Here is a 461,373-nt window from a genome sequence, read left to right as displayed (position 1 = left end):
GGCGCATGCGTTTTTTGCCCTCTTTCTGCTTTTCCAGCAGCTTCCGCTTGCGGCTGATGTCGCCGCCATAGCATTTAGCGGTCACGTCCTTGCTCAGCGCACCCAGCGTCTCGCGGGCGATGATGCGGCTGCCGATGGCGGCCTGAATGGCGATCTTGAACAACTGACGGGGAATCAACTCCTTCAGCTTGGCGCAGATCTGTCGGCCACGGTTTTCAGCCGCACTCCGATGCGCGATGAAGCTCAGCGCATCCACAGCCTCCGCATTCACCAGAATCGAGATGCGGACCAGATCGCTCTCCTCATATCCATCCATCTGGTAATCGAAGCTGGCATAGCCGCGGCTGACTGATTTCAGGCGGTCGTAGAAATCGAACACCACCTCGTTCAGCGGCAACCGATACACGGCCATCGCCCGGTTGCCGACATAGGTCAGGTCAACCTGCTGGCCACGCCGTTCGCTGCACAGGGTCAGGATCGCGCCCAGATAATCGTCCGGCACCATGATCGTGGCCTTGATCCATGGCTCCTCGATTTTCTCGATCACGCTGCCATCCGGCATGTCGGCCGGGTTGTGCAGCTCCAGATGCTCGCCATTGGTCTTGTGGAGCTTGTACACCACCGATGGCGCGGTCGCGATCAGGTCGAGGTCGAACTCCCGGCTCAGTCTTTCCTGAATGATTTCCAGATGCAGCAGCCCGAGGAAGCCGCAGCGGAACCCGAAACCCAGTGCGGCAGAGGTCTCGGCCTCGAAATGGAAGCTGGCATCGTTCAGACGCAGCTTGCCGAGGCTGTCGCGCAGCTTTTCGAAATCATCGGCGTCGATCGGATACAGGCCGCACCACACCACCGGAATCGAGGGTTTGAAGCCTGCGAGTGGCTCGGCCGCCGGCACGCGGTCATCGGTGATGGTATCACCGACATTGGTATCGGCCACGGTTTTGATGGCGGCGTTGATATAGCCCATCTCTCCCGGATTGAGCGTCTCCACCGGCGTCATACGCGGGCTGAATACGCCCACCTGATCCACGGTGTAGGTCGCGCCGGTAGACATCATGCGGATTTTCTGGCCGCGCCGCAGCACGCCATCCTTCACCCGCACCAGAATGATGACACCCAGATAGGCGTCGTACCAGCTATCGACCAGCAGCGCCTTCAATTCGCCATTGGCATTGCCTTTCGGCGCAGGCAGGCGGGTGACCAGCGCTTCCAGCACCGTATCCACGCCGAGGCCGGTCTTGGCTGAGATCATCAGCGCGTCGGAAGCATCGAGGCCGATCACATCCTCGATCTGTTTTTTCACCCGGTCCGGCTCGGCGGCGGGCAGATCGACCTTGTTCAGCACCGGCACGATTTCGTGATTGGCATCAATCGCCTGATACACATTGGCGAGCGTCTGAGCTTCCACCCCCTGACTGGCATCCACCACCAGCAGAGAGCCTTCACAGGCCGCCAGAGACCGGCTGACTTCATAAGCGAAATCGACATGGCCCGGTGTGTCCATCAGGTTCAGCGCATAGACCAGCCCGTCCTTGGCGCGGTAGGTCAGGCGCACGGTCTGTGCCTTGATGGTGATGCCGCGCTCCCGCTCCAGCTCCATATTATCCAGGACCTGGTTGGTCATTTCGCGGTCCGACAATGCGCCGGTCAACTGGATCAGGCGGTCGGCAAGGGTCGATTTCCCATGGTCGATATGGGCGATGATCGAGAAATTGCGGATACGGTCGATGGGAATGTCGGTCATGGACGCCTGATACGCAAAAAATACCGTCCCGCGAAGCCCTGATATGGCCTTCCCGCCCGGTGATTTTCGAAGGGGAGCATGTGTTGAAAACAAAAAGCCCCGCCGGATCATCCCGGCGAGGCTTTCTGGGGAACAAAGCTTGCGCCACCCATGCGGGCGGCTGGTTTTTTAACGCAGCGTGGCTCCAACTGCTTTTCCGGCGGCTGCGACGATTTTGGCGCTGATCGCCTCGATCTCCGCATCGGTCAGGGAGCGTTCCAGCGGTTGCAGGGTCACTTCCACCCCCAGCGAGATCATCCCCTCCGGCAGTTTGTCGCCATCATAGACATCGAACAGCGATACGCGGGTGATAAGTGTGCGATCCGCCCCCCGAATGGCCCGCAGCAGGGCGTCGGCCGAGGTGCCGCGTTGGGCCAGAAACGCGAAATCGCGCGTCAGAGGCTGGAAAGGCGGCAGGGTCGGTGCGGCGCGGCGGCGGCGTTTCGGTTCAGGCACCGCCTCCAGAAACAGCTCGAAGGCGATGGTGGGAGAGGGCAGATCCATCGCTTCGATCAGCGCCGGATGCAATTCCCCAAACGTGCCGAGCACGGTTTTTGGCCCCTGCCGTACTACACCGGAGCGGCCAGGATGGTACCAGCCAGGTGCGTCGGCGGTGACGGAGAGACTGTCCATCGGCACGCCCAATGCCGAAAGAAGGCTGAACAGATAGCCCTTCGCATCCATCGCATCCAGTGAACGTGCCGGTTCCAGCCAATGCCGAGGCGTCATCCCGCCGAGGATGGCGGCCGCAACCTGACTTTGCCCGTTGGCAGAGAAGGCAGGCCCTACCTCGAACAGCGCCGCTTCCGGCAGACCGCGGGCTGCGTTGCGAGCCAGCGCCAGCGCCAGCGTTGCCACCGGTGTCGGACGCAACTGGTCAAGATCGGAGGCAATGGGATTGAGCAGGCGGAGGCTTTCCTCGGTGCCGCCGAACCGGGCGGCGACCTCATGTGCCACGAAGCTGAACGTGACGCATTCCATCAGGCCGGATGCGGCCAGTTCGCGCCGGGCCAGCGCCGCGCGGGTCTGGCGCGGCGACAATGAGGCCGCCGGTACGGCATGATCCACCGGCAGCGAGCAGGCCGGAATCGCATCCATACCGCGCAGGCGCAGCACTTCCTCGATCAGTTCGGCTTCCGGCTCGGCTTCGGCGGCGGCTTCCGCCAGTGTGGCGGCGCGCGCGGCATCGCATGTCGAGGGTAAGTCGAGCGGTGAGCGGACCGCCATATCATTACGCCAGGACGGGACCGAGACCGTCACATGCTCCGCATTTCGGGACAGGATGCCGAAACCAAGACGTTCCAGAGCCCCGACGGCTTCATCCGGAGGCACCGCCAGGCCGCCGAGTTGCTCCAGCCGGGCAAAACGCAGCGTGGCGTCGCGCTGCCAGGAGGGTTCCACTCCGGCGCTGGTGATGGCGCTGGCCTCACCGCCGCACAGGCTCAGGATCATGGCGGTGGCTGCTTCCAGAGCAGCAGGCAGCAGGGCCTGATCGACACCACGCTCGAAACGCTGCCGCGCATCGGTGCTGATCTGGTGATAACGTCCGCTGCGGGCGATCCGCACCGGATCGAACAGGGCGCACTCGATAAACACATCGGTGGTGGTCTCGGTGCAGCCGGTGCGCTCGCCGCCGGTGATGCCGGCCAGAGACTCTACGCCCGTTGCATCGGCGATCACGCAATCTTCCGCCGTGACGGTGATATCCTTGCCATTCAGGGTTCGGAAACTCTCGCCCGCGCCTCGTCGTACGGTGAGCGTATCCCCCTGCACCCGCGCGACATCGAATACATGCAGTGGGCGACCCAGATCGAAGCAGACGTAATTGGTGATATCGACAAGCGTGTTGATAGGACGCAGCCCGATGGCCTTCAGCCGTGCTGCCAGCCAGTCCGGACTCGGGCCGTTGCGCACGCCGCGTATCGTGCGGCCCAGGATGAACGGGCAGGCTTCACGATCCTCGATCGCCCAGTGAATGGCGGAGGAGGCAGAGGCTGCGACCGGAACCGGCTGGAACGGCTTCAGCCTACCGAGACCGGCGGCGGCCAGATCGCGGGCGATGCCGCGCACGCCCAGCGCATCCCCGCGGTTGGGCGTGACGCTGATCTCGATCACCGGATCATCCAGGCCGGCCAGCGCCGCATAGGGGGTGCCGAGCGGCAGATCGGGCGACAATTCGATGATGCCGTCATGCTCATCGCCGAGGCCAAGCTCCCGCGCCGAGCACATCATGCCCATGCTGGCCACGCTACGGATTTCGCCTTCCTTGATGACCATACCATTGGTGGGGACGACTGCTCCGGGTGTTGCCAGCACCACGCCGATCCCGGCACGGGCATTGGGCGCGCCGCAGACGACCTGAATCGTGCCGCGCTCCGTGCCGGTTTCGACCTGACAGACACGCAGCCGATCAGCATTGGGATGCTGCTCCGCGCTGACGATGCGGGCGATGTTGAATCCGGTCAGTGCGGCGGCACGATCCTCGATGCCTTCAAGTTCCAGTCCGATGACCGTCAGGGTCTCGGCAATACGGGACAGGGAGGCATCGGTATCCAGATGGTCCTTAAGCCAGGACAGGGTGAATTTCATGGCTCACACCCCTTCATGCAGGCTGACGGGGGCCAGCGGATTGAAACCATAATGACGCAGCCAGCGCAGATCGCTGTCATAGAACGGGCGCAGATCGGCGATGCCATGTTTCAGCATCGTCACGCGCTCCACCCCCATGCCGAACGCAAAGCCCTGCCACTCACGCGGGTCGATCCCGCAATTGGCCAGCACTTTCGGCTGTACCATGCCGCTGCCGAGGATTTCCAGCCAGTCGCCGCCACCGCCCAGCTCCCCGGTCTTGCGGTTCCAGCCGATATCCACCTCCATGGAGGGTTCGGTAAAGGGGAAGTAGCTGGCTCGGAACCGCACCGGCAGACCAGGCACGCCAAAGAAAGCGCGCAGAAAGTCGATCAGCGTGCCTTTCAGATGCCCCAGCGTGATGCCACGCCCAATGACCAGCCCCTCGCATTGATGAAACATCGGGCTGTGCGTGGCGTCATGATCAGCGCGATAGGTGCGGCCGGGTGCGATGATGCGGATTGGAGGCTCGGCATTCAGCATGGTGCGGATCTGAACCGGAGAGGTATGAGTGCGCAGCACGCGGGGGGCCGCACCTTCCTGCTCTGACGGCAGATAAAACGTGTCGTGGTCGGCGCGGGCAGGGTGGTGCGCGGGAATGTTCAAGGCGCCGAAATTATGCCAGTCCCCCTCCACATCCGGACCTTCAGCGACGCTGAACCCCATGGCACCGAAAATCGCGGTCATTTCCTCAATGGTGCGGCTGATCGGATGGATTGCGCCGGTCAGGCGTGGGCGCGGCGGGCGGGTGATATCGATGCGCTCCGCGGTCAGCCGGGCTTCCAGAGCGGCGGATTCCAGCTCTACCCGACGGGCTTCGATAGCTTCGCTCAGGGCTTCCTTGAGCCGGTTGAGCGCCGCGCCGCGCTCTTTTCGCTCTTCCGGAGTCGCTTGCCCCAGCGTTTTGAGCAAAGCGGTCAGCTTCCCGCTTTTGCCCAGCACACCGACACGGACAGCATCCCAGGCGCGCAGATCAGCGGCGTCCCGTAAAGCGGCATCGGTTTCTTCTCGCAGGGCGGTCAGATCGTCCGACATGGCAACTCCACATACGAAAAATCCGGAGCCAGGGCCCCGGATTTCAGCGGGGCCGAAACCCCATCGCTTTTTGGTATTCAAGCAGACCGAATGAAGATCATCCAGCCTGTTTCGATCACCCTGTCAGGGCGATCAGGCAGCCAGGGCGCCCTGCACCTTCTTCACGATTTCCGCAAAAGCAGCGGCGTCGTCGAAGGCAATGGCGGCCAGAACCTTGCGGTCCATGTCGATCTCGGCCTTCTTCAGCCCGTTGATGAACACGCTGTAGGTCATGCCATGCTCACGCACGGCGGCATTGATACGCTGGATCCAGAGAGCGCGGAAATCACGCTTTTTCACCCGGCGGTCGCGATACGCATATTGCAGCGACTTTTCCAGACGCTCCAACGCAATGCGGTAGTTGGTGGAGGAACGGCCGAAGAACCCCTTGGAGGCCTTCAGAACCTTCTTGTGACGGGCGTGCGTGGTAACGCCGCGTTTGACACGTGCCATGGATGCGCTCTCCTCAGTTCAGGCCGTAGGGGGCCCACTGCTTGACGGTCAGGCCGTCAGCATGGGTCAGCACCTGGCTGCCACGGTTCTGGCGCTTTGCCTTCTGGGATCGCGCGGAAAGATTGTGACGCTTCTTACCAGGACCAGCCAGCACCTTGCCGGTGGCCGTGATCTTGAAGCGCTTCTTCACAGAAGACTTCGTCTTCAGCTTGGGCATTTGATTCTCCTTCATGTTATCCAGCCCGTCGGCTGACCCTTGGATCAGGAGGAGCCACGGGTTGCTGCGGCCGGGCATGCCCATACAGGCCCAGGCGCGCGAACAGGGCGGGGACTTAGCGTGCCGGAGTGGAGATGGCAAGTGGAAAACGATGTGGCCTCTGCATGGCGATAGAGGCAAACTTAACGTTTGTGAGTGCTAGTAATATGATTCAGGACATTGGCAGATAAAAGTATTTTTTTGGGACCAAATCAGAGTGAGTTCAATTTTGTTTATTGGCAATTTGAAATTTTCACTATACTATTTGTGGAGCAATTACTACTAATTTCGGTAAAAATGAACTTTTTAATTAAAATATGGGCTCAAGGAAATCCTGGTAACATCCTTATGATGTACTTGAGTGCGCTCAAGATCAGGAAACACTTGGGGTATGGCGACATTACTAATGTCAAGATCCCAATATTCGGGATCGATCTGCCAGATATACGACTGGCAGGATGGGGACTGCATAATACAGCCTATGCAAATGGTCGTCAGGCCGGCTATGTGCCGGCTCCCGGTCTGGCGCATGCGGTCCGTCATTCGGATGCCAAATTTATCTCACTGGAGGGATATTGTCAGCATGTAAAAAACTTCCCGACCAGAGAAGAGCTTGATTACGAACAGTTTTTCTCCGCTATTCCTAACGGTGATGGGGGAGGCGATGATGAACTGGTCATCAATATCCGTGGTGGTGAAATTCTCCGCGGTATCCATCAGGATTACACGCTTCTTCCGCCGGAATATTATTATTACTTGGTTGCTAAAACCGGGAAAAAGCCGATTTTCTATGGGCAGCTTGATGAATCCCCCTATATGACCGAATTGCGGTCCTTTTTCCCTCACGCAACATTCATACAGTCTCGCGGAGTAAGAGAGGACTTTGATTTTTTGAGGAAATCAAAACATATCGTCCTTTGTATCAGCACCTTCTCATGGATGGCAGCGTGGATGTCCAATGCCACTACCATTCATTTCCCGATCGCAGGTGTCCTGAACCCGATGCAGCATACGACCAGTATGCTGCTGCCTTTGGATGATCCAAGGTATAAATTCTATATGTTCCCTGTTTATTACGGAACTCATGTCGACCAGTATCGTGACTATCTTGATCCTGTTCGTACAACTTGGCAGCCGATGGAGCCTGATAAGCTGCGGGAAATTGTACCCGACGGAGAGATGTATATCAATGATTATATTAGAAGTCTGAATATTGAGGAATATATTGAATATTATCCTGAAAAATCATCCGTTTTTGATTTGTTTGGGAATATAGGTATTTATAATGACTATATGAACAATGGCTTTTTTGATAACCGGGCGGCCTTTAAACTGGAACGCGGTTTTTACACCAGAACTTACCATCAGGTCGGGCTGGACATGTCATGCGGTCGTATCAAATCAGAGCGCGATCATTATGCAAGAATAGGACAGTATATGGGCCTTAAAAGAATGCCCTAATCATTTCTGATCAGTTTTTAGGCCAATAGTATTGATGATCCGGCAAGGTCATATTTAATTAATGACCTAAAGCGATGCTATAATATCTTACAGCATCGCTTTAAAGAAATATATTTTATTAATAGTATTTCTATCAGTTGTGTTTTTAAAAAATAAAAAATAAGTTATATCATAAATTAATAATGCAAATAATATCTGTAAATTGTTTATGTTGAATAAGGAAGTGAAAAATTCTGCATTTTATCAAGACCATATTTCGTTATTAATAATTGATAGCATATTGAAATTATGTCGCTTTCATTACTGAGGAGATTTGGATTCTGGAGCATTTGAACAAAACTGTGCTCGATATTCCGAGGTGCTTTATGGTCTTCAAGAGGAAGTAAAGAAAATTCTTCCCATGATTTGGGTTCAGTGCGTGAGCACGTCACTTTTCCGCCATGATATGGGGGTTCACAACATATGAAAAACTTGCTGTCTGGATGACGCAAGTAGAAAATACCTTCGTGATCTTTTACATTGACTCTTTCGTAGCGCAGGCATTTGCTCTTTCTGGGATCGCCATTGATCTGAAGAAGCGCTTCTTTAGCCCCTGGTACAATAAGATGGACCATGAAGGGGTGCTCCGCAAAAATTGCACCGATAACAGGAAGAATATTTTCGCCGATAGGGCCATTCCTAAAGCAGCGATTGATTGTATCATAACCTAAATCGTAGCCTTCAAACGTCTTAATTGAAAAAAAATCAATTTTGTTCTCTGCTTTTTTTTGCTGATTAATTGCAAATATGGAGACGGGAGATGATAAATTATACTTGAAAATTGCTTTTTCAAGGGGGCTATGATGTGGAAAGCTGTTGATAATGTCTGCCATCCGGGCTTTTACGACTGCCATCTGGATCTCATAAATGATCCCCTCAATCCGGGATTGGAGTTGCCCGGGATGTGGATCATAAACGGTTGCCATTTCCTGTGCTCCGAGCCAAGGCGTGATTGTCTGCGGAACATCGGGGCGTTTTTTTAACCGGGCAAGGAACTGTTCAAGGCTTCTGCACTGAAAATGCAGAATTTTTGCCCGCGTAAAATCTGCCTCTGTGCTGGTAATTCCGCGAGGATCAGCCCACGAGATTTCCTTGCCGCAGGCATTAACATAACGATATGGAGCAACCTCAAAATAATGAACATTGTCCCATTTCCCAGTCCAGGCTTTGGGTCTCAGAAGTGTTTTGACATGCCTGTTGATAGGCTGGGAGGCGGGAAAATGCTTATCAAAAGCTACAAAAGGATGCGTTTTTGGCTTGAAGAGATAATTGTTGGGTCCATAGCAGCACCAATGAATAGCTAGTGCGCCTACATCCTCTGGTCTGTCAAGAAAATGATGAAGAGTTTCATTTTCATTCAAAAATAAATATTCATCTAAATCAAAAAAACCAATCCAGTCAAATTCATCTTTATAAATATTAAGTGTTTCAATATAGCAGTTTTTTTGCCGATAAATATGATATTCATCGGTTGGAGGGACATCAATAATTCTTATATCATACCGCAGAGCGCACTCGCTCAAGATAGATCTTGATCGATCTGTAGAAGAATCATTGAACAAAATAAGTGTATCAAATCCCACATTAATATACCATGCAATCCATGATAATATATCGTGCTCTTCATTTTTAAAAATAGCAGCGACTGCGGTCTTCATCTGTGGCCTTAATCTAAAAATCTGTTAATATTACCAGTACTGCAAGACTTATTTTACTTCAAAGCATGATCGAAATTTACCACAGAGAACCGACACGATAACGCTCAAAATAATGTTTTTGCGGATAAATGACAATGCTTGATCAGAAGAGTCTGATCAGAGTCGTCTGATGGCAGATCCCATTGCCGCGCTACCCAACCAGAAAACCAGATTTTTTCTGTTATAAAAATCTCTATCCCACCCACAGCATGGCCCATATAAGGACGGCATGTTGATCGATTTCATCAAGATGCACGGGCTTGGGAATGATTTCGTCGTCTTCGATGCACGGAAGGGGCCGAGCCTTGCTCTGTCCGGCTCCCAGGCGGCAGCGATCGCTGATCGCCGTACCGGGGTGGGCTGTGACCAGTTGATCGTGCTGGAGCCATCCACGGTCGCGGATGCCTTTATGCGGATTTATAATCCGGATGGCAGTGAGTCCGGTGCTTGCGGCAACGCCACGCGCTGCGTGGCGGATTTGCTGCATCGGGATGGCATCGCCGCGCCCTGCATGGAAACCGTTGCCGGCCTGCTGCTGGCGGAGATCAATGGCAATGGCATTTGCATCGACATGGGGCAGCCAGGGCTGGGCTGGCGCGATGTGCCATTGGCGCGGGAGATGGATACGCTGTTCCTGCCGCTGGAAGCGCCTGGTTTGAAGATGCCGGCTGCCTGTTCCATGGGGAATCCCCATGCGACCTTCTTTGTAGCCGATCTGGCTGAATTGGATATTCCGGTGACCGGCCCACTGCTGGAACGTCATCCATTGTTTCCGGAGCGGGCGAATATCGGCCATGCGCAAATGCTGTCCCGCTCTCATATCCGGTTGCGGGTATGGGAACGCGGTGCCGGGCTGACTCTGGCATGCGGCACCGGAGCCTGCGCTACGCTGGTGAATGCGGTCCGGCGTGGTCTGGCGGAGCGGGAGGCTGTGGTGGAACTGGATGGCGGTCAATTGCTGATCCACTGGCGGGAACAGGATGGACACGTGCTGATGACTGGGCCGGCCGCGACAGTGTTTCATGGCCGCATTGCGCTGGAAAGCATCACGGGATGAGCCATGATGCTGACGAAGTGATACAGGATATTCCTCCGCCCCCCGTGTCGGCGTCTGAGGCGGCGGGGGTCAATATCCTGACCTTCGGCTGTCGCCTCAACAGCTATGAGAGCGAGGTCATGCGGGGGCATGCGGCGGCTCTCAGCGATACGATCATCGTCAATACCTGTGCCGTAACCGGAGAGGCGGAGCGTCAGGCGAGACAGGCTATCCGCCGGGCGCATCGTGAACGTCCCGAGGCGCAGATTGTGGTCACCGGCTGCGCTGCACAGCTCGATCCGGCACGCTGGGCCGCTCTGCCCGGTGTTACAAGGGTGTTGGGGAATGAGGACAAGCTGAAGCCGGAAAGCTGGGCACCGGATGCGCCTTCTGCCATCTCCGACATCATGCAGGCCAAGGAGACAGCCGCGCATCTGGTGACGGAATTCGCAGGCCGGGCGCGGGCTTTCGTGCAGGTGCAGCAAGGGTGTGACCATCGCTGCACTTTTTGTATTATCCCGTTTGGCCGTGGCCCCAGCCGTTCCGTGCCGATCGGTGCCATTGTCGATCAGGTGCGTCTTTTGGTCCAGCGCGGCTATCAGGAAGTCGTGCTGACCGGCGTGGACATTACCAGTTACGGCCCGGATCTTCCGGGCGCGCCGGGGCTGGGGCAGATGATGCGCCGCCTGCTGGCGCTGGTACCGGAGCTGCCGAGGCTGCGGCTCTCCTCGCTGGACCCGGAGGAGATCGACGAGGATCTGTGGCACTTGATTGCCGAGGAACCACGTCTGATGCCGCATTTGCATCTCAGCCTTCAGGCTGGCTCCGACATGATCCTGAAGCGTATGAAGCGACGTCATTCCCGTGCTGGAGCACTGGAGACCGTGGCGCGGGCGCGCCGTCTCCGGCCCGGCATTGCTATCGGTGCCGATGTCATCGCCGGGTTTCCGACTGAAACAGAGGCATTGTTCGAGGAAACGCTGGCTTTCGTGAGGGAGGCGCAGCTGCCTTTCCTGCATGTTTTTCCCTACAGCGAGCGCCCAGGCACACCTGCGGCCCGCATGCCTGCGATCCGGGTGGCGGAGCGGCGCGCGCGTGCAGCCAGATTGCGGGAGGAAGCAGCCCGGCAGGCAGAGCCGTTTTTCACCGTTCAGCTCGGCCGGACCATCAGCCTGCTGACGGAGACGGAGCAGGCGGGGCATAGCGAGCATTTCATCCCGACCCGCCTGTCCCGCCCGACGGAGCCGGGGCGTCTGATAAAAGCCATGGTGGTTGGGGCCGACCAGCGTGGTCTGGTGGCCGATGAAGTGGAGACAGCCTGAATGGCGCTCGGTTTTTTCAGCAAGCTCAAGGAAGGGCTTGCACGCAGCACGCAGAAGCTGACCACCAATCTGACCTCGGTGATCAGCCACCGCCGGCTGGACGATGCGGCGCTGGAGGAGCTGGAGGAAGCTCTGATTGCTGCCGATCTCGGTACCTCGGTTGCGGCGCGTGTGATCGAGGCTTTCCGCCGTACCCGCTTTGGCCGGGAAGTGACGGAGGAGGAGATCAAGACTGCCCTGGCCGAGGAGATTGCCCGGATCCTGCATCCGGTGGCTATTCCGCTGGAGCCTGATCTGACGCGTAAACCGCATGTTATCCTGATGGTGGGCGTGAACGGCACCGGCAAAACCACGACGATCGGCAAGCTGGCACAGAGCTGGAAAGATCAGGGGCTACGCTCCATTCTGGTGGCGGGTGACACGTTTCGTGCGGCAGCGGTGGAGCAGTTGCAGGTCTGGGGTGAGCGTGTCGGTGCGCCGGTGATCTCCGGCCCCGCCGGTGCGGATGCGGCTGGGCTGGCCTTTGATGCGCTGGCCAAGGCGCAGGCGGAGCAGGCGGATATTCTGCTGATCGACACGGCGGGCCGCCTGCACAACAAAGGCGCGCTGATGGAGGAGCTGAGCAAGATCATCCGCGTCATGCGCAAGCACGATGAAACCGTCCCTCATTCGATCCTGCTGGTGCTGGATGCCACCACTGGCCAGAACGCGGTGGAGCAGGTGCGGGTGTTCAAGGACATGGTGAACATCACCGGCCTGATCGTCACCAAGCTGGATGGCAGCGCGCGTGGCGGCATCGTCGTAGCACTGGCAGAGGATTTCGGTCTGCCGGTGCATGCGGTGGGTGTGGGGGAGAAAGCGGGCGATCTGCGTCCTTTCGACGCGATGGAGTTTGCACGCGGGTTGGTCGGGGCGGTGTAGCCTTCAGGCTGGGCATCACTTCCCTGACGCGATGCAGGGGGAGACGAACAGGGTGCCTTGCCATGCCCCGAGGAGAGTTCGGGCGCTGACCAGCAGCCACATTGCCGTGAGAATGGCGGCCAGGAAGGCGCCGATCAGGCTGAAGAACCCGGCATCAAGCATGACGCCAAGCCGGAATGTCGCCACCGTGTAGACACCGAGCGGGAAAGTATACCCCCACCAGCCGAGATTGAACGGCACCCCGGCGCGCCAGTAACGGATGGTGATCAGGGTCGCCAACATCATCCACCATAGCCCGAACCCCCAGAGCAGCAGGGCCGCCATGATACCCAGCCCCTGCACTGTCACACCGGTGGCGGCCATATGATGCTGTGCCAGAATAGCGGGCGCATCCGCACCGATCAGCAGCATTCCGAGCGCGCCGGTGCCGATTGGCCCCAAAGCCAGCCAGGAGGAGGCCGCCATACTGTCATGCGGCAGTTTGTGCAGCGCCATTCTCAGCACCAGCAGGGTCAGGATGCTGAACGCGACTGGCACCGAACAGGCCCACAGCACGCAGGATGTAACCAGCATGGTGAACTGATTCGCGCTGTCCGCCAGATGGGGGGCAAGTAGACCACCGCTGGCGCCCGCGACTTCCGCGGCCACGACAGGCAGCAGCCAGACCGCCGTCATGCCATCCAGACTGTGCTCATGGCGCGTGAACATCAGATAAGGGATGGCCACACCGCAGGCGAGCGACATGGCAACATCGATCCACCACATCATCTCGGCCACGGCTATGATGCCGGGGCCGAAGCGATCCATACCGAACGCCACACAGCCATTGATGATTGTGGCCAGTCCCATCGGGATGGTGCCGATAAACATCGAGACTGTGTTATGACCGAAAATGCGGCGTGCTTCATGCCCGAACAGTACCCAGCGTGCGGCGTAGAGCAGGGTGAACAGCATGAACAGCGCGATGTTGAGGAACCACAATGCCTCACCAACGGGTTTCAGCGTCGGGCCGATGCCCGGCACCTGCGGCAGGGTGAGCGCCAGAATACCGGTGCCCATGGTCGCGGCAAACCAGTTGGGGGTAAACTGCCTGATGATTTCCCTCGGGTGATCGAGGCGGCTGAAAGGTCTGAGACCTGAAATGACAGCCTGTAAGGTGCTCATGATTTCAGTCCCCTGATCAGATCGGTGAAGGCATCGGCGGCGCGGCTGCGAGAGCGTTCCTTGTGGCGCAGCGCATGAAACGAGCGGTCGGGCAAAACAAGCGGTAGTTCGATGAGATTACCCCCTGTCAGGGCGCGCTCCACCACCAACCTGGACAGCATGGCCACGCCGGCCCCGGCTTCGACCGCACTGCGCACGGCCTCGTTCGATGGGAGTGTCATGGCAATGGTGAGGCTGGCCGGATCAATCCCATGAGCGTTTATGATCCCGTCGCAGGTTGATCGCGTACCAGACCCCTGTTCCCGCATGATCCAGCGCGCGGTGCGCAACCACTGCGTATCGACAGGACCGGCGTTCTCGTGGCTGACCAGCACCATTGGATCGGTCGCCACCACCCATCGGGCCAGTGCAGCTTCGTCGATCATGCCCTCGATAAACCCGAGATCGGCGGAACCGTCGAGAAGCCGGGCGGCAACGCCTTCGGTATTATCAATCCCCAGTTCAAGCTCGATCTGCGGATAAAGCGTGCGGAAAGCGGCAAGGCGGGCTGGCAGCCAGTAACTGGCAATCGTCTGGCTGGCGACGATGCTCAGCGTGCCACGTGCCATGCCGGTGAACTCGGCCAGTATTTTTTCCGCATGAGCCGCCTGCCGCATGACGAGACGGGCTTCGTCCAGAAAGGCGCGACCGGCTTCGGTGAGGGTGATCCCACGTCCGATGCGATGAAACAGTGCGACGCCATAGCGCGCCTCCAGCGCGGCAATGGCGCCGGAGGCTGCGGATTGCGTGACATTCAGGGCCTCGGCTGCCCGTGTGACATGCTCACGTTCGGCAACGCCGATGAAGATACGTAACTGTTCCAGCGTCATGATCCGATCTCCCGCTGAAAAGATACAGAGATCAGATCAATCTGACTAACAGTTTAATGTGTTCATTTTAATCGTAAAATCAGAACGATTAGCGTGTGGATTAAGTGCCGGAGCATGCAGTTTTCTGTTGCTCCGGCGCTTTTCCGGTCAGGCGAGGTCAGAAGTTGAAGGTAATATTGCCGAACACGGTACGTGGAGAGCCGGGCATGATGCGCAAGGCCCCGAGACTATTGGCATAGTAGGTAGCATCCGTCAGATTGGTTGCATTCACTGCCAGCTGCACATGTTGCGTCAGCTTGTAGTAGGCCAGCGCATCCAGCGTGACATAGGAGGGCAGAATGATGCCGCCATCATTGCTGGTGGCAGCCCGGTTGCTGCGATAAATCACCCCGGCCCCGACCCCAAGACCTTTCAGCGGGCCGGTCTGGACTTCATAGACATTCAGCAGGGACAGGGTATGCCGTGGCACATTGATCAGCGGGGTGCCGTAGGCAAGCTGTGCATCCTTGGTCACCATGGCATCGGTGAAGGCATAGCCGCCAATGACCTGCCAGCCGGGGGCGGGCGATCCGGCGATGGCAACGTCGAAGCCCCGGCTGCGTGCCTCGCCGGCAGCGATATTGAAATTGGCGTTGGTGGGATCGACCGTCAGCACATTGCTTTTGTCGATGGTAAACAGGGCCGCCTGAATGCTCAGCCGGTTGTCGATCAGATCGAGCTTGGTGCCAACCTCATAAGCCGTTCCCTGTTCCGGCGCGAAGGCCGTGCCGGAAGCACTGACGCCGCTATTCGGCTTGAAGGATTGAGCAACACTCGCATAGACCGATGCGGCATTGGAAACTTCGTAAACCAGTCCGGCACGCGGTGTCGGCACCAGATCCGACTGGCTGGTGGTGGTGTTCCTGTTCTGCAACACGATCTGCTGATTGAAATAATTCAGCCGCAGCCCGAGCAGGAATTTGAGCCGCCGGGTGAGATCCATCTGATCCTGCGCCACCAGCGCGCCGCTATAACTCAACTCCTGCGTATCGTTCGTGATGCCGAGCGGGGGTGTCAGGCCGGTATAAACCGGATTGAGCACGTTGATGAGATCCGGAAACTGCTTGGCGTTGGAGCTCATGAACAATTCGCGCTCGGTATAGCGTTCGAATTCGGCTCCCAGCAGCAGCGTATGCCGCACTCTTCCGGTGGCGAGATGGCCGGTGGCGTAGGTTTGGGCGATCAGATCGTTCCAATGATAGTCACGATACCGGCGGGAGCGGGACATCAACACGGAGTTGGCGGGCAGGCTTGCCCCCTCGGTCGCAAAACCGGTGAGGGCACCGTCCATGACCTGAACCCCGCCACGCAGGCTCCAGTTCTGATTGAATTGATGATCCACCCTTAACTGGATAACAGCGCTTTTGTTGCGGATCAGCTTGTCATCCGGTTCACCGAGGAAGGTGGAGATGGGTACCGGGCCAAGCTGGTTATTGATGGGCACGACGCCACGATCAAACGTCGCATCTGCCTGCATCAACTGGGTTTCCAGCGTGACGGTGGTGTTGGGGGAAGCACGCCAGCTGAGCACAGGGGAGACAACCTGGCGGTTGCTGTGAACCGTGTTGCGGAAACTGCCGCTGCGTTCGCCGGCAACATTCAGGCGATACAGCAACGTGTGATCGGCGTTCAGCGCTCCGGTCGCATCGACGCTGCCGCGTGCGAGGGCGTAGCCGCCGAATATGCTGTTGACGCTGACGGCGGATTGATCAAGCGGCTGTTTGGTTTCGATATTGAAAGTGCCACCCGGATCGCCACGACCGAACACCAGGGCTGCCGGACCACGCAGCAGATCGACATTCTGGATAGTGGATGCGTCCGGCATCGGCTGATAACCACGCGCCCCGGCAGCAAAGCCGTTGCGGTAATATTCGGAGGTCGCAAAACCGCGCACCACGTAATTATCGAGCGACAATCCACCAAACGTATTGCCGACATCAAAGCCGCCACCATAGCGCAGCGCGGTATCGACGCGGGTTGCGGCAAGGTCTTTCATGACCTGATCTGGCACCACGGTCACGGACTGCGGCACATCGCGGACGGGTGTATCGGTTCTGGTGGCGCTGCGTGTCACCGGGATCAGAAAGTCCTGCGAGGGCGTGGTATGGACCTGTTTTCCCCCTTGGCCGGATACGGACAGGGTCGGAAGTTCAGGACTCTCTGCTTCCAATTGCTGGGCGACGGCCAGGCCGGGCATGGCGGCAATCCAGAGCAAGGACAGGGATGGAAGTCGCATGTGCCATGCAACCGGCTGACGATCGCGAGGAATGGGACGAAAGAGGGATGACATCGTGGTTTTCGCTCAAAAGGCGGCTGCATCAGCATGATGGCGCTCTGGCCAGTCACGCGGTTCATGCCGCAGGAAGCCGTGACAACAAGGCGGATCAGGCGATTGCCTGTATCCGCCGGATGAAAGGAGAATCACGATGCGGAAAAAGGAGGCGCCCGTGCGCGGGCCAGAAGCAGAACATGTGTTGACAGCGTATCATCTGATACAGGCCACACGAGGCGGACAGAGTATGTGTGGCTGAATGCGGCCAGCCTGATTTCCGCTGCAGGAAAAAGGACAGGCATGACGGCAAGGCGGCAGATCGGACAGCCGTCATGGCCGTGGCAATCCCCGGCGGGTATATCGGGGAGGGAATCCGGATCAGCAAGCTTATGGCCGGTAGGGATTTCCCTCGTGTCCGAAGGTATTTTTGAAACACCATGCGTGGTGTCTGCACTTCGATGCGTGCAAAGGGGGCTCTGTGGCGTGAAGGTGTCATGTCTGGCCGCATGGAGTGCCCATGCGTAGGGATGGATGGAAGGCCAGGCTACCCAGACAGGTAAGACAAGCTGAATGAGAATGACCAGGGCAGCAAGACAGGAAAAACGGTTTTCTGCCCGCTTGCCTCTGGCCCTACACAGCATCAATGTCCTCGCTGCCAGAATAAGCACCAGCCTGGCATGGCCTGCCACAGCATCATACTGTGGAAATGCCTGTGGTGCAGGGTAGGAAAGGGCACCTTGTTTTTCATAGGGCCGCTTTAATCATTTTTAATCTTTTCGCCAATGAGAATTATTCGAAGCAAGTCAATTATTTCGGTCTCGTGCTGAACAAAAACACCCTTTATAAAATACGATCATAAATTGTTATTTGTGACTTTATTGCAACTATTTGGATCGTATTTTGATGTGAATATGGAATGAGATTGACATAATTTGAATAAAAAATATGACATCTCGCCGTCAGGTTCAGTTCACTCATATGGTTGAGCAAGCCAGTTGTTGAAATTTTATGTCGCGATAATCTGTTGCGCCATAGAAACAAACTATGCGTGAGACCTGACGGTCTGGATCGGGCTTTATTGAAGTTTCCCTAAGCGGCGGCAGTGACCAATCACGGCCGCCGGGCGGTAAAACAGGAATTACTTTGTCATGTCGAAGGTCTTCAGGACGCGCGGCGTCAGCCGTCTGCCCCGGATGTCTGTGCCTGGATTGTTGTCGGTGGCTGGTCTCAGCGTGGCATCGTCATTGTGCCCTGTGCAAGGATGGGCGGCTGATCAGCAGACAACAGGAAACCGCGTTTCCTCAACCCTCGGCAGTGCGCCGGACATCTCGGCTGATCCTGAACTGGTGAAGCTGCAGAAGAACAAGCCGGGCCAGATCCCCACCGTGCATCAGGGGCCATGGGGCGTATTCAATGCCGAGGCCGGGGTGGCTGCCGGTTTCGGCCCCGTGGCTCGCTATGGTCAGGTTCGCTGGGCGGAGGACTGGAGCTATCTGCGTAATCCGTCCCTGCGCAGGGATTTCTTCGATCCGCTAAAATTCGTCAAACTGAATGATAGCGGCTCCATCTACGTTACGTTCAACGGCAGCGAACGTCTGCGTAATTTCTTCGACCAGGCACCGTTTTTTGGATATCAGTCGAAGAAAAGCTCTGATCGTCTGCTGTTGCGCAGCCAGTATGGTGCCGATGTGCATCTGGGAGATCATTTGCGCATTTATACCGATGTCATCAGTGGCCAGGCATGGGGGCATAATTATTTTGGCTATGGGGGCACCCAGCGCACCAATATGGACTTTCTGAACCTTTTTGCCGAAGTGAAGGGTAAGGTTCTGGGCGGTCAGGGTGGTATCATTGTCGGCCGGCAGCAGTTTCTGGACGTGCCGAACTATATGATTTTCGATCGCGGCAACCCGAATATCCCGCAGAGTTGGGAAGGTGTGCGGGCCTATAATGTGTGGTCACGCTTCCGCGTCGACGTGTTCGACTTCGTCTCCGTTGATGAAAGCCGCTCCGGAGCATTCAAATTCCGTGAATCCTGGGGGAACCGGCTGTGGGGTGCGTATGGCAGCTACGCCCTGCCCAGCTTTAAATTCCTCGGCAAATCCAGTCAGATCTTCGCCGATCTGTACTACATGGGCTATCTGGTGAATGGCTCCAGTGCCTCGATCGCCAATGCCAAGGTGGGCGGCACTGCTGCCGGTACGACCCATCGCGACAATGTCGGCGTGCGGTTCTGGGGTAAGGCTGGTCCGATAGAATTCAGCCTTGGTGGTACCTATCAGGGTGGCGAGTTCCGGCCCAAAGGAAGTGGCACCACCCGTCCCGTTGAGGCTTTTGCCCTGAATAACGTCATCGCATGGCGGTTCAGCAAAGTGTATGGTACGCCTTCCCTCGGGATACAGGCCGACTATTACTCTGGGGGTAATTATAACGATAAAACCGGTAGTATCGGCACGTATATCGCGCCTTTTGGTCCATCGACGAGCTATCTGGACTCATCCACCTATCTGGCGCCGGGTAACCTGATTTCCGTGGGGCCGAACCTGCTTTGGGTGCCGCACAGCGCCGTTGCCATCCGTGCGCGCCTTCCGCTCAACTGGCGCGCCAACACGGATGATACGGTCTATGGCACCAACCGCATCTATCCGCCGCGCGGCAATTTGCAGGGTGGGTTCATCGGTTTCAATCCCCAGCTTTCCGTGGCGCTGCGGATTGACCAGCATCTGACATTCACCAACGATTTCGCCCATATGTTCCTGTCGGACGGCATGCGCAAGGTCGGTGCCAAAGATGGATTTTTCTGGCTGAGTACGCTGGAATACCGTTTCTAATTCCAAGTCAGTCATGACCACCAAGGGTCCGGCATACGTGCCGGAGCCTTTTTTATATTGCGCCTAAAGAAATAAGTTCCCGGCTCACTAACTGTTCATCATGATGCGATAGCCAGAAGCAAGTGAAGCCTGTATACATTAAAAAAATAATACGGCTTGGCGGCTACCTTCAAGAACGGTTATCCCCAGATGCCTCTGCGACAAGAGATGCTTCCCCTGACCGAGTGTGATCGTGAACCGATCCACATGCCCGGTGCCATACAGCCTCATGGTTTTCTGATCGCGGTCTCACGTCTATGGAACGTGACGCATGTGTCCGCGAACATTGCCGACTATGTTCCGGCATCGGCTTCCAAGGTGTTGGGCGCCTCCCTGATCACGTTGTTGCCACCGGAAACGGTTCATGCACTGCGGGGTGCCGTGCAGATGCTGGGCAGTGCCGCAATGACGGAGCGTCTGTTTGGTTTGAAGCTCCACCATGATGCAGAGTCCGCGCTTTATGATTTTTCCATCCATATCATGGCCGATACTTATGTGATCGAGGCCGAGCCATCGGTATGCGGCAAGAGCGGCGGGAGTGATGTTTCCAGCACCGTCAGGATGATGTTCGGACGGTTACAGCAGAGCCGGGGCATAGCCCCCCTTTTTCAGGAAGCCACGCGGCAGATTCGTGCCCTGACCGGTTATGATCGTGTCATGATTTATCGTTTCGCCGAGGATGGATCGGGGGAGGTCGTGGCGGAAAGTCTGCGTTCCGGCACAGAATCCTGTCTCGGTCTGCATTATCCGGCCACCGACATTCCGCATCAGGCGAGGACGCTGTACGAGCGCAGTTGGCTCCGTCTGATTGGTGATACAGAGGACCAAACCTGCCCCCTTCTGTCTCTGCCGGAGCAGACGGAACCGCTGGATATGTCCCTTTCCACTTTGCGGGCCGTGTCGCCGGTGCATGTGCAGTATCTGCGTAATATGGGCGTGGTGGCTTCTGCCTCGATCTCGATCCTGCGCAGCGGGCAGTTATGGGGGCTGATTGCCTGTCATGCCATGCGTCCGCTCTGGCTTGCCGCAGACCGCCGGGCGGTCATGGAGATGTTTGGCCAGATGTTTTCCCTGCTGCTGGACAGCCGGGAGGGGGAAATCCAGCAGGAGCGTGATGAGCGTCTGCGCGACTTGCTGGAAGATTTGTTGCCTGCACTGCGGGAGCAGGGTGGAGGCGGATTGCGGCACCATCTGGCCGCGATAGCCGATATGGTTTCGTGTGACGGTGTGGCAGTCGTGCTGAGCGGCGCTGTATCAGCGTATCAACTGGTTCCTTCAGAGGCTGCGATCATGACGCTGGTCGGTTTGCTGGATCATGCACGGCGTGGCGAGCTTTATGCCTCTGCGCGGATAAGGACAGTGTTTCCCGCGCTTGCGCAATATCCACACTTTCCGCCCGGTGTGCTGGCCGTCCCGCTTTCTCCTGAAGGGTCTGATTATCTGTTGTTTTTCCGGCAGGAAACCATCAGCACGGTTACATGGGCCGGTAATCCACATGGCGGCAAATTACAGGGTGAGGACGGCACCCTGTCTCCGCGCAGCAGCTTTGCCGCATGGACGGAGACGGTTGAAGATCAAAGCCTCGTCTGGACCGCAACGGATGTCAGAATCGCTGCAAATCTCCGTGCCGGATTGATGGATATTCTGTTGCGGCGTCCTGCCAGCGGGCAGCACGGTGGTCAGCAGCGAGGTGGGCAGGGCCTGTAAAAAACTCTTCCTGCCGTACCTGCTTATTGAACAACGATTTTAGGGCCACTCTGCCGTTTCGAAGGGATTTTTGCCCAGATTCTCCGGGCAAGCTCGGAGAAAGCCTGCGCAGCCTGACTGGCCGGTGCTGCGGCAACCACAGGCGTTCCGGAATCCGCCGCTGCACGGATATCGAGCAGCAGGGGAATTTCACCGAGAAAATCGGTCCCCAGCCGTTCTGCTTCTTCCTTCACCCCGCCATGAGAGAAAACTTCGCTGCGATGGCCGCAATTGGGGCAGCAGAAATAGCTCATATTTTCCACGATCCCCAGCACCGGCACATGAGTTTTGCCGAACATGGCAACCCCCCGCCGCGCATCTGCCAGCGCCAGATCCTGCGGTGTGGAGACGATGACCGCCCCCGCCAGCGCTACACGCTGCGCCATGGTGAGCTGCGCATCGCCGGTACCGGGGGGCATATCGACGATCAGCACATCCAGATCACCCCACGCGACCTGTCCCATCATCTGTTCCAATGCGCCCATGACCATCGGGCCACGCCAGATCATTGCCTCGTTCTGATCAACCAGAAAACCGATCGACATGGCCTTCAGGCCCCATGTCTCGATCGGGATCAGCCTGCCATCCCGGGCTTCCGGCTTGCGGGTTTCCCCAAGCAGCAGGGGCAGGCTCGGCCCGTGAATATCGGCATCCAGCAGCCCGGCCTTCAGTCCCATTTGTGCCAGAGCCACGGCGAGATTAACCGCGACAGTGGATTTGCCGACCCCGCCTTTGCCGGACGCTACCGCGATGACGGCTCCAACCTCTGTCAGCAGTCGTGGTCGGGGTTGGGCGCCCTGACCATGGCCGGGACCATGGCCGTGCGCTGCCTGTGCGGTGGTGGGCGGGACGTCGTGATGCGCGGTCAGTACCACGGTGGCATTGCGAATACCGGGCTGGCGTGACAGCACGGTTTCAGCAGCCTTGCGCACGGTTTCCATCTCTGCCGCCCGCTCCCGCGTGGCACGCAGGGCCACCTGTACCAACCCGTCACGGCTTTGGATACTGTCGATCAACCCGGCGCTGACAATATCTTTCCCGGTTGCAGGATCGGTGACTGCACGCAGCACCTCCCTCAATTGCGCGTCCGGCGGCGTTCCGTGGGGGGAGGGGGTATCGTTCATAATTGATGTTCCTTTGCGCTCAGGCCTTTGCGCTCAGGCTGTTTCCGGGGCGTTGCCGCGGGATAGGCGTGGCAGCCGCCCTTCGCAAGAGCAAGATTGCACAAGTAGGGTGGCAAGGGAGGCATAAGCCATTTTTCTGCCTTGCTCCCTTTGTTTCTGGCAAGACCTGTTTTCTGCAACTTGCAGCAGAAGGTACTACTTATGAGTGGGAAGCTCGGAGAACAGTTTCCTGTCTTCGTGACCCTTGCCCGTCTTTGGCGCCACGCGCAGAATTGGCACCAACAGGTCTTTGAATGACGGCGTATCTGGCGCCTGAACAGTCTACCGGAGGATTATCTGGTCCATGACTTATCCTACCCCCCTACAGACCGAATCGCATCCAGCCGACAAGGCATTGCAGCGCCGGAGCCGTTGCCTGCGGGCAGGGCTGGCTCTGGCGGCGATGATCCCGCTGGCAACAGGGCTGGTTCCGGGCGGTTTGCCGCTTTATCCCGCCATGGATGCACAGGCGCGCGAAGCACCCGCCAGCTTTGCCGATCTGGCTGAAAAGCTGCTTCCGGGGGTGGTCAATATTTCCTCCACCACGACCATTGCCCGTGGGCCGGAAGGCCCGGGACCAGATATGCCGCAATTCCCCCCGGGATCCCCGTTCGAGAAATTCTTCCGCGACTTTATGAATCGCCATCCCCTTCCCGGCCAGCCACATGGTGGAGAAGAAGGAGCACCGCGCCGGGCGCAAAGCCTCGGTTCCGGTTTCATCGTCGATGCGAAGGAGGGAATCGTCGTCACGAATAATCATGTGATCGACGGGGCGGACGAAATCACCGTCATCCTTCAGGACAATACCCCGCTCAAAGCGAAAGTGCTGGGCCGGGATGAACGGCTCGACATTGCTGTCTTGCAGGTGACGTCGCCCAAGGACAAGCCGCTGACCGCCGTACAGTTCGGCGATAGCGACAAGGAGCGCGTGGGGGACTGGGTGCTGGCGATCGGTAACCCGTTTGGTCTGGGGGGATCCGTCACCGCTGGTATCGTTTCGGCGCGCGGGCGCGATATCCATCAGGGGCCGTATGATGATTTCATCCAGACGGACGCCGCCATCAATCGCGGCAATTCCGGTGGTCCGCTGTTCAACATGGATGGGCAGGTGATCGGCATTAACACCGCCATTTATTCGCCCTCCGGCGGTTCCATTGGTATCGGCTTTGCTATTCCCTCGAAGCTGGCACAAAACGTGGTGGATCAGATCCGCAAATTCGGTCGTGCCCGGCGTGGGTGGCTGGGGGTGCGGATTCAGCAGGTCACGCCGGAAATTGCTGAAAGTCTCGGGCTGAAGGAAACCAACGGCGCCATGATTGCGGGCGTAAATGAGGGCGGTCCAGCGGACAAGGCCCATCTTCAGAACGGCGACATCATCCTGAAATTCAACAATCAGGATGTAAAGGATATGCATTCCTTGCCACGTATTGTGGCGGAAACCCCGATCGACGAGACCGTGCCGGTGGTGGTATGGCGCGGCGGCAAGCGGGTCACGCTGGATGCCCGCGTCGGTGAAATGCCGGATGATGTCAAACAGGCTGCCGCGGAAAAGGCCAAACCCGGCAGTCATGACAGCGCCCAGCTTGTTATCAGGGAACTCGGCGTGACGGTTGCGGCCCTGTCGCCGGAGGTGCGGGAGCATTTCAATCTGCAGGGTGATCAGAAGGGCGTGGTGATCGCCAACATTGCTTCCGGTTCGGCAGCGGAGCAACGGGGCCTGAAACCGGGCGATATCATTGTCGAGGTGCAGCAGGAACCGGTGGCTGCACCGAAGGATATCACCCAGCGTCTGGAAGCCGTGCGTAAACAGGGCCGTAAATCCGTTCTTCTGTTGATTCAGGGACAGGACGGTCTTCGCTGGGTACCGCTGCCGCTCAGCTGAGCGCGGGATTGCCTGTGCCCTGCGGGGGAGAGGGTACAGGAAGGTTATGGAGCCGGCTGGTTATCGCCAGCCGGTTTTTTTTGCGGATAAAGCACTATTTTTATTCGTTATATAATATTTTTACGAAAATTTTATAAATCAGTATTGACGTAAATTCTTCGTTGATTTAACAAAATAAATATCACAGATATGAATGGTTAATTTTACAATGAACAACCTGTGTAGGATGTAATTTTCACGCTTCGGCGTGTGATCAGCTATCCGATCCTTATCTTTCTGAAAAAGTGTGTATCCCCATGTCATTCCAACGGGTACGTGATCGCGTACGCGCCAGCTCCCGCCTTGCCGTAACGCTGCCACCGGTCGCTCTTGGGTGTGTATTGATGGCCGGACCCGCCATGGCGCAAAGCTCCGGGACCACCAGATTACCCGGTTCCGCCATCTCTGATGCTCCCAACCCACGTGTGGTGCCGGGTCTGATCAAGCCGATCCAGACCAAAGAGATCAGGAATGATGAAGGTCCGCTGGGACCGCTGGCCCGCACTCTGCTGAAGCGTGGTATTTCCTTCCACGTCTCCCTGTTCGATTTCTTCAGCTCCAACCCGAGTGTTGGTCAGGATACCGGCAATACGGTCAATTCTACTTACCTGCTGACAGGTGCGGATTTCGACCTCGACAAAATTCTGGGCATCCACCATGCAAGGCTGCATTTCGAGGAAACATTTTTTGGCCTCCGTGCGAATAATATAGAGGCCACAAAGCAGTTTTCAGATAGTAGCACAGGATATCAGACCACCTATAACCTGCGTTCTGAACAGTTATCGACACTGACTTATGAGCAGACGTTTTTCAATGACCGTCTGAACATCGAGCTGGGGCGTACGCATCCGAACCGCTTCTTTGCCTTGCCGACCTGTCAGACACTGAACAGCTGCTACAACAATATTCTCTATCACAATGCCGGGTATATCTCGCCGCTTTATTCAATGTGGGGTGGTCGCGTCAGTTATGCACTGACACCCACCACTTATATCGAGGCAGGATCATTTGCGGCCCATCCGGATGCCAATGCCCATAGCGGCTGGGATTGGGGGCAGGAGCCTAATCCGGGTGCGCTGACATTGGTCGAGATCGGCCACAAGACCGGATATGAGACGCAATTATATCCCGGTCGATATTCTCTGACCGGTTTTTATAATTCCAGTTCTCATCCGGATAATGACACGACTGCTTATGGACGGTCTCGGGGGCTCAATCCGGGCGATCCGGTGCGTAATCAGCATGGCACGCAGGGAATTGTCATCAACACCGAACAGGTTGTGTGGCGTGCGGATGGTGGACATCCGGATGCTGACAGCCTGCGTCCTTCAAAATCCAATCCTGCAGCGATTTCGCTGTACAGTGGATTGGGATATTCCTTTGATTCAACAGTACCTTTTCAGTCCGATTTGTTTGTGGGTGCCAATCTGCACGCACCTTTCGCATCACGGCCTTATGACCGTTTTGGCGTCAAGTTGCGCTGGGTGCGGATGAACGGCAGCTTTGCCCGCTATCTGGCGGAGGCAAATGCGGAGGCTGGCGGATCAGGAGCCGGTTTTTCTCGTGATAAGGCGATTTTCGAAATCAACGCTCATGTACAAGTGTTTTCGGCCATCGCGCTGGAGCCGGTGGTGCAATATGTGCTCAATCCTGACAGCTATTATAATCCTTATTCGGCCCGACGCCCGCGGGATGGGTGGTATGTCGGTGCTGCCCTGATCGTTCCGGTCGGCGCTATACTGGGGCTGAAGCCGCTATGAGCACGTGCGAACAGAATCATCCCATTCTGTCGCTGGAAGGTATTGGCCTGAGCTTTGGCCGGGCGGTGGTGTTGTCCGATCTGTCCTTCACGGTCGGGCGACAGGAAATCCGGGCCATTATCGGACCAAATGGTGCGGGTAAAAGCTCGCTGATCAACATCATCAGCGGGTTGTATCAGCCTGATCATGGTATGATCCGCTATGATGGCGTGCCATACCGGCGCATGCGGCCGGAGCGTCTGGCAGCGCAGGGCGTGGCGCGCACTTTCCAGAATCTGGCCCTGTTCGGCGCGCTGAGCGTGCGGGAAAACGTGTTGCTCGGTTTGCGTGGAGTGACGCGGCCCGATGTGAAACCGGCCTCTGTTCTGGCGGAGTTTTTCAATCTGCCTCATGCACGGCGTATCCGCGACCGTGGCCGGGAGGAAACCGATATCACCCTGCGCCAGCTTGGCCTGTGGGAGATCGCGGATCGCCCCGCGGCCTCCCTGCCTTATGGGCTGCGTAAGCGGGTAGAACTGGCCCGCGCCCTGGTGGCCCGTCCGCGTCTGCTGCTGCTTGATGAACCGTTTGCGGGGATGGAAGCACAGGACCGGCATGAACTCGCTGCCCTGATCCGTCATGCGCATCAGGAGCGTGGCGGTGCTATTCTGTTGATCGAACATGATATCGGGCTGGTGCTGAGTTTCGCGGATCGGGCTGTGGTCTTGGATTACGGGCGGCTGATCGCGGACGGCACGCCTGCCGAGATCCGTGCCGATCCGGCTGTGCTGGCTGCCTATTTGGGGCAGCGCAGCCATGAGGCAATCCAACAGGAGAGGGCGATATGAGCTTTTTTCTGGCGGTTCTTACGGGCGGTCTGCTTTCCGGCGTGATGTATGCATTGGTCGCGCTGGGGTTTGTGCTGATCTACAAGGCATCGGGCGTGCTGAACTTCGCGCAGGGCAGCATGCTGCTGTTTGCGGCGCTCACCTATGTCAGCCTGGTCGAGCGTGGCCTGCCGGTCTGGCTGGCTGTGCTGGTGACACTGCTGGCCTTGATCCTGTTGGGCAGCGCCATTGAACGCTTCGTGCTGAGGCCGTTGATCGGGCGTCCTTCCATCGTGTTGTTCATGGCGACTCTGGGCGTCAGCTATTTCATCGAAGGTGCTTCCCAGCTTGTCTGGGGTTCTGATGTACACGCGTTATCGCTGGGGATTTCGGATAGCCCGGTTTCCCTTGGAGGGGTGCTGGTCAGCAGGCTCGATCTTGTGGCGGCGGCTGTGGCCGGTGTGCTGGTCACGGTGCTGGCCCTGTTTTTCCAGTACACGCCAGCCGGTCTGGCATTCCGCGCCGTCGCGGATGATCAGCGTGCGGCACTGGCAATCGGCCTGCGCCTGACACGCATCTGGGCGCTGGTCTGGGCGGTGGCCGGTGGTGTCGCACTGGTGGCCGGGTTGCTGTGGGGCGCACGCCTCGGGGTTCAGTTCTCGTTGTCGCTGGTGGTGCTGAGGGCGCTGCCGGTACTGGTGCTGGGCGGGTTCGGCTCCATTCCGGGGGCTATTGCAGGTGGCCTGCTGATCGGTGCCGCGGAGAAGTTGGCGCAGGTCTATCTCGGCGATGTGCTGGGGAACGGTATCGAAAGCTGGTTTGCCTATGTGCTGGCGCTGGTGGTTCTGCTGATCCGTCCGAACGGGCTGTTCGGCGGCGGTGCGACGCAGCGTGTGTAAGACAGGGAAAAGCAGACAATGCTCTCATATATCTGTGATGCGGTGATCCTGCCGTTCCTGTCGCTCTCCATCGCTGCGCTGGGGCTGACAGTGGTGACGGGGCGAGCCGGGCAGTTATCGCTGGGAACCGGGGCATTTATGGCCATCGGCGCCTTCGCGGCCTATGATCTGGATGCCTATGTGCCGGGTACGCCGCAACTGGTCAGTTTGCTGTTCGGTGGTCTGGTGGCGGCGGCTTCTGGTCTGGTCGTGGGACTTCCCAGTCTGCGCCTGCGTGGTTTCTATCTGGCTGTCACCACATTGGCTGCGCAGTTTCTGGTGCCATGGTTGCTGACCAATATCGGCTGGTTTTCGCTGGATGATCCGTCCGGTGTGCTGAGTGCACCGGTGTTGAAGATCGGATCGTTTGTATTCGATACGCCCGTGGCACGGGCTGGTTTTGCTGCTGTAGTAGTCGTGGTGCTGACAGCGGTGCTGCTGCGTCTGTCCCGCACAAAGGCCGGACGTGACTGGATTGCCGTGCGAGATATGGAAACCGCGGCCACTGTAGTGGGTGTTCCCGTTCTTCGTACCAAGCTGACAGCCTTCGCCGTTAGCTCCTTTTTCTGCGGTGTAGCTGGTGTGTTATGGGCTTTTGCTTATCTGCGTACTGTTGAGCCAGCCGGGTTCGACCTCAACCTGTCTTTCCGCATCCTGTTCATCGTCATTATCGGTGGCGCAGGTTCTTTTGTCGGAGCATTTTTCGGCACGGCTTTCATGGTGGCAATGCCGCTGCTGCTCTCACGTCTGGCAGATTATATCGGCGGTGGGGTCATTGATTCCGGTCAACTCGCCAATATCGAAAAAATGCTGATTGGCGGCCTGATCGTTCTGATTCTGATCCGTGAGCCGGACGGCTTGTCCGCCCTGCTGCGCCCACGCCAGGCTACGCGCAAGCTCAGCCTTTCAAAATCTCTCTCTCAGGAAATAGTGTCATGAAGAAAAGTTCTTTTGTACGCTCTGCTGTTGCCATATTGGCGCTGGGGACTGGTTTGGCGTCCTCCTTTCCCGCATGGGCCGATGAGCAGTATTTCCCGCTGCAAACCTATCGCGTCGGGCCTTATGCGGCGGGCGGCACTGGCGGGGCTGGTGGCTATATCGACTATCTGACGCTGATCAATGAGCGTGATGGTGGGGTGAACGGTGTAAAACTGACCTGGAGCGAATGCGAAACCGGATACATCGTGGAAAAAGGCGTTGAGTGCTACGAGCGTTTGAAAAATCATCGACCCCCGCCGACGGTCTGGAATCCGATGAGTGTCGGTATCGCCTATGCGATGCTGGAGCGTGTGGCGAAGGACAAGGTGCCGATGTTGACGCTCAATCATGGTCGTACCGACACGACTGATGGTGCGGTGTTTCCTTATGTCTTTCCGTTGCAGCTGAATCCGTGGAGCGAGACCTCCGCGATCGTCAACTATATCGGTCAGCGTCTGGGTGGGGCCGACAAGTTGAAGGGCGCGAAGATCGCGGTGCTGTATCACGGCTCCCCTTACGGCAAGGAGACGATTCCGATTTTTGCTTTGCTGGCAAAGAAATTCGGATTCAGCGTAACAGAGATCGAGGTTCCTGATCCGGGCAGTGAGCAGCAATCCCAGTGGTTGCAGATTCAGCGGCTGAAGCCTGATTTCGTGGTTCTTCGCGGGTGGGGTGTGATGAATCCGGTGGCCCTGCGTACGGCCGTGCAGACCGGATACCCGGTTGATCACGTCATCGGCAATGTATGGAGCAATTCCGAGGAAGATGTGCGTCCGGCAGGGGATGCAGCAAAAGGCTATGTCGCAGTGACGACACATCCGGCAGGGGATCAGTTCCCTGTTCTGAAAGAAATCAGAGAGATTGTTTACAAAAGCGGAAAGGGTAATCTTCAGGATCAATCCCGTATCGGCAGCGTGTACCACAATCTTGGCATCATCAATGGCATTCTGACGGTTGAAGCCATTCGCACGGGCCAGGCAAAATTCGGCCATCGCACGTTGACGGGAGAGGAAGTGCAATGGGGGCTTGAGCATCTCAAGCTCGACGATGCCCGTATTGCGCAATTGGGTGCAACGGGGCTGATCCAGCCGATCACACTGTCCTGCGCTGATCATGAAGGGGGTGGCGCTGTGCGTTTCCAGCAATGGGACGGCACGAAATGGACGCCGATCACGGACTGGATCCATGCGGATCGCGCCTTGCTGCGGCCTCTGATTGAGAAGTCAGCCAACAATTACGCCCGTACTCACAACATTACACCGCGTGACTGCAAGGCGCTGGACCAGCCTTCCTGAAGGAGGAACGGGGATTATGAGCCGGACACAGTTGTTACAGGCAGAGCATCTGCGTGTCGTCTATAACGATGCGATCCTCGCGCTGAAGGATGTTTCCTTCAGCGTCGAGGCGGGGCATGTCGTGCTGCTGCTGGGTGCCAATGGTGCGGGCAAAAGCACGGCGTTGAAAGCAGCGGGCGGCCTGCTCGCCGCCGAGCGTGGCAAGCTCGAACGGGGGCGTATCCTGCTGGATGGTCTGGACATAGCCGACCGCGCGCCGTTTCAACTGGTGCGCTCCGGCCTGGCCCAGGTGCTGGAGGGGCGGCATTGCTTCCCCTCCCTGACGGTCGAGGAGAATCTGCGCACTGGCGCTCATGCGGTGGGTGCGGGATGGAAAGAATGGAAACGCAGGCTGGAACTGGTCTACACGATCTTCCCTCGCCTGCGGGACAAGCGGCAGGTTGCCGCTGGACTGACATCGGGCGGGGAGCAGCAGATGACTGCGATCGGCCGGGCCCTGATGGCCTCGCCCCGCCTGCTGCTGCTGGATGAGCCATCGATGGGCCTTGCCCCCTCGGTCAGTGATGAGGTGTTCAGCCGTTTGCAGGATTTGAACCGGGAAGGGGTTACCATTCTGCTCGCCGAACAGGGGGCGGAGGCGGCGCTGGAGATCGCCCATGATGTCTATGTGCTGGAACACGGCCTCGTGGCGCTGCATGCCTCGCCGGAGGATGTCCGTCGCAGTGGCGCACTCGCCGCGCTTTATCTGGGGGAAGAACTGGAACAGGCGGCGTAAGTCACAGCACATAGCCCTGCGCGAACAGGGCAGCGCGCAGGCTGCCATGGGTAATGCGGTTCGGGATTGCCTGCGTTACCGCTGGCCGGGCATGAAAGGCGATGCCAAGACCAGCCGCTTGCAGCATCGGCAGATCGTTCGCCCCATCGCCGATTGCAAGGCAATCAGCGGCGGTCAGGCCCAAAGCTGCGGCATGATCCAGCATGATCTGTCTTTTGCGGTCGGGATCGAGCACCGGTTCACGCAGCAGCCCGGTGAGGCGTCCCGTTTCAATCAGCACCTCATTGCCATGATGTGCGTCGAACCCGGCCAGTGAGGCTGCCTGTGATGTGCAAAGCATCAGGCCGCCGGAGATCAAAACCGTATATGCTCCGTGCGCCTGCATGGTGCGGACCAGCAGATCAGCCCCTTCATTCAGCGTGATCGTGCGAATGATGTCGCCGATGGCATCTACCGTCATCCCCTGCAAAAGAAGGATGCGGCGGCGAAGGGATGAGGCGAAATCAATCTGCCCCTCTACACTGGCTTGGCTCAGCGCGGTGACTTCGGCGCCACACCCGTGCAGGGCGGCGATCCGGTCGAGCGTTTCTCCCACCACGATCGTGCTGTCCATATCGGCTGCCAGCAGGCGTTTACGGCGCGGCAGGGCGGCGGATTGCACCAGATGGTCGATCCTTGCCTCATCCAATGTATGGAGCGGCAATAAAGGGCGGAGTGTTTCCGGTGACAGGGGAGAGGACCATTCGACGGCTTCTCCGGCCGCCAGGACACGTAGGGTGCCCCCACCGGTGGCGCGCTGCGTTGATTCCACCAGATCATCCGGCAGACTTCCCGGCTGTGCCGCAATGAGCATCACGATGCTTTCAGAGTTCATCTCAGCTTCACCTTGCATGGCCGGGCAATCATGACAGAAAAGCGGGTATGAAGGAAAAACGTGCTCTGTTTGTGGCCGGTCCGACCTGTAGCGGCAAATCCGCCCTTGCTCTGGCAGTGGCGGAGAGGCTTGGCGGCACGGTCATTAACGCCGATTCCATGCAGATCTACCGCGAATTGCGGATTCTGACCGCTCGTCCGGACCAAGAGGAAGAGGCAAGGGTACCGCATCGTCTGTATGGCGTGCTCCCCGCGTCTCAGCCTGGCAGTGCGGCATGGTGGCGGGATCAGGCCATAACAGCGATGGAGGAAAGCTGGCAGCAGGGCCGGCTGCCGATTCTGTGCGGCGGGACGGGGTTGTATTTTCACGCCCTGATGCATGGTTTCGCCGACATCCCCGATCCGGGAGAAGAGGCAAGGCAGGAGGCGCGCAGCTTGCTGGCGGAGCTTGGGCCGGAATCGCTGCACGCCCGTCTGGCAGAGGCGGATCCAGCCACGGCAGCACGGCTGAAACCGCAGGACAGTCAGCGTATCGCCAGGGCATGGGAGGTCTGGCGTGGCACGGAATCAGGTCTGTCAGCCTGGCAGAATCAACCCCCTCGACCTTTGCCTGGCTGGGACTTCGCCGCCATCCGGATCGACCCGCCGAGAGAGGAATTGCGGCAGGCCATCACGGCACGGTTGCATGGGATGCTGGACAATGGGGCACTGGCCGAGGTAGAGGCCCTCCGCGTTCAGGCACTGGACCCGTCTCTGCCGGCGATGCGGGCGCATGGGGTGCCGGAGTTTCTGGCTTTCCTGCGCGGAGATATCTCCCTGCCTGAGGCCATGCAACGCGCGGCTCAGGCGACGATCCGCTACACGAAGCGGCAGGCGACATGGTTTCGTAACCGTCCGTTCGTGAAACCCCCCTTTCTGTATACGATTGATGCGCGAATTGCGTCATTTCAGCAACTTTCAGAAAGAAGTATGGCTGATATGCTCAATTTTATTCGTGCTTTCCATTGACCCGGACACCCTGAAACGATTACCTCTCAGCCTTCGCGCGATTATACCGGGTATCTGTGCGCCGGTCCGCCGAGGGGTTAGTCGAACATGTCCGAAAGCATACCGGCGGCAACGCCGTCCGATCCTTCCCAGACGGAGGCTCTGCCCGGTGCGGAGCTTCTGCTTCGTGCGCTGAAGGATCAGGGTGTAGAGGTTATTTTCGGCTATCCCGGCGGTGCGGTGCTGCCGATTTATGATGCGCTGTTCAAGCAGAATGACATCCGCCATATCCTCGTGCGTCATGAGCAGGCGGCGGTGCATGCTGCGGAAGGCTATGCCCGCAGTACGGGCAAGGTGGGTGTGGTTCTCGTCACCTCCGGTCCCGGTGCCACCAATGCGGTGACCGGTCTGGTCGATGCGCTGATGGACAGCATTCCTCTGGTGTGCCTGACCGGTCAGGTGCCGACCCATCTGATCGGCAATGATGCGTTTCAGGAGGCCGATACCACCGGTATCACGCGCCCCGCGACGAAGCATAATTATCTGGTGCGCTCCTCTGCCGATCTGCCGCGCATCGTGCATGAAGCCTTCTATGTCGCCCGCTCCGGCCGTCCCGGCCCGGTGGTAATCGACCTGCCTAAAGATATCGTGATCGGCAAGGCGACCTACACCGAGAAATCCGAGAAACCACATCGTTCCTATCGCCCGGTGACGCAGCCTGATCCGGCCCGCATCGCTGAGGCCGTGGCGATGATGAAACGTGCCAGGCGCCCTGTCTTCTATGTCGGGGGGGGCGTGATCAATGCCGGGCCGCAGGCATCGCAGACCCTGGGTGATCTGGTGCGCCGCACCGGCTTCCCCTGCACCACCACGCTGATGGGTCTGGGGGCTTTCCCGGCGAATGATCCGCTCTCGATCGGTATGCTGGGCATGCATGGCGTGTACGAAGCCAATATGGCGGTGCATGGCTGTGACCTGCTGATCAATATCGGTGCGCGTTTCGATGACCGTGTGACCGGGCGGCTTGATGCGTTCAGTCCCTTCGCTCGCAAAATTCACGCCGATATTGATCCGTCGAGCATCAACAAGAATGTGCGGGTGGATCTGCCCATCGTCGGTGACGCAGGCCGCATCATTGAAGCGCTGCTGACGGGCTGGATGGAAGACGGCACCGAGCCTGAAAAGGAGGGTCTGGCGCAGTGGTGGCGGCAGATCGACGAATGGCGGGCGGTGGATAGCCTGAAATACACCCAGTCTGGCACGCGGGGTGCGATCATCAAGCCGCAGCACGCCATCCGCCGTCTGTATGAGATCACCCGTGAAACCGGGCGTGAGACATTCATTTCCACCGAAGTCGGTCAGCATCAGATGTGGGCGGCCCAGCATTTCCGCTTCGATGCGCCGAATCGCTGGCTGACCTCAGGCGGCCTCGGGACCATGGGGTATGGCTTGCCTGCCGCGATGGGTGCCCAGATCGGAAATCCCGATGCGCTGGTAATCGATGTTGCCGGTGAAGCCAGCATCCTGATGAACATTCAGGAAATGGGTACGCTGGCGCAATATCGCTTGCCGGTGAAGATTTTCATCCTCAACAACGAATATATGGGGATGGTGCGCCAGTGGCAGGATCTGCTGCATGGCGGCCGTTATTCCGAAAGCTACAGCGCTGCTCTGCCGGATTTCGTGAAGCTGGCGGAAAGCTTCCATGCTGTCGGGCTGCGCGCCAAGACTATTGACGACCTCGACCGTGTTATTCACGAAATGCTTGCCACGGACAGGCCGGTGATCGCCGATATTCTCGTCGATCAGAAAGAAAACGTATTCCCCATGATTCCCTCCGGCGCAGCACATAACGAAATGCTGTTGGGCCCTGAACATAACGACCGTGCCCGTAATGAACAGAGCGGCGGGATCACCGATGAAGGCATGATGTTGGTCTGATCGAAATGTCCAGGAACATGCCCCTCCTTATGAAGGATCTGCTGCGCAACCAGTCTCAGGAAGGTAGCGCAGCGCAGAAGCAGCACGATGCCGGTGCCTATCGCACCGCACTGATCTCCGTGCTCGTTGACAATGAAAGCGGCGTGCTGGCACGGGTGATCGGCCTGTTCTCCGGCCGTGGTTACAACATTGACAGCCTGACTGTGGCCTCGGTCGAGAGCGATGATGGTGTTTATGCAGGCCGTAGCCGTATTAACATCCTGACCTCCGGCACCGAAATGGTGATTGAGCAGATCAAGGCGCAGCTCGACCGTCTGGTTCCGGTCCATCGTGTGATGGATCTGACCATGCAGGGGCCATATCTGGCCCGCGAACTGGCGCTGATCAAGGTCGTGGCGCATGGGGAAAATCGGGTGGAGGCGCTGCGTCTGGCCGATGCCTTCCGCGCCAAGGTCATCGACGCCACACTGGAAAGCTTTGTGTTCGAGATGACTGGCGATCCGGACAAGCTGGATGCGTTCCTGGAACTGATGCGCCCGCTTGGTCTGGCAGAAGTATCACGTACCGGCGTTGCGGCTATTCTCCGCGGCGCGGGAACGATCTAGAGAACCACCTGCCGTCCCCTGTTGATCGGGAACGGCCTGACTGAATTGCTGGCTGGCTTTCCGGGGGAAAGTCTGGCCCGCCCGCAACACGTGGCCTTTCTGACAACCATGGCCGCCGAGAGAATGGAGTGAACCGATGCGCGTCTATTACGATCGTGACGCCGATCTGAACCTGATCAAGGGCAAGAAGGTTGCGGTCATTGGCTATGGCAGCCAGGGCCATGCCCATGTTCTGAACATGCGCGACAGCGGCGTAAAGGATTTGGTGGTCGGCCTGCGCAAGGGCTCTTCCGCTGTTGCCAAGGCCGAGGGCGAGGGCTTGAAGGTCATGGAACCCGCCGAAGCTGCCGCCTGGGCCGATGTGGTGATGATCCTGACCCCGGATGAGAGCCAGGCCGATCTGTATCGCGAGCATCTGCACGCCAATCTGCGCCCGGGCGCAGCGCTGGCTTTCGCACATGGCCTGAACATCCATTTCAACCTGATCGAGCCGCGCTCCGACATCGACGTGTTCATGATCGCGCCGAAAGGCCCTGGGCATACCGTGCGCGGCGAGTACCAGAAGGGTGGCGGCGTGCCGTGTCTGGTCGCGGTGGCGCAGAATGCATCCGGCAATGCGCTGGAAATCGCGCTGTCCTACGCCTCTGCCGTTGGTGGTGGCCGTGCTGGTATCATCGAGACCACCTTCAAGGAAGAATGCGAAACAGACCTGTTCGGTGAGCAGGCCGTGCTGTGCGGCGGTCTGGTCGAGCTGATCCGCGCCGGCTTCGAAACGCTGGTCGAGGCTGGCTATGCTCCGGAAATGGCTTATTTCGAGTGCTTGCATGAAGTGAAACTGATCGTTGATCTGATCTATGAAGGCGGTATCGCCAACATGAATTACTCGATCAGCAACACGGCGGAATATGGCGAATACGTGACCGGCCCGCGCATCGTGACGCCGGAAACCAAGGCCGAGATGAAGCGCGTGCTGGAAGACATCCAGAGCGGCCGTTTCGTGCGTGACTTCATGCTGGAAATGAAGGTCAACGGCGCCAGCTTCAAATCCATCCGTCGTCGCAATAACGAGCATCAGATTGAGCAGGTCGGTGAGCGTCTGCGCGCCATGATGCCGTGGATTGCAAAGGGCAAGCTGGTCGACAAGGCCCGTAACTGATCTTTTCTTTCTATCTTTTCTATCGGACTAAATGAAAACACCCCCGTCCTGTGACGGGGGTGTTTTTTATTTGACTACCTGAATTGCTACGGAACGAGGGGAAACGAAACAATCAGGCATCAAACGCCTTTTATCAGCCAGGTGAACTCAACGGGCTGGTGTGGCGGGGTAATAGCCCGGCGGCGGTGGCACATAAGGGGTGACTGGCGGTGCATAGTTTGGCGTGCCTGGGGGTGCGTAAGTACCAGTTGTAGCAGGCGGATACGCACCTGTAGGATATGGCATCGCTGGACTACCGACCGGCGCCGTGCCGAGAGCAGGGCCGTTGGTGGCACGAATGCTCTGCAATTGCTGCGCGTTCAGCGCTTCAATTGCTTCATCGCCCGTGTCATTGCCCTGATCGACCTGACGATCGATATTATGGCGCGGATGTCGGGCATTGGCCGCGTCTGCGTGGCCTGCACCCCCAAGCATCATTCCTGCGAGAGCGGCAACACCTAACAGGCTGCGAAGGGAATGAACTGTCTGCATAAATGGCCTCCTTCGTGGCGCATTGTCGTTCGGTCACACCTGCCAGCAAGCCGGCGCAACTGCGATAGCATGTGAACGCACCAACAGGCGCGGGTTTCCATGACGTTTTCGGGGAATGAAGTCTGTCTTACTTTTTGCCTCTCGATGCGTTGCTATTTCCTCTCAGAATAAGACAGTCTGTGACTGCCGAGCAAAAGCAGAGGAAAATCCAGCATGGCCTATGTCGAGACGCGCGATGGAACACGGCTTTTCTATAACGACTGGGGGCAGGGGCGTCCGGTCATCCTGATCCATGGTTGGCCCCTGAATGCCGATATGTGGGAATATCAGCAGGTGTTTCTTGCAGAGCATGGGTTCCGGACCATTGCCTATGACCGGCGTGGCTTTGGACGATCGGATAAACCCTGGACTGGCTATGATTACAACACATTGGCCGATGACCTTGCTGATATGATCAATGCGCTGGATCTGCACGATGCGGCTCTGGTCGGATTTTCAATGGGCGGTGGAGAGGTAGCGCGTTACCTATCAAGGCACGGTGCTGCTCGTATCGGCAAGGCTGCGTTGATTGCTGCAGTAACGCCATTTCTGTTGCGGACGGAGGATCATCCGGAAGGGGTTGATGGGGCGGCCTTCGATCACATGATCAATTCAATTCGATCAGACCGGGCCAGTTTCATGGCTGGCTTCGGGCGGATTTTCTTCGGGGCAGGCTTGCTGAATTTCCAGGTGACATCAGACATACTGCAATGGAGCTGGGGTCTGGCAATGCAGGCCTCTCCCAAAGCAACGCTCGACTGTGTAAGGGCCTTCAGTGCCACCGATTTTCGGGCAGATATGAGCCATTTTACCATGCCGACGCTGATCGTTCACGGTGATGCTGATGCGACAGTTCCCCCCGACATCACGGCCCATGAAGCTGCAAGGCTGATCCCTCATGCCACGTTGAAAGAATATGAAGGGGAGCCTCATGGACTCTATTTTACCGCTAGAGACAGATTAAACCGTGATCTGTTGGCATTTTTATCGGCCTAGGCTGAATTAACATGCAGTATAGCCAGATCATGATGGTCAAGAGATGACTGATCTGACTAAGTACATAACGGCTTGCATGTTAATTGGGGAGAGAGTGACGTCACTCTTGGCATTTGTAGGCTGCAATGGTGCATGTATGTTATAATTCTACTTCGTTGATGAATTTAAGCATATCAAGGAAATAATATAAAGTCTCGATTGGAAATATAGGTCCAGAAATTATAAATATCTATGTCTCATTTAGTAAAATAATTTTTTAACATCCGCATCTATTATAAAAATAATATATTATTTGTACAAAAATATATCATAATTATTTTAAATTGAATGTAAATTACTTTTTTCAAAATGAAATTTATAATTTTTGTTTATTCAAATTGGATGCAATTATAATGATTGATCTTTTTGGTGATTTAAATTTTGCATGAAATTTAATAAAGCAGAATTTCTTGCAATGAAAACTATAAATTTCAATCATCCATCAGTATTAATTATATCAATATTTAATTTATAAAACTTTTTTATTTACTTTAAAAAGATATTTTTGGAAAAATATAATATAAAATAATAAAATATTTTATAATTTAAATAAATTCTATATTTATTTTAAATAAATAAATTATTTTAAAATATATAAACCTTAAATTTTAATTTTCAAAGAATATTTCTTATTTTATGAAATAAAATTCATCATGAATTTATAATGTCTATTTGTTCTAAATTTTTTTTTGTAAACGTATTTAATTTTTATTAATTATAAATTAGTCCAAAAAACTAAAAATGTAAAAAATATGCTTATATTGATATTGAAAGCTTTTATAACTTTTGAAAATGAAGTTTTTTGTAAAAAAATTAATATTTTAATGATTTTAATATAGTAAAAATAAAATACAATATAATGATAATAATATTTTTGATATAAAACAAATAATACAGTAAAAAATTAAAAATTTTACATTTTAACTGTATTTATATTTACAATATCACATGATGTGTCTTATAGACTGTGAGAATATACTTGGTGCCAATCTAACAGAATATTGTTAATTTCTTTAATTTTTTAAGGCGGTTGTGATATGACCACGCTGACGTCCACTACCTCGGGTGTTATTCTTACGACTGCCTCATCAAATCCGATTCTTATTCTGGCGGGGACGACAGTTGCGAATACCGCTGGCATCGGGATACAGAGCAGCCTTAGTACAGCCTGGACGATCAATAATACGGGTGCGGTTACAGGAAGCACTATTGGTATCAGCCTTGCCGCGGCTGGAACGATCAACAACGTTGCTGGCGGCATTATCAGCGGCGGCAGTTATGCTATCACCATTGCTGGAACTGGCGCTGTCATCAGCAATGCCGGGACAATTACTAGCACTTCCTTCCGTGGTATTGATGCAGGCACAAGCGCTGCGATCAATAACTCCGGCCTGATCAGCTCGGTTTCGGATGGCGTCAATGGCACCAGCAGCACGCTAGTTAATTCCGGCACCATCCTGTCCAGCTCTACCAGCCAGAGTGGTGCCTTCCTGTTTGGTACCGGTAACGTCATTACCAACAGTGCTGGCGCGCTGATCCAGGGTGGCTTCTACGGTGCTGGTGTCAATGGTGGTTCCATCAATAACGCAGGGAGCATTATTGCGTTTGGCTCTGGTGGTAGCGGCGTTAGAGGACTTGGTAATGCGGCCACACTTGTCAACAGTGGTGTCGTTAATGCCACTGGAACCTTCGGTCAGGGCGTGTTGTTTAACACGGGTGGCCGGGTCACGAACTCTGCCGGTGGTACAATCTCCGGCAATTTCAATGCCATTAGCCTTTTCAGTACCTCTGCAACTGTTGCCGGCACTGTTATCAATGCCGGACTTATCACCGATAATGGTGGTACTCTTACGGCTGCGCATGGCGTGTTTCTGTCCAATACCTCGGCAGATTATCTGAACAACTCCGGAACGATCCTTGAAACAGGAACTGGTGCAGCCATTGGTGATCTGGCGGCCGTTCGTCTTGCGTCAGGCGGAACGGTTATCAACACTGGCAGCATTGGTGTAACAGGCACCGCCGGTACGGGTATCCGTCTCGATGTAGGTGGCGCGATCACCAACTCCGGCACTATCTCGGCTGCCGGAACCGCCAATGTTACGAACGGTGCTGGTGCTGCAATCTATATGAGTGGCACAGGAGCTAACCTGCTGCAGCTCGGCGTTGCATCCGCTATCATCGGCACCGCTGTTGCTAACTCGGCCGGCACCAATACACTCGAAATGCTCTCCGGCAGTTCGGCGGGCAGTATTAGTGGTTCCAACTTCGTCAATTTCCAGACCGGCACTGTCGATGCCGGCGCCAGCTGGACGCTGGGTGGTAACAGCACCTTTACCAACCTGCGTAACAGCGGATCTTTGACAAACACAGGCACTATCAATGGTGCCAATGTCACACTGATCAATGGTGCCCTGCTGAGCAACGCGGCTGGTGCGACCATCGTCAGCGCGGGCAACGTGGTCATTGCTTCTGATAGCGTTCAAGCAACAGTGATCAATGCGGGTAGTATCCTTGCGACGGGCGCTAATCCGTGGGGTGTCCTGATCACGGGTAATGTGACCAACCAGGCCAGTGGTCTGATCCGTGCCCAGCTGAGCAACGGCTATGGCGTGCAAATCACGAATGGTACCGTTGTCAATGCCGGCACCATCACGGGCGGTGTCGCGACCGGTGGTGCTGGTGTCTATCTTGCTGGCACGTCGGATTTGGTCAGTAATACTGGCACGATCAGCTCCAGTGGTGGTTGGGGTGTCTATGCCTCGGCTACTACAGTTGCGACTATTACCAATAGCGGCCTGATTTCTGGCGCAAGATTTGGCGTTTCCCTGGGTGGGACGGGAACAGTTTCCAACCTTGCTGGCGGCATTATCAGCAGTTCGAGCAGCTTTGCTATCACTATCGACGGAACCGGCAATGTTGTCAGCAATGCCGGCACAATTACCGCCGCGGTAGTGGGTATTGCTGCAGGCACGAGTGGTTCGGTTAACAACTCCGGCCTGATCAGCTCGGTTTTCGATGGTGTCAATGGCACCAGCAGCACGCTAGTTAATTCCGGCACCATTCTGTCCAGCTCTATCAGCCAGAGTGGTGCTTTCCTGTTTGGCACTGGTAACGTCATTACTAACAGTGCTGGCGGACTGATCCAGGGTGGCTTTGCTGGTGCAGGTATTGCAAATGGTACTATCGCCAATGCTGGTACACTGATTGCCAATGGAAATAGTGGTAAGGGCGCCTGGCTTTCAGGTGCGGGTCTGGTAAGCAATACCAACCTCATCAGCGGCTCGACCTATGGTGTGTTTATTGGTTCAGGTACAGTCAGTAACACGGGAACTTCCGCACAGATTATAGGCACAGCATCTGCAGGCATTGTATTTGGCAACACGACCAGCAGCGGCAATGTCATCAATAGTGGTCTTATATCTGGTGCCACATATGGCGTCTCATTTGCTAACACCGGCACAATAACTAACCAAACTAGCGGCATTATCAGCGCTACTGCCACTGGTAGCAGTAGCTATGGCGTATTTGTGTCCGGCACTAGTGCGGTTATTAGCAATGCCGGGACAATCACCAGTACGGCAGTGGGTATTAATGCAGGCACAAACGCTGCAATTAATAACTCCGGCCTGATCAGCTCGGTTTCCGATGGCGTCAATGGAACCAGCAGCACGCTGGTCAATTCTGGAACTATAAAGTCCAGCTCCAGCAGCCTGAGTGGTGCTTTCTTGTTTGGCACTGGCAACGTCATTACCAACAGTGCTGGCGGACTGATCCAGGGTGGCCTCTACGGTGCTGGTGTCAATGGTGGTTCCATCAACAACGCAGGGAGCATTGTTGCGTTTGGCTCCGGCGGTATTGCCGTTAGGGGAAATGGCGGTGCGGCCACGCTTTTTAACAGCGGTGTCGTCAATACCACTGGAAGCGCTAGTCAGGGCGTGCTGTTTAGTTCTGGTGGCCAGGTCACAAACTGGGCCGGTGGCACGATCTCCGGCAATTTCGTTGGCGTCAGCGTTTTTGGTAATACGACTGTCGCAGGCACCGTCATCAATGCCGGGCTTATCACCGATAATGGTGGCACTCTCACAGCTGCCAGCGGTGTCTATCTTTCGAATACCTCGGCAGATTATCTGAACAACTCCGGCACCATCCTTGAAACAGGAACCGGCGCAGGTATCGGCTTTCTGAATGCCGTCCGTCTTGCGTCAGGCGGAACGGTTATCAACACTGGCAGCATCGGTGTAGCAGGCACCGCCGGCACGGGTATCCGTCTCGATGTAGGTGGCACGATCACGAACTCCGGCACTATCTCGGCTGCCGGAACCGCCAATGTTACGAACGGTGCTGGTGCTGCAATCTATATGACCGGTACAGGAAACAACCTGCTGCAGCTCGGTGTTACATCCCGTATTATCGGCACCGCCGTTGCTAACTCGGCCGGCACCAATACACTCGAAATGCTCTCCGGCAGTTCGGCGGGCAGTATTAGTGGTTCCAACTTCGTCAATTTCCAGACCGGCACTGTCGATGCCGGTGCTAGCTGGACGCTGGGTGGTAACAGCACCTTTACCAACCTGCGTAACAGCGGATCTTTGACAAACACAGGCACTATCAATGGTGCCAATGTCACACTGATCAATGGTGCCCTGCTGAGCAACGCGGCTGGTGCGACCATCGTCAGCGCGGGCAATGTGGTCATTGCTTCTGATAGCGTTCAAGCAACAGTGATCAATGCGGGTAGTATCCTTGCGACGGGTGCTAATCCGTGGGGTGTCCTGATCACGGGTAATGTGACCAACCAGGCCAGTGGTCTGATCCGTGCCCAGCTGAGCAACGGCTATGGCGTGCAAATCACGAATGGTACCGTTGTCAATGCCGGCACCATCACGGGCGGTGTCGCGACTGGTGGTGCCGGTGTCGTTCTTTTGGGTACGTCGGGCTTGGTCAGCAATACTGGCACGATCAGTTCCAGTGGTGGTTGGGGTGTCTATGCCTCGGCTACTACAGTTGCGACTATTACCAATAGCGGCCTGATTTCTGGCGCAAGATTTGGCGTTTCCCTGGCTGGGACGGGAACAGTTTCCAACCTTGCTGGCGGCATTATCAGCAGTTCGAGCAGCTTTGCTATCACTATCGACGGAACCGGCAATGTTGTCAGCAATGCCGGCACAATTACCGCCGCGGTAGTGGGTATTGCTGCAGGCACGAGTGGTTCGGTTAACAACTCCGGCCTGATCAGCTCGGTTTCGGATGGCGTCAATGGCACCAGCAGCACGCTGGTCAATTCCGGCACCATCCTGTCCAGCTCTACCAGCCAGAATGGTGCTTTCTTGTTTGGCACCGGCAACATCATTACCAACAGTGCTGGCGGACTGATCCGGGGTGGAAGCTACGGTGCTGGTGTCAATGGTGGTTCCATCAATAACGCAGGGAGCATTATTGCGTTTGGCTCCGGTGGTATTGCCGTTAGAGGACTTGGCGGTGTGGCCACGCTTGTTAATAGCGGTGTCGTCAATGCCACTGGAAGCGCTAGTCAGGGCGTGCTGTTTGACACGGGTGGCCAGGTCACGAACTCTGCGGGTGGCACGATCTCCGGCAATTTCAACGCTGTCGCTATTCTCGGTAACAGCACTGTCGCAGGCACCGTCATCAATGCGGGGCTTATTACTGATAATGCAGGTACTCTTGCAGGTGCCAGCGGGGTCTATCTTTCCAATACCTCGGCAGATTATGTAAATAACTCCGGCACGATCCTTGAAACAGGAACCGCTACAGCGGTCGGCTTTCTGGCAGCCGTTCGGTTGGCGCTCGGCGGAACTGTTATCAACAGCGGTAGTATCGGTGCAACAGGCACCGGCGGCATCGGTATCCGTCTCGATGTAGGTGGCACGATCACGAACTCCGGCACTATCTCGGCTGCCGGAACCGCCAATGTGACGAACGGTGCTGGCGCTGCTATCTATATGAGCGGCACAGGAAACAACCTGCTGCAGCTCGGTGTTGCATCCCGTATCATCGGCACCGCCGTTGCTAACTCGGCCGGTACCAACACACTCGAAATGCTCTCCGGCAGTTCGGCGGGCAGTATTAGTGGTTCCAACTTCGTCAATTTCCAGACCGGCACTGTCGATGCCGGTGCTAGCTGGACGCTGGGTGGTAACAGCACCTTTACCAACCTGCGTAACAGCGGATCTTTGACAAACACAGGCACTATCAATGGTGCCAATGTCACACTGATCAATGGTGCCCTGCTGAGCAACGCGGCTGGTGCGACCATCGTCAGCGCGGGCAACGTGGTCATTGCTTCTGATAGCGTTCAAGCAACAGTGATCAATGCGGGTAGTATCCTTGCGACGGGCGCTAATCCGTGGGGTGTCCTGATCACGGGTAATGTGACCAACCAGGCCAGTGGTCTGATCCGTGCCCAGCTGAGCAACGGCTATGGCGTGCAAATCACGAATGGTACCGTTGTCAATGCCGGCACCATCACGGGCGGTGTCGCGACTGGTGGTGCCGGTGTCGTTCTTTTGGGTACGTCGGGCTTGGTCAGCAATACTGGCACGATCAGTTCCAGTGGTGGTTGGGGTGTCTATGCCTCGGCTACTACAGTTGCGACTATTACCAATAGCGGCCTGATTTCTGGCGCAAACTTTGGCGTTTCTCTGGGTGGGACGGGAACAGTTTCCAACCTTGCTGGCGGGATTATCAGCAGTTCGAGCAGCTATGCTATCGCTATTGCCGGAACCGGCGGTGTTGTCAGCAATGCCGGCACAATCACCAACAGCTCTTTCCGTGGCATTAATGCAGGCACAAGCGCTGCGATCAATAACTCTGGCCTGATCAGCTCGGTTTCGGATGGCGTCAATGGCACCAGCAGCACGCTGGTCAATTCCGGCACCATTCTGTCCAGCTCTACCAGCCAGAGTGGTGCTTTCCTGTTTGGCACCGGTAACGTCATTACCAACAATGCTGGCGGACTGATCCAGGGTGGAAGCTACGGTGCTGGTATCAGTGGTGGTTCCATCAATAACGCAGGGAGCATTATTGCGTTTGGCTCCGGTGGTATTGCCGTTAGAGGACTTGGCGGTGTGGCCACGCTTGTTAATAGCGGTGTCGTCAATGCCACTGGAAGCGCCAGTCAGGGTGTATTGTTTGATACGGGTGGTCGGGTCACGAACTCTGCCGGTGGCACGATCTCCGGCAATTTGGTTGGCGTCAGCGTTTACGGTAATACGACTGTCGCAGGCACCGTCATCAATGCCGGGCTTATCACCGATAATGGTGGCACTCTTACAGCAGTCAGCGGTGTCTATCTTTCGAATACCTCGGCAGATTATCTGAACAACTCCGGCACCATCCTTGAAACAGGAACGGGTGCAGGTTCCGGCCTTCTGGTGGCCGTTCGGTTGGCGCTCGGCGGAACGGTTATCAACACTGGCAGCATTGGCGTAACAGGCACTGCCGGTACGGGTATCCGTCTCGATGTAGGTGGCACGATCACCAACTCCGGCACCATCTCGGCTGCCGGAGCGGCCAATGTTACGAACGGTGCTGGCGCTGCTATCTATATGAGCGGCACAGGAAACAACCTGCTGCAGCTCGGCGTTGCATCCCGTATCATCGGCACCGCTGTTGCTAACTCGGCCGGTACCAACACACTCGAAATGCTGTCTGCTGCCCTTTCCGGAACTATAAGCGGATTAGGTATCAATTATCTTGGCTTCCAGAATGCTGTTGTTGATACCGGTGCAGTATGGAATATGGGCGGAAGCAACACGATTGTTGCTGGTAATACTCTGCTCAACAAAGGCATATTGACGAGCAGCGGTACCCTCGCAGTTGGGGGCATCATGACCAATGCTGCCAGTGCAGCTTTCAATGGAAATGTTGGTTTCTCGGCCGGTGGCACGATCAACAATACCGGTGCAATTTCCGGCATGGTCAATGGCGGTGGCACGAATGCGCTACTGAACAATCTGGGCACTGTCACTGGAACCGGCGCAATTGCAGTCAGCCTAGGTAGTACAGGTACTATCAGCAATTTTGGTACCATCTCCAACGCAGGTAGCACCGCCGTCTATTTGGGTGGTGTCGGGACCAGCGTTCTGAATCTGAATGCCGGACAAGTTATCATTGGTTCCATCATCGGTGCAGGGAGTGTCAATCGTCTGAATCTGATTGGGGGAGGGGCAACCAATACACCCACTCTCTCTGGTCTTGGTTCAACTATTGTCGGTTTCAATCAGATTACGGCTGCCTCCGGCTCTAACTGGCAGCTGACCGGTGGTAACTCGATTTCCACCAGTCAGACTTTCGTTGCGACGGGAGCGAGCCTGACCAACACCGGAACATTTACTGGCAGACTAACCCTGAGCACAGCGAGTACGCTGAGCAACACCGGTAGTTTGATCGCGAATTCTGATGGAACCGCCCTTTCGATGAGTGCGGATGCCAATCGGCTCATCCTGGTACCAACGGCAGTCGTCAATGGAACAGTGGCGGCTGTTGGAGCGGCTAACATACTGGAACTGGCATCTGGAGGAACGCGCGGGACGATCAGTGGAATCGGCACTCAGTATACCGGTCTTAATGTTCAAATTGATCAGAATGCTTATTGGACAGTAATTGGCAGCAATTCTGTTGCAAGCGGCTTGACAATGAGTGTCGCAGGCACGCTTGAGAATCGCGGCATTATAAATAATAGCGGAACAATTCTGGATACAGGCCTGATCGATAACTATGGTACAGTTAACGGTTCAGTCAGTCTGATTGCAGGCGGTCGGTTTACCAATAGTGATGGAGCAGTCTTTAATTCTAGTGGTGCTGCGATTTCTGGGCAGCAAGTGACTATCAGTAATAGCGGCACGCTTTCAGGGAGTGGCACAGCCGGATATGGAGCCTCCGTTGCCAGCAGTGGAACTATTACTAACACTGGTCTTATCCAAGGAAGCTTCCGTGGTATTCAGTTTGGTAGTAACCCTGCTACTGTTTATAATTCCGGTATTGTTACTGGTAGCGTGGCAGATGGTATTCGACTGCTGAGCGGAGGTTTTGTCAGCAACATTGCAGGTGCCATTATCCAAGGTGGTACAGTCGGTATTTACGCCACTGGCACGAATACGGCCATTATCTCTAATGACGCTGGTGGCCTTATTCAGGGGACATCTGCCTCCGGTATCGGCATCAGCCTGGTATCCTCCGGCACAATTACCAACGGTGGTTCAATTGTTGGCCAGAGCGGTACCGCTGTTGTTATGGGCGGAACAGGCCAAAATCTTCTTCAGTTAGCTGCTAGTTCGCAGATTGTTGGTTTGGTAACTGCCAATTCTGCGGGGACAAATACCCTGTCGTTAATGTCCTCTGCAACGACAGGAACTATTAGTGGTCTTGGTGTCAGTTATGTTAATTTCCAGACCGTCAATGTAGCCAGCAATGCAAACTGGGCTATGACGGGTAACAATACTCTGGCGGCTGGCTATGTGCTGACTAACAACGGCACATTAAATAATAATGGCACACTGTCAGTCAGTGGCTTGGTGATAAATTCAACTAATGCAACCCTTACAGGCCCCATAACCCTAACAAATAGTGCCGCTGTTTCTAACAGTGCTCGTGTAAATGGGAGCATTGTTGGTGCAGGTGCTGCAAATACCGTTGTCAACTATGGTACGCTTGTTGGAACGGCTGCAGCCGGAAACAATATTTCTTTTGCTGGCGCCGGCACTGTCACCAATTATGGTTTGATCGGAACCAATGGCGGAACTGCTATTGTCTTTAGTGGTGCAGGCTCTAATTTACTACAAATTGGGGTCAGTTCCCAGATCAGTGGGGCCGTTTCCGCTAACGCATCAGGCACGAACTTGTTGGAAATGCTGTCTGGAGCATCTGCCGGAACAGTCAATGCTTCCAATTTCCTTAATTTTCAGACCGGCACTGTCGATGCAGGTGCAACATGGACTTTGTCCGGAACAGGCAGTTTTAATAATCTGCTCAATAGCGGCACACTGACAAATACAGGAACCCTGAATGGTACGACTGTTACTTTGTCTAATGGGGCTATGCTGACGAATGCGTCTGGTGGAACCATTACAAATTCCGTTGCAAATGGCTATGCTATTGCTGTTAATACTAGTGTAGCTGGTGCTATTATTAATAATGCCGGCACGATTATCAGCAGCAGCTATCGCGGAGTTAATGCAGGCACGGGTGGTTCGGTTAACAACTCCGGCCTGATCAGCTCGGTTTCGGATGGGGTCAATGGCACCAGCAGCACGCTGGTCAATTCCGGCACCATTCTGTCCAGTTCTACCAGCCAAAGTGGTGCTTTCTTGTTTGGCACCGGTAACGTCATTACCAACAATGCTGGCGGACTGATCCGGGGTGGAAGCTACGGTGTTGGTGTCAATGGTGGTTCCATCAATAACGCAGGGAGCATTATTGCGTTTGGCTCCGGTGGTATTGCCGTTAGAGGAATGGGCGGTGCGGCCACGCTTGTTAATAGCGGTGTCGTCAATGCCACTGGAAGCGCTAGTCAGGGCGTGCTGTTTGATACGGGTGGCCGGGTCACGAACTCTGCCGGTGGCACGATCTCCGGCAATTTGGTTGGCGTCAGCGTTTACGGTAATACGACTGTCGCAGGCACCGTCATCAATGCCGGGCTTATCACCGATAATGGTGGCACTCTTACAGCAGCCAGCGGTGTCTATCTTTCGAATACCTCGGCAGATTATCTGAACAACTCCGGCACCATCCTTGAAACAGGAACCGGTGCAGGTATCGGCTTTCTGAATGCCGTCCGTCTTGCATCAGGCGGAACGGTTATCAACACTGGCAGCATCGGTGTAGCAGGCACCGCCGGCACGGGTATCCGTCTCGATGTAGGTGGCACGATCACGAACTCCGGCACTATCTCGGCTGCCGGAACCGCCAATGTTACGAACGGTGCTGGCGCCGCAATCTATATGACCGGCACAGGAACCAACCTGCTGCAGCTCGGCGTTGCATCCCGTATCATCGGCACCGCTGTTGCTAACTCGGCCGGCACCAATACACTCGAAATGCTCTCCGGCAGTTCGGCGGGCAGTATTAGTGGATTGGGCGTCAAATATATTGGCTTCCAGAACCTGGTCGTTGATGCTGGCGCATCTTGGGTTGCGGGAGGATTCAATACGGTTTCCTCCAACTCCACATTGCTCAATAAAGGGACTTTGACAAACACTGGCTCCTTTGCCGGTGCTGTGACGATGGCTGCAAATGCTGCATTGACCAATGCGGCAACAGCTGTTCTCTCGAACGGAAACTTGTCTTCTGCTATCTTTAGTGCAGGAACTGGTGTGGCCATTACTAACATGGGCACCATTCAGGGTGGACAGCCTATAAATGCGTTGATTTCACTGGGTAACGTCGCAACGCTGGTCAATAGTGGACAGATACTGGGATCAGGCTCTGCCTCTACCGGCGTGACAATGGGAGCCGCCGGAACAATCAATAATACCGGAACGATTGCTATTACCGGTGCAACCAATACCGCAGTTGCAATTGTCTCTGGAGTCATCAGCAATACCGGCTTGATCAGTGCTGACATTGGTCAGTCAACTGGTATTAGTGTTAGCGGCGTGGGGAGTATTACCAACTCCGGGACAATCAGTGCAATCGGTGCGCTCAGTCAAGCAATTGTGCTGACTGGCGGAGGAACGGTTGTTAATACTGGAACAATCCAGACCCAAAGCACATTCAGAAGTGCTATCAATTTTGGTGCTGGCAACAGCCGTCTGGCCATCAGCGGCAGCAGCGCCATTATTGGTAAGGTTACGGCTGCCGGCACTGGCAACGTGCTTGAATTGGATGGTGCTGGCACCACTCTGAGCGGGTTTGGGACCCAATATACCGGGTTCCAGACGATCAACGTGAAGGGTGATGGATGGGTGTTGGCGGATACGCTGACCAACACGAATATCCTGATGCAGACGAATGGCACGTTGACGGTCTCGCAAGCGCTGGATTCCTCCAACACGATTACGTTGGGTGGCACGAGTTCTGCGGGTGTCGGGTCTGGTAACATTATCATCAGCACGCCAGGCACAGCATTGGCCGCGACTGTTTCCGATTTTGGTAACGGTGAATCCATTACGCTGATGGGATTGGCTTCTCAGGCTTCCGACGTGGTGGATGTGGTGAGTAATGGGGGAAATGTCTTCCTGATCCTGTCTCATGTGGCCAGTGACGGGACCAAGACCCAGTATTACTCGATCAAGCTTGATCCCAATGCGCATGATCAGAACTACAAGATGCGTCAGGCTCAGGGCGGGAATGGGGTAACGGTCTATGATGACGGCACGCCCTGCTATGTGCATGGCACGCTGATCCTGACGGATCGTGGTGAGGTTCCGGTTGAAGATCTGCAGATCGGGGATCACGTGATCACAGCGGGTGAGGCAGTTCGTCCGATCTGCTGGCTGGGCCGTCGGAGCTATAATGGTCGCTTTATCCAGGGTCGTCGTGATGTGCTGCCGGTTCGTATCCGTCAGGGTGCTCTGGATGGCGTGCTGCCGAAGCGTGACCTGCTGGTCTCCCCGCTACATGCAATGTTTATCAATGGCGTTCTGGTTCCAGCCGGTCGTCTGGTGAACGGTGTCTCCATCGTTCAGGAACAGCATGTGGAGACAGTGAGCTACGTGCATATCGAGCTTGATACGCATGATGTGGTGATTGCCGAGGGTGCTGCCTCCGAAACTTATGTGGAGGACAACAACCGGAACATGTTCCACAATGCACATACCTATACTGGAAAAGGTGCAGCGAAGGTGAAAGCTCGTGGAAGGAAGCGGAACGGTATTCCTGCCGCCCGCTACTGCGCACCGCGTGTAGAGGATGGGAGACAGCTAGAAGCCATTCGTGCAAAAATAGCAAACTTGATTTTAGAAACAGGATCAAAAATATCAAAATTGGGATAATTAAATCAAAATAAATAACAATATTTTGATCTAAAAATAGAAAAATAAAACGAAACTTAATAATAAAAAGAAAATTTTCGTTTTATTTTTCTTTGCCTTGACCGTTATCAACTTTTATGATTTGTTTAATTAACAAATTAAATATTGCTTGGTTTCTAAAGTAATTTTGCTGGTCAAGTCCGACAATATTTGGCCAGCAAAAGTTTAAAATTCATTTGGAGGTTAGATTATATTTAAATAAAAATTTGAAAATCATAGTATAAATTTATAATATAAATGATTATCTGCAGTTAAGCGGATATCTTGGATGGTTTGCCAAAATATGGAAAACATGAACTCTGATATTCATATGAATGATGATATTCTTTATCAGGATAGTGATGTGAATAATCGGAGTGACTTTCTTCAAGTAAAAGAAAGATCGCAGCGACTGCGGCAAATAATGAAAGAATTTGGCGGCAATAATTTGTTGTCAAAAGAATCGGGTATTCCGGTCGGAAATCTCAATCGCTATATCGCTGGGCAAGAGATGAAAGTGAGTGCTCTTGTTGCGCTGGCAGAAACGTGTGGCGTCAGCGTGGAGTGGCTTGCAACAGGTAGAGGTAGAAAAAAGGTTACCCCGGAAGGCAGCATTGCTGCAGATCTTGGTCATAAAGATATTATCAATCTTCCTTATTTTGATAAGGAAGTGGCAAGCAAATATGCATATCTTAATGATCATCAGGAAATTGTTCCCAAAAGTTATCTTTTTGAGCGCCAGTTTGTCGAAAGCTGCTTTAAGGGGGTAAACGGGTTGGTTATATTTAATGTCCTGGCTGATAATATGACCCCTACTATTTATAAAGAAGATAATCTTGTTATTGATACAAATGAATCTGTAGTATATGATGGCGTTTATGCCGTTGTCATGAATGAAATTATAAATGTAAAACGCATTAAATCAAAACAAAATAATAATTTTATACTTAGTAGTGATAATGCTTTATATAGTTCTTCTGATATAGAAATTAAAAATATAGGATATGACAAAAATTCTGAATGTTTTATATTTGGAAGAGTTGTTTCAATTATTAGATCTTTTTGATGGTAAGCTATTTTCTTCATTGTTTGCCGCTGCATATCATATGTAGCGGCTTTATTTTTTATGTGATCATCAAAAAACAGCTTTCAAACCCTGATTTTCGTTATGTGCGATGCCGATGAGAGGATAAAGCTTTCCAGTCATTGTCCCGCAACTTGTACTTGCAAAAAGATACCTGGCCGCTTTATGGATTCAGAATGAATGATGGAGCAGCCATAGTGCCCGGTTTTCAGGGCCTGATTATCAGCAGGGGGGATAACTCATGCTGTGCTGCCGGTATCTCTGCCTTCCGCTTTATCCTTCGACTTACGTACCCCTGAGCATATAGCCGGGTTTACGGTCGGCTGTGCTCAGGGGATAGCTTCTCCCCGCTGCTGTTGCTTTTGTGGTGCATGCGGTAGGAGTGCTCAAGTGCAGATCCGCCATGCGGAAGCTGCCCGGTCCCAGCCTAGCCTGGACCGTCTAAAAGGGAAGCAGCGACGACTGATCGCCAAGGATACAGCGCATCATGACCATCAGCCACCCCAGTTTCGGTGATATTGACGATAGCCGAATCATCATTTTCGACACGACACTCCGCGATGGAGAGCAGTCCCCCGGTTTCTCCATGAATCTGGATGAGAAGCTGCGTATGGCCGACATGCTTGCGGAGCTGGGAGTGGACGTGATCGAAGCCGGTTTCCCGGTTGCTTCTCCTGGTGACTGGGAAAGCGTCAATGCCATTGCGGCAAAATTTGCCAAGGATGGCCCCGTCGTTGCGGGTCTGGCCCGCACAGGCGGTCGCGATGATATCGCAAGGGCGGGAGAGGCGATTCGTCCGGCGGCACGGCGCCGTATCCATAATTTTATCAGTACTTCACCGCTGCATATGAAATACAAGCTGCGGATGGAGCCGGAAACGGTTCTTGAGCTGATCGTTCAGGGCAATGAGCAGGCACGTCGCTTTACAGATGACGTGGAATGGTCCGCCGAAGACGGCAGCCGGACAGAGCCCGAGTTCCTGTGCCGTTGTGTGGAGGCTGCTATCAAGGCTGGTGCCACCACCATCAATATCCCCGATACTGTCGGCTATGCCACGCCGGAGGATATGGAACGCATCTTTCGTATGTTGAAGGAGCGGGTTCCGGGGGCGGAGAAGGTGATTTTTTCGGCTCACAATCATGATGATCTGGGCTTGGCCGTTGCCAACACTATTGCGTCGATCAAGGGTGGGGCGCGTCAGGTGGAGTGCACCATCAACGGCATTGGCGAGCGTGCGGGCAATGCTGCGCTGGAAGAAATCGCCATGGCCCTGCGCACCCGCCACGATGTACTGCCCTATGTCAGCGGCCTGGTGACGGAAAACATTCTGCGTACCTCTAAATTGTTGGCCTCCATTACCGGTTTTGATGTGCAGCCGAACAAGGCGATCGTTGGCCGGAACGCTTTCGCGCATGAAAGTGGTATCCATCAGGACGGTGTGCTCAAGAACGCTGCGACCTATGAGATCATGACACCGGAGAGCGTGGGCTGGACCAAATCCTCGCTGGTCATGGGAAAACATTCCGGCCGTGCGGCATTCCGCGACAAGCTGAAGGCGCTGGGCTATGGCGAGCTGGGTGAAAACGCCCTGAATGACGCTTTCCGTCGCTTCAAGGAAGTCGCGGATCGTAAAAAAGTTATCTATGACGACGACATCGTGGCGCTGGTGGATGATGAGGTGAACCGGAGCCATGAGCGCATTCGTTTTGTCTCTGTCGAGGTGCGGGCCGGCTCACGTGGTCCAGCCACCGCGGCGGTCGAGCTGGAAGTCGATGGTGAATTGAAGCAGGCGGATGCACAGGGGGATGGCCCGGTCGATGCGATTTTCAACGCGATCGGTATAATCTTTACGCATGATGTGGAGCTGAAGCTCTACTCTGTCGGTGCCGTGACCGACGGCGCTGACGCGCAGGCCCGCGTGACTGTGCGTCTGGAAGAAAACGGGAAAATGGTGGACGGGCAGGGGGCAGATACCGATACGATGGTAGCCTCCACCCGTGCGTATGTGCACGCACTCAACAAGCTGCTGGTCAAGCGTGACCGGCGGGAGCCCGAGGCTTTGACGGCATAAACAAAAAAAAGGCGGCAGGCTCCAGAACCTGCCGCCTTTTTGATATAAGAGGCCGGTCTCAGGGCTGGTTTCAGTATCGGCGACCCTGCGGCGTAGTGGCTGCGCCAACAGCAGCACCGCCCACTCCACCGATCAGGGCGCCGACACCGGCATTGCCCCCGGTGGCGGCACCCATCAATGCGCCACCACCAGCGCCGATGGCGCCCCCACTCAACGCGCGGGTACCCATGTCATGGCCGCATGCGGACAGGGCGCTTCCCAGCGCCATGATAAGGGCAACGGTTGCAATCATACGCATCAGCTTATTCCTCTCCCGTGAGATATCGTTCTCCTCTGGCTCCGCACGGGGCATTTCCGACCACTATACTTTGAAGCCTTATAGGTGGCCGAACCTCTTGCGTGCCGATAGCGATGGATGAACGTTTGGGAGAAGGCTGGGATGCGTTTGCAGGAGGCAACGAGCATAATCCCGGGATGATCTGTATTATGAAGCCATTATGCATCCTTGGGATCATATTCCGATAGTGGATCGGTTGTTGCTGCCTCTTGCCCTGTGCGCTCAGCCCCGCTAAGCCCAGCCGGCCCCTTTCCATTCCGTTTCAGAGGCCTCCGCGGATGTTTTCTCGCCTCCTTGGCGTCATGTCGGCAGACATGGCCATTGATCTTGGGACTGCCAACACGCTGGTTTACGTCAAAGGCAGGGGCATTGTACTTGCCGAGCCGAGTGTGGTCGCCATTGCGGATTCACGCGGTCGTAAGCAGGTGCTGGCAGTCGGTGAGGAAGCCAAGAACATGCTGGGCCGCACGCCTGGCAATATTCAGGCCATCCGGCCTCTGCGCGATGGTGTGATCGCTGATTTCGAGGTGGCGGAAGAAATGATCAAGCATTTCATCCGCAAGGTGCACAGCCGCAGCCGCTTTGCCTCTCCCCTGATCATTGTGTGTGTGCCGTCCGGCTCCACCGCGGTGGAGCGCCGGGCTATTCAGGAAAGTGCCGAAAGCGCGGGCGCGCGCCGTGTGCTGCTGATTGAGGAGCCGATGGCCGCGGCCATCGGTGCCGGTCTGCCGGTGACCGAGCCTTCAGGGAGCATGATCGTTGATATCGGTGGCGGCACGACCGAGGTTGCGGTAATCTCGCTGGGCGGGATCGTCTATGCGCGTTCGGTGCGCGTCGGTGGCGACAAGATGGATGAGGCGATCATCAATTACATCCGCCGGAATCATAACCTTTTGATCGGTGAAAGCTCGGCCGAGCGGATCAAGATGGATATCGGTGCAGCCAGCGTGCCATGGGACGATGATGATGGACCGTGGCGGCAGGTAAAGGGCCGCGATCTGATGAACGGTGTGCCGCGTGAAGTGGTGGTCAGCCAGCGCCAGATTGCCGAAAGCCTGATAGAGCCGGTGACGGCGATTGTGGAGGCCGTCAAGGTGGCGCTGGAAAACACGCCGCCGGAACTTGCAGCCGATATTGTCGATAAAGGTATTATGCTGACAGGTGGCGGCGCGCTGCTGAACCGCCTGGATCAGGTATTGAGAGATGCGACCGGCCTGCCAGTGGCGGTTGCTGAGGATCCTCTGCAATGCGTGGCGCTGGGAACAGGCCGGGCGCTGGAGGAGATGAAGCGGCTTCGCAATGTGCTGACAACGATGTATTAGGTTTGGCGAGGGAGCAGAATGATGAGGCTGGTTCCCTTCCTGTATCAGCCGGGGCACGACTTATACCCGCGCGATTTTGAGGAGCGAGCGTAGGCTTGATCCGTTTATCGGTTCCCGTCCGGCAGGCTCTGGCGCGGCTGACTTTGCCGGTCCTGATGGCTGCCGCCTTTGCTTTGATGCTGCTTGGCAAGGTTGATGTCAGGCTGGCAGAGCAGGCCCGTACGACGGCGGCGGACCTTCTGGCTCCGATCTATGCCGCGCTTGATGCGCCGATCAGCGCCATCCGCACGGTTTTTGACAATGTGCGGCATGTGACGACCCTGTCCCATGACAATGCCGTGCTGCGTGAGGAAAATCAGCGCCTGCGCCGGTGGCAGGCTGTGGCGTTGGCGCTGGATGACGAAAATGCCATGCTCAAGGCACAGCTTCACTGGCTGCCCGATCCACCTGCCCCCTATGTCACGGCAAGGGTCGTTGCGGATGCGGGCGGCATTTATGCACGCTCCGTGCTCCTATCGACCGGACCGCATGCTCCAGGTGGCGGAGGCTTTGTGCGTAAGGGTGAAATCGCTCTGGATGATCGCGGGCTTGTCGGGCGGGTGAACGAGGTCGGCAACAGAAGTGCGCGTATTCTGCTGATCACAGATATAAACAGCCGGGTGCCGGTTTCTCTGGGTAAAAGCCAGGCCCGCGCCATTCTGGTCGGTACCAACGGTACGAGGCCTCGTCTGCTCTATTATCCCGACAATGCACAACCGATGGAGGGGGAGCGGGTGGTGACGAGCGCCGAAGCTAATGCTTTTCCTGCCAATCTGCCTGTGGGGATTGTTCACTATAACGCCAATCACGTGCCCGAAGTGCAGCCTTTCGCTGATCTGTCGCGGCTGGAGGCGGTGCGTATTTTCGATTACGGTCTGCATGGTATCCTGCCACCGGATGCGAAGGTGACGCGGGTGGAGCCGCGCCAGAAATCCTCCGCCCGGGTGCATTAATCGGCTTGGGGGCGTCATGCCCGTAGAAAAGCCACTGGATCGTGTGGCCCGGCGGGTCAATCCCATTACGCCGAGACAGACCCTGTTCCGACGTCTGGACCATGCGGCGCGAAGCAGTCTGCCAGTGGTTACAACGATCCTGCTGCTGTTGATGCTCAATGGGCCGCTCGGTCTTCCCGCGCAGGCGGAACTGCCACCGGCTACGATGCTGGCCTGTGTCTTTTTCTGGTCCCTGTTCCGCCCCCGCGCGATGCCGCCCCTGGCCGTGTTTCTGATCGGGGTTCTGGCCGATCTATTGGGGCAGTTTGCGATCGGTGTTTCTGAACTTGCTCTGCTGGCGGCGCAGGCAATGGCCCTGCGTCTGCGACGGGGACTGAGTCAGCAGGGCTTTATGATCGTCTGGCTGGCTTATGCTCTGGTCGCCAGCCTCTGCACTGCGGTAATCTGGTTTATGCAGTCCCTTCTGACCCTCACCATCATGCCGCCCGGACCTGCCCTGTTGCTTGCAACTCTCAGCATCGGGTTTTATCCGGCTCTGGCGGTTTTCTTTACCCGCGCGCATCGCGGTATCACGGATCCGGATCCGGTATGAAGCGGGAAATCAAACGCAGCGGCGTCTTTACGCGACGGGCTTTGGCTCTGGCCGGTTTGCAGGTTGGTGTGATCGGTACGCTGGCGGCCAAACTGTATCAGGTGCAGGTCGTGGAGGGGCAACGCTATGCGCTACTGGCCAAAACCAACCATATCAGCGAGCGCCTGATCGCGCCTCCGCGTGGTCATGTGCTGGATCGTTTCGGCAGGCCTGTTGCTACCAACAGGCTGCATTGGCTGGCAACCCTGATGACGGAGGAAACCGGAGATCCGGATGCCACACTGGATAATTTCCATCGATTGATCCCTCTGGATGATCATGACCGTGCCCGCATAGCCCGCGATATACGTCGTCATCGCCGCTTTATCCCTGTTGTCATCAAGGATTACCTCAGCTGGGAAGAAATGGCGCTGATTGAGGTTAATGCGCCCGATCTGCCCGGGATTGCGATTGATGTCGGCACGACCCGCGTTTACCCCTACGGTGATACGCTGGCGCATGTCGTGGGATATGTTGCCCCACCCAGCGAGCACGATATGGGTGATGATCCGATCCTTGCCTTGCCGGGGGTACGGATTGGCCGGGCGGGGTTGGAAAAGTTTCACGATCAGCCTCTTCGTGGTCGTGCGGGGGCGATGCAGCTGGAAGTCAGTGCTGTCGGACGTGTGATCCGGGAGCTGGACCGGCAGGAAGGCATGCCCGGTAGCGAGGTCGGCCTTACAATTGATGCTGAATTACAGCGCTCCGTCATAGCGCGGCTGGGGGATGAAAGTGCCAGCGCCGTGGTTCTGGATGCGAAAAACGGGGAGGTGCTGGCCATGGCCACCAATCCTTCCTTTGATCCATCCCTTTTCGATCATGGCGTTTCTCAGGACCAGTGGAAAGAATGGACCCGCAACCGCCGTGCGCCGTTGATCAACAAGGCCGTGGCCGGGATCTACTCACCCGGATCGACCTTCAAGATGTGTGTGGCGATCGCCGGTATGGAGTCCCAGCTTATCGGGGCAGGTGACCGGGTATTCTGCCCCGGCTATATCGATGTCGGGACGGCACGCTTCCATTGCTGGTCCAAATACGGCCATGGCTCGGTCGATATGCATCAGGCACTGAAATTTTCGTGTGATGTCTATTTTTATGAGGTCGCACGTCGGGTCGGGATGGACCGTATTGCCAACGTGGCAAATCGGATGGGTTTGGGGGTCGAGCTTGGGATCGAGCTGCCAAATGCCAAGCGAGGATTGATTCCCACCCGTGCATGGCGGGCAGCAAAGGGACATCCATGGAATGTCGGTGATACCATCGTGGCCGGGATCGGGCAGGGCTATATTCAGGTCACGCCTCTGCAACTGGCGACTTATACGGCTCGTCTGGCCACCGGCCGGGCCATACAGCCGCATCTGACCAGAAGCATCGGTGGTATGGTGGGAAGCGGCACAAGACCCGAGGATTGGCCGGCGCTCGATATTCCTCAGGCTGCCCTGAAAGCGGTTCGGGGGGGGATGTTCGCGGTTGTGAATGAGCAGCATGGTACCGCGCCACTGGCAAGACTTCCCCTGCCAGTGCAGATGGCCGGAAAAACTGGCTCTACGCAGGTCCGTCGCGTTTCCCGTGAATTGCGGGAGCGCGGTAATTTTAAATCCGAAAATCTGCCATGGGAATTCAGGCCGCATGCGCTGTTTGTCGCATATGCGCCTTATGATGATCCCCAATATGCACTGGCAGTCGTGGTGGAACATGGGAATGCGGGTGCCCAGGCCGCAGCCCCGGTGGCGAGGGACATCATGATGGATGTGCTCTCACGCGATCCGGCCAATAAAAAACCCGGACAGACAATCGCGGAGAAAGGATAATGGGGGTTTATGAGCGCCGCCTGCTGAATGATCGTTCAGCAGCGTTCGTCAATAAACTCTGGCGGATCAACTGGTTTTTTGTGTTGTTGCTCTGCCTGTTGGCGGGGGCGGGATATATGGCCCTTTATGCCGCAGGGGGTGGATCCGCACCGTATGCCGACAAGCATCTGATCCGTTTTGCCGTCGGCATGGTGATGATGCTGGCCATTGCCATGACGGATATCCGGATTATCTGCCGTTTCGCGTGGCCTGCCTATTTTTTTGCTTTGGGACTGTTGGTCCTGGTGGCCCGTATGGGTCATATCGGCAAGGGTGCCCAAAGATGGATCGAACTGGGGCCTTTGCAGCTTCAGCCCAGCGAGTTGATGAAGCTGTTTCTGGTCCTCGCCCTCGCTGCCTGGTTCCGCAAAGCGTCGTGGGAGCAGGTTGGCAGGCCGTTTTTTCTGATCGTCCCGACCCTTGCAGTGCTGGCTCCCGCAGCGCTGATCCTGAAGGAGCCAAATCTCGGCACCGCTGTGATTACGGCCATCGTGGGTGGCTCCGTCTTTATGACGGCAGGGGTGAGGCTGTGGAAATTTGCCCTGATTCTTGGGGCGGTGGCTGGTATCGCCCCTTTTGCGTATCATCATCTGCATGATTATCAGCGTCAGCGCATCATCACATTCCTGAACCCGGAAAGCGATCCGCTGGGGGCTGGCTATAACATTATCCAGTCAAAAATCGGTCTTGGCTCAGGGGGGATGTGGGGACAAGGCATTCTGGATGGCACTAGGGGTAATCTGGCGCTCCTGCCGGAAAAGCAAACCGACTTCATCTTTACAGTATTTTCGGAACAGTTCGGATTTATTGGGGGTGTTGCTCTGCTCTGTCTGCTCTGTCTGATCGTGTTGAGCGGTATGGCGACCGGTATCCGTTGCCGTCACCAGTTCGGGCGGTTACTGGCTTTGGGATTATCAGTCAATTTCTTCATGTATATTGTGGTGAACGTTGCGATGGTTATGGGCGCTATCCCGGTCGGAGGCGTGCCGTTGCCATTGGTATCGCATGGCGGTTCCGCGATGTTATGCGCGATGCTCGGATTCGGGCTGTTGATGTCGGTTCATGTACATCGTGATGTGGAGTTTGAAGATAACAGAGACGAGTTTTTAACGTCGCCACGTTTTATGTAGTGCATAAAGTAATCAAAAAAATGGCGCTGCTCACATAAAGAGCAGCGCCATTTACATTAGAATAAAATAGAAAATTTAAATCAGGAATTGAAAACCTGACCGGAATTCAGATGGCTTACACCGATCAACGTAATAGTCGTATTGTCATTCAGTGTCAGACGGGTGCCAGCGGCATCATTGACCTGATTGGTGACAGCCGCGTTTTCCGCATCCACACCCCATCCATTCAGTGACAAGGTCGAAGATGTATTGAAGTTAAAGATTGTAGTGGCCTGCATCCCTTTGGAGAGAACGAATATGTCATTTCCGCCACCACCAAACATTGTCGCGGAGCCGGTTCCAGAGAACATGGTATCATTACCATTACCCTGGCTTCCGAACAGCGTATCGCTGCCACTACCGGCCTTCAAGATATTACCGCTGTCGGAGAAGGCAGTAGAGAGAATATTATCTCCCCCGACTGCAACCAGCTGATTACCGCCTGTTGTGTTGCCAACAAGATTTATGGTGGCATTGCTGCTGAAATATCCGTTATTGGCTACATTTGCCCCGTAGACAGTCTGCGAGCCACCGGTCGCCATAAATTTCGTTTGGCCATTGCTTAGTACGAAAAGACTTTGACCCGTTCCGGCAAATAATGTGGATGCACCCGATCCACCAAACATTGTATTGCTGCCGGAACCATTGACAAACGCCATTGATCCGGATTGGTACTGATAGAGGCCATTTACGTTATTTGCATAGACGGTGCTGTCGCCAGAAGCGCCAACATAGGTTGCATTACCGCTGCCTGCGCGTGAGTTGTTCGAGAATACGGTCTGTGTTCCCGCTTTGCCGCCAAAGAAAAGCGAACCGCCTGAAAAGGCAGCCAAGGTTGCACTGCCAGTGCCGCCAATATAAGTATCAGTACCGAGAGCATTCAGAACAATGTTGCTGTTCTGACCTTTGATATAGCTTCCGCCGATGGATGGACTGCTACCGTCTGTCTGAATAGTCCAGTTGCCACCTGTACCCATAATGGTATTGGCACCGAGAGAACCCAGAATAGTACCTTGACCTGCGCCAGTCTCGAGATAGCCGCCCGCAGTACCAAAAATTACTGACTGATTGGAAATCGTATTGGTATTATTAACAACAACATTACTGACAGCGCCCGGCTGCGAGGTCGCGCCGATAATCATACTGGAAAAACCAGTCGGCACAGACGACATGCTGGTGGTAATTAAAGCAATGGCATTGGCTGCTTCAACTGTTGGTGCTGCAGTCGGATTGTCCACCGCTTGAAGGGTATTATTTGCCGCAGCTGCATAGATAGAACTCAACAACTGCGTCGTAATGGGCGCAAGATTGCGGTTGTAATCTAGGCTTACTGTTGACAGAGGGGTATTGCCCCCGGGAACAGTTACATTTGAAGCCATTTCTAAAATTCCTGACTCTCTATAGTGTGCATAACTATCCAAAAAAAAATCAAAAATCTAGCATTATTTGAGATGTTATTTTTAATTTCTTTATAGTTATTAATATAATTAAATTAACAAAATAATTTATATTATTAATTTAATTTTCTACTTTTTAATCTGACTCTCTTCCGACTAACCTTGCCTTGCTGTATGCCCTGCGTATGGTCGAACCTGTTTCCTCACGGACAAATGCCTGTTCCGGTCCAGTCAGACGAGATGGCGTTGAACTGACAGTCGTCGTTCCCTGCTATAACGAGCGGGCGAACGTCGCTCCGATGGTCGCAAAGCTGGATCAGGCCCTGAAGGATTGTCGGTGGGAGGTTCTGTTCGTCGATGATAACAGCCCTGATGGTACGGCAGATGCGGCCCGTGATCTGGCGAGGCATGACTACCGTGTGCGCTGTATCAAGCGGGTCGGTCGCCGGGGGCTGTCCTCAGCGGTGATTGAGGGCGCATTGGCGTGCTCTTCCCCGTTTGTGGCTGTGATAGATGGTGATCTGCAACATGACGAAACGGCCCTTCGTCCGATGCTGGACCTGCTGAGGAGTGGTGCCTGCGATGTAGCGGTCGGTAGCCGCCATGTTGAAGGGGGCGATGCATCCGGCTTGGCAGGAGAATGGCGGCATCGTCTGTCACAGGGGGGGACACGGCTGGCGCAGGCGATGCTGCCGGTTCCGCTCTCTGATCCAATGAGCGGTTTTTTTATGATGCGGCAAGACCGGTTTGAGGCTCTGGCCCCGCGTCTGACCGGGCAGGGTTTCAAAATTCTGCTCGATCTGCTGCTGGCTTCACCAGAGCCTCTGCGCGTAAGGGAGGTGCCGTGCCGTTTCCGGGACCGTGTGGCAGGCGAGAGCAAGTTGAATGCGCTGGTTCTGATCCAGTTCATGGCCTTGCTGGTCGACAAGGCTTTGCACGGGTTGGTTCCGCTGCGTTTTCTTTCCTTTGCGGGGGTGGGAGCCATTGGCCTTGTGGTGCATCTGGCGGTGCTGATAACCGTCAGGCCGTTCATGCATTTTCATCTGGCCCAGCTTCTGGCCACGGTTGTCGCCATGGCAATGAATTTCGAGCTGAATAATCGCATTACTTATGCGGATCAGCGCTTGAGGGGCAGGCGTCTATGGGTTGGCCGCCTTATGTTTTTCCTGGTGTGCGGGTTGGGGGCGGCAGCTAATATCGGCATTGCCCAGATGATCTATGAAATGGATCGCGCCTGGAGCTTCGCCGGTGCGACAGGGGCCATGATCGGGCTGGTGTGGAATTATACCGTCTCCGCCACCCTGATCTGGCGTGCGCGCTGATGGAGAAGGCGAGGCGGCCGGCAGGAGTGCCATGGATCGCCGCTCTGACGGTCCTAACCCTGGTGAGATTGGCGGTAGCGGCATGGATGCCGTTATCGCCGGATGAGGCCTATTACTGGATATGGTCGCGTGCTTTGGATCTGTCCTATCTGGACCATCCACCGATGGTGGCGTGGTGGATAAGGATTGGCACTACTCTGGTGCCTGACGGGGCCGCATGGCTTCCGCTGGGTGTCAGACTACTGGGGCCAGTATCGGCGGCGCTCGGGTCCATATTACTGGTCAAGGCCGGGACAGACCTGTTTGCCTCCCGCACGGCCGGGCTGAAAGCGGCGCTGCTGCTGAATGCCACGCTGTTTCTGGGGGCAGGTTCGGTGATCATGACACCGGATACCCCACTGCTGTTTTTCTGCGTACTGCTGCTGTTTGCTCTCGGACGCATCGTGGCTTCTGCACGAGATGGGGTGGGGCAGGGAGGATGGTGGCTGCTGGCAGGACTGGCTGCCGGGTGCGGATTACTGAGCAAATATACGGCGGCCCTGCCGATCATGGGGATGGGGCTGTGGCTGCTGGATCAGAAAGCGTCGTTCCGTTGGGTCAGACGTTGGCAACCATGGGCCGGCCTGATGGTGGCGGCGGTCTTGTTCTCCCCGGTGATCCTGTGGAATATGCAGCATGGCTGGGCCAGTTTTATCAAGCAGGGTGGCCGTAACGGAGCCTTTCACTGGACTTTCCGCTATCTGGGTGAGTTGCTTGGCGGGCAGGCAGGGCTGGCAACGCCGGGTGTTTTTCTGCTTTGTGCGGCTGGGGCCGGTCAGGCTTTTCGCATCTGGTTGCGGCAGAGGAGGCAGGTTGAGCCTGCTGAACTGGCGACCGCCGCGTTGCTGGCGGCCCTGACTCTGCCGGGAATCATTTTTCTGGAACATGCGCTGGGTGACAGGGTGCAGGCCAACTGGCCCGCCCTGCTTTATCCTGCTGCCTGTCTGGCGGCGGCTGGATTGCTGCCGGGCTGGCGGTGGTTCCGGGTTGCGAGTGTGCTGGGGCTGGGGATCACCGCACTTGTCTATATGCAGGCGACCCTGATGCCTCTGCCCTTGCCGCCGAAACTGGACCCGGCAGCTTCTCGCATGGGGGGATGGCAAGCCATGGCGCAGAAGGCGGCAGAACTCGCCAGGGCAAACGGCATGAAAGCCGTCGTGGCCGATAATTACGATCTTGCCTCTGAATTGGCTGTTTATTTACCGGTTGATGTTCAGGCATGGGGTATGGAACCTCGCTGGCGCCTGTTCCGTCTACCTTGCGTCAAAGCGGATGGCGCATCGGTCCTGCTGATTGAAACAGCAAAGCGGAAGGAACCTCCCGATCCGCTGGATTGGGCTGACCTTCAGAGTCTGGGGGATGTGCTAAGACAGCACGATGGGCGGGTGATCGAGATTTATCATCTCTACCGGGCCCGACCACTGGGGGCAGCCACCCTGTTGCCACGCCAGCCCTGAACATCGCAACAAAAGGGTATGATCCGCATGCTATCAGCATCTTGTCTCAATCACATGCGATGTCGGTTGTTGCAGGGCGCTTTAATGGCTGCGCTCATTCTGATGCCATGCCGGGGATGGAGCGCGGAGCCTGATCCGTTACTGGGTCCATGGCTTACACAGGATCGGGAAGCGGTGATCGAACTGGTGCAGTGCAAGCCCCGCAGCGATAGGTCGGGTCAATTGGGGCTATGTGGTCGTATCAAGGGTATCACCCTTGATCATCCGGATGATCCGATGCCGGTGGATGTCTGGGGGCGCCCACAATGTGGGGAGACCATCATCGAAACTGGTCCCCGCGATGCAGACGGACATTGGCCGGGCAGGATTCTCGATCCCCGCAAGGGCAGCTGGTACAGCGTATCCCTGTGGATCGGGCCGGATGGAAATTTGCGGGTGCGTGGCTATATCGGCATATCGCTGTTCGGAGAGACACAGAGCTGGACCCGCTATCATGGCCGTTTGCGCACGGATTGCCTGATGCAACGCATGGCCAAAGCGGATTAGGTCTGCGAGGACTGGGAGAGGAAACGTATCGTGACCCTCTCGTCAAAACTCATCACGATACCGATATCAGAACCCGGTCAAGGGTTGAGGGAGCAGACTGCGTGGCTGATCCATACGAGACGCTGGGTGTCAGGAAAGACGCATCCGCGAAGGACATTCGGGATGCATATCGTCGGCTTGCCAAGAAATACCATCCGGATGTGAATCCGGGCGATACAGTGGCTGAGACGAAGTTCAAGGATATTTCTGCGGCCCATGCCCTGCTGTCGGATACGGACAAGCGCGCCCGCTATGATCGCGGTGAGATTGATGCCACCGGACAGGAGCGTGGGCCAGCCTATGGATACTCCCGTACTGCTCAGGGCCAGCAGGGCAATCCGTTCGAGGGACAGGATTTTGCCGATCTTTTCGGCGATCTCTTCAATGGTGGCCGTCCGCGTGGCCCGGCAAAAGGCCAATCCACCCGTTACCAGATGACGATCAGCTTTCTGGAGGCGGTCAATGGCGTGCCTAAAAAGCGCATCACGATGCCCGATGGCAAGGCGATTGATCTTCAGATTCCTCCCGGCGCGGAAAGCGGTCAGGTGCTGCGTCTGCGTGGACAGGGGGCGCCAGGCCATGCGGGTGGTCCGGCAGGTGACGTGCTGATCGCGTTATCTGTTGCACCGCATCCCATCTATCGAAGGGAGGAGCAGACCATCCATCTGGATGTGCCGATCACCTACGCAGAAGCCGTACTGGGCGCGAAAATCGAGGTTCCTACACCGCGTGGGGCGGTAACAGTGACGGTTCCGCCACACAGCGATAGCGGAACCAAACTCCGCTTGCGGGGACGCGGCGTTCCGGCCCATGGCGGCAAGGCGGCCGGGGATGCGATCGTCACACTGCGTCTGGTTCTCGGCACGGTCGATCCGGCGCTGGAGGCGTTCCTGCGTGATCATCAGCCGGAACAATCGGAAGCCAATCCGCGGCAGTCCCTGTTGCATGATGCTGCCTGAGGCTTTGTCTGCACCATCAACGAGGCTGCGTTGCATCACTGTCGCGACGAGAAGGCTTTTGTCCCGGCTGTGATGGGCTTAGTTTCATAAGCAAGCTTATGAAAGCGGAGCAGGCAATGACTTCTTCCCGCGTGACCATTGCTGCTGCCCAGGGCAAGGCCATCATGACGGCATTGGCCGGTATGCTGGGTTTTATCCTGATCATGGGGTTCGGTCGGTTCGCGTATACCGCTATCCTGCCCCTGATGATCCGGGAGGGGAGCGTCACGGTCCATGGCGGCTCATTGCTGGCGACGGTTAATCTCGCCGGCTATCTGGTGGGTGCGCTCAGCGGTATGGCAGCGGGGGAACGTAGCCGTCCCATGCTGCTATGGGGGATGGTCCTGACCGCGCTGGGTCTGATCGGTATGGGGATGACCGGATATCATCCGGCGTGGCAGGGGCTGCGTTTCCTGTCCGGTGTCGCCAGCGCATGGGGGCTGGTTGGTATCACGCATTGGAGCATGCGGCGTCTCGTAGCGTCCGGTCATGGCCACTGGCGCGGCATTGTTTTCAGCGGTCCCGGCTTCGGCATCATGATCACGGGCCTTTTGGTGCCCATGATGGCCGGGCATGGAATGAGGGTTGCCGGGATATGGCTCTGGCTGGGAATACTGGCTGCTTTCGGCGGTGCGCTGGTGCTGGCTGCGTCATGGCGGGAGAATATGCCCGTTCATCCCCCCATTGTTATGCCGCTCCATATTTTCACGCCCGCCAGTGGTCCGCAATTCCGGCTTCCGAAGGCGATGCTGGCGGTTGCCTATGGAATTTCAGGGGCCTGTTATATCGTGCCGGCGACCTTTCTGCCGCTGATCGCGCGGGAGGTTCTGCCGGGCGGTGGGCTGGATCAGTTTCTCTGGCCTGTCATGGGGTTGATGGCCGGCTTGTCCACCATCCTGTGCGGATTTGTGCCGCCCCGGCATCATGCGCGTACGCTGGTGTTGGTCTATCTGTGTGAGGCAGTCGGGATCGTGATCCCGGTTTTCCTGCCTTCTCTGGCCGGGCTGGCATTGAGCAGCGTGCTGGTCGGATCAACCATGATGCTGGGCGTGATGCTGAGCATGGATGCAGCCAAAAACCGCTATCATGATCCCTCTCTGGTGGCGATGCTCACGGCTGGATATGCGGCTGGGCAGGTGGTCGGCCCGTATATGGCAGGGACGCTTTATCAGTACACGCATTCGTTTCTGCCCTCTCTGGCTGTGGCGGGGGCATGGCTTGCGCTTTCGGCTCTGCTTTCGGTGCTGGAGCCGATGATCTGGGGAAAACGTCGTCTGGCGATGGATCAGGACAGCAGGGACACTGCACAGAGCAACGCGGCCAGCAAGGAAGCCATACCAGCGGCCTGACGGGTTGCCACGGGACGATAGGCCAAAACCAATGCCAGCGTGATGGCAGCCATTGTCAGCACGCCAAACCATGCGACCGGCCCCGCGGCCCAGCCAAACCCGATGGCGCAGAGTATCAAGGCCACCACCAGCCCGATCCATCCGGCGAGTCTGCCAATCTGGTCATGCCAGTCCGGCTTTTCCTTTTTTTTCAAAGGGATCGAGGGTGCCATTTGCCGCTTATGCCGCTCCATGCTCCATGCGATGGCGGTAAAAGCAGCGAAAGCGATCAGAAAAGCGGCCAGCAGAGCAAGGGGAGGCATCATGGGTTCTTCAGGCTCCTGCCGTGACCGCCGAACGACCGGAACGAGTGGTTTTCGGACGATGCACCGCGATTTTCCAGACGGCCCAGCCCGCGGCCAGCCCGAGCATGAAACCGGTCAGATCAACGCCTGCCCGCGCCCAGTCCCGTTCCGCACCGTGATCGAGCAGTGTGTGTGTCAGGCCGGTTTGTGTCGTGGCCATGTTCAGAAAGGGCAGCAGCAGCAACAGCGCGGCCAGCAGGGAAAGCTGTTCCAGCCAGGCCCGGCGAGGCGAACGGAACAGCGGATGCAACAGCGTCAGCAGCCAACTCCCGAAGAAGATTTTGATTTCCGCCTGATCATGTCCCGGCAGATCGGGTGGCAGCAGCCGGTTGGCCCATAAATAGGCCACGCAGGCGATGCTGATCCCGGCGATGAAGGTGACGTTCAATTTTTCGGCGGCCAGAAAAAGCGCATGGGCCACAGGATCGGTCTCATGCCGCTGCCGCCGCTTGATCGTGAACAGCACCAGCCCGCTGGCGATCATCCCGCAACTGGCCAGCCCGCTGAGAAAATACAGCCAGTGAACCGGCCGGCCTCCGAACTGGGCGTAATGCAACCCCCAGAGAGTATGGGCCGTGGTGGAGACCCCACCTTGCATGATCGCTTCATGCAGCATGTCTCCGGTGGTGCCGTCATAGGCGATGTGATCACGGCTCCATGCGACACGGTCACCGTCATAGCGATAGATTTCAACCGTCTGCGCCCGGTCTCCCGGATTGAGGATTGCGATATAACCGGCGCTGCCCGGCCCCATACGGGCTTCCGCCTTGCGGACAAAAATATCGAGCGGCAGCAATGGAGCGGTCATTCCGGTTTCCGGACGGGCATAGGGGGCAATCCCTGCTTCCTCGGCAAAGCGCGTCATCTGACCGGGATAGCGGGCCATGATCCCGCTGGGCATCAGCTGGGTGAACAGGATGAACAGCCCGGTATAGGCGAACATGGTGTGGAAAGGCAGTGCCAGCACGGCTCCGGCGGCATGGGCATCCAGCCATGAACGCTGCGGGGAGGAAGCGGGGCGGAAGGTGAAAAGATCCTTCAGCAACCGCTTGAAGTGAATGATCACGCCGCTGACAATGGCGGCGAGCATGGCCATCGCGGCGGCCCCCACGAACCATTCTCCGGTCCGGTCGGCAAACAGGGTGAAATGGAAAAGGAAGAAGAATGCTCCCCCCTGACTTTGTCGGATGTGAAGCGGTGCACCCGTGACCTGATCAATCAGCGTGCCCTCGCGACGAGGACCGGATGCTGCCACCCGCAGTTCCGGCACGCGTCTTGTGGGAAGAGTGATCAGCCAGCGGCGGACTCCATGCCGATTGGTCCCGGTGCGTGGCTTTGCTGGATCGGCGGTGGTTGTCGGCGCGTGGCCAGTGACCTCCCGCATGGCCTGATTAAGCAGCCCCTGCGTCTGTAGATAGAGGGAGGCGGCTTTGGCTGCCGTTTCCGTATCCATGGCGATGGGTGGAAGCTCAGGCCGCATCCACTGGCTGATTTCCTTGTCGAAAATCGTCAGCGTGCCGCACAGAAACACCGCGAACAGCAGCCAGCCGAACACCAGCCCGCTCCAGCTATGCAGCCAGGTCATGGACTGCACGAACCCCTTTTTCATCGGTGTTTTCCTTTCGTGCCGCCGTCAGAATGCAGGGTGAGAGGAGTCGCGGGATGTGTTGCGGACCAGTAACCAAGCGCGGCGCAGGGCAGTGTTACCAGCACCAGGCCCGCCCAGGCGCGGCTGGCGCTGCGCGTGGCGAAAACCCAGATGATCACCCCCGCGAAAACCGGAAAAGACAGCATGGCCGCAATAATGACGGCTTCGGCACGAGGCAGGGGCAGCAGCACGGCCAGGGCGGCATTGATGGCGAGGGTCGCACAATATCCGCCGATCATGGCCGCCATGATGCGGGAGAAAACTCCCCATCTGCGTCCCTGCATATTATCAACCTTCCCTGTCTGGCCGTATAATGGCGGCCTGAGGTCAGTCGCTTAGTAAAGTTGCGAATATTTCGCAACATCTAATGACATGAAGGTCTGTCAGGTGTGGGGGGCATAGCGATCAAGGAACATACGCACGGTTTCCCGGACGACATAGTCCCGGAATGCCGGATCAACGTCGTGATCCAGACACAGACGCCGCCGCAGCCCGGTGCGGGTTTGAACAAGGGCCAGGAACTGTTCGGCGGCGAATTGCGGATCTTCCACCGTTAGGCGGCCATCAGCGGCGGCCCCTGTCAACCATAGTGTCAGGCGCCTGATCGCCTCGGCGGGGCCTGCCTGATAGAAGGTCTGCGCGACATGGGGAAATTTCGCCGCCTCGGCCATGACCACCCGGTAAATCACTATGCAGGCCGGGTCTGTCATCATGGTCAGCATGCGATCCGCGACCGAAAGAAGAACCTCCTCCGGTGCGCCATCTTCCTTCACGTTGGAGAAAACATGGCTGAGAGAGGTGGAGCAGGCATCCTGCACATAGACGGAAAAAAGATCCGCCTTGTTCTGGAAATGATTATAGAGCGTGCCCTTGGAGACAGCGGCCTCATGCGCAATGCGCGACATGCTGGCGCCTTCATAGCCTTCTTCTGCAAAGACCTTTGCCGCGCCGGCCAGGATCTGGCTGCGTTTCTCCGTCGACAGACACTCCATAACACTCATGATAGCAAGTCACGCCTCCACACAGGGTCATGATGGGCAGCAGGGACGCTGGCCGTGCAATTGACGATTTGCCCGTCCTGATTAATTTGTCAAAAGAAAATGACCGAACCGGTCGGTCAATCTGGTGGTGTGGTCGCGATCCAGAAAGATGATTCGGCTTCCGGTGGCCTGCCTGATAAGGATTTTTCATGCCGTTTTGGTTGCGGAAGACAGCACGCCGGATCTCGTTCTCCGGTTCCACGCTGATTGTGCTGGCTCTGGCCGGCTGCAAGATAGGCCCGACCTTTGTGCCGCCCCGGCAGGATGAAGCAGCAAAACCATGGGCGCCGCGTGCCGGGCATTTTGAGGCACAGCCCATCGCCAGCCATGTCGTCCCTGAACCGACGGAAGCCAGTTGGTGGAGCAGTTTCACCGATCCCGTGCTGACCTCGCTGGAGCAGCGGGTGGCCGCCAATAATCTGGATGTGCAAACCGCCACTGTGCGTCTGGCTGAAAGCCGGGCGCAGCTGGGTGGTACCCGTGCGGCCCTGTTTCCATCCCTGAACGGGGCCGCGTCCTATCAACGACTCAAGCCTGTCAGTGATCGCTCTTTGCAGGTAGGGCTGGGAAAGGCGGGATTGAACGGGTTGCTGGCGGAATCCGGGCAGAAGATTGAAGTCCCCCCGATCGACTATTTCCGCTATGGTATTGATGCCAGTTGGGAAATTGATCTCTGGGGCCGTGTGCGGCGGCATATCGAGGCCGGGGAAGCGCAGATTCAGCAGAATCAGGAAGCGCGGCGTGCCACTCTGGTCAGCGCCATGGCGGAGGTCGCGCTGGATTACATGCGTTTGCGCAATGTGCAGGCGGATATCGACATCGTGCGCCGCAATGCCGAGGTGGCACGGCAAAACCTGAATCTGGCCCGGCAGCGGCAGACGGGTGGCTTGGGGTCTGATCTGGATGTGCAAAATGCCCGCGCCCAGCTGGCTCTGACGGAATCGGCGTTGCCGGCACTGGAAACACAGCAGACCGCCCTGATCAATGCGTTGAGCCTGCTGCTCGGGCAGGCTCCTCAGGCTTTGTCGGGGGAGCTGATCGTGCCGCGTCCCGTGCCCCCAGTGCCACCGCGCGTCCCGGTCGGGTTACCCTCAGATTTGGTCCGCCGCCGCCCTGATGTTCGGCAGGCCGAGGCGACCCTGCACGAAGCCACCGCCAATATCGGTGTGGCGGAGGCCAGTTTCCTGCCACGTGTGATCATCAATGCCAATCTGATGATGAGCGCGCTGACCTTTGCTGATATGGGCAACTGGGGATCGAACACATATGGGATCGGTCCGATGATCACACTGCCGATTTTTGAGGGTGGGCGTCTCAAGGCCAATCTGGATATGGCGACCCAGCAGCAGAAAGAGGCTGCCATTGCCTATCGCAAGACAGTGTTGCAAGCGTTTCACGATGTCAGCAATGCCATGGCTGCCTATGAAGACGAGCAGCGCCGCAACGAAGCCCTGCGTCAGAGCGTGGATGCTGACCGCCGTGCTGTCGGCTTGGCACAGAATGCGTATCGCAACGGGCTGGTCACGTTTCTGGATGTGCTGAATGCCGAGCGTCAGTTGCTGGCGGCGGAGCGTGATCTGGCCGATAGCGATGCCGCGATTTCCACCAATCTTGTGCAGCTTTACAAGGCGCTTGGCGGTGGATGGGAAAATGATGCACCTGTCTCCCTCCCGATACCGGTTGGCAACGCATCTTCACCCGTAAAGGCGCAATAAACGGGTTTTTGCCTTACTTGGCTGGCCGGACGATCCGGTCAGCCAGTTGCAGCAGCATGCTGCGCATCATGCGGGCAATATCATCATCGGTTTTGACGGGTCCGGAGGCGGTGATCACCGTCCTGTCCCGTTCCGGTGGGTGTTTGCTGCCGATCCGGGTGATGGTCCAGCCGGCTTCCAGCAGGGCCTGACCATCCTCGCCGACATCGAAGCGTGTCACAACGATCTGGATGCGGCTATCCGGTGACTGGCTCTGTGGTCCCTGTACGATCTGGGCATCCGGCCAGCGGGCTGCCAGACAGTCACCGATGGCGGCTGTGATACCCAGCGATAATCTGGTCGCCCAGCGGCCATTGCTGCTGCGATGCAGTTCCTGACCATGGCGCAGGATAATGTCCTGTGTGTCGAGATAATCGGGCACTTGCACCCGTGACAGACCGATGATCTGTCTGGCAGGGATGGATTCAGGCGCCGGAGCGCGGGATTCCTGCGCACTCAGCGTATAGACGCGCAAGGCTGGAGCAGCACAACCCGCGAATAGCAGCAGGGCGGAGAGAGCGAGAGCTGAAGGATGTCTCATTGTTTCCGTCCGGTCAGCAGGAGTTGCGGATTGCGCTCCACATCGCTGGCAAAGCCGCGCAGGGCGGCGGCGGCGGCGGCAATGTCACGGAGTGCATCATCCAGATTGACGCGGCTTTCCGATCCTGTTGCTGTCATGGAGCGCAGATTATCGAGCGTGGAGGTCGCACGCTGGGCAGTGCGGGCAATGTTCAGTAAGGCGACATGCGCATCGGCGCTGCGGGCATCGAGTTGTCTGTTGCCGTTCACCAGCAGCGCGTTCAGATTGGTAATTGTTGTGGACAGGTTTTTCTGAAGATCAACCATCGTCTCTGCAACGACGTCCAATGTCTTTTGGGAGTGCTCGGAGGAAGTGCGAATGCTGGCCAGCAACGGTGGCAGATCATCATCCAGACGTTGCGACAGGATGCGGATATTGTCCATCACAGCGCTGGCACTTCCTGCAAGTTCCTTAAGCGGCAGATCAGCCAGCACATCCTTCATCTTCTGAATAGCCGAGGGTTTGACAGGAATTTCCGTCAGGCTTGTGAGACGCGGATGCAGCGGCGCGGGAGAAGCCGGATCGAAATCCAGGTTGACGTTGGATTGGCCGGTCACAAAACTCTGCATGTTCAACTGCGCGCGCAGACCATGGGCGATCAGTCGTTTCAGATCGAGCGTGCTGTTGTTCTCATGCTGGCTTTCCACCACCGTCACCTGATCGGGATCAAGGTCGATCACCACAGGAATATAGGCGGCCTGATCTTCCTGATCGAAATTGATGGCAATGCTTTCCACGGCGCCGACCCGCACACCGCGAAACGTCACCGGCGCACCGACGGCAAGACCGCTGATTGATCCCTGAAACACTACGGCGGCGCGGATACTCTGTGAGAAGAAACGGAAATGTCCGAATGTCATCAGCGCGGCGGCACCGAGGATAAATCCGCCTATGACGAAAGCACCAACGGCGGTTTGACGATTGACCATGCGGTCAGTTCTCCGTGTTCAGGGCATCGCGGTTCATGAAGGCACGCACTTGTGGATCGTCGCAATGATCCCGCAGGTCGCGTGGCGCACCATGGGCGATCGTGGTCCTGGTATGCGCATCCAGAAACACACCGTCATCGGCGATGGCGAAAAGGCTCGGCAGTTCATGGCTGACGATGACGATGGTGGCCCCCAGACCATCCCGCAGCGTCATGATCAGATCATCCAGCCTGGCGGACGTGATCGGATCCAGCCCGGCGGATGGCTCATCGAAGAACAGGATGTCGGGATCAAGCGCCAGAGCACGCGCCAGCCCTGCACGCTTGCGCATCCCGCCGCTCAGTTCAGACGGCATCAGATCGATCGCGTGGGACATTCCGACCAGACCAAGCTTCAATTCCACCAGCGAACGGATTTGGCGGGGCGCCAGTTTCGTAAACATCTCCAGCGGCAAGGCGATATTTTCGCCGACGGTCATGGAACTCCATAGCGCCGCGCTCTGGAACAGCACACCGAAACGGCGGCCGGTCGCGGTGCGGTCGGCATCGCTGCCGCCCCAGTAATCATTCCCTTCCACATAGACCCGGCCCGCTTTGGGGCGCAGCAAGCCGACCATGCTTTTCAGCACGGTGCTCTTGCCGCAACCGGAGCCACCCATTACGGCGAAGATCGACCCTTTGCGCACATCGAAAGACAAATTGCGCTGAATGATCTTCGGGCCGAATCCCAGCGTGACGTCTCGCATGCCGAGCAGCGCGTTGTCGGGATGATCGCCTGGTTGCAAAAGCTTAAATCCCGATGATGGTGGCAAGGACAGCGAACATGGAATCCAGCGCGATGACGCCGACGATTCCGCTGACCACGGCGCGGGTTGCGGCCACACCGACATCGGCGGCGCTGCGTCCGGCCTTGAGACCGATCCGGCAGCTGACCAGCCCGATCAGCATGGCAAAGGTGATGGTTTTGACAAAGCCGAATACGAACTGGTCGATATGGACTGAGCCGAACAAATGATTCCAGAAACCGGCCATGGTCACATCCAGCATCCCCTGTGAGACGATATAGCCTCCGACAAGGCTGATCAGGCAGGCATACAGATAGAGAATGGGCATGGTCAGTACCAGCGCCGCGATGGAGGGCAGTAGCAAATAGCGTGAGACCGGAATCCCGAACACGCGCAGCGCGTCGATTTCCTCATTTCCGGTCATGGTGGCAATGCGCGCAGCATAGGCTCCGCCGGTACGTCCCGCCATGATGATGGCTGTCATCACCGCCGACATTTCGCGGACCGAGGCCAGCCCTACCAGATTGGCGACGTAAATATCTGCGGCGAATTTGCGCAATTGCACCGCGCCGACAAAAGCGAGGATGGACCCCATCAGAAAATTCACGATGCCCACGATCAGCAAAGCGGAAGGCCCGGCATCGCTGATATCACGCAGCAGATCGCGCCAGCGCATGCCATGTCCGCCAAACAGGGTGGCCCCTGCACCGCGCAGGGTTTCCACGCCCAGCTCCGTCACGGTGCCGCATTCCGTGAGCATGGACAGGGTCGAGGCACCGATGGCCTGAACCGGCGCAAAATGCTTTGCCGGAGCGGGGGCAGATGGGTGTGGATGCTCCGGCAGCAAGGCGAGCAGACCTCTGGCAGAGTGCGGCAATGTGCTGTTATCCAGCGTGATTCCGCTGGTGTTGCATCGCTGCTCCAGCGACCAAAGAAAGGAGATCAGCGCGGAATCCCAGCGCTGCAATGCGGAAACGTCGATCAGCAATCGTTCCGTGCCAACTGGAAAGGCATTGATCGGTCGGGTGTTCAGCCCACCCGATGCGACAGTCCATTCACCCGACAGGCTGAGTGTTGCCACCATGCCCTCACTGGCCATGGTCCATGCAGGCGACAGGATGGAGGCACTGGTCTGGTCGATTCCCATAATGGTTAGGGGAGATGATCCGCAGCCATGATGCAAGAGCGCCGTCAGTGAGACGGCTCACTAACGGCGCTACAAAAACGGCTTCGTGATCAGAACGGGCGCTTTATTCCTGGAGCATCCAGCCGCTGCGCATCATGCAAGCCCGGATGACCGCGTTGCGCCCGTCTTCATTCGCATCACGGGTACCCCAGATCGGCGGCTCATAAACCTGCTTCTGCTTGCAGTCATTGCCCCCGCTGCTGGTTTTTTTGCACTCGATTCCAGCACTGGTATAAGATCCATTGGTCAGCTGGTAAGGCACCGCATTGGCGGGCATATGCGTATAGCCCTCGGCTTTACACTGGGCCATGGTGTACTGGTATTCCTGCTGGCTTGCACCGGGCTTGATCCAGTGATCGGCGCAGCCAGCCAGCGCACCGCCCATCAAAAGGCTTCCAGCGATAAGACGGAGGCAGCCAGAAGAATGGCTCATGATGATCAGATCCATCGTTGAAAATGCAACGGACTGCTCATCGCATGAAATAGTAAGCAAACGAAATGAATTAGCAGCAACACCTGTGTTATCTGACCGTATGACATGCGGGTGGCGTGCTGTCGGATTCTCAGACTTCCCGACTGTCCTGCGGCAATCTTATCCGGTTGCGCAGCCACATCACACCCAGCGTATCCCTGATCCCGACCATCAGGCGGCCGAAATTGGTGTATTTTGACTGTCCGGCCAATCTCGCCCGATCATGGATGGTTTGCAGCACGATGGTATGGCCATAGCTGCGGAACAGGGCGGGCATGAAGCGGTGCATGCCCTCGAAAGCGGGCATGCGGAGGAAGTCCTCCCGGCTGAACGCTTTCACGCCGCACCCTGTGTCGGGGCAGTCATCCCGCAGCAGTCGGGCGCGGATGCCGTTGGCAAGCCGGGAGGCATGACGGCGGGATTGCGTATCGATGCGGTTCCGGCGAATTCCCGCCACCAGAGGCGCTTTTCCTGTCGGGGAGCGATTGCCCTCACTCCGCAGGGCGGCGACCATGGCGGGTACGTCGCGCGGGTCGTTCTGCCCGTCCGCATCCATGGTGACGATCCATGTTCCCCGGGCTGCTTCCACACCGGTGAACAGGGCGGCGGTTTTGCCGCAACGCTTCGGATGACGGATCACGCGCAGGGCCGGATGTCTTGTACGCAGCATGGACAGGCGTATCGGCGTCTGATCGGTGCTGCCATCATCCACCACCACGACCTCGAAGGGGATGAACCCGTCCAGCGTGTCGATCAACTCGTCACAGACCCGGTCGATGGTGGCTTCCTCGTTCAGCGCGGCAATGACGATCGAGACCAGCGGCGGCGACAAACTCATGGCCTGGTCTCCGGAGCAGACAGGGTATCTCCAGCCAGAATGGGCCGGCAGGCGGCAGGGGGAGCCTCTGGAGGCCGGGGAGGTGCTGCCGGTGGAGCAGGGTGGGGCTGGAACCACCATGCCAGCGTGGTATCGCATCCATCCCCCGTGGGCGGCGGTGGAGCCTGCACACAGAGCGTCTGACCAGCCGGGCATCTGAAGCGTACATGCATATGGGCTTTGTGACCCCACCACGGACGGATCAGATGCAGCCAACTCCGGTCTCCACTGACCTGTTCGCATAAAGCGCGCTTGATCACCGGATTGACCAGCACCCGATCCACATTCGGGAGAGTTGCAGCCATATGCAGCAGCGTCACTGTATCCTGCGTCCAGGCCGGGCTGAGGCTGTTGCCATCGGCTGAGACCATGGAGGGCGGTTCCAGAACGTTACGTTCATCCGGCGTCAATGCCGGGCGCGGGGTGAGGTCGAGGTACAGATCGACATCCAGCCCGTTCTGGTGGCTGCCATGGCCGCCGGGCAGCCTGCCGCCATGTGGCGCGGACATATCGCCGACATACAAATCCGGCAGCCCTTGTGCATGCAGGCGCGTGGCCAGTGTTTTAACCCCGTTGATCGTTACCGGGGCAGACCAGAAGGAACTGCGGTCCCGGCGGATGGTCTGCCAGCCCGGTCCTTCATCGGGCAGACGTTGTGCCCCGGCGATGCAACCATTGCCGGCAGGGCCGATAATCTGCACCGGCTGAGCCAGAACGGGCGCGGACAGGACCATGCCGGAGCATGACAGCAGCATCACGATGCCCACCAGCAGCTTGCTTTCCTGCATCAGCGGAACACCACGCGACGGGAGAGTTCATAATTCACACCCAGCCCCATGATCGCACCGGCAGCCAGCGGAACCACCGGATGGGCGGCACAAAACGGCACAATGGTGATCAGCAGCATATAGGTACCGCGATTAAGCACCGCCCCTACCAGATTAGCGGCCAGAAATTTGGCCCATTGTTTTCCGGCATGGGCATGCTTGCCATCCGTCGCGGCATGGTTGCGGAAGGTCCATATCCGGTTGACCAGCCAGTTGGCGCTGGCCGCCACGCAATAAGCGAGGATTCCGGCCCAATATAGCCCAAGCCAGTAACGGGAGGCATAGACGGTCGCGGTATCGACCATAAACCCCATCACGCCCACCATGCCGAAACGCAGGAACTGCATTCTGGCCGGGGTCAGCAATGCGGCAATCGGGCCGGGCAGGGGGAGCCTCATGGAACCGGACAAAGCCCGTCAGCCTTTGGCTGTTTTTTGAGCGCCCGAGGGAGCGCCCGAGGGAGCACCCGGGGGAGCAACGGTATCACGCCGCAGGCGGTGCTCACCCAGCAGTAACAGGATCGGTGCCGCGATGAAGATCGAGGAAGAGGTGCCAACCACGATCCCGAACAGCATCGTCCACGCAAAGCCGGAAAGGGATTCTCCGCCAAACAGCGCCAGCGGCAAGCTGGCCAGAAACACCGTCATGGAGGTGCCGAGGGTGCGGTTAAGCGTCTCGTTGATCGAGAGGTCGATCAGTTCCCGCAAGGGCATGGTGCGATATTTGCGGAGGTTTTCACGCACGCGGTCATACACCACCACCTTGTCATTGGTGGAGTAGCCGATGATGGTCAGGATTGCGGCGATGATGACGAAGTTGAACTCGATCCGGGTCAGCGCCAGAAACCCGACCGCCTTGGTTACATCCAGCACCAGCGTGACCACTGCGCCGACCGCGAATTCCCATTCGAAACGGACCCAGATATAGCCGAGGATCATCAGCAGGCTGACGCCCAGCGCCAGCATACCATCACGGAACAGCTCCCGCGAGACACTGGCCCCCACGACATCCACCCGCATCACCTTGGTGCCGGGCAGCGCCTTGGCGAGGCTTTCGCGCACCGTGTTGGCAGCCTGCTGGGTGGCGGCTTCGTTCGGCTGGGAGTCGAGGCGGATCAGCACATCATCCTCGGCGCCGAAACGCTGCACCCCGGCGGCTTCCAGATGGGCGGCGCTGAGGGTAGCGCGGATTTTGTCGAAATCGGCTGGTCCCTGGGTGCGGGCCTCGATCACGATGCCGCCGCGGAAGTCGATGCCCTCGTTCAGCCCGGGATGAAAGAACAGAACAATGGAGATCAGGGACAGCACGGCAGAGGTCGCCAGACCGGCAAAGCGGCCCTTCATGAAGCGGATGCGGGTGCCATCCGGCACCATGCGCAGCATCGGACGTATGAACATCTCTCTGTTTCCTTTCCGATTCAGCGCGTCAGACGGGCAATTCAGCGGGACGGTTGCGGGCGAACCACTTCACCATCAACAGCCGTGCCAACATGAAATTGGTGAACAGCGTGGTGGCGATACCCACGGTGATCGTCACCGCGAAGCCGCGCACCGGGCCGGTGCCGAACACAAACAGCATGACATGGGCCAGCAGTGCGGTCATGTTGCTGTCCAGCACAGTGGCCCAGGCCCGCTTGAACCCGGCCTCCATCGCTGCAACGGGTGGACGGCCTGCTTTGGTTTCCTCACGGATGCGCTCATTGATCAGGATATTGGCATCCACCGCCATACCCAGCGTCAGCAGGATACCCGCCATGCCGGGCAGCGTCAGCGTCGCTTCCAGCAGGGACAGCGCGCCGAGCAGCATGAACAGGTTCATGAGCAGCGCGAGGTTGGCCATCCAGCCGAACAGGCCATAGAACAGGCCCATGAACAGGATCACCAGTACGAAGCCAGCCGCCAGAGAATAGGCTCCGGCGCGGATACTGTCGGCCCCCAACTCCGGCCCCACACTCCGTTCCTCAACCACGGAAAGCGGGGCGGGCAGCGCACCGGCGCGTAGCAGCACCGCCAGATCCTGCGCGGTTTTGGCCGTGAAATTGCCGGTGATCTCGCCGCGTCCATCCGGAATCACGGATTGAATGACCGGCGCGCTGATGATGCGGTTATCCAGCACGATGGCGAAACGCTCACCCTGATGGGCTGCGGTGATGTCTGCTACCTTCCGCGCGCCTACGCCATTGAATGTGAAGCTGACCGACCATGCACCGGCACGCTGCTGGTTCGGCACAGGCCGGGCATCGGTCAGATCGGCGCCATCCACATCCGCCCGCCGTTTGACGACCAGCTTCTGCCCGGTTCCCTCCTCCGGCAGCGCAATATCATCCGGCGGCACGGCGGCAGGGGTGGCCGACGCATCGACCATATGGAAAGTCATTTTCGCGGTGGTGCCCAGCAAGTCCTTGATCCGCTGCGGATCGTCCACACCGGGAAGCTGTACGACGATCCGGTCCTCACCCTGGCGGGCAATGTTCGGATCGACGACACCGGTCTGGTCGATACGGCGGCGGACGATTTCAATCGACTGCTGCACCGCAGCCGTTGCCCGGTCATGCAAAGCGGCTTCGGGCAGGATCAAGGCGATCTGGCCGGCTTGCGCGCCCTCCAGAGCCTTGACCTCAACCTCTCTGACCCCATTGGCGGAGACCTCATTCTCGACCGCCTTGCCGAGCGCCGCGACGGCGGCATTCAGCTGGGCGGGATCGCGGGGACTCAGCACGATGCGGTTGGCATCCGGTTCCGCCTTCAGACCGGTATAGAAAATATGGGCATTGCGCATCGCCTGCCGCGCCGTGTCTGACAGCGACTCCAGCCGTTCCCTGACCACGGCTTTCATGTCGATCTGCATCAGCAGATAGCTGCCTCCGCGCAGATCAAGGCCGAGATGGACCGTGCGCCAGGGCAGCCATGCCGCCGGGCGTGCCATCAGATTCGGCAGGCAAAGCAACATGCCAAGCAGGCAGACAAGATAGATCGTCGTGGTTTTCAGACGGCTGAAATACAGCACGGCAGAACGTTCCTCCGGCGGTGGGGCCGCGATTTTATGCGGTTAGGAAACCATTTGGGGCGGCAGATGACACGGGCGAGCCTCCCATGGCAAGGCGGCATCTCTTCGCAATAAATAAAAGGCCGGGCCGGCAGGAGGCTGGCAAACGCCGCAACCCCTGCTAAACCGGCAGGCCATGAGCCAGACACATGATACGCTGCCTTCAGGATCGACCCTTCGCATCGGGCTTGCCGGTGCCGGTCATTTCGGGCGGTTTCACGCCCTGAAAATCGCCTCAAGCCGCCGGGCGGTGCTGGCAGGCATCTTCGATCCCGATGAGACGCGGGCGCTGGTGCTGGCGAAAGAAACGAAAACTGTGGCGTTGGGCTTTGATGCCTTACTGGCGCAGTGCGATGCAATTGTCATTGCCGCCCCAGCCGAGGCGCATTTCGCACTGGCCGAGCGTGCTCTGGCAGCCGGGCTGCATGTGCTGATCGAAAAGCCTATTGCTGCCACTCTGGAGCAGGCAGACCGGCTGGCGGCGCTGGCCGAGGAAAAAAGGCGCGTGCTGCAAGTAGGGCATCTGGTGCGCTACTCCGCCGAATACGCGGCGGTTGCGAACCGTATGGAGCGGCCACTTTATATCGAGGCTACGCGCATTGCGCCGTTCAAGCCACGGGGCACCGATGTCTCGGTGATTCTGGATCTGATGATCCATGATCTCGATCTGGTGCTGGCGCTGGTCGATAGCCCGATCCTGTCGGTGGATGCGGTGGGTGCCCCCGTTGCCGGGCCGCATGAGGATATCGCCAATGCCAGGCTGCGTTTCGAAAACGGAGCGGTGGCGACCATCACAGCAAGCCGGATTTCGCTCAAGACCGAGCGAAAAATGCGCCTTTTTGCGCAGAATGGCTACATGTCCGTGAATTTTATGGATCGCAAACTGATGATGATCGGACGGGATCGCGGCCTGCCCATTCCCGGCGGACAGGGTGCCCGAATCGAGGAAACCGGTTGGAAGGATCATGACGCTCTGGCGGCGGAGCATGAGGCTTTTGCCGCTTCGATCCTCGATGGTGCTCCGGTTCTGGTGAACGCCTATGCTGGCAGGCGCGCCCTGGCTGCGGCTCTGGCCGTAGCAGAGAGTATGAATGATACTCGTGCCCGTCTGGAGGCCTCCGGCCTCATACGTCACGAGGGATAACGGCAGGTCAGGAAGAGGGAACTACCTTCTGTCCCCTCTTCTTTCTTGCCTGCTTTTAGACCATGAAGCTGTTACTGTTCAGGGAGGAGATCCCTGTCAGAGTAATGTGCGTATTGTCACTCAGCGTCATCGACAGGCCGGCTGCACTTTGTGTTGCGTTGGCGAGAACAGTCTGCACCACGTTGTCGCCATATCCCTGTAACTGGATGAAATCTTTTCCGACCTGGAAATTGCTGATTGTGACGTTTCCTCCGGCCTGTCCGTTGGCGAACAGGAACAGATCGGTGGAGGCACTGGCCCATGCGTTGCTGGTGCCACTGCCGAAGCCGACGGCGTAGGAACCTGTCTCTCCGACGATAGTGGCATTGGCGCTGTTGGTGAAGATGGCGGCATTCTGACCACCGAACAGGGTGGTGGCGCCCTGATCCATCACCACCAGATCGTGAGAGCCATTGCTGAGGATAGTGCTGCTACCTGTGCCGCCAAAGACGGTGTTGTTTGCTCCGGCTGTCACCAGGGTCGATGCACCTGTATTGCTGCCATAAAGAACGCTGGAGCCGCTTTCACCAAACAGTATTGATCCGGAACCATTGGCAGCCAGTTGGTTGTTCCCGCTGTTGCCACCAAGAATGGTATCATTGCCGCCACTGCTGCCGAAGACGGTGACGTGTGCGCTGCCGCCGTTGACCGATAATGTGCCCGTTCCACCAACGATGGTGCTGGCCCCTCCCGTACCCACGAAATTCAGCTGGGCTGCATTGGAGAAGATTGCGGCATGACCGGAGGCATTAACCGTAGCAGCCCCCTGAAGCGCAGTGATGGTATCATTACCGATAGACTGAGCGATTCCCGTGCTGCCTCCCAGCAGAACACTGTTATTCCCACGACCGGGAGCCAGAAGCTGTCCGGTGCCTCCGACCAGCGTATCGTTTCCATCACCGCTGAAAAATGCGTCAATTGATGGCGTGAACCCAGAAGAAGGAATCGCATGGGTGGTTGAGACATATGTCTTAACCCCGTTGATGCTGATTGTGTTGTTTGGCAGATCGGCTGAAACGGAGCCTGTCACGGCCGAGGCATTCATGATGACGTCTGTATTGGCGCTGGGCACGATTGCATAGGCCCGACCAGGATCATGAGTCACCTGATCTGCGTAGCTGTCAGTGTAGAGAAAGGATTTATAGCTGTACTGGCTGCCGCTGAGTCCAAGATTGGCGGAGTTGAGTGAAATTGGTGTGCTGCCCTGATTGGTAATCGTGACATGCCAGCGGCCTGTAATCTGGCCGGAACTGGACAGAACGGTCGAATCTTCACCCATGAAAGCAAAACTGCCAAGGCTGAAAGATCCCGGCCATGCAACGTTGGCTGATTCTTTAGAGACATTCGGCGTTTGGTCAACAAGGTTGACAGATGTTCCGGCAGGCGATTCGAGGGTAACTGTCAGCGCACTCGTATCCGGCGCATTGAGAGATAACAGAAGATCGATATGCTCCACACTCATCAGATTCTGATAGCCGGGATTGAATGTATAGCTTTGTCCGGCTGCGATGGTGATCGGGCTGGAGGGAGTAAAATTGACATTTTGCTGTGTAACGTTCAGTTCGGATTTGCTGAAGCCTTTCATGCCATATTCGGTTAGCACGCCATAACTTTCTGCGACCCGCACAGCGGCATGTGCATCAACCAGTCCAAATCCATAATCGCGACTGAAATGGAGACCTCCGCCATTGCCGGTTTGGGCTCCATTGTCCAACCATGATGTGTCGGAGGCATCATTCTGCCGTGCCGTATAGGCCATGATCTGCTGAACATCACGATAGCCGAGGGAGGGGTTGGCCTGCAGCATGAGGGCAGCTACGCCACTAATAAAAGGCGCGGCTGCTGACGTGCCGTTAAATCCATATGTATTATTACCCGCATTACCCGGCGTTTTGTTGTAACCGTCTGAACCTGTCCGGTCAGAAGTCACGATCCCGCCTGTGGGCGTGGTTGTGCTTCCTCCCTCACTTCCTGGTGCAGAAATCAGCAGATTTGCGCCTGCAGAACTGTATGACGAATAGTGTCCATTTCCATCAATGGCAGCGACAGCAATGGTAAATCTTGAATTGGTATTATTATTCAGATTGGCATCGTCATCATATTTGCGGGCATTTCCGTTTGAAAAAACGATGACAGTGCCTTTCCCCTGTCGGCCATAAGTCGCGAGTGCGGAGATGGCGATGCCTTCCTGATTCTGGCCGCCTGACCAGTTATCACTGAAAACAGTTTTGGCATTTGGGCCTACGCCGGGATTGGTCGGTCCCCAGCTGTTATTGATGACATCGACATTTGCCAGAAGTGCTTTGGAAAAGCCGATGGTTGTTGCCTTTTCCGTTGCGTCACTATCCCGGCTGTCATCCGTCTGATTGCCCAAAACTCGCAATGATAACAGTGTTACGCCTGGGGCGACACCCGTCCCGCCAATAGCGTCGTTGATACCGGCGCCGATAATGCCGGCGACTGCTGTACCATGATTGTCATTGCCAGTAACAGGGCCTCCCCCTGGTGTATCGCTGACGGCATCCCAGCTTTCTGTTGTATCGACGCGCCCGGCAAAGTCGGGGTGATCAAGCTGAAATCCGGTATCCGCGACGGCTACTTTCACTCCAGCGCCGGTATATTCTGACCATAACGGGAGAACATTGATATCAATTCCAGCAATATAACCGTTAAACTGACCTGTGTTCAGCAAACCCCACTGATATTTGAAAAGAGGATCGTTTGGGAGAGTGGCCATAATGGGTGCTTTCCATAATCAAGATTACCCTTATTTACATTCAAAAATCCTGACAAGGAAATAATTGTTTGATTATGGAATATTTATTATTTTTCATGTGATATATTTAAGATATCTGATTTGTCCCGGCAGGATATCGGCGCAAAATGTGCTGCCTGTCATCGCTGCGCCAACTAGCTTATTGTCGATCAGGATCTCTGGCTGGATGGCCATCGCGATGGAACCCGTACTTCCGTAAACCCAGATAGGGCTCTGCCCGGATGGTAGTTCCGGCATTCTTGACGCAACATCAGAATAATGCAGGCCGGAGAGAATCGAACACGCGATCATCAGACCGTGTCAGTCCTACGCCAGATATCATGAAAAGGCTGTTGAGGAGGTACTTTGTCATGGCATGCATGACGTGCACCCTTTGGTCAGGCTGGCTGAAATGCCTTGATAAAGCCCTTGATCAACTGTTATGCGACTTCATAACGATATTCTTCCAACAGACGTCTGACAGTGACTGGACGTGTATCGGAACGACGTACGAAAATGGATAAATCACGCTCGCGGGCGATGGGGCGCGCAACAGTCTCAACAATGTGGTAATGTTGACGCGTCGTGTAATCGTGCAGGGCGATGCATGCATCCGTTGGAGCATGCAGTAAAATCTGCATGAAACATGCAACACGGAACCGTCCATCCACCAGGTAGAAGTCGCCTTCCGACCAGGCGGGATCACCCCAGCATTCCTCATGATAGTTGGGCCAGAGAGGACGCTTGCTTAAATCGGTTGGTCCACCCAATGCAGTAATCGGGCCTATATCAACAAACCGCGTGACAGGAAAAACGGGTGTGTTGGCAGAACGGCAGGTGTTTTCAACATGCTGTAGCCAGTCGATGGAGGAATCAGTTGTATGAATGCTTTTGCCGACATGTTGGGCGGCAAGGCAGGTGCTGCCTCCTGCTCCGAATTCGACATAATTTTGGGTCGACCCTAGAAAGGTGGTCAATAACTCGATTTCTTTTTCATGCATGGCGAGCGGCATTAGCAGGGTCACAATCACTCAACCTTATGCAATCAGGAATAAACAATACGTGTATCGATAACATCCCTGATGGTTGTTGTCGATTTACCAACCGCAATCAGCTGGATGATTATTGGCCCAGCACCTCCATGATGGAGGCCGCAGCGGCAGAGGAGGGCAGTCCATCTGACGCATGCCGATTGGGCGCATGCAGGGAAGCAACCACTGCCTTCAAGGCCTGTTTCTGGCTGTCGGCGGCACCCATGCCATTTGTATCAGGGGCATTGTTCATCAGGCTGGTTAAAACCGCAGCTATTTTTGTGGGCGTGCAGTTTTCCTGAAGAAGTTCCGGAACGATTTCACGGCCTGCCAGCAGGTTGACCATGGCGACATACGGTACACGGATCAATCTGCGTGCCATCATGGCGGTGATGCGGTTGACGCGGTAAGTCACGGCCATCGGAACGCCGCCCATGGCCAATTCCAGCGTTGATGTGCCGGATTTAGTCAATGCGGCCTCGGCGGCGGCAAACGCATCGTGTTTGTCGGCAATGTCGGTGATGAAAATCGGTTGCACCGGCCAGGATGAGACAGCCCCCCGCACCGTATGCGCCGTGCTGGAGGCGAGTGGAATAACAGGCGTGATGGTGGGGATATTCTGCATCAGCAGACGCAGGGTCTCGCCATAGACGGGTAGCAGCCTGCCTGCCTCATTGGCCCGGCTGCCGGGCATCAGCACGATAACGCGGGCATTATCGGCCAGACTATGCCGCGCGCGGAATCGGGCGGCATCCCCCTGATCAGCCCCGGATTCCAGCACCGGATGACCAACGAATTGCCCCGGCACATTGCGCTCGGCAAACCATTTTTCCTCGAAAGGCAGCAGACAGAGCATCCGCTCCCACAGACCGGGAAACCGTTTGACGCGATGTTCCCGCCACGCCCAGACCTGTGGTGCGACGTAATGCACCCTTTTGATGCCGAAAGGCTGTATGGCGCGTAACAGACGCAGACAGAAGCCGGGACTGTCGATGGTCAGCACCAGATCGGGGCGGCGGGTTTCAATATCCTGAACCGTCTGTTGCAACCGTCGTCGCAGTTTCAGCACCCGTGGCAGGATTTCAATCAGCCCCATGACGGCCAGCTCATGCATGGGAAACAGGCTCTGGAAGCCGCATTCTTCCATGCGAGGCCCGCCAATCCCCGCAAAGCGGATCGACGGGTTGATGGCTCGCAATGCATGGATCAGCCTGGCGCCGAGTACATCACCGCTATGCTCGCCGGCGACGATATAGATCAGCGGAGCTGTCACGCGTTGTCTCCGCTCACGCTATTTCCAGTGGTCCGCGTGGCAGGATGGCGCATTGGCCGACCGATGCCGGCCAGTCACGATGATTCAAAACGCCGCCATTGACTCGCACGTCCTGAATTTTCGCCGGATCAAGCGCGGCATAAATCCAGCCCGGCTCATCCAGTGCACCGCGGGCCAGCATGCCATCTTCGGGAAAGCCGCGATCCACCGGGCCATACACGGCTGCATAGCCGCGATTGGTGTCCAGTGCACCTGACCATGCAGCATCGCCCACCGTGGGAGCCACGGCGACATAGCACTGGTTTTCCAGAGCCCGTGCCCGGGCGGAAAAGCCGACGCGGTTATAGCCACGCAGCGTATCGGTGCAGCAGGGCGCCAGAATCAGCCAGGCGCCGGCTTCTACCTGCGCACGGGCCAGGGCGGGGAATTCGGTATCATAACAAATAGTCAGTCCTATTTTGCCCCACGGGGTTTCAAAAATCCCCGGTGGCGCGCCGGGCGAGACGAACCAGTGTTCGTTTTCGAACCGTGTCATCACCCGCTTGTCCTGAAAGGCGACGCTACCGTCAGGGGCAAAGAGCGGGGCGCGGTTGATCGTGATGCCATTCGGCCCGCGCACCGGCACGGAGCCGGGGGCCAGCCAGACGCCATATTTCACGGCGGTATCCCGCTGGGCCGCCAGAATTCCGGCCGCGCGGGCACAGACCGCGTTCAGCTCCGCATCGACATCGGGGCTGGAAACATAGCCGCCGGCAACCTCGACACAGGCATATTCAGGCATCAGCAGCAATTCGGCTCCAGCGGCGGCAGCTTCGGCCACCAGGCGGTCGAGCTTGGCGGCGTAGCCTTCCAGCGTGACCCCTTCGATCGGATAGGCCAGCACACCGATCTTCAGGGTTTTTGCGATGCTGCTCATCCCTTGCTCTCTTCCGGCAGAGGGGCACCGGACAGGGATTTGATCCAGAATGTCAGTTCCTTTTCGGTCTCCTCGGCTTCTCCGACATCTTTCCATGACATGCGGCAGGTCAGGGAGGGGAAGGGCGTGAAGCCGCGACGGGTCCAGAATTCATGCAGCGGTACCCAGTCTGCCGGCCGGGACGGATGATTCTCAGGCCGCTTCACCGAGCAGAACGTGGCGTAGTCGCAGTTGGAGACGCGTTTCGCATGGGCTTCCCGTTCCCGGAAGAAGGCAACACCAACACCGCAGCCGCGATATTCGGGCAGCAGAACGCTTTCACCGAAATAGAAAAACCGCGCCGGATCCCATCCACGCTTCCTGAACGGCTCGGAGACATTTTCTTCCTCCTCAACCATGGGCAGACAGGTAGAGGCTCCGACAGCGCGCGCTCCGTCCCATGCCAGCACCACCCCTGCACCGGGACTGCGCACATAGGTCTGAAGGTAGCGCTGTTCATAGGCCTGATCACCATCGTACAGATAGGGCCATGTGCGGAAGACGCTCAGCCGCAGGCGGGCAAGCGCGGGAAGCACTGGAACAAGCGCCTCTCCGGACAGGGTCTCAATGCGCAAAGAAGGGGAGGAGGAAGATGTCTGGCTCATGATGCGTGCATATTGGGGTGATCTGCTGAAGGCAAGATGCCGTCCCTGTTCCAAACTGCAGCAGGAATATCACGGAAAGGCAGAAGTAAGAACGCAAATGCCAAGTCGCATCAGATGCTTGTAGCATTTTCATGATGTCATCTCTAGGATGCTGCAGCATCTTTCGGAAACCCGTGAAGGCGGATATGCAGGGTTTGGGGAACGAAATGCCCGAAAACGGGTCGCTCGGCCTTTTTGCGAGGCGCCTTGGCACTGTGGCGAGTCTCGGTGCCCTGTGCGCTTTGGCGGCCTGTGGGGGGCATTCCGGGCGGTCTGCCTCTTCCTATGGTGGCGTTCCCTATGACGGCAGTGGCGGAGAGGAATACGGATCAAGCGGTGAATATACACCCCCTGGTCCGCCCTCCGATCCATGGGGGCCATACATCAAGGAAGCATCACAACGCTTTTCTGTACCCGAAAGCTGGATTCGTGCCGTGATGCGGCAGGAAAGTGCCGGACGCTCCACCGCCGTTTCTTCAGCCGGAGCTATGGGATTGTTGCAGCTGATGCCCGGTACATATTCCCTGATGCGGGATCGTTATCACCTCGGGGATGATCCGTACGACCCGCATAACAATGTGCTGGCGGGAACGGCCTATATCCGGGAAATGTATGACCAGTACGGTTCTCCCGGCTTTCTGGCGGCCTATAATGCAGGGCCGGGGCGGTTGGCTTCCTATCTGAACGGAACTGGCGGCCTGCCGGGTGAGACTGTCAATTATGTCTCGATCATTGCACCTCGTCTGGGGGGCGGTTCCTCTCCCGCAACATCTGCGCCCGTGATGGTAGCACAGGCTGCCCCTCAGCGACGTTTTGCCACAACGGCCAGCAGTTCCGCCTGTGATTCTGATGCGGCCTATGATCCGTCGCGCCCCTGCCAGCCTGGTGCAGCCAGTGGCATGACAGGAGGCGTTACACTGGCTTCTTACGGAGGGGCCGCACAACCGTTCGTGTCGCACGGGCCGACCGCGGAAAACTGTGACAAGGATTCGGCCTTCGATCCCTCCCGACCATGCCGGGATATGGGGGCGCAGGTTGCAACAGGACAGGGGAGCGTGTCTGCATCAGCCTTGCCTCCACCTGTTCCACCCTATGGCGGCAGTCTCTATCCTTCCGGGCAGACGAACAGCTATGGGGCGGCTTCATCTTATCCGACTGCAAGGGTCATGACGCCGCCAACGGTTGCGTCACGTTATCAGCCGACAGCTCCGGTGGTGATCCCGGCTACCTCCGCAGCCGGAGGTGGTTGGTCCGTTCAGGTCGGTGCTTTCGCCAGCCGTTCTCTGGCACAGACCGTGGCCAGCGGAGCCCGGAATGCGGCCCCGGCATTGTTGCACAATGCACAGGTGACGATACCGACAACAGCACCTTTTGGCGGAAATGTGCTCTATCGTGCCCGGTTGACCCAGCTGACTGCTGCACAGGCCAGTCAGGCCTGTAATGAACTCAGTCGCAGGCAGCTTTCCTGCATGGTGGTTCCACCCGGCTCCTGAGTGGGAAAGGCGCTTTAATTTTTGGCTGCTGCGGCCAGGATGTTGAGAACGTCGAGGGTCTCGGCCTCATCCTGTTCGGCGCCGTAATCACTCAGTTTGACGACGACGCTGCGTGAGACAGGATCGACATAGATATACTGGCCATACACCCCGATGGCGGAGATATCGTTGATATCCGATTCCGTGTGCCACCATTGGGCGGAATATTCCAGCCCGTCGACCCGGGCAGGCGCGGGCTTGTAAAGGCGCTCGATCCAGAATTCAGGAACGATCTGTCTGTTCCCGACACGGCCGCGATCCAGTACGAGCTGTCCGATTTTGGCAAAATCCCGTGCAGCCGCATTGATGCAGCAGAATGCTTTTTCGCGCCCCCCCGGATGATCCAGATTCCAGTATGCGGCACGCTTGGCTCCGATCGGATCCCAGATGCCTTTCGACAGGATTTCGGATAGTGTCAGATGCTCTACCCGCGACAGGATCAGGCCGAGGATCTCGGTATCCACACTGCGGTAGACGCCCTTGCTGCCCGGCGTAAAGGCCAGAGAGTGATGGGCACGGATATAGGCCCCCAGATCATGCGTCAGGTACATCCCGGCAGTGCCCCGGAAAGGACGCCAGGGATTGTAGTTCTCGGGGATTGCCAGACCGCTGGTCATATCCAGCAGATTGCGCACAGTAATGCGGGGATCAATGCCTGCTTTCTGAAGGTTGGGCAGCAGAGCCTCCGGCCTGTCATCCTCATGCAGCAATCCCCGCCCGATAGCCTGGCCGACCATGAGTGAAACGATCGATTTGGCCAGAGACCACGACGGAAACAGTGTATTCGGCCCCATGCCATCGCGGTACCATTCCTGTGTGATGACTCCTTCATTGACCACGACAATCGCATTGGTCCTGGTTGTATCAAGGAATTGTTGAACGGAGACCTGCTGACCTTTCCATGGCACGGTTTTGATCCAGGGACGAAAATTCTCCTGGAACGGACGCGGATAGGAGGAAGGCGGAATTTCCCGGCTTGCAAAAAGTGTTCCCCGTTGGGATGGCTCGACAAAAGCCAGCCGTGCCAGTGTCACCGGATCGGGCATGTTTTTGTAAGCGGTAAATCCCCATGCGAATCCCCCAATAGCAATGGTACCGCCCGTTGCGCCGAGAAACGCCCAACGCCATAGCCGGCGTAGCGCATTTTGTTGGGAGGGTGCTTGATCTGGGGTCATGGAAAATAAAATCTGCATTCTCAAATAATGTCTTCGGCTTTTACCATCGCTGAAATCCAGGCGGTGTGTAAGGGATGGAAAATGAAAATTCATTGATCATGCCGTCACCGACATCGGGGGCGGGCAGAGCATCGGCCTTCCTGCATCACATGACTGGATGTGAATGTCGTATGGCCCAGCTTGTTGATATTTCGATAAGAAAACAAAATATCCCGGCATCGTTAATCTTGTTTCTGTGATTCTCAATGGAAGTCTCAACGTGGCCGGTCATTATCCAACGGCTGATCTAGCAGGCTTCTTGCCATCAAATGTTCGTTGTATGTTCACAATGTCTTGGAAGCTTCATTTTTATCGAACTGTGTCTGGCCGTAATGAGCCGCTCACCGAAACGATTTATAGCGGGGAGCTCATGCGCAAGGCGCATTCAGCATTCAAGTGCAGCTTACTGGCAGCGACGGCAGTTGCCGCGGCCAGTTTTCAAACCGCCCATGCGGACAGCATGGACGACAAGGTTGTGGCCATCGAGAAACAGATCCAGGCTTTGAAGGGCGAGCTGCACCATGTGCGTTCCGAGCTTGCTCGTCGTGACAAGGATATTGTCGCGGCTCATCAGGAGGCAAAGCAGGCTCAGGAAACGGCTATTCGCAGTGAAGCCGCCGCACGTCAGGCGACGCATGCGCTGGATATGCAGCCTGCCGGTAACCTTGGCAGTATCGTCGGCATCACGCGCAGCAGCCCGGCCTATGACAGCGCAACTTCTGCGCAGCTGGCGGATGGCGGCAAGACCCAGGGTGCTCTGCGCCTGGGCCCGGTGACGATCACAGTCGGTGGCTTTATCGAAGCGGCCAGTGTGTTCCGTACAACCAGTGAAGGGGCTGATATCGCCTCCAGCTGGAACGGCATCCCGTTCCGCAATAACGTGGCTGGCAATCTTTCGGAATTCCGCGAGACAGCGCGTCAGAGCCGTGTGTCGCTGCTGGCACAGTCTGATGTGGGCAAATACACCCATCTTGCCGCCTATCTGGAATCCGACTTCCTCGGCGCTGCACCGACTGCAAACTCTACGGAGAGCAACAGTTATAACCCGCGTCTTCGTCATGGTTACCTGACGATCGACCGCAGCGATATGGGCCTCCATCTGCTGGCTGGTCAGACCTGGTCGCTGTTGACGCAGTCTACTTCCGAGATCACGCCGCGTAAGGAACTGACACCGTTCACTATCGATGCCCAGTACGTGCCGGGCTTCGTCTGGACCCGTCAGCCGCAGATCCGTCTGTGGAAGACGCTGGATAACCACCGCGTCAACATTGCTATGGGCCTCGAAAATCCGCAGACCAGCATGTATGTCGGTCCTAATCAGGTGACGACGGCTGGTCAGTCGGCGACCGATACGGCTCTGGGTGGTGCGACCGTCACCTATGCTCAGGCTGGTGGCTCCGGTTATGCCGGCACCAATAACTATTCTCTTGATCCGGCACCCGATATCACCGCGAAGGTTGCTTTCGATCCGGGCTATGGCCACTACGAACTGTTCGGTGTGGCGCGCTTCCTGCGCACGCATGTGACGTATAACGGCAGCGGCACCAGCCAGGTCGTTCCGGCAGGTGGTGGTGGCGCATCCTTCGTCATCCCCATGTTCAACAAGAAGGTTACCCTCCAGGGTAACTTCCTTGCCGGTGTTGGTATCGGCCGCTACGGCAGCTCCCAGCTGCCGGATGCGACATTGGGCCGCAATGGCGATCCGGTTCCGTTGCCGGAAGTCATGGCCATGGTGGGCGTGGTCGGCCATCCCCGTCCTTCGCTCGACCTCTATGCCTATGTGGGCACGGAGCAGGAAGGCTCCCGTTCCTACAGCGCGAATGGTAAAGGTTACGGCTACGGCAGCCCGCTTTACAGCAATGTCGGATGCTCGATCGAAGGTGCTGCCGCTGGCACCTGTGTCGGTAATACGTCTGGTATCGTGCAGGGAACCACCGGGTTCTGGTGGAGAGCCCTGAAGGGGCCGTACGGCACCGTTCAAACCGGCCTGCAGTATTCCTATACCGAGCGGACTGCGTTCAAAGGACTGGGCGGCTCACCGGTTGCCCATGCGCATATCGCGATGTTCAGCATCCGTTACTATCCGTTCCAGTAATAATGAAACAGGCCGGGGAGGAGACCCCGGCCTGCGCTTATTCTGAACCCGGATATAATAGACCGCGCCTCATGGAGATGAGACGCGGTCTATTCGTTTCAGGCTGTTGTCTTGCGACGTCGACGAGGCGCCGCAGGGGCTTCAATCTCATCGAACTCCTCGCGCGTTTTGCGGCCCAGACCATTCTGTTTCGCAAGGCTGGAGCGTCGCTCTGCATAGTTGGGGGCAACCATGGGATAATCAGGTGGGAGGCTCCAGCGCTGACGATACTGCTCGGGAGTCATGGAATAGGCGGATTGAAGATGCCGCTTCAGCATTTTCAGTTTTTTGCCGTCTTCAAGGCACACAATGTAATCCGGAAAAACTGAACGCTTGACGGGAACAGCCGGGGTCAAACGTTCCGGCTCAACAACAGGTGTCCCGATCGTGCTGAGTGTATGATGTATCTGCTGAATAAATGAAGGGATTGCTTCAGCTTGCACAGAATTATGGCTGATATGGGCGGCAACTATCTGGGCCGTTAATTCAAGCAGACGGGATGGGGGGGTATCGTCCGACAAATTGCCTCTCCTGCTAAAAAATAGGCTGACTATTATTAGGCAAATAAAGTCTTCATGGCAATTTTTTAGTAAAAAATTATTTGCCTTCCATATTCCGGACTGAACATAATGAGATTTGAAAAAATAACAATGATTTTTCAATCTCTTATAGGATATTATATTATAAAATACAATTTAATCATACCTATCAGAAATATGGCTAAATAATTTTGATTCTGTAAGGAACAGAAGAATTCATTTCGGAGGAAAAATTCCCATGCAAAAATAAGCACATAAAAGGCATTTATTATTCAAATTCACTTTATCATCAAATATTCCGTAAGCCTGTCACGGTCAAACGGGTCTATAATTAAAAAAACTGCCTGACAGAGGATTTTCCTTCATCAGGCAGTTTCCATCAGATCATAGAGTAGAAAAATGATCCCTAAGATCAGTTCTTTTCGATACGGATCAGGGCCGGACGTTCCTGCACTGCATTGAGTTCCGAGATCATGATGAGCGCATCCTGCATGGATGCTTCGGTTGTTTCATGTGTGACCAGAACGATCGGTACGGTCTCACCTGGATTGCGCCCGTTCTGCAGCATGCTTTCGAGAGAAATACCGTGATCGCGTAAAATGGCGGTTACATCGGCCAGCACGCCGGGACGATCGACCACCATGAGACGCAGATAATAGGCTCCGTGATGTGCGTTGATCGGCACGGCCTGCGCCTGAGTCAGTGCGGAGGACTCAACCCCCCAGGCCGGTCCGGCGCGTCCGCGGGCGATGTCCAGCAGATCGGCCACGACGGCGCTGGCGGTTGGTCCGCTGCCGGCTCCGGGGCCTTCCATCTGGATTCTGCCTACGAAGTCACCCTCTGCCAGCACGGCATTGAATACGCCGTCTACATGCGCAATGGAGGTGCCTTCCGGAACCATGCAGGGATGGACGCGCGCGGATACGCCCTCCACATCGTGCTGGGCGATGCCCAGCAGCTTGATGCGGTAGCCGAGCGTCTGTGCAAATCCGATATCAAGGGCCGTGATGCCGCGAATACCTTCGATATGGACATCCTGGAACGAGACCGGGCGGCGGAAAGAGAGAGCAGCCAGAATGGCCAGCTTATGGGCTGCATCCACCCCATCAATGTCGAAGCTGGGATCGGCTTCGGCATAGCCGAGTGCCTGTGCTTCAGCGAGAACATCACCGAAGTCCCGGCCCTGTTCCCGCATCACGGTCAGGATGTAGTTGCAGGTGCCGTTCAGGATACCGGCCACACGGCGGATGCGATTGGCACTCAGGCCTTCGCGGATGGTTTTCAGGATCGGAATGCCGCCGGCCACCGCGGCTTCGAAGGTAAGCGGCACGCCATGCTTTTCAGCCAGTGCGGCAAGTCGTGCGCCATGCACGGCGATCAGCGCCTTATTGGCGGTAACGACCGGCTTGCCAGCCTCAAGCGCCGCCTCGACCAGAGTGGCGGCCGGCCCGGAGGAGCCGCCAATGACCTCCACCACGACATCGACATTCGGATCGGAGGCCAGAGCAGCCGGATCTTCATACCAGCGCACGCCACCCAGATCGACCCCGCGATTGCGGGAGCGATCACGCGCAGAAACCGCAACCAGATCCAGCCGCCGACCGGCCTGCGCCGCGAGCAGAGGCGCATTTTCCGTCAGGATGCGTACCACGCCCGCACCCACAGTGCCCAGTCCGGCAATACCGATACGTAGCGGAGAAGCAGAGGAAGAGAGGCATGTATCAGGCATGTTCGGAAGCTTTCTCGTTGGTATCGGCACCGGGATCGCTATCCGGCTCGGCAACATTGGAATGGCCTTGCAGGAAGGCGCGGATATTGCGGGTGGCCTGACGCAGGCGCTGGGTATTTTCGACCAGCGCGATGCGGACATGGGAGTCGCCATACTCGCCGAAGCCAATGCCGGGGGCCACGGCGACCTTGGCGCGGGAGAGGAGCAGTTTGGAGAACTCCACACTCCCCAGATGCGCGTATTGCTCCGGAATGGGTGCCCAGGCAAACATGCTGGCTTCCGGGGACGGCACATTCCACCCTGCGGCATGCAGGCCGCGGATCAGCACGTCACGGCGTTCCTTGTAGAGCTTGCGCATATCGGCGACGCAATCCTGCGGGCCGTTCAGGGCGGCGACGGCGGCAATCTGGATCGGGGTGAAGGCACCATAATCCAGATAGGATTTGATGCGGGTCAGCGCATTGATCAATCGCGGATTGCCTGCCGCAAAGCCCATGCGCCAGCCTGGCATGGAATAGGTCTTGGAGAGCGAGGTAAATTCCACCGCAATATCCTTGGCCCCCTCGATCTGAAGGATGGAGGGCGGGACGCGATCTCCGAAGTAAATCTCGGCATAGGCGAGGTCGGAGAGGATGTAGATCTCGTGCTTGCGCGCAAATGCCACCAGCTCGCGGTAGAAATCGAGATCGGCCACCCAGGCGGTGGGATTGGAGGGAAAGTTGACGATCAGCGCGGTCGGCTTCGGTACGGAGTGCCTGACGGCGACATCCAGCGCCCGCAGCATGGTCTCATCCGGTGTGGCCGGAATGCTGCGCACGGCGGCTCCGGCGATGATGAAGCCGAACTGATGGATTGGATAGGACGGGTTCGGAACCAGAATCGTATCACCCGGGCTGGTGATGGCGGCCGCCAGATTGGCCAGCCCTTCCTTGGAGCCGAGCGTGGCGATGACTTCGTTTTCCGGGTTCAGGGTGATGCCGAAGCGGCGCTCGTAATAATTCGCCAGCGCCTTGCGCAGCCCGGTAATACCCTTGCTGACGGAATAGCGATGGGTGCGGGGATCCTGCACAGCCTCGATCAGCTTGGCGACGATATGCGGTGGCGTAGGGCCGTCGGGATTACCCATGCCGAGGTCGATAATATCCTCTCCCGCCGCACGGGCACGGGCCTTGGCACCATTCACCTCCGCGAAAACATAGGGCGGCAGGCGGCGGATACGGTGAAACTCTTCGGGCATGGATGCAATCCGGTCAGAGACGCTGAAAGGTGAAGGGAAACTTCTATACAGAACTCCCTGCAGAGAGGGAATTCACGCCTGATTCGCCTCAGGCGTGCATGGAAGGAGGATCAGTTGGTCAGGCGTATGGCCCCGCCTGTACCCAAAGGTTCGGCTTCCATCCGCACATGGCTGGCAGGGATACCGGCGCGCTCCAGTGCCAGGGTGACGGAACGGGCGCGTTCAAGCGCCAGTTTCATGGCATCACTCTGGGCGGTCAGGCTGGTATTGACGGCTTCCCCGAAGCCGATTGCCACGATGTTCTGGCCCGCATGTTTCAGTGCATATGCATTGATCACAAGGGTTGCATCCTTGTTGATGACTGCGGATCCGGCAGAAAAAGCAACGGGCGTGAGTTGCAGGGCAGCCCCTTTCAGCAACACGGGCGGCCCGGGAGGAGCAACCGGAGGCGTGGGATGGGGCGTCGGACCACGCAGCGGAACGCTGACGCCGGACAGATTCGGGGGAGGTGGAGGCGCGTTTGGAATGGAAGGCGCAGGCCCGGTGTTGGCCAGTTTCGATTGATAAGGCTGGGCGGGCAGGCGCGTGATACCTGCATCAGCGGTAACAGGCTTGTCCGCGTCTTTAACGGCCTGTGCCAGCGAAACATTAGCCGGAGGGGGGGCTGCCGGCGTTGCGGGTGGCTTGGCCGTTGCCCCTTCCATATTGGCGGAAATACCACTGTCTTCTGCGGCGGGATCGGTCGCAGATGGGGCCGCAGCAGAAGAAGGCGCAGAATTGGCCGGAGCCGTATCCTGATCCGGTTTCCGGGTCGAAGCAGCCGCTGAGGCCGGAGCATTCGGCGACGACCCTGAAGATGGTTGTTTGCCCTGATCGGAAGGCGCAGCACTGTCCTTGCCTGCGGTCGCCTTTTTATCTCCCCCTTGCGGCGATGGGGTGTTCGGAGAGGGCAGAGGATCAGTTTTCGCCTGATACTCGGCATTGCTTCTGGCAGCGGCCAGAAGGCCGGCGATTTTATCCCGCTCCGCCTGGGTCGGCATCACGGGACGAGGCGGCACAGAGGCGAAATTGCCGTATGGTTGATCCACGCCGGGCGGCGGGGGGCGTTGCCCGGCAATGGCGCCGCCTTTCAGATCATGCCACCAGCCCACCGGGTTGAAGCCACCACTATTCCGGCCGCATCCGCTCAGGGACAGGCCGCCCAGCAGGCTCCCCAGAATAGCCAGAACCGGTTTCAGTCGTCCTGGACGGAGCGCGCTCTGATGGGGCATCGCTCTGAAAAAGAAATGGTTTCGTTGCATCGTATGTTCCGCTTCAGCACCCACATCATCGGACGGAGGCGGCTTTCCCTCAAGACCCGCAATGCTTTATGAGCGCTATGAAGCGGTCATCATGCTGAAAGAGTCCTTGAATTTCGCCCGGGGGGCAAGGGCTGGCATCTGAACCGGTGCGATGGGAAAGAAACGCCATATGCAGACAGGGGAGGAACGGCCTCATGAGGATATCAGGCCGGTACTGGCTTCAATAGCGGAGCGTTCCCGGCGCCTTGTCCTCGACTGGCTGGCACGGGTGGAGCAGGAAGGGCCGGTTGAAGCCCTGTTGGCCGGTCATGCTACTGATGGCCTGCCGCTGGCGGATATGGCGCCGTATATGATGCGGATCGGCGGCGCCTTTCTGGAAATGGCGGCGCGTCTGGCCCATGATCCGGCCCGTCTGGCACAGGCCCAGCTTGGTTTCTGGCGGGATTATCTGGTGCTGTGGCAGCAAGGTGCGCGTCGTATGATGGGCCTGCCCCCGCAGGAGGATCTGCCGGATGTGACGCTGACCGGCACTGGTGAGGAGGCCCGTAAGCGTGATCGCCGATTCCGTGATCCACTCTGGCGGGAGAACGAGGTTTTCGATTTTATCCGGCAATCTTACCTGCTGTCCGCCCGCTTCATTCAGGATCAGATCGGACAGGTCGGCGGCATGTCGCCCGATGCCGCGCGCAAGGTGGATTTTTACACGCGCCACTTCATTGATGCGATGAGTCCAGCCAATTTTTGGCTGACCAACCCTCAGGTGCTGAAGCGGACAATCGACACGCGCGGCGAAAATCTGCTGCGCGGGCTGAACAATCTGCTGGCCGATCTGGAGCGCGGGCGTGGGCGTCTGCGCATCCGCATGACCGATATCGAGGCTTTCCGTACGGGGGAGACAATTGCTACCTCGCCCGGCTTCGTCGTCTATCGCAATACGATGATGGAGTTGATCCAGTATGAGCCACAGACCGAACGGGTTCTGCGTCGTCCGCTGCTGATTGTCCCGCCCTGGATCAACAAATTCTATATTCTCGACCTTCAACCTCATAACAGCTTTGTCCGCTGGGCCACAGCGCAGGGGCATACAGTGTTCGTCATAAGCTGGATCAATCCGGATGAGACGCTGGCCGGGAAAAGTTTCGACGACTACATGACAGAGGGGGTGTTTGAGGCGCTGGACGAGATTGCCCGCCTTACCGGAGAGCGAAAGGTTAACGGGATCGGTTATTGTCTGGGTGGTACGCTGCTTGGGTGCTCGGCGGGTGTGCTGGCGGCACGGGGAGATGATCGTCTGGCCTCCACTTCATTTCTGGCCACCATGCTCGATTTTTGTGATCCCGGTGAAATCTCGGTGTTTATTGATGAGGAGCAGCTGCGGGATATGGAGGCCCGCATGAATCGGCGTGGCTATCTGGACGGTACAGAAATGTCGGAGACGTTTAATCTGCTCCGGGCCAATGATCTGATCTGGTCTTTTGTCGTCAACCACTACCTGATGGGCGAGACGCCGGTGCCGTTCGATCTGTTGCACTGGAACAGCGACGGGACCCGTATGCCCGCCCGGATGCATATTTTTTATCTGCGTACGATGTATCGGGACAATCTGCTGGTGGTGCCGAATGCCGTTGCGCTGGCTGGCACGCCGATTGATCTCTCCCGCGTAACCGCCCCTGCTTATTTTCTGGCGACACGCGAAGATCATATCGCACCATGGCGGACGATATACAGGGGGATGCAGGCTCTGGGCGGAGAGCGGCGTTTTGTGTTGTCAGGCGCAGGGCATGTCGCCGGGATCGTCAACCCGCCGGGTATCGGCAAATACGGATACTGGGTCAATGATTGCCTGGCGGATGAACCGGAGGAATGGCTGGCCGACACGACCGAGATCGCAGGGAGCTGGTGGACGGACTGGAATCACTGGGTGACGGCTCTGGCACCGGAAAAATGCGACGCCAGACATGTCTGTGACCATGGGCTGGGACATGCGCCCGGAACCTATGTCAATGACGGCTATATCGGGCAGGGAAGGGCATGAAGCGGTCGGGCTGCCCATTTTCGGTTCGGCAGCAGGAATAAACTTGACGGTCCGGACATGTTCCGTGAGAGATGGTAAAATGATACATTAAACGGTCAAAGATCGTTCAAAGGCCCATTCATCGTTGGCTGCATTACATCACAAGGTGACCGTATGCCGACATGCTGCGCACACGGGTGGGGGCTGGATTGCTCATGGCTACGACTGCTCTGGTGTGTTGGGGTGGCGCGTAGAGCCGCCTGCCGCGTTGATAGGGCCTGAATAATTACTGCAAATCCTTGCTGCGTGGCTTTTCGACTGTAAAACCATTCTGCGCCAGAAAATCATATAAACCGACTGCAAAATTCTGTGCGGTTGCCAGAGGCATCACCACGCGGCCGACAACAGCGCGGTTGATGGTGGCACTTTCCTCGCCATGATCAACGCGCGGGGTCGCGAAAGTGATATGGACATTCCCCATATGAATAAAGAAACCATGGGCTTCGGCGACGAACATTTCCGGGGCCAGAGGGTTTTCCAGTGTCCGAATGCTGGGGGCGGGAAGTGGATTGTTCGCGCCTTGATCTCTGTGAGGATCAGGCGTCTGCATTGTATTGCCACGTGCCTGTTGCCGGATCTGTAAAGTGGAAACTGGTTTGGCCATGTCAGACAAGTCCTGGAGATGATTAAAATGATGAATTTATCAGAGCAGTGTAAAATAAATTTCTCTATTTGGCTTTGTTTATTTTTTAAAAATTGAAATATCAACTTTGAGTTTATTTTTGATACTTCAATAAAACAATTATGGAGTTTGCTATGAAACGGGTATCTATGGAAGCAATGGTATGGCTTCTTCCTATGATTACAATCATGTTGCTGTCAGCATGTTCGGCACAGATGATGCGCAGGGACGAGATCGTAGCCCAATGCCGCAATCAGGCCCTGAAGGATACGACATCCGTTCCGGGACCAGCCCCCAATCTGGTGCGTGACCGTCTTTTTCAGGCCTGCATGAAGAAAAATAACCTCTGACCAAAACCTGACAGCCTGTTCCGTGTTGGCTTTGTTCTGCTTACGAAAATCGTTTTGAACAGAGGGAAACCCGCCGATGAAAATGGCAGTCTGGGCGAAGCGTTGTCCATATACAGTCATGGTGATGCTGCTGATCAGCATTTCCGGCCACGCGCAGGCGGCAGAGGAGACTGATAAACAGGGTCGTCAACAACAGCGCATGACAGTTTGTAACGCCGATGCCAAAAATCAGGGTGTTGGGGGAGATGAACGCCGTGCTTTCATGAGCGGCTGTCTCACCCAGTCAGGCATGAACCCGCAGGAGCGCATGAAATCCTGTAACGCCAAGGCCAGCGAAAAAAAGCTCGACTCAAAGCTTCGCACAGCGTTCATGAGCGGGTGTCTGCAGAAAAAATAGTCTGATTTTACGTCTGGTGGTAGTTTAGCCCCCGGCTGCTATCCTTCCCCGTAACGGCTGGTCTGTGATAGGAGCTACTTTCCCTGTTTCTCTTGTCCACAGGCTGACGGTGTTTTGATTGAGCTTGCTGCGACGTCCAGTATCGCCTTTTCTGCTTTCGGCGATATCACAATCGGGTGCGATCCCGGAACGGGTGCCCATATTTACTGGCAGCGTGGCGCCTGCCAGAGTGAAGCCGATGCACAAGGCGTCAGCTACGCGCCTTATGCACATGCCTTGTTCGGATTTTTGATGCAGACCGATGCAGGGCTGACTGAGCCAGTGCTGATGATCGGCTGCGGTGGCGGTTCATTGGCAACGATGCTGCATCGGGCCGGGCGGGCGGTTGAGATCGTTGATATTGACCCCGTTTCATTCGAACTGGCACGGTCGCATTTCGGCTTACCTTCCGATATTCCATGCCATATTGCCGATGGTGTCGCGTTTTTGCAGGCCATCAATCCGCATCAACGCTATGGCGCAATCATTGTGGATGCATTTCATGGATCGGAAGTGCCACCTCATTTTCTCGATCTGTCGTTTTTTCAGCTTTGTGCCACACGGCTTCAAGGCGGTTTCGTGGTGATGAACGTGCTGGAAACCACCGCGAACAGAGTGGCGCTGTCATGCCTGTTCCGCACAGTCGATGCGTGGTTACAACAGGAAGGACAAAACCTGCGTTTGTTCGAGGAAGGTATGTGCGGTGAGCAGAATCTCCTTCTGCTCGCCGGGAATGTTCATGATCTCAGCATGCCGGAACTGCTGATGCCGCCCCATGGCGCGGCAGAGGACATTCGCGAGGATCTGGCTCGCATGCGCTTCCGCCCGGATCTGGAGCCACCCTCCTGGGGTGTGGTGCCCTGATGGGGCGTGATGCTCTGAGAGGTGGGTCTGAGATCAGGGGCGAGCCTGTTCCAGAACCGACAGAAATGCGCTCGATACCCCGTTCTTTTGCAATATGTCCGTGGTCAGGGGAACACCGACGGCACAGGCCGCCACCACATGGGGCAGACCGGATGGCTGGATCATCAGTGCGTGCTGTTTCGCATCCGGCCATAGCATGAAGGGCACTTCATCGGTCAGGACGGAGGCCAGACATTCTTTCACGGCGTCTGCATCGAGATCGGCATTGCCTTGACGAGGATAGGAAGCCCGGTAGAGCTTCATCAGCGCGGCAGACTGCACGACACCGAGCTGTGTTCCATCCTCCGCACTGTCCAGACTGGCCTTGCTGATCAGGGAGGCAGGCAGAACCCGGACCCAGTTGACCGGAGAACCGGTTTCGAGGCTGTAGACGAGCGGGAAGAAACCATAATCCGGATGCGCCCCGCCACAGGATGCAAAATCCGAGACGAAATAGCTCAGATAAGTTGGCCCGTTCATGGTGACGCTGATTTTGCGTGACCAGCCATCGGCTTTGGTGAGGCTATCCTCAGTTGCATTTCCTTTGCACCCCTTTGCCGCGCTCAGCACACGGGCATCGGCTTTTTCAAGTGCCTTGTTGATGCGCTGAAGGGCAGGGGTATTTCCCTCCGGGCGGGGAAAAGCGGCGATATCCGGGGCAATCGCTGCCTGCCGATGCAGCGTAACCCCTTCGGCGTATGTGACAGCCGGCAAAAAAATTGCTGTCATCATCAACAGGGAAGCCGGAACAGATGACCGGCACGACAGGGAAAAAATATTCACCACTCTGGTCATCCTCCATTGATGAAAAATATCTCTTGCCCCTTATAGACGTGCCCCCGGTATCACAGCCAGCCTTGGATAGGGTAATACGCAATGGAGGCAAACACTATATGCCCTCTATAAAGCGATCCCCGCTTGGGCAGAGACGCAGGAAAGCAGAAGGAACAGCGTATGGCCTATGATTACGATCTGTTTGTCATCGGTGGCGGCTCTGGCGGTGTGCGCTGTGCCCGTATTGCAGCCGGGCATGGGGCACGCGTCGGCGTGGCCGAGGATCGTTTCTGGGGCGGCACCTGTGTCAATGTGGGCTGTGTGCCCAAGAAAATTATGGTGCAGGCGGCGGAATATGGCGGATTTGTAGAGGACAGCCACGGTTTCGGCTGGAACACGCAGCGCGGCGAACATGACTGGGCCGCACTGATCACCGCCAAAGACCGGGAGATTGAGCGTCTGAATGGAGCCTATCGCCGGATACTGAGCAGTGCCGGAGCAGATATCATTGATGCCCGCGCCACTCTGCTGGCTCCGCATCGTTTGCGTCTGACCAGCGGTGACGGCACGGCACGGGAAATAACGGCGGAGCGCATTGTCATTGCGACGGGCGGTCACCCCTCGCGTCCTGATATTCCGGGTGCGGAGCTTGGGATTGTTTCGGATGATGCGTTTCATCTTCCCTCCCTGCCGCGTCGGATCGCTATTCTGGGGGGCGGATATATCGCGGTGGAATTTGCCGGATTGTTTCGCGGGCTGGGGGCGGATGTGGATCTGATCTATCGCCAGTCTCTGCCGTTGCGGGGTTTTGATGGCGACATGAGGACGGCTCTGGCTGATGCCTACGCGGCGGATGGTATTCGTCTCCATCCTGACAGCACCATTACTGCGATCGAAAAACATGACGGGCAGAGGGTCGTGATGCTCGATCACGGAGGAGAAACCCTGACGGTTGATCTGGTATTTTTTGCAACCGGGCGCGTACCGGCAACGCAGGGGTTGGGTCTGAAGGAAGCTGGTATCGAGACCGGAAAAGATGGAGCCATTCCGGTTGATGATCGCTGGGAAACCAATGTAGCGGGTCATTATGCGATCGGCGATGTCACCAACCGGATGAACCTGACTCCCGTGGCGCTGGCGGAAGGGCATATGCTGGCGAACAGGCTGTTTTCCTCCGGGCATGCCGGTCAGGTATGGAATTTCCACCAGGTTCCAACGGCGGTTTTCTCGACTCCCCCCATCGCGACCGTTGGCATGACGGAGGAAGAAGCAGAGAAAAATGGTCCGACAGAGGTGTTCACGACCGGCTTTACACCGATGCGACACCAGATCAGCGGTCGCAAGCGCCGCAGTTTCATGAAGCTGCTGGTGGATCAGGCCAGCCAGAAAATCATCGGTGCGCATATGTTCGGCGAAGATGCGCCGGAAATCATGCAGGGTCTGGCGGTGGCAATCACGACAGGCGCCACCAAGCAGGATTTCGACCGCACCATCGGCATCCATCCCACTGCGGCCGAGGAGTTTGTCACCATGCGCAGCCGCACCAGAACGGTCGGGTGATCAGAATCTTCAGGACAGGCAGTGCAGCGGTTTTGTAAACCCAAGGTCGTAAGCCGGCTGGTCACGGCTGGTTTTTGATCTGCTTCTGTGCAGGCCGGGCGGCTTCAGCGCTTTGGACGGCACGGGTATGGAAAGCATTGGCCAATGTGACATCCCCTGCGCGGATGGCTGCATCCTCCGCAAGAGTAAGCGCAGTGCGCATGCCGCGATAATCCAGCAATGCGCGCCGCTGATCAGCCAGATCAGAAGCGGCTGGGATCGCTTCTTTCCAGGCACTGCGCTGCATGGCAAGGCGCGTATCCAGCTCCTTTGCATCGGCGGCTGCCACCGGAGACAGGGCAGGATCAATCTGCTGCCGGGCTGAGGACAGGGCGGAGAGGTCTTTCTGCCGGTCGGCAATCAGCCCGGCGACGAAGGCGGCACGCTCGTGCAGGGCCGGATCGGTGGTGTGCAAGGCGCGGGAAGCAGCCTGCCATGCCTCGGCATCCCGATGGGCGCGATACAGGGCGCTCGCTTCCACCAGATCGAGCAGAGGCTTCCCGGCATGATCATTGCGCAGCAGCAGCCCGGTACGGGTGCGTTTAAGAGTGTCAAGGCTCTGTTGCAGCTTGCCATGTGCCAGCTGGGCGGTTGCCAGATCATATCCGGCATCGTGCAGAGCCGATGCATCATCCCTCAGCATCGCCTGTTGATAGGCGGCCTCGAAATTCTGTTCCGCCTGATCGGTGGCGAGGAAGCGCATCGCCTGAAGGCCCGTATCGAAAGCGTTGGACAGTTTCTGATCCTGTGGCAGGGTTTGCGTGCCATGTCCTCCGCAGCCACACAGCAGCAACGTGGTCATGAACAAGGCTGGTAAGGCGCTGGCCCGTATCATGGCTGTACAGCCGAGGGAGGCAGCCGTCTCATATCGGCTGGTGGTGTGCTGCTGCCCCCCAGAATCCACAGGCTGCGCACCTGCTCGATCAGCTTCTGAAGATCACGCGCCGTAGCCCGCGCCTGCAATACCAGCGGGGGAATATCCTTTGTGATGCCCGATACGTTCTGCATGACACCGGGCAAATCCTTCGATGCTTTTGAAAGATTGCCGGTCGCAGACCGCATGTTGTTGAGAACAACATTGGTGGAGGCAAGCAGCCCGTCCGCGTGTTCGACAATTGGATCAAGCCGCGCCATGGCCTGTTGAAGGGAGGCAAGGCTGCTTTCCGCCTCTTTCACCAGCGTATCATCGGTCAGAAGCCTGCCCGCACTGCCTTTCCCGTCGCGGATATTTTTTAGAATGGCATTGAGGTTTTCCGTAATCATCTGGGCATTATGCAGGAGCGGAAGCGCCTGTTTGCGGATGTCGGTGATGGTGCTGGATAGCATCTCCATCGGGTTCTGGTCGGTGGTGGCGGACAGCACGGCATAATTCCAGTCCAAAGGTTGGCCGGTGCCGCGTGTCAGCGACACGAAAGCAGCCCCCGCCACCGCATAGCGCAGTTTGATTGTGGCCTTGCTGTCCTGGCGGATAAAGGGTTCCGCCTGCGGGTCTATTTCGGCCAGTGCGTACATCTCGCCATCGGCATTCAGCTTCATGCGGCGGATCATGCCGGCGTGAATCCCCATGACCTCCACATCCGCACCGGGGGAGAGGCCGCCCACTCCTGTCTGTGGCAGCAGGATGCGGAGTTCTCCGGGAGGTTTCAGCCAGTCGCGCAGAAACCCGGCCTCAATCACCGCCCCGGCAAACACGGCAATGCAGGCCAGCACCAGAAACCCGACCCATTCATCGGTATATCGCCGTCCATAGAGCGGGCGGATGGTCGTACCGGGAGGCGTGGAAGGATCGGAGTGCTGCATCATGATACCCGTAGCGGGATGAGGCCGTTATCGTTCAATAAAAACCGGTGTGAAAACGCATCGGCGAAGGGACGCCAGTTATGGCGTCCGGTGTTGAAGCAGATGGCGGCGGCCCCCCGATCCAGCGCACGTGTCAGGGCGGCCAGCAGCGGGGGCATGATCTCGGAAGCCGGGGGAGGATCCAGCAGCAGCAGGGCAGGCTGTCCCATGAAGGCGCGGACATAGCCTGCGCGAGCCATATCAGTCTCTGACAGATGGGCAGGGGGCACGGTTGGCAGGCCGGGAAGGCCAAATTCAAGACAGAGTTTGACCGCTTCATCAATCAGATCGGGTATCTTCTGTCTGGTGTGATGCAAACGGGGCAGCAGGATATTATGGTCGGTCCCGCTCAAGGTATTCCACGCGCCGCGTTGATAGGTGCGGCCGATCCTTCCGCGCAGGGCATATTGTTCCAGCGTGTTGATCTGCGTCCAGTCGAGCCCCTGAAACAGTACTGCTCCCGAGGAAGGGTGCTGTATACCGCAGCACAGGCTGGCGAAGGCAGTGGCGGTGATCTGGGCATGGGTGGTCAGCAAGGTGCATTCGCCCTGTTGCAGCCGCATGTCCATACGGCGTTGCGGCAGGCCGGTCAGGGCGAAATCCGGTTGAGCCTGACGAAGTTCCAGAACGGTGAGACCACGGGACATGGGGCTATACCGTGACGGTGAACAGGATGTTCACGATCATGACTGTCAGGATACCACGTGCAAAGCCGCGGGATAACAGGGCCTGCAGATCGTTATCGGTCTGGGCCGACAAGCCGGTCAGACAGCTCGACAGCCCGACCAGAAAGCCGACCACCATCAGTTTCAAGGGGATGATGATATAATCCAGTTCACTCATCGATCCGGTGACACTGGTCAGAAACCCCCACAGGGACTGGGTGATTAGTCCTTCCTCGGTGGCGGCGGCGAAACCGACACACAGGGCCGTCACCGCAAACACCATCCCCAACGTGAAGGCGCTGACGGTGAAAGCGATGGTGCGCGGCACGATGATCAGAATGAATGGATCAATTCCCTGGGCCTCCAGGGTTCTGATATGTCCGTTGGCGCTGAGCATGCCGAGCTCGGAGATCATTGGCATACCGCTGCGGCCCAGCAGGATGATCCCGACCAGAATCGGAGACAGTTCCCGCAGCAGAATGGTTGCCAGGATCGTGCCGGTACTCTCCACCATGCCGGCAAAGCCAAGCCAGTAGATGGCCTGCGAAATCATAGCGATCCCGACCAGTGTCGCCGTGAACAGGGTACTGATCACGCCGCCCCCCGCGGCCTGATGCAGGGTCTGACCGAACGCGGCCCTTGTGGTTCGCCGCCAGCAGGACGGGCGCCCGACCTCCAGCACCACGCCGGCGCTGGCAGCGACCATGATCAGCAGGAAGCGCAGCATGTTGCGTGTGCCGCGTCCGATGACGCGCAGAAACAGCCGCACCCGTGCGAAACTCTGTGCCGGGATCGTGGCTGTCTGCATTATTGCCGCCCCGCCATGCTGTAGGCACGGCTGATACCGGTTTGCGGCGTGTAGAACGCACCCCGGTTGCGGAACAGGAAATGGCTGCGCAACAGCTTGTAGGCCGCTTCGGTGACCTGAATGGAGCCAGGCAGGGCATTGCCCTGTGTCATGGCCTCGGCTCCCTGCAAAGCCTGGCCCCATATGTTGAAGACGGCCGGGTCTTTCCCCAGCCATGCCCCCATGGCCGGGCCGACATCAATGCCGATATGGAAATTTGGATCGATCTCCTCTCCTGCCAGCCGCGTGATGCACGCATCACGGATCGCCAGTGCGGCATCCCCCATCTGCAATGCTGCCTGAGGATCAGGCGTGCTGCTGCATCCACTGACGGCGAACAGCCGGTGCCCGGCCAGTTTGAGGGAAAAAATATCGTGTGTGCGGGCTATCTCCTGAAAATCCGAGGCCATGTCCCCGACAAGGCGGATGATGGCTGCCTGATCGGCCTGATTGCTCATGGCCAGCGGCTGTACATCGAAAGTGATGACCATCGCCACGATGGAAGGAAACACGCCGTTTTGCAGGCTATCCCACCCAGGCTGATCATGGGGGGAAAGCAGGCTGGACTCTGTTGCCATCGGTTGTAGAGGGGCAGACTGCGTAGCGATGGTCTGCGGCATGGAAAGGTCCGGCATCATTGCTGCCTCGGTCTGGCTGCGCAGACGGATGCCGACGATACCGCTGAGAATACTGACGATATGGCGGGACTCCGCCAGCCGCCCGGCATCTTCCAGCATGATGGCACCGACAAAACCGTCCTGATCCGGGATAGGCTGTACCGAGAGCGAGCGTGTCTGGCTGTTTCTCATATGCAGCCTGTAAAGCCGCTCGGTACGGGGATCGGCAGCGGCATCCTGAATCGTGAATGCTTCGCCGCCTTCGATGGCCTCCAGCAATGGTCCTGCTTCCGTCATGCCGAGGGAGAAGCCGCCCATATGGCTGTCCCTGCGACGGTCATAGATATCTTCACAATGGAGGGTTCGTCCGTTTCTGCCGATATGCCAGATGCTGGCACGCTGTGCCTGACTGACCGAGGCGAGATGTTCAGTCAGGATCGGCGCTTCCTCGTTGCCGTCGAAAATGTCGGGATGACTCATCAATTGTTGCAGGGATCGGCGCTCGTCCTCGGCACGCTGGTTCTGATCGGTCAGAACATCCATGACGTGCTCGACCCGTCTGCCCTGACGGATCAGGAGACCGGCCAGCACCATGGCCAGCGCAACCGTCATGCCGGAGTAGAGCAGCATGCTGCGGCTGTCCCGTGTCCCGAAAGCTGCAAAATCCTTTGTCGGCAATACGATCAGCAGTACCCAGTCGGGCGCTCCGGCAGGAAGCCTGGCGGCGATGAAAACATAATCCTCGCTGTCCTGACCGCGTTTAAGGGTAAAGCTGCCTGGTCCGTATCCGCTGACATGAAAGATATTGAAAGCACGGGAGAGCGGAGTGTCCTGCCCGGTTTTGGGCTCAGCGGCGATGTGCGCCTTGACGGGATCGAGCGCGGCCTGACCCAGCACATCACGCGACGCGACAATCTGCCCGTTTTTCTGTGCAATCACCGCATAACCGTGCTCACCGATCTTCAGAGAATCGAGAAAGGACGATAGCTGATCCAGCGAGATGTTGACGGCAATGACGTGATCGCGGGTATCCGCATTATGATAGGCGGTGGACGTCGTAATGACCGGACGTCCGGTGGGTTTGAAAATATAGGGCGGCGACCAGTATGGCTGCCTGGTCCTGACGGGCTGTTGATAATAGCTGCTGGTGCGAGGATCATAGGGATCGGGGCTGGGGGGGTCGCTGGAGATCAGTTCACCATTGGCATTATTACGCATAACGGAACGGAGCCTGACCCCGCCGGGTCCGGCGGACACCAGCACGATCTCCGTTCCGCCATTGCCGTCCCGCTGTACCAGTGCAAAATCACCATCCGAGTTGGCGAGATAGAAAGCCTGAATTTGTGGCACCTGCCGCAGCATGCCGCCCGCGTAGAAGTTGAACAGCTTGCCGTTATTGTCGAGCGCACCATGTTGAAGCAGATCCTGCACCAGTCGGGAACCAAGCTGTGCAGGTGAAAGGTAGGTCGTGACTTCCTGAGCGATATAATTCTGTGTCGCGTTGAGCAGTTCGTTGGAGAGTTTGATCGTATTGGTGCGCACCAGAATATAGGAATGATACCCTATGGCAAACATGGATCCGAGAACCAGGGTAATGCCGATGGTGGGCAACAGCACCCGGCGCAGTTTGCGGCGGTTACGCTCCTGTCGTTGCCCGGTTGGGTCGATGACTTCAGTGGGCTGCTCGGCGGCCTGCAAAAATGCGATCTCCTGACTGGCTCCGTGCGGTCTCATTACCGGAGCGGTATAAACCCGCCTGCTTTCGGCTGGTTCCGGCATAGCAGCCGGATCAGATGGCGGCGAGGGAGGGACGTGATCACATTCAGGATGGCTCCCCCGGCAGACGCGGAGCCGGATCGCGCACCAGCCAGTATACGATCCCCAGACACAGGATTGCGGCAGAGAGGGAGAGCATCTCCACCATGCCGGTATCCTTGATGTCCATGATGATGAACTTGCGTACCGTGGTGAGCATACCAATCAGGATGACGGAGCGGATGCGAATGGCGGGCCGGTCCCGACCATCTCCGATCCGCAGCAGGGAATGTTTGAACTCCAGCGCGATCAGCACGGTAAAAATCATGCCGAAAATCCGTTGCAGCACCTGGGGGTCGGAGGGGTTCAGCCCATGCTCGGCCAGCATCACCACCAGCGATGCCACCAGTCTCCAGAGCGACAGCGCGGCCAGCAGGACGATGACGATGGTCAGGATCAGCATCACCCCGTCCTCGAAAAAATCGAACAGTCTTGTCGCCCATCGGGAGGAAGAGAAGCGGGTTGATGGCAGGCGGGAACTGACAGGCTGACCACTCATGAAGAAGGCTGTCCTTGGTGGAGGATGCGATTCGGGGATCGTAAAGCTGTCACGTTAAGGATACCGCTTCCTATTGTGAATTCAGAGGACCGCCCGTCATGCAGCGTTGCCGGAGGCACACCCCTGACGTGAAACGGCAACAATTGGACGGGGCGCCGTGTGCAGGGTAGCTTGGAAGGATTGTCCGGCCGGCGCGATAGAGAAATGCCGTCTCCGGTTGGACAGAACGGAATTTGCCGGAACGAGATACGCAATGGATACGATCATGACCGCCGGACCCTCTGCCCCGGGTGCTGCCAAGGCCTGGACACCGCAAACCTGGCGTGAGCGCCCGATTTTGCAGGTGCCTGTCTATCCGGACCCGGCTGCGTTGAGTGAGGTCGAGCAGCGTCTGCATCGTTATCCGCCGCTGGTTTTTGCGGGTGAGGCGCGCCGTCTGAAGGCCCAGCTTGCCGAAGCGGCACAGGGGCGGGCTTTTGTATTGCAGGGCGGCGACTGCGCGGAGAGTTTCGGCGACTTCACCGCCAATATCATCCGTGACACATTCCGGGTGCTGTTGCAGATGGCGGTGGTGCTGACATTCGGCGCCGGCCTGCCGGTGGTGAAGGTCGGCCGGATGGCCGGTCAGTTCGCCAAGCCGCGCTCCAGCGATACTGAAACGGTGAATGGGGAGACCCTGCCCAGCTATCGCGGTGATATCATCAATGGCCCGGCTTTCACGGCGGAGGATCGCGTGCCGGACCCGGCACGGATGGAGACCGCCTATTTCCAGTCTGCCGGCCGGATGAACCTGCTGCGGGCCTTCGCTTCCGGCGGCTATGCCGATCTGCATGAGGTCCATCGCTGGAATCTCGGCTTCGTGGAGCGTTCCCCGCTGGCCAGCCAGTATCGGGATATGGCGAGCCGCATTGATGAAACGCTGCGCTTCATGGGCGCTTGTGGGTTGAAAGACACTGCGCAGGTGCGGGAAACCGAATTCTACACCGGGCATGAGGCGCTGCTGCTGCCTTATGAGGAAGCCTTCACCCGGATCGATTCCACCACGGGCGAGTATTACGGCTGCTCCGCGCATTTCATCTGGATCGGCGAGCGGACCCGCCAGCCCGACGGGGCGCATGTGGAGTTCATGCGCGGCATCCATAATCCCATCGGCATCAAGCTCGGCCCGAATGCCGATCCTGATGAGGTGGTGCGCCTGTGCGAATTGCTGAACCCGCGCGCCGAGCCGGGCCGCATCACCCTGATCAGCCGCATGGGCGCGGATAAGGTGCGGGATCGCCTGCCGCCCTTGCTGCGGGCGGTCAAGCGCTCGGGCGTGCCGGTAGTGTGGGTGTGCGACCCGATGCATGGCAACACGATCTCGACCACCAGCAAGGTCAAGACCCGCAATTTCGACAGTATCCTTGGCGAGGTGCGTGGCTTCTTCGACGCGCATGCGCAGGAAGGAACCTGGGCGGGCGGTATCCATGTGGAGATGACGGGCCGCGATGTGACCGAATGTATCGGTGGTGCTCATCGCCTGACCGAGACCGATCTTGGCCGCGCCTATGAAACTTTCTGTGATCCGCGCCTGAATGCCGAACAGTCGCTGGAATTGGCGTTCCTGCTGGCGAGTGAGTTGAAGCAGCGTCTGCACCATGTCAGCAAATCCATCCCGTAACAACGCAAAGAGCGACAGATGGGTGGCACTCATGAGGCACGCGACAGCGATGAGGATATAGCGAGCCGCACCGATGCGTATTTCAACCGTACGCGGGCCATCGTTTCCCGGTTTGGAGATGTGCCGGTCACTTATGCGGTATTCCTGCGGCGTCCGGTTCTGTCAGCCACCAGGCTGGCGACGGAGTGGCTGCATGATGTGATGCAGCGGCGTGGCGAGCAGGTCATGATAGAGGCCCTACACAAGGAGGGGGACTGGGTCGGGGCCGGGGAGCCACTGCTGTATATATCCGGCAGTTTCAGGGCATTGGTCGATCTGGAGACAATTCTGCTTCAGAAACTCGGCCCGGCCTGTGTTGCGGCGCTGAATGCCAGCCAGATGTGCCTTGCCCTGCCGGAATCTGCGTTTTTGGCCATGGAAGCCCGCCATTGTGCGGGGGCGGAAATGGAGGACATCATGGCCTATGCCGCTTCCGTTGGCAGTGCGGCAGCCCGGCGGGAGGGGGCAAAAGGCTTTATCGGCAATGCCAATGATGCCACCGCCCACTGGTTCGGGGCTTCTTCCGGTTTCGGCACTATGCCGCATGCATTGATAGGCTACGCAGGCTCGACCCTGCGTGCCTGCGAAATGTTCGCCGAAACATTTCCCGAGGAGAAAATGACTATTCTGGCCGATTATTTCGGTCTGGAACTGACAGACACGCTGACCGTCTGCGGTCGTTTTCCGGAAAGGGCTGCGTCCGGCAGTCTTGCCGTGCGCCTGGATACCCATGGTGGACGTTTCATGGAGGGTTTAAGCCCCTCCGCGAGTTACGCCGTCCTTGAAAAGCACGCGCCGGAGGCAATCCGTCGCTACCGGTCGGAGGACGAGCTGCGTTATCTGGTCGGCACCGGTGTTTCGGCAGCATCCATCTGGCATATGCGCGATACGCTGGACGAGGCCGGTTTCCCCAAAGTGGGGATTGTGGCGTCCTCCGGCTTCAGCGCTGAAAAATGCCGGGTCATGGCGGATGCGCATGCGCCGATCGATGTGGTCGGCACGGGCAGCTTTATCCCCGAACGCTGGAGCGAAACATATGCGACAGCGGACATCATTGCCTATGATGGAAAGAACCGGGTGAAGGTTGGACGAGAGTTTCTGTTCCGCAAGGATCGCTGATCTCATCTGCAGGGGGCGCGGCGTGGAAACCCTGATGCCGGCTGGCGTTAAAGCCTGCAAATTGCCGGATCGGATCATGCCATGAAGCTCTTCAACTGCGACCATTGCGGAAACCTGCTGTATTTCGAAAACCGGGAATGCGGCAAATGTGGGCACAGGCTGGGATATATTCCCCAGACGGCTTCGCTCAGCGCGCTGGAGCCGATGGAACCTGAGGAAGATGGAACAGCTGTGTTCCGCGCCATGGCGGATGGAGGCACCTATCGTTTCTGCGACAATGTAGTGAATGATGGCTGCAACTGGCTGGTCCCGACTGGGAGTGCCGACCGGTTCTGTCTGGCCTGCCGCCATAACCGGACCATTCCCGATCTGTCTATTCCCGGCAATCTGGAGAAATGGCAGAAGCTTGAGTTGGCCAAACATCGCCTGTTTTATACGCTGATTCAGCTCGGTCTGCCCCTGCCGACGGTACAGGAGCATCCGGAGGGGCTGGTATTCGATTTCAAGGATGACACTCCGGAGGAGCCGGTACTGACCGGTCACGATAACGGCGTTATCACCATCGCGCTGAAAGAGGCTGACGATGCCGAGCGTGCCAAGATGCAGCAGGAGATGGGCGAGCAATATCGCACCTTGATCGGCCATTTCCGTCATGAAGTCGGCCATTTCTTCTGGGATCGTCTGGTGCGGGATGGCGACCGTCTGGAAGAATGCCGTGCGGTATTCGGCGATGAGCGGCTGGATTACCAGCAGGCCTTGCAGAACCGGTATGAAAACGGCCCCCCTGTGGGGTGGGAGGAGAATTTCATCAGCGCCTATGCCAGCGTGCATCCTTGGGAGGATTTCGCGGAAACATGGGCGCATTACCTGCATATCGTCGATACGCTGGAGACTGCCAACGCCTTCGGGCTTCAGGTGCGGGCAAAGGCCGATGCCAGCGGTGAAATGGCGACGAAAATTGATTTCGGCCCCCATGAGGTTGATCGTATCGAAGATCTGATCACCGCCTGGGTTCCGCTGACGGTGGCCGTGAACAGTCTCAACCGGAGCATGGGGGAGGCTGATCTGTATCCTTTTGTCTTGAACAGCGCTGTAGAGGCGAAGCTGGCCTTTCTCCATACGCTGATTCATGATCATCGCCATGCTGTGGTCCAGGCGGAGCCGCAGGCGGCATAAACGGCGTGTCTGCCTTTCCGTCGTCTTGCTTCTATCGGCGGAGCAATTGCACTATAGGATAGGCTTCCAACCCGCCCGCCACCGAGCCGGGCGGGTTTCCTGTTTTGGTGCGCCGGGCGTTCAGAACGCCCAGATGAAAGGCAGACTGGTTTGAGTGATCTGTTTTCTCCCGATGGTGGATGGTGTGTACGCATCCTCGATCTGTCGGCCCCCGAAGATGCGGCGCTGGAAGATCGCGTGGTGGAGGAAGTGTCAGGTTTTCTGACGCTGATGCACGCCAATGCCTTTGCGCGCCGCTATGTGCGTGACAGCCTCGAACGGTGCCGCGAAACCGGTATGGCCCCGGCCGACGTGCTGGCCGCATGGTCTGCTTTCGGAGAGGATGCTGAAGTGGTGGATGGTGGCGAGCATGGCTGGTCCAGCGCCGCGGAAGTCGGGGTATTCGCCCGTGAACCTGCCAAAGGGGAAGACCGGGACTGGCGCCTGCTCGATCCACGCCGGGATACGGATGATGATGATGATGATGCGGAGGAGGGTGCGTCCTCCTCCGCCTCGGCGGCTGCCGATGATGATAATGGGCAGGAGGATTGATCCATGGTGCATGTTCGTTTCGCGCCCAGCCCGACGGGCTATCTGCATGTCGGTAATGCCCGGATTGCAGTAGCCAATGCACTGTTTGCCCTGCGCTATTCCGGCAAATTTACTCTGCGGCTGGACGATACCGATCTGGAACGCTCCCGCGATGAATATGCGGAAGCGATTGCGCAGGATCTGCGCTGGATGGGGATTGAATGGGCCGATACATTCCGCCAGCGCGACAATATGGACCGCTATGAAGCTGCTGCGGACGCTTTGAAAGCCTCCGGTCGTCTGTATCCCTGTTTCGAAAGCGAGGAAGAACTACGCTACAAGCGTGAATTGCGTCTGAAGCAGGGACGTGCCCCGGTTTATGACCGTGCCATGCTGAAGATGACACCGGAGCAGCGTGCTCAGGCGGAAGCCAATGGCAAGCGGCCCTATTGGCGGTTTCTTCTGTCCGACCGCACTGTTGGCTGGCGCGATGGCGTGCTGGGGCCGCGCCAGGTGAAGTTGCAGGCGATCTCCGATCCGGTGGTGATCCGTGCGGATGGCACGCCGCTTTATACGTTCACCTCGGTGGTGGATGATATTGCAACCGGTGTCACCCACATCATCCGTGGTGAGGATCATATCAGCAATAGCGGTGTGCAGACCGACTTGTTCGAGGCACTCGGCAAGGTGGCTCCCGCGCTTGCGCATCTGCCGCTGCTGATGGATGCGGATGGCGGCAAGCTCTCCAAGCGGATCGACAGCCTGACCCTGCGCAGTCTGGCACGGGATGGGATCGAGCCGGTGGCGCTGGTTTCCTATCTGGCGCGGCTCGGCTCCTCCCGCGATCCGCAGCCATTGACGCTGGCGGAACTGGCGCAGGAGTTTGATCTGGATGCGTTTTCTGCTTCCTCGGCCCGGTTCGATGGCAGTCAGCTGGCCGCGTTGAATCGCCGCACCTTGCAGACTATGCCGTTCAGCGCCGTGCAGGACCGTTTGCCGCAGGGTGCGACAGAAGCATTCTGGGAGGCTGTGCGCGGCAATCTGGATATGCTGGCTGAGGCACGTCTCTGGTGGGATGTCGTTGCGGGCAGCATTGTGCCACCGGTTCTGACGGATGAGGATAATGCCCTGCTGAAGCAGGCCCTCCCTCTGCTGCCGCAGGAGCCGTGGGATACCACCACATGGTCTGTCTGGACGCGCGCGGTGAAGGAGGCATCGGACCGATCGGGCCGCGCCTTGTTCCGTCCGCTCCGTCTGGCGCTGACGGGGGAGGAGCATGGGCCTGAACTGGCTGCTCTGCTCCCCCTGATGGGGGCTGAACGTGTGCGGACCCGCCTTACGCTGACATCGGGAGCCATGGCGGGATGAGTCGTGCTTTCGTTTCCGAGGATGCGATGGCGGCTCAGGCCGCTGAATTGCCGGAGCGTCCGATCAGTGATCGCCCCAATCTGGTAACGCTCAGCGGTCTGACGGCGATCGAGGCGGAAATTGCCCGGTTGCAAACGGCTCTCGCTGAAGAAAAACAGTCCACTGTTGAGGAAAGCGAGCGCCGGGCAGTCCTGGCCCGCGATCTGCGCTACTGGCTGGCGCGCCGGGCCTCGGCTCAACTGGTGCCAACCGCGCCGGAGAATGCGGAGGAGGTCGCTTTCGGGGATACCGTCAAGTTGAAGCTGGGGGGCCGTACCGTGACCTACCGCATTGTCGGGGAAGATGAGGCCGATCCGAAACAGGGCCTGATCAGCTATGCTTCTCCCCTCGCAGAGGCCCTGCTTGGGGCCGCGTTGGAGGAGGAGGTGACATTCGGCCCGGGCCGTCCGTCAGCGACGGTTCTGAAAATCATCCGCATTGCAGGCATCTGAAATATTAAGGGACACATGATGATAAATCTTTTTCGGCTGTTTCTTGGCGCCATCATGCTGGCCTTCCTTTCAGCCTGCGCCACGGCAAGGGTTCAGTCGAATGAGGTCTATCACTCTACGGATGGGGCACCGCCGCCTGTCGTCTATGTTGCCGATTTTACACTCAATCCTGAAACGATTCATGCGGAAGGGCTGCTTGCAAAACAGCATATCCTTACCTCTCAACAGGATGAGGTGCATGATTTCGTTGAACTCATGGCGAACACACTTGTCGCGGATCTGGCAAAAGCCGGTCTGACGGCACGCCGCCTGCAACCGGGTGAGCCAACTCCGACAGCAGGGTGGCTTGTGCGTGGCAGATTCGTTTCCATTGATGAAGGCAATCGGTTGAAACGCTCCATGATCGGCTTCGGCAGCGGGCAAACATCGTTGCAAATTGAAACGACGGTTGAAAACCTTTCGACCAACCAGCCGCCGGTCCTGCTTGAGACCATGAACTCCGAAGCACAAAGCGGTAAGAAACCAGGTGGTATTCTCATGCTCAACCCGTACGTAGCCGCGGCATCCTTTGTGCTGGCCGGGTACAGTACCGATACCGATGTCAAGAATACGGCTCACAAGATTGCCGATGCTCTGATCACGAGTCTGATGAAACAGAAACAGTCGGGATCTTCGTATTGATCGTTTCGTCTGATCAGGTTTCGGCAACCTCAGGAAGCGTCACGTTAAAGTAGCAGGGAGATCAGCCTGCCAAATCGGGGGTCGGGAAATCAGGTGGCCAGGATGCTTCCCTGTGCGTTGGTCACGCCGGACAGTGTGATGACGGTGTGATCAGAGAGCGAAATTTGCAACGAGCCATTGGTAACGTTCTGGCTGATCTCGGAGGGTTGGTAGCCGAACAGTCCGATTTTATCCTTGCTGGGGTCGAAATCATAAATCGTTGTTGTACCGCCGCCCGCACCGGCGGTAACGGCGAAAACATCGCTGCCTGAGCCTGCCACGACCGTGGTGTTGGCACTCCCCAGACCCACCAAATTCTGATTGCCACCGAGGAAAGCCGTCATGATCCCGCCTTGGCCGGTGAGGATGGTATCGTTGCCAACGCCACCAAACAGGGTCATGGCACCGCCTCCGCCCATCACGAGATTGCTGCCTCCGGTTTCGGCAAGCTGCATGGCACCGGTTCCACCGAATACCGTGTTCTGTCCGGATTGGCTGCCGAATATGGTGCTGGTGCCGGTTTCTCCGGCAATTGTGCTGCGTCCCATATTGACCAGCAGACTGTTGCCGGTGCCCGTTCCGACCAATCCGCCTGCATTGCTGCCAAATACAGTGCTGCTACCCGAGCCGGCATAAATGGCACCCCCGCCTGAGCCGGCAACGATGAGTGCGGTACCGGTCCCGCCAACCAGGCTGACCTGACCGTTGGCCGCACCGATCAGGGTGGAACTGCCATGGCTGGCACCAAACAACTGATCGCCATTGCCTGCTGCACGGAGTTGCGTGTTGCCTCCACCCGCGACAAGCAGATTGCCGCCATCGCTTCCGCCGGAGAGGGTGCCTCCGCCAGCGCCGCTTGTGACGGTGCTGGCACCGCTTCCGCCAGTGAAAGTCAGGGCACCGGAACCGCCCGTAATGGTGCTTTTTCCCGAGCCGGCAATAAAGGTCAGGGCACCGCTCCCGGCGGTCAGGTTGAAAGACTGATCCGCCACCTGGATGGTATCCGCCCCCTGACCGAGTTGCAGGTTCCCGGCATTCAGGGCGTATCCGGTCCCAAGTCTCAGTCTGGAACCGCCATTATTGAACGCAATCGTCTGGCTGGAGGTGAGAGTGCCTGTACCAGCCAGCGTCAGTTCAGAGGCGGCCCCAAGTGAGACGGTGCTGATACTGTCCAGCCCTCCGTCGATAATCCAGCCTGCTCCATTGGCGAGCGAAAGGGCGCTGAAGTTCACGAACTCCGTGCCGATGCCGCTGAGTTTTCCGGTCTTGTTGGTGTCGGAAGAGGTCGCTGCCATCAATACTAAAGCGCTTGATGCCACTGTGCTGCTGGCGGGGACGCCGCCATCCACGATCCCCTCAAACACGGCATCGGTACCGATCTGTACCTGATTGCTATAAGGCTCCATAGAAACCGGCGCCGCCAACTGAATGGCGATGTTATTCTGACCGATGATTGTACCATCGGTGATAACAGTGCCGCCCGTTGTCACCGAGTTGTGGGAACTGTTTGCCACCATGGCCACCCCGGCCCAGTAACCCCTGATCACTGCACCATGATTATTGGTGACTGTGCCGCCGGATGCCAGATCGATCCCGGTGTTATTGATACCGGTGATGGTTCCATAATTGGTGATACTATAAGAAACCGGAGAGGTATTGGCGGCAGGCACACCAAGCCTGATGCCGGTATCATCCCCTGAAATCACGCCCCCTGTGTTGTTCACAAGGGTGGTGTTGGCAATGCCATAAATGGCAACGCCATTTGTACTACCATCTCCGGCACCGCCGAGAATGGTCCCCTGGTTGGTAATGCTGAGGGTCAGGGATGAAGAAGCCGCTTCGATATCCAGACCATAATCCGTCCCCTGAATCAGGGCGCCTTGATTATTGTCGATGTTCGTGGCGCTGCCTGCCACACTGCCGGTGTCATTCAATGAAACGGCCGTCGTGGCCCCGGTGCTGGCTGCGTTGTTGAGGATGGTGCCACTGTTGATGATCCCGGCACCATATTCTGTTCCGGTTACCGGAACAGTGATCAGCCCCGTTGTGGTGTTGGTGTATATTTCGGAACCGGAAACAGTGACGATTCCTGTGCTGATGGTTCCGGAATTCGTGGTGGTTGTTGTCATCTATACATTCTAGGGTAAAAAAAAGCCGCGATAAGCCGATACTCAGTTATATGGCACCGCCGAAGGCGTGATGCCTGTGCTGGCAATGGCGGTATTCAATATGCTGATGAATGTGCTGGCGCTGCATCTGTCGACACTCTGTGTCGTGCAACCGGGAATGATAAGAGTGCTGTTGCCGGGATTATTGCTGCCATTGGCGGTCAGGCGCCGGTTTTGCCTCATCTGGTCAAGTGTTGCGGCAATAAAACGGGGGCGGACAAAGAAATTGCCACTGCTATCGCTATAAAGCTCAAAAACAAAACCGGAGACAGGAGGTGAATCGTTACTGACGCCATCCGGAGAGGTCCAGCTTGCATTCATCAGGCTGCCCAGAGCCTGGACCGTGGAATCGTGTCCTACAAACAGAACCAAACGTGCAGTAGGCGGCCCCCCGGATGTTCCAGGAGTGGTTACCTGAGACAAAGCCAGCGCGATCTGGTTGGCGATATTTTCGGAACGAAAGGTGCCGTTGGCGACCCCATTCGTCTGAGAGCCCGACTCATAATTCGATCTTTGCGATGCGTCGGGTCATTCGCCTGATGGAAGCGATGAGGAGCCACGCTTCGGATGAGGCGATGGTTGCCTCCCAGTCCTTGGCGAGGCGGCGGCATCGATTGAGCCACGCAATGGTGCGCTCGATCACCCATCGGCGGGGCAGGACGACGAAGGCTCTCCTGAGCGAAGTCGAAGGGCGATGGGCGTCGGAGCGCTTGACGATCTCGATTGCGAGGCGGTCGAGATGCTCGATGGCGGTCGCCAGCTTCTGTCCGGCATAGCCGCCATCGGCAAAGAGGCGTGACAGCGACGGATAGGCGTCCCGGCAGCGTGCGATGAGTTCCGGCGCGCCATCGCGATCCTGGATGTCGGCAGGACGGACCAGTCCGTCGAGCAGATTGCCTGCCGTATCGGTCGCGACGTGACGCTTTCGCCCCTTTATCTTTTTGCCGGCGTCATAGCCGCGCGGCCCACCGGCCTCGGTGGTCTTGACCGACTGGCTGTCGATGATGCCTGCCGTCGGTTCGGCCTCGCGGCCCTCCGCGACCCGCACCCCGGTCACCAGCACCGCGTTGATCGCATCGAGCAGGCCGCTGTCGCGCATCCGGTAGAAATGATACTGCACCGTCGTGAACGGCGGAAAGTCCCGGGGCAACTGCGCCCACTGGCACCCCGTCGCTGCGAGGTACTGGATCGCGTTCCACACATCCCGTGCCCGGTGGAGCCGCGGGCGGCCTACCTTCGTCGTTCGGGCCAGAAACGGAGCAACCAGCGCCTATTCCCCATCGGTGCAGTCGCTTGCGTACCGCAGCCCTCTTCTGTCATGTCTCCGGCGAGCGGTTTCGGTCCAGCCCATGTGATCCCCGTGGTCTTCGCAACCCCCGGTGAATCACAACTGACTGAAATCGCTCAACTCAATTTTCGGTCGGGCTCTGAGCTCTGTAATCTGCCATATACCACTGAGTATAAAGCTGAATTTCGTTCAGTATCTGTTGTTTGGCAATGCCAAGGGAGCTCCAGCTTCCCCAGGCAATATTGTTGACTGACAGGCCGGAAGCATATTGCAGCCTGAATTCATCTGCATAATCTCCGACATCTGCGCAAGTGGTTTGCGAAGGGGGGGAGGTTGAGGAATTACAAGGATTATTGGAACTTGTATAAGTGTCTCCAGCCGGGGCTCCCATGATTTGCATCATCACATTCATCTGTGGGGCGATGCTAAGGCTGGGTGTTCCGGCTGTGAGGCTTATATTATTATAATAAAAAAGTGGATCATTGGAAGTTGACTGGTAAAAATGCGCTGATAATCCACAACCGGGAAAAGCACCAGTCAAGAAAGCGGTTCCGGTTGCTATAGTACGTGGTGTTCTGTTGTCGGACCACACAAAGACCCCGTTACTTGTTGGGGGGCATTGTGATGCAGCCTTTAATCCAAGCGTAGCGTACAGATCCGCATAATATCCTCCCATATTTTTGGCAAAGGCCGTTCCTGTCGCGGTCAGGTTACCCTTCGATACCCCGTAGGTCGGCCAGTTAAGTGGCGAATAAGGGGCAGCCAGGCTGTTTGGAGCACCTATATCCTGGGAGCGTATGCTGTGCCGAACCAGCGCAACGACTTTTCTAAGAGTCATTGTCTGGGCTGAAGCAGGATGTTACGAAAGGGTGGTAGAGAGAATGCATAGCGCAAGTAAAATGTGAAACTTAAATCTCATTATTCACCTGTAAGTTTCTATATAAAATACAAAATATTTTAAACACGTCAAAATTATTTATTCGTATTATTAAATTTACATTAGAAAATTTTTAAAAATCTAAAATGAAATAATTCAAAAAAATTAATTTATTATTATTTAATAAAAATAATTTTGAAAATAATTTATTTATATTAATTAAAATTAATATTGACATCTAAAGGAAATTTTCTTTAACCAGAGGAGAAATTTATTGATGTAAAGTAGAAAAGTGCGTCAAAAGCAAAAATAAAGTTAAAGTTTTAATTATTTAAAATAACAAATCATAAATAATATTATCTCTTGTTTTTAAACCCATTTTTATGTAAAAATCCAAAAACTGATATCTGCTATATGAAAATTGAATCTTATTGGGTTAGTTTAGGGTGGATTTATAATGAGCAATCTTACTTCAACCACTTCGGGTGTTATTCTAACTAACGCCTATACGAACCCGATTTATATCAACCCTGGTGTCGCCGTTTCAAATACCAACGGGGTGGGGGTAGCAAGTGCTCTAACAACACTCTGGACCATTAACAACAGCGGTGCTGTCTCGGGCACCACGACGGGCATCAGTCTGGCGGGTGGCGGCCTTATCAACAATGTGACTGCGGCATCCATTAGTGGTGGCAGCGGTAACGCTGCCTATTGGGGCATCCAGATGGGCGCCCAGGGAACCGTCAACAATAGTGGTAGCATATCGGGGGCAGGTGGCATCTTTGCCGGTGATAGCTCCAGCATTACCAACAATTCTAATGGTACTATCACTGGTCTCGACGCTAATTTTGGCGTAACCGTATCCACCAATGGTACTGTTGTTAATGCTGGTGGCATTACCGCAGCAACAGATGCTGTGAATTTAGGTGGAAATAATAATTACCTCAGTAACGCTGGTTCATTAGTTTCACGTAATGCTGGTAACAGTGGTGCCTATCTTAATGGCAGCGGAAACTATGCAACCAACAGCGTGGGAGCCTTTATCCAGGGTGGTAACTTTGGTCTGGGTATGTACTCAGGCACAATTTTCAATTCTGGTTCGATTAATGCGACCAATTCACCAGGTGGCCGCGGTGTAACCATTTTTAGTACCGATACCATCAATTCTTTGAACAACACGGGCCGTATTACCAGCGCTGATACTGCTGTTTATATGGGTGCTGGCAATATTAATAACACTGGTTCTATTGGGGGGACCTCCATCGGTGTTATTTTTACTGTTAGTGGGGCCGGGGCTGTATTTGGTAACGGCACCATTACTAATAGTGGGACTGTGACGGGGGGAGTGTTTGGTATCAGCTCTGCCGGCAGTCTGTTTGTTTCTAATCAGGTTGGTGGATATATATCTGGCGCTACTCGTGCTATTATTGGCTCTGGGGGTGCTAGTATCAGTAACAGTGGTACTATTATAGGTGGGAATGGTATCAGTATCGGCGGTGATATTGTTATTGTTACAAATAATTCGTCGGGATTGATCCAGGCAACAGATGCTACCCGTTTTGCTATTAATGCTTCCGGCACCGCAAATAATACTATTATTAATAGTGGTACTGTCACTGCAACAAATGATGCTATTCATAGTTATAATATCGGTAGTCTGTATAATTCTGGTAAAATTATTTCTTCGAGCACTTCCAATGCAGGTGCTTATTTAAACGGCAATGCTGCCAATTATGCCACGAATAGCTCAGGAGCTACGATATCGGGCGGCTGGGCTGGTCTCGGCATGGATACTGGCACTATTATAAATGCCGGAACGCTTATCGGTAATAATTCCACCTATGGCAAAGGCGCCGTCATCCTCAATGCTGATGCATTAAATCGGCTGACTAATTCCGGGCTTATTACCAGCGCCAGCACCGGTGTTGTGATGGCAGCAGGGTCTCTTACGAATACGGGGGCTTCTGCGACCATTGTCGGTGATTCAATCGGCATTCAGTTCACCAGCACGACTCTGGTGCAGAGCATTCTGAACAGCGGTACCATCAAGGGTGGTGCTTTCGGTATCAGTGCAGCCGGCAATGCCAATATCACCAACCAGGTGGGTGGATACATCTCTGGTGGCACCACCGGTATCGTCTCTGCTTTGGCTGGCACGGTTGCCAATTACGGTACTATCATAGGTTCTTCTGGCCCGGCTATTGCCCTGCAGGGTAACGGTATCAACCTGCTTCAGCTGGGTGTCAGCTCCCAGATCACGGGAAGCGTTACGGCCAATAATGCCGGGACTAACACACTCGAATTCCTTTCCGGAGCCTCCGTCGGCACGATCAGTGGTATCGGCACGCAATATCTCGGCTTCCAGAACGCTACTGTCGATGCAGGAGCTACGTGGACAATCAATGGTGGCGGTAGTTTTAACTCATTTACTACCAGTGGTACTGTCACCAACGCAGGTTTATTGTCTGCTACGAATGGTGTCGTCATTGCAGGAACCGGTGTTTTTATCAACGCTACCGGAGCTTCTGTCGCCACGACAGGTAACCAGTATGCTATTTGGTCAACTGGGACAGGTGCTACCTTTATTAACAGTGGTACTGTTATTTCGACTAACGCTGTTTCTTTGTCCGGCAATGCTGTTATCACCAATAATGCAGCCGGAAAGATCCAGGCAACGGGTAATAATTTTGGTGTCACCTCTAGTGGCGCTGGAAACGTTGTTACCAATATTGGCGGTATTACTGCTCAAAACGATGCAGTTAATCTTGGTGGCTCTAATAATAGCCTATATAATAGTGGTTCTATTCTATCATCTAACATTAATAACAGCGGTGTTTATCTGAATGGCACCGGAGCTTATGCCACTAACAGCGTGGCTGGTTCTATTCAGGGTGGTGCTTTTGGTCTTGGTGCGTATTCCGGTACCATTAATAATGCTGGAACAATTAACGCTACCAATACTCAGTTTGGTATGGGCGTTAATATTTATACTGTAGATATTTTTAATGAAGTAAATAATTCTGGAACTATTACAAGTAAATCTACGGCAATCAGCATGGGTGGCGGTGTTGTTAACAATACCGCTGCAAATGCTTATATCAACGGCACTTATGCTGGTATCATATTTGCCGGTGTGACTAATGGTAGTACTACTCTTGTCGGAAATGGTAGTGTAAATAATACCGGAACGATTTTGGGTGGTAACATAGGTATTACCTCTGTTGGTAGTATTTCTGTTAATAATAGTGGGATTATCTCTGGTGCAAATCAGGGTATTATAGCCGCGGGAACAATTTTTGTTACCAACCAAGCCGGTGGAACTATTTCAGGCGCTAATAATGCTGTCAGTGGTTCTACGGGTACAATTTCTAACGCTGGCACGATCCAAGGTAATGGTGTCACACTATTGAGTGGTAACGGTGGCTTTGTTACCAACAGTGCCTCGGGTTTGATCCAGTCCGGCAATAATTGGGCTGTGCAGATTAATAACGGCAATAACACAGTCAATAATGCAGGTAAAATAACTGGCTCTGGTGATGGAGTCCATTTGGGTGGCAACAATGCCACAACGCTTACTAATAGTAATACACTTATTAATACAGGTACAATTCAAGGTGGAGGCGTTGGAAGTAATGGTGCTGCCCTTGATGGTTATGGCAACACTGCTACAAACAGTGGCTTAATCTCAGGTGGTAACGCCATTACCATGGGTGCGGGCGGAATTAATAATTCTGGCACCATCACCGCTACAAATCCTAATGGTGGCTTGGGTGTATCAATTCAAGATGTCAATGTAACTAACAGTCTTGTTAATACGGGAGCGATTTCAAGTGTTGGGACAGGTGTTCTGCTAGGTGCAGGCAGTGTCCAGAACAATGGTACATCTGCAGCGATCAGCGGTGCAGCGTATGGGATTCTGTTCACTGGCTCATCGCTAGTAACAGGTAGCGTTACTACGATTGTAACTGGAACAGTTACCAATAGTGGTACCATTCTCAGTGGTAATAACGCTATCAGCGCAGCCGGGGCTGTCGCTGTTAGCAATCTGAGTACTGGTCTTATCTCATCTGCTGGAAGTTTTGGCATCCAGTCTGCGCTTTCCGCGACCGTTAATAACAGTGGCACTATTCAGGCTAATAATTACGCAATCAGCGCTGCAGGAAGTTTGATCGTTACCAATCAGGTTGGGGGCACTATATCTGGCTCTTCACGTGCTATTTTTGGTAGTGCGGGGGCTAATATTTATAATGCCGGCCTTATTAATGGCGGTGGCATCAGTCTAAGCAGTGGTGGTGGTACTTTTACCAACATTGCCAGTGCTACTGTGCGGGCAACCCTTGTGAGTGCTGATTTTGCTGTCAAATTTGATGGCGCTGGTAACTATGTCAGGAACGATGGCACTATCCTGGGTCTTAGTGATGCCGTGAATTTGGGTTCTACCCTTGTTGCTTCGGCTGTTGGCAACAATACCCTTATCAATACCGGGCTGCTGCAAACACAAGGAACGTATACCAGCGGTGCCTTCCTTCATGGTACCGGCAATTACATTTCGAATGCGGCTAGCGGTACTGTAATCGGCGGCGGCTGGGGCCTGGGTATGGATTCCGGCACAATTGATAATGCCGGCTTAGTGACTGTAGCACTGACTTCTACAGGTAAAGGTCTTGCTGTTTTTGGTACAAATGGAGCAGTCAATAATACCGGGACTGTTACAAGCCAAAGTACAGCTGTTGTGATGGGTGGTGGTACTTTAAACAATACCGCATCCGCAGCCGTTATCAGTGGTAATTCTTACGGCGTTCAGTTTATCTCCGCTTCTGCGTCAGGTGTGGTCGTTAACAGCGGCACCATCCAGGGTGGAGTTTTCGGTATTAGTGTGGCTGGGAACGCTATCGTTACAAACCAGGCAAGCGGATATATTTCGGGTGGTAGCACTGGCATCGTCTCCTCGCTTCCCGGAACAGTTGTAAACAGTGGCACTATCATTGGTTCTTCTGGTACTGCTATTGTGATGCAGGGCACTGGGGCCAACTTGGTTCAGTTGGGTGTAAGCTCCCAGATTACTGGCAATGTTACTGCCAATACTGCTGGTACAAACACACTCGAATTGCTTTCCGGTGCTTCTACCGGGGTAATCAGTGGTATTGGAACACAATATATCGGCTTCCAGTCTGTCACTATTGATAGCGGTGCAAATTGGGCGATTAATGGGACCAATACGATTGCTCAATCTGCCTCTCTTATAAATAGTGGCAGTATCAGCGTTGCAAGTAATTTGACAATTGCTGGCAGCATGAGCAATGCATCTACAGCAAAGTTGGCTGGTAATGTTGCCTTGGTTTCAAATGGGACCATTACAAATGCTGGTACTATTAATGGACAGATTAATGGAGGTGGAACAAATGCGGTTCTGCTCAACACTGGAACTGTGCTCCAGACTGGTACAATTGCCGTTAGCCTCGGTTCAGGTGGCACTGTCACAAATAGCGGTTTGATTTCTAATGCCGGTGGCACAGCCGTTTATTTAGGCGGGACCGGTACCAACATATTGAACCTCAATAACAGTGTAGGCATTGTCGGCTCTGTTATCGCTGCTGGTGGTCTTAATCGCCTTAATATGTTTGGTGGCCAGGCCGGTAACCTACCTACCATCTCTGGAATTGGGTCAACAATTGTCGGGTTTAACCAGATTACTGCTGCGAGCAATGCAAACTGGAATCTGACAGGGTCTAATTCAATAGACAGTACTGTAACATTTGCTGCAAATGCGGCAACATTGACTAATACTGGTACATTTACCGGTAAAATTAATTTAGGATTTTCAAGTACGTTGTCTAATGTTGGGACGCTAAATCCAGACAGTACTGGCACAGTAATATCGATGGGTGTCAGTTCCAATCGCTTGATTTTGGTTCCAACTGCTGTCTTGAGTGGTACTGTCAATGCTCAAGGTACACTCAATTATCTGGAACTCGCTTCTGGCTCGACGACTGGCACGATCAGTGGAATAGGTACCCAATACGTTGGTATTAACACTCAGATTGACCAGAATGCTAATTGGGTTATGAGTGGTACCAATTCTTTTGTTCCCGGGTTGACTTTGAATGTTATGGGAACACTTATTAACCGTAGTACGCTTGTAAGTACTGGCAGCATCATTAATAGCGGTTTTATAGTAAATTCTTCTGCTATTTATGGTGGTATTTCTTTTGTTGGTAGTGGCGCCATTACTAATGCTCTTTCAAGTGCCATTATTAATTCGAATGGTGCTGCGATTAGTGGTCAGGCAAGTTCCGTTACTAATGAAGGTACTCTGTTTGGTCACCGCTCTGGAACTGTTGCTGGATATGGTATCTCATTCCAGGCTGGTGGGACGATTATCAATTCTGGTCCTGTGAGTGGTGATGATAGCGCGATCATGATCAATGGTGCTGCCGGTACAATCACAAACATTGGCGCTATTACCGGTGTCACTAGCTATGGTATCGGGCTGCTGAATGGTGGTTACGTCTCCAACGCCAGCGGTGTGGTTATTTCTGGTGGTCTGATCGGCATTTATGCAACTGGGGCTGCGGCAACTATTGTTAATGATGCCAATGCCTCCATTGCAGGTACTTCTGGATCTGGTGTTGCCATCAATCTGCAGGCTGGGGGGACTATTACCAATGCTGGTAGTATAGGAGGTGCAGGGGGCACAGCTGTTATTTTTGGTGGCAGTGGGCAGAACCTGCTCCAATTGCTTGCAGGTGCTCAGTTCACCGGGCTGGTAATGGGTGGAACTACAGCTCAGAATACTTTATCTCTTCTATCATCTTCTAATGCCGGCGTGATCAGTGGCATTGGAACAAGCTATACTAATTTCCAGAACGTTACAGTTGGATCGGGGGCAAGCTGGTCCCTTTCAGGCAGCAATAGTATAGCTGCAGGCTATACTGTTACAAACAGTGGTCTGCTTACAAACGCAGGTGTGTTTAATAACAGTGGAACCATCAGTAATACTACCGTTGGTACTTTGTCGGGTGGGGTAACACTTTCCAACAACGGCCTTTTGATTAACTCTGGTTCAGTGATTGGTACTATTGTTGGATCTGGCAGCAATAATACAATTACTAATTATGGGACGGTCACTCCCGCTGGCGCTACAGCTATCGCGATGGGCGGTGCAGGCATCAATCTTCTGCAATTGGGAGTAAGATCCCAGATTAATGGTGTAGCCACAGCTAATAGCTCTGGAACCAATACTCTTGAACTGTTTTCAGGAGCATCTGCAGGAACGATTAATGGATCTAACTTCGTTGGATTCCAGACGGGTTCTATTGATGCTGGTGCAGTCTGGACGATTTCCGGTAACGGCAATTTCACTTCACTTGTAAACAATGGCGCGCTTACAAATCAAGGAAGCCTGTCAGCCGCTCAGGGAATTATATTAAATACCAGTACGGCGTCTCTAACAAATGCAAATACTGCTACAATAAGTAATGCTGCTAGTAATCTATACGCTATTACTGCTAGTGGTAGCGGAGGTGTTATTAATAATAGTGGCACCATTCAGGCCTTGGGAATTGGGGCAGTAGGTGCTATTACCCTGCTTTCTTCTGGCACTATTACCAATAATGCTAGTGCTCAGATAATTTCAAATGGTACTGGTTTTGTTGTTAATATTGGCGGCACAAATAACTATGTTCAGAATGCAGGCTTGATCAAGGGTGGATCTGATGCGGTTAATCTTGGTGGCAACAGCACACTAATCAATGCAGGTACATTGCAGACGACTGGAACTGCTACCAGTGGTGCTTTTCTGCATGATAGTGGAAATAGTATTTCAAATACTGGGCTTGTTCTGGGCGGAGGATTTGGCCTGGGCATGGACGGCGGCACTATTAATAATGCCGGAACGATTATAGCCAGTAATTCTACCTTTGGCAGAGGCGCAACCTTCTTTTTGGCCAATGCTAGTAATCAGCTGATTAATACAGGTGCCATCAGCAGTGCTAGCACAGCTGTTATAATGGGCGCAGGAACCATTCAGAATACAGGGACTTCAGCCCGTATCAGTGGTGCGGCCTATGGTGTCCTATTTATCTCATCTGCTGCTGCTGGTAATGTTCAAAACACTGGGACTATTCAAGGTGGGACATACGGTATCAGCGCGGCTGGTTCCCTCAATGTTACTAACCAGCTAAGTGGTTACATCTCTGGTAATATCGGTATCATTGTCCAACAGCCGGCAACTATTAACACGAACGGGACTATTATAGGTTCATCTGGCACGGCTATTGCCATGAATGGTAATGGTTCCAATCTGTTGCAGGTGGGTGTTGCTGCTCAAATATCAGGTGTTGCTACAGCTAATATCGCAGGGAACAATACTCTCGAATTGCTGGCAGGGTCGTCGGCTGGTACAATCAGTGGTTCTCAAATTGCAGGTTTTCAGACAGGTATCGTGGATACCACTGCAACATGGACCATGTCTGGGAATAACACTAATTTCACTTCCTTCACCAATAATGGAAACCTGACCAATACAGGGACACTGGCCGCTACAAATGGTATTATTATTGTAGGTAGTGGTGTTATTCAAAATGCTATAACTTCCTCTATTACTAATACAGGAACTCAGTATGCTGCCATCCAATCAAATGGCACTGGTGCCACTGTTATTAATAGCGGAAATATTACCTCATATAAGGCTATTTCTCTCTCTGGTAATGGCCATATTACCAACGCTGCCGGAGGTTTGATCCAGTCGACTGTTACCACTGGAGGTACTTTTGGTATTACTGCCGCTGGAACGGGAAATGTTCTTGTCAATAACGGCACTATCATAGCCTTTACTGATGGTGCTAATCTCGGCTCCGGTGGTGGAAATACACTACAAAACACTGGTAGAATCTCTTCAAACGGTGGTTCATTCAGTGGCGTGTATATGAATGGCACCGGAAACTTTGCAACTAACAGCGCTACAGGTTTGGTTCAGGGTGGCAATTACGGTATTGGAATGTATTCTGGTACTGTCTCCAATGCTGGTTCCATTAATGCCAGCAATGCCCAGTATGGTATGGGCGTAAATATTTTCTCTGCTGATAATTCTAATCTTCTGAATAATACAGGAACTATTACTGGTGGTAATAGTGCCGTTTGGATGGGTGGTGGTAGTATTACGAATGCCGCTAGTGCTGTTCTTAGTGGCGCCACTGTTGGTATTGTTTTTGTTACCGCCGCTGGAACCGGTCTGGTTAACAACAGCGGTTCCATTAAGGGTGGTAATATCGGTATTAGCGCTGCTGGAAGTCTGATTGTTACTAATCAGGCTGGTGGAACAATCTCTGGTTCTCTTCAGGCTATTATTGGCTCTGGCGGCGCTAGTATCAATAACAGTGGCACTATTACAGGCAGTAATGCGATCAGTATCAGTGGTGGTTTCGTTACCATTACAAATAATTCGTCGGGATTTATCCAAACAACAGATCCTGCTTCTCATGCTATTGATGCTTCCGGCACCACAAATAATTATATTGTTAATAATGGTACTATCAGTGGATTCAATGATGGTATTCATACTTATGGCACTGGTAGTTTATATAATACTGGCTCAATTATTTCTTCAAGCAATTCAAATGCAGGGGCTTATCTAACCGGAAATACTACCAATAATTATGCCACGAATAGCTCTACAGGTTCGATCTCGGGCGGTTGGGCTGGTCTGGGCATGGATGCAGGCACGATTATAAATGCCGGAACACTTGTCGGTACCAATGTTGCCTATGGCAAAGGCGTCGTCTTCCAGAATGTTAATGCATCCAATCTGCTGACTAATTCCGGGTCTATTACCAGCGCCAGCACGGGCGTTGTGATGGGAGCAGGGTCTATCCAGAATATGGGGGCTTCTGCGATCATTGTCGGTAATTCAATCGGCGTTCAGTTCACCGGTACGACCCTTACGCAGAGCATTCTGAACAGCGGTACCATCAAGGGTGGTGCTTTCGGTATCACTGCGGCCGGCAATGCCAATATCACCAACCAGGTGGGTGGATACATCTCTGGTGGCACCACCGGTATCGTCTCTGCTTTGGCTGGCACGGTTGCCAATTACGGTACTATCATAGGTTCTTCTGGCCCGGCTATTGCCCTGCAGGGTAGCGGTATCAACCTGGTTCAGCTGGGTGTCAGCTCCCAGATCACGGGAAGCGTCACGGCCAATAGTGCCGGAACGAATACACTCGAATTGCTTTCCGGAGCCTCCGCAGGCACGATCAGCGGTATCGGCACGCAATATCTCGGCTTCCAGAACGCTACTGTCGATGCAGGAGCTACGTGGTCGTTCGCAGGTAGTAATTCAATTGCCTCATCGACTGTGCTTACTAACAGTGGGACTATTAATAACACAGGAACATTAGCCGGTGTTATTACGATGACTTCCGGTGCTGCTCTGACAAACGCTGTGGGAGCTAATATTGGTAATGGAACATTCTCACCTGCTATTGTTTCTACGGGTACTTCCGTAAATGTTGTCAATAATGGTACAATATTGGGAGGGCAGCCGCAGAGTACGCTTATCTCATTGGGTGCCTCTTCTACCCTCAGCAATGGTGGCCTGCTTCAGGGCAGTGGAGCAAATGCCATTATTATTGCTGCTGGCCTAAATGCTTCCATAACAAACAGTGGAACGATTATAGCCAACAACACAAGTAATACAGCAGTCCAAATGGTCTCCGGCACCTTCAATAATGCTGGATTGTTGAGGTCTGATTTTGCTTTTTCAAATGGTATTTCCGCAAGTGGTATTGCAACTGTTTCGAACAGTGGCACCATAAGCGCTGCAGGTGCGTTTGGTCAGGCTATCGTACTGACCGCTGGTGGAACGGTTATTAATACCGGTTCGGTTGCTGCTCAGATTGTAGCCGGTGTGACCCGTACGGCGATTAACTTTGGTGCTGGCAACAGCCGTCTGGCGATAACGAGCGGTAGTTCCATTCGTGGAAATGTTGTCGCTGCCGGCACTGGCAACGTGCTTGAATTGGATGGTGCTGGCACCACTCTGAGCGGGTTTGGGACCCAATATACCGGGTTCCAGACGATCAACGTGAAGGGTGATGGATGGGTGTTGGCGGATACGCTGACCAACACGAATATCCTGATGCAGACGAATGGCACAGTGACGGTCTCGCAGACCCTGGATTCCTCCAACACGATTACGTTGGGTGGCACGAGTTCTGCGGGTGTCGGGTCTGGTAACATTATCATCAGCACGCCAGGCACAGCATTGGCCGCGACTGTTTCCGATTTTGGTAACGGTGAATCCATTACGCTGATGGGATTGGCTTCTCAGGCTTCCGACGTGGTGGATGTGGTGAGTAATGGGGGAAATGTCTTCCTGATCCTGTCTCATGTGGCCAGTGACGGGACCAAGACCCAGTATTACTCGATCAAGCTTGATCCGAATGCACATGATCAGAACTACAAGATGCGTCAGGCTCAGGGCGGGAATGGGGTAACGGTCTATGATGACGGCACGCCCTGCTATGTGCATGGCACGCTGATCCTGACGGATCGTGGTGAGGTTCCGGTTGAAGATCTGCAGATCGGGGATCACGTGATCACAGCGGGTGAGGCAGTTCGTCCGATCCGCTGGCTGGGCCGTCGGAGCTATAATGGTCGCTTTATCCAGGGTCGTCGTGATGTGCTGCCGGTTCGTATCCGTCAGGGTGCTTTGGACGGTGTGTTGCCGAAGCGTGACCTGCTGGTCTCCCCACTCCATGCGATGTTCATTGACGGTGTTCTGGTTCCGGCCGGTCGTCTGGTGAACGGTGTCTCCATCGTTCAGGAACAGCATGTGGAGACAGTGAGCTACGTGCATATCGAGCTTGATACGCATGATGTGGTGTTTGCCGAGGGTGCTGCGTCTGAAAGCTATGTGGAGGACAACAACCGGAGCATGTTCCACAATGCACATACTTATACTGGAAAAGGTGCAGCGAAGGTGAAAGCTCGTGGAAGGAAGCGGAACGGTGTGGCTGTTGCACGCTACTGCGCACCGCGTGTAGAAGATGGGAGACAGCTAGAAGCCATTCGCATGCGCCTGATAGAGCATGAAGTTTATCAGGAAATGAAGGCGTTTGCTCTGAGTGCCTGATGCTTTTGGCATAAGGCTAATGATTAGGGCTGATCATTAGATCAGCCCACTGAACTCTGATAAACCCGTCAATTTTGGCGGGTTTTTTTTATTGAGTGCATAATTATTTTAATTTTCTTCTTAATATAAGAAGCGCCAGTGTTCAGTGATCTGAAAGTTTTATTTTTTTAGTCGCCTAGTCAGGCTCATTAGGATGGCGGGGCTTCAAGACTTTCCGGCAGGCTTTATCAATGGCACGATTTTTACACTTTGAAACCGTAATGATACGGTCCATGCTGCCAGCAAGTCAGCCCGGAAGGGTTGCGCCATGGCCATTCCGGTCGAGGTCAAAAAATGTCTGGAGGACGTTGAATGTTAAAGCGTGTCGTGGTGCCTGCTGTGCTGGCCTCCCTGATTGCCACCCCGGCTTTGGCCGTGGATGTTACCAAGTCGATCCATATTGCCGCGTCACCCGCAAAAGTATGGAGCACGATCGGCAAATTCTGTGGCATCGCCACATGGCATCCGGCCGTGACCAAATGCGAGCTGGTCGATGTGGCTGGTGCTGAGCAGCGTACCTTGTCGCTGAAAGGTGGTGGAACCATCGTGGAGCAGCAGGTTGACCGCAATGATGCGAAAAAATCCTACACCTACACGATTCAGGAAAGCCCTTTGCCGGTGGCTAATTACAAATCCACCATCAGCGTAACTCCTGCCAAGGGCGGCTCGGAAGTGACATGGGTCGGGCATTTCGATGCCAAGGGTGCATCGGATGCGGAAGCAGCCAAGGTGATCGCTGGTATTTATGAAGGCGGTCTGGCGGGCATTGCCAAAAAGGCGAAATAACGGGGGCAGGGCGGTCCTGTCAGGGGGCCGCCCGCTTTTCCTGATGAGCCAAAATGCTCAGGAAGGTTGTGGCTTTTTCTTTCGCAGGGAGCGGATGAAGCGACGTAATCCGGCCATCTGCTGCTGGACATAGGTGCCGGTATGCAATGCCTCCTCACCGGATGGATCGCCGGTACGCACATAGACCCGGCTGAAATCCGCGGTGCCGAACAGCATGTCCCAGTAAGGAAAAACCGCACCATAATTGCAGCTTCTTTGTCCCGCGGCGAGAATCCCGTGATGGGCACGATGAAAGCGCGGTGAGATCAGCAGTCTGTCCCCGATGCGGCCGAAGCTGATTCGTGCATTGGCATGCGCCAGACTCTCGATCAGGCGAAGCAGCAGCACCAGCAGTGGAAACTGAAGGGGCGGTACGCCGATCATCAGTGCGATGGCTCCAAACCAGAGTGCGGAGATGAAATCATCCAGCAGGTGATTACGGTCATCGGACCAGAACGTCATCTGTCGCTGGGCATGATGCAAAGAATGAAGCGCCCACCACCAGCGGAACTTATGACTGAGCCGATGTCGCCAGTAATCGGCGCAATCCAGAATCAGTGCATAGATCGCAAACGTCACATAGGGATGGCCGGTCAGGGATGGGATGAACCGCTCCAGTGTGGGGGGCACGTAACCATGATCGGTCAGCCAGCCATTGAGCAGCACCTGTACCTGATAAAACCCGACAAAGCTGACCAGTGGCAGCACACCGACACGCGAGATGACGGTATAGAGCACATCGGTCAACACAGCGTGGTTATTTTCCCATTGTTCGACCGGGCGCCATTTCTCCAGTGGGACGCAGATCGCATACATCAGGATGACCTGCGCCACCCCATACATGGCGATCAACGCCCATCCGTAGGATACATCCTCCCATTCGATCAGATTCAACTGCCAGAGCAGGGGGATCAGCAGATGTTCCTGAAGCCAGCCTGCTGCGCTGTCAAAGGGATCGAACATCGAGAAACCTGTGGTGATCGGCTTTTATGGTGCGCGGGTGGAGGCGGCTCTAACGGGAGCAGCCAGATGCGTGTTCAGCCAGATTCCATGCGGCGAGCGACCGGTCGGGATCGTGGTGAAGCTGCCGTCTTTCGGATTGATGATGGCCACTGTATGTGCCCAGCGGCGCGTCGCCCAGATGGATCCATCTGGGGCGAAATCCAGATCATCCGGGCCGCCGGGGATGGCGAATTCCTTCTTTACTGTCAGGGTTGCGGGGTCGAGCAGGCTGATGGTGCCGCCCACGCGGTTGCAGACATACAGAACCTTGCCATCAGGGGAGAGAAACAGGTTATGGGCTCCCTTACCGGTGCGGATCTTGCGTTCCAGCTTTCCGGTGACCGGGTCCATGACGGCGATAGTGTCTTCGCCCATATCACCGACCAGCAGCTTTCCGTTCAGATAAAGCACCCCGGCGGGGGTGCGGCCGGATTTCTGCTCCCACAGGATTTTACCCGTCTCAGGGCTGAAGGCTACGACCTTGCTGGTTTTCTGAAGAGAGACGAAGGCGACCTTGCTGTCCGGCGTGAAATTGATGTGGCTCGGCATGGAGGGCGCCTGAATACGGTGCAGCAGCTTGAAGCTGTGCCCGTCATAGATGTCGATCTGGTCACGGGCGAGCGCTGCTGACACCAGCCAACGCCCATCCGGGCTGAACTGGATCTGGTATGGATCGCTGAAAACGATACGCTTCTGCTCTGCCCCGGTCAGAGGATCGAGGAAGAACATCGTATTACCGGCCGTATCCCCGACCAGCAGGGATTTTTCATCCGGTGTGAGCGCCATATGATGCGGCTCCCGCAGGACGGGGATCCGCTTCACTTCCTGACGGCTGGTGATGTCGATCAGGCTGATGGTCGCGTCGTTGCTGTTGATGACAAAAGCCAGTCCCTCGGCCTGGGCGGTTGAGGGATGACTCACCGCACCCGGCAGGGTCAGCCCGATGAGAAGAAAGAAGCGAGCCAACCGTAAGATCATAAACCCGTCCAGAATGCTTGGATCACTGACAAGCGCTAGTAGATACAACGGCTTGCAGAAGAAAGTGTATCAAGTTTTTGAAGTTCTGCCCCGCATGCCCACCATAGCCGCAAGCCCCCGCGGACGATATGGTTTTGTGGCCTCATGAGCGTTGATGCAGGACAATCACCCCATGCAACAGGAAAATGCATGTCCGATCAGTAAGTCGCTTCTGATCGGCTGACCGGGTAGCATGTCTTCATGCAGGCAAAGAGGAAAGATGCTGTCATGCCGGTCTTGCAGCAGTGGCGCAGAAAGGCGGTTCCGATCACGCCGATATTGGCCTTGATGCTGTCAGGGTTGCTGGTGGGCTGCACCTATGATTCATTCGGATATAATGGTGTTTATGTGCCCATGCCGGCCGTGGCGCAAACCACGGGCCCGGAGGCAGGCAAAGGCGTTGTGACCGGGGCGGGGGGTAGTCCCTCTGCTCAGCCTCAACCGGCCTCTATCCCCGTATATGATGGCACGGCTTACCCGCCCGCTTATCCACCCGCCTATCCTCCGGCCTATGGTGGATATGCGGCTCCTTATCTGGCATCGACCATTGCCGCAGCCACCGTATTCGGAGCCACCTTTGGCGGCGGTTGGGGGGTGGCATATCCCTATTATCGCGGCTGGGGGTGGGGCGGGGTGCCATGGGGATGGGGCTATCCCGGTTTTGGCTGGCAGCAATGGGGCTGGGGTGGGCCGTATTATCGTAGTTTCGGCTGGTAAGCGTCCTGTCGCCTGCAGGCGCGGCCTTCACCCTTCTGCTTGCCGTTCCGCCTCGAACATATAATCGCGTGTCAGCGGAAGGGCGGTCAGGGATTTCGAGACCTGCAATTGCCAGACAATATGCCCCATATTTCTGAAAGCAAGTTCGCATCCGGCCAGATAAAACTCGAACATCCGTGAGAAACGCTCGTCATACAGCGAGGTAATAGTCGGCCTCGCCTCCTGAAAACGCTGACGCCAGTGCGAGAGGGTCAGTGCGTAATGAAGCCTCAGGATTTCAATATCGGTCGTCCATAGCCCGGATTTTTCCACCGCAGGCAGAACTTCCGACAGGGCCGGAGAATATCCGCCGGGAAAAATGTATTTTGCGATCCATGGATTGGTGGCGCCCGGACCCTCGGCGCGACCGATTGCGTGAATCAGGGCGATACCATCCGGTCTGAGCCTGTCCCGTACAGTCTCAAAAAATGTCTGGTAGTGGCCAATGCCGACATGTTCGAACATACCGACTGAAACGATGCGGTCGGCCGGCTGTCGCCATGCGCGGTAATCCATGAGTTCGAAGCGGACACGATCACTCAGCCCTGCTTCTGCCGCGCGCTGACGCGAAAGGTTCAACTGTTCGGTAGAAAGGGTGAGTCCGGTCACGCGCGCACCATGGTTACGGGCCAGATGCAGGGCCATACCGCCCCAGCCAGACCCGATTTCCAGAACATCCAGATCAGGGCGATCCAGCTTCAACTTGGCGGCAATATGCCGTTTTTTGAGGCGCTGCGCCTCTTCCAGCGTTTCCTGCCCGGTGGGGAAATAGGCGCAGGAATATTGCCTGTCATGATCCAGAAAATGTGCGTAAAGCCGCCCGTCCAGATCGTAATGATGGGCGACATTGCGTCGCGAACGTCCAGCGGGGTTAAACTGATCCAACCGCTTTCGTGCCTGGCGTAGCATGTTAAACAGCCTTATGATCCAGGGCTGTCCGGTATTCAGACAGTCACGCGTCAGCACATCCAGCAGATCATAAATCGTGCATCCCGGCGTCTCCAGTTCACCTTCCATGTAAAGCTCGCCCATAGCCAGCATGGGATTGAGGGTCAGACGCCTTTCCGCCTGAGGAGAACGGAGCACCATAGAGGCCGAGGGAGAAGAACCGGCCCCGTATTGACGGATTTCTCCGTCAGAAAAGCGGACTTCCAGATGTCCGCTCCGGACGATCCGGGTCAGGATACGATCCAGCAGCCAGTGAATACGTGGCACATGCATCAATGGATACTCCCTGCTCAGGCCCATCAGCTTTGATACGTTGCAGCAGGGATATCATTTTTCGACAGAGAAATATTTCAAGCGTTTTGTGATGAAACATCCGGCATCAAAGTATTTTGTGTAAGCAGAATTTGTAAGCGGAGAGAATTTCTCTTTAAAATCTGGCGATCAGGGCAATTCCGGAGACCATCAGGACTGCTCCCAGCATCCGCAGCGGTGACATTGTATGCGGAGTCACATGCAGCAGACCGAAATGGTCAATGGCGAGCGACATCAAAATATTGGCAGTGATGGTCAGGCCTGCAAAAGTTCCAGCCCCTACCTTGTCCACGAACATCAGCCCGGCCACGACGGCGAAGGCACCGATCAGCCCACCCAAAGGTGCCCACCATGGCATGGCGGCAATGCCTTCCACGGTTGGCATGGGCCTCGGCATACACAGCCAAAGCACCAGAAGGGCGGCAAGAATCGGCAGGAAGGAGACAATGCTCGCCAGCCATGGATTGATCAGCGAAACCCGCAGGGCACCGTTCATCGGCGGCCCCCAGGCCTGTAATGCGCCCGCAATGAGAATCAGGGGATAGAGCCAGGCTGAGTTCATGGGAAGACTGCCCTTGGAAGCGGAAAACGGAATTTTTCCACTAACGCATCAAACGGCGGATGGTCGGGCGGTCAGCAGAAGTTTTTTTCATAATGTTTCCAGAATCAAGGGCCGCCCGATCAGCCAGTGGCTGTTCTTCTGCTCAATCTGTTGATGCTTGGGCAATTGATCACTTTAAGAAACCGGCGGAGTTATTCCCGGCAACCCGCACTTTAGCCCTTTAGATGGTCTATGGAGCATCTGAGCCATATGTGGAGAAAACAAAATATTCAATGATTTGAATGGCGTCCCGTAGGGGATTCGAACCCCTGTTACCGCCGTGAAAGGGCGGTGTCCTAGGCCTCTAGACGAACGGGACACTGTCTCACCGGGCCGATGGTCTGGCCGGAAGCGGTGGCGTGGCGGGTGGTTACCCGAGGCTGAGCGGGCGGTCAAGCCAGCGCAGCATCAGAAATGCAAAAGTTTGCGCTTGTCGTGCCGTTCCAGGTTTCGGCACGCAGATAACCGGCCAGATGAAGTGGGCGTAATTCACGATTCAACAGGATATCGGCAATTGGTGCAGCCATATCCTCTGGCTTGGCACGGAACAGCAGCGCCTTGATGGTGTAACCGGATTCGCTCTCCAGAAAGGCACGAATCGTGCCGCCGTCCCGCCCGATCCGCTCAGCTCTGCGGCATCGCAGTCGGGGCAGGACAAGCAGCGGTTCATCATTCCCGTTTCCAAACGGTGCCAGTTGGGCGAGTTCCTCGGCCATGGCCACAGTGACAGCCCCGGCACCCAGGCTGGCATCAAGCGCCAGATCGGCGGCTTTGGGCAGCAAGGCCGCTGCGGCCAGACGCTCATTCATAAAGGTGCGGAAAGCGGGCATGCTTTCAGGGGGGAGTGCGAACCCGGCCGCCATGGCATGGCCACCACCGCTGCGCAGCAGGCCGTGCTGATGGGCAGCGATGATGGCAGCGCCCAGATCAATTCCGGGAACGGAGCGTCCTGATCCCTTGAGCAGTCCGTCAGCCGAACCCGCAACACAGGCTGGACGATTGAACCGCTCCCGCAATCTTCCGGCAATGATGCCGACAACGCCCGGATGCCAATCCTCGCCACCAATGACGATGGCGGCATCCCCTGCTTCGATCCGTGCTTCTGCCTCCCTGACCGCTGCATCAAGGATGGAGGATTCCACGGTCTGACGCCGCCCGTTCACGGAATCGAGCGCCTGGGCAATGTCTCTGGCAGCGATCGGGTCTGTTGCGGTCAGCAGCCGAACACCCATATCCGCGCTGTCGATCCGCCCGGCTGCGTTGATGCGTGGTCCCAGCACGAAGCCGCAGGTGCTGGCAGTCACCCGCCCGGTCATCTGCGCCACCTCCAGCAGGGCGGCAATCCCGATACGGTTGCGGCGATCCATAACCTTCAGGCCCTGCGTGACGAAGGCGCGGTTGATCCCGGTCAGCGGCATGACGTCACACACGGTCGCCAACGCCACCAGATCCAGCATTTCCAGCAGATCGGGAGGGGGCCCTTCATGCCCCTGCCAGCCATTAAGCCGAAGCTGGCGAAAAGTGGCTACACAGGTCAGCAACGCCACGCCGGTGGCACACAGCATGGTCAGGCCGGAGCGATCATCAGGCCCGTTCGGATTGACGGTGGCCAGAGCCGCAGGGGGCAGCGTGTCGCTTTTGTGGTGATCCAGCACCAGAATATCGGCTCGGCCAGACACGGCTGACAGCGCCGTCTGGGCCGCGGTGCCGCAATCGACGCAGATAATCAGACTGGCCCCACGCTCGGCCAGAGACAGCAGGGCAGGGGCGTTCGGGCCATATCCCTCCCTCAGCCGGTCAGGGATGTGATACAGCACCGGACAGCCGCAGGCGCGCAACACGGTCAGCATCAGCGTTGTGCCGCAGGCGCCATCCACATCGTAATCGCCGAAAATGGCGATGGTCTCCCTTGCCGTGATGGCGGCGGCAATGCGGGCAGCAGCCTGATCCATGCCGGCCAGAACGGAAGGATCAGGCATCAGGGCGCGCAGGGTCGGTTGCAGGAATGTATCGGCCTGATCGATCCCGATGCCGCGTGTCGCGATCAGACGACCCAGCAGATCGCTCACCCCGTGCCGCTGCGAAATGGCCAGCCCAAGCCGCTCTATGGCTGCAATATCGGCCCCTGCGGGCATGCGCCAGTACCACGCACGACCGGTCAGGCTCCGCTCCACCCCAAGAACAGCGTCCGTAACAGTGGTGGAGGCTTCCGCGCGCAGAACGGAGGATGAGACCACGGTCAGAGTATTACCACGTCTTGGTATTGAAGTTGTGATAGGCCTCGACATAGCGAATGGTGCCGGACTTGCTGCGCATCACCACGGAATGCGTATACGCTCCGGCAGCGAACATACGCACGCCACGCAGCATCGGACCGCCGGTGACACCGGTGGCGGCGAACATGACATCGCCCTTTGCCATTTCCTCGGCGCTGTATTTGCGACGTGGATCGGTGATACCCATGGCGCGGGCGCGGTCTTCCTGCTCCTGCGATTCATACATCAGACGCCCCTGCATCTGGCCCCCGATACAACGGAGCGCGGCTGCTGCCAGAACGCCTTCCGGTGCACCACCGGAGCCGAGATAAATGTCGATGCCGGTATCAGGCATGGCAGCAGCCATGGCACCGAATACGTCGCCATCGCTGATCATCATGATGCGGCTGCCAACTTCACGTGCCTTGGCGACGATTTCCTTGTGCCGGTCGCGATCCAGCACGCAGACGACCAGATCGGACAGCTCCATTTTCTTGGCTTTCGCCAGATTGCGCAGGTTGCTTTCGACAGAGTTATCGAGATCAACCACCCCGTCCGGCAGGCCCGGGCCGACCGCGATCTTGTCCATATAGATGTCGGGGGCATGCAGAAAATTGCCAGCCTCGGCCAGCGCCAGCACCGCCATGGCATTGGGGCCGCCTTTGGCGGTCAGCGTGGTGCCTTCCAGCGGATCGACCGCGATATCCATGGCCGGGCCGCCAGCACCGACGGTCTCGCCGATATACAGCATCGGCGCTTCGTCCATTTCTCCTTCGCCGATGACCACGGTGCCGTTGATTGCAACAGAGTCGAAAGCCTTGCGCATGCCCTCGACCGCTGCACCATCAGCGGCGTTCTTGTCGCCCCGCCCCATCCAGCGGGAGGCGGCCAGTCCGGCCGCTTCCGTAACACGCACCAGTTCCAGTGCAAGGTTACGGTCACTATGTGTAGGTGTCTCGGCCATGGCTTCGCTCCGCTTGTCGGAAATCGGGTTAAGGCGTAGCGCATCGGCCATCGCCGTGGAAGCCGATCTATACGCATAAAGGAGGAGCGGAGGAGAGGTGGCAGGGCGTGACGCCATGCCCTGTGCTTGGTAAGCAGTCAGGCAGGCGCGCTTTCCGCGTTTATCGAGGCCCTGTTTATCGAGGCTATGTGTTTCATGACGATCAAAATCGACTGGCGGCGTGTATTGCGTATTGCCGTTCCTCCTCTGGTGATTCTGGGCGCTGGATTTGCTTATGTGAAAATTCAGGAGCATCGGAATGCTCCGCCGCCGCCGTTATTGCTGAATAAAAAAGGCCCGGACGGAAAGCCGCTGCCGGTTGAGCCGATGGGTCGCTGGAGTGGCACGACCGCCTGTACCGCCGTCTGCAAAACGCAGACCTTTGTATTGACCTTGATGCGTCACACTGATGGCAGCCCGGCCTGGTATCGTCTGGAACAGATTTACAAAGGCGATGAGAATGACAGGGCAGCGGATCATGTCACCCATAGTCTGGGACCGTGGACGCTGGAAAACGGGGCGTACCAGCTTCATGCCGACAAGCTGGACGATGAATTTACCTTCGTCCCATCGGCAGATGGTGAGACGCTGAAGTTGCAGGATCCGGGTGATGCCAGCCTGCGCACAATGGTCATGAAGCATACGGAGCTGCCGCCTGCGCCCGGCCTCAAGGTAAACCCGCCGAAACCGGCCCAGCCCTGAAACAATATAAAACCGCCCGGCAGGAAAACTTGCCGGGCGGTTTTTGGGTCAGCCTGTTTTTCAGTCTTAAAAGCGGGTTATTATGCCGCAAGCCATTCCGGCACCGGCAGGTTCTTTTCCGTCAGGAAAGCCGGGTTGAACAGTTTCGACTGATAGCGTGCGCCGCCATCGCAAAGAATCGTGACAATGGTGTGTCCCGGCCCGAGCCGTTTCGCGACCTCGATCGCGGCGGCGACATTCAGGCCGGCAGAGCCGCCGATGGACAACCCTTCCTCCCGCAGCAGATCATAAACCTGTCGCAAGGCGTCGGTATCGCTGATGCGGACGGCATCGTCGATCTGCACGCCTTCCAGATTGGCGGTGACACGAGACTGGCCGATTCCTTCGGTGACAGAACTGCCTTCGACCGAGAGATCGTTGGAGTTCACCCAGCCATACAACCCGCTGCCATGAGGATCGGCCAGTGTGATACGGATAGCCGGGTTGAAGGCCTTGAGCGCAAGGGCGACACCGGCCAGCGTTCCCCCTGTGCCGCAAGAGCAGGTGAAAGCATCCACCTTGCCACCCGTCTGTTCCCAGATCTCGCGGCCCGTGGTTTCACGATGGCCTTCCCGGTTTGCCAGATTGTCGAATTGATTGGCCCAGACCCAGCCGTTTTCTTCGGCCAGACGACGGGAAACATGCACATAATTGCCGGGATCACGGAAAGGCTTGGCCGGAACCAGCCGAAGATCGGCCCCGATCATGCGCAGATAGTCGATTTTCTCCTGACTCTGCGTTTCCGGCATCACAATGACACTGCGATAGCCACGCGCCTGCCCGACCAGAGTGAGACCAATGCCGGTATTGCCGGCCGTTCCCTCGACGATGATTCCATCCTGACCGGGCGTCAGCAGGCCGCGCTTTTCCGCATCGAGAATAATGGCCAGAGCCGCACGATCCTTGACGGAACCACCGGGATTCATGAACTCAGCCTTGCCGAGGATTTCACAGCCGGTAGCGTCTGATGCCCTGTTCAGACGAATCAGCGGCGTATTGCCGATGGCCTGAAGCATCGACGTAGCAACGGGTGGGGCGGCAAAGGTAGAGCGTGTGCTCATCAGCGAAACTCTCCTGAAACGGGGTGTTCCTTCATAAGGCTCATTTTTTGGCCCTATGCTGGACACCTCTTACAACAGCGGATTCATATCTATAGAAAGAGCGGGCAAAAAGCATCGCGATACGACGCATATCAGGTTAATTCCCGATGATGATCGGGAGTTATCGGAATGGAGAAGATAGTCATGGTGGATAATGTCCCGGTGGTCGATGCCTGGTCGGCCCTGAAAACCGACCCCGAAGCACGTCTGGTGGATGTGCGTACGGATGTGGAATGGGTGTTTGTCGGCATCCCCGATCTTTCCTCTGTCCAGCAGAAACCGGCTCTGATCAACTGGCAGGTCTATCCGCAGATGCAGGTGAATCCGCGTTTCGTCGATGAGTTGCGTCAGGCCGGGCTGACGCCGGAACATCACATCTATTTTCTCTGCCGCAGTGGTGCCCGGAGCATGGCGGCTGCCATTGCTGCACGGGAGGCCGGTTACGAGCATGTGTATAATATAGCGGAAGGATTTGAAGGCCCCGTCGATGCAAATGGCCATCGTGGCGTTGCCGCCGGATGGAAAGCTGAAGGTCTGCCCTGGCAGCAGCGTTAATGTGAAAACAGGCGGGGAGGGAGCCCCGTCCGCTGATCAGGCTTTATTGATCATAGGTTACGCGCAGTACGACGAACCATGGATAACGTGGGTCAACCGACTGCCCGTCCGGTGTGGCGATCATGCCGGATGGTGTGGTCGGCACGTGTTTCATGGACACGGAATAGGCGACATTCCCGCCGATGACAGAGAGTTCTCCGGGACGGGCAGCGACAATGATGTCGCAATGGCTGGGGAAGCCGCCAGTCGGGAGAGAATCATAAGTCAGACGCTCTGCCTTGCCGCGCCCTGTGCAGATCAGATCGCCGGGAACCGGTGCGTATTCTCCCGGACGTTCGGCAATCACGGCGTAGCCGCTCTGCGCGCCGGTCGCCATCTGTTTGGCGATATTGATATAGGTGGAATGAGAGGCAGAATACGGAAACCGTGCACCTGCCCCTGCGATACGCATGACATAGGAAATAAAGGCGGCTGACCAGGGATGAATATCCTTGTCGGGCAGTGGCGTCCCTGTGCTGGTATAGGCCCCCGACCAGAGACTTTCGGTGGTATCGGCATCCTGCCCGAGCCACCAGAACAGTCCGACTTTCTCCCATAATCCGGGCTGCCGGTCCGGTCGCAGCATGGGCGGCATATCAGGATTCTCGCCTGGCGGTTCATCATGAACTTCACTGCCGAATGCACGCCATTCTGCTGAAGCCAGACCAATGGCATCGGCACGGTTGAACGGAGCGAAATGCATGCGTGCGAAATCGGGTATATGCGCCTCATTGGCGGCAGTATAGGCCCCTGTCGCCGATGAACCTGCTCCTCCACCAGAGCTCGATCTGGAGGAGGAGCAGGCTGTCAGCATCAGGAGACACGCTACAGAGGCGGCTCCGACCGAGGCGCGCATCAGATGCGATAGTCCGGATACAGGCTGAGCAACCCTTCTTCGGATGCTTCACAGCGCCCTCGTTCGGTGATCAATCCGCTCAGCAGCCGGGCCGGAGTGACATCGAAAGCGGGGTTGGCGGCCGGGCTGTCTTTCGGCGTAATGCGTACGGTCATGACACTGCCATCCATGGCGCGACCGCTCATGGTCGTGACCTCGGTAGCGGAACGTTCCTCGATCTCAATTTCCTTCACGCCATCGCGGATCGACCAGTCAAGCGTGGAAGAAGGGAGTGCCACCCAGAAGGGTATGCCATTATCTTTTGCCGCCAGCGCCTTCAGATACGTGCCGATCTTGTTGGCGGCATCGCCGTTACGGGTGACACGGTCTGCGCCGGTGATGCACAGATCAACCTTGCCATGCTGCATCAGATGGCCGCCGGCATTATCGCAGATCAGTGTGTATGGAACACCGTGTTTGCCGAGTTCAAAAGCGGTCAGCAGCGCTCCCTGATTACGGGGGCGGGTTTCATCGACCCATACATGCACGTCGATGCCTTCCTCATGCGCCATGTAGATGGGGGCGAGAGCGGTTCCCCAATCGACAGTGGCAAGCCAGCCGGCATTGCAGTGGGTCAGGATGTTGACGGGTTGTCCGGGACGGACACGGTCGCGGATCAGTTCCAGACCATGCCTGCCGATGGCCTCGTTCTGGGCTGCATCTTCATCGGCAATGGCGGCGGCCTCATCATAGGCGATGGCGACGCGATCGGCTTCCGAGGTTGTGCGCAGCCGGGCCAGCATACGATCAATGGCCCAGCGCAGGTTGACGGCGGTGGGGCGTGTTTCCGCCAGCAGGACCGCAGCGCGCTCCATCGCATCAGTGGTGGCATTGTCGCGCAGTGCAAGGCACAACCCGTATGCAGCCACGGCTCCAATCAGTGGTGCGCCCCGCACCTGCATGGACCGGATCGCGTGAGCAACCTGATCCAGCCGTGACAGCCGAAGCAGATCGACGCTCCAGGGTAGTTTGGTCTGATCAATAATACGGACGCTCCATCCATCATCATCCACCCACACGCTGCGGTAAGGCGTGCCATCAATCTTCATGTGTGGTTCCTCGAAATACAGGGCCGTGATCGGTGCAGCGTAGCGCGGCGTGCTGCGGGGTTAACGCATTACTCTATTCTTCAGATGCGCTGATGCAGCACGCATACCAATGTGAATAATCGGCGGGCCGTTTCAAAGTCGATTGAAATCTTGCCATTCAGGCGGTGTCGCATCAGTTCGGCCCCCTCATTGTGCAGGCCGCGACGTCCCATATCAATCGCCTGAATTCGCGCTTCCCTTGCCTCCTGCACAGCCTTTACATAGCTGTCGACCAGCAGATGATAATCCTTGATGAGCCTGCGGAACGGTCCCAGTGCAAGGGCCAGCACGGTCAGAAAGGTATCATCCTGTCGACGGATATCGAAGATCAGGCGTCCTTCCTGAATGGACAGATGAAGCACATAGGGACCTTGTTCACTGACGGGTGTCATACCGGGGAGCGGGCGTTCAAGTGAAAACACGTTTTCGGCTTCCAGATCGGCGACAGCCTGAGCGCGGTCCATCTCCTGTAAAGGCGAGAGTCTGGTCAGGGCTTCTCCCTCCAGAATGACTTTCAGCAGTCTTTTGGAGGCGGCCTGTATCGGTTGCGTGTCGTCCTGCTTTGCGCTCATGCGCTTCTTTTAGTCCAGATTGATTTTGGATGAAATCGCGCATGAAAGGACAGAGCATACAACTCTTCGCATATCGGCTGGCAGGTTGCTGTTATGCCGGGGTTGCTACTGTATGGGCCATGCATGAAAGAATTTTATCTGCAAGAAAAGGGCTAAATCAGATTTTCTTTTCTAAAGACTGCAAAAAAGCAAACCGAAAAAAGAAAAGCCTCTTTGCATATTGCGGAACTGAACTGGCTGCCAGTTGTTTTTATTGACAGGATCGGTTCGAAAGAGCGAAGAGAAGCGCTTGAAGAGCGATTCATCCGAATCGAAACTTGCTGTCGAGCCTGTCTTGCGTTGGTTCTGGCGGCTGCCGGGACAGGGCAGGGCACTTCAAGAAGAAAAATGTTATCTCAGATGATACCGTCGTTTTTGATCGATCTGTCATGAAAGCCGGTCAGCATGGGAAACGGTAAGAGGCAGAAAAGGCAAAGCAGGTTGGAAAGGCGCTTTATACGCTGCACCTAAGCCTTACACACAACTGGAATGCAGCAGGCTTGGCTGACGAAGAGGGGCTTTATCAGCACAGCTTGAGTTTCCCCGGCCTCCGGGTTCGATACGCGTATAAGACTACATGATCAGCATGATTTTTCCGGCCAGTGGTTCGGCCGAAAGGGGAGTTCCTCAAGTGAGTAATGATAACGATCATAATGGAACGCCACGCGCCCAACCTATGGCCGTGCGTTCGACAACCCGCCGTAGCAGTGCGGCTGTAACGACGCGACGCAGCACGACCGCACGCCGGAGCACGGCTGCGGTTACCGCCGCCCCCAAGAGGGGAGCTGCCAAAACAGCGACGCGGAGCACGGCTGCCAAAAAGACGGCGACAAAGACCGCGACCAAAGCCACCTCCAAAAAACCGTCTACAAGAGCAGCTTCCACAGCAGCTTCCACCAGGACCGGGGCTGCATCTGTCCGGAAAAAGGCAACCCGGGCCACGCCGGTCAAGGCGACCCGTGCGGCGACCAGCAAGACAACGACACGTAAGACGGCTGCGACGACACGTAAGACGGCTGCGACGACACGTAAGCCTGCAACCCGGGCGACAACAGCCAACACCACAACAAAGCGGGCCGCAGCCACCAAGCGCACACCCGCCACAAAGCGCATTACCGCCACCAGAACGACAGCAACCCGTGCCACCGCGCGCAAGCCTGCTGCCAAAACCGCAACGGCCAGCCGCCGTACGGTGGCGTCAACTAAAAAGGCACGTGCTGTCACGCCACGCGCCACGTCAGCGCGTGCGAAAACCACGCGCGCCAAGACAACCCGCACCACCTCTGCCGTGAAAAAAGCCCCTGTCGCGAAGAGGGCGACGTCAACGCGTGCAACCACCACGCGGACTGCAACGCGTGCGGTGAAGGCACCAGCGACCCGTGCAACCAAACCCCGTGCGACTGCCGCCCGTACCCCGGCAGCTACGCGCCGCGCTGCGACACCGGCCCGTACGGCAAAGACGGCAAGCACCCGTGCGGTGACCCGCAAGCCGCGTACCGTAAAAGCACCGGCCACGCGTGCGACGAAGGCGACGACCCGCACTCCGCGCGTTACAGCCCGTAAGGTCACCAGCGCGGTGAAGCCGCGCCGTACGCGTGCGGCTTCAGTTGTTGAGGAAACTCAGGACGAACTGCTCACTCCGGTGCGTCGCGCTCCACGCAGGAGCCGTAGTGCAGAAGCTCCGGCAACGCAGGGCAAGGATACCCCAGCGGTCAAGCCGCGTCGCGGTCGTAAGCCGTCCAGACCCGCCGAGGATTCGAAGAAGGACAGCGATCTGCTGGATGTTCTCGAAACCTCTGATCCCGAGACGCTGAACTGAGCGATCTCACCGGTCCTGATTAATCCGGATCGCAGATGAAAAGGGCGCCTTTTGCAGGCGCCCTTTTTACATTGAGAGGAATGGGTTCAATCAAAAGCCCGTCGGCGGCAGCGCATGGATAAAGGCCTGTGCCTGCATATCCCAGCCCGGCAGTCCGCTGCCGAAATTCCAGGCGGCTGTGGCGTAAGATTTTCTGAGTGAATCATCGAAGATCAGGCGCCGTAGCACTTTGGACAATGTTTCGTAATCACCAGGGGCACAAAGGGCACCTGCATTCAGCGGTAGCTTCATCGCTGCCTCTTGCGAGGCTGTGATGGCCAGCGGAATACCGCGCCGCAGCGATTGCAGGGCTGCCGAGAGCGGTCCATCCCACCATGACGCCTGAGCGTAAAGATCAGCAGCATCCCATAATGTCTGCAAAGCCCCATGTCCGGGGCAGGAGAGCAGCCTCACGCGGGAGGAAAGACCTGCCTGCTCCGCCTGTTCGCGGATCACGTCCACATAGGCCGGATCGCGCTGGGTGTTGCCTGCAATAGTCAGCTGCCAGGAGAGATCGGTCAGTCGCGCAAGGGCTTTCAGCAGGACATCATATCCTTTCCGTTTGACGAGCGTGCCGACAGAAAGAATTTCGCAGGGGCTGCTGTTATCCCGGTTGCGTGTGCCGGGCGCCGGGGCATAGGCGGCAAAGCCGCTTTCCACGACGCTGATCTGCGCATCGGCCACTCCGTATTCCCTGATCAGGCGGCCGCGTGTCTGCTCAAGTGTCACCACGACATGGGATACGGCTGACAGAACCGTCTGTTCCGCCTGTTGGACATTCATGTCAGGCCCAGAACAATCGCCGCGCTGACCAGCTGCACCGGGATGATGGATCAGTGGCGTCAGGCAACGCAGGTCAGAGGGAGGGAGATGATGAAAAGCGGGCAGGGACATGCCATCAATCACGATGCGGCTGTTCTGACCGGACGATGCCATCAGGGTGGAAAAGACCTGTCCGGCTTCTTCTTCTGCCGCCTTGGCATCATGGGCAAAGCGGGCCTTCAGGGTGATATCAGTCACTGAATGCCCTTTTTGGTGAAGGGCTTCTATCAGTTCACGGTTGTAGCGATGTCCGCCGGCGGTTGGATCGGTGGCTGCTGGCTGAATAAAAAAGATATGCATCGAAATACTATATATCCCTCCCGGGTCTGCTTTCCAGCGACCGCGTCTGCCAGTCGACGAGTCGGATAAGGCAGATACTCAATGGCGGATGGGGGAGGCGGAGGGGGCGACGGCGGCGATATCCAGGTCAGAAAACCGGAATTCTCAGATTTTGGGAAACGGAGAAGCTCGCCGCCGTCTCAGGATACAGATGAGTTGGTTCGAGATGAAACACAACATCGCCACCATAGCGACTCTGATATGGCAGCAATGTTTCTCAAGCGTGAAAAGGAGGGGGCAATCGGGGTGCTCTTGTTGAGAGAGTAAACCCCCTGTATAAGCCCGCCGAATCGCCACGCAGGGATGCAGCGAAATGATGGTGACGCTTCCACCGGACTACAGGCCTTCCGAGGCCGAAGAATTCATGAACCCGCTTCATGTTGAGTATTTTCGACAGAAATTGTTACGCTGGCGGGCCGATCTGCTCCGGGAAGCCGACGATACACTGGCGAGCCTTTCCGAAGGCGGCATCCATGAGGCCGATATTACCGATCGTGCCAGTGTGGAGACGGATCGTGCGCTTGAGCTGCGCACCCGGGACCGGGCCAGAAAGCTGATCTCCAAGATTGATCAGGCGATGCAGCGGATCGAGAGCGGTACCTACGGTTATTGCGAGGAAACCGGCGAGCCGATCGGGCTGAAACGTCTGGAAGCCCGTCCCATTGCCACCCTGTCGCTCGAAGCTCAGGAACGGCATGAGCGCATGGAGCGAGTTCACCGCGACGATTGATCACACATTTTACCCGTCTTGACGGGTGATGTGTGCTGATCAGAAAAGGCCGTCCTTTCCAGGAGCGGCCTTTTCGTCCCTTTATCAGCTGGTCCGGTGGCGGATTTGTATCCTCCGCCCCCGGTATCGGCATCATCAGGCAGGCAGCTGCTCGGCAATGTAGGGCGGCAGATAGAAGCTGCCGACATGCACTTCCGGCGTCCAATAGCGTGTGTTGGCGATCCCTGCCGCCTGGGCACGGGCACGCACTGTTTCCAGATCGGCCTGTGTAAAATCAGCATCCTTGGTCGCGAAGCCCAAAGTCATGAAACCGCCGACATAGGTCGGAACGGCTGCGACATAGGCACCCACGCGGGGGAAGAAGTTGCGGCGACGCAGGCTGGTTTCACGCAATTCATCAGCCTGCATGAAGGGCACGCCGCACTGGTTCACGATCAGACCGCGGGCGGTCAGGATACGGGCTGCATTCTGATAGAAATCATCCGTAAACAGCACTTCGCCCACGCCGATCGGATCGGTGCTGTCGACGATGATGACATCGAAGCTGCCATCAGCGGCTTTTTTTACATAATCGATGCCGTCACCAACGATGACCTCGGCCCGTGGATCGTTCCAGGCATTGCCACTGATGCCCGGCATGAACTCGCGGCTGAGACGGATGACTTCGCCGTCAATTTCGACCATGACGGCGCGTTCGACGGTTTTGTGTTCCAGCACACGGCGCAGCACACCGCCGTCACCAGCGCCGATGATCAGCACGTTTTTGGCCGCGCCATGGGCGATCAGCGGCACATGGGTCAGCATTTCCTGATAGACGAATTCATCGGCTTCAGTGATTTGCACCACACCGTCCAGCAGCAGGACGCGACCATGAGAATTGCTCTCGAACACCACAATGTCCTGAAAGTCTGATTTAACGCGGGCCAGCTCCTTGCCGACGCGGAATTGCTGCCCCCAGTCAGAATACAGCGTTTCAGCGATCCAGGTGCCAGTAGAGGAGGTGGTTTGATCAGACATGAAGCGTTCTCCAAAAATCAGGCGATCCGGAGGTTGCCCTCTGGATCGCCTTTTTTGTCGTGCAGTGCGCCGGATGAAATAGCGCGTAACGATGACACCATAAAGGTGTCAGGTTACATTTCTCAGACGACGCGTCCGCGACGCTGCTCATCCAGATCTATGCGCTCCGGCTGGAATGTGGCGCGCAGGACAGGAATGGATTTATGCGGGTCACAGGCGCCACACATGAAGATGTCGACAGCTGCGAAGTTACGCTCCGGCCAAGTGTGGATGGAGATGTGGCTTTCCGCCAGCACCACCACGCCAGAAACGCCACCATTCGGTGTGAAATGATGGAAATGGCTGTGCAGAATGGTTGCACCGGCTGTTACCGCAGCTTCACGCAGGGTTACATCGATCATGCCGGGATCGTCGAGATTGGTCGCGCCCCAAAGATCGACCAGAAGATGCGTGCCGGCAAACTTCATGCCGTCCCGCTCCACGAAATAATCTTTGCGCTCTTCCGTTTCGGCCGCAGAAACCTGCGTATTGGCCTGGGCGGCGGCTTCAGTCACGTTCTGGTTTTCGCTCGGATTTTCCGAGACCATCCCCAGCGGGTTGAGTGCGTTCATCGCATTCTCCTTCCTACCAGTAGACGGCCGGTTGGACTGAATCGTCCCCTTGGGCCAAGGCGGCGGTCAATAGAGTGCTATTCCCCTCACTGCAAGAAAAAATGGTCCCGCTGACAGGGTGGCGGCCATGATATTTTTACGCGGCGGAGAAAAGAATCCTGATCTGTAACCGTGCCGGCAGCATCATGGAAAGGGCTGGGGTTACGGCTTGCAATTGGCATATGACTAGAACATATTATGAACATAAAGGGGAATGGCTGCGTCTTTCGATGCGCTTCCTGCAGGGCTAAACTGATTGAAGACGCTGCGTGAATCGGCCGCTGGGCGCGGCTATGCATGAGGACATGTCCGGGTATGGAAAAGAATAAAGCGCTTGATGCCGCATTGGCACAGATCGAACGGTCTTTCGGAAAAGGCTCGATCATGCGCATGGGCGCGCGCAATGTCGCCGAGCAGATTGAGGTGATTCCCAGTGGTTCGCTCGGGCTTGATCTCGCGCTTGGAATCGGGGGCATGCCACGCGGACGGATCGTGGAGATTTATGGCCCTGAAAGCTCAGGAAAGACTACGCTCGCCCTGCATACAGTGGCGGAGGCGCAGAAGCGTGGCGGTACATGTGCTTTTGTCGATGCGGAACATGCGCTCGACCCTATTTATGCCCGCAAGCTTGGTGTTGACGTTGATAATCTGCTGATCAGCCAGCCGGATGCCGGCGAACAGGCACTGGAAATTGCAGATACGCTGGTGCGCTCTGGTGCGATCGACGTGCTGGTGGTGGATAGTGTTGCGGCTCTGGTGCCGCGGGCCGAGCTTGAAGGTGAAATGGGTGACAGTCATGTCGGTCTGCATGCCCGTCTGATGAGTCAGGCTTTGCGCAAGCTGACTGGCTCCGTGAATCGCAGCAATACAACACTGATTTTCCTCAATCAGATCCGGATGAAAATCGGTGTGATGTTCGGCAGCCCGGAAACGACGACGGGTGGTAACGCGCTGAAATTCTATGCGTCGGTGCGGTTCGACATTCGTCGTATCGGGCAGCTGAAGGACAAGGAAGAAGTCATCGGCAACCAGACCCGTGTGAAAGTGGTGAAAAACAAACTGGCACCGCCTTTCCGACAGGTGGAGTTCGATATCATCTATGGTGAAGGCATCAGCAAGGTCGGCGAGTTGATAGATCTTGGCGTCAAGGCCAATGTGGTAGAGAAATCCGGTGCATGGTACAGCTATGACAGCCAGCGCATCGGGCAAGGGCGGGAAAACGCGAAGCAGTTTTTGCGTGACCATCCGGAGATCGCCAATGCGATCGAGAACCGGATCAGGGAGCAGTCTGGCACCGTGCAGAACGCCATGATCACCACACCGGACGCTGAGGAGGCGGAAACGGCTGAGTAACAGACAGGAAAAAACGCGGCTGGCATCGAGGTTACGACTTGATGCCGCAGCGTGCCCGCTGGACCGGGCTGACGTTGAACTGGTTGAGGTGGCGAGGGCGGTCATGCGGCAGCATTATCGCCCATTATGGCATACGGTGGCAGCTGCTTTGCGGGATGCCAATGGCCGTATATGGACCGGCCTTCATCTTGGCGCGACGGTGGGGCGTTTGCAGATTTGCGCAGAAGCGATTGCACTGGGCCGGGCCAAGCTGGAAGGGGCGGCTGACATCGAAACGGTGGTTGCCGTCCGTCATCCCAAACAGGATGAACCCGATCAGGATATTGCCGTTGTCTCCCCTTGCGGTGCATGCCGGGAGATGTTTGCGGATTTTGCCCCTTCCACCATGGTCATTGTTACGGGGGAGCAGGGGTTGATCAAGGTGCCGCTTGCTTTGCTTCTCCCCCTTCCTTACCGGCGCTGAAAAAGCCGGCTTGCATTTTTCTCAAAATGTGGAAAATAGGGATTGTTCTTTGAAATCAATAATATCAGCCCTAGAGGTTCCCCCGCGTGCGCGGGGATAGTCCCCCGGGATACTGCCGGGGTCTACGCCTCTGACAGGTTCCCCCGCGTGCGCGGGGATAGTCCCTAAAACGTCTCGGCCTGCGCGGCCCTCAGTCAGGTTCCCCCGCGTGCGCGGGGATAGTCCTGCCATGCACCGCGCGGCGTGAGAGACGCGCTGGGTTCCCCCGCGTGCGCGGGGATAGTCCCAGCGCGGTCGCTTTTGTGACCGCAGCGCCCGCGGTTCCCCCGCGTGCGCGGGGATAGTCCTCCTCTGTCCGTGTGACACGCCTGACACGGCGGGGTTCCCCCGCGTGCGCGGGGATAGTCCAGCGTCCCGCGCGCTCCCTATAAACTATAGCAAGGTTCCCCCGCGTGCGCGGGGATAGTCCCCCCGGCTGCACGAGCAAAATTTGTCGCGTCAAGGTTCCCCCGCGTGCGCGGGGATAGTCCCGAGTTGCGCCCGGTTTCCATCGTCTCGGCCGCGGTTCCCCCGCGTGCGCGGGGATAGTCCTGGATCTGTTGATGAAGCGCGTGGGATAGCTGCGGTTCCCCCGCGTGCGCGGGAATAGTCCTTTTAATCGAGAGCATGTGGGCGCAGATGGCCACCATGAAGCGGCCGATGCGGACAGAACTGTAAAAGACTTACTGCAAGACGCTGCTGAACACCTGTTCCGGCATCCCTATACGAAAATCGAGTCTGTTCAGTCCGACTTGGGCATAGCGCGTCAGACGGTGGGTAAATATGCCAATCAGCTTTCGGAGAAAGGTCTACTTTCCAAGCACCGTTCAGAGCGTAGCAACTATTATATCAACGCACCTTTGGTCCGCCTCTTCCTGAGAAGTGTAGGGTGGTGCATGCTCCAGGATTGCCGAAGCACCTTTTAATCCTGTGTCTTTTATATTGCCGTAATTTTTACCTATCCATGAGATTAAACATCTCCGGACAGTTACGTTGATGGAGCTGCGTAATGCAGTGGAAAAACTGGCCGGGTAAAAGCTCGGTCACTCCGGATGGTCCTGAACATCCGGCAGCCTTTCATATGCTTGATGTTGCTGCGGTGGCGGAAAGGCTGATTGAGCCATTCGGCGTGGCACGTCCCCTTCGCGATGCGCTGGTTGTAATGACGGCGCTCCATGATATCGGCAAGATCAGTGAGAGCTTCCGCGCCATGCTCCGCGAAGGTGTGGCGCAACCGGGGTTCCGTCACTGGGAACTCAGCGAAGTCCTGTTCTATGTTGAAGATGCGCGGATAGCAGCCCGTCTTGGCGGAACACCGCTGGTGCGGAAAATGCTCTACGCAGCCATAGCCGGACATCATGGACGCCCGTCGGAGCATATGCTCGGTGCTCTTCCACCAGAAGCGCGTTTGCCACGAGAACTCGTCAGGGCATTGAAATGCGTTGGGGAAGGTCGTGAACCGGCTGCGAGGCTGATGGACGTATTCTTTGATCTGTGGCCGGAAGCCTCGCTCGAAGGGCTGACACTGGCCGAGGCTACAACGCTCTCCTGGTGGCTGGCAGGCTTCTGCGCGGCAGCCGACTGGGTCGGGTCCAATTTGGGATGGTTCCCGCCAAAGACGGAGGCGGACAGCCTCGCCGCTTATCTGCAACAGACCCGTGCCATTGCAGCCCGCGCCGTCGTCGAGGCGGGAATCGCTGGCACCATGGTGCGGCAAGGAAAACTGTTCGATTTCGTGCTGCGCCCCATGCAGGTGGCTTGCTCAACCATCGCTCTGCCAGATGGGCCGACACTGGCGATTGTGGAGGATGGAACCGGGACGGGCAAGACGGAAGCGGCGCTTATCCTTGTGCATCGTTTCTGCCAGGCAGGGAAGGGACGCGGTTTGTTTGATGCTCTGCCAACAATGGCGACGACCGATGCAATGTTTGACCGCGCTTCGCGCATTGTCGGACGCATGTTCGACAATCCTTCTGTAACATTGGCGCATGGACGTGCCGGGCTATCGGTGCCATTTCGCGAGCTCGTGCAGAGAAGCAGAACCGGCGGACCGGGAGAGATTACCTCCTCGGATTGGCTGGCGGAGGGCAACCGACGCGCATTGCTGGCCGATGTCGGAATAGGAACGATCGATCAGGCATTGCTGTCCGTGCTGCCGGTTCGGTTTCAGACATTACGCATTTATGGCCTGTCATCGAAGATTCTCCTTGTCGATGAAGTCCATGAAATGGGAGAGGCATATATCGCAGAAGAACTCACGGCCCTTTTGAAAATGCACAGGGCTGCGGGTGGGTCCGCAATTCTTCTGACGGCGACGTTGCCTATGAGCCTCCGCAGCAAGTTGCTGGCGACCTATGATGGGGCGTCCGACAATCCCGCCTATCCGGCCCTGACTATTGCGGGAGGGGAGGCCATCACGCAGTTCCCGGCAGAAGACTATCCGGTGAAAGGGCCGGTGAAGGTTGAAAGACTCGATACGGCAGCTGATGCGGTTACGCTTCTGACGGGGATGGCTGCGCAGGGTGCGGCCTGCGTGTGGGTGCGTAATGCGGTGGATGACGCAATCGAGGCTGTCGAGGCTCTTCGTGCCGCAGGTGTGGAGGCCCGGCTTATTCACGCTCGCTTCGCCTTGTGTGATCGCAAACGGATCGAGGCAGAGATTCTGGCAACGGTCGGGAAAAACGGGAAGGGCAGGGCAGGCTTCGTCCTTGTGGGAACACAGGTTCTGGAGTCTTCACTCGATCTGGATTTTGACGTGATGGTGTCCGACATCGCGCCCATCGCGGCGCTGATCCAGCGGGCAGGGCGTCTGTGGCGACATATGGATATCCGGCCGGTCTCGGTTCGTCCGGTTGCGGGGCCGGTGCTGTATGTTCTCTCACCGGACCCCTCGCTGGTTGAGGATGAACGATGGCTGCACGGTACGCTGGGAAAAGGCGCGTGGGTGTACGCGCTTGCCGATGTCTGGCGGAGCGCACGCGTCTTGTTCACACAAGGACAGATCGGGACGCCAGACCGTCAGCGCGCGCTGATTGAAGCAGTCTATGGAACGGATACAGAGCCGGTACCGGAGGCTCTTCTAAAGGCGGAACAGGATAAATACGGCAAAGACAGCGCCGACAGGGGGCTGGCCTGGCATAATATCGTGAAGTTCACGGATGGCTATCGCAAGGCAGGCCGTGGCGATGACGATGTAAACTATCCCACCCGACTGGGAGAAGAGGTGCGTGTCCTGCGCCTGGCCCGTCGGACGAGGACTGGTCTGGTCCCGTGGGCGGAAGGAGAAGGCGAGGATGCCTGGGCGCTTTCCGACGTCTCTGCCCACCGTAAGAAGCTGGATGCCTTGCCACTCCCCGATCAATCGTCGCCGGAGATCATGAAGATCACCAAAGACTGGCCAGAGTGGAAGCGCGCGCAAATCAGGCTGTGCCCTGTTGATGAAGATGGCAGCATCTGTGAAGGCTTGAATTATGACGAGGAGTGCGGTCTTGTGTTTGTTTCTGTATAAAAACGAAGATGGTCCATGTTTGGGTTAGAGCTGTTCGTGGGGCAGACTTGTTCCCCGCCTAAGCGGGGATATGCAATGAGCAAAATTTAAATGTTTAGGTTAGATAGGATTTGAAACCTAATTTGTTAGGGTTTATGGCGAAAACAGTCCTGACAGAAGATCTCCATCAGAACCGCTGAATATATAAATCCCGTCTTGTTCCAACCAAGTAAAATGTTGGTTGGAAGTAATAAAATATCTGTATAAGCCACACATTCTATGTGTGTCACAATGATACGGTTCCCGAGGTTCTTGCAATTTCGACGAAGTATCTTTGTCACATTGCTGCTTCGAACACATTTTCGTACCTGGCGCAGCAATCGGAGATCATTGCGTGTCTCTCAATCTCATTGACGATCAATGGATTCCTGTTCTCTGCGCGGATGGATCGCGGCGGGTCATTGCACCATGGCAGATGGCGGAACCGGATGTGGTGCAGCCCGACTGGCCGCGTCCTGACCTCAATATAGCCTGCCTTGAACTTCTGATCGGGCTGGTTTTTCTCGCTGATCCTCCTGTTGACGGGGAGGACTGGGAGGCACGACGCGATCCCGACCCACAACGGTTGCAAGAAAAGCTGGCACCCTACGCTCCGGCGTTCAACCTTGTCGGTGATGGGCCGCGTTTCCTTCAGGATCTGGAGCCTTTCACGGGTAAAGCCAGTTCTGTCGATATGCTGTTCATCGACAGCGCCGCAGTAGAAACAGCGCGCAAAAATGCGGATGTCATGGTGCATCGCAGCCGGTATGACCGTCTCGATTTTCCAATTGCGGCAATGGCGCTTTACACATTTCAGTCTTATGCCCCAGCGGGCGGTGCAGGAAATTTTACCTCGATGCGCGGTGGTGGACCAATGGTCACGCTGGTCGATCCGGAGCGGATGCTGTGGGATCTGGTCTGGGTGAATGTGTCGTGCGGACATTCCGCGAAAATGGAAACTCTGCCCTGGATGCGGCCGACCCGTGTTTCCCACACCGGACAGCAGACTCTTCCGCCGGACGGTGAGCTTTTCGGAGCAGAGGCGTTTTTTGGAATGCCCCGCAGGCTGCGTCTCACGCACAATGAGGGAGCGGTAACCGGCGTGATCCAAAAACCAGGGGGCACGGATTATGCGCTCTGGAAACATCCACTCAGCCCCTATTATCGAAAGAAATCCGGCGAGGAATGGCTGCCGAAACACCCTCGCGCCGGACATTTCGGCTATCGCAACTGGCTTGGTGTGGTGGTCAAGGAAAAAGGGAGCGATCTCTCCGAACTGGCATTGTGCCTGCGGGAGGACAGAATTGGTGGAGGCTCCATCCTCGTCGCTGGCTGGTCGATGGATAACATGAAGCCCCGTGACTTCATTCTTTCACGTCAGCGCCGGTTGTCAGCAATACCCGCGGAAGCGGAATACAGGATTGTGGATCTGATTCAGGCGGCTGATGCCGTAGCGGTGGCCCTGCGTAATGCGCTTACGCCTGTTCTTGCTGGGGGCGAAGCGCGGGAAGCCGAGCGGGAGGAGTTTTTCCGTCAGACTGAAACGAAATTCCTCACTCATGTTCAGGCGATCGAGCGTGGCGAAGACCCGGCGGAGGCCTGGCTGGCTGATCTTCGCCGGCAAGCACTCGGACAGTTCGATGCAAAGGCGCTTCCCGGCTTGAATCAGCGGGATGTGAAAGCAATCGGGCGTATCACAGAGGGCCGACGATATCTGGGGTTGGTGCTTGCAGGCTACGGAAAAGAGGGTGGCGAGATTTTCGGAGCGCTTGGTCTTCCGCTGCCGAAAACAGGAAAAAGGAAAGCCGCATGAGCAGAGAGGAAAAGGGCACCATCGCCTTCGAATGGTGGGCGGAATATCTTAAACCACGGGGCACGAATACCGCCGCCCGCGCACTGTCTGCACGCCTGCGTCGGGCCGACCCGATCAAAGCCCTCTGCGAGCCGGCCGTGCATCAGCTTGCACAGGCACTCTGCGTATCGGGAGGAGAAAGAGAGACGGAAAAGCTCGTCCGTCTGGCATGTCTTCTTGCTGAAGTAAGGGAGGACGATGCCGCACCGCTTGCGCATCGTCTGGGCGGAAAAGAGCCGGTTCTTTCACGCGGACGTTTTGAAAAACTCATCCGTGCGGAAGGTGAAAATCTGACGGACCTGATGCGCCGCGCCATCGTGATGGCCGACCGGCGCTGCAATGTCGGGGCTCTGGCGCGCGACCTCTGGTACTGGAACGACAAAACACGCACAAATTGGTGCTTTGGCTATTTTCATGCCGATGCGCCCAAGGATGATATGAAGGAAACTGTCTGATGACGACTTTTCTGCAATTCCACCTTCTGACGACCTACGGTCCTTCCAATCCCAATCGTGATGATCAGGGGCGCCCAAAACAGGCAATTGTCGGGGGGGTGCCGCGCCTGCGGATGTCGTCCCAATCCATCAAGCGCGCCCTGCGTGAGAGCACCTTTTTCGCCCTCGACCTTGCTGATCATGAGGGGAAACGCACCAAACGGCTGTATCAGAACCTTGTCGAGCATCTCATCAGGAACGGCGTAAGCGAGGGGAAGGCCCGCAGCGCCGCCGATCAGGTCGCGGCGATTTTCGGCAAGCTGGAAGCGTCCAGCAAGGAGTCAAAAAACCGCATTGGTACGACACTCGCCTTCATCTCACCTGAAGAATGGAGGCTGGCGGAAGAACTGGCCGGGAAAATTGCCGCCGGAGAAAAGGTGCCAGCGGAAAAAGAACTGAAAAAGATGGTTCTGCGCCGGGCCGATGGCGCGGTCGATATCGCCATGTTCGGGCGAATGCTGGCGGGCTCGTCTGATTACAATCGCGACGCGGCGGTGCAGGTGGCGCATGCCATCACCACACACATGGCGCAGTCGGAGGAGGACTGGTTCTCCGCCGTCGATGATCTCAACACGCGCGAGGAAACGGGAGCAGCGCATCTTAGCGAGACCTCTTTCGGATCCGGCGTGTATTATCAATATGTCTGCGTGAACTGTGACCTGCTCATCAGCAATCTCGCCGGGGACCGCGCACTGGCGGTGAAGGGGATCGAAGCGCTGGCGGCGGCGCTGGCCCGCACAACGCCGAAGGGTAAGCAGAACAGTTTCGCCCACCACCCGCTTGCGCACTACATTCTGGCCGAGGCCGGAACACAGGCGCCCCGCGATTTGTCCGGTGCCTTCTTCTCGCCGGTCAGGGGAGAGCGCCTGCTTGAACAGTCAGTCGAGGCGCTGGAGAAGACCCGTCGGGAAATTGATGACGCCTATGGCAAGGTCTGGACGTCGGAACAGAAGCTGCATGTGGGCAAGGGCGGCACGTTGGACGAGATCACGGCCTTCGTGGGCGCGACCGTACGGGGGGCATGATGCAGCAGCCCTTTCTGGTGTTTGGTCTGGCTGCCTCACTTGGCTCGATGGGTGAACTCGCAGGACATGAGCGGCGAGGTTCTCTCATATGGCCTACCCGATCGGCGATCATCGGGCTGATGGGCGCGGCGCTGGGGATCGAGCGGGACGGAGATTTTTCTGCGCTTGATGTCCTGTCGATCGATGTGGCGATCTTCGATGCCGGTGCGCCCCTGCGCGATTACCATACCATCGAGACAATTCCGTCCGCTGCCGCGAAAAACCCGAATTCCCGACCGGAAGCCTTGAGGGACGCGCGCGGCAGAACCAACACGGCCATCACCCACCGTGATTATCGGACCAGCGTGTTTTACGGAATTGCGGTGCGGGGCGCAGGGTTGGAGAGGATTGTGGCGGCGCTGCTGGAACCGCATTTCACGCTCTATGTCGGACGGAAATCATGTCCGCTTGCCGCACCGACGGGGGCGAAGATTGTCGAAGCAGTTTCTGCGGAGGCAGCGCTGGAACATCTGAAAGCCCCTCTTTGGCGCAAGGAATCCGTAAAGGCGCACCTGCTTGTTACTGATGATCCGGAGGGTGAGGTCGTGACTGACGTTCCGCTGGACCGTAGCAGCTGGCATTTTGCCACCCGGCGCGTTGGTCTGCGTCCTGTCAACATCATGGCAGGTGGCTGACATGACACTCTATTTCAGCCATCTCCGCCTGGCCCGGAATCCTTCGGCGCGGGCTTTGGCCGTACTACTGCGACCCTCAGAGTCCGGGGGGAGGGCGTCCGGAGAGCGGGTGTCCGCACAGCACCATCTACTCTGGTCGGTGTTTGCTGACAGCGAGGAAAGAAAACGGGATTTCCTCTGGCGGGAGGAGCGGGACGGCAGCTTCCTTACGCTTTCTGCACGTCCGCCGCTTCAGTCCGATCTTTTCCAGCCGCATCGGATCAAGTCTTATGCACCTGACCTCGCACCTGGCGCCCGCCTTGAGTTCCTGCTCCGCGCCAATGCGACCCGTATGAAGCGTGGTGGCAAACGGGAAGACGTCGTCAAGGCGCCCATAGACGCTTTGGAACAGAGTGAGCGTGCGGAGCGTCGTATGGAAATCGCCTCCTCGGCAGGGAAGGCGTGGCTGGAACAGCAGGGAGAAAAAAGCGGCTTCAGGGTTATCACCGCGATTGCCGAGGATTATCGGCAATTGTCGCTGCCACGTTTGGGGGCCATTGACCGCAATGCGATGACGCTCGGGATTCTCGATCTTTCGGGTCATCTTGAAATGACTGACCCGGCGCTTTTTCTCACGAATCTGGCGCAGGGATTTGGCCGGGCGAAATCGTTTGGATGCGGTCTGATGATCATCCGGAGGGCATGATGAGCAAAGGGAGCGGGATTCCCGGTCTTGCTCCGCCGAAACTCATCCCGCTGAAAGACCGGGCCTCTCTGATCTTTGTCGAGCGAGCGCGGCTTGATGTGCTCGATGGAGCCTTCGTCGCCGTCAATGCCGACGGAACACGCACCCAGATCCCTATAGGTGGCATCGCCGGGATCATGCTGGAGCCGGGCGCCCGGATATCACATGCGGCGGTTTCCTTTGCAGCTCGTACAGGGACCCTCATTATCTGGGTCGGCGAGGCAGGCGTGCGGCTCTATTCGGCAGGACAGCCAGGGGGTGCTCGTTCGGACAAACTGCTATGGCAGGCCCGGATTGCGCTTGATGAGGCAGCCCGACTGCGTGTCGTGCGAAAGATGTATGCCATGCGGTTCGGTGAGGAACCACCATCGCGCCGTTCGATCGAACAGTTGCGAGGAATAGAGGGCGTGCGCGTGCGGGAAAGCTACGCGCTTCTGGCAAAGCAGTATGGTGTGCCGTGGAAGCGTCGTCTCTACGATCCCAAGGACTGGGATGCAGGCGATATTCCCAATCGCTGCCTGTCTGCGGCCACTGCTTGTCTGCACGGGTTATCTGAAGCCGCCGTTCTGGCAGCGGGCTATGCTCCGGCTATTGGTTTTCTCCATACAGGCAAGCCTCTGTCATTTGTTTATGATATTGCGGACCTGTTCAAACTCGAAACCGTTGTGCCAGAAGCATTCCGGATTGCCGGACAAGCTGCAAAAGGTCGTATGGACATGGGACCGGACCGGGCGGTTCGCCTGGCCTGCAGGGACATGTTCCGTCGGACGGGACTTCTTGGACGTATTATTCCCGCGATTGAGGACGTTCTTTCTGCTGCGGACATTCCACGTCCCGAGCCCCCACCCGAGGCTGCTCTACCCGCTTTTGACGAAGAAAAGTCTGGCGATGAGGGCCATCGCGGATGATGGTTGTGGTTGTCACCAATGCGCCGCCACGCCTGCGTGGCAGACTTGCTGCATGGCTGGTTGAAGTGAGGGCCGGTGTCTATGTCGGCAACTATTCGGCTCGGACGCGTGAAATGATCTGGCGCCAGGTGACGGAAGGTCTGGAAACAGGCGACGCCGTCATGGTGTGGAAGGCCCCAACGGATCAGGGATATGACTTCCTCACTTTTGGTCGCAACCGCCGCATGCCCATTGATTTTGATGGACTGAAGCTCGTAACTTTTCTTCCCGAAAAGTCGGCCTAAAAACCTCTTTTTCTGTCGGTAAGATCTTTGACAATGTAAAAAATATTTTGAATCAATTACTTATGCGAAGAGTGTTCCCCGCCTGCGCGGGGATGAACCGGCGGCTGATGTCAGGATGGCTGATATTTTTCCGTGTTCCCCGCCTGCGCGGGGATGAACCATGCAGGCGATTGATCAGCACTCGGTTGTGGTCGTGTTCCCCGCCTGCGCGGGGATGAACCGCGCCGCTGATCATATATCGCAGCGCGGTCCAGGTGTTCCCCGCCTGCGCGGGGATGAACCGATCGCTCGATGAACCGCCGTTCTTGGCTTCGAGTGTTCCCCGCCTGCGCGGGGATGAACCGTCTGCGCAGCCACCCGGAACCGTATTCTGAAAGTGTTCCCCGCCTGCGCGGGGATGAACCGGTGCCGAGGCAGGTCGTGAGACCGGTTACGGTGTGTTCCCCGCCTGCGCGGGGATGAACCGCCACCGCGCGCCAGATCGAGCAGCTGCGCATTGTGTTCCCCGCCTGCGCGGGGATGAACCGGTGGAAATAGGCCGTATGCGGGTAGGAAAACGGTGTTCCCCGCCTGCGCGGGGATGAACCGGCCAGCGAGGCACATGCGCGCGGCTTCGCGGTGTGTTCCCCGCCTGCGCGGGGATGAACCGGCCGCCACAATCGGTGCTGGCAGCAGCTCAGGGTGTTCCCCGCCTGCGCGGGGATGAACCTCTCTCTCCTGCTGATCTGGGTTCGATGCTACGGTGTTCCCCGCCTGCGCGGGGATGAACCGATGCTGCTCCTGGATAGCGGATGGCCGCCTCGGTGTTCCCCGCCTGCGCGGGGATGAACCGGTAGAAATGCGATCTACATTCATCGGCTCAAGGTGTTCCCCGCCTGCGCGGGGATGAACCGAAAAATTCGAATTCTTCCTCGTCGCAGCAGGAGTGTTCCCCGCCTGCGCGGGGATGAACCGCGAAAACCCATGACGGGATTTTCGCAAAAATAGTGTTCCCCGCCTGCGCGGGGATGAACCGCCCGCGTTGCGCTCCTGCGCCATGCGCTGGCAGTGTTCCCCGCCTGCGCGGGGATGAACCGTCGCTGACTAATGGGAAAAAAAATAGAGTCTCGTGTTCCCCGCCTGCGCGGGGATGAACCGACCTCTGTATCTAAGAAAGAAAGGGGAGCGCCGTGTTCCCCGCCTGCGCGGGGATGAACCGGTCCAGCACACTCAGCGCCAGCGCCCTGTATCGTGTTCCCCGCCTGCGCGGGGATGAACCGGTGCGGCCGTGATAAAAGCGCGCGTCGCGAGTGTGTTCCCCGCCTGCGCGGGGATGAACCGGCATCTTCTGTCCTGGATGATCGGTCGGCGTTGTGTTCCCCGCCTGCGCGGGGATGAACCGACGCTCCGGCGTTATTGGTGATCCCACCGTTCGTGTTCCCCGCCTGCGCGGGGATGAACCGCCGCTACAGGGCGCTTCCCACCGAGCATTTTTGTGTTCCCCGCCTGCGCGGGGATGAACCGCGCCCATCTGAACATTTTACGAATGCGTGGAGGTGTTCCCCGCCTGCGCGGGGATGAACCGCAGTCGGTGACTGCTGATACAGCGACTGCGATGTGTTCCCCGCCTGCGCGGGGATGAACCGGGCTGGTCGGTCCATGAAATTATTTGGCAAATGTGTTCCCCGCCTGCGCGGGGATGAACCGATTTCCGCCATTTATTTGCCTTAGTCGGCGCTGTGTTCCCCGCCTGCGCGGGGATGAACCGCCGATGCGATCATGCGACGTGTCAGCGATCAGGTGTTCCCCGCCTGCGCGGGGATGAACCGTCACTTAAATAGGGAAAATGCTGAGAGGTTGAGTGTTCCCCGCCTGCGCGGGGATGAACCGGATTTCGAGCCGCTCTACGCTGAACCCAGCGTGTGTTCCCCGCCTGCGCGGGGATGAACCGGCGCTGGGCGAGATACTGGTGTTGCGTGCGCCGTGTTCCCCGCCTGCGCGGGGATGAACCGATCATCGCCCTCGATACCGGCGTTACCACAGGGTGTTCCCCGCCTGCGCGGGGATGAACCGGAATCACGAGGGAGCACAATATGCACACTGACGTGTTCCCCGCCTGCGCGGGGATGAACCGATAACGCCAAACCCGGGCTCCCTTGAGCAACTGTGTTCCCCGCCTGCGCGGGGATGAACCGGCTGATATTTGGCTATTCTCAGGAGTATCGCCGTGTTCCCCGCCTGCGCGGGGATGGACCGATTTGCCTGTATGGGCTACTTGGCGCGTTCATCCTTTCATCCGGCTGATGCCATTGTTGGCTGACGCCCTTCATGATCAGGTTCTCGATCGTCGCATGGCCACCAGCAACGATATCCGCGCCACGTTCCTTAACTACTTCGCCCGTAACGGGCATGAGGTGGTCGACAGTTCTCCGCTTGTGCCGCGTAACGACCCCACACTGCTGTTCGTCAACAGCGGTATGGTGCAGTTCAAGAACGTGTTCACAGGCCAGGAAAGGCGGCCTTACAGCAGGGCCACGACCTCCCAGAAATGCGTCCGCGCCGGGGGGAAGCATAACGACCTCGATAATGTCGGCTACACCGCCCGGCATCATACTTTCTTTGAAATGCTGGGTAATTTCTCCTTTGGCGATTACTTCAAGGAACAGGCGATCACCCATGCCTGGAACGTCGTTACGCGCGAGTTCGGTCTGCCGGCCGAAAAGCTGCTGGTCACGGTCTATCAGGATGATGACGATGCGGCCCGGCTGTGGAAATCCATCGCCGGATTGCCGGAAGAACGCATTATCCGTATCGCATCCTCTGATAATTTCTGGCGCATGGGCGATACCGGCCCTTGCGGACCCTGTTCCGAAATCTTCTATGATCATGGTCCCTCTATCCCCGGCGGCCCGCCGGGAAGCCCCGATGAGGATGGAGACAGGTTCATCGAGATCTGGAACCTGGTTTTCATGCAGTATGAGGAAGGGCCGCCCGGTACACGTGTAAACCTTCCTCGCCCCTCTATTGATACCGGCATGGGTCTGGAGCGTCTGGCTGCCGTGCTGCAAGGCAAGCACGATAACTATGATACCGACACGCTGCGCGCCCTGATCGTCGCCAGTGCCGAAGCCACCGGGCAGGATCCGGATGGCCCCCACAAGACCAGTCACCGCGTGGTGGCCGACCACCTCCGCTCCACCAGCTTCCTGATGGCGGATGGCGTGCTGCCCTCGAATGAGGGCCGTGGCTATGTGCTGCGCCGTATTATGCGCCGTGCCATGCGCCATGCTCATCTGATGGGCATGACCGAGCCGCTGCTTTACCGTCTGGTGCCCGCGCTGGTGCGGCAGATGGGTGCAGCCTATGGCGAGCTGGTGCAGGCTCAGTCCTTGATTACCGAGACACTGCGGCTGGAGGAAACCCGCTTCAAGGCGATGCTTGATCGTGGTCTTGCCATGCTGTCCGATGAGGTCGGCAAGCTGGGGGAGGGCCAGACGCTCAGCGGGGATGTAGCGTTCAAGCTTTACGACACATATGGTTTCCCACTCGATCTGACTCAGGATGCTCTGCGTGAGCAGGGCCGTGCCGTCGATGTAGCCGGGTTTGATGCTGCCATGACGGAGCAGCGCCGTCGTGCCCGCGCCGCCTGGTCCGGCTCTGGTGATGCCGCTCAGGAAGGCGTGTGGTTTGAAATCCGTGACCGCGTCGGTGGCACAGAGTTCCTCGGCTACTCCACGGAGAAAGCCGAAGCCGAAATCATAGCGCTGGTTGCCAATGGTGCGCTGACCGAGACGGCGCCTGCCGGAACCGAGGTTGCCGTGGTGCTTAACCAGACCCCGTTCTATGGTGAAAGCGGTGGTCAGGTTGGTGATACAGGTATTATCACTGGACCCAACGGGTTGCGCATTATCATTTCCGATACGCAGAAAAAGCTCGGCGATGTGTTCGTGCATCTCGGCCGGGTGGAAAGCGGTTTGGCCCAGATTGGTCAGCCGGTAGAGGTGGTGGTTGATCACCAGCGCCGCAGTGCCATCCGTGCCCATCATAGCGCCACCCATCTGCTGCATGAGGCGCTGCGTCGTCGTCTCGGCACGCATGTAGCGCAGAAAGGCAGCCTGAACGCGCCGGATCGCCTGCGCTTCGATGTCAGCCAGCCAACCCCGATCACCCGTGACGATCTGGCTGTGGTGGAGGCGGAGGTCAACGCGTTGATCCGTCAGAACAGCCCGGTCAACACTCGCCTGATGACGCCGGAGCAGGCTGTGGCCGAAGGAGCCATGGCGTTGTTCGGGGAGAAATATGGTGACGAAGTGCGCGTCGTTTCCATGGGGGCACCGGTGGAGGAGGGCAAGCCAGCGTACTCCATTGAATTATGCGGTGGCACCCATGTCGGGCGTACCGGCGATATCGGGCTGTTCCGCATTACGGGTGAGAGCGCCGTCAGTGCCGGGGTGCGCCGGATCGAGGCGGTGACCGGTGAAGCGGCTCTGGCCCAGATTGCCGAGGCCGAGCGTCGCCTTCAGGAGACTGCATCCCTGCTGCGTGTTGCACCCGGTGATGTCACAACGCGCGTTGCGTCCCTGCTTGAGGAACGCAAGAAGCTGGAAGCCCAGTTGGCCGATGCCCAGCGCAAGCTGGCAACCGGTGGTGCCGCTGATAAGGTCGAGGAAGTCGGCGGGGTCAAGCTTGCCGCCCGTAATCTGGGTGATGTTGCACCCAAGGAACTCAAGGGTCTGGCCGAGGCCATCGCCCGTCAATTGGAAAGTGGTGTCGTCGCGCTGGTTTCCACGGCGGAGGGCAAGGCCAGCGTCGTGGTCGGCGTAACCGCCGATCTGACCAGCCGCTTTGATGCCGTGACGCTGGTGCGGGCTGCCAGTGCGGCTGTCGGTGGCAAAGGGGGTGGTGGCCGCCCGGATATGGCACAGGCCGGTGGACCGGATGCCGCGCAGGCCGATGCGGCCTTGCAGGCTGTGCGGGACGCTATGGCGGCTTGATTGCTTGCCGCGTTCGAGAACAACAGAAAAGCCGCTTCGGTGACCGGGGCGGCTTTTTCCGTCTATCATCACGTCCATACTATGGAGATAGGACTATGCGTCTGCTGATTGCTCTGATTCTGCCTTGGTTGACCTTTTTTACCATTGGACGGCCCATTTCCGGCCTGATCTGCCTGATCCTTCAGGTCACCTTGATTGGTTGGTTGCCTGCTACGATTTGGGCCGTCTATGCGCTCAGCCAGTTCAAGACCGATCAGAAAATCGAACAGGCTTTTGGCCGCCGGCCATAATCCGCATCATCAACTGGGATGACATGGCCCCGTGATCTCAGGCCCCGTGATCTCACACAAAAAGAGATGCTGCGTTATCGGACGCCGTGATCGCGGAGCCAGGCGAGGGTGCGATTCCATGCATTTTTAGCGACCGCCTCGTTATAGGTCGGGCGGTAATCAGCGTGGAAACCGTGATCGGCCATGTAGTAATTGACGATTTCCACCCGCTTTCCGGCCGCTGTTGCCTTGTCGGCGGCTTTCTGAACGTCGGCCGGGTCGATCATCTTGTCTTGACCACCATACAGCCCGAGGAGAGGACATTTCAGCTGATCCGCCACATCCAGCGGAGAGTGCGGCTGGATCGCGGTATCCTCGGTCTTGACCGGGCCGTAATAGGCGACGGCTGCTTTCAGTTTCGGATTATGGGTGGCGTACAGCCACACATCACGGCCACCACGGCAGAAACCGATCACGCCGAGCCTGTCGGCGCTGCCACCATGCGCGGCAGCCCAGGTGGCGGCATGATCCAGATCATCGAACACAGTGGCATCGGGCGCCTTGCTGATGACGTCGCGCAGAATGGTCTGCACATCGCTCATTTTCGACAGATCGCCCAGACGCGCATACAGCTCCGGCGCGACGGCCATAAACCCTGCATGGGCCAGACGGCGGCAGACATCGCGGATATATTCGTGCACGCCAAAGATTTCTTCGATCACCAGCACGGTCGGGAATGGTCCCTTGCCCTGCGGAGACGCAACATAGGCGGGGATTTCTCCGTCACTCACCTTGATGCGCTGCTCACCGGCTGTGATCCCATTTGTGCCGGTATGAATAGCGTCGGCATGGGCTGCTCCGGCCGCCGTGCTGAAGCCACCTATCAGAGAGGTCATCAAAAAGCCGCGTCTTTGCATGGTTTTTGTTCCTGTCGGTCAATCCGGCGTAAAGGTCCGGGTCAGACCATGGCCTTCTTGAGCCGTTCATCAAGAATTTTCAGGAAGGATTCCGTAGTTTCCCACGGATGAGTCTTGTCGATCAGCAAAGCCAGATCCTTGGTCATGATGCCTGATTCAACGGTTTCGATGCAGACACGCTCCAGCGTTTCGGCAAAGCCCGTTACATCAGGGGTCTGATCGAACCGGCCCCGATAAGCCAACCCGCGTGTCCAGGCGAAAATGGAGGCAATGGGGTTGGTGGAGGTGGGACGGCCTTGCTGGTGTTCCCGGTAATGGCGGGTGACTGTTCCATGAGCGGCCTCGCTTTCCACGGTCTGGCCATCCGGCGTCATCAATACGCTGGTCATCAGCCCGAGTGAACCGTAGCCCTGTGCCACGATATCGCTCTGTACATCTCCATCATAGTTCTTGCAGGCCCAGACATAACCGCCGGTCCATTTCAGGGCGCTGGCAACCATGTCGTCAATCAACCGGTGTTCGTAGTGCAGGTTGCGCTTTTCGAATTTTTCCCGGAACTCATTGATATAAATGGTCTGGAAAATATCCTTGAACATCCCGTCATAGGATTTGAGGATGGTGTTCTTGGTCGAGAGATAGACCGGGTATCCCCGCGCCAGACCGTAATTGAACGATGCGCGGGCAAAGCCTTCGATGGAGGCGCGGGTATTATGCATCCCCATGGTGACGCCTTCTCCGGTAAAGCGATGCACCTCCAGCGTCTGGGCTGGTCCTCCATCGGCGGGCTGATAGACCAGAGAAACCTCTCCCGGCCCTGGCACAGTCAGTTCGACAGCGCGGTATATGTCGCCATAGGCATGGCGTCCGACCACGATCGGCTTGCTCCAGTGTGGAACCAGACGCGGGACATTGGCGCAGATAATCGGCTCACGGAAAATCGTGCCGTCGAGGATATTGCGGATGGTGCCGTTCGGGCTGCGCCACATTTTCTTGAGGCCGAATTCCTTCACCCGTGCCTCATCCGGTGTGATGGTGGCGCATTTGACGCCAACCCCCAGACGCTTGATCGCGTTGGCGGCATCCACCGTAACGGCATCGTCTGTGGCATCACGATTCTGGATGCTGAGATCGTAGGATTCGAGCGTGATATCCAGATACGGCAGGATCAGTTTCTGCTTGATGAACCCCCAGATGATCCGGGTCATCTCGTCGCCGTCGAGATCAACGAGGGGCGTTTTGACCGCAATCTTCGCCATGGCACGTTTCCTGTCGTTTCTTGGTTAGCCATGTCGGGCCGACCTTTGACGCCAGTGTGGCACCCGATCTTATGGCTCGACAAGGAGCGGTCTTGAATTTGGCCGACATCTGACGGGAAAACAGCAATTGCCCAACTGCAGGAGCAGAAGGACAATCGCTGTCAAAAAGACATGTCTCTTTCAATGAGGAAAAGTTTATTCCGCCTCTCTGGCCAGTTTTCCCAGCGCATCCGCAATTCCCAGATCGCCGGGAAGGGCGCCGCGTGGGAACAATCGGTTGACATGCCCCATCTTGCGGCCCGGCCTGGCTTCGGCTTTGCCATAAAGATGCGGGATCAGTCCGGGTGTGGCGAGAATGTCCGGCCACAGCGCAACATCTTCCGGACCCACCAGATTGCGCATGACTGCATCGGAATGGCGGATTGCCGGGGGAAGGGGCAGACCAGCCACGGCACGGATATGCATCTCGAACTGGCTGGCCGGGCAGGCATCCATGGTCCAGTGCCCGGAATTATGGGGCCTCGGCGCGATTTCGTTTACCAGCACGCGCCCCTGCGCATCCACGAACATTTCGACGGCTAACAGGCCGATCAGCCCAAGCGCTTCTGCCACTTTACGGGCGATGGTCTGGGCAGCCCGGGCTGTTTCCTCCGGCACGCGGGCAGGGGCAAGCGTCAGGTCCAGAATATGATGGCGATGGCGGTTTTCCACCGTATCAAATGCGGCAATAGTGCCGGAGGCACTGCGGGCCACGACGACACTGATTTCCATCGCGAAATCTACGAAGCCTTCCAGCACCAGCGGGCGTGGAGACAGAGTCTCCCACGCTTCATCCAGATCATCCGGCCCGTTGAGCCGTGCCTGACCCTTGCCGTCATAGCCAAGCCGGGTGGTTTTCAGGATGCAGGGATAACCGAGCGCTGTAACAGCCTCATCCAGCTCGGCCCGGCTGGTGACGGCATGCCACGGCGCGGTAGGGATGCCGGCATCATTCAGGAAGGTCTTTTCCGCCAGACGATCCTGACTGATACGCAGGATGGTGGGGGAGGGATGGACCGGTTTCAGGGAGGCCAGCAGATCCAGCCCTTCGGCGCTGACATTTTCGAACTCGAACGTCACCACATCGACGGCATTGGCAAAGGCGCGAAGAGCCTGCGGATCGTCATAGGCCCCGATCGTATGGGCGGCAGAGACCTGAATGGCGGGAGAATCCGGTGCATCGCTCAGGATATGGCAGCGATAGCCAAGGCGAGCAGCCGCCAGGGCGGACATACGGCCAAGCTGGCCGCCACCGATGATGCCGATGGTGGCATTGGGGGGAAGGGCAATTGTCATGGGGCAGGCTTATCGCGGAAGAGAGGCTGTTTCGTCTACTGTTTCAGCAACCGATGCGGTCTGGGCAGCCCTCCATTCATCGAGCCGCGTCGCCAGGGCGGCGTCGGACAGGGCGAGGATGGAGGCAGCCAGCAGAGCGGCGTTGATGGCACCGGCCTTGCCGATGGCCAGCGTGCCGACCGGAATGCCGCCGGGCATCTGGACGATGGACATCAGGCTGTCCATGCCCTTCAGGGCGTGGGATTCCACCGGAACGCCCAGAACGGGCAGGCGCGTCCATGCCGCGCACATGCCGGGCAGATGGGCTGCTCCGCCAGCCCCGGCGATAACGACTTTCAGACCCCGGCTGGACGCCGTACGCGCATAATCAGCCAGCCGATCCGGCGTCCGATGCGCGGAGACGATGCGCTTTTCATGCGGGATGCCGAGTTTGGTCAGGGTCTCGGCAGCATGCACCATGGTTGGCCAGTCGGACTGGCTGCCCATGATGATCCCGACCAGCGGGGAGGAGGAACTATGCACGGCGTTCATAAGATCAGGCGATATTGTCCGGGATAAGATTACTTTCCAGACGGCTTACTTCGTCCTTGATGAGCAGCTTACGCTTTTTCAGCCGCTGAAGCTGTAACTGATCCAGTGCGCCCTGATCGGCCAGACGGCTGATGACGGTATCGAGGTCGCGATGCTCACTACGCAGTTCATGAAGCTGTCGAAGCAGGGCGTCACGGTCTTTCAGCATGGCTTGAAATGACACTCTCGGGGCAGTGGAAGAGAATGCCTCTATCCCGCTTGGGCCTGCTTCGCAATGGTCCGATGCAATGTCGGGCGTAAAAAGCGGCAAAGGGGCTGACAGCGGCGAGGGGCTGTGGCTAGGCTTGATGGATGAGGCAGGACGGGGTTCGCCAGAACGGCTGCTCAATTCCCGCCTGTTACAGCACAGAATGGAGGAAGCGGATGTCCCTGACTGGACGGATTGAGTCTCTGAGAGACCGTCATGCTGCCCTGGAAAACAAGATCGCCCAGGAAGATAACCGTCCCAGACCCGATGAGGATACTCTGACACGCCTCAAGCTGGAAAAGCTGAAGCTGAAGGAGGAGCTGGACAGGCTTCAGCAAGATCACGGAGAGCAGGCCTGACCACCTGGACCATACACCGCACATAAGACGGGCCGGATCACGAATGATCCGGCCCGCATTGTCGTCTTTTTCAGCAGGTTATCAATCAGACCGGGGTATTATCCTCATCTTCGATCTGAAGCGGCTGCGGTACTTCCTGTCCTTCCCGCATCAGACGCTCATTGGCTTGCTGAACCATGGCATTCAGGTCGGTCTGGCTGCACAGACCCAGAATCACCGGATCGCGCGGCTTGATATTGGCGCTGTTCCAGTGCGTCCGGTCACGGATTTTCTGGATGGTATCCTTGGTGGTGCCGACCAGCTTGCCAATTTGCACGTCGGATAGCTGGGGATAGTTGCGCAGCAGGAAAATGATCGCATCCGGGCGGTCATTGCGTTTTGCCACGGGGGTGTAGCGTGCACCCTTTGAACGCTTCTGCAAGGTAATGGCGGATGGCGCCAGTTTCAGGTGGCGGTTGGTATCAGCCTCGCACGCCTTGATGTCTGCGGCTGTCAGCTGGCCATTGGCGATGGGGTCATATCCCACAATCCCCTGCGCCACCTCGCCATCGGCAATCGCCTGCACTTCCAGAGGGTGCATGCCACAAAATTCGGCGATCTGCGTAAAGGTCAGACCCGTCTTTTCGATCAGCCAAACCGCGGTGGCTTTCGGCATCAATGGCAGAGTCATGCTGTTTCATCACCTCGCCCGGCCGCGCGGTGACCAGGCAGAAAAAAGTTCATGAGTAGGGGATGACGGGCATATGGACCTGAGCGCCATGCCGGGTCAAGACTTGCTGTTGCCGGGCTGTGTCATAAACCTGATCCCTCCATATGATTTCTCCCGGCGCGTGGTGCTTCGTTCAAACCCCAGGCTCTTGGATAAGCAGATGCAGGATGATGATCTTCCCCGCCCTCCCACCGGTTCATGGCCGTTGATACTCGATCCGCTCGGGATCAATGAATTACGGGACTATATCGTCCACTTGAAAGCCGAGATTCTGCGGGTTGAACAGGCTATTGCCCGTCGAGAAGCCCATCGTGGCGGTGTCGAGGCGATTTTCAAAGGGCTTGGACCAAACGGCTCATAGCGGGCCGGGCGTCCCACCGGAAAGGCTTCTGTCACAGAAATGTGCTTGACCGGCTGACATCCACCATGCAGAGCCGCGGTTCGCCTTGCGCCGATTCCACAGGAATTCGGCCTTGGAACGGGGGATGCTCAGACATGCATCTCCCGGTTATCAGACGGAAAGGGTTGAGCGTGCGTTTCATCGAGACCTTTGATCCCCAATCCTATGCCGATACGGCGATCAGCCTGACAGCCGCCTTTCTGCTTGCGACATTGATCGGGGCAGAGCGGCAATACCGGCAGCGGACCGCCGGTCTGCGCACCAATGTGCTGGTCTCCATCGGTGCTGCTACCTTCGTCGATCTGGCCATGCGTATTGAAGGTTCCGAAGGCGCTGTGCGTGTCATCGCCTATGTCGTTTCCGGTATCGGCTTTCTGGGTGCGGGTGTGATCATGAAGGAGGGGATGAATGTTCGCGGCCTTAACACGGCTGCGACCCTCTGGTGTTCGGCGGCGGTTGGTAGTTGTGCGGGAGCGGATATGGTGGCTGAGGCTGCCCTGCTGACGTTATTCGTCATGATCGGTAATACGCTGCTGCGTCCTCTGGCCAATGCCATCAACCGTACTCCATTCAATGAAATGGCATCGGAAGCGCATTATGAAGTGAGGGTGATCTGTCCCTCTGCGGAGATTCCACAAACGCGCGACCTGCTGGCTGAATTTCTTGAGGATCATAAATACAGTGCCGCATCGATTGACGAGCGGAAAGGGCCGAATGATACCGGGGAACTGGTCGCGCAATTGGTCAGTACTGCAGTCAATCCGCAGGAAATGGATCAGATGATGGAAGAACTGCTGACCCGTTCAGGGGTGCTCCATGCTGGATGGGAAGTCAGCACACGGGACTGATATCTACCCTGGCGCGATAAAAAGGGGCTGGTTATACCAGCCCCTTTCTGTCCGTGGCACCAAGGTGCTTTTATCTTGTCAAAACGGTTCTTCAGGCTGCCTGCCCATTCTGATTTTGTGTTGCATTATCCTGTGCAACACTCTGGGTCAGGACCTGCTGCTCCTTAGAAGTTCCGATCTCGATTTTTCTGGGCTTTGCACTTTCCGGCACGATCCTTTTGAGGCCGATATGCAGCAATCCATTCTTTAGATCGGCAGAATCGACCACCATGTGATCGGCCAGTACAAACCGGCGCTCGAATGCGCGGCCGGCGATGCCGCGGTAAAGAACTTCACTTTCCTTCTGCTCGTTGGAAAGACGGCCTGATACAACCAGGGCGTTATCCTTCACGATGACATCGAGATCCGTCGGTTCAAAGCCTGCAACCGCCATGGTGAGGCGATAGCTGTCCTCGCTCAACTTTTCGATATTGTAGGGCGGATAGGACGAAACATCAGCATTTCCGGAGACAGTATTGGCAAGATGCGCCAGCCTGTCGAACCCGATCGCACTGCGGAACAGCGGAGCAAAATCAAAACTATTCATAACAACCTCCTGCTTAAGCAAGGTTACAGACCTGAACCGCCATAAGGCCGGTTCCCGAGTGGCATCGAGACCCCGGAAGGGCATCCCGATGCGTTATGAGATAGCGAGACCAGAACCGGTTTCAAGAGGAAAAAACCGGTCTGTAAATCAGAATCTTTGTGTCAGCCCTGCCAGGATCGTTCGGCGCAGCCCGTATTGTGGTGCGCCAACCCCGACCCCGGTGCCGTCACGCAGCATGTAGGTGCTGTCGAACAGGTTGATGACATCAAGCCTTATCTGGGTGCTCTTGCCGAAACCAAGATCGAGCGTCTGGACGGCTGAAAAATTGAATGTTCCGTAAGCAGGCAGGGCGCTTCCGTTCGGTACTGTGCCATCGGAACGCAAACCGCTGCCGAACAGCATCGTGCCGGACATGCGCAGCGGATGATGTGTGTCATGGAAGAACGTATAGGCCGCTCCGGCCGAGGCTGTGATACGCTGATCGTGATCCAGATGGATATAGCTGTTTTTAATTTGTTCCAGCTCCTCCGGATCGAAATTGAACTGGGCCGAGACGATGTCCTTGCCCATGGCCTTTGACCAGGCAACATTGGCGTAGACCGACCATGGCCCACGGTCGAAGGTGGTATCGAACTGGACACCGCCGACATAGCCACGCGCATAGTTGAACGAGGTCAGGATGATCGGTGCTCCGAACTGGCCCTCATCCAGCAGGTTGGTGGCCTGCTTGTAATAACCGTCAACACCACCGCGCCAACCGGGCAGGAATTGTTGGTCGATGCCGATATCGAAGTAATTGGCACGCTCGGCCTTGACCGTATTGTTGAGCAGGCCGCCAGGGGCCGCCGCTGTGGTGTTCTGGAATGCGGCAATGGAGGCCGTGCTGAGCAACTCGAAAGTCGGTGGGGTAAAATAGCGGGCGTAGCCGGCATGTACCGAGGTCCGGTCCGTCGGCATCCAGACAATGTTGACGCGGGGACTGAGTTGATTTTCGTGCGTATATTCATCGACCACATCGAAACGGGCGCCATAATTGATGGTCACGCGTGGCAGAATTTTCCACTCGTCCTGTAGATAGATACCATACAGGCCCCCAGTTCTGCCGCCACCCTGATAGATGGAGTAGGGAGAGGCACCGGATGCAACCTGCCCGCTGTCATCCGTAGCAAAAACCTGGCTGTTGGTCTGGAAGGTTGCGCGCTCGATCGTCGCCAGAAAGCCGCCGCGCACTGTATGATGGTCCGAAACTTTCCAGCTTGCATCGGTCTGCGCACCAGTGGAGGTGACACCGCGCGCCGCCGACTGTGAAAAACCGTTGAACAGCAATTCACCAATCTGGTCAGGCGCATAATACAGGCTGCTGTAACGGCTGAAGACGGAGCTTTGCACGTCTACCGTATCATAGTGTTTTTGCAGCGACAGAATGGCGAAATTGGTAATTTCGCGCTGACGCTGATTGAGCGTTGCGCTATCCTTGGTATCAATTCCGTTGACGCTGTATCCGTTGGAGGGCAACAGGCCGGGCCGGTTCGGGATCTGGAAATGCTGCGTGGATGATCCAACGATCGTGCTGATCCGGGTGGTATCGTTGATGATACCTGAAATCTGCGCCATGCCGTGCCACTGATTGGACTGGTCATGAATGGCATTGAAGGAACTGGTCGGGTTTTCAATCCCCACCCGGTTCAGCAGGTAGTCACCAGTCAGGAAGTAATCGACGGCCCCTTTACGACCGCCATAAGCGAAGCTGGGCTGGAAATAATCGCGGGCACCGCCATAAACGCTGATCTGCCCGCCGGGATCGGTGGTGCCGTTTTTGGTCACGATGTCCACGACCCCGGCCTCCCGGAAGCCATATTGCGCCGGCAGAGCGCCCATGATCAGGGACAGGCTGTGCGCAAAGCGTGTTTCCAGCACCTGCCCGAACACGGACAGCCCTTCCGGCAACTGCACCCCGTTGAGGCGATACTGGACATTCCCGTGATCGCCGCGGATATGAATCTGGCCGAAACTGTCCTGCGCTACGCCCGGGGCTTGCAGCAGCACCTGCTGCAACGGGGCATTATCTCCCTGCGGGATGGTTTCCAGTGCGGTCCGGCTGAAATGGTAGGTTGTTGCGCCCAGAGAGGGTTGAATCTGACTCCGTGCCTGATCCAGCGCATTGGACACCACGGAAAGCGGCGGCAGGGAGACATCGGCCGAGGACAGATCAGCCGCTTCGGCAAAGTGGACAAATCCGCATAATCCCCCTGCCAGTACCGTGCTGCCGAGCAAGGTGGCAGAGCCTCCCCGAAGAAGGGAACTGAGCGGGATGGTGAGACGAGGCGAGAAGGCGAGGCGGGACATGGGAAGCGTAATCCTTCGACGGCTGCGCAAAAGGCACATATTTTGTTATGTTATAACATGACATGTTATGTTACAACATAACTCCGTCGCAACAAAAAAAGAGGCGCTATGCGCCCCTCTTTCTGCTTCATTCGAAAGCTTGCGGCCCTTATTTGCGGCGCGTGCCGAGACCGGCAAATTTCTTGTTGAACTTCGCAACCTGTCCCCCGGTATCGAGCATACGCTGAACGCCGGTCCAGGCCGGGTGGGATTTCGGATCAATATCCAGACGCAGCGTTTCGCCGGGCTGGCCATAGCAGGAACGGGTCTTGAACTCCGTGCCATCGGTCATGATCACGTTGATCTCATGGTATTCCGGGTGGATACCGCTCTTCATCGGGTTATCTCCTTGCGAGGCAGCCCGATGCCGACCGGGCGCATTGAAGGCGCGCGTATAGCAAACCCATTCACCTGAATGCAATCACCGTTACGCACGTGACCGGGCTTCAAGCCATGCTACAGACGGAATGCAGCTTCCAGGCAAAATCAGTGATGGGTGGAGACATAGCGCATGGCGGCTTTGGTCCTCTGTTCAAACAGCCGGTCAGCCGTTTTCTGCTGGGCAGGAGACAGCGCCTGATACAGCGCCGTAAAGACTGGTTCCAGTCGCCGCAGATTATCTGTCTGCACTGTTTGAACCTGTCTGTAAGCCTGAAAGCGGCTCAGCGCATTCGCGCCGACCTCTGGTTTGGCGGCATCGGCATAGGCTTGATCGATTGCTGCGGCATTGTCCTTCAGGACGCGGGCAAAGTTATCCCACGGTTGCTGCTGGGCTGGGGTGATGGCAAGAGACTTATAGAGACTTTGCAGTTGCCGTTCTGCGCGGGTAGAGGCATGTCCTGCTGCAGATTGAGGCTGTGGAGCTACCCGCTGCCCGGCCAGCTGAGGCGGGGCAGCACTGTCTGCTCTGGAATCCTGTGGTACAAGGGCCGGAGAGGCGCTCAACATCCCCAGAAACCCCCAGGCAGCGCGGGAGCGCCGAGTCATCAGAAGATCCATCATCCTAATCCTTAGGTCTGATTCTGTCGCGGGGCGATCGAATCAGGTGGATGTGGCCAAAACAGGGCAGGGATAGGGCAGAATGCGCCATGATTGACGGAGCTGTACCCCGGCATTACGCCGGAAGCGGCACAGGCTGACATTCATCCAAGGTTATGTTTACAACCGATGGCATGAATATCCTGTCGATCCAGTCCTGGGTTTGTTACGGCCATGTCGGGAATGCGAGTGCGGTTTTTCCGTTGCAATTGCTGGGGGCGGAGGTATGGGCGGTAAACACGGTCCAGTTCTCCAACCATACCGGATATGGCGACTGGACGGGACAGGTCTTTGGCGGCGACGATATTGCCGCCCTGATGAAGGGTATTGCTGATCGTGGTGTGTTGCCGCGTTGTGATGCTGTTCTGTCCGGCTATATGGGGTCCGATGCGATTGGAGGTGCCATTCTGGATGCGGTTGCATCTGTCCGTGCGGCCAATCCGGAGGCTCTTTACTGCTGTGATCCTGTGATCGGCGATACGGGGCGGGGTATTTTCGTCCGCCCCGGTCTGCCGGAGCTGTTTCGGGACAGGGCTGTTCCGACGGCCAATATTCTTACTCCCAACCAGTTCGAGCTGGAATGGCTGACCGGCCACCACTGCCGCACGCTGGCTGATGCACGTGCGGCAGTGAAGGTGCTGGCTGAGAGCATGATCCGGCAGGGGCCGCGCATCATATTGGTCACCAGCCTGCATGTGGCGGAAACACCCTCAGGATCGCTGGATATGCTGGTCTATGAAAATGGCCGGTTTTACCTGTTGCGCACCCCATTGCTGCCAGTCAGCATCAATGGGGCAGGAGATGCGATCGCGGCCCTGTTCCTGTTCCATCGTCTGGACACTGGGGATGCCCGGCAGGCTCTGGAGAAAGCCGCTTCTTCCGTTTATGGCCTGCTGAAACGGACGGCAGAGGCAGGGAGCATGGAAATCCTGACAGTGGCTGCCCGTCAGGAATTTCTGACGCCATCAACATGCTTTTATGCGCAGATATGCTGATAGAATGGGTGTGGATAAAAAAGCTTTCTGCCGCATGATCTTTTATACGTCTGACACTTTGTAAAGACTGATATCTCGGATACGGGTTCTGGCAGGCGAGGAACGAAGCATATGGTGGCTAAAATAGTGCTGTGGGGTTTTGACGGTTCGACGTATGTCCGAACGGTCAAAATGCTTTTCGTCGAGAAAAATGTCTCCGATTATGAACAGGTGCCGGTCAACGTCCTGAAATGGGAACCGAGGCAGCCGGAGCATCTGGAACGGCACCCGTTCGGCAAGGTGCCAGTTGTTGATATCGATGGGTTCCGGGTGATCGAGACCGCAGCCATCACACGCTATCTGAACGCCATTCTGCCCGGTCCATCCCTGATCCCGGAGGATCTGAAAGACCGTGCCCGTATGGACATGGTGATCAATATTATCGATTCATATGGCTATAACCCACTGGTGGGCGTGTCGGGTTATTATTTCTTCCCCGAATTGATCGGCGGAAAAAATGATGAGGCGCATCGTCAGGCTATCGAGAAGAGCCACATGGTTCTCTCCGTTCTGGCCGGGATCAAGGGCAGCAACTCGTATTTGGCAGGTGAATCCGTCAGTCTGGCCGACTTATTTCTGGCCCCGATTCTCGCCTATATCGAGAAATCACCGCACCGGGATGAGTTTCTCAGCAGCGGTCCTATCGGGGAGTGGTGGAGGCATATTTCCAGCCGGGAGAGCTTTATCGCCACTGCATCCTGAGGGGGAATGGCGTATTAAACGTTCTTCCTGTCGTTTATATTTGCATTATTGTTTCATAATCTGCCATTGTTTTTTAACAAGATTAGGAAAGAGGTATCCCCTCCGATCTGATCGTTCGAAAATGGCAATGAAGACAACATTCATGCAAGGGAGAACGTTATCATGCTTATTGGAACTATTCTGAAAAATAAGGGACATGCCGTAGAAACGGTCGGGGCAAAGGCAGAATTTGCCGCCATCGCCGTCCTGCTGAGTGACAAGCGCATCGGTGCCGTCCCCGTTTTGGGCGCGGAGGGAGAGATACGCGGCATCGTCAGCGAACGCGATCTGGTGAGAGCGATGGCCAATTACGGTGTCAAAGCGCTGGAACTGACCGCAGAGCAGATGATGACGCGTGGTATTCGTACCGCTTCCGCGGAGATGACCGTTGAGGCGGCCATGGAAACAATGACGACAGGCCGGTTCCGTCACCTTCCGGTTGTGGAAGAAGGTCGCCTTATCGGCATTGTCAGTATCGGCGACGTTGTCGCGGCTCGCATCAATCAGCAGGAACATGAAGTCGACAGTTTACGCGCCTATGTTGCCGGATCGGTGTAAGACGGGCAGAGCATTGGAACGCAAAGCGATAGCGTTTTCGTGAGGATTGCTTTTCGTGTGTCATGAACGCTTGCCTGACCGGCTTTGATCACTCCACCTTTCCTGGTGACGCAAATACAGAAACGAAGGGGTTCCAAGCATGGCATCACCACTCAATCTTCCCTCCGGTCTGGCCAAAAAACCGGCATGGGTTGAGGAGTTCCAGGCTTTCATTATGCGCGGGAATGTTGTCGATCTTGCGGTCGGTATCATTATCGGTGCCGCTTTCACAGGGATCGTCAACAGTCTTGTGAAAGACATGCTGATGCCTCTGATCGGGTTGCTGGTGGGCGGTATCGACTTCAGCAACATCTTCATCACGCTGAAGGGGGAGCATGCGGCCACTCTGGCGGAGGCGCAGAGGCTGGGCGCCGTGACGTTGAATGTCGGCGTCTTCCTGAATTACTGCATCAATTTCCTGATCGTCAGTTTCGCGATTTTTTGGCTGGTCAAAGCTCTGTCCAGCTTCAAGGCGAAGCAGACAGCAGAACCTGCTGCAGAAGTTGTGCCGACACCCACGGAAGCATTGCTGATTGAAATCCGTGATCTTCTGGCGCGCCGTCAGAATCCCTGATTTCACACTTTCTTATTTGCCTGCTTTGGGAAGGGCGGAAGTATCTTACATCGTGATGCCGCCAGACAGTTCCCGCCGTCTTTGATCGAGCTCTTCACTATACCGCCGCAAGGCGTAGGCCTCTGTCAGCAGCCCCAGCACTGTTCCGGTGCCGGGGCTGTTATGGTTACAGTCGGGTGTCGCCTGTTGCTCCACCACCGCCAGACTATCCGCTTCGGCCTGTTCAAAGGTTTCGATCGCCTTTTTCACCGTCATATCCGGTGTTAGAACAGTGTGTTTGAAATGCAGCAGATCACCGATGCAGGCGGCGTCTGTTTCACTGGCATGGGCTTCAGCCAGCAAAATCATGCCAAGATAGCGGTTCCGCTCATCAACCACGATCATGCTGTGTGATGACCCGAGAGGGTAGTCACGTCTGAATCTTTCGAGTGTGATGGTGGCGCAGACAGTGCGTATGTCTTTGCGCATCATCCGGCCAACGGTCAGATTGCGCATCCAGCCTATATCCACTGCGCTGCGGATTGCCTCTCCGCGCAGATGAAAGCGCCACGTCGTGAAGGAATATCCAAAAAGCCGCCGCACTGTCAGGGAGGAAATAACTGTGCCTGCCAGCACTGCTACCGTTATCGGCAAGGAACCTGTGGTTTCCAGCACCAGGAAACTCATTGTCAGTGGTCCACCCACCACCGCGACGGCCAGTGCACCCATACCGACCAACGCAAAGACAGTGGATGGGAGTGTGGATGGTATGGAAACCGCGAGTAGCAGACCGCCAAAAGCCTTGCCGAGCATTCCCCCCAGAAACAGGGAGGCAAAGAATAAACCACCGCGAAAGCCGGAGCCGATGGAAATGGCGCTGGCAATGGCTTTCAGAACCAGCAGCATGAGGATTTTGGACAGCGTGTAAGGTGCATCAATTCCCATATGCAGGGCTGAATGGCCTGATGACAGAACTTGCGGTGTTATCAGGGCCATCAATCCCAGCGCTATTCCACCCAAGGTGGGCCGTCCCCAGTATGGGATATGGCTGCGGGTAAATAACGCTTCCATCAACGTCACCCCGCGCATCAGGGCAATGCCTACCAGGGCCGCCAGCAGGCTGAGCGCCAGAAGAGGAGGGTAGTCTGCGGGGGGAATAGAAAGCGGAATTTGCAGATGATATCCAGGTGCTCCACCTGTTAGAAGGCGATCTGTCAGCACCGCCATGATCGATGCCGTCACGACGGGGGCCAGCGTGGCGAGGGAGTAAACACCGATCACAAGCTCGAACGCATAAAATGCACCGGTCAGCGGAGCATTGAAGGCCGCACCGATAGCACCGGCCGCGCCACATCCGACGAGAATGCGCAGATCGTTTCTACGGAGCCGGAAGGAACGCCCAAGGCGGGAAGCAATGGCGGAGCCAATCTGTGTATAGCCCGCTTCCAGCCCGACAGACGCACCAAATCCGTTGGATAAAATCGTCTGGAGCGTGACGTGCAGGCTGGTGGTCATCGACATGCGGCCGCCATGCAGTGCATTGGCTTCAATCGGATCTACTGTAGCCTGTCGGGAAACATACCGTGCCATCAGCAAGGCCAGACCGACAACGACTCCCCCAATGATTGGGCCAAGCACAGCGCGGGAGGGTTCCAGAAAGGGCGCTGCGGATAATTTCCCCCCTGCGGGCAGGGCGTAGATCACCTCATGCATCCATTGCGTCAGCCAATAGATAAAGCTGACGCATCCCCCCGTCACACAACCGACGAAGGCGGCCAGAACGGTCAGCCAGATTTCATCGGCCCGCACCAGTGCTCGCAGCACATAAGGTGCATGGAGCAGCTTTTCACTCAGCTGGCGGTGACGATGGGAATGAGATGATGGAGTATCCATCCCTTCAGGGTACGCTTAACGGGATGACCTGTCGGTCGGTGCGTGCATCAGATCGGCAGGCGGGGTAATCTGTCCGCTTGCGTGGCCGCTGATATTCTCGGGCGTAACGCCGCATGCGGCCATGGCCAGCAGCAGAAGGGCCAACAATCCGGTACGGGACGATATCATGCATGATCTCCTGATCGGTTAGGCAATGAAGCCGGACAAGCGATACCATGGGCTTCGACAGGGCAATAGAGACGCGTTTCTGATAGGGAAGATGAATAGGGGAAGGCATGCGATGAACCATATAACGCCGGGAACATGGAATCGATGACACTACCCGACAGAATGGCGATGATTCGGGTCGATGGCGCGGGCGGACCGGAAACATTAAGGTATGAAAACGCCCCCTTGCCGGTGCCGGCAGAGGGGGAGGTCATGATTCGTGTACGGGCAGCGGGTATCAACCGCCCTGACCTGATGCAGCGCAGCGGACTGTATCCGCCGCCGCCGGGTGCCAGCCCGCATCTGGGATTGGAGGTGGCGGGAGAGGTGGCCACGCTTGGAGCAGGTGTTACGACCCTGCAACAAGGTGAAAAAGTCACCGCCCTGACAAATGGCGGTGGATATGCAGAATACTGTGCCGTTCCTGCTACGCAGTGCCTGCCCTACCCGGAAGGCTTCGACGACATTCGCGCGGCCGCGTTGCCGGAGACATTTTTCACTGTCTGGGCCAATGTATTCATGCTCGGGCGGTTGCAGAAAGGAGAGAAATTGCTGGTCCATGGCGGCTCGGGTGGGATCGGCAGTAGCGCGATCCAGCTTGCATCCACGATGGGGGCGACTGTGTATGCGACGGCCGGCGGGGCAGAGAAATGCGCAGCCTGCCGGGCATGGGGAGCCGTGGAGAGCATTGATTACAAGACAAAGAATTTTGCCGATGCGGTGGCGGAATTGACTGGTAAAAAGGGGGTGGATGTCATTCTGGATATGATCGGCGGATCGTATCTGGCGGCCAATATCCGCTCTCTGGCTGCCGGTGGACGGCTGGTGACGATCGCGTTGCAGGGGGGAGCGAAAGGGGAGGCTGATCTGGCCCGCGTCATGACCAGACGTCTGACCCTGACCGGCTCGACCCTGCGCCCACGCAGCAAGGAGGAAAAAGCTGCCATCGCCCAGGCATTGAAGGAGCATGTCTGGCCGCTATTGTCGGCAGGTCGGATCGGGCCGCATGTTCATGCGGTTTTTCCGCTTCATAAGGCAGAGGAAGCGCATCGCTTGATGGAGAGCGGTGCACATACTGGTAAAATCATCCTTACGACGGATGGATGAGGCGACGGCATGATCCTGAACGCCATTGAACGTGCGCCTGATAATCCATCCGGACCACCGCTGGTTCTGCTGCATGGGCTGTTAGGGCAGGCGCGTAATTTCGGACTGGTTCAACGGCACCTTGCGCATGGTCGTCGCGTGCTGGCGCTGGATCTGCGCAATCATGGCTGCAGCCCGCATCAGGCCGGCATGGAGTATGCCACGCTGGCACAGGATGTATTCGAGACCCTGACCAGCATGAAAGCTTCTCCCTGCATCCTGCTTGGGCATTCCATGGGCGGTAAGGTCGCAATGAGACTGGCTTTGGACCATCCGGAGACGGTTGCGGGACTGATCATCGTAGATATTGCGCCGAGGCAATATTTACCGCGTTTTCGCCCCGTTGCTCAGGCCATGCTGAGACTGGATCTGTCATCTATAACTTCACGCAGCCAGGCAGCCGATGCGTTATCCGATGTTGAAGCCGATCCTCGCGTCCGCGCTTTCCTGACGCAGGGGTTGGAAGCGGTTGAGGATAAATCCGGGCGGCATTTGGGCTGGCGGATTGGTCTGTCGAATATTGCCCGGGGATTGCCGGACATAGAAGGCTGGGACAGCCCTCCCGGAGCTTCTTTCAATGGGCCTGCCCTTTTTATGGCGGGCGCTTTATCACCTTATATAAAGGCTGAAGATCACAGGCTGATAACGGATTTATGTCCGCAGGCACAATTGGTCACTCTTCCTGCGGCCGGACACTGGGTGCATGCGGATCAGCCGGACCAGTTTGTGACCGCGATTGAAACATTTATCGCTGGCGGCGGTTTTTCTCCTTAGGAAAAATGCCGGATGTTCAAAGGTCCAGGCGTTATCTCAAAAATGGCAGTAGCAGCCTGATGTCGGAAATTGATACGCAACTGTACCTAAATTCATGCTGCCACTGTTTGCGTATTTGATCCTGTGGGAATAACCAACAGCGGTACTGTAGCCCTGATTAGAGGTTTACCTGCTCCATGCTGCATTGGGCGATCAGACATCTGTTCAGCCAGCCGGCTGATAGAGAGCTGCTTATGATTATCCCTTGGGTTGATAATGGCTTGATATATTCTTGTGCTGTTTACATCATGTTTGTTACATAAAGTTACAGAACTGCAATTATTTTTTTGCGCAGATTTTTGTGCTTTTGCTATATGTTAGTTACGTATGTTCCAAATTTTAAAAATCGAGTTTCTGATTAGCACTGGACAGCTTTGAGAATGACCACTCTGACGTCCACCACCTCGGGTATTACTCTTACAACCATCTTCTCCAATCCTATTCTTGTCCTGGCTGATACAACGGTTGCAAATACTGCTGGCATCGGACTTCAAAGCAGCCTGATCACCGGATGGTCGATTACAAACAGCGGCGCTATTACAGGCACTACGATGGGCGTCAGCCTGGCTGGCGCTAGTATGATTAACAATGCTGGCTTTATCTCCGGAGTATACGGCGTTTCCTTCGCCAGCACCGGGATTGTTACGAACCTTGCTGGTGGCGTTATCAGCGGGGGTACGGTTGGTATCAATGCTGCCGGTTTGCTCACGGTTGATAATGCAAGGAACCATTCAGGTCATGGGTTCCGGTGGCCAGGCCGTTTGGGGGTCTGCTGGCGGTATTGTCACCAACCGCTCTGGCGGGACGATCTCTGGCAGCTTCAATGCTGTCAGCGTATACAGTGGCGCTGCTGCAGGCACTGTCATCAATGCGGGTCTGATTACGGATAATGCGGGCGCTCTGGCGGGTGCCTCCGGTGTTTATCTGGGCAATAACGCATCTGACTATGTTAATAACACTGGCACTATTCTGGAAACGGGAACGGGTGCCGCGTCTGGTTATCTGGTTGGTGCTCGTCTTGGCTTGGGCGGAACGATTGTTAACAGTGGCTTGATCGGTGTCAGCAATAGTCTGGCAACCGGGGTTCGCGTTGATGCGGCTGGCACTATTATCAACTACGGCACGATCTCTGCATCTGGGACTGCCAATGTTACCAATGGTGCCGGTGCGGCCATCTATATGGCTGGCACAGGAGCCAATCTGCTTCAGCTTGGTGTGACCTCGACCATTATCGGGACGGCGGTTGCGAATTCTGCCGGGGCCAACACGCTGGAGCTGTTATCCGGAGTGATAGCAGGAACGGTCAGCGGACTTGGTGTCAATTATATCGGCTTCCAAAACGCCGTGATTGATACCGGTGCGCAATGGGTGGCCACTGGAAATAATACAATTACAACTGGCTCCACGCTTATCAATCAGGGAACACTGACGAATATAGGTTCCTTCGGTGGGGCTGTCACAATGGCTGCGAACGCTGCATTGTCTAATGCAGCTACGGCGGTTCTTTCCAATGGAAGCCTGTCTTCAGTCATTTTTAGCAATGGCACAGGGATTGCCATAACGAATGCCGGCATTATTCAGGGTAGTGCGTCTGGAACAGCGCTGATTGCGCTGGCCAATGCCGCTACGCTTGTCAACAGTGGTCTGATCAGTGCTAATCAGACCCAATCGACCGGCATCAGTGTCAGCGGCAGCGCCATTATCACCAACTCCGGGACGATCAGTGCAACGGGTACCTTGGGACAGGCAATGATGCTTGCTGGTGGTGGTACGGTTGTGAATAGCGGAACAATCCAGACCCAAAGCACATTCAGAAGCGCTATTGCTTTCGGTGCTGGCAACAGCCGTCTGGCCATCAGCGGCGGCAGCGTCATTATTGGTAAGGTTACGGCTGCCGGCACCGGCAACGTTCTGGAGCTTGATGGTGCTGGCACCACTCTGAGCGGGTTTGGGACCCAATATACCGGGTTCCAGACGATCAACGTGAAGGGTAATGGATGGGTGTTGGCGGATACGCTGACCAACACGAATATCCTGATGTAGACGACCGGCACGTTGACGGTCTCGCAAGCGCTGGATTCCTCCAACACGATTACGTTGGGTGGCACGAGTTCTGCGGGTGTCGGGTCTGGTAACATTATCATCAGCACGCCAGGCACGGCATTGGCTGCAACCGTTTCCGATTTTGGCAACGGTGAATCCATCACCCTGACCGGATTGGCCTATCAGGCTTCCGACGTGGTGGATGTGGTGAGTAATGGGGGGAATGTCTTCCTGATCCTGACGGATCGTGGTGAGGTTCCGGTTGAAGATCTGCAGATCGGTGATCACGTGATCACAGCGGGTGAGGCAGTTCGTCCGATCCGCTGGCTGGGCCGTCGGAGCTACAATGGTCGCTTTATCCAGGGCCGTCGTGATGTGCTGCCGGTTCGTATCCGTCAGGGTGCTTTGGACGGTGTGTTGCCGAAGCGTGACCTGCTGGTCTCCCCACTCCATGCGATGTTCATTGACGGTGTTCTGGTTCCGGCCGGTCGTCTGGTGAACGGTGTTTCCATCGTTCAGGAACAGCATGTGGAGACAGTGAGCTACGTGCATATCGAGCTTGATACGCATGATGTGGTGTTTGCCGAGGGTGCTGCGTCTGAAAGCTATGTGGAGGACAACAACCGGAGCATGTTCCACAATGCACATACCTATACTGGAAAAGGTGCAGCGAAGGTGAAAGCTCGTGGAAGGAAGCGGAACGGTGTGGCTGTTGCACGCTACTGCGCTCGCCGTGTCGTCGATGGCATGCTGCTGGACAATATCCGGCAGACTCTGATGGAACAGGTTGTTTCCCAGCTTATGGCAGAGCCGGAAAAAGACTCGGCCTAAATTGTGGGTGCTGATCAAGGAAAGGGAGGGGATGCCGGCACAGTATCCTCTCAGATGAAAAAGGCTGCCAAATAATGGCTGCCTTTTTTGTGTATAGGGATGAGTATCAGCTACCTGCTTCTGCCATCGCTTTGCCAGCCGCGCTGGTACGCAACGCTGGTGGCACTATTGCGATTTGCCTGCTCCATGCTGCGCTGGGCGATCAGACATCCGTTCAGCCAGCCGGCTGACAGAGAGCCGCCTACCATGTAGCAGGACTGGCTCCCGCTGGAGCTTTGCCGGCTCAGCCAGTATTGGGCTCCGGATTGTTGTTCTGCACTTGCGGCGTGGAGCCAGGCCAGCATTCTACGATGATCCTGGGCACCGGCACGGAATTCTGCTTCCTCCACCGTTGCCGGAGAGTCACGGAGCTCCTTTGATGGGGGAGGGAGGGGCGCAATGACAGCTGTATTTCGGTTCTTTTCCTGCCCCTCCTCATCCAGAGCGACAGGGGAAAGCAGCGTGTATGCTGTCAGTGCGCTCGAAACGGCCAGGGCCGTGAAGATGCCTCCCACTATTCTTTCCCGCCACCGTGTTTCACGTCTGGCATTGGCAGCCTGTATCTGAATGGAAAGCTGGAGCCGCGCAGAATCACGTTCCATAATGGCGCGGGTCAGTTGCTGTTCCAGCGTGGCTTGCCGGATGGAGTCTCCACCGGGCGCTTCAACATTCAAAAAGGCAGATGGCTGGCCACGTAATTCATGCAGCAGGTTTTTGAGCAGACCGCCGGTGATATTGTTTCTGGCTGCACGGCGCTTCAGGGCGATCAGGGCTGCTTCGGATTGTCCCTGATTTTCGTCCAGGACCAGGGCAATGATGTCGCCCAGAATTTTCCGCTCAGATGAGTCGGGGCGTTCGTTCATGGTGACCGGTCTGGAGGATCGAATGTGCAGCCCACGCCTGCATTGGCGGATAGCGCTGAGGCGATGCAGGTAATCTTCGCGTAGGGACGTGTCAGGATGCGGGGCTGGCCGATATCGGGGGCTTCATCCGTCCGATTAAGGCCGAGCGCTTCGTCGAAACGGGCGGATTGTGGGGGCAGCCCTTCCTGCTGGTCCCAGACCTGTGCCGCGTTTTCCACCGCGGCGACGAAGTTGGCGTGATCGACCTGCTCGGCCCGATCACCCAGAATGCGCAGTGTCACGATGCGGCCATCAGGGTTGAGCCTTGCTTCCAGACGCAGTGGCTGCGGAACTCGTCCCGGTGGCAGCTTGATACGGTTGGTCGGTTCGATGGGCGGTGGTGGAGCATCGCCGTCGCGATTCCGGATCAGGCAACTGATGCCACCCGTTATATGCTTGCACCGCTTGAGTGAACCGGATGGAGAGGCAGAAGCGTGACCGGGCTGGTCGGCCTGCGCCTGATTGTTGAATGCGATTTTGAATTCCGCAAAAGTGATGGCGAAACCGGCCTGTGAGGCCCTGTTAGGGGCAGGTTGGGCACGCGCAGGAGCGAACATCACCATCCAACCAAGGGTAGCCAGAAGGGCGGGCAGAGTGATGTGTATCGGACGGGCGGCAGGAATGAGGCGTCGGAGAGACGGCATGACGGCAGCTCCGTGATGATGGCCGATTGCGGTCGGTTGGGGCGAGGCCTGCGGATCACCCTGTTTTAAGGACGTGAAGTTTCTCTTGCCCCGGCGCCGGTTGCAAGCCACGCCGGATCGAAATAGCGATCAGCGGGTCCGTCATAAGGCAGTCGGGTGATGTCCCAGTGCTGGATGAAGCGGGCATAAGTATTCCAGACGGCTAAACCGCCACCGATATATACGATCCGGCCGGGATAGCGACTCAACACGTCCTCTGGCTGCATGGAGGAGCGGAGTTCGAGGATGTCCCTTGCGGTAAAGGCCGTCGCTGGAATGCTACGATAGGTTGCTGGTCCGCATAGCAGGACATGTCCGAGCGTACGTTCCCAGAAACGGCGGACATCCTCGCGGAAGGCCGGACGCTGGTCACCCTGCCATGGCAGTTTCCCGTTCAGGCCGAGCTGTCCGCCTGAACCGATCGCGCACATGGAACGGATCTCGGCGGGCCATGAAGAAAGGCATAAGGATTTGTTATGGTTTGGCACGCAAAAGCCTTTCTCTGGAGGTAGCCGGCTCAGAGGGCGGGGGGCGGGGAATCTTTTTGGCCTCGTCTGCTGCCCGCCATAAATACCATGCTGCCAGACTGCGCCATGGAGACCATGATTGCCCGATATCCGCCAGTATTTTCGGCCTGGGCTGGCTCTCCAAACCCTTGATGAGCCGCCAACCTTCCCGGACTCCGAAATCATCCACCGGAAGGATATCGGTGCGGCCGAGCGTGAAAATCATCAGCATTTCCACGGTCCAGCGCCCTATGCCGCGCAGGGTCGTCAGCCGTTGGATCAGTGTTTCATCATCCAGAGCGGTGCAGCCGGAGCGGTCGGGAATGATGCCTCCTTGGGCTGCTTCACACACGCCGCGCAGGGCGATTATTTTTGTGCCGGAAAACCCGCATTGTCGCAGGGTCTCCGTATCCAGAGCCATAATTTCCAGCGGTGAAGGGAAGTCTGTGTTCACTGGAAACAGAGCCAGAAATCGGGCGAGGATTGCTTCTGCCGCACGGGCATGAAGCTGCTGATGGGCAATGGCACGGATCAGAGCTTCAAAGGGGCTTTGTTCGAGAGAGATTGTCAGGCGGGGTGGGCCGACCCGGGTAATGAGGGCTGAGAGCGCCTTATCCTGTCTTGCAAGATGTGCGCATGCTTCTTCAGTCTGTGCCGGACAGGAGAGCACTGTCGTCATATCCCTCATTATCCGGTCTGGCGCTGCATGGTCTGGTATTAGCTGTTCCATCTTCATGGCAACCGTGCCAGCCGATTGCCGAGCAGAGTGAAAAAACCTTCTGCATCGACTGTGTCCAGCATTGTGATCCGTCCTGAAGAGGCCTGTCCGGCATGGCTGAGCATGGTTTGACCGCGCCTTTCTCCGGCTCCAAGCATGACGGAGACATCAACCAGACGCGTGCTGAACAGATGCGGTGCAACCAGCCATGCGATTGCGCAGGGGTCATGCAGCGGTTCTCCGCCCTGTTCGGTCAGCGGAACGCGGGAGAGAATGTCGCAGGCTGTGTTGAGGGCGCGTCCTGTTCCATATTTCCGCAGGCGCGCGATACGTTCCGGCGTGATGCGAGCCTGCCGTGTCAGATCCAGTGTCACCAGCACGACCGATACACCGCTGCCGATCAGGATAGAGAGTGCTTCGGGATCGCTCCAGGCATTGAACTCGGCATAAGGGGTCACATTCCCTCGCCCGGCACTGCCGCTCATCAGCACGATCTGATCTATGTTGGTGCAGAGGGTAGGCTCGGTGGCCAGAGCCAGGGCCAGATTTGTCGCCGGACCGATCCCCACCAGTGTGACCGGTTTTTCGTTGTCGCGCAGGATGGCACGGATCACGTCGGCGGCCAGCTGCGTGGACGGCAAACCGGATGGCGCCGGTATATCGACCCCGGCCAGCCCATCAGCCCCATGAATTTCCGGGGCCCCTGTATAATGACGCCCCAGCAAGGGCTGGTTTGCTCCGGCATGGACGGGGGTGGTGGCACCTGCCAGCGCTGTCAGCGCCAGCGCATTACGCAGTGTATGCTCCAACCCGACATTGCCCCCGACGACGGTCAGCCCCTTTATCTCCAGCTCCGGGGAGGCAAGCGCCAACAGAATCGCCAGAGCATCATCCGTGCCGGGATCGGTGTCCAGAATCACGGGAACAGGATGGAAATTCTGATCAGACATATATTAAAGTACCATCCCTTATGGCCCCTAAAAGGCGTCCATGAGATAAAACCGCCTCTGCCCTGCGGTTGCTCGATTGCAAAAATCGGCAGGGTGTCGCATATCACGGCGGAATCGGGTCGGGCAAAGAATGCCGGGGGCAATCCTCCCGTCGTTCCGGTATCCGCCTTGTTGTTTGTATCACTTGTTTTGGTGTGATCTGCCGGACAGCATGCCGGGGTTGCGCTGATACTCCCTGACTGGGGCCATTCCCCGCAGGGTTTTTCCCTACTGGGTTTTGGAGGTCTGCCTTGTCCACACCGTCGCTCGAAAAGATCCGCAATATCGGGATCACCGCGCATATCGACGCGGGCAAGACCACCACGACGGAGCGTATCCTGTATTACACCGGTGTGTCTCACAAAATTGGTGAGGTGCATGATGGCAACACGACCACCGACTACATGGAACAGGAGCGTGAGCGCGGCATCACCATCACCTCCGCCGCTGTGACCTGTGAGTGGAAAGACCACCGCATCAACATCATCGACACCCCTGGCCATATCGACTTCAATATTGAAGTGAACCGCTCCCTGCGCGTTCTGGACGGTGCGGTGTTCATCATTGAAGGCGTGGCCGGTGTGCAGCCGCAGTCCGAGACCAACTGGCGTCTTGCCGACCGCTATAACGTGCCGCGCGTCATCTTCATCAATAAGCTGGACCGCACCGGCGCCGATTTCTATCGCGCCTTCGACACGCTGAAGGAAAAGCTCGACATCGTCGCGCTGCCGCTGCAGCTGCCGATCGGGGCCGAGGATCAATTCCTGGGCGTGGTCGATCTGGTCGAGATGAAGGCCATCATCTGGGAAGGCGGCGAGCTGGGCGCGAAGTTCCACGACGAGCCGATTCCCGCCGAACTCGCCGAAAAGGCCGCTGAATATCGTCAGAACCTGCTCGATACCGCCTTGGCCGTCGATGACGCCGCCATGGAAGAGTATTTCGAGAAGGGCGATGTTGATGTCGCCACCCTGAAGCGCGCCATCAAGCGCGGCACCATTGACGGCACGTTCCGTCCGGTTCTGTGCGGCACCGCCTTCAAGAACAAGGGCGTTCAGCCACTGCTGGATTCCGTGATTGATTACCTGCCCGCGCCGACTGATCTGCCCGGCATCAAGGTGGCCGCCGAGGAAGGGGAGGACGAAGCCGCTGATCGTCGCCGCATCCCGGCCAAGACCGATGCGCCGTTCTCCGGTCTCGCTTTCAAGATCATCAACGACAAGTACGGGACACTGACCTTCGTGCGCGTCTATTCCGGCGTGCTGCGTTCGGGCGATTCCGTCCTGAACACCACCAAGGGTCACAAGGAACGTATCGGTCGTATCTTCCAGATGCACGCTGACAAGCGCGCGGAAATCAAGGAAGTGTTTGCCGGTGATATCGCGGCTTTCGTTGGTCTGAAGGACACCGGCACCGGTGATACGCTGGCCAGCCAGGACGATCCGGTGGTGCTGGAACGTATGGCGTTCCCGGTTCCCGTGATCGACATCTCCGTTGAGCCGAAGACCAAGGAAGCGGTCGAAAAGATGACGCTCGGCCTGCAGAAGCTGGCCGGTGAAGATCCGTCCCTGCGTCTGCGCACCGATCAGGAAACCGGTCAGACCATTCTGTCCGGCATGGGCGAGCTGCATCTGGACATCATCATCGACCGTCTGCGTCGCGAATATAACGTCGATTGCAACATCGGCGCGCCGCAGGTGGCCTATCGTGAGACCATCAGCAAATCTCACACGGAAGTTTATACCCATAAGAAGCAGTCCGGTGGTTCCGGTCAGTTCGCCGAAGTGAAGATCATCTTCGAGCCGCTGGAACGGAATGAAGGCATTGTCTTTGAAAACAAGGTCGTCGGTGGCTCCGTGCCGAAGGAATATATCCCGGCCGTTGACAAAGGTATCCGCGTGCAGGCCGAAACGGGTGTGCTGGCCGGGTTCCCGACCGTGGACTTCAAGTTCAGCCTGATTGACGGCAAGTACCATGACGTCGACTCCTCGGCGCTGGCCTTCGAAATCGCGGGCAAGGCGTGCTTCCGCGAAGGCATGAAGAAAGCCGGTCCCCAGATTCTGGAACCGATCATGGACGTGGAAGTCACCACGCCTCAGGATCATGTCGGTGACGTCGTCGGTGACCTCAACCGTCGCCGTGGCATGATCCAGAATCAGGAAAGCTCCGGCTCCACCGTTCTGGTGCGTGCGCAGGTGCCGCTGAAGGAAATGTTCGGCTATATCTCTCACCTGCGCAGCATGACGAAGGGCCGTGCGTCCTTCACCATGCAGTTCCATCACTATGATCCCGTGCCGCGTAATGTTGCGGACGAAATCATGACCAAGAGTGCCTGAGAAAGCTTTCCCCGCTTAGGCGGGGAGCATTTCTGCTTTGTTCTATCTGGAAACGGCCCGTTTTCACGGGCCGTTTTTTGTTTTTTGCTTCACAGGAGATTGTTCTGACTTTTTTTCATGGTCTGGCCAGAATTTTGCTTGATGTTATTCATCGCTTGCGGGGAACAGCTTCTGTTCCACAGGCGTTTCAAGGTTATTCAGAGCGCAGACCTGTCGATGTGGAGGGAGGAGACCTTTCTTTTCCTGCATTGAAGAGGGCGGTTCCGGTTTCTGCTGTATGCCGAAGGGAGACAGGATTGCATATTCGTGCCGGATACAGGCTGACTTATCAGCATATTGATTATACTCCGATGCTGCTGATGGTGCATGTACATCCATCCCGTGCCGGTGATCTGTTGGATCCGGGTCTTGTTACGCTGGATCCGCCGACGGCTATGACGGTTTATACGGATGGCTTTGGCAACCGCTGCACACGCCTGATTGCGCCTCCCGGTCTGATCACGATTTCGACGATGTTCACCATTCAGGATAGTGGTGAGCCGGATGTCGTGAACTGGTCAGCCCGACAGACCCCGGTGCCCATGCTGCCGGATGATGTGTTGGTCTATCTCATGGGCAGCCGCTATTGCGAGACGGATCGTCTTTCCACGCTTGCCTGGCAGCTCTTCGGTCAGACGCCGGAAGGTTGGCCCCGCGTGCAGGCAATTGTTGATTACGTACACCAGCGTATCCGTTTTGATTATCAGATGGCACGCGCCACAAGAACTGCTTGGGAAGCCCATGAAGAGCAGGTCGGGGTATGCCGTGACTTTGCGCATCTTGCTGTCACTTTATGCCGTTGCATGAATATTCCCGCGCGTTACTGCACCGGTTATCTCGGCGATATAGGCATTCCACCTGTGCCTGATCCGATGGATTTCAGCGCCTGGTTTGATGTCTATCTGGATGGTATCTGGTATACATTTGATGCTCGTCATAACAAACCGCGTATCGGCCGTATCCTGATGGCGCGTGGACGGGATGCGACCGATGTAGCGATTTCAACCAGTTTCGGGAAAAGCGATCTGGTTGAATTCGGTGTTGTCACAGATGAAATTTGAGAAAGTTTAATGTCCCTGGCATTCCTGTAGGGCGTTATTAGCCCTATGGTGGCAGGAACTTGAGCCGCTCGTCAGCCTTGTATGCAAGGAGGCCTCGATCAAGATGGACAATATGCAGAAAAAGTCATCTCCCCCTGTGCTGGATATGACGCTGGATGGTGAATTCCGCCGCCCGGTTCGCCCGCCCTTCAGTGCGCGCTTTGCTGTCTCTGCCATGGTGGCAGCCATGATCGTAACCGGTCTGGCGGCTGCCGCACTGGCAATCTGGCTGGCTGTGCTTATGATTCCGGTGGCTGTGGTTGCTCTGGCAGTGGCTTATATTGCTGCACGAGTGCTGCGCGTTCGCAGTGCCCTGCACAGCAGTTTTTTCTGAAATAAAAACGACCTGTTCAGCCGATCTGGCTGGAGATGACCCGCAGCACTGCATAAAGCGCACCCCCGGCCACAAAGCCAACTAAAGTTCCGTTTACGCGCACGAATTGCAGGTCATGTCCGATCCGCAGCTCAAGCCTGTCGGTAATCGTCTGCGTATCCCATCCCGCCACGACCGAAGCAATGAATTGAGATAAAGAGTCCTGTAACGAAGGAAGCGCGTTCAGAATGATGGCCTCTGCCCCATTGTTCAATTTGTCCCGCATATCCGGACTTTGGCCGAGCATGGCGCCAAGCTCACCCAGAAAACCTTGAATAATCAGGACGGTTCGGCCATCCCTTTTATTGGCATCAGCGATGATGGTACTGCGCAGGCGCTGCCATATATCTTTCAACCAGGCCTGCGCGGCAGGTTCTGCCATCAATCTGGTGACGGCTTTTCCAATCTCTGCAGCATGGGCTGGATCGTTCTGTAATTTACCAATCTGAACCCGCACCCATTCATCGAAGGCAAGACGGAGGACTGATTGATCAGGCCCCATTTTATCGAGTTCAACATTGATCGCGGTTAGAACCTTGCTGGCGATCTGTGCACCGACGGCCCAGCCGACAAGCCGACCGCCATGCTCGGAGACGCGCTGGGCAATCAGCTCGTGCAGCTGCGATTCTTTCTGATGCAGTGTATCCCGCAGCGCGTTGAGCAGCAGGGTAAAAATATCCTGATGCTTGCCTCCATCGACGAGACCATTCAAAGCACGTGCGATCACCGCGCTGGCAGCTTGTCCACCCATCAGGCGTGGCAGCAGGCGGATGACCAGTTTACGCGCCCGGCCGCTCTCCATACTGGACAAGAGACGCGGTACCAGTTTCGAACCCGCCTGCGATGTAGGCAGGGAGATAGAAGGATCATTGAGTAGCCGTTGAAAAATGCCTGCCATATCAATGGTTTTGACGGCGCGGGATATTTCCTCTGGCGTAAAGACATGCTGAGCAACAAAACGTCCCAGTGCCTGGCCTAGTCTTTGCTTCTGGGCGGGGATAATTGCAGTGTGCGGAACCGGTAGTCCAAGCGGATGGCGGAACAGGGCGGTGACCGCAAACCAGTCAGCCAGTCCGCCGATCAGGCCGGCATTGGCGGCTGCACCGATCATGCCTTTGACCCATCCCCCCCCGAGATCGGAGGGAATGAACAGGGCCAGCAGTGAGAGACCCGCCATAAACAGAAGCAGACAAAGGGCGAGGCGTTTCGCCCGGCGCAGCCTGTCACGGGCAGGCTTATCCTGCGCCGGGAGCATCATGCGCGGAGGTGGAAAAAGAGGGGAGGGTTCCAATGGTCTGAGCACCTGATCAGAGTATGGAAAAACAGCCTCCTTGGTAGTCATAAAAAAGGATGCCGCAGAAACGGCATCCTTTTTATGAACCGCGCTGATTACTGCGCAGCGGGGGCAGTTGCCGGGGCCGGAGCCAGAGCGGCAGGCGCAGCGGACTGCACGACTGGCGGTATGGTTGCCGCTGCAGCACCATGACGCAGGCGGCGCGGGGTCTTGCCGTTTTTCAGGGCTTCCAGCTCTTTTACATGCAGCTGGATCACCGGCAGGGTATCACCCGCCAGTTTCTTCAGATCAGCATCTGAACCCTGGTTGATTTCCAGATTCAACACCGGCTCAAGCGCCTTGTGACTGTCCAGCTCAGAATCCACATAATCGTTGTTGAATCGGCTGGCGCGTTCGCCCTGCAGCTTCTGATAGACAGCCTGTTGCTGTTCATTGGGCTGGGTAGGGACATCAATTCCCTTCGCTTTTGCCAGTGTGCCGAGCTTTTCGTTCAGCTGGCTATGTTCATTGGACATTTGGCTGCCCAGCTTGCGGATGCTGGCTTTGTTCGAGGTTTTGGAGGCTAGATCACCAGCCTGCACCTCTGCCAGATTGGCCTGGGTCAAAGCTGTCACGAAGCTACGATCCGTATCACTGACGGTCGGGGCCGGCGGGGCTGGGGGCGGCGGAGGCGGGTTGGAGCAAGCGGCGACCGGAACCAGCAGTCCGAGAGCCCAGCCGAAGCGACGTGCCATAAGAATTTCTCTCCTGTGTCATGTTTTAGGCAAGGTGGTAACAATATGGTTGCGCGAGGGTTCCGTAGCCTGTCCAGAGGCAAAAAGTTAAAATAATTGAGATTTATATCCTGCCTGGTTTCCTTCCGTAAGGATTGCGACCAAAAAGGGCTATAATTTTATTGCTATAGATGCTGTTATATTTTACTATTAATTCTGATAATAGATTAATTTTATCATAAGATTGCTTTTGTCTTATGTGATGACAGAACGAGAGTTTGAAAGGAAGACCATGCGAAAGGGGTTTGCGTTCTCTTTGAGCCTGTGCACAAAATTCCGGTGATGGCAGACATGCACGACACGCAGGCACCTGCGGACCTGGCCGCCGAATTGCTTTCGGTCACAGAACGCTCTGTTGAGCGCTCTACCGAAGATCCCTTCGGCAATCCGATGCTTTCAGTGGCGCTTGCGATTGCGCGCCGAATCGAAAGCGGATCATTAAGTCACGCCTCTCTCGTGGCGCTGGTAAAGCATCTGAGAGATGCCGCCTATCTCGACCGCGCACGAAGGCTTGCCAATTATGTTGGTGGCATCGAAGGGGCTGACGAGGCGCTCGCTCACGTGGCCCGGCGTGTGGTCAGGCCTGATCCCAATGACAGCCCGATTTCTTTCCGCGATTTTCAGCCTGAGGTTGAGCGAACCCGCTTTGCCGCCGTCTTTACGGCTCATCCGACGTTCTCAATGCCAGCTGAGGTTGGTCACGCGCTGGCAGAAGCAGCCGGTGGCGCTGAAGTATCTTCTTTCGAATCGCATCGTCCCCCTTCTGTAACTCTGGAAGACGAGTTCGATCAGGCAGTGGCTGCCATTATCAATGGCCGTGATGCCATCGATCAGTTGAACCGCAACCTGCTGGTGGCCGCCCGTGATGTCTGGCCGGATCGCTGGAGCGATCTGACGCCAAGGCCGGTTATTCTGACCAGCTGGGTTGGCTACGATACGGATGGTCGTACCGATATTGGCTGGTGGGACACGTTACGCCTGCGGCTGCGTATGAAGCGCCTCCAACTGGAGCGCGTTCTGGCACAATTGGCCTCGCTCGCGGGAACCGATGCGCTTCAGCGGACAGTGACTCAGGCGATTGAGGCCGTTTCGAACCAGATCGAATCTTGCCCGACGACACAGGATCCCGATGGCGTGCAGGCTTTTGCTCAGGCGCTCATCACACGTCGGCAGGAAGCGATCACTGATCCTGCTGCCCTGCTGCCGCAATTCGATGCGGTGATCAGCACGGCAGATGAGGAGACGAGACTGGCACTGTGCGTGATCCGTGCAGGCCTGGTGTCGCATTCCATGTCTCTGGCTCATACGCATGTGCGTCTGAATGCGACCCAGCTGCATAATGTTGCCCGGCAGCGTCTGGGCATTACAGATCCGCCGGAAGATCAGTCCCGCCGTCGTATTCTGCTGAGCAAGATCAACGAGGCGCTCGATACTGTTCAGCCCGTTAATATCGATTTTGGTACGCTGATTGCCGAGCAGGCTTCGGCGGCCCGGTTGATGATGACGGTGGCGCAGGTTGTCAAACACATCGACAGTGCAGCACCAGTCAGATTCCTGATCGCCGAGACCGAAAGCGGTTACACGCTGTTGACTGCGCTGTGGCTGGCAAGGCTTCTGGGGATCGAGGACCGGATCGAGATTTCTCCGCTGTTCGAGACCGCCGATGCGTTGGAACAGGGCGCTCGAATCCTGCAGGAAGCGCTGCGCAGCCCGCATTACCGCGCCTATCTGCAAAAGACCGGTCGTCTTGCACTTCAGTTCGGTTATTCGGATTCCGGTCGTTATGTCGGACAGCTGGCCGCCAGCTATCTGATCGAACGCCTGCGTATGAAAATTGCCGAGCTGCTGGCCCGTTATGACGTTAAGGGTGTCGAGGTCATTCTGTTCGATACGCATGGCGAAAGCATCGGACGTGGTGCGCATCCCGGCTCGCTCTATGATCGCCTGAAATATCTTTCGCCCACCAAAAGCCGCAAGGCCCTTCGTGCTGCAGGCGTTGTGGTGCGTGAGGAAAGTGCTTTTCAAGGCGGTGATGGCTATCTGTTGTTCGGCACTCCGGCGCTGGCAACGGCCACGATTGCCCGGATTGCGGAACATGCTTTCCCACGTATGTCAGGCCCGAAAGATCCCGTTTATGATGAGCAGGATTTTGCCTCGGATTACTTCACGACCATCCGTACGCATATGGAAGAGCTGGTGGAAGATCCGGGCTATGCCGCTCTGTTGGGTGCGTTCGGCCCGGCTCTGATCGACAAGACCGGCTCCCGCCCGGCCGCCCGCCAGAGCGATGGAGCCGTGGGGCGTCCGCAGATTAGCCATCCGCGCGAATTGCGGGCCATCCCCAATAACGCCATCCTTCAGCAGTTGGGCTGGTGTGCCAATTCCATTCACGGCATTGGCGCGGCCTTGATCCGTCATCCTGAAACGTTCGACGATCTTTATCAGAACAGCTTCCGTTTCCGCCGGGCCATGAATCTGGCCGAGCATGCGTTGCGCCATTCTGATCTGGACGTATTGCGTGCCGTGGTGGCGACATTCGACCCCACCACCTGGCTGGATCGTGCAGCGCATGAGCGAGAAACCGATCAGCGGAAGACAAAGGCGCTGATGCTGGTAGCCAAGGCGGTGGAGCGGCTGGGGCTGGCGGCGGTGACACAGGCGATGTTCCGGCGCATTCAGGTGGATCACCTGCAACTGCGTGCTGGCTGGTCTGATGCACCGCGCATGACCATGCGTGAGCGCCTGCTGCATGCGCTGAGGCTGGCGTTGATTCATCGTATCTGGCTTCTGGAGACGGAAATTCCTGATTTCTCGCCTCGTCATGGAGTAACCCGTCAGGCTCTGGAAGCCCTGATTTTGCGGCTGGAAATTCCTCTCGCCCTCAATCTTCTGAGTCAGGTATTCCCGCCTGCGCCAGACCCGGCGGTGGAACGGGATTATTTCGAACCATCAACTGAACGCCAGGGCAGCAGCTATGCTCATGAGCATGCCACTATTTTCCAGCCGATGAGCGATATGTTTGATCTGGTGCGGGAGATCGGCACGGCCATTAGCCATGAGGTGGGCGCTTTTGGATAAATAGCGTCCCTCAAAACAGTCGATAAAACAGGAAAGCCGCGATCAGATGGGATCGCGGCTTTTTCTTGATGGTGTGACTACGTGGGATCGCCATTCAGATATGCGAGCACCTGACAGCCTTACAAAAGCGTCTTTTTTGGTAGGCCACCAGAACGGAGTGGTGATCGGGCCTAGCCTGTATGATCAATATGCAGACGCATATTAAGCTGCTTGAGAACCTTTACCAGCGGGGCGGGGCTGACGCAAAGCTCCCCCTGATAGGGGCGATCGATAATAAACAGAAGCCCGGACATGATCCCCAGCCCGGCCATAAACAAGGTCGGGAGCGGGTGAATGTGAATCCTGTTCGGACGTGCCAGAAAAGCCGAGCAGATCAGCAGCAGCAGCATTAACATGCCCAGCACCCACCACATGATGGAAGGAAGCCCGCCTCGCACAACGGCCAACCGCTTGGCGCGGTCATCCTGCAGATCGTCCAAATTTTTATCAATATCGTTGGCAACACGCATGGAGGAGGGCAGCTGATTGACCAAAGATTCAACCTTCTCCTGCAGGGTCTGCATTGTCTGCGATGTGACGGGGGCTTCGGTTTTTCCCTCCCGTAATCCACTCCATTCATCCGTTACCACAGACTGGATGTACGCACGCAGGGCAAGCCGGGCCGGGGTTGCCTTATCACCCAGATCTGTGCCGGCTAGGGCACGGTCAAGCTGATAGGCATCCGTGGCCTCAAGACTTATCTGACGCCCGGTTGCACGATATTCGGCAATCCCCTGCACCAGTGAGAAGCTAATGAATACCCCTGCCAAGGGGCCAAGAACCCGAAACGTATCCAGAGCCGATAGGTTATGTTCGGCAAGGGTGGTGACAGAGAAGGTTTTTTTAGCAAGGAACTGTACCAAATATTGAGCAATAACCAGAACCGCGCAAAATATCCCGATAATGACAATATTGGGCCATTGAGCGAGTATATTGGCGGAAGAGTCTGCTGCTTCCATGAAAGAGTCTAACATTTCTTTTAGAAGCGGTCTAAATGATGATGGATGCGTTTTAGCGGGCCAAGTCTTGGTTTTGATGGTGCATGCTTGTTCATGATGCCTGCGTGCGCTTTTGACGCCGCCACGCACGGGCCGCAAGTGACAGCCAAGAAATAGCAGGCGGATCAATCACGGCAGACAGGGCGCGGGCGTAATCCAGAACCAGACCAGGCGTCCAGGCCATGGATTCAGCACGCTGACGCAGCAATCCGGCAACCCAGAGTTCGGGGCTGAGGAATATCCGCATCAGCCGTGACAGAGGCAGGCGTGCAGTTCGTGCGGTCAAGGCACCTTCCAGGGCGGCATCCAGAGCCTGCGCGACGACACTGGAACAGTTACGATTGGTCAGATTGTAGGTATTGTCTTGCCGATAGGTATTCCAGAAAGCCCGCAGACGGGCCGCGTCGAACTGCTCAAAGCGGACATGGGCCGTGGCTTCACACCATCCCGCTGCTTCTTCCTGATAGGTAGGCAGAAAGCGACCCTCCACATCGTTATCGTGAGTAGCCCGGAGAATACGTCCAAATTCCCCAGGGTTCCGGTCGATTTCGTTTTTCGGATAATGGCTGATGTAAACATCCGGCGCCATTTCCAGTGCAGCGTGCCCGGTTGAGACGACCCCGTTTTGATCGACAGCAGCGATATAGCGCCCGATAAGCCTGCCGGACCGGATCTGGCTGGGTGACAGGCCGGTAGGGGTCCATACATGCACGATCAGTTCACCGATCTGTGCAGGTTGAGTGTTTTGCTCTGTCTGGTTGGCAGAGGCAGGAATGAATGTCCATCCGGAAAGACCCTGCTGGAGAATGGGCGAAAGCGGTGCATCATCAGGCAGCTGCTTTAACCGCAATCCCAACCGCACAAGGCCAAGGCCGGAGAGCAGCATCAATGCACCCATATTGACGCCGACTGTTGCCTTGTACCAGGTTGGATATGGTTCGAGAACAAAAATAGCGAAAAAGATTTCGCCTATTCCGATGGCGCGTGCAGTGCGCCATCCGGGAAACCTCACAATTTGTGCGCTGCTGACCTTCATGATGCCATCAACAGCGATGAACAGCCCCAGTAGAATGGCAAGGACCAGATTAGCATGGTGGTGATTCAGCGCGGCAAGCCCCCCGATCATGAACAGAGAAAGTGCCTTGAACCACCTCAACCGCTGCGCCGTGCCAGTGGCCGCGGATGCAGAGGAGGCTGTGGCCAGCCCCTCGATGATCATGACGTAACCGAGATAGCGCACCGGAATGACGTAATGTTCGTCCAGCGCATCAAACGCCAGAAACACGCCGCAACCGGCCCATAAAATTCCCAATGTCAGCAGAAAACGCCAGCGCCGCTTGACGATACCGGCACCAAGCAAAAGCAATATTAATCTGATCATGAACGTTCCTTATCATCCAACTGGCTTGCGACTGGGCAAATTCATAAAGCCAATCAGATATCGTCAATTATGGTCCCGGCCATGAAGGCTGGAGGCAAGATTGCCAGCTTGAAAAAGCAGGAACATCCGTTTTTTTAGCAACCTGACTCAGTTTGCTCAATAACTGCCATTCTTTTCTTGTTATAATAATGGTTTTGTAATGAGGGATGGCTGGTTATGAGATTTGGTCACGAGGCCGGTCGGTAAACATAACGGCGTATGAATACGGCAAAAATCAGGCAGGAGGCCGCAGTGACGACTGGAAGGCCTTGGGCTGTCAGGATGTTGGCGGCCCCGACTGCCGATGGTCCCAGCAGTGCTCCCACGCCCCAGGCGAGCCCCGCTGCCGCATACAGCCCCACCAGGTCGCTGCCGGAGAATCGGCTGCCAATCAGGGTCAGGGTCACGGTGTAAATACCTACGAAAACTCCGCCCCATACAAACAGGGCGATATAGGCGATTACACCAAGGCTGATTAACCACGGCCAGGCAAGGGCACCGATGCCGGCGATCAGGGCAAGATGAAGAATCAGTTTCTCCCGTGGCATCCGGTCAGCAAGCCATCCGATCGGCAGCTGGAGCGCGATCGCGCCGAGCATCAGTGTCGATAAAAGCTGGGTTGCGCCATTTTCGCCCCATCCGGCACTCATGGCATAGAGAGGAAGGAACGACATCCCGGCGGCCTCCACCCCTGCATTGAGGGCAGTGCTGAAAAGGGCAACGGGGGCAAGGCGGAGATAATGGAGAAAACCACCATGTCCATTGTGTGGCGCGGGCGGTGGTGTCGTCGTGCCAAGCATCAGGAGCACCGCGGCCAGCAGTGACAATGCCCCTCCTGCCAGCCATGGCGCAAAGCCTTGTGTTCCGGTAGCGGACAACAGCAGGGGACCGGCTGCAAATCCGCTCGACATGGCGGTCATATAAAAAGCCATGACCTTCCCGCGGGAGGTATCGTCGCAAAGCTGGTTGGTCCATGTTTCGGAAAGGACAAACAGAATCTCGGTTGCAACCCCTAGTCCCAGACGGAGGGGGAACCAAGTCCAGCTCCATGGCATCAGCGGAAACAGGATTAGAATAATCGTCGTCGCCAGAAGAGAAAGCAGCAGCATACAGCGCATACCGAACCGGGCACTGAAGCGAGGAAGAAGCATGGCAGTGATCAGCACACCGACGGCATGCATAGCAGCATTCAGACCAATGCTCAGGCTACTTGCCCCGGCCTCATCCAGCTGGAGGGCAATTAAAGCTGCGCTCAGGCTGTATCCCAAGCCGAAAATGCTCGCTACCAGGATAACAGTGACTTGAGATATGAAGTGGATCCTAATTGCCAAGAATATATATCCTACAACGTCTAATTTTTCAAAAAATCAATAAGTTATCGTCACAACAACGGTATCGGAATAGAATCCTGGAGATACATTTTGGTAACGTGGAATAACGCCATACATGGTAAAAGAATTATTGCAAGCAAAAAAATAACAATATCCATATTGCATGACTGTTCCTTGGCTATTATTCCCCCATATATTTGAACGGTCATTTGAAGTATATATTTGATATTGAAGTCTTTGTGAGTTATATCTCATTGACCTATTATTATATGATCCACCTGCATTCTGACCTGTATTGAGGCCGACGCTATAGGATCCAAATAATATAGGGCATGATGTGACATTAATATTGGATGATGTATTGGCCGGGGTTGAAGAGAATGGATCATAAACTCCGAAATTCAAATTGCTGACTGATACTATGCATTGGGCCATCGATGATTTTGGAAAGAGTGCAAGAACAGCAAAGAGGATCAATGGAGCTGCCTTAAGATATCGTAGCTTTATCATGATATCACTGTTGTGTGCAGGGGATAGGACCAATCGTAGGAATCGTAGCAGGTACAAAAACATAATTAAAGGAAGCGTAGCATTTTTGGCCATTGGAAAGCAGGATTTTTATCCTGTTGGTCCCAGGTTTCAGGCCGGTCAAATAGGCACTTCCATCATACCCAATAGGTGAGGGAGGCGTAGACTGTACGGAGCTTCCCAATGATAAAGGCATACCATCCGGGGTCACAAGGTGGATGAGTGCTGACGTGATTGTTTTAATGTGGAATGGTATCAACACACCAGTATGATCCATCGGCCTTACCGTATAATTGATGCTCGCTAGATCTGCGTCGAGAGGCACGTCGCCGGGATCGATAGAAATTTTATTATCGGTAAAGGAGTTTAAGTCAGGCAGCAGCAACAGGCCGTTGCTGTCAGTTTGTCCCATCGGTCGATTATTACTGTAGACATGGATATTGGGAAGACCACTTGTATCCACGACAGCAAAGCTATCAAATATTTGATTTGAAAGGAAAAATCCGCCATTTATATAAGAAATGGCACCTTGTATTTCCCCGCGATAAGTTGTGGTGGACCCAATATGATCTATACCACCGTAGATTGTCCCAATTCTGGATTTATAATTTACTGTGCCGTTCTGGATACTCTGGTTGCCATGAGACATATTCAACTGGTAGCCAAAATCTCCTGGTACATTGGCCGTCTGGTTAACCTGGATCTGCTGATAAGGTCGTGTTTGGCCTGCTCCACTGTTTACCGAAGCTGATGATCGATTGCCCAGAGGAATGCTGATGCCAAAGAAAGCTCCATATCCCCCTCCGCCCGATATTGCGTTGAAGGCTGTTGCATACAGGGAGACCTTACCGAGCTGTAAAGAATAGTTGATCGACAAAATCTCGGTCTTTTGTGCTGGTTGTAACGTTATCAATCCACTATCAGCGGTTGTTATCGTGGTACCAGGTACGGGCATGTTGCTGGTATTGAAAGTTCCTGGTGGAACATAATAACTTAATGAAATCGGCATGCTGTAGAGGCTGGTTTGATTATAACTAAGATTAATTGAACCCAATCCTTGAAATGAGTATCCGATATAGGCGTTCAACTGTTTTTTGGGGACTGGGCTGCCCGTCAGACGGGCCAGATCACGGAATTTCGCATCGCTGATCAGCTCCGAGAATCCAAAACTAAGGTGCCGTCCATTTCTTTGAAATCCGATTGATTCCTGTGTGCCTGATCCACCGCCAGCATTGCTGCCTGCTATTGTCATGCTGACGATACCAAGGTTAAAACAGTTCCAATCAGTGCCAATGCCTGTCTCGATCACTTTTTGAGATGCTTCCACATGCCCTTCCAATGTCAGGCGTGAGGAAATACCGTAGCGGTAGGTCGCAGATCCCGCAAAATTATCATACTCAGAATACAAGGTTCCCCAATAACGCCTGAGAAACCCTGCTTCGGCTGATAGCGAAGACAGGTTTTTTTTCAGCAGCAACGGGCTTGCATAGAAAGGTATCGTGGTCGTCGTCCGCTGGCCGTTTAAGCCGGTTATGATGCTGGTTAGTTCTGATGCACCGGTCATGACCGGAAGGCGAGAAATCTCAAAAGGCCCACTGGAAATCTGCTGATTGAAAATTGGTAGCCCATTCATCAATACGTTGATCCTTGATGGGCCATTTGCCAACCCTGCTACCGATGGAACAGGAAACGGCAGATTTTCAGGTCGCATGGAGAAATCCGTGGCGATTTGAATGCCCCCCAGCTTTATTGGGCGTGTCCAAAGTAAACTGCCACCGATAACATCACCAAAACGATATCGCTTTAACGTCTGTGGATTTGAATAAGTATAGGTGGTGTCCTGGCGGATGACAGAAACCGATCCTGCGCCCGCAGGCCCAAGGCCAGCGTAAACAGTCTGAGATGATGAGAAGAGACTGTGATGCGAGAACGCACGCGCGGTGAATGATCCGGTCCCGTAAGGAACATTGCCCGTCATGGATCCCTGAATATCATAAGACAGGTTAAAACCGGTGCTTCCCTGATACATATCGGATCGTGCTGTAGGAGATGCTGTCAGCAAGGCCGGAAGCAATGCATTTTCTTCCGCGATGATATGGATGGTCTGTGTAGATTGATTAAGCGTGAACTTTATTCCATCCAGATTTTTAAGTGCTAACAGTTTACCGGTTTGGGAAGATGGACCAATTTTGATCCCCAGTTCTGTTAATTCCTTGCCGGAAGCATATAATGTGTTATTTTTCTCTACGAATTCGCCAATTTTTTGTATTTTGTTGCCATTGATGATAACATCCAACAGGAGTTGCATGTCTGCAGAAAATGCAATTGTATTAAATGAAAACGTAAAAATTAAAAATGATAAAATAAATAAACCCATAATATTCACCCAATACATAAAATTATACTTTTTCTTTGAAATCTCCTTCATTTGATTTTCCTAAAATAATTATTTGCCCAGTATTTTCAATATTATCAGGTATTTTCCATTTTTGTGCTGTGTGCGGAAGAATGTAAGGGGATATTTCTACTTTGATTTTTATATTTTTTTTGCCATTGGACAGGGAAACATCATAAATTTTCAGATGTTTTCCTCCTGTATTAAAAGCAATGAGAAAAGTTCCTGCAGTGGATCGTTCAATGGACCATTGCAGATGTGGGCTGACGGGTGATGGTGGGGCTGCAAACAATGGGATAGACAGACGTATAGCGACATTGACTATACCGGCTGTGCCTGGGGCAGGGATTTGGTCAATCAGAATCCGATAGCTGTTTTCAGTGGTGGTTGCGGCCCGGCGTAACACAATACGTATTATCTGACTGTTATGCGGTGGAATGGTGCCAAGTGGTGGGCTGACCAAAAGTTGATCTGTCGGTGTAAGATGATAGGGGGCTTCTGGGGACGAATCCCACTTAAAGCTACGGACTTGAAATGACAGGTCCGCATCTCCTGAATTCGTTAATGTCACCATGGAGGTCATTTGCCCTGAAGCTAATGATATGCTGACAGGCGTAATGCTGATTCCCTGCGCATAAATCTTACTGCTGACTGTCAATAGACAAAATAAAGTCAGACATATTCTAAAGACAGCAGCTGTTTGTTTAAAATTAAATATCAGCATCAATATCTCAGGGATTTTGGCAGTGTTAAAACAAAAAATCACCACAAATTTTGATGATTTCTCCTACAAAAACTAAAAATAATATTTTTAGAAATTGACAGTTGCTGTGATTGTATCTGCATAGGATCCGGGAGTAGGGTAATTGCCTGTTTGAATACGTCCATAGACGGTCAGGCTCTGTGCTGAACCATTCCCTGTTCCACTGACTGTATCCTGATTAGGGGTGTTGCCCCAATTTGTGCTGCGTGACGCGTCTGAATATAAGGCATAAGGAAGGGCTGAAGTTGAGTTCAGGCTCATCTTACGGTTTGATACTGTTGCACCAGAACCCGTACCAGCACTGAGTCCAACATTATAGGGCGTCGAATTCGTGCAGGTCACCTGGATCGTGGATGTCGCATCGGTTTGCGAGCCACTGTAGTTACCAAATGAAAGATTTGTAGCCTGGATGATGCAGGAGGCTTGTACAGTTGCAGTGACCTGAAAGGTTGTTGTAGTGGTTGCCGCACTGATTGACTTGAGAGGGATCAGAGAATTAACCGCTCCAACCAGAATAATGGCTGCTATTCTGCTATTTTTATTGGAGCTGAAAATTTTTAGGATCATTCCTTAGAACCTTATAGAAAAATTTTCAAGAAAGCGAGAAACACAATTTTGTTAACGTAAAAAGCTCTTTTTGTTTAATGTCAACTAAATATCTCAAAATAAGATATTTTGGTGGCAAATCATTTTAGAAAAATTCATTAATTTATTAATAATTCTAATAAATTATTATAATAACGCATATTTTAATAATGTTTTTGCTATAGGATTAAAATCCTAAAATTTTCACTCTTGATCTTTTAATAAGGGTAGTCCATTTCTACAAAACAGGACTTAATTGGTCCAGTTAAGGTGTGGCAAATGTTCAGGCTGTCAAAATTGACAGACTATGCGGTAGTGGTGCTGATCCGTCTGGCCGCAGAGTCCGGTGAGGCATCAGGGCGGGTCCAGACGGCGCCTTGTATTGCGGCTGCTACCGGTGTTCCGGAACCAACCGTAGCCAAGGTACTCAAGGCTTTATCGGTTGGAAGATTAGTGGTCTCGCAGCGAGGCGCCCATGGCGGCTATCGCCTGAATCGTTTCCTTGATCAGATTTCCATTGCCGATGTGATCCGGGTTCTGGAAGGACCGATTGCCCTGACCGCCTGTGTTGAGGGTGCGCATCCGGATTGTGAGGCTGCCTGCCTTTGCCCGATGCGGGGACGATGGGATATGGTCAACCACGCGATTGCGACAGCTTTGTCCTCCATCAGCCTTGCCGATATGGCAAGGCAGCCGATGGGTGGTACCCCTCTCGGTAACGTTTTACCACCCCAGCCTACGCAATCCTCTTCAAGCGGTTATAAGACCCGGGCGTGCCATGAGCATGCCGTGTTGTCCGTCGCGGAGTGACAGGAGCCTGCCATGCCAGCCGTTGCTGAAACCCTTGATGCCGTCAAATCCGTCACGGAATCCGGCTATAAATGGGGTTGGGAAACCGAGATCGAAATGGACATGGCCCCAAAGGGCCTGACCGAGGATACGATCCGCCTGATTTCCAGCCGCAAGGAAGAGCCGGAATGGCTTCTGGAATGGCGTCTCAAGGCGTTTGCCGCCTGGAAGACGATGGAGATGCCGGAATGGGCGCGGATCGCACATGCACCGATTGATTTTCAGGATCTGCATTACTACGCCGCTCCGAAGAAAAAAACCGGCCCCAAAAGCTTGGATGAGGTCGATCCCGAGCTGCTGCGAACCTATGAGAAACTCGGTATTCCGCTGAAGGAGCAGGCGCTTCTGGCCGGTGTGGAGGGGGCGGAGGCACTGCCGGCCTCAGCGTCCCCCGGTATTGCGGTGGATGCGGTGTTCGATAGCGTGTCGGTTGCCACCACTTTCCGGGAAAGTCTGGCCAAGGTCGGTGTGATCTTCTGCTCAATCAGCGAAGCGGTGCGGGAGCATCCGGAACTGGTGAAGCAGTATCTGGGCAGCGTGGTGCCGGCCTCCGACAATTTCTATGCGGCTCTGAACAGCGCTGTCTTTACTGATGGCAGTTTTGTCTACATCCCGAAAGGGGTGCGCTGCCCGATGGAACTGTCCACCTATTTCCGCATCAATGCGAAAAACACCGGTCAGTTCGAGCGCACGCTGATCATTGCGGAGGACGGGGCCTATGTCAGCTATCTGGAAGGCTGCACGGCACCCCAGCGTGATGAAAATCAGCTTCATGCCGCGGTGGTGGAGCTGGTGGCCCTTGATGACGCGCAGATCAAATATAGTACTGTACAGAACTGGTATCCGGGTGATGCCGAAGGCCGTGGCGGTATCTACAACTTTGTGACCAAGCGTGGTGCCTGCCGTGGTGCGCGCAGCAAGATCAGCTGGACACAGGTTGAAACCGGTTCGGCCATTACATGGAAATATCCATCCTGCCTGCTGCTGGGTGAGGGCAGCATTGGCGAATTTTACTCCGTGGCCGTCACGACCAATCGCCAGCAGGCCGATACCGGGACCAAAATGATCCATATCGGCCCTAACACGACCAGCACAATCGTGTCGAAAGGCATCAGCGCAGGGCATTCGAACAATACCTATCGCGGCCTGGTCAAGATGATGCCGAAGGCGCAGAACGCGCGTAATTTCACCCAGTGCGACAGCCTGCTGATCGGCGATCTCTGCGGTGCGCATACAGTGCCGTATATCGAAAGCCGCAATCCGACCGCCAAGATCGAGCATGAAGCCACGACATCGAAAATCGCGGATGATCAGCTGTTCTATTGCCGCAGCCGGGGCCTGTCGGAAGAAGATGCGGTCAATCTGATCGTCAATGGCTTCTGCAAGGAAGTTTTAAAGGAATTGCCGATGGAGTTTGCTGTGGAGGCACAGAAACTCCTGGCCATCAGTCTGGAAGGTTCGGTGGGTTAAAACGATGCTCAAGATCGAAAATCTGCACGCGAAAATCGAGGATAAACCGATCCTCAAGGGCATCGACCTGCAAGTGCCGCAAGGTGAGGTCCATGCAATCATGGGTCCGAACGGGTCCGGGAAAAGCACCTTGTCCTATGTTCTGGCCGGGCATGAAGGCTATGAAGTAACGGGCGGTTCCGCCCTGTTCGAAGGGCGTGAACTGCTGGAAATGGAGCCGGAGGAACGGGCCGCCGCTGGTGTGTTCCTTGCTTTCCAGTCGCCGATCGAGTTGCCGGGCGTCAACAACATGAACTTCCTGCGTACCGCGCTGAATGCGGTGCGGCGTGCGCGCGGAGAGGAGGAACTGGATGCCTCCGCTTTCCTGAAACTCGCCCGCGCCGAGGCAAAGCGTCTGTCGATGCCGGATGACATGCTGAAGCGGAACGTCAATGTCGGCTTCTCCGGCGGTGAGAAAAAGCGCAACGAGGTTTTGCAGATGTCCATTCTGCGCCCGCGCCTTGCCATTCTTGACGAGACGGATAGCGGGCTGGATATCGACGCCCTGAAAATCGTTGGCGACGGCGTGAATGCGCTGCGGGGGCCGAATTTCTCCGCGCTGATCATCACGCATCATCAGCGTCTGCTCGATCATATCGTGCCTGATCATGTGCATGTGCTGTTCGGGGGCCGGGTCATCCGCTCCGGCGGGCCGGAACTGGCGCGCCAACTGGAGCGTGAAGGCTATGCCGCAGTGATCAAGGAGGCCGCATGAACGCCGTTCAGCCGCCTGTTGTCGCTCTTCAGCCCTTGCAAACGCTGGGTGTATCGTTTCTCTCCCGGTTTCAGGGATTGCGCGATCGTATGCCTGGAGATGGGGCTATCCGGGCTGAGGCTGCCCAGGTATTCGATCGGACGGGCCTCCCTACCCAGCGTGTGGAGGCGTGGAAGTATACATCCCTGCGCCCGCTGGCCGATATTCGTTTCCGGGAACCCCTGACACAGACGGATGGGTCTGCGAGCCGTCAGCTCGGTGATGTGCCTGATCTGGGTGCACCCCGCCTGGTTTTTCTGGATGGCCGTTTTCGTCCCGATCTGTCTGACGCCGGTCTGCTGGAGGGAAGCCGGGACGGGATTGACCTTGAACATTTCGGACATTCGTCCGCTTTTGGCGAACGTACTGGCAGCGATGGTGTGCCGCTGGTGGCACTCAATACGATGTTGGCCGAAGATGGCATGGTATTGACCATTTCCTCCGGGATTGCTGCCGGCACGATCGTGCTGGTCAATCTGGCTTCTGATATGTCGGGGGAGGCGGTAGATTTTCATCCGCGCCATACGATCCGTCTCGGCAGTGGGGCGAGCCTGACTCTGGTGGAAATCTGTCGTGGTCGCGGTACCTATCTGCACAATGCGGTGACGCAGATCAGCGTGGCCGAGGACGCGGTGCTGGAGCATATCCGTTGGCAGAACGAGGATCAGCACGCGTTTCATATTGCTACCGTTTTTGCTGATGTCGCGGCACGGGGACGATATGAGGCCTTTGTGCTGAACATGGGCGGTCGGGTGGCACGTGCCGAATTCCATGCCAGACTCGATGGGGAGGGCGGAGCGGTGCATGTGCATGGCGCCCAGTTATTGCGGGATCAGCAGGTCGGAGACATCACCAGCATCGTGCGCCACACCGCTCCGGGATGTTCATCGCGGCAGGCCGTTCGCAATGTGCTGGCAGGACGCTCACGCGGCGTGTTTCAGGGCAAGATCGAGGTCACGCGGGAGGCGCAGAAAACAGACGGCTATCAGATGAATGCCGCGCTACTGCTGTCTGACGAGGCAGAGATCGATACCAAGCCGGAGCTGGAAATTTTTGCGGATGACGTGAAATGCAGCCATGGTGCAACGGTTGGCGAACTGGATGCGGACCAGATGTTCTATCTGCGCAGCCGCGGTGTTCCGGAAGTGCAGGCACGTGCCATTCTCGTAAGGGCTTTTCTGGCGGAAGCCATCGATACCGTGTCGCATGAAGGGGCTCGTGCCATTCTGGACGGCGCGATCAATGCATGGTGGACGCATGAAGAAGCGTCGGAAACCGCATGAATACGACCGTCGACAGGGAGATCGCGCTGCGGGAGACGCAGCACAGCACGGCCGGTTTCGATGTGGCCCGGATCAGGCAGGATTTCCCCATCCTGTCGCAGACGATCCGTGGCAAAAAGCTGGTGTTTCTGGATAGCGGTGCCTCGGCCCAGAAGCCGGTCAGCGTGATCGAGGCGATGAGCGAGGCGATGCGTACGCAATACGCCAATGTGCATCGCGGCCTGCACTGGATGAGCGAGCGGACGACGGAAGAATATGAATCCACACGGGATGCGGTGGCCCGTTTGCTGGGGGCTTCTGCACGGGAGGAGATCGTTTTTACCCGGAACAGCACGGAAGCGATCAACCTCGTCGCTCACAGCTACGGGCGGGGCATCCTTGCGAAAAGTGACCGTCGTGCCGTGCTGATTTCGGAAATGGAACATCACGCCAATATCGTGCCATGGCAAATGCTGCGGGATGAGACGGGTGTCGAGCTGCGTATTGCTCCGGTAACCGATGCTGGCGAGCTTGATATGGCGGCTTTTGCGCATTTGCTGTCGGATGGCAAGGTCGGCCTTGTCGCGATCACGCATATGTCCAACGTGCTGGGAACCTATGTGCCGGCGGCGGAGGTCATTGCCCTCGCACATAAGCATGGTGCGAAAGTTCTGCTGGATGGATCGCAGGCTGTGGTGCATCGCCGGGTGGATGTGACGGCGCTGGATGCGGATTTCTACGTTTTTACCGGCCACAAGCTCTACGGCCCGACCGGCATCGGTGTACTTTGGGCGAAACGTGAATTACTGGAAGCCATGCCGCCTTTCATGGGCGGTGGCGACATGATCGGCTCAGTCACGTTCGAGCGCTCCACCTGGGCGCAGGTACCGCATAAATTCGAGGCCGGTACGCCCGCCATCATCGAGGCAATCGGCCTGAAAGCCGCGATCGCTTATGTGGAGGCGATCGGTTACGAGGCGCTGGAAGCGCATGAACAGGCTCTGACCCGCCATGCATTGGCGCGTCTGAACGCCATAGAGGGCTTACGTATTATTGGCCAGGCGGCTGATCGTGGTGGTGTGATCAGCTTCGTGCTCGATCATGGTCATCCGCATGATGTGGCGACGCTGCTGGATCGTCAGGGGATAGCGGTGCGGGCCGGTCATCATTGTGCAGAGCCATTGATGCGTCGCCTGTCTCTCTCCGGGACAGCCCGGGCGACATTCGGGGTGTACAATACCCAGGACGAAATCGACTTCTTTGCCGACACTCTTACGAAAGTGAGGGATTTTCTGGCATGACGGCAGTGCAGGCTGGCATGGCTGATGATGACGTCAGGGATCTCTATCATGACCTGATCCTGCGTCATGGCAAAAAGCCCCTGCATGGCCAGAGACTGCCTGTTTTCTCCCTGTCGAGGGAGGCCGATAACCCGCTCTGCGGTGATCAGGTGACGGTGTTTATCGCCACCGGAATGCCGGATGATGGGAATGAGGTCGTTGAGGCAGTCGGTTTTGAAGCCAAAGGCTGTGCGATCAGCATCGCTTCCGCTGATCTGATGGCAGAGACGGTGAGGGGTTTAAATCGTGCTCAGGCGCACGATGTGATGAAGGGGTTTCATGCTCTGGTCCGGAGCGGGCAGGTGCCCGATCTGGAGTGCCCGGTTTGCCATGCGGCGCTGAGCCGCCTGCAACCTTTGGGCGGGGTGCATGAGTACCCGTCCCGGATCAAATGCGCGACGCTGCCCTGGCGTGCCCTCTCGGCTGCGCTGGAGCTGGATGAAGGATAGAATACGCACCATGACTGATTCGAAGATCGACATGGCGCCGGCAGATGACGCTGCCGTATCGGTGGCCCCTCCAGCGACCCATGGCAGTTGGACGCCGGATGGTGAGACGCGCCCCGCCGTGACGGAGGATGCGGTGATTGCTGCGGTCGCGAGCGTACATGATCCGGAAATACCGGTGAATATCTACGAGCTTGGCCTGATCTACGCTATCGACATCCATGATGATGGCAAGGTGAAAGTCGAAATGACCTTGACTGCCCCTGCCTGCCCGAGCGCACAGGAACTGCCTGAACAGGTGCATCATGCTGTTGCGGCGGTTCCCGGCGTGACCTCCGTGCATGTCGAAACGGTGTGGGATCCGCCATGGGATCCAAGCCGGATGAGCGAAGATGCCAGACTGCAACTGAATATGTTTTAGGCCGGCCTGACTGGGTGGTCTGACATGGGGTATGATGCAATGACTGTCGATACAAATCAGACAACGGGAACGGCACCGCGTCGTGCTTTGCCACCGTTGATGTCACTGACCGATGCAGCCGCCGAGCGGTTGCAGCAGCTTTATACGACCGGCCAGCAGGGACGGCTGTTGCGGATTGCCGTATCCACCAAGGGATGCTCCGGCAAATCTTACGACATGAGCTGGGTCGAGGAAAAAGGCGAGGGGGATGAGGTGGTGATCGACAAAGGCGTCACCGTCCTGATCGACCGCAAGGCGACCCTGTTTTTGATCGGCACGGTGATGGATTATCAGGTGAAGCAGCTTGAGGCTGGTTTCACCTTTATCAATCCGAATGAAAAAGGCCGTTGTGGCTGCGGGGAAAGCTTCCACGTCTGATCCTGCACGCGAGCAGTCGGATCAGAGGCTGAACACCGCCACCGTTTCAATCTGCGTGGACCAGAGAAACTGGTCGATCACTGAGGCCGATACCAGCCTGTAGCCAGCTCCGGCCAGAAGGGTGGCATCCCGCCGCAGGGCATGCGGATTGCAGCTGACATAGATGATCCGGGGCACTTTGGCTTGTGCCAGCGTGGCGCATTGTGCCGCCGCACCGGCATGGGGTGGATCGAGAATCACGACATCCACCCCGCGCAGCTCGGCGGCTTGCAGCGGCTGGCGGAACAGGTCTCTGCGAGTGATCTGGCCAAATCCGGCCCGCTTGACAGCAGCGACGGCGGCTTCATCGCCTTCATAGGCCATGCCGGGTTTCAGGCGCAGGGTGAAGGTACCGATACCCGCGAATAATTCGACGATCTTGCGTCGCTTTTTCGGCAGTCCGGCTTCGATGGCTGCCATAATGGCATCTTCTGCGGCGCGGCTGGCCTGAAGAAAGGCGCCCGGAGGGGCCGTGATGCTGTGTCCGCTGAAGGTAATAACGGGGTCACGCAACTGGCACAGTACCTCGGGGCGTCCCCGCTCCCCCTCGGCCCAGGAAATGCGGGCCAGCCCGTGTTGATGGGCGAAAGCCGCCAGCAGGGTGCGATCCTCGACAGAAGGGAGGCGATCCGTGCGCAGCAGCAGATCAATCCCGTTTTCCGTCATATTGGCGACAGCGCTGCCTTCACGTTTCAGCAAAGCGAGAGTAGGCAGCACGATACGCAGTGCGGCAATCAGCTCCATCAGGGAGGGATCAATCACCGGGCAATGCTGAATGTCGACAATCTCGGCAGAGCGGGCGCGGTGCAGCCCGACCCGAACGGTTTTGCCGCTACGGCGCAACCCGAAATCAATCCTGCGCCGCACAGCAGGTGGGCTTTGCCATGTGCTGAAAGCATCAGATAGCACATCCGGTGCCACTGCTTTGAGAGCAGAGGCAACCTGTCCAGCTTTCCAGCCAAGGCCGCCATCATCGGTATGCTGCATGGCGCATCCGCCGCAAATGCCGAAATGCTGACAGACCGGCTCTACACGATGCGGACTGGGTTCCAGAATGCGCTCGATCTGGCCAATCAGCGCATCGCCACGCTTGCCCGCTTCGGAAACCTCGACCAGTTCTCCGTCCAGGGCATACGGAACGTAGATAGTCGGATGATCCCCTTCAGCCGGGCAAACTCCATCAGCCTCCGCGCCGAGACGAGCGACCCGCAATGCGATTGTCATGAATGCCTCATGCAGGGCAGCCGGACGGTCTCAGGAAAGACCGTCGGCAGGGTCCGCTGTGTCTTCAGTCCGGATGTCTTTGGCAATCCGGCGCGGCAGCAGCATGAATGCCGGAACATCATCGCCGAAGCCGCGCACGGAGGGGCCGAGATCATCATCTCGGCGCCGGTCACGGCCGGATTGCGGACGACGATCCTCCACCGCGGCATTGGATGATGCTGATCCCGGTGCATGCGGCTGGTTATGGCCACCCGAATGCTTCTGCCGGCCATGCTCGTCATTGCGGGAGCGATGGTGACGATCCTGTGACTGGGTTGGCTGGGCTGGTGCTGGTGCAGGCTGTGTGGTCGCAACTTCCGCTACGGGATCAGGCGTGATGTCAGCCTGTGATTTGGCATCGGCTTCGGTGAAAGCGCGATCTTTCCTTGCGTTGTCCTGCCCCCGGCTGCCGTAGCGGTTATTTCCCTTGCCGCCCTTCCCATTTTTATGACGGCGACCACGGCCACGATTCGGCTCTTCCGACCACTCGGCGCGCTCCAATCCCTCGATCTCGATACGGGGGATAGGGGCGTTGATCAGCTTCTCGATCGCATCGACGGCAAATTTGTCATCCGGCGAAGCCAGCGTAAAGGCAGCGCCTTCCCGCCCGGCACGACCGGTGCGGCCGATACGATGCACGTAATCTTCCGCATGAATCGGTACGTCGAAATTGAATACATGGCTCAACCCGCCAATATCAATGCCACGTGCGGCGACGTCGGAGCAGACCAGAAGCTGTAAGGAGCCTGCCTTGAACTTCTCAAGCGTGGAGAAACGCAGGCTCTGTGCCAGATCGCCATGCAGCGGGCCGGCTGCAAACCCGTGTTTGACCAGCGATTTCGTCAGAATATCGACATCACGCTTTCGGTTACAGAAGATCAGCGCATTCTGCACTTTCTCCTGCCGTAGTAGATGGCGAAGCGCTTTTCGCTTGTCCATTTCGCCGACCAGAGCCAGGCCGGAGGTAATGGTGGTGGCGACGGAGGCAGGCTTGGCAACCGTGATTTCCTTCGGGTTCTGAAGGAATGCATCGGCCAGACGGCGGATTTCCGGCGCCATTGTGGCGCTGAAGAACAGTGTTTGCCGGTTATGTGGCAGCAGGCTGACAATACGCTCCACATCCGGGATAAAGCCCATATCCAGCATACGGTCGGCTTCGTCGATGACGAGGATGCGTGTATCGGTCAGCAGCAGACCACCGCGGTCGAAAAGGTCGATCAGGCGGCCCGGCGTGGCGATCAGTACGTCCACCCCCTTGCTCAACACATCACGCTGATCGTTCATGCTTTCGCCGCCGATCAACAAAGCATGGTTCAGCTTCAGATATTGTCCGTATTTGACGAAATTCTCGGCCACCTGAAGCGCCAGTTCTCGGGTCGGCTCCAGAATCAGGCTGCGCGGCATCCGGGCACGGGCACGGCGGTCGGACAGGATGTCCATCATCGGCAGGGTGAAGCTGGCGGTCTTGCCGGTGCCTGTCTGGGCGCAGCCAAGCACGTCACGGCCCATCAGCACCACCGGAATGGCCTGCGCCTGAATCGGGGTTGGATGCAGATAGCCCATTTCGGTAATGGCGCGCTGTACTGGCTCCGACAGGCCGAGATCGGCGAAAAGCGGGCGATCATCGACTTCTTCTGGTGCGACTGCCTGGACAGTATCTTCAGTCGGAGCTGGCTGGATGGTTTCCGCGGCCTCCTCCACTAATGAAGAATCGGTCTGTGTCTCGTTGCTGACAGAGGCATGCGCCGTTGCAGAACGGGCACTATGGCGGGCTGGACGACGCGGGCGCCGAAGCCGGACGGAAGTGGTATCCTCCGTTACTGCCGCTGCCGTTTCAGGGGCGGGTTGCGCAACCGGAACGGGTGTGTCTTCAACTGGTTCAACGGCAGTTGATTCCTGAGCCGTCAAGGGAGCGGCCTTGCCACGGGAGACCCGGCGCTTGCCGCGCGGCGCGGATTCTTCCACCGTTGTTTCTATGGCGGTTTCTGCAACAGCTTCCACTACAGGAACGGGATCGGCTTTTTTGACGGCCGTGGTGCGGCGGCCCCGTGACTTCGGTGCCTCGGGCTGTACATCATCAGCCATCACGGCTTTGGAGGGGGCGCGCCTGCGCACAGGCTTTTCCGCCTCGTTATCGGCTGGGATAGAGGCCTTGGCGGCGGCCGCTTTCCGGCGGGAGGGGCGCTTTTTGCTGACGTCCTGATCCGCCTGTTCTGCGGCGGGAAGGTCGGCCGGTTCAGCCTTGTCGGCTGGTTGCTCGTTCAACGTGGCGATCTCAATCACTGAATGCTGCTTCGCGCGCTCTCGGCCGCCGAAACCGGCCTTGGCCGGGATTGGTCTCGTTGATCGGGAACGCCATTACGCACAATGCGTATTGATGCGCTCATATCTGGAAAATGCCTCGGAAAGTCAAGGTTGCGATAGACCGCCCAGTATCCCGTTTTCTGGTGCGGGGCGTTGCCGTCAGAGGAAATATCAAGGCAGGCTAGGTGCTTCCTGTCGCAAACCGGGTGTTATAGCTCCGTTGGTCAGGGCTGCATGAAAGAAGAAGGAGACAGAGATGCGTCTGATAAATACCCCCTTCATGCCGTTTTCAGCAGGTGGTGCGCTGTGACGCTCGATGATCTTCCCATGGCTATCGAGGATTATGGTCTGATCGGTGATTGCCGGACGGCGGCACTGGTCAGCCGTCACGGTTCCATTGACTGGCTCTGCTGGCCCAGATTCGATGGAGCAGCCTGCTTTGCCGCACTTCTGGGGCAGGCACGTCACGGTCGTTGGGCCATTGCGCCGGAAGCATTGGGCAAGACCCCGGAAAAGGTGAGCATCACAAGGCGGTATCGGGGTGATACGCTGGTACTGGAGACGGTTTTCACGACCGATACCGGTGAAGTCGCGTTGATCGACTTCATGCCGGTGCATCCGGACCCGGACGACGATGGTTCTTCCCTGATCCGTATCGTGGAGGGCAGAAAAGGCTCGGTAGAGATGCAGATGCATCTTGTGCTGCGGTTCGATTACGGGATTTCCGTTCCATGGGTCATGCATCTTGATGACGAGGAAGGGATTACTGCCATTGCCGGCCCTGCCATGACGGTGCTGCGAACGCCGGTGGAGATTGAGGGAGAGAATCTGTCCAGCATTGCCCGGTTTACGGTGACAGAGGGCCGGAAAATTCCGTTCGTTCTGTCCTACGGCCCGTCTCATCTGCCTCCTCCGGTTCGGCTGGATGCCGAGGAGGAGCTTCGGCATACCGAGGCATGGTGGCATGAATGGAGCAGCCAGTGCACCTATGAGGGGCCATGGCGGGATGTCATGCAACGCTCGCTGATCACGTTGAAGGCGCTGACTTATGCCCCAACCGGTGGCATTGTTGCTGCTGCAACTACGTCCTTGCCGGAGGAAATCGGTGGCAGCCGTAACTGGGATTACCGTTATTGCTGGTTGCGGGATTCCACGCTGACCCTGTTCGCCCTGATGCATGGCGGCCACAGGCAGGAAGCGCAGGAATGGCGTGACTGGTTGCATCGGAGCATTGCCGGGAAGGCCGAACAGATCCAGATCATGTACGGGCTGGCCGGTGAACGCCGTCTGGATGAATGGTCAGTGCCATGGCTGCCCGGGTATGAAAATTCCTCCCCGGTTCGCATCGGCAATGGGGCTGCCGGGCAGTTGCAGCTTGATGTCTATGGAGAAGTCATCGACACGCTGTACCAGGCACGGGAGAGAGGGCTGCAAGTGCCGGCTTCCTCCTGGAGTCTGGAAAAAGCGCTGGTCAAATATCTCGAAACCATATGGCAGGAGCCGGATGAAGGGCTGTGGGAGGTCCGGGGCGGACGTCAGCATTTCACCTTCTCCAAGGCGATGGTCTGGCTGGCTTTCGATCGGATGGTTCTGAATGCCGAGCATTTCGGGCTGGAGGGGCCAGTCGATCACTGGCGTGCCCTGCGTGATGAAGTGCATGAGCGGGTCTGCCGCGAGGGCTTCAACAAGGAGATGAACAGCTTCGTGCAGTATTTCGGCGGCGATACGCTGGATGCGAGCCTGCTGGTGCTGCCTCTGATCGGATTTCTGCCGGCAACTGATCCCCGTATGGTGGGGACCGTGGCGGCGATAGAGCGGACTCTGCTCAAGGATGGTTTCGTGTACCGCTATCGCACGGAGGAGGGCACGGATGGCCTGCCGGGCGATGAAGGTGCTTTTCTGGTCTGCACTTTCTGGTTGGCGGATAATTACGTTTTGCAGGGGCGGCAAGATGAAGCCGTCAGAATGCTGGAACGCCTGCTGGCCATCCAGAGTGATCTCGGATTGTTTGCCGAGGAATACGACCCCCATCGCAAACGGCAGGTTGGTAATTTCCCGCAGGCTTTCTCGCATGTTGGTCTGATCGCGACGATCCTGAACATTGCTGATGGCGGCCCTGCCTATCAACGTAAGGAGCGTTCATAAATCCTTTATGACAAAACGAGGTTCAGGAAGGATTAATGGCCGGGCGCGCTTTGCCTCGTCTGGCCAGCTTTTCCAGCGCAAGATAAATGATCGGCGTCGTATAGAGGGTCAGTATCTGACTGGCGATCAGGCCGCCGATGATTGAAATACCCAGCGGCTGCCGCAGCTCTGCGCCTGTGCCGAAGGAAAATGCCAGTGGCACTGCGCCGAGAAGGGCTGCGAGTGTTGTCATCAGGATCGGGCGAAACCGTTCGGCACAGGCTTCGCGAATGGCGCTGGCGGCATCCAGACCTGCATCCCGTTGCTGCTCCAGCGCGAAATCCACCAGCATAATGCCGTTTTTCTTGACGATGCCCATCAGTAACACGATGCCGATAATACTGATCAGGGAGAGATCAACCCCTGCAAGTAGCAGTGCGATCAGCGCACCCAGCCCCGCCGAAGGCAGTGTGGAGAGGATCGTCAGCGGCTGGATGAGGCTTTCATAGAGAACACCCAGAACGACATAGATGGCTGCCAGTGCGCCGATCAGCAGAAAAGGCATGGCCTGCCCGGCTTTTTTGAACAGGGCGAGATTACCGCCGAACTCTCCGCGTATGCTGGCGGGCATCCCGAGTGAACGCACAGCTTCCAGAACGGCGTCCTGAGCGGTGCTGACCGGAATGCCGGGCTTGATGTTGAAGCTGAGCGATGCTGAGGGAAAACCGGCCTCATGATCAATGGAGAGGGGGGCGGTCGTATATTGGGTAAGGGCCAGTGCCATCAGCGGCACCTGATTACCGCCGATCTGCGTGCCGCCGACTGCACTGCCCAGCGTAACCTGCCCTGTGGCGTTCTGAAGCGTGGCGCGGCTGGCTGTGGCGGGGGCCGCGGTGCCGTTGACGTTGGTGGCAGGGACATACAACGTGTTCAGCCCGGCGGGGCTGCTCTGAAGCGATGGCAGGGCCTGAAGCACCACCTGATACTGGTTACGATCAGTATAGATGCGTGAAATCTGTCGCTGTGAAAAAGCATTGTTCAGCGCGGAATCAATCCCGCTGACAGTGGTACCGAGACGGGAAGCGGTATCACGATCAATCATGATATCAATTTCCGGTCCGGCATGATCCTGATCGGAGGAGACATCGGCAATCTCAGGCACGCTCTGCAAGCGTTTCTGTAAACGCTGTGCCCAGCTGCGCAATTCCCTGATATCATCTGCTTGCAGGACATATTCAAACTGTCCGGAATCCTCTCTGCCACCCATCCGAAGGTCCTGTGCGGAGTGCAGAAATGTCTCCAGCCCGAGAATGGTGCCGAGTTTCGGCCTGAGTCTGGCGATCACCTGTTCTGACGAAACATGGCGTTTCTCCAGCGGCTTCAGCTGAATATACATCATGCCTCGATTGAGCGCATTGAAGCCGTTCGAGACGCCGACACGCCCATCCACATTCAAGACGGCAGGATCGGCGCGGATGATCGCCTCGGCCCTGTGCTGTAAATCGCGCATGGCGGCATAGGAAATATCCGGCCTGGCAATCGTGCTTCCCTGCAACAGGCCGGTATCCTGAATGGGCAGGAAGCTTTTGGGGATAGCGCGGTACAGCGTGACGGTGACGGCAATCGTCAGAACCATGCTGAGCAGCATAAGAGCGGAATGTTTCAGCGCCCAGCCAAGCGTTCGAAGGTAAAACCGCTCGATCCCGTTCAGCAGGTGTTCCACCCGCTCATCCCATCGCCGTAGCAGGGGATTATCCAGCGCATGAACCTGTCGTCCAAACACCCCCATGAGCATGGGGGTCAGGGTGAGGGATACCACGGCGGAAATGACAATGCTGACACTCAGCGTCATGACGAATTCGTGGAACAGCCTCCCCTGTATGCCCGGCATGAAGATGATCGGGATGAACACTGCCAACAGGGACAGGGTGATGGAAATGACGGTGAAACCGATCTGGGAGGCCCCGTCGATGGCGGCGCGAAGACGGCTTTTGCCCATTTCCATGTGACGGACGATGTTTTCGATCATGACGATGGCATCATCGACCACGAACCCGACCCCGATGGTAATGGCCATCAGAGAGAAATTATCGAGCGAGTAGCCCAGAAGCCACATGGCCCCCAGCGTCCCGGAAATGGAGAGGGGTACAGTCACGGCAGCGGCGATGGTCGGCATCAGGCGCCGCATGAACACGAACACGACCATCAGCACCAGCGCTATACTGACCAGTAATGTGAACTGTACATCATCGACGCTTGCGCGGATCGTGCCGGTGCGATCAACCACGATCGCCATGTTGATATCACCGGGAAGCCAGGAGCGAAGCTGGGGCAGGATTTTTTTTATCCCATCAACGGTCTCGATGACATTGGCGCCGGATTGTTTGGAAATCTGCAGCAGGATCGCAGGCTTTCCATTGCTGGTGGCGGAAAGCCGCGTATTCGCCACGCCATCTACGATATCGGTGATATCTCCCAGACGTAAAAAGCCGCCATTCGATGCCTTGAGCACGACCTTCCGATAGGATTCTGCATCATCGATCTGGCCGTTGATCAGAATGGCGCGGCGTACATCCCCATTTTCGATGACACCGGTTGGCTGGGTGACATTCGTGTTGCGAACAACATTATACAGATCCTGTCCGGACAGGCTGGCCGCTGCCAGACGCATAGGATCGGTGCTGATACGGACAGCGGGTTTTTCCGCGCCATTGATCTGTACCTGACTGACACCGTTCACCTGAGCCAGTCTCTGTCCGAGCATACTGTCTGCCAGATCGTACAGCTCGCGAATGGTATGGCTGTCGGAGGTCAGCGCGATCATCATGACCGGCGCCTCAGCAGGATTGAATTTGCGGATGAAGGGGCTGACCGGAAGATCGGATGGAAGATCGGCGCGGGCGGCATTGATGGCTGCCTGCACATCCTGTGCAGCGGAATCGACGCTTCTGTCGAGATCGAAAATCACGACGATATTGCTGGCACCCACGGAGTTGGTGGAGATCAACTCCATGACACCGGAAATCTCTCCCAGCCTGCGCTCCAGCGGTGCGGCGATGGAGCTTGCCATGGTTTCCGGATCGGCGCCGGGCTGATTGACGAACACCACGATCGCGGGAAGATCAACACTGGGCAAGGCGGAAACCGGCAGAAAGCGATACGCGATGATCCCGGTCAGCAGAATACCGATGGAAAGCAGGATCGTTGCCACCGGACGCAGGATGAAGGGCATGGAGACATTCATCGCTCAGTCTGCCGGCAGATCCAGCGGACCGGGCTTGCGGCCATGGTTGAGGCGCATGCGCACACGCTCCATCATCAGATAGATGACCGGTGTGGTATAAAGGGTCAGCAACTGGCTCAGCAGCAGGCCCCCAATGATGGTGATGCCCAGCGGATAGCGTAATTCCGATCCGGCTCCATGCTGGAGCGCCAGCGGCAGTGCCCCCAGCAAGGCGGCCGCTGTCGTCATGATGATGGGACGGAAGCGCAGCAGGCAGGCTTCTTCAATCGCTGCCGCGGGGGAAAGCCCACGATCCCGCTCCGCCTCGATAGCGAAGTCGATCATCATGATCGCATTTTTCTTGACGATGCCCATCAGCAGCACGATGCCGATCAGCGCAACCAGAGAAAGATTGGTTCCGGTCGCCATCAGGGCCAGAAGCGCGCCGATGCCTGCGGAAGGCAGCGTGGAGAGGATTGTAACCGGATGGATGGTGCTCTCATACAGCACGCCCAGCACGATGTAGATCACAATGATGGCGGCAAGGATAAGCCATGGCTCGCTGGCCAGACTACGCTGGAATTCGGCGGCATCACCCGCATAGGAACCGGCAATCGTTTCCGGCACCCCGATCTGGAGACTGGCGGCAGAGATGCTGCTCATGGCCTGTTCCAAGGATATCCCCGGTGCCAGATTGAAGCTGAACGTGACCGAGGGAAACTGTTCCTGATGGGTGATGGCGAGCGGTGCGCTGACCGGAGCGAGCGTTGCCACCGCCGCCAGCGGAACCTGCGTGTCGTTCTGCCCCGGCACACGCAGACGGTTGAGCACATCCGGGAGTGACTGCCACGCCGGGTCGGATTCCAGCACCACGCGATACTGGTTGGACTGCGCATAGATGGTGGAGATCTGTCGCTGCCCGAAAGCATCATACAGCGTATCCTCAATTGCCTGTACGGTAATGCCAAGACGCATGGCGGCGGCGCGGTCGACAGTAATCATGATCGCGCTGCCCTGATCCTGCTGGTCAGAAGCAACATCCTGCAACATGGGCAATGCTTTCAGCGTATGCAGCAGACGAGGTGCCCATTGCTGAAGTTCCCTCACATCCGTATCAATAATGGTGTACTGATACTGGGTACGCGTAATACGGGTTCCGATCTGGATATCCTGTTGCGCCTGCATATACGCCGTCAGGCCGGGTTGATGTGCGAAGATGATGCGAAACCGCTCCATTACTTCCAGCACCGGATCACGCAGGGCGGGCGGTTTCAGGACGACGGTCAAGCGGCCTGTATTGGGCGTGGCATTGGTCGTGCCGACCCCGACCAGAGACGTGATCGTTGCCACGGCTGGATCCTTGGCCAAAAGGCGGGCGGCATTGTTTTGCAGGGTCCCCATGCGTTTGATGGAAACGCTCTGGTCGGCCTCCGTGACGATCGTGATGATCCCGGTATCCTGTGCGGGCAGAAATCCTTTCGGAGTCATCACATAAAGGAGGATGGTGATGGCAAGGGATGAGAAGGCAACCAGCAGTACCACGCCCTGGTGTGCCAGAGCGATATGCAGCGTGCGGCGGTAGACCTCCAGACAGGCGGAAAATCCACGCTCGAACAGACGTGGCAGAAGACCGGGCCTTTCCTCATGCAGGGGGCGCAGCAATCTGCCACACATCATCGGGGTCAATGTCAGGGAGATCACTGCGGAGACAACCACCGCCACGGTGAGCGTAATGGCAAATTCCTTGAACAGCCGCCCTACCACACCGGACATGAACAGCAGCGGTATGAACACGGCCACCAGCGAGACTGTCAGCGATATGATGGTGAAGCCGATCTGCCGTGCCCCTTCATAAGCGGCCTGAAGTGGAGGCACCCCGCGCTCGATATACCGCACTACGTTTTCGATCATGACGATGGCGTCATCGACTACGAAACCGGTCGCGATGGTCAAAGCCATCAGGGAAAGATTGTCGAGACTGTATCCAGCCTCATACATCACCGCAAACGTCCCGATCAGGGAGAGTGGCAGCGCAATGCCCGGGATGATCGTCGCCCGTAAGGAACCCAGAAACAGGTAGATCACCGCGACGACCAGCAGGATCGACAGAACGAGTGTTATCTCGACCTCGGCGACAGAGGCACGGATGGTATCGGTGCGGTCGGCAATGATCGAAAGTTGTACTCCCGCCGGAAGAGCGTTCTGTAATTCCGGCAGGGCTTCCCTGATTGCGCCGACGGTTGCGACGATATTGGCTCCGGGCTGGCGCTGGATATCCAGTACGACGGCTGATTGCTGTGTTCCGCTGCGAAGAACCCATGCCCCGACATGATTGTTTTCGAGTCCGTTCACAATGCTGGCAATATTCGACAGCCGGACGGGTGCGTTATTGCGCCATGCGATGACCAGAGAACGATAGGCATCCGGCGACACAAGCTGATCATTGGCGCCTAGCTGGATGGAGCGTTCAGCACCGTCGAAGCCGCCTTTCGCTCCGTTTACATTCGCATTGGAAACAGCATTGCGGACATCTTCCAGAGACAGACCATACGCTGCCAGCCGATCCGGCAACAGCCTGATCCGCACGGCCTTGCGCAGGCTCCCCTGAATGGTGGCCCGCCCGACACCCGGAAGCTGCGATAGTTTTGGTTGCAGAACAGTATCGGTAATATCTGCAATCGCATCCAGTGGTACAGTCCCCGATGTCAGGGCCAGAGACAGGATCGGTGCATCCGCCGGATTGATTTTTGAATATGTCGGCGGATAAGGCAGATTTGCCGGCAGCGTTCCGTTGGCAGCATTGATGGCAGCCTGAACATCCTGTGCCGCGCTGTCCATGTTACGGGACAGATCGAATTGCAGCGTAATCTGGCTGATGCCATCGGCACTGGTGGAGATCATGCTTGTCAAGCCGGGAATCTGCCCGAACTGGCGCTCCAGCGGCGCTGTCAGCAGCAGGGCGGAGCCGGTAGGGCTGAGGCCAGGCAGACGGGTCATCACCTGTATGGTCGGAAAATCGACCTCCGGCAGAGAGGAAACAGGCAGCCATAGATAGCCCAGCAATCCACCGAGCATCATCGCAATCGCCAGCAGGGAGGTTGCGATCGGACGCGCAATAAAGGGCGCGGATATACTCATCCGTGCGGCCTGTTCCCGTGCGGATGGGGCTTCTGTTGAGGAGGTGTCTGTCCGGGTGGCTGATCCGTGGCGATACTGACGGTCGCGCCGTCAGTCAGGCGGGATGCACCATCCAGCACGACCGTTTCGCCTGGATGCAGACCGTCCTTGATGACGATCGCACTCTGGTTTTCCTGGCCGGTTGTGACAGTACGCCTTGAAACGGTTTTATCTTTGTTGACGATCCAGACAAAAGCGCTGTCCGGTCCGTGCTGAATCGCCAGCGGCGGTACTGTGACGGCACCATGCAAAGTTTCCACCAGCAGACGAGCATTCACGAAACCGCCAGGCCAGAGAAGGTGATTTTTATTCGGGAACACGGCTTTCAGCTTGACTGTGCCGGTGGTGCTGTCCACCTGATTGTTGAGCACGGTCAGTGCGCCTTTATCCAGAACGTCCGGATCATCCGGGCGCTCGCCACCCGTTGCATTCCCCTGCGGCAGGGCAATCACTGAAAGAGGCGTACCATTTTCGTGCTGAATGGCGCGTATCAGCCTGGGCAGAACCTGCTGAGGCAATGTGAAGATAACGGCAATCGGCTCGATTTGTGTGATCACCACCAGACCGTTGGTGGAACTGCTGCTGATCAGATTGCCGACATCCACCTGTCTCAATCCGGTGCGGCCATCAATCGGGGCGCGGATGGTGGTCCAGTCCAGATTGGTGCGGGCGCCGTCAATCAGGGCCTGATCCTGCTTCACCAGGGCTTCGTTCTGCGCCACCGTGGCCCGCTGGGTGGCCAGTGTCTGGGCCGAGGTGTAGTTGTTCCGCCCCAATTGCTCATAGCGTTTCAGATCGAGCTTCGCATTGGCGAGATTGGCCTCATCCTGCGCTTTCTTGGCGATATACTGGTCGAGGGTCGCTTTGTAAGCACGGGGATTGATCTGTGCCAGAATATCGCCACGGTGGACGTCCTGACCTTCGGTAAAGCGGACTTCCAGCAATGGGCCGCTGACCATCGGCTGCACCGTAACGGTGTAAAAACCTTGTACAGTCCCCAGCCCGTCCAGAAAAACCGGAATGTCCTGCGTTATAACGTCCGCGGTTCTTACAACCACGGCATGACTGCCCCCCGCCTGCGTGGGCCTTCCACCAGCGTGATGCGGCCGGGATTGTTTGGTATGGTTGACGAGCCAGTAAACCCCGCTTCCCGCAGTGGCAACCAGAAGCAGCCAGATCGCAAAAGTACGGAATTTCATATCTTGTGTCCGGGAGCGGGCAAGCGGGTCCAGCCACCGCCAAGGGCCTTGTAGAGATTGATGACCGCTTCAAATCGCGACAACCTGACCTGAGCCAGAGTGGCCTGATTACTGAACAAGGTCTGTTGTGCCTGCAACAGGGCAGTAACATCAATCACCCCGGCCAGAAGCTGGGCGCGCGCGACATCGGCCGCGCGTCGTGAGACCTCCACAGCCTTGCGCTGCATTGCTTCCTGTTCAGTAGCGTACCGATAGGAGGTGATGGCATTTTCCACATCGGTGAAAGCCTGCACCACGGCCTTGCGATAGGTCGCGAGCAACTCCTCATAGCGGCCTTTGGCAATATCGAGATTACCGAACAGAACGCCGTTATCGAAAACCGTCTGGGCCACGCTGCTGCTGAGGCTGGCAATCTGCCCCTGAGGCGTAAACAGGTAAGCCATCGTCAAAGCCTGAAATCCCCCGCTTGCCGTCAGGGTAAAGGAGGGAAAGAACTTCGCCCGTGCAACCTTGATATTGGCGTTGGCGGAGGCAAGCTGAGCTTCGGCGGCGGCAATATCCGGCCGCCGTGCCACCAGATCAACGGGCAGACCGGGGGCTGGTTGTGGGATGGTCGCCTGTTCCAGGGATCCTCCTTTGACGGAGACCATTTCCGGCGGCCGACCGACCAGGAGACCGAGGCTGATCACCTGCTGTTCCAGCTGGGAACGGAGTGCCGGGACGTTGGCGCGTAATCCCTCCATCAGCGCTTCCTGCTGTGAGACATCCAGCAAAGAGGCAGTTCCTGCCTCGAAACGGGCACGGATGACCTTCAGTGTTTCCTCACTTTGCCGCAGATTGTCCTCGGCAATGGCGACGCGTGCCTGAAAGCCCAGAATATTGAAATAGGTGGTGGCGACAGCGGCTGTCGTCGTCAGTGCTACGGTGGCCTGATCGAAACGGCTATACTGGGCACTTTCCTTTGCGGCCTCGAAAGTCGCACGATTTTTGCCCCAGAAATCCAGCTCATAGCTGATTGTATCAGAAATGTTATATTGCCGGACTTCATTGGTATGATTGCCAGGTGTCAGAATGGTGTTGCCCGCCCCGACGGAGACACCGGATGCCCCGTTTTTGGTCCGTGCTGTCTGATTCCATGAATGGCCTCCCGACAGGGATGAGGCGGGTAACAATGGCGCGCCGGAGACGCGTGCCTGTGCATCGGCTTGACGGACACGGGCAATGGCGGCGGCGATGTCGAAATTGCGGGCTTTGGCTTCTTCCATCAGCTCCGTCAGTTCCGGCTGATTGAAGTCACGCCACCACTCGGCAGACGGCCAGGCCGCTTGTGCACTGGCAGGAGTGGCACGGAAAGCGGCGGGGATATCCAAATCCGGAGATTTCCAGCTGGGCCCGAGCGAACAGGCCCCCAAAATAGCCGCCAGAAACGGGCCCAGTGCCCATGTTCTTACCGCCATACGTGATCGTGCTTCCGGCTGATGGACAAGGAACAGGAATCCCTGATGCCGAAGCACAGGGTAATACCGTTCGGCTGAGGGCGAAGGCGTAATACTTGGCACGCGTTTCCAGAGAGTGGCCAATAGAGACGGGGTGTAAGGGAACAGAGAAATTGTAACGGGAATATGTCTATCCCGCCATGATCCCTTTCAACCAATATAGGTCCGGATTGTGCATGCAATGATGATCGTGATGAAACCCAGGCCGAAATTCACATGCACCAGTTGCCTGATCCGGTCAAAAGCGCTGACAGGAGGGATGGCGCCATTCTGAAGGCTCCGCCATGGTCCGCTCAGGATGGCACCGTAGACACAAGCCATGATCAGGCCGGTCAGTGTCATGACATGCACCTGCCAGGGGGCACGGGCGAAAGAGCCGTAAAGGCTGAAGCTCATGATGAACCCGCTGAGCAGAATGGCCGGAATGACCAGTCGCAGAATGGCGAAAAACCGTCCCAGCACGGCCATATGAAAGGCGACCCGTTCGGCAGGCTGAATGAGAATGAGGTTGGGCCGCAGCACGAACAGGGCGAAAATCATGCCGCCCACCCACAGCACGGTCCCCAGAAGATGGACGGCCAGCAGAACAGAACTCAACATGTCGCAACCCCGTTTGATGTAAGCCGGCACAGCGGATCAAAAACCATGGAGCCGAGACGTAGCCGATTGCACTCTTCCCGGCGATGATTTCTTCAGAAAAAATAGCCGGTCTTTTTGACAGGATGATGGCAGCAGAATTCTGCCCTGTCGGTATCTGTAGCCGGTGTCTGTAAAGGTACTGTTGTTCAGGAAATCGAGATGTGAAAGATGTCAACGGTTTCTCTGCCCTGCCTGACCATGCGCTGCTGACGCCTCATTCGATGGCGCTGGCTGATCGGCAGGCGGCCCTTCTGGATGCGACGCGGATGGATGTGCCGGGTTCCGGGCTGATGGAGCATGCCGGTGCCGCGGTGGCACGGCTGGTGAGAAGATTGTCCTCTCCTTGCCGCGTACTGGTCATGGCCGGGCCGGGCAATAATGGCGGCGATGGATATGTTGCCGCCCGAAAGCTTCAACAGGCTGGGTGGCCGGTTACGGTCGCGGCTCTTTTGCCTCCACGACCCGGCAGTGATGCGGCTCGGGCGGCTTCGCGGTGGAATGGTCCGGTTATCACGACGGGCATAGAAGCAATCCGGAAATATGATCTCGTCATTGATGCCGTGTTCGGCGCCGGATTGTCGAAACCGCTCGATTCGTTCGTGTCGGAGATGCTGGGTAATGCAGCGGCGAAGGCAGACGGGCGGGTCATTGCCGTTGATGTGCCCAGTGGTCTGGATGGGGCAACCGGCCAATCGATGGGCAAAGTCACTCAGGCTCAGGCGACCATAACCTTCGTCCGCTGCAAACCGGGGCATTATCTGATGCCGGGGAAGTTGCTGTGCGGAGAGGTCATTCTGGCCGATATCGGTATGCCAGCGGCTGTGTTGAACGGCATTTCTGCCGATGCCTGGCTGAATAGTCCCGCTTTATGGCACCTGCCGGTTGTGACAGCGGAATCGCACAAATATTCACGTGGGCATGTCACCGTTCTGGGTGGGACGACCATGCCGGGTGCGGCCCGTCTTGCGAGTGCCGCCGCGCGCAGGGCGGGAGCCGGCCTGGTTTCCATCGCTACGGGACGTGAAGCCGCATGGGGCTACCGCTTCGGTGAGCCGGGCCTGATCGTGACGGATGAAGCAATTGCCACTCTGCTTCAGGATCGCCGCCGTCATGTCTGGGTCTGCGGGCCGGGGCTGGAGCCGGAAGCTGCCGGAGCAGCCTTGCGCCAGCTGGTGGATGCAGGCCGCCAGGTCGTAGCAGATGCCGGAGTGTTTTCCTGGGCGGCCAATCATCCGTTGCATCTGAAGGGCACGGCAGTGCTGACCCCGCATGAAGGCGAGTTCACCCGCGTCTTCGGTGCGATCGGCGGCGATAAGCTGAAGGCAGCGCGTGAGGCGGCTGTGCAGACCAATGCGGTGATCATCCTGAAAGGCTCGGATACAGTCATTGCGGCCCCGGATGGGAGGACCGCCATTAATGCGTCTGCCCCGCCCTGGCTGGGTACGGCGGGCGCCGGGGATGTGTTGTCCGGTATCGTGGCGGCTCTGCTGGCGCAGGGCATGGAGCGATGGGAGGCTGCCTGTGCCGCCGTTTTTCTGCATGGCCGGGCTGCCGCTCTGGCAGGCCCGGGCATGTGTGCGGAGGATCTGATCCCGTGCCTGGCTACCGCTGAAGCCGATGCCAGAAACGGAATAGAGCATCCGTTGCGTCGTTTTCGACGAAAATCAAAGGGTGAAAACCCTTTCAGCACGCTTTCGGCCACTCATGGCATTGCGGGTTTGCACGGCCTGCGCTAAAGCCGCCGCTTCTTGGCCCGCATGCTGCTTTGTGTACGGGCCACCCGGTGTACGGGTACGGCGCGGGCGTGGTGAAATTGGCAGACACGCCAGATTTAGGTTCTGGTGACGCAAGTCGTGGGGGTTCAAGTCCCTCCGCCCGCACCAGCCGATCACCGCTACGTAACGGTGCATACCGGGCTGGCGTCAATTTTTTAGGGTAGGACTCCCGGTCGATGCAGGTTACCGAAACCCTTTCCGAGGGCTTGAAGCGCGGATTCACCGTTCAGGTGCCGGCCACTGATATCGAGGAGCGCCGGACGCGCCGTCTGGCCGAGCTGGCCAAGACTCTGAAGCTTCCCGGCTTCCGCCCTGGCAAGGTTCCGATGACGCTGGTCCGTCAGCGCTATGGCCGTTCTGTCGAGACGGAAGTGCTGGAAGAAACCGTCAATGAAGCGACCCAGACCATGGTCAGCGAGCGCGGCCTGCGCCCCGCCCTTCAGCCGAAGGTGGAGCTGGTGCGCGTCGATCTCGATCAGGATGTCGAATTCAAGGTCGAGCTGGAATTGCTGCCTGATATTACGTTGCCTGATCTGGGTTCCGTGTCCCTGACCCGCCTCAAGGCTGAACCCAGCGCTGAAGCGGTCGACAAGGCTCTGGAGGAGATCGCTCAGCGCCAGCGTAATCTGGAGCCGGTCGAGGAAGTGCGTCCGGCGCAGAAAGGCGACTTCCTGACCGTGGATTTCGTCGGCAAGACCGATGGTGTGGCGTTCCAGGGCGGCACCGGCACCGATATGGATGTCGAGATCGCAGGAACCGGCTTTATTCCCGGTTTTTCCGAGCAGATGGAAGGCCTGTCCGTGGGTGAAACCCGCGTGATCGACGTGACCTTCCCGGAAGAATATGGCGTGCCGGAGCTGGCTGGTAAGCCCGCCCAGTTCGAAATCACCGCCAAGGCCCTGAAAAAGGCTGTTGCTCCGGTGATTGATGATGCCTTCGCCACGAAGCTGGGCCTCGACAGTCTGGAAAAGCTGCGTGAGATCGTCACCCAGCAGATCCAGAACGAATATGATCAGGTCAGCCGTCTGCGCGTGAAGCGTGCCCTGCTGGATGCTCTGGCGGATCAGGCTGCTTTTGAAGTGCCGCCGACTCTGGTGGAAAACGAATTCAACCAGATCTGGCAGCGCGTCGATGCCGACCGCAAGGCTGATCGGCTGGACGAGGACGACAAGGGCAAGGATGAGGACACGCTGCGGGCCGATTACCGCAAGATCGCAGAACGCCGTGTGCGTCTGGGCCTGCTGCTGGCCGAGATTGGTCGCGTGAACGGTGTTCAGGTCGGCAATGACGAGCTGATCCGCGCTATGCGTGCCGAAGCCAGCCGTTATCCCGGCCAGGAACAGGCCGTTCTGGACTTTTTCCGCCAGAACCCGCAGGCGATCGACAGCCTGCGCGGCCCGATCTTCGAGGAAAAGGTCGTTGATTTTGTTCTGGAAACGGCCAAGGTCGATGACAAGTTTGTCAGTATCGAAGAGCTGAATGCAGATGAGGATGTTGCCGGGATCGCCTGATTAATCCCGTCATTCCCTCGTTGCCCGATGGCAGAGGGGGATCGAAGAATAAAAAAATGGCGTGGCCGGTGGAATCCGGCCACGCCATTTTTTGTGGATGCCGGGATACTGTTTCGGAGATGGCCATTATCCTATCTGGACACCGCTCTTGAAAAAGCGTCGCATCAATATGATTTTAAAAGAAAATATTTTATTTTGATCTGAATGATGCGCCCCTGTCTTGGCGGCAGCATCAGAATCGGTTCAACTTGACTGAAGCAGCGGTGTCGCTCAGCCATGGAGTCATGCGTTTGAACCGGAACACATCCCCGGTGGATGCAGGCTCTGTCTATGCAAGGATACGGAACATGAGGGATCGCGATCCCGTTGAGGTCTACAGCAACACTCTGGTGCCGATGGTGGTCGAGCAGACTGCACGGGGGGAGCGGTCCTTTGATATCTATTCCCGTTTGCTGAAGGAACGGATTATTTTTCTGACCGGTGCCGTCTATGATCAGGTCAGTGCTCTGATCTGCGCCCAGCTTCTGTTTCTGGAGAGCGAGAACCCGCAAAAGGAAATTTCCTTTTACATCAACAGTCCAGGTGGCGTTGTGAGTGCCGGGTTGGCGATTTACGACACCATGCAGTACATCCGCAGCCCGGTCAGCACCGTCTGCATCGGTCAGGCGGCATCAATGGGATCGCTGCTGCTCTGCGCCGGTGAGAAAGACAAGCGTTTTGCCCTCCCGAATGCGCGCGTGATGGTGCACCAGCCTTCTGGCGGTGCGCAGGGTCAGGCAACGGATATTGAAATTCAGGCCCGGGAGATCCTGACGCTGCGCAAGCGGTTGAACGAGATCTACAACCGCCATACCGGCCAGTCGATCGAGGCAATCGAGCGCAAGCTGGAGCGTGATACCTATATGTCAGCCGAGGAAGCGCGTGATTTCGGTCTGGTCGATCAGGTGGTCGAGCGTCGTCCTGTCTCTTCTACCCCTGATAGCAGCAAAAGCTGAATAAAGCCGGCTGTTGCCAAACTTTGTCAAAGAACCGTGATGGCTTGGTCTTGCACTTGGCCATCCGGTTTCCATCTAGCGACAGAATGCGGCAATACCGGATACGACCAGCTGTGCCGCAAGCATACGTAAATTTCTTTTAATGCCACTGATGAGTGCGGGCGTACCATATAGAAGGTCAGACCCGTCAGAATGTTCCCTGCAGCGCTTGTTCCCGCTGAAATGCGCGGCTAGGCTAACAGGGTTAAGTCCCATGTTGGGACAGGAGTGCTCATGACTAAGTCCGGCGATTCGAAAAATACTCTCTATTGCTCCTTCTGCGGCAAGTCGCAGCATGAAGTGAGAAAACTGATAGCCGGTCCGACCGTGTTCATCTGCGATGAATGCGTTGAACTCTGCATGGACATCATCCGCGAGGAAAATAAGACCCATCTGGTCAAGTCCCGGGACGGTGTGCCGACCCCGAAAGAAATCTGCAAGGTTCTCGATGACTACGTCATCGGTCAGGCTCATGCCAAGAAGGTTCTCTCCGTTGCCGTGCACAACCACTACAAGCGGTTGGCGCATGGCCAGAAGAACAACGATATAGAAATCGGCAAGTCCAACATCATGCTGATCGGTCCCACCGGGTCCGGTAAGACATTGCTGGCCCAGACTCTGGCCCGCATTCTGGACGTGCCGTTCACCATGGCCGATGCCACGACACTGACCGAGGCCGGCTATGTAGGTGAAGATGTCGAAAACATCATCCTGAAGCTTTTGCAGGCGGCCGATTACAACGTTGAACGTGCGCAGCGCGGCATCGTCTATATCGACGAGGTCGACAAGATCAGCCGTAAATCGGACAACCCTTCCATCACGCGTGATGTCAGCGGTGAAGGGGTTCAGCAGGCCCTGCTGAAGATTATGGAAGGCACGGTTGCTTCGGTTCCGCCACAGGGGGGGCGCAAGCATCCTCAGCAGGAGTTTCTGCAGGTCGATACCACCAATATCCTTTTCATCTGCGGGGGCGCCTTCGCCGGGCTGGAAAAGATCATCGGTAGCCGCGGAAAGGGGGGCGGTATTGGCTATGGTGCCGAGGTCCGCGACCCGGATGAACGCCGCACCGGTGAAATCCTGAGGGAGGTCGAGCCGGAGGATCTGTTGCGTTTCGGTCTGATTCCGGAATTCATCGGTCGTCTCCCGGTGGTGGCGACGCTGGAAGACCTTGATGAGGCCGCCCTGATTGAAATCCTCACCAAGCCGAAAAATGCTCTGGTGAAGCAATATGGTCGTCTGTTCGAGATGGAGGGAGTGAGCCTTTCCTTCACCGATGATGCCCTGAAATCCGTGGCTAATCGCGCTATCGCCCGTAAAACCGGTGCGCGCGGCCTGCGGTCCATCCTGGAAGGCATCCTGCTCGGCACCATGTATGATCTGCCGGGGATGGAAAACGTCGAAGAAGTGGTCATCAACGGTGAAGTGGCCGAGGGTCGTGCCGCACCGCTGATGACATACGGACCAGAAGAACGCGCGGAGGAGAGCGCCTGATTGCGCAATCCTCATTTATGTTTCGGAATTGGAATCAGCCCTCATGATGCTGCCAATTCCTCTTTCCGAAGCAAGCGCTGCTGACTCGAGTCTGCTTCTGCCCATTCCGGGGGAAGCCCCATGAACCGCCAGAGAAGTCTGATGATGACGGTTTTTCTGGACGGTGCCGTCGCTGCTATGTGCCTTGTAACGGGGCATAGAGGCGGCAGGCTGTCGTTGAAAGGAAGTCCCCTATGACGGACGCCACACCACAGAACGAAACACAGGGTTCCGGCACTGAGGGCGAGATGCTGCCCGTCCTGCCCCTGCGTGATATTGTCGTTTTTCCCCATATGATTGTGCCCCTTTTCGTCGGGCGGGAAAAATCTGTTCGCGCGTTGGAAGCTGTCATGAAGGACGACAAGCAGATTCTGCTGGTCGCCCAGAAAAACGCCTCGCAGGATGATCCCGGTATTGATGATATTTACCGGATCGGTACTGTTTCCACGATTCTGCAGTTGCTGAAGCTGCCTGATGGTACCGTTAAGGTGTTGGTGGAGGGCAGCCGACGCGCCCGTATTACGGGTTTCGGCGAGACGGAGGCCTATTTTGAGGCTAAAACCGAGATTCTGGCTGATACCGGGGAGACGGACAAGGAACTGGAGGCACTGGGCCGCACCGTGGTCGGGCAGTTTGAGCAGTATATCAAGCTCAACAAAAAAATTGCACCGGAGGTTCTGGTCTCAGTCAATCAGATCGAGGAACCCAGCAAGCTTGCCGATACGGTGGCCAGTCATCTGAGCCTGAAAATCGCCGAGAAGCAGGAATTGCTGGAGATCGTTCCCATCTCTGAGCGCCTGGAACGTGTCTTTGCGCATATGGAAAGCGAGATCGGCGTTCTTCAGGTTGAGAAGCGCATCCGCAATCGCGTGAAGCGCCAGATGGAAAAGACCCAGCGCGAATATTACCTGAATGAGCAGATGAAGGCCATTCAGAAGGAACTGGGTGAAGGCGAAGACGGCAAGGACGAAATCGCCGAGCTGGAAGAGCGCATCAAAAAGACCCGTCTGACCAAGGAAGCCACCGAGAAATGTCTGAGCGAGCTGAAAAAGCTCCGCAGCATGAGCCCGATGAGCGCCGAAGCGACCGTGGTCCGGAATTATCTGGACTGGATGCTGGGTATTCCGTGGAAGAAGCGCAGCAAGGTCCGTAACGACGTCGAGGAAGCCGAAAAGGTGCTTGATGCCGACCATTACGGGCTGGAAAAGGTCAAGGAGCGTATCCTTGAATATCTTGCGGTGCAGTCCCGTTCTGACAAGCTGCGTGGTCCGATCCTCTGTCTGGTGGGGCCGCCCGGTGTTGGCAAAACCTCTCTTGGCAAGTCGATTGCCAAGGCGACGGGGCGTAATTTTGTCCGCATGTCACTGGGTGGCGTGAGAGACGAGGCCGAGGTGCGCGGTCATCGGCGGACCTATATCGGTTCCATGCCCGGCAAGGTCATTCAGGGCATGAAAAAGGCCAAGACCTCGAACCCGCTCTTCCTGCTGGATGAGATCGACAAGCTTGGATCCGACTGGCGTGGTGATCCGTCCTCGGCGCTGCTGGAGGTGCTGGACCCGGAGCAGAATGGAACTTTTGCCGATCATTATCTGGAGGTCGATTACGACCTGTCCGACGTGATGTTCGTCACAACGGCCAACAGCCTGCGTATGCCGCAGCCTTTGCTGGACCGCATGGAGATCATCCGTATCCCCGGCTATACCGAGGATGAGAAAGTAGAGATCGCCAAGCGCCATCTGCTTCAGAAGCAGACCGAGGCTCATAGCCTGAAGCCGGAGGAATGGTCAGTTACTGAGGACGCGATCCGCGACCTGATCCGCTACTACACGCGGGAAGCCGGCGTTCGTAATCTTGAGCGCGAAATTGCCGGTCTGGCCCGTAAGGCGGTGAAGGAAATCGTTACCAAAAAAGCCAAGAAGGTGGCGATTAACCGGAAGAATCTTGAGAAATACGCTGGCGTTCAGAAATTCCGCTATGGCGAGATTGAGGCTGAGGACATGATCGGTGTGGTTGCCGGTCTGGCCTGGACCGAGGTTGGTGGCGAAATTCTCACCATTGAGAGTGTTTTGCTGCCCGGTAAAGGCGCCATCAAGCATACCGGTAAACTGGGTGATGTGATGCAGGAGAGCGTATCCGCAGCGCTCAGCTATGTCCGAAGCCGTTCCGCCAGCTTCGGCATCAAGCCGACTGTGTTTGAGAAACGTGATATCCACGTCCATGTGCCTGAAGGGGCGACGCCCAAGGATGGCCCCTCGGCGGGGATTGCAATGGCGACCAGTCTCGTCAGCGTGCTGACTGGCATCCCGGTGCGCCGTGACATCGCCATGACCGGCGAGATCACCCTGCGTGGCCGTGTTTTGCCGATCGGCGGGTTGAAGGAGAAGCTTCTGGCGGCGCTGCGGGCCGGATTGTCCACTGTCTTTATTCCGAAGGACAATGAGAAGGATCTGGCTGAAATCCCGGATAACGTGAAGAAAAACCTTCGGATCGTTCCGGTTTCCCATGTCGATGAGGTGATCGGGCAGGCTCTGGTGAGGAAGCCGGAGGCGATAACCTGGGATGAGAGCATGGAGGAATCCGTGACCAAAAAATCCGGTCAGGTCAGTGAAACCTCTCTGCCGCATTGATTGACGGCTTGTTGGTTTCGGAAAAGGGGAGTGGAGCACCGCTCCCCTTTTTTATATCTGAGGATCAGGCAGAGGGATGAATTTTCACTTTTTGCACTTTGGCGACTCTCTGTTACGTTGACGGCATAAAAGCGGATCCTTTAATTGCCGACCGGCTTTTATCGTCACGCGGGGCAGGGGACTGACGTTGAACAAAATGGAATTGATCACGGCAGTTGCCGATGAGCTTGAGCTTCCGCGTAGCCGGGCCGCACAGGCGGTTGATGCGGTTCTGGGCAGCATCGAGTCTGCTTTGAAGCGTCATGAGGAAGTCCGGCTGGTGGGGTTTGGCTCGTTTTCCGTAGCCTCCCGCAAGGCATCTGTCGGGCGGAATCCACGCACCGGAGAAGAAATAGCGATTCCGCCTGCCTTGTCGGTACGTTTCAAGGCTGGAAAAACACTGAAAGATGCTTTGAACGAGCAGGATTCTTCAGGGGAATAAGGATTTTACCTGGCCGATTTCCGTTTCCTGCTGTCGAAGCAGTAGACCGTGCGCGTGCATCGGTTTATAGGGCGCTCACTGAGGTCAGGGCGGTTAGCTCAGAGGTAGAGCGTCTCGTTTACACCGAGAGGGTCGGCGGTTCGATCCCGTCACCGCCCACCATAGGTTTATGGTGCTGTCTGCATCCGGATTATCTGGAGTTATCCCCAGAACTTTGATCCGGAAGGGTTTGACGGCAGCATCGGCAGCCTGTAGGAACCGGCCTCGCTGTTGCGCGGGTGTAGCTCAGTTGGTTAGAGCGCCGGCCTGTCACGCCGGAGGTCGCGGGTTCGAGCCCCGTCACTCGCGCCAGTTTCTCATTTTTTCTTGATAGGATCTGGTGCCCGTCAGGATGGTCATGCCATCTTTGCGGGCTTTTTTGATGTGCCTTTGGCTATTGAAGGGTGAGCGCCGTGCCGCGTGTTGCAGTGATTGAGCCTGCCCGCCTCGCTTTGCTGAATGCAGGTACCATTGAAGCCACGACGCTCTCCGAGTGTTTGAGTGTTAATTTTGCCTCCCTGCTGTCCCAAGTGTTTCCTGCTATTGGGCCTGATGCCATTCTGAAAATGCAGCGTGAGGAAGAAGAAGGAATTTTGCGCCGCATGGCATTGGCGGCCAGTCTGATCTTTGAGCATAACGGCATGGCTGGGCTGGATATTCTGCGGAACCATTCCTCGGACACTGTGCGCGGTTGGGCGTGTTTCATGGTGGGCGTGGCAGCAGGACAAACTCTTGCGGAGCGTTTAGCGATGATTCGACCCTTTGCCGATGATCATCATTTCGGTGTTCGGGAATGGGCATGGATGGCGGTCCGGCCTCATATCGCCGCAGACCTTGATCATGCTCTTGCATTATTGGCCGGGTGGACGACGGACTCTTCCGAACGCCTGCGACGCTTTGCCAGTGAAGCCACCCGGCCGCGTGGGGTGTGGTGCTCCCATCTCCGTGCTTTGCGGCAATGTCCCGGAAAGGCATTGCCTGTTCTTCAGCCATTGCGTGCCGATCCGGCACCTTATGTGCAGGATTCTGTTGGAAATTGGCTCAATGATGCCAGCAAGGACCAGCCTGACTGGGTTCGGTCCCTGTGTGCGCAATGGAGCGCTGAAAGTGCGGGTCTTGCTACGGCCAGAATCTGTCGGCGTGCGCTGCGTTCCATCAACCGCAAGGGGTGAGTTCAGGGGTTACGCGCAGTCATAACTCTTATTCATGGGGTGAAGAGGAGGACGCCATCGTGGCATACATATTTTCTGTGTCCATGCGCTTGACGATGGGGCCATCAAAGCGTAGGAAGCGCCCCTCGCTGTTGCGCGGGTGTAGCTCAGTTGGTTAGAGCGCCGGCCTGTCACGCCGGAGGTCGCGGGTTCGAGCCCCGTCACTCGCGCCATTTTCGTTTGATGGCGAGCTTTCAGCAAAATTAAAAAATAACTTAATCTTTTGATCCCCCTCTTATCTGGACGGGGATGGTGTTAGTTAGGTTTGCTCCGTTGCGATGTGTGGCGCGGTGCGATAAACCTTTTCTATCGAGGCAGTGGTGTTTCCGTATTGCCTCCAACACTGAGAAATCTCGATGGCCACGCTTCCACGGCCTTCGGAAGGGATGATGTCCTATGCAGCCTGTGCTGACAGAATATTTTCCGATTCTGGTTTTTATCGGGATTGCTACGGTCATTGCCTGCGCCATGGTCGGTGGTTCCTATCTGGCGGCACGGCAGAAACCCTATGCTGAAAAGCTTGCGCCTTATGAGTGCGGCTTCGATGCCTTTGATGATGCTCGCAGTCGCTTCGATGTGCGGTATTATCTTGTGGCGATTCTGTTCATCATTTTCGATCTGGAAGTGGCATTTCTGTTCCCATGGGCAGTCAGCCTTTCCCGGATTGGCATGTTCGGCTTTTTCTCCATGATGGGCTTTCTGGGCGTTCTGACTGTCGGCTTCATCTATGAATGGCGCAAAGGCGCGCTGGAGTGGGAGTAAAGCATCATGCAGAGCCAGTATCCTTCCGCCCATGCTCCGACAGCAGATGAGGCGATGCTCTGGAACAGGGAGGCTTTGCCGCCCGGGCCGGGGCAGGAGGCCGTGCTGCGTGGTATCACGGGAGAGATGGCGGATAAGGGCTTTGTGGTCGCCAATCTCGACAAGCTGGTGAATTGGGCGCGCACAGGCAGTCTCTGGCCGATGACCTTCGGTCTGGCTTGCTGTGCAGTGGAAATGATCCACGCCTACATGCCGCGTTATGATCTGGATCGCTTCGGGGTTATTCCTCGCGCTTCCCCCCGCCAGAGCGACGTGATGATTGTGGCAGGAACCCTGACAAATAAAATGGCCCCCGCCCTGCGTAGGGTCTATGATCAGATGCCCGAACCGCGCTGGGTGATCAGCATGGGTTCCTGTGCCAATGGTGGCGGCTATTACCACTATTCCTACTCAGTGGTGCGGGGCTGCGACCGGATCGTGCCTGTCGATGTCTATGTGCCGGGCTGTCCGCCGACTGCGGAGGCTCTGGTGTATGGCATCATGCAGCTTCAGAAGAAAATTCGCCGGACGGGAACCATTCTCCGTGGCTGATCAATCTCAATTGCTGGATTCTCTCTCTGCCATTCATGGCGTGACACGTGCGCAGCTGGAAAAAAATGAGGTGGTCGTCGAGGTTACACGCGATCAGCTTGAGGCAGTGGCACTGACCTTACGGGATGATCCGCGTTTCTTGTGCCAGCAGCTGATGGATGTATGCGGGGTCGACTGGCCTTCACGCTCTCCGCGCTTTGATGTTGTCTATAATCTGCTTTCAATATCCCTGAATCATCGAATCCGCATGATCGTGGGAACGGATGATGGCGTGCCGGTGCCTTCGGTCCACACAATCTGGCCCGTGGCGACCTGGTTCGAGCGTGAGACCTGGGATCTGTTCGGCATCCTGTTCTCCGGCCAGCCCGACCACCGGCGTATCCTGACGGATTATGGGTTTGAGGGGCATCCGCTGCGGAAAGACTTCCCGCTGACCGGTTATGTCGAACTCCGCTGGGATGAAGAACGACGGCAGGTCGTGTATGAGCCGGTGAAGCTGACTCAGGATTTTCGTAATTTCGACTTCCTGTCTCCGTGGGAAGGAATGACGACTCTGCCCGGTGATGAAAAAGCATCCATCGGCATCACTCCGCCGCAACCGGTCGTGACGGAGGAGGCGAAGCGATGAGCGAGACCGTCCAGAAGCAGGGCCGTGTTGTTGAAATCGATAGCCACGCTATCAATTTTGGCCCGCAACATCCTGCCGCCCATGGCGTGCTGCGTCTGGTGCTGGAATTGGATGGCGAGGTGGTGGAGCGTGCCGATCCGCATATCGGCCTGCTGCATCGTGGTACCGAGAAGCTGATCGAATACAAATCCTATCTTCAGGCCCTGCCTTATTTCGACCGGCTCGATTACGTCTCGCCAATGTGCGAGGAGCATGCCTTCGCTTTAGCAACAGAGAAGCTGCTGGGAATCACCGCACCAGAGCGTGCACAGTGGATCCGCACGATGTTTGCGGAAATCACGCGCATCCTGAACCATTTGCTCAACCTCACCACTTATGCGCTCGATGGCGGTGCGATGACGCCAGTGCTGTGGGGACACGAAGAGCGTGAAAAGCTGCTGGAATTCCACGAGGCGGTATCAGGCGCCCGATTCCATGCCAATTATTTCCGTCCCGGTGGGGTGGCAAAGGATCTGCCGGCAGGTCTGACCGACCGCATTGCCGACTGGACCGAAAAATTCCCGGCCTTTATCGATGATATGGCCGGTCTGCTGAGCGATAACCGCATCTGGAAGCAGCGGGTGGTTGATATCGGTCGTATGACGCCGGAACAGGCACTGGCCTGGGGTTTCAGCGGTCCCTGTATCCGTGCCAGCGGCATTCCGTGGGATCTGCGCAAGTCCCAGCCCTACGACAAATATGCCGACGTTGATTTCGAGGTTCCGGTCGGTCGTAATGGCGACTGCTATGACCGCTATCTGGTGCGGGTCGAGGAGATGCGGCAAAGCGTGCGCATCGTAAAGCAGTGCCTGGGGAAAATCCGCCCCGGCCCGATCAAGGTGCAGGATCACAAGATCACGCCACCCCCTCGCGCCGAGATGAAGCGGTCGATGGAAGCTCTGATCCATCACTTCAAGCTTTATACGGAAGGCTATCACGTTCCAGAGGGAGCCACTTATACGGCGGTGGAGAGCCCGAAAGGGGAGTTCGGTGTGTATCTGGTCTCGGATGGCAGCAACCGCCCTTATCGCTGCAAAATCCGCCCGACCGGTTTTGCTCATTTGCAGGCGATCGATGTCATGGCCCATCGCCATATGCTGGCGGATGCGGTGGTGATCATTGGCTCGCTTGATCTTGTGTTCGGTGAGGTGGACCGCTGATGGCGGACGTCAACGGAGGCAGTGATGTCGGGCGCGAGCCCTGGCAGCCTGCGGAATTCTCGTTCGATGTGCAGAGCGAGCAACGCATAGAGATCATCCTGGCCAAGTACCCGCCAGCCCGCAGGGCGAGCGCGGTAATGCCACTGCTGGATCTGGCACAGCGGCAGATGGGGCGTGAGACCGGCAGTGCATGGATTCCCCGTGCGGCGATGGATGAGATCGCGCGCCGTCTTGGGATGGCGCCGATCCGGGTTTATGAGGTAGCGACTTTCTACTTCATGTACAATACCCGGCCGGTGGGGCGTCATCATCTTCAGCTCTGCACGACCACACCGTGCTGGCTGCGTGGCTCGGATGAGGTCGTAGCGGCCTGCCGTTCGGCGACGGGTATCCAGGGCTGGGGCGAAACCAGTGAGGATGGCATGTTCACCATGACGGAGGTCGAATGTCTTGGCGCCTGCGTCAATGCACCGATCCTGCAGGTGGATGACGATTATTACGAGGATATGGATGGTCCCCGGACCCTCGTTCTGCTGGAGGCCTTGCGCCGCGGGGAGCGCCCGACACCTGGCTCTATGTCGGGTCGTCAGAACTCCGCGCCGGAGGGTGGCCCGACAACGTTGCGTGACGTGCCTTCAGCCCTGATGCAGGGCAATCATACACCGCCCGCAGCAGGGGAGTGACCGCACGGAATGGAACACTGATCTGCCGCTTCGCGGCGAGTGAGGACCGACATTCTCTCCAGCCGGAAACTGGATTGTATGTCGTATGTAAAATGGGGCCGGTTCCACACCGCCGGCTTCTATCGGCTGAGGGCAGGCGATGCTGAACGATCGCGACCGCATCTTCACGAATTTGTACGGCGAGCATGATTGGGGGCTGAAGGGCGCTCTGGCGCGCGGGGACTGGGATGGCACGGCAGCCATTCTGGCGCGAGGCCGCGACGCCATTATCGAGGACATCAAGATCAGCGGTCTGCGTGGTCGTGGTGGCGCGGGTTTCCCCACCGGTATGAAGTGGAGCTTCATGCCCAAGGAATCCGATGGCCGTCCGCATTACCTCGTCGTTAATGCCGATGAGAGCGAGCCGGGAACCTGCAAGGATCGCGATATCCTGCGGCATGATCCTCATAAACTGGTTGAAGGCTGCTTGATCGCCGCCTTTGCGATGGGGGCGCATACGGCTTATATTTATGTGCGCGGTGAATTTTACAATGAATCCTGTCACTTGCAGGCTGCTATTGATCAGGCTTATGAGGCTGGCCTGATCGGCAAAAACGCCTGCGGCAGCGGCTGGGATTTCGACCTGTACGTCCATCGCGGGGCTGGTGCTTATATCTGCGGTGAGGAAACCGCGCTGATCGAAAGCATCGAAGGCAAGAAGGGTATGCCACGCCTGAAGCCGCCTTTCCCGGCTGGTGTCGGTCTTTATGGATGCCCGACGACGGTGAATAACGTCGAAAGCATTGCTGTTTGCCCGACGATCCTTCGGCGTGGCGGAGCCTGGTTTGCCTCTCTGGGGCGGCCCAAGAATAGCGGTACAAAACTCTTTTCCATCTCCGGCCATGTGAACAAGCCGTGCAATGTTGAGGAAGAACTCGGCATTCCCCTGCGGGAGCTGTTGGAGCGTTATGCGGGGGGCGTGCGTGGCGGCTGGGATAATCTGCTGGCGGTTATTCCCGGTGGATCATCGGTTCCGCTGCTGCCGAAGAGCATCTGCGACGATGTGCTGATGGATTTCGACAGCCTGCGGGAACAGCGCAGCGGGCTGGGCACGGCTGCGGTCATTGTGATGGACAAATCCACCGACGTGATCAAGGCGATCGCTCGGCTCAGCCATTTCTACAAGCATGAAAGTTGTGGTCAGTGCACTCCCTGCCGTGAAGGCACGGGTTGGATGATGAGGATCATGAACCGCATGGTCGAAGGCCGCGCTGATCTCGAGGAGATCGACATGCTGGAGCAGGTGACGCGACAGGTCGAGGGTCATACGATCTGTGCGCTGGGCGATGCGGCCGCATGGCCGGTTCAGGGGCTGATCCGTCATTTCCGCCCGGTCATCGAGGATCGTATCCGCGCCTATAAACAGCGTGTTCCCGGTCGGGCGCCGGTTCCCAACCTTCCCGCGGCGGCGGAGTAATCAGCATGGTGAAAGTCACAATCGACGGCACCGAGCTTGAGGTTCCATCCGGGTTCAACGTTTTGCAGGCCTGCGAGATGGCCGGCAAGGAAATCCCGCGCTTCTGTTACCATGACCGGCTGTCTGTGGCCGGTAACTGCCGGATGTGTCTGGTCGAGATCGAAAAGGGGCCGCCGAAGCCGGTGGCGTCCTGTGCGATGCCGGTTGCTGATGGGATGGTGGTAAAAACCGACAGCGAGATGGTCCGTCGTGGCCGTCGCGGTGTGATGGAGTTTCTGCTTATCAACCATCCGCTCGATTGCCCGATCTGTGACCAGGGCGGAGAGTGCGATCTTCAGGATCAATCCGTTGCTTACGGGCGGGATCACTCCCGCTTTGAGGAAAACAAGCGGGCGGTGAAGGACAAGTACCTTGGACCGCTGGTGAAAACCGTGATGACGCGCTGCATCCAGTGCACACGCTGTGTCCGTTTTGCGCAGGAAATTGCCGGAGTTCCGGAACTGGGGGCTACCTCCCGCGGGGAGAATGTCGAGATCGGCACCTATGTTGAAAAAGCGCTGACCAGTGAGCTGTCCGGTAACCTGATCGATATCTGCCCGGTTGGTGCCCTGACCTCGAAACCGTACGCCTTTACGGCTCGTCCTTGGGAGCTGAACAGGACTGACAGCATCGATGTCATGGATGCGGTCGGGGCCAATATCGTGCTGTGCGCCCGTGGTCCGGAAGTGATGCGGGTGTTGCCGCGTATCAATGAGGATGTGAACGAGGAATGGCTGGCCGATAAATCCCGTTTTGCGGTGGATGGCCTGCGTCGTCGTCGTCTGGATACGCCATGGGTGCGGGAGAACGGCACTCTTCGGCAGGCCAACTGGCAGGAGGCTTTTCAGGCTATTGCCAGCCGTATGCAGGGTCTGGATGGAGCACGGATCGGCGCGCTGATCGGTGATCTGGCCGATGCGGAAAGCATCGTGGCATTGAAAGATCTGATGGCCGGTGCAGGATCATCCCTGATCGAATGTCGGCAGGATGGTGCGGCGCTGGATGCGTCCCGTGGTGATTTCTTCCTGTTCAATTCGACCATTGCCGGCATTGAAGAAGCTGATGCCATCCTGTTGATTGGCACCGATCCTCGTCATGAGGCGCCGGTTCTGAATGCACGCATTCGCAAACACTGGCTGGCGACCCAGCTTCCCATTGCTTCCTTCGGCGCATCGCTTGACCTGACTTATCAGGTCGATTGGCTGGGGACCGATCTGTCGGCGCTATCAGCGGGGGATTTCGCATTCGTCGAAACCCTGCGCGCGGCAAAAAAGCCGATGATCATTGTCGGGCAGGGGGCGCTGGCACGTCCTGATGGGGCTGCCATTCTGGCGGCAAGCTGGGCATTGGCCGATCAGGTAGGGGCGTTGAATGCTGGCTGGCATGGCTTCAACGTGCTGCACACTGCCGCATCACGTGCTGGTGCGTTGATGCTTGGCGCAGTGCCGCCGGGCGGAGAAAACGGATTGCCGCGTCTGTTGGATGGTGGCGTCGATCTGCTCTGGCTGCTGGGTGCGGACGAGTTCGACACGGCCCGGATCGGGGCAAATACATTCGTGGTCTATCAGGGGTCGCATGGCGATAAAAGCGCGGCACGGGCTGATGTGATCCTGCCCGGCGCGGCCTATACTGAAAAAGACGGTACTTATGTGAACACAGAGGGCCGGGTGCAGCAGGCCAACCGTGCCGTGCATCCGTTGAAGGATGCCAAGGATGACTGGCGCATCCTGAGGGCTTTCAGTGCCGTGATCGACCGTCCGCTGCCCTACGATACGATTGAGGCCGTTCGGGCGCGGCTGATCGAGGTCAATCCGGCTTTTGCCGTGATCGATGATCTGCCAGTGCGTGGCTGCACCGATCCTTCCGGACCTTCCGCTCAGGGAACAATCAGCACGGCCCCTGTTAGCTATGCCATCAGCAGCTACTGGCAGACTGACCCTGTCAGCCGTGCCAGCCCGACCATGGCGGAGTGTGTACGGGTCTATGAGACTGCTCAGGCAGCCTTGCCGAGTGCGGCGGAGTGAGCGGAATGCACGATTTTCTGTTCAATACCAATCTCGGCCTGTTGATCATCACGGCCTTGCAGGCATTGGCCATTCTGGTCCCGTTGATGCTGATGGTGGCCTACGCCACCGTATTCGAGCGTAAGGTTCTGGCCGCGATCGGCCTGCGTAAAGGCCCCAATGTAGTTGGTCCATGGGGGATGTTGCAGGCCTTCGCCGATGCTGGAAAAATGCTCCTGAAGGAGACGATTATTCCGGATGGCGCCAACAAGGTTCTGTTTATTCTCGCCCCGCTGCTGACCTTTATTCTGGCGATGATCGCCTGGGCTGTCGTCCCGGTGAATGATGGCTGGGCCGTGGCCAATATCAATGTCGGTGTGCTGTATCTGTTTGCGATCAGTTCGCTCGGTGTTTATGGCGTGATTATCGCGGGCTGGGCCTCGAATTCCAAATACGCCTTTCTGGGTGCGCTGCGTGCTGCCGCACAGATGGTCAGCTACGAAGTTTCAATTGGCTTCGTCATGGTTGCGATCCTGCTTTGTGTTGGATCACTCAATCTGAACGATGTCGTTCTGGCACAGAAACATGTCTGGTTCGTGCTGCCGATGCTGCCGATGGCGGTGATTTTCTTCATCTCCGGGCTGGCAGAAACCAATCGCTCTCCATTCGATATCGTCGAAGGCGAAAGCGAAATCGTCGCCGGACATATGGTGGAATACAGCGCCATGGCTTATGCGCTGTTTTTTCTCGGCGAATACGCCAACATGTTCATGATCTGTGCGATGACTACCCTGCTGTTCCTGGGCGGGTGGCTGCCGCCTTTCGACATCGTGCCGCTGAACTGGGTGCCAGGGCCGATCTGGTTCGTGCTGAAAGTCTGTGCGCTGATGTTCGTGTTTTTCTGGGTCCGCGGCACTGTGCCCCGCTATCGCTATGACCAGCTGATGCGTCTGGGCTGGAAAGTGTTTTTGCCATTTTCTCTGGTGTGGCTGCTGCTGACCGCCTGCGTGCTGGAGCTGGCAGGCTGGCTGCCGACGGTGAATTGACGATGACCGTGTGTATGAGTGATTGCGTGTTGAGGGAAAGGGGCTGACATGGCGTTGCTGGACCGCACCGCGCGCAGTTTTCTGCTGACGGAAATCGTTTCGGGCATGGCCCTGACATTGAAGTATTTCTTCAAGCCGAAGGCGACCATCAATTATCCGTACGAAAAAAACCCGATCAGCCCGCGCTTCAAGGGCGAGCATGCGCTGCGGCGTTATGCGAACGGGGAGGAGCGCTGCATCGCCTGCAAGCTGTGTGAGGCTGTCTGCCCGGCTCTGGCGATCACGATCGAGGCCGAGCCTCGTGCCGATGGCTCACGCCGCACCACACGCTATGACATCGACATGACCAAGTGCATCTATTGCGGTCTGTGTGAAGAAGCCTGCCCGGTGGACGCGATCGTGGAAGGGCCGAATCTGGAATTCGCCACCGAAACGCGCGAGGAGCTGATGTACAACAAGGATCGTCTTCTGGCGAACGGCGACCGGTGGGAACCGGAAATCGCCCGTCGCCTTGAACTCGACGCGCCGTACCGGTGAGACGATCATGATCGCCGCGATAGCATTCTATGTTTTCTCTGCCATCCTGATCGTATCAGGGGCGATGGTCGTCAGCGCCCGCAATCCGGTGCATGCGGTGCTGTTCCTGATTTTGGCGTTTTTTAACGCGGCGGGCCTGTTTCTGCTGACGGGGGCCGAGTTTCTGGCGATGATTCTGGTCATTGTCTATGTGGGCGCAGTCGCGGTGCTGTTCCTGTTCGTGGTGATGATGCTGAACATCAATTTCGCGGAAGTGCGGGATGGGTGGCAGCGTTACGCGCCGGTTGGTGCGGCGATTGGTGGTGTGCTGCTCGTGGAACTGGCGATGGTTCTGGGGGGATGGCAGGTCGCACCGGGAGCGAGCGCTCTGCGTTTTTCCCCGCGTCCTGATCACGTACAAAATACTGTGGCGCTGGGTCAGATCGTTTATACGCATTACGTGATGTTGTTTCAGATGGCAGGGCTGATCCTGCTGGTCGCCATGATCGGTGCCATCGTGCTGACCTTGCGTGATCGCAAGACATCACGGCATCAGAACATTGCCGAGCAGGTCAATCGCCGGATTGAGGACACGCTGCAACTGGTGAATGCTCCGGTCGGGCAGGGCATCCATCCGGAAGATTTTCTGCGTCCCCTGCCGCCTGCCTTATCAAAGCCCGCACCGAACCATGGCCAGATCGGTCAGGATGATCACGGTGCCAGCACTCATTTGCCGCAGAATGCTCACCACGCAGCGGAGGATCGTGTATGAATTCCTTTATGACTGTGGGGCTGGGCCATTATCTGGCCGTGGCCGCGGTTCTGCTCGTGCTGGGCATTTTCGGCATCTTTCTGAACCGTAAAAACGTCATCGTCATGCTGATGTCGATCGAGCTGATCCTGCTTGCTGTTAACCTGAACATGGTAGCGTTCTCTGCTTCGCTGGGCGATCTTGCCGGGCAGGTCTTTGCGATGTTCATCCTGACCGTGGCTGCCGCAGAGGCGGCTATCGGTCTTGCCATTCTGGTCATTTATTTCCGTAATCGCGGTTCGATCCAGGTCGAAGACGTGAATCTGATGAAGGGCTGAGCGATGATCTACGCCGTCGCAGTCTTTGCCCCCCTGCTGGGGTCCGTGATCGCCGGTCTGTTCGGACGGGTGATGGGGGATCGTGCCGCGCAGGTGGTGACAATCGCGCTGATGATTGCCGCAGCGATCTGTGGTTCGCTGTCTCTCTACACGCTGCTTTCCTCACCGCCGGGAAGCCTGCCGGATGTGATGAGGGTGTCCGACTGGATTCAGGCCGGGGATCTGCATGTCAACTGGGCGCTTCGCTATGACACGCTATCCGCTGTCATGGTCGCGATGGTGACGTTTGTCGCCACGCTGATCCATGTCTACAGCACTGGCTATATGGCGCATGACAGCCTGCCGAATTATCGGTTCTTCTCCTATCTCTCCCTGTTCACCTTCGCGATGTTGATGCTGGTGACAGCGGATAATCTGCTCCAGCTGTTTTTCGGGTGGGAAGGCGTTGGTCTGGCCAGCTATCTGCTGATTGGATACTGGTACTACAAGGACAGCGCGAATGCTGCGGCCATGAAGGCCTTCATCGTCAATCGCGTGGGCGACCTGTTTTTCGCCGTCGGCATCGCGCTGGTGTTCTGGACCTTTGGCTCCATCGAGTTCTCGGCGATTTTCGGAACCGTTTCCCAGCATGTGAATGACCATTATCACCTGTTCGGAACCGAACTGCGCACCTTCGAGGTGATCGGCTTCCTGCTGTTTATCGGCGCGATGGGCAAAAGCGCGCAGATCGGTCTGCATGTGTGGTTGCCGGATGCGATGGAAGGCCCGACCCCGGTTTCTGCGCTGATCCATGCCGCAACGATGGTGACGGCCGGAGTATTCCTGATGGCGCGTATGTCGCCACTGCTGGAATTCGCGCCGGATGCAAAGACTTTTATCGTGCTGATCGGCGGCACCACCGCCCTGTTTGCTGCCACCATCGGTTGCGCCCAGAACGACATCAAGAAAGTCATCGCCTATTCCACCTGTTCGCAGCTCGGCTACATGTTCGTGGCGGCTGGGGTGGGTGCCTATGAAGTATCGGTGTTCCATCTGATCACCCATGCTTTCTTCAAGGCGCTTCTGTTCCTTGGAGCAGGCAGCGTGATCCATGCCATGTCCGACGAGCAGGACATGCGCAAAATGGGCGGTATCTGGAAAATGATCCCGTTCACCTATGCGGCGATGTGGATTGGTAATCTGGCGCTGGCGGGTATTCCGCCTTTCGCCGGGTTCTATTCCAAAGACGCCATTCTGGAAGCCGCCTGGGCACAGGGTGGTGTAGGATTTTACGGCTATGTTTGCGGTACGCTCGCGGCCTTCCTGACCGCGTTCTACTCCTGGCGTCTGACGATCATGACGTTCCATGGCAAGCCGCGTGCCGACCACCACACCATGGAACATGTGCATGAAAGCCCGCTGGTAATGCTGGCGCCGCTCGCGCTGCTGTCCATCGGCGCTATTGCCGGTGGCATGCTGCTGGAGCACTGGTTCATCGGCGAGGGCATGAGCGCCTTCTGGCGTGGGGCTGTGTTCAATGGGCCGGATAATCATGTGATGCATGAGATGCATCATATTCCGTTCCTTGCCTCGATCCTGCCGACCATTCTCGGTGTGCTCGGTATCGCGCTGGCCTATTGGATGTATATGTTCAATCCCGGCGCACCTGCACGTCTGGCGGCAATGTTCCCGGCGATTTACCGTTTGTTCGCCAATAAATGGTATTTCGATGAGATCTACGCTGTCCTGATCGTGCGTCCTTATCAGTGCTTTGCCCGGCTGCTCTGGACGGTTGGTGATGCCACCATCATTGATGGCATTCCGAACGGTCTTGCCAGCCTGACTGTCGATGGCTCCTCCAGGGTTGTGAAGCTTCAGACGGGGTCCATCGCGGTTTATGCCTTTGCCATGCTGATCGGCCTTGTGGCTCTGGTTTCCATTTTCCTCATCTTCAGGTGATGTCATGAATCAGGCGGGCTTTCCCGTACTGTCTCTGCTGACCTTCCTGCCGCTACTCGGGGTCGTCATTCTGATGACGATCCGCGGGGATGAGGAAGTTGTGGCAAACAATGCGCGCTGGACGGCGCTATGGACCTCGCTGGTGGTGTTTGCCTTCAGCCTGGTTCTGTGGGTCCGGTTCGACCCGGCCCAGCCGGGTATGCAGTTTGTTGAATCCGTGCAGTGGCTGCCCGAATTCGGTGTGCGCTACAGCGTCGGTGTCGATGGAATCAGCGTTCTGTTCGTGCTGCTTTCCACCTTCCTGACGCCTATTTGTATTCTGGCAAGCTGGGATGCGATCCATACCCGTGTGCGGGAGTTCATGATCGCCTTCCTGGTGCTGGAAACCATGATGGTGGGAATGTTCTCGGCCACCGACTTCCTGCTGTTCTATATTTTCTTCGAAGCCGTGCTGATTCCGATGTATCTGATCATCGGCATCTGGGGGCATGCGCGCCGGGTTTATGCGGCGCTGAAATTCTTCCTCTACACGCTGGCCGGTTCGGTGTTGATGCTGCTGGCGCTGCTGACCATGTGGCACTATGCCGGGACAACGGATATTCCAACCCTGCTGCATACCCGCTTCCCGGTGCATATGCAGTTCTGGCTGTTCCTGGCTTTTCTGGCATCTTTTGCCGTGAAAGTACCGATGTGGCCGGTTCACACCTGGCTGCCTGATGCGCATGTGGAGGCACCGACCGCCGGGTCCGTTATTCTGGCCGGGGTATTGCTGAAAATGGGAGGATACGGCTTCCTGCGTTTCTCGGTACCCATGCTGCCTGATGCAGTGGAGTATTTCGCCCCGCTGATGTTTGCCCTGTCGGTCATGGCGGTGATTTACACCTCCATCGTCGCCTTCGCGCAGGAGAATATGAAAAAGCTGATCGCTTATTCATCCATTGCGCATATGGGCGTTGTGACCATCGGCATCTTTACCGTGAACCAGCAGGGATTAAGTGGCGCGCTGTTCCAGATGCTGTCCCATGGTGTGGTTTCCGCCGCGTTGTTTCTGTGCGTGGGTGTCGTATACGACCGGCTGCACACGCTGGAGATCAACCGTTATGGCGGGCTGGTCGAGCGGATGCCGGCCTATGCGGCGGTCTTCCTTGTGTTCACCATGGCAACCATTGGCTTGCCGGGAACCGGCGGGTTTGTCGGTGAAATTCTGGTTTTGATCGGTGCTTTCAAGGTCAGCATCTGGATTGCCCTGCTGGGCAGCACCGGCATGATACTCGGCGCGGTCTATTCACTGTGGCTGTATCGCCGTGTAATCCTCGGCCGGATGACCCTTGGCGAGCTACGCTCCATGTTCGATCTCAACACGCGGGAAATCGTCGTGTTCGTGCCGCTGGTGCTGCTGACTCTGTGGATGGGCGTCTATCCATCCAGCTTCACGCATTTCTTTGATGCGACGGTGAATGATCTGGTGCAACAGCATCAGGCGGCGATCAGCCAGATGCATCAGCTGGCGTCAGTCACTCCCTGACGCGGGGATAAAACTTTGCCCAACGGAATGGCCCTATACTCATGAACTGGACTCTCGCTTCTCCGGAGATCGTTCTGGCCCTGTGCGGACTGGTCATTCTGCTGGTCGGTGTGGCACGGAACCGGCGCGAGGATACGTTCCTTTGCGCGATGCTGACGCTCGGTGCATTTCTGGTCACGGGGCTGCTGACTGTTTCCGGCGCGCTTGGCCTCGGGTTTCAGGGACAGTTCGTGGCCGATCCGTTTGCGGTCATGGTCAAGCTGCTGATCCTGTCCGGTGCATCGATCGCTGTCGTGCTGTCGCTGGATTATAACCGCCATCATGGGATGGAGAGGTTCGAGTTCCCGGTTCTGACGCTGTTTTCCACCGTTGGCATGATGGTGATGGTGTCGGCTTCCAACTTCATGACCCTGTATATGGGGCTGGAGTTGATGTCCCTGGCCATCTACGTGCTGGCGGCGTTTGCGCGGGATGAACTTCGCTCTGCTGAAGCGGGGTTGAAATATTTCGTGCTTGGTTCGCTGGCATCCGGCCTGCTGCTGTACGGAATTTCGCTGATCTATGGATTTGCGGGGACCATGGATTTCTCCGCCCTGCGTGAAGCATTGGCACATCCGGCGGGCACGTCGCCTGGGCTGACGGTCGGGGTGGTGTTCGTGATCGCGGGGCTTGCGTTCAAGATTTCAGCGGCCCCGTTCCATATGTGGACGCCGGACGTATATGAGGGGTCGCCAACCCCGGTGACGGCTTTCATGGGCACTGCGCCCAAGGTCGCCGCGATTGCGATGATGCTGCGGACTCTGGTCACACCTTTCCATGGCGTGTTGGTGCAATGGCAGCATGTTGTAGCGCTTATCTCCGTGGTTTCCATGGTGTGGGGGGCGCTGGCTGCTATCGGCCAGACGAGCATCAAGCGGCTGATGGCTTATTCCTCAATCGGCCATATGGGATATGCACTGGTGGGGCTGGCAGCCGGATCGCAGGCTGGTATCCGCGGTTTGTTGATCTATCTGGTTACCTACGTGTTTATGAATACCGGTACGTTTGCCTGTATTCTCGCCATGCGTCGGCGTGGACGGCAGCTGGAGAAAGTCAGCGATCTGGCAGGCGCGGGAAGAACCGATCCGGCTTTGGCCCTGTTGCTGGCCATTTTCATGTTCAGCATGGCCGGGATTCCGCCAATGTCCGGTTTCTTCGGCAAGCTCTACGTGTTTCTGGCGGCCGTTCAGGCGGGGGAGCCCCTGCTGTGGGGGCTGGCGGTGATCGGTGTGCTGACCAGCGTGATCGGAGCCTATTATTATCTGCGCGTCGTCAAGGTGATGTATTTTGATGATGCGTCGGAAGGCCCGTTCGAAGCCTGGCCGACCTCGGTTTCTGTAGTCGCGGTTGGCAGTGCGATATTCACGGCCCTGTTCTTCCTGTTCCCGGCCCCGATCCTTGCGGCGGCTGATCTGGCGGCCAAGGCTTTGCTCCGGTGAGTCTGACAGATGGGGAAGGAGATACTCTTCCCCACCCCTGGCGTCTGGAGGTTCATGCCTCACTGCCTTCCACGTCCGATTATCTGGTGGCAAGGGCATCGCAGGGGGAGCCGGATGGTCTGGCTGTGCTGGCTCTTCGTCAAACTTTGCCCCGCGCGACGAGAGGACGTGCCTGGACAGAGCCTGAAGGGAATCTTGCGCTTTCCCTGCTGATCAGGCCCGGACAGGGGCCGGCTTTTCTCAGTGCACGGGAAGCCGGACACTGGGCGTTCGTGGCCGGCCTGGCTGTGTTCGATGCGATATGGCCTTACGTGGATGATCCTCAGGCAGTGTTCCTGAAATGGCCCAATGACATCATGGTCGGCGACCGCAAGCTGGGTGGTATCCTGATTGATGCGGCGATAGCTGCCGCAGAGCCGGAATGGCTCGTGATCGGAATCGGGGTGAATGTCGCCTCTGCTCCTGTAGTTCCCGGACGGATGACGGCTTGCCTTGCCGATATCAGCGACAGGGTTCCCATGCCGCAGGTTCTGGCCCAGAAAATTGTGACACGACTTTCAGCCTGGCGGCATGCGGCCCCGCTTGAAATCAGGGATGCCTGGCGGCGGGCCGCGCATCCACCCGGAACGAGGCTGACTGTTCGTTGTCAGGGTGAGGTGCTGGACGGTCTTTTCACCGGCATTGGTGAAGATGGTGCACTTCTGCTTGATTGCGGCGGAGAATGCCGGGTGGTGCACACCGGTGAGATTCTGCTCTCTGCCGCTTATGACCAGACCGGATAAAGATGACCGGACTGTGAAACAGGAGGTCGTGCTTCGCATCGCTTCCTGCTAAGGGATGGTGCATGCTTCTGGTAATAGACGCGGGTAACACGAATATCGTTTTTGCGGTCCATGATGAAAAAGGTTGGCGCGGGACATGGCGCATTGCAACCAATCATCAGCGGACCAGCGATGAATATGCCGTCTGGTTGCTGACGTTGTTGACCCATGCGCGGTTGACTCCTGCCGATGTGCATGCGGCCGTCATCGGCACTGTTGTGCCTGCCGCCCTGTATCATCTGCGTCGACTGTGCCGGGACTGGTTCGAGGTGGAGCCGCTGGTGGCCAGGGCTTCACTGGACTGGGGGTTCGACATTCAGGTCGATCACCCGGAAGAAGTCGGCGCGGATCGTCTGCTCAATGCAATGGCAGCGCATCAGACTTATGGCGGCCCGCTGGTGGTGATCGACTTCGGCACGGCAACGACTTTTGATGTCGTGGATAAAAGGGGCGCATATTGCGGCGGTGTGATCGCACCGGGGATCAATCTGTCGCTTGAAGCGTTGCATCAGGCGGCAGCACGTCTGCCGCGTATTGGGATCGGGCGACCGCAATCGGTGATCGGCAAGGGTACGGTTGCCGCCATGCAGTCGGGCATATACTGGGGCTATATTGGCATGATCGAGGGCATGACAGCCCGCATAGAGTCCGAATTTGGCGCGAAGCTGAAAGTGGTCGCGACAGGCGGGCTGGCGCCGCTGTTCTCGGAAGGCACTCAGGTTATCAGCCGGATTGATCCCGATTTGACATTGGAGGGGCTGCGACTTCTGGCTCTTCGCAACCCCACACCTTTTTTAAACCGAGACAGAGCGAGAATGGTGGATGGTGACTGAACGGGGGCATTGTTTCCCGCCTGGTCATCCATCCGCGATACTGAAAGGATGAGATGACCGACACACATACGGAGATTGCTTTCCTGCCCCTGGGGGGGACGGGCGAGATCGGCATGAACCTGAATCTTTACCGGTCGCGCAGCCCGGCGGGTGAGCATTGGCTGGCGATTGACTGCGGCATCGGCTTTGGCGGCACGGAGCTGCCGGAAGTCGATGTGATGATGGCCGATCCCTCTTTCATTGCGGAGCGGCGGGATCGGCTGACCGGGCTGGTGATCACGCATGCGCATGAGGACCATATCGGTGCGGTGGCATGGTTGTGGCCTCAACTACGCTGCCCTGTCTATGCATCCCCGTTTGCCGCGATGGTGCTGAGGCGCAAGCTGTCCGAAGCGCAATTACAGAATGAAGTGAGAATTCTTCCTCTGCCCCTCGGCGGAGCGCTGAGCATCGGGCCGTTCTCCCTGCGTACATTCCGCATGGCGCATTCCACACCGGAATCTCTGGCGATTGCCATCGACACGCCGCATGGCGCGATCCTGCATACCGGTGACTGGAAACTCGATCCCGATCCTCTGGTCGGTCCGCCGACCGATGAGGAAGGGTTGCGCGCGCTGGGGGATGAAGGCGTGCTGGCGATCGTCTGCGATTCCACCAATGCAATGGTGGAGGGACATAGCGGCTCCGAATCCGATGTGCGCCGTGGCTTGCGAGATGCGATTGCCGGTTTGAGCGGCCGTGTGGCGGTGACCTGTTTTGCCAGCAATGTCGCGCGGGTGGAAAGCATCGCCATGGCGGCAGAGGAAGCCGGACGCAGCGTGGCGCTGGTGGGCCGTTCTCTGCGCAATCTGAATACGGCGGCCCGTGACTGCGGTTATCTGCGGGATGTGCAGCAGTTCCTGTCCGAGGATGATGCGCTGTCGGTGCCCGATGATAATCTGCTGATGATCGTTACAGGTAGCCAGGGTGAACCTCGTTCTGCACTGGCCCGGATTGCCGCGGATACGCATCCCAATATTGCCCTTGGGGAAGGGGATACGGTGGTGTTTTCCAGCCGTGTCATTCCCGGTAATGAGCGGGCAGTGAATACCGTTCAGGATAATCTGGTGCGCCGTGGCGTGCATCTGATCACTGATTCCGAAGCAACCGTGCATGTCTCCGGCCATCCGGCGCGGGAGGAATTGCGGCGTCTCTATCAGTTGGTACGCCCGCGTTACTCTGTCCCGGTGCATGGCGAATGGCGTCATCTGGCGGCGCAGGCTGATCTGGCAGCGGAAATGCAGGCCGAACCGGTGATGCTGGAAGATGGCGATATTCTCAGCTTCGGCTCCGGGCGTCCTGAAATCGTGGACAGTGCTCCGGTAGGTCGTCTGGTGCTGGATGGCGGCAGGCTTTTGCCACTCAATGGTGGCGTGCTCTCGGCACGGCGGCGGATGCTTTATAATGGCGTGGTGCTGGCGAGTATTGCGGTCGATGAGGATGGCCATCTGATGGGCCGTCCCAAGCTCAGCGCACCGGGGCTGTTCGATTCGCAGGAAGCGGAAGCGGCCAGGGTGATCAACGAGTTTGCGGCCTCTATGGATAGTCTGCCGGCTTCCCTGCGGCATGACGATGCATTGCTGACGGAGGCCGCCCGTAGTGCCTTGCGTCGCGCTCTGGGACGCAAATTGCAAAAGCGTCCGCTGGTAGACGTACATCTGCTGCGTATCTGAAAAAAGGGCAGGGGCATCAGATGTTTCGTCATATCGGCTGGTTCACGGCGATCGTGCTGTATGCGTTGATCTGGTGGACCCTGCTTTTTGCCATTCTGCCGCTGGGTACCCGCACCAGACAGGAGGCTGATGATGTCAGCGGGTGGCGCGGTACACCCGAAAATCCGCAAATTCTGAAAAAAGCTTTGCTGACGACCCTGATCTCCATCGTGGTGTGGGGCATTTTCATGACTGTCATTAACAGCGACTACCTCAGTTTCCGAAGTGGATGGCTTGCGCTGCCCAAAGATTAATCAAATGACTTCTATTCATATTCAGATAGTTAAAAAATAGGCTTTTTCTGTTTTAAACGCTTATTTTTCAGTCAAAAAAGAGAGAAAATTGCTGGCCATCCCTGCGCGGTGCACCGATAATGGGCCCCAGAGAGAGGGTGTTCCTCTTTCTGCCGTGTGACTGGCGTTTCCTCCCTAAACTTTGGCCCGCTGCGCTGATGCGCGCGGGCCTTTTTTTTATGTGCGGCCTCTGCGGAGACTGGCGGCAGGAACGAGGGAATTGTAGGGTCCGCAGGCTTTTTGTGACGGATGAACCCATGCGCCTTTCCCGTGCCCTGATTCCCACCCTCAAGGAAACACCCGCCGAGGCCCAGATTGCCTCGCACCGGTTGATGTTACGTGCTGGTCTGATCCAGCAGGAAGCCGCCGGTATTTATGCCTGGCTGCCGGCCGGGCTGCGCGTGCTGAACGCCATTGCCAATATCGTGCGCGATGAGCAGGCCGGGATCGGCGCTCAGGAAGTGCTGATGCCGACCATCCAGTCGGCTGATCTTTGGCGGGAAAGCGGTCGTTACGATGCGTACGGCCCCGAAATGCTGCGGCTGAAGGACCGGCATGAGCGTGATCTGCTCTACGGGCCGACCAATGAGGAAGTGATCACCGATATCTACCGCCATTCGGTCAAGAGCTATCGTGAACTGCCGCAGATGGCCTACCAGATTCAGTGGAAGTTCCGCGACGAAATTCGCCCCCGCTTCGGTGTGATGCGTGGCCGTGAGTTCCTGATGAAGGACGGCTACAGCTTTGATCTCGATTATGCGGGAGCGGTGCGCAGCTATCGTCGTATCATGCTGTCTTATATGCGCACATTCCAGCGTCTGGGCGTCAAGGCGATTCCGATGCTGGCCGATACAGGCCCGATCGGTGGCGATCTGAGTCATGAATTCATTATTCTTGCTCCCACCGGGGAGAGCGAGGTCTTTTACGACGCAGCGTTCGAGGAAATCGACTGGTCCGGTGCGTCTTTCAATGTCGATTCCGATGCGGATCTGGAGCGTTTTTTCCAGACGATCACAGGCCATTACGCTGCTACTGACGAGAAGCACGATACAGCAGCCTATGAGGCCTTGCCGGAAGCGCGTCGTCGTACCGGGCGGGGGATTGAGGTCGGGCATATTTTCTATTTCGGCACTAAATACTCCAAAGCCTTGAATATGACGGTTGCAGGTCGTGACGGGCAGAAGCTGCATCCTGAAATGGGCAGCTACGGGATTGGTGTCAGTCGCATGGTCGCGGCAGTGATCGAGGCGAGCCATGATGAGGCAGGCATCATCTGGCCGGACAGCATCGCGCCGTTCAGGGCTGCGGTGCTGAACCTGAAAAACGGTGATGCGGCCTGCGATGCCATGGCCGAAGATGTGTATCGACGGATCGGTGTGCGCCATGCCCTGTATGATGACCGTGACGAACGTGCGGGGGTGAAATTCGCCGATGCCGATCTGATGGGGCATCCGTGGCAGGTGGTGATCGGCCCGCGTGGAGCGGCTGCCGGGCGTGTCGAACTGAAGCGTCGCCGCACCGGTGAGCGGGTGGAATTGACGGTCGAGGATGCTCTGGCGCGTATTCGGGAGTCTGTCTGATCTTGTTCAACGCCTTTGAACGGGCTGTTGCCGCACGGTATTTGCGTGCCCGCAAGGGAGAGCGCTTCGTATCGGTGATTGCGTTGTTCTCACTGATCGGCATTGCCTTGGGGGTGGCGACGCTGATCGTCGTGTCCAGCGTGATGAGTGGTTTTCGTCAGGATATCGTGAACCGCATGCTTGGCGTGAACGGGCATGCGGAGATCGAGGCTTATGCGGGCGAGCAACTGCATGATTATCAGGCGATTGTCTCGCGGTTGAAGGCGCTGCCGCAGGTGGCCTCAGCCATGCCCATGATTCAGGGACAGGTTCTGCTGAGCACGGATGCTGGTGGTTCAACCGGTGTGCTGGTGCGGGGGATGGAGCCGAAAGACATTGCCGCCATGCCCGCGATTGGCGGCCATATCGTCATGGGATCGCTGGATGATCTGAAAGGCGATGACGCCATTGCGATAGGGGCGGGGCTGGCGCAGAGATTCCGGCTCCGTCCCGGTGATCCGGTGACTCTGCTCGCGAAAGAAGGGGCGGCGACGGCCATCGGGGTCATTCCACGGGTTGCGACCTATCGGGTGGTAGCGGTGTTCTCGGCCGGGCTGAGCCAGTACGACAGCGGCGTCGTATTTTTGCCTTTGCATGCGGCACAGATTTTCTTCCAGAAGCCGGATGGTGCGACCGGGATCGAAATCCGTGTGCATCAGCCTGATCAGGTGGATGCGATCGTGCCTGACCTGCGTCAGGCCCTGAACGGCCAGAAAGCGTTTGCACGGGACTGGCGGCACAGCAATGATCTGCTGCTTGGTGTGCTGAGGGTGCAGCAGGACACGATGTTCATCGTGCTGGGACTGATCATTCTGGTGGCGGCGTTCAACGTGATTTCCTCCCTGATCATGCTGGTCAAGGACAAGCGCCGCGACATTGCCATTCTGCGCACCATGGGGGCATCAAGCGGGGCCGTCATGCGCATTTTTCTGATGTGTGGCGCCTTTATCGGCATCAGCGGTACGGTAATCGGCACAGTCATCGGCATTGCGATCTGCCGGAACATCGTTGCCATTCAGCACTGGATTGAAAATATCAGTGGCGGGCAGGTGTTTGATTCATCGGTTTTCATGCTGACTGCTTTGCCGGATACGGTGGATTGGGCGGAGGTGATCAAAACCGTGCTGCTCGCCCTGATCCTTTCGGTGCTGGCGACACTCTATCCCAGTTGGCGCGCGGCCCGCACCGATCCTGTCGAGGCTTTGCGTCATGAGTGATTACCCTTCCTGTGCCCTGCGGCTGGAGCAGGTCGCACGTCGTTATCGCAGTGGTGACCAGGAACTGGTGGTCCTCGATCATGCCGATCTGGAGCTGCGACCGGGTGAAATCGTGGCGCTGGTAGCGCCCTCGGGTACGGGCAAGTCGACTTTGCTGCATCTGGCCGGTTTGCTTGAAAAACCGGATGAGGGCAGGGTCTGGATTGGCAGCCATGATGCCGGCGGTCTGTCCGATACGGCCAGAACCGCGCTGCGGCGCGATCATCTGGGCTTCGTGTATCAATTCCATCATTTGCTTGGGGAGTTTTCCGCACTGGAAAACGTCGTTCTGCCGCAAATGATTGCGGGCAGAACACGCAGGCAGGCGGAGCAGCATGCTCTGACTCTTCTGAGTGCATTTGGCTTGCAGCATCGCGCCTCGCATCTGCCGGGTATGCTGTCGGGGGGGGAGCAACAGCGTGTTGCCATCGCACGGGCGCTGGCGAACGGCCCTGCCGTGCTGCTGGCCGATGAGCCGACCGGAAATCTCGATATTCATACCGCCGAGACCGTGTTTTCGGCTTTACTGAGTGCCGTCCGGAATCAGAACGTGGCGGCCCTGATTGCCACACATAATCCTGATCTTGCAGGCCGGATGGATCGTCAGGTCACCATCCGTGAGGGGCAAATCGTTCCTGCCTGAACAGAGGTGTTTTCAAAACGATATAAAAAAACCGGCTCATGAGCCGGTTTTTCTGCTGATCTGTCTATAAACCTGCTTCAGCCGCCGAACAGGCCACGCAGCAAACGACGGAAGAATCCTTCCTTCGGTGCCGGTGTTGCAGGACGATGCGGTGCCGGACGGGACGGGGCAGCATGGGAGGCAGTGCCCTGAGCAATTGGCTTCGCGGCCGAAGAGACCTTACCTTCTGCCAGATTGAGGAAACGCTGCGCATCGAGACCTTTCGGATCAATCCGGAGCGCGGTCCTGAAGGCTTCGGTGGCTTCCGCCTTCTGACCGAGCGCATGCAGCAGATTGCCCAGACGGACATAGCCGCCAGCATAATCCGGAGATGCCTTGATAGCGTTCCGGGCAAACAGAAGACCTTCATGCACACCGCTTACATCGGCCCCGAGCAGGCTTTCAGCGCGGCCCAGAGCTGAAGAAGCTGAGGAATGGTCGCCGAGGGACGCCAGCAGATTGCCAAGCTGAAGGTAATGGCCACCATAGGAAGGGGTTGCTTCAATGGCGTTGAGCGCGAACAACAGCCCCTCATGATGTCCATGAGCGGCTAGAACGCGGTTACGATCAAGGGTAGTGTCCATCAGCGGGCTCCGCATGGCAGGTCTGTCACGCGACGCATCGCGCCGCACTGGCGATGAATCGTCAGCGGCGGGACTGTAAACGACTGTCTGTTTCACTCCAAGACGGTGAAACGGATGATTTTATCAAAACCGTCGATTTTCTGGTTATTTTCCGACCTTTTCGGGTAATTCCGGCTTGTTGCGATGGTTCAAGAGGTTTGATCGGGGCACATGGCGCACGCGAATTTCGTCCATCTGCGGGTTCATTCCGCTTATTCTTTGAGCGAAGGTGCGATCAAGACCGATAAAATCCCGGCTTTGGCGCGGCAAATGGCCATGCCTGCTGTCGCGATGACGGATAGCGGCAATCTGTTCGGCATTCTGGAGTTCAGTCAGGCCTGTGCCGGAAAGGGAGTGCAGCCGATCATTGGCTGTCAGATCGGTCTGGCCCGGCCTGAGCAACAACAACGTCTGCCGCCTGATCAACTGGTTTTGCTGGCGCGGGATGAGGCGGGTCTGGCGAATATCCAGCGTTTATCATCGCTGGGTTTTCTTCAGGGCGAGCCGGGGGCGAAGCCGCAACTGCCGTTGGAGACGATTCTGGCGCATGCGGAGGGGGTGATGCTGCTGACTGGGGGCACCTCAGGACCGCTGGCCCGTCTATTGGCGGAGGGGCAGAAGGGGGAGGCCGAACGGTTACTGGCCGTACTGAAGGAGGCTTTTCCTGATCGCACGGTGATCGAGCTGCATCGGCATGGTCTGAGACTCGAGAAAGCGATCGAGCCGGGCCTGATTGCTCTGGCGGATGCGGCTGGCTTGCCCTTGGTGGCCACCAATGACTGCTATTTCGCTCAGCCGGACATGTATGAGGCGCATGATGCGCTGCTCTGTATCGCCGAAGGACGGGTGCTGTCGGAGACGGATCGCCGCCGCGTCACACCGGACCATTGGTTCAAACCACCGGAAATGATGCGCGCCCTGTTTTCCGATCTGCCGGAGGCTTGCGACAACACAATCGCGATTGCCCGTAGCTGTGTGGTGATGGCGGAGACTCGTAAACCACTGCTGCCGGTCTGCCCGAAAGTACATGAAGGGCAGACGGAGGATGAGACCGTCCGCGCTATGGCCGTTGAAGGCCTTGAGCGGCGAATGGAAGATGTCGGGGCAGGGCCGGAGGATCGTGCCCGCTATCGCGAAAGGCTGGATTACGAGCTGGATGTCATCGCCCGCATGGGGTTCCCCGGTTATTTCCTGATCGTCGCCGACTTCATCCAGTGGGCCAAGGCGAACGATATTCCGGTGGGGCCGGGGCGCGGATCAGGTGCCGGTTCAGTGGTGGCATGGGCGCTGACGATCACCGATCTGGACCCGCTGCGGTTCAATCTCCTGTTCGAGCGGTTCCTGAATCCGGATCGTATCTCCATGCCGGATTTCGATATCGATTTCTGCCAGGACCGGCGTGACGAAGTCATCAGCTATGTACGTGGTGAGTATGGTGGTGACCGCGTGGCGCAGATCATCACCTTCGGTAAGCTGCAGGCAAAAGCCGCCGTGCGCGATGTCGGTCGTGTGCTGGGGATGCCCTTCGGTCAGGTCAACAAGGTCGCGGAGCTGATCCCGAACAATCCCGCCAAGCCGCCGACCTTGCAGGAAGCCATCGACGGAGAGCCTCGTCTGCAACAGATGCGGGAGAGCGACGAAGCGGTCAAACGCCTGCTTGAAATCGCTTTGCAGATCGAGGGGCTGTACCGCCATGCCAGTACCCATGCCGCCGGTGTAGTGATCGGAGACCGGCCGCTGGTGGAGCTGGTGCCGCTTTACCGCGATCCGAAATCCGATTTTCTCGTCACGCAGTTCTCGATGAAGCATGTCGAGAATGCCGGGCTGGTGAAATTCGACTTCCTCGGCCTGACGACTCTGACCATCCTGCAACGGGCCGTAAAATTTCTGGCCGGTCTGGGGGTGAGTGTCGATCTGGCGCATGTGCCACTGGATGACGAACGTACCTATCAGATGCTCCAGCGTGGCGATGCGGGTGGTGTATTCCAGTTTGAAAGTCAGGGCATGCGGGATGTGCTGCGGCAGATGCGCCCAGACCGTTTCGAGGATCTGATTGCCGCGGTCGCGCTGTATCGCCCTGGCCCGATGGCGAATATCCCCGCCTACTGCCAGCGCAAACATGGCGAAGCCTGGGAGCCGCCGCACGAAGATATTCGCGATATTCTCGGCGAGACCTACGGCATCATGGTCTATCAGGAACAGGTCATGCAGATCGCCCAGAAACTGGCGGGCTACTCGCTGGGGGCGGCGGACAGCCTGCGCCGTGCCATGGGCAAGAAAATCCGTGCGGAGATGGAAACCCATCGTTCCATCTTTGCCGAGGGAGCCTCCAAACGCGGCATCCCGGATGCCAAATCAGGCGAGATTTTCGACCTGATGGTCAAGTTCGCCGATTACGGCTTCAATAAATCTCACGCTGCCGCCTACGCGCTGGTTGCCTACCAGACGGCCTATATGAAGGCCAATTATCCGGAGCCGTTTCTGGCTGCCTGCATGAGTCTGGCGATCAATAATACGGACAAGCTCGCAGCCTTGCGGCAGGAAGCGACCAGGCTGGGTATTTCGGTGTTGCCCCCGGATATCAACTGCTCGGCAGCAGATTTCAGGGTCGAGCAGAGGGAGGATGGCAGGCTTGCCATCCGCTATGCTCTGGCCGCGATCAAGAGGGTCGGTCTGTCCGCGATGGAGGCAGTGGTCGCTGCGCGTGGCGAACAAGCCTTCACCGATCTGGCGGATTTCGCAGCCAGGGTTGACCCACGCCAGCTCAATCGCATGCAGATCGAAAATCTGGCGCGGGCAGGTGCCTTCGACTCCTTGGTACCCAACCGGGCTGCGGTGCATGGCGCGGCGGACATGATCCTGCGCCGGGCGCAGGCTGCATCGGAGGAAAAAAACTCCGGCCAGATCGGGCTGTTTGCGGGGGCCGGTACGCCGGAGCCATTGCGTCTGCCATCCTGCCCCGACTGGCCGGATATGGAGCGGCTGAGCTTCGAGGCCGAGGCCATCGGCTTTCATCTCACCGCCCATCCGCTGGACGTCTATACGGTGACGTTGCAGAAGCTGAGGGTGCTTCCGAGCAACCGGATCGAGGAACATGCGGCGCGCCATGGCGATCAGCGTGTTCGTCTGGCCGGCTGCGTGGTGAATGCGAAAGAGCGTACCACCCGCACCGGCAGCCGCATGGCCTGGGTGCGTCTGTCCGATGCTGGCGGCAGCTATGAAATTACGGTGTTCAGTGAGGTTCTTTCCCGTTCCCGCGACGCGCTGCGGATCGGTGCCTGTGTGCTGGTGACTGCTGATATCAAGGCCGAAGGGGAGGATTCGATCCGCATTACGGCTCAGGACATTATGCCTCTCGATGATGCGGCGGGGGGCACAGCCGGGATGATGCGCGTCTGGCTGAAAGACAATGCCGATATCGGGCAGATCCGTGCGGTGCTGTCCCGTCCGGATACGAAGGGGAAGGGGCATGTCGTCCTGATTCCACGTCTCAATGAGGATCAGGAGATGGAAATCGAGCTTCCGGGTGGTTTCAATGTCACCCCTCGTCTGGGGCAGGCCCTGAAACTCATCCCGGGCGTGGAGCGGGTAGAGGAGGTCTGAACATCGCAGCCCTGCAACGAGGTGCTTGCAAGGGACGGCATCTTCCGCCATATCCGCCCGGTCCGCAGGTGATTCTGTCCCCTGCATGGGCAAATTCGCACGCGGGGCGCTTCTGGTGCCAAAAGCCTTGAGCCCCGCGGAGGTGTAACCAGAAGACGAAAGGAGCACGCTTATGGCGATGCCCGAATTCACCCTGCGCCAGCTGCTGGAAGCCGGCGTCCATTTCGGCCACCACACCCGTCGGTGGAACCCCCGCATGGCGCCGTTTATTTTCGGTGTGCGCAATCAGGTTCATATTCTCGACCTGCAGCAGACCGTTCCCCTGCTTGACCGCTCCCTGCGCGCCATCCGCGACGTGGTTGCGGGCGGTGGACGCGTTCTGTTCGTCGGCACCAAGCGCGCCGCGGCTGAATACGTCGCTGAATCTGCACAGCGTTGCGGTCAGTATTACGTTAACCACCGTTGGCTGGGCGGCATGCTCACCAACTGGAAAACGATCACAGGCAGCATCAAGCGTCTGCGTCAGATCGACGAGATGCTGGCGGGTGACACGACCGGCCTGACCAAAAAAGAAGTGCTGGACATTACGCGTGACCGCGAAAAGCTGGAACGCGCGCTGGGCGGCATCAAGGATATGGGCGGCCTGCCGGACATCCTTTTCATCATCGACACCAACAAGGAAAAGCTGGCGGTCGAAGAAGCCAACAAGCTGGGCATTCCGGTTGTGGCGGTTCTGGACAGCAACTCCGATCCGTCCGGCGTAACCTATCCGATTCCGGGCAATGATGATGCCATCCGCGCCATCACCATGTATTGCGATCTGGTTGCCAGTGCTGTGCTGGATGGTATCAGCGCCGAGATGATCGCTTCCGGCCGTGACCTCGGTGCCGCCGAGGAGTTGGCTCCGGAAATCCTGCCTGAGCCGGAAGCGGAACAGGCCACCGCCTGAAACCTGACTTCAAGGCAATCTCCGTCCGGCAACACCCTGTAAAAGGTCGTTTCCGGGCGGGGTCATCTTTGTCCGGCGTTCCATTCCTTGCCTGCTGAATGAATGATCAGCGTGGCTCCCTGCATCGGTGACACGATAATATCATGCAGGAATGATGGGACGAACGGGCTTTAAAGGGGGCATCGCCCCCCTGATTCATTTCTGCTTGAGGAGTTTCCCATGGCCGAGATTACCGCCGCCCTCGTCAAAGAGCTGCGCGAGACGACCGGCGCTGGCATGATGGACTGCAAGAAGGCGCTGTCAGAAACCAATGGTGATCTGGAAGCAGCCATTGACTGGCTGCGCAAGAAGGGCCTGTCCGCCGCCGCCAAAAAGTCCGGTCGCGTTGCGGCTGAAGGTCTGGTCGGTGTTGCGAGTGCTCCCCAGACTGCCGCTATGGTCGAAGTCAATGCCGAGACCGATTTTGTGGCTCGTAACGAGCTGTTTCAGGCGTTCGTGACCGAAACCGCCAGGGTTGCGCTGACGGTTGGTGAAGACGTGGAAGCCATCAAGGCCGCGCCCTATCCCGGTACTGAGCGCACCGTTGCCGAGCAGCTGACACATCTGGTGGCGACGATTGGCGAAAATATGAACATTCGTCGCGCCCGCGTTCTGTCGGTGCCGCAGGGTGTTGTCGCCTCCTACATCCACAGCCCCGTGAAGCCGGGGCTTGGTAAGATCGGCGTGCTGGTGGCAGTGGAAAGCGCTTCAGAGATTTCCGCTCTGGAAACGCTGGGCCGCCAGGTCGGTATGCAGGTTGCAGCCGCCAACCCACATTCTCTGGACACCGATAACGTCGATCCGGCCGCTCTGGAGCGCGAGAAGGCCGTGTTGACCGAGCAGGCCCGTGCCTCCGGCAAGCCGGAAGCCATTATCGAGAAGATGGTCGAAGGCCGTATCCGTAAGTATTACGAGGAAGTCGTGCTGCTGGAGCAGGTCTGGGTGCATGATGGTGAAAGCCGCGTAAAAGCCATCGTGAAGAATGCCGGCGCCAAACTGACCGGCTTTGCCCGCTTCCAGCTCGGCGAAGGTGTCGAGAAGGGGCCTGAAAGCGATTTCGCCGCCGAAGTCGCCGCTGCGGCCGGGCTGGCTTGATGACCGAAAACCTGACTATCCAACCCTGAGAAGCTGATTTTTCAGCCTTTCTTGGTATCTATCATGGCCCGTCCCAAAAAATGGGGCGGGCTTTTCTATGTGATTTGCCCGATACAGGGGGCGGAGGAAACTCTGAAGCCGCTGGAAGAATGAGAATATAATGGGCGAGCCATCGGGAGATGGTTTAAATGAGGGCCGCTGACGGCAATACTCTGACACGATAGGCTTGGCAGTGATGACCGTTCAGCCGGATAATGGCTGCTCTGACTTCTATGTCCCAGTCAAAAGGATTGTGTTTGCATGCCCTGTGACAAATTGTCCGGGTTGACGAACGAGGGAGAAATGCCGATGGACGACGCTTATGTCCACCTGTCTGCCCTTTTAGTGATAAGATGATGGGCTGTGGCGCGTCAGTTCCGGAAAGTTGACGCCCATGGCCTGAATAATGTCGTGCCTTTATGATAGAGTGGCTTCAGCTGTCGCTGCGCCGGCGCGGTTGCGCATGCAGAAGAGTTAAGAGAGTGCCAATGAGCCGAAGAAGGTCTTCGCGTATCTCAGCCTGTATCGGCTTGCTTCCCGCCCTTCTGTTGATGGGATGCAAGCTGGATCTGATGGATCCTGCCGGTGCTATCGGACGGGCGGAAAAGAATCTGATCCTGGTTTCTACCGCACTGATGCTGCTGGTCGTGGTTCCTGTCATTTTTATGACATTCCTGTTTGCCTGGAAATATCGCGCCTCCAACAGAAACGCGATCTACCGTCCGAACTGGCACCATTCGACGGTGCTTGAAATCATCGTCTGGTCGGTTCCCTGTGCAATCATCATCGTGTTGGCAGCGATCACCTGGCGCACAACGCATGAGCTTGATCCCTACAAGCCGCTTGATGTCGCCGGCAAGCCTTTGAAGATTGAGGTCGTCGCCCTCGACTGGAAGTGGATGTTCATCTATCCCGAACAGGGGATTGCAACGGTCAATCAGATGGCAATGCCGCTGAACACACCGGTTGAGTTCTCCATCACATCTGATTCCGTCATGAATGACTTCTTCATTCCGCAGCTGGGCAGCCAAATCTATGCCATGACCGGAATGGAAACCAAGCTTCACCTGATTGCCGATCGTGCAGGCATCTATGACGGGCTGGCTGCGAATTTTAACGGCGATGGTTTCTCGGACATGCGCTTCAAGGTGATCGCTACGGATCAGAAGGGCTTCGACGACTGGGTGCAGAAGGCGCGGCAGTCAGCCAGCACACTCGATCTGAAGACCTATTCCGAGCTTGCCAAGCCGAGCGAGAAAAATCCTGTCGCTTACTACTCCAAGGTGGAGCACGGTCTCTTCAGCCATATCATCCATGGCTATCAGTCCCACATGAGCATGTCCCACGAGGGTATGTGACGGGCTAACGAGGACAAACAATGCTTGGCAAATTAACGTTATCGGCCATCCCGTTCGATGTGCCGATCGTCATGGGCGCTGTGAGTGGCATGATTCTGGCTGCTCTCGCGGTGCTGGGGGCCATTACCTATTTCGGGAAGTGGAAATACCTCTGGACTGAATGGCTGACATCTGTCGATCACAAGCGTATCGGCGTGATGTACCTCGTGCTGGCCCATATCATGCTGCTGCGCGGTTTTGCCGATGCGATCATGATGCGCTCCCAGCTTGCTCTGGCATCCGGCGACAAACCCGGCTATCTGCCGCCGGAACATTACGACCAGGTTTTCTCCGCCCACGGCACCATCATGATTTTCTTCATGGCGATGCCTTTTGTGATCGGGCTGATGAACGTGGTTGTGCCGCTGCAGATTGGCGCACGGGACGTGGCATTTCCGTTCCTGAACTCATTGAGCTTCTGGCTGACCGCCGTGTCTGCCGTGTTGATCAATGTGTCTCTCGCGATCGGCGAATTTTCCCGGGCTGGATGGCTGGCCTATCCGCCGCTCTCTGAACTTCAGTACAGCCCGGATGTCGGCGTCGATTACTATATCTGGGCGCTTCAGATTTCCGGCATCGGCACATTGCTGAGCGGCGTAAACTTCTTCGTCACCATCCTGCGTATGCGTGGGCCGGGCATGACGTTCATGAAAATGCCGATTTTCAGCTGGACCAGCCTTTGTGCCAACGTGCTGATCATGGCAGCCTTCCCGATCCTGACGGTGACGCTGGCTCTGCTCAGTCTCGATCGTTATCTGGGCATGCATTTCTTCACCACCGATGGTGGTGGTAACCAGATGATGTACGTCAATCTCATCTGGGCCTGGGGTCATCCCGAGGTGTACATTCTTGTTCTGCCGGCGTTCGGCATTTTCTCTGAAATCACCGCAACGTTCTCCAGCAAGAAGCTGTTCGGCTATACCTCGATGGTTTACGCCACCGTGGCGATTACCATTCTTTCCTTTATTGTCTGGCTGCATCACTTCTTCACCATGGGTGCAGGCCCTGACGTGAATGCTTTCTTCGGCATCACCACCATGATCATTTCCATCCCGACCGGGGTGAAAGTGTTCAACTGGGTGTTCACCATGTATGGCGGGCGGGTGCGTTTTACGGCTCCGATGCTGTGGACGATCGGCTTTATCTGCACCTTCGTCATCGGTGGTATGACAGGCGTGTTGATGGCAGTGCCCGGTGCGGACTTCCTGCTCCATAACAGCCTGTTCCTGATCGCGCATTTCCACAACGTGATCATTGGTGGCGTGTTGTTTGGCTATGTGGCCGGATATAATTACTGGTTCCCGAAAATGTTCGGCTTCAAGCTGGACGAAACCTGGGGCAAGCGTGCTTTCTGGTGCTGGTTGGTCGGCTTCTATCTGGCCTTTATGCCGCTTTACGTGCTGGGCTTCATGGGCGCTACCCGCCGTATGAACCACTACGACAATCCTGCCTGGACGCCCTGGATGATCATCGCCTTCATCGGTGCTGTGGTTATTTTTGCCGGCATCGGATGTCAGCTGATGCAGTTCGTCGTCAGCCTGCGTGATCGCAAGCGTAACGCCGATCTGACCGGTGATCCGTGGAATGGTCCGACCCTGGAATGGGCGACTGCTTCTCCGCCCCCGTTCTACAACTTTGCCATTGTTCCGGAAGTGGATGATGCAGAGCCGCTGTGGAGCGAAACCTTCCAGGCTCAGCGTCGTCTGGCGCGGCCGCATTATGAAGACATTCATATGCCGCGGAATACACCTGCGGGCTTCATCATCGGCGTATTTGCCTTCCTCTTTGGCTTTGGCATGGTGTGGCAGATCTGGTGGATGGCTATTCTGGGTGTTATTGGCGGTATGCTGACCCTGATTATCAGAACCTGTAACGACGATATCGACTATTACGTGCCGGCTGCAGATGTCGCCCGGATTGAGGACGCCAATCTCCGCAAATCGGTGCAGGGAGACCTTCAGCATGCTGACTGAACCGCTGGCCATTCAGGATCCTCCGGCCAGTCCTGAGCACGCGCATCACGACGAGCATGGGAAGACCGTTTTCGGTTTCTGGCTCTACCTGATGACGGACTGCATTCTGTTCTCCGGCCTGTTCGCAGCCTTTGCCGTCGCCCGCTCGCAGTTTGCGGGCGGCCCGACAGGCCAGGAGATTTTCGATCTCAAGGACGTCGCAATCGAAACCGCCCTGCTGCTGTTCAGCAGCATCACTTATGGTTTCGCGATGCTGCAGGCGCACAAGCATCGGCTGGGCGGAACGCTGCAGTGGCTGGGAGTAACTTTCCTGTTCGGCCTTGGCTTCCTTCTGATGGAAGTCAAGGAGTTTTCTCATCTGATCGCCGAAGGGGCCGGTCCGGATCGCAGTGCATTCCTGTCCGCCTTCTTCACCTTGGTTGGAACGCATGGGCTGCACGTAACTTGCGGCCTGTTATGGATGGCGGTGCTGGTGTTTCAGCTTGGTGTGCTGAAAAAAGGGCTGACGCCGGCTTATATGAGCCGTCTGACCTGCCTCAGCCTGTTCTGGCACTTTCTGGACATTGTCTGGATCTGCGTCTTCAGCTTCGTCTATCTGGCGGGAGTTCTGTAAATGGCCACCGCACATGCGCATGGTGCGTCTGACCATGGTTCAAGCCATGGCAGCGTCGGCTCGTATATCATCGGCTTCATTCTTTCGGTGATCCTGACGGCGGCGGCATTTCTGATCGTCGCTTACAAACTGGTGCCAGAGCATCTGATCCTTCCGGGTGTTGCCGCTTTGGCTGTTATTCAGATTCTGGTGCATCTGGTGTTTTTCCTGCACATGAATGCTTCCTCCGAACAGCGCTGGAACGTGACGGCATTTGTGTTTTCCGTGGTCGTGCTGCTGATCCTCGTTTCAGGCTCGATCTGGATCATGTACAATCTGACAAGCCGGATGGATCATGGACCGGCCACGCCTTCTCTGGTAACGCAGCCTGCAGTGCATTGAACAATGCACTGATTATCCAGAAAAACCCCGCTTCCAGGCGGGGTTTTTTATTGCCCTGTTCGCAGCGGACTGTTTCAGGTTATGTCGATAGACAGGGAGAACAGCTTACTGGCAGTGTGTATTATTCCTCTCCTGCTGATCCCTTCATGTTGATGTTGCGTTGCACACAATATATACTGAACGGCAGAAAAACTGATTCAGACTATTCAGAGCAACGCTCATTGCCTCTCTAAAAGCTCTGCGATCATACATACTGGACTGGCCGGAAATTTCTATGGCCATATTAAAATATGCAGGAGCAATACTGCGTGACATTCCGGTCCTGTTTATCCCACTGTGTGTCTTGCTTTATGTCTGGCTGGTCTAGAAAACCTTTATTTCTTGTCACTCTGCTGCCATTACTTATTTTGGTCACCACTCTTTACGCTGCCGAGAGTGATCGGAAACCCATTCTTCTCAAACTTGGGAAGGGGGAGATTCAGGCGGCCGGTATAGAAGTCGCAAAGGTCACTCCCGAGACCGGGATGACCGAGGCAACTCTTCAGGGCGTTGTACAGGCTCCTCCTCGTCAGGTAAGAGTGGTCGCAGCACCTGCCGGAGGTCTGATAGAAACAGTTCTGATCGATCCGGATGAAATGGTACAGCAGGGTCAGCCGATCGCTATTCTCCGCAGTACGGAGCTGGTGGAGGCACAACGCCTTTATCTTGAAGCCGAGGCTGGTGCCACATTGGCTGAGGAACGGTTGACGCGCGATGAGGCCATGTTCAGGGAGCATATTATTCCCGAGCGCCGCTTGTTGACGACCCGCGCTGAAGCATCTTTTGCTCGTTCCCGTCTTGATGAGCGATTGCAGATGTTGTCTTTGCTGGGGATGGATGCGGCGAATATTGCAGTCCTGAAAAAAAACCGCACAATTTCTCCGACCTTGACGATTATCGCACCGGTTTCCGGTACCGTTTTGCAGCGGCAGAGTATGGCTGGTGAAAGAGTGGCACAGGCGGCACCTCTTTTCACCATTGCTCACCTTAATCCTTTGTGGGTGCATCTGCAGGTCCCGCTGGCCCGGGCTGCTTCTCTGGCGCCGGGGAACAAAGTGTCCGTATCGACTTTTGGCGGGCAGGGTCAGGTTATTCGCGTCGGACGCAGTGTCGATCCAACCACGCAGGCTACATCGGCGACGGCGGAAATAACGCAGGGTACCGAAGGGCTGCGGCCTGGTCAGGCTGTCACGGTGTCCGTCCAGCTTGAGCAATCAGGCATGCCGCAATGGCGCGTGCCAGTAGGGGCCGTCATCAGGCATCACAATCACAACTGGGTATTTGTGCAGACGGAGGGTGGGTTTCGTGCCCAGCCGGTTACAGTTATAGGCGAAACATCCACTTACACATCGATCCGCGGTCATCTGTCAGTGCAGGATAACGTCGCTGTCGAGGGCATGTTGCCTTTGTTGGCGGAGCTGACCAAAGCGGACGGTAGCTGATCCGATGCTCGCCAGACTGGTTGAAGTTGCGCTGAAACAGCGCCTGATTGTTCTGCTTCTGGCGGTGGCTCTGGCCGTATGGGGTGCCAATGCCTATCAAAACCTGCCCATTGATGCGTTTCCGGATGTCTCACCGACACAGGTGATCGTGTCGATGAAAGCCTCCGGTTTGACGCCGGAGGAGCTGGAGCAGCGCGTCACCGTTCCGATCGAGCTTGGAATCAAGGGGATTCCTTATCTGGTGATGATGCGTTCGACCACACGTTACTCGGTCGCATTATTGACCTTTGAGTTTGCCGATGGGGTGGATGTTTATTGGGCGCGGCAGCAGGTAGCAGAGAGACTATCGGACATTAAAGCGCAATTGCCGCCAGGCGTGTCGGGTGGACTGGCGCCGATTGTTACGCCGCTGGGCGAAATGCTGATGTTTACGATCACCGGCGGTGGTCTTGATCTTCAGCAGCAGCGTCATCTGATTGACTGGGTCATCCGTCCGCGTATCCGTGGTTTACCGGGTGTGGCCGATCTGAACTCCATGGGTGGCCTGTCACGCACCTATGAGGTTGTGCCGAACACGGCGGCATTGGCGGCACATGGCATTACTGTCAAGCAATTGCTCGATACGATCGAGGCCAATAACGGAAATGATGGTGCCGGACGGATCGAGGATGGCGAGGAAGCCTTGCTGGTCAGTGTTTCCGGTCGGATCGAGACATTGAATGATCTGCGCTCCATTGTTCTGGCTTCGCGCCCCAATGGCATTATCCGTGTCGAGGATGTAGCAGAGGTTCGATATGGCTCCCTGCCTCGCAATGGCGTCGTGGTGGCCAATGCGAAGGGAGAAGCGGTATGGGCAACCGTGCTTGGTCTTGCAGGTGCCAATGCCCGTACGGTCGTTGATGGTGTGAAAGCCAAGCTGGAGGAAATCAAGCCTCTGCTGCCCAAAGGCGCGCATATCGAGATTTATTATGACCGTAGCGAACTGATCGGCAAGGCTGTCTGGACGGTGCAGCGCGTGCTGCTGGAAGCCGTAACGCTGGTTGTCGTGCTGCTTTTGCTGTTTCTCGGCGGTCTGCGCCCGGCTTTGGTCGTGTCGATTATTCTGCCGCTGGCCGTGCTGGTAACTTTTGGGGTCATGCGGCTTTGGGGTCTGTCCGCAAACATCATGTCGCTGGGTGGCCTGGCAATCGCCATTGGTCTGCTGGTGGATTGTGCCGTCGTGGTGGTGGAAAACGCATCGCACCGTTTCACGGAAGCTGTCAGGCCGCCGACTTTTCCGCAGCGTCTGCGACTGGTGGCGGAATCCACGCGTGAAGTGGTCGTGCCGCTGGTATCAGGTGTCATCATCATTGTAACCGTCTTCATGCCACTGCTGGCTTTGCAGGGGCTGGAAGGCAAGATGTTCTCTCCGGTGGCACTCACCATCACGTTTGCGTTGTGTGCCGCATTGCTGCTGTCTCTGACAGTGGTTCCGGTACTTTCTGCCATGGTTTTACGGGGTGGAGGCAAAAAGGATGCGCATGGTCATCCCGTGGATCCCTTGCTGGTGCGATGGCTGCATCGATTTTACGATCCGTTTCTGGAATGGATCATTGACCGCCCGCTTTATGTCGTGGGCGTGGTTGGCTGCGGTGTCGTTGGGGCTTTTCTGGCATTTGGCGGGATCGGTTCCACTTTTGTGCCGAGCATGGATGAAGGAAATCCGGTTCTGAGTGTGCGCACGCATCCATCCATTTCTGTTCTGGAGGCGGCAGAACTGGATAACCGGATTGAAAAGATCTTGATGGCGCAGGTGCCGGAGGTGGTTGGTATTCATGCCCGCACCGGCGCTGATGAGCTGGGCATTGACCCGGTGGGGTTGAACGATACCGATATGTTTCTGACGCTGGCCCCGCGGGATAAATGGCGCAAGCCGGATCCTGACTGGTTGATTGAGCAGATACGAGGGGTGATGGAGCAAATCCCCGGTATTTCCTATCAGATTGCACAGCCGATCGAGATGCGTGTGCAGGAAATGGTGATTGGCGCTCGTGGTGACGTGGTGGTCAAGATTTTCGGCTCCGATCTGAATGAGCTCAACCGGATCGGTAAGGATATTGCCGCCGTCATCAGCAATATTCCCGGTGCATCGGATGTGTACGCGCTGCGTAATGAAGGTATGAAATATCTGTCGGTGACTGTGGACAGGTTGGCAGCGGGCCGCTTCGGGCTTGATCTGAAAGACGTTCAGCGTGCCCTGAGAGTATGGGTGGATGGCACCGATGTCGGTGAGGTTCTGGAGCCGGGAGAAGTCAGGATTCCGCTTGTCGTGCGGGGTGAGCAAAGTCTGAGGCAGTCGGTGGCCGATTTCGGACGGGTTCAGATCGCTCTGCCGGGCCGGGCTGGCAGTACCGTGCAGCTTTCACAGGTGGCGCAGATCAAGGAAACAGAAGGCCCTGTGCAGGTTGTTCGTGAACAGGCGCAACGTTTTCAGACCGTGCTCGCCAATGTGCATGGGCGGGATCTGGTCGGATTCGTGGCCGAAGCGCAGGAGGCTGTCGGAAAGAAAGTATCCATTCCTCCAGCCTACCGACTTGAATGGGGTGGCCAGTTTGAAAATCAGCAACGTGCATCAGCAAGACTGGCTATGGTGGTGCCGATTGCCCTTGGGCTGATTTTCCTGTTGCTCTATCTGACATTCGGTTCCGTGCGGCAGGCAACACTGGTCTTCTGCAATGTGCCTTTTGCCGCGATTGGCGGTATCATCGGACTCTGGATTTCGGGGGAGTTTCTCTCGGTTCCTGCATCGGTCGGGTTTATTGCTTTGATCGGTATCGCGGTTCTGAATGGTGTCGTTCTGATCAGCTATATTAACCGGCTGCAATATGAGTTGAGGTTGCCTCTGCGCACTGCCGTGCTTGAGGGAACGAAACGCCGCATGACCCCGGTTTCCCTGACGGCGACCATTGCTGCATTTGGTCTGGTGCCTTTCCTCTATGCGGAAGGGCCTGGATCGGAAATTCAGCGTCCTCTTGCCGTTGTGGTCATCGGTGGTCTGGTGACGGCTACGACATTGACGCTGGTGCTGCTGCCCATTCTTTACGACCGTTTTGCCTTGCCCAAAGCTGCACGGGCGGCGGCAGCGGGGGCGGGGGCAGGTGCAAAGAAAGGTGCTTCGGAGAATCCCGAATGATATTCAGGAAGTACCACTTCTCGGTCAGCCCTCTGACTGTTGCCCTTATCTCGGCTGCCACATTGATGGGTGCTCTGGGAGTCGATCTGGGGGGCATTTCTGAAACGGCGCAGGCGGCAGAAGATCAGACTGGAAAATCCGGCTCGGAAAGCTCTCATCATCGGAGCACTCTTCAAAAACCGGTTCCGAAATCAGTGTCGGACAGTCAGCCTGCCATCATTTCCGAAACCGTATTTGCGCGTCATCTGCTGCGTGCGCTGTCGCTCGATCCTGAATATATCTCCTTACAGGCCGAGGTGCTGGCAGTTGATGCCAGACATGCAACCACCAGCATACCTATTGCGGGATCTCCATCTGTCGGCATTGGCGGCCGTATGGATACGCGAGGTCCCCGCAAGGTGTGGCAGACGGATGTGGAGTTGGGCGCTCCGCTCTGGTTGCCCGGGCAGCGTCAGGCGTTTGGTCAACAGGTAGACGCCGATCTGTTGCAGGCCGAACGCCGCGCGACGGAGCGCGCCCTGCAACTGGCAGGGGAGCTACGTGAGACGTGGTGGGATGCTGTCCTGGCCATGCTGAATGTCCATGTTGCGGAACAGCGTCTGGAAACTGCGCAGGCTATCCAGAAAGATGTCGAACGCCGCGCCCATTTCGGTGATCTTTCGTCACAGGATACATTGTTCGGTGAAAATGAGACCCTTGCGGCCGACCTGGACCTGTCCCGCGCGCGGATGGAAGCGGAAAGGCTCCGTTCTGTTTACAGCACCATCACCGGCGGTGATGAACCACTGGTTGCTTCAGAGCCGGTTGCAACCGACAGAAAGCTGGATGATCACCCGCTGATCCAGCTTGCTCTGGCGGGTATCGAGGCGGCACGTGCCCAGATACGCTATGTGAATACGACCTTGCGTGAAAATCCCGAGGTGAGCCTGTATTCATCACAGCAGGGCGGTGTCATGTCGGAGGAAGGAACCTCATTCGGGTTCCGGCTGAGGGTTCCGTTGGCCACCGAAGCCCGCAACATACCACGCCGGGCGGCGGCCCAGGCGGGGTTGACCCGGGCAACGGTGGAATGGACCCAGCACCGCCGCGTTCTCGGCCTGGCCATTCGCAGGGCGGAGAACGTGTTGGAACGGGCTAAAATCTCCGCAGGGATTGCGCGGGAGCGTCTGGATGTCGCCAGAAAGCAGCTCGCCAGTGCGCGTCTTTCATTCGAGGCAGGTGAGACCACGCTCTATAATCTTTATCAGGTCAGGCGGCTTCTGTCCGACGCATTGGAGGCCGATGCACGGGCGGAGGTCGAGCTTGGCCGTGCTCGCGCGCGTCTCAATCAAGCTATGGGTGTATTGCCCGGTCTGTCTGCGGCTATGGTGACGCCCGTTGTGGCCCATCAGAAGCTACCTGAGCCTGCTCCATCTTCCCGGTAAGGGGAGAAGGGACGGTTACCAGGACCGTTCCATCCCCAGCAATCCGAGAATTTCTTTTCTGAGCGAGACCAGCTGTGCATCATCCCGATGGCGGGGATAGGGCCGATCTACTATAAGATCCGCCAACACTGTTGCTGGCCGATCACTGAACACGATCACGCGCTCGGAAAGCAGCAGAGCTTCTTCAATGTCATGGGTGACGAGCAGGACCGTGAACCCTGCATTCTGCCACAGGCGCTGGATTTCCCCCTGCATGGTCAGGCGCGTGAGACTGTCCAGTTTGCCAAGCGGTTCATCCAGGATCAGCAAACGCGGATCGTTGACCAGCGCCCTTGCCAGCGCTGCGCGCTGTGCCATCCCGCCGGAAAGCTGATGCGGATACGAATCCGCAAATTCCGCCAGCCCCACACGTTGCAGCGCATCGCGGATACGGTGTCGATCCTGATGCAGGGTTCCACGCGCCTCCGGCCCCAGCCCGACATTGGCTTCAACAGTGCGCCATGGATAGAGGGTGGGATCCTGAAACACGACTACCCGGCTGGGATCAGGTCCGGTTATCGGGGTGCCATCAGCCAGGATACGACCCTGTACCGGTGGTTCCAGCCCGGCGACGAGACGCAGCAAGGTAGATTTTCCGCATCCGCTCGGACCGAGCAGGGCGACGAAACTGCCCGGTTCCAGATTCAGCTGAACATCCTGCAGAACCGGCAGCGGACCGGCCTTACCGGGGAAAGCATGGGAGACGGCTTCAATCCGTAAATCCAGACCTGCCGAAGCAGATTTCAGGGCAGGATTTACCATTTCACCAATCCTTTCTGCCAGCTGAGCACCCTGTCACGCAGCCGGAACAGCAGGGCGATCAACCCGGAGCACATCAGCGCCATCAGCAGCAACGCCGCATACATGTTGGCATAGGCCGCCCAGCCCTGTGCCCAGGTCAGATACCAGCCCAGGCCCGCCTTTACTCCCATCATTTCAGCAACGACCAGTACCGAAAAAGATGCGCCAAGCCCCATAAACAAGCCGACGAATACGGAGGGCATTGCTGCCGGTATGGCTACTTTCAGCACCAGAAAACGCGGTTTTGCGCCCAGTGTGCGGGCGATATCGTAATAGGCGGCGGCGACGCTGGAAACGCCTGACCAGGTGAGCACGGCCACCGGGAAGCCTGAGGCAAGGGCAATCAGAAAAATGCTGGCGCTGAAGCTGGATGGAAAAAAGAAAAATGCCAGTGGCAGCCATGCTGTAGCAGGCAATGGGCCGAGAAGGCGCAGCACCGGATGCGCCCAGTATCCTACGGCCCGTGACCAGCCGATGGCGACCCCGGTTACGAAACCGGTTGCAGCGCCAAGACCGTAGCCAAGACCGAGCAGGATCAGGGAATGTCCGATGCTGTTACCCAGCCGCGGCCAATCATCAGTGTAGACTTCCAGAATAGACTGGGGAGCAGCAAAAAACGGGCGTGGCAGCAGGTTGAGTTTTGCCGTGATGAGTTCCCATGCTCCCAGCAGCAGTGCCAACACCACAAGCCATGGGCCGATATAGCGCAGTCTGGCTGGAACCCGGTTGCTCAGGGACAGAAGCAGCAGAAACGCTGCTACCCCCGTGGCACCGGCAGCCAGCCAGTCGCTCCGGCCAAGATCATTCGCATCTGGCCAGAGCTGGATCAGGGCACCATCGATCCCCCACAGCAAGGCAGCAATCAGGCCAATGACCCAGAATGCAGCACGGCTGCGACCCAAAAGAATGCCGGGCTGGCTGGAAAAGGCGGAAGCGGAACCTGTCATGACAGAACATCTGCTGTAATTTGTTTTGCAAAACGCTCTGGATCGGTACGGCTGCGAATGACACCGATATCACGCAGTGCGGCGGCATAGGTGATGATTTCCTGCTCCAGTGCCTGTCCGCTCGGCATATGATGCTGGGTGTGAGAGCGCAACATGCTTTCGACCTGTTCTGCTTTCACCTTGCCGGAATGGGCTGCATAAATCGCGGCAGCCTCGGCTGGATGAGCGGCAGCCCATTCCTGACTTTCCCGCAGGGCGGCTGTCAGTGCTCTTGCTGCTGCCCTGTCATCACGCACCATGCTGCCACGGATACCAAGAATGCAGCAGACGCTGTGTTGATAGGGAGAGGTCAGGTTGGTAGCGATCTCCACCAGACCCTCCCGCTCCTTGATCAGCCAGGCCAGCGGATCGTTAAGGGAAATTGCCTTCACTTCACCTTTCTTGAGCGCCACGCTGAGCAGATCGGCGGGATAAGCACGCCAGTCGATGGAATCTGCTGGAACACCCTGCTGATATGCCAGAATAGTGAAAAAGTTTTTGTCGGGGGCAGCCAGATCACTGGTGCCGATTGTCTGCCCGCGCAGATCGGCGACGCTGCGGATGGTTGAATCCTTCGGTGCCAGCAGACGCATGCAGCCGCCATGAATACCACTGGTAATGCGCACATCGAATCCCTGCTCCAGCGGCTTCAGCCAGCGCAGGGTCATGCCGACACCGGCATCGGCTTTCCCGGTAGCAATCGCTTCCAGCAACTGATCTGTCGAGCCACCGAAATTAATCAGCTCCACATCAAGATTATACTTTTTGAAAATACCGCGCTCCGCTGCTGCCGGAACGCTGACTGTGCATACTGAATTCGCATTCCAGGTCACACGCAATTTTTTCGGCTCTGGCAATGCGAATGCTGGAGAGCCGGTGCTGGCGTGCTGGTGTGCTCCAGCGTCAGGTATCGCCTGCTCAGTAGCGGCCCAGCCAGTTCGGACCAGCAACCCGACAGGAAGCGCCATACCGGCAGCCTGAAGAAGGCTTCTGCGTTTGATGGGCTTCAGGTAATGCATTTTTCTGACATCCATTTTTGTGGAATTTACATTTTACTCGAGAAAAATAGTAAATTGACTTGAATGGACGCGGTTAACGGTATTTCTCCGTTTGTGCAACGTTTTCTGTCGCAATGCGTCTCAGCGCTGGCCGCAGGGCCGGGTGTGGGCCGTATTGGCGTGCTCCACCCTGATCGCATACAGCGTCAAGCCCAGAGCCAGTAACGCAATAGCGGCGGCCAGAGGAGGCAGGGTCCGGTACCCGAATCCCCATGACAGCATCACCCCTCCCAGCCACGCCCCGGTTGCATTGCCCAGATTGAAGGCTCCCTGATTGAGGGTAGATGCCAGATTACGGGCGTCCACGGCCTGATCAACCACTCTTAATTGCAGGGGAGAGACCAAAGCGAACGCGATGGCGCCCCATACGATCATGGTTGCAATGGCCAGGGCAGGGTTGAGGACTGTCCCGGTGAACAGAAGCAACACCAGGATCAGGGCGATCAGTAATCCGACGACGGAAGGCATCAGCTTCCAGTCCGCCAGCCGACCGCCAATATAATTCCCCCCTGTCAACCCGACGCCGAACAGGAGCAGGGCGATGGTGACGGTACGGTCTGAAAAACCGGTGACCTGCTCAAGCAGAGGGGTAATGTAGGTATAGACCGTGAACAGGCTGACGGAGCAGATCACGCTGATCAGCATGGTCAGCAGCACCTGTGGTCGCCGGAGGGTTTTGAACTCTGCCAGCATGTTGACGCCCCGCTCTGCCGGAACAGCGGGAACCCATATAGCCAGAGCTGTAAAGGCTATGACGCCAATGGCTGAGACGACCCAGAAAGTAGCGCGCCATCCGGCCCATTGTCCAAGCAGGGTACCAAGTGGTACGCCCAGTACATTGGCCAGTGTCAGGCCGGAAAACATCATGGCGACAGCTTGTGCCCGCTGATGACGCGGCACGATCTGGGAAGCAACGACAGAGCCGATGCCGAAAAATGCCCCATGGGCCAACGCCGTGAAAATCCGTGCCAGCATCAGCAGGGTGTAATTGCCGGCAAGGCCGCACAAAATATTGCCGAGGATGAATATCCCCATCAGGCCCATCAGCGTTGAGCGCCTTGGCAGACGAGCGGTGGCAATTGCCAACAATGGCGAACCGAAGGTGACGGCAAGGGCATATCCCGTCACCAGCAGCCCGGCCTTGGGGATGCTGACATCCAGGCTTTTTGCCACATCCGGCAGCAGGCCCATGATGACGAACTCGGTTGTTCCGATACCGAAGGAGGCAACAGCAAGAGCCAGCAAAGAAAAACGCACGTCGATCAGATCCCCTTACCCATCCTGATATCAGTGCAGCGCAAATTTGTGCGCTGCACAATACGGAAGGATCAGGAAGCACTCATACTCCGCTCAATGTCCTCCAGGGTTTGCCCGGTCGTTTCCGGCACGAAGCGGATCGTGAAGAAAATGGATACCACCGACATGAGGGCAAAAATCAGAAAGGTAGAGATGATCCCCACACTGTTGAGCATTGGCAGGAAAGTATAGGCGACAATGGCGTTGGAACCCCAGTTGGCGACTGTCGCCACCGCCATGCCGCGCCCTCGCGCATGGAGGGGAAATATCTCGCTGATGATCAGCCAGAAAACCGGCCCCATTCCAATGGCGAAAGCGGCAATGTAGATCGACAAGGCGGCAATGGCGATCCAGGCGGAAGCTCCTCCTGGGCCGGATGTGCCGATCCAGAAACCGAAAGCAAGTAGTAGCAGGCCAATCGTCATGCCGAGCAGACCATTGATGAGCAGGGAGCGTCGTCCGGCCCGGTCCATCAGGCGCATGGCAATAATTGTCATACCGACGTTGACGACGCCGATCAGCACATTGGCAAGAATGGAGGCGGAATGATCGCCAATACCCGCCGCACTGAAAATCTGTGGGCCGAAATAGATGACTGTGTTGATGCCGGTGACCTGTTGCAGCACGGCCAGACCAACCCCGATCACCAGAGGCAGGCGGTAACGTCGATCATTGAAAATGGAAACTCCATTGGCAGTTCTCTCGGACGCTAACTCTGTCTGCATGAAATGATTCAGACTTTTGAACTCTCCTTCTGCCTGCTCCTTCCCCATCAACTGCCGCAATGCATCCGCAGCCTGATCAACATGGCCGTTTTTCAGCAGCCAGCGTGGGCTTTCCGGCAAAGCAAGCATTCCCAGAAACAGGATTATGCCTGGTACAGCGCCAAGGCCCAGCATCCACGACCATGCACGGGAAAAGGAAAAGGCGTAATCCACCAGAAACGCCACCAGAATACCGAGTGTGATGAAAAACTGGTTCATCGACACCATTCCGCCTCTCCGTGAGGCAGGGGCAATTTCCGACAGATAGAGCGGGGTGATGAGTGATGACACGCCAATGGCCAGCCCGACGATCAGGCGGCCAGCCGTCAGAACCAGAATGCTCCCGGCGAAGGCCGAGAGAACGGCACCGACAATAAACAGTATGGATGTAAGCAAGATCATCAGGCGCCGACCAAACCGGTCGGCCAGATTTCCCCCCGCCATAGCCCCCAAAGTGGCACCTGCAAGAGTGATGGCAGCGACCAGACTTTCGTTCCAGGAATCAAGGTTGAAGTCTTCACGAAGGAAAGGTAGCGCGCCGGAAATGACACCTGTGTCATAGCCGAACAAAAGGCCGCCGAGAGCTGCCACGATCACCATGAATGTGAAATTCATATCCGCTTCCCCTCTCTGCCTGACAGCCTGTTGAGAGGCATCCCGATTGGCCCGGCCGCTGATCAGGTCATTGTTCAGTCATAGCGTTGTGGCGGCTTGCGGATAAAAGCTCAAGGCTCGAACGATATTATGACCGGAACATGGTCCGAAGGCTGCGGCTGATCACGCTCCATCCGGTCAGGAAGGGCTTCGATCAGTCGCTCTGCCATGCGGCTTGATAACAGGGCGTGGTCGATACGCAGCCCCCGGTCACGCGGCCACGCACCCGCCTGATAATCCCAGAATGTATAAATCTGTCCCGATGGCCGCATTGCCCGCACGGCATCGGTCAGGCCCAGCCAGAGTAATGACCGGAATCGCGCCCTTGTTTCTGGCCGCAGCAAGGCATCCTCCGGAGGCAGGGCGCCGGGGGCGTAATCCTCCTCGGTCGGGCAGACATTGTAATCTCCCGCAAGAATGAGGTCCTCGCCGGCAGCCAGCAAGCTGGCGGCATGCTGTGCAAGATGCTCCATCCAGCCAAGCTTGTAGGCGTATCCGGCTTCCCCCCCACTATTGCCGTTTGGCAGGTAGAGATTGCCGATGATGGTGTTCAGCGCTCTGATCTCGATATAGCGCGCCTGTGCATCGTCGGGGGGAAGGCCCGGGAGGGTGCGCTGTGTGACCTCAAACGGCACGCGGGACAGCACAGCCACCCCATTATAGGCTTTTTGCCCGACTGCCTCGGCCTGATATCCCAGTTTGGCAAAAGCCTGTGCCGGAAAGGCAGCGGTTTCGCATTTGATTTCCTGCAACAACAGGATGTCCGGCTGATTCCGCTCCAGCCAGGACAGTACATGACCCTCTCGCTGCCTGATGGAGTTCACATTCCAGGTGGCGATTTTCACGGGCAATGCTACTTTTTTGAAAGACGGTGTCGATCTGGCTATCAGATGATCATTCAACCGAGAAGCTGGTGCCGCAGCCGCAGGAGGCGGTCGCATTCGGGTTTCGGATAGTGAAATGACTGCCCATCAGCGCATCCTTGTAATCGAGTTCTGCACCGGCCAAAAATTCCAGACTCGCCGGATCGACCAGAACGACTGCTCCGTCGCGCTCGATAACGACATCATCATCGGCCCGCTGCCCATCCAGAGCAAACTGATATTGGAAACCGCTGCATCCCCCTGCCAGCACGGAAACGCGCAGGGCTTGCCCTTGTGCAATTTCGGCAATGCGTGCGGCGGCTGAGGCCGATACGCCGAACCCCACTGCCGAGCCGGAGGAAGAAATGTCAGGAGAGGTTTCGAGTGCGTCCATCCCATGAAAATAAGCGAAGAAACCCGGACTGCAAGACGCTTTCCATCGGTGCTGCATTGATCGGGTGCTGGTGCGGTGGCTGGTAGCAGTGCTAATCCGTTGAGTTATGAACGAAACTGGACCGGATCATCTGTTATCCGCCATTCAACCCCGGGCAGCGGACTGGCTCTATCCGCCGGAAAGTCGCGCTTTCCAGCGTAGCGGTCTGGCGCCATGGGCCGTAAGGCTGGAAACCGCGCGGGGCAGGCTCTACCCCGAGCCGGAAAGCCAGATGCGCAGTCCGTGGCAACGTGATCGGGACCGGATCATCCACAGCGCCGCCTTTCGCAAGCTGCAATATAAGACGCAGGTTTTCGTCAATCACGAGGGCGATTTCTTCCGCACCCGGCTAACCCACAGTCTGGAGGTGGCACAGATTGCGCGGTCCATGGCGCGTGCTCTGGATGTCGATGAAGATTTGGCGGAGACGCTGGCTCTTGCCCATGACCTCGGCCATCCCCCTTTCGGCCATGCCGGGGAGGACGCTCTACAGGTAGGAATGAAGCCGTTCGGCGGCTTCGATCACAATGCCCAGTCCCTGCGGGTCGTGACGAGGCTGGAAAACCGTTACGCTCCCTTTGATGGGCTGAACCTGACATGGGAAACCCTGGAAGGTCTGGCAAAGCATAATGGTCCGCTGCATCGGCCCCCACCTTATGTCGCGGAATACAATGCGCTGTATGATCTCGAACTGGATAGCTATGCCTCGGTCGAGGCGCAGATTGCCGCCATGTCGGATGATATAGCCTACCACTCCCACGATCTGGATGATGGTATTCGTGCCCAGTTGTTCGGGTTCGATGACATCGCCCATCTGCCGGTGGTGGGGGAGGCATTGGAGGCTGCCAGGAAGACCAGCCTGGATGTGCCGCCACCCCGTCTGCGGCATGAGACGATTCGGCGCGTGATTGATACGCTTGTGCGGGATATGATCACGGAGACACGTGGCCGGATTGCTCAGCTCAATCCAGCCAGTGCCAGTGATATCCGCCGCGCCAATGAGGCTGTGGTTGCCTTCAGCCCCCGCATGGCGGAAGCCAACAGGGTCATCAAGGAATTCCTGTTCGCCCGTATGTATCGCCACTGGCGAGTCAATCGCATGACCGTGAAGGCGCGCAGGGTTACGGCTGATCTGTTCCGCATCCTGCATGACGACCCGACCCTGTTACCCGGCGAGTGGCGGGTGCGGGGAGGCGGCTCCACCGGTTCTGAACGGGCTGCCCGCACGGTCTGTGATTACATTGCCGGTATGACGGATCGTTTCGCTGCTGAAGAACATCGGCGCTTGACGGATCTGTCCGTTCCCGGCTGAGACAGCTCCCCATACCAATATTGCCTGCCCAAACGTACACTGATCGAGATACCCAATTCCATGGCCGATGACATCTACGCCCTGATCCGTACCCATGTTCTGGAAGCGCTGGCCCGCGTTGTACCTGATCTTCCCGCGGAGCTGACGGCACGGGTGGAGGTCACGCCCACTCGTGATCCTCTGCATGGCGACATGGCCACCAATGCAGCGATGATCGCGGCAAAACCGGCTGGAAAACCGCCCCGTGATTTGGCGCAGGCCCTGTCGGCTGCATTGGCCGGGGTTACGGAAATCGAGCGTGCCGAACCGGCGGGTCCGGGCTTCGTGAACATGCATCTGCGGGCCGAAGCGTGGCGGATGCGGATTCCGGCCATTCTGGAGGCCGGTATCCGTTATGGTGACGGCAGTGCCGGATACGGAAAGCGGGTCAACATCGAATATGTATCCGCTAACCCGACTGGGCCGATGCATATCGGTCATTGCCGTGGGGCCGTGGTGGGGGATGCACTTGCCAATCTGATGGGCAAGGCGGGCTACACGGTGACGAAGGAATATTACATCAACGATGCGGGCGCCCAGGTGATCGCATTGGCATGGGCAGCTTACTGGCGTTACCTGCAGGCGCTCGGCACGACCCTGACCGAGGATGAGTATGCGGCACAGGTTCCGTGTGGGCTGCAATATCGCGGTGATTATCTGGTTCCGGTCGGGGAAGAACTCGCCAGGCTTCATGGCGATACGCTGGCCGGTCCCGGCACCACCGTGGCTGACTCTGCATTGTGGCTGAATACCGTGCGGGAATTCACCGTGGCGCAAATGATGGCGTCGATCCGCGAGGATCTGGATCTGCTCGGCGTTCACCCGGATGTGTTCTCCTCGGAGCTTGCTTTGTTGCAGTCTGGCGCTGCGGATGCCGCGATTGAGCGGTTGCAGCAGGACGGGCTGATCTATGAGGGTGTGCTGGAGCCGCCGAAAGGCAAGACTCCGGATGACTGGGAGCCGCGTGAACAGACCTTGTTCCGCTCGACCTCCTTCGGCGATGACGTGGATCGTCCGCTAAGAAAATCAGATGGCACCAACACGTATTTTGCCAATGATATCGCCTATCACGCCGACAAGGCCACCCGTGCGGATATCGTTGTGGACGTGCTGGGGGCCGATCATGGGGGCTATGTGCCACGTGTGAAGGCAGCCATGCGCGCCATTGCCCCGCAGGCGATCTATGAGGCCGTGTTGTGCCAGATTGTCCATGTGGTTCGGGACGGGCAGCCCGTGCGGATGAGCAAACGCGCCGGAACCTATGTCACGCTGCGCGATCTGCTGGAGGAAGTGGGCCGTGATGCCGTACGCTTCACCATGCTGACCCGCAAAAGCGATGCGCAGATGGAGTTCGATCTGGATCAGGCTCTGGCCCAGACACGGGAAAACCCGGTTTTCTATGTGCAATACGCGCATGCTCGCTGCTGCTCGGTTCTGCGCATGGCGGCGGAGCAGGGGCTGACCACGCAACCGGAGGCATTACGTCATGCCGCGCTGGACAGCCTGACCTCCGATGCCGAACTGACCCTGATCCGCCGTCTGGCCGGGTGGCCACGGATTGTCGAGGCCGCTGCACAGGCCAGAGAGCCTCATAGAATTGCGTTTTTTCTCTATGAGTTGGCAGGCGATTTTCATATGCTCTGGAACAAGGGCCGTGACGATGCAACCTTGCGCTTTATCCAGCAGGACCGTACGACAGAGACAACGGCACGGCTTGCTTTGGTCGAAGCTGCCGCCATTGTCATCCGGTCGGGGCTGGCCGTCATGGGTGTGGCACCGGTGAATGAAATGCGCTGAGGGGAGCTTCCTCCGCAGCGTGCGGCGAATGAACGGAACAGGCGACGATGCCGGATCATACTCCCAACGAAAATCCAGATCCTCGCGGTCTGGCATCTGATCGACCGAGAGTTCGGCAAGCGCCGCGTTTTGATCCAAACCACGTCTATAGCGATGATGGTGAGGCCATGGGCGGTCCGGAGGGTTTCCGTATGCCCCGGATCGACCTTCAGCGGGAGGATCTACGCACCCGCCCGACCGACGATCTGCTGCCGGGGGTGGAGGAAGAAACCGCCTACCGTTCCAGCCGCCGTGTGACCGGTGGCGGAGCGCTTGATCCCGCCACGCGCAAGCTGGCGATGGCGGCAGGTGCTATCGGTGTGGCGCTGGTCGGTTTCATCGGCCTGTGGTCACTGGTGCAAGGGACAGGAGGCCCTGTTCCGGTGATCGAGGCCGATAATCGTCCATTGCGCGTAAAGCCAGCCAATCCCGGCGGTATGCAGATATCCGGTGCCGATGATGCCATTCTCTCCGGTGCGAGTGATGATGCGCCGGAATCTCTGGCCCCCAAGCCGGAAGCCCCCATGCCGGGCCGTCTGGCTCCGCCTTCTGCACCGCAGCCTTTGCCCCCCAGTGGTTCCGAAACGACTGAGGAGCCCGTCATACAGGGTTCTACATCACCCGGTGCCAAAGCAGCGGTAGACTCGCCTGCTGTAACGGGCAAGGCCACGGAACAAAAACTACCGTCCTCCCCCAAACCGCCGGTTACCACCGAAGATGCGGATGATGAAACGCCGTCTGCCCCGCCATCTGCCGCTCCATCAAAAACGGCTCCTCAGGCCGCGGCAAAACCTGCTCCGTCCGTCGCGCCTGCTTCAAACGGTCATGTGACGGTACAGCTTGCCGCGCTGAACAGCGAGGATGCGGCGCATAGTGAATGGAACCGTCTGTCCCGCCGGATGCCGGACCTGCTGGGACATCGCCAGCCGAGCATCAGTAAGACCGAGCGTGATGGTAAAACCTACTGGCGTCTCCGTACCGGAGGCTTTGCCGACGTTGCGGCAGCAAAATCATTCTGTGCCGAAGTCAGGGCCAAAGGTGGCGGCTGCTCGGTCGCCACATTCTGAGGCAGGGATATGAAAGCTGCGATCATCGGCCTGTCCGGCCCGACCCTTACGTCGGCCGAGGAGGCCATGCTGCACACGCAGCGTCCCGCGGGTGTCATCCTGTTTCGTCGCAATATCAGCGATCCTGCCCAGCTGAAGGCCCTGACGGCAAGGCTGCGTTCCATTCTGCCTTCGGAGGCGGCCTTGCTGGTGGATCAGGAAGGTGGGCGTGTGGCGCGGCTGCGGCCTCCTCACTGGCGATCCCATCCGCCTGCTGCTGTCATTGGCCGTCTGTATGAAGCAGATAAGAAGGCCGGGCTGCGGGCCGCCTGGTTGACCGGGGCGCTGATCGGGCTGGACTGCATGGGGGCAGGGTTTGATGTGGTTTGTGCCCCGGTGCTCGATCTGCTGGTACCGGGCGCCCATGACATTGTGGGGGATCGCGCATACGGCACCGATCCCGGCACGGTCACGCTGTTGGGCGGCGCGGTGATGGAAGGGCTGCTGGCGGCTGGCGTGCGCCCTGTGATGAAGCACGTGCCGGGTCATGGCCGGGCGCATGCGGATAGTCATCTGGAATTGCCGGTCGTCCCTGATGAACTTCCTGCCGAGCTGGAGCCTTTCACCCGTAATGCCGCGCGTTTTGCGGGCCTTCCCGTCTGGGCGATGACAGCGCATATTCTCTACGAAGCGTGGGACCGGCTCCGCCCGGCCACCTTATCTCCCGTGGTGATCGGGCAGATCATCCGGCAACGCATCGGTTTTAATGGTCTGCTGGTTTCCGACGATATCGCCATGAAGGCACTGAGTGGTGATCCTGTTTCTCTCACCCGTCAGACGCTGGCAGCCGGATGCGACGTGGTGCTGCATTGCACCGGTGTGCAGGCGGAGACACAGGCGGTTCTGGAAGGCTGTCCGTTACTGACGGATCAGGCTCATACCCTGCTGGCTGCCCGTCCTGTTGCTTCCATTAGTATCGGGGATGGGGAGTCTCTGGCGCAGGAAAGAGAGCGCCTGGGCTTGCTGGAAGATGGTATCCGCGCCAAAGACCCGACTGAAGGCCATCACCCGGCCTGATTTCAGCCGGACGGATTACACCCAATGCTATCGCATCTTCTGCTTTCGCTGATCCCGGCGGTTTTTGCCATCACATTGCATGAGGCCGCGCATGGGTTTGCAGCCTTTGCGCTGGGTGACCCCACGGCGCGGGAGCAAGGCCGGTTATCGCTCAACCCGTTGCGGCATATCGATCCAATGGGCAGCATCATCGTTCCTGGTCTTATGGTGCTCGGGCAGTTGATTGCCACCGGTCATCCGGGGTTCATTTTCGGCTGGGCGAAGCCGGTGCCGGTCAATGTGATGCGGTTCCGCCACCCTTTGCAGGGGATGGGGGTGGTTGCGGCGGCAGGGCCGGGGATGAATTTCCTGCTGGCATGGCTGGGCGCGCTGGGGCTGCACCTGCTGCCATTTATGCCTGCGCAGGCCAGTCAGTGGATGATGGATGGGCTGTTCGATTTCATCCTGTTTAATCTTGCGCTTGGCCTGTTCAATCTGATCCCGATCCCTCCGCTGGATGGTAGCCGGATCGTTGCCGCCGTGTTGCCGGCACGGGTGGCGATGCACTGGGTCAGACTTGATCGCTACGGCGTTCTGCCGGTCCTCATGATCGTGATGCTGTTGCCATGGCTCGGGCATCAACTGGGAATGGACCTTGATCCGGTCCGGTGGCTGATGGACCGGATGCTGCGGCCTGCGGTTGGTCTCGTCCTGCGTCTGGCGGGCCATGATGGTGGCTGAGATGCCGGAACCGCAGGATGGCGCGCTGCTGCTGCGGCTGGAGGGGTTCGAGGGGCCGCTCGATCTGCTGCTGGAACTGGCACGCGGGCAAAAAGTGGATCTGGCAACGATCTCGATCCTGTCTCTGGTCGAGCAGTTTCTGGCAGTGGTCGAAGGCGTACGTGTGGTCCGGCTGGAACTGGCAGCCGATTGGCTGGTCATGGCGGCCTGGCTGACCTGGCTGAAATCCCGCCTTCTTCTTCCAGCGTCTCCTGCCGAGGCGGAGGAAGGCGAACTGGCGGGGGAGGCTCTGGCAGAGCGTTTGGCCCATCTGCAAACCATGCAGCGTCTGGCGGCATGGCTTGCCGCCCGTCCACAGGTCGGACAAGAGGTGTTCATCCGTGGCACGCCGGAGAATTTTACAGACTATGATCGCTCCCGGCTGAAACTGGATGTGGCCGGGTTGGTGGGTGCCTATCTCTCGGCAAGGCGCCGTGGCGGCAGGCGGCGCATTTACCGGCCTAAACCAGTGTCCTTCTGGAGTGTCAAGGATGCGCTGGGCCGTTTGGAAAAGCTGGTGGGAAGCCTGCCGGACTGGACCAGTCTGGAGCAATTTATACCGCAGGAGCTGCTGAGTCCGCTGGAACGAAAGGCCGCTCTGGCCAGCACCTTGATTGCCGGGCTGGAAATGGCGCGGCATGGCACGGTACGCCTGCGGCAGGAGGCGCCATTCGGGCCGATCCTCTTGCGTGGTGATGGGCAAATGGCTGAAGACACTCCGGAAGAGGCGGAAAGCAACCAGTCATGAACGATGAGTTGGAGCATTATCTCAGGCTTGCGGAAGCCGTGATCTTCGCCAGTGCCGGCCCGGTTTCAGTCACCGCGCTGGCCCATGCCTTGCCGGTCGGAGCGGATGCGGAGATGATTCTGCCATTGCTGCGTCAGCGTTATACCGGGCGAGGGATTGAGCTGCACGACATTGCCGGGGGATGGCAGTTCCGCACGGCACCGGATCTTGCCAATGCTCTGCGTCGGGTAGTGGAGGTGCCAAGGCGGTTGCCACGTGTTGCGATGGAAACGCTGGCCGTCATTGCTTATCATCAGCCTGTTACACGGGGCGAGGTCGAGGAAATCCGTGGTGCCACCCTCAGTCAGTCCACGCTGGATACATTGCTGGAAGCCGGGCTGATCACTCCGCGCGGGCGCAAGGAAGTGCCGGGACGGCCCAGCCTGTGGGGCACTACGCCACGCTTTTTGGAGCAGTTCGGCCTGGCATCCCTGACCGATCTGCCGAAGCGGGAGGAATTGCTGACCGATGGTACCGGACAGGAAAGACTATCGCCCCATCCAGGTATTTTCTCTGATGCAGAGTCCGAGATGATGCCTGAGGATGAAAAAAATTCTGTAGAGAGTACGCCTGTAGAAATCCGGGTGGAAGGATCATCGGGCGATGTTTGATTTTGCATGGTCCGAGATCGCCGTGATCGGTGTCGTCGCGCTGGTGGTCATTGGCCCGAAGGATATTCCGGGCGCCGTGCGCGGTGTCGCACGCATGGTGCGCAAGGCGCGTTCCATGGCTGCCGAGTTTCAGGGGCAGATGGATCAGATGATGAAGGAGGCCGATCTCGGCGATGTGCGGGAGACCTTCAACGATCTGCGCGGCGTTAATCTCCGTCAGCAGTTGAGCCGCACGCTGGACCCGGATGGGTCGATGCGCTCCACCTTTGATAACAATCCGATGGCACCATCGCCTGCTCCGATGATCATGGGGGGTGATGAGGCCCATATGGTCGAGGAACGGCCATTCCATTCCCTGTCGGTCATGGATGAGAGTCATATGGCATCGGAATGGACGAGGGAGAAAACCGTTTCTTCGGAAACCGCCCGTCGTGCAGCGACGGCGCCGGCTTTTATTCCGCCGGGGGAGGCATTCCGCTCCGCCCGCCGTGCTCCCGCCTTCATCCCGCCTGCCGATCAGGGGTAAGGGTTGAACAACATATGGCTCCGCAGACCGGCTCCGGTTATGTCCGTGAGTGTGATGATATTCTGTAGTGAAAGTTGAAGTCTGGTGGCAGCGCACACACAAGACGACATGATTGATGACAAGCCGATGCCGTTATTGGAGCATCTGCTGGAACTGCGTCGCAGGCTGCTCTGGTCTGTGGCGGCATTCGGGCTGTGTTTCGCGCTGTGCTACTGGTTTTCCGACACGATCTATTTCTGGTTGGCCAAGCCGCTGGCGGATGCGCTCAAGGATCGGGGGGTGGCCAATCCGCGCTTTATCTATACGGCCCTGACCGAGGGGTTTTTCACTTACATGAAGGTCGGTATTTTCGGTGCCGCCTTTCTTTCCTTTCCGATCATCGCCTCACAGGTCTGGATGTTCGTTGCACCCGGCCTGTATCGCAGCGAGAAACGGGCTTTTCTTCCCTTTCTGATTGCGACACCCGTGCTGTTCGTGATGGGCGCATCCTTGGCCTATTTCGCCATTTTCCCGGCTGCATGGCGGTTCTTTCTGCATTTTTCTACGCCTGATGGCGGGGGCGGCATTCCGATCGAGTTGCAGCCGAAAATCGGTGAGTATCTGGCACTGGTGATGAAGCTGATCCTCGCCTTTGGCGTTGCGTTCCAGTTGCCGGTCGGGCTGTCCCTGCTGGCCAGGGTCGGACTGGTCAGTGCACAGTCCCTGGCTGCCAAGCGGCGTTATGCAATCGTTGCCATGTTTGCAATTGCGGCAGTACTGGCACCGCCCGATGCCATTACGATGATCGGCCTCGCTTTACCGCTGGTGGCGCTGTATGAGGTCTCGATCATCGCCGCACGGATTGTGGCCCCGAAACCGGATGTATCGGAGAACAGAGAAACCGATGAGGACGGGGATTAGCGGCGGGACAGGCTCTCCGCTATAAGCACCGATACCCGGATTTTACTCAGTGATAACCGCACCCGGCAGCAGGCGAGAAAGCCATCCGGAGCGGCACGACCATTTGGAGGCAAGATGCACGATATTCGCGCTTTACGCGCCGATCCCGCCGCTTTCGATGCGGCGCTGGGCCGCCGTGGCCTGCCTGCCTCTGCCTCCAGCCTGCTGGCGCTGGATGCCGATCGCCGCATGGCCCAGACCCGGTTGCAGGACTATCAGGCGCGCCGCAACGCATTGGCCAAAGAGATAGGGCAGGGCAAGCGTCAGGGGATTGATACTTCCATGCTGGAGGCGACCGCTGTCGCCCTGCGTGATGAGATGGAGGCGCTGGAGGCACGGAGCGCATCGCTGGATGCGGAGCAGAAAAGCCTGTTGGAGCGTCTTCCCAATACTCTGGATGCCGAAGTTCCCACCGGCCCCGATGAGAGTGCCAACGTCATTCTGAAACAGGTGGGCGAGCCGATTTCCCTCCCCTTCTCCGCACGCCAGCATTTCGAACTGGGTGAGGCGCTGGGCATGATGCTGTTCGATGCCGCAGCAAGACTTTCAGGCGCACGTTTTGTCGTGCTGCGCGGTGCTCTGGCACGGCTGGAACGGGCTCTGGGCCAGTATATGCTCGATTTGCACAGTACGGAGCATGGCTTTACCGAGATGCAGGTGCCGGCTTTGGTGAATGACGCAACGGCATACGGCACCGGCCAGCTTCCGAAATTCACCGAGGATCTGTTCCGCACCACCGATGGGCGCTGGCTGATCCCGACTGCCGAGGTACCTTTGACCAATCTGGTGGCGGACAGTGTGGTTGATGAAGCCAGCCTGCCAATGCGCATGACCGCACTGACTGACTGCTTCCGCAGCGAGGCAGGCAGCGCAGGACGGGATACGCGTGGTATGCTGCGTCAGCACCAGTTCCATAAGGTGGAGATGGTCTGCATCACCAGGCCGGAGGACAGCGATGCCGAGCATGAGCGTATGACGCGCTGTGCCGAGACGGTGCTGGAAAATCTCGGTCTTGCATATCGGCGTGTTTTTTTATGCTCGGGCGATACCGGCTTCTCGGCAGCACGGACTTATGATCTGGAGGTCTGGCTGCCGGGGCAGCAAGCATGGCGTGAAATCAGCTCCTGCTCCAACTGCCGCGATTTTCAGGCGCGCCGCATGAGCGCCCGTTATCGTGGTGCGGATGGGAAGGTGGCGGGGGTTCCGCATACGCTTAATGGCTCCGGTGTGGCCGTCGGGCGTGCCCTGATCGCTGTGATGGAGACCTATCAGCGCGAGGATGGCAGCATTGATGTGCCTGCCGTTCTGCGTCCTTATATGGGTGGGCTGGAGCGTATTTCCGCGTGAGGATACCGTCATGAGCAGTGTAGTGCGGTCAGGACGTATCAGCGTTCCGGCACTGCGCGCCCGTAAGGGCGGCACGCCGATCGTGGCCCTGACCGCCTATACTGCGCCGATGGCCGGGCATCTTGATCCGCATGTCGATGTGCTGCTGGTGGGTGACAGTCTCGGCATGGTGATTTACGGGTTTGAGACGACCCTGCCGGTGACGCTGGAGATGATGATTGCCCATGCTGCGGCGGTGGTGCGCGGGTCCAGCCGGGCCTGCGTGGTCGTTGATCTGCCATGGGGGACATATCGCGAAAGTCCGGAGCAGGCTTACCGTAATGCCGCACGGCTTCTGGCCGAAACGGGGGCAGGGGCCGTCAAGCTGGAAGGGGGGCAGGAGATGGCTGAGACCATCGCTTTTCTTACAGCAAGAGGCATTCCGGTGTGCGGTCATGTCGGATTGATGCCACAGGATACCCTGATGGAAGGTGGTTATCGTGCGACCGGTCGCACAGAGGACAGTGCGGCCCGTGTTCTGGCTGATGCCATGGCTGTGGCGGAAGCAGGGGCATTCATGATCGTTCTGGAAGGCACGCTGGAACCGGTTGCCGCCGGAATGACCCGCTCGGTCGCGGTTCCCATCATCGGGATCGGGGCCTCGCCACATTGCGACGGTCAGGTTCTGGTAACGGATGATATGCTGGGATTATACGGTTCTTTCCAGCCTCGTTTCGTGAAACGCTATGCGGAGTTGGCGCTGACAGTCGCGGAGGCTGCTGCCTGTTATGCGGAGGATGTACGCACACGGCGCTTCCCGGCGATGGAGCATTGTTACACTCTATCACGATAGCGTTTTTGTGTAAGCAAAAGAACCATCATTCCATGGCCATGCAAAATGGCCTTTTTGACTCTCATCATTCAGAGTTTATATTTTTCTTGCATCATCATAGCGATGAAATTGCAATAATATTGCCTAAGTAATTTTTTTATTCCACACTCCTGAGCCGGTCAGATATGGCAAGGAGAGAGTGTGTGGTGAACGAAAGCTCTACCGACTATTCAGCCCCCATATCAGAAAAACCCAGACCTTTTTTCCAGTATGACGGAAAAACAGGCGAGCTTTATAAAATTTTTCTGATCAATCTTCTTTTGAGTATCGTAACGCTCGGTATTTACCGATTTTGGGCTATTTCCAGAATGAGGCGCTACCTATGGTCGCGTTGTCGTTTTCAAGAGACTCGTTTTACTTACACCGGAACGGGAGGCGAGTTATTTTTAGGTTTTTTGAAAGTGCTGGGTCTGCTGATCCTGCTGATTGCGGCGACAGGGGCTGCGGCTTATGGCCTTGCTAAGCTCAGCCCTTCTCTTGTTCCTGTTCCAATCGTCGCTGCCTATATTTTCGTCGTGCTGCTGGCTGTCGGTGCGCCTTATGCGGCACAGCGATATCGTTTGAGCCGAACAGAATGGAATGGCATTCGTGGCGGAATGACCGGGTCTCTTTTCACCTACGCATTTTACGCACTGCTTTATGGTGTGCTCACAATTTTGACTCTCTATCAGTTGGCACCATGGGCGGCTGTTCGACTGACGGAATACCGGATCAATAACAGCCAGTTCGGCAGTGAAAAACTATCATTTTATGGGCGCGCAGGACGGCTTTATCTGGCCTTTCTGGCCACATTCCTGATCATGGTTGTTCTGTTTTTCAGTATCGCTCTGCTGACATGGTATGTGCTGGCGGTTACGTTCGGCGCTGATCCTTGGGTATTTAGCGATAACGGGCGTTCACTCGTGACGCTGTTCAAGGCGCTGCCACATTTCGAGCCCGAGATTGCAAAGAATGTGCAAACCATTATTGCGCTTGTCGGAGTTGGGGCGCTGTTTATTTATCTTATTCTGGCAACGCTTATTTCCTGCTGGTATATTGCTCTTTTTATTCGCCATGTCATTGGTAATACCACCTATGCATCGTTTCGCTTTTTCAGCACTGTTACCGGGCTGAAACTGCTGGGACAATTGACCGGAAATTTTCTGATCACCTTGTTTACGCTTGGTCTGGGATTGCCATTTGTTATTCAGCGGAACATGCGGTTTCTGGAGCGCCATACTTTGGTAATAGGCAATCCGCTTCCAGCCGAGTGGCTGCACCAGAATACACAGTCGCTGCCCGCTACTGGCGAGGGCCTGTTGAATGTCTTCGACGGAGGCAGCGGATTCTGATTACTTCCCAGCCAGACAATGGTATCGCGCCACGTTCTTATCCTGCGCGATACCATGACGGCAGCACGGCGGAGACGCATCACGTCTCCGTTCATGTGCAGGGATCAGGATTGATTGTAGAGCGGTCTCATCATCCGGCAGTAGTATGGAAATTACGGACGATCAGATATAGCGAGCCAACGCCGGAAAACGATGTCATCCTGTTCCGGCGGGGATATGCTGACCGGCTGATTCTCAATGATCCTGACAGTCTGGGGCATTTGGGAATACGCTTCAAAAGCACGAAGCATGTGTGGTGCTATATAACCACAGGTATCGTTGCGTGTGTTCTCGGCTCATTTATTCTGATCGACCGTTCGCCCGAATGGATTGTACCCTTGATCCCGGACCATACCGAGCAATGGCTTGGTCAGCAGGTTGCGGAAAGCATCATAGTTAAAAAACGTGTCTGCACGGGGAAGACCGGGCTGCATACACTGCGTGTGCTGGAGCAGAAAATTGCCCATGCAGCCGGGATCAATGGTTCTATTCATCTGGATGTTATTGATGATCCCCAAGTCAATGCCTTCACGATGCCGGGGCGACGCATCGTATTATTGCGTGGTCTGATTGAAGCAAGCCGTACTTCCGATGAAGTGGCCGGTGTTATGGCGCATGAAACCGGTCATGTATTTTATCATGATTCCATGCAGCTTTTGGTGCGGCTTCTTGGTTTAAGTGTATTGGAGACAGTTATAACAGGCGGAAGCTGGTCACTGTCCGCCGATTTGGCTACGCAAATGCTGGGGCTTCATTACAATCGCAGGCAGGAGGAGCGGGCCGATAAAGCGGCAATATGGTTTCTCGATAAAGCCGGGTTGCGCTCCGATGGTCTCGCTCATTTCTTTGAAACTTTGGAGAAACGGGAGGAGCACTCTCTTTCCGTTGAATTCCTCTCCGACCATCCGGCGACGATTGTACGACGTCATGCCAATCCGGGCAGTTCCTCAGGTGCGTCTGCCATGAGTGACAAGGACTGGCAGGCGGTGCGGCGGGTCTGCGATGAAAAGACGTCCACAACAGACAATGATGAAGATGAGTAATCCGGCAGCGTTTACCGCAGCGCATCCTGGGTGATGACCACGCCCAGCCGCCCGGCCAGATCCTGAATGAACTGCCAGGCGACACGACCTGAACGTGCACCCCGTGTGACAGACCATTCCAGCGCATCTTCATGCAGTGTCTGCATCGCGATCGGCAGGCTCAGCCTGGCGGCATACTGATCCACCATGCGCAGGAAGGTATCCTGATCGGCATTATGAAAGCCCAACCATAATCCGAAACGATCGGAGAGTGATACTTTCTCTTCCGTTGCCTCTGAGGCATGAATGGCGGTCGACCGCTCATTTTCGATCATGTCTCGTGGCATGAGATGACGGCGATTGCTGGTGGCATAGAACAGGACGTTGGCCGGTCTTCCTTCGATGCCGCCATCCAGAACCGATTTCAGCGCCTTGTAGTCGGCATCTTCTTTTTCAAAAGAAAGATCGTCACAGAAAATCAGGCACTGTCTCGGGTTGCCGATAGCGGGATGACGCAGCAGACGCAGAAGGGTCGGTAGGGTCGCAATATCCTCCCGGGCGATTTCGATGAGCGCGAGGCTACCGGGGTGCTGGTGATTGGCTTCTGCATGAGCCGCTTTGACGAGGGAGGATTTGCCCATCCCGCGTGCCCCCCACAGCATGGCGTTATTGGCTGGCAGCCCTCTGGAGAAGCGCAGCGTGTTATCCAGCAGAATTTGCTGCTGTCGTTCCACGCCTTGCAGCAGGCCGATTGACACATATGCGACGGCTGGAACCGGCAGGAGATGATTGTGCGCCGGCTCCCACACGAAAGCATCTGCATCCCGCAAGGAAGGGAGCCGGGGCGGGGGAGGAGCCATACGCTCCAGAGCTTCGGCAATGCGGTGCAGGTTGGCGGAATCCTGTGGGCTGAAAGATGTCATCATCAATCCCTCTGAAGACACGGGCGGTATATCACCGTATTTCGGGTGTACGGTGAAGCCCGCCGCAGTGGTCAGACATAGCGGTGCTGTGAGAAAGCGGCCTTGAAGCGAGCGGGAGCAGAATTTATGGTGCGGCACCGGCCGGTTGCGGTTCAGGCCGTTTCTTTACCTGCCTCTGCCACATCATCAAGGTACATACGATGTTTCCAAACTTGATCACCCCGGCCTTCGCCCAGTCTGCCGGAGGCGTCGGTACCACCGAGATGATGCAGTATCTGCCACTACTGCTGGTGTTTGGCGTGTTCTATTTTCTGCTGATTCGTCCTCAGCAGCAGCAGGCCAAGAAGTTGAAAGCCACTCTCGCCGGCCTCAAGCGCGGCGATCAGGTTGTAACATCGGGCGGTATTGTCGGGCGTGTGGTCAAGGCCACCGACGGTACTCCTGAAGTCGAGGTCGAGATTGCGCCGAATGTCAAAGTGATCGTGCTGCGCGATACCATCGCCAGCGTCGTCAATCCACAGGCGGCCAATGACACGAAGCCTGCTTCCAAGGCTGGCTGATTGATGACAGACGGATAATCCCGTCGCTACCAGTATCAGATCAAATAAGACGGTCACGTCCGCCAGGCTGGATGTGACCGTCTTTTCTGTTTTCAGGCCGTGGTGCTGGGCACTCCCGGCACTGGATCAGCCGGAAGCGGGGCTGCAGGCAAGGGCGCTTCATAGGCCATGCGGTTCCAGGCATCCAGCGCGGCGATCTTGTAGGCTTCTGCAAGGGTCGGATAATTGAACGTGTTATCGATGAAGTAATCCAGCGTGCCATGCAGGTTCAGCACGGCCTGCCCGATATGGATCAGTTCCGTCGCTCCTTCCCCGACAATATGTACACCCAGCAGGCGGCGGGTTTTGAGGGAGAAGATCATCTTCATGAGGCCGTTGGAAAGGCCCATTATATGCCCGCGGGAGGTCTCCCTGAAGCGGGCAATACCGCATTCATAAGGAATATGCCGTTCCTTGACCTGTTCCTCGGTCAATCCGACCGTTGACATTTCCGGAACGGAATAGATGCCATAGGGAAAATAATCCGGTGCAGGCGGTGAGGGCGCATCGAAAGCATGACAGGCGGCAATGCGCCCCTGCTCCATGGAGGTGGAGGCGAGGCTGGGGAAACCAATAATGTCACCGGCCGCATAAATACCGGGAACGGATGTTTCCATGGTCTGGGGATTGACGCTCAGGCGTCCCCGCTTGTCCGGGACCAGTCCGATGGTTTCCAGCCCCAGCCCTTCGACGGCGCCACTTCGACCGGCGGCATAGAGCACCATGTCGGAGGGAAGACGCCTGCCACCTTCGAGAAGGGTGACCGGATGGTCGTTTTCGAAAACGATGCCTTCGACTGCCGAGCCGAGGCGGATCGTCATGCCGGAATCACGGAGTTGATGCAGAAAGTCATCCACCAATTCGCTGTCGATGAAATCCAGGATTGTCTTACGAGGCTCAACCAGCGTGACCTTGATATCCAGCGCATGGAAAATCGTTGCGTATTCAACGCCGATGACGCCGGCTCCGATAACTGTCAGACTGCGGGGCAGGGTGGGGATAGAGATGATTTCGTCGCTATCGAGAACCGTCTTTCCATCGAATGGAATATTGTCAGGCCGATGTGGTACGGTGCCGACTGCAATAAGAATGCGGGCCGCCCGGGCTACAAAGCTTATGTCCGGGGCGGTTGTTATCTCGACATGCTCCCGGTCCAGAAAGCGTGCCACGCCATGGATGGTACGGACGCGGTTGCGAGAGAATTGGTGCTCCAGCACATCCACCTCATGCGACAGGGTGATGTGCAGACGGTTCATCAGGTCATCGGCCTCGATATCCTTTTTGACCCGATAGGCACGACCGTAAAATCCCCGTTCCCTCCAGCCGGACAGATTGAGAACAGTTTCCCTCAGGGTTTTGGAGGGGATCGTGCCGGTATGGACCGAAACCCCACCTACTTTTTGGCCTCGCTCTACCACCAGCACGGTATGGCCGAGCTTGGCAGCCTGAATGGCCGCTCTGCGCCCGGCGGGGCCGCTGCCAATGACGATCAGATCGTAAATCTGGTCGGTCGAAAGGGTGTCTGAACGATCGAGGCTCACCATACGAAGAATATCCCGCCTTTTTTATAAAGTGTCGTGTGATCCTGAGTGTATTCTTTCCAGTTTTCTCCCGGCAGGGGAACCGACTGGCACAAGGTTTAAAAAATTATTCAGAATCAACCTTGTGGAGCCGATTCTCTCACTTTAGTGATGGTGTCCGTTTGTAGACACGGGCGTTTTGCGATGATGGCTGGCTCCCACGTGGCGCTTGGCGCGGCAGCGTGGCTGATCGTTGCGCCGAAGCTGGGCCTTCCGCCGGCCGATGCCGCCGGGTTGGTGCTGGCTGTGGCTGGCGCGTTGTTGCCGGATGTGGATCACCCGAAATCATGGGTCGGCCAGCGTCTGGGTGGTCTGTCGATCGCGTTGAGCAAGGCTTTCGGCCATCGTGGCGTGACCCATTCCCTGCTGGCAATCATCGCCTGCGGCTGGGCGATGCAGCATTCCCGGCTGCCCCGGACCATCATTGATCCCTTGGTAACCGGTTATCTGTCGCATCTGGCGGCTGATCTTCTGACGCCTGCCGGATTGCGGCTGGGTTGGCCGCTGAAAGGCACCTGGGCCTTGCCGCTCTGTCGCACCGGGTCGGCATTCGAGCCGCTGATCGTGGCACTTGCGCTCTGGGGGGCTGGATCGGCCACCGGGGTCAGCCCCGCCAGCAGTCTGGTCGGGTTGAGGCAGACGGCCTGTATTGTGCTGCCGAAAGATTTCTTTCCTTTCTGTGCATCGGGACATGGTCATGGCAGTCGGGCGGTCACGGCTGACCGGGTGCATCACGGTTCAGCAGGGCGGGAGAGTATCTGAGCTTTTTGTTCGTCAAGGGTGAGCCATATTTTCGACCCAGCGTGTCATGGCGGATCGCTCTTCCTCGGTCATATGGGTGGCATTACCCAGCGGCATGGTTTTCAGCACAGAGGCTTGCTGCTGAATGCGCAACGCGTTGGCCATGATGGCATCGGCCGTATCAAGCGCCAGACCAGCCGGAGCACTTTCCATCAAGGTGGGATGAGCGGAGTGGCATGGCGTGCAGCGGTTCTGCACAATGGTCATGATCCGGGAAAACGAGGGGGCTGCAGCCCTGTTTTCTGCGGTAGTATGGAGGTGATACGGTGCTCTCCATACCATCAACGCTGCCATGATAACCGCGGCGGAAACAGGCAACGCCCAGACGCGCCGGCCTTCGTGCCAGGCGACGAAAAACTGTCTTGTCAGTGCTCCGGCCAGCATGATGGCACAGAGCATGATCCACCGGCCATGATCCGCGAAGGTGAAGGCGTAGTGATTGCTGATCATCGTAAAGACGACCGGCAAGGTGAAATAGGTATTGTGAACCGATCTCTGCCGCCCTCTGCGTCCCGGTTCGGGATCGGGTGTTTCTCCGCGTATCATGGCGGCAACCATGGTTTTCTGGCCGGGGATAATCACCATCAGCACATTGGCCGTCATCATCGTGGCGAGCATTGCTCCGATGATCAGGAAAGCGGCGCGGCCCGAGAAAAGATGGGTTCCTACCCAGGAGGCACCGATGACGAACACCCCCACTGCCATGGAAAGAGCAAGCTCACGTGCACCGAGCAAGCGGCACAAACCGTCATAGATGATCCATCCCACGATCAGAAATCCGACCGCCAGCGCCGATGCACCATAAGGCGGCAGCACCATGACGTCGGGATCAACCAGATATAATCCCGGTTGGGCCAGATAGAGCGTGCTGAGCAGCGTGAAACCGCTCAGCCAGGTGGCGTAAGCTTTCCATTTCGACCAGTGCAGCTCATGCGGCAGATCAGGCGGTGCAATGCGATAGCGTTGCATATGGTAGAAGCCGCCACCATGCACGGCCCACTGTTCTCCCGCCACGCCACGGGATGCCGCATCAGCAGGAGGGGACCGCAGACCACGATCCAGCATCACGAAATAGAACGACTCACCGATCCACGCGATGCCGGCCACTACATGGAACCAGCGCAAAAGCAGCTCCAGCCAGCTGGCGAAATAAGGAAAAAGCAGATTCATCGCTCAACTGCCCCGATAGGTGGTGTAACCCCATGGGGAGACCAGAAGCGGCACATGATAATGCGCGGACGGGTCAGAAAGCCCGACCGCCAGACGCACGGTCTCCAGAAATGGTGGATCCGGCAGGGATGAATCCCGGGCGGCGAAATAGGCTCCTACATCGAAAGCAAGTTCATAGCGTCCGGCAATCAGGGCTGCTCCCTGTAACAGCGGCGCGTCACAGCGACCATCGCTGTTGGTGATTGTCGTGATCAGGGGTTCAGGCTCTCCCTGGCGATAAAGCCGCACCGGAATCCCTGCGGCCGGCCTGCCTCGGGCCGTATCGAGAACATGCGTGGTAAGTTGTCCCATTCAGATGCCTTTGCCTGCTGGTGATGGACGGCTTTAATGATGTCTTGTCATGGGCTGCCAGATGGAGGGCAGATGGGCCGCCAGCATCGCAGGCTGGCGGATGCTCTGCCAAGAGAGGGAATGATGCCTCATGGATGGAAACCGTCAGCCCTGCTGGCCGTTCAGCAGGAATATGCCACGGGAAGAATTTATGGCGCTGCTGGAAGGAATTTACGAAAATTCGCCATGGGTTGCCGAACATGCGTGGCGGACAGAGCCTTTTGAAGATATCCAGAGCCTGCATGCAGCGTTGAAACAGGCAGTGAACGGCGCTGAGCAGCCATTACAGCTTTCCCTGATCCACGCCCATCCGGAACTGGCGCCGGACAGGGCAATGCAGTTGACTCCTGCATCACGTTCCGAGCAGCACGCGGCCGGACTTGATGAGTGCGACGATGCGCGCCGGCATAGTCTGATAACACTCAACCGCGCCTATCGTGAGCGCTTCGGTTATCCCTTTATCATTGCAGTGAGGGGGCATGGTCCTGACAGCATTATCGCAGCGATGAAAGCGCGCCTGAGCAGGACCAAGAGGGAGGAAAGGCAGGAGGCTCTGGATCAGATTAATCGGATCGCATGGTTCAGGCTGAATGACAGATTCGGTCATTCTGCGAGCCGTGATCAACCGATTGAATGATTTCGCACGATTGTCACAAGGTGCCGTTCATTCTTGTGTTTTAAGGATTTTGCTATTAGGCTGACTGGTAAAGGATGGTGGGCGCGACAGGGATTGAACCTGTGACCCCCGCCGTGTGAAGGCGATGCTCTCCCGCTGAGCTACGCGCCCATCCGATGGGCGCGTTCTATGACGGAATACGGATGGTGGCAAGCCCTCCTTTCAGGAGATTTGACGGACAGAGGTTTTTTTCCGAGCGGTATCTTTCAGTTCAGGGTCGCTGAAATTGTGGCAGCCGTATTTTCATAGATCACGGAGAATGGGGCAGAATCATGGAACCGGTTCATAAATCAGGGGCTGCCGTAAACGGGGTATGCCTCGCCACTGTGATCATTGCGGGATACTGCGTTCTGGCAGGTCATGGGATGGCCCAGACGAAAGCCGGTCAGGCAGAACCGCAGGAAGTATCCCATAGTCTGTCACCCGATATATCTCCCTCGATATCTCCCTCGATATCTCCCTCGATATCTCCCTCGATATCTCCCTCTGGGGTCCAGTTGGCTCATATGCCGGTTCGCTTGCCCGACCATATCGAGGCCGACGAACCATCGGCCAACACAGCCATTATTGCCACCTACCACGCCTATGCCAGAGGGCTGCATGTTGCTGATGTGATTGTGCGGGTGGTCTGGAACGACACGCATTATCACGTATTGCTGGAATCCAGGACGGCGGGAATCCTGCAATGGATACGCTCCACCTGGTCGATCACGGAGGCTGCGGGAGGCTGGCAGGATGGCTCCCCTGTACCATCCCTGTTTCTCAGCACCGGTTCCGTTAACGGACGGCAGAGCGTGACAGAGGTTCTCTATCGTAAGGGACAGCCGAGCGGGATCAGGCTGGGGCCTGAGGATGCAGTCCACAAGATTTCCACTTTTCCGTTCAAAAATATCGCGCTGGACAGTCTCAGCGCGATGGTCGCCCTGACGCATCATGCGGCTTTGTCCGGTGGCTGCGCTGGAACCGCCACTACTTTCGATGGCCGGCGTATGGCAACAATTCATTCCACGCTGAGCGGGAAAGATCAGCTTCTCTCCCCTGTCAGCGATGAAGCAAAATCGGTTCAGGCCATGCGCTGCGATATCGTGGGGCAGAAACAGGCCGTAGAGGGGGCGGGTATTCCCGCATCCAGACCATGGCATGCAACGGCATGGCTGGGACCGGCAGGACCAGCCCCGGTCTTTCCTATCCGCATGCGCTTTGATGATGTGAAGTCGCGCTGGATGGGGAGCATCACCTTCTACCTGGACAGCATCAGCACACTGCCGGATTAGGTTACCGGCATAAGGCTTTCAAGCAGGTCTGGCAGGTCGGAAAACCGTTCGGCAATCGCCGTGGCGGCTGACCCCATTGCATCAGTGCCGTAGCCCCATCGCGCCCAGACGGAGGGGATGGGAATCGAACCCGCAGCATCAATATCATTGCTATGATCCCCCACCATGATTGCCCCTTCCGGTGTCATCCCCGCCAGTGCAAGGGTGGAAAGCAGATGGCCAGGATCAGGCTTGCGAACCGGAAAACTGTCTCCCGCGCCTACGCCTGCAAAAAAAGACGCTATTTCAAAATTTTCCAGAATGATCTGCGCCGGAACGGCAGGCTTGTTGGTGCAAACCAGCAAGGTCCAGCCCCGTTTTTTCAGCTCGGCCAACGTAGGCGGCACATCTGGATACAAACGGGAATGGCTGGTCGCATGGTCGGCATAGGCCGCCATGAAATCCTGCATCATGGCTTCGCTCAGGGTTGCTCCCCGTCCATTGGCCGCCCGCGTCAGCAGGGCACGGGCACCATCGCCCACCATCGGCCCGACCTCCGCCTGCGTATAGGACGGCAGCCCGGCCCGTTGCAGCGTCCCATTCAGGACATTGGTGATGTCAGGTAGCGAATCGACCAGTGTTCCATCAAGATCCAGCAATACCGTGCGCATGTCGCATTCCGTAATCTGAAGTGATCTTTCAGGCTTTGACAGGAACCGGCTGGCAGCGCTAGCGGATTCCGCATGGATCAGACCCCGTCTTACTCCCCGCCATCCGGCACCGCCGTGATTCTTGCGGCCGGGCTCGGCACGAGAATGAAATCCACCCGGCCCAAGGTTCTGCACCCGATTGCAGGGCGCTCCATGCTGCGGCATCTGATTGCAGCCTGCCAGCCGGTGTTCAGCCATATCGTGGTGGTCATCGGCCCGGATATGGACAGTGTGGCCCGGGAAGCTGCCCCCCATCCCACCGTGGTGCAACAGGAAAGGCTCGGCACCGCGCATGCCGCCCTGCAGGCCATGGCCCTGGTGCAGCAGGGAGAGGTTGCAATCCTGTATGGGGATAACCCCCTGATCTCGACCGCAACCCTGCATACCCTCGTGCAGCGCCGCCGGCAGGGCGATGCGGTGCTGGCCATGCTCGCCATGCGCCCGCCCGAGCCGGGACGCTATGGCCGGGTGATAACGGAGAAGTACCAGACCGGAGACTATGTTTCGCGTATCGTCGAATATGCGGAGGCCAATGAACAGGAAAGGGCTGTAACGCTCTGTAATGCGGGTGTGTTCTGTGCCGATGCCGCGTCAATGGCGGCCTGGCTGGGCGGTGTAGAGAACGCCAACAGCAAGGGCGAGTATTATCTGGGAGATATCATTCCGCTCGCCATTGCGGGCGGGGGGCATGTTGCGGCTGTGGAAGCCCCTTATGAAGAGTTGCGTGGAATCAACAGCAAAGTGGAACTCGCCGAGGCTGAAGCAACGGTCCAGATCGTATTGCGCCGCAAGGCTCTGGAAAACGGCGTTACCATGACGGCCCCGGAGACGGTTTTTCTTTCGGCTGATACGTTGCTCGCGCCTGATGTGCTGGTTGGCCCGCATGTGGTGTTCGGCCCCGGCGTCACGGTGGAGGAAGGGGCGGAAATCCGTGCTTTCAGCCATCTGGAAGGATGTCATGTCGGCCGGCATACGCTGATTGGCCCTTATGCACGTCTGCGACCGGGCAGCGTTCTGGGGGCAGGTGCTCATGTCGGGAATTTCGTTGAACTGAAACAGGCGACGCTGGGTGAGGGTGCGAAAGCAAATCACCTGACCTATCTAGGGGATGTCGAGGTCGGTGCGCGTGCCAATATCGGTGCTGGCACCATTACCTGTAATTACGACGGCGTGCACAAGCATCGCACGGAGATCGGGGACGATGCGTTTATAGGCTCCGATACGGCGCTGGTTGCCCCGGTGAGGATTGGACGCGGGGCGATTACGGGGGCTGGAAGCGTTATTGTCGATGACGTACCAGCGGATGCCTTGGCACTTGCCCGCGGGCGGCAGGTAAACAAGCCAGAGCGTGCGGCGGAGATTCGCCGTCAACTGAAGGGCAGCGTCTGATGTGCGGCATTGTGGGTGTCATCGGGGCGCGGGATGCCGCCCCTTTGCTGTTGGACGGTCTTCGCCGGCTGGAATATCGCGGCTACGACAGTGCCGGGGTCGCCACGTTGGTGGATGGGATCATCGACCGTCGTCGTGCAGAAGGAAAACTCGCCAACCTTGCGGCCTTGTTGGATCGTTGCCCTCTGCCGGGACTGACCGGCATTGGCCATACGCGCTGGGCCACGCATGGCGCACCGACCGAGAGCAATGCCCATCCGCATGGCACCTCCCGTGTGGCCATCGTCCATAACGGGATCATTGAAAATCATGCCGAATTGAGGACCGAGCTGGAGGCGGAGGGGCAGGTTTTCCAAACAGAAACCGATACGGAAACCGTTGCCCAACTGGTTGATCTGCATCTGCGGCAGGGCATGGGGCCGGTTGCTGCGGCGCAGGCAGCCCTGAGTCGTCTGGAGGGCGCTTATGCGCTGGCCATGCTGTTCGCCGGGCACCCCGATCTGATCATCGGAGCACAGCAGGGCGCACCTCTGGCGGTTGGCTATGGCGATCAGGAAATGTTTCTTGGCTCTGATGCTCTGGCTCTGGCACCGCTGACCCGGCGGATCGCCTATCTGAAGGATGGCGATTACGTGCTGGTGACACGGGAAGGTGCCCGTTTCTTTACGGAGGATGGCACAGAAGCCGTGCGGGAGGTCAAGCTCACCGCCTATAGTGGTGCCGCGATCGGCAAGGGGGAATACAGGCATTTCATGGAGAAGGAACTCCATGAACACCCGGCGGTGATCGGTGATACCCTGCATCAGATGGTCAATCCGGCGACCCGTCAGGTGGCGCTGCCGGAATTGCCTTTCGACTGGTCGGATATATCACGCATTACCATGACGGCCTGTGGCTCAGCCTATTATGCCGGTCTTGTGGGTGCGCGCTGGTTCGAGGCATTGGCCCGTCTGCCCGTCGATACCGATGTTGCCAGCGAGTTCCGGTATCGCGAGCCGCCTTTGCCGGAATGTGGACTGGGCCTGCTGGTCAGCCAGTCCGGCGAAACGGCCGATACTCTGGCGGCCTTGCGTTGTCTGAAAGCAGGTGGGCAGACCCTTCTGTCCATCGTCAACGTCGCCGAGAGCACCATTGCCCGCGAAAGTGACTCTGTCCTGCAAACCATTGCCGGGCCGGAGATCGGCGTTGCCAGCACCAAGGCTTTCACAGCCCAATTATCCGTGCTGGCCTGCCTGGCCATTGCCGCCGGGCGTCATCGCGGCCTGCTGGATCATGCCGAGGAAGCGCGCCTGACCGCCGCTCTGCTGGAAGTGCCCGGTGCAGCTGCCGAGGTTCTGGAACGGCATGATGCCATCAAGCGCGTGGCGGTCCGGGTCGCAGAAGCGCGCGATGTGCTGTATCTGGGCCGGGGAAACTGTTATCCCATCGCCCATGAGGGCGCGTTAAAGCTGAAGGAAATCAGCTATATCCATGCCGAAGCCTATGCGGCAGGCGAGATGAAGCATGGTCCCATCGCCCTGATCGACCATAGCGTGCCGATCATCGCCATTACCCCCAGCGGGCCGCTTTTTGATAAAACGGCCTCCAATCTTCAGGAAGCCGCAGCGAGAGGCGGCCAGATCATGGTGTTCAGCGATGAACGCGGGGCAGAGCGATTGAAGGGGATCGCAGCTGAGACGGTCATCCTTCCCGACATTGACCCGTTTGTGGCCCCGCTGCTTTACGCCATTCCTGTTCAGCTTCTGGCCTATCACGTCGCGGTCATGAAGGGTACCGATGTCGACCAGCCTCGTAACCTCGCTAAAAGTGTCACTGTCGAGTAACTGGACCACGCCGCCTAATTCTGGAACCAAGGCCGCTTTCGCTCAAAACCAATATAATTTTCGAGGAATACTGCTCATGAACAAGGCCCTGCTCAACGGAACTGCTGCTTTCATTCTTTCTGTCTGCATTGGCCTGCCAGGTCTGGCGCGGGCAACCGAGATTCAGTCGGGGCTGTGGACGATTGATATCACCGCCCAGAAGGATGAAAAAACGGTCAAGCGTCAGAAGACCCAGTGCATCACCCCGGAAGAGGCGAAAAACCCTGAAGCCGGTTTCAACTTCAGCAAATCCATGCCGCAATGTGACAATACGCATCACTGGGACGGCACCACCCTGTCCTGGACGGTGGAATGCAAGAACGACAAGAAAATCGCCAGCAGCGGAAAGTTCATGTTTGACAGCGCCACGCATTTGACCGGTGTGATCGACAATACACAGGATGGCAAACCGCTGGCTCATATCACGATTGACGGTCGCCGGACTGGTGAGTGCCCGAAAACGCCCTGATCATGCCATTCTCCGGCATTATGAAGCCGGGCAGGGGGGTGAAGGTGATGAAGCGGCTGGGACTGTTGATGCTTCTGGCAGGTGTTGGGCTGCATTGTGTTCAACCCGGTCTGGCAGCCGCCCCTTCGTCCCGCCCGGGCATCATTCCGGGGCTGAATTTTCCCTCTGCATCCTCTTCTGACACATCCGGGAACGCGGACCCTGATATTGATGGGTTGGTGAAAATTCTTGAGGATGACAAAGCACGGGCACGCCTGATTGAACGTTTGAAAAAAACGGCGACAGCAGATGAAAAAGCGGATGTCTCACCTCCGGAGCCGGTAGCGGTTCATCTGGCTAATTTTTCCGCTCTGCTGTTTCAGCACCTGCGCTCATTTCTGTCGGTATGGCAGATGGCGTTCAGAGAGCTGCTGGAGGTGTTGCACGGTACATCCCGGTTGTTCAGCTGGCATGTGCTGATGATCTTCCGCAACATGGCAGGGGTTGCAGCCGGGACATTCGCGGCGTTCTATGCAGTCCGATGGATAGCCGCACGTCTCTCAACGCCTGTCTGGCTGCATCGGCCGGGCAGTTTTGCAGGCAAAGTACTGCGACTGCTGACGATTGTGCTGCTTGATGTCGGAACTGTGGTCATCGCGTGGCTGGCCGGAGAGGAACTGGCGCTGCTGATTGAAGACGGGGCTAACGTCACTGCCGGACAGGAGATGTTCCTGCGCTCCTTTCTGCTGGTTGAATCCTTCAGGGTGGCTTTACGGGCAATTTTTACACCGCGGCTGCCGCATTTACGCTTCCTGAAAATGGGCACGCTTTCTGAAGCCAATCACAGGGCCAGACTCTGGTACAGCTGGCTGGCATGGTCGGCGTCGGTGTTTGGTTACAGTTTCCTGATGGTCATTCCCCTGATGGAAACGGTCTCCATTGATGGCGGTCGGGCGCTGGAAACGCTGACGGTTCTGTCCGCGCTGATCGTAGCCATCTGGTTCTGCATAATACAGCGCCGGGAGGGCCGTATTGCCCTGACCAGACTGACCAATCATGGCTCTCTGGAGAGTGCATCTGATATCTTTGCCAAGCTCGGTGCCGTTATTGCGGCAATCTGGCATGCGGTTGTGACGCTGTGGTTGACGGCGCTGTTCATATGCTGGCTGAGCATGCCGTGGCTGCTGCCTTTCGTGCTGCGGGCCTCGATATATTCCGTTGTCATTCTGCTGGTGGGCGGCTTCGCCTTGAGCAGGCTGGCCCTGTTACACAACGACGTCCCTGTTGCAGACCGGCTGAAACGCGCGATCCCGTTATTGAATATCTGGCTGCGAAGACTGATCAATCCGCTGCGTCGCATTTTGCGACTCACGGTGTTCGTGGTGACCGTGCTGGGGCTATTGCAGGTCTGGGCGGTGGTCGATGTCGTCGGCTGGTTGCAGACCGACGCCGGAAAATTTACGCTGTCGGCCGGGATATCGGTGCTGATCGTTCTGGGATGCAGCGCAGCGATTTATCTGCTTGTGATCTCCTGGATCGAGAAACGGCTGTTGCAGGGGGAGGAGCACGGCATTTCCTCCCGCGAGCGAACCCTGCTCTCTCTGTTCAGGAACGCGTTTTCCATCACCATGGCGGTTATCGTCGTGCTGGCGATCCTGTCACAGCTGGGCGTCAATACTGCACCCTTGCTGGCTGGTGCGGGGGTATTCGGCCTGGCTATCGGTTTTGGCTCCCAGAAGCTGGTGCAGGACATCATCAACGGCATGTTCATCCAGTTCGAAAATGCCATGAACGAGGGCGATGTGGTAGAAGCCGCGGGTATCCAGGGTACGGTTGAAAAATTGACGATCCGATCGGTCGCTATTCGCAGCGTGGACGGTATTTACCATCTGATTCCGTTTTCATCGGTTGATCGTGTTTCAAATCACAATCGTATCTTCTCCATGCATGCGGCCGTGGTGCGCGTTGGTCACCGCGCCAGCATCCCGGATACCAAGGCGGCCATGTTCGAGGCATTTGACCGGTTGATGCAGACTGAACATGCCGGTTCCATCATTGGAACACTCGATATGCAGGGTGTGATCGACCTTTCTCCGGCGATCATCAGCATCCGCGCCCGCATCAAGACGCTGCCCGGCGAGCAGTGGATCATTGGCCGAGCCTATAATGAGATCGTCAAGAACGTACTGGAAGAGCACGGAATTGAAATCGCCGTTCCCGGTATGCGGTTGTTTCTGGATGAAGTTCAGCCAGGAACCGGCCATCAGCCTGCATAAAAACACGTGAACCATTCAGGAATGCAGGGAATGGATGTTTCCGGCTCTGCCATGTCTACGCCCAAATCGCTCCATTTCTGCTGGATAGGATCAAGGTTGCCATGGGCTTATGGCATTGCTCTGCTGTCCGCTGCCGCTCACGGTGAGGCGGATGAAGTCATCCTGCACCACACTGATGAGCTGGAAAGCAGTCAGGTGCTTGACGCATTGCGGGCCGTGTCATCCATCCGCGTATCCCGGATCGACCCGCAGGCTTTATTGCAGTCAGTCGGTGCGGAGTTGGGCCTGGATGATAAATTGTGGGTTATATATAGCCGTGTTTCCAGTCCTGCTATTTTGTCGGACATATTACGGGCGGCGATTTTATATCGTGATGGTGGCATCTATTTAGATGTCGATACCGTAACAATCGCGCCATTTTCATCACTGTTTCAATTACAGCAGTTCATTGGCGTTGAAAGGATCGTCTGGCCTTATTGGGTCAAATCGTCCCGATCCCCATTTGTATGGGGGTGGGCGCTGGCTTTGGACGTAATGCGCAAAGCCATGAGAGTGCTACCTGAAGGTTGGCGATTTTACCGTTATGTTGAGAAGGCCTATTTCCGAGGCATCAACGGTGCCATCATGGGTGGCGCGCCGAAAGCGCCTTTGTTTGAGATTTATTTGCGGCATATGGTCGCAATGTCTGCTGACAAACAGGTAAAGCCCAATGCGTTGGGGCCTGATTTATTGCAGGAGCTGATCGGCCAAGGGCTTATTCCGGATCTTGTCGTCCATGATCCGGAATATTTTTATCCTCTTGCCCCGGAAATCTCCGAACACTGGTTTCGGCTCTGCCGCCATGCGCCGGATGCCTTCAGGAAGGCACTGATGCCGCAAACCATCGTTGTTCATTGGTATGCATCAGTGCGGACCAAATCCTATGTGGAAAAAATAGATCCCCAGTACATTCAGGCCAATCAGCAAACCCAGCTTTACAGTGCGCTCGTGGCGCAGATGTTGCCGGAGCTTCTGCATCAGGATGGCACATGAGAATAGCCGGAATGCGCTTGGAGAGCCTGCGCATGCGACATGGACCCTGAACTGGATCAAATGGGTATGGAAGGAAGAATGGCGGAGGGGATGGGATTCGAACCCACGATAGGACTTGACATCCTATAACGGTTTAGCAAACCGCCGCCTTCAGCCTCTCGGCCACCCCTCCGCCGGGCGTCTGCTGGATTTTCTCCGGCACACGGCGTTTGCTGGGGTGCTTCTAGAGCGTGGGAGAGGGGGCGTCAATTGTGCAACTGGTCCTGAGGGTGAAAAATGATCTTTTCATGTCCCTTGAGGCTGGCATCATACAGGCAATTCTGTTCCAACCCTTGTGTTATGCTTGAATGATCGCTCAGGCCGCCCTAGTGCTGTGAGAACAGAATCGAGGAGAGGGCTTCATGAGCAGCTCGTATATGCTGCAGGCGGTGTGGCGGGGGATGCGCAATAAATGTCCCGGCTGCGGCGAAACACATTTACGCAAAGGCTATCTGGCCATTGAGCCGCGTTGCAGCGTTTGCGGCACCGAGAATGGAGCCTATCCCGCCGATGACCTGCCCCCCTATATAACCCTGTTTATCGTCGGCCATATCGTCATTCCGGCATTCATCTGGTCTGACTACCGTTATGAGCCCGCTATGTGGGTACAGTTTGCAATCTGGCTGCCGGTGATGGTCATTATGACGCTGGCGCTGCTGCCCATTGTCAAAGGTGGTACCATCGGGCTGTGCCATGCGCTTGGAATGCGGCGGGAAGCCCTTACCCGCAGCGATTCCGAAAAAGCACCGGATGCCGCAAGAATCGTCAGTCCTGTCGGCTCCTCAGGCCACTGAGGATAATCCCGAATAAGGCGGCGGCGGCTGTGGCGACAATAACCAGCAGCCGCATCCGCCGTGCGACTGCCTGCGTTTCACCCAGCGCGTGGCTGCGTATCGCATCCCGTTCCTGCAGCAGGGCCTTTGCGGCGTGCTGGGGAGGCGCGCTCATGATGCTATCCGCCTTTTTACCCAGTATGGAGCGAAGAGTGGAATCGTGCAGGATCTGCTCTGTCAGCGCCTGATTGTCAGAGGTCAGCCCGGCTGCGGCATGCTCCAGCACTGTTTCCTTCTCCACCGCCGCCTCAAAAGGGACAGGAAGGGCATAAGTGGCCATCAGTCCGGTCAGGCCGGTGACGGCGAAGCAGGCGATCAAAAAGGCGGATTGGGTGCTGTCGATACGATGTGCCATGATATAAAGGCGTATCAGGGCAGGGCGTGATTGCGTCAACCGCCAAAATATCTCGGCGAATCCTGCTTTGTTCTTGACAGAACCATGTCGGGGCCTTACCCAGCGGCCTCCATATTGTTAGATGACCCGAAAGCTTGGATCATGAAGATTCGTAACAGCCTGAAGTCGGCCAAGGTGCGCGACAAGAATTGCCGCGTCGTGCGCCGCCACGGTCGGGTTTACGTCATCAACAAGAAGAACCCCCGTATGAAGGCCCGTCAGGGCTGATTACGGGCGGCGCTTCTGATGGCGTCGACGTGAATATCGACTATCTGGAAAGCCGGAGCATAGGGTGAGAAATCACCTTATCTCCGGCTTTTCCACTATGATCTATCAAGCGCGGAGGCACTCATGGCCAAAATGATCCATTCCATGATCCGGGTTCTGAATGAAGAGCGCTCGCTGGCATTCTATCGCACCGCTTTCGGACTGGAAGTCGTCGACAGGCTGGGTTTCGACAGCTTTACCCTGATCTATCTGAGCAATCCGGAAAGCGGCTTTGAACTTGAGCTCACCGTTAATCATGGGCGTGAAGAAGCCTATGATCTCGGCAATGGCTATGGACATCTGGCTGTTTCCGTTCCTGATGTGCAGGCCGAGTACGAGCGGATGAGCAAGGCAGGTCTTGAGCCTTTGCAGGTCAAGGAGCTTCGTCTTCATGATCGTCTGGTCGGGAAGTTCTTTTTTATCAAAGACCCTGACGGGTATCTGATCGAGGTTCTGGAGCGGGGCGGACGGTTCCAGTAACTGTCTCCCGTTGAAGCAAGCGGCGGCAGGATAAGGGGGTACGATGATCGAATTACCCGAACCGAAAGCGGATGTTCTGGCGAAGCGCGATATCATCGTGGCCGGTCTGAGACACTTGCTGCCTGATGATGCGGTGATCGCTGATCCGTTGCGTCTGAAGCCGTATGAGACCGATGCCCTGACCGCATACCGTCAGGCTCCGATGGTTGTGGTCCTGCCCGGAACGACTGAGGAAGTAGCATCTGTCCTGGCTTTCTGCCACCAGCATGGCGTTCGGGTGATCCCTCGTGGCGCCGGGACAAGTCTGGCGGGAGGTGCGTTGCCCCTCAGTGACTCGGTTGTGATCGGGATGATGCGGATGAACCGTATTGTCGAGATCAACTATGAGGATCGGTATGCGGTGGTACAGGCGGGTGTCACCAATATCGCCATCACGCAGGCCGTGCAGGGGGCAGGTTTTTTCTACGCTCCCGATCCGTCGAGCCAGTTGGCCTGCATGATCGGCGGCAATGTGAATATGAACTCAGGCGGAGCACATTGCCTGAAATACGGGGTGACAGCCAATAACCTGCTCGGGCTCCGCGCTGTGACCATCAATGGGGACATTATAGAGATTGGCGGTAATTACCCGGATGCGGCTGGCTATGACTGGCTGGGGCTTCTGACCGGCAGTGAGGGCCAACTGGTGATCGTTACCGAAGTCACGGTGCGGATTCTCCATAGCCCGGAAGGCGCGCGGGCCATGTTGGCGGCGTTTGCCTCCAATGAGGTTGCAGGGCAATGCGTCGATGCCATCATCAGCTCGGGCATTATTCCGGTGGCCCTTGAATTCATGGACCGGCCAGCGATCCATGCCGCGGAAGCTTTCGCGAAAGCCGGCTACCCTTTGAATGCAGAGGCCTTGCTGATCATCGAGGTCGAGGGCGCGCTGCAGGAACAGGATCACCTGCTGGGCATGATCGAACAGATCTGTCAGCGCTTTGATCCGGTCAGCCTGCGCGTTTCGGCCTCGATGGAAGAAAGCGTGGCGATCTGGAAGGGGCGGAAAGGCGCGTTCGGAGCCATCGGACGCATCAGCCCGGATTATTTGTGCATGGATGGAACAATTCCGACCAGTCAGCTTCCCTACACCCTGCAACGTATCCGTGAGATGAGCGAATCCTATGGTCTGGGGGTCGCCAATATTTTCCATGCCGGAGACGGCAATCTGCATCCTCTGATCCTGTATGATGCGAACGATCCGGAAAGCGTCAGAAAAGCGGAGGCGCTGGGGGCGGATATTCTCTGTCTCTGTGTCGAGGTCGGTGGCTGCCTGACCGGAGAACACGGGGTCGGGGTCGAAAAGCGTGATCTGATGCCGGTGCAGTTCAACGAGATCGAACTGACCCAGCAGCGTATGGTCAAATCAGTGTTCGATCCGGATTGGTTGCTGAATCCGGCCAAGGTGTTTCCTTTGCTGCCTGCCATGAAGCCGGGTGCCAAGGCTGTGGAAGCAGCATGAGCGGTTTTCATACGCAGGATGCTCCTGACAGTGAGCAAGGCGTTGTCGATACCGTTCAGGCTGCTGTTGCCAGACGGGAAACGCTCTGTATCGAAGGCAATGCGACCAAAGCCGCCATGCTGCGTCCGGTCCGGGCTGATCGTGTCCTGTCCACCCGTCATCTGGCAGGGATCACGCTGTATTCCCCGAATGAGATGATCATTTCCGCACGGCCCGGTACACCGATTGATGTATTGGAAGCGGCGCTGGCAGAACATCGTCAGATTCTGATCGCCGAACCGCCTGATCTGCGACATATGCTGTGTAGCGGGGAGGCGCAGACCCTCCCTCAGACTTTGGGTGGTCTGGTTGCCACCAATCTGGCAGGGCCGAGACGCATTCAATATGGCTCCTTCCGGGATCATGTTCTGGGGGTGCGGGCCGTGAACGGGCGCGGGGAGCTGATCCACTCCGGTGGGCGCGTGCTGAAAAATGTCACCGGGCTTGATTTCAGCAAACTGTTGACCGGCAGTTTCGGCACGTTGGCGATACTGACCGAGATTACCCTGAAGGTTCTACCGGCTGACGAAACGGTGGGGACACTGGTTCTGCCCTGTCCTTCACCCGAACAGGCGGTGCGTCTGTTGTCGGCCGGGCTAGGCTCACCTTTCGGTGTCACCGGGGCGGCCTGGGTAGCGCATCTGGATGCTGCCTGCGGCCCGGCAGCCCTGTTGCGGATCGAGGCTTTCGCCCCCAGCGCCCATTATCGGCTGGAAAAGTTACAGGCGATGCTGGGTGGCCATCTGCTCGGCCATAAGGAGAGTGTGACTTTGTGGCGCGATGTGCGGGATGTCCGCTTTCTGACCCATGCTCCCACGGATGCCATCTGGCGGGTCAGCGTGGCCCCTTCCGTCGGGCCGGCTATCGTCAGCACGGCACAGCAGAGCGGGGGAGCGGTGCAGATGGATTGGGGTGGAGGTCTGGTCTGGGTATCGGCTCCGGCCAATACGGAAACACATCATGCCCTGACGCGAGCTGTGGCCTCGGTTAAAGGGAGCTGGACCTTGATGCGCGCTCCGGATGCCATGCGGCAGGCGGTTGACGTTATCCCGCCGGAATCGGCTGCTCTGGCACGTCTCGGTGCAGGGGTGCGGGAAGCGTTCGATCCTCATGCTCTGTTCAATCCCGGTCGGATGCGGGTGGTCTCCTGATCTATTCCTGCCCAGATTGTAAAAAGGGAAGCGTGTCAGGCTTTCTATTGCGGCAAGACGGATTGCAATACGGTGGCATGAAGGTTATTTTGCCCAAATCATGGGCAATATAGACGTTAACTCCTCGCTTCCGGAGACCGGGAACGGCAGCGAAAGCCATATGAGCGGGCATGGCGGGGCACTCCCTGCTATTGCGCTCGGTGGGGGCGTGACGATCGAAACCCCCGTCATTCTGGCACCGATGTCAGGCGTAACCGATCTGCCTTTCCGCATGCTGGCGCGGGAGATGGGAACCGGGATGGTGGTGTCCGAAATGATCGCCTCCTGGGCCATGGTGCGGGAGAACAAAACCACGTTGCGTATGGCGGAGCCTGCTGGTCCGCCTTCGCCGGGCAGCCCGAACGCCTTGCAGCTGGCCGGATGCGATCCGGAGGCGATGGCAGAAGCCGCAAGGATCGCCATCGATAAAGGGGCGGAGCTGATCGATATCAATTTCGGCTGCCCGGTCAAGAAAGTGGCGGTCGGACAATCCGCTGGTTCCGCGTTGATGCGTGATGAGGTCACGGCTGCGAAAATCCTTGAAGCGACCGTGAAGGCTGTCTCTGTTCCGGTCACGCTGAAAATGCGGATGGGCTGGGATCACCAGAGCCTGAATGCGCCTGCACTGGCGAAAATTGCCGAGGCATCGGGGATCCGGATGATCACCGTGCATGGGCGCACCCGCCAGCAGTTTTATGAGGGTAAGGCTGACTGGGCCTTTGTGGCGCGGGTGAAGCAGGCGACCTCTCTTCCGGTGATCGTTAACGGAGATATCCAGACGGTTGAGCAGGCAGCCGAGGCACGGGCCATATCGGGCGCCGACGGAGTGATGGTCGGGCGTGGCTGCTATGGCCGACCCTGGTTTCCCCGTCAGGTGGCGGCCTATCTGCGGGATGGAGTTCATATACCTGAACCCCCGTTGAGCGAGCGCAAGCAGATTCTGCTGAATCATTATGATGCGATGTTGCGTTGCTTCGGTACAGATGCCGGTATGCGGCTGGCACGCAAGCATGTGTCATGGTACACGACCGGCCTGCATGGATCGGCGGCTTTTCGTGCTACGGTCAATCGCCTGGCTGATCCATCACAGGTTCTGGCCCTGATCGACACGTTTTTCGATCCACTGATCGAGGCAGAAGCCGTATCACCTGCTCATCGTGAAGCGGCTGAGTAATGATGGCAGGCATTGAGCAGAGAAATGATAAAGCCGTTGATAATCGCCTGACGGCAAGGGTTGCCTCTGAAACGGGTCAGGACCCTGTTCCGATGATTGATCCGGCCTCGCTGCCGGGCATTCTGCCGATGCCGTTGCTGATTCTGACAAATACAAATCGGATTATCTACGCCAATCATGCAGCGGAGCAGTTTCTGGGCCTGTCCGTGCATCAATTGCTGAACCTGACCCTTGCAGATGTGGTGGCACAAGACAGCCCGGTTTTTGTCCTGATTGATCAGGTGCGGCGTGTGGGGGCCACGTTTGCCGATCACGATATGTCTCTGGAAGGTCCGCGCTTTCAGCGGGAAGGCATTGCGGTGCAGGGAACACCGTTGGCTGAATATCCCGGCTGCATCATGCTGACCATGCAGGATTCCTCGGCAGCCCGTCATCTGGACCGCCAGCTTGCCTTCCGCAATGCGGCCCGCAGTGTGACCGGCATGGCCGCCATTCTGGCGCATGAGGTCAAAAACCCGTTATCCGGTATTCGTGGGGCCGCACAGCTTCTGGAATCATCCGTGACGGAAGCCGACAAGGAACTGACTGTACTGATCAGGGAAGAAGCGGATCGTATCCGCGCTCTGGTCGACCGGATGGAGGCATTTGGCGAAAAACCCATCCAGCGCGGAGCCGTGAACATCCATCGCGTACTGGAGCATGTGCGCCGTCTGGCACAGACCGGCTTCGCCTCCGGCATTCGTTTCGTGGAGCACTATGATCCATCGCTGCCACCGGTTTTCGGCAATCGGGATCAGCTGATTCAGGTTTTGCTCAATCTGGTGAAGAACGCGTCCGAGGCCATCAACGATAGCGGCATGTCCAGCGGAGAAATCGTTCTCTCCACCTCCTATCGCCATGGAGTCCGTATGGCCGTGCCGGGATCGACCAGAAAAACCCATCTGCCACTGATTATTTCTGTCCGCGATAATGGACCGGGGATCACGGAAGATATGACCCATCATCTGTTCGATCCTTTTGTGACATCCAAGGTGACAGGGAGTGGCCTCGGACTGGCCCTTGTTGCAAAGGTGATCGGCGATCACGGCGGTTTGATCGAAGTCGATAGCAGGCCAGGTCGTACCGAATTCAGCCTGCATATGCCGATGCTGGTCGAGGAATCATACCATGGCGACTGACTGGCTTTACGGCTCTGCTGTTGCTGAACTGTCTTTCGCTTTGACCCGTGCGTGGAAAGCATCCTGATGTCTACTCCCACAATCCTGATTGCAGATGATGATCGCTCGATCCGCACGGTGCTGACTCAGGCGCTGGGGCGCTCCGGCTATCAGGTGCGCAGCACTTCCACCGCATCTACGCTGTGGCGCTGGGTGGAAGATGGGGAGGGTGATCTGGTCATCACCGATGTGGTAATGCCGGATGAGAACGGGCTTGATCTGATCCCGCGGATTAAACGGATCCGTCCTGATCTTCGTGTCGTGGTGATGAGCGCACAATCCACACTCAGCACAGCGGTGAAGGCCACCCAGCAAGGGGCGTTTGAATATCTGCCGAAACCGTTTGATCTGAAAGAATTGCTGTCAGTGGTAGGACGTGCGCTGGAAGCAACGCCTCCACAACCGGAAGTACCCGTCAGAGAGCCGGCCGATCAGGATGAGCGACTGCCGCTGATCGGACGCTCTCCGGCAATGCAGGAAATATACCGCACCATTGCACGCCTGACGACGGCTGATCTCACCGTGATGATCAATGGTGAAAGCGGCACTGGCAAGGAGCTGGTGGCACGTGCGCTGCATGATTATGGCAAGCGCCGTAATGGTCCTTTCGTGGCCATCAACATGGCGGCCATTCCGCGTGAGCTGATCGAAAGTGAATTATTTGGTCATGAACGTGGCGCCTTTACCGGTGCGGTCGGGCGTGGTCAGGGTCGGTTCGAGCAGGCGAATGGCGGCACGTTGTTTCTTGATGAAATCGGTGACATGCCACCGGAAGCGCAGACACGTTTGCTGCGCGTGTTGCAGGAAGGCGAGTTCACAGCTGTCGGTGGTCGGCAACCTATCCGGGCCAATGTACGGATTGTCGCAGCCACGCACAGAGATTTACGGCAGGCGATCCGTCAGGGCCTGTTCCGCGAGGATCTGTTTTATCGTCTGAACGTCGTGCCCATCCGTTTGCCTGCGCTGCGGGAGAGAGTCGAGGATATTGCCCTGCTGGCCCGTCATTTTCTGGATCGTGCACGCGAATCCGGCCTTCCCGCAAAAAGCCTCGATCAGGGTGCGATCGAGGCCCTGCGCGCCCATCGCTGGCCAGGCAATGTGCGTGAACTGGAAAACCTGATGCGCCGTCTGGCGGCTCTGTGTCCGCAGGAAGTGATCTCGGCCAGCGTGGTTGATGCGGAATTGCACGATATCACACAGAATGACAGTGGTTGGCACGGCGTTGAAGCCGGTTCGGCAGGAGAGGACCGCTCCGGCGGCAATGCCTCCCACGAGCCGTTGTCACAGGCTGTCGAGCGTCATATCAGGACTTTCCTCGCAGCCCATCATGATGGGCTTGCCCCGTCAGATATTTATGATCGTGTTCTGGCAGAGGTGGAGCGTCCACTGATTCAGATGACGCTGGCGGCAACACGTGGAAACCAGATCAAGGCTGCGGCGATGCTGGGGTTGAATCGCAATACACTGCGGAAGAAAATCCGCGATCTGGATATTCCCGTGGTCAGGGGGATCGCCTGAAACCGGCCCGGCATATCACCAGCAAGGCTCTCCATCACGGAGCGCGGCCATGATCCATACATCTTCAAGTTCCGGTCGCGCAACAAATCCGCCCGCCCGCTCGACACGCCGCCTTGGCAACATGCTGCGCCGCCTCTCCAATGTGATGCTGGGCCGTTTGGTGACGCTTGTGCTGGCTATCAGCGCACTGGCCCTTGGCATTGGTACGTTTGCAGTTCTGGCAGGCGGCATTCCATTGAGCGGGCGCCCCAATCTCGTCTTCGGTCTGGTGCTGGCCAATGTGATCGTGCTGCTGCTGCTTGGTGCGGTGCTGGCCGGGCGTCTGACCCGTGTCTGGACGGAACGGCGGCGTGGATCGGCCGGATCGCGGTTGCATGTAAGATTGGTACTGCTCTTCAGCGTTGTCGCCGTGGTGCCCAGTATTCTGGTGGCCGGATTTGCCACTTCGTTTTTCAATTTCGGCATTCAGTCCTGGTTCAACGATCGTGTCCGCACCGCGCTGGAAGAAAGTCTGGAGACGGCAAGGGGTTATCTTGACGAACACCGCAATAATATCCGTGGTGATGCCTCCGGCATGGCCAATGATCTTTCTCAGGCCGGCAAAATCTCGGTGACCGATCCCAATGCGTTTTTCCGTACGTTGGATCAGCAGACTGTGCTCCGCGGCCTGACTGAAGCCGTCGTGTTCGAACCGGTGACAAAGCAGGTCATTGCCTCTGCCGGTCTGGTCGCCGGTCTGGCGACGGAGATTCCCCCCAGCTGGGCCATTGACATGGCCCGTACCGGGGATGTGGCCGTGTTGAGCGCGGAAAACGGAACAGCCGTGCGGGCGGTCGTGCAGCTCAATTCAACACCGCCTCTGATGCTTGTGATCGGTCGTCCGGTGGATCCCGCCATTCTCGATCACATGCATCATGTGGAAGAAGCAGTGGCCGAATATGAAAGGCTGGATCAGAATCGATCCGGCCTACAGATTACCTTCGTGCTGATTTTTGCACTGGTTGCGCTGCTGGTCCTGTCTGCGGCTGTGCTGATCGGTCTGGTTCTCGCCAACCAGATTGCCCGCCCGATTGGACGCCTGATTCTTGCGGCAGAGCGGGTCAGGGCCGGTGATCTGTCAGTACGTGTCCCCGAAGCCGCTACGGGCGATGAAATTGCCGGATTGAGCCGGGCCTTTAACCGGATGACCGGCCAGCTTTCCTCCCAGCGGGCGGAGCTGTTCAACGCCTACGCCCAGATCGACGAGAGACGCCGATTTACCGAGGCCGTGTTGTCAGGTGTTTCCGCCGGCGTGGTGGGATTGAATGCGTCAGGTCTGATAGAACTGCCCAACCGGGCGGCCGGAGAATTGCTTGGTCAGGATCTTATGTCCGCAGTCGGCTCAGAGCTTGCCGAGATTGCACAGGAATTTTCTCCTTTGATCGAGGCAGCCCGTCAGCAGCCGGACCGTGCTCAGGTGGCGGAAATTCATCTGACCCGTTCCAGCGGACGCAGAACTCTGTTGGCGCGGATCGGTGCAGAGCGGCACATTTCAGATAATAGGAGCGGAGAAGCGTCTCCCGTGGATGCACCTGGCTTTGTTGTTACCTTCGATGACATCACCGAGCTTCAATCCGCCCAACGGAAAGCCGCATGGGCAGATGTAGCACGCCGGATTGCGCATGAGATCAAAAATCCCCTGACGCCCATTCAGCTGGCGGCGGAACGGTTGAAACGTCGCTTTGCCAGAGAGATCAGCTCTGATCCCGAGACGTTCACACAATGTGTTGATACGATTGTCCGTCATGTAGGTGACATAGGCCGCATGGTGGACGAATTTTCCGCTTTTGCCCGTATGCCGCAGCCGGTGATCAAGCTGGAGGATGTCGGCCGCGTTGCCCGTGATGCGTTGATTTTGCAACGCAGCGCCCGTCCTGAACTCGGATGGACGACTGATATCCCGGAACGGGGGCCTTCAGCCCTGTGTGACCGCCGGCTGCTGGGGCAGGCACTGACGAATCTGCTTCAGAACGCTGCTGATGCGGTTGTCGCCCGTTTCGGCAATGGCGGCAGCGTTGGGGCCAATGCTCTGGAAACGCCCCACCAGCAGGATGGCTGTATTGTGCTTCGTGTGGCAATCGAGGGCGAAGAAATACGGCTCTCCGTCATTGATAACGGTGTCGGACTGCCTGATGTCGACAGGGCACGTCTGACAGAGCCATACGTCACGCATAAACCCAAAGGGACCGGACTTGGTCTCGCTATCGTCAAAAAAATCATGGAAGACCATGGTGGCCGGGTTGTGCTGGCAGACAATGAGGATGGACATGGAACAGTGGCGTCACTGTTCCTTCCATTGCAGAACAATGCTTCAAATCCTGATGGAATCACGGCTGTATAAAGCTGGAGTCCGCAAGGCTCTGAAGACGGAGAGAATGAAAGGTTAGCATGGTGCACGAAATCCTGATCGTTGATGACGAACCGGATATCCGTCTGCTGATCGACGGCATTCTGCGTGATGAAGGATATGAAACCCGTCAGGCAGCCGATTCCGACTCCGCTATCGCGGCTTTCCGTGCCCGTCGTCCATCCATGGTGCTGCTGGATGTCTGGCTGCAAGGATCACGTTTGGACGGGCTGGGCATTCTTCAGGTGCTGCATGCGGAAGAACCGCATGTACCAGTCGTCATGATCTCGGGGCACGGTAATATCGAAACCGCTGTCAATGCGATCCATGCCGGAGCGTACGATTTTATAGAAAAGCCCTTCAATTCAGACCGTTTGCTGCTGGTCGTGCGCCATGCACTGAATGCGGCCCGTCTGGCACGGGAAAATGCGGAGCTACGGCTCCGTGCCGGGCCTGAAAGCGATCTGATCGGTGACAGCAACGTCATCAATGGCATTCGCAACAGCGTTGAAAAAGTCGCTCCGACCGGCTCTCGCGTATTGATCACCGGTCCCGCTGGCAGCGGTAAGGAAATCGTTGCCCGCCTGTTGCACAGCCGTTCCCGACGTTCGGAGGGGCCATTTGTCGCACTGAATTGCGCCACCCTGAATCCCGCTCGTTTTGAGGAGGAACTGTTTGGGGTTGAAGCGAACGCAGAGACACCGAGACGCGCCGGTGTGCTGGAACGTGCTCATGGCGGGACGCTGCTGCTGGATGAAGTCAGCGACATGCCCCTGGAAACGCAGGGCAAGATTGTCCGCGCACTTCAGGATCAGACATTCGAGCGTCTGGGCGGCTCCGCCCGGGTGAAGGTGGATGTGCGCGTGATCGCCACCACTAATCGCGATTTGCAGGCCGAGATTGCACTGGGGCGGTTCCGGGAGGATTTCTATTATCGGCTTGCGGTCGTACCTTTGCGGGTTCCCCCGCTAAAGGAGCGGCGGGAGGATATTCCTGCTCTGGCCCGGCATTTTCTGGCGCGTTCCGCATCCTCGTCCGGCATGCCGCTGCGCGATCTGTCCACCGACACACTCACTGCGTTGCAGGCTTATGACTGGCCGGGCAATGTCCGCCAGCTGCGCAATGTCATGGACTGGCTGGTCATCATGGCACCCGGGTCAGCCAGCGATCCGATAAGGGCGGATATGCTGCCACCTGAGATCAGCTCAAATGCACCTGCGTTGCTGCATGTTGATAGCGGCGCGGATGTCATGGCCCTGCCGCTGAGAGAGGCCCGTGATCTGTTCGAAACCCAGTATCTACAGGCCCAGCTTCTGCGGTTCGGCGGCAATATCAGCCGCACGGCCGGATTTGTCGGCATGGAGCGCAGCGCACTCCATCGCAAGCTGAAACAGCTTGGCGTCAACAGCGATGATCGCATCCCCGGCTGAAAGCCAGGACCGGGCATAGCAAAACCGGCTACGGAATTTTCCGTAGCCGGTTAATACCGACGTCAATGGTAAAAGCCTTGGTTATTGTCTGACGGCAGGAGCGTTCAGCAGGCGTCCATGACGGTAAAGCTGGCTTGCCAGACGCTTCGCATCGGCCAAAGTCGGCCATACGCTGCCATCCAGTTGCTCAACGCGCAGATCGATGGCAACGAAACGGAAACCGCTTTCATTGCGGACCGCCGCGCCCAGAAAAGCACCATCGACCTCAATCACATGAGATTGCAGCATCGTTTTCTCCTCACGGGGGGGAAACCCGTTTTTCTTCCATAATGTCTCAAAGATTGGCTTTTGCAGGAACCGGCTGCTCAGCGGTCACAACAGCACATTCGAAACGCACAGGAAGAAAATGGCCTGCGGCCGGGACCGCAGGCAGTTTGAGGAAGGAACGAATACCCGGGAAGGGCCAGCAAAACATGCATCATCATCTCCGGCAGCCCGGCTGACGATCTTCCCGAGCGGCATCGTGAATAAACCACGATCCGACTCATTAATCAACAAATAAAAAACGTTCTTTGATAAATTTTACTTAATACAAAAATTTAAAGTATTATTCAGCGGCCCGCTTGCGGTTGATCCGGCGTGGGGACGCGGTTGGTTTAGCAAGAAGCGGAGCCAGAAAACGCCCGGTATGGCTTTCGGGAGAAGCCGCAATCTGTTCAGGCGTGCCTTCCGCCACAATTCGTCCGCCGCCATCCCCGCCTTCCGGACCGAGATCCAGAATCCAGTCCGCTGTCTTGATGACTTCCAGATTGTGTTCGATCACGATGACGGTATTGCCCTGATCAACCAGCGTGTGCAGCACATCCAGCAGCTTGCGGACATCCTCGAAATGCAGGCCGGTGGTGGGTTCGTCGAGGATATACAGCGTCCGCCCGGTCGCACGGCGGGCGAGTTCCTTGGACAATTTCACACGCTGTGCCTCGCCGCCAGAAAGCGTGGTGGCCTGCTGACCCAGCTTTACATATCCCAACCCGACCTGTTGCAGGATTTTCAACCGGTCATGGATACGGTTTGCGGCACTGAAATAGGGCACGGCCTCATCGACCGACATATCCAGCACGTCGGCAATGGATTTATCGCGGAATTTCACTTCCAGCGTTTCGCGGTTGTACCGTTTGCCTTTACAGGTATCGCAGGTGACGAACATATCCGGCAGGAAGTGCATCTCGATTTTCAGCACCCCGTCGCCCTGACAGGCTTCACAGCGACCGCCTTTGACATTGAAGCTGAATCGGCCCGCCTTGTAGCCTCGTGCCCGGCTTTCCGGCAGTTCGGCGAACCATTCCCGGATCGGGGCAAACAGATCAGTATAGGTGGCCGGGTTGGAACGCGGCGTGCGTCCGATCGGGGACTGGTCAATGTCGATGATCTTGTCGAGCAGTTCCAGTCCTTCAATCCGCTCATACGGTGCAGGCACCTGAGCCGCCCCCATCAACCGCCTTGCGGTCAGCTTGTAGAGCGTATCAACCACCAACGTCGATTTCCCGCCACCGGATACGCCGGTGACGCAGGTAAAAGTTCCCAATGGAAAATGCGCCGTGACATTTTTGAGGTTATTGCCCTTTGCTCCCACCAGGGTCAGTGTTCGTTTCTTCTGAATTGGACGGCGCTGCTGGGGAACGGCGATCGCGGCACGGCCTGACAGATAGGCGCCTGTCAGACTATCGGGATGTTTCGCGACCTCCTGCGGGGTGCCGCAGGCGATCACATGCCCCCCATTGACGCCCGCGCCCGGCCCCATATCAATCAGATGGTCGGCAGCGCGTATCGCATCTTCGTCATGCTCGACCACCAGCACAGTGTTGCCGAGTGATTTCAGTCGCCGGAGCGTGCCGAGCAGCCGGTCATTATCACGCTGGTGCAACCCGATGGACGGTTCGTCGAGCACATAGAGCACCCCTGTCAGGCCAGAGCCGATCTGGCTTGCCAGCCGGATGCGTTGGCTCTCCCCCCCGGACAGGGTGGCGGAGGATCGTGCAAGGGTCAGATAATCTAGGCCGACATCCAGCAGAAACTGAAGCCGATCCTCGATTTCACGCAGAATGCGGCGGGCGATCTCGGCTCGTTGCGGGGTCAGACTGGCCAGCACGGATTGGAACCAGGGCAGCGCATCGCGGATCGACAAATCCGAGGCCGCTGCAATGTCCTTGCTATTGATCTTGACGGCCAGAGCTTCCGGCTTGAGCCGGGCACCATCACAGACATGGCAAGGTTTTTCGGCCTGATAACGCGACAGTTCCTCCCGCACCCATACGCTGTCGGTCTCGCGCAGACGGCGTTCCAGATTGCGGATGACGCCTTCGAATGGCCGTTTGACCGTATAGCTGCGCACCCCGTCCTTATAGGTGATGGAAACATCCTCTTCGGTGCCGAATAGAATGCCGTTGCGACATATATCTGGCAGTTCCTCCCACGCGGTACGTGGATCGACGCGATAATGCGCAGCCAGAGCCATCAGCGTTTGATCGTAGTAAGGGCTGGCCGCACCGGACCATGCCGCAATGGCACCCTCCTTGAGGCTGAGTCGTTCATTCGGCACGACCAGATCGGGATCGAAGAAATTCTCGACCCCCAGCCCGTCACAGGCCGGGCAGGCACCGTGTGGGGAGTTGAAGCTGAACAGGCGTGGCTCGATCTCCTCAATGGTAAAGCCACTGACCGGGCAGGCAAAGCGGGAGGAAAAGACCGTGCGTTCTCCGCTGGTCGCATCTTCGGCGTAGACGATTCCGTCAGACAGCCCCAACGCGGTTTCGAAACTGTCGGCCAGCCGCTGCTGCAGTCCCGCCTTGACCACTACGCGATCCACCACTGCTTCCAGCGTATGCTTGAGCTTTCGGTTCAGGGCAGGGACATCGCCAATATCGTATAATTCCCCGTCCACCTTGACGCGGGTAAAGCCACGCCGCTGCAACTCGGCGAGTTCCTTGCGGTATTCTCCCTTGCGGTCGCGCACCACCGGCGCCAGCAGCAACAACCTCGTGCCCGATGGCATGTCCAGCACCCGGTCCACCATCTGGCTGATGGTCTGGGCCTCGATCGGCAGCCCGGTCGCGGGAGAGTAGGGAACGCCTGCGCGCGCCCAGAGAAGACGCATATAATCGTGGATTTCCGTTACCGTACCGACCGTAGAGCGGGGATTGCGGCTGGTGGTCTTCTGCTCGATCGAGATAGCGGGGGAAAGGCCCTCGATACTGTCCACATCCGGCTTGCCCGCCAGTTCCAGAAACTGTCTTGCATAGGCGGACAGGCTTTCGACGTAACGCCGCTGCCCTTCGGCATAGATCGTATCGAAGGCCAGTGATGATTTGCCGGAGCCGGACAGTCCGGTGATAACCGTCAGGCTATCCCGTGGAATATCAATATCGACGTTTTTCAGGTTGTGCTCGCGGGCACCGCGCACACGAATGGAACCGGCCATACGATCAATCCGACACGAGAGGAGGGGGCAGAAACAGCAACGACAAGGAAAATGTTCTGGAAAAGTTCCGCATGGATAGCAACAGTAAATCACTCATGCTATAGAGGTTATCCACTTGCCGGACGCCCTTTTGCCTGTCCGGCCTGAGCAAAAAAGCGGACAAATATATGGCTGGCAGTGTCAATAAGGTCATTCTGATCGGTAATCTCGGGCGCGACCCCGAAGTTCGCAATACCCAGGATGGCGGCAAGGTGGTGAATTTTACGCTCGCGACCAGCGAAACGTGGAATGATCGTGCTTCCGGTGAGCGGAAAGAACGCACCGAATGGCATCGTGTGGTGGTCTTTAATGACCGGTTGGCGGATATCGCCGAACGCTATCTGCGCAAGGGCACCAAGGTCTATGTCGAAGGGGCGCTTCAGACCAGAAAATGGACCGACCAGGCCGGACAGGAAAAATACACCACTGAGGTCGTGATCAGCCGCTTCCGTGGTGAAATCACCATGCTGGACAGCCGTTCGGGCGGGGAAGGGGCTGGTGAAGGCGGTGGCTATCGGTCCGCTCCCGCCCAGCGTGCGCCATCCGGCGGTGGCAGCGGATTTGGTGGTGGCAGCAGCCGCCCTGCATCCGGTGGCAGTGGATGGGAACCTTCTCATGGTGGCGATCTGGACGACGAAATTCCGTTCTGATCAGATTATATCACCACGCAGGGGCCCTTGCTGCGCCCCTTCATCATTCAGGTCTGCCGATGCAACCGTCTATGTTGGATGACGGAGGCATGGTATGGATCGGAAGGACGGGTCATCGTTCCTGACCCGTGTCGCCGTTTACTACTGATCTCGTGAGAGTGCATTGAGCGATCATACCAATCCCCCGTCTGCACCGCCGGATGACGATCCGAACGGCGGCTCCCTGCTGATGCCGGTCACGCTTGAGGAGGAGATGAGCCGCTCCTACCTCGATTACGCAATGTCCGTCATTGTCAGCCGTGCGCTGCCCGATGCGCGGGATGGTCTGAAGCCGGTCCATCGGCGCATCCTCTACGGGATGCAGGAAAGCGGCTATACGGCGGATAAACCCTATCGCAAATCCGCCCGCATCAATGGTGACGTGATGGGTAAATACCATCCGCACGGTGATGCCGCGATTTATGATGCGCTGGTGCGATTGGCTCAGCCTTTCTCCCTGCGGGTGCCCCTGATTGATGGTCAGGGCAATTTCGGTTCCATGGACGGCGATCCGGCTGCTGCGCCGCGTTATACCGAGGCGCGTCTGGCCCGCTCCGCCAGCTTCCTGCTGAACGATATTGACCGCGATACAGTCGATTTCCAGCCGAACTATGATGATAGCGAGATGGAACCCCGCGTTCTGCCCGCTTCCTATCCCAATCTTCTGGTCAACGGGGCGGATGGCATCGCGGTCGGCATGGCGACCAAGATCCCTACTCACAACCCGACTGAAGTCATCGACGCCACTCTGGCAATGATCGACAATCCGGACATCACTCTTGATGAATTGATGACCGTGATTCCCGGTCCGGATTTTCCGACAGGCGGCCTGATTCTCGGGCGTTCCGGCATCCGCTCGGCTTTTGAGACCGGGAAAGGCAGTATCACCGTCCGCGCCCGCACTGATTTCGAGGAAGTGCGCGGCGGCCGTCAGGCCATCGTGATCTCCGAAATTCCCTATCAGGTGAACAAGGCCACCCTGCAGGAGCGCATGGCCGAGCTGGTGCGTGCCAAGCAGATTGAGGGCATCAGCGATATCCGTGACGAAAGCGATCGCTCCGGCGTGCGTGTGGTGATCGAATTGAAGCGCGATGCCACGCCGGATGTGGTGCTGAACCATCTGTTCCGCTTTACCCAGCTGCAGATCAGCTATGGCATCAATATGTTGGCCCTGGATGGCGGGCAACCGCGCCTGATGGGGCTGCGGGATGTGCTGTCTACATTCATTCGTTTCCGCGAGGATGTCATCCTTCGCCGGGCGAGGTTTGAGCTGAACAAGGCACGTGATCGCGCGCATCTGCTGGTCGGTCTGGCGATTGCTGTGGCCAATATCGACGAGGTGATCCGCCTGATTCGTCAGAGTCCGGACAGCACCAGCGCCCGTATCGCCTTGATGGAACGCGATTGGCCGGCCGCCGATGTGGCACCGCTGCTCACGCTGATCGATGATGGCGGCAATGTGCTGACCGAAGCGCAGACAGTGCGACTGACGGAAGTGCAGGCCCGCGGCATTCTGGAACTGCGTCTGCAACGCCTGACCGGGCTTGAGCGCGACAAGATCCACAATGAGATGCAGGAAGTCGCCGCCCGTATTGGCGAGCTTCTGGAAATCATCGGCAGCCATATCCGCCGCATGGAAGTCATGCGGGAAGAACTGGCGGTGATCCGGGCCGAGCTGAACTCTCCACGCCGCAGCGAAATCAACGACAGCCTTGCCGATCAGGATGATGAAAGTCTGATCGAACCGGGTCAGATGGTGGTGACCATCACCCGAGACGGTTTCATCAAGCGTACGCCGCTGGATGTGTTCCGTCAGCAGCATCGCGGTGGACGGGGCCGTGCGGCTGCCAGCATGCGTGGCGATGATATCGTGACCCGCAGCTTTAACGCACACACTCATCAATGGGTGCTGTTCTTCTCCTCCGGCGGCAAGGCGTATCGCCAGAAAGTCTGGCGCCTGCCCGAAGCCGGCCCGACAGCCAAGGGCAGGGCGCTGGTCAATCTGCTGCCGGAACTGGGCAGTGACGGGATTACCGCCGTGCTTCCGCTGCCGCAGGATGAGTCGCTGTGGGAAGGGCTGCATCTGGTGTTCGCCACTGCTTCCGGCGGTATCCGGCGCAATCGCCTCTCCGACTTCAAAAATGTGCGGGCTTCCGGCCTGATTGCGATGAAGCTGGATGAAGGTGACCGCCTGATCGGCGTCGCTACCTGTCGGGAGGGGGATGACATTATGCTGGCCTCCCGCCTCGGCCGCTGCATCCGTTTCCAGGCGAATGAGGACACGCTGCGCGTTTTTGCCGGGCGCGAAAGCTCCGGTGTCCGCGGCATGAAACTGGCGCAGGGAGACGAGGTCATCAGCCTGTCCGTGCTGCGGCATGTGGAGGCAACGCCGGAAGAGCGAGCAGCCTATCTGCGCTATGCCTCCGCCCGCCGTCGCAGTGCTGCTGGAGAAGAGGATCAGATCGATGCCGAGGTCATGGAGGCGGATGATTCCGAGGTCACGGTCGATGATACAGCCCTTTCGCCGGAGCGGATCGCCGGGCTGGAAGAAGCCGAAGAATTCCTGCTCACCGTCACCATTGCTGGTTTCGGCAAGCGATCTTCCGCCTATGATTATCGTGTGTCTGGCCGTGGTGGGCAGGGGATTGCCAATATCAATCTCGCTCCCCGCAATGGTCGGGCCGTCGCGGCAACTTTCCCGGTCAGGCCGGGTGATGATGTAATGCTGGTCACTGACGCGGGTCGTTTGATTCGTGTTCCCGCCGATCAGGTGCGGATTACCGGACGCTCTACCATGGGCGTTACCCTGTTTCGGGTCGATAAGGATGAGGTCGTCACCAGTGTTTTCCCGGTGCTGGAGACAGAGTCTGTCGATGATAATGGGGATGATGCCGATTCAGTTGCTCCGGCAGCACCTGATGGACAGGTGACGGATTCAGATGACTGAGTCGACACAGGGCAAGATGCTGCGCACCGGCGTCTATCCCGGTACGTTCGATCCGGTGACGAACGGCCATCTGGACGTCATTACCCGTGCTGCCCGGATGTTTGACCGTCTGGTGATCGGGGTGGCTGCCAATATCGGCAAAAATCCGGTTTTTCCGCTGGAGGAAAGGGTGGATCTGGTTCGTGCCGAAACGGTTACGCTGGGGGGAAAAACCGGAACCATCATTGAGGTGGTGCCGTTTTCCTCGCTCCTGATTGACTTCGCCCGCCAGCATGGTGCCAGTATCATTGTCCGCGGTCTGCGTGCGGTGTCGGATTTCGATTATGAGGTACAAATGGCGGGCACTAATTATCGCCTGGCACCGGATATCGAGACAGTGTTTCTGATGGCGAGTGAACGTCATCAATTCATCTCCTCCCGCTTCGTGAAGGAAATCGCGCGGCTGGGGGGTGATATTTCCACCTTTGTGCCTCCCCTGACATTGCAGCGTACGCTTGCGCGTGTCAGGACGTCATCGGTCCCTGACCCGGAAAGGCCCGTCTGAACAAGGCCCCTTTACCTGACAGAGAGGATACTACCATGCGCCGACGCACTCTGCTCGCCGCAGCCACAACAGCAATGATCGGAGGGATCGCGATGAGCGAGACCGAAGCCCAAGCGGCTGACCCTAATAATCTGGTTTACCTCGACCTGCCCTATGGTCGCGTCGTCATCGAGCTACGCCCAGACCTGGCTCCGAAGCATGTCGAACGCGTCAAGGAACTGTGTCGCGAGCATTTCTACGACAACACCCCTTTCCATCGTGTAATCGAAGGCTTCATGGCGCAGGGCGGCGACCCGACCGGAACCGGTTCGGGTGGCAGCAAGCTGCCTGATCTGCCTGCCGAATTTACTGATGACGCGCATTTCCTGCGTGGCACGGTCGGTGCGGCCCGGACCCAGAACCCTAACAGCGCGAACAGCCAGTTCTTTATCATGTTCGCTCCGGCCCCCAGCCTGGATGGTCAGTATACCATCTGGGGCAAGGTCATTCAGGGCATGGAATTCGTCGACAAGATCAAGCGCGGCTCCGGTGGCAGTGGCATGGTCCAGAATCCCGACCGTATCGTAAAGATGCGTCTGGCCAGCGATCCGCAGTAACTTTTTTCTTCAGAGTCATAGTGCTGCAAAAAAGGGGTATTCGCCCGGACTGGTGCGGATGCCCCTTGTTTTGCAAGATAAATCGGCTTCAGGGTCTTGACCCGGAGCCGCGTCTCGGCCAATTAGCCGGGCACGCAATGGCGGGGCATCCAAGCGCCACGCATTGCTTTTATGGGAGCCCGTAGCTCAGCTGGTAGAGCAACGGACTTTTAATCTGTAGGTCGTGGGTTCGAGTCCCACCGGGCTCACCATATATCTATTTTATTCTGTCTGATCTGTGCTGGCTTGTTCATTTTGGCATGCCTCGATTCTTCGGCGTGCCATTAGCAGTACGGGATGTAGCCGTTCTTTCGAGATATGCACGGTGCGGGTGCGGGCGGAGGTGAGAGCCGAGAACGCCTCTGTTCTGTCCAGACCTGCCAGGGCCAGCAGACGCAACAGTTGCAATCTCCCGATCGTGACTCGGTCTTCTCCGGTAGAAGCTTCCAGCCTGACGATCAGGGCGAGGTCGGTTGCGAGTGACCTATGACCACCTGCCATCACACTATAACTCCGGGACAAGGAAGCCGTCAGGCAAATCAGGCCTGAAAGGCTACTGCGTCAGGGAGTATGCAATAAATGCATTGTTTCTTGCAATAAGAGCGAATTGATCGACCTGTTTAGTGAGCCTGCCAGGCCCGATACAGGTTGATGCAGGTCATCAATGCCATAACGATCACAACAATGCGACCGGCCCACCGACGGATAGCCATATCGTATGAGTCCATTGAATTCCACCCAGTCAATATGACTGCAAAGATTGTTCAGAAGCTTAACGGCACCATATCAGCAACACAGCATGTTCAGGACAGGATAAGGGATCCCATGTTCATCACCGTTCGACCAGATTGGGCTATATCCGAAGCATCTGTATCGCCAGAGAAAAATCGTCTTAGCCGCCGTTCTCTCTTACGGGCGGGTTTGGCGGTACCTGCGCTGTCGACCACCCTGTATGGTGGTCCTTCTTATGCTGCCGGATCTTCTCCCGCCTCGAAAACCGATATTCCATCAGCGGGCCGTCCACTTTCGGCCGAGAAGGATGTCCTCAGCTATAACAATTTTTATGAATTCGGTTCTACCAAAGACATTGTGAGTGCGGCCCAGGCCATGCAACTGCATCCATGGTCTTTGACCATTGATGGCATGGTAGGAAAACCTCGCACCATCGCCTTTGAAGATCTGTTGGGCAAAATGAAGGTGGAGGAACGTATCTACCGCCATCGCTGTGTCGAGGCATGGAGCATGACCGTGCCATGGATGGGGTTTCCGCTTGCCGATCTCATCGCACTGGCAGAACCGCTTTCCGGAGCACGCTATGTCGTGTTCAAAACCAGAATGGAGCCGGACCAGATGCCCGGTCTGGCCCAGATATGGTACCCGTGGCCCTATACTGAAGGACTGGCAATGGATGAGGCCACCCATCCGCTCGCTTTCATTGCAACAGGGCTGTACGGAAAGCCTCTATCGCCACAGAATGGTGCTCCATTGCGCCTGGTAGTACCGTGGAAATACGGCTTCAAATCTGCCAAATCACTGGCAAGCATCAGCTTTACCGATCAACGTCCCAAAACTTTCTGGGAGCAGACCGGCCCGCGCGAATATGGGTTCTGGGCCAACGTTAATCCCGATGTGTCGCATCCTCGCTGGAGCCAGGCTTCAGAACGATTGATCGGTAGCGATGAGCGTGTACCGACACTGCTATATAATGGTTACGCGGAACAGGTCGCCTCGCTTTATACGGGGCGGAGCCGTGAGAAACTTTTCATGTAGCCCCTTTCATGCGGCGGCAGGGGCGGTTTCCCAGCCGAGTTCGACCATTGTGAGAATACGCAGGCCGGACCGATCATGACGCATGACCAGAAGGTTCTTTTCCTCCATATAGCCCAGCAACCGTCTGGCCCGTCCGAGCGAGCGTGTTCCGTAGGCACGGGCAATTTCCTCATCGGAGGGGCAGGGCAGTGTTTCCAGAGCGGCTCGCGCCAGCATCAGGAAAACACCGCGCATGTCGTCTGGCAGCATGAGGCTGCGTTCCACGGCTGATTGCCATGGGCCACCCGCCTCGGTTTCCGCATCTATCCCGGCACGGGCAGTTGCCAGCATGGCGCGGAACTGGGGTAGCGCTGGAGCATCCCCGGTGATCGCATGAATACGGCAACGCACCAGAAAATCCTGATACAGCACGCTGAGCGGCCTGAACCCTGCCTCCGGATCGTCCAGAATATCACGCAGGATGTCGCGTACCTTACGATCACGCTCCCCCTTCTCCTGCTCCGTCAGAGGGAGCGGCAGAGTATTCTGGGCTGGCTGGAAGCGGGCCAACTGCTCGGCAACATCCAGCGGTGGAGGGGATGTCGGTCGACGGGGCGGCAGGGGCCTTGCTTCCGGCTCCGGCCCTGACAAAACCAGATCCCGTACATCTTCCGCCGCAACGGGGGGCAGCGGAGTGAGAGCGGGCGGGGCAGCGCGGGCACCCGTCTGCACACTGCCAATCTGGATTTGCACCGGACGGCGTGACAGGGCTGGCCCCAGAGAAATGAACTGTCCACGCTGAAGGTCACGGAACATTTCCGCCTGACGACGTTCCAGACCCAGCAGATCGGCAGCACGGGCCATGTCGATATCCAGAAAAGTGCGGCCCATCAGAAAATTGGAGGCTTCCGCTGCAACGTTTTTGGCCAGCTTGGCCAGTCGCTGCGTGGCGATGACCCCGGCCAGACCGCGTTTCCGCCCCCGGGCCATCAGATTGGTCATGGCCCCGAGTGAGGCGCGGCGGGCTTCGTCGGATACTTCGCCTGCCGCCGCTGGAGCAAAAAGCTGGGCCTCATCGACCACCACCAGCATGGGAAACCAGTGATCCCGGTCGGCATCGAACAGACCTCCCAGAAAGGCCGCGGCAGCCCGCATCTGTATATCGGCATCCAGCCCTTCCAGACTCAGGACGACAGAAGCGCGGTGTTGCCTCACCCGTTCTGCCGTTCTTTGCAGCCATGCTTCGCTGCGGCCTTCCGCCTGAATAATCAGATGGTTATAGGACTCAGCGAGGGTAACGAACTCTCCTTCGGGATCGATAATCGCCTGTTGCACCCAGTTTGCGCTTTGTTCCAGCATACGGCGCAGCAAATGCGATTTGCCGGAACCGGAATTTCCCTGCACCAGCAAACGGGTTGCCAGAAGTTCTTCAAGATCAAGCCGGGCAGTCGTCCCGTCCCGCGTGGTTCCCAAATCGATCCCGAAGGTCATCACCGTATCCATCAACCCTGAAGCAGGCGGACCCTAGCGGATGATGAGGATGGAGGGTAGCCCGTCAGGTGATGGTAAAATGTCAGTAATTTTTAATAATTATTCTCATTGGCAAGGCGTTACAAAACGTCTAGCAGGCGAAACGTTTTCGGGCTGCTCATGATGAGACCGTATGTGGCACATTTTCTAAACTGGCGGTCAGCGGTGTTATCTGCCACGATCTGGTGTGGCTTTTCTACGCCGTCCCATGCCCAGTCTATTCTTGGTTTCGGGGATCTTTCTGACAGTTTCAGTCTGATCCCCCCCCCGACTTTTGCCGCGCCTGAAGCCAACCAGCAGATGCCATTGGCAGTTGCGCCACCGCTTGGGGAAAACGAATCCTATGATGGACCGCTATGGGATCGTGATTACCTGATCGGTGATCCGTTCCATATGCGCACCTATCTCAATGAGAAAGGTGTCAACATTTCGATGATGGAGCAGAGCGAGGTTCTCGGCAATCTGACCGGCGGTTTGCACACGGGGGCTGTCTATGATGGTCTGACTTCCATCGCTTTGACTACAAATCTCGAGAAACTGGCCGGTATTCCAGGTCTTCAATTCAACGTCAGCGCGTTTCACTTCCATGGACGCAGCATTACGCTGGATAATCTGTCAGATCTGAATACTGCGAGTGGACTGGAAGCGGATCGCGGCTTCAGACTCAATGAATTATGGCTGGATCAGTCGCTTTGGGATGGGCTGTTCTCTCTGCGTCTTGGTCAGCAATCTGTCGATAATGAATTCATGATCAGCTATTATTCCATGCTGTTCATCAATGGCGGTTTCGGCTGGCCGACACTGCCCTCGGTCGATCTGCCTAATGGCGGCAACGCCTTTCCCCTGCCGACGCCAGGTCTCCGATTTCGCTTCCAGCCCCGTCCGGAATATACCCTGCTGATCGGAGCTTATAACGGTAATCCCGGTAGTTACGTCACAAACCCCTCCGGCACGGCTTTTCCCATCAATGACGGCCTGTTTGCGATCGTCGAGTTTCAATACGATCTGCATCATGGTGGAAAGGACGGACTGCCCGGTTTTTATCATCTCGGCAGCTATTATAACTCGGCTTCTTTCAATAATGCCGCTTCCACAGTTGGTCTTACGCCAGTTTCAAATCGCCATGCGATCCTGACCTATCGTAACGACTGGGCCGTGTATTTCAGCGCCGATCAGATGCTTTATCGTGAAAAAGATACTGAAGATCAGGGGTTGGGCACCTTCATTGAAATTATTTCGGCTCCCTCGGACCGTAATCTCGTCTCATTCAACGTCAATGCGGGATTAACCTACAAAGGACTGATTCCAAAAAGAGATCTCGACACAATCGGCATTTCGGTTGCCTATTCCCATGTCTCTGACGGCAAGGGAAACGGATTTATACAGCCGCAAAATGGCGTCGTTCAAAAAGGGTCTGAAACAGTTTTCGAACTTACGTATCAGGCAAGTATAACGCATTGGTGGCTGCTTCAGCCGGATTTGCAGTATGTTTTCAATCCCAGCGCAGGTCTGGCTCTGCCCACCAATCCATCCACCCGTATCGGGAATGAGTTGATAATGGGGCTAAGAACGACCATCACTTTCTGACGGGGCTGTCCTGATCGAGGCTCCCTGTTACAAAGGGATTGTCTACGGGAGAATGCAGCGTGCCGATGAGCGAAAAAGCAGTGGCGGAAGCGCTGGCAGCCGCCGATGCCATCTGTCTGCGTGCCGGCAGCCGCTTCACCCGGCAAAGACGGGCAGTTCTGGCGGTTCTGCTGGAGGCAGGTATGCCTTTATCGGCCTATGACCTTCTGGACCGGCTGCGACCGGTTGATCCCATGGTCAAGCCGGTTACTATTTACCGGGCGCTGGATTTTCTGCTGGCAGAAGGGCTGGTGCATCGTCTGGAAACGACCCGATCCTATGTGGCCTGTGCCCATCCTGACCATCCGCATGCCGTGCAGTTTCTGATTTGCCGATCCTGCGGCAAGGTCGTGGAAGCACATGACCGAACCATCGCAAAAGCCACTGCCGATCTGGGGCGAGCGCAGGGATTCGTGCTGGATCAGCCGACTGTGGAACTGACGGGGCAGTGCAGCGACTGTGTCGATGGGCAAGGACATGGCGAGCACGATGAGAATGCGGATGGTCATTTCGATTGTGCGTCATGCCAGCCCGCGTGACAAAAGGCTCATCACCTGCGCGCAACAGGAAAAGCCGCTTCATGCAGGCCCCTTCCTGGCACGCTGATACGGCAGCAGCACCCCCCGATTCCATTATGACGCGCCATATCATCCCGTGGCGGTGGCAGCGCCATGTGATCGGTATTGCTACTGAAACGATCGGGGAGGGGCGTCCTGTTCTGATGCTTCCCGCATTCAGCACGATCTCGACGATGGATGAAATGCGGCCACTGGCGCGCAGATTGGCGGCGGATGGCCATGCCTGCACATTGATTGACTGGCCTGGGTTTGGGGCCTCCAGCCGGGCCAGACTACATTATTCTCCGGCCTTCTATCATGCCTGTCTGGCTTTTCTGGCCGATCGGCTGCTCCCTGTCGACGGGGAATGCTCCATTCTAGCGGCAGGACATGCTGCAGGATATGCTCTGGCCTGTGCTGCCGATCGCCCATGGGTGAAGCGGCTGGTGCTGCTGGCGCCAACATGGCAAGGCCCACTGAAGGTGATGGGCATGCGGCCAGCCTTCCGGACGGCAATCCGCAGCCTGATCCGCGCACCTGGTATCGGTCAGATCCTGTATCATCTGAACACACATCATCGTGTGATCGGCGCCATGATGCGCAGGCACGTGTATGATGAGCCGATCACTGATGCCCGGGTATCGGCGAAGCAGTCTGTCGCCCGGCAACCCGGTGCACGCTATGCATCGGCCTCCTTCGTGACTGGCGGGCTGGATCCCGCAGGAACACGGGCTGCATTCCAGACCATGCTCGACCGGTTTGGCGGCAGGGCGCTTATTGTATGTGGAGATGCCACGCCGCCACGTTCACGCTCCGACATGCAGGCGATCGAACCGACGCCGTCCAGGATGGTGCTATGGAGCAAAGGAGCTTTGGCCATGCATGAAGAACATGCAGCCACTCTGTCCCCGCATATTACGGCTTTTTTGGGGTAACAGGTCTGAATTTATCCGGCGGCACATTGCGTAAAAAGCGGCGTTGAGATTATATGTTATAACATAACACAATGTCCCTCCTATGTTCCGTTTTCTGTCGTTTCGCCAATCTCGTGTGACTTCCCTGCTGGCATGCGCGGTCCCTGTACGTATGCTGGGGGCCGTCATTGTTCTGGCGTGTCTGTGGCTGGGAATTCTCTGGGCCGTCTCACTTCCATGAGCATGCTCAAAAACGAACATTCTCAAGGGGCACGTTCTGATGGGAGCGGTGGCAGATGCTCTGTTTCCTTGCATAATGTGCGGGTGACATTCGGTCGCCATATCGCAGTCGATGGCGTGACCGGGCTATTTCACCCAGGCAGCCTGACGGCGATAGCTGGACCAAACGGAGCCGGAAAATCCACCTTGCTACGGAGCATTGCCGGGATTGTACCTGTGTCAGGAGGCAAGGTTGATCTTGGCGGTGCGGAGCGCTCTACCATCGGGTACCTGCCGCAGGTTGCAGATATCGATCGCTCTTTTCCCATGACTGTCTCAGATGCCGTGCTGATGGGGGCGTGGCGTCGTCTTGGACCGGTCCGGGGTGCCTGCGAGACTCTCCATTCTGAAATGAGATCTGCCCTCGCTTCGGTCGGAATGCAGGGACGTATGGACACCACGATCGGCTCCCTGTCTTCAGGACAATTGCAAAGGGTGCTGTTTGCGCGGCTGCTGATGCAGAATGCCAGCCTTCTCCTGCTGGATGAGCCATTCAATGCCGTCGATGCGGGAACAACGGCGGATCTGCTTCAGTTAATCAATGTATGGCATCAGGAAGGACGCACTGTCGTCGCCGTTCTGCATGATGTGGAACAGATACGCCGGTATTTTCCGCAAACCTTGCTGCTGGCCCGCCAACCCATCGCGTGGGGGAAAACGCAGGATGTCCTGTCCGACGCTAATATCCGGCATGCACGGGTGCTGGTGAATGGCCAGCCCTCCCTTGATTCGGCCGAGCTCCTTTAGGGCCATGCCATGACTGTCTATCAGGCCATCATCGAGCCATTCGTCACGTTCGGATTTATGCGACGCGCCTTGCTGGCCAGCATTGCGCTCAGTCTGGGAGCAGGACCGGTTGGTGTCCTCCTGCTATTGCGGCGCATGAGTCTGGTCGGCGATGCGATGAGCCATGCCGTGCTACCCGGCGCGGCACTGGGCTTTCTGGCATTCGGGCTTTCCCTGCCTGCCATGGGGGTGGGCGGGTTGATTGCGGGGCTGGCCGTCTCGCTGTTATCCGGCTCGGTCAGTCGGGTCACAGTGCTGAAAGAGGATGCCGCCTTTGCCAGTTTCTACCTGACCTCACTGGCAGCGGGGGTCATGATCGTCTCCTTGAGGGGATCGGGCATTGATCTGCTGCATGTGCTGTTCGGCACGATTCTGGCAATTGATTCTTCCTCCCTGTTCCTGATCGGCACTATTGCCTCCGTCACACTGATCACTCTGGCGATCATTTACCGCCCGCTGGTGATGGAGTGTTTCGATCCCGGTTTTCTGTTCATGGTCAGTGGGCGAGGACCGGTGATTCACTTCATTTTTCTGTTTCTGGTGGTTATCAATCTGGTTGCCGGGTTTCAGACGCTCGGGACGCTGATGGCGGTGGGATTGATGATGCTTCCTTCTGCAACCGCGCGGCTGTGGACAGAAGCTCTGCCGCCAATGATGGCGCTGGCCAGCGCCATTGCCTGTCTGTCCGGGCTGACCGGACTGATTGTTTCTTTCCATCTCGGCGTTGCATCCGGACCGTCCATCGTCCTGAGTGCCGCCGTTTTCTACCTGTTTTCGTTGTTTTTCAGCCGCCATGGTCTGCTGTTAAGAGGACGCAACGCATGATTGCCCGCATACTGGCTACATTGCTGGTTGTGCTGACCACAGTCGGTGCATCCCATGCAGAGGCAGGCAGGCTGCACGTGGTAGCGAGTTTCTCGATACTGGCCGACATGGCAAAGCAGATCGGCGGCAATGATGTGGAGGTTACCAGCCTTGTGCCTCCGGGCGGTGATCCTCATACTTATGAACCGACACCGGATGACGCACGCCGTCTGCACGAGGCGGATCTTGTTCTGATCAATGGCCTCGGCCTTGAAGGATGGATGGAGCGTCTGGTTGCCGCCTCCGGCCCGCGTGGTCAGATCGTGACCGCCAGTGCGGGCCTGATACCGCTGACCATGCAGGAAAATGGTCATTCGGTGGTTGATCCACACGCCTGGAACAGTGCTGCAAACGGCATTCTGTATGCTCGTAATATCGAGACGGCGCTGATAAAGATCGACCCCGGTCAGGCTGCGGATTTTCACCAGCGTGCAGCGGCTCTGATCGCCGTTCTGACCCGTCTGGATGAGGAAGCCCGCCGTGACTTTCAGTCGGTTCCGCCGGGACAACGGAAAGTTCTGACCACTCATGATGCGCTGGGCTATTTCGGCCATGCATATGGCCTGACTTTCCTCTCACCGCTTGGGCTGACGACGGATAATGAGCCATCCGCCAAAACCGTAGCGGCCATGATTCAGCAAATCCGCCTTGAGCATGTCACGCAGTATTTCCTTGAAAACTCTGTTGATTCCCGGCTGGCAAAACAGATTGCTGCAGCCACCGGTGCGAAGCAGGGTGGAACTCTGTTCGTGGAATCCCTCTCGCCTCCGGGCGGGCCTGCCGCCACCTATCCGGATATGTTCCGCCACAACATGACGGTGCTGCTGGCCGCAGTCCGCGGACAATAATCAGGCCGGGTGAAATAAACCTCTCCTACAATCATGACGATAGTTTAGCTTTTCTTTCCGTCAGTTTCGCTCTTTGCTGGAGCAGCAACCATCCTGCATCCCGGGCTGGGAACGATAAAGACGAAGAGGAATGACTGATGGAAACGGTTCAAAGATATTCAAGAACGGCCATTTTTTTTCACTGGGTGGTGGCAGCCCTGATCCTGACAAATATCGGTCTGGCGCTCAGTGCAGATTATTGGCCGGAATCCTCGCTAAGGCAGGTATTCGGCGTCCATAAATCAATCGGTATCACCGTGTTGGGGCTGGTTCTGCTGCGTATTTTCTGGCGTCTGGGTCATAAGCCGCCGGCCTTTCCAGCCCAATACCCGGCTTGGGAGAAATACGCTGCCCACACGGTGCATGGCTTGCTTTACCTCGTCATGCTGACATTGCCTTTGTCAGGATGGCTCCATGAATCGGCATGGAAAGGGGATGCACCGCATCCTTTTTACTGGTTCAATACGGTGCATCTGCCGTTGATTCCTCCGATTGATACGCTGGAGACCAGCCTGCGGATATCCCTGCGGGCTGTGTTCGGCTCGGTGCATCTATGGGCAGGGTATGTGCTGTATGGCCTGCTGGCGCTGCATTTCGGTGGGGTCCTCAAGCATCATCTCATCGACAAGGAAGCCGAACTTCAGCGTATGCTGCCGTAAAGCTGTTGCAGGCGGAGGCTTAATACCTCCGCCGCTCCAGATCAGGCAGAAACACTGCAAGGATGCCGAAAGCAGGCAGCCAGGCGCAGAGACCATAGACAGTCTCGATGCTCGTTTTGTCCGCAAGCCACCCCAGCAGAGCGGCTCCAATCCCGCCCATGCCGAAAGCCAGACCGAAAAACAGCCCGGCCACCGCACCGACATTCCCCGGCAATAATTCCTGACCATAGACCACGATGGCGGCGAAGGCCGAGGACAGGATCAGGCCGATCGCAACACTCAGGATAGCGGTCCAGGCCAGGCTGGCATGAGGTAGAATGAGCGTGAACGGCAACACGCCGAGGATCGAGAACCAGATCACATATTTCCGCCCGATCCTGTCGCCAATTGGTCCACCCGCGAATGTCCCCGCGGCGACGGCGCCCAGAAACAGGAACAGATAAAGCTGAGCCGACTGCACCGAAACCCCGAAATGATGGATCAGGTAAAAGGTGTAGTAGCTGGTGAAGCTGGCCATGTAGAAATATTTCGAGAAGACCAGCGCACAGAGTACCGTCATCGCCAAAGCGATTTTTGCCCGGGGAAGAGCCTGCACAGTGTGCCTGACGACACGCTTTTTCTGACGGTGTATTGCTCCGTACCAGCGCCCGACAGCCGTCAGAATGATAACGCCAAGCAGCGCTGCGGCACAGAACCAGCCGATGGCGTAACGGCCGTGCGGCAGCACAATAAAGGCAGCCAGCAGGGGACCGATCGCCGCCCCCGCATTCCCGCCCACCTGAAACAGGGACTGCGCAAAACCATGGCGTCCACCGGAAGCCAGCCGTGCCACACGAGAGCTTTCAGGATGAAAAATTGACGAGCCAAGGCCGACAATTGCCGCTCCCGCCAGCAATCCGTTAAACCCGCTGGCAATGGACAGACAATAAAGCCCGATCAGCGTGCATCCCATTCCGAAAGCCAGCGAAAACGGCTTCGGCTTGCGATCCGTATAAAGCCCGATCAGGGGCTGAAGAATGGAGCCTGTCATCTGATAGGTCAGGGTCAACAAGCCAATATCGCGGAATTGCAGACTGAATTCGGTTTTGAGGATCGGATAGACAGCAGGCAGCAGCGATTGCAGCATGTCGTTCAGCATGTGGCTGATGCTGATCGCGATCAGAATGGCGAAGACGGTGCCTTCGTTGCGGGTTTCAGTCGTGTTGCCGCCGGGCAGCGTTGCCGGCTGCGCTGTTATCTGTCCACTCACGGGCCATACTCCATGCCCCGCAGACCATGACGGGGCGTGTTCAACCTTTTTCTGACAGCGCGTAATGTGAGCGTTCAGCTCTTATCCTGCTACCGTGGCAGGTGGGTGGCAGCCTTGCGGTCGAGTTTCAGGTCAAGGACAGCGTCTGGCGCGCCAGGCCGATGACATGTCGAGTTTCGGCACAGACACCAAGACGATCAAATACTTCCGGCATCACCCAGTCTGCCGCAACCACGTCTCCAGCCGGAAAGACATTTCCGCCCGGATGGAGACCCGCAAAATCAAGGATCGTGTAATGATAAGCGATCCGGCCGGCCTCATCCCGCGTGATGCTGTCCACATGCGCGACCAGAGACAATGCTCCCGCCACAAGACCGGTTTCTTCCTGTAACTCCCGCCGGGCAGCATCCTCGGCGCGTTCGCCCAGACGCTGTGCACCCCCGGGCAGGGTCCAGCAGCCCTCAGCAGGCGGCTTGCCCCGCCTGATCAGCAGCACAGCTCCATCCGGACGTAAAAGAGCGACACCGACGCCAACCAGCGGTCGCGCCGGATAAAGGCGGGGACAGTCCTCCGTCATGGTCCGCCAGAAACAGGGGGGACTGCACGGGGGCCGATATTCGGCAGCGGCATGGTGGTCGGTATCTCTGACTCGCCCGCAGCGCCGGAGGGAACATGTTCCACGGATTTCAGCAGTTGCAGCGTGGGGAACAGGGCCCGTTCCTTATAATCCTGCACCTGAAAAGCCCATGGACCGACCGCCTTGTTCATGGTGTTGGCAATAGCCTCGCTGCCCGGCGCTGCCTTGGCCGAGAATGTCAGCCATGTCTCATCACCAACCTTGATCTGATTGACGATGACGGTCAGCCCATCCTGCGTCTCGAACACGGATTGGGCCTCGGTTACTCCGCTGATTGCAGCAGCCGGTTTGATATGGGTGAATTCCAGATCACTCAGTGCCTGAAGCGTATCGGCCACTGCATGGCTGTCGGTACGCGGCGCATCTGCCGGCTCTGTCAGCCTGAACATGTCACCTTTCCGACTGAGCGTCAGCACCGGTTCATGCGCAGAGTCCGGTCGCGTGATATGCACCCGATCCAGCCTCGCGGCATTGATGCTGATAATCACCGGATCGACCCAATCCTGCGGATCGTTGCTGAACTCCAGCGCATCTTTGGTCAGCCATACATAGTCATCCCCATGACGGCGGATATAGGTACCACGGGTGGTAGCAGGTGCATTCGTGCTGTCCGTCTGCTGGACCACGCCCTCAATATCTCCGGCGCTCTGGCGATGGCCGATGATCAGCTCTCCGACCAGATCGCCTTTTCCATCCTGCAAACGAATGACTGTCGCGTCGGATTTGGCCGGTTTTGCCGGATCGGGCGTCGCCACACCCAAAAGCGGATATTCCGCAGGATGGTTGGTCCTCGGCTCAGTCAGCCGCAGACTAACCAGCGTATTCAACAATCCCCTGATTTTCGCAGGCCGGGCGACATAGCCGCCCAATTGAGGCACGGTCCAGCCGTGATCCGGTGTCTTGACCAGTGTCATGCTCTGACCAAACTGGGAGATAGTGATGGTCTGGATGCTGTCCAGACGGTTTTTATCCATTAGGGCCGGAAAGGCGGCTTCCCCCTGATGCACCGCAACAGCTGTCAGACTGACGGCATGCGGACCGAAATACCAGCCGCCAGCCAGAGCCAGCACAGCAGCCCCGGCCAGAAAAAGGGATGAGCGCGGCGTCATGGCGCGTTCCTCCGAATAAACGGTCGTTTCAGGAGAAGGCAGGGCAGGGACATGGAAGAGTTTGTCCTCATCTGCGTGCCCTCTGACGCCTGATGCGGCGGATGGTGGCAATCCCCAGCGCAATGGCAATCAGCGCCAGCGGCACGGCACCGATATCCAGCAGACGCAGGCGTGTCTCCAGCGTGCTGATATCCTTGCTCAGATCATGCTCAACCAGACGCAGCTTCTTTCTGCTCTCCTGGATTTCCTGCTGGGCCGACTGGATTTCCTTTTCCTGTGCAGCGGAGATAGCGTCGTCATCCATGGCAGCGCCATCGCCCGACTGGCCCTGACGCAGGGCTATCAGCTTGTCCTGAGCCGCCTGCAAGCGGGTTTGCAGGGCCAGAGAAGCCTGCCGGAACCGTCCCTGAGCGTTGCGGTTCATGGTTTCCACCACCGTGAAAGGCCGCACGGTAATGCTGCTGCCTCCGATACCGCCCAGCGCCTTGTTCCCGGTCAGGGCGCTGACGATTCGGGACAGGAAAATCCCGTTATCGCTGAACGGCTGAAGCGTTTCCTTGCCAAAGAAATCCGAGCCATGCACCCAGAAACGATCGGCAAAGATGTCGCTATCGGACAGGATGACAATATCGGCATCCCCTTTCGTCTCTGGCAGATAGTCAGGCAGGTCCTTCAGGGATGCCACGGAATCGGGTTTACCGGAGAAAGCTGATTTCAGGTGGCCCCGGATCCGGGCAGCCAGGACGCGGGGGCCACCGGAGGGATGGAACTCTGCCGCAATACGCTGCGGATCAGGATCATGAGAGGTACGAATGGACGGGATCGATCCGCTTTCCGGGCTGGAGGACAGCAGCGGCTCGAAGCTGATTTTTGCATCCGGTGCTTTGCGAAGCGCTCCGGCCGCAGCCACCGTTACCTGTGTCAGATCCGCGGTAATCGGGTCATGGCGGTTCAGCCCGTCACGGTCGTTGAACCAGGCCAGATAATTGGTGGAGCCTGTTTTCATATCCTCCGTACGGACCCGCCATGCGCCGTTCGGGTCCAGCACCACTGTATCCGGGTCATACAACACGCCCCAACCGGAGAGCAGTTTGGGCAGGTTGCTCGCATAGCTCGGAGGCCCATCCTGCTGGCGTTTCTGGGCAGGATCAGGCGGCAGCAGAGCCTGTGTTTCGCTGTCGGGATCAACCGCCAGCAGCAATTTGCCGCCACGCATGATGAACTGATCGATTGCATACTGCATCACTTCGGACAGATGCTGCGGATGCACCACGATCAGCGTCTGAATCCCAGGATCAATCCACTGGGCCGAAATGGGAACAGGCCGCAGATCAGCGACTTCTTTCAGCGTATTGACGATGGCCCATGGCTTCATCGGTCCCATGCGCCGGGTCGAAACCAGAGACTGACCGCTGCCCATGATCGGCAAATCGGTCAGAAGTCCGACGACAGGCTTTTGCGGATCGGTCAGGTCATAGATCAGACGAGTCAGATCATATTCCAGAAACCGCTCCCGGTCCGGCTGGAAGAACGGAATGATCTTACGACCATCCAGCCGGTTCAAACCGACCAGACCGAAATAGACCTGCTCTCCGCTCTGATCGAGCGGCACGCCCTGCAAGCCATTGCCGATGGCGCGATCCTCGGTTTCGCTGAATGGCTCCGGATTATAGAACTCGATGGAGAGCATCCCGTGCGAAAGCCGCTTGTACTGCTCCAGCATTTCCCGCACGCGGTCGGCATAGGAGCCATATTTCGGAATCCGTGCGCCGAGAGGCGGCGAATAGAAAAACTTCAGCGTAATCGGTGATTGCAGATGGGAAAGCACGGAAACAGTGCTGTCCGACAGCGTATAGATGCGGTTACTGGTCACATCCCACTGCACCTGCGGCAGCCTGGCATCGACCAGCATATTGGCGCCGATCAGCAGGCCGGCAACCGATACCACCCCCAGCACGGAGGGCCAGATACGCTGTCTGCCCTGAGGGGGGCTACCCTGAGGGGCATGACTTTGGGTGCCGCCCGGCATCCCGGCGGCTGTCTTCAGATCGCTCATCTCATGCCGCCTTCTTGTGCTCAAGGATGACCGTATTCAGGAACAGGAAAAATCCGATGAACGAGGCGAAAAAAACCAGATCGCGCACGGAGATGACGCCGCGTGAGAAATCCAGAAACCTGTCCACGACACTGAAACGGCGGATCAGCGGCACGATGGAGGGCACCGTCTGACTGAGGAAGTCATTGACGGCGGAATAGGAAGCGAGCGCAAACAGCAAGCACACCGCAACCCCCAGCACGAAAGCGATGACCTGATTTTTGGTCACGGCTGAGACGGCAGCCCCGATCGACAGGAATGCGCCCGCCACCAGCATAGCGCCCAGATAGCCGGAGGCAATCACGCCATTATCCGGCTCCCCCAGATAATTCACGGTGATGACGAAGGGAAAAGTCAGCGCCAGCGCGATCCCGCAAAAAGCCCAGGCGGCCAGAAATTTGCCGATAACGGCTTCTGACTGCCGGATCGGCAGGGTCAGCAGCAGCTCGATAGTGCCCAGCCGCCTTTCTTCCGCCCAGAGACGCATGGTGATCGCCGGAACCAGCAACAGAAACACCCACGGGATGAACTGGAAGAAAACGACCAGATCAGCCTGATTACGGTTGAAGAAATCACCCAGATTGAAGGTCAAAATGCCTTGCAACAGCAGGAAAATGACGATGAACACCACAGCAACCGGTGTGGCGAAATAACCGGCCAGTTCCCGCCGGGCGATGGTCAGGATGGTTCTCATATCATGCGCTCCCTGTCGGGAGTTTGGGTCAGGGTCCGGAAGACATCGTCGAGTTTGCGTGATGGATGGCGTTCTGCCAGAGCCGCAGGCGTTTCATCCGCGATGATGCGTCCATGGGCGATGACAATCGCCCTGGTGCAGATCGCCTCAACCTCTTCCAGAATATGAGTGCTGATGATGATGGCCTTGCGAGGCGCCATTTCCGCAATCAAAGAACGAATTTCATGCTTCTGATTGGGATCCAGCCCGTCCGTCGGCTCATCGAGCACAAGGGCAGGGGGATCATTCAGCAAGGTCTGCGCCAGACCGACGCGTCGACGAAACCCTTTCGACAGGGTTTCGATCGGTTGCAGCCTTACCCCCTGAAGCTGCGTGCGTTCCATGGCTTCGGCAATGCGGTTACGCGCCTCCGCACCGCTCAGCCCGCGTATTGTGGCAATGAAGCGCAGAAAAGCCTGCACCGTCATTTCCGGATAGCTGGGGGCGCCTTCCGGCAGAAAGCCCAGCAGTTTCTGTGCAGCGATCGTATCATGACGAACATCGTGACCACCGATTCTGGCGGTACCGCCATCCGGGGTCATGAACCCCGATACCATCTTCATGGTCGTGGATTTTCCGGCCCCGTTTGGCCCCAGAAAACCCAGAACTTCGCCTTTTTTGACCGCAAACGAGACGTCATCGACGGCTGTGAAGGTTCCGAACCGCTTCGTCAGCCGCTCGATTTCTATTAACGCGCCCAATGCCGATTATCTCCCCGGCGTTTTTCTCCCTGAGCGGAATTTGATTGGGGAAACTCCGCATGGACGCAAGAGGGGGAAGGGCTGTTTATGCCGGGCAAACACCATTCGAGATATTGGGTAAAATAATCATGCTTTTTATGATTATATATATGCATAAATAGCAATAAAAATCGTATTTTGTGCAGTATATGACGGTTTGGACAACAGGGCCGCTTGCTGAGAAGACAAGCGCCATGCTAACGGGAACACGTGCAAAATCGTCATCATGCTCGCCTTCTTCCTTCATCAGCTCTTTTGAGCCACGAAGCGGCTGCCGGTGTTATGCTGATGGCAGCCTCAGCCATTGGCATGGTGTTCGCCAACAGTATCTGGCAGGCCTCCTATGAATATTGGCTGAATATCGAAACTGGTCCGCTTACTATGCGGGGCTGGATCAATGATGCGCTGATGGCGCTGTTTTTCCTGCTTGCCGGGCTGGAGATAAAACGGGAAATTCTTTACGGTCATCTTTCACATTGGTCACAACGTCTCCTGCCGGGCGTTGCAGCCATCGGCGGCATGGTGGTTCCAGCGATCATCTACGTTGCTTTCAATCATTCTGGAGAGGCCCTGCGCGGATGGGCCATTCCGACAGCCACCGATATTGCTTTTGCCCTTGGTGTGCTGGCACTGGCGGGATCGCGCGTTCCAGGGATTCTGAAAGTCTTTCTGACAGCCCTGGCGATTGTCGATGATCTGGGGGCCGTGATCGTGATTGCCCTGTTTTATACGGGGACTCTATCCGTGCTGCCGGGGGCAGGGGTCGCGGCCATTCTTGGGCTGCTGCTGATGCTGAACCGGCAAGGGGTCAGAACGCTGTTTCCCTATCTGTTGGCAGGGGTCCCGCTCTGGTGGCTGACCCTGAAAAGCGGCATTCATCCCACTGTTGCGGGTGTAGGACTGGCGCTGCTGATCCCGGCCGGACATGACGAGGCATCTCCGCTCATGCGTCTGGAACATATGCTGTCATGGCCTGTTCGGTTCGTGATTTTACCTCTGTTCGGTTTTGCCAATGCGGGGATCAGTCTCCATGGCGTAACAGTCGGACAGATGTTATCGCCGCTGACATTAGGGGTAGGGGCAGCCCTGATGCTGGGGAAACCATTGGGAGTGCTGGGGGCTGTCAGTATTCTCCAATTATCCGGTGCTTCCGGTTTCCCGCCTTACATCACATGGCGGCATAGAATCGGGATCGCTTTTCTCTGTGGCATTGGCTTCACTATGAGCCTGTTCATCGCCATTCTAGCGTTTCCCGGCACTGCGGCCGTGAACCAGATCAAGCTCGGCATCCTGTCAGGTTCCATGCTGTCCGGGTTATGTGGCTACATATTGCTGCGCGGTCCTGCTGTTGCAGACAGATAAAAGCAGGACAGGCTGCCTATTTGGAAGCCGTATCAGGCAGTGGTCCTTCGCGTCGTAAACCGTGCCATGCCAGCATCGTATCGGCAAAAAACGACATCAATGCCAAAATCACACAGATCAGCGCTGCCCCGAAAGACAGTTCGAGCCATGATGCAATGGCACTGTCATGCAGGCTGCCCAGAAACAGAATAAAAGCGGTGCCGCAGGTCGCCGCCCCGGCACATGCCGTCAGGGCAATCGCCGCATCCAGTGCACGCAGCCGCCAGCGAAGGCGATGGCGGTGTATGTCGAGAATTGCCTTATCAATCGTACAGGATGGATCACGCCTCATCTCCGACAAGCGTTGATTATGGTCTGAGACACGGGCCAGACGGGTATTGAAAACATTCAGAAGCGTGCCGACACCATTCAGCAGAAAAATAGGTGTCAGCGCGATCTGGACCATATGGGCAGTACTATCGACTGCCTCACTGGGAAGAAAAGGGATGGGCATGATTTTGAATGCTTATGGCTTCAACTGTTCGTAGAAGAATCGCCGTTATAGGCGATATGCGGCCATATCGGGTCATCCTTATGGATGGCAAAAATATTCATCTGATCTTTTAAGCATAGATAATCGATTTGATTAAAAAAACTGACAATCTGTTCAATATCTGATTTAATAACTTCAATAAACAGGATTGGACGATGAGCCTGAATGGTCTTCTTCGCGCCTTTCAGAGCTTCAACTTCCATTCCTTCGATATCCAGCTTGATAAAGTCGACACGCTGAAGATTCAGGGAATCAATACTTACCAGAGGCACAGCGACGCCTATGGATGGGTCGTATGAAATCGGTTGCCCAATATATTCATGCAAGTGTTGAGGCTTGATTTCCAGGCTTCCGAAAGTCGAAGGCTTAAAATAATCAGGTCGAGGAATTATTAATTCACCTACCTCTTCACCCAGTGCAGCAAGTTTAGCATGAGCATTCAAGCAATTATTGATAACGATATTGCCTGCCAAAGCATAATAAACAACTTCCTGAGCCTCAAAGCTTAAAACATGTCCCCATCCAGTCATATGTCTGGCCCATTCTACAGTGTGCACACCTATATTCGCACCACCATCAATCGCGACCACACCATCGCCGAACTGCTGTCGCCGTAAAGTAAACATTTGCAGGAGAGAATTGACTTCCTGCGAAGTAAAGCTTGAAAATTGCAGCAGTTCGTATCCTACGCCAAAAGTTTTCCCGGTATCATCAGTGTGATGATCGTTTCGATTAACGATCATCATCCCGTGATCTGTTGACGCGAGGATGAATGCCACAGGACGGAAAGGAGCCAATATAAAATATCCTTCGGATAAAAGAAGTTATGTCAGAACTTCAATATTGCTTAATGCTCAGGCACTTTATTAGCATTATGGCTTATGTGAGGCCAGACGGGATCATCTTTATGAAGAGCAAAAAGATTTATCTTGTCTTCAAAATAATTATAATTGTTATCATTAAGAAATTTGTAAATTTCAGCAGAATCGGATTTTGCCATTTCAAGGAACAGAATTGGACGCGATTTTTCAATGGTTTCTTGGGCTCCTCGCAGAGCTTCAATCTCCATCCCCTCGATATCAAGTTTGATAAAGTCGACACGGTCAAGCTCAAGAGAATCAATGCTCAGCATGGGTATACTTACCCCATCCGAAGGTGCATAAGAAATAGGCTGGCCGATAAATTCCCCATCTGGCCGTTGTTTGATTTCAAAACTACCGAAACTGCCAGCGGAAAAATAATCAGGTTGGGGAATGGTTAATTCACCCACGTTTTCACCAATAGCTGCCAGCTTTGCACGGGCATTCAGGCAGTTATTGATGACGATATTGCCAGCCAGAGCATAATAAACAACTTCCTGAGCCTCAAAGCTCAGGACACGGCCCCAACCAGTCATGTATCTGGCCCATTCCACAGTGTGGACACCTATATTCGCACCACCATCAATGGCAAAAACTCCGTCTCCAAAATAATGTCTGCGCAATGTCAGAAGATTCAAAAGCAATTCCACTTCATAACTATTAAAGCTCGAATCTCGCAATATATCGTGACCGACGCCGTAAATAGTTTCAGGACTAATGATATGATGGTCATTTCGATTAAGGATCATTGTTCCGTGATCGGTCGATGTCAGTATGAATGCGATAGGGCGGTGAATGGGACGTGACATAAATTATGCTCTTGTAAGTGATTGTAATAATTTTAGAAGAAGCACAATCAGGCATTTATAAGTCGTATAAGATATATTATGGAAACTAAATACTCAGACAAGCAGACCCTCCACGGGCCTTGTCCCTGAGCTGTGAAAGATCAGCCTTTTTCCCGCATCAGCCGGGCCTTGTCCCGTTGCCAGTCCCGGGAGGCAATGGCGGCGCGTTTGTCGGCCTTGTTACGTCCTTCGGCAACGCCCAGCAGCACCTTGGCCATGCCGCGCTCATTGAAATGGATCTGGAGCGGCACGACTGTCTGACCCTGTTTCTGAACAGCCCCGAGCAGATGGTTGATCTGCTTGCGCTTGAGCAGCAGCTTGCGTGGGGAACGCGGCTCGAACCGGGACAACACACCACCCTGATATTCCGGGATATAGGCGTTGAACAGGAACATCTCGCCATCCCGTTCTCCCGCCCAGGCTTCGCTTAACGTCGCGCGGCCATGCCGGAGGGATTTGACCTCCGGCCCCTTGAGCACAAGTCCGGCCTCGACCGTTTCCTTGATGGTGTAATCGAAACGCGCCTTACGGTTCTGGGCAGCGACGCCATGGCTGATCAGCCCGGATTTGCCGCTTTTTGTCTCCGCCATATGATTGATTATCCGGCTGATTGGGACAGCAGGCCGACTTCAGTCATTGCCTCGCGAACCCGTTCAGCCGCCGCCTGGCTGATCGGCGCCATTGGCAGACGGCAGCGAGCCGCTGTCAGACCGAGCAAGGAGGCTCCGTATTTGACCGGCACGGGATTGCTTTCCACAAACATGGCTTCATGCAGCGGATACAGACGTTGCTGAATGGCCTGAGCATCCTTGATACGGCCCTCGGCCCATGCCGTCTGCATCTGGCTGCACAGTTTCGGAGCGATGTTGCCCGTCACACTGATACAACCCGCGCCACCAGCGGCCAGATACGCCACCGCTGTCGGGTCCTCACCGGAGAGCTGGATGAAATCATCACCGCACAGACGACGTGTCTGAAGCGGCTTCACCAGATTGGCTGTCGCATCCTTGACGCCAACAATGTTCGGATGGCGGGCCAGACGTGCCATCGTTTCGATTGACATCTCAACCACGCTACGACCGGGAATATTATAGATGTAGATCGGTAGTTCCACGGCATCGGCAATAGCCATGTAATGTAAGTACAGGCCTTCCTGAGTCGGCTTGTTGTAATACGGCGTGACCACCAGCGCGGCATCGGCACCGGCCTGTTTCGCATGGCGAACCAGATCAATGGCTTCCGTTGTGCTGTTCGATCCGGCTCCCGCCATCACAGGGACGCGGCCTTTGGCGACTTCTACCGTGATTTCGACGACGCGCTTGTGTTCATGATGCGTCAGGGTCGCTGATTCTCCGGTCGTTCCCACCGGAACCAGACCGTGCGTTCCTTCGGTGATCTGCCAGTCGACGAAGCGGGCCAGCGCTTCCTCATCCACCGATCCGTCCTCACGCATGGGCGTGATCAGCGCGACAAGCGACCCCTTGAACATGGAAAGCTCCCTGAGACGAACCGGGCCAGGCCTGCCGGCCCGGGTCACGCGGTATGTTGCGAAAACGCGGAAGCTAAGCGCGCGGGGGATGCGCTGCAAGATCGCCGCTTGCTACACTCCCCTGCAATGCTTTCCACCCTCATCTCCAGCCGCATGATTGTGAACACGATGATCCCTTCCCTGTTGCGTATCCGCCAGGGGGTAACCCTTTGGGCAACTCTTCTGGCAGTCATTGCCCAGACGGGATGCTCCACACGGCCACATGATGGCAGCATTTCTTCGCAAGTCACTGATAGTGTTATAAAAAAATCCTCACCACCAGCATCGACAAACACGATCGGTGCCCTGATCCGTGCCGATCAATGGGACCAGGCCATGGCTGAGGCATCGGCACTCCCTGATCCGGTCGCGGTCAAGCTGGTCACATTTTATCGGGCATTGGCGCCCGGAGCGATGTCCGCCCCGGATATTGCCGCCTTCATGGCAGCCAATCCGGGCTGGCCGATGCAATCGACTCTGGCGCGCCGCCGCGATCAGGCCATTGTGGCAGAACAGGATAATGCCAAAGCGGCTTCTCTCTGCGACTCGCTGCATCCTGCTCTGGTCGATGCGCAGATTCGCTGTGCCGAGGCATGGAGCGCAACCGGAGCAACCAGCACTGCTCTGGACCAGATCAGAACACTGTGGGCCGAGGGCAAAGGCAATCAGACGCAGGAGACTTTGATACGGCAAAAATGGAGTCAGGCCTTAACGGCAGAGACCCGGAAAGCCCGCTATCAGGCCCTTCTGCTGACCAATATGGAGGCGGCTTTCCGCCAGATTCCATATTTGCCCGCCTCTGATCGTGCCAGTGCCACGGCCCTCGCTGCGCTGTGGCGCAAGGAACCAACCGCTCTATCGTTGTTTAACGCCCTGTCGGGAGAGGCGAAATCCTCACCCGTGATGGTGCTGGCCAGCGCGCGCTATCTGCGCCTGACCGATCATGATCAGGATGCGGCCTCAGTCTGGAAACAGGATGGTGACACCGCAGAACAGGCGGAATCCGCTGCTCATAACGCCGCCTTCCGGCAGGAACGCACAATCCTCGCCCGCGCCTTGCTGAAAGATGGCGGCCAAGACAATGCCCGGCTGGCTTTCGAGGTCATCACGGGGGGGAGTGCCTCAACCCCTGTACAAAAGGCAGAAAGCGAGTTTTTAGCTGGTTTTATCGCGCTCCGTTTTCTGCGTGATCCTGCTGCTGCGGAAAATCGTTTTCGTTCATTGCTTTCCTCAGGCAACGCCGTGCTGACCTTGTCCAGGGCACATTACTGGCTCGGGGAGGTTGCACAGGCCCGTGGTGATGAGGCAACGGCAAAGGCTGAGTGGCTTCAGGCGGCAGCATGGCCTGTCACGTTCTATGGGCAGCTTGGAGCCTTGCAGGCTGGAGAATCTCCATCCAGCCTGGGGCGGCATATCCGCTCTCTAAACGATCCGGGCTGGAGCAGTGCGCAACTGGAATCCTATTCCGGGCAGGAGTTGGTCAGAGCCGCCCTGCTGCTGATTTCATGGGAAGAGAGCCGCCGGGCACGTGCTTTCCTGTTGCAGGCGGATGAGGCCGAGGCTGGTCGTCAACTGCCTGCCGGAACAGTCCATGCGCTGACGGCACATCTGGCGGTACAGGCTGGTTTGCCGGATGTCGCGGTCTTTGTGGCCCGCCGGATGGGCCGTGATGGGGCGATGCTGCCCGTTACCGGCTGGCCGCCGGATGCACCTGTCGAACAAAGTGCAACCCCGGTGCCACTGACACTGGGGATTATTCGTCAGGAAAGCAGCTTCGACCCGCAGGCGGAAAGCCCTGCCGGAGCACGTGGCTTGATGCAGTTGATGCCTGCCACCGCCAGTCAGGTCGCCCGAACCTTGGGCATCACCGTCTCATCCGCTCAGCTTCTCAGTGATCCAGCGCTGAATGTCCGGCTGGGCAGCACCTATCTGCAAGGGCTGCTGGATCGCTTTGGGCAAGCCGTGCCACTGGCCGTCGCCGGATATAATGCCGGTCCGCATCGGGTCGATGCATGGCGCATAGATTACGCCAGCTTCCAGAACGCGATCGACTGGATCGAGTTAATTCCGTTCAACGAAACGCGCAACTATGTTCAGAGAGTGATTGAAAATACAATGGTTTATCGTGCGAAACGCAATGATTCATTGACGGAGCCGCCCTTGTTATCCGCTCCTGCTTTGGCGCATTGAAGGTTTCCATGAACATTCCCCGTTTCATTGCCAGCGGCTTCGGTTCCGGGCTGATCGTCATGCAAGGTGCCGGAACCGTTGGCACGGCCTTCGCGCTGATTGCCGGAGCCTTCCTCTGGTGGGTGTCACCCCTGTTGCTGGGCATTGCCGCTCTGGCAGCCTGTCTGGGGGGCTGGTGGGCTGTACGGGCCTGCGGAGCGCTCAATGATCCCGGCTGGGTCGTCATCGACGAATTTGCCGGTATGTGGATTACAATGTTGGCCCTGCCCCTTCATCCCACAACCACAGCCCTTGCTCTGGCGTTTCTGATTTTCAGGGTGCTGGACATTACGAAGCTTGGACCAATCGGCTGGGCGGATAGGAAGAAAGATGCAATGGGCGTGATGGGCGATGATATTCTGGCCGGAATTGCAGGGGCGATGATCCTTGTTTTCATACGGCTGGCTGCACCCCATCTGCTTGGATAATATTTTTTATTATCAAGGGAGTAAAATACGATGATCGAGGATTCTATCATCCGCGAGGCAATCACTCTGGTCGAGGATTTTGCCCGACGTGGTAAGGTTGTGGCTACGGCGGAAAGCTGCACAGGCGGCCTGATCGCCGCGACCCTGACAGCCATCTCCGGGGCCAGCGCAATGTTTGATCGCGGCTTTGTGACCTACTCCAATGCGTCGAAAAGCGAGATGCTCGGCGTGCCGCTCTCCCTGATCGAGGAAGTGGGCGCCGTAAGTGAAGAAGTGGCTCTGGCGATGGCCCAAGGGGCACTGAATGCCTCCCATGCCGAGTTTGCGTTGTCTGTCACAGGGATTGCCGGCCCTACCGGAGAGAGTGAAGGTAAGCCGGTCGGGCTGGTCTGGTTCGGCTTGTCCCGTCGCCTGCATGGCTCAATCACGGAATCGCGGGTTTTCTCCGGCAACCGCACCGAGGTCAGGGCTGCCACGGTCGTGCATGCCCTGCATATGCTGCGGGAAGCTGCCAGAGATTGAGACCTAACGGCTTGAACGGTCCAGCCGCAATGTCATGCAGTAAGCCCCGCCACCGGACATGATATAAGGTGTTAGATCTGTCTCCCGGACCACATAGCCACGCTCCGACAGCCTTCCCCGCAGTCGCGCCGCCGCCTGTGCCATGATAACAGTCTGGCCGATGTTAACCGCGTTCACACAAAAACGGTCGGCATCTTCCTGATCAGCCACCAGGCGATGCTCAGGCGCGACATGTGCCTCGATCGCGGACAGAGAGGCAGGGGTAAAGGCGGGAGGATAATACAATACATCTCCGCCGCTCAGTGGGCAGAAACATGTGTCCAGATGATAGAATTGTGGCGTCGCCAGTTCCAGCGTGACAACATCCTGGCTGAAATAACGGGCAACGGCTTCCACCCCTTCCCGGTTGCTGCGCTGACCAAAACCGGTCCAGAAAAATCCGCGGCGCCGATCCCAGATTGCATCTCCGGCCCCTTCCTGCACGGCCCCTTCAGGAAGAAAAGCGATATCCTGCAAAATGCCACGTTCTTTCAGGCTTTCGAACGCGGCCAGAAAATATGGCTCCTCCCCCTGACGCTGTGGATGAAGAAAGCGGGCCAGGAGCATGCGTCCATCCAGCACCGTTCCGGCATTGGCGGGAAACACCATATCCGGCAGGCCGGGCGCACCGGGAATGATTTCAAGACTGGCACCGCAGGCCCGTAAATGTTCCACCAGCCTGTCAGCGGATTTTTTTGCAGCAGCGGCATTGGTCTCCGCGTCTGCCGCCCAGCTATCCGGGTCCATCCATGGATTGATGGCGTAGGAGACGGTGTAATGTGCCGGATCCGTCATCAGGATCTGGGGAGTCTCGACGGCCTGACCGTTTAGACGCTGAATCATAATCGCTCCTTGTTTTCAAAGCTGGCCAGCGATCAGAACACCTTGCCACGGTCAGACCGTTATCGTCATGCGATTACAATTCAGTGTGCTGCGGGAGCAGAAGGGGTAGTTGTTGCGGTTGGAGCAGCCTTGGCAGCGGCTTCAGCAGCTTTCTTCGCCTTACGCTCGGCACGGCGTTCCTTCTGATAAGCATGAATGTCGTCAAGCGTCACATAGCCTTTGGCGGTTTTGTCGATTTTCGCAAAATCCCGAGCGACAAACGGCATGCCTTTTTGCGCCTGTTCGGGTGTCAATTTGCCATCATGGGTGGTGTTGGCATCCTCGAAACGCTGCGCCAGCGTACGATGGCGATGATCTTTCGGCTTTTCTACGGCGGCCGGGGAAGGAGCAGAAGCAACCGGTGCAGCAGTGGTAACAGGCGCATTTCCGGTCTGATCAGCCGCCATGGACGGTTGGGAAACCGTCAGGCCAGCCAGTAGCAGGCTCAGCGCCAGAGATGAAGGCAGCAGCGATACAAATCGCATGGTTTTCAATCCTTGTTCGGTTCGGCCAGATCGACCTCATCAACCAAGAATTGATTTATTCTCACATCATGTCGATAGCGAGGCGGCTTTATGGCACGATTGAGAAAAAATCAGTCTCCAGGACGCATTAGCTTCTGACGGGCGCGGTACTTCCTGTTTCTGTGACTACCCTGCCCTGATCAGGCATCACGCCGTACAGATTTTCCGCCCGTTTCAGGAAAGCATTGACCATACGCCGCACTGTTTCGGTAAACACAGTGCCGATAGCTGCCTGAAGCAGCCGGTTGCGGAATTCAAAATCCACGAAAAAATCAATCGTGCAGCCATTGGCATGCGGGATGAATGTCCAGCGATTGTTCAGATAGCGGAACGGGCCGTTTTCATACCGCACATCAATCCGCTCCGGCCGATGCAGCCCGACGCGGCTGGTAAAGGTTTCGCGGAACGGGCCGAAACCGATCGTCAGATCGGCGATCATCAGGGTTTCAGTCCGGCTTCTGACCCGCGCACCAACGCACCATGGCAAAAATTCGGGATAACGCCCGACATCCGCCACCAGATCGAACATCTGCGCGGCCTGATAGGGGACGGATTTGCGTTCAGCGTGTTTGGGCATCAGGCAATCCGCTGCTGCTGTTCCATCCGGGCCGCGCGCAGGGCCGCAAAATCGGCATCGGCGTGATAGGAGCTGCGGGTCAACGGCGAGGATGAAACCATCAGGAAGCCTTTCGATCGAGCCATGGAGGCATAATCCGAAAACTCATCCGGTGTCACGAACCTATCCACGGCCGCATGCTTGGGGGTCGGCTGCAAATACTGTCCCAGCGTGATGAAATCGACCTCTGCAATGCGCAGATCATCCATGACCTGAGCAATTTCAGCCCGATCTTCCCCCAACCCGACCATCAATCCCGATTTGGTGAAAATGGACGGATCCAGTCGCTTGACCTGATCCAGCAGGCGCAAAGACTGAAAATACCGCGCCCCAGGCCGGATGGCAGGGTAAAGCCGGGGAACGGTTTCCAGATTATGGTTGAAAACGTCCGGACGAGCCTCCGCCACAGTCTCGGCAGCGCCCGGTTTGCGCAGGAAATCCGGGGTCAGCACCTCAATCGTGGTCTCGGGTGCCGCCAATCTGACAGCTTTTATGACCGCCGCGATATGCGCAGCACCACCATCATTCAGATCGTCCCGATCCACGGAGGTAATCACGACATGGCGCAGCCCCAGTCGCGCCACTGCATCCGCTACCCGGGCCGGTTCATCGCCATCCAGAGCATGTGGCAGGCCGGTTTTGACGTTGCAGAAGCTGCATGCCCGCGTGCAGGTATCGCCCATAATCATCATGGTAGCGTGACGCTGGCTCCAGCATTCACCGATATTGGGGCAGGCTGCTTCCTCACACACCGTGGTGAGGCGGTTTTCCCGCATCAGCGCCTGCGTCTGGTGATAGACGGGATGGTTCGGAGCCTTGACCCTGATCCATGACGGTTTCGGCTGCGACGGATTATCCGGGCGGTGCTGTTTCTCCGGGTGCCGGACGCCAGCCTCATGCCGGCCACCCTGCCGGTGATCAATCAGAACGCGCGTGACCATGGCACGGCTCCGTAAACGCAAAACGGGAGATGGGACGCACGTGGTGTCCCGTCAACCCGCTTGGCAGCGTAATCAGAAATGAAGGGCACGACCATACGCATCCAGCACGGCCTCATGCATGGTCTCGCTGACAGTGGGATGCGGGAACACCGTGTGCATCAGCTCGGCTTCCGTGGTTTCCAGAGTGCGGGCGATGGTGAAGCCCTGAATCATTTCCGTCACCTCCGGCCCGACCATATGCGCGCCGAGCAATTCCCCGGTTTTGGCATCGAAAATGGTTTTGGTCAGTCCCTCCGCCTCCCCCATCGCAATTGCCTTGCCATTGCCGATAAAGGGGAAGCGGCCCACCCTGACCTCATATCCGCGTTCCCGCGCCTTTGCCTCCGTCAGGCCGACCGAGGCAATCTGCGGGCGGCAATAGGTGCAGCCGGGAATGTTGGTGATATCGAGCGGATGCACATCCAGCCCTGCAATCGCCTCGACACACAACACGGCCTCGTGACTGGCCTTGTGCGCCAGCCATGGCGGGCCGGTCAGATCGCCGATGGCATAAACCCCGTCTTCTCCGGTGCGGCCAAGCCCGTCTGTGACGATATGGGTTTTTTCGATGGTAACGGCCGTGCCTTCCAGACCCAGATTTTCGACATTGCCGACAATCCCGACCGCGGCAATGATCCGATCCACGGTAAGAGAGTGTTTTTTGCCGGCTGCCTCGAAGGAGATCGTGACCTCATCGCGGCCCTTTTCCACCTTCCCGATTTTCACGCCGGTATGAATGGTCATGCCCTGAGCCTCGAAGGATTTGCGGGCGAAGGCGGCTATTTCTTCGTCCTCAGCCGGCAGGATGCGTTCTACCGCTTCCAGCACTGTCACCTCGGAGCCAAGCGAGCGATAAAAACTGGCGAATTCGATGCCGATTGCGCCTGACCCTACCACCAGGAGGCGTTTCGGCAGGGCTTTCGGCACCATCGCCTCACGATAGCTCCAGATCAGCGTGCCATCCGCTTCCAGCCCCGGCAATTGCCTTGCCCGTGCACCGGTCGCCAGCACGATATGCGGCGCTTCCAGCGTGGCGACAGGCTGCCCGTCTTTCGACACATCCAGCCGATGCCGCCCGGACAGTCTGGCATGCCCGTCGAACACCGTAACCTTGTTCTTTTTCAGCAGGTGCTTGACCCCGGACGAAAGCTGCCCGGCCACGGTGCGGGAGCGTTTCACCACGGCATCAAGATCGTAACGGATATTGTCGGCCGCAAAACCAAAATCGGACAGATGGTGCAGCAGATGGTTGATTTCTGCTGCCCGTAGCAATGCCTTGGTGGGAATACAGCCCCAGTTGAGACAGATACCCCCCAGATGCGCCCGCTCCACCAGAGCGGTTTTCATCCCCAACTGGGCCGCGCGGATGGCCGCGACATAGCCGCCCGGACCACCACCGACGACAATCAGATCGAATACCGTGTCCGCCATATCCTAATCCTCCGCGAGACGCTCAAGCGCCTCCCCCGTCACGCGCTGGACTGTCCATTCTTCCATGCCGACAGCACCCATGCGGCGATAGAAAGTGATGGCATCCTCATTCCAGTCCAGCACGGCCCATTCGAACCGTCGTAACCCCTCCTGCACCGCAATCCGGGCCAGAGACGTGAAAAACCCCTGTGCGATGCCACGCCGGCGGAACGGCGGATCGACATAAAGATCCTCCAGATAAATCCCGTGCCGTCCGGTGAAAGTGCTGAACGTGTAGTACCAGACGGCAACCCCGACCGGCTTTCCCTCCACACAGGCAAGCAGCGCGAACACGCGGGGAAACGGGCCAAAAAATGCCTGTTCGAAATCCTCTTCGTTTGCGATCGCTTCATGGGATAACTGCTCGAATGTCGCCAGATCGCGGATGAAGCGCACAAGATGCGGAACGTCACCCCGGTTCGCTTCGCGAATCAGGAAACGTCCATTTGTCAGGATCACCCGACTCACAGCAGCAGACTCAATGGATCTTCAACGATCTGCCGGAACGCACCCAACCATTGCGCCCCAAGCGCGCCATCCACCACGCGATGATCCACCGACAGGGTGCAACTCATTACCGTGGCAACGGCCAAGGCTCCATCCCTGACCACAGGGCGCTGCTCACCAGCCCCCACTGCCAGAATGGCGGCCTGCGGTGGATTGATGATCGCTGCAAAGTCCCGTACGCCATACATGCCGAGATTGGAAATGGAGAAGCCACCCCCCTGATAATCCGAGGGTTGCAATCCGCCCTTGCGTGCTCTCGCCGCCAGTTCCTTCATTTCCGTGCTGATGGAGACCACGCCCTTGCGGTCGGCCTGACGGATAATCGGGGTTATCAGCCCGTCGGGAATGGACACGGCGACGCTGATATCCACATCCTCGAACAACAGGATTCCGTCCTCGCTCCACGCAGCATTGACGCCCGGCACACGGCGCAGGGCCAGTCCCGCCGCCTTGATGATCAGATCATTCACGGAGAGCTTGAACGCACCTTCCTGCCCCTCCGCCGGAGAGCGGGCATTCAAATCGGCACGCAGCTTCAGCAGCGCATCCAGTGCGACATCCATCGTCACATAGAAATGCGGGATGGTTTGCTTGGCCTCGGTCAGACGACGGGCAATGGTGCGGCGCATGCCGGAATGCGGCACCAGCTTATGAGTTGCACCCGTTGCCGCCGGAGCAGCAGTAGATGCCGAAGCCGGTTTTCCACCCGTTCCCTTCGCTTTTTCGACATCCGCTCGGAGAATACGGCCTGAGGGCCCACTGCCAGTCAATGATGTCAGATCAATTCCGGCCTCCTTTGCGATACGCCGTGCGAGCGGAGAAGCGAAGATACGATTTTCTGTTCTGTCCGGCCCTGAAGAGGCAATAGCCTTCGGTTCCAGTTTCGCAGGAACGGAGCTTTCAGCGGCAGGAATGGCAGAAGCCTTGGCAGGAGCCGGAATATCCCCCTGATCGGGTATAGCCTCCCCTTCCTCGACCAGAATGGCGATAGGGGCGTTGACGGCCACACCCTCGGTTCCGTCCGGCACCAGAATACGACCGAGCACGCCCTCATCGACGGCTTCAACCTCCATGGTGGCCTTGTCGGTCTCGATTTCGGCGATCACGTCGCCAGCGGTGATGGTATCGCCTTCTTTCTTGAGCCAGCGCGCCAGGGTGCCTTCCGTCATGGTCGGGCTGAGCGCGGGCATCAGAATAGTGGTTGCCATGACTCAGCGTGCCCCCTGCATGGAGCGATTGACCGCATCCACAACCCATTCAGGCTGCGGCAAGGCCAGCTTTTCCAGATTGGCGGCATAGGGAAGTGGCACATCCAGCCCGTGCACCCGGATCGGCGGAGCATCCAGCCAGTCGAAACAATGCTCCATGATCTGCATGGCGATTTCCGCACCAATACCAGCAAACGGCCAGCCTTCTTCCACCGTGACCAGGCGGCTGGTCTTCTTCACGCTGCGCACGATGGTATCGGTATCCAGCGGTCGCAAGCTGCGCAGATTGATCACTTCCGCCGAGATGCCTTGATCCGCCAGCTGCTCCGCGGCTTTCAGCGCCGTCCCGACCGCGATGCTGAAAGCGACGATTGTCACATCCGTCCCGACACGCTCTATTTTCGCACGGCCAATGGGCAGGACGAAATCCTCATCCACCGGGCAATCAAAACTCTGGCCGTAGAGAATTTCATTCTCCAGCACGATCACCGGGTTGGGATCACGAATGGCAGCGCGCAACAGCCCCTTGGCATCCGCCGAGGACCATGGCGCCACCACTTTCAAACCGGGCACATGGGCGTACCAGCTGGCATAACACTGGCTATGCTGGGCCGCGACCCGGCTGGCCGCGCCGTTCGGTCCCCGGAACACGATGGGACAACTCATCTGACCGCCCGACATATACCGTGTCTTCGCGGCGGAATTGATGATCTGGTCGATGGCCTGCATGGCGAAGTTGAAGGTCATGAACTCGCAGATCGGCCGCAACCCGGCCATGGCTGCGCCCACGGCAAAACCGGCAAATCCATGTTCGGTAATCGGCGTATCCATCACACGCTTCTCACCGAATTCGTCGAGTAATCCCTGACTGACCTTGTACGCACCCTGATATTGCGCCACTTCCTCACCCAGGAGGAAAACGCGATCATCTGATCGCATCTCCGCCGCCATCGCATCCCGCAGGGCTTCGCGCACCGTGATCGGCTTCGTCGGACCCCAATCTTTTTCTTCGGCAGCGGATATGACAGTGGCTGGAGCAGTGGGGGGAGCTTTTAGCGGTTCCTTCGGAGCTTCTTTATCCTGCTGAAGCGAAGGTGGCGCCGATGATGTGGCCGGAGCCTCGCTTTCACCTTCTTCCGCCAGCTCGGCAATCGGGGTATTTACCGCGACCCCTTCTGCGCCTTCCTCGACCAGCAGACGGCTGATGCGCCCCTCATCGACAGCTTCAACTTCCATAGTGGCTTTGTCGGTTTCGATTTCAGCCACAACGTCACCGGCACTGATCGTATCCCCCGCCTTGACCAGCCAACGTGCCAGCCGCCCCTCCGTCATGGTCGGGCTGAGCGCCGGCATTAAAATCTGCGTCGCCATCTTTATGCTTCCACCCCATTTTCGGCCAGAATATCGGTCCACAGCTCCGATTCATCCGGCTCCGGGCTTTCCTGAGCGAAAGTGGCTGCCTCGGCCACGCGCTTTTTGATCGCGTCCTCGATTTCTTTCAGAACAGTCTCATCCGTACCGAGGGCGATCAGTTCCTGACGGGCATGATCAATGCAGTCACGCTCGGCCCGCATTTTCTGGATTTCCTCCCGCGTCCGGTATTTGCCGGGATCAGACATGGAATGACCGCGATAGCGGTAGGTCTGCATTTCCAGCAGATACGGCCCCTTGCCGGAGCGGCAATGCGCGACGGCCTCCCGGGCCGCCTCATAGACGGCCTGTACGTCCATCCCGTCCACCTGACGGCCCGGAATGTTCCAGGGTGTGCCGTTTTGCGACAAATCATGAGACGCCGTGGCGCGATCGACGCTGGTACCCATGCCGTATTTGTTGTTCTCGATCACGAACAGAACCGGCAGCTTCAGCAAGGCGGCAAGATTATAAGTCTCATACACCTGCCCCTGGCTGGAAGCGCCATCACCATAATAAACGACACTGACCTTGCCATTGCCGCGATACTGATTGGCATAGGCGATACCAGCCGCAATCGGCACCTGTGCGCCGACAATGCCATGACCGCCGTAGAAATTCTTCTCCCGGCTGAACATGTGCATGGAACCGCCTTTTCCCCGGGAATAACCGTCCCGGCGTCCAGTCAGCTCAGCCATCACACCTTTCGGGTCCATGCCCGTTGCGAGCATATGCCCATGATCGCGGTAGGATGTGACGACCTGATCACCGTCCTCCAGTGCGGCCTGAATGCCCACAACGACGGCTTCCTGACCGATATACAGGTGGCAGAAACCACCGATCAGCCCCATGCCGTATAATTGTCCCGCCTTTTCCTCGAAGCGGCGGATCAGCATCATATCCTGAAAAGCAGTCAGTAGTGCTTTCTGATCGAGCGGTCGCTGATCAGATATTTTTTGACCCCTGTTATCGGGTGTCCTGTTGCCTTTTGTGGCCTGCGTCATACGCGCCATCTCGGTCATTTCCTCCGGCACTCCGTCTCCAAGACGTAGCCGCAAGAAAATTGCGCGACAAGCGAGGAAGCCCCCTAAAAGGCTTATAAGTCAGTTGTTTAGTTAAGAAAGACCCGAGATTGCGCAACGATGCATTTTACGGTTCAGAAGGTGCTTTAAAAGCGGTGCTGACGCATCAAGCTTTCGTCGAGTTGTGGGGGAAACAGGTCAGAACAGTTTATCACCCTTGGGATACATCACTACGATATCGGTGGGATCAGCCAGATTGAGCATGGCCCGGGACCTCTCATCCAATGAATCGGTATCGAGACGAGATGAACCGAGGCCCTTGATCCGCCGCTCCCAAGAGGCAAGATCGGCCTTGGCAGCCTCAAGATCTTTTGCTGCCTGCATCATATCCGCCTGATGCTCGTGGTAGGATTGCAGACCCAGATTACCGCGGGTGACGTTCCAACTGAAATATCCGAGCAATGCCAGAAACACGGTAGGGGCCACCGCGCTTTTCAGCTTCCGTCTGACTGTCCGCATGAATGCCATTGGCTGCTCCCCTGCCCCGATCAACTACCAGGCTGACATAAAGATAACGGGCAGCCCATCATCTGACTGCCCGTTAAATCGTTTTCTAAACAGAAAACCAAACCATGTTGCAAAAACGCGGCGGCTTTATCCCGATTTGTTTCAGCCCCGCAAGATAGTGCGACCCGCATAACGGCCGGATGTGTCAAGATCCTGCTCAATACGGATCAGCTGATTATATTTCGCGGTGCGATCACTACGGGACAGGCTGCCGGTCTTGATCTGACCGCAATTGGTGGCAACAGCGAGGTCAGCAATGGTCGAATCCTCGGTTTCACCTGAACGGTGGCTCATGACCGCCGCATAACCGGCGCGATGCGCGGTTTCCACGGCTTCCAGCGTCTCAGAGAGGGTACCGATCTGGTTGACCTTCACCAGAATCGCGTTGGCAGTTCCCAATGCGATGCCATGACGCAGACGATCCGGGTTGGTGACGAACAGATCATCGCCCACCAGCTGGACCTTGCGGCCAAGCGTATCGGTCAGCAGCTTCCAGCCTTCCCAGTCATCTTCGGCCAAACCATCCTCAATAGAGACGATCGGGAACTTCGCGGCCAGATCTTCCAGATAGCGGACCATTCCGGCCGCATCGAATTTTTTGCCTTCGCCTTCCAGATCATAGACCCCGTCCTTGAAGAACTCGGTCGCAGCGCAGTCCAGCGCAAAGGTGACGTCCTCACCCGGACGATAGCCAGCCTTTTCACAGGCCTTGGTGATGAAGGAAAGAGCTTCTTCCGCCGATTTAAGGCCGGGTGCAAAACCGCCTTCATCCCCGACATTGGTGTTGTGACCGGCTGCGCTCAGTTCCTTCTTGAGGGCGGCAAAGATTTCAGCCCCCACCCGCACCGCATCCGCAATCGTCGGTGCGGCAACCGGCTGGATCATGAATTCCTGAATATCGATGGGGTTATCGGCATGCTTGCCGCCATTCACGATGTTCATCATCGGCACCGGCAGGGTGCGTGCATACACACCGCCAAGATAGCGATACAGCGGAACGCCCTGATGATTCGCAGCAGCCTTGGCAGTGGCCAGCGAAACAGCCAGCATCGCATTAGCGCCCAGACGGGATTTGTTAGGGGTGCCGTCAACGGCAATCAGGGTTTCATCAATACGAAGCTGTTCGGAGGCATCCATGCCACCAATGGCCTCAAAGATCTCGCCTTCCACAAAGCTGACAGCATGCAGCACGCCCTTGCCGCCATAGCGGCTTTTATCCCCGTCGCGAAGTTCGACTGCTTCATGCGCACCGGTGGAAGCGCCGGACGGTACAGCGGCACGGCCCTGAGCGCCGCTTTCAAGGGTGACATCGACCTCAACCGTGGGATTCCCCCGGCTGTCGAGAATTTCGCGGGCGATGATATCTGCGATTGCGGCCATTGCGGTATCCCGTGCTTTGTCTCTCGGCGTTTAAAGCCGGGCGAATGGTGCTGTTGCAGGGATTTGAACCCTGGACCTCTCCCTTACCAAGGGAGTGCTCTACCCCTGAGCTACAACAGCGCCAGCACGCAGCATTCCGCCGCGGCGCGGTTCCTACCCCCTCTCCGCACACAGCGCAAGCCCTGAAATGCAGGGTTTTTTATTGGTCCGGAGGGAAAGCAGCCAGTTCGGGAGGTTAATAGCTGAAAAAGCTGGTTAGATGATCACTACCGTGATCTCTACCCCCATGATGACTGCTGAGCGCCTGCAGGTTTACTAGACGAACAGGCTCAGGACTCGCTGCGGATACAGTATGTGATTATGGCTGCGATGCAGCTCATAGCGAGGTGCAATGCTTTGCCAGTCCTTGTGATCCGAACATGTTTGTATGCATTGGCAATGCTGATAACGCGTCCAGCCTGCCGCAGATTCATCAGATCCAATATGGATAAGCCCCTTTTTACAAAGGCCTATCCCTGGTGTCGTTTTACAGGATGGCAACCAGCGTCAGGCAGACGTCAAATCATTCCCACTCGATTGTTCTAAACCAGTTTATATCATTGATATATATTGATTTTTTATTTCGCTCGCCGCCGAAAGCCGAGCCGTAGGCCGTCAAAAAGTTACGCTCTTGATTTTAAACGGAAATTACCCTGAAATTTTTTTGCGTGGTTTCGGCATCTATCGGTGCCGATCGAGCCTTTCGGGGGAGCTGCAAGCCACACGGGGCTCTGCTCAATACCCGCAGAAAGTACCGCCATGCCTATAGCAGAGTCTTCTCTCAGGCGCGAGCTAGACGCTCCTGCAAAGCCGGCCGCTTCAACGAGGTCTATCTAGGCGGAACTCCTCCTCCGGAACATCCACATGCCATGCCGACTGAGGATGAGCGATACAGTCATGGTCATAGTGGTCGAGACAGCAGTAGATTTCGCTGACCGGGATAGAGGTGACGTAAACTGCCCGATTGGTGAGATCGTAATAAGCCGCATGATGGGCGGCATACCAGATCGCCTTGTCGAGAGAGGTGGTCCACGACATTCCCAATGTGTGCTCAGGCCCTGCACACCCTCGAAAAAGCGTTGCGCGGTCTCCAGCAATCTGTGTCAGCGGTTTGAGCCTGCGCAACCGCTCCCGATCGCAAGCGTCGAAGATCGCCTTGATTGTCTCGATCCCATAAACGCTGAAGTTGGACGAGTGAACGTAGCAATCGAGCCACGCCGCCTCCAACGCTTGTAGCTGGGCCAGCCCACGATAATTGCGTACGATGAAACCGAGCGCTTCCGAAGGAATGTAGCCATAGAAGTTGTCGCCACTCTGGATCGCGACACGCACCTGCTGGGAGTCAGCCGCACTGACGCCGTCAAAGTCGAGCAGATCCAAAGCGCTCATGCCGGCACGCCACCAGGATCTGCTGGCAGGGCCACAATGTTGTCAGCTCCAAACCAAGCCGTGAGTCGCGCCATCGCATTTGCACTGAGCACTTGCGTAAACAGGAGGGCCAGACGGACCTTAGGCCGAGAGCATGCAACGTAGAAGAGATTACGGTTGTTCTCAAAGAAATCGGTTTTGTCAGCGGGTGGCCCAGGCTCGATCCATTCGAGCATCTGGCCGAAATTATATTTGTTCCATCCGCGGCCAACGATCACCAGGACGTTCTCAAATTCCGCGCCCTTGACGCCATGCTTGGTGGCGAAGGGGGTATACCCGTCGATGAAGCGGTCAAGGGCGATCAGTTCGACATATGGGACCGCACGCAGCTTTCGAAGCTGGGTCACGCGTCGGGACTCTCCTTCCACCGCGTCGGGGCCAACATCGGCCAGTCGCTTCTCCGCATCTTCCACTTGCCCAGGAAGACGCATGTGCGGCTGCGCTGCAATGAAATCGACAACCTCGCCGATCGTCCCCGACGTGCGTAGCGCGATCAACGTGGTCATGGCATCCGTCCAAGCAACCTTGTCCGCATGCTTACGGATTTTAGGCGTCCCAGTACCGAAGCATTCGAACATTTCGCCGTAACGCTTCGCCGTGAAGGCGGCGCAAGCGGGCTCCAACTGGTCGGCCAGAAACTTGATGTGTGGATCGTCCTTTTTCAGCCAAGGATCGTTGAACTGGCCATAGATCGGCGGGATGCTCGAATAGCCCTGCTCGCGTGCGAGAACGCTATGGCTGAGCATGAGAATCTTGGTTTTTCCGACCGCGAGGTCCCAGCCCTCGGCCGCGAGCCTATGCTTGATATGCGCAAAATATGCCTTCGCCGCCTCGGGGCTTGTATCGCCCGTCCAGTGGCCACCACCTTGTCCGGTCCTCCTGACGCCCGGCCAAAGGTTGGTGTGAAACACGCGCGCCTCACCCGGCAAGGTGGGATCTCGCACCATTTGCGGCAAAGCTGGCCGCATCCGATTGAGAACTTGGACAATCGGGTCGGTGGATCGGAAATTTGCATTCTTGTCGATCACGTCCAGACTCGCGTGCTCGACCAGACCACAGCCCTCACCATAGATCTTCTGCCAGTGATCGCCGAACAAGCCTAGCTGCGGGCCTTGGCCCGCGTCCAAGAACCGGGCCTTGATCGCATTGACGAAGTCGGCATCGGTGTCCTGGTATTCGTCGATGAGAAGGATGGGATAGCGCGCGGTCAGAACCGCTCGAAATTTCGGATAAGCAAGCGCTTGAATCATCAGCGCGAGAACGTCTTCATGCCGAAGCGTCACCTGATGGTCGCCGACGCTAGGGTATCCCAGCTCGTAGTGGACACGGCGGGTACCAATGCCGCCAACAGGTTCGAGACGCTCTGCCCAGCTTTCAAGTGCGGGGACAAGCGCACGCAGTGTCGATTGGAAGTCCTGCAGGACAGACCAACAAAAGCCGTGGATCGTCTCGGTCCGCACCGCCGGATGGGCCTGGATGCGAGAGATGATCTCGTCCTTGGCAACGTTGGTGTAAGTGATGCAGCCGACTTGCTGGCCGCGACGAAGCAGCTCGGCACCTCGGCGATCGATTAGGCGGCGAAGAGCCTTGTCAAGCGAGTAGGTTTTGCCAGCCCCGGCGCCAGCCTCCAGACGGAAGCTGTGCCCATTGTCGAGACACGCAAACATTCGCTCAAGCGCAACTCGCCCGGCGGCGTCGGCTGGATTTTCTACTTCCTCAGCCATCTGCGCTAACCCCGGTCACGTTCACCGCGACGCCCGCGGCGCCCGCAACGATTTCGACCGCGATGGGGGGATTTGGCTCCGCAGGGGCCGGATTGCCTTCCGCCAGCCAGCGCAGCCCCTCGGCGATATACTTGGGCACATTCCAATCCGTGTGCTCGATCGCGTGACCTAGCGCGAAGGCCGACTTCTTCTGATCACTGGCCAACTCGTAGGCCGCAAGCGCCTTGTCATCGTCGTCGAGGGGGAAACGTGCAGGGTTGGCCAGGATAAAGGAGTCCTCGAAGCTCCGGCCACACGGACCGCCCGGCGCTTCCGGTATCTGAAAAGCAATGCGCCGAATACCGGTGATCTTCTCGGCAGCGGTTTTCCCAAGCAGGGTCTGCGGTGAGACGTCGTTGCCGAACGCGGCTTTCAAGCATCCATTGCTCGTGAACAAACCCTCTGCCACAGGCACGGCGACGCGCTTCCCGCCATCGTTCGGCTTCACCGCGTCGATGTCGGTGATGATGAGGGTGCGCAATTCGAGAAACGACAGGAGATCGAAGAAGCGATGCGCATAAGCGCCGCCGACCTCCATCACGCTAAGATACTGGCTGCCGAGCTTCGGCTGGCCGGCAGCGGCGCTGTCAGTCTTGCGGATCATCGCCGGGAGCAGGATGCGCTCCGCCGTACCCTCGATCAGGACGGCCTTGTCAGCGAAGAACAGATCGCATCGCGTCAGGGTCAAATACTGATGCAGGAATTCGCGATCGGGCTCGGGTGCGCCCCCCATACCCCTGCGCAAATCCTTCACGACTGAACGGCGCATGCCTTCGCCATCTGGAATCGAGAGGAAATAACGCATGGCCTCGAACCGCGCTTCGTTCGCCATATGCGGGGAGTGGGTAGTTACGACGAACTGGACTGGCCAGGGCTTGTTTTCGTTAAGCTGAGCAACAAAGGCGCTGGTGATCTGATCCAGCTGCCGGATGAAAACCTCCTGCATCTGGGGATGCAGGTGGGCTTCCGGTTCTTCGATGAAAATCAAATGCACGCCGGCCGCAGTCGGCTCCGCCTGATATTCGCGGAAGAATCGCAGCAACTGAAGCAGCATGTAGACCAGATTGCGCACGCCGAGCCCATTATAGGTTTCAGGCAAGGTCATGCCGTTTACACCGACGTAGCGAACTTTCGTGTGGTCGTTCAGCAGCTTGTCAACATCGAAGCTGGTCTCGGTGACGAGGCCAGGATCGGAGAGGCCGGGATAACCGAACAGATCGAACGTCGGCAGGAGCGAAGTGAGTTTCGCATTGAAGCCGGCGTGAAGGTCGCCCTGAATTTGCTCAACCGCCGCCTTGAGCTGCTCGGCCGTTGTACGCTTCGCGGGATCGACGGGATCGGTGAGCGCCGACTGAAAGAGCACCTCCACGACCTTACCCAGAACATCCCGTTCGCGGTGCGTGTCATCATCAAGACCGCGCTGCGCGTTGATGAAACCGCCCCGAACCAGCGCTGTGAGGGTTTTCGGCTCCAGGGCTTTTCGATTGGTCGCGTCATTGGGATCGACTGCTTCCAGGGACGCCGTGTAGGCACCTGATATGCGGCTGCCCAGCGCCCGGAAAAGGGTTGCACGGTTGACCGCCACATCCTCGCCCACCGTGAGGTCTGCGAAAAGTGTGGTGGGTGCGGCTGGCCGAGGGCCGTAAGTGAGGATGAGCCTTGTGTCGCTACAGTTCGGATCGAGATCGACGATGCAGTCGCTCAGCGGGCCAAGGTCGGGAGCGTTGACATCATACGTGATGTCAATCGTGACCTTGATGGATGGGAGGAGCGCGACGACATCTGGCTCTGAAGCCTCAGTCCGGAAGGCTTCGAACGCCGTCCAGAAGCACTCATGGCAACCGAGAGAAAAATCCTCCATTCTGAATGAGGGTGCTTTCTCGCCAAGGAGCCGGCGAAACAGCTCTGCAATCGAGGTCTTGCCGCTATTGTTTCGGCCCACGATCAGCGTGGTGCGCTCTTCCAAGCCCACCGCTACGTCTCGCAGAAGGCGGAAATTTTCGATTTCGACCCCTTTGATTCGCATCAGCCTCCCCTTTCTGTCTTTCCCGCTCCGTTGGCTCTCGCGGTGATTTCGGCGCAATGCGCCATGAGTGCATCGAACGATTCGGTTTCCTCAAGAAGGAGCCCGTCATCGATCATTCTTGCGTAATCTTCTGCGAGAGCTTTTGCGCTGTCCCCGGATGGGACGAGTTGCAACCCGCCGCTCACGGCCGCAGCGTAGTCAATCTGAGATCGGTCGGCCGCCTTCTCGGCGAAAAACATTGCCTTGTGGCGGGCCACGGCATCGGCCAGCTCTCGATTTTCAAAAGCAGCGGCTGCAAAACCCGCTTCGTCCAGACGCGCCACATCGTGCCAGTGACGGGCGAAACGATCACCGCGTAACCGCTCCTGAAGGCAAAAGACGTGGATCGCCGTGGCCTTCTCCCAGAACGTCCGCTCGGCATGCATGACTCGCGGCCGCGCAATCGGGAAACCAACACCGTCCACGAGACCAGCCGCGTCGCAGATCACATCGCGATGGCTGGCAGGCTCGCCGGCCGAGCGAGCGCCAAACTCCAGCATCACACTCGGCGCGACATATCCCGACCCGGTGGCGGTTGCTTCATAGTCGATGAACAGCTTCTCATTTTCGACGCGAATTGCGGCCGTCAGCGCTTCCGCAGCCAGCGCATCTGCGATGATCGGCTGCACGGTTCCGGCCACCCACTCAGGCAAGCGCTTGCGAACCTCGCTCGACCAGCGTTTTTCCTCACTGCGGGTCTTCGGCAATGCCTCGCCATCGCTTCCGACCAGGCCGGGCGCTATCGCCCGGATGTCGTAGGTCAGATCGACGTCCTCGGAAAACCTTCGGATGACCTGATAGGCCTTGGACAACGACGTGCCGCCTTTGAAGACCAGATGCTCCCCGAGTGCCGAGCCGTAAAGCGTGGAGAGCGCCCAGACTACCCAGACATCCTTTTCCAGGAGGTGGGCTGGCCGCCCGGATCTATCGGCCGCAACAGCCAACGCCTCACGGCGATCGTCGACCAGGAGGTGGAGGAAAGGATCAGCCATAGGCGGCCTTGCCCACGCTGCGCGCCAGCCAGGTTGGAAACTGCGGCGCGATCGCGACCAGCTCGCTAAAAACGCTCGGCGGAAGTTTCCGCTTCAACGTTTGCAGAGCAGATTCTGCGTTCTCCGGCCCAAGCCAAGCCAGCGCCCGCACCGCCTCGCCAGCTGGCTTATGCGCCATGGCGAGCTGCCAGCGCGGCGCGTGGCGAAGCTCGACCACTTGCTTACCGAATGTCATCTTCCGGGTTCGGCCCGAGGTCAAATAAACTGACCGGACCGGCACCTGAGTTGTCAGTCCAAGCGTATTGGCGGCAGCGGCGCCGCTCGAAACGATGGTCTCTCCCCGCTGGCTGGCGAGTGCCTCGACGGCCTGCTCCACAGAGGGAGCCCGCGTGCCAAACCTGCTTGTGACCGGGAGGAGATAAACGCCTCGACCTGCCCGGATCAATTGCCCCCTCTCGGCCATCCGCGACAGAGACTGGTCCACCGCGGCGCGATTACCGAGATGGAGCAGGCTTTTAGCGGCGACTGGGGCGCCTTCGGGCAGCCCCTTCGCATACGAAAGAATCTGTTCGGTCAAGCGTTCCATGGCCATTCTCCTGTCAGAAATATGCACAGTTTTCTGACATTTTTCAAGAGCGACAGCTCACGATGGACTTACTGATTGAAAAAGCTAAGTTTTCCGGTTTGGAGCCGAGATTTCGGCTACTTGAAGAAAGGCGCGGCGATCTCCAGGATTCGCTCACGTTCGACGCGGCGCTCATTCAACATCGCTTCCGCCAGTGCTACGACGAGATCCATCGGGAGCATTTTGGCAAGCCCCTGACCGGTATCCATGAAAGTTCGATCGTCAGCTGCCGGCCACATCTTGTCCGGGCCTTCGCGATTTTGGCCGAAGAATTGGACCTTATCGTGCGCCGCGTTGTTGCCAATGGCCAATTGGATGAAGGCTTTCTGATCGATTGCTACGCCGGTGGCATCCGTTAGCCGTCCAGCCATGTACATTGCTGTCGAAAGAATGGAAGGAGCCGGGTTCAGAGCCGTACCTGCGTTCAACCCCTATTGGGATCGCTCAGGCCGCACCTTTGAAGATCCCGATGGCTATAGGGTTGTGATCCAGCGGGCTGACTGGAATGCCTGACGGAGCAATGGGCTCTGCGTGGCTCCCTTTGTTTCCGGCAAATGAATGAGGAAGGCACAATGACTACAATTAGACGCTCCCGTCCTGACGAGGGCGATCGCGCAGTGGAAATCTGGCGCGGTGCGGTCGACGCCACCCATAACTTTCTCTCGGGTGAGGATCGCCTTTCCATCGAAGAGATGGTGGGTGGCTTTCTGCCCCAAGCGCCGCTTTGGTTTGCCGTGGACGCTGCCGACTATCCGCTGGCTTTCATGCTAATCGACAAGGGCCACATGGAGGCGCTGTTCGTCGATCCCGCATATCGAGGAACTGGAATTGGTGCCGCACTGGTACGCCACGCCCTTACACTTCATCCTAAGCTGACAACCGACGTCAATGAGCAGAACAGTCAGGCGGTCGGCTTCTATGAAAAAATGGGCTTCAAGCACATCGGTCGTTCTCCGCTCGACGGGCAAGGAAAAACTTATCCGCTCATCCACCTGAAGTACGGTGAATGACTGACATTTTTTTATTTCATAACCTGAAGTTCTTTGAAGTCACGTCCTGGCGGGCCACTAACGCGCGGCGCGAACCAAGTGGTGGACTGCAATCCACGTGGACATACTGAATAATGCACGTAAACGCCCACAATCTTGTCAAAAAACGGTCTAAAAAAGCAGTATCGGTCCCGATGATTAACCTGACGCACGGGGTCGCGACAGATAGCAACTTGAGGATATGGCGGAAGCAAAGGCAAAATGACTCGGATGTTCACGCGACGGACTACATTTTTGACCCCACTCATTGCATTGCCTTGGTTGTTAGGGCATGGCGCGCGCGCAGATAACGGCCGAAGCATCGTCGAAGACCGGCTCCGGGAACTCGAAATCCGTAGTGGTGGTCATCTTGGCGTGGCGGTCCTGGACACCGCGACCGGTCAGGTAATTGGGAACCGTCTCGATGAACGCTTCGCTCTGTGCAGCACGTTCAAGGCTCTGGCTATCGCGTTCACGCTCGCACGCGTTGATCGCGGAGAAGAGAAGCTGGATCGAAGAGTCTTCTTCGGCAAAAAGGATCTGGTTATGCCTTTCAAGGCGACTAAACCGCACCTTGCTGACGGCATGACAGTTGAGCAACTCTGCGAAGCGGCAGCAATTGTCAGCGACAGCACCGCGGCAAATCTACTGATGGCCAGCTTCGGCGGACCTTCTGCATTGACCGCCTATCTGCGCTCAATAGGTGATCAAACGACCCGTATCGACAAGACCGAACTGGCTCTCAATATCGTCAAGTCCGGAGAGACGCACGACACGACTTCGCCGCGCGCGATGGTGGGCACACTGCAACGCATCGTGCTCGGCTCCGCTCTGTCGCCGACGTCGCGGGCGCACCTGACCGAGTGGATGATGGCGTCCAGGGATGCGGCCGCACAACGCCTGCGGGCTGGTTTACCGGCTGGGTGGCGGATCGCGAACAAACCCGGGACCTGGGAAGGAATATCGACCAACGATATCGGCGTGCTCTTCCCGCCCAATCGTCCTCCGATCGTCGTCGCGGCCTATCTGGGCGAGGCACGTGGCTCAGTGGCGGAGCAGGAAGCCGTTTTGGTCGACGTAGCACGCATCGTTACGAGAAACGTATAATCGAACGACTTGCCAGCGGCAGCGAAACGTCCACTGTCGATCGAGCAAGCCGTCACCTCAGCCGGTGCGGGGCGGAGTCTCCACTTCCGAAAGCAGCCAGCCTGTATCAGGCCGTCACTCAACTGGGCCTGCTCTGGGAGGCAGGCTGAAGGTCGTGGAAATCGAATGAGCTTCGAGCCAGGATGCCACCAGACGACCTTTCACTGCTTCCATCTCGACATAGAAGCGCAACGCCAATTCTACATGCATGTTGCGCATGAGGAACAAGGCTACCGCTTGCAAGAGGCAGATATCCTTCCCAGAGACCAACCGGCATCCGCTACGGCGCCCCTCGGCGTGCGCCGCACGAGATCCAAGGGGCGCGCCGGCGCTCATAGAGACCCGATCGTCCCCTTCAGAAGGCGTTCAAGCGTAGTTGCGAAGTACGGAGGTGCCTCCTCCATTGGGTAGTGGCCACAATTAACAATGGTTTCCACGGTCAGATCGTCAAACCATTGTCGAAATAGAGGCGCGACGGTCGCCTCATCCAAACCTGGATCATGGTCCCCTAGGATAAGGTTGACTTTTGTAGTCGAACCCAGAAGCCGTTGGGAGAAGTCCGTTCGGAACAACCCGAAATACTGCATCTTCACCTCGGGCGAGGAGGCAAGGCGGCTCCGAATCCGTTTCGCTTCCGTCCACCCCTTCGATAACTGGCCCGACAAATAACCAATCAACCTGCGAAATGCGTCGTCGTCCCGGGCAGTAGAAGCGAAAAACGCTAGAGCGTCGTCACTGGCCAGTGAACCGCTGGCTGGGATTGGACAGACAGCAGTCAGGCTGTCGATGCGGTTTGGTACCAATACCGCAAGGTATTGCGCAATCATCGCGGACAGGGAATGCCCTACGATATGGAATCGCGGCCAATCGAGTTCATCGGCCAAGGCGATAATAGCCGATGCAGTCTGTTGAATGCTGGCTGGACCGGCGTGACCGCGAGACAATCCGTAGCCTGGAAGATCAGCGAAGGCGTAATGAAACGTATTGCCGTCGAGGTACGGCAAGATGGGGGTATATAAGGTGTGGTCTCCATGCCAGTCATGCAGCATGATGACCTTCTGTTGACCATTGCCAACTGTTTTGCGGCCGATGATCGTAGAGCTTGTATCGTCTTTCATGTAGATCTCCTTTGGCGTTGCGCCAAAAAGATCTCGGCCGCCTTTCCGGCGGCGCTGATACGCAGCTTGCTTCTCACCTCGGCGTTTTGAAGTCAACCCCTGCCGATCTAAGCGCTTTTACAGCGACCAACGATATCGGCTCACTCTTCCCATCTAGGCCGCGTGGACATATTCCGACCTGTACGAGCGTCCGCTTTCGAGGGTCGCTGAGAACGAGCGAAAAGTCAGGAAATTGGGGGGGCTGACTGGCACCGTGAGGCCGTCCCATTAAAAGTTCCCCATCAAAAAACTGATACGCACTCCCCTGAGAGTCGGATTCGAAATTATTCGGTGCAATATCATAGTTTTGCGATGCGCCGGGCGAGCAGCTAGACGGAGGCAATGAACAGCCAAGCGGTGGCGGAAGCGATGGTGCTTTCAAAGTCTTTGGCGAGACGGCGATTGTGGTTGAGCCATGCGAGTGTTCGTTCGACGACCCACCGGCGTGGTAGAACCTCGAAGCGCTTGGCGATGTCGGATCGCTTGACGATCTCGATGGTCCATTTGCTCACGGCGCGCAGTGCATCCTTGAGTTTGTCGCCTGCGTAGCCGCCATCGGCAAATACGTGCCGGAGCCAGGGGAAGTGCTGGACGATGGCAGAGAGCACCAGCGGAGCACCGTCGCGGTCCTGAATATCGGCCCCGTGGACGACGGCATGGACGAGGTAACCCTGGGTATCAGTGAGAATGTGGCGCTTGCGCCCCTTGATCTTCTTACCCGCATCGTAGCCGCGTGGGCCGCCGGATTCCGTGGTTTTCACGCTCTGACTATCGATGACGCCGGCGCTGGGCGAAGCCTCGCGCCCCTGGAGTTCCCGCACGATCATGAGCAGCATGTGGTTGATCGTCAGCAACAAGCCGCTGTCGCGCCACAGATAGAACCAGCGTCGAACGGTGGACACCGGTGGGAAGCACGGCGGCAGCATCCGCCACGGCAGCCCGCCACGGCAGCCCGCCACGAAGCAGATAAAGGATCGCCTCGACGATCCGGCGCATCGGCCATTTACGCGGGCGGCCCACCAGCGAGGGGGTGGGAAGAACGGCTCCAGGACCCGCCACTCCGCATCCGTCAAATCCGTTGGCAAAGCCAGCTCGCTTCGCGCATGCTGCGCGCGAGTGATATCGGTCCACATTGCTGTTCCTTGGAAGTTCTTCGCAAAACTCCAGAATCAGCGACCGCCCCAGCCGTCAAGCTAAGGTGCTGATATCACTTAAGATAATTTCGGATCGGCATTTGAGCCGACCGAACATGGCAGTAGATATGATCGATGGAAGGCACTTATGACGTTCACTATAGAACCCATAGCGTATGTACGAGGCGGGCGGTCCGATCCGATTGACGACGATTGGGGAAGCAGCCGCACCACAATTGAGTTGGACGCAACACAGGTCGGAGCCGATGCGCTGGCGGGGCTGGATGCATTTAGCCACGCTGAGATTATCTTTCTGTTCGACCGTGTGCCCGAAGAGAAGATCGAGCGAGGCGCACGTCATCCAAGAGGCCGTGACGACTGGCCGCTGACAGGTATCCTCGCGCAACGAGGAAAGAACCGTCCCAATCGGCTCGGTGTGACCGTCTGTCGCGTGCTGAGCGTCGAAGAATCCCAGTTGCGCGTCGAGGGGCTAGACGCGATCGATGGAACGCCTGTCATCGACATCAAGCCGGTAATGCGCGAGTTTCTACCTCGCGGCGAGGTTCGACAGCCGGAATGGGTTTCCGAACTGATGGCCGCTTACTGGTAACAGGAATAATATTTCCCGATCGGGTCCGGATAGTCTGCTTCGTTCGCGGTTCCGGAAGGGCGTTATTGGACGAAAGGCTCGGTTTTCTGCCATCCTGCGAGGGCAACGAATTCGTCCACGCGGCCCAGTCGCCCTCAGATCGTCGTCGCGGCCTTTCTCGGCAAGGTACGTGACTCTATGGCGGAACGGAAAGCCACCATCTCAGCCGGCGCGGGGCAGAGCGTGCACTTCCGAAAGCAGCCAATCCGCAAAAGCCTGTATCGGACCGTCACTCAACCGGACCGGCTCTGGGAGGATCAGGCTGAAGGTCTTGGAGATCGACTGACCTTCGGGCCACGGCGCGATCAGACGACCTTCCGCCAATTCCGTCTCGACATAGAGGCGCGGCACCAGCGCGACGCCAAGTCCCGCAAGTGCGGCCCCAATCAGCATGATGTGGAGATCGTAGCATGGGCCGATCGTGGGATTGGTCAGCGTGATTCCGCTTTCCTGAGCATAACGCTGCCAGGCATCCGGGTTCTGGCGACGGTGCAGACGTGGCAGGCGGTCGAGCGACGCCGCGTCTGCGGCTTTGTCGAGAAGGGCCGGATGACAGACGGGCACCAGCGTCTCGTGCAGCAACCGGTGCATTCTCATACCAGTCCACGCGGGATGCTCGAAATGGATCGCGGCATCGAAGCCGCTTCCGGCGAGCACGAATGGTTCCATTCGTTCGGCAAGATGCACAATGATGTTGGGATGGCGCTCCTGAAATCCTCCAAGGCGGGGAATGAGCCATCGCGTGGCGAAAGTCGGGATCGTGGCGATATCGATGCTGGCGCCATCCTTGGGCTGCCCCATCAGATACTGGCTGTCACGCTCCAGCCGGTCGAGAGACTCGCGAACCTGGGCGGCATACCGTTCCCCGCTCGGCAGAAGCCTGACGCGGTTTCCGACGCGTTCGAACAGCGTCACGCCGAGGAAAGCCTCCAGCCGACCGATCTGGCGGCTGATTGCTCCTTCGGTCAATGCCAGCTCGTCGGCTGCGCGTGCAAAACTGCCGTGACGCGCCGATGCCTCGAATGCCATGAGCGCTGAATTGCTGGGAATTTTACGGCGCATCGGAGGTCTCCGCAGGTTTGATCGGCACTTGATCGACCCCAGCTTGATATTAGATCATTGAAGGGTGATGCAATATCGATATCCATTGGATCGGTCGCCTTTTACCATGACAAAGTGTCAATTATAAACGAAGCCGGAAGCGCTGCGCGGCCGGCCGGAGGCGATATGATGATCTATACGGTTGAATGCAGCTTTGCTGATCCGCACAGCGAAGCGGAATGGAACGCGTTTTACAGCCTGGACAAGTTGCCTGCCCTGATTTCGGTCAGTGGCTTTCACACCTCACAGCGTTTCAAAGCGTTGATCGGCGGCTGTCCCGTCTATCTCGCTCTCCATTCGATCGATGGCCTCGATATTCTGACCGGCGAAGAATATAGCCAGAAGGGCGGCGGCAACTTCGCCCGCTGGCAACAACACATCACCGATTGGCACCGGAACCTATACGAGGGCATCGAACGCGCCCCGGCCGTCGACGAAACCGAATATCTTGTGCTGAGCACAACAGGTCCTCAGCCGCTGAGCGAATTGGGCCTGACGCCTTTTGCGATGCGCGCGGTCGCCATGGACAAGTTCCCGGAACATCGTTGGCTCGCGAAAGCGGGTCGCGACATGATCGGAGATATTGGACATCTGCCAGACGATGTTCACGTCTATGCGCCGATGACGCCGCAATTGACGAACGGCGATGACGTCGCCTCCGCAAGCGCGCGGTGAACGCCGATGCCGAATGTCACCCTCTACATCTCGCAAGACAGGATGCCGCCGGAGGAGATGCTCGTGGTGCTCACGGAGCGATGCACAGCGCTCTGCACCGGCATCCTTCGGGCGGCCTTGGAGAATGTGCATATCATTTTTGTCGCCGTTCGGCATGGCCGGGGGCATCCGGCCTTTGTCGAGATCCAATACCGCCTCGAACCGTTCCGGACAGCGGCCGTGATGGACCGGTTCATGAAGGAACTGGACGACGTCATTCAGTGCAGCACCGATCTGACCGCGCGCATTCGCTGCTTCGGCTACGAAGCGTCGAGCATCCAAGCACGCAACTGAACTCACGCCAGAGAAGAACCATGACGATGACCGATTTTCCCAGCCAGACGGTTGGCGACCTGACGCTCACAGCCATCAGTGACGGCTATCTACACGCCAGTTTCGGCCTACTCTCGAATATCGATGCTGACGATGCCTCTCAAATGCAGGAAAATGCGGGGATACAGGATCACACCGCTATCCACATCAACTGCTATCTGGTGCGCGGAGGCGGTCGCACGGTCCTGATCGATGCCGGCGCGGGCGGTTTCAAACAATGGGGCGGCCGGCTGAAGGACAACCTCGCCCAGGCGGGCATCCAGCCTGCTGCTATTGACGCCATCCTGTTGACGCACGCCCATCCAGACCATGTCGGTGGACTGCTCGACCCCACAGGCGAAGCCGCATTCCCGAACGCCGAGCTCATCGTGTCTCAACAGGAAGCCGCGTTCTGGCAGGATGACGGTAATCTGAGCCACGCGCCCGAGCGAGCCCATGGCAACTTCATCTTCGCCCGTCAGGCGTTTGCCGCTTATCGTAGCAGGTTGCGCATGTTCGAGACCGGAGACGTGCTTCCCGGCATGACGGCAGTTCCGCTCCCTGGCCATACGGCAGGACATACCGGCTACCGCCTTGAGTCCGGTGGCCAGAACCTGTTGGTCTGGGGCGACATAGTCCATTTCCCTCAGATCCAGATCCGCCGGCCGGATGTGTCGATCGCGTTCGATCAGGATACACATCTCGCCGCAGCGACGCGATCGAGATTGCTGGATATGGTCAGTTCGGAACGGCTTCTGATCGCCGGGATGCATCTTGGTGAGCTCGGTTTCGCGCGCATCGAGCGAACGGGGGGAAATTACCACGTCGCCTATGAGGAACGAGCACGGCATTCTCCACATGCGTGACCGAAGGTGTTCACGCTCGTTGGGTATTTAGGAACGTGAGACCAACTTCCTACCTAAGTCCTCCAGATCGCCCAGAAACCAGCACGAAGATCCCTGATTTGATTCATACACGAATTCCTTCAGCGCTCTGCTTCGCGCACATGCACTTGAAATGTCGCCGAGGACTGCCAGGCGCAGTTGGTAATTGACGAATTTCTGCACGAGCAGCCCCGCAAATCCCGTTCGCAGCTCGAAGAAATTCTGCGTCAGTCGCGCTGCTGGCAATGCGACCAGATCGGCTCTTTCGCCAAAAGCGGTTCCGATGAGGCCGTTGATGTCAGCCTCTGTAGAAATTTGCGGACCATTCAAGTCAAAGGAGAGTACACGTATATTGCCCAGGATTGTAATGACGTCGCTCATGGAATGCGTCCGATTTGCTTGTCCCGAAGAAAATTTAAGATGGTTTCCCGCTGATTGGGAAGGTGATGAAAGGCGTGTTCCAGATAATGGAGTTGGGCGTTCGGCATAGTGCTCTCCACCCGGCGCCTGGTTTCGTTGGAATTGATGAGAGCATCCCGTCCCCCAATAATGATGAGGACCGGCATCTTCAGGCTGCTGAGATCTGCATCTGAGACAAGCGGAATCCTAATCGACCGTGGGCGGACTTTCGAATGGATGCTGGAGACGAGATCCATCAAAGGTCGCGCCCTGTCGGCGAACGCTTGCGGCTGCGGCCCCATGACCATAGCGCGAACCTTAGCCTTTCCCCAGGACCCGAGCAGCAGAAGCGGCAAGGCTTTTAGGAAGAACGACTTCTGGCGGCCGATTCCTGCAGGACAAAGCAGCGCAAGACGATCGACACGATGTGGACGGCGGACCGCGTAATCCAGTGCAAGCCACCCTCCGAACGAAACGCCGGCAAAGGCGGCGCTTGTCAGCTCCAGCCCGGCAAGCACGTCGTCGAGCCACGCCGCATACCCACCACCCCCCACGGAAGGATGTTGGGCCGAACTCAGTCCCGGCTCCCCGATCACATCGACGGCATAGACACGAAATGACTGCGACCAGAGTTCAGCATCGAACATCCAGATCGCCGAATTGGTCAGCGCTCCATGCAGGAGGACGAGCGGGGGCGCATCCTTGGGGCCACAGGCGACGACAAAAGTGGCGCCCTCTCGTGTATCGACCAAGAGGTGATCGGCAGGGACCGGCCATAGACCAAGAACGGTCCGATACTGATCAACGAGCTTGCTCACTGTCAACATTTCGAGCTTCCTCGACTCAATAGGTTGACGGCCTGTTCTCCGAACGCCATTTTAATTCGGCTGGCGTGCCTGGATGAGGCGGTTTCAGGCCGTTGATCATCCACAAATCGAAGGGTGTGTCATCGACGTGCAATTCCCAGCGATAGCCACGCCCGGCGACATAGGGCTCGAGCACCCCCGAACAGCCGACTAGGAATTGATGCTGCATTTCCGGATCGTCGATCGAGCGCGCGATATGATCGATCGTGACGCGGACAAAATCGTTCGCCACCTCGCCGCCAATGAAAAGGCCGTCTTTCGGGATCGAATGAAAAAAGACGTTCACATAAAAGCGCGGCAAGAAACTCTCGTAGATCGCCGTGATTTTCCCAGCCAGTTCCTGCTTGTCGGATTCGGAAAAGACAGATTCCGGATGATAGATTTGCCACATCGGCATAGTTATTCTCCTCGGATGACGAACGTCAATTCTTGCGGGCGGCTTCAGCGGCGTAGCGTTGCGCCGGTAGCCCGGTTTGCAGCAGCGCCTGCATCAGTTCGGTGCGGGAACCCTCGAACCTGTTCCACGCTTCCGCATCTTGCAAGCTCGGGAAAATCACGGCCTCACCGCGGTCCAGGCCAGCCAGCGCGGTGTCGACGAGCATTTCCGCCGACATGAATAATTCAGGCGGGAAAGGCGGCGGCCTCTCCCCGAAAAATTCCGAATGCACGGGGCCCGGCATGACGACCTGAACGGTCACCCCATGGCTCCCCACTTCGGCCTGAAGGGCCCTCGAAAAATAGAGAACATACGATTTGGATCCGCAGTAAGCGCCAGCACCCGGTGCGGCCATCAGCGCGACGATTGATCCGATGTTGATGATCGTCCCGCTTTTGATGCTGGTGAAGCGGCGGGCGGCCGCCAGCGACAGCCGAGTCAACGCCACAACATTGACCTTGAGCATGGCTTCGACCGCTGCTGGATCGACAAGGGACGCCGGCCCCAACGCACCCGCGCCCGCGACATTGGCGATCAAGCTGAGATCGGGGGCGTCGCGCACGATCTCCTCGACGCGACGAACACCGTCTTCGTTCGCAAGATCAGCGGCGACAATGTCGACGCGCCGCCCACTCATGCCGCGTATCCGATCGGCAACAGCCTCCAGGCGATCGAGCCGGCGAGCCACCAGAATCAAATCGAAACCCCGATTGGCGAGACGGTTGGCATAGACGGCACCGATGCCGGAGGACGCGCCAGTGACGATTGCAGTTCCTTTTTGTGACTTTCCAGTCTCGACCATCAACTACCTCCTAGATAACGGTCGTAACTAACTCTCATAATAAGAGTTAGTCAAGCTCTTATCATCAGAGTTGCAACATGCTATCGCTGACGCATCCGAAACAAGTAGAGGCGAGCGAAAACGATGCGGTCGAAAGGGTTCGAGGGAATGGCTTGCTCGATCGCCGCCGTGATGGGCGCGATCGGGGATCGCTGGGGTATGCTCATCATGCGGGACCTGCTGCTCGGCATTCGCCGTTATGACGACCTGCGCCAATCGAGTGGTGTCACCAACGCCACCCTGTCGGACCGGCTGAAACTGCTGGAGGAAAACGGGCTCGTCGAGCGACGACAGTATCAGACACGGCCCGATCGGTTCGAATATCAGCCGACCGGAAAAGGTCGCGATCTCGGCCTCCTCATGCAGGCAATGGTGCAGATCGGCGACCAGTGGAACCTGTCCAACCTCGAAGGACCGCCCCTCGACTTCATCGACAGGCGAACGGGCCAAGGCGTCAAATTGATTACCGTCAATCGGGAAACGGGCGAGTCAGTCGAGAGGGATCATCTCGGCGTGCGGCCAGGGCGCGGCGCCGACGCGTTAATGACCTGGCGGCTCTCACGGGGATCCGAACGTGCAGAGTCCTCTTCAGTCCGTTCCGGCCAAAGTCAGGGCGCGGACTATCCCGCTGTCCGGGATGACCATTCCTCCGCCAGAAGCCCGTAAATCAGAGAATCCCGAACGCCGATATGCGTCTGCCATTCGGCCCGCAGGCGCCCCTCCAGCGTGAAGCCGAGCCTCGTCAACAGCGCGATCGATGACTGGTTGTCCGGATCGGTATCGGCGAAAATGCGCCGTTGTCCCTCGGCTAATAATTGGTCGATCAGTATGGCGACAGCTTCGCGCGCATACCCATGCCCCTGCGCTTCGCGCGCAAGCAGATAGCCGATCTCGGACACACCTTCGCGTTTCTGGCCTGCCGCCACGAAGCCAACGGCAAGCTCTTCACCTGTCCGTACAACCGCCCATGAGCGCCAGTTCGATTGATCGTCGTTGGCGAAATACTCCCGCAGGTCCTCGACATACTCAAAGGGTGCGCGAGACCACCACCGCATCATGTCTGGATCGGCCATCGTTAAAAATAAGGCGTCAGCGTCGGACGGACGGCGTGGGCGCAGTGTCAGGCGATGTGGCTTTGACGTGTCGCCGATCAAGGTCAGTGCTGCTTGTGGGAATGCCATTCTTACTTCCTTTCCGAATGCGTATGCGGTGCAAGACGGCTAGACTCGATCAGGCTTGGCAGTTCACGCTCGAACAAGGTCGCAAGCGTCCGGATTCGAGATGGGATCGGTCGGGTCGCCGAATAAAGAAGATGAAGGTCAAAGCCGGGCAACCCGAAGTCCGGCAGGATGCGCCTGAGGCGCCCGGCGGCGAGGTCATCGGAGCAAACGGGCTCCTGCAAGACACCAATTGCCCCGCCGTCGAGCAGTATGGCGTGCAACGGCCGCCAGTTGCTCATGGTCATGACGATGTCGACCGGCGCCGACGTCAGTCGCCCATCAGCCGTTTGCAAGGGAAGACGGCCATTGTTGAACAGGCCAGACACGCGCGCGAAGGGGTGGCGGAAAAGCTCTGCCGGCGTCATCGGCGCGCCATAGCGCTCAAGATATCCGGGTGAAGCAACCAGAACGCGGGAAACATGGCCCAGCTTACGTGCCACGAAGTTGCCCTCGCCGGGATCGCCCAGCCGGAGCGAAATATCCACCCCCTCGGTGGTCGGATCGACGATCCGGTCATTGAGTACCAGATCCACCTTGAGTTCGGGATGATGATTGCGGAGATCGAGCAGAATGGAAGGCAACACGACCTCTCCCAATCCGGCGGGGGCCGCGATCCTCAATGTACCGCGTAACGGCATATCTTCCTGCACGCTGGCGAGCGCATCATCCGCAGCTTCAATGGCGATCTTGCACCGTTCGTAGAACACCGCCCCAACATCCGTCACGGAAATCGCGCGCGTGTTCCGCCGTAACAGGCGTGTGCCCAAATCGACCTCGAGTCGCTCGATCCGCTCGCTCACGGCCGGCTGGCCGATACCGAGATCGCGAGCGGCTGCAGACATGCTGCCGCGCTCTACTACCCGCACATAAACCCGCATTGCCGCCAGATAATCCATGATCGATATTTTATCGGGTTATCCGATAAATGAAAGCAGATTGAGCTACCTACCGATCGGGCCATCCATCATGCAAATTGCGCTCTGCAACTTCAACCGATCACGGGATGGCAGGCTCATGAGCAACATCAAGCTTTACATGTTTCAGTCGGGCACTCAGCAATGCAAGGTGCACGATATCAAGATGAACCGGGGCAACGGTGCCGATTACGAAATACCGGTCCCCTGGTTTCTCCTCGTTCATCCCAAGGGCAACGTCGTCATAGACGGCGGCCTGGCGGCCGAGGGACTGGCCGATCCGCGCGGCTACTGGGGCGCCTCCGTCGATTCCTACAAACCCGTCATGGCCGAAAGCCAGGGTTGCGTCGCGCAATTGGCGACGCTCGGGTTAATGCCTGAGGACGTCAGCTTTGTCGTGCTTTCTCATCTTCATTCGGATCACACCGGCGCAATTGGACGCTTTCCCCGCGCAAAAGCACATCGTTCAGCGACGGGAATATGAGTATGCCTTCACGCCCGATTGGTTCGCTGCCGGTGCGTATGCGCGCAAGGACTTCGACCGCCCCGGTCTGAGCTGGCAATTCCTGGAAGGTGAAGCGAGCGACCATTATGACCTATTCGGCGACGGTGTCCTTCAGACGGTTTTCACCCCGGGACATACGCTTGGTCACCAATCCATCCTCGTGACCCTTCCCAACAATGGCTCCATCCTGCTGGCCGCCGACGCGGTGTATACGATGGACCACTGGCACGAGAGGGCACTGCCCGGCTTCCTCGCCTCTGCCGTGGATACCGTGCGCTCGGTGGGAAAATTGCGAATGCTGGCCGAGCAGGTCGGAGCCACTCTTGTCCCAGGCCATGACCCGGAGATGTGGTCGCAGTTTAGGCTCGCGCCGGACTTTTACGACTGAGACGAGGCAGGAGGCCAGGTCGCTCATATCCCGGCTATGCCGCTGTTGTCTCACTATTCTCCGGACCTTCTGTTCCCTTGCCTCAATGGTTCGGAGTTGGGCATCAGGGCGGGAAAGTCGGTGTGTTGCCCCAATAATGCGCTCCTGAATTGCAATGAACGCCGGCCGCGGTACACATCTGTTCAACGAAAGTGGGCGCATATGTGATCAGCGAAGGCTCGCACCCTTGGCACCATGTCCGCTCGATTTGGAAACGTTAGATTGAGCCGCGTCGGGCGGAGCCCTGCGTGCGGGAGGAGCGGTTCGGCGTTGCCGGTCATAACGGCATCCTGGCACAAGCCCTGCGGCAACAGAGCAACGCCAAAGCCGTTCAACATCAGATCCCGGGCCATGGCATGGCTATCAACCTCGATCGCACCGGTAGGCAGGGAAACACCACCAAGCACATGCTTCTCCAAGTAGGCGCGTAAGATTGGTTGCGGGGAGATGAAATCCTCCACCTCGCTGATATTTTCCGGCCGCCCCTTTCGCTTCAGCCACGATGCGCTCGCATAGAAAGCCCATTCGATGTCGAGTAAGCGTCGTTCGATTGCAGTCTGGGCAGGGTTCGCGCCGACTCTGACCGCAATGTCGATGTTGTCCTCGACAAGGTCCATCACGGTATTTGTCCACATGATCTGGAAGCGGACTGCCGTGTGGGCCTGCGTGAAGCTGGTGATTGCGCTCGCCAGCAACGCGGTGGGGAAATCCGCTGGGACGGTCAGCCTGATCAGACCGCCCAGTACGCCATCTCCCGCTTGCAGGTCATCAAGCGCCCGGGCGAGAACATCTACCGGACCCGACGCCTTGTCATAGAGGCGCTGTCCCTCGTCCGTTAGGGCAAAAGAACGGGTCGAGCGCTTGAGCAACCGAACCCCTAACGTTTCTTCGAGCGCCCTGACCTGAAGGCTCACCGTCGAACGCGGCGTGCCCGTGCGCCGGGCCGCTGCGGTAAACCCGCCAGCACGAACCACTTCGACAAAGGTCTGGATCGGATCAAGCTTCATCATTGTCCAGAATAATAGATGATGATGGCAGAACTTGCCAGATAATCGTTCTTGCTCTGATGAGGTACCGTGGGTCCGGATCATAAGGAGACCACATCATGGACATCACCCCTCATCCCGCTGCGCCTGCAAGCGGCGTACTCTCCTCTCACGCAACCGCCCGCTTCTCGGGTATCGATGCCGAAATCCTGCTCGGTGGTAAAGCTGCTCCCATGACCGTCATGGCGATGACGGTCCAACCGGATCAGGGCGCACCGGCGCACATTTCGTTTGAGGAGGATAAGGTCTTCTGCATCAGCGAAGGGCGGTTGCTGTTCCTGATCGGCGTGCAGAAGATTGAGGTAAAGGCGGGAGATCGACTCTTCGTTGCCAAAGGCGTCACCCATGGCTTTTCCGCGATGGGAGGCGTGGCGCGCGTGATGTTGATATCGACACCCGCACGCCATGACCGCTTTTTCCAGGCCATGGATGCTCTGCCGGTTCCGCATGACCTCAACGACGTCCAGTCCGTCTGCGAAACATTTGGCCAGGCCATTGTTGGCCCGGTTGTGACCTCGTAGAGTCTACTGTCAAAGGGAATGGAAGGGTGACGCCCGGCGTCATCCTTTCGCCCTGCGACATGGTCAGGTGCCTTCAGCCGACGATTGATCTGCCATCACCTTGCGGATCGCGTCGACGGTCCGTTCTTCAACGTCTCGTGGCAAATCATGACCCATGCCCTCGATGGGCAGGTAGACCGCGTTCGGTATGGAGCGCGCCGTGTCCTGACCGCAGGCGGGCGGGATCAATGGGTCATCGACGCCGTGGATGACGAGTGTCGGGACCGTGATGTTTGCGAGTCGTGCTCGCCGGTCTCCAGCCACCGCCATGGCAGCGATCTGCCGCGCAGTGCCTCCCGGATCGTAGCTACGCCTTACTTCATCAAGGAGAATGGCACGATGGGCCTCTTCATCGAACGGATAGCCCGTCCCGGCGATTCTGCGCGCGAACGCGAGGCGCACCGCGAGAAAGCCTTCCGGATCGATCATAGGATCAGGCGCAGGGCGCATCATCATCGCCATGACATCGGGTGCCGCCTGCGGCAGGACCGGATTGCCGGTGCTCGACATGATCGACGTCAGCGAAAGGACCCGATCCGCATGTTCGCTCGCGAGAACCTGCGCGATCATTCCCCCCATTGAGCGCCCGACGACATGCGCCTTGGCAATCCCGAGCGCATCAAGCAGGCCGATCGCATCCGTTGCCATGTCGTCAAGCGTATACGGCACATCAGGTCTGCGCCCGGCCATCAGGGCAGTTGCGAGTGCGTCGAAATCCGGCGCGGGCGAAGCGCTGAAATGCGTCGAGTGGCCCGCATCGCGGTTGTCGAAACGGATCACGCGATAGTCTCGTGAGGCCAGCCCCGTACAGAAAGTCTCGGACCAGCGGATCATCTGCGTTCCAAGCCCCGAAATCAGCAGGACCGTTTCCGCATCGGCATGACCGAAACTGTCCCACGCGAGCTCGATACCATTGGCCTTTGCAATATTCATGGCCTCGCTCCTGCAACGGGTAGCGCCATTTCGGACAATGGCAGAAGCCTGGAATCCATCACCGCAGCCGTGCGGTGACCAAGTCCAGCGAGATAGCCCTTGTGGCTGGCGAAGGAGAGGAAGGACGCGGTGCTGGCCTGCCTGATCATCATCGCCAGATCCCAATGTTCATCGGTCGGTCCGATCAGGAAGGGACCGCCATGGCCGAGAAAGAGGAGATCGCCGCCGGTTTCTCGTAAGAAGGGCAGTGTGTGCTCAACATAGAGCTTGAAGGCCTCAGCACCGCTGATCGGCCTGGCAGGTGCCAGCTCAGGGTGGCCCGAATAATCGGCGACAGCCCTGAAGCGCAGCAGGTTGAGCATCACGACGGGACCGGCAAGGTTGCGCTGTACGAACCTGCGGCCAGCGTCCTGTGTCGGTTCGAGGTAGGAAATGGGGTCGGCTCTGGTCATCGGTGTTCCGTTGAATGGCGGGTTAAGCGCTTTGGTTCTCGCCCGCGCCGAAGGCGAGACGCAGCGCATGGGTGCGGATGTCTTCAGGCCACGCAGCGATCCGTTGTTCCAATGATGTCCGATCGTCGGCGAAGAGCGCCCGGGTCGCGTCTTCGTAACCGGGCAGGTCTCCCGCGATCGCCTGCATGAATTGATACGCAGCCTCTTGCGCCGCCCGCCTCTGCTGGCGGGGGCTCGCTGTTTTGCGCGCTTCGTCGACGAGACGCCTCAGTGTCGCCGACGCCCCGCCGGGCTGGTTCGTCAGCCAGTCCCACTGCCGGGGCAGCAAGGTCACCTCGCGCGCGACGACTCCCAACTTTGGTCGGCCCCGGGTTTTCTGGCTCTGGGCTTCGTCCAATCCCTGGGAGGTCGGCACCGCATCGATATTGGGGCGATAGCGCCCCGCATAGGTCGTGGGGGGCTGGGAAATCCGTTCAAGAATATCGGCATTGCTGCCACGCAGGTCGAGATCGACGATGCGACCCGTTGCGTCGTCGAAAACGAGAACCATGTCCGCCACGCCGGTCGATTGCCGAACGGCCAGGGCCACGTCAGGAAGGGGACCTGAGAGGAGCAATCGATGCCCGACAAATGCCGTGCAGGTCTTGAGAGTAGGATCGGACATGGGGTGCTCACTTATGGACCGCCCGATTAATACCCGGATAAAACTTATTGTCAATTACACCCGGGTAGAAATATGCACTTTCCGCCGATCGCCCGTGGCGCGGGCGCTCATTCAGTCTCCAGATCAAGCATGGAGTGGGAATGGCCTGACGAGGGGATATGCCACAAGGAAACCCGCCGATGTATACGCCATAGCCCGAAAGGACCGCACGGCGCTTCAAGGGGACTTCCAGTATCGACATCTATCGCCCTCAATCGCGTCAGCGAGAAAGGAGAAATAGATGACTCGAATCGAATACCTGAAAATTCGCCGGACAATCCGACGCCAACAACTGCGCGAAATGGTTCCGCTTGCCGACAGCACCATCTATGAGATGGAGCAACGTGGCGAATTCCCGCGACGGTTTGCCCTATCTCCGCGCTGCATAGTCTGGGACTTGGCGGAGGTGGAAGCCTGGCTGATGGCGCGGCGGGCCGCTCCAATCCGCCGCGCAAAACATCCCGACGTATCAAAACGGAAGTCGCGTCCGATCAAAGAGCGGGATCAAGCGCGACCAGCGACATAGCCGGCGGCAAGAGAGTGGGGACATGCTTCCGGCCATCAATCCACGCGTCGATCATGTCCGCCCACTCCTGCATCATATGACGACGCTGAACTTCGTATTCCGCTTTGTTGTAGACGCCGCGCGACGATCGGCCGTCTTCATGCGCTAAGCATTTCTCGATCCAATCACGATTGAAGCCCAACTCATTCAGCAGGGTCGATCCAGTCCGCCGCAGATCGTGAACCGTGAATGGTTCGAGCGGCAGCCCATCCTGTTTGGCCTGCTCCACTACCGAATAGGTGACACGGTTGAACGTCGCCCGGGACATCGGAGCATCGGCGTCGTACCGCGAAGGCAGTAAATAGCGGGAGTTGCCAGCGCAGGTCTTGAGCGCGATCATGATGTCGAGGGTTTGGCGGCACAGATAGACGTTATGCGCCTTCGATCGCTTCATCCGCTCCTTGGGTATTGACCAAACGGCGTTCTCGAAGTCCACTTCATCCCATACCGCGTCCTGCAGCTCGCTCTTGCGCACCATCGTCAGCAAGAAAAGCCGCATCCCGAGACGGATCGTCGGCAGCGTGGCAACCTTTTCAAGCTCTTTCAGCATTACCCGAATTTCGGCTGGCGACAGAGCTCTATCCTTTGGCGTGAAAGTTGCGATCGATGCCGGTCCGACGTCATCAGCCGGATTGGCGACCTTCTCGCCATGAAGGATGGCGAAGCCGTAGATCTGCTTCAGGATGTCCCGGACATGGATTGCCGTCGCCGGTGCGCCGCGATCCACGATCTTCCCACATTGGGCGCGAAGGTCATCTGGTGTGATTTCGGTCAGCAGGCGGTTGCGCCAAACCGGCATTAGCTCCCGTTCAAAGATGGAACGACGCATCGCTCGGGTACTGTCGGCCATGGGCGCGTTCACCAGCCATTTTTCGCCGAACTCACCGAAGCTCTTGGCCTCCTTGATACGACGCTTTTCGCGCTGCTTCTCAATGGCTGGCGATCGGCCCTCGCTGATCGCTCGTTTGGCATCCAGGCAGAGCTCCCGGGCTCGCGCCAGCGAGATTCCATCTCGCCCGTATTTGCCCAGGTAGACCGTCTCGCGTCGTCCATTGAGCCCGATAGTCCAGCCTGAACGAGAGCGCGCCAGATGGCGCGACGCGCACATACATGCCGTCGCGGTCCGTCACCTTGTACATTTTCTCTTTGGGTTTCAGCGCTTTGATCGCTGCATCCGTCAACATGCTATGCCACCTCCAAAAAAGTACCGTCGCGCGGTTTTGGGGGGCTCTCGCCGGAAAAGTCTGCGTATTGTCAGCAGCTTAGCGTCAAAAAAGTACCGTCAGGAGCCTCATCTCCCTTGACGGTACTTTCAAATTTCGTCGCGATCAATATGGCCGAGGCCCGTCAGCGGGGCCGACGGCCGCGATCTCTGCCCACCGATAGGCATCGATAGATGTCGACATGAATATTTATTTTTATCAGTGGGTTAGATCGTACATTAGCGTGGTTTTGGGTATGCCCGGATAGGCAAAAATCATTCCCACTCAATTGTTCCCGGTGGCTTCGATGTAATATCGTAGGCCACACGATTGATCCCCCGCACCTCATTGACGATGCGGTTAGCCACTCTCGCAATGAACTTGATATCAAACGGATAGACATCCGCCGTCATGCCATCCGTGCTGGTGACGGCACGCAGGGCGCAGGCGAAGTCATAGGTGCGGCCATCGCCCATCACGCCTACAGTGCGGACTGGCAGCAGAACCGCGAAAGCCTGCCAGATCTCGTCATAGAGACCGGCATTGCGGATTTCCTCCAGATAAATGGCATCAGCACGACGCAGGATTTCAAGACGGTCCTTGCTGATCGCTCCGGGAATACGGATGGCAAGGCCCGGGCCGGGAAAGGGGTGGCGGCCGACCATTTCTTTCGGCAGGCCCAGTTCAAGACCCAGTGCGCGCACCTCGTCCTTGAACAATTCGCGAAGCGGTTCGACCAGTTTCATTCGCATCCGCTCTGGCAGGCCACCGACATTGTGGTGGGATTTGATCGTGACCGAAGGACCACCGGTAAAGCTGATGCTCTCGATCACATCCGGATAAAGTGTACCTTGCGCCAGGAAATCAGCGCCGCCGATCTTGGCGGCTTCTTCCTCGAATACATCAATGAACAGCTTGCCGATTGTCTTGCGCTTTACCTCAGGGTCGCTGACCCCTTCCAGCGCCCCGAGGAACAGATCGGAAGCGTCACGATGCACCAGTTTGATGTTAAAACGGTCACGGAACATAGCGAGCACCTGTTCCGCCTCACTCTGGCGCAGCAGGCCATGATCCACGAAAATACAGGTGAGCTGGTCGCCAATCGCCTCATGGATCAGCACCGCCGCCACGGTTGAATCAACGCCGCCGGACAGGCCGCAAATAACGCGCCCTTCACCGACAATCTCCCGGATACGCTTGATTTCAGCAGGGCGGAATGCCGCCATGCTCCAGCCGCCGGAGCAGCCGCAAACCGCATGTGTGAAGTTACGCAGCAACTGCGTGCCATGCGGGGTGTGGATCACCTCCGGATGAAACTGCACACCGTAAAAACGGCGATCATCATCGGCAATCATCGCGAAAGGCGCGCCCTCGCTGACGGCTACCGCACGGAAACCGGGGGGTAAAGCAGTGACCCGGTCGCCATGACTCATCCAGACCTGCTCACGCGCGCCTTTTTCCCACAGACCGTCGGTGATCCGACAATTCTCCACGACATCAACATGGGCGCGGCCGAATTCCTGATGGTCATTGCCCTCGACCGAGCCTCCAAGCTGCACGCACATCGTCTGCTGGCCGTAGCAGATACCCAGCACAGGGATATCCATCGAGAACACGACATCCGGTGCGCGCGGAGATCCTGCCAGCGCCACGCTGGATGGGCCCCCTGAAAGGATAATGCCTTGCGGTGCATAGGTGCGGATACGCTCGGCATCCGCGGTAAATGGCCAGATTTCGCAATAAACCCCTGATTCGCGGACTCTGCGGGCAATAAGCTGAGTGACCTGACTGCCGAAATCCAGAATCAGAACCCGATCAACGATCTGTTCGAGAATGTCGCTCATCAGGCTCTCTCTCCTTCAACGCACCCCGTGAAAATGGGGGCAAATGCAGGCCCTACATGGCCAGTGGGGGCAATGCCGGAAGCCGCGTCGGATCGCAACGGTAAAACAGTGGAAAACTGACATGACAGGGCGACATTCCACTCTGCATGCCGGAGATCAGGTGTCATCCCGGTCTTCTTTTCGTAATGCTCCTGGGCGTAGCAGCATTTCAATTGGTTCCCAGAGGAAAGCGTCCTGTTCCAGCGTTACACCAGCCAGAGAAATATGGCCCTGGGCCACAGCAACGCCCCCCAGACGGGCATGAAACCAGCGGGCCGGACTGTCCCTTAACACCCATGTATAAGCGGAGCGGCATCCAAGCATTCTTAAGTGCGATGCCGCAGCACGTATCAGGCGGCGTCCCAATCCACGTTCCCGGTAATCGTCCAGAATGCAGAGCGCACCGATCTCCCCTTCCCCCGGTTCACCGGGTGCGGCTCTTGTCGCCGTGGAGAAGCCGATGACACGCGGCCCCTTTGGTATGTTTCCACTTTTCCCAGCAGAAGCAAGCGGGACGTCTTCACCCGATGCACATAGAACAAACACGCCCTGCCCGGCCATGATAGCGGCATCATAATAGGCTGCCAGTCTGGTCACGGACATCTGGCTGAGATGGTCATCCGGCACAATCCCCGGACACGCGCTGCGCCACACCGCGACATGCACAGCGCCGATTAAAGGCGCATCAGCCGGACGGGCGCGGCGGATGGCGATCATGCAGGAACCGGTTTCTCAAGCACCGCGGCGAAGAACCCGTCCGTGCCGAAGCTGCGTGGCGTCAGACTGAGCATATCCCCTGTCAGCGCCGCCGGAGCATCCGGCCAAGCCTGCCGCAGCGGCATCAGCCGGAATTCGGGCCGTCTTGCCAGGAAAGCCTCAATCTGCCGGGTATTTTCCTCTGCCAGCACGGAACAGGTTGCATAGACCAGCCTGCCGCCCGGACGTAGCAAGGTGGCGGCTCGATCCAGGATGTCCGCCTGCTTTGGCACCAGTTCGAGCAGATCAGTCTCGGTCAGCCTCAGCCGCCCATCCGGATTGCGCCGCCATGTGCCGGTTCCGGTGCAGGGAGCATCCACCAGAACGCGGTCAAAGCTTCCGGCCCGGCGCTTGACCCATTTATCACCGGCTGTCAGCAGATGGCGCTCAACATTATGCACTCCGGCCCGTCGCAAACGGCGCACCGCCCCCTCCAACCGAGGTTCGGAAGTATCACACGCCACGATATGGCCGCGATTGAGCATCGTCATCGCCATGGCCAGAGTTTTGCCACCAGCTCCGGCGCAATAATCCACCACGCGCATATCCGGGCCAGCCCCGACCAGTGCCGCGATTAACTGGCTGCCCTCATCCTGAATTTCAATCAACCCCTGGCGAAATGCAGCACCGGTCGTCACCGGACGGCGGCCATGCACGCGCAGACCCCACGGAGATAGAGTGGTGAACTCCGCCTCGATCCCTTCTGCTCGCAACGCGCTACGGGCGGTATCACGATCCGATTTAAGCAGATTGACCCGTAGATCGAGAGGCGCCTCACTCTCCATCTCCGCCAGTTCAGCAGCCAGAGCCGGGCCGAAGCGATCCACAAACCGGGGCAAAATCCAGTCCGGCAGTTCCAGACGCACTGCATCCGGCATCTCCGGATGATCGAGCGTATGCCCCTCCAGGAGACGCAGGGCTGTGTGTTCCGTCTCTGTCAGCCGTGCAGGCGCATACTGGCCGCCGGAGAACGCTTTTGTCACAGCCTCCAGCGTCCACCCGGTCAGCAACATATGACCGGCCACCAGCAGGCGCGGCGGAGCCTCCGGCAGCCACCACCCCATCCGGCGACGGGCACGCAGCACCTGCCATGCCTGAGCAGAGACGGCCCGGCGGTCACTGCCACCGATATAACGCCGGGCACGGAAGAAATCATTGGCCACCGCATCCGCCGGGCGGCGGGGAGCGGCCTCGATTTCCTCCAGCAACGTGATCGCCGCGGCAAGCCGTGCTGAAGGCGTCACAGGATGCGAGCCGGGTCAGGAGAAGAGATGCGCATCAATCGACCCGGTAATTCGGGGCTTCACGATCGATCGCCACGTCATGGACGTGGCTCTCTCGCAACCCGGCACCGGTGATACGCCGGAAGCGTGCATTACGCTGAAGATCGGTGATGGAAGCGCTGCCCGTATAGCCCATCCCGGCCCGCAGACCGCCGGTCATCTGATGCAGCACCGCAGCCACAGGGCCTTTATAGCCGACCCGGCCCTCGATCCCTTCCGGCACCAGCTTCAACTGGTCCTTGATATCCTGCTGAAAATACCGATCCGCCGAGCCGCGGGCCATCGCGCCGAGGCTACCCATGCCACGATAGGATTTATAGCTGCGCCCCTGATATAGGAAAACCTCGCCGGGTGCTTCGTCAGTGCCGGCCAGCATGCTGCCGACCATGACGCAATCCGCCCCCGCGCCAATTGCCTTTACGACGTCGCCAGAGGTACGGATACCACCATCGGCAATGGCCGGAACGCCCGCCGCCCGGCATACGGCAGCAGTCTCCATGACAGCGGTAAACTGGGGCACACCCACGCCTGCCACGACGCGCGTCGTGCAAATGCTGCCCGGACCGATACCGATCTTGACCGCATCCGCCCCCGCGTCGATCAGCGCCTGAGCACCTTCCGGTGTCGCGACATTGCCCGCGATCACCTGCACATCGCTGCTGACTTTTTTGATCCGTGCTACGGCGGCCAGAACGCCCTCGGAATGGCCATGGGCGGTATCGACCACCACGACGTCCACTTCTGCATCAATCAATGCCTGAGCACGACGGAAACCATCCTCACCAACACCTGTGGCGGCCGCGACCCGCAAACGGCCCAGCGCATCCTTGTTGGCAAGCGGAAAGGCCTGCGCCTTGTCCATATCCTTCACGGTGATCAGGCCGACACAGCAATAATTCTCATCGACCACCAGCAGTTTTTCGATCCGGTGGCGATGCAGCAGTGTACGTGCTTCCTCGGGATTGGTGCCGGGAGAAACCGTCACCAGATTTTCCCGCGTCATCAGCTCATACACCCGCACTGAAGGATCGGTGGCGAAGCGCACGTCACGATTGGTCAGAATACCGACCAGGCGGCCGGATTCCCGCTCCACCACCGGCACGCCGCTGATATGGTTGCTGCTCATCAAAGCGCGGGCATCGGCCAACGTCTGGTCCGGATGGATGGTGAGCGGATTTACCACCATACCGCTTTCATATTTCTTGACCCGGCGAACCTGCTGCGCCTGCTCCTCGATAGTCAGATTCTTATGGATGACCCCAATGCCGCCATGCTGCGCCATGGCGATCGCCATATTCGCTTCCGTCACCGTATCCATCGCCGACGATACCAGCGGAATATTGAGGGAAATCTTCCGCGTCAGGCGCGTGGTAGTCACCACGCTGGAAGGCAAAATCTGTGAATAGGATGGAATGACGAGCACATCGTCAAATGCCAGGGCTTCCTCGATCCGGGACACCGGAGAGACAGCAGCCTGAGGGCTGGAGTTGCGATCAGAAACGTCATCGGAAGCCATGGCCTGGACCTTTCATCCTGTCGGACGGGCGGGTGCGCCTTGGCGCGCTCCCTTAACGCCCCTGCCCGTATCTGGGCAAGCCATTCCGTATTCTGCCTGCCCCGCGTCTGGGGCACGACGGGTTGCCTGCACGCCTTAGTCCTGCAACCCGTTGGGACGAAATCCTTTTGCGACCACGTACAGCTCGCTGCTTTCCTTCCGGCTGGAAGCAGGCTTGGCATGACGAACCGAGGCGAATCGTTGCTTCATGGGTTCAAGCAACTGTTTTTCCGATCCACCCTGAAACACTTTCGCCACAAAGGCACCCCCTGGGGCCAGAGCATCGAAAGCGAAATGCAGCGCCAGTTCGGTCAACGCGATGATACGCATATGATCGGTCGCCGCATGGCCGGTCGTGTTGGGAGCCATGTCGGACATCACCAGATCGGCCTTGCCACCCATCAGGGAGGAAAGTCGCGCCGGCATGTCATCATCGTTGAAATCGCCCTGGATCAGCGTCGCGCCTGGCACCGGATCGACTGGTAGAAGATCCACGCCGACCACCACGGCAGCACCGCGCTTCATGGCTACCTGCGTCCAGCCACCTGGTGCCGCGCCCAGATCAATCACCCGGCTGCCCTTGCTGATCAGCCCGAATTTGTCATCCAGCTCGATCAGCTTGAAGGCTGCACGGGAGCGCCAGCCCTGTGCCTTGGCTGCCGCTACGTACGGATCATTCAACTGCCGGGTCAGCCAGCGTTGTGAGGCCACGCTACGCTTGCGGGCCGTTTTCAGCATCACAACCTTGCCGCGCGGTCCCGTAGGAGGCTGCGTTTTTCCACCGCTCATTATCTGTTCCGTCTTAAACCGGCTTCGTTCGTGTTGATATGCCAGAAGGGGGCCCTTCCAATCCAGAGCCGGTCAACCCGGAGCGTGAAGAAGGAATTGCGGGATTGCGCTTTCTTCTGCCGCGTCTGCCGCCATGACCGGCCTCATGCATCATCCTCAGCAGCATTCCCTCCCGCAGCCCCCGGTCCGCGACAATGACAGAAGTCGTCGGCCAAAGCGACCGGATCGCCTGAAAGATCGCACAACCAGGCAGCACGAAATCAGCACGTTGAGGGCCGATACAGGGGTGTTTGCGCAATCCTTCCCCCTGCGGCTCCGCCCCACCAAGCGCCCGCAGAATCTGCACTGCCTGATCCGCCTGCGTCAGGCTCATCACCGCTCCGTCAACCATGCATCGACGATACCTGTTCAGGTCGAAACAGATACTCGCGATCGTGGTTGCAGTGCCGGAAGTACCCAGCAAGGCAACGCCACCGTGAAGGATTTCAGGATGAATTCTGTGGATATCCTCGAACGTTTCCAGACGCTGCCGGACATCCTGCACCATTTCCTCAAAAGCGCCGGCGCTGAACCGGGCATCCCCATATTGTTCGGCCAGACGCACGACGCCAACAGGCAGGGAAACAGTTCCAACCAGAACCGGGCAATTGCCATCAATCCGTACCCAGGCAAGCTCCGTAGAGCCTCCGCCGATGTCGAACAGCAGGATCCGCCGCGCCTCAGTACGCCGAAGCAAGGGGATGCAGCTTTCCAGGGCCAGTTCGATTTCCTCGCGCGTGGAGATCACGTCAAAGTCGAGTCCGGTCTCAGCCTGTACGCGGCTAAGGAAATCCCTGCCATTAACAGCGTGGCGGCAAGCTTCCGTGGCAACAGCCCGCACACCGGACAAAGTTCTGCGTTGCATCCGGGCGACGCAAACTCTTAAGGCCGACAGGGTACGCTCCATCGCCCTCGGGCTGAGCCTGCCGGTCGTCTGCAACCCTTCCCCCAGCCGGACAATACGGCTGAAACTGTCCAGCACACGGAAACTGCCACCGGCCGGAGTGCCGATCAGCAAACGGCAATTATTGGTTCCCAGATCGAGCGCAGCATAGGCAGAAGCCCCCGCCTGTCGATGAGACCCGGCACCTGGCAAATTCAAGGAGAAGGGTGAATAAGGGTTAACCATCGGTGGAGTATAAACCGTTTACGCCCCGATGTATTTTTTTCCTTTCGCCTTTTCAGATGCTCTCAATGCCGCATGCCGGGCGTGGGATACCTACAACCACAGTGGGCGGCGGCAAGGGGAGAGGTCAAAATCAGCTGTATAAAAAAAGCGTGACGGCAGGGACTTGCCCTGCCGTAAAACCGATGCTAATAGCCCGCCACCAGCCGCTGGGGGATAGTTTAGCGGTAGAACTACCGGCTCTGACCCGGTCAGCCCTGGTTCGAATCCAGGTCCCCCAGCCAATATTTCATAGTCTGATCTTTAGATAAGAACAGGCTGGCTTGCGCAATCTGGTTTTCTATCCGCTGGTTTCAGGTGCCCGTTTATTGCGAAGCACGGCCTGTACAAACCTGCTCAACTTCCGGCCGTTTTGACGGACCCCACATTTCTTTTTCCCGGCATCCACCCTGCTGCTTCAGCCCATTCATCGTCGCTGAAACAGGCTCAATATTGCTCTGGGCCGCATAGCCCGTCCGACTCATGGCTGCCGCTCCGGTCGCATGGGACGCAGCAGGCAGACCGAACAGCGCAACACCACCAATGGCGCAGATTGCAGCGATGCGTTGAATATTCATGACCTTGTCCATGGCTTAACTCCTCGTGTTTGTTTTGTTGTTATGAACAAAGACCTATCCCTTTTGTTTCTGATTAAAAGAGGGTTTTTCTTAAAATCGGTATTAAGATCATGGCCATTTATCCAGCACATGGCACCCCCGATATCTGATTATGGCTGGTCGGGCGGGCGCTATTGAGGCTACCGTGCAAGAAAAGAGTTTCATGACCGATGCCGGTTCAGGGAGCGGCATCACAACATGCTGAAATACTTTAAAAATACGGAGACGTCCCCATGATTGCCGCCACAGGACCAGACGAGGTTAAAACATTTCACGGCGCTTGCCCGCATGACTGTCCCGATACTTGCGCAATGCTGTTCGACGTCAAGGACGGACAATTGCAGTCTGTGCGAGGCAACCCTGATCATCCAATGACCAGAGGCGGACTCTGCGTTAAAGTGAAAGATTACGAGAAAAGGCATGCCCACCCTGACCGTGTGCTGTATCCGATGCGCCGTATCGGGCCGAAAGGATCAGGCCAGTTCGCAAGGATCAGTTGGGATGAAGCACTGGACGAGATCGTCTCCCGCTGGCAGGCCATCATGACCGAATACGGGCCTCAGGCAATCATGCCCTACAGCTATCTCGGGCATCAGGGGCTTTTGCAGGGCCTGAATGGCGGGGATGCCTTTTTCAATCGCCTTGGTGCCACAGTCTGCGAACGGACCTTTTGTGGTGAAGGATCATCGACCGCATGGCTTATGGCGGTCGGGCCGACAGCAGGCGTCGATCCGGAAAGCTATATTCATTCAAAATATATCGTGATCTGGGCCTGTAACAGCATCAGCACCAACCTCCATCACTGGGCAATCATCCGGGATGCACAGAAAAACGGGGCCACGGTTGTCGTGATCGACTCCTATGCCTCCCGCACCGCCAAAAGCGCGGACTGGCATATTGCTCCCCGCCCCGGCACCGATGGCGCGCTGGCCATGGCCCTGATCAACACACTGATCGAACAGGATCTGGTGGATCATGACTATGTCGCCAACCATACGGTCGGATTTGACGAACTGAAAGCACGCGCTGCCGACCGCACCCCGGAATGGGCGGAAACCATTACCGGCGTTTCCGCTGCCGATATCCGCAAGCTCGCCCGGAGCCTCGCGACAGAGCAACCGGCCGCCATTCGCATCGGTGTGGCGCTGGAACGTCATTACGGCGGTGGTCAGGCTGTACGTGCCATTGCCTGTATTCCGGCACTGACCGGGTCCTGGCGGCATGTCGGCGGTGGAATGACGCAGTTCGCGGTGTGGGAGCATCCTTACAAATTCGATGTCATCTGCAGGCCTGATCTGATCCCGGAAGGAACACGCGTGGTCAGTGCACTGGAACTCGGCAAGGCGTTAACTGGTGAGATACCGCTCGATCCGCCGATCATGTCAATGATGTGTTGGAATGCTAATCCAGTCACCCAGGCACCGGAGACGGACAAAATCGTGCAGGGCCTGCAAAGGGAGGATCTGTTTCTGGTATCGGCCGAGCATTTCATCTCCGACACCGCCTCCTATGCCGATATTCTTCTGCCTGCCGCGATGGGGGCGGAAATGGAGGATATCATCCTTTCCTGGGGGCATCTGTATCTGACCTACACGACCAGATGTGCTGATGCACCTGGTGAAGCGCTGCCGAATAACGAAATCTTTCGCCGTCTGGCAGGAAAATTCGGTTTTAAGGATGCCAATTTCCTGTGGTCTGATGAAGAATGTCTGCAAAATTTTGTCGACTGGTCATCACCCGCCTGTGAAGGAATTGATCTGGCCTATCTGAAGCAGCATGGCTATGCGCGGCTGAATGTCGGCACGGCTGATAACAGGGCACCGCATAAAGACGGGAACTTCCCGACTGCAACCGGAAAATGCCATTTCATGCTCGACGGAGCACGCAATTTTGTGCCCGCCCCGTTCCGTCAGATGTACGAAGCGTTCCAACCCAACGAAGCGGTCGACCCTCTGCCAGACTATCTCGGTGCACGGGAAAATCCTCTGGCTGCAACTGAGTTGGCAAAAAAATACCCGCTTTCGATTGTTTCACCGAAAAGCCACGGTTTTCTCAATTCCTGCTATGCTAACATGGAACAGAAAATCCGTGGTCAGGGGGAGCAGTTCGTGTTGATCAATGTCTCCGATGCGCAGGCACGTGGCATCGAGGATGGTGATCGTGTCAAGGTCATGAATGACCGGGGTGCCTTCCGGGCCATGGCTCGTATCACCAGCGACGTCAATCCCGGCATTGTCGTTACAACGCTGGGATATTGGCGGCAATTGAATGATGGAACCGTGAACAGTATCAGCAGTGCTGCCTTCTCCGATCTTGGCCACGCGCCCAGCTTTTCCGACAATCTTGTGGATGTGATGCGCACGAATTGAGGTGTCGGGCAGGCTCGTGGTGAACTCACGAGTCTGCCTGCATATTGTTGTTGGGCCAGCAGTAGTGGATTGAGAAATACGAAATTCCAAAGGAGGGTTGGACTATCAGTCCATTGATCTTGTTTTAACGCATCGACTTGAACCTTCCTCAACATTTTGCTCATCGTTGCGGAATGTTCGTTGCTAACGCTATACCTGCTTTGAAATAAAGATAATCAGGGGCGTCGCAAAATGACGGTCGATCTCTATACTGTTTGCTGGAACGAAGCAGATATGCTTGGATTTTTCTTCCGGCATTTTGATTCCTGGGTCGATCGTTACGTTATTTACGATGATGGCTCGACCGATGGATCGCTGGAGATTTTGGAAGCCCATCCCAAGGTCGAGTTGAGGCGTTTCGAAAGGGTTCATACCGACTCTTTCGTACTGTCCCATAAGGCAATGCATGAAAACGCCTGGAAAGAAAGCCGGGGCAAGGCAGACTGGGTCGTCATCACCGCCATTGATGAACATCTATGGGTCAAGGGCCAGCCGATGACGTGCTATCTTCAGGCACGCAAGGCTGAAGGCGTTACCTGTATTCCCGCCCTTGGTTTCGACATGAACAGCGAAAACTTTCCCTCGGATGATGGGCTGCTGGTCGAGAAAGTCACATCGGGGCGTGCCAGGCGGTTTTTCAACAAGCTGGGCATTTTCAATCCCGATGCCATTATGGAAACCGGCTTTGCGGAAGGCCGCCATTCGGCTCAGCCACAGGGCAATATTCGCCTTCCCGCACGGGATGAACTGATGCTGTGGCATTTCAAGCATCTTGGCTATGACAGAAATGCTGAAAGACAGAAAGAACAAGGCGCCCGTCTTGGCTCCGTCGATGTGCAGAATGACTGGGGGCATCGCTATCGCTGGAACGAAGAAAAACGGCGCAAGGAATGGGACTATATGGTCGCAACCTCGGACGATCTGTCCGGGCCGGATTTCGTGGCGGCGCATTCCGGCGAGCGTCCTTTGTGGTGGGAGGGGCAGGAACGGATTTCAGTTCCGACAGTGCATGCAAGGCCACAGACAGCGCCGCGTGTTTCAGTGGTCATCAAAAGCTATAATCACGAACAGTATGTCGCCCAATCCCTGCAAAGCGTATTCGATCAGAGCTTTCAGGATTTTGAAATCATCCTGACTGATGATGCATCAAGCGACGGTACCCTGTCGGTCATTCGTCAGTTTTCAGACACTCGTCTGGATGTCGAAGCACTGACGAGCAATGTCGACATTTCCTCCGCGATGAATCACTGCCTGAAAAGGGCGCGGGGCGAGTATATCGCCATTCTCAATTCCGATGACTGGGCCTTGCCGGAGCGGCTCGCACGGCAGGTGGCGTTTCTTGACCAGAATGCTCATATCTCCGCCGTTTTCGGTCTGCCTGTTGCAGTTGATGAGCATGGACAGAAAACTGAAAGTTTTCTGGATTTTACAGCGCCCATGCAGATGCCGGATTTTTCTTCCACCAGTTGGCTTCGACGTTTCGCCCTTCATGGAAACTGTCTATGTGCCCCAACCGCAATGATCCGGCGCAGCGTGTTTGAGACGCTTGGTTACTATGATCCGCGACTGACCAATTCGCAGGATTTTGATATGTGGACCCGCATGCTGGTCAGCGGACACGATATCGCTTTTCTGAATGAAGAACTGACAGCTTTCAGGATACGGGAGGGTGCGCGTAATATGAGTGCGCCCAGCCGGAGCACAATATTACGCACGGAATGGGAAACGCCCCTCGTTCTGCGTCATCTCAAAACACTCGACCGGTCCTGGCAGAGGCAGATTTTCCGGGCCACGCTGGGCATTGATCACGGGCCTGATCATCGGGGCTTGCTGGCCGATTTCGTTGATATGGCGGTCAGATCTCAGAATGCGGGGCGTCGCCTGTTTGCCATGGAAATGGCCCATGCCTGTGTGCAGACACAGGACGGGTACGAAGTTCTCAAGTGGCTTACCGGTGAAGTGGATGTCTTCCGCCATTTTGCGACTGAAAATTCCCCGCCCGTATCAATAGATCCTTCACAGGAAAAGCTGGACTTACTCGAAGAGCAGTTACAGGCGCTGACCAGGCAGCATCAGGCTATGCTTGATTCCACAATATGGCGTTACACAGCGCCGCTGCGTCATTTGCTGCATAGGCTGAGGCGATAAATCTGCCTACCCCCCGCGTGTTCGCAGCAGAACGCGCGCATCGGGGGCTGCCACCAAAGCGCCGGGAGGCACATCCTTGCGGACCACAGCCCCTGCACCGATCCGGGCACGGGCGCCGATCCTCACTGTGGGCAGGATAATGGCGCCTGCCCCTATCATCACCTCTTCCTCAACGGTCACCTCACCGGCCAGAACCGCCCCCGGCCCGATCGAGGAAAAAGCCCCGAGCGACAAATGATGTCCAACCGAGCAACCACGGTTGATCAATGAAAACCGACCGAGCCGGGAACATGCCCCGATCGTGCAGCCGGAGTTGACATAAACCCCCTCCTCCACGCTCAGGCGGGAGGGATACACCGATGAAGCATCCAGCAGGGAGGCAAAGCTGTTCAATCCCAACGATGTCGCATGCTGCCATGCTTTCTTGCGGTTGGCCGGGGTAAAAAGCGGGATCAGCCACTCCGTTCCGATGAGATCATCCGTGATCTCCTCCAGAGTGATGGATGGGGCTTCCACATCAGGATGCGCCGTGTGTTCGGTATTACGGACTAAAATCCGGAGATTGATACCATTCCGGCGACAGCTTTCCTCGACATCCACCGCCAAGGCAGAGCCTGCACCGAAAAGAGCCAGAGAGCGCATCATTCAATCATCCTGCCGAATCAGATGAGAAAACTTCCTGAGCATGGCACAGACATGCTCCACCTGTCCGCTTTCCAGCTCCGGAAACATCGGCAAGCTGAGAATGGTATCTGCTGCTTTAACCGTTTCCACACAGCGGGCAGGACCGAGCATCACCTTGTTCCGATAGGCGGGCTGGCTATGAACAGGATACGGGTAGTGGATCGCTGTCTGAACGCCTGACCGCTGTAGCTCATCTCTCAGAACGTCCCGATCCCGTACCCTGATGACATACTGATGATAAACATGCGTATTCCCAGGGCGAACACAGGGGGGCTGGCCGCCAATATCACGCAGGGTAGCGTCATAGGACCGTGCAATCATCTGCCGTTGGCTGTTTCTTTGATCCAGACAGGCAAGACCAATACTCAGAATGGATGCCTGAATGTCATCCATGCGGGAATTGACGCCTTTTAATTCCGATTGCCTTTCCTGCCCCCAGCCGTACTGGCGCAAGCGTCGCAGAGTCTCTGCAATGTCAGGATCGTCTGTGCTGACAATCCCTGCATCGCCAAGTGCACAAAGATTTTTGGTCGGATACAGGCTAAAAACGGACAGAGTGCTATAGGTGCCCACCATTTTACCATGATGGCGGCCACCATGCGCCTGGCTGCAATCCTCAATAACCGGAATCCCGGCCTGCTTTGCCGCCAGCATGAGCGCCGTCATATCTACTGACTGGCCATAGAGATGAACAGGGATAACAGCCCGCACGGGGGCGGCCCCATCCGGTGACTTGCAGAGAATTTTCGTCAGCTCATCCACGTTCATGCAGTAATCGGCTGGATTGATATCGAGCAACAGAGGCTGTGCCCCCGCCATTTCAATCGCTGCAATCACCGCCACGGCGGTATGAGAAACCGTGGCCACTGAACACCCGGCCCCGACCCCCAGAGCACGCAGCGCAAGTACCAGCCCATCGGTCGCACTGCCACAAGCTATGGCATGGGAACGCCCAAGCCATATGGCAAATTCATTTTCAAAAGCCGAGACCTGTTCCCCGAGAATATAGCTTCCAGACGCCAGAACACCGGAAATAGCAGCATCAATCTCCGCACGATATGCAAGGTAGAAGGCGCGCGGATCAGCCTGCGGCACAATCACAGGGTCAGACATAATCCTGCACTCTCGGCCGATACCATTCCAGTGACTGCCTTAACCCTTCCGCCAGAGAAATCCGGGGTTTCCAGCCAGTGGCCCCACGGAAAGCACGATCATCGGCACAATAGGCGCCGATATCTATTCTGGCCCGCTCTTCCGGCAATTCCTTGACCGTATACCGCACCGGGAAAGGCGCAACCTCGACCAGCAGTTCAGCCAATGTCAGCAGGGAAGCACTTTCATACCCCCCGATATTAAACAAGCGCCCAAAACAGTCCGGCGTGGTTGCAGCAGCCATAAAGGCCGCTGTTACATCATCGACATAGGTAAAATCACGCACCTGCTGCCCACCCCAGACCTCGAATGGCTGGCTCTGAAGCACATGGCGCAGCCATGTTCCCAGAAAGGTCTGCCGCCCATCCTGAAGACGCAGTCTGGGACCGTAGCAGTTTGTCAGACGCAGTGCCGTCACCTTGCGCCCATGCACACGGCTTTCCGCCATCCAGTATTGCTCACCCGCCAGTTTGGAGACACCGTTGAAGTCCTGCGGTGCCGAAACATGGCTTTCATCGACAGGCGCACCACCGGTACGGCCATAACACTGCCGGGTCGAGGCATGAACGATAACCGCCCCCGGTGCCACGTCTCTCACCGCTGCAATCAGGCGTAACTGTGCCATAGCATTGACAGCCAGGTCGGCGAAGGGATCAAGCTGTGCCGCCAGATGGCCCGTCTGACCAGCAAGATTGAATATGAAATCTGCTCCCTCACACAGGGTATGCAGGTCGGCTTCTTCCAAAGAAGCACGGACAAGAGTGATATCCAGAGACGAGAGATTGGCCATATTGGCGCCACTCCCCGGCATGAAGCTATCCAGAACCGTTATCTCTCCGCCCTTTCTGGCTAAAGCCTCACAGAGGCTGGAACCGAGAAATCCTGCCCCCCCCGTGACAAGGATTTTCTTACCATGAAAGCAGGGATCATAATGATAGGACAAGGAGAGCAATACATCCCGAAATTGATGGTGCTTTAGACAATACTTTTACAAGATTTCGTTCAATTGTAAATCTTTTAAAAAGATCATCCAGCCAATCTACTTTTGTCAAAATCTAAATTTTTATATCCAAAAGCCTCAGGACTCTTTGTGGTGCATATCAAACAGTTATCGATATTTTGTTACAATTAATCATTGGGGAAAAAATTTAACGCCCACGCCCACGCCCACGCGAAAGCTCATGAACAATGCCATGCAGGGTTCTCAACTCCTGCTCCGTCACCTCTCCTCTCAGGAAGAAGTGCCTGATATTGCGAATCATACCGGAGCGTTTCTGTTCATTTCTCAGAAATCCGCACTCATCAAGCTCCCTGACCAGATGACGCAGGAAATTGTTCAACTCCCCCTTTGTGGCCACATGTGATTCGTTGGTCATCAACTGGCGTGATGGCGTGGCATCCTGTGCCATCCACCATTCATACCCCATGACCATAACCGCCTGAGATACATTTAGCGACATGAAATCTGGATTGAGCGGATAGCGAACCAGCGTATCCGCACAGGCCATATCATCGTTGTCCAACCCGGCCCTTTCCGGACCGAACAGAATACCGGTTTTCAGCCCACGCTCACAGGCAAGCACGATATCAGCAGCGGCCCCGCGGGCGGTCATGATAGTCTTGACGATATGACGCGGTCTGGGGCAGGTGGCAAACACGCGGTGCAGATCTGCAACCGCATCCTCAACTGTCTCATGAACAGTGAGGGAATCGAGGATGTTGTCGGCCCCCGATGCAGTGCGCCATGCCCTGTCCTGCGGCCATCCATCCCGCGGCGAGACCAGACGCAGGTGGAACAGGCCACAATTCGCCATGGCCCGCGCCGTGGAGCCGATATTCTCCGCCAGTTGCGGGCGCACGAGGATAATGACCGGGCTTGGGTCACGCGGTTGAAGCGGTGCCCCGCCGTCTCGTCCAGTCATAATCTGAGTGTGCCTTATACTGTATAGAGGAAAAAATCAGCTGGCCCGCCGCCATGTGGTTCCTGATGGCCCATCTTCCAGCAGAATACCCGCTTCAGCCAGTTCATTGCGGATACGATCGGCCTCGGCGAAATTCCGATCCTTGCGCGCCTGAAGACGGTCCGCAATCCGCTGGGCAATCTCGTCCGGATTGATGCCACGCTGAAACCATGCCTCAGCCTCCCGCGTGAACAGCCCCATCAGCATGCCCCCCTCCTTCAGCTGTGCGGCCGCAAGCGCATCCCCTCCCAAAGCGGCATAAGCCAGCCCATGCATCAGGGAGAGAGCCTGCGGCGTGTTCAGATCATCCCGCAATGCCTCCAGCACCGGATTCTCCACGGTCTCGTCCAGATCAGGCAGAGCCGGGTGCGCCTGCAAGGCACGGTAGAAGCGATCAAGCTCCTTACCCGCCTCCTTCAATGCCTCATAGCGGAAATCCAGCACGCCGCGGTAATGGGTTTTCAGGAACAGCAGCCGGATCGCCTCACCATCCGCCTGACCCAGCAGATCGCGTACGGTCAGCACGTTGCCGAGGCTTTTGGACATTTTCTCGCCATCCAGAAGCAGCATGGCGCTGTGCATCCAGTAATGGGCGAAATGACTGCCAGGGAAAGCGCAGCGGCTTTGGGCACATTCATTTTCGTGATGAGGAAAGATCAGGTCTCCACCACCGCCATGAATGTCGAAATCTTCGCCCAAATAGCGCCAGGACATGGCACTGCATTCAATATGCCAGCCCGGGCGGCCACGCCCCCATGGACTATCCCATCCCGGCTGGTCGTCAGCTGATGGCTTCCAGAGCACGAAGTCACCAGGATCTTTCTTGTAAGGGGCCGGATCAATCCGCGCACCCGCCAACAGTTCATCCGGTGATCTGTTCGATAAAGACCCATAGGAAGGATCGCTGGCTACGGAGAACAGGACATGTCCCTCCCCCTCGCCATGCGTCTCATAAGCATGCTCCTGAGCGATCAGCTTCTCGATCAGAAGAATCATTTCAGCAATATGGGCGGTCGCCCTCGGCTCTATATCCGGTGGCAGATTGCCGAGGCTGGCCATATCGGCATGGAAATCAGCCGTGGTCCGGGCGGTGATTTCATCAATGGAAACCCCGCTTTCACGCGCGCGGGCATTGATCTTGTCATCCACATCCGTGATGTTCCGCGCATAGGTGACGCGGGGATAAAGTCTGCGCAGAACCCTTGCCAGCACATCGAATACCACCATGCTGCGGGCATTACCGATATGGGCCAGATCATAAACGGTCGGTCCGCACACGTATATTTTAACGTGCTTCGGGTCGATAGGCCTGAACGGCTCCCGCCCGTGGGTGGCTGAATTATAAAGAAAAAAGGCTGCCTGATTCATATCGGCTTTTTGCGCCGGTATGCCTACGAAATCAACGGGCACGGGCTGGATGAAGCCTCTTCAGAATTTTCGATGAGAGTAACGTTAACCAGCGACTCCTGTACTGTAAAGTTAGGTTCAACAGAATACATTTTCTCTCATTAAAAATACAAAAATACATTTTATAAAAAAATTATGACAAATATCTATTTTGGGATTAAATATATTATAATAAATAAATATATATACGTTTCGATTTTAATTTATACTTCGATTTTACAAATAAAAACAATAATTTTGCTACACACACTTTTATTTTTTTGCTATGGAAGTAAGCACTTATAAAGAAATTAACATTTCAGGCTCAGTCAGGCGGATCGAATGACAACTCTTACATCCACTACATCCGGCATTACTCTTGTCACGCCCGCCTACACGAACCCGATTTTAATTCAGGCGGGGACTGCGGTTGGCAATACGGCCGGCATCGGAATTCAAAGCAGCCTTACGACAATAGCGTGGACCATCACCAATAGCGGTGCTGTCACCGGCACAACGTATGGTATCAACCTTTTGGGAACCGGCACTGTTATCAACAGTGGGACCATAAGCTCCACAGCGCCGGGCGGTCAGGGAATTTCTACGAATAATGGCGGCTTTGTTAGCAATCTAAGCACTGGAACCATTTCCGGCAGTCAGTTCGGCATTACGCTTTACAGCAGCTTGGGAACGGCTGCGACCATTATCAATGCAGGACTCATCAAAGCTTCCACAGGCACTTCATTCGGCCACGCTGTCCTGTTGGCAGGTAACTCCTCAGATTTTCTGAACAATTCGGGGACTATCCAGCAAACAGGGACAGGTACAAGCACCGGTGACCTTGCTGCCGTTCGCCTTATAAGAGGTGGGACGATTCTCAACACCGGCCTGATCAGTGTTTCGAATACAACCGGGATGGGCATTGTTCTCAATAACGGCGGCACAATCACCAACCTTGGCACTGTCTCTGCCGCCTCCTCGGCCCCCAATCTTACCAATGGAACGGGCCTTGCCATCAATATGACCGGCACAGGCACAAATTTGCTGCAGCTGGGTGTTGCATCCACGATCAATGGTACTGCTAGCGCCAATTCTACCGGCACCAATACGCTGGAGCTGTTGTCCGGAACATCAACCGGAACGGTCAATGCCTCAAACTTCCTCAGTTTCCAGACCGGAACAGTTGATGCAGGGGCAAACTGGGTTCTACAAGGAACTGCAAACAACAGTTTTGCCCGCTTGTTAAATAGCGGCACCCTGACCAACACCGGCTTGATTGCAGGTGCCTCTGTCTCCTTGATCAATGGAGGCGTGCTCAGCAACGCAGCAACCGCAACCATATCTGGTTCTGCCAATGTCCTGATTGGGGGTGACGCAGTCAATGCCACCGTCATCAATTCCGGCAGAATTATTGCCACCGGCGCAAATCCGTGGGCGATCATCCTCTCGGGGAATGTGACCAATAATGCTGGCGGCGTGATCCAGGCCCTGCCAAGCAATGGTTATGGCGTCCAGATCAGCACTGGGACTGTCTTAAACAACGGTACTATCACCGGTGGAACAGCAACTGGTGGTGCGGCCATTGCTCTCGTTGGCGGAGCCACCTCTACATCAGCTACAGCAGTCGTTAACAATACCGGAACCCTGCTATCCAGCGGAGGATTTGGTATCACTGCTTCGGCAGCTGTCACTGCTACCATCACTAATAGTGGCCAGATTCAGGGTGCAAGATATGGTGTCAACTTAGCTGGAACAGGCACTATCACCAATAATGCCAGTGGCACTATTTCATCCGCGATCGGCGTTCTGATTTCGAATGCAGGAACGGTCACAAATGCCGGCGGTGCAGTCATTACCGCCTCTTCAGTCGGCATATCATTTGCTGGTGGAGGAACTGTTACTAATAGCGGCCAGATTCAGGGCGGATTGGTTGGTGTTTCCTTTAGTAATGGAGGCTCTGTCACCAACAATGCCAGTGGCAGTATTTCAGCCAATGGCCCTACCGGCGCGACCGGCGTTCTGATTTCAGGCGGGGGCACAGTTGTCAATAATGCCAGTGCCACCATCAGTGCTGCCTCTGTCGGTGTTTCGCTCGTCAATGGGGGCACCCTCACCAATAGCGGCCAGATTCAAGGGAGTTGGGGTGTTATTGGTTCCCTCGCTGCCATTGGTGTTACGAACAGCGGTACCATCACTGGCCAGACAGATGGTGTTTATCTGTATAACGGCGGCACCGTTAACAATACCGGCGCAGCGGCCCTGATTCAGGGAACAAGGTATGGCATCTATGGTAGTGCCAGCAGTGGCGCCACAGTATCCGTTACTAATTCGGGCAAAATTAGTGCCACTGGCTCTGCTGGCGTTGCCGTTACCTTCGTAAATTCAGGGTATGTGAACAATCTGGCCGATGGTACCATCTCTGGAACTACCTTTGGTATTGTTACTGGTGGCTTCCTGAGCCTTGTTAATGCCGGAAGCATATCTGCTAGCGGTGCTGGGGGATACGGCGTTTCATCCGATGCGGGTGGTATTGTCACCAATCTGGCCGGTGGAACTATTAGTGGTAGCCAGTTCGGTGTCATGGTTTTCAGCACCAGCTCAACTGCGCCCGCTACACTCGTCAATCAAGGCAATATCACCGCTTCAACCAACAATAATACATTCGGTCATGCCGTTATATTGGCAGGAAATTCTTCAGACTTCCTGAACAACTCCGGCACTATTCTGCAAACAGGCACGGGTGCAAGCGTCGGAGATATCACTGCTGTCCGCCTTGGACGCGGTGGCACACTCCTGAACACCGGGCTTATTTCCGCAACAGGCACCCTGGGAATTGGTGTTGTTCTCAACGTGGGCGGCACGATTAAAAATCTCGGCACTATCTCTGCTGCCGGCACAGCCGCCAACACAGGGAATGGCGTTGTTGGTGCAGCCGTCTATCTGGCTGGCACAGGCGCAAATACTCTGCAGCTGGGTGTTGCATCCACCATTATGGGAACGGCTGTCGCCAATGCTGCCGGAACCAATACGCTGGAGCTGCTGTCCGGAACAGGAACCGGGACCATTACCGGGCTGGGAGCAAATTACATCGGTTTCCAGAATGCCGTTGTTGATACCGGGGCTAACTGGTTTATCGGAGGCGTGGCAAGCGCCAATACAATTATTGCCGGAAGCAATTTTACAAACAGAGGAACACTGACAGTAAACTCACAGCTGTCAACCGCTGGGACCCTGAATAATCAGACAAGTGCAGCAATTAATGGAAATATTGCAATTCTCGCAGGCGGAAGCCTTACAAATAGTGGTTCTATAATAGGTACAGTCAATGGCTTCAATAGTGCTATTCTAACAAATAGCGGGACCATTACTGGATCAGGAGGAATTGCTGTCTCCATGATTGACCAAAATGGGTCAATCGGCAATACTATTAATAACTTTGGTGTGATTATTGCCAATAACGGAGGCACAGCTGTTAACCTTGGCGATATCGGAGTAGGAGTTAATGTACTTAACCTGAATGCTGGTCAGACAATTATCGGTTCTATAGTTGGCCAGGGCAGCATCAATCGCTTGAATCTTATAGGCGCCTCTACTGGCACCAACGCACCCCCTACCCTTTCAGGTCTTGGCTCGACAATTACCGGGTTTAACCAGATCACAGCAACCTCTGGTTCAAATTGGCAGTTGACAGGCAATAACTCGGTTTCCAATACACAAACCTTTTCTGTAGTTGGAGCCAACCTCACAAACGCAAGCAACGCTGCCTTCACCGGTGCATTGACCCTGGGATCAGCCGGTACGCTCACCAATCTCGGGACCCTGAGTGCGAATTCTAACGGTACCGCCGTGATCATGAATTCGGGTGCCAATCGTCTGATACTTTCCCCCACGGCATCAGTAACAGGCATAGTTTCCGGTGGTGGAACTTCCGGTAGCGGAACGCAGAACTGGTTGGTACTGGAAAGCGCTACAAACCCCGTTACAACAACAATTATCTCCGGTACAATTACTGGAATCGGCACCCAGTATATCGGCGTCAATGTTCAGATTGATACAGGTGCCACCTGGACCGCATCCGGGGCGAATACTATTGCCTCCGGCCTGACCATGAACATTCTTGGCACGCTGGAAAACCGGGGGACCCTGAATAACAGCGGCCTCATTTCGAATAGTGGATCGCTTGATAACTACGGTACGATCAATGGATCGGTCAGTCTGCTTTCAGGGGGGCAGTTCACCAATCAAAACGGTGCAGTGTTTAACGATGGTGGTGCAGCAATTGCCGGACAACAGGTTACAATTACCAACAGTGGTACTCTGTCCGGTAACGGCACCAATGGATACGGCGCATCTATCGCTGGTGGCGGCACAATTAATAATTCTGGTGGTATTACCGGTGGTTTCCGTGGCATTCTGTTTGGCGGCAGCCCAGCAGTCGTCAATAATTCCGGTTACATTGAAGGCTCAATTGCAGACGGTATTCGTCTGCTTGCTGGCGGAACCATATCAAGTACTGCTGGCGGAGTAATCAAAGGTGGCACGGCTGGTATTTATGCCACGGCTACTGTCGTTGGCACGACCGTTCCTGATGCAATAACTATCAACAACGGTAGTAATGCTATCATTGGTGGAACAGGTACGTCTGGTGTCGGCATTAGTCTGGCATATAATGGAACAATCATAAATGCTGCTGGTGCCTATATCACGGGTGGATCAGCTGGTATTATTTTAAGCGGTGGCAATACTGTATCCATAAACAATAGTGGATCTATTACAGATAACGGGATCGGGACGTGGGGCATCTCTGCCGCTTCATCAATCAATGTTAATATTATCAATAGCAGCCTGATTTCGGGCAAAACATATGGCGTGGCTCTTGGAGGAGGCACCATTGTAAATGAGTCTGCTGGAATCATTGCCGGGACCTCTGCAGGCATTACTGCATCAGGATTTATAACACTTACTAACTCCGGAACTATAGGAAATACAACGGCCAGCAGTGCAGTTGTATCCACCAATGGTGGTAGTATTACCAATGCGACCAGCGGAATAATTTCCGGAGTTCAGTTTGGCATTTCTCTGTCCAGTACCAACGTTGCGAACACGGTTATTAACGCTGGCCAAATCCTTGGTGCCAGTAATGCCACATTTGGTCAGGCTGTTTTTCTGAGTGGAAATGCGTCTGATAGTCTGAGCAATTCCGGCACCATCACTCAGTCAGGGACAGCTGCTGGCGCAGGTGACTTGGTGGCAGTCCGCCTCGCAGCAGGTGGCACTATCACCAATACCGGTTTCATTGGTGTCACGAATTCTCTGGCCAATGCAATTGTTCTCAATGTCGGTGGAACAATCACCAACCTTGGCACCGTCTCTGCAGCCTCCTCGCCCCCCAATCTTACCAATGGAGCGGGCCTTGCCATCAACATGACTGGCACAGCCGCCCCTAACTTGCTGCGGCTGGGTGTTGGATCAACGATTATTGGTACTGCTAGCGCCAATTCTGCCGGCACCAATACGCTGGAGTTGTTGTCCGGAACATCAACCGGAACGGTCAATGCCTCCAACTTCCTCGGTTTCCAGACCGGAACAATTGATGCAAATGCAAACTGGGTTCTACAAGGAACTGCAAACAACAGTTTTGCCCGCTTGTTAAATAGCGGCACCCTGACCAACACCGGATTGATCGCAGGTGCCGCTGTCTCTTTGATCAATGGAAGCGTGCTCAGCAACGCAGCAACCGCAACCATTTCAGGTGCGGCCAATACCCTGATTGGGGGTAATGCAGCCAACGTAATCAATTCCGGCAGAATTATTGCCACCGGTACAAATCCGTGGGCGATCCTCCTCTCGGGCAATGTGACCAATAATGCTGGCGGCATAATCCAGGCCCAGTCAGGCAATGGTTTTGGCGCCCAGATCATCAATGGAACCGTCTTAAATAACGGGGTTATCACAGGCGGAACAGGAACGGGCGGTGCGGCCGTTGCTCTCGCTGGCGCGGTCGTCACCACACCAGGAACAGCATTTGTTAACAATACCGGAACTCTGCAATCCAGCGGAGGATTTGGTATCAGTTCTTGGCCATCTATCACCGCTACCATCACCAATAGCGGTCTGATTCAGGCTGGAAGATATGGTGTCTTCGTAGATGGAACAGGCACTATCACAAATAGTGGCACTATTACATCTTCATCCACTTCCAGCACGGACGCCGCGGGCGTTCAGATTTCAAGCGGAGGCACGGTTGTCAATAATGCCGGTGCCACCATCAGTGCGGCCTCTGTTGCTGTTTCGCTCGTCAATGGGGGCACCCTCACCAATAGCGGGCAGATTCAGGGAAACTCGGGTGTTATTGGTTCGCTCGCTGCCATTGGTGTTACGAATAGCGCCACCATTACTGGTCAGACAGATGGCGTTTATCTGAATAACGGCGGCACTGTTACCAATACCGGAACGGCGGCCCTGATTCAGGGAACAAGGTATGGCATCTATGGTAGTGCCAGCAGTGGCGTCACAGTATCCGTTGTTAATTCCGGCAAAATTAGTGCCACTGGCTCTGCTGGTGTTGCCGTTGCCTTCGCAAATGCAGGATATGTCAGCAATCAGGCCGGTGGCACCATCACTGGAGCATTCAATGGTATTACTGCCAGCGGCTTCCTGAGCCTCATTAATGCTGGTTTTATATCCGGTGGAAGTGCAGGCACAGCAGCCATTACAGCCGTTGGGGGCGGTATCATCACCAACCAGGCTGGCGGGTCCATTAGCGGTGGCCAGTTCGGCGTCGTCCTTTTCAGCCCTAGCTCAACTGCTCCAGTTACTCTCGTCAATCAGGGCAATATCACCGCTTCAACCAACAATACTTCATTTGGTCATGCCGTTATATTGGGAGGAAATGCTTCAGATTTCCTGAACAACTCCGGCACCATTCTGCAAACAGGCACGGCTGCAAGCGTCGGAGATATCGCTGCTGTCCGCCTTGGACGCGGTGGCACACTCCTGAACACCGGGCTTATTTCCGCAACAGGCACGCAGGGAATTGGTGTTGTTCTCAACGTGGGTGGCACCATTATCAATTTCGGCACTATCTCTGCCGCCGGCACAGCCGCCAACACAGGGAATGGCGTTGTTGGTGCAGCCATCTATCTGGCCAGCACAAACGCAAATACTCTGCAGCTGGGCATTACATCCCGTATTACAGGAACGGCTGTTGCCAATGCCGCCGGAACCAATACGCTGGAGCTGTTGTCCGGAACAGCAGCAGGGACCATTACCGGACTGGGAAGGAATTACGTCGGTTTCCAGAATGCCGTTGTTGATGCCGGGGCTACCTGGACCCTCTCGGGCACCAATACAATTATTACCGGAAACAATTTTACGAACAGAGGAATAGCAATTAACGCTGGCACTTTCTCTGGTGCCATGACCTTGGCTGCCAGCTCGGTAATGACCAATGCGGCATCAGCCATCTTGTCAAATGGCACGCTGTCCTCCGCTATTTTCGGCACAGGAACATCTGCCGCCATTATCAACAACGGCACCATTCAAGGTGCACAATCCGGTACGGCACTTATTTCTCTGGCTGCTAGCTCTACCCTGACAAATATCGGACAAATCATACAGACAGGCTCTGCAGCCACCGGCCTTAGCATGGCTAATGGTGGAATAATTGTGAATTCCGGAACTATTTCCGCTGCAGGGGGAAATAATACCGGCATTGTAATGGCATCCGGCACAATCACTAATTCTTCATTGATCATAGCGGGGAGTGGTCAATCAACTGGTATCAGCATGACAGGGGCTGGTAGCATCAATAATACTGGAACAATCAGTGCAATTGGCGCGCTTAGCCAGGCTGTCATTCTGGCAGGGGGTGGCACAGTCACCAACTCCGGATCCATTCTGACCCAGGGCTCAGCCAGAACTGCGATCAACTTCGGTGCTGGTAATAGTCGTCTGGCAATTAGCGGCAGCAGCACGATTGTTGGCCAGGTGACGGCTGCCGGAACCGGCAACGTGCTTGAGCTGGATGGTAATGGCACCACGCTGAGTGGGTTTGGCACACAATATACCGGCTTCCAGACCATCAATGTGAAGGGTGATGGATGGGTGTTGGCGGATACGCTGACCAACACGAATATCCTGATGCAGACGACCGGCACAGTGACGGTCTCGCAAGCGCTGGCTGCATCCAACACCATCACTATGGGGGGAACAAGCTCTGCTGGTGCTGCATCCGGAAACATTATCATCAGCACGCCAGGCACAGCATTGGCCGCGACTGTTTCCGATTTTGGTAACGGTGAATCCATCACCCTGACTGGATTGGCCTATCAGGCTTCCGATGTGGTGGATGTGGTAAGCAGTGGGGGGAATGTCTTCCTGATCCTGTCTCATGTTGCCGGTGACGGGACCAAGACCCAGTATTACTCGATCAAGCTTGATCCGAACGCGCATGATCAGAACTATAAGATGCGTCAGGCTCAGGGCGGGAATGGCGTAACGGTCTATGATGACGGCACGCCCTGCTATGTGCATGGCACGCTGATCCTGACGGATCGTGGTGAGGTTCCGGTTGAAGATCTGCAGATCGGGGACAATGTGATCACGGCGAGTGGGGCGGTGCGTCCGATCCGCTGGCTTGGACGCCGTAGCTACAACGGTCGCTTTATCAAGGGTCGTCTTGATGTGCTGCCGGTTCGTATCCGTCAGGGGGCTTTGGACGGGGTTCTGCCGAAGCGGGATCTGCTGGTCTCCCCACTCCATGCGATGTTCATCGATGGTGTTCTGGTTCCAGCCGGTCGTCTGGTGAATGGTGTCTCTATCATTCAGGAACAGCATGTGGAGACAGTGAGCTACGTGCATATCGAGCTTGATACGCATGATGTGGTGATTGCCGAGGGTGCTGCCTCCGAAACCTATGTGGAGGACAACAACCGGAAGATGTTCCACAACGCGCACACCTACGCTGGTGAGGGGGCTTCCAAAATCCAAAAGCGCAGCAGGAAGCGGAATGGCATTATCAGTGCCAACTACTACGCAACCCGTGTGGTCGATGGCATTATGTTGGAAAGCATCCGTAAGAGACTGATGGAACATGTTATCCATCAGAAGAATGCGTCAGCCTTCATGGCGAAGCGCTCAGCTTGAGTGCTTCACTTCTCAACCAAGAATAGCTTGAGAAAAGCAGGATAAAAACAATCCTGCTTTTCAAAGGAAATTCCTGTTGAGAAGCGCTGTGTTTAAGATCAACTGTATTTTGTATGAAAGAATTTTTCTTTGGGGGAGGCAGCATGGTATCCTCCCCTCGCCTTCTTCAGGCATTATCTGGCTGTATTGGTTTCCTATTCCACTATACGCCGAATAACTTGATACAACTCATCCAGCGTACATGGCTTTGGAAAAATTGCTGCCTCCGGATAGCGTTGATGGAGGATATGCTCATCCGCATGAGCAGAATGAAAAAGTAAAGGTACGCCGGCTTGATGTAATCGATCAGCCGCAGGAAATATATCCCTATCCGCAAGCCGGACGTCCAGAAGCGCAGCTGTCAGTTTTGTGTCTTTCAAATCATCCAGTGCACTGAGCGTTTCATCCAGTGTTGCCAGAGGCCCAATGACGGTGCAGCCAGCTTCCTCAAGGGTTATCTGAAGATCGAGAGCAATAAACATCTCGTCCTCTGCCAGAAGAACGAGCTTAGCCATTGCTTAGTACGCCATGAGGAAGTTGAAGAGTGATGAACAGATCACTCTCATCTATTGATCTTTCTATCTGCCCACGCAACTGACGCACACTGGTCTCGACCAGCAGAGATCCGAACCCTCTTTTTACAGATTCAATAACCGGTTTTACCTGATGTTCATTCCATATCAGGTGCAGGCCATTTTCAGACCGTTTCCATGTGACGGATAAGGATGCACCATCCTTTCCGTCCAAAGCGCCGTATTTCACCGCATTCGTAGCCCATTCATGTAAAATAAGGGCAAAGGAAGAAAGAGCAGACTGATCAATCAGCGTGGAAGGGCCATAAATATCTATTTTTGTGTCATGACGATAAGGGGCCAGCGTGACCTCTACCAACTCCTGAAGATCAATAGCCTTTGGCTCACCTCCTGATGCGGCCAGTGAATGGGCATTGCCAAGAGATGCGATACGATCACGTATATCGCGTGCAAAGGTCGGAACATTGTCGTGACCGCGCGAAACAGCCGTTACAATTCCAGCAATAACGGCAAACAGGTTTTTGACACGGTGATTCATCTCGCGCAGCATAAGGTGGCGCGTTTCAGCAAGCGTGTATTCAGGCGTTACATCAATAGAAACACCCACCAAACGCGTGGGAGCACTACCGGCAATAATGCGGCCAAATCCTTTTATCCAGCGTTTAGTATCATCTTTAGTCCTGATACGGAAACTTGCTTCATAATCTCCGTTGCCGGAAGAGGCTCGTCGCAACGCTGCTTCAACGGCTCGAATATCCTCTGGATGGATACGTTCGAGCAAGGAACTGATTTTTCCGCCTTCTACACCATCGACATCGAACAGCTTCTGCTCAACCTCATCGATTACGGTTTCACCCGTTTCCGGGCAGTATTCCCATATACCGATCCCTGCTGCCTTGATGGCGATATCCAGACGCTCGCGCTCTGCGGCCAGCTGCCGTTCCATCACAAGCGCATCGGTGATGTCAGTCAGCACTAGAGTAGCACCATCCACAGTGCCTTTATGAGTATTATATGGAAGAACACGCATGGAATAAATGTGCTTTCCATCCCGCGTCGTCACCCTGCGTTGCAAGGATTCAGCGCCACAGGCCACAGCCCTCGCATCTTCGAAATATTCGATTGTCGCAAGCCTGCTGGCCACATCCGACAAAGGACGGCCACGGTCAGAGGGCTTTAAAGGGAAAATCCTTGTTGCTGCCTCTGTATAACTGCGCACTTTAAGGTCTGCATCCAGCACAACCACGGCAAGATCAGTAGATTCAAAGAAATTACGAAGATCGGAATTTGCGACAGTCAGCTGATGAACCTTGCTTTTTAACTCATCATTAACGGTTGCAAGTTCCTCGTTTGTTGACTGAAGCTCCTCGTTCATCGACATCATTTCTTCGTTGGAGCTTTTAAGCTCCTCATTTGCGGTCTCCAGTTCCTCAACTGCAGAGCGCAGACGATACCGTGTCAAGCGGAGTTCATCTTCCAGGGCTTCACGATGATCGTCCTCGACCTGAATTTCATAGACTTCAGAATCTTCCAGTGGTTTGAACGGCCCACTATCACGGATAACGAAAAGCAGACATCCATCGTTTAAAGGATCACAGGTTACTTCAACAGGCTGTGTACCAAAGTCGGTTTCAACAGCAACATCACGAACAACAACGTTCCGTTTTTGGTCACGCCCCTGACGCAGAAGCGCACCCATGACATCCCTTAACCCTGGGCGGGCCAGATTGATTGCACTGCTTCCGCCTGTTCTGGTCACTGGAAATTCAAAATAACGGCTCAGCTTACCATACGCCGCCAGAATGCCTCCATCGGGATCCACCACAAGGCTTGGTGGGGCATAGCGTTCCACCAAGCGTCTTATCGCTGCACTTTCGTCTCCGAGCGCGCTGGTATCACCCTTACCTCCTCTTTCCCTTATGGAAGAACGCTGACGCAAGTTGGCAGGTAGATCAATCGGATAATTCGGTGCCCCCGGAGGACGGGTAAAAATGTGCGCATGCTGGTTAATGATCGGGAACAGATGTTCAAAGCGCCCAACACTTTCTGATGGACCAAGAAAAAGATAGCCGCCTGCGCGGATGGCATAATGCAGAAGTGGAATGACAGTCTGCTGTAATCGGTCAGCAAAATAGATCAGCAAATTGCGACAGGAAACCAGATCGATTCTCGAAAAAGGTGGATCTTTTATAAGACTGTGATTGGAAAAACGGATCATATCCCTAATCGGGGAGATAATTGAAAACCGCTCTGCATGAGGAACTGTATAACGTTCTCTCAGTTCCACCGGAATATCTATCAAAGCCGAAGCCGGATATGAACCTTCCCTGGCAAGGGACAACATTTGTTCATCTATGTCCGTGGCAAAAATCTGCACGGCCAATGGCTGACCAGTGGTTCGCGCTGCTTCTGCGCACAAGATTGCAATCGTGTAGGCTTCTTCTCCGCTAGAGCAGCCGGGAATCCATATCCGTATATCCTCATCGGCCGCACGCTCACGCAGCAATGGCTCGATCACTTGGCTGCGCAGTGCCAGGAATGCTTCTGGATCACGAAAAAAACGGGTCACATTGATCAGAAGATCACGGAACAATGCCTCACGTTCTACGACATCCTCTCTGATCCGGTTTACATAAGCACGACCACTGTTGATTCCCAACACGTGCATACGCCGCTCAACACGGCGAATCAGGGTTGAACGCTTGTAACCTGCAAAATCATGCCCTGTATTAGCACGCAGTACACGGCATAATTCATCGACGTGATCAGCCACGATCACGGTTTCAATATCCAGCTGATCAGTCATTCGTCGATTGAAGAAAGTCTTTATACAGTTCAGAATTTCGCCGGCGGGGCATATGAAATCGACAAGACCCGTTCCCACTGCTGAAAGGGGCATACCGTCATAACGGGCAGTCTCAGGCTGCTGTACAACGCAGAGTCCGCCATTTTCCTTGATGGCCCGCAATCCGGTTGTACCATCTCCTCCCGTGCCCGACAGGATAACACAGACAGCATTTTCCTGCTGATCACTGGCAAGAGACAGGAAAAAATCATCGATTGGACGACGCAATCCACGCGGCTGCTGAAATTGAGTGAGCTCTAGAATACCGTTACGGATGACAAGCCCATGACCTGGAGGAATGATATAGACAATATCGGTCTCTATTTTCTCTCCCCCCTCACACTGAATCACCTGCAGGGCGGTGTTGCGATCCAGGAGCTGAGCCAGCATGCTTTCGTGGTTAGGGTCCAGATGCTGGATAATAACATAGGACATCCCGGTAGGGAGCGTGGCAGTGGAAAGCATGTCGCGCAGGGCTTCCAGCCCCCCTGCTGAGGCGCCTATCCCGACAACGGGAAAGGAGGCAGCCTGATTTTTGTTCCCTTTTCTGTCGGCCGCCAGAGAGTTGTCATGCATCTGGTACGTTTTCCAGCTCCGCTAGCGTCATCTTGGCCTGGGCAACGAGGGCCGAGGTATTGGCGATCGTCAGCACTGTCCCTTGAACCACGATGCCTCCATCTTTCTCAATGGAACGTAAACCACCCAGTGTGGCTGCCAGTTCCCTGTCATAGTTGATAAGAAGATCAGGATGGGAACGGCTGACATCAAACTGAGATGCGAAAATGTATTTAGTCGTTCCGTCCGCCCCTTGCAGACGGGATAAAGAGAGCAGATTAACGAACGGAACCTTGTCCTTACGGAAGTTAATAACTGGCGTTCTTACGCTGGCCTGATCATGATTCTGCAGAAACTGTCTTATTTTTGCTTTTCCTGCCTCATTGTCAGCATCACCCTGCAAAAACCGGCAATTCTTGCCAATGACTTCGGCCGAACTATATCCGGTCAAGGCGCTGAATGGCCCGTTGACCCACAGTAGGTCATGATTCCCGTCAGGTGCCGCCAACGCCAGCGCCACCCGGGAGTGCCGAAAATAATCTATCAGATAGGCAGGGGCTGACTGTTTCACGTATAATCCTTCTGCCGCTCGTTTAATAAGATACCGTGTTTCTGCGCAAGATGAGAAAGATATTCATAAATTATTTTGTTATATTCAAAATATATGCAATAAAATTTAGGTTTATTTTCTTATAAAGAAATACCAACTTTAGTTTCCAGCATAAGAACAAAAATTCTTATGCAACTTTCCGAATTATACACTGTTGCAGTCCGCTTGGGTCCATTCACCATCAGGCGGCATTCATCGATGAAGCAGATAAGCTCCGACTTCTGGACTGTAAGGGGCAGCTTCAAACTGGCTGGTTTATACGATGTAGGCACCCATATGTCAGTGATACGCAGAAGGAGCGGGCACTTCATCCTGCTCGATAGCTACACTATCAGCGGCGAGCACTATGAAGCTCTGTCCGAGATGACAGATCATGGGCAAGCTATCGATGCCATCCTCAATGTTCATCCTTTCCACACACTTCATTGTGCTTCCATCCATCGGCTTTTTCCCCATGCCCGCCTGTATGGGACACGGCGACACCGGGAAATTTGGCCAGATCTTAACTGGGAAACCGGGTTGATTGAAGACAGGGAGGTACAACAGCTTTTTGGCGATGATCTCGAATTCTCAGTGCCGGAAGGAATCGATTTTATTTCAACCAACCCAAGGGTCCATACGGCTTCTGTTCTGGCACGGCATCGCACCAGCGGCATCGTGCACGTTGATGATACTCTGAATGTTGTGAAAATACCTCCTATCCTCAGGCGGTTTCTGCCATCTCCCCAGCTGACTTTTCATCCTTTGCTGGGAAAAGCCCTGCAGAAAAACGCCGATGCTGCTGACCGCTATATACGCTGGGCCTCCGGCCTTGCACGGCAGTGGCGGGATACGCCCGTTGTCTGTGCCGCACATAGCGACATCCACCATTTGCAGGGGACTGATTTTCAGGAAGAAGTCTTGCAGGCACTGGAAGGGGTTAGAAAAACGCTGGAGCGTCATCGCTTGCGATACGCGGCCCATTGATCTGATCATTCCGGCCTGAACCCGGACCGTTATCACAGCGCTTGCGACATTTGATATAAATTGGTCACCCTGCTATAAAAATGTACATAGTTTGCACCAAAAATGTTCGCTTTTGCAGGGTCTTCTCGGGCATGCGTCGTTTTCTTATTCGCCACCAACCCTCCCAGCCAGCCCGCGCCGCGATTCTGGCAGGTATTGGAGGATTGCTTGGAGTTGGCTCGATAGGAGCAGCTGCAGCCTATTCTGAATTGCCGATGTTAATTGCACCGTTCGGGGCCAGCAGCGTTCTGCTGTTTTCGGTGCCTCATAGTCCATTATCCCAACCCGTCAACGTCATTGGTGGTCATCTTGTATCCACGCTGACTGGTCTGGCGTTACTGGCTATTCTACCGAACACATGGTGGGCTGCTTCCCTTGGTGTCGGTCTGGCCATCGCCCTGATGACCGTTCTGCGTATGACCCACCCGCCAGCCGGGGCCAATCCGCTTGTTATCTTCGCTCTAAATCCGGATATGAGCTTTGCATTTGTGCCCATTCTGACCGGCTCATGCGCCCTTATAGCCATTGCAGCCTGCTTTCACAAGCTCAGCGGTACCCCTTATCCCGTGCTGCACAGCGGTAACCCTGATCTGACAGCTAAAAGTGAGACCGCCATGCAGTAGCTGGTTGCATTTGCACCCTGATCTGGCACACAGTCAGCCAACGGTAGATAAGGGAATTGATATGGATAGCGATGATAAAAATGTCACGGCCGCGCTGCTGACCGTTGCGGCGACGATCGGGCAGGCCAGTGAAGAGCTGGTCATAGAGCGCTATCTGCGCTTTGCCCAACGTGTCACAGGGCATGATCCAGATACTGGCCCGATGAAAGCGTTCTGGGAACGTGCAGAGCGTACCCACGACAAATAGAGCGAGCAGCCGTTATCACAATACTTAAAAAAGAAATATAACCTTATTTAATTGTCGTTCCGGCATCTGTTGTCCATTCTGGAAAGAACGAAACAGCAAAAAAAGGTGCCGCTATGACCCCACAAACAAGTGATCTGATCGCTGCCTTGCTGGCAACGGCCGCAGCCGTCAGCGGCACCAGTGAAGATGTGGTGATGGAACGCTATCATCGCTTTCTGCTGCGTCTGGAAGGGAAAGACCCTAACCACCGCGACGCTGGAAAGGCACAGGATCTGGATTGAGCAGTCGTTAGCCGCTTGCTCCGGAACTGTCACAAGAAGCACACTTGATTGATGACCTGTTGCGCGTTCACAATACAACGTGCTGCTTTGTGACAGTTCCGGATTTCACTACGTGCCAGCCACCATGTCGCCTTCAGACTCTGCAATGCTTTTTCCGGCTGCCCCACCGGTCTCCGCTTCTTCCGGTCTGACAGTAACGGGCGATATTATTGCCTTGCGTCTTGTCGACGTCGCCTACGAAATGGACCTGAAAGAGGCAGAACGACTCTGGCTGCAACGCCAATCAGATGAGAGGTCACGCCCTGCCCGTGCCAGCCTCAGCACGACCTCTCCCAAAGCGGTATCATTCGGCAATCCTCCACTGACCATTGATCTCGGAATCCGGCATCTGGTTGTTGGCCTGGCAACGCATGAAGTGGCGGTCGCCGTCCGGTTGTATGATTTTGGCGCTCTCGTCATTGAAATACGGCGGCCTGTCACGGATATGCTCTGGCAGGATTTCGTGGCGCTCCATGACGGCATATTTACGGTTCTGGATAATGAGGAAACAGCGACGGTCTGGCGCGATATCCTGTCTACTCTGCGTAAAACCCTTTTGCCCTGTTGGAAAAAACCCACAGATGGCTCTTTGCAGGAAGATTACCAAATCGCTTTTGTCCGCCATTTCAATGAACCGATCAGTATTGACGCGCTGGATACAAAAATTGACATCGCCGCCCTGCTTTCCGGCGAAACCCGCCCTCTCTCCCAACAGGCACGGCGTGATCTGCTGCGCCAGCGCTTTTCCTATTACGAAGATGATCTGGTCATCCTGACCTGGGACCGAGCTTTCATTATCGATGCCCGAGGTGACAGTGATATTCTGGATGTGCTGGAAGTCGCCAATGCCCAGCTGCTGGAGATGCGGTTCTATGACGAGCTGCTCGATGCCGAGCTTCCCCGTATGTATAATATGGTAGAAGCAGCCCGGAAGCGGTTCGATATGTATGCACCCCGCCGTTTTGCAACTCTGGCCCGGCGCTTTCATACGCTGGTGGCAGAGGTGACGGAGCTGACCGAGCGGGTCGATAATGCGCTTCAGGTGACGGAAGACGTCTATCTGGCTCGTATTTATGGCGCGGCCCTTGATCTTTTCCGCGTCAAGGCCGTCAGTGCAGCCGTGGATCGTAAGTTGGACATCGTGCGGGATACGTATTCGGCCCTCTATGAAGAAGCTGCCGGCAGCCGTGGACAAATGCTGGAAGTCGCCGTCATCCTGCTGATCATGATCGAAGTTTTTCTGGCGTTATTACATGTCGAACACTGATCCGGCTGCCGCGATTGGCTCCCTTCTAAACGTCATGCGTCGCCTGCGCGATCCTGAGGGAGGCTGTCCATGGGATATCCAGCAAAGCTTCGCCACCATTGCACCTTACACGATTGAGGAAGCCTATGAGGTGGCAGATGCCATCAGCCGTGGTGACCGCGCGGCACTCCAGGATGAGCTGGGGGATCTGCTGCTTCAAGTCGTCTACCATGCCCAGATGGCATCCGAAGAAGGCAGTTTTGACTTCGCTTCTGTCACTCAGGGCATCACTGACAAGATGATTCGCCGCCACCCTCATGTGTTCGCACCGGAGGATTGCGACCCTGCCACATCCGGTCACGGAACGGCAGCATGGGAAGCCAGGAAACAGGCGGAACGGCTGGCCAAGGCGGAAACAGGTGTGCTGGCGGGTATATCGACCAACCTGCCTGCCCTCAGCCGAGCCGCAAAGCTGACGGCAAGGGCCGCACGGGTCGGCTTTGACTGGTCTGATGCCAATGCCGTGCTGGAAAAACTGGCCGAGGAAACGGCGGAGTTGCGTGCCGAATTACCCTCGGCCGATCCTGAACGGCTGGCAGATGAGCTGGGGGACATGATGTTCGTGATGGCCAACCTCGCCCGCAAGCTGCGCCTGGACCCTGAAACTGTCCTGCGGGCTGCCAATGCAAAATTCGAGCGTCGCTTCAACGCAGTGGAAGCATCACTGGCCCAAAAAGGGTTGTCTCCGGCCGATGCCGGGCTGGATGCCATGGAGGCAGAGTGGCAGGCTGTCAAAAAGCGGGAACGCGAAGTTTCTCAGCCCTGACCCAGCAATGCCTGCGCCAGACGATGCCAGCTTTCGGCATCGGGAGTACAAAGTAATCCGCCCTCATGCCGTAGCGGGCTGTATGGTCGACCATCGAACTGCGCAGAATATCCACCGGCTTCCTGATGCAGCAACACACCAGGGGCGTGATCCCAAGGCATCAGGCGATTGAACAATAAAAAATGGCAGTGGCCACCTGCCAGCATACGATATTCATGGGCTGCACAACGAAAATCGAAGCTTTGTGCAACCTGCGCCATACCCTGACAGACGGAACTGCGCAGTGGCTCGGCCATAAAGCGCCATGATGCAGCGCCGGTCATGGCCGCAACCGGTACCGAGACCGCAACCCGCAGATCCTGACGCGTGCCGTCCGGAAAGCTGATCCATGCCCCCTCTCCCCGAAAAGCAAAGGCGGTATCGCGGCTAACTGGATCATGAATGATCGTGGCCATGATCTCACCCCGACTCAGCACCGCTGCCATGCAGCCGAACAGGGTCAAACCTGCCGCAAAATTGGAAGTGCCATCTATCGGGTCTACCACGAAAGCCAGATCAGTATCCGCCAGTGCATTCAGCAGGGACGGCGTTTTGGCGGCGGCCTCTTCACCGACCACAAGGGCAGATGGAAACTGTCGCAGCAATGCCTGTGTAATCCATTGCTCCGCTGCCTCATCCGCATCAGTCACGAGATCGAGCGGGCCGGTTTTCATCCGCACCGACTCTGCTGACAGCCGACGGAAACGGGGCATAATCTCCCGAACTGATGCCTCGGCCAGAATACCGGCGACAGTCTCAATCTGCGCGACGGTCAGACGGGTCATTGGCTTGAAGCATCCTGTTTATCGACTACCGGGCGCGCTTTATGAAGACGTTCAAAACGGGCCTGATCAGCCGGGCGCAAACGAACGGTAACGGCGATCATGCCATTCTCAGCATCATCCTGACGGTCCAGAACTTCTCCATGCTCATGCAGCCATGCCATGGCCGCACCATCCGCGGCAGGAACAGAATAATGCGCGATGGTAAGGCCGGCGGCAATTCTGGCATCAATAACAGCCTGCAACTCATCCAGTCCGGCGCCGGTGATGGCGGAGACAGCCACACTGCCCGGCGCCACGCTGACATGCTCAACTCCGCCGAGCAGATCAGCCTTGTTCAATACCTCGATCATCCTGCCGCGCCAATCGGCATCCAGATCATGATCACGGACCATTCCATCCAGAACCAGCTGCACATCATGACGCTGTGCCGCCGTATCCGGGTGCGAAACATCCCGAACATGGAGGATGACATCGGCCTCGGCCACCTCTTCCAATGTGGCACGGAAAGCGGCGATCAGTTCGGTGGGCAGCTCGCTGATGAAACCGACCGTATCTGACAGGATGACACGACGTCCCGAACGCAGGCGTAATCCACGCATGGTAGGGTCAAGGGTAGCGAAAAGCTGGTCTTTTGCCAGAACGGTGGAACCGGTCATGGCATTGAACAGTGTGGATTTACCGGCATTGGTGTAGCCTACCAATGCCACGACAGGAAAAGGCACACGCTGCCGGGCCGTGCGATGCAGGCCACGGGTTCGGCGCACCTGTTCCAGTTCGCGTTTCAGCTTCACGATCCGGTCGGTAATCAGACGACGGTCAGCCTCGATCTGGGTTTCACCGGGACCACCGAGAAAGCCGAAACCACCGCGCTGACGCTCCAGATGGGTCCAGGACCGCACCAGACGGGAGCGTTGATACTCCAGATGTGCCAGTTCGACTTGCAGAGTACCTTCGCGTGTAGCGGCACGCTCACCGAAAATATCCAGAATCAGACCGGTCCGATCGATGACCTTGGTGTTCCAGGCCCGTTCCAGATTTCGCTGCTGCACCGGGGTCAGGGCTGCATCGACGATAACAACCGTGATGTTTTGACCTGCCAGTGCCTGGCCGGTCAGTTGTACCTGTCCCTCGCCCAGCAGGGTCGAAGGGCGACGCGCACGCAGCGGCAGAACACCGCTATGCACCACCACCAGGCCGATAGAGGCTGCAAGCCCCACGGCCTCGGCCAACCGAGCCTCGGCAGCGCGGCCTGCGTCCAGCCGTTCTACCTTATCCCCCCGCTCTGGCTTTTCCCATGGGAGAATGACCGCTGCCCTGGCCGGGCCGGAGGAGACAGAATTGGCTGAATGGTCAGTCGAAGAAAAATCTTGAATTGCCATATCCTCTGACGCGGCATTCTACTCGTCGGAATAGGCAGCCGTATCACGGCCCAAATCGCCTTCCGGCTTGGTCGCGTCGAACAATTGAATGGGTGCACCAGGCATCACGGTGCTGATTGCATGTTTATAGACAAGCTGGGTATGCCCGTCACGGCGTAAGAGAACAGAGAAATTGTCAAACCAGGTAATAATACCCTGAAGCTTGACCCCATTGACCAGAAATACCGTCACCGGTGTCTTGCTCTTGCGCACGTGGTTGAGAAAGACATCTTGAACGTTCTGGGACTTTTCACTGGCCATGGCTCTGTTTTCCCTTCTTTTTTTGTTGTTTTAAGGTGCCCGTGGAATGATACGGCTTCGCACCGGCTGAAGCTGATTATGCGGGGCATCCGCAGCGCTGGCAAGCTGGGTCAGGGCCTGCCATGCAATACAGTAAGCATGGCAGCCAATGCATGCCCATCCTGAACATGATGATCAAATATAGCCCGGGCAATTCCCCCGTCATGGGCGGCATCGCCCAAAAGAATGGCAGTGCATCCGGCGGCGCGGGCTGCCTGCATATCCAAAGCAGTATCCCCGACATACCAGACCTTGCTACGTTTCCCGGTATAGCGCATGCGCTCAAGCGCCATCAGAATGGGGGCCGCACTGGGTTTGTCCGCCGCTGCATCCCCGGCACCGATCACCGCATCGAAAAAAGGCTCCCATCCGATATGGGCGACTTCCCGACGCAGAAAATCTCCCGCCTTGTTCGATACCACCGCCTGCGGCCAGAGGGAGGCTGCACGCAGCATGTCCTCAGCCCCCGGCATGGGCTTCAGATGATCGAGGTGACTGGCCGAAAGTGTATGATAGAAAATATCCCGCGCCTCCTCCCATCGTGTTCCGAACATAGCGGGAAAGGTATCACGGGCTGAACCTCGGACCTGTGCTTTCGTCTCGGTTACTGTCCAGACCGGACGTCCGAAATGACGGAACACAGTATTCAGGGCAGAGGCGATCGCAGCCCAGCCGTCGATCAGAGTGTTGTCCCAGTCCCACAGGATGGCATCCGGTCGATCGTCGGTCATGGTACCTGTTTGTCGAAATGAAGCGACAGATGATGCAGCAGATGGCGTGCCACAGGGCCTGGCGTTCCATCGCCGACCGCCAAACCATCCAGCCGCAGCACCGGTTTCACGAAGCTCGTTGCACTGGTCAGAAAAATCTCTCGCGCAGTCCTCAGCTCATGAAGCGCGATCGGTTCTTCCCGCACGGACAACCCGTCGAGAGCTGGAAGAATATCCGTTTTCAGAATCTCCCGCGTGCAGCCAGGCAACACGGAACAATCCAGATTTCTTGTCCTCAGCACACCATCCGCACCCACGGCCCATACCGTCGTGGCGGCTCCCTCGGTCACGTTTCCGTCCCGGTCATAGAGAATCGCTTCTGCAGCGCCTTGTTCCCTCGCCTGCTGCCGCGCCAGAACATTCGGAAGGAGGTTGGTAGTCTTGATATCACAACGCGCCCAGCGATCATCCGGCAGAGTGATGGCGGAAACACCCCAGCCTTCGGTATGAGCCGGGCAGGATGTCACTGATCGGGCCGTCACGATCATCGTGGGCTGCGCCTGACCGTCGGGAAACGCATGCGCCCTGGGCGCATATCCACGGGTGATCTGGATATAGAGCAGCCCGGAAGAGAGCCGGTTTCGCCTGACGACTTCCGTCAACACCGCCATCAAAGATAATTCGTGAAATACGAACGGAAGACGTAATGCATCCAGGGAGCGGCGCAGACGCGCCAGATGCAGTCCCGCATCCATCAACCGCCCATGGGCGACGTAGATAACCTCATATACCGAATCGCCGAACTGCAGGCCGCGATCCTCAACACAGACGGCCACCTGCCGGAGTGACTGATAGCGGCCATTCACATACGCAATACGTGCCATGAAGCGATCAACGTCCGCTCAGACGATCATGGCAATGACAACAAAAAAGAGAAACGGACACGGTACGCCGAACAATGTTGTCATCCAGATAGGACCATCCAGAGATGCCGTGACGATTGAGATCGTGGCGCAAACAATACAGATAGCCAGCAGAATGGCCTGTGGTCGATGGATACGATCCATGAAAAAGCGCATGTCGCTGATGAAATGCCGCATGCTGCAGGCTCCCTTCATGCCGGAAGGTTTTGGCCGGGATATTGGTGCGAGAGGGGGGATTCGAACCCCCATGCCTTGCGGCGGTCGATTTTGAGTCGACTGCGTCTACCGTTCCGCCACTCTCGCCCCTGCCGCGATCCGGCCTGTCCGGACCATCAATCCGAAACCACAGGCTGGATCACCTGAACCATAACGGGCAGTCGGACAATACCGGTATCGCTTATTTTTTGCCAGCCCATCCCCGGCAAAACCTGAATGTCATATTTTTTGGCGAAGAGGGCTTTGCAAGCCGGATCGACCCGGCTATATGACCGCCACGCTGTTCCCGGATAGCTCAGTTGGTAGAGCAAGCGGCTGTTAACCGCTGGGTCGTAGGTTCGAGTCCTACTCCGGGAGCCAGTGCTTCATTCCCCCAAAATTGATCTTAATGCTGATAAATCCTTATGATGGACGAGGATTTATTATTTCCCGTGATTCTTGATCTTGGCGGATACAGGGATTCTGGTGCACCTAGGGGAGATGCATTCCCTTGTGCTGACCAATGCCCGGATCGTGCTCCCTGATCGCGTCGTGGAGACCTCCATCACCATTGCAGATGGTGTTATTTCTTCGATCGGCTCCGATTCCTCCCTCGGTAAAGAAGGGGAAGATTTGGAAGGTGACCTGCTGATTCCAGGCCTGATCGATCTGCACACCGATAATCTGGAACGCCAGGTTTTGCCGCGGCAAAATGCCCGTTTTCCATCCGTGTCGGCGTTTCTGGCTCATGATGCGCAATGTGTCGCGGCCGGTATCACCACCGTGTTCGATAGTCTTTGCCTCGGTAATCTCGGCTTCGAGGAAGAAAGAATGCTGACCTGCCGGGATGGGGTGAAGGATCTCGATACCCTGACATCCGGCAACATGCTCAAGGCGGAGCATTTTCTTCATCTGCGCTGTGAGATGCCTGCTCCCGATACGCTGGATATGCTGAGGCCACTGGCGGAGCATCCCAGACTGAAACTGGCCAGCCTGATGGATCATGTTCCCGGTTATGGCCAATATTCCGACCTGACCCGCTACCGGGCACTCCTGCAGAGCGATGGATATTCCGTCGAGGAGACTGAAAACCAGATCCAACAGGCACAGGCCAGACGCAGCACATTGCGCAGGCCGAATCGTAATGCGATTCTCGACTTGCTACGGCCACGGGGAGTAGCCCTCGCCAGCCATGACGACCGCACCGAAGAGGAAATTGCTGAAAACACGGCCGATGGTGTTAAAATCAGCGAGTTTCCGGTCAGTCTGGTGGCCGCCCAGGCCGCCCGTGCCGCCGGGATGGCGATTATCGGCGGTGCTCCCAATGTCGTGCGCGGCGGATCGCATTCCGGCAACGTCTCCGTCGCCGAACTGCTTCAGAACGGGCTGATCGACGCACTGGCCTCTGATTACGTGCCTTTTGCGATGCTGGAAGCAGCCTTTATGGCGGCTTCCATTGCATGTCTTGATCTTCCCGCCGCGATCCGGCTTGTCACCGAAGCCCCTGCCACCATGACAGGGCTGCACGACCGTGGAAGGATCGCCCCGGGGCTTCGGGCCGATCTGGTGCGGGTCCATGTACATCTGGGAACACCCGTGGTGCGGGCCGTATGGCGTCAGGGCGAGCGCGTCGCGTGATAACTATGCTCTCCACCACTGCCAACATAGCGCGATACGCGATCTACTATGCCCCTGATCCCGCCGATCCGCTATGGCAGGCGGGATGCCGCTGGCTGGGTCGTGATCCGCTCACAGACGAGACCCTGCTTCAGCCTGCCCTGCCCGGCTTGTCATCCGCAGAATGGGCCGCCCTGACGGCTTCACCGCGTCGCTACGGGTTCCATGCGACCTTGAAGCCTCCCATCAGGCTGAAGGCCGGATATCACGAAAAGGAGTTTCTGGCAGCGGTAGAAGCCCTTGCAGGCATGATCCCTGTTTTTCCTATGCCAGCGCTCAGCGTCACCACAGTGCAGGGTTTTATGGCTCTGACCGAACAGAGTCCCTCATCCGCATTACGGGCGCTGTGTGATCACTGTGTCATCGCGCTCGACCCCTTCCGGGCGCCACCCACAGATGAAGAACTCGCCAGACGCAGGCAATGGCCGCTTTCACCGGCCAGAGAGGCCATGCTCCAGCAATGGGGCTATCCCGATGTGCTGGATGAGTGGCGTTTTCACATGACACTCAGTGAAAAATTGCCTGTCTCTGCCATTCCAGAAATCCAGTCTGCGGCTGAGAAATATTTCTTAGCCGCATTGGACAAAATCCGCTTGGTCGATGCGCTCTGTGTTTATCGGCAGGAAACTCCGGACCGGAATTTTTCGGTGCTGGCCAGGTTTCCACTGGCGAGAGCGATTCAGTAGCCCATCGCCAACCCATCCTTGCGTGGGTCTGATCCACCCAGCAGAACACCGCGCTGGCGATCGATCCAGATGCCCTGTCCGCCACCATGCGGGAACTCGATTTCCTCCAGATCATGGCCCAACGCGGTCAGCGCTGTGCGTGCCTCGACCGGAATACCGCGTTCGATTTCCAGCTTGCCCCGGAACGGAAACAAACGGGGGCAGTCCAGCGCCTGCTGAACATCCATCCCGAATTCCAGCATGTTGGTCAGAAACAGGGTCTGCCCCATCGGCTGGAAATGGCCGCCCATCACGCCATAAGGCATAACAGCCTGACCATCTTTCATCAGCATCCCCGGAATGATCGTATGCATGGGTCGTTTGCGCGGACCGACACAGTTCGGATGTCCGCGTTCCAGCCGGAATCCAAGCCCTCGATTTTGCAGCAATACACCACTCTGCCCGGCCAGAATGCCCGAGCCAAAATCGTTGAACAGAGAGTTTATCAGGCTGCACGCATTGCCGTAGCGATCAACAACAGACAGATACACCGTGTCCCGATGCCTCGGCAGCAATGTTTCACCCGCAGCCGGCAGGGTTGTCGTTGCCTTCTGGTCATCAATCAGGCCACGGAGCGCGGTGAGATAAGAATCACTCAACAGCCGCTCCAGCGGCACAGCAACCTGCGCGGGATCAGCCAGAAACGCATCGCGGTCGCGATAGACCATCCGCGCTGCCTCGGCATGCCGGTGTAACCGTAACGCGCTCAATGGACCTTCTGGCGGATGCTCAAACCCCTCCAGAATTCCCAGCATCATCAGCACCAACAGGCCCGATCCGTTCGGCGGGCATTGCCAGACCTCATAGTTTTTCCATGCCCGATGGATCGGAGTGACAAATTCCGGTGCTGTCAGGCCGGCCGCGAAATCCTCCTCGGTATGCAGGCCGCCTTTGGCCTGCAATGTGGCCACCATATCGGCAGCAATCGCACCTTCATAAAATCCGCGTGCACCCTGCCTTGCGATCACACGCAACGTTTCGGCCAGAGCGGGCTGACGAAACAGATCCCCCATGGATGGTGCATGGCCGTCAGGCAGAAAAGAATAGGCCCCTGTATTGCGCAGCTTGTCCTCGTTCCGGCTCCAGTCGAGCGCGACACGGGCGTGAACCCGCATGCCCTGCTCAGCCAACGCAATAGCGGGCTGCAACAGCGTATCCAGCCCTTTCGTGCCAAATCTGGTCAGCAGAGCCTCCCACGCCGCCACGGAACCAGGAATGGTCACCGCATGCGCGGAGGTTGGCGCCAGCATGGCGATGCCCTGTTTCTCCAGCGCCTCCAGCGTCAGGGCCGCCGGGGAGCGACCAGAGCCGTTCAGCGCATGCACTCCACCGCTGGCAGGGGCGTACAGGCAGAAGCAGTCTCCACCGATTCCAGTGGCCTGCGGCTCTATCACGCTTAAAACGGCGACCGCTGCAATCGCGGCATCCATTGCATTCCCACCGCTTTTCAGCACATCCAGCGCTGCAAGAGTCGCAGCAGGCATGGAGGTCGCGGCCATTCCTTCGCCGCCAATGGCCGGGCTGCGGCCGGGAAAATGAAAATCGCGCATTGGGGAATTGTGCCGCCCTGTATGATGGATGGCAATGCTTCGGGCAGGAAGGTCCATTCCGGACTTGTCTGCCTCTGCCGGCACCGCCAAAATCGTCCAGCCCGGACAGAACCGTGGCATTTGCAACACGGATCATCCGATGGCCGAACGCTATTACACAGTCACATGGGACCAGCTTCACCGGGATGCCAAGGCGCTGGCCTGGCGGCTGATCGAACAGCCCTGGCAGGGGATCGTCGCCGTCACTCGCGGCGGCCTGATCCCGGCTGCCATTATCGCCCGGGAACTGGAATGCCGCCTGGTCGAAAGTGTGTCGGTGATGACCTATGAAGATGAAGCACGCGGTGTGCCTGTAGTGACCAAAATGCCTGACGCGGCCGGTGATGGGACCGGTTTTCTGGTGATCGATGATCTGGTGGACACCGGCACCACACTGCGTGCAGTGCGGACATTATTGCCCAAGGCACATTTCGCCTGTCTTTACGCCAAGCCTGACGGTAAAGACGATATTGATACATTCGTGACTGAAGTGTCTCAGGATACATGGATCCTGTTCCCGTGGGACACGGAGCCTCAATTCGTCGCCCCGATCAAAAAGCAGACAGTGTAATGGTTCTTTTAAAATCCTCCCTTGCAGCCATCAGCCTTCTGACACTGGTTTCCAGCATGGCCAGGGCGGCAGACGGTGTTCAGGATCCGGTGGCGTACTGCAAATCCATCGGCACCAATGATACAGTACGCCCGATCCCTTCTTCGCTTCATACCAAGGGGGATGCACTGTTCGATCTGAAACCGCATGCCTCTTCCATGCTGCAATGGCGCTGCATGGATCATGCCGTGTGGATATGCAGCCCAGGAGCCAATCTGCCCTGTGGAAAGGCGGATGTAACCCTTGGTACACCCGGTCCCATTACGGAATGGTGCCAGGGACATCCGGATACGGATTTCGTCCCTATGTATGTCATTGGCCACAATTCTCCCTTCACCTGGTCCTGCAAAGGGAAAGAGCCACTGCGTTCTCCGCATGAGGCCAAGCTGGACAGCCGGGGGTTTTTCAAATCCTACTGGAAACAACTTCCGACTCAGTGAAAAAATCCGATCGAGCCGCGGCTGTTCCTGATACATGAAACTGATTCGATCATGGGTGCGGACAGCGCGTCATGCAGCGGAACTGTTGCAAAAGGCAGCGCCGTCTCCGCTCATCCAGCAAGCCACCTTGCTGGAAAAGAGGCCTGTCAGGATCGATCATTTCGGTCCTGATCCGGGCCGACTGAATATGTTTGTCTATCCTCCGTCCTCTCGACAACAAAAGAAACCCTGCCCGCTTCTGATTTTGCTGCATGGATGCGGGCAAAATGCCGAGGCATTTGCCGCCGCATCCGGTTGGATCACCCTGGCGGAACGCCTCAATGCACCTCTTATTTTACCTGTCCAGTCCAGAACCAATCATACGGCTGGATGCTTCCACTGGTTTCGGCCTGAAGATATTGGCAGCCATGGCAGGGAAGCCATCTCGATTCTTTCCATGATACGTTACGCCTGCACAACGTATCCGGTTGATCCTGACCGGATACATATTGCAGGATTATCCGCAGGTGCAGCCATGGCTGCTGCCATGCTGGCAACCTATCCGGACATATTTGCGTCCGGCATGCTGTTTGCGGGATTGCCCATCAATGTCGTCAAAACACCTGCTGGTGCCCTGTCGCTGATGAAAAAAGGCCTGCCCGTTTACAGTGATGAGTATCTGGAAGCCTGCGCACGAGTCCTTGCACCATCCAATGTAGCGCGCTGGCCGCGCATCAGCATCTGGCACGGGCTGGTTGACGGGGTAGTTTCACCGTTGAATGCCGGATTGCTGGCAAGGCAGTTTCTCAGTCTACACCGTCTTCCGCATCATATGCAGACAGAGATGTTACCTGAGCAGGCTGCAAGGCTGGAGGGAATCAACTGGCAACGAGATGGTGAAACGCTGGTATCACTGCATCTTGTTCCCGGCCTTGGGCACGCCATACCCACTAACCAACCATGGCAGGCGGCAAGCGATCCATACGTGCAGCCGGTTGCGGGCGTTGATGCTGCCGACCATGCTGCCGGTCTTTGGAAAGCTTAAAGCTGCGAGAATCTCAATCCCAGCGCGTCAGACGATTGACGGTAATGGCATGGTTCAGCGGACCGTGGCCGCCCCCAAAACCGGGAGCCCTGATCATGGCCGCCCTGACATAGCTGATCGCGCGGGTCACGGCATCTTCCAGCGTCATATCCTGTGCCAGACCGGTTGCGATCGCGCTGGCCAGCGTACAGCCGGTTCCGTGCGTATGCCTCGTCTCAATTCTGGGTGCCTCGTAGCGTTTGACGCCATCCTGTGTCATGAGCAGATCAACGACTTTTGGTCCTTGCAAATGCCCACCTTTGAGCAATACCGCACGGGCCCCTTTCTCAAGCAAAAACTGACCGGCTTGTTTCATGCTGGCTTCATCAATCACGGATAATCCTGTCAGGGCTGATGCTTCCGGCAGATTGGGGGTCAGCACAGAAGCCGCAGGTACCAGTCCCTCTCGCACCAGCGCAACAGCCTCAGGATCAAGCAGGGATTCTCCTCCCTTTGCGATCATGACAGGGTCGACCACCAAAGGAAGCCGGGTAGTCATCAGTCTGGCAGAGTTTTTGATCTCATCCAGCACCACCTGCACAGTCGCTGCGTTTGCCAGCATTCCGGTTTTAATAGCATCGACACCAGGGTCACCCAGAGCAAAACGGATTTGCAAAGCCACAAAATCGGGAGGCACCGGAAGCGTGGCATGAACATTCTGAGTGTCCTGCGCCGTCAACGCAGTCAATGCTGTCAAAGCATAACCATTCAGCGCCGTAATGGTTTTGATATCAGCCTGAATACCGGCCCCTCCACCGGAATCCGAGCCAGCCACTGAAAGCACACGCCCTTTCATGACAAATGCACCTGTGTTTCAGACTCTGCTGACACAGCAATAATATCACATAACTCATCGACGATACGGATGACGGTGGTTTCATCTTCCGCCTCCGCCATCACCCTGATCAGCGGCTCCGTTCCACTGCGTCGGATCAGCAGTCTCCCATGCCCGTTCAAGCCGCTTTCAGCATCGGCAATCGCCTGCTTCACTCTGGGATGAAGAAGCGGATTATCCCGATGATAGCGCACGTTTTTCAGTTTCTGTGGCAAAGGAGCAAATACCCGGCATGTCTCAGAGGCCGGTCTTCCCTCCTCCACCAAAACGGACAGGATCTGTAACGCAGCAATCAGCCCATCTCCGGTGGTCGCATAATCAGACAGGATGACATGACCAGACTGCTCACCACCGATGTTGCGGCCTGTTGCCCGCATCTGCTCGGCCACGTAGCGGTCACCGACACGGGTCCGGTCCAGGATCAGCCCGTTTGCTTTCAGAAAGCGCTCCAGCCCCAGATTGGACATGACCGTCGCCACAACGCCGTCACCGCGCAAACGACCGCTGGCAGACCAGCTTCTGGCAATCAATGCGATGATCTGATCCCCATCCACCAGATGCCCGCGCTCGTCGGAGACCAGCAGACGATCCGCATCGCCATCAAGCGCAATACCCAGATCAGCGCCGTGCTTCACCACCTGAGCACATAGATAATCCGGAGCCGTCGAACCACAGCCGGAATTGATATTGAACCCGTCCGGACTGACACCCAGCGGGATCACCGTTGCGCCCAGCTCCCACAGCACCGTCGGCGCAACGCGATAGGCCGCGCCATTGGCACAGTCGAGCACGATTTTCAGACCATCCAGACGTTGCGATTTGGGAAAGGTTGACTTGGCGCTTTCGATGTAACGTCCTGCTGCATCTTCAAGACGGGCAGCCCGGCCAAGTGCGGCAGGCGCAGCAAGCTGGCCGGACAGATCGGCATGAAGCAGTCGCTCAATTTCCATCTCGGTCGCGTCGGACAGTTTTTCACCATCCGGCCCGAACAATTTGATACCGTTATCCTCATAAGGATTATGGGATGCCGAGATCATGACGCCAAGATCAGCCCGCAGGGAGCGGGTGAGCATCGCAATAGCCGGTGTCGGCAATGGCCCGACCAGGGTCACATCCATGCCCGCACCAATGAAACCAGCCGTCAGCGCCGGTTCGATCATATATCCCGACAGTCTGGTATCCTTGCCGATAATCACCCGGTGCCGGTGATCGCCGCGCGTAAACAGCAGCCCTGCCGCCTGTCCGACCCGCAGGGCGATTTCCGCCGTCATGGGGGCGGTATTCGCCGTACCACGAATGCCATCGGTTCCGAAGAGACGTTTCTGCGTCATGTCGGATCAAAGCCGAAGCCATCAGCCCATAGACGGGTTTCGGTATTCATCGCTTCAACCAGCCTCCAATCCCATCCAGATTTTGACGGCCTGCACCGTTTCGGCCACATCATGAACCCGCAAAATATCGGCCCCTCGCGATAGGGCGTGCAAAGCAACTGCCACCGAACCGGGCATACGCTGTTTCGGAGGAATAGTCCTGTCCCCGGCCAGTGCCGCAATCATACCTTTACGCGATACGCCAATCAGCAGGCGACAACCCAGTGTAGCAAGCAAAGGCAACCGATCCAGCAAAGCCACGCTGTGACGGTTCAGCTTGGCAAAGCCTATCCCGGGATCAAGGGCGATATTATCTCGACGGATACCTGCTTTTTCAGCTTCGTTCAGCAGATGCTGCAACTCGTAAAAAACATCCTCGACCACGTTTTCATAGGCGGTGTTGGCGCCATCCATCATCGTCGCCGGTGTACCGCGCATATGCATCAGCACCACGGGACACTGAGCCTCCGCCGCAAGACGAAGTGAAGCAGAATCATGCGTCAGGCCGGAGACATCATTGAAAATACGCCCCCCCGCATCAAACGCCTTCCGCATGGTGGAGGCATTGCGCGTATCGACAGAAATCACCGCCCCTCTGGCTGCCAAAGCGCTGATGACCGGCAAAATGCGCCGCTGTTCTTCTTCAGGGGGCACGGGAACACTGCCCGGACGGGTGCTTTCCCCCCCGATATCCAGAATATCGGCCCCCTGAGCGAGCATCTCTTCTGCATCGGCAACGGCACGACCAACATCGAAGCGATCACCGGAATCGCTGAAACTGTCTGGCGTGACATTGATGATGCCCATAATGGCCGGTCGCGCAAAACCGGCCCAGCGGGGGCGGAGGGCTGTCAGTCTCTTCCTTTCCGGTTCTTCCAGCCGGCTCGCAGGAAAAACGGAATCACCTTTTCTATATAGAGAAAATGCCAACGGACCGCCGAGAAAAGGCACCGCCGCACCTGACGATACAGCCAGACGCGCTGCCTCTGCATTCAACAGCCCAAGCGGCTCGACGGGAGCAAGAATGTCCTTATGTGCTCCCGCCTCCTGATGGCGCATCATCTCAGCCTGTCAGCCCGGCTGAGTGGCTGCCCCAAACCCTTCACCGGGTGGAGGCGTCGCCGGACGGCTTGTTGTGGGAACAGAAGACCGACGTGTTTCCGGCATCGGTTCATCCACAACTTTCTTTTCGATCTTCTCGCCGCGCATCACCATGCGGCTTTCTTCACCGGACAGGGTCTCATATTCCAGCAAACCTTGGGCCAGCAGATGAAGTTCATCGATATGCTGGGTCAGGATTTCCCTTGCGCGCGCATAGGCACGGTCGATCATCTGTTTGACCTCGGCCTCGATTTCACGGGCCGTATGCTCGGAGATGTTCTTGGACTGGGTCACCGAATGACCCAGAAAGACCTCCTGGCTGTTATCACCGTAAGCAATCATGCCGAGCTTATCGCTCATGCCCCATTCCGTGATCATGCGGCGGGAGATGTCCGTAGCCTGCTTGATGTCACCGGAAGCACCGTTGGACACCTGATTGGGGCCGAAAATCAGCTCCTCCGCGACACGGCCACCCATTGTCAGCACAAGTTTCGCCAGCAAATAGGATTTGGAGTAGCTCAGACGGTCGCCTTCCGGCAGGTTCATGGTCAGACCAAGCGCCCGACCACGAGGAATAATAGTGACCTTGTGCAGGGGATCACTGTCCGGCTCATAGATACCGCACAGCGCATGGCCTGCCTCATGATAGGCCGTCATGCGCTTCTCGGCATCGGACATGACCATGGAGCGGCGTTCAGCCCCCATCATGACCTTGTCTTTGGCATCCTCGAATTCGGCCATGGAGACAGTGCGGCGGGACAGACGCGCCGCCAGCAACGCAGCCTCGTTGACCAGATTGGCGAGATCGGCACCGGAAAAACCGGGGGTGCCGCGTGCGATCACCTTGGGATCGACATCGCTGGCCAGCGGCACCTTGCGCATATGCACGCGAAGGATTTTCTCCCGCCCGGCCACGTCCGGATTCGGCACGACCACCTGACGATCGAAGCGACCAGGACGCAACAGCGCCGGATCAAGCACGTCGGGACGGTTGGTGGCAGCGATCAGAATGACGCCTTCATTGGATTCGAAGCCGTCCATCTCCACCAGCATCTGGTTCAGGGTCTGCTCCCGCTCGTCATTGCCCCCACCCAGACCGGCACCACGATGACGTCCGACTGCATCGATCTCGTCGATGAAAATAATGCAGGGTGCATTTTTTTTGCCCTGCTCAAACATGTCACGCACACGGCTGGCGCCGACACCGACAAACATTTCCACAAAGTCGGACCCGGAAATCGTAAAAAATGGAACGTTCGCCTCACCGGCAATGGCGCGCGCCAGCAGCGTTTTACCAGTGCCGGGAGGGCCGACCAGCAGAACACCCTTGGGGATCTTGCCGCCCAGACGCTGGAATTTCTGTGGGTCTTTCAGGAATTCAACGATTTCCTGCAACTCACCCTTTGCTTCGTCAATACCGGCGACATCCTCAAAGGTTACACGCCCCTGCTTCTCGGTCAGCATGCGGGCGCGAGATTTGCCAAAACCCATGGCCCGCCCGCCACCGGACTGCATCTGGCGCATGAAGAAAACCCATACGCCAATCAGCAGCAGGAACGGAAACCATGACAACAGGTAATGCAGGAACGGCGAAACATCCCCATCTTCCGGCTTGGCCACCACCCTGATACCCTTGTCGGTCAGATGCTGCACCAGACTCTGGTCATCGGGAGTGTAGGTCTGGAATGCTTTGCCGTCCGTCATCGAACCGGACACATTATGTCCCTGGATCGTGACGCTCCGTACCCGACCGCCATTAACCTCGCCAATGAAGTCCGAGTAGGCGATCTGCGCTTCCGGCGGCTTTCCGCCACCCGGCTGGAACTGATTGAACAGCACAACCAGAAGCAGAGCGATGACCACCCATAAGGCCAGGTTACGGCCGAAATTACCCATCATCAGTGCGTCCCGGGGCGAAAGCAGGCCCTAAAATGAAATCATCTGCTGCTTGCATCCGCTCAGGGATTTTGTCAGCTGTGCCAACATAAGCACTCTTTTTATCCAGCGCACCCCCTTGCCACTAATAACTGCGGATTGGCGGACCCTTCAGCCCATGATAGCAGGCTGAAACAAGGCTCCAGTGGCTGGCTGCGCCGGGCTGAGACAAATTGTCGCACCCGGATCGCTTCTCAAGATACCAAGATGCGGCACCGCTATCAGTTTCTCTCCATGCCGCCAGCTGGGGAGTGTCTGCAAAATGGCCGAAGGAAGGCCATCGCGTGAGCGGAACAGCTTCGCGTCCTTGCCAAGCGCACCGAGGGACAAGCCTTTTGCCTCTGCATCTCCCGACGGATCGTGGATACGGAAACGCTGATCCCAAAGCCCTCTGTCTTTTGCAACAATGGGGGCCTGTTGCGCAGCATGCTCACGAACGATCAGCCAGTCTCCAGGCAGGCGGCCCGCAGGCAGCACCCGGATGCCTTCCAACGTCATGGGTCGCAAGCCATGCTGGAAAGGCGTCAGCCGGGCATGACGGGGGCGGTAGTTTCTTCCGCTGACTGCCGCCAGAACAGCCGCAAGGGAGGGACATGACAGAGTGTTTCCACTGACCAGCGCATATCCTTCGGGCAGAAAAGACACAGTTGCAGCGAGTTCCTGTGCAATCGTCTGCTCCTGCACACGTCTGGTCATGGCTGCGTGATGGGCCATTTCCAGCAGCTGGTCCTGCTGCGGGCCATCCCGCTCCACGACTTCTCGCGCCTGTGTGCGCCCTGCGGCAGGAGAGTGATTGGACGGATCTTCTACCCAGTCCAGACCATAATCGCGTACCACATTCCTCAGAGACGCTTTGTTGAAAGCAAGTAGAGGACGCAACAGGCGGATATCAGCTGCTTCCCGGAGCAGTGCCATTCCTGCCAGGCCCATGACGGCACTGCCGGCCTGTTGTCTGATCCATATCGTTTCAGCCTGATCCTGCCGGTGATGGCCCAGCAAAAGATCAATGATGCCTTCGTTCCGGCAAGCGCCAATCAACGCATCATAACGGGCGGCTCTGGCTCGGCTTGCGATCGCGCTGCCCCTTTGGAGCGTGGTCAGCCGGAGTAAACGGGCTTCAATTTTTTGTGTTTTCAGCCGCTCCAGCGTGAGCTGCGCTTCAAAAGCCGATTCCGGGCGGAGTCCATGATCAACCACCAGTGCCAGAACCGAACCACCGCGGGACCTCTGCCACCTGGCTGCCAACAGGGCGAGAGCCAGACTATCCGATCCACCGGACACCGCCACAGCGACCCGCTGCGATACCGGTGGCACAATCCGGGCCATTGCCTCCGCGAACGCGGATGGCGTGACCCGATCATGATACCGACTTTCAGTCTCCAAGCCAGATTGCTGGTTTTCAGGAACAGCCATAGCGGAGCCTGGCCGCCTTCACATTGGTACCGGTTGCAGCAGAAGGAAATTCCTTCTGAAGTTTGGCAATCGTCGCGCAAGCAGCTGGTTTCTCATTGATAGCCCCCAGAGCATTGGCCAGTCCAAGCAGGGATTCCGCCGCATGCGCCCCCGTCTTGTTGCGCTTATAGACCGTATCGTAGGTCAGGGCGGCCTGTTGCCAGTCCCGTCGTCCGGCCAAAGCCTGAGCCAACAAATACTGGGCATCATACGCATGGGGATGGCGAGGATTACTCAGAATCTGCTGCGCGGCTGCCTCGGCCGCTGCATAGTCACGACGCGCCAGTGCGGAATATCCTGCCTGCAACGAAAGCTGGGGCGTCGGTGCCGGCGCCACCGTCTGTGGCGGCGGCGCAGTTACCGGCCTGCTTTCAGCACTCTGCGCCCCGCTAGCGCGGGGTGCGGCTAAAGGGGCATTGCTACCATTCGCCCCCCCCAGCTGATATTTCAGATCCTCCATCTGCTTGGCCAGCTCATCGGACTGCGTTTTCATGCGGTTATCGAGATCGTCGATACGACCCTGCACCGTGCGAACCTGTTCTTCCAAAGTCTGCACCCGCTGGAGAAGCTGAGCCAGCAGATCACCGTTCACATTGCCCTGCGACTGGACAGGAGCAGTCGTAACGATATTGCCTCGGCCCTGACTGCCCAGCTCCTGCAATTGCTGTCGAAGCTCCAGAATCTGGTTTTGCAGGGCAATGCCTTCGCGGCTCTCTATCTGCGCAGACGCAGTATCAGGGGCAGCGAGAAAAGCTGGTCCCGCCACAAGGATCGCAGCCAGCAACGGCCTAGCCATGGGCTTCATGGAATTCCTCCGGGAAACAAAAAAGGTCAGGAAGCACTGCTTCCTGACCTGATCCTGTCTGCCGCCAGAAGGCAAGAGGGTGAAGAGCCCTGCTGCCTTCACAACGACACGATCCTGTTATCAGTGAACCGAGGTGATGGCGTTACGGTTCTGCGCCCATGCCTGTTCGTCATCGCCAACAGCGGTCGGGCGATCCTTGCCGTAGCTGATGGTGGTGATGCGGGAAGAGGCGACGCCCTTAGCCACCAGGAAGTCACGGGCGGCATTGGCACGACGCTGACCAAGGGCGAGGTTGTATTCTTCGGTGCCGCGATCATCGCAGTTACCGGCAACCTGCACGCTCACCTGCGGGTATTTCTGCAGCCAGGCAGACTGGCGATCCAGAGTCCCCTGGGCATCGGTGCTCAGGGAAGACTGGTTGAACGCATAGAATACGCGGTCACCAACGTTCTGGACCAGATCTTCCTGGCTGCCAGGAACAACACCGGTCGCAGTGGTGGAAGCACCTGCACCGCCCTGATTGGCAGACTGATCGCTACCGGAGCACGCCGCCAGAAGGGCGACAACGGCCATCGCGCCGAAAAGCTTGTAGTTCATTGCTTTTGTATCCCTACACAAATTGACAGGCTGTTTACGTGCGTTCCCGGTTTTTTTGCGAACAGGATTGATCCCGCCACGTCTTGCCAGGCGGATTATCGAATCATTACGCAATCGGTCAATATCTTCACCAGCACCTAAACGACTTCTCTCCAGATTTTAATCTTATCCAGCCAAAGGCGACCAGGCAGGATCACTGGCATCGGTCGGTGTTGGAACAGGACGTTCATTAAAGCCAGTAATATCGACAGAAACGAGCTTCTGCCGACCGCCGGAAGCAGACCAGAACATCAGCACACGGCCATTGGGGCAGAAAGTCGGCCCTTCGACATCGTATCCCTGCGCAAGAATACGTTCACCTGAGCCATCGGGTTTCATGACACCGATGTTCCAGGCCGAAGAGCCAAGCCGGGTAAACGCGATCAGATCACCGCGCGGAGACCAGACCGGTGTCGCATAACGTCCGCTGCCGAAGCTGATGCGCCGCACACCGGAGCCGTCGGCCCCCATGACATAAAGTTGCTGATCGCCCCCCCGGTCGGAGTTGAACACGATCTGGCTGCCATCCGGGCTGAAACACGGGCTGGTATCAATCGAGCCGGAATTTGTAAGCTGACGATGACCACCGCCACCAAGGCCGACCACGTAAATATCCGATCCGCCTCCCCGTGTCATCGACATCACCACACTGGAGCCATCAGGCGAGAAACGCGGCGCAAAGGTCATGCCCGGCCACTCGCCCAGCATCCGCTGGCCGCCCGTGGCAAGGTTGAACGTGTAAACGCGCGGGCGGTTATTGGCATAGCTCATGAAGACGATCTCATCCCGCGTAGGATGAAAACGTGGCGTCAGAACCATCCAGCTGCCATCGGTCAGATAGCGGTTATTCGCACTGTCCTGATCCATGACCGCCAGCCGCTTCGTGCGGTTGGTGCGTGGCCCGGTATTGGAGACATAGACGATCCGGGTATCGAAATAGCCTTTTTCGCCCAGCATCCGCTCATAAATCACATCAGCGATGATGTGGCTGATCCTGCGCCAGTTACCGGATGTCGTGGTGTAAGCTGTACCCTGAATCTGCTGCTGCGGAAGTACGTCCCACAGACGGAATTCAACGCGCACGCTGCCGCCACTGCCGGAAACATTGCCCGTCACCAGCGCCTGCGCACCGATGGCTCCCCAGCTCTGGAAGTTTGGCACATCCCCACTCTGCTGAGGATAGGCACCGGGTGCCACGATGCGGAACAGTCCGCTGCGTTCCAGATCGGCAGCGATGACACCGGCCATATCCTGCGCAAGCTGGGAACCGCCTCCAAAAGACGGAATGGCGATCGGGATCGGGGCAGTCCGGGCGCGATCCACATCAATGACGGCAGACTGGCCCGCGGCCTGCTGGGCCATAGCGGGACCTGCAAAACCCAGCGGTGCGGCAAGCGCCGCAGCGGAAAAGCCCAGCATATCACGCCGCCGCAGCCCCATAAGCTGCTCGGCTATGCGGTCCGGGATACGGTCTTCATGCGTCATTGCGATTCCTCCTGGAAGGATCTTGCCCTGTTAGGCAGGCATTTGTGTGGCAGAGCATCAAGCCTGTCACGTTCCAAGTCTGTCACGTTCCAAGCCCGGCTGGTTCATGGTCTGAAACGGAATTTGAAAGATGACGGTTTTCCGGCCAGCTCCGACGGCAATGGTAAAGTTGCACAGCGGCTGTCCAGTACCGCCCGTCTGGCCCGTTCAGCAAAGGCACGGAACACCGGATTACTCATTTTACCCGCTTCTGCCGGATCGATCGTGGCGCGATAAGCAATACCCCCCGGACGCGTATCGACATCCAGGATAACCGAGAAATCCTTCACGTTCTCAGCCCCGGCATCAATGGTCCAGCATTCGCGCACCCGATCACCCACCGCACCACGCTGCACGGCACTGAGCGAGGCAGTGTCATCAGAGGTCGGTGACCCTCCGCCATTTCGCCTTGCCCCTGATGCAGGATTGGGGTGAGCCGTCGGCGGTTTGGTCTGCTTCTGAAGCTTGGCCAGCGCCTTCTCCAGCGTATTTTCATTGGCCGGGCTGTCAGCAGCCGGATTTTTGGTCTCGTTCGGCTGATGCGTCTTGCTCGGCGGCGCCTCCACAGGCTTCGGCGGCGGAGGAATCGGCGATGGCGGCGCAGGCTGGGCTTGCTGCACCGGCCGCGGAGGCGCAGGCGGCGGAGGCGGTGCGACAGGCGACGGCTCCGGGCTTTCCTCACGCGGAGGCTGCGGCTCCGGCTGCACCGGCGAAGGCGCAGCAGGCGCCGAGGTCGGCGGAGGCGGCGGAGGGGGAGGTGGCGGGGGTGGAGGTTCCGTCGGCTGCGGCTTTGGCGGCTGAGTCGCCGTTTCCTTTTCGTCGTTATCCTCCCGGTCAGCCGGCGCAGCAACCTGACCGGATTGCTCCGCTTTCCGCGCCGTTTGCGCCGGCCCTTCGAACTCCACTTCGACCGATTTGTCTTCCGGCGGCGATGGGGGCGGCGTAAACGGAATCCCGATCATGATAATGGCCAGCACCAGCACGTGAACGGCAAAGGAAATCGCAGCCCCACGGCTCAGCGAGGGGTTCATGCGCCGCATGGCACCCTCCCCACCGCTCCGGCCATGACCATATCCCGCAGGAACACCCTCATCGTGTGTTTGCCATCACCTTCAGAGAATCAACGCTTGCCGGGTTTGGCAGAAGAGGCAGCAGGCGCAGTTTTTGCGTCCGAACCAGCCACTGCCGGGCCAGGCTGTTCAGCCAGCAGCGCCACCTTGGTAAAACCGCCCTGCGTGATGGTGCCCATCACCTGCATCACCGTTCCGTAGTTCACATCCTTGTCGCCACGCACGAAAATGCGGCGATCCTTGTTGTCCTGCGCCACGGCCTGCAGCTTGGCGACCAACTCGGGAAGCTGCACCTGATCGTTCTGGAAATAGACGCTGCCATCCGGCTTGATCGACACGGTCAGCGGGGTGTTGTCCTGATTGACCGGTGCGGCATTGGTCTTGGGCAGATCGACATTGACGCCGGAAGTCAGCATCGGTGCCGTCACCATGAACACGATCAGCAGCACCAGCATGACGTCAACCAGCGGCGTCACGTTGATTTCGGCCATGGGGCGGTAACGCCCTTTTCCGCGTCCGTTACCGCCGCCTACTGACATCGCCATGATAAATTCCTTGCTGACATTCGACGTGGTGCTGAGCAAAGCCCTGCTCAGGTCACGGGCGCTCTTCGGATTGACGGGAGAGAATCGCGCCGAATTCCGCCGCAAACGCTTCCAGCCTTGCTGCGAAACGCGCCATGTCGGTGCTCAGCTTGTTGTAGATCAGCACCGCAGGAATAGCGGCAACCAGCCCCATTGCAGTTGCAAACAGAGCTTCGGCAATGCCCGGCGCCACCACGGAAAGATTGGTGTTGTGCATGGCGGCAATGGAGGAGAAGGAGTTCATGATGCCCCACACCGTCCCGAACAGGCCGATAAACGGCGCTGTAGAGCCGACGGAAGCCAGAAACACCATCCAGCGTTCCAGCCGGTCCATTTCCCGCCCGATGGTCACACCCATGGCGCGATCGGTACGCTCCCTCACACCGGAGCGGCTGAAATCGGTCCCGGCAATCCGTGCCGTCCGTCGCCATTCACCCATGGCGGCACCGAACACGGCGGCGATTGGATTGGTCGGCTTGGCGCCTTCGGTTTCATAAAGCTCGTCCAGACTGCCGCCAGACCAGAAACGGTCCTCGAACGCATCGGCGGCCCTATTGGCCCGGCGCAGGCTGACATATTTGTCGATTGCCACGGCCCAGACCCAGATGCTGGCAAACAAAAGCAGCAGCATCACGATCTTCACGATGGCATCAGCTTGCAGGAACAAGCCGAGCAAGGACAGGTCGCCGCCAGCGGCGGCGTTACCTGCCAGATTGGTCGCTTCCACAGCGCGGTCCACTATTGCTCTCCCAAGGTCGGAACCGGGCTGGTACCCGATCTCGACAATTCATCCAATGCCTCTTTCCAGCGATCCGGCACGCGGGCCGGTTTCTGGTCATCAATTTTTACGCAGGCCAACCCGATACGCAGCAAGGCCCGCAATTCGCCCTCCGGCCCTTCCACCCTTTGTTCCAACTCAGCCGACGCCGCACCCATCGATTCGACGCGCGTTACCACCGTCAGAAGATCGTCGAGAAGCGCAGGTCTGCGATAATCGATCCTCACGCGACGCACCACAAACATCAGGCCGTGATCGTCCGTCAATTCCGCATGGGGCACGCCGCAATCCCGCAGCATTTCGGTCCGCGCCCGTTCCGCAAAGCGAAGATAATTGGCGTGATAGACGATGCCACCGGCATCCGTGTCCTCATAATAGATGCGGACAGGATAGTGATGGCGGCCTTCCATGATCATGGATAATTTCCTACGGCTTATTCATCTGCACTGCCATCGCGATGCAACAGGGTCAGCATATCCGGCTGGCCACCCGCTGCCGATGGGGGAGGCACCAGCCCAAGATGCCGCCAGCCCGCTTCACCCAGCATGCGTCCACGGCTGGTGCGCAGAATCAGCCCTTCCTGGATCAGATAAGGTTCGATAACATCTTCCAGCGTATCGCGCGCCTCGGCCAGAGCCGCCGCCAATGTCTCGACCCCGACCGGCCCACCGGCATGATGCACCGCGATCCGGTGCAGATAGCGCCGGTCCATCGCGTCCAGCCCCAGCGAATCC

At 57.0% G+C, this 461,373-nt stretch carries 397 protein-coding genes, 12 tRNA genes, 2 pseudogenes and 2 CRISPR repeat arrays (2 of these 413 cut by a window edge); of the genes and pseudogenes, 213 read left to right on the top strand and 198 right to left on the bottom strand.

Annotated elements, in window-relative coordinates; all coding sequences use genetic code 11:
* The 5 genes from lepA to rpmI all read right to left on the bottom strand — a co-directional run.
* On the bottom strand, positions 1-1,744 hold the 5' portion of the coding sequence (lepA, locus tag GBCGDNIH1_RS20055; protein ID WP_043452876.1) for a translation elongation factor 4. It extends 62 nt beyond the left edge of the window; 1,744 of the gene's 1,806 nt are visible here — the first part of the coding sequence; it begins with the start codon at positions 1,742-1,744; its stop codon lies beyond the left edge, outside the window.
* 168 nt (positions 1,745-1,912) lie between these two features.
* Positions 1,913-4,372, bottom strand: coding sequence for a phenylalanine--tRNA ligase subunit beta (gene pheT / locus GBCGDNIH1_RS20050; RefSeq protein ID WP_011632208.1), 2,460 nt, complete (start codon positions 4,370-4,372; stop codon positions 1,913-1,915).
* A 3-nt stretch (positions 4,373-4,375) separates the two neighbouring features.
* Positions 4,376-5,446, bottom strand: coding sequence for a phenylalanine--tRNA ligase subunit alpha (gene pheS, locus GBCGDNIH1_RS20045; RefSeq protein WP_025318820.1), 1,071 nt, complete (start codon positions 5,444-5,446; stop codon positions 4,376-4,378).
* 132 nt (positions 5,447-5,578) lie between these two features.
* Positions 5,579-5,938 carry a 50S ribosomal protein L20 gene (gene rplT, locus GBCGDNIH1_RS20040; protein WP_011632206.1) on the bottom strand — a complete coding sequence of 120 codons (360 nt, stop codon included), beginning with the start codon at positions 5,936-5,938 and terminating at the stop codon, positions 5,579-5,581.
* A 13-nt stretch (positions 5,939-5,951) separates the two neighbouring features.
* Positions 5,952-6,155, bottom strand: coding sequence for a 50S ribosomal protein L35 (rpmI, locus tag GBCGDNIH1_RS20035; RefSeq protein WP_011632205.1), 204 nt, complete (start codon positions 6,153-6,155; stop codon positions 5,952-5,954).
* A 219-nt stretch (positions 6,156-6,374) separates the two neighbouring features.
* Between rpmI and GBCGDNIH1_RS20030 the strand changes: the two genes are divergently transcribed.
* Positions 6,375-7,655, top strand: a complete 1,281-nt coding sequence (locus GBCGDNIH1_RS20030) for a hypothetical protein (protein ID WP_011632204.1) — start codon at positions 6,375-6,377, stop codon at positions 7,653-7,655.
* A gap of 206 nt (positions 7,656-7,861) precedes the next feature.
* On the opposite strand, the gene GBCGDNIH1_RS20025 is transcribed toward GBCGDNIH1_RS20030, so the two are convergent.
* Positions 7,862-9,352, bottom strand: a complete 1,491-nt coding sequence (locus tag GBCGDNIH1_RS20025; RefSeq protein ID WP_011632203.1) for a glycosyltransferase family 2 protein — start codon at positions 9,350-9,352, stop codon at positions 7,862-7,864.
* A gap of 268 nt (positions 9,353-9,620) precedes the next feature.
* On the opposite strand from GBCGDNIH1_RS20025, the gene dapF reads away from it, so the two are divergent.
* From dapF to ftsY, 3 genes are read left to right on the top strand one after another with little or no spacing between them, the layout of a single operon-like run.
* Positions 9,621-10,448, top strand: coding sequence for a diaminopimelate epimerase (dapF, locus tag GBCGDNIH1_RS20020; protein ID WP_011632202.1), 828 nt, complete (start codon positions 9,621-9,623; stop codon positions 10,446-10,448).
* Complete coding sequence (gene mtaB, locus GBCGDNIH1_RS20015) at positions 10,445-11,749, top strand: tRNA (N(6)-L-threonylcarbamoyladenosine(37)-C(2))-methylthiotransferase MtaB (protein ID WP_011632201.1); 1,305 nt, start codon at positions 10,445-10,447, stop codon at positions 11,747-11,749. Before dapF ends, mtaB begins: the two co-directional genes overlap by 4 nt.
* Positions 11,750-12,670: a signal recognition particle-docking protein FtsY gene (ftsY, locus tag GBCGDNIH1_RS20010; protein WP_011632200.1), complete on the top strand. Its 921-nt coding sequence runs from the start codon at positions 11,750-11,752 to the stop codon at positions 12,668-12,670.
* Between the two features lie 15 nt (positions 12,671-12,685).
* On the opposite strand, the gene GBCGDNIH1_RS20005 is transcribed toward ftsY, so the two are convergent.
* The 3 genes from GBCGDNIH1_RS20005 to GBCGDNIH1_RS19995 form a co-directional block, all read right to left on the bottom strand.
* Complete coding sequence (locus GBCGDNIH1_RS20005) at positions 12,686-13,834, bottom strand: TDT family transporter (RefSeq protein ID WP_011632199.1); 1,149 nt, start codon at positions 13,832-13,834, stop codon at positions 12,686-12,688.
* The gene (locus GBCGDNIH1_RS20000; protein WP_011632198.1) at positions 13,831-14,703 is read right to left on the bottom strand and encodes a LysR family transcriptional regulator; all 873 of its coding nucleotides are present in this window, start codon (positions 14,701-14,703) and stop codon (positions 13,831-13,833) included. Before GBCGDNIH1_RS20000 ends, GBCGDNIH1_RS20005 begins: the two co-directional genes overlap by 4 nt.
* 157 nt (positions 14,704-14,860) lie before the next feature.
* Positions 14,861-16,978, bottom strand: a complete 2,118-nt coding sequence (locus GBCGDNIH1_RS19995) for a TonB-dependent siderophore receptor (RefSeq protein WP_043454085.1) — start codon at positions 16,976-16,978, stop codon at positions 14,861-14,863.
* A gap of 1,184 nt (positions 16,979-18,162) precedes the next feature.
* Between GBCGDNIH1_RS19995 and GBCGDNIH1_RS19985 the strand changes: the two genes are divergently transcribed.
* Both GBCGDNIH1_RS19985 and GBCGDNIH1_RS19980 read left to right on the top strand, forming a co-directional pair.
* Positions 18,163-19,845, top strand: coding sequence for an alginate export family protein (locus GBCGDNIH1_RS19985; protein WP_011632195.1), 1,683 nt, complete (start codon positions 18,163-18,165; stop codon positions 19,843-19,845).
* A 207-nt stretch (positions 19,846-20,052) separates the two neighbouring features.
* Positions 20,053-21,591, top strand: a complete 1,539-nt coding sequence (locus GBCGDNIH1_RS19980) for a GAF domain-containing protein (protein WP_050748439.1) — start codon at positions 20,053-20,055, stop codon at positions 21,589-21,591.
* A gap of 23 nt (positions 21,592-21,614) precedes the next feature.
* Here GBCGDNIH1_RS19980 and GBCGDNIH1_RS19975 read toward each other — a convergent pair whose 3' ends face one another.
* On the bottom strand, positions 21,615-22,754 hold the full coding sequence (locus tag GBCGDNIH1_RS19975; protein WP_011632193.1) for an Mrp/NBP35 family ATP-binding protein: 1,140 nt from the start codon (positions 22,752-22,754) through the stop codon (positions 21,615-21,617).
* Between the two features lie 343 nt (positions 22,755-23,097).
* Between GBCGDNIH1_RS19975 and GBCGDNIH1_RS19970 the strand changes: the two genes are divergently transcribed.
* The 7 genes from GBCGDNIH1_RS19970 (at position 23,098) to GBCGDNIH1_RS19940 (ending at position 31,266) form a co-directional block, all read left to right on the top strand.
* Positions 23,098-24,675, top strand: a complete 1,578-nt coding sequence (locus tag GBCGDNIH1_RS19970) for a DegQ family serine endoprotease (RefSeq protein WP_011632192.1) — start codon at positions 23,098-23,100, stop codon at positions 24,673-24,675.
* Between the two features lie 296 nt (positions 24,676-24,971).
* Positions 24,972-26,474 carry a carbohydrate porin gene (locus GBCGDNIH1_RS19965; protein WP_125911015.1) on the top strand — a complete coding sequence of 501 codons (1,503 nt, stop codon included), beginning with the start codon at positions 24,972-24,974 and terminating at the stop codon, positions 26,472-26,474.
* Positions 26,471-27,301 carry an ABC transporter ATP-binding protein gene (locus GBCGDNIH1_RS19960; protein WP_011632190.1) on the top strand — a complete coding sequence of 277 codons (831 nt, stop codon included), beginning with the start codon at positions 26,471-26,473 and terminating at the stop codon, positions 27,299-27,301. Before GBCGDNIH1_RS19965 ends, GBCGDNIH1_RS19960 begins: the two co-directional genes overlap by 4 nt.
* A complete protein-coding gene (locus GBCGDNIH1_RS19955) occupies positions 27,298-28,179 on the top strand; it encodes a branched-chain amino acid ABC transporter permease (protein ID WP_011632189.1) in 882 nt (293 codons plus the stop codon). The genes GBCGDNIH1_RS19960 and GBCGDNIH1_RS19955 overlap by 4 nt, the downstream gene beginning before the upstream one ends.
* Before the next feature lie 18 nt (positions 28,180-28,197).
* Positions 28,198-29,157, top strand: a complete 960-nt coding sequence (locus tag GBCGDNIH1_RS19950; RefSeq protein WP_011632188.1) for a branched-chain amino acid ABC transporter permease — start codon at positions 28,198-28,200, stop codon at positions 29,155-29,157.
* Entirely contained in the window at positions 29,154-30,491 is a 1,338-nt protein-coding gene (locus GBCGDNIH1_RS19945) for an ABC transporter substrate-binding protein (protein WP_011632187.1), read from the top strand. Before GBCGDNIH1_RS19950 ends, GBCGDNIH1_RS19945 begins: the two co-directional genes overlap by 4 nt.
* A 16-nt stretch (positions 30,492-30,507) precedes the next feature.
* Complete coding sequence (locus GBCGDNIH1_RS19940) at positions 30,508-31,266, top strand: ABC transporter ATP-binding protein (protein WP_011632186.1); 759 nt, start codon at positions 30,508-30,510, stop codon at positions 31,264-31,266.
* Position 31,267: 1 nt separating this feature from the next.
* On the opposite strand, the gene serB is transcribed toward GBCGDNIH1_RS19940, so the two are convergent.
* A complete protein-coding gene (gene serB, locus GBCGDNIH1_RS19935; RefSeq protein ID WP_043454071.1) occupies positions 31,268-32,140 on the bottom strand; it encodes a phosphoserine phosphatase SerB in 873 nt (290 codons plus the stop codon).
* A gap of 47 nt (positions 32,141-32,187) precedes the next feature.
* Between serB and miaA the strand changes: the two genes are divergently transcribed.
* The 4 genes from miaA to ilvC all read left to right on the top strand — a co-directional run bounded on the left by miaA (position 32,188) and on the right by ilvC (position 36,828).
* The gene (miaA, locus tag GBCGDNIH1_RS19930; protein WP_011632184.1) at positions 32,188-33,147 is read left to right on the top strand and encodes a tRNA (adenosine(37)-N6)-dimethylallyltransferase MiaA; all 960 of its coding nucleotides are present in this window, start codon (positions 32,188-32,190) and stop codon (positions 33,145-33,147) included.
* Between the two features lie 87 nt (positions 33,148-33,234).
* Positions 33,235-35,067, top strand: coding sequence for an acetolactate synthase 3 large subunit (locus GBCGDNIH1_RS19925; protein ID WP_011632183.1), 1,833 nt, complete (start codon positions 33,235-33,237; stop codon positions 35,065-35,067).
* A 29-nt stretch (positions 35,068-35,096) separates the two neighbouring features.
* On the top strand, positions 35,097-35,672 hold the full coding sequence (gene ilvN, locus GBCGDNIH1_RS19920; protein ID WP_025286919.1) for an acetolactate synthase small subunit: 576 nt from the start codon (positions 35,097-35,099) through the stop codon (positions 35,670-35,672).
* A gap of 136 nt (positions 35,673-35,808) precedes the next feature.
* Positions 35,809-36,828 (top strand): ketol-acid reductoisomerase, encoded by a 1,020-nt coding sequence (ilvC, locus tag GBCGDNIH1_RS19915; RefSeq protein ID WP_011632180.1) that lies wholly within the window; start codon positions 35,809-35,811, stop codon positions 36,826-36,828.
* A 147-nt stretch (positions 36,829-36,975) separates the two neighbouring features.
* Here ilvC and GBCGDNIH1_RS24800 read toward each other — a convergent pair whose 3' ends face one another.
* Entirely contained in the window at positions 36,976-37,359 is a 384-nt protein-coding gene (locus GBCGDNIH1_RS24800) for a hypothetical protein (protein WP_011632179.1), read from the bottom strand.
* A gap of 213 nt (positions 37,360-37,572) precedes the next feature.
* On the opposite strand from GBCGDNIH1_RS24800, the gene GBCGDNIH1_RS19910 reads away from it, so the two are divergent.
* The 4 genes from GBCGDNIH1_RS19910 to GBCGDNIH1_RS19895 all read left to right on the top strand — a co-directional run bounded on the left by GBCGDNIH1_RS19910 (position 37,573) and on the right by GBCGDNIH1_RS19895 (position 54,556).
* On the top strand, positions 37,573-38,394 hold the full coding sequence (locus GBCGDNIH1_RS19910; protein ID WP_011632178.1) for an alpha/beta fold hydrolase: 822 nt from the start codon (positions 37,573-37,575) through the stop codon (positions 38,392-38,394).
* A gap of 1,076 nt (positions 38,395-39,470) precedes the next feature.
* Positions 39,471-51,383 (top strand): Hint domain-containing protein, encoded by an 11,913-nt coding sequence (locus GBCGDNIH1_RS19905; protein ID WP_011632176.1) that lies wholly within the window; start codon positions 39,471-39,473, stop codon positions 51,381-51,383.
* A 349-nt stretch (positions 51,384-51,732) separates the two neighbouring features.
* Positions 51,733-52,467 carry a LexA family transcriptional regulator gene (locus tag GBCGDNIH1_RS19900; RefSeq protein WP_157692815.1) on the top strand — a complete coding sequence of 245 codons (735 nt, stop codon included), beginning with the start codon at positions 51,733-51,735 and terminating at the stop codon, positions 52,465-52,467.
* A 505-nt stretch (positions 52,468-52,972) separates the two neighbouring features.
* Positions 52,973-54,556, top strand: coding sequence for a 2-isopropylmalate synthase (locus GBCGDNIH1_RS19895; RefSeq protein WP_011632174.1), 1,584 nt, complete (start codon positions 52,973-52,975; stop codon positions 54,554-54,556).
* A 70-nt stretch (positions 54,557-54,626) separates the two neighbouring features.
* Here GBCGDNIH1_RS19895 and GBCGDNIH1_RS19890 read toward each other — a convergent pair whose 3' ends face one another.
* Positions 54,627-54,854 (bottom strand): hypothetical protein, encoded by a 228-nt coding sequence (locus GBCGDNIH1_RS19890; protein ID WP_025286913.1) that lies wholly within the window; start codon positions 54,852-54,854, stop codon positions 54,627-54,629.
* A gap of 317 nt (positions 54,855-55,171) precedes the next feature.
* On the opposite strand from GBCGDNIH1_RS19890, the gene GBCGDNIH1_RS19885 reads away from it, so the two are divergent.
* From GBCGDNIH1_RS19885 to rodA, 5 genes are all read left to right on the top strand, one after another.
* A complete protein-coding gene (locus tag GBCGDNIH1_RS19885; RefSeq protein WP_025286912.1) occupies positions 55,172-56,215 on the top strand; it encodes a rod shape-determining protein in 1,044 nt (347 codons plus the stop codon).
* Between the two features lie 95 nt (positions 56,216-56,310).
* Positions 56,311-57,207: a rod shape-determining protein MreC gene (gene mreC, locus GBCGDNIH1_RS19880; RefSeq protein WP_011632171.1), complete on the top strand. Its 897-nt coding sequence runs from the start codon at positions 56,311-56,313 to the stop codon at positions 57,205-57,207.
* Between the two features lie 16 nt (positions 57,208-57,223).
* Entirely contained in the window at positions 57,224-57,799 is a 576-nt protein-coding gene (locus tag GBCGDNIH1_RS19875) for a hypothetical protein (RefSeq protein WP_011632170.1), read from the top strand.
* Positions 57,796-59,649, top strand: a complete 1,854-nt coding sequence (gene mrdA / locus GBCGDNIH1_RS19870) for a penicillin-binding protein 2 (protein WP_011632169.1) — start codon at positions 57,796-57,798, stop codon at positions 59,647-59,649. Before GBCGDNIH1_RS19875 ends, mrdA begins: the two co-directional genes overlap by 4 nt.
* Positions 59,649-60,818, top strand: a complete 1,170-nt coding sequence (gene rodA / locus GBCGDNIH1_RS19865; RefSeq protein ID WP_011632168.1) for a rod shape-determining protein RodA — start codon at positions 59,649-59,651, stop codon at positions 60,816-60,818. Before mrdA ends, rodA begins: the two co-directional genes overlap by 1 nt.
* Positions 60,819-60,898: 80 nt before the next feature.
* Here the strand turns inward: rodA and GBCGDNIH1_RS19860 are convergent, their stop codons facing one another.
* Positions 60,899-62,236: a hypothetical protein gene (locus GBCGDNIH1_RS19860; protein WP_025318840.1), complete on the bottom strand. Its 1,338-nt coding sequence runs from the start codon at positions 62,234-62,236 to the stop codon at positions 60,899-60,901.
* Positions 62,237-62,439: 203 nt separating this feature from the next.
* Between GBCGDNIH1_RS19860 and GBCGDNIH1_RS19855 the strand changes: the two genes are divergently transcribed.
* The 5 genes from GBCGDNIH1_RS19855 to GBCGDNIH1_RS19835 all read left to right on the top strand — a co-directional run bounded on the left by GBCGDNIH1_RS19855 (position 62,440) and on the right by GBCGDNIH1_RS19835 (position 68,004).
* Positions 62,440-63,576 (top strand): glycosyltransferase, encoded by a 1,137-nt coding sequence (locus GBCGDNIH1_RS19855; RefSeq protein ID WP_072563937.1) that lies wholly within the window; start codon positions 62,440-62,442, stop codon positions 63,574-63,576.
* A complete protein-coding gene (locus GBCGDNIH1_RS19850; protein WP_043452863.1) occupies positions 63,531-65,072 on the top strand; it encodes an ArnT family glycosyltransferase in 1,542 nt (513 codons plus the stop codon). Before GBCGDNIH1_RS19855 ends, GBCGDNIH1_RS19850 begins: the two co-directional genes overlap by 46 nt.
* Positions 65,073-65,156: 84 nt before the next feature.
* Positions 65,157-65,618 carry a DUF2147 domain-containing protein gene (locus tag GBCGDNIH1_RS19845; RefSeq protein ID WP_050748438.1) on the top strand — a complete coding sequence of 154 codons (462 nt, stop codon included), beginning with the start codon at positions 65,157-65,159 and terminating at the stop codon, positions 65,616-65,618.
* Between the two features lie 101 nt (positions 65,619-65,719).
* Complete coding sequence (locus tag GBCGDNIH1_RS19840) at positions 65,720-66,616, top strand: DnaJ C-terminal domain-containing protein (protein ID WP_011632163.1); 897 nt, start codon at positions 65,720-65,722, stop codon at positions 66,614-66,616.
* A 116-nt stretch (positions 66,617-66,732) separates the two neighbouring features.
* Complete coding sequence (locus GBCGDNIH1_RS19835; protein ID WP_157692008.1) at positions 66,733-68,004, top strand: YbfB/YjiJ family MFS transporter; 1,272 nt, start codon at positions 66,733-66,735, stop codon at positions 68,002-68,004.
* Here the strand turns inward: GBCGDNIH1_RS19835 and GBCGDNIH1_RS19830 are convergent.
* The 4 genes from GBCGDNIH1_RS19830 to GBCGDNIH1_RS19815 form a co-directional block, all read right to left on the bottom strand.
* Complete coding sequence (locus GBCGDNIH1_RS19830) at positions 67,941-68,309, bottom strand: DUF3325 domain-containing protein (protein WP_025318843.1); 369 nt, start codon at positions 68,307-68,309, stop codon at positions 67,941-67,943. The genes GBCGDNIH1_RS19835 and GBCGDNIH1_RS19830 overlap by 64 nt on opposite strands.
* Before the next feature lie 7 nt (positions 68,310-68,316).
* Positions 68,317-69,957, bottom strand: a complete 1,641-nt coding sequence (locus GBCGDNIH1_RS19825) for a PepSY-associated TM helix domain-containing protein (RefSeq protein ID WP_011632161.1) — start codon at positions 69,955-69,957, stop codon at positions 68,317-68,319.
* Positions 69,954-70,280, bottom strand: coding sequence for a DUF3649 domain-containing protein (locus tag GBCGDNIH1_RS19820; protein ID WP_011632160.1), 327 nt, complete (start codon positions 70,278-70,280; stop codon positions 69,954-69,956). The genes GBCGDNIH1_RS19825 and GBCGDNIH1_RS19820 overlap by 4 nt, the downstream gene beginning before the upstream one ends.
* Before the next feature lie 99 nt (positions 70,281-70,379).
* Positions 70,380-70,997, bottom strand: a complete 618-nt coding sequence (locus GBCGDNIH1_RS19815) for a TetR/AcrR family transcriptional regulator (RefSeq protein WP_011632159.1) — start codon at positions 70,995-70,997, stop codon at positions 70,380-70,382.
* A gap of 188 nt (positions 70,998-71,185) precedes the next feature.
* Here GBCGDNIH1_RS19815 and GBCGDNIH1_RS19810 point away from each other — a divergent pair, with 188 nt between their 5' ends.
* Positions 71,186-72,751, top strand: a complete 1,566-nt coding sequence (locus GBCGDNIH1_RS19810) for an efflux transporter outer membrane subunit (protein ID WP_011632158.1) — start codon at positions 71,186-71,188, stop codon at positions 72,749-72,751.
* A 13-nt stretch (positions 72,752-72,764) separates the two neighbouring features.
* Here GBCGDNIH1_RS19810 and GBCGDNIH1_RS19805 read toward each other — a convergent pair whose 3' ends face one another.
* The 10 genes from GBCGDNIH1_RS19805 to secD form a co-directional block, all read right to left on the bottom strand.
* The gene (locus GBCGDNIH1_RS19805) at positions 72,765-73,331 is read right to left on the bottom strand and encodes a PqiC family protein (RefSeq protein ID WP_011632157.1); all 567 of its coding nucleotides are present in this window, start codon (positions 73,329-73,331) and stop codon (positions 72,765-72,767) included.
* Positions 73,328-74,299: an MlaD family protein gene (locus tag GBCGDNIH1_RS19800; RefSeq protein ID WP_011632156.1), complete on the bottom strand. Its 972-nt coding sequence runs from the start codon at positions 74,297-74,299 to the stop codon at positions 73,328-73,330. Before GBCGDNIH1_RS19800 ends, GBCGDNIH1_RS19805 begins: the two co-directional genes overlap by 4 nt.
* 4 nt (positions 74,300-74,303) lie before the next feature.
* Positions 74,304-75,044 (bottom strand): ABC transporter ATP-binding protein, encoded by a 741-nt coding sequence (locus tag GBCGDNIH1_RS19795; protein ID WP_011632155.1) that lies wholly within the window; start codon positions 75,042-75,044, stop codon positions 74,304-74,306.
* 43 nt (positions 75,045-75,087) lie between these two features.
* A complete protein-coding gene (locus GBCGDNIH1_RS19790) occupies positions 75,088-76,230 on the bottom strand; it encodes an ABC transporter permease (protein WP_043452860.1) in 1,143 nt (380 codons plus the stop codon).
* 103 nt (positions 76,231-76,333) lie between these two features.
* Complete coding sequence (locus GBCGDNIH1_RS19785) at positions 76,334-76,702, bottom strand: hypothetical protein (RefSeq protein WP_125911012.1); 369 nt, start codon at positions 76,700-76,702, stop codon at positions 76,334-76,336.
* 130 nt (positions 76,703-76,832) lie between these two features.
* Positions 76,833-77,579, bottom strand: coding sequence for a glycosyltransferase family 2 protein (locus GBCGDNIH1_RS19780; RefSeq protein ID WP_011632152.1), 747 nt, complete (start codon positions 77,577-77,579; stop codon positions 76,833-76,835).
* Positions 77,576-78,406: a penicillin-insensitive murein endopeptidase gene (locus GBCGDNIH1_RS19775; protein WP_011632151.1), complete on the bottom strand. Its 831-nt coding sequence runs from the start codon at positions 78,404-78,406 to the stop codon at positions 77,576-77,578. Before GBCGDNIH1_RS19775 ends, GBCGDNIH1_RS19780 begins: the two co-directional genes overlap by 4 nt.
* On the bottom strand, positions 78,406-78,843 hold the full coding sequence (locus tag GBCGDNIH1_RS19770; protein ID WP_043452858.1) for a GtrA family protein: 438 nt from the start codon (positions 78,841-78,843) through the stop codon (positions 78,406-78,408). Before GBCGDNIH1_RS19770 ends, GBCGDNIH1_RS19775 begins: the two co-directional genes overlap by 1 nt.
* 18 nt (positions 78,844-78,861) lie before the next feature.
* A complete protein-coding gene (gene secF, locus GBCGDNIH1_RS19765; protein ID WP_011632149.1) occupies positions 78,862-79,842 on the bottom strand; it encodes a protein translocase subunit SecF in 981 nt (326 codons plus the stop codon).
* Between the two features lie 28 nt (positions 79,843-79,870).
* Positions 79,871-81,394 carry a protein translocase subunit SecD gene (gene secD / locus GBCGDNIH1_RS19760; RefSeq protein ID WP_050748545.1) on the bottom strand — a complete coding sequence of 508 codons (1,524 nt, stop codon included), beginning with the start codon at positions 81,392-81,394 and terminating at the stop codon, positions 79,871-79,873.
* 232 nt (positions 81,395-81,626) lie between these two features.
* On the opposite strand from secD, the gene GBCGDNIH1_RS19755 reads away from it, so the two are divergent.
* Positions 81,627-82,634: a Gfo/Idh/MocA family protein gene (locus tag GBCGDNIH1_RS19755; protein ID WP_011632147.1), complete on the top strand. Its 1,008-nt coding sequence runs from the start codon at positions 81,627-81,629 to the stop codon at positions 82,632-82,634.
* 55 nt (positions 82,635-82,689) lie between these two features.
* Here the strand turns inward: GBCGDNIH1_RS19755 and GBCGDNIH1_RS19750 are convergent, their stop codons facing one another.
* From GBCGDNIH1_RS19750 to GBCGDNIH1_RS19725, 6 genes are all read right to left on the bottom strand, one after another.
* Entirely contained in the window at positions 82,690-85,410 is a 2,721-nt protein-coding gene (locus GBCGDNIH1_RS19750) for a S8 family serine peptidase (protein WP_011632146.1), read from the bottom strand.
* Between the two features lie 93 nt (positions 85,411-85,503).
* A complete protein-coding gene (locus tag GBCGDNIH1_RS25030; RefSeq protein ID WP_011632145.1) occupies positions 85,504-85,740 on the bottom strand; it encodes a hypothetical protein in 237 nt (78 codons plus the stop codon).
* 128 nt (positions 85,741-85,868) lie between these two features.
* A complete protein-coding gene (locus GBCGDNIH1_RS19740; protein ID WP_011632144.1) occupies positions 85,869-86,459 on the bottom strand; it encodes a hypothetical protein in 591 nt (196 codons plus the stop codon).
* A gap of 91 nt (positions 86,460-86,550) precedes the next feature.
* A complete protein-coding gene (gene lpxB / locus GBCGDNIH1_RS19735; protein WP_011632143.1) occupies positions 86,551-87,732 on the bottom strand; it encodes a lipid-A-disaccharide synthase in 1,182 nt (393 codons plus the stop codon).
* Positions 87,733-87,745: 13 nt separating this feature from the next.
* On the bottom strand, positions 87,746-88,648 hold the full coding sequence (locus tag GBCGDNIH1_RS19730; RefSeq protein WP_011632142.1) for a carbon-nitrogen hydrolase family protein: 903 nt from the start codon (positions 88,646-88,648) through the stop codon (positions 87,746-87,748).
* Positions 88,645-89,292 carry a GNAT family N-acetyltransferase gene (locus tag GBCGDNIH1_RS19725; protein WP_025318860.1) on the bottom strand — a complete coding sequence of 216 codons (648 nt, stop codon included), beginning with the start codon at positions 89,290-89,292 and terminating at the stop codon, positions 88,645-88,647. Before GBCGDNIH1_RS19725 ends, GBCGDNIH1_RS19730 begins: the two co-directional genes overlap by 4 nt.
* A gap of 185 nt (positions 89,293-89,477) precedes the next feature.
* Between GBCGDNIH1_RS19725 and GBCGDNIH1_RS19720 the strand changes: the two genes are divergently transcribed.
* Positions 89,478-90,824, top strand: coding sequence for a lytic transglycosylase domain-containing protein (locus GBCGDNIH1_RS19720; protein WP_096912886.1), 1,347 nt, complete (start codon positions 89,478-89,480; stop codon positions 90,822-90,824).
* A 14-nt stretch (positions 90,825-90,838) separates the two neighbouring features.
* Here the strand turns inward: GBCGDNIH1_RS19720 and GBCGDNIH1_RS19715 are convergent, their stop codons facing one another.
* On the bottom strand, positions 90,839-92,038 hold the full coding sequence (locus tag GBCGDNIH1_RS19715; protein ID WP_025286880.1) for a serine hydrolase domain-containing protein: 1,200 nt from the start codon (positions 92,036-92,038) through the stop codon (positions 90,839-90,841).
* A gap of 409 nt (positions 92,039-92,447) precedes the next feature.
* On the opposite strand from GBCGDNIH1_RS19715, the gene GBCGDNIH1_RS19710 reads away from it, so the two are divergent.
* On the top strand, positions 92,448-94,172 hold the full coding sequence (locus tag GBCGDNIH1_RS19710) for a hypothetical protein (RefSeq protein WP_125911010.1): 1,725 nt from the start codon (positions 92,448-92,450) through the stop codon (positions 94,170-94,172).
* A 98-nt stretch (positions 94,173-94,270) separates the two neighbouring features.
* On the opposite strand, the gene GBCGDNIH1_RS19705 is transcribed toward GBCGDNIH1_RS19710, so the two are convergent.
* The 4 genes from GBCGDNIH1_RS19705 to GBCGDNIH1_RS19690 all read right to left on the bottom strand — a co-directional run bounded on the left by GBCGDNIH1_RS19705 (position 94,271) and on the right by GBCGDNIH1_RS19690 (position 99,017).
* Positions 94,271-94,732 carry a MucR family transcriptional regulator gene (locus GBCGDNIH1_RS19705; protein ID WP_025318864.1) on the bottom strand — a complete coding sequence of 154 codons (462 nt, stop codon included), beginning with the start codon at positions 94,730-94,732 and terminating at the stop codon, positions 94,271-94,273.
* Between the two features lie 430 nt (positions 94,733-95,162).
* Entirely contained in the window at positions 95,163-96,479 is a 1,317-nt protein-coding gene (locus tag GBCGDNIH1_RS19700; RefSeq protein ID WP_025318865.1) for a homoserine dehydrogenase, read from the bottom strand.
* Positions 96,472-97,716, bottom strand: coding sequence for an LL-diaminopimelate aminotransferase (locus GBCGDNIH1_RS19695; RefSeq protein WP_025318866.1), 1,245 nt, complete (start codon positions 97,714-97,716; stop codon positions 96,472-96,474). Before GBCGDNIH1_RS19695 ends, GBCGDNIH1_RS19700 begins: the two co-directional genes overlap by 8 nt.
* Positions 97,717-97,826: 110 nt before the next feature.
* Positions 97,827-99,017, bottom strand: coding sequence for a hypothetical protein (locus tag GBCGDNIH1_RS19690; RefSeq protein WP_157692006.1), 1,191 nt, complete (start codon positions 99,015-99,017; stop codon positions 97,827-97,829).
* Between the two features lie 151 nt (positions 99,018-99,168).
* Here GBCGDNIH1_RS19690 and GBCGDNIH1_RS19685 point away from each other — a divergent pair, with 151 nt between their 5' ends.
* Positions 99,169-101,052: a PHA/PHB synthase family protein gene (locus GBCGDNIH1_RS19685; protein WP_011632134.1), complete on the top strand. Its 1,884-nt coding sequence runs from the start codon at positions 99,169-99,171 to the stop codon at positions 101,050-101,052.
* Positions 101,053-101,317: 265 nt separating this feature from the next.
* Here GBCGDNIH1_RS19685 and GBCGDNIH1_RS19680 read toward each other — a convergent pair whose 3' ends face one another.
* Positions 101,318-101,695 (bottom strand): hypothetical protein, encoded by a 378-nt coding sequence (locus GBCGDNIH1_RS19680; RefSeq protein ID WP_025286873.1) that lies wholly within the window; start codon positions 101,693-101,695, stop codon positions 101,318-101,320.
* A gap of 206 nt (positions 101,696-101,901) precedes the next feature.
* On the opposite strand from GBCGDNIH1_RS19680, the gene GBCGDNIH1_RS24795 reads away from it, so the two are divergent.
* From GBCGDNIH1_RS24795 to GBCGDNIH1_RS19665, 3 genes are all read left to right on the top strand, one after another.
* Positions 101,902-102,063, top strand: coding sequence for a hypothetical protein (locus GBCGDNIH1_RS24795; protein WP_162288473.1), 162 nt, complete (start codon positions 101,902-101,904; stop codon positions 102,061-102,063).
* A 76-nt stretch (positions 102,064-102,139) separates the two neighbouring features.
* On the top strand, positions 102,140-102,460 hold the full coding sequence (locus GBCGDNIH1_RS19670) for a PsiF family protein (RefSeq protein WP_011632132.1): 321 nt from the start codon (positions 102,140-102,142) through the stop codon (positions 102,458-102,460).
* A gap of 114 nt (positions 102,461-102,574) precedes the next feature.
* A complete protein-coding gene (locus GBCGDNIH1_RS19665; RefSeq protein WP_011632131.1) occupies positions 102,575-103,363 on the top strand; it encodes a spermidine synthase in 789 nt (262 codons plus the stop codon).
* 33 nt (positions 103,364-103,396) lie between these two features.
* Here the strand turns inward: GBCGDNIH1_RS19665 and GBCGDNIH1_RS19660 are convergent, their stop codons facing one another.
* The gene (locus tag GBCGDNIH1_RS19660) at positions 103,397-104,134 is read right to left on the bottom strand and encodes a hypothetical protein (protein ID WP_157692004.1); all 738 of its coding nucleotides are present in this window, start codon (positions 104,132-104,134) and stop codon (positions 103,397-103,399) included.
* Positions 104,135-104,356: 222 nt separating this feature from the next.
* Between GBCGDNIH1_RS19660 and gorA the strand changes: the two genes are divergently transcribed.
* On the top strand, positions 104,357-105,736 hold the full coding sequence (gene gorA, locus GBCGDNIH1_RS19655) for a glutathione-disulfide reductase (protein WP_043452854.1): 1,380 nt from the start codon (positions 104,357-104,359) through the stop codon (positions 105,734-105,736).
* Between the two features lie 61 nt (positions 105,737-105,797).
* On the opposite strand, the gene GBCGDNIH1_RS19650 is transcribed toward gorA, so the two are convergent.
* The 6 genes from GBCGDNIH1_RS19650 to GBCGDNIH1_RS19625 form a co-directional block, all read right to left on the bottom strand.
* Entirely contained in the window at positions 105,798-106,610 is an 813-nt protein-coding gene (locus tag GBCGDNIH1_RS19650) for a hypothetical protein (RefSeq protein WP_011632128.1), read from the bottom strand.
* Complete coding sequence (locus tag GBCGDNIH1_RS19645) at positions 106,607-107,578, bottom strand: MlaD family protein (RefSeq protein ID WP_011632127.1); 972 nt, start codon at positions 107,576-107,578, stop codon at positions 106,607-106,609. Before GBCGDNIH1_RS19645 ends, GBCGDNIH1_RS19650 begins: the two co-directional genes overlap by 4 nt.
* Positions 107,575-108,261 carry an ATP-binding cassette domain-containing protein gene (locus GBCGDNIH1_RS19640; protein ID WP_011632126.1) on the bottom strand — a complete coding sequence of 229 codons (687 nt, stop codon included), beginning with the start codon at positions 108,259-108,261 and terminating at the stop codon, positions 107,575-107,577. The genes GBCGDNIH1_RS19645 and GBCGDNIH1_RS19640 overlap by 4 nt, the downstream gene beginning before the upstream one ends.
* A gap of 4 nt (positions 108,262-108,265) precedes the next feature.
* Positions 108,266-109,087 carry an MlaE family ABC transporter permease gene (locus tag GBCGDNIH1_RS19635; RefSeq protein ID WP_011632125.1) on the bottom strand — a complete coding sequence of 274 codons (822 nt, stop codon included), beginning with the start codon at positions 109,085-109,087 and terminating at the stop codon, positions 108,266-108,268.
* Complete coding sequence (locus GBCGDNIH1_RS19630; RefSeq protein WP_162288472.1) at positions 109,087-111,441, bottom strand: cache domain-containing protein; 2,355 nt, start codon at positions 111,439-111,441, stop codon at positions 109,087-109,089. The genes GBCGDNIH1_RS19635 and GBCGDNIH1_RS19630 overlap by 1 nt, the downstream gene beginning before the upstream one ends.
* A gap of 124 nt (positions 111,442-111,565) precedes the next feature.
* Positions 111,566-112,057 carry a phosphate-starvation-inducible PsiE family protein gene (locus GBCGDNIH1_RS19625; RefSeq protein WP_011632123.1) on the bottom strand — a complete coding sequence of 164 codons (492 nt, stop codon included), beginning with the start codon at positions 112,055-112,057 and terminating at the stop codon, positions 111,566-111,568.
* Positions 112,058-112,322: 265 nt separating this feature from the next.
* Here GBCGDNIH1_RS19625 and GBCGDNIH1_RS19620 point away from each other — a divergent pair, with 265 nt between their 5' ends.
* The 7 genes from GBCGDNIH1_RS19620 (at position 112,323) to GBCGDNIH1_RS19590 (ending at position 119,161) form a co-directional block, all read left to right on the top strand.
* Positions 112,323-113,717 carry a class II 3-deoxy-7-phosphoheptulonate synthase gene (locus GBCGDNIH1_RS19620; protein WP_025318874.1) on the top strand — a complete coding sequence of 465 codons (1,395 nt, stop codon included), beginning with the start codon at positions 112,323-112,325 and terminating at the stop codon, positions 113,715-113,717.
* Between the two features lie 18 nt (positions 113,718-113,735).
* Positions 113,736-114,875 (top strand): nicotinate phosphoribosyltransferase, encoded by a 1,140-nt coding sequence (locus GBCGDNIH1_RS19615; RefSeq protein ID WP_011632121.1) that lies wholly within the window; start codon positions 113,736-113,738, stop codon positions 114,873-114,875.
* 81 nt (positions 114,876-114,956) lie between these two features.
* Entirely contained in the window at positions 114,957-116,051 is a 1,095-nt protein-coding gene (locus tag GBCGDNIH1_RS19610; RefSeq protein ID WP_011632120.1) for a zinc-binding metallopeptidase family protein, read from the top strand.
* A gap of 150 nt (positions 116,052-116,201) precedes the next feature.
* Positions 116,202-116,642 (top strand): hypothetical protein, encoded by a 441-nt coding sequence (locus GBCGDNIH1_RS19605; protein ID WP_011632119.1) that lies wholly within the window; start codon positions 116,202-116,204, stop codon positions 116,640-116,642.
* 3 nt (positions 116,643-116,645) lie between these two features.
* Positions 116,646-117,989 (top strand): glutamate--tRNA ligase, encoded by a 1,344-nt coding sequence (gltX, locus tag GBCGDNIH1_RS19600; RefSeq protein WP_011632118.1) that lies wholly within the window; start codon positions 116,646-116,648, stop codon positions 117,987-117,989.
* Complete coding sequence (locus GBCGDNIH1_RS19595; protein WP_011632117.1) at positions 117,986-118,480, top strand: GreA/GreB family elongation factor; 495 nt, start codon at positions 117,986-117,988, stop codon at positions 118,478-118,480. The genes gltX and GBCGDNIH1_RS19595 overlap by 4 nt, the downstream gene beginning before the upstream one ends.
* Before the next feature lie 15 nt (positions 118,481-118,495).
* On the top strand, positions 118,496-119,161 hold the full coding sequence (locus GBCGDNIH1_RS19590) for a DUF4410 domain-containing protein (protein ID WP_011632116.1): 666 nt from the start codon (positions 118,496-118,498) through the stop codon (positions 119,159-119,161).
* Between the two features lie 89 nt (positions 119,162-119,250).
* On the opposite strand, the gene GBCGDNIH1_RS19585 is transcribed toward GBCGDNIH1_RS19590, so the two are convergent.
* The 4 genes and pseudogenes from GBCGDNIH1_RS19585 to GBCGDNIH1_RS25105 all read right to left on the bottom strand — a co-directional run bounded on the left by GBCGDNIH1_RS19585 (position 119,251) and on the right by GBCGDNIH1_RS25105 (position 123,494).
* Positions 119,251-121,329 (bottom strand): beta strand repeat-containing protein, encoded by a 2,079-nt coding sequence (locus GBCGDNIH1_RS19585; RefSeq protein ID WP_011632115.1) that lies wholly within the window; start codon positions 121,327-121,329, stop codon positions 119,251-119,253.
* Positions 121,330-121,371: 42 nt separating this feature from the next.
* Positions 121,372-121,803: a histidine-type phosphatase gene (locus GBCGDNIH1_RS19575; RefSeq protein WP_332455267.1), complete on the bottom strand. Its 432-nt coding sequence runs from the start codon at positions 121,801-121,803 to the stop codon at positions 121,372-121,374.
* Between the two features lie 64 nt (positions 121,804-121,867).
* A pseudogene (locus GBCGDNIH1_RS19570) lies at positions 121,868-122,719 on the bottom strand (IS5 family transposase).
* Positions 122,720-122,777: 58 nt separating this feature from the next.
* Positions 122,778-123,494: a histidine-type phosphatase gene (locus GBCGDNIH1_RS25105; RefSeq protein ID WP_011632112.1), complete on the bottom strand. Its 717-nt coding sequence runs from the start codon at positions 123,492-123,494 to the stop codon at positions 122,778-122,780.
* A gap of 496 nt (positions 123,495-123,990) precedes the next feature.
* Between GBCGDNIH1_RS25105 and GBCGDNIH1_RS19555 the strand changes: the two genes are divergently transcribed.
* Together GBCGDNIH1_RS19555 and GBCGDNIH1_RS19550 are read left to right on the top strand one after the other, a co-directional pair.
* On the top strand, positions 123,991-135,666 hold the full coding sequence (locus GBCGDNIH1_RS19555; RefSeq protein ID WP_011632110.1) for a Hint domain-containing protein: 11,676 nt from the start codon (positions 123,991-123,993) through the stop codon (positions 135,664-135,666).
* 351 nt (positions 135,667-136,017) lie between these two features.
* On the top strand, positions 136,018-136,491 hold the full coding sequence (locus GBCGDNIH1_RS19550) for an SRPBCC family protein (protein ID WP_011632109.1): 474 nt from the start codon (positions 136,018-136,020) through the stop codon (positions 136,489-136,491).
* 57 nt (positions 136,492-136,548) lie between these two features.
* Here the strand turns inward: GBCGDNIH1_RS19550 and GBCGDNIH1_RS19545 are convergent, their stop codons facing one another.
* Both GBCGDNIH1_RS19545 and GBCGDNIH1_RS19540 read right to left on the bottom strand, forming a co-directional pair.
* A complete protein-coding gene (locus GBCGDNIH1_RS19545) occupies positions 136,549-137,493 on the bottom strand; it encodes a sterol desaturase family protein (protein ID WP_011632108.1) in 945 nt (314 codons plus the stop codon).
* A 24-nt stretch (positions 137,494-137,517) separates the two neighbouring features.
* Positions 137,518-138,510 (bottom strand): YncE family protein, encoded by a 993-nt coding sequence (locus GBCGDNIH1_RS19540; protein ID WP_025318883.1) that lies wholly within the window; start codon positions 138,508-138,510, stop codon positions 137,518-137,520.
* Positions 138,511-138,777: 267 nt separating this feature from the next.
* On the opposite strand from GBCGDNIH1_RS19540, the gene GBCGDNIH1_RS19535 reads away from it, so the two are divergent.
* Positions 138,778-139,266, top strand: coding sequence for a hypothetical protein (locus GBCGDNIH1_RS19535; RefSeq protein ID WP_025318884.1), 489 nt, complete (start codon positions 138,778-138,780; stop codon positions 139,264-139,266).
* Between the two features lie 27 nt (positions 139,267-139,293).
* On the opposite strand, the gene GBCGDNIH1_RS19530 is transcribed toward GBCGDNIH1_RS19535, so the two are convergent.
* From GBCGDNIH1_RS19530 to glpX, 5 genes are all read right to left on the bottom strand, one after another.
* The gene (locus tag GBCGDNIH1_RS19530; protein ID WP_095206553.1) at positions 139,294-140,511 is read right to left on the bottom strand and encodes an SAM-dependent methyltransferase; all 1,218 of its coding nucleotides are present in this window, start codon (positions 140,509-140,511) and stop codon (positions 139,294-139,296) included.
* A 169-nt stretch (positions 140,512-140,680) separates the two neighbouring features.
* Positions 140,681-141,127, bottom strand: coding sequence for a DMT family transporter (locus GBCGDNIH1_RS19525; protein WP_011632104.1), 447 nt, complete (start codon positions 141,125-141,127; stop codon positions 140,681-140,683).
* 282 nt (positions 141,128-141,409) lie between these two features.
* A tRNA-Glu gene (locus tag GBCGDNIH1_RS19520) sits at positions 141,410-141,485 on the bottom strand.
* Positions 141,486-141,558: 73 nt separating this feature from the next.
* Complete coding sequence (gene recJ / locus GBCGDNIH1_RS19515; protein ID WP_043452843.1) at positions 141,559-143,454, bottom strand: single-stranded-DNA-specific exonuclease RecJ; 1,896 nt, start codon at positions 143,452-143,454, stop codon at positions 141,559-141,561.
* Positions 143,414-144,385, bottom strand: coding sequence for a class II fructose-bisphosphatase (gene glpX, locus GBCGDNIH1_RS19510; RefSeq protein ID WP_025286792.1), 972 nt, complete (start codon positions 144,383-144,385; stop codon positions 143,414-143,416). The genes recJ and glpX overlap by 41 nt, the downstream gene beginning before the upstream one ends.
* A gap of 195 nt (positions 144,386-144,580) precedes the next feature.
* Between glpX and GBCGDNIH1_RS19505 the strand changes: the two genes are divergently transcribed.
* Entirely contained in the window at positions 144,581-145,126 is a 546-nt protein-coding gene (locus GBCGDNIH1_RS19505) for a hypothetical protein (RefSeq protein ID WP_025286791.1), read from the top strand.
* An 80-nt stretch (positions 145,127-145,206) separates the two neighbouring features.
* Here GBCGDNIH1_RS19505 and GBCGDNIH1_RS19500 read toward each other — a convergent pair whose 3' ends face one another.
* The gene (locus GBCGDNIH1_RS19500) at positions 145,207-146,226 is read right to left on the bottom strand and encodes a cysteine synthase A (protein WP_043452841.1); all 1,020 of its coding nucleotides are present in this window, start codon (positions 146,224-146,226) and stop codon (positions 145,207-145,209) included.
* A gap of 183 nt (positions 146,227-146,409) precedes the next feature.
* Between GBCGDNIH1_RS19500 and GBCGDNIH1_RS19495 the strand changes: the two genes are divergently transcribed.
* Positions 146,410-146,820 (top strand): rhodanese-like domain-containing protein, encoded by a 411-nt coding sequence (locus GBCGDNIH1_RS19495; protein WP_025318887.1) that lies wholly within the window; start codon positions 146,410-146,412, stop codon positions 146,818-146,820.
* Positions 146,821-146,863: 43 nt separating this feature from the next.
* On the opposite strand, the gene GBCGDNIH1_RS19490 is transcribed toward GBCGDNIH1_RS19495, so the two are convergent.
* From GBCGDNIH1_RS19490 to GBCGDNIH1_RS19480, 3 genes are all read right to left on the bottom strand, one after another.
* Entirely contained in the window at positions 146,864-147,715 is an 852-nt protein-coding gene (locus GBCGDNIH1_RS19490) for a DUF2272 domain-containing protein (protein ID WP_011632097.1), read from the bottom strand.
* On the bottom strand, positions 147,715-148,803 hold the full coding sequence (mtnA, locus tag GBCGDNIH1_RS19485) for an S-methyl-5-thioribose-1-phosphate isomerase (RefSeq protein ID WP_011632096.1): 1,089 nt from the start codon (positions 148,801-148,803) through the stop codon (positions 147,715-147,717). The genes GBCGDNIH1_RS19490 and mtnA overlap by 1 nt, the downstream gene beginning before the upstream one ends.
* Positions 148,804-148,883: 80 nt before the next feature.
* Positions 148,884-149,414 (bottom strand): UPF0262 family protein, encoded by a 531-nt coding sequence (locus tag GBCGDNIH1_RS19480; protein WP_011632095.1) that lies wholly within the window; start codon positions 149,412-149,414, stop codon positions 148,884-148,886.
* 41 nt (positions 149,415-149,455) lie between these two features.
* Here GBCGDNIH1_RS19480 and GBCGDNIH1_RS24790 point away from each other — a divergent pair, with 41 nt between their 5' ends.
* Positions 149,456-149,671, top strand: a complete 216-nt coding sequence (locus GBCGDNIH1_RS24790) for a hypothetical protein (protein WP_125911005.1) — start codon at positions 149,456-149,458, stop codon at positions 149,669-149,671.
* 430 nt (positions 149,672-150,101) lie between these two features.
* Here the strand turns inward: GBCGDNIH1_RS24790 and GBCGDNIH1_RS19475 are convergent, their stop codons facing one another.
* Positions 150,102-151,022, bottom strand: coding sequence for a hypothetical protein (locus GBCGDNIH1_RS19475; protein WP_011632092.1), 921 nt, complete (start codon positions 151,020-151,022; stop codon positions 150,102-150,104).
* Between the two features lie 7 nt (positions 151,023-151,029).
* On the opposite strand from GBCGDNIH1_RS19475, the gene GBCGDNIH1_RS19470 reads away from it, so the two are divergent.
* Positions 151,030-151,272 carry a hypothetical protein gene (locus tag GBCGDNIH1_RS19470; protein ID WP_125918897.1) on the top strand — a complete coding sequence of 81 codons (243 nt, stop codon included), beginning with the start codon at positions 151,030-151,032 and terminating at the stop codon, positions 151,270-151,272.
* 90 nt (positions 151,273-151,362) lie between these two features.
* Here the strand turns inward: GBCGDNIH1_RS19470 and GBCGDNIH1_RS19465 are convergent, their stop codons facing one another.
* Entirely contained in the window at positions 151,363-152,331 is a 969-nt protein-coding gene (locus tag GBCGDNIH1_RS19465; protein ID WP_157692811.1) for a glycosyltransferase family 4 protein, read from the bottom strand.
* 457 nt (positions 152,332-152,788) lie between these two features.
* Between GBCGDNIH1_RS19465 and dksA the strand changes: the two genes are divergently transcribed.
* Positions 152,789-153,202, top strand: coding sequence for an RNA polymerase-binding protein DksA (gene dksA, locus GBCGDNIH1_RS19455; RefSeq protein ID WP_025286783.1), 414 nt, complete (start codon positions 152,789-152,791; stop codon positions 153,200-153,202).
* 135 nt (positions 153,203-153,337) lie between these two features.
* Here dksA and speE read toward each other — a convergent pair whose 3' ends face one another.
* Both speE and speD read right to left on the bottom strand, forming a co-directional pair.
* Positions 153,338-154,219 (bottom strand): polyamine aminopropyltransferase, encoded by an 882-nt coding sequence (gene speE, locus GBCGDNIH1_RS19450; RefSeq protein ID WP_011632088.1) that lies wholly within the window; start codon positions 154,217-154,219, stop codon positions 153,338-153,340.
* Between the two features lie 122 nt (positions 154,220-154,341).
* On the bottom strand, positions 154,342-154,830 hold the full coding sequence (speD, locus tag GBCGDNIH1_RS19445; RefSeq protein WP_011632087.1) for an adenosylmethionine decarboxylase: 489 nt from the start codon (positions 154,828-154,830) through the stop codon (positions 154,342-154,344).
* Positions 154,831-155,184: 354 nt separating this feature from the next.
* On the opposite strand from speD, the gene recA reads away from it, so the two are divergent.
* The 13 genes from recA to GBCGDNIH1_RS19380 all read left to right on the top strand — a co-directional run bounded on the left by recA (position 155,185) and on the right by GBCGDNIH1_RS19380 (position 171,474).
* Positions 155,185-156,222, top strand: coding sequence for a recombinase RecA (recA, locus tag GBCGDNIH1_RS19440; protein WP_025286782.1), 1,038 nt, complete (start codon positions 155,185-155,187; stop codon positions 156,220-156,222).
* Complete coding sequence (locus GBCGDNIH1_RS19435; RefSeq protein ID WP_332455266.1) at positions 156,197-156,685, top strand: cytidine deaminase; 489 nt, start codon at positions 156,197-156,199, stop codon at positions 156,683-156,685. Before recA ends, GBCGDNIH1_RS19435 begins: the two co-directional genes overlap by 26 nt.
* 75 nt (positions 156,686-156,760) lie before the next feature.
* Positions 156,761-157,337: direct repeats of the CRISPR family, unit length 28 nt; unit sequence GGTTCCCCCGCGTGCGCGGGGATAGTCC.
* Positions 157,338-157,353: 16 nt separating this feature from the next.
* Entirely contained in the window at positions 157,354-157,650 is a 297-nt protein-coding gene (locus GBCGDNIH1_RS25140) for a hypothetical protein (RefSeq protein WP_072563928.1), read from the top strand.
* An 83-nt stretch (positions 157,651-157,733) separates the two neighbouring features.
* Entirely contained in the window at positions 157,734-160,232 is a 2,499-nt protein-coding gene (locus GBCGDNIH1_RS19425) for a CRISPR-associated helicase/endonuclease Cas3 (protein WP_011632084.1), read from the top strand.
* 373 nt (positions 160,233-160,605) lie between these two features.
* The gene (gene casA / locus GBCGDNIH1_RS19420) at positions 160,606-162,063 is read left to right on the top strand and encodes a type I-E CRISPR-associated protein Cse1/CasA (RefSeq protein ID WP_050748430.1); all 1,458 of its coding nucleotides are present in this window, start codon (positions 160,606-160,608) and stop codon (positions 162,061-162,063) included.
* The gene (casB, locus tag GBCGDNIH1_RS19415) at positions 162,060-162,557 is read left to right on the top strand and encodes a type I-E CRISPR-associated protein Cse2/CasB (RefSeq protein ID WP_011632082.1); all 498 of its coding nucleotides are present in this window, start codon (positions 162,060-162,062) and stop codon (positions 162,555-162,557) included. The genes casA and casB overlap by 4 nt, the downstream gene beginning before the upstream one ends.
* On the top strand, positions 162,557-163,621 hold the full coding sequence (gene cas7e, locus GBCGDNIH1_RS19410; RefSeq protein ID WP_011632081.1) for a type I-E CRISPR-associated protein Cas7/Cse4/CasC: 1,065 nt from the start codon (positions 162,557-162,559) through the stop codon (positions 163,619-163,621). Before casB ends, cas7e begins: the two co-directional genes overlap by 1 nt.
* A complete protein-coding gene (cas5e, locus tag GBCGDNIH1_RS19405) occupies positions 163,618-164,295 on the top strand; it encodes a type I-E CRISPR-associated protein Cas5/CasD (protein ID WP_011632080.1) in 678 nt (225 codons plus the stop codon). The genes cas7e and cas5e overlap by 4 nt, the downstream gene beginning before the upstream one ends.
* A gap of 1 nt (position 164,296) precedes the next feature.
* On the top strand, positions 164,297-164,980 hold the full coding sequence (gene cas6e / locus GBCGDNIH1_RS19400) for a type I-E CRISPR-associated protein Cas6/Cse3/CasE (RefSeq protein ID WP_011632079.1): 684 nt from the start codon (positions 164,297-164,299) through the stop codon (positions 164,978-164,980).
* Complete coding sequence (gene cas1e, locus GBCGDNIH1_RS19395; RefSeq protein ID WP_011632078.1) at positions 164,980-165,927, top strand: type I-E CRISPR-associated endonuclease Cas1e; 948 nt, start codon at positions 164,980-164,982, stop codon at positions 165,925-165,927. The genes cas6e and cas1e overlap by 1 nt, the downstream gene beginning before the upstream one ends.
* Positions 165,924-166,211 carry a type I-E CRISPR-associated endoribonuclease Cas2e gene (gene cas2e / locus GBCGDNIH1_RS19390; protein ID WP_011632077.1) on the top strand — a complete coding sequence of 96 codons (288 nt, stop codon included), beginning with the start codon at positions 165,924-165,926 and terminating at the stop codon, positions 166,209-166,211. Before cas1e ends, cas2e begins: the two co-directional genes overlap by 4 nt.
* A 71-nt stretch (positions 166,212-166,282) precedes the next feature.
* Positions 166,283-168,446: direct repeats of the CRISPR family, unit length 29 nt; unit sequence GTGTTCCCCGCCTGCGCGGGGATGAACCG.
* Between the two features lie 95 nt (positions 168,447-168,541).
* A complete protein-coding gene (gene alaS, locus GBCGDNIH1_RS19385; protein WP_025318900.1) occupies positions 168,542-171,184 on the top strand; it encodes an alanine--tRNA ligase in 2,643 nt (880 codons plus the stop codon).
* Between the two features lie 95 nt (positions 171,185-171,279).
* Positions 171,280-171,474 carry a YqaE/Pmp3 family membrane protein gene (locus tag GBCGDNIH1_RS19380; protein ID WP_025318901.1) on the top strand — a complete coding sequence of 65 codons (195 nt, stop codon included), beginning with the start codon at positions 171,280-171,282 and terminating at the stop codon, positions 171,472-171,474.
* A 74-nt stretch (positions 171,475-171,548) separates the two neighbouring features.
* On the opposite strand, the gene GBCGDNIH1_RS19375 is transcribed toward GBCGDNIH1_RS19380, so the two are convergent.
* From GBCGDNIH1_RS19375 to GBCGDNIH1_RS19355, 5 genes are all read right to left on the bottom strand, one after another.
* A complete protein-coding gene (locus GBCGDNIH1_RS19375) occupies positions 171,549-172,349 on the bottom strand; it encodes a dienelactone hydrolase family protein (RefSeq protein WP_125911004.1) in 801 nt (266 codons plus the stop codon).
* A gap of 62 nt (positions 172,350-172,411) precedes the next feature.
* Positions 172,412-173,626 carry an NADP-dependent isocitrate dehydrogenase gene (locus tag GBCGDNIH1_RS19370; protein ID WP_011632073.1) on the bottom strand — a complete coding sequence of 405 codons (1,215 nt, stop codon included), beginning with the start codon at positions 173,624-173,626 and terminating at the stop codon, positions 172,412-172,414.
* Positions 173,627-173,821: 195 nt separating this feature from the next.
* Positions 173,822-174,961: a 5-(carboxyamino)imidazole ribonucleotide synthase gene (locus tag GBCGDNIH1_RS19365; RefSeq protein WP_011632072.1), complete on the bottom strand. Its 1,140-nt coding sequence runs from the start codon at positions 174,959-174,961 to the stop codon at positions 173,822-173,824.
* Between the two features lie 9 nt (positions 174,962-174,970).
* Positions 174,971-175,492, bottom strand: coding sequence for a 5-(carboxyamino)imidazole ribonucleotide mutase (purE, locus tag GBCGDNIH1_RS19360; RefSeq protein ID WP_011632071.1), 522 nt, complete (start codon positions 175,490-175,492; stop codon positions 174,971-174,973).
* 4 nt (positions 175,493-175,496) lie between these two features.
* Positions 175,497-175,700: a YdcH family protein gene (locus GBCGDNIH1_RS19355; protein WP_025286760.1), complete on the bottom strand. Its 204-nt coding sequence runs from the start codon at positions 175,698-175,700 to the stop codon at positions 175,497-175,499.
* Between the two features lie 79 nt (positions 175,701-175,779).
* On the opposite strand from GBCGDNIH1_RS19355, the gene GBCGDNIH1_RS24785 reads away from it, so the two are divergent.
* Both GBCGDNIH1_RS24785 and GBCGDNIH1_RS19350 read left to right on the top strand, forming a co-directional pair.
* Entirely contained in the window at positions 175,780-175,938 is a 159-nt protein-coding gene (locus tag GBCGDNIH1_RS24785; protein ID WP_162288471.1) for a hypothetical protein, read from the top strand.
* Positions 175,916-176,098 (top strand): DUF465 domain-containing protein, encoded by a 183-nt coding sequence (locus GBCGDNIH1_RS19350; protein WP_011632069.1) that lies wholly within the window; start codon positions 175,916-175,918, stop codon positions 176,096-176,098. The genes GBCGDNIH1_RS24785 and GBCGDNIH1_RS19350 overlap by 23 nt, the downstream gene beginning before the upstream one ends.
* A gap of 85 nt (positions 176,099-176,183) precedes the next feature.
* On the opposite strand, the gene GBCGDNIH1_RS19345 is transcribed toward GBCGDNIH1_RS19350, so the two are convergent.
* Positions 176,184-176,768, bottom strand: coding sequence for a DUF1013 domain-containing protein (locus GBCGDNIH1_RS19345; RefSeq protein ID WP_011632068.1), 585 nt, complete (start codon positions 176,766-176,768; stop codon positions 176,184-176,186).
* 199 nt (positions 176,769-176,967) lie between these two features.
* Between GBCGDNIH1_RS19345 and GBCGDNIH1_RS19340 the strand changes: the two genes are divergently transcribed.
* Both GBCGDNIH1_RS19340 and GBCGDNIH1_RS19335 read left to right on the top strand, forming a co-directional pair.
* Positions 176,968-177,168, top strand: coding sequence for a DUF1192 domain-containing protein (locus GBCGDNIH1_RS19340; RefSeq protein ID WP_025318904.1), 201 nt, complete (start codon positions 176,968-176,970; stop codon positions 177,166-177,168).
* A 170-nt stretch (positions 177,169-177,338) separates the two neighbouring features.
* Complete coding sequence (locus GBCGDNIH1_RS19335) at positions 177,339-178,055, top strand: MgtC/SapB family protein (RefSeq protein ID WP_025286756.1); 717 nt, start codon at positions 177,339-177,341, stop codon at positions 178,053-178,055.
* 91 nt (positions 178,056-178,146) lie between these two features.
* On the opposite strand, the gene GBCGDNIH1_RS19330 is transcribed toward GBCGDNIH1_RS19335, so the two are convergent.
* The 4 genes from GBCGDNIH1_RS19330 to GBCGDNIH1_RS19315 form a co-directional block, all read right to left on the bottom strand.
* Positions 178,147-178,641, bottom strand: coding sequence for an Hsp20 family protein (locus tag GBCGDNIH1_RS19330; RefSeq protein ID WP_025318905.1), 495 nt, complete (start codon positions 178,639-178,641; stop codon positions 178,147-178,149).
* A gap of 147 nt (positions 178,642-178,788) precedes the next feature.
* Complete coding sequence (locus GBCGDNIH1_RS19325; RefSeq protein WP_080504499.1) at positions 178,789-180,987, bottom strand: TonB-dependent receptor; 2,199 nt, start codon at positions 180,985-180,987, stop codon at positions 178,789-178,791.
* Between the two features lie 148 nt (positions 180,988-181,135).
* Positions 181,136-181,363, bottom strand: coding sequence for a 50S ribosomal protein L31 (rpmE, locus tag GBCGDNIH1_RS19320; protein ID WP_011632063.1), 228 nt, complete (start codon positions 181,361-181,363; stop codon positions 181,136-181,138).
* Positions 181,364-181,512: 149 nt separating this feature from the next.
* Positions 181,513-182,013 carry a Spy/CpxP family protein refolding chaperone gene (locus GBCGDNIH1_RS19315; protein ID WP_157692002.1) on the bottom strand — a complete coding sequence of 167 codons (501 nt, stop codon included), beginning with the start codon at positions 182,011-182,013 and terminating at the stop codon, positions 181,513-181,515.
* A gap of 185 nt (positions 182,014-182,198) precedes the next feature.
* On the opposite strand from GBCGDNIH1_RS19315, the gene pdxY reads away from it, so the two are divergent.
* The 4 genes from pdxY to mscL all read left to right on the top strand — a co-directional run bounded on the left by pdxY (position 182,199) and on the right by mscL (position 185,010).
* The gene (gene pdxY, locus GBCGDNIH1_RS19310; protein WP_025318908.1) at positions 182,199-183,059 is read left to right on the top strand and encodes a pyridoxal kinase PdxY; all 861 of its coding nucleotides are present in this window, start codon (positions 182,199-182,201) and stop codon (positions 183,057-183,059) included.
* Positions 183,060-183,170: 111 nt separating this feature from the next.
* Positions 183,171-183,800 carry a glutathione S-transferase family protein gene (locus tag GBCGDNIH1_RS19305; protein ID WP_011632060.1) on the top strand — a complete coding sequence of 210 codons (630 nt, stop codon included), beginning with the start codon at positions 183,171-183,173 and terminating at the stop codon, positions 183,798-183,800.
* Between the two features lie 162 nt (positions 183,801-183,962).
* Positions 183,963-184,397 (top strand): CBS domain-containing protein, encoded by a 435-nt coding sequence (locus tag GBCGDNIH1_RS19300; protein ID WP_011632059.1) that lies wholly within the window; start codon positions 183,963-183,965, stop codon positions 184,395-184,397.
* A 139-nt stretch (positions 184,398-184,536) separates the two neighbouring features.
* Positions 184,537-185,010: a large conductance mechanosensitive channel protein MscL gene (gene mscL / locus GBCGDNIH1_RS19295; protein ID WP_011632058.1), complete on the top strand. Its 474-nt coding sequence runs from the start codon at positions 184,537-184,539 to the stop codon at positions 185,008-185,010.
* Between the two features lie 45 nt (positions 185,011-185,055).
* On the opposite strand, the gene GBCGDNIH1_RS19290 is transcribed toward mscL, so the two are convergent.
* Both GBCGDNIH1_RS19290 and GBCGDNIH1_RS24780 read right to left on the bottom strand, forming a co-directional pair.
* Positions 185,056-186,882: a chloride channel protein gene (locus tag GBCGDNIH1_RS19290; RefSeq protein ID WP_011632057.1), complete on the bottom strand. Its 1,827-nt coding sequence runs from the start codon at positions 186,880-186,882 to the stop codon at positions 185,056-185,058.
* Positions 186,883-186,897: 15 nt separating this feature from the next.
* Positions 186,898-187,050 carry a hypothetical protein gene (locus tag GBCGDNIH1_RS24780; RefSeq protein WP_011632056.1) on the bottom strand — a complete coding sequence of 51 codons (153 nt, stop codon included), beginning with the start codon at positions 187,048-187,050 and terminating at the stop codon, positions 186,898-186,900.
* Between the two features lie 135 nt (positions 187,051-187,185).
* Here GBCGDNIH1_RS24780 and GBCGDNIH1_RS19285 point away from each other — a divergent pair, with 135 nt between their 5' ends.
* The 4 genes from GBCGDNIH1_RS19285 to GBCGDNIH1_RS19270 all read left to right on the top strand — a co-directional run bounded on the left by GBCGDNIH1_RS19285 (position 187,186) and on the right by GBCGDNIH1_RS19270 (position 191,922).
* A complete protein-coding gene (locus GBCGDNIH1_RS19285; protein ID WP_011632055.1) occupies positions 187,186-188,196 on the top strand; it encodes an NAD(P)H-quinone oxidoreductase in 1,011 nt (336 codons plus the stop codon).
* A 9-nt stretch (positions 188,197-188,205) separates the two neighbouring features.
* Complete coding sequence (locus GBCGDNIH1_RS19280) at positions 188,206-189,009, top strand: alpha/beta fold hydrolase (RefSeq protein ID WP_011632054.1); 804 nt, start codon at positions 188,206-188,208, stop codon at positions 189,007-189,009.
* Between the two features lie 777 nt (positions 189,010-189,786).
* Positions 189,787-191,091, top strand: a complete 1,305-nt coding sequence (locus GBCGDNIH1_RS19275; protein WP_025318911.1) for a beta strand repeat-containing protein — start codon at positions 189,787-189,789, stop codon at positions 191,089-191,091.
* Positions 191,092-191,103: 12 nt separating this feature from the next.
* A complete protein-coding gene (locus GBCGDNIH1_RS19270) occupies positions 191,104-191,922 on the top strand; it encodes a Hint domain-containing protein (protein WP_011632052.1) in 819 nt (272 codons plus the stop codon).
* A 110-nt stretch (positions 191,923-192,032) separates the two neighbouring features.
* On the opposite strand, the gene GBCGDNIH1_RS19265 is transcribed toward GBCGDNIH1_RS19270, so the two are convergent.
* From GBCGDNIH1_RS19265 to GBCGDNIH1_RS19245, 5 genes are all read right to left on the bottom strand, one after another.
* Positions 192,033-192,824 carry a hypothetical protein gene (locus GBCGDNIH1_RS19265; protein WP_011632051.1) on the bottom strand — a complete coding sequence of 264 codons (792 nt, stop codon included), beginning with the start codon at positions 192,822-192,824 and terminating at the stop codon, positions 192,033-192,035.
* Positions 192,821-193,507 (bottom strand): hypothetical protein, encoded by a 687-nt coding sequence (locus GBCGDNIH1_RS19260; protein WP_011632050.1) that lies wholly within the window; start codon positions 193,505-193,507, stop codon positions 192,821-192,823. Before GBCGDNIH1_RS19260 ends, GBCGDNIH1_RS19265 begins: the two co-directional genes overlap by 4 nt.
* 65 nt (positions 193,508-193,572) lie before the next feature.
* Positions 193,573-193,977, bottom strand: coding sequence for a dihydrofolate reductase (locus GBCGDNIH1_RS19255; RefSeq protein ID WP_038515519.1), 405 nt, complete (start codon positions 193,975-193,977; stop codon positions 193,573-193,575).
* 43 nt (positions 193,978-194,020) lie between these two features.
* Positions 194,021-194,731: a DNA-3-methyladenine glycosylase family protein gene (locus GBCGDNIH1_RS19250; RefSeq protein ID WP_050748427.1), complete on the bottom strand. Its 711-nt coding sequence runs from the start codon at positions 194,729-194,731 to the stop codon at positions 194,021-194,023.
* Between the two features lie 53 nt (positions 194,732-194,784).
* Entirely contained in the window at positions 194,785-195,720 is a 936-nt protein-coding gene (locus GBCGDNIH1_RS19245; RefSeq protein ID WP_011632047.1) for a nucleoside hydrolase, read from the bottom strand.
* A 290-nt stretch (positions 195,721-196,010) separates the two neighbouring features.
* Between GBCGDNIH1_RS19245 and fusA the strand changes: the two genes are divergently transcribed.
* From fusA to GBCGDNIH1_RS19230, 3 genes are all read left to right on the top strand, one after another.
* Entirely contained in the window at positions 196,011-198,092 is a 2,082-nt protein-coding gene (gene fusA / locus GBCGDNIH1_RS19240; RefSeq protein WP_011632046.1) for an elongation factor G, read from the top strand.
* Positions 198,093-198,388: 296 nt separating this feature from the next.
* Positions 198,389-199,192 carry a transglutaminase-like domain-containing protein gene (locus GBCGDNIH1_RS19235; RefSeq protein ID WP_043452824.1) on the top strand — a complete coding sequence of 268 codons (804 nt, stop codon included), beginning with the start codon at positions 198,389-198,391 and terminating at the stop codon, positions 199,190-199,192.
* A gap of 112 nt (positions 199,193-199,304) precedes the next feature.
* Complete coding sequence (locus tag GBCGDNIH1_RS19230) at positions 199,305-199,565, top strand: hypothetical protein (RefSeq protein WP_125911001.1); 261 nt, start codon at positions 199,305-199,307, stop codon at positions 199,563-199,565.
* Between the two features lie 16 nt (positions 199,566-199,581).
* Here GBCGDNIH1_RS19230 and GBCGDNIH1_RS19225 read toward each other — a convergent pair whose 3' ends face one another.
* Both GBCGDNIH1_RS19225 and GBCGDNIH1_RS19220 read right to left on the bottom strand, forming a co-directional pair.
* A complete protein-coding gene (locus GBCGDNIH1_RS19225; RefSeq protein WP_011632043.1) occupies positions 199,582-200,946 on the bottom strand; it encodes a DUF445 domain-containing protein in 1,365 nt (454 codons plus the stop codon).
* A 47-nt stretch (positions 200,947-200,993) separates the two neighbouring features.
* Positions 200,994-201,632: a DUF4142 domain-containing protein gene (locus GBCGDNIH1_RS19220; RefSeq protein ID WP_011632042.1), complete on the bottom strand. Its 639-nt coding sequence runs from the start codon at positions 201,630-201,632 to the stop codon at positions 200,994-200,996.
* Between the two features lie 330 nt (positions 201,633-201,962).
* Between GBCGDNIH1_RS19220 and GBCGDNIH1_RS19215 the strand changes: the two genes are divergently transcribed.
* Positions 201,963-204,749, top strand: coding sequence for a phosphoenolpyruvate carboxylase (locus tag GBCGDNIH1_RS19215; RefSeq protein WP_043453988.1), 2,787 nt, complete (start codon positions 201,963-201,965; stop codon positions 204,747-204,749).
* A 170-nt stretch (positions 204,750-204,919) separates the two neighbouring features.
* Here GBCGDNIH1_RS19215 and GBCGDNIH1_RS19210 read toward each other — a convergent pair whose 3' ends face one another.
* The 7 genes from GBCGDNIH1_RS19210 to GBCGDNIH1_RS19180 form a co-directional block, all read right to left on the bottom strand.
* Positions 204,920-205,876 (bottom strand): DUF4239 domain-containing protein, encoded by a 957-nt coding sequence (locus GBCGDNIH1_RS19210; RefSeq protein WP_125911000.1) that lies wholly within the window; start codon positions 205,874-205,876, stop codon positions 204,920-204,922.
* Entirely contained in the window at positions 205,839-207,167 is a 1,329-nt protein-coding gene (locus GBCGDNIH1_RS19205) for a hypothetical protein (RefSeq protein ID WP_011632039.1), read from the bottom strand. The genes GBCGDNIH1_RS19210 and GBCGDNIH1_RS19205 overlap by 38 nt, the downstream gene beginning before the upstream one ends.
* 227 nt (positions 207,168-207,394) lie before the next feature.
* Complete coding sequence (locus GBCGDNIH1_RS19200; protein ID WP_011632038.1) at positions 207,395-208,537, bottom strand: MFS transporter; 1,143 nt, start codon at positions 208,535-208,537, stop codon at positions 207,395-207,397.
* 36 nt (positions 208,538-208,573) lie between these two features.
* Complete coding sequence (locus GBCGDNIH1_RS25135; protein ID WP_072563926.1) at positions 208,574-208,972, bottom strand: Csu type fimbrial protein; 399 nt, start codon at positions 208,970-208,972, stop codon at positions 208,574-208,576.
* A gap of 79 nt (positions 208,973-209,051) precedes the next feature.
* On the bottom strand, positions 209,052-211,493 hold the full coding sequence (locus GBCGDNIH1_RS19190) for a fimbria/pilus outer membrane usher protein (protein ID WP_011632036.1): 2,442 nt from the start codon (positions 211,491-211,493) through the stop codon (positions 209,052-209,054).
* Positions 211,465-212,184: a fimbrial biogenesis chaperone gene (locus GBCGDNIH1_RS19185; protein ID WP_011632035.1), complete on the bottom strand. Its 720-nt coding sequence runs from the start codon at positions 212,182-212,184 to the stop codon at positions 211,465-211,467. The genes GBCGDNIH1_RS19190 and GBCGDNIH1_RS19185 overlap by 29 nt, the downstream gene beginning before the upstream one ends.
* Positions 212,185-212,271: 87 nt before the next feature.
* Complete coding sequence (locus GBCGDNIH1_RS19180) at positions 212,272-212,790, bottom strand: Csu type fimbrial protein (protein WP_011632034.1); 519 nt, start codon at positions 212,788-212,790, stop codon at positions 212,272-212,274.
* Positions 212,791-213,087: 297 nt separating this feature from the next.
* On the opposite strand from GBCGDNIH1_RS19180, the gene GBCGDNIH1_RS19175 reads away from it, so the two are divergent.
* The 8 genes from GBCGDNIH1_RS19175 to GBCGDNIH1_RS19140 are packed head-to-tail and all read left to right on the top strand — an operon-like array spanning position 213,088 to position 219,806.
* Positions 213,088-213,618, top strand: coding sequence for an SUF system Fe-S cluster assembly regulator (locus GBCGDNIH1_RS19175; protein ID WP_025318921.1), 531 nt, complete (start codon positions 213,088-213,090; stop codon positions 213,616-213,618).
* Between the two features lie 12 nt (positions 213,619-213,630).
* Positions 213,631-215,127: a Fe-S cluster assembly protein SufB gene (gene sufB / locus GBCGDNIH1_RS19170; RefSeq protein WP_011632032.1), complete on the top strand. Its 1,497-nt coding sequence runs from the start codon at positions 213,631-213,633 to the stop codon at positions 215,125-215,127.
* Positions 215,128-215,131: 4 nt separating this feature from the next.
* Positions 215,132-215,881, top strand: a complete 750-nt coding sequence (gene sufC / locus GBCGDNIH1_RS19165) for a Fe-S cluster assembly ATPase SufC (protein WP_011632031.1) — start codon at positions 215,132-215,134, stop codon at positions 215,879-215,881.
* Positions 215,878-217,203 carry a Fe-S cluster assembly protein SufD gene (gene sufD / locus GBCGDNIH1_RS19160; RefSeq protein WP_011632030.1) on the top strand — a complete coding sequence of 442 codons (1,326 nt, stop codon included), beginning with the start codon at positions 215,878-215,880 and terminating at the stop codon, positions 217,201-217,203. The genes sufC and sufD overlap by 4 nt, the downstream gene beginning before the upstream one ends.
* Positions 217,200-218,483, top strand: a complete 1,284-nt coding sequence (locus tag GBCGDNIH1_RS19155; protein ID WP_011632029.1) for an aminotransferase class V-fold PLP-dependent enzyme — start codon at positions 217,200-217,202, stop codon at positions 218,481-218,483. Before sufD ends, GBCGDNIH1_RS19155 begins: the two co-directional genes overlap by 4 nt.
* Positions 218,480-218,971, top strand: coding sequence for a Fe-S cluster assembly sulfur transfer protein SufU (gene sufU, locus GBCGDNIH1_RS19150; protein ID WP_011632028.1), 492 nt, complete (start codon positions 218,480-218,482; stop codon positions 218,969-218,971). The genes GBCGDNIH1_RS19155 and sufU overlap by 4 nt, the downstream gene beginning before the upstream one ends.
* Before the next feature lie 10 nt (positions 218,972-218,981).
* Positions 218,982-219,389, top strand: coding sequence for an SUF system Fe-S cluster assembly protein (locus tag GBCGDNIH1_RS19145; RefSeq protein ID WP_011632027.1), 408 nt, complete (start codon positions 218,982-218,984; stop codon positions 219,387-219,389).
* 39 nt (positions 219,390-219,428) lie between these two features.
* Entirely contained in the window at positions 219,429-219,806 is a 378-nt protein-coding gene (locus GBCGDNIH1_RS19140; RefSeq protein WP_025286724.1) for a HesB/IscA family protein, read from the top strand.
* Between the two features lie 21 nt (positions 219,807-219,827).
* Here GBCGDNIH1_RS19140 and GBCGDNIH1_RS19135 read toward each other — a convergent pair whose 3' ends face one another.
* Both GBCGDNIH1_RS19135 and GBCGDNIH1_RS19130 read right to left on the bottom strand, forming a co-directional pair.
* Entirely contained in the window at positions 219,828-221,069 is a 1,242-nt protein-coding gene (locus GBCGDNIH1_RS19135) for a class I SAM-dependent RNA methyltransferase (RefSeq protein ID WP_011632025.1), read from the bottom strand.
* A 30-nt stretch (positions 221,070-221,099) separates the two neighbouring features.
* Positions 221,100-223,391 (bottom strand): DEAD/DEAH box helicase, encoded by a 2,292-nt coding sequence (locus GBCGDNIH1_RS19130; protein WP_011632024.1) that lies wholly within the window; start codon positions 223,389-223,391, stop codon positions 221,100-221,102.
* A gap of 348 nt (positions 223,392-223,739) precedes the next feature.
* On the opposite strand from GBCGDNIH1_RS19130, the gene GBCGDNIH1_RS19125 reads away from it, so the two are divergent.
* The gene (locus GBCGDNIH1_RS19125; protein WP_043453977.1) at positions 223,740-225,557 is read left to right on the top strand and encodes a glycoside hydrolase family 15 protein; all 1,818 of its coding nucleotides are present in this window, start codon (positions 223,740-223,742) and stop codon (positions 225,555-225,557) included.
* Between the two features lie 22 nt (positions 225,558-225,579).
* Here GBCGDNIH1_RS19125 and GBCGDNIH1_RS19120 read toward each other — a convergent pair whose 3' ends face one another.
* The 5 genes from GBCGDNIH1_RS19120 to GBCGDNIH1_RS19100 all read right to left on the bottom strand — a co-directional run bounded on the left by GBCGDNIH1_RS19120 (position 225,580) and on the right by GBCGDNIH1_RS19100 (position 235,231).
* Entirely contained in the window at positions 225,580-228,780 is a 3,201-nt protein-coding gene (locus GBCGDNIH1_RS19120; RefSeq protein WP_011632022.1) for an efflux RND transporter permease subunit, read from the bottom strand.
* A 3-nt stretch (positions 228,781-228,783) separates the two neighbouring features.
* Positions 228,784-231,897, bottom strand: a complete 3,114-nt coding sequence (locus GBCGDNIH1_RS19115; protein ID WP_011632021.1) for an efflux RND transporter permease subunit — start codon at positions 231,895-231,897, stop codon at positions 228,784-228,786.
* The gene (locus GBCGDNIH1_RS19110; RefSeq protein ID WP_011632020.1) at positions 231,894-233,135 is read right to left on the bottom strand and encodes an efflux RND transporter periplasmic adaptor subunit; all 1,242 of its coding nucleotides are present in this window, start codon (positions 233,133-233,135) and stop codon (positions 231,894-231,896) included. Before GBCGDNIH1_RS19110 ends, GBCGDNIH1_RS19115 begins: the two co-directional genes overlap by 4 nt.
* Positions 233,132-234,592 carry an efflux transporter outer membrane subunit gene (locus GBCGDNIH1_RS19105; protein WP_025318931.1) on the bottom strand — a complete coding sequence of 487 codons (1,461 nt, stop codon included), beginning with the start codon at positions 234,590-234,592 and terminating at the stop codon, positions 233,132-233,134. The genes GBCGDNIH1_RS19110 and GBCGDNIH1_RS19105 overlap by 4 nt, the downstream gene beginning before the upstream one ends.
* A 189-nt stretch (positions 234,593-234,781) precedes the next feature.
* Positions 234,782-235,231: a CopD family protein gene (locus tag GBCGDNIH1_RS19100; RefSeq protein WP_043452818.1), complete on the bottom strand. Its 450-nt coding sequence runs from the start codon at positions 235,229-235,231 to the stop codon at positions 234,782-234,784.
* A 260-nt stretch (positions 235,232-235,491) separates the two neighbouring features.
* On the opposite strand from GBCGDNIH1_RS19100, the gene GBCGDNIH1_RS19095 reads away from it, so the two are divergent.
* The 11 genes from GBCGDNIH1_RS19095 (at position 235,492) to GBCGDNIH1_RS19045 (ending at position 245,651) form a co-directional block, all read left to right on the top strand.
* Positions 235,492-237,006 carry a bifunctional ADP-dependent NAD(P)H-hydrate dehydratase/NAD(P)H-hydrate epimerase gene (locus tag GBCGDNIH1_RS19095; protein WP_050748543.1) on the top strand — a complete coding sequence of 505 codons (1,515 nt, stop codon included), beginning with the start codon at positions 235,492-235,494 and terminating at the stop codon, positions 237,004-237,006.
* A gap of 62 nt (positions 237,007-237,068) precedes the next feature.
* Positions 237,069-237,153, top strand: a tRNA-Leu gene (locus tag GBCGDNIH1_RS19090).
* A 68-nt stretch (positions 237,154-237,221) separates the two neighbouring features.
* Positions 237,222-238,556: a trigger factor gene (gene tig / locus GBCGDNIH1_RS19085; RefSeq protein ID WP_011632016.1), complete on the top strand. Its 1,335-nt coding sequence runs from the start codon at positions 237,222-237,224 to the stop codon at positions 238,554-238,556.
* A 347-nt stretch (positions 238,557-238,903) separates the two neighbouring features.
* Positions 238,904-239,551, top strand: a complete 648-nt coding sequence (clpP, locus tag GBCGDNIH1_RS19080) for an ATP-dependent Clp endopeptidase proteolytic subunit ClpP (protein ID WP_025286713.1) — start codon at positions 238,904-238,906, stop codon at positions 239,549-239,551.
* Positions 239,552-239,824: 273 nt separating this feature from the next.
* Positions 239,825-241,081, top strand: coding sequence for an ATP-dependent Clp protease ATP-binding subunit ClpX (clpX, locus tag GBCGDNIH1_RS19075; protein WP_025318932.1), 1,257 nt, complete (start codon positions 239,825-239,827; stop codon positions 241,079-241,081).
* A gap of 233 nt (positions 241,082-241,314) precedes the next feature.
* The gene (gene lon / locus GBCGDNIH1_RS19070) at positions 241,315-243,747 is read left to right on the top strand and encodes an endopeptidase La (RefSeq protein ID WP_011632012.1); all 2,433 of its coding nucleotides are present in this window, start codon (positions 241,315-241,317) and stop codon (positions 243,745-243,747) included.
* A 196-nt stretch (positions 243,748-243,943) separates the two neighbouring features.
* Positions 243,944-244,228, top strand: coding sequence for an HU family DNA-binding protein (locus GBCGDNIH1_RS19065; RefSeq protein WP_043452816.1), 285 nt, complete (start codon positions 243,944-243,946; stop codon positions 244,226-244,228).
* A gap of 87 nt (positions 244,229-244,315) precedes the next feature.
* Positions 244,316-244,390 (top strand) — tRNA-Val (locus GBCGDNIH1_RS19060).
* Positions 244,391-244,502: 112 nt separating this feature from the next.
* Positions 244,503-244,579 (top strand) — tRNA-Asp (locus tag GBCGDNIH1_RS19055).
* A gap of 92 nt (positions 244,580-244,671) precedes the next feature.
* On the top strand, positions 244,672-245,439 hold the full coding sequence (locus GBCGDNIH1_RS19050; protein ID WP_011632010.1) for a DNA alkylation repair protein: 768 nt from the start codon (positions 244,672-244,674) through the stop codon (positions 245,437-245,439).
* A 135-nt stretch (positions 245,440-245,574) separates the two neighbouring features.
* Positions 245,575-245,651 (top strand) — tRNA-Asp (locus GBCGDNIH1_RS19045).
* A gap of 86 nt (positions 245,652-245,737) precedes the next feature.
* On the opposite strand, the gene GBCGDNIH1_RS25130 is transcribed toward GBCGDNIH1_RS19045, so the two are convergent.
* A complete protein-coding gene (locus tag GBCGDNIH1_RS25130; protein WP_072563915.1) occupies positions 245,738-245,842 on the bottom strand; it encodes a tail protein X in 105 nt (34 codons plus the stop codon).
* Positions 245,843-245,874: 32 nt separating this feature from the next.
* Between GBCGDNIH1_RS25130 and GBCGDNIH1_RS19035 the strand changes: the two genes are divergently transcribed.
* From GBCGDNIH1_RS19035 to GBCGDNIH1_RS18935, 21 genes are all read left to right on the top strand, one after another.
* Positions 245,875-246,240: an NADH-quinone oxidoreductase subunit A gene (locus GBCGDNIH1_RS19035; RefSeq protein WP_011632009.1), complete on the top strand. Its 366-nt coding sequence runs from the start codon at positions 245,875-245,877 to the stop codon at positions 246,238-246,240.
* A 6-nt stretch (positions 246,241-246,246) separates the two neighbouring features.
* Positions 246,247-246,831 (top strand): NuoB/complex I 20 kDa subunit family protein, encoded by a 585-nt coding sequence (locus GBCGDNIH1_RS19030; protein ID WP_011632008.1) that lies wholly within the window; start codon positions 246,247-246,249, stop codon positions 246,829-246,831.
* Between the two features lie 10 nt (positions 246,832-246,841).
* Positions 246,842-247,459 carry an NADH-quinone oxidoreductase subunit C gene (locus GBCGDNIH1_RS19025; protein ID WP_011632007.1) on the top strand — a complete coding sequence of 206 codons (618 nt, stop codon included), beginning with the start codon at positions 246,842-246,844 and terminating at the stop codon, positions 247,457-247,459.
* Positions 247,456-248,658 (top strand): NADH-quinone oxidoreductase subunit D, encoded by a 1,203-nt coding sequence (locus GBCGDNIH1_RS19020; protein WP_011632006.1) that lies wholly within the window; start codon positions 247,456-247,458, stop codon positions 248,656-248,658. Before GBCGDNIH1_RS19025 ends, GBCGDNIH1_RS19020 begins: the two co-directional genes overlap by 4 nt.
* A complete protein-coding gene (locus tag GBCGDNIH1_RS19015) occupies positions 248,658-249,341 on the top strand; it encodes a complex I 24 kDa subunit family protein (protein WP_011632005.1) in 684 nt (227 codons plus the stop codon). Before GBCGDNIH1_RS19020 ends, GBCGDNIH1_RS19015 begins: the two co-directional genes overlap by 1 nt.
* A gap of 139 nt (positions 249,342-249,480) precedes the next feature.
* Complete coding sequence (nuoF, locus tag GBCGDNIH1_RS19010) at positions 249,481-250,797, top strand: NADH-quinone oxidoreductase subunit NuoF (protein WP_011632004.1); 1,317 nt, start codon at positions 249,481-249,483, stop codon at positions 250,795-250,797.
* Positions 250,798-250,802: 5 nt separating this feature from the next.
* On the top strand, positions 250,803-252,860 hold the full coding sequence (nuoG, locus tag GBCGDNIH1_RS19005; RefSeq protein WP_011632003.1) for an NADH-quinone oxidoreductase subunit NuoG: 2,058 nt from the start codon (positions 250,803-250,805) through the stop codon (positions 252,858-252,860).
* A 5-nt stretch (positions 252,861-252,865) separates the two neighbouring features.
* Complete coding sequence (gene nuoH / locus GBCGDNIH1_RS19000) at positions 252,866-253,885, top strand: NADH-quinone oxidoreductase subunit NuoH (protein ID WP_025286702.1); 1,020 nt, start codon at positions 252,866-252,868, stop codon at positions 253,883-253,885.
* Positions 253,886-253,933: 48 nt separating this feature from the next.
* On the top strand, positions 253,934-254,422 hold the full coding sequence (gene nuoI / locus GBCGDNIH1_RS18995) for an NADH-quinone oxidoreductase subunit NuoI (RefSeq protein WP_011632001.1): 489 nt from the start codon (positions 253,934-253,936) through the stop codon (positions 254,420-254,422).
* A gap of 7 nt (positions 254,423-254,429) precedes the next feature.
* Positions 254,430-255,173 (top strand): NADH-quinone oxidoreductase subunit J, encoded by a 744-nt coding sequence (locus GBCGDNIH1_RS18990; protein WP_011632000.1) that lies wholly within the window; start codon positions 254,430-254,432, stop codon positions 255,171-255,173.
* The gene (gene nuoK, locus GBCGDNIH1_RS18985; RefSeq protein ID WP_011631999.1) at positions 255,170-255,490 is read left to right on the top strand and encodes an NADH-quinone oxidoreductase subunit NuoK; all 321 of its coding nucleotides are present in this window, start codon (positions 255,170-255,172) and stop codon (positions 255,488-255,490) included. The genes GBCGDNIH1_RS18990 and nuoK overlap by 4 nt, the downstream gene beginning before the upstream one ends.
* 3 nt (positions 255,491-255,493) lie before the next feature.
* Positions 255,494-257,428 (top strand): NADH-quinone oxidoreductase subunit L, encoded by a 1,935-nt coding sequence (gene nuoL, locus GBCGDNIH1_RS18980; protein WP_011631998.1) that lies wholly within the window; start codon positions 255,494-255,496, stop codon positions 257,426-257,428.
* A gap of 4 nt (positions 257,429-257,432) precedes the next feature.
* Complete coding sequence (locus tag GBCGDNIH1_RS18975; protein WP_011631997.1) at positions 257,433-258,953, top strand: NADH-quinone oxidoreductase subunit M; 1,521 nt, start codon at positions 257,433-257,435, stop codon at positions 258,951-258,953.
* Between the two features lie 41 nt (positions 258,954-258,994).
* Positions 258,995-260,431 carry an NADH-quinone oxidoreductase subunit NuoN gene (gene nuoN, locus GBCGDNIH1_RS18970; protein ID WP_011631996.1) on the top strand — a complete coding sequence of 479 codons (1,437 nt, stop codon included), beginning with the start codon at positions 258,995-258,997 and terminating at the stop codon, positions 260,429-260,431.
* On the top strand, positions 260,428-261,213 hold the full coding sequence (locus GBCGDNIH1_RS18965; RefSeq protein WP_011631995.1) for a biotin--[acetyl-CoA-carboxylase] ligase: 786 nt from the start codon (positions 260,428-260,430) through the stop codon (positions 261,211-261,213). Before nuoN ends, GBCGDNIH1_RS18965 begins: the two co-directional genes overlap by 4 nt.
* 62 nt (positions 261,214-261,275) lie before the next feature.
* Positions 261,276-262,085: a type III pantothenate kinase gene (locus tag GBCGDNIH1_RS18960; protein ID WP_011631994.1), complete on the top strand. Its 810-nt coding sequence runs from the start codon at positions 261,276-261,278 to the stop codon at positions 262,083-262,085.
* Between the two features lie 53 nt (positions 262,086-262,138).
* On the top strand, positions 262,139-263,797 hold the full coding sequence (locus GBCGDNIH1_RS18955; RefSeq protein WP_011631993.1) for a ribonuclease J: 1,659 nt from the start codon (positions 262,139-262,141) through the stop codon (positions 263,795-263,797).
* Positions 263,798-263,817: 20 nt separating this feature from the next.
* Complete coding sequence (locus tag GBCGDNIH1_RS18950; protein WP_011631992.1) at positions 263,818-264,090, top strand: DUF1467 family protein; 273 nt, start codon at positions 263,818-263,820, stop codon at positions 264,088-264,090.
* 296 nt (positions 264,091-264,386) lie between these two features.
* Positions 264,387-265,709: a proline--tRNA ligase gene (gene proS / locus GBCGDNIH1_RS18945; protein WP_011631991.1), complete on the top strand. Its 1,323-nt coding sequence runs from the start codon at positions 264,387-264,389 to the stop codon at positions 265,707-265,709.
* A 2-nt stretch (positions 265,710-265,711) separates the two neighbouring features.
* Positions 265,712-266,965, top strand: a complete 1,254-nt coding sequence (locus GBCGDNIH1_RS18940; RefSeq protein ID WP_011631990.1) for a lipoprotein-releasing ABC transporter permease subunit — start codon at positions 265,712-265,714, stop codon at positions 266,963-266,965.
* Complete coding sequence (locus GBCGDNIH1_RS18935) at positions 266,958-267,647, top strand: ABC transporter ATP-binding protein (RefSeq protein WP_011631989.1); 690 nt, start codon at positions 266,958-266,960, stop codon at positions 267,645-267,647. Before GBCGDNIH1_RS18940 ends, GBCGDNIH1_RS18935 begins: the two co-directional genes overlap by 8 nt.
* 77 nt (positions 267,648-267,724) lie before the next feature.
* On the opposite strand, the gene GBCGDNIH1_RS18930 is transcribed toward GBCGDNIH1_RS18935, so the two are convergent.
* A complete protein-coding gene (locus GBCGDNIH1_RS18930) occupies positions 267,725-268,270 on the bottom strand; it encodes a tetratricopeptide repeat protein (RefSeq protein WP_025318944.1) in 546 nt (181 codons plus the stop codon).
* A gap of 210 nt (positions 268,271-268,480) precedes the next feature.
* Between GBCGDNIH1_RS18930 and dnaE the strand changes: the two genes are divergently transcribed.
* From dnaE to GBCGDNIH1_RS18880, 10 genes are all read left to right on the top strand, one after another.
* Positions 268,481-271,912: a DNA polymerase III subunit alpha gene (dnaE, locus tag GBCGDNIH1_RS18925; protein WP_011631987.1), complete on the top strand. Its 3,432-nt coding sequence runs from the start codon at positions 268,481-268,483 to the stop codon at positions 271,910-271,912.
* A 172-nt stretch (positions 271,913-272,084) separates the two neighbouring features.
* Positions 272,085-272,861 carry a 30S ribosomal protein S2 gene (rpsB, locus tag GBCGDNIH1_RS18920; RefSeq protein WP_011631986.1) on the top strand — a complete coding sequence of 259 codons (777 nt, stop codon included), beginning with the start codon at positions 272,085-272,087 and terminating at the stop codon, positions 272,859-272,861.
* A 219-nt stretch (positions 272,862-273,080) separates the two neighbouring features.
* Entirely contained in the window at positions 273,081-273,995 is a 915-nt protein-coding gene (gene tsf / locus GBCGDNIH1_RS18915; RefSeq protein ID WP_011631985.1) for a translation elongation factor Ts, read from the top strand.
* Positions 273,996-274,453: 458 nt separating this feature from the next.
* Positions 274,454-275,392, top strand: coding sequence for a ubiquinol oxidase subunit II (gene cyoA / locus GBCGDNIH1_RS18910; RefSeq protein WP_011631983.1), 939 nt, complete (start codon positions 274,454-274,456; stop codon positions 275,390-275,392).
* Positions 275,393-275,412: 20 nt separating this feature from the next.
* Entirely contained in the window at positions 275,413-277,404 is a 1,992-nt protein-coding gene (gene cyoB, locus GBCGDNIH1_RS18905; protein ID WP_011631982.1) for a cytochrome o ubiquinol oxidase subunit I, read from the top strand.
* Positions 277,394-278,017: a cytochrome o ubiquinol oxidase subunit III gene (gene cyoC, locus GBCGDNIH1_RS18900; protein WP_011631981.1), complete on the top strand. Its 624-nt coding sequence runs from the start codon at positions 277,394-277,396 to the stop codon at positions 278,015-278,017. The genes cyoB and cyoC overlap by 11 nt, the downstream gene beginning before the upstream one ends.
* Complete coding sequence (gene cyoD, locus GBCGDNIH1_RS18895; RefSeq protein ID WP_011631980.1) at positions 278,018-278,398, top strand: cytochrome o ubiquinol oxidase subunit IV; 381 nt, start codon at positions 278,018-278,020, stop codon at positions 278,396-278,398. It begins immediately after the preceding gene.
* A 407-nt stretch (positions 278,399-278,805) separates the two neighbouring features.
* Positions 278,806-279,879: an efflux RND transporter periplasmic adaptor subunit gene (locus GBCGDNIH1_RS18890; RefSeq protein WP_157691999.1), complete on the top strand. Its 1,074-nt coding sequence runs from the start codon at positions 278,806-278,808 to the stop codon at positions 279,877-279,879.
* Positions 279,880-279,883: 4 nt separating this feature from the next.
* On the top strand, positions 279,884-283,051 hold the full coding sequence (locus GBCGDNIH1_RS18885) for an efflux RND transporter permease subunit (protein ID WP_011631977.1): 3,168 nt from the start codon (positions 279,884-279,886) through the stop codon (positions 283,049-283,051).
* Positions 283,048-284,475 carry a TolC family protein gene (locus tag GBCGDNIH1_RS18880; RefSeq protein ID WP_011631976.1) on the top strand — a complete coding sequence of 476 codons (1,428 nt, stop codon included), beginning with the start codon at positions 283,048-283,050 and terminating at the stop codon, positions 284,473-284,475. Before GBCGDNIH1_RS18885 ends, GBCGDNIH1_RS18880 begins: the two co-directional genes overlap by 4 nt.
* Positions 284,476-284,490: 15 nt before the next feature.
* Here GBCGDNIH1_RS18880 and GBCGDNIH1_RS18875 read toward each other — a convergent pair whose 3' ends face one another.
* The 7 genes from GBCGDNIH1_RS18875 to erpA all read right to left on the bottom strand — a co-directional run bounded on the left by GBCGDNIH1_RS18875 (position 284,491) and on the right by erpA (position 291,330).
* The gene (locus GBCGDNIH1_RS18875) at positions 284,491-285,276 is read right to left on the bottom strand and encodes an ABC transporter ATP-binding protein (RefSeq protein WP_011631975.1); all 786 of its coding nucleotides are present in this window, start codon (positions 285,274-285,276) and stop codon (positions 284,491-284,493) included.
* Positions 285,270-286,262 (bottom strand): ABC transporter permease, encoded by a 993-nt coding sequence (locus tag GBCGDNIH1_RS18870; protein ID WP_011631974.1) that lies wholly within the window; start codon positions 286,260-286,262, stop codon positions 285,270-285,272. Before GBCGDNIH1_RS18870 ends, GBCGDNIH1_RS18875 begins: the two co-directional genes overlap by 7 nt.
* Complete coding sequence (locus tag GBCGDNIH1_RS18865; RefSeq protein WP_216634995.1) at positions 286,259-287,320, bottom strand: ABC transporter substrate-binding protein; 1,062 nt, start codon at positions 287,318-287,320, stop codon at positions 286,259-286,261. Before GBCGDNIH1_RS18865 ends, GBCGDNIH1_RS18870 begins: the two co-directional genes overlap by 4 nt.
* A gap of 120 nt (positions 287,321-287,440) precedes the next feature.
* Positions 287,441-288,616: an MFS transporter gene (locus tag GBCGDNIH1_RS18860; protein WP_011631972.1), complete on the bottom strand. Its 1,176-nt coding sequence runs from the start codon at positions 288,614-288,616 to the stop codon at positions 287,441-287,443.
* Positions 288,617-288,687: 71 nt separating this feature from the next.
* Positions 288,688-290,097 (bottom strand): sugar porter family MFS transporter, encoded by a 1,410-nt coding sequence (locus GBCGDNIH1_RS18855; RefSeq protein WP_269766053.1) that lies wholly within the window; start codon positions 290,095-290,097, stop codon positions 288,688-288,690.
* 47 nt (positions 290,098-290,144) lie between these two features.
* Positions 290,145-290,918: an exodeoxyribonuclease III gene (locus tag GBCGDNIH1_RS18850; protein WP_043453953.1), complete on the bottom strand. Its 774-nt coding sequence runs from the start codon at positions 290,916-290,918 to the stop codon at positions 290,145-290,147.
* A gap of 49 nt (positions 290,919-290,967) precedes the next feature.
* Positions 290,968-291,330: an iron-sulfur cluster insertion protein ErpA gene (erpA, locus tag GBCGDNIH1_RS18845; RefSeq protein ID WP_050748424.1), complete on the bottom strand. Its 363-nt coding sequence runs from the start codon at positions 291,328-291,330 to the stop codon at positions 290,968-290,970.
* Between the two features lie 106 nt (positions 291,331-291,436).
* Between erpA and GBCGDNIH1_RS18840 the strand changes: the two genes are divergently transcribed.
* From GBCGDNIH1_RS18840 to GBCGDNIH1_RS24775, 13 genes are all read left to right on the top strand, one after another.
* On the top strand, positions 291,437-292,681 hold the full coding sequence (locus GBCGDNIH1_RS18840) for a deoxyguanosinetriphosphate triphosphohydrolase (RefSeq protein ID WP_011631968.1): 1,245 nt from the start codon (positions 291,437-291,439) through the stop codon (positions 292,679-292,681).
* Positions 292,682-292,741: 60 nt separating this feature from the next.
* A complete protein-coding gene (gene argS, locus GBCGDNIH1_RS18835) occupies positions 292,742-294,517 on the top strand; it encodes an arginine--tRNA ligase (RefSeq protein ID WP_011631967.1) in 1,776 nt (591 codons plus the stop codon).
* 167 nt (positions 294,518-294,684) lie between these two features.
* A complete protein-coding gene (locus tag GBCGDNIH1_RS18830) occupies positions 294,685-295,623 on the top strand; it encodes an SPOR domain-containing protein (protein ID WP_157691998.1) in 939 nt (312 codons plus the stop codon).
* Between the two features lie 9 nt (positions 295,624-295,632).
* Positions 295,633-296,679 carry a beta-N-acetylhexosaminidase gene (gene nagZ / locus GBCGDNIH1_RS18825; RefSeq protein ID WP_011631965.1) on the top strand — a complete coding sequence of 349 codons (1,047 nt, stop codon included), beginning with the start codon at positions 295,633-295,635 and terminating at the stop codon, positions 296,677-296,679.
* Between the two features lie 24 nt (positions 296,680-296,703).
* Positions 296,704-297,399 carry a site-2 protease family protein gene (locus tag GBCGDNIH1_RS18820; protein ID WP_011631964.1) on the top strand — a complete coding sequence of 232 codons (696 nt, stop codon included), beginning with the start codon at positions 296,704-296,706 and terminating at the stop codon, positions 297,397-297,399.
* Position 297,400: 1 nt separating this feature from the next.
* On the top strand, positions 297,401-298,186 hold the full coding sequence (locus GBCGDNIH1_RS18815; RefSeq protein WP_011631963.1) for a segregation and condensation protein A: 786 nt from the start codon (positions 297,401-297,403) through the stop codon (positions 298,184-298,186).
* A complete protein-coding gene (gene scpB, locus GBCGDNIH1_RS18810) occupies positions 298,183-298,836 on the top strand; it encodes an SMC-Scp complex subunit ScpB (protein WP_011631962.1) in 654 nt (217 codons plus the stop codon). Before GBCGDNIH1_RS18815 ends, scpB begins: the two co-directional genes overlap by 4 nt.
* Positions 298,829-299,362 (top strand): Sec-independent protein translocase protein TatB, encoded by a 534-nt coding sequence (gene tatB / locus GBCGDNIH1_RS18805; protein WP_011631961.1) that lies wholly within the window; start codon positions 298,829-298,831, stop codon positions 299,360-299,362. Before scpB ends, tatB begins: the two co-directional genes overlap by 8 nt.
* A gap of 108 nt (positions 299,363-299,470) precedes the next feature.
* Positions 299,471-300,262, top strand: coding sequence for a twin-arginine translocase subunit TatC (tatC, locus tag GBCGDNIH1_RS18800; protein ID WP_072563913.1), 792 nt, complete (start codon positions 299,471-299,473; stop codon positions 300,260-300,262).
* Between the two features lie 114 nt (positions 300,263-300,376).
* Positions 300,377-301,648: a serine--tRNA ligase gene (gene serS / locus GBCGDNIH1_RS18795; RefSeq protein WP_011631959.1), complete on the top strand. Its 1,272-nt coding sequence runs from the start codon at positions 300,377-300,379 to the stop codon at positions 301,646-301,648.
* 10 nt (positions 301,649-301,658) lie between these two features.
* Positions 301,659-302,480 (top strand): 3-methyl-2-oxobutanoate hydroxymethyltransferase, encoded by an 822-nt coding sequence (gene panB, locus GBCGDNIH1_RS18790; protein WP_011631958.1) that lies wholly within the window; start codon positions 301,659-301,661, stop codon positions 302,478-302,480.
* 185 nt (positions 302,481-302,665) lie between these two features.
* Complete coding sequence (locus tag GBCGDNIH1_RS18785; protein ID WP_157691997.1) at positions 302,666-303,850, top strand: YjgN family protein; 1,185 nt, start codon at positions 302,666-302,668, stop codon at positions 303,848-303,850.
* Positions 303,851-304,227: 377 nt separating this feature from the next.
* The gene (locus tag GBCGDNIH1_RS24775; RefSeq protein ID WP_157691996.1) at positions 304,228-304,932 is read left to right on the top strand and encodes a M48 family metallopeptidase; all 705 of its coding nucleotides are present in this window, start codon (positions 304,228-304,230) and stop codon (positions 304,930-304,932) included.
* Positions 304,933-304,943: 11 nt separating this feature from the next.
* Here the strand turns inward: GBCGDNIH1_RS24775 and GBCGDNIH1_RS18775 are convergent, their stop codons facing one another.
* Complete coding sequence (locus tag GBCGDNIH1_RS18775; RefSeq protein WP_232449628.1) at positions 304,944-305,837, bottom strand: ATP-binding protein; 894 nt, start codon at positions 305,835-305,837, stop codon at positions 304,944-304,946.
* Between the two features lie 197 nt (positions 305,838-306,034).
* Here GBCGDNIH1_RS18775 and yajC point away from each other — a divergent pair, with 197 nt between their 5' ends.
* A complete protein-coding gene (gene yajC / locus GBCGDNIH1_RS18770) occupies positions 306,035-306,394 on the top strand; it encodes a preprotein translocase subunit YajC (protein ID WP_011631954.1) in 360 nt (119 codons plus the stop codon).
* Between the two features lie 92 nt (positions 306,395-306,486).
* On the opposite strand, the gene sthA is transcribed toward yajC, so the two are convergent.
* On the bottom strand, positions 306,487-307,977 hold the full coding sequence (gene sthA, locus GBCGDNIH1_RS18765; RefSeq protein WP_011631953.1) for a Si-specific NAD(P)(+) transhydrogenase: 1,491 nt from the start codon (positions 307,975-307,977) through the stop codon (positions 306,487-306,489).
* A gap of 180 nt (positions 307,978-308,157) precedes the next feature.
* On the opposite strand from sthA, the gene GBCGDNIH1_RS18760 reads away from it, so the two are divergent.
* Positions 308,158-308,775, top strand: a complete 618-nt coding sequence (locus tag GBCGDNIH1_RS18760; protein ID WP_025286659.1) for a metal-dependent hydrolase — start codon at positions 308,158-308,160, stop codon at positions 308,773-308,775.
* Between the two features lie 12 nt (positions 308,776-308,787).
* Here the strand turns inward: GBCGDNIH1_RS18760 and GBCGDNIH1_RS18755 are convergent, their stop codons facing one another.
* Positions 308,788-309,984, bottom strand: coding sequence for a urate hydroxylase PuuD (locus tag GBCGDNIH1_RS18755; RefSeq protein WP_011631951.1), 1,197 nt, complete (start codon positions 309,982-309,984; stop codon positions 308,788-308,790).
* A 3-nt stretch (positions 309,985-309,987) separates the two neighbouring features.
* Positions 309,988-310,335 carry a hydroxyisourate hydrolase gene (gene uraH, locus GBCGDNIH1_RS18750; protein ID WP_011631950.1) on the bottom strand — a complete coding sequence of 116 codons (348 nt, stop codon included), beginning with the start codon at positions 310,333-310,335 and terminating at the stop codon, positions 309,988-309,990.
* Between the two features lie 130 nt (positions 310,336-310,465).
* On the opposite strand from uraH, the gene uraD reads away from it, so the two are divergent.
* Positions 310,466-311,011: a 2-oxo-4-hydroxy-4-carboxy-5-ureidoimidazoline decarboxylase gene (gene uraD / locus GBCGDNIH1_RS18745; RefSeq protein ID WP_011631949.1), complete on the top strand. Its 546-nt coding sequence runs from the start codon at positions 310,466-310,468 to the stop codon at positions 311,009-311,011.
* Positions 311,012-311,086: 75 nt separating this feature from the next.
* Here uraD and GBCGDNIH1_RS18740 read toward each other — a convergent pair.
* Positions 311,087-311,161, bottom strand: a tRNA-Val gene (locus GBCGDNIH1_RS18740).
* A gap of 395 nt (positions 311,162-311,556) precedes the next feature.
* Here GBCGDNIH1_RS18740 and GBCGDNIH1_RS18735 point away from each other — a divergent pair.
* The gene (locus GBCGDNIH1_RS18735) at positions 311,557-312,324 is read left to right on the top strand and encodes a DUF3108 domain-containing protein (RefSeq protein WP_043452805.1); all 768 of its coding nucleotides are present in this window, start codon (positions 311,557-311,559) and stop codon (positions 312,322-312,324) included.
* Here GBCGDNIH1_RS18735 and GBCGDNIH1_RS18730 read toward each other — a convergent pair.
* A complete protein-coding gene (locus GBCGDNIH1_RS18730; RefSeq protein ID WP_011631947.1) occupies positions 312,321-312,974 on the bottom strand; it encodes an HAD family hydrolase in 654 nt (217 codons plus the stop codon). The genes GBCGDNIH1_RS18735 and GBCGDNIH1_RS18730 overlap by 4 nt on opposite strands.
* A 72-nt stretch (positions 312,975-313,046) precedes the next feature.
* On the opposite strand from GBCGDNIH1_RS18730, the gene glmU reads away from it, so the two are divergent.
* From glmU to GBCGDNIH1_RS18705, 5 genes are all read left to right on the top strand, one after another.
* Positions 313,047-314,402: a bifunctional UDP-N-acetylglucosamine diphosphorylase/glucosamine-1-phosphate N-acetyltransferase GlmU gene (gene glmU / locus GBCGDNIH1_RS18725; RefSeq protein ID WP_011631946.1), complete on the top strand. Its 1,356-nt coding sequence runs from the start codon at positions 313,047-313,049 to the stop codon at positions 314,400-314,402.
* A complete protein-coding gene (gene glmS / locus GBCGDNIH1_RS18720) occupies positions 314,402-316,225 on the top strand; it encodes a glutamine--fructose-6-phosphate transaminase (isomerizing) (protein WP_011631945.1) in 1,824 nt (607 codons plus the stop codon). The genes glmU and glmS overlap by 1 nt, the downstream gene beginning before the upstream one ends.
* Positions 316,226-316,301: 76 nt before the next feature.
* Complete coding sequence (locus tag GBCGDNIH1_RS18715; RefSeq protein ID WP_011631944.1) at positions 316,302-316,733, top strand: DUF3617 domain-containing protein; 432 nt, start codon at positions 316,302-316,304, stop codon at positions 316,731-316,733.
* Positions 316,715-318,988, top strand: coding sequence for a mechanosensitive ion channel domain-containing protein (locus tag GBCGDNIH1_RS18710; protein WP_025318967.1), 2,274 nt, complete (start codon positions 316,715-316,717; stop codon positions 318,986-318,988). Before GBCGDNIH1_RS18715 ends, GBCGDNIH1_RS18710 begins: the two co-directional genes overlap by 19 nt.
* 30 nt (positions 318,989-319,018) lie before the next feature.
* Positions 319,019-320,020, top strand: a complete 1,002-nt coding sequence (locus GBCGDNIH1_RS18705; protein ID WP_025286650.1) for a glycosyltransferase — start codon at positions 319,019-319,021, stop codon at positions 320,018-320,020.
* Positions 320,021-320,099: 79 nt separating this feature from the next.
* Here the strand turns inward: GBCGDNIH1_RS18705 and GBCGDNIH1_RS18700 are convergent.
* A tRNA-Ser gene (locus GBCGDNIH1_RS18700) sits at positions 320,100-320,192 on the bottom strand.
* A gap of 229 nt (positions 320,193-320,421) precedes the next feature.
* On the opposite strand from GBCGDNIH1_RS18700, the gene GBCGDNIH1_RS18695 reads away from it, so the two are divergent.
* Complete coding sequence (locus GBCGDNIH1_RS18695; RefSeq protein ID WP_011631940.1) at positions 320,422-320,853, top strand: DUF983 domain-containing protein; 432 nt, start codon at positions 320,422-320,424, stop codon at positions 320,851-320,853.
* On the opposite strand, the gene GBCGDNIH1_RS18690 is transcribed toward GBCGDNIH1_RS18695, so the two are convergent.
* A complete protein-coding gene (locus GBCGDNIH1_RS18690; RefSeq protein ID WP_157692810.1) occupies positions 320,825-321,247 on the bottom strand; it encodes a hypothetical protein in 423 nt (140 codons plus the stop codon). The two genes, GBCGDNIH1_RS18695 and GBCGDNIH1_RS18690, sit on opposite strands and share 29 nt — an antisense overlap.
* A gap of 141 nt (positions 321,248-321,388) precedes the next feature.
* Between GBCGDNIH1_RS18690 and ykgO the strand changes: the two genes are divergently transcribed.
* The 9 genes from ykgO to GBCGDNIH1_RS18645 all read left to right on the top strand — a co-directional run bounded on the left by ykgO (position 321,389) and on the right by GBCGDNIH1_RS18645 (position 332,488).
* Positions 321,389-321,514, top strand: a complete 126-nt coding sequence (ykgO, locus tag GBCGDNIH1_RS18685; protein ID WP_025286647.1) for a type B 50S ribosomal protein L36 — start codon at positions 321,389-321,391, stop codon at positions 321,512-321,514.
* A gap of 123 nt (positions 321,515-321,637) precedes the next feature.
* On the top strand, positions 321,638-322,033 hold the full coding sequence (locus tag GBCGDNIH1_RS18680; protein ID WP_011631938.1) for a VOC family protein: 396 nt from the start codon (positions 321,638-321,640) through the stop codon (positions 322,031-322,033).
* Positions 322,034-322,076: 43 nt separating this feature from the next.
* Positions 322,077-323,534 (top strand): FAD-linked oxidase C-terminal domain-containing protein, encoded by a 1,458-nt coding sequence (locus tag GBCGDNIH1_RS18675; RefSeq protein ID WP_011631937.1) that lies wholly within the window; start codon positions 322,077-322,079, stop codon positions 323,532-323,534.
* Positions 323,531-324,724 (top strand): FAD-binding protein, encoded by a 1,194-nt coding sequence (locus GBCGDNIH1_RS18670; RefSeq protein ID WP_011631936.1) that lies wholly within the window; start codon positions 323,531-323,533, stop codon positions 324,722-324,724. Before GBCGDNIH1_RS18675 ends, GBCGDNIH1_RS18670 begins: the two co-directional genes overlap by 4 nt.
* A 160-nt stretch (positions 324,725-324,884) precedes the next feature.
* Positions 324,885-325,937: a tRNA dihydrouridine synthase DusB gene (gene dusB, locus GBCGDNIH1_RS18665; protein WP_043453912.1), complete on the top strand. Its 1,053-nt coding sequence runs from the start codon at positions 324,885-324,887 to the stop codon at positions 325,935-325,937.
* Positions 325,937-327,115: a two-component system sensor histidine kinase NtrB gene (locus GBCGDNIH1_RS18660; RefSeq protein WP_011631934.1), complete on the top strand. Its 1,179-nt coding sequence runs from the start codon at positions 325,937-325,939 to the stop codon at positions 327,113-327,115. Before dusB ends, GBCGDNIH1_RS18660 begins: the two co-directional genes overlap by 1 nt.
* Positions 327,116-327,181: 66 nt before the next feature.
* Positions 327,182-328,672, top strand: coding sequence for a nitrogen regulation protein NR(I) (gene ntrC / locus GBCGDNIH1_RS18655; RefSeq protein WP_025286641.1), 1,491 nt, complete (start codon positions 327,182-327,184; stop codon positions 328,670-328,672).
* A 49-nt stretch (positions 328,673-328,721) separates the two neighbouring features.
* Positions 328,722-331,052: a sensor histidine kinase NtrY-like gene (locus tag GBCGDNIH1_RS18650; protein ID WP_011631932.1), complete on the top strand. Its 2,331-nt coding sequence runs from the start codon at positions 328,722-328,724 to the stop codon at positions 331,050-331,052.
* A 47-nt stretch (positions 331,053-331,099) separates the two neighbouring features.
* Positions 331,100-332,488, top strand: coding sequence for a sigma-54-dependent transcriptional regulator (locus tag GBCGDNIH1_RS18645; protein WP_011631931.1), 1,389 nt, complete (start codon positions 331,100-331,102; stop codon positions 332,486-332,488).
* Positions 332,489-332,569: 81 nt separating this feature from the next.
* On the opposite strand, the gene GBCGDNIH1_RS18640 is transcribed toward GBCGDNIH1_RS18645, so the two are convergent.
* Positions 332,570-332,776 (bottom strand): hypothetical protein, encoded by a 207-nt coding sequence (locus tag GBCGDNIH1_RS18640; RefSeq protein WP_011631930.1) that lies wholly within the window; start codon positions 332,774-332,776, stop codon positions 332,570-332,572.
* Positions 332,777-333,095: 319 nt separating this feature from the next.
* Positions 333,096-335,966 (bottom strand): excinuclease ABC subunit UvrA, encoded by a 2,871-nt coding sequence (gene uvrA / locus GBCGDNIH1_RS18635; protein WP_025318974.1) that lies wholly within the window; start codon positions 335,964-335,966, stop codon positions 333,096-333,098.
* A gap of 167 nt (positions 335,967-336,133) precedes the next feature.
* On the opposite strand from uvrA, the gene ssb reads away from it, so the two are divergent.
* The 6 genes from ssb (at position 336,134) to msrP (ending at position 342,590) form a co-directional block, all read left to right on the top strand.
* On the top strand, positions 336,134-336,655 hold the full coding sequence (ssb, locus tag GBCGDNIH1_RS18630) for a single-stranded DNA-binding protein (protein WP_011631927.1): 522 nt from the start codon (positions 336,134-336,136) through the stop codon (positions 336,653-336,655).
* A 229-nt stretch (positions 336,656-336,884) separates the two neighbouring features.
* Positions 336,885-339,641, top strand: a complete 2,757-nt coding sequence (gyrA, locus tag GBCGDNIH1_RS18625; RefSeq protein ID WP_050748541.1) for a DNA gyrase subunit A — start codon at positions 336,885-336,887, stop codon at positions 339,639-339,641.
* Positions 339,634-340,185 (top strand): pantetheine-phosphate adenylyltransferase, encoded by a 552-nt coding sequence (gene coaD / locus GBCGDNIH1_RS18620; RefSeq protein WP_011631925.1) that lies wholly within the window; start codon positions 339,634-339,636, stop codon positions 340,183-340,185. The genes gyrA and coaD overlap by 8 nt, the downstream gene beginning before the upstream one ends.
* A 92-nt stretch (positions 340,186-340,277) precedes the next feature.
* Positions 340,278-340,781, top strand: coding sequence for a peptidylprolyl isomerase (locus GBCGDNIH1_RS18615; protein ID WP_025286635.1), 504 nt, complete (start codon positions 340,278-340,280; stop codon positions 340,779-340,781).
* A gap of 175 nt (positions 340,782-340,956) precedes the next feature.
* Positions 340,957-341,032 (top strand) — tRNA-Lys (locus tag GBCGDNIH1_RS18610).
* A 613-nt stretch (positions 341,033-341,645) separates the two neighbouring features.
* Complete coding sequence (gene msrP, locus GBCGDNIH1_RS18600) at positions 341,646-342,590, top strand: protein-methionine-sulfoxide reductase catalytic subunit MsrP (RefSeq protein WP_025318975.1); 945 nt, start codon at positions 341,646-341,648, stop codon at positions 342,588-342,590.
* 6 nt (positions 342,591-342,596) lie between these two features.
* On the opposite strand, the gene GBCGDNIH1_RS18595 is transcribed toward msrP, so the two are convergent.
* On the bottom strand, positions 342,597-344,060 hold the full coding sequence (locus GBCGDNIH1_RS18595) for an ATP-binding protein (RefSeq protein WP_025318976.1): 1,464 nt from the start codon (positions 344,058-344,060) through the stop codon (positions 342,597-342,599).
* A 174-nt stretch (positions 344,061-344,234) separates the two neighbouring features.
* On the opposite strand from GBCGDNIH1_RS18595, the gene GBCGDNIH1_RS18590 reads away from it, so the two are divergent.
* The 7 genes from GBCGDNIH1_RS18590 to GBCGDNIH1_RS18560 all read left to right on the top strand — a co-directional run bounded on the left by GBCGDNIH1_RS18590 (position 344,235) and on the right by GBCGDNIH1_RS18560 (position 350,671).
* Positions 344,235-345,686, top strand: a complete 1,452-nt coding sequence (locus GBCGDNIH1_RS18590) for a carbohydrate porin (RefSeq protein WP_051496876.1) — start codon at positions 344,235-344,237, stop codon at positions 345,684-345,686.
* Between the two features lie 65 nt (positions 345,687-345,751).
* On the top strand, positions 345,752-346,264 hold the full coding sequence (locus GBCGDNIH1_RS18585; protein ID WP_025318978.1) for a Fur family transcriptional regulator: 513 nt from the start codon (positions 345,752-345,754) through the stop codon (positions 346,262-346,264).
* 41 nt (positions 346,265-346,305) lie between these two features.
* Positions 346,306-347,217, top strand: coding sequence for an alpha/beta fold hydrolase (locus tag GBCGDNIH1_RS18580; RefSeq protein WP_011631918.1), 912 nt, complete (start codon positions 346,306-346,308; stop codon positions 347,215-347,217).
* 216 nt (positions 347,218-347,433) lie between these two features.
* Complete coding sequence (locus GBCGDNIH1_RS18575; RefSeq protein ID WP_232449691.1) at positions 347,434-348,222, top strand: metal ABC transporter ATP-binding protein; 789 nt, start codon at positions 347,434-347,436, stop codon at positions 348,220-348,222.
* 9 nt (positions 348,223-348,231) lie between these two features.
* Complete coding sequence (locus GBCGDNIH1_RS18570; RefSeq protein WP_011631916.1) at positions 348,232-349,086, top strand: metal ABC transporter permease; 855 nt, start codon at positions 348,232-348,234, stop codon at positions 349,084-349,086.
* Entirely contained in the window at positions 349,083-349,973 is an 891-nt protein-coding gene (locus tag GBCGDNIH1_RS18565; protein ID WP_011631915.1) for a metal ABC transporter substrate-binding protein, read from the top strand. The genes GBCGDNIH1_RS18570 and GBCGDNIH1_RS18565 overlap by 4 nt, the downstream gene beginning before the upstream one ends.
* A gap of 137 nt (positions 349,974-350,110) precedes the next feature.
* Complete coding sequence (locus tag GBCGDNIH1_RS18560; RefSeq protein ID WP_011631914.1) at positions 350,111-350,671, top strand: cytochrome b; 561 nt, start codon at positions 350,111-350,113, stop codon at positions 350,669-350,671.
* Between the two features lie 19 nt (positions 350,672-350,690).
* Here the strand turns inward: GBCGDNIH1_RS18560 and GBCGDNIH1_RS18555 are convergent, their stop codons facing one another.
* The 6 genes from GBCGDNIH1_RS18555 to GBCGDNIH1_RS18530 all read right to left on the bottom strand — a co-directional run bounded on the left by GBCGDNIH1_RS18555 (position 350,691) and on the right by GBCGDNIH1_RS18530 (position 357,195).
* Positions 350,691-351,920: an MFS transporter gene (locus GBCGDNIH1_RS18555; RefSeq protein ID WP_011631913.1), complete on the bottom strand. Its 1,230-nt coding sequence runs from the start codon at positions 351,918-351,920 to the stop codon at positions 350,691-350,693.
* 127 nt (positions 351,921-352,047) lie between these two features.
* Entirely contained in the window at positions 352,048-352,497 is a 450-nt protein-coding gene (locus tag GBCGDNIH1_RS18550) for an NUDIX hydrolase (protein WP_011631912.1), read from the bottom strand.
* Positions 352,494-353,666, bottom strand: a complete 1,173-nt coding sequence (locus GBCGDNIH1_RS18545) for a DUF4340 domain-containing protein (RefSeq protein WP_011631911.1) — start codon at positions 353,664-353,666, stop codon at positions 352,494-352,496. Before GBCGDNIH1_RS18545 ends, GBCGDNIH1_RS18550 begins: the two co-directional genes overlap by 4 nt.
* Before the next feature lie 67 nt (positions 353,667-353,733).
* Positions 353,734-355,722 (bottom strand): Gldg family protein, encoded by a 1,989-nt coding sequence (locus GBCGDNIH1_RS18540; RefSeq protein ID WP_011631910.1) that lies wholly within the window; start codon positions 355,720-355,722, stop codon positions 353,734-353,736.
* 1 nt (position 355,723) lies between these two features.
* On the bottom strand, positions 355,724-356,455 hold the full coding sequence (locus GBCGDNIH1_RS18535; RefSeq protein ID WP_011631909.1) for an ABC transporter permease subunit: 732 nt from the start codon (positions 356,453-356,455) through the stop codon (positions 355,724-355,726).
* Positions 356,452-357,195 (bottom strand): ABC transporter ATP-binding protein, encoded by a 744-nt coding sequence (locus GBCGDNIH1_RS18530; protein ID WP_011631908.1) that lies wholly within the window; start codon positions 357,193-357,195, stop codon positions 356,452-356,454. The genes GBCGDNIH1_RS18535 and GBCGDNIH1_RS18530 overlap by 4 nt, the downstream gene beginning before the upstream one ends.
* Positions 357,196-357,444: 249 nt before the next feature.
* Between GBCGDNIH1_RS18530 and nhaA the strand changes: the two genes are divergently transcribed.
* Entirely contained in the window at positions 357,445-358,596 is a 1,152-nt protein-coding gene (gene nhaA / locus GBCGDNIH1_RS18525) for a Na+/H+ antiporter NhaA (protein ID WP_011631907.1), read from the top strand.
* Between the two features lie 16 nt (positions 358,597-358,612).
* Here the strand turns inward: nhaA and GBCGDNIH1_RS18520 are convergent, their stop codons facing one another.
* The 5 genes from GBCGDNIH1_RS18520 to dapA form a co-directional block, all read right to left on the bottom strand.
* Positions 358,613-359,089: a DUF2721 domain-containing protein gene (locus tag GBCGDNIH1_RS18520; RefSeq protein WP_011631906.1), complete on the bottom strand. Its 477-nt coding sequence runs from the start codon at positions 359,087-359,089 to the stop codon at positions 358,613-358,615.
* Between the two features lie 20 nt (positions 359,090-359,109).
* A complete protein-coding gene (locus GBCGDNIH1_RS18515) occupies positions 359,110-359,925 on the bottom strand; it encodes an FkbM family methyltransferase (RefSeq protein WP_011631905.1) in 816 nt (271 codons plus the stop codon).
* 50 nt (positions 359,926-359,975) lie between these two features.
* On the bottom strand, positions 359,976-360,797 hold the full coding sequence (locus GBCGDNIH1_RS18510) for an FkbM family methyltransferase (protein WP_011631904.1): 822 nt from the start codon (positions 360,795-360,797) through the stop codon (positions 359,976-359,978).
* A gap of 140 nt (positions 360,798-360,937) precedes the next feature.
* Positions 360,938-361,426: an SsrA-binding protein SmpB gene (gene smpB, locus GBCGDNIH1_RS18505; protein WP_011631903.1), complete on the bottom strand. Its 489-nt coding sequence runs from the start codon at positions 361,424-361,426 to the stop codon at positions 360,938-360,940.
* Positions 361,427-361,434: 8 nt separating this feature from the next.
* Positions 361,435-362,325, bottom strand: coding sequence for a 4-hydroxy-tetrahydrodipicolinate synthase (gene dapA / locus GBCGDNIH1_RS18500; RefSeq protein WP_043452795.1), 891 nt, complete (start codon positions 362,323-362,325; stop codon positions 361,435-361,437).
* A 108-nt stretch (positions 362,326-362,433) separates the two neighbouring features.
* Between dapA and GBCGDNIH1_RS18495 the strand changes: the two genes are divergently transcribed.
* The 3 genes from GBCGDNIH1_RS18495 to GBCGDNIH1_RS18485 are packed head-to-tail and all read left to right on the top strand — an operon-like array spanning position 362,434 to position 365,543.
* Positions 362,434-364,554 carry a lytic transglycosylase domain-containing protein gene (locus GBCGDNIH1_RS18495; protein WP_011631901.1) on the top strand — a complete coding sequence of 707 codons (2,121 nt, stop codon included), beginning with the start codon at positions 362,434-362,436 and terminating at the stop codon, positions 364,552-364,554.
* Between the two features lie 8 nt (positions 364,555-364,562).
* Positions 364,563-365,021, top strand: coding sequence for a phosphatidylglycerophosphatase A family protein (locus GBCGDNIH1_RS18490; protein WP_025318983.1), 459 nt, complete (start codon positions 364,563-364,565; stop codon positions 365,019-365,021).
* 30 nt (positions 365,022-365,051) lie between these two features.
* On the top strand, positions 365,052-365,543 hold the full coding sequence (locus GBCGDNIH1_RS18485; protein WP_011631899.1) for a CinA family protein: 492 nt from the start codon (positions 365,052-365,054) through the stop codon (positions 365,541-365,543).
* A 3-nt stretch (positions 365,544-365,546) separates the two neighbouring features.
* Here GBCGDNIH1_RS18485 and GBCGDNIH1_RS18480 read toward each other — a convergent pair whose 3' ends face one another.
* From GBCGDNIH1_RS18480 to GBCGDNIH1_RS18400, 17 genes are all read right to left on the bottom strand, one after another.
* Positions 365,547-366,425, bottom strand: a complete 879-nt coding sequence (locus tag GBCGDNIH1_RS18480; RefSeq protein WP_011631898.1) for a dimethylarginine dimethylaminohydrolase family protein — start codon at positions 366,423-366,425, stop codon at positions 365,547-365,549.
* An 80-nt stretch (positions 366,426-366,505) separates the two neighbouring features.
* Complete coding sequence (locus tag GBCGDNIH1_RS18475) at positions 366,506-366,949, bottom strand: hypothetical protein (protein WP_011631897.1); 444 nt, start codon at positions 366,947-366,949, stop codon at positions 366,506-366,508.
* A 127-nt stretch (positions 366,950-367,076) separates the two neighbouring features.
* The gene (locus GBCGDNIH1_RS18470; protein WP_011631896.1) at positions 367,077-367,565 is read right to left on the bottom strand and encodes a type II toxin-antitoxin system RatA family toxin; all 489 of its coding nucleotides are present in this window, start codon (positions 367,563-367,565) and stop codon (positions 367,077-367,079) included.
* Entirely contained in the window at positions 367,565-368,545 is a 981-nt protein-coding gene (gene lipA / locus GBCGDNIH1_RS18465) for a lipoyl synthase (RefSeq protein ID WP_025318986.1), read from the bottom strand. The genes GBCGDNIH1_RS18470 and lipA overlap by 1 nt, the downstream gene beginning before the upstream one ends.
* 72 nt (positions 368,546-368,617) lie before the next feature.
* A complete protein-coding gene (gene lpdA / locus GBCGDNIH1_RS18460; RefSeq protein WP_011631894.1) occupies positions 368,618-370,015 on the bottom strand; it encodes a dihydrolipoyl dehydrogenase in 1,398 nt (465 codons plus the stop codon).
* Between the two features lie 3 nt (positions 370,016-370,018).
* Positions 370,019-370,522: a GNAT family N-acetyltransferase gene (locus tag GBCGDNIH1_RS18455; RefSeq protein ID WP_011631893.1), complete on the bottom strand. Its 504-nt coding sequence runs from the start codon at positions 370,520-370,522 to the stop codon at positions 370,019-370,021.
* Positions 370,519-371,769 carry a pyruvate dehydrogenase complex dihydrolipoamide acetyltransferase gene (locus GBCGDNIH1_RS18450; protein ID WP_011631892.1) on the bottom strand — a complete coding sequence of 417 codons (1,251 nt, stop codon included), beginning with the start codon at positions 371,767-371,769 and terminating at the stop codon, positions 370,519-370,521. Before GBCGDNIH1_RS18450 ends, GBCGDNIH1_RS18455 begins: the two co-directional genes overlap by 4 nt.
* Positions 371,770-371,772: 3 nt before the next feature.
* Positions 371,773-373,140 (bottom strand): pyruvate dehydrogenase complex E1 component subunit beta, encoded by a 1,368-nt coding sequence (locus GBCGDNIH1_RS18445; RefSeq protein ID WP_011631891.1) that lies wholly within the window; start codon positions 373,138-373,140, stop codon positions 371,773-371,775.
* 2 nt (positions 373,141-373,142) lie between these two features.
* The gene (gene pdhA / locus GBCGDNIH1_RS18440; RefSeq protein WP_025318987.1) at positions 373,143-374,192 is read right to left on the bottom strand and encodes a pyruvate dehydrogenase (acetyl-transferring) E1 component subunit alpha; all 1,050 of its coding nucleotides are present in this window, start codon (positions 374,190-374,192) and stop codon (positions 373,143-373,145) included.
* Positions 374,193-374,399: 207 nt separating this feature from the next.
* Positions 374,400-374,720, bottom strand: a complete 321-nt coding sequence (locus tag GBCGDNIH1_RS18435) for an FtsB family cell division protein (protein ID WP_157691995.1) — start codon at positions 374,718-374,720, stop codon at positions 374,400-374,402.
* Between the two features lie 150 nt (positions 374,721-374,870).
* Positions 374,871-376,148, bottom strand: coding sequence for a phosphopyruvate hydratase (eno, locus tag GBCGDNIH1_RS18430; protein WP_011631888.1), 1,278 nt, complete (start codon positions 376,146-376,148; stop codon positions 374,871-374,873).
* 45 nt (positions 376,149-376,193) lie between these two features.
* A tRNA-Thr gene (locus tag GBCGDNIH1_RS18425) sits at positions 376,194-376,268 on the bottom strand.
* A 738-nt stretch (positions 376,269-377,006) separates the two neighbouring features.
* Entirely contained in the window at positions 377,007-377,576 is a 570-nt protein-coding gene (locus GBCGDNIH1_RS18420) for a hypothetical protein (protein ID WP_011631887.1), read from the bottom strand.
* Complete coding sequence (locus GBCGDNIH1_RS18415) at positions 377,573-379,339, bottom strand: UvrD-helicase domain-containing protein (protein WP_011631886.1); 1,767 nt, start codon at positions 379,337-379,339, stop codon at positions 377,573-377,575. The genes GBCGDNIH1_RS18420 and GBCGDNIH1_RS18415 overlap by 4 nt, the downstream gene beginning before the upstream one ends.
* Positions 379,332-381,404 carry an ATP-dependent nuclease gene (locus tag GBCGDNIH1_RS18410; protein ID WP_011631885.1) on the bottom strand — a complete coding sequence of 691 codons (2,073 nt, stop codon included), beginning with the start codon at positions 381,402-381,404 and terminating at the stop codon, positions 379,332-379,334. The genes GBCGDNIH1_RS18415 and GBCGDNIH1_RS18410 overlap by 8 nt, the downstream gene beginning before the upstream one ends.
* On the bottom strand, positions 381,404-382,435 hold the full coding sequence (locus GBCGDNIH1_RS18405) for a nucleotidyl transferase AbiEii/AbiGii toxin family protein (protein ID WP_011631884.1): 1,032 nt from the start codon (positions 382,433-382,435) through the stop codon (positions 381,404-381,406). The genes GBCGDNIH1_RS18410 and GBCGDNIH1_RS18405 overlap by 1 nt, the downstream gene beginning before the upstream one ends.
* Positions 382,428-383,021, bottom strand: a complete 594-nt coding sequence (locus GBCGDNIH1_RS18400; protein ID WP_025318988.1) for a DUF6088 family protein — start codon at positions 383,019-383,021, stop codon at positions 382,428-382,430. Before GBCGDNIH1_RS18400 ends, GBCGDNIH1_RS18405 begins: the two co-directional genes overlap by 8 nt.
* Before the next feature lie 62 nt (positions 383,022-383,083).
* Between GBCGDNIH1_RS18400 and GBCGDNIH1_RS24770 the strand changes: the two genes are divergently transcribed.
* The 4 genes from GBCGDNIH1_RS24770 (at position 383,084) to bla (ending at position 385,195) form a co-directional block, all read left to right on the top strand.
* Complete coding sequence (locus GBCGDNIH1_RS24770) at positions 383,084-383,419, top strand: hypothetical protein (RefSeq protein WP_125910998.1); 336 nt, start codon at positions 383,084-383,086, stop codon at positions 383,417-383,419.
* 10 nt (positions 383,420-383,429) lie between these two features.
* The gene (locus GBCGDNIH1_RS25125; RefSeq protein WP_011631882.1) at positions 383,430-383,573 is read left to right on the top strand and encodes a hypothetical protein; all 144 of its coding nucleotides are present in this window, start codon (positions 383,430-383,432) and stop codon (positions 383,571-383,573) included.
* A 59-nt stretch (positions 383,574-383,632) separates the two neighbouring features.
* Entirely contained in the window at positions 383,633-384,070 is a 438-nt protein-coding gene (locus tag GBCGDNIH1_RS18385) for an acetyltransferase (protein ID WP_025318990.1), read from the top strand.
* A 273-nt stretch (positions 384,071-384,343) separates the two neighbouring features.
* On the top strand, positions 384,344-385,195 hold the full coding sequence (gene bla / locus GBCGDNIH1_RS18380) for a class A beta-lactamase (RefSeq protein ID WP_232449690.1): 852 nt from the start codon (positions 384,344-384,346) through the stop codon (positions 385,193-385,195).
* A 114-nt stretch (positions 385,196-385,309) separates the two neighbouring features.
* Here the strand turns inward: bla and GBCGDNIH1_RS24765 are convergent, their stop codons facing one another.
* The 3 genes from GBCGDNIH1_RS24765 to GBCGDNIH1_RS18370 form a co-directional block, all read right to left on the bottom strand.
* Positions 385,310-385,477, bottom strand: coding sequence for a hypothetical protein (locus GBCGDNIH1_RS24765; protein WP_157691994.1), 168 nt, complete (start codon positions 385,475-385,477; stop codon positions 385,310-385,312).
* A gap of 89 nt (positions 385,478-385,566) precedes the next feature.
* A complete protein-coding gene (locus GBCGDNIH1_RS18375) occupies positions 385,567-386,352 on the bottom strand; it encodes an alpha/beta fold hydrolase (RefSeq protein ID WP_025318991.1) in 786 nt (261 codons plus the stop codon).
* A 368-nt stretch (positions 386,353-386,720) separates the two neighbouring features.
* Positions 386,721-387,524: an IS5 family transposase gene (locus tag GBCGDNIH1_RS18370; protein WP_011631877.1), complete on the bottom strand. Its 804-nt coding sequence runs from the start codon at positions 387,522-387,524 to the stop codon at positions 386,721-386,723.
* A gap of 148 nt (positions 387,525-387,672) precedes the next feature.
* On the opposite strand from GBCGDNIH1_RS18370, the gene GBCGDNIH1_RS18365 reads away from it, so the two are divergent.
* Positions 387,673-388,134 carry an SAM-dependent methyltransferase gene (locus GBCGDNIH1_RS18365; RefSeq protein WP_011631876.1) on the top strand — a complete coding sequence of 154 codons (462 nt, stop codon included), beginning with the start codon at positions 387,673-387,675 and terminating at the stop codon, positions 388,132-388,134.
* 201 nt (positions 388,135-388,335) lie between these two features.
* Here GBCGDNIH1_RS18365 and GBCGDNIH1_RS18360 read toward each other — a convergent pair whose 3' ends face one another.
* Positions 388,336-389,235, bottom strand: a complete 900-nt coding sequence (locus tag GBCGDNIH1_RS18360) for a LysR substrate-binding domain-containing protein (RefSeq protein WP_011631875.1) — start codon at positions 389,233-389,235, stop codon at positions 388,336-388,338.
* Positions 389,236-389,400: 165 nt separating this feature from the next.
* Here GBCGDNIH1_RS18360 and GBCGDNIH1_RS18355 point away from each other — a divergent pair, with 165 nt between their 5' ends.
* The 3 genes from GBCGDNIH1_RS18355 to GBCGDNIH1_RS18345 are packed head-to-tail and all read left to right on the top strand — an operon-like array spanning position 389,401 to position 391,166.
* Positions 389,401-389,949, top strand: a complete 549-nt coding sequence (locus tag GBCGDNIH1_RS18355) for a sugar ABC transporter (protein ID WP_232449689.1) — start codon at positions 389,401-389,403, stop codon at positions 389,947-389,949.
* A 6-nt stretch (positions 389,950-389,955) separates the two neighbouring features.
* A complete protein-coding gene (locus GBCGDNIH1_RS18350) occupies positions 389,956-390,282 on the top strand; it encodes a hypothetical protein (protein ID WP_025318993.1) in 327 nt (108 codons plus the stop codon).
* Between the two features lie 20 nt (positions 390,283-390,302).
* Positions 390,303-391,166 carry an MBL fold metallo-hydrolase gene (locus tag GBCGDNIH1_RS18345; RefSeq protein ID WP_025318994.1) on the top strand — a complete coding sequence of 288 codons (864 nt, stop codon included), beginning with the start codon at positions 390,303-390,305 and terminating at the stop codon, positions 391,164-391,166.
* Between the two features lie 27 nt (positions 391,167-391,193).
* On the opposite strand, the gene GBCGDNIH1_RS18340 is transcribed toward GBCGDNIH1_RS18345, so the two are convergent.
* From GBCGDNIH1_RS18340 to GBCGDNIH1_RS18325, 4 genes are read right to left on the bottom strand one after another with little or no spacing between them, the layout of a single operon-like run.
* Positions 391,194-391,565, bottom strand: a complete 372-nt coding sequence (locus GBCGDNIH1_RS18340; protein ID WP_011631872.1) for a DUF4180 domain-containing protein — start codon at positions 391,563-391,565, stop codon at positions 391,194-391,196.
* A complete protein-coding gene (locus GBCGDNIH1_RS18335) occupies positions 391,562-392,410 on the bottom strand; it encodes an alpha/beta fold hydrolase (protein ID WP_011631871.1) in 849 nt (282 codons plus the stop codon). The genes GBCGDNIH1_RS18340 and GBCGDNIH1_RS18335 overlap by 4 nt, the downstream gene beginning before the upstream one ends.
* Before the next feature lie 16 nt (positions 392,411-392,426).
* Positions 392,427-392,846 carry a tautomerase family protein gene (locus GBCGDNIH1_RS18330; RefSeq protein WP_011631870.1) on the bottom strand — a complete coding sequence of 140 codons (420 nt, stop codon included), beginning with the start codon at positions 392,844-392,846 and terminating at the stop codon, positions 392,427-392,429.
* Between the two features lie 25 nt (positions 392,847-392,871).
* Positions 392,872-393,687 carry an SDR family NAD(P)-dependent oxidoreductase gene (locus GBCGDNIH1_RS18325; RefSeq protein ID WP_043452791.1) on the bottom strand — a complete coding sequence of 272 codons (816 nt, stop codon included), beginning with the start codon at positions 393,685-393,687 and terminating at the stop codon, positions 392,872-392,874.
* Between the two features lie 147 nt (positions 393,688-393,834).
* Between GBCGDNIH1_RS18325 and GBCGDNIH1_RS18320 the strand changes: the two genes are divergently transcribed.
* Positions 393,835-394,392, top strand: coding sequence for a winged helix-turn-helix transcriptional regulator (locus GBCGDNIH1_RS18320; RefSeq protein ID WP_198353691.1), 558 nt, complete (start codon positions 393,835-393,837; stop codon positions 394,390-394,392).
* On the opposite strand, the gene GBCGDNIH1_RS18315 is transcribed toward GBCGDNIH1_RS18320, so the two are convergent.
* A complete protein-coding gene (locus GBCGDNIH1_RS18315) occupies positions 394,347-394,907 on the bottom strand; it encodes a GNAT family N-acetyltransferase (protein ID WP_050748420.1) in 561 nt (186 codons plus the stop codon). The two genes, GBCGDNIH1_RS18320 and GBCGDNIH1_RS18315, sit on opposite strands and share 46 nt — an antisense overlap.
* A 2-nt stretch (positions 394,908-394,909) precedes the next feature.
* Positions 394,910-395,842, bottom strand: coding sequence for a LysR family transcriptional regulator (locus tag GBCGDNIH1_RS18310; RefSeq protein WP_011631867.1), 933 nt, complete (start codon positions 395,840-395,842; stop codon positions 394,910-394,912).
* Positions 395,843-395,960: 118 nt separating this feature from the next.
* Here GBCGDNIH1_RS18310 and GBCGDNIH1_RS25025 point away from each other — a divergent pair, with 118 nt between their 5' ends.
* Entirely contained in the window at positions 395,961-396,344 is a 384-nt protein-coding gene (locus GBCGDNIH1_RS25025) for an MBL fold metallo-hydrolase (protein ID WP_011631866.1), read from the top strand.
* On the top strand, positions 396,295-396,753 hold the full coding sequence (locus tag GBCGDNIH1_RS25020) for an MBL fold metallo-hydrolase (RefSeq protein WP_232449688.1): 459 nt from the start codon (positions 396,295-396,297) through the stop codon (positions 396,751-396,753). Before GBCGDNIH1_RS25025 ends, GBCGDNIH1_RS25020 begins: the two co-directional genes overlap by 50 nt.
* A gap of 182 nt (positions 396,754-396,935) precedes the next feature.
* On the opposite strand, the gene GBCGDNIH1_RS18300 is transcribed toward GBCGDNIH1_RS25020, so the two are convergent.
* Complete coding sequence (locus GBCGDNIH1_RS18300; protein ID WP_011631864.1) at positions 396,936-397,883, bottom strand: LysR family transcriptional regulator; 948 nt, start codon at positions 397,881-397,883, stop codon at positions 396,936-396,938.
* 14 nt (positions 397,884-397,897) lie between these two features.
* Here GBCGDNIH1_RS18300 and GBCGDNIH1_RS18295 point away from each other — a divergent pair, with 14 nt between their 5' ends.
* Entirely contained in the window at positions 397,898-398,359 is a 462-nt protein-coding gene (locus GBCGDNIH1_RS18295; protein WP_011631863.1) for a cupin domain-containing protein, read from the top strand.
* Positions 398,360-398,422: 63 nt separating this feature from the next.
* Here the strand turns inward: GBCGDNIH1_RS18295 and GBCGDNIH1_RS18290 are convergent, their stop codons facing one another.
* Genes GBCGDNIH1_RS18290 through GBCGDNIH1_RS18280 form a run of 3 tightly spaced genes read right to left on the bottom strand, consistent with a single transcriptional unit; the run spans position 398,423 to position 400,447 of the window.
* The gene (locus GBCGDNIH1_RS18290; protein WP_011631862.1) at positions 398,423-399,331 is read right to left on the bottom strand and encodes an alpha/beta fold hydrolase; all 909 of its coding nucleotides are present in this window, start codon (positions 399,329-399,331) and stop codon (positions 398,423-398,425) included.
* Positions 399,328-399,783, bottom strand: coding sequence for a hypothetical protein (locus tag GBCGDNIH1_RS18285; RefSeq protein ID WP_011631861.1), 456 nt, complete (start codon positions 399,781-399,783; stop codon positions 399,328-399,330). Before GBCGDNIH1_RS18285 ends, GBCGDNIH1_RS18290 begins: the two co-directional genes overlap by 4 nt.
* A gap of 22 nt (positions 399,784-399,805) precedes the next feature.
* The gene (locus GBCGDNIH1_RS18280; protein WP_025319001.1) at positions 399,806-400,447 is read right to left on the bottom strand and encodes a DUF2239 family protein; all 642 of its coding nucleotides are present in this window, start codon (positions 400,445-400,447) and stop codon (positions 399,806-399,808) included.
* A gap of 280 nt (positions 400,448-400,727) precedes the next feature.
* Here GBCGDNIH1_RS18280 and GBCGDNIH1_RS18275 point away from each other — a divergent pair, with 280 nt between their 5' ends.
* Positions 400,728-401,012: a helix-turn-helix transcriptional regulator gene (locus tag GBCGDNIH1_RS18275; protein ID WP_072563905.1), complete on the top strand. Its 285-nt coding sequence runs from the start codon at positions 400,728-400,730 to the stop codon at positions 401,010-401,012.
* Here the strand turns inward: GBCGDNIH1_RS18275 and GBCGDNIH1_RS18270 are convergent.
* The 7 genes and pseudogenes from GBCGDNIH1_RS18270 to GBCGDNIH1_RS18240 all read right to left on the bottom strand — a co-directional run bounded on the left by GBCGDNIH1_RS18270 (position 400,978) and on the right by GBCGDNIH1_RS18240 (position 409,660).
* Positions 400,978-402,235 (bottom strand): annotated as a pseudogene (locus GBCGDNIH1_RS18270) (tyrosine-type recombinase/integrase). The gene GBCGDNIH1_RS18275 and the pseudogene GBCGDNIH1_RS18270 sit on opposite strands and share 35 nt — an antisense overlap.
* Positions 402,236-402,528: 293 nt before the next feature.
* On the bottom strand, positions 402,529-404,097 hold the full coding sequence (gene guaA / locus GBCGDNIH1_RS18265) for a glutamine-hydrolyzing GMP synthase (protein WP_011631857.1): 1,569 nt from the start codon (positions 404,095-404,097) through the stop codon (positions 402,529-402,531).
* Positions 404,098-404,253: 156 nt separating this feature from the next.
* On the bottom strand, positions 404,254-404,853 hold the full coding sequence (locus GBCGDNIH1_RS18260; RefSeq protein ID WP_011631856.1) for a GNAT family N-acetyltransferase: 600 nt from the start codon (positions 404,851-404,853) through the stop codon (positions 404,254-404,256).
* On the bottom strand, positions 404,850-406,136 hold the full coding sequence (locus GBCGDNIH1_RS18255; protein ID WP_011631855.1) for an RsmB/NOP family class I SAM-dependent RNA methyltransferase: 1,287 nt from the start codon (positions 406,134-406,136) through the stop codon (positions 404,850-404,852). Before GBCGDNIH1_RS18255 ends, GBCGDNIH1_RS18260 begins: the two co-directional genes overlap by 4 nt.
* A gap of 34 nt (positions 406,137-406,170) precedes the next feature.
* Positions 406,171-407,691: an IMP dehydrogenase gene (gene guaB / locus GBCGDNIH1_RS18250; protein ID WP_011631854.1), complete on the bottom strand. Its 1,521-nt coding sequence runs from the start codon at positions 407,689-407,691 to the stop codon at positions 406,171-406,173.
* 135 nt (positions 407,692-407,826) lie between these two features.
* A complete protein-coding gene (locus GBCGDNIH1_RS18245) occupies positions 407,827-408,519 on the bottom strand; it encodes an RlmE family RNA methyltransferase (RefSeq protein WP_011631853.1) in 693 nt (230 codons plus the stop codon).
* Positions 408,520-408,532: 13 nt separating this feature from the next.
* Positions 408,533-409,660, bottom strand: coding sequence for a Ppx/GppA phosphatase family protein (locus GBCGDNIH1_RS18240; protein ID WP_232449687.1), 1,128 nt, complete (start codon positions 409,658-409,660; stop codon positions 408,533-408,535).
* A 234-nt stretch (positions 409,661-409,894) separates the two neighbouring features.
* Between GBCGDNIH1_RS18240 and GBCGDNIH1_RS18235 the strand changes: the two genes are divergently transcribed.
* Positions 409,895-409,968 (top strand) — tRNA-Gln (locus GBCGDNIH1_RS18235).
* An 81-nt stretch (positions 409,969-410,049) separates the two neighbouring features.
* Here GBCGDNIH1_RS18235 and GBCGDNIH1_RS18230 read toward each other — a convergent pair.
* Entirely contained in the window at positions 410,050-410,313 is a 264-nt protein-coding gene (locus tag GBCGDNIH1_RS18230) for a hypothetical protein (protein ID WP_011631851.1), read from the bottom strand.
* 260 nt (positions 410,314-410,573) lie between these two features.
* Between GBCGDNIH1_RS18230 and GBCGDNIH1_RS18225 the strand changes: the two genes are divergently transcribed.
* Together GBCGDNIH1_RS18225 and GBCGDNIH1_RS18220 are read left to right on the top strand one after the other, a co-directional pair.
* On the top strand, positions 410,574-412,709 hold the full coding sequence (locus GBCGDNIH1_RS18225) for a molybdopterin-containing oxidoreductase family protein (RefSeq protein WP_011631849.1): 2,136 nt from the start codon (positions 410,574-410,576) through the stop codon (positions 412,707-412,709).
* Positions 412,710-412,940: 231 nt separating this feature from the next.
* Complete coding sequence (locus GBCGDNIH1_RS18220) at positions 412,941-414,896, top strand: glycosyltransferase family 2 protein (protein ID WP_011631848.1); 1,956 nt, start codon at positions 412,941-412,943, stop codon at positions 414,894-414,896.
* A 6-nt stretch (positions 414,897-414,902) separates the two neighbouring features.
* On the opposite strand, the gene GBCGDNIH1_RS25070 is transcribed toward GBCGDNIH1_RS18220, so the two are convergent.
* The 5 genes from GBCGDNIH1_RS25070 to cysS form a co-directional block, all read right to left on the bottom strand.
* Positions 414,903-415,541: an acetyltransferase gene (locus GBCGDNIH1_RS25070; RefSeq protein ID WP_011631847.1), complete on the bottom strand. Its 639-nt coding sequence runs from the start codon at positions 415,539-415,541 to the stop codon at positions 414,903-414,905.
* Positions 415,542-416,693, bottom strand: coding sequence for a DegT/DnrJ/EryC1/StrS family aminotransferase (locus tag GBCGDNIH1_RS18210; RefSeq protein ID WP_011631846.1), 1,152 nt, complete (start codon positions 416,691-416,693; stop codon positions 415,542-415,544).
* Entirely contained in the window at positions 416,686-417,675 is a 990-nt protein-coding gene (locus GBCGDNIH1_RS18205; RefSeq protein WP_025319007.1) for an NAD-dependent epimerase/dehydratase family protein, read from the bottom strand. Before GBCGDNIH1_RS18205 ends, GBCGDNIH1_RS18210 begins: the two co-directional genes overlap by 8 nt.
* 205 nt (positions 417,676-417,880) lie before the next feature.
* Positions 417,881-418,654, bottom strand: a complete 774-nt coding sequence (locus GBCGDNIH1_RS18200; RefSeq protein WP_011631844.1) for an RNA methyltransferase — start codon at positions 418,652-418,654, stop codon at positions 417,881-417,883.
* Between the two features lie 36 nt (positions 418,655-418,690).
* Positions 418,691-420,061: a cysteine--tRNA ligase gene (cysS, locus tag GBCGDNIH1_RS18195; RefSeq protein WP_025319008.1), complete on the bottom strand. Its 1,371-nt coding sequence runs from the start codon at positions 420,059-420,061 to the stop codon at positions 418,691-418,693.
* A gap of 360 nt (positions 420,062-420,421) precedes the next feature.
* Between cysS and GBCGDNIH1_RS18190 the strand changes: the two genes are divergently transcribed.
* Positions 420,422-429,226, top strand: coding sequence for a Hint domain-containing protein (locus GBCGDNIH1_RS18190; protein ID WP_011631842.1), 8,805 nt, complete (start codon positions 420,422-420,424; stop codon positions 429,224-429,226).
* Positions 429,227-429,420: 194 nt separating this feature from the next.
* Here the strand turns inward: GBCGDNIH1_RS18190 and GBCGDNIH1_RS18185 are convergent, their stop codons facing one another.
* Genes GBCGDNIH1_RS18185 through GBCGDNIH1_RS18175 form a run of 3 tightly spaced genes read right to left on the bottom strand, consistent with a single transcriptional unit; the run spans position 429,421 to position 433,769 of the window.
* Positions 429,421-429,780 (bottom strand): response regulator, encoded by a 360-nt coding sequence (locus tag GBCGDNIH1_RS18185; RefSeq protein ID WP_011631841.1) that lies wholly within the window; start codon positions 429,778-429,780, stop codon positions 429,421-429,423.
* Positions 429,773-433,219, bottom strand: coding sequence for a chemotaxis protein CheB (locus GBCGDNIH1_RS18180; protein ID WP_011631840.1), 3,447 nt, complete (start codon positions 433,217-433,219; stop codon positions 429,773-429,775). Before GBCGDNIH1_RS18180 ends, GBCGDNIH1_RS18185 begins: the two co-directional genes overlap by 8 nt.
* Positions 433,212-433,769: a PAS domain-containing protein gene (locus GBCGDNIH1_RS18175; protein ID WP_011631839.1), complete on the bottom strand. Its 558-nt coding sequence runs from the start codon at positions 433,767-433,769 to the stop codon at positions 433,212-433,214. Before GBCGDNIH1_RS18175 ends, GBCGDNIH1_RS18180 begins: the two co-directional genes overlap by 8 nt.
* Before the next feature lie 168 nt (positions 433,770-433,937).
* Here GBCGDNIH1_RS18175 and GBCGDNIH1_RS18170 point away from each other — a divergent pair, with 168 nt between their 5' ends.
* The 6 genes from GBCGDNIH1_RS18170 to mazG all read left to right on the top strand — a co-directional run bounded on the left by GBCGDNIH1_RS18170 (position 433,938) and on the right by mazG (position 438,075).
* A complete protein-coding gene (locus GBCGDNIH1_RS18170) occupies positions 433,938-434,774 on the top strand; it encodes a hypothetical protein (RefSeq protein WP_011631838.1) in 837 nt (278 codons plus the stop codon).
* Positions 434,775-434,905: 131 nt separating this feature from the next.
* Positions 434,906-435,436 carry an HPP family protein gene (locus GBCGDNIH1_RS18165; RefSeq protein WP_025286588.1) on the top strand — a complete coding sequence of 177 codons (531 nt, stop codon included), beginning with the start codon at positions 434,906-434,908 and terminating at the stop codon, positions 435,434-435,436.
* Between the two features lie 61 nt (positions 435,437-435,497).
* The gene (locus tag GBCGDNIH1_RS18160) at positions 435,498-435,683 is read left to right on the top strand and encodes a hypothetical protein (RefSeq protein ID WP_025286587.1); all 186 of its coding nucleotides are present in this window, start codon (positions 435,498-435,500) and stop codon (positions 435,681-435,683) included.
* 113 nt (positions 435,684-435,796) lie between these two features.
* Positions 435,797-435,964, top strand: coding sequence for a hypothetical protein (locus tag GBCGDNIH1_RS24760; RefSeq protein ID WP_011631835.1), 168 nt, complete (start codon positions 435,797-435,799; stop codon positions 435,962-435,964).
* A 112-nt stretch (positions 435,965-436,076) separates the two neighbouring features.
* Entirely contained in the window at positions 436,077-437,270 is a 1,194-nt protein-coding gene (locus GBCGDNIH1_RS18155; protein ID WP_196768645.1) for a hypothetical protein, read from the top strand.
* Positions 437,257-438,075 carry a nucleoside triphosphate pyrophosphohydrolase gene (gene mazG / locus GBCGDNIH1_RS18150; RefSeq protein ID WP_011631833.1) on the top strand — a complete coding sequence of 273 codons (819 nt, stop codon included), beginning with the start codon at positions 437,257-437,259 and terminating at the stop codon, positions 438,073-438,075. Before GBCGDNIH1_RS18155 ends, mazG begins: the two co-directional genes overlap by 14 nt.
* On the opposite strand, the gene GBCGDNIH1_RS18145 is transcribed toward mazG, so the two are convergent.
* The 7 genes from GBCGDNIH1_RS18145 to GBCGDNIH1_RS18115 all read right to left on the bottom strand — a co-directional run bounded on the left by GBCGDNIH1_RS18145 (position 438,066) and on the right by GBCGDNIH1_RS18115 (position 442,553).
* Positions 438,066-438,899 (bottom strand): inositol monophosphatase family protein, encoded by an 834-nt coding sequence (locus GBCGDNIH1_RS18145; protein WP_011631832.1) that lies wholly within the window; start codon positions 438,897-438,899, stop codon positions 438,066-438,068. The genes mazG and GBCGDNIH1_RS18145 overlap by 10 nt on opposite strands.
* A complete protein-coding gene (hflX, locus tag GBCGDNIH1_RS18140) occupies positions 438,896-440,278 on the bottom strand; it encodes a GTPase HflX (RefSeq protein ID WP_011631831.1) in 1,383 nt (460 codons plus the stop codon). Before hflX ends, GBCGDNIH1_RS18145 begins: the two co-directional genes overlap by 4 nt.
* A gap of 18 nt (positions 440,279-440,296) precedes the next feature.
* Positions 440,297-440,578: an RNA chaperone Hfq gene (hfq, locus tag GBCGDNIH1_RS18135; protein WP_011631830.1), complete on the bottom strand. Its 282-nt coding sequence runs from the start codon at positions 440,576-440,578 to the stop codon at positions 440,297-440,299.
* Between the two features lie 110 nt (positions 440,579-440,688).
* A complete protein-coding gene (locus GBCGDNIH1_RS18130) occupies positions 440,689-441,348 on the bottom strand; it encodes an HAD family hydrolase (RefSeq protein WP_011631829.1) in 660 nt (219 codons plus the stop codon).
* Entirely contained in the window at positions 441,345-442,211 is an 867-nt protein-coding gene (locus GBCGDNIH1_RS18125; protein ID WP_011631828.1) for an aminotransferase class IV, read from the bottom strand. Before GBCGDNIH1_RS18125 ends, GBCGDNIH1_RS18130 begins: the two co-directional genes overlap by 4 nt.
* Before the next feature lie 18 nt (positions 442,212-442,229).
* The gene (locus tag GBCGDNIH1_RS18120) at positions 442,230-442,427 is read right to left on the bottom strand and encodes a hypothetical protein (protein WP_025319015.1); all 198 of its coding nucleotides are present in this window, start codon (positions 442,425-442,427) and stop codon (positions 442,230-442,232) included.
* A gap of 42 nt (positions 442,428-442,469) precedes the next feature.
* Positions 442,470-442,553, bottom strand: a tRNA-Leu gene (locus GBCGDNIH1_RS18115).
* 197 nt (positions 442,554-442,750) lie between these two features.
* Here GBCGDNIH1_RS18115 and GBCGDNIH1_RS18110 point away from each other — a divergent pair.
* The 3 genes from GBCGDNIH1_RS18110 (at position 442,751) to GBCGDNIH1_RS18100 (ending at position 444,808) form a co-directional block, all read left to right on the top strand.
* Positions 442,751-442,826, top strand: a tRNA-Asn gene (locus GBCGDNIH1_RS18110).
* An 84-nt stretch (positions 442,827-442,910) separates the two neighbouring features.
* Entirely contained in the window at positions 442,911-444,083 is a 1,173-nt protein-coding gene (locus tag GBCGDNIH1_RS18105; RefSeq protein ID WP_232449686.1) for an alpha-D-ribose 1-methylphosphonate 5-triphosphate diphosphatase, read from the top strand.
* Between the two features lie 5 nt (positions 444,084-444,088).
* Positions 444,089-444,808 (top strand): DUF1045 domain-containing protein, encoded by a 720-nt coding sequence (locus tag GBCGDNIH1_RS18100; protein ID WP_011631825.1) that lies wholly within the window; start codon positions 444,089-444,091, stop codon positions 444,806-444,808.
* Here GBCGDNIH1_RS18100 and GBCGDNIH1_RS18095 read toward each other — a convergent pair.
* Complete coding sequence (locus tag GBCGDNIH1_RS18095; RefSeq protein ID WP_011631824.1) at positions 444,802-446,397, bottom strand: gamma-glutamyltransferase family protein; 1,596 nt, start codon at positions 446,395-446,397, stop codon at positions 444,802-444,804. The two genes, GBCGDNIH1_RS18100 and GBCGDNIH1_RS18095, sit on opposite strands and share 7 nt — an antisense overlap.
* A gap of 139 nt (positions 446,398-446,536) precedes the next feature.
* On the opposite strand from GBCGDNIH1_RS18095, the gene gpt reads away from it, so the two are divergent.
* From gpt to GBCGDNIH1_RS18080, 3 genes are read left to right on the top strand one after another with little or no spacing between them, the layout of a single operon-like run.
* Positions 446,537-447,007 carry a xanthine phosphoribosyltransferase gene (gene gpt, locus GBCGDNIH1_RS18090; protein ID WP_025319018.1) on the top strand — a complete coding sequence of 157 codons (471 nt, stop codon included), beginning with the start codon at positions 446,537-446,539 and terminating at the stop codon, positions 447,005-447,007.
* Complete coding sequence (locus GBCGDNIH1_RS18085; RefSeq protein WP_011631822.1) at positions 447,007-447,486, top strand: hypothetical protein; 480 nt, start codon at positions 447,007-447,009, stop codon at positions 447,484-447,486. Before gpt ends, GBCGDNIH1_RS18085 begins: the two co-directional genes overlap by 1 nt.
* A gap of 34 nt (positions 447,487-447,520) precedes the next feature.
* The gene (locus GBCGDNIH1_RS18080; RefSeq protein ID WP_011631821.1) at positions 447,521-448,510 is read left to right on the top strand and encodes an extracellular catalytic domain type 1 short-chain-length polyhydroxyalkanoate depolymerase; all 990 of its coding nucleotides are present in this window, start codon (positions 447,521-447,523) and stop codon (positions 448,508-448,510) included.
* Positions 448,511-448,523: 13 nt separating this feature from the next.
* Here the strand turns inward: GBCGDNIH1_RS18080 and thiD are convergent, their stop codons facing one another.
* The 13 genes from thiD to ruvB all read right to left on the bottom strand — a co-directional run.
* Positions 448,524-449,345 (bottom strand): bifunctional hydroxymethylpyrimidine kinase/phosphomethylpyrimidine kinase, encoded by an 822-nt coding sequence (gene thiD, locus GBCGDNIH1_RS18075; RefSeq protein ID WP_011631820.1) that lies wholly within the window; start codon positions 449,343-449,345, stop codon positions 448,524-448,526.
* Complete coding sequence (gene glmM, locus GBCGDNIH1_RS18070) at positions 449,342-450,715, bottom strand: phosphoglucosamine mutase (protein ID WP_011631819.1); 1,374 nt, start codon at positions 450,713-450,715, stop codon at positions 449,342-449,344. The genes thiD and glmM overlap by 4 nt, the downstream gene beginning before the upstream one ends.
* Positions 450,716-450,769: 54 nt before the next feature.
* Positions 450,770-451,816, bottom strand: a complete 1,047-nt coding sequence (gene folP / locus GBCGDNIH1_RS18065) for a dihydropteroate synthase (protein WP_011631818.1) — start codon at positions 451,814-451,816, stop codon at positions 450,770-450,772.
* A gap of 9 nt (positions 451,817-451,825) precedes the next feature.
* Positions 451,826-453,751: an ATP-dependent zinc metalloprotease FtsH gene (ftsH, locus tag GBCGDNIH1_RS18060; RefSeq protein WP_025319020.1), complete on the bottom strand. Its 1,926-nt coding sequence runs from the start codon at positions 453,749-453,751 to the stop codon at positions 451,826-451,828.
* Positions 453,752-453,901: 150 nt separating this feature from the next.
* Complete coding sequence (gene tilS, locus GBCGDNIH1_RS18055) at positions 453,902-455,203, bottom strand: tRNA lysidine(34) synthetase TilS (protein ID WP_011631816.1); 1,302 nt, start codon at positions 455,201-455,203, stop codon at positions 453,902-453,904.
* Positions 455,190-456,047, bottom strand: a complete 858-nt coding sequence (locus GBCGDNIH1_RS18050; protein ID WP_072564041.1) for a tetratricopeptide repeat protein — start codon at positions 456,045-456,047, stop codon at positions 455,190-455,192. Before GBCGDNIH1_RS18050 ends, tilS begins: the two co-directional genes overlap by 14 nt.
* A gap of 120 nt (positions 456,048-456,167) precedes the next feature.
* Positions 456,168-456,644, bottom strand: a complete 477-nt coding sequence (pal, locus tag GBCGDNIH1_RS18045; protein WP_025319023.1) for a peptidoglycan-associated lipoprotein Pal — start codon at positions 456,642-456,644, stop codon at positions 456,168-456,170.
* A gap of 165 nt (positions 456,645-456,809) precedes the next feature.
* On the bottom strand, positions 456,810-458,168 hold the full coding sequence (tolB, locus tag GBCGDNIH1_RS18040) for a Tol-Pal system beta propeller repeat protein TolB (protein WP_011631813.1): 1,359 nt from the start codon (positions 458,166-458,168) through the stop codon (positions 456,810-456,812).
* Between the two features lie 104 nt (positions 458,169-458,272).
* Complete coding sequence (locus GBCGDNIH1_RS18035) at positions 458,273-459,247, bottom strand: hypothetical protein (RefSeq protein WP_011631812.1); 975 nt, start codon at positions 459,245-459,247, stop codon at positions 458,273-458,275.
* Positions 459,248-459,327: 80 nt separating this feature from the next.
* Positions 459,328-459,822 carry a protein TolR gene (tolR, locus tag GBCGDNIH1_RS18030; RefSeq protein WP_025319025.1) on the bottom strand — a complete coding sequence of 165 codons (495 nt, stop codon included), beginning with the start codon at positions 459,820-459,822 and terminating at the stop codon, positions 459,328-459,330.
* Positions 459,823-459,874: 52 nt separating this feature from the next.
* Positions 459,875-460,600, bottom strand: a complete 726-nt coding sequence (gene tolQ, locus GBCGDNIH1_RS18025) for a protein TolQ (protein WP_011631810.1) — start codon at positions 460,598-460,600, stop codon at positions 459,875-459,877.
* Positions 460,600-461,055 (bottom strand): tol-pal system-associated acyl-CoA thioesterase, encoded by a 456-nt coding sequence (ybgC, locus tag GBCGDNIH1_RS18020; protein ID WP_011631809.1) that lies wholly within the window; start codon positions 461,053-461,055, stop codon positions 460,600-460,602. Before ybgC ends, tolQ begins: the two co-directional genes overlap by 1 nt.
* 17 nt (positions 461,056-461,072) lie before the next feature.
* Positions 461,073-461,373: the end of a Holliday junction branch migration DNA helicase RuvB gene (ruvB, locus tag GBCGDNIH1_RS18015; RefSeq protein ID WP_011631808.1), read on the bottom strand. The gene runs 779 nt beyond the window's last position; only the last 301 of its 1,080 coding nucleotides appear in the window; the start codon falls outside the window, past its right edge; its stop codon occupies positions 461,073-461,075.

Source organism: Granulibacter bethesdensis CGDNIH1 (assembly GCF_000014285.2).
Lineage (GTDB): Bacteria > Pseudomonadota > Alphaproteobacteria > Acetobacterales > Acetobacteraceae > Granulibacter > Granulibacter bethesdensis.
The sequence above is the reverse complement of the archived record's forward strand: the minus strand, read 5'-3'. Positions and strand labels throughout refer to the sequence as shown.

What these genes read in the sequence shown, in the direction of transcription:
- GBCGDNIH1_RS19215 (WP_043453988.1), top strand. Translation starts at nt 201,963, where the DNA reads ATGCACGACACGCAGGCACCTGCGGACCTGGCCGCCGAATTGCTTTCG.
- GBCGDNIH1_RS19685 (WP_011632134.1), top strand. Translation starts at nt 99,169, where the DNA reads ATGGGAAAGAAACGCCATATGCAGACAGGGGAGGAACGGCCTCATGAG.
- GBCGDNIH1_RS20025 (WP_011632203.1), bottom strand. Translation starts at nt 9,352, where the DNA reads ATGAAGACCGCAGTCGCTGCTATTTTTAAAAATGAAGAGCACGATATA.
- scpB (WP_011631962.1), top strand. Translation starts at nt 298,183, where the DNA reads ATGAACGATGAGTTGGAGCATTATCTCAGGCTTGCGGAAGCCGTGATC.
- GBCGDNIH1_RS19340 (WP_025318904.1), top strand. Translation starts at nt 176,968, where the DNA reads ATGCAGGATGATGATCTTCCCCGCCCTCCCACCGGTTCATGGCCGTTG.
- GBCGDNIH1_RS18260 (WP_011631856.1), bottom strand. Translation starts at nt 404,853, where the DNA reads ATGATCGCCATCCGCCGCGCCCGTCCGGCTGATGCGCCTTTAATCGGC.
- GBCGDNIH1_RS19750 (WP_011632146.1), bottom strand. Translation starts at nt 85,410, where the DNA reads ATGGCCACTCTCCCAAACGATCCTCTTTTCAAATATCAGTGGGGTTTG.
- nuoL (WP_011631998.1), top strand. Translation starts at nt 255,494, where the DNA reads ATGATCTACGCCGTCGCAGTCTTTGCCCCCCTGCTGGGGTCCGTGATC.
- GBCGDNIH1_RS18935 (WP_011631989.1), top strand. Translation starts at nt 266,958, where the DNA reads ATGAGTGATTACCCTTCCTGTGCCCTGCGGCTGGAGCAGGTCGCACGT.
- GBCGDNIH1_RS18695 (WP_011631940.1), top strand. Translation starts at nt 320,422, where the DNA reads ATGAGCAGCTCGTATATGCTGCAGGCGGTGTGGCGGGGGATGCGCAAT.
- clpP (WP_025286713.1), top strand. Translation starts at nt 238,904, where the DNA reads ATGAGGGATCGCGATCCCGTTGAGGTCTACAGCAACACTCTGGTGCCG.
- GBCGDNIH1_RS18410 (WP_011631885.1), bottom strand. Translation starts at nt 381,404, where the DNA reads ATGCGAATCAAAGGGGTCGAAATCGAAAATTTCCGCCTTCTGCGAGAC.
- GBCGDNIH1_RS19535 (WP_025318884.1), top strand. Translation starts at nt 138,778, where the DNA reads ATGCCGGTCTTGCAGCAGTGGCGCAGAAAGGCGGTTCCGATCACGCCG.
- GBCGDNIH1_RS18200 (WP_011631844.1), bottom strand. Translation starts at nt 418,654, where the DNA reads ATGACTGGACGAGACGGCGGGGCACCGCTTCAACCGCGTGACCCAAGC.
- GBCGDNIH1_RS18450 (WP_011631892.1), bottom strand. Translation starts at nt 371,769, where the DNA reads ATGGCAACCACTATTCTGATGCCCGCGCTCAGCCCGACCATGACGGAA.
- guaB (WP_011631854.1), bottom strand. Translation starts at nt 407,691, where the DNA reads ATGGCTTCCGATGACGTTTCTGATCGCAACTCCAGCCCTCAGGCTGCT.
- GBCGDNIH1_RS18125 (WP_011631828.1), bottom strand. Translation starts at nt 442,211, where the DNA reads ATGGCACGTATTGCGTATGTGAATGGCCGCTATCAGTCACTCCGGCAG.
- GBCGDNIH1_RS19940 (WP_011632186.1), top strand. Translation starts at nt 30,508, where the DNA reads ATGAGCCGGACACAGTTGTTACAGGCAGAGCATCTGCGTGTCGTCTAT.
- GBCGDNIH1_RS18570 (WP_011631916.1), top strand. Translation starts at nt 348,232, where the DNA reads ATGACTGTCTATCAGGCCATCATCGAGCCATTCGTCACGTTCGGATTT.
- GBCGDNIH1_RS19660 (WP_157692004.1), bottom strand. Translation starts at nt 104,134, where the DNA reads ATGATGACAGCAATTTTTTTGCCGGCTGTCACATACGCCGAAGGGGTT.
- GBCGDNIH1_RS19155 (WP_011632029.1), top strand. Translation starts at nt 217,200, where the DNA reads ATGAATACGACCGTCGACAGGGAGATCGCGCTGCGGGAGACGCAGCAC.
- GBCGDNIH1_RS18300 (WP_011631864.1), bottom strand. Translation starts at nt 397,883, where the DNA reads ATGATCCGGACCCACGGTACCTCATCAGAGCAAGAACGATTATCTGGC.
- GBCGDNIH1_RS19595 (WP_011632117.1), top strand. Translation starts at nt 117,986, where the DNA reads ATGAGTCGTGCTTTCGTTTCCGAGGATGCGATGGCGGCTCAGGCCGCT.
- purE (WP_011632071.1), bottom strand. Translation starts at nt 175,492, where the DNA reads ATGAACGCCGTGCATAGTTCCTCCTCCCCGCTGGTCGGGATCATCATG.
- serB (WP_043454071.1), bottom strand. Translation starts at nt 32,140, where the DNA reads ATGAACTCTGAAAGCATCGTGATGCTCATTGCGGCACAGCCGGGAAGT.
- rplT (WP_011632206.1), bottom strand. Translation starts at nt 5,938, where the DNA reads ATGGCACGTGTCAAACGCGGCGTTACCACGCACGCCCGTCACAAGAAG.
- alaS (WP_025318900.1), top strand. Translation starts at nt 168,542, where the DNA reads ATGGCCACCAGCAACGATATCCGCGCCACGTTCCTTAACTACTTCGCC.
- GBCGDNIH1_RS19590 (WP_011632116.1), top strand. Translation starts at nt 118,496, where the DNA reads ATGATGATAAATCTTTTTCGGCTGTTTCTTGGCGCCATCATGCTGGCC.
- GBCGDNIH1_RS18050 (WP_072564041.1), bottom strand. Translation starts at nt 456,047, where the DNA reads ATGAAGCCCATGGCTAGGCCGTTGCTGGCTGCGATCCTTGTGGCGGGA.
- ftsH (WP_025319020.1), bottom strand. Translation starts at nt 453,751, where the DNA reads ATGGGTAATTTCGGCCGTAACCTGGCCTTATGGGTGGTCATCGCTCTG.
- GBCGDNIH1_RS25025 (WP_011631866.1), top strand. Translation starts at nt 395,961, where the DNA reads ATGAGCAACATCAAGCTTTACATGTTTCAGTCGGGCACTCAGCAATGC.
- GBCGDNIH1_RS19995 (WP_043454085.1), bottom strand. Translation starts at nt 16,978, where the DNA reads ATGCGACTTCCATCCCTGTCCTTGCTCTGGATTGCCGCCATGCCCGGC.
- GBCGDNIH1_RS24785 (WP_162288471.1), top strand. Translation starts at nt 175,780, where the DNA reads ATGTCGGGCGTAAAAAGCGGCAAAGGGGCTGACAGCGGCGAGGGGCTG.
- GBCGDNIH1_RS19720 (WP_096912886.1), top strand. Translation starts at nt 89,478, where the DNA reads ATGCAGGGTTTGGGGAACGAAATGCCCGAAAACGGGTCGCTCGGCCTT.
- cas1e (WP_011632078.1), top strand. Translation starts at nt 164,980, where the DNA reads ATGAGCAAAGGGAGCGGGATTCCCGGTCTTGCTCCGCCGAAACTCATC.
- GBCGDNIH1_RS19540 (WP_025318883.1), bottom strand. Translation starts at nt 138,510, where the DNA reads ATGATCTTACGGTTGGCTCGCTTCTTTCTTCTCATCGGGCTGACCCTG.
- GBCGDNIH1_RS19245 (WP_011632047.1), bottom strand. Translation starts at nt 195,720, where the DNA reads ATGTCTGATCAGAATTTCCATCCTGTTCCCGTGATTCTGGACACCGAT.
- GBCGDNIH1_RS19370 (WP_011632073.1), bottom strand. Translation starts at nt 173,626, where the DNA reads ATGGCGAAGATTGCGGTCAAAACGCCCCTCGTTGATCTCGACGGCGAC.
- GBCGDNIH1_RS18540 (WP_011631910.1), bottom strand. Translation starts at nt 355,722, where the DNA reads ATGAGCGATCTGAAGACAGCCGCCGGGATGCCGGGCGGCACCCAAAGT.
- GBCGDNIH1_RS18640 (WP_011631930.1), bottom strand. Translation starts at nt 332,776, where the DNA reads ATGCTGCAATCTCATGTGATTGAGGTCGATGGTGCTTTTCTGGGCGCG.
- GBCGDNIH1_RS19100 (WP_043452818.1), bottom strand. Translation starts at nt 235,231, where the DNA reads ATGTTGAGTTCTGTTCTGCTGGCCGTCCATCTTCTGGGGACCGTGCTG.
- GBCGDNIH1_RS24760 (WP_011631835.1), top strand. Translation starts at nt 435,797, where the DNA reads ATGACCCCACAAACAAGTGATCTGATCGCTGCCTTGCTGGCAACGGCC.
- GBCGDNIH1_RS18385 (WP_025318990.1), top strand. Translation starts at nt 383,633, where the DNA reads ATGACTACAATTAGACGCTCCCGTCCTGACGAGGGCGATCGCGCAGTG.
- GBCGDNIH1_RS18330 (WP_011631870.1), bottom strand. Translation starts at nt 392,846, where the DNA reads ATGCCGATGTGGCAAATCTATCATCCGGAATCTGTCTTTTCCGAATCC.
- GBCGDNIH1_RS19325 (WP_080504499.1), bottom strand. Translation starts at nt 180,987, where the DNA reads ATGTCCCGCCTCGCCTTCTCGCCTCGTCTCACCATCCCGCTCAGTTCC.
- GBCGDNIH1_RS19830 (WP_025318843.1), bottom strand. Translation starts at nt 68,309, where the DNA reads ATGATGCCTCCCCTTGCTCTGCTGGCCGCTTTTCTGATCGCTTTCGCT.
- GBCGDNIH1_RS19875 (WP_011632170.1), top strand. Translation starts at nt 57,224, where the DNA reads ATGCCCGTAGAAAAGCCACTGGATCGTGTGGCCCGGCGGGTCAATCCC.
- GBCGDNIH1_RS18160 (WP_025286587.1), top strand. Translation starts at nt 435,498, where the DNA reads ATGGATAGCGATGATAAAAATGTCACGGCCGCGCTGCTGACCGTTGCG.
- GBCGDNIH1_RS19790 (WP_043452860.1), bottom strand. Translation starts at nt 76,230, where the DNA reads ATGGGAATCGACCAGACCAGTGCCTCCATCCTGTCGCCTGCATGGACC.
- gpt (WP_025319018.1), top strand. Translation starts at nt 446,537, where the DNA reads ATGGCCGAACGCTATTACACAGTCACATGGGACCAGCTTCACCGGGAT.
- ilvN (WP_025286919.1), top strand. Translation starts at nt 35,097, where the DNA reads ATGAAGGATCTGCTGCGCAACCAGTCTCAGGAAGGTAGCGCAGCGCAG.
- GBCGDNIH1_RS18310 (WP_011631867.1), bottom strand. Translation starts at nt 395,842, where the DNA reads ATGGATTATCTGGCGGCAATGCGGGTTTATGTGCGGGTAGTAGAGCGC.
- mtaB (WP_011632201.1), top strand. Translation starts at nt 10,445, where the DNA reads ATGAGCCATGATGCTGACGAAGTGATACAGGATATTCCTCCGCCCCCC.
- tolR (WP_025319025.1), bottom strand. Translation starts at nt 459,822, where the DNA reads ATGGCGATGTCAGTAGGCGGCGGTAACGGACGCGGAAAAGGGCGTTAC.
- hfq (WP_011631830.1), bottom strand. Translation starts at nt 440,578, where the DNA reads ATGGCCAGTGAAAAGTCCCAGAACGTTCAAGATGTCTTTCTCAACCAC.
- GBCGDNIH1_RS19180 (WP_011632034.1), bottom strand. Translation starts at nt 212,790, where the DNA reads ATGATCCTAAAAATTTTCAGCTCCAATAAAAATAGCAGAATAGCAGCC.
- smpB (WP_011631903.1), bottom strand. Translation starts at nt 361,426, where the DNA reads ATGGCGGAGACAAAAAGCGGCAAATCCGGGCTGATCAGCCATGGCGTC.
- GBCGDNIH1_RS18955 (WP_011631993.1), top strand. Translation starts at nt 262,139, where the DNA reads ATGACCGACACACATACGGAGATTGCTTTCCTGCCCCTGGGGGGGACG.
- mtnA (WP_011632096.1), bottom strand. Translation starts at nt 148,803, where the DNA reads ATGAAGATTGATGGCACGCCTTACCGCAGCGTGTGGGTGGATGATGAT.
- GBCGDNIH1_RS19975 (WP_011632193.1), bottom strand. Translation starts at nt 22,754, where the DNA reads ATGAACGATACCCCCTCCCCCCACGGAACGCCGCCGGACGCGCAATTG.
- GBCGDNIH1_RS19250 (WP_050748427.1), bottom strand. Translation starts at nt 194,731, where the DNA reads ATGACGACAGTGCTCTCCTGTCCGGCACAGACTGAAGAAGCATGCGCA.
- GBCGDNIH1_RS18510 (WP_011631904.1), bottom strand. Translation starts at nt 360,797, where the DNA reads ATGTCACGTCCCATTCACCGCCCTATCGCATTCATACTGACATCGACC.
- proS (WP_011631991.1), top strand. Translation starts at nt 264,387, where the DNA reads ATGCGCCTTTCCCGTGCCCTGATTCCCACCCTCAAGGAAACACCCGCC.
- mscL (WP_011632058.1), top strand. Translation starts at nt 184,537, where the DNA reads ATGGCATCACCACTCAATCTTCCCTCCGGTCTGGCCAAAAAACCGGCA.
- GBCGDNIH1_RS19115 (WP_011632021.1), bottom strand. Translation starts at nt 231,897, where the DNA reads ATGAGTATATCCGCGCCCTTTATTGCGCGTCCGATCGCAACCTCCCTG.
- GBCGDNIH1_RS18370 (WP_011631877.1), bottom strand. Translation starts at nt 387,524, where the DNA reads ATGTGGACCGATATCACTCGCGCGCAGCATGCGCGAAGCGAGCTGGCT.
- glpX (WP_025286792.1), bottom strand. Translation starts at nt 144,385, where the DNA reads ATGGCCGAGACACCTACACATAGTGACCGTAACCTTGCACTGGAACTG.
- GBCGDNIH1_RS19275 (WP_025318911.1), top strand. Translation starts at nt 189,787, where the DNA reads ATGGGTTCCGGTGGCCAGGCCGTTTGGGGGTCTGCTGGCGGTATTGTC.
- GBCGDNIH1_RS18960 (WP_011631994.1), top strand. Translation starts at nt 261,276, where the DNA reads ATGCTTCTGGTAATAGACGCGGGTAACACGAATATCGTTTTTGCGGTC.
- GBCGDNIH1_RS18360 (WP_011631875.1), bottom strand. Translation starts at nt 389,235, where the DNA reads ATGCGCCGTAAAATTCCCAGCAATTCAGCGCTCATGGCATTCGAGGCA.
- cyoD (WP_011631980.1), top strand. Translation starts at nt 278,018, where the DNA reads ATGGCCACCGCACATGCGCATGGTGCGTCTGACCATGGTTCAAGCCAT.
- coaD (WP_011631925.1), top strand. Translation starts at nt 339,634, where the DNA reads ATGACTGAGTCGACACAGGGCAAGATGCTGCGCACCGGCGTCTATCCC.
- casB (WP_011632082.1), top strand. Translation starts at nt 162,060, where the DNA reads ATGAGCAGAGAGGAAAAGGGCACCATCGCCTTCGAATGGTGGGCGGAA.
- GBCGDNIH1_RS18535 (WP_011631909.1), bottom strand. Translation starts at nt 356,455, where the DNA reads ATGAGAACCATCCTGACCATCGCCCGGCGGGAACTGGCCGGTTATTTC.
- GBCGDNIH1_RS20005 (WP_011632199.1), bottom strand. Translation starts at nt 13,834, where the DNA reads ATGAGCACCTTACAGGCTGTCATTTCAGGTCTCAGACCTTTCAGCCGC.
- GBCGDNIH1_RS19635 (WP_011632125.1), bottom strand. Translation starts at nt 109,087, where the DNA reads ATGCAGACAGCCACGATCCCGGCACAGAGTTTCGCACGGGTGCGGCTG.
- rodA (WP_011632168.1), top strand. Translation starts at nt 59,649, where the DNA reads ATGGGGGTTTATGAGCGCCGCCTGCTGAATGATCGTTCAGCAGCGTTC.
- GBCGDNIH1_RS18730 (WP_011631947.1), bottom strand. Translation starts at nt 312,974, where the DNA reads ATGCGCACGGTATTGCTGGATCTTGATGGAACACTGGTCGATTCGCTA.
- GBCGDNIH1_RS18950 (WP_011631992.1), top strand. Translation starts at nt 263,818, where the DNA reads ATGTTTCGTCATATCGGCTGGTTCACGGCGATCGTGCTGTATGCGTTG.
- rpsB (WP_011631986.1), top strand. Translation starts at nt 272,085, where the DNA reads ATGGCGATGCCCGAATTCACCCTGCGCCAGCTGCTGGAAGCCGGCGTC.
- GBCGDNIH1_RS19285 (WP_011632055.1), top strand. Translation starts at nt 187,186, where the DNA reads ATGGAATCGATGACACTACCCGACAGAATGGCGATGATTCGGGTCGAT.
- GBCGDNIH1_RS18095 (WP_011631824.1), bottom strand. Translation starts at nt 446,397, where the DNA reads ATGCGCGATTTTCATTTTCCCGGCCGCAGCCCGGCCATTGGCGGCGAA.
- GBCGDNIH1_RS18035 (WP_011631812.1), bottom strand. Translation starts at nt 459,247, where the DNA reads ATGCGGCGCATGAACCCCTCGCTGAGCCGTGGGGCTGCGATTTCCTTT.
- GBCGDNIH1_RS19955 (WP_011632189.1), top strand. Translation starts at nt 27,298, where the DNA reads ATGAGCTTTTTTCTGGCGGTTCTTACGGGCGGTCTGCTTTCCGGCGTG.
- GBCGDNIH1_RS19695 (WP_025318866.1), bottom strand. Translation starts at nt 97,716, where the DNA reads ATGCCCGAAGAGTTTCACCGTATCCGCCGCCTGCCGCCCTATGTTTTC.
- GBCGDNIH1_RS18325 (WP_043452791.1), bottom strand. Translation starts at nt 393,687, where the DNA reads ATGGTCGAGACTGGAAAGTCACAAAAAGGAACTGCAATCGTCACTGGC.
- dnaE (WP_011631987.1), top strand. Translation starts at nt 268,481, where the DNA reads ATGGCGCACGCGAATTTCGTCCATCTGCGGGTTCATTCCGCTTATTCT.
- GBCGDNIH1_RS19890 (WP_025286913.1), bottom strand. Translation starts at nt 54,854, where the DNA reads ATGCGTATGATTGCAACCGTTGCCCTTATCATGGCGCTGGGAAGCGCC.
- ilvC (WP_011632180.1), top strand. Translation starts at nt 35,809, where the DNA reads ATGCGCGTCTATTACGATCGTGACGCCGATCTGAACCTGATCAAGGGC.
- sufU (WP_011632028.1), top strand. Translation starts at nt 218,480, where the DNA reads ATGACGGCAGTGCAGGCTGGCATGGCTGATGATGACGTCAGGGATCTC.
- GBCGDNIH1_RS18335 (WP_011631871.1), bottom strand. Translation starts at nt 392,410, where the DNA reads ATGTTGACAGTGAGCAAGCTCGTTGATCAGTATCGGACCGTTCTTGGT.
- uvrA (WP_025318974.1), bottom strand. Translation starts at nt 335,966, where the DNA reads ATGGCCGGTTCCATTCGTGTGCGCGGTGCCCGCGAGCACAACCTGAAA.
- GBCGDNIH1_RS18575 (WP_232449691.1), top strand. Translation starts at nt 347,434, where the DNA reads ATGAGCATGCTCAAAAACGAACATTCTCAAGGGGCACGTTCTGATGGG.
- GBCGDNIH1_RS19905 (WP_011632176.1), top strand. Translation starts at nt 39,471, where the DNA reads ATGACCACGCTGACGTCCACTACCTCGGGTGTTATTCTTACGACTGCC.
- GBCGDNIH1_RS24780 (WP_011632056.1), bottom strand. Translation starts at nt 187,050, where the DNA reads ATGATATCGTCCCGTACCGGATTGTTGGCCCTTCTGCTGCTGGCCATG.
- pal (WP_025319023.1), bottom strand. Translation starts at nt 456,644, where the DNA reads ATGAACTACAAGCTTTTCGGCGCGATGGCCGTTGTCGCCCTTCTGGCG.
- GBCGDNIH1_RS18120 (WP_025319015.1), bottom strand. Translation starts at nt 442,427, where the DNA reads ATGCGGCATTTCATCAGCGACATGCGCTTTTTCATGGATCGTATCCAT.
- GBCGDNIH1_RS19190 (WP_011632036.1), bottom strand. Translation starts at nt 211,493, where the DNA reads ATGAAGGAGATTTCAAAGAAAAAGTATAATTTTATGTATTGGGTGAAT.
- GBCGDNIH1_RS19425 (WP_011632084.1), top strand. Translation starts at nt 157,734, where the DNA reads ATGCAGTGGAAAAACTGGCCGGGTAAAAGCTCGGTCACTCCGGATGGT.
- pheT (WP_011632208.1), bottom strand. Translation starts at nt 4,372, where the DNA reads ATGAAATTCACCCTGTCCTGGCTTAAGGACCATCTGGATACCGATGCC.
- GBCGDNIH1_RS19205 (WP_011632039.1), bottom strand. Translation starts at nt 207,167, where the DNA reads ATGATCAGATTAATATTGCTTTTGCTTGGTGCCGGTATCGTCAAGCGG.
- GBCGDNIH1_RS18485 (WP_011631899.1), top strand. Translation starts at nt 365,052, where the DNA reads ATGATCGAGGATTCTATCATCCGCGAGGCAATCACTCTGGTCGAGGAT.
- GBCGDNIH1_RS18990 (WP_011632000.1), top strand. Translation starts at nt 254,430, where the DNA reads ATGATCGCCGCGATAGCATTCTATGTTTTCTCTGCCATCCTGATCGTA.
- GBCGDNIH1_RS18480 (WP_011631898.1), bottom strand. Translation starts at nt 366,425, where the DNA reads ATGATTCAGCGTCTAAACGGTCAGGCCGTCGAGACTCCCCAGATCCTG.
- GBCGDNIH1_RS18735 (WP_043452805.1), top strand. Translation starts at nt 311,557, where the DNA reads ATGCCGGTTCGCTTGCCCGACCATATCGAGGCCGACGAACCATCGGCC.
- GBCGDNIH1_RS19140 (WP_025286724.1), top strand. Translation starts at nt 219,429, where the DNA reads ATGACTGTCGATACAAATCAGACAACGGGAACGGCACCGCGTCGTGCT.
- GBCGDNIH1_RS19650 (WP_011632128.1), bottom strand. Translation starts at nt 106,610, where the DNA reads ATGATACGGGCCAGCGCCTTACCAGCCTTGTTCATGACCACGTTGCTG.
- GBCGDNIH1_RS18230 (WP_011631851.1), bottom strand. Translation starts at nt 410,313, where the DNA reads ATGGACAAGGTCATGAATATTCAACGCATCGCTGCAATCTGCGCCATT.
- GBCGDNIH1_RS19885 (WP_025286912.1), top strand. Translation starts at nt 55,172, where the DNA reads ATGTTTTCTCGCCTCCTTGGCGTCATGTCGGCAGACATGGCCATTGAT.
- nuoG (WP_011632003.1), top strand. Translation starts at nt 250,803, where the DNA reads ATGGTGAAAGTCACAATCGACGGCACCGAGCTTGAGGTTCCATCCGGG.
- GBCGDNIH1_RS18565 (WP_011631915.1), top strand. Translation starts at nt 349,083, where the DNA reads ATGATTGCCCGCATACTGGCTACATTGCTGGTTGTGCTGACCACAGTC.
- GBCGDNIH1_RS19755 (WP_011632147.1), top strand. Translation starts at nt 81,627, where the DNA reads ATGAGCCAGACACATGATACGCTGCCTTCAGGATCGACCCTTCGCATC.
- lipA (WP_025318986.1), bottom strand. Translation starts at nt 368,545, where the DNA reads ATGGTCACGCGCGTTCTGATTGATCACCGGCAGGGTGGCCGGCATGAG.
- lpdA (WP_011631894.1), bottom strand. Translation starts at nt 370,015, where the DNA reads ATGGCGGACACGGTATTCGATCTGATTGTCGTCGGTGGTGGTCCGGGC.
- GBCGDNIH1_RS19110 (WP_011632020.1), bottom strand. Translation starts at nt 233,135, where the DNA reads ATGAAATTCCGTACTTTTGCGATCTGGCTGCTTCTGGTTGCCACTGCG.
- cas7e (WP_011632081.1), top strand. Translation starts at nt 162,557, where the DNA reads ATGACGACTTTTCTGCAATTCCACCTTCTGACGACCTACGGTCCTTCC.
- sufC (WP_011632031.1), top strand. Translation starts at nt 215,132, where the DNA reads ATGCTCAAGATCGAAAATCTGCACGCGAAAATCGAGGATAAACCGATC.
- mrdA (WP_011632169.1), top strand. Translation starts at nt 57,796, where the DNA reads ATGAAGCGGGAAATCAAACGCAGCGGCGTCTTTACGCGACGGGCTTTG.
- GBCGDNIH1_RS19550 (WP_011632109.1), top strand. Translation starts at nt 136,018, where the DNA reads ATGTTAAAGCGTGTCGTGGTGCCTGCTGTGCTGGCCTCCCTGATTGCC.
- GBCGDNIH1_RS19970 (WP_011632192.1), top strand. Translation starts at nt 23,098, where the DNA reads ATGACTTATCCTACCCCCCTACAGACCGAATCGCATCCAGCCGACAAG.
- GBCGDNIH1_RS18550 (WP_011631912.1), bottom strand. Translation starts at nt 352,497, where the DNA reads ATGACGGAGGACTGTCCCCGCCTTTATCCGGCGCGACCGCTGGTTGGC.
- GBCGDNIH1_RS18340 (WP_011631872.1), bottom strand. Translation starts at nt 391,565, where the DNA reads ATGAGCGACGTCATTACAATCCTGGGCAATATACGTGTACTCTCCTTT.
- GBCGDNIH1_RS19145 (WP_011632027.1), top strand. Translation starts at nt 218,982, where the DNA reads ATGACTGATTCGAAGATCGACATGGCGCCGGCAGATGACGCTGCCGTA.
- GBCGDNIH1_RS19065 (WP_043452816.1), top strand. Translation starts at nt 243,944, where the DNA reads ATGGAATTGATCACGGCAGTTGCCGATGAGCTTGAGCTTCCGCGTAGC.
- GBCGDNIH1_RS25125 (WP_011631882.1), top strand. Translation starts at nt 383,430, where the DNA reads ATGTACATTGCTGTCGAAAGAATGGAAGGAGCCGGGTTCAGAGCCGTA.
- GBCGDNIH1_RS18875 (WP_011631975.1), bottom strand. Translation starts at nt 285,276, where the DNA reads ATGGTAAATCCTGCCCTGAAATCTGCTTCGGCAGGTCTGGATTTACGG.
- GBCGDNIH1_RS18365 (WP_011631876.1), top strand. Translation starts at nt 387,673, where the DNA reads ATGACGTTCACTATAGAACCCATAGCGTATGTACGAGGCGGGCGGTCC.
- GBCGDNIH1_RS18285 (WP_011631861.1), bottom strand. Translation starts at nt 399,783, where the DNA reads ATGACCAGAGCCGACCCCATTTCCTACCTCGAACCGACACAGGACGCT.
- GBCGDNIH1_RS19300 (WP_011632059.1), top strand. Translation starts at nt 183,963, where the DNA reads ATGCTTATTGGAACTATTCTGAAAAATAAGGGACATGCCGTAGAAACG.
- GBCGDNIH1_RS19860 (WP_025318840.1), bottom strand. Translation starts at nt 62,236, where the DNA reads ATGGCTTCAAATGTAACTGTTCCCGGGGGCAATACCCCTCTGTCAACA.
- GBCGDNIH1_RS19725 (WP_025318860.1), bottom strand. Translation starts at nt 89,292, where the DNA reads ATGAGCCAGACATCTTCCTCCTCCCCTTCTTTGCGCATTGAGACCCTG.
- GBCGDNIH1_RS18080 (WP_011631821.1), top strand. Translation starts at nt 447,521, where the DNA reads ATGAAACTGATTCGATCATGGGTGCGGACAGCGCGTCATGCAGCGGAA.
- GBCGDNIH1_RS19945 (WP_011632187.1), top strand. Translation starts at nt 29,154, where the DNA reads ATGAAGAAAAGTTCTTTTGTACGCTCTGCTGTTGCCATATTGGCGCTG.
- GBCGDNIH1_RS18315 (WP_050748420.1), bottom strand. Translation starts at nt 394,907, where the DNA reads ATGGCATTCCCACAAGCAGCACTGACCTTGATCGGCGACACGTCAAAG.
- GBCGDNIH1_RS18820 (WP_011631964.1), top strand. Translation starts at nt 296,704, where the DNA reads ATGCTATCGCATCTTCTGCTTTCGCTGATCCCGGCGGTTTTTGCCATC.
- ftsY (WP_011632200.1), top strand. Translation starts at nt 11,750, where the DNA reads ATGGCGCTCGGTTTTTTCAGCAAGCTCAAGGAAGGGCTTGCACGCAGC.
- GBCGDNIH1_RS18295 (WP_011631863.1), top strand. Translation starts at nt 397,898, where the DNA reads ATGGACATCACCCCTCATCCCGCTGCGCCTGCAAGCGGCGTACTCTCC.
- GBCGDNIH1_RS19800 (WP_011632156.1), bottom strand. Translation starts at nt 74,299, where the DNA reads ATGGTCAATCGTCAAACCGCCGTTGGTGCTTTCGTCATAGGCGGATTT.
- dapF (WP_011632202.1), top strand. Translation starts at nt 9,621, where the DNA reads ATGTTGATCGATTTCATCAAGATGCACGGGCTTGGGAATGATTTCGTC.
- GBCGDNIH1_RS19315 (WP_157692002.1), bottom strand. Translation starts at nt 182,013, where the DNA reads ATGACTCGGCGCTCCCGCGCTGCCTGGGGGTTTCTGGGGATGTTGAGC.
- cas5e (WP_011632080.1), top strand. Translation starts at nt 163,618, where the DNA reads ATGATGCAGCAGCCCTTTCTGGTGTTTGGTCTGGCTGCCTCACTTGGC.
- GBCGDNIH1_RS19620 (WP_025318874.1), top strand. Translation starts at nt 112,323, where the DNA reads ATGACCGCCGGACCCTCTGCCCCGGGTGCTGCCAAGGCCTGGACACCG.
- GBCGDNIH1_RS19525 (WP_011632104.1), bottom strand. Translation starts at nt 141,127, where the DNA reads ATGAACTCAGCCTGGCTCTATCCCCTGATTCTCATTGCGGGCGCATTA.
- GBCGDNIH1_RS19950 (WP_011632188.1), top strand. Translation starts at nt 28,198, where the DNA reads ATGCTCTCATATATCTGTGATGCGGTGATCCTGCCGTTCCTGTCGCTC.
- cyoC (WP_011631981.1), top strand. Translation starts at nt 277,394, where the DNA reads ATGCTGACTGAACCGCTGGCCATTCAGGATCCTCCGGCCAGTCCTGAG.
- GBCGDNIH1_RS18185 (WP_011631841.1), bottom strand. Translation starts at nt 429,780, where the DNA reads ATGGCTAAGCTCGTTCTTCTGGCAGAGGACGAGATGTTTATTGCTCTC.
- GBCGDNIH1_RS19640 (WP_011632126.1), bottom strand. Translation starts at nt 108,261, where the DNA reads ATGTCCCGTGGTCTCACCGTTCTGGAACTTCGTCAGGCTCAACCGGAT.
- GBCGDNIH1_RS19900 (WP_157692815.1), top strand. Translation starts at nt 51,733, where the DNA reads ATGAATGATGATATTCTTTATCAGGATAGTGATGTGAATAATCGGAGT.
- GBCGDNIH1_RS20000 (WP_011632198.1), bottom strand. Translation starts at nt 14,703, where the DNA reads ATGACGCTGGAACAGTTACGTATCTTCATCGGCGTTGCCGAACGTGAG.
- GBCGDNIH1_RS18975 (WP_011631997.1), top strand. Translation starts at nt 257,433, where the DNA reads ATGAATCAGGCGGGCTTTCCCGTACTGTCTCTGCTGACCTTCCTGCCG.
- GBCGDNIH1_RS18560 (WP_011631914.1), top strand. Translation starts at nt 350,111, where the DNA reads ATGGAAACGGTTCAAAGATATTCAAGAACGGCCATTTTTTTTCACTGG.
- GBCGDNIH1_RS18930 (WP_025318944.1), bottom strand. Translation starts at nt 268,270, where the DNA reads ATGGACACTACCCTTGATCGTAACCGCGTTCTAGCCGCTCATGGACAT.
- erpA (WP_050748424.1), bottom strand. Translation starts at nt 291,330, where the DNA reads ATGGACGCACTCGAAACCTCTCCTGACATTTCTTCCTCCGGCTCGGCA.
- GBCGDNIH1_RS19670 (WP_011632132.1), top strand. Translation starts at nt 102,140, where the DNA reads ATGAAAATGGCAGTCTGGGCGAAGCGTTGTCCATATACAGTCATGGTG.
- lon (WP_011632012.1), top strand. Translation starts at nt 241,315, where the DNA reads ATGACGGACGCCACACCACAGAACGAAACACAGGGTTCCGGCACTGAG.
- GBCGDNIH1_RS19700 (WP_025318865.1), bottom strand. Translation starts at nt 96,479, where the DNA reads ATGCCTGATACATGCCTCTCTTCCTCTGCTTCTCCGCTACGTATCGGT.
- uraD (WP_011631949.1), top strand. Translation starts at nt 310,466, where the DNA reads ATGGATGGAAACCGTCAGCCCTGCTGGCCGTTCAGCAGGAATATGCCA.
- GBCGDNIH1_RS19795 (WP_011632155.1), bottom strand. Translation starts at nt 75,044, where the DNA reads ATGCGAGACGTCACGCTGGGATTCGGCCCGAAGATCATTCAGCGCAAT.
- tsf (WP_011631985.1), top strand. Translation starts at nt 273,081, where the DNA reads ATGGCCGAGATTACCGCCGCCCTCGTCAAAGAGCTGCGCGAGACGACC.
- GBCGDNIH1_RS18085 (WP_011631822.1), top strand. Translation starts at nt 447,007, where the DNA reads ATGGTTCTTTTAAAATCCTCCCTTGCAGCCATCAGCCTTCTGACACTG.
- GBCGDNIH1_RS18595 (WP_025318976.1), bottom strand. Translation starts at nt 344,060, where the DNA reads ATGACCTTCGGGATCGATTTGGGAACCACGCGGGACGGGACGACTGCC.
- GBCGDNIH1_RS19815 (WP_011632159.1), bottom strand. Translation starts at nt 70,997, where the DNA reads ATGAGTGTTATGGAGTGTCTGTCGACGGAGAAACGCAGCCAGATCCTG.
- sufD (WP_011632030.1), top strand. Translation starts at nt 215,878, where the DNA reads ATGAACGCCGTTCAGCCGCCTGTTGTCGCTCTTCAGCCCTTGCAAACG.
- GBCGDNIH1_RS19175 (WP_025318921.1), top strand. Translation starts at nt 213,088, where the DNA reads ATGTTCAGGCTGTCAAAATTGACAGACTATGCGGTAGTGGTGCTGATC.
- GBCGDNIH1_RS18420 (WP_011631887.1), bottom strand. Translation starts at nt 377,576, where the DNA reads ATGAGCGCTTTGGATCTGCTCGACTTTGACGGCGTCAGTGCGGCTGAC.
- GBCGDNIH1_RS18645 (WP_011631931.1), top strand. Translation starts at nt 331,100, where the DNA reads ATGGTGCACGAAATCCTGATCGTTGATGACGAACCGGATATCCGTCTG.
- GBCGDNIH1_RS18400 (WP_025318988.1), bottom strand. Translation starts at nt 383,021, where the DNA reads ATGGAACGCTTGACCGAACAGATTCTTTCGTATGCGAAGGGGCTGCCC.
- clpX (WP_025318932.1), top strand. Translation starts at nt 239,825, where the DNA reads ATGACTAAGTCCGGCGATTCGAAAAATACTCTCTATTGCTCCTTCTGC.
- GBCGDNIH1_RS19690 (WP_157692006.1), bottom strand. Translation starts at nt 99,017, where the DNA reads ATGCAACGAAACCATTTCTTTTTCAGAGCGATGCCCCATCAGAGCGCG.
- GBCGDNIH1_RS18870 (WP_011631974.1), bottom strand. Translation starts at nt 286,262, where the DNA reads ATGACAGGTTCCGCTTCCGCCTTTTCCAGCCAGCCCGGCATTCTTTTG.
- GBCGDNIH1_RS18280 (WP_025319001.1), bottom strand. Translation starts at nt 400,447, where the DNA reads ATGTCCGATCCTACTCTCAAGACCTGCACGGCATTTGTCGGGCATCGA.
- GBCGDNIH1_RS19330 (WP_025318905.1), bottom strand. Translation starts at nt 178,641, where the DNA reads ATGAATAGTTTTGATTTTGCTCCGCTGTTCCGCAGTGCGATCGGGTTC.
- tig (WP_011632016.1), top strand. Translation starts at nt 237,222, where the DNA reads ATGCAGGTTACCGAAACCCTTTCCGAGGGCTTGAAGCGCGGATTCACC.
- nuoI (WP_011632001.1), top strand. Translation starts at nt 253,934, where the DNA reads ATGGCGTTGCTGGACCGCACCGCGCGCAGTTTTCTGCTGACGGAAATC.
- GBCGDNIH1_RS19120 (WP_011632022.1), bottom strand. Translation starts at nt 228,780, where the DNA reads ATGAATGTCTCCATGCCCTTCATCCTGCGTCCGGTGGCAACGATCCTG.
- GBCGDNIH1_RS19730 (WP_011632142.1), bottom strand. Translation starts at nt 88,648, where the DNA reads ATGAGCAGCATCGCAAAAACCCTGAAGATCGGTGTGCTGGCCTATCCG.
- GBCGDNIH1_RS25030 (WP_011632145.1), bottom strand. Translation starts at nt 85,740, where the DNA reads ATGATCGCGTGTTCGATTCTCTCCGGCCTGCATTATTCTGATGTTGCG.
- GBCGDNIH1_RS18585 (WP_025318978.1), top strand. Translation starts at nt 345,752, where the DNA reads ATGAGCGAAAAAGCAGTGGCGGAAGCGCTGGCAGCCGCCGATGCCATC.
- yajC (WP_011631954.1), top strand. Translation starts at nt 306,035, where the DNA reads ATGTTTCCAAACTTGATCACCCCGGCCTTCGCCCAGTCTGCCGGAGGC.
- sufB (WP_011632032.1), top strand. Translation starts at nt 213,631, where the DNA reads ATGCCAGCCGTTGCTGAAACCCTTGATGCCGTCAAATCCGTCACGGAA.
- uraH (WP_011631950.1), bottom strand. Translation starts at nt 310,335, where the DNA reads ATGGGACAACTTACCACGCATGTTCTCGATACGGCCCGAGGCAGGCCG.
- GBCGDNIH1_RS18880 (WP_011631976.1), top strand. Translation starts at nt 283,048, where the DNA reads ATGATATTCAGGAAGTACCACTTCTCGGTCAGCCCTCTGACTGTTGCC.
- GBCGDNIH1_RS18680 (WP_011631938.1), top strand. Translation starts at nt 321,638, where the DNA reads ATGGCCAAAATGATCCATTCCATGATCCGGGTTCTGAATGAAGAGCGC.
- nuoN (WP_011631996.1), top strand. Translation starts at nt 258,995, where the DNA reads ATGAACTGGACTCTCGCTTCTCCGGAGATCGTTCTGGCCCTGTGCGGA.
- guaA (WP_011631857.1), bottom strand. Translation starts at nt 404,097, where the DNA reads ATGAGCGACATTCTCGAACAGATCGTTGATCGGGTTCTGATTCTGGAT.
- GBCGDNIH1_RS19925 (WP_011632183.1), top strand. Translation starts at nt 33,235, where the DNA reads ATGTCCGAAAGCATACCGGCGGCAACGCCGTCCGATCCTTCCCAGACG.
- nuoK (WP_011631999.1), top strand. Translation starts at nt 255,170, where the DNA reads ATGAATTCCTTTATGACTGTGGGGCTGGGCCATTATCTGGCCGTGGCC.
- GBCGDNIH1_RS18405 (WP_011631884.1), bottom strand. Translation starts at nt 382,435, where the DNA reads ATGGCTGATCCTTTCCTCCACCTCCTGGTCGACGATCGCCGTGAGGCG.
- GBCGDNIH1_RS19810 (WP_011632158.1), top strand. Translation starts at nt 71,186, where the DNA reads ATGCCGTTTTGGTTGCGGAAGACAGCACGCCGGATCTCGTTCTCCGGT.
- GBCGDNIH1_RS18865 (WP_216634995.1), bottom strand. Translation starts at nt 287,320, where the DNA reads ATGCATTACCTGAAGCCCATCAAACGCAGAAGCCTTCTTCAGGCTGCC.
- GBCGDNIH1_RS19805 (WP_011632157.1), bottom strand. Translation starts at nt 73,331, where the DNA reads ATGAGACATCCTTCAGCTCTCGCTCTCTCCGCCCTGCTGCTATTCGCG.
- GBCGDNIH1_RS19855 (WP_072563937.1), top strand. Translation starts at nt 62,440, where the DNA reads ATGGTCGAACCTGTTTCCTCACGGACAAATGCCTGTTCCGGTCCAGTC.
- folP (WP_011631818.1), bottom strand. Translation starts at nt 451,816, where the DNA reads ATGATGCGCCATCAGGAGGCGGGAGCACATAAGGACATTCTTGCTCCC.
- GBCGDNIH1_RS18755 (WP_011631951.1), bottom strand. Translation starts at nt 309,984, where the DNA reads ATGAATCTGCTTTTTCCTTATTTCGCCAGCTGGCTGGAGCTGCTTTTG.
- GBCGDNIH1_RS18170 (WP_011631838.1), top strand. Translation starts at nt 433,938, where the DNA reads ATGCAACTTTCCGAATTATACACTGTTGCAGTCCGCTTGGGTCCATTC.
- gyrA (WP_050748541.1), top strand. Translation starts at nt 336,885, where the DNA reads ATGCCGGTCACGCTTGAGGAGGAGATGAGCCGCTCCTACCTCGATTAC.
- GBCGDNIH1_RS19260 (WP_011632050.1), bottom strand. Translation starts at nt 193,507, where the DNA reads ATGCCGTCTCTCCGACGCCTCATTCCTGCCGCCCGTCCGATACACATC.
- GBCGDNIH1_RS19480 (WP_011632095.1), bottom strand. Translation starts at nt 149,414, where the DNA reads ATGAGCGCAAAGCAGGACGACACGCAACCGATACAGGCCGCCTCCAAA.
- cysS (WP_025319008.1), bottom strand. Translation starts at nt 420,061, where the DNA reads ATGAATCAGGCAGCCTTTTTTCTTTATAATTCAGCCACCCACGGGCGG.
- GBCGDNIH1_RS18580 (WP_011631918.1), top strand. Translation starts at nt 346,306, where the DNA reads ATGCAGGCCCCTTCCTGGCACGCTGATACGGCAGCAGCACCCCCCGAT.
- dapA (WP_043452795.1), bottom strand. Translation starts at nt 362,325, where the DNA reads ATGTTCAAGGGGTCGCTTGTCGCGCTGATCACGCCCATGCGTGAGGAC.
- GBCGDNIH1_RS25105 (WP_011632112.1), bottom strand. Translation starts at nt 123,494, where the DNA reads ATGACTCTTAGAAAAGTCGTTGCGCTGGTTCGGCACAGCATACGCTCC.
- GBCGDNIH1_RS24800 (WP_011632179.1), bottom strand. Translation starts at nt 37,359, where the DNA reads ATGCAGACAGTTCATTCCCTTCGCAGCCTGTTAGGTGTTGCCGCTCTC.
- GBCGDNIH1_RS19490 (WP_011632097.1), bottom strand. Translation starts at nt 147,715, where the DNA reads ATGCGCGCCTCGGTCGGAGCCGCCTCTGTAGCGTGTCTCCTGATGCTG.
- cyoB (WP_011631982.1), top strand. Translation starts at nt 275,413, where the DNA reads ATGCTTGGCAAATTAACGTTATCGGCCATCCCGTTCGATGTGCCGATC.
- GBCGDNIH1_RS19135 (WP_011632025.1), bottom strand. Translation starts at nt 221,069, where the DNA reads ATGACAATCGCATTGCGGGTCGCTCGTCTCGGCGCGGAGGCTGATGGA.
- GBCGDNIH1_RS19035 (WP_011632009.1), top strand. Translation starts at nt 245,875, where the DNA reads ATGCAGCCTGTGCTGACAGAATATTTTCCGATTCTGGTTTTTATCGGG.
- GBCGDNIH1_RS18350 (WP_025318993.1), top strand. Translation starts at nt 389,956, where the DNA reads ATGCCGAATGTCACCCTCTACATCTCGCAAGACAGGATGCCGCCGGAG.
- thiD (WP_011631820.1), bottom strand. Translation starts at nt 449,345, where the DNA reads ATGAAAGGGCGTGTGCTTTCAGTGGCTGGCTCGGATTCCGGTGGAGGG.
- serS (WP_011631959.1), top strand. Translation starts at nt 300,377, where the DNA reads ATGCACGATATTCGCGCTTTACGCGCCGATCCCGCCGCTTTCGATGCG.
- GBCGDNIH1_RS18445 (WP_011631891.1), bottom strand. Translation starts at nt 373,140, where the DNA reads ATGGCGACGCAGATTTTAATGCCGGCGCTCAGCCCGACCATGACGGAG.
- nuoF (WP_011632004.1), top strand. Translation starts at nt 249,481, where the DNA reads ATGCTGAACGATCGCGACCGCATCTTCACGAATTTGTACGGCGAGCAT.
- recJ (WP_043452843.1), bottom strand. Translation starts at nt 143,454, where the DNA reads ATGTCGAGGCCTATCACAACTTCAATACCAAGACGTGGTAATACTCTG.
- GBCGDNIH1_RS25135 (WP_072563926.1), bottom strand. Translation starts at nt 208,972, where the DNA reads ATGGCCCAATGCATAGTATCAGTCAGCAATTTGAATTTCGGAGTTTAT.
- GBCGDNIH1_RS18345 (WP_025318994.1), top strand. Translation starts at nt 390,303, where the DNA reads ATGACGATGACCGATTTTCCCAGCCAGACGGTTGGCGACCTGACGCTC.
- GBCGDNIH1_RS19845 (WP_050748438.1), top strand. Translation starts at nt 65,157, where the DNA reads ATGGCTGCGCTCATTCTGATGCCATGCCGGGGATGGAGCGCGGAGCCT.
- GBCGDNIH1_RS19960 (WP_011632190.1), top strand. Translation starts at nt 26,471, where the DNA reads ATGAGCACGTGCGAACAGAATCATCCCATTCTGTCGCTGGAAGGTATT.
- glmS (WP_011631945.1), top strand. Translation starts at nt 314,402, where the DNA reads ATGTGCGGCATTGTGGGTGTCATCGGGGCGCGGGATGCCGCCCCTTTG.
- eno (WP_011631888.1), bottom strand. Translation starts at nt 376,148, where the DNA reads ATGGCCGCAATCGCAGATATCATCGCCCGCGAAATTCTCGACAGCCGG.
- GBCGDNIH1_RS18775 (WP_232449628.1), bottom strand. Translation starts at nt 305,837, where the DNA reads ATGATGACATCTTTCAGCCCACAGGATTCCGCCAACCTGCACCGCATT.
- ssb (WP_011631927.1), top strand. Translation starts at nt 336,134, where the DNA reads ATGGCTGGCAGTGTCAATAAGGTCATTCTGATCGGTAATCTCGGGCGC.
- GBCGDNIH1_RS19095 (WP_050748543.1), top strand. Translation starts at nt 235,492, where the DNA reads ATGGCGCTGGCTGATCGGCAGGCGGCCCTTCTGGATGCGACGCGGATG.
- GBCGDNIH1_RS24790 (WP_125911005.1), top strand. Translation starts at nt 149,456, where the DNA reads ATGAAAGGACAGAGCATACAACTCTTCGCATATCGGCTGGCAGGTTGC.
- GBCGDNIH1_RS18840 (WP_011631968.1), top strand. Translation starts at nt 291,437, where the DNA reads ATGAACGAAACTGGACCGGATCATCTGTTATCCGCCATTCAACCCCGG.
- GBCGDNIH1_RS19125 (WP_043453977.1), top strand. Translation starts at nt 223,740, where the DNA reads ATGGCTATCGAGGATTATGGTCTGATCGGTGATTGCCGGACGGCGGCA.
- GBCGDNIH1_RS18180 (WP_011631840.1), bottom strand. Translation starts at nt 433,219, where the DNA reads ATGCATGACAACTCTCTGGCGGCCGACAGAAAAGGGAACAAAAATCAG.
- GBCGDNIH1_RS19265 (WP_011632051.1), bottom strand. Translation starts at nt 192,824, where the DNA reads ATGAACGAACGCCCCGACTCATCTGAGCGGAAAATTCTGGGCGACATC.
- GBCGDNIH1_RS18245 (WP_011631853.1), bottom strand. Translation starts at nt 408,519, where the DNA reads ATGAGCGGTGGAAAAACGCAGCCTCCTACGGGACCGCGCGGCAAGGTT.
- ntrC (WP_025286641.1), top strand. Translation starts at nt 327,182, where the DNA reads ATGTCTACTCCCACAATCCTGATTGCAGATGATGATCGCTCGATCCGC.
- GBCGDNIH1_RS18210 (WP_011631846.1), bottom strand. Translation starts at nt 416,693, where the DNA reads ATGTCTGACCCTGTGATTGTGCCGCAGGCTGATCCGCGCGCCTTCTAC.
- GBCGDNIH1_RS19680 (WP_025286873.1), bottom strand. Translation starts at nt 101,695, where the DNA reads ATGGCCAAACCAGTTTCCACTTTACAGATCCGGCAACAGGCACGTGGC.
- pheS (WP_025318820.1), bottom strand. Translation starts at nt 5,446, where the DNA reads ATGTCGGACGATCTGACCGCCCTGCGAGAAGAAACCGATGCCGCTTTA.
- tatB (WP_011631961.1), top strand. Translation starts at nt 298,829, where the DNA reads ATGTTTGATTTTGCATGGTCCGAGATCGCCGTGATCGGTGTCGTCGCG.
- GBCGDNIH1_RS19965 (WP_125911015.1), top strand. Translation starts at nt 24,972, where the DNA reads ATGTCATTCCAACGGGTACGTGATCGCGTACGCGCCAGCTCCCGCCTT.
- GBCGDNIH1_RS19105 (WP_025318931.1), bottom strand. Translation starts at nt 234,592, where the DNA reads ATGGCGGTAAGAACATGGGCACTGGGCCCGTTTCTGGCGGCTATTTTG.
- tatC (WP_072563913.1), top strand. Translation starts at nt 299,471, where the DNA reads ATGATTGATGACAAGCCGATGCCGTTATTGGAGCATCTGCTGGAACTG.
- panB (WP_011631958.1), top strand. Translation starts at nt 301,659, where the DNA reads ATGAGCAGTGTAGTGCGGTCAGGACGTATCAGCGTTCCGGCACTGCGC.
- glmM (WP_011631819.1), bottom strand. Translation starts at nt 450,715, where the DNA reads ATGACGCAGAAACGTCTCTTCGGAACCGATGGCATTCGTGGTACGGCG.
- GBCGDNIH1_RS19585 (WP_011632115.1), bottom strand. Translation starts at nt 121,329, where the DNA reads ATGACAACAACCACCACGAATTCCGGAACCATCAGCACAGGAATCGTC.
- dksA (WP_025286783.1), top strand. Translation starts at nt 152,789, where the DNA reads ATGGTGACGCTTCCACCGGACTACAGGCCTTCCGAGGCCGAAGAATTC.
- GBCGDNIH1_RS19820 (WP_011632160.1), bottom strand. Translation starts at nt 70,280, where the DNA reads ATGCAGGGACGCAGATGGGGAGTTTTCTCCCGCATCATGGCGGCCATG.
- GBCGDNIH1_RS19350 (WP_011632069.1), top strand. Translation starts at nt 175,916, where the DNA reads ATGTCCCTGACTGGACGGATTGAGTCTCTGAGAGACCGTCATGCTGCC.
- GBCGDNIH1_RS18435 (WP_157691995.1), bottom strand. Translation starts at nt 374,720, where the DNA reads ATGCGGACAGTCAGACGGAAGCTGAAAAGCGCGGTGGCCCCTACCGTG.
- GBCGDNIH1_RS19495 (WP_025318887.1), top strand. Translation starts at nt 146,410, where the DNA reads ATGGTGGATAATGTCCCGGTGGTCGATGCCTGGTCGGCCCTGAAAACC.
- secD (WP_050748545.1), bottom strand. Translation starts at nt 81,394, where the DNA reads ATGTTGCTTTGCCTGCCGAATCTGATGGCACGCCCGGCGGCATGGCTG.
- GBCGDNIH1_RS19020 (WP_011632006.1), top strand. Translation starts at nt 247,456, where the DNA reads ATGAGCGAGACCGTCCAGAAGCAGGGCCGTGTTGTTGAAATCGATAGC.
- mazG (WP_011631833.1), top strand. Translation starts at nt 437,257, where the DNA reads ATGTCGAACACTGATCCGGCTGCCGCGATTGGCTCCCTTCTAAACGTC.
- GBCGDNIH1_RS24770 (WP_125910998.1), top strand. Translation starts at nt 383,084, where the DNA reads ATGGACTTACTGATTGAAAAAGCTAAGTTTTCCGGTTTGGAGCCGAGA.
- GBCGDNIH1_RS18130 (WP_011631829.1), bottom strand. Translation starts at nt 441,348, where the DNA reads ATGACCGACGATCGACCGGATGCCATCCTGTGGGACTGGGACAACACT.
- GBCGDNIH1_RS19555 (WP_011632110.1), top strand. Translation starts at nt 123,991, where the DNA reads ATGAGCAATCTTACTTCAACCACTTCGGGTGTTATTCTAACTAACGCC.
- GBCGDNIH1_RS19255 (WP_038515519.1), bottom strand. Translation starts at nt 193,977, where the DNA reads ATGTGCGCGATCGGTTCAGGCGGACAGCTCGGCCTGAACGGGAAACTG.
- GBCGDNIH1_RS18375 (WP_025318991.1), bottom strand. Translation starts at nt 386,352, where the DNA reads ATGAAAGACGATACAAGCTCTACGATCATCGGCCGCAAAACAGTTGGC.
- GBCGDNIH1_RS19980 (WP_050748439.1), top strand. Translation starts at nt 20,053, where the DNA reads ATGCTTCCCCTGACCGAGTGTGATCGTGAACCGATCCACATGCCCGGT.
- GBCGDNIH1_RS19280 (WP_011632054.1), top strand. Translation starts at nt 188,206, where the DNA reads ATGATCCTGAACGCCATTGAACGTGCGCCTGATAATCCATCCGGACCA.
- GBCGDNIH1_RS19015 (WP_011632005.1), top strand. Translation starts at nt 248,658, where the DNA reads ATGGCGGACGTCAACGGAGGCAGTGATGTCGGGCGCGAGCCCTGGCAG.
- GBCGDNIH1_RS18760 (WP_025286659.1), top strand. Translation starts at nt 308,158, where the DNA reads ATGATGGCTGGCTCCCACGTGGCGCTTGGCGCGGCAGCGTGGCTGATC.
- GBCGDNIH1_RS18690 (WP_157692810.1), bottom strand. Translation starts at nt 321,247, where the DNA reads ATGGCACATCGTATCGACAGCACCCAATCCGCCTTTTTGATCGCCTGC.
- GBCGDNIH1_RS19375 (WP_125911004.1), bottom strand. Translation starts at nt 172,349, where the DNA reads ATGACCTCTCTGATAGGTGGCTTCAGCACGGCGGCCGGAGCAGCCCAT.
- speE (WP_011632088.1), bottom strand. Translation starts at nt 154,219, where the DNA reads ATGTCTGATCAAACCACCTCCTCTACTGGCACCTGGATCGCTGAAACG.
- GBCGDNIH1_RS19715 (WP_025286880.1), bottom strand. Translation starts at nt 92,038, where the DNA reads ATGACCCCAGATCAAGCACCCTCCCAACAAAATGCGCTACGCCGGCTA.
- ykgO (WP_025286647.1), top strand. Translation starts at nt 321,389, where the DNA reads ATGAAGATTCGTAACAGCCTGAAGTCGGCCAAGGTGCGCGACAAGAAT.
- GBCGDNIH1_RS18650 (WP_011631932.1), top strand. Translation starts at nt 328,722, where the DNA reads ATGATCCATACATCTTCAAGTTCCGGTCGCGCAACAAATCCGCCCGCC.
- miaA (WP_011632184.1), top strand. Translation starts at nt 32,188, where the DNA reads ATGAAGGAAAAACGTGCTCTGTTTGTGGCCGGTCCGACCTGTAGCGGC.
- GBCGDNIH1_RS19230 (WP_125911001.1), top strand. Translation starts at nt 199,305, where the DNA reads ATGCAGAAAAAGTCATCTCCCCCTGTGCTGGATATGACGCTGGATGGT.
- GBCGDNIH1_RS19345 (WP_011632068.1), bottom strand. Translation starts at nt 176,768, where the DNA reads ATGACTCTGCCATTGATGCCGAAAGCCACCGCGGTTTGGCTGATCGAA.
- GBCGDNIH1_RS19225 (WP_011632043.1), bottom strand. Translation starts at nt 200,946, where the DNA reads ATGACTACCAAGGAGGCTGTTTTTCCATACTCTGATCAGGTGCTCAGA.
- GBCGDNIH1_RS19895 (WP_011632174.1), top strand. Translation starts at nt 52,973, where the DNA reads ATGACCATCAGCCACCCCAGTTTCGGTGATATTGACGATAGCCGAATC.
- GBCGDNIH1_RS19780 (WP_011632152.1), bottom strand. Translation starts at nt 77,579, where the DNA reads ATGAGTTTGTCGCCGCCGCTGGTCTCGATCGTCATTGCCGCGCTGAAC.
- GBCGDNIH1_RS19545 (WP_011632108.1), bottom strand. Translation starts at nt 137,493, where the DNA reads ATGTTCGATCCCTTTGACAGCGCAGCAGGCTGGCTTCAGGAACATCTG.
- rpmE (WP_011632063.1), bottom strand. Translation starts at nt 181,363, where the DNA reads ATGAAGAGCGGTATCCACCCGGAATACCATGAGATCAACGTGATCATG.
- GBCGDNIH1_RS18320 (WP_198353691.1), top strand. Translation starts at nt 393,835, where the DNA reads ATGGCTTGCTCGATCGCCGCCGTGATGGGCGCGATCGGGGATCGCTGG.
- GBCGDNIH1_RS19770 (WP_043452858.1), bottom strand. Translation starts at nt 78,843, where the DNA reads ATGAGGCTCCCCCTGCCCGGCCCGATTGCCGCATTGCTGACCCCGGCC.
- GBCGDNIH1_RS19365 (WP_011632072.1), bottom strand. Translation starts at nt 174,961, where the DNA reads ATGACAATTGCCCTTCCCCCCAATGCCACCATCGGCATCATCGGTGGC.
- GBCGDNIH1_RS18885 (WP_011631977.1), top strand. Translation starts at nt 279,884, where the DNA reads ATGCTCGCCAGACTGGTTGAAGTTGCGCTGAAACAGCGCCTGATTGTT.
- GBCGDNIH1_RS18705 (WP_025286650.1), top strand. Translation starts at nt 319,019, where the DNA reads ATGGATGTTTCCGGCTCTGCCATGTCTACGCCCAAATCGCTCCATTTC.
- cas2e (WP_011632077.1), top strand. Translation starts at nt 165,924, where the DNA reads ATGATGGTTGTGGTTGTCACCAATGCGCCGCCACGCCTGCGTGGCAGA.
- GBCGDNIH1_RS19645 (WP_011632127.1), bottom strand. Translation starts at nt 107,578, where the DNA reads ATGATGCAGCACTCCGATCCTTCCACGCCTCCCGGTACGACCATCCGC.
- GBCGDNIH1_RS19625 (WP_011632123.1), bottom strand. Translation starts at nt 112,057, where the DNA reads ATGAGTGGTCAGCCTGTCAGTTCCCGCCTGCCATCAACCCGCTTCTCT.
- GBCGDNIH1_RS18190 (WP_011631842.1), top strand. Translation starts at nt 420,422, where the DNA reads ATGACAACTCTTACATCCACTACATCCGGCATTACTCTTGTCACGCCC.
- GBCGDNIH1_RS19775 (WP_011632151.1), bottom strand. Translation starts at nt 78,406, where the DNA reads ATGCAGGAAAGCAAGCTGCTGGTGGGCATCGTGATGCTGCTGTCATGC.
- secF (WP_011632149.1), bottom strand. Translation starts at nt 79,842, where the DNA reads ATGTTCATACGTCCGATGCTGCGCATGGTGCCGGATGGCACCCGCATC.
- GBCGDNIH1_RS19985 (WP_011632195.1), top strand. Translation starts at nt 18,163, where the DNA reads ATGTCGAAGGTCTTCAGGACGCGCGGCGTCAGCCGTCTGCCCCGGATG.
- GBCGDNIH1_RS18355 (WP_232449689.1), top strand. Translation starts at nt 389,401, where the DNA reads ATGATGATCTATACGGTTGAATGCAGCTTTGCTGATCCGCACAGCGAA.
- GBCGDNIH1_RS18545 (WP_011631911.1), bottom strand. Translation starts at nt 353,666, where the DNA reads ATGACGCCGCGCTCATCCCTTTTTCTGGCCGGGGCTGCTGTGCTGGCT.
- GBCGDNIH1_RS19505 (WP_025286791.1), top strand. Translation starts at nt 144,581, where the DNA reads ATGACGATCAAAATCGACTGGCGGCGTGTATTGCGTATTGCCGTTCCT.
- GBCGDNIH1_RS18470 (WP_011631896.1), bottom strand. Translation starts at nt 367,565, where the DNA reads ATGCCCAAACACGCTGAACGCAAATCCGTCCCCTATCAGGCCGCGCAG.
- pdxY (WP_025318908.1), top strand. Translation starts at nt 182,199, where the DNA reads ATGAATATCCTGTCGATCCAGTCCTGGGTTTGTTACGGCCATGTCGGG.
- GBCGDNIH1_RS19030 (WP_011632008.1), top strand. Translation starts at nt 246,247, where the DNA reads ATGCAGAGCCAGTATCCTTCCGCCCATGCTCCGACAGCAGATGAGGCG.
- GBCGDNIH1_RS18490 (WP_025318983.1), top strand. Translation starts at nt 364,563, where the DNA reads ATGAACATTCCCCGTTTCATTGCCAGCGGCTTCGGTTCCGGGCTGATC.
- speD (WP_011632087.1), bottom strand. Translation starts at nt 154,830, where the DNA reads ATGAACGCACTCAACCCGCTGGGGATGGTCTCGGAAAATCCGAGCGAA.
- GBCGDNIH1_RS19710 (WP_125911010.1), top strand. Translation starts at nt 92,448, where the DNA reads ATGCGCAAGGCGCATTCAGCATTCAAGTGCAGCTTACTGGCAGCGACG.
- GBCGDNIH1_RS18415 (WP_011631886.1), bottom strand. Translation starts at nt 379,339, where the DNA reads ATGGCTGAGGAAGTAGAAAATCCAGCCGACGCCGCCGGGCGAGTTGCG.
- cyoA (WP_011631983.1), top strand. Translation starts at nt 274,454, where the DNA reads ATGATAGAGTGGCTTCAGCTGTCGCTGCGCCGGCGCGGTTGCGCATGC.
- GBCGDNIH1_RS18715 (WP_011631944.1), top strand. Translation starts at nt 316,302, where the DNA reads ATGAACAAGGCCCTGCTCAACGGAACTGCTGCTTTCATTCTTTCTGTC.
- GBCGDNIH1_RS24795 (WP_162288473.1), top strand. Translation starts at nt 101,902, where the DNA reads ATGTTGCTGTCAGCATGTTCGGCACAGATGATGCGCAGGGACGAGATC.
- GBCGDNIH1_RS19825 (WP_011632161.1), bottom strand. Translation starts at nt 69,957, where the DNA reads ATGAAAAAGGGGTTCGTGCAGTCCATGACCTGGCTGCATAGCTGGAGC.
- GBCGDNIH1_RS18615 (WP_025286635.1), top strand. Translation starts at nt 340,278, where the DNA reads ATGAGCGAGACCGAAGCCCAAGCGGCTGACCCTAATAATCTGGTTTAC.
- GBCGDNIH1_RS18520 (WP_011631906.1), bottom strand. Translation starts at nt 359,089, where the DNA reads ATGCCCATCCCTTTTCTTCCCAGTGAGGCAGTCGATAGTACTGCCCAT.
- glmU (WP_011631946.1), top strand. Translation starts at nt 313,047, where the DNA reads ATGGATCAGACCCCGTCTTACTCCCCGCCATCCGGCACCGCCGTGATT.
- sthA (WP_011631953.1), bottom strand. Translation starts at nt 307,977, where the DNA reads ATGGTGAGCCTCGATCGTTCAGACACCCTTTCGACCGACCAGATTTAC.
- GBCGDNIH1_RS19615 (WP_011632121.1), top strand. Translation starts at nt 113,736, where the DNA reads ATGGGTGGCACTCATGAGGCACGCGACAGCGATGAGGATATAGCGAGC.
- GBCGDNIH1_RS19305 (WP_011632060.1), top strand. Translation starts at nt 183,171, where the DNA reads ATGGTGGCTAAAATAGTGCTGTGGGGTTTTGACGGTTCGACGTATGTC.
- GBCGDNIH1_RS18290 (WP_011631862.1), bottom strand. Translation starts at nt 399,331, where the DNA reads ATGAATATTGCAAAGGCCAATGGTATCGAGCTCGCGTGGGACAGTTTC.
- GBCGDNIH1_RS19380 (WP_025318901.1), top strand. Translation starts at nt 171,280, where the DNA reads ATGCGTCTGCTGATTGCTCTGATTCTGCCTTGGTTGACCTTTTTTACC.
- hflX (WP_011631831.1), bottom strand. Translation starts at nt 440,278, where the DNA reads ATGGCAATTCAAGATTTTTCTTCGACTGACCATTCAGCCAATTCTGTC.
- GBCGDNIH1_RS19500 (WP_043452841.1), bottom strand. Translation starts at nt 146,226, where the DNA reads ATGAGCACACGCTCTACCTTTGCCGCCCCACCCGTTGCTACGTCGATG.
- GBCGDNIH1_RS19910 (WP_011632178.1), top strand. Translation starts at nt 37,573, where the DNA reads ATGGCCTATGTCGAGACGCGCGATGGAACACGGCTTTTCTATAACGAC.
- GBCGDNIH1_RS18830 (WP_157691998.1), top strand. Translation starts at nt 294,685, where the DNA reads ATGGGCGGTCCGGAGGGTTTCCGTATGCCCCGGATCGACCTTCAGCGG.
- argS (WP_011631967.1), top strand. Translation starts at nt 292,742, where the DNA reads ATGGCCGATGACATCTACGCCCTGATCCGTACCCATGTTCTGGAAGCG.
- gorA (WP_043452854.1), top strand. Translation starts at nt 104,357, where the DNA reads ATGGCCTATGATTACGATCTGTTTGTCATCGGTGGCGGCTCTGGCGGT.
- GBCGDNIH1_RS19610 (WP_011632120.1), top strand. Translation starts at nt 114,957, where the DNA reads ATGAAGCTCTTCAACTGCGACCATTGCGGAAACCTGCTGTATTTCGAA.
- pdhA (WP_025318987.1), bottom strand. Translation starts at nt 374,192, where the DNA reads ATGGCGCGTATGACGCAGGCCACAAAAGGCAACAGGACACCCGATAAC.
- GBCGDNIH1_RS19290 (WP_011632057.1), bottom strand. Translation starts at nt 186,882, where the DNA reads ATGGATACTCCATCATCTCATTCCCATCGTCACCGCCAGCTGAGTGAA.
- GBCGDNIH1_RS18475 (WP_011631897.1), bottom strand. Translation starts at nt 366,949, where the DNA reads ATGCGATTTGTATCGCTGCTGCCTTCATCTCTGGCGCTGAGCCTGCTA.
- ybgC (WP_011631809.1), bottom strand. Translation starts at nt 461,055, where the DNA reads ATGATCATGGAAGGCCGCCATCACTATCCTGTCCGCATCTATTATGAG.
- msrP (WP_025318975.1), top strand. Translation starts at nt 341,646, where the DNA reads ATGTTCATCACCGTTCGACCAGATTGGGCTATATCCGAAGCATCTGTA.
- GBCGDNIH1_RS18675 (WP_011631937.1), top strand. Translation starts at nt 322,077, where the DNA reads ATGATCGAATTACCCGAACCGAAAGCGGATGTTCTGGCGAAGCGCGAT.
- gltX (WP_011632118.1), top strand. Translation starts at nt 116,646, where the DNA reads ATGGTGCATGTTCGTTTCGCGCCCAGCCCGACGGGCTATCTGCATGTC.
- GBCGDNIH1_RS19220 (WP_011632042.1), bottom strand. Translation starts at nt 201,632, where the DNA reads ATGGCACGTCGCTTCGGCTGGGCTCTCGGACTGCTGGTTCCGGTCGCC.
- GBCGDNIH1_RS18145 (WP_011631832.1), bottom strand. Translation starts at nt 438,899, where the DNA reads ATGACCCGTCTGACCGTCGCGCAGATTGAGACTGTCGCCGGTATTCTG.
- GBCGDNIH1_RS18225 (WP_011631849.1), top strand. Translation starts at nt 410,574, where the DNA reads ATGATTGCCGCCACAGGACCAGACGAGGTTAAAACATTTCACGGCGCT.
- GBCGDNIH1_RS19785 (WP_125911012.1), bottom strand. Translation starts at nt 76,702, where the DNA reads ATGAGCCATTCTTCTGGCTGCCTCCGTCTTATCGCTGGAAGCCTTTTG.
- GBCGDNIH1_RS18660 (WP_011631934.1), top strand. Translation starts at nt 325,937, where the DNA reads ATGATGGCAGGCATTGAGCAGAGAAATGATAAAGCCGTTGATAATCGC.
- nagZ (WP_011631965.1), top strand. Translation starts at nt 295,633, where the DNA reads ATGAAAGCTGCGATCATCGGCCTGTCCGGCCCGACCCTTACGTCGGCC.
- GBCGDNIH1_RS18220 (WP_011631848.1), top strand. Translation starts at nt 412,941, where the DNA reads ATGACGGTCGATCTCTATACTGTTTGCTGGAACGAAGCAGATATGCTT.
- GBCGDNIH1_RS25070 (WP_011631847.1), bottom strand. Translation starts at nt 415,541, where the DNA reads ATGATGCGCTCTCTGGCTCTTTTCGGTGCAGGCTCTGCCTTGGCGGTG.
- GBCGDNIH1_RS19185 (WP_011632035.1), bottom strand. Translation starts at nt 212,184, where the DNA reads ATGCTGATATTTAATTTTAAACAAACAGCTGCTGTCTTTAGAATATGT.
- cas6e (WP_011632079.1), top strand. Translation starts at nt 164,297, where the DNA reads ATGACACTCTATTTCAGCCATCTCCGCCTGGCCCGGAATCCTTCGGCG.
- GBCGDNIH1_RS18275 (WP_072563905.1), top strand. Translation starts at nt 400,728, where the DNA reads ATGACTCGAATCGAATACCTGAAAATTCGCCGGACAATCCGACGCCAA.
- nuoH (WP_025286702.1), top strand. Translation starts at nt 252,866, where the DNA reads ATGCACGATTTTCTGTTCAATACCAATCTCGGCCTGTTGATCATCACG.
- dusB (WP_043453912.1), top strand. Translation starts at nt 324,885, where the DNA reads ATGAGCGGGCATGGCGGGGCACTCCCTGCTATTGCGCTCGGTGGGGGC.
- tilS (WP_011631816.1), bottom strand. Translation starts at nt 455,203, where the DNA reads ATGGCTGTTCCTGAAAACCAGCAATCTGGCTTGGAGACTGAAAGTCGG.
- GBCGDNIH1_RS18670 (WP_011631936.1), top strand. Translation starts at nt 323,531, where the DNA reads ATGAGCGGTTTTCATACGCAGGATGCTCCTGACAGTGAGCAAGGCGTT.
- tolB (WP_011631813.1), bottom strand. Translation starts at nt 458,168, where the DNA reads ATGACGCATGAAGACCGTATCCCGGACCGCATAGCCGAGCAGCTTATG.
- GBCGDNIH1_RS18815 (WP_011631963.1), top strand. Translation starts at nt 297,401, where the DNA reads ATGCCGGAACCGCAGGATGGCGCGCTGCTGCTGCGGCTGGAGGGGTTC.
- GBCGDNIH1_RS18165 (WP_025286588.1), top strand. Translation starts at nt 434,906, where the DNA reads ATGCGTCGTTTTCTTATTCGCCACCAACCCTCCCAGCCAGCCCGCGCC.
- GBCGDNIH1_RS19355 (WP_025286760.1), bottom strand. Translation starts at nt 175,700, where the DNA reads ATGCTGAAAGACCGTGACGCCCTGCTTCGACAGCTTCATGAACTGCGT.
- GBCGDNIH1_RS18100 (WP_011631825.1), top strand. Translation starts at nt 444,089, where the DNA reads ATGCTCTCCACCACTGCCAACATAGCGCGATACGCGATCTACTATGCC.
- rpmI (WP_011632205.1), bottom strand. Translation starts at nt 6,155, where the DNA reads ATGCCCAAGCTGAAGACGAAGTCTTCTGTGAAGAAGCGCTTCAAGATC.
- recA (WP_025286782.1), top strand. Translation starts at nt 155,185, where the DNA reads ATGGAAAAGAATAAAGCGCTTGATGCCGCATTGGCACAGATCGAACGG.
- GBCGDNIH1_RS19835 (WP_157692008.1), top strand. Translation starts at nt 66,733, where the DNA reads ATGACTTCTTCCCGCGTGACCATTGCTGCTGCCCAGGGCAAGGCCATC.